Source organism: Tenacibaculum adriaticum (assembly GCF_008124875.1).
Classification (GTDB): Bacteria; Bacteroidota; Bacteroidia; order Flavobacteriales; family Flavobacteriaceae; genus Polaribacter; species Polaribacter adriaticus.
Map to the genome: position 1 here is coordinate 1 of NZ_VNIA01000002.1, position 461,373 is coordinate 461,373.

The 461,373-nt window shown below is 30.8% G+C and carries 429 protein-coding genes, 2 tRNA genes, 1 other RNA gene and 3 pseudogenes (1 of these 435 only partly in view); 165 read left to right on the forward strand and 270 right to left on the reverse strand.

Annotation, left to right across the window (positions count from 1 at the left end):
* From C7447_RS05420 to C7447_RS05455, 8 genes are all read left to right on the forward strand, one after another.
* The coding region (locus tag C7447_RS05420) for a T9SS type B sorting domain-containing protein (protein WP_148869506.1) at window positions 1-2,908 on the forward strand (2,908 nt) is incomplete at its 5' end.
* An 11-nt stretch (window positions 2,909-2,919) separates the two neighbouring features.
* Complete coding sequence (locus C7447_RS05425) at window positions 2,920-3,861, forward strand: PorP/SprF family type IX secretion system membrane protein (RefSeq protein ID WP_148869507.1); 942 nt, start codon at window positions 2,920-2,922, stop codon at window positions 3,859-3,861.
* Window positions 3,862-3,930: 69 nt separating this feature from the next.
* On the forward strand, window positions 3,931-4,821 hold the full coding sequence (gene rluF, locus C7447_RS05430) for a 23S rRNA pseudouridine(2604) synthase RluF (RefSeq protein ID WP_148869508.1): 891 nt from the start codon (window positions 3,931-3,933) through the stop codon (window positions 4,819-4,821).
* Between the two features lie 55 nt (window positions 4,822-4,876).
* Window positions 4,877-6,007, forward strand: a complete 1,131-nt coding sequence (gene tgt, locus C7447_RS05435) for a tRNA guanosine(34) transglycosylase Tgt (RefSeq protein ID WP_148869509.1) — start codon at window positions 4,877-4,879, stop codon at window positions 6,005-6,007.
* Window position 6,008: 1 nt separating this feature from the next.
* Window positions 6,009-7,094: an LptF/LptG family permease gene (locus C7447_RS05440; RefSeq protein WP_148869510.1), complete on the forward strand. Its 1,086-nt coding sequence runs from the start codon at window positions 6,009-6,011 to the stop codon at window positions 7,092-7,094.
* Window positions 7,081-7,977, forward strand: coding sequence for a DMT family transporter (locus C7447_RS05445; protein ID WP_148869511.1), 897 nt, complete (start codon window positions 7,081-7,083; stop codon window positions 7,975-7,977). Before C7447_RS05440 ends, C7447_RS05445 begins: the two co-directional genes overlap by 14 nt.
* Before the next feature lie 57 nt (window positions 7,978-8,034).
* Window positions 8,035-8,988: an acetyl-CoA carboxylase carboxyltransferase subunit alpha gene (locus C7447_RS05450; protein ID WP_148869512.1), complete on the forward strand. Its 954-nt coding sequence runs from the start codon at window positions 8,035-8,037 to the stop codon at window positions 8,986-8,988.
* A 123-nt stretch (window positions 8,989-9,111) separates the two neighbouring features.
* Window positions 9,112-10,536 (forward strand): hypothetical protein, encoded by a 1,425-nt coding sequence (locus C7447_RS05455; protein ID WP_148869513.1) that lies wholly within the window; start codon window positions 9,112-9,114, stop codon window positions 10,534-10,536.
* Between the two features lie 38 nt (window positions 10,537-10,574).
* Here the strand turns inward: C7447_RS05455 and C7447_RS05460 are convergent, their stop codons facing one another.
* Entirely contained in the window at window positions 10,575-11,207 is a 633-nt protein-coding gene (locus C7447_RS05460) for a 7-carboxy-7-deazaguanine synthase QueE (protein ID WP_148869514.1), read from the reverse strand.
* Between the two features lie 86 nt (window positions 11,208-11,293).
* Here C7447_RS05460 and C7447_RS05465 point away from each other — a divergent pair, with 86 nt between their 5' ends.
* The 3 genes from C7447_RS05465 (at window position 11,294) to C7447_RS05475 (ending at window position 13,945) form a co-directional block, all read left to right on the forward strand.
* On the forward strand, window positions 11,294-12,811 hold the full coding sequence (locus C7447_RS05465; RefSeq protein WP_148869515.1) for a helicase HerA-like domain-containing protein: 1,518 nt from the start codon (window positions 11,294-11,296) through the stop codon (window positions 12,809-12,811).
* 42 nt (window positions 12,812-12,853) lie between these two features.
* Window positions 12,854-13,414, forward strand: coding sequence for a hypothetical protein (locus C7447_RS05470; protein WP_148869516.1), 561 nt, complete (start codon window positions 12,854-12,856; stop codon window positions 13,412-13,414).
* 159 nt (window positions 13,415-13,573) lie between these two features.
* Complete coding sequence (locus C7447_RS05475) at window positions 13,574-13,945, forward strand: cupin domain-containing protein (protein WP_148869517.1); 372 nt, start codon at window positions 13,574-13,576, stop codon at window positions 13,943-13,945.
* Between the two features lie 609 nt (window positions 13,946-14,554).
* On the opposite strand, the gene C7447_RS05480 is transcribed toward C7447_RS05475, so the two are convergent.
* The 6 genes from C7447_RS05480 to C7447_RS05505 form a co-directional block, all read right to left on the reverse strand.
* The gene (locus tag C7447_RS05480) at window positions 14,555-15,067 is read right to left on the reverse strand and encodes a hypothetical protein (protein ID WP_148869518.1); all 513 of its coding nucleotides are present in this window, start codon (window positions 15,065-15,067) and stop codon (window positions 14,555-14,557) included.
* 82 nt (window positions 15,068-15,149) lie between these two features.
* A complete protein-coding gene (locus C7447_RS05485; RefSeq protein ID WP_170245925.1) occupies window positions 15,150-15,791 on the reverse strand; it encodes a response regulator in 642 nt (213 codons plus the stop codon).
* 69 nt (window positions 15,792-15,860) lie between these two features.
* Window positions 15,861-17,774: a tetratricopeptide repeat-containing sensor histidine kinase gene (locus C7447_RS05490; RefSeq protein WP_148869519.1), complete on the reverse strand. Its 1,914-nt coding sequence runs from the start codon at window positions 17,772-17,774 to the stop codon at window positions 15,861-15,863.
* Between the two features lie 20 nt (window positions 17,775-17,794).
* Window positions 17,795-18,322: a hypothetical protein gene (locus C7447_RS05495; protein ID WP_148869520.1), complete on the reverse strand. Its 528-nt coding sequence runs from the start codon at window positions 18,320-18,322 to the stop codon at window positions 17,795-17,797.
* A 102-nt stretch (window positions 18,323-18,424) separates the two neighbouring features.
* Window positions 18,425-19,105, reverse strand: a complete 681-nt coding sequence (locus C7447_RS05500; RefSeq protein WP_148869521.1) for a ZIP family metal transporter — start codon at window positions 19,103-19,105, stop codon at window positions 18,425-18,427.
* A complete protein-coding gene (locus C7447_RS05505) occupies window positions 19,105-19,830 on the reverse strand; it encodes an SAM-dependent methyltransferase (protein WP_148869522.1) in 726 nt (241 codons plus the stop codon). The genes C7447_RS05500 and C7447_RS05505 overlap by 1 nt, the downstream gene beginning before the upstream one ends.
* A 111-nt stretch (window positions 19,831-19,941) precedes the next feature.
* Between C7447_RS05505 and C7447_RS05510 the strand changes: the two genes are divergently transcribed.
* Window positions 19,942-21,120: a THUMP domain-containing class I SAM-dependent RNA methyltransferase gene (locus C7447_RS05510; protein ID WP_148869523.1), complete on the forward strand. Its 1,179-nt coding sequence runs from the start codon at window positions 19,942-19,944 to the stop codon at window positions 21,118-21,120.
* A gap of 142 nt (window positions 21,121-21,262) precedes the next feature.
* On the opposite strand, the gene C7447_RS05515 is transcribed toward C7447_RS05510, so the two are convergent.
* From C7447_RS05515 to C7447_RS05535, 6 genes are all read right to left on the reverse strand, one after another.
* Window positions 21,263-21,826: a hypothetical protein gene (locus tag C7447_RS05515; RefSeq protein WP_148869524.1), complete on the reverse strand. Its 564-nt coding sequence runs from the start codon at window positions 21,824-21,826 to the stop codon at window positions 21,263-21,265.
* Window positions 21,827-22,059: 233 nt separating this feature from the next.
* Window positions 22,060-22,833 carry a pentapeptide repeat-containing protein gene (locus C7447_RS05520; RefSeq protein WP_148869525.1) on the reverse strand — a complete coding sequence of 258 codons (774 nt, stop codon included), beginning with the start codon at window positions 22,831-22,833 and terminating at the stop codon, window positions 22,060-22,062.
* 112 nt (window positions 22,834-22,945) lie between these two features.
* Window positions 22,946-23,218 carry an HU family DNA-binding protein gene (locus C7447_RS05525; RefSeq protein ID WP_148869526.1) on the reverse strand — a complete coding sequence of 91 codons (273 nt, stop codon included), beginning with the start codon at window positions 23,216-23,218 and terminating at the stop codon, window positions 22,946-22,948.
* Between the two features lie 185 nt (window positions 23,219-23,403).
* Complete coding sequence (gene fmt / locus C7447_RS14895) at window positions 23,404-24,348, reverse strand: methionyl-tRNA formyltransferase (protein ID WP_211354898.1); 945 nt, start codon at window positions 24,346-24,348, stop codon at window positions 23,404-23,406.
* Window positions 24,349-26,235, reverse strand: coding sequence for a RecQ family ATP-dependent DNA helicase (locus C7447_RS05530; protein WP_211354899.1), 1,887 nt, complete (start codon window positions 26,233-26,235; stop codon window positions 24,349-24,351). It lies immediately after the preceding gene.
* A 4-nt stretch (window positions 26,236-26,239) separates the two neighbouring features.
* The gene (locus C7447_RS05535; protein WP_148869527.1) at window positions 26,240-26,770 is read right to left on the reverse strand and encodes an AAA family ATPase; all 531 of its coding nucleotides are present in this window, start codon (window positions 26,768-26,770) and stop codon (window positions 26,240-26,242) included.
* Between the two features lie 121 nt (window positions 26,771-26,891).
* Here C7447_RS05535 and C7447_RS05540 point away from each other — a divergent pair, with 121 nt between their 5' ends.
* The 5 genes from C7447_RS05540 to C7447_RS05560 all read left to right on the forward strand — a co-directional run bounded on the left by C7447_RS05540 (window position 26,892) and on the right by C7447_RS05560 (window position 32,059).
* Window positions 26,892-27,173, forward strand: a complete 282-nt coding sequence (locus tag C7447_RS05540; protein ID WP_148869528.1) for a DUF493 family protein — start codon at window positions 26,892-26,894, stop codon at window positions 27,171-27,173.
* Between the two features lie 5 nt (window positions 27,174-27,178).
* Window positions 27,179-28,771 carry a peptidylprolyl isomerase gene (locus C7447_RS05545; protein ID WP_148869529.1) on the forward strand — a complete coding sequence of 531 codons (1,593 nt, stop codon included), beginning with the start codon at window positions 27,179-27,181 and terminating at the stop codon, window positions 28,769-28,771.
* A gap of 2 nt (window positions 28,772-28,773) precedes the next feature.
* Window positions 28,774-29,634 (forward strand): peptidylprolyl isomerase, encoded by an 861-nt coding sequence (locus C7447_RS05550; RefSeq protein WP_148869530.1) that lies wholly within the window; start codon window positions 28,774-28,776, stop codon window positions 29,632-29,634.
* On the forward strand, window positions 29,600-30,976 hold the full coding sequence (locus C7447_RS05555; protein ID WP_148869531.1) for a peptidylprolyl isomerase: 1,377 nt from the start codon (window positions 29,600-29,602) through the stop codon (window positions 30,974-30,976). The genes C7447_RS05550 and C7447_RS05555 overlap by 35 nt, the downstream gene beginning before the upstream one ends.
* 129 nt (window positions 30,977-31,105) lie before the next feature.
* Window positions 31,106-32,059 carry an AAA family ATPase gene (locus C7447_RS05560; protein ID WP_148869532.1) on the forward strand — a complete coding sequence of 318 codons (954 nt, stop codon included), beginning with the start codon at window positions 31,106-31,108 and terminating at the stop codon, window positions 32,057-32,059.
* Between the two features lie 24 nt (window positions 32,060-32,083).
* Here C7447_RS05560 and C7447_RS05565 read toward each other — a convergent pair whose 3' ends face one another.
* From C7447_RS05565 to C7447_RS05580, 4 genes are all read right to left on the reverse strand, one after another.
* Window positions 32,084-32,824, reverse strand: a complete 741-nt coding sequence (locus C7447_RS05565; protein ID WP_148869533.1) for a sulfite exporter TauE/SafE family protein — start codon at window positions 32,822-32,824, stop codon at window positions 32,084-32,086.
* A 102-nt stretch (window positions 32,825-32,926) separates the two neighbouring features.
* Entirely contained in the window at window positions 32,927-33,466 is a 540-nt protein-coding gene (locus tag C7447_RS05570; RefSeq protein WP_148869534.1) for an RsmD family RNA methyltransferase, read from the reverse strand.
* Window positions 33,466-34,287, reverse strand: coding sequence for a DUF3822 family protein (locus C7447_RS05575; protein WP_148869535.1), 822 nt, complete (start codon window positions 34,285-34,287; stop codon window positions 33,466-33,468). Before C7447_RS05575 ends, C7447_RS05570 begins: the two co-directional genes overlap by 1 nt.
* The gene (locus tag C7447_RS05580) at window positions 34,271-35,005 is read right to left on the reverse strand and encodes a hypothetical protein (RefSeq protein ID WP_148869536.1); all 735 of its coding nucleotides are present in this window, start codon (window positions 35,003-35,005) and stop codon (window positions 34,271-34,273) included. The genes C7447_RS05575 and C7447_RS05580 overlap by 17 nt, the downstream gene beginning before the upstream one ends.
* Before the next feature lie 103 nt (window positions 35,006-35,108).
* On the opposite strand from C7447_RS05580, the gene C7447_RS05585 reads away from it, so the two are divergent.
* Together C7447_RS05585 and C7447_RS05590 are read left to right on the forward strand one after the other, a co-directional pair.
* Entirely contained in the window at window positions 35,109-36,536 is a 1,428-nt protein-coding gene (locus tag C7447_RS05585) for an ATP-dependent DNA helicase (protein ID WP_148869537.1), read from the forward strand.
* A 102-nt stretch (window positions 36,537-36,638) separates the two neighbouring features.
* A complete protein-coding gene (locus tag C7447_RS05590) occupies window positions 36,639-39,131 on the forward strand; it encodes a PIG-L family deacetylase (RefSeq protein ID WP_148869538.1) in 2,493 nt (830 codons plus the stop codon).
* On the opposite strand, the gene C7447_RS05595 is transcribed toward C7447_RS05590, so the two are convergent.
* From C7447_RS05595 to C7447_RS05620, 6 genes are all read right to left on the reverse strand, one after another.
* Complete coding sequence (locus C7447_RS05595; RefSeq protein WP_148869539.1) at window positions 39,128-39,670, reverse strand: NUDIX hydrolase; 543 nt, start codon at window positions 39,668-39,670, stop codon at window positions 39,128-39,130. The genes C7447_RS05590 and C7447_RS05595 overlap by 4 nt on opposite strands.
* Entirely contained in the window at window positions 39,663-40,112 is a 450-nt protein-coding gene (locus C7447_RS05600; RefSeq protein ID WP_170245929.1) for a GNAT family N-acetyltransferase, read from the reverse strand. The genes C7447_RS05595 and C7447_RS05600 overlap by 8 nt, the downstream gene beginning before the upstream one ends.
* Window positions 40,097-41,416: a phosphoribosylamine--glycine ligase gene (locus C7447_RS05605; protein ID WP_148869541.1), complete on the reverse strand. Its 1,320-nt coding sequence runs from the start codon at window positions 41,414-41,416 to the stop codon at window positions 40,097-40,099. Before C7447_RS05605 ends, C7447_RS05600 begins: the two co-directional genes overlap by 16 nt.
* Before the next feature lie 126 nt (window positions 41,417-41,542).
* Window positions 41,543-42,634, reverse strand: a complete 1,092-nt coding sequence (locus tag C7447_RS05610; RefSeq protein WP_148869542.1) for a M42 family metallopeptidase — start codon at window positions 42,632-42,634, stop codon at window positions 41,543-41,545.
* A gap of 2 nt (window positions 42,635-42,636) precedes the next feature.
* Window positions 42,637-43,503 (reverse strand): lysophospholipid acyltransferase family protein, encoded by an 867-nt coding sequence (locus tag C7447_RS05615; RefSeq protein ID WP_148869543.1) that lies wholly within the window; start codon window positions 43,501-43,503, stop codon window positions 42,637-42,639.
* A gap of 40 nt (window positions 43,504-43,543) precedes the next feature.
* Window positions 43,544-44,179 carry an NUDIX hydrolase gene (locus C7447_RS05620; RefSeq protein ID WP_148869544.1) on the reverse strand — a complete coding sequence of 212 codons (636 nt, stop codon included), beginning with the start codon at window positions 44,177-44,179 and terminating at the stop codon, window positions 43,544-43,546.
* A 100-nt stretch (window positions 44,180-44,279) separates the two neighbouring features.
* On the opposite strand from C7447_RS05620, the gene C7447_RS05625 reads away from it, so the two are divergent.
* A complete protein-coding gene (locus tag C7447_RS05625) occupies window positions 44,280-44,573 on the forward strand; it encodes a hypothetical protein (RefSeq protein ID WP_148869545.1) in 294 nt (97 codons plus the stop codon).
* Between the two features lie 42 nt (window positions 44,574-44,615).
* Here the strand turns inward: C7447_RS05625 and C7447_RS05630 are convergent, their stop codons facing one another.
* Both C7447_RS05630 and C7447_RS05635 read right to left on the reverse strand, forming a co-directional pair.
* Window positions 44,616-44,921, reverse strand: coding sequence for a DUF6787 family protein (locus C7447_RS05630; protein WP_148869546.1), 306 nt, complete (start codon window positions 44,919-44,921; stop codon window positions 44,616-44,618).
* A gap of 73 nt (window positions 44,922-44,994) precedes the next feature.
* Window positions 44,995-45,633, reverse strand: a complete 639-nt coding sequence (locus C7447_RS05635; protein WP_148869547.1) for a DUF937 domain-containing protein — start codon at window positions 45,631-45,633, stop codon at window positions 44,995-44,997.
* A gap of 147 nt (window positions 45,634-45,780) precedes the next feature.
* On the opposite strand from C7447_RS05635, the gene C7447_RS05640 reads away from it, so the two are divergent.
* Window positions 45,781-47,106, forward strand: a complete 1,326-nt coding sequence (locus C7447_RS05640) for a dicarboxylate/amino acid:cation symporter (protein ID WP_148869548.1) — start codon at window positions 45,781-45,783, stop codon at window positions 47,104-47,106.
* 15 nt (window positions 47,107-47,121) lie between these two features.
* The gene (locus C7447_RS05645; protein ID WP_148869549.1) at window positions 47,122-47,964 is read left to right on the forward strand and encodes a sulfurtransferase; all 843 of its coding nucleotides are present in this window, start codon (window positions 47,122-47,124) and stop codon (window positions 47,962-47,964) included.
* 32 nt (window positions 47,965-47,996) lie between these two features.
* Here the strand turns inward: C7447_RS05645 and C7447_RS05650 are convergent, their stop codons facing one another.
* Together C7447_RS05650 and C7447_RS05655 are read right to left on the reverse strand one after the other, a co-directional pair.
* Complete coding sequence (locus C7447_RS05650; RefSeq protein ID WP_148869550.1) at window positions 47,997-48,647, reverse strand: HAD family hydrolase; 651 nt, start codon at window positions 48,645-48,647, stop codon at window positions 47,997-47,999.
* On the reverse strand, window positions 48,647-49,063 hold the full coding sequence (locus tag C7447_RS05655) for a thiol-disulfide oxidoreductase DCC family protein (RefSeq protein ID WP_148869551.1): 417 nt from the start codon (window positions 49,061-49,063) through the stop codon (window positions 48,647-48,649). The genes C7447_RS05650 and C7447_RS05655 overlap by 1 nt, the downstream gene beginning before the upstream one ends.
* A 162-nt stretch (window positions 49,064-49,225) precedes the next feature.
* Here C7447_RS05655 and C7447_RS05660 point away from each other — a divergent pair, with 162 nt between their 5' ends.
* Genes C7447_RS05660 through C7447_RS05675 form a run of 4 tightly spaced genes read left to right on the forward strand, consistent with a single transcriptional unit; the run spans window position 49,226 to window position 53,546 of the window.
* Window positions 49,226-49,939 (forward strand): ABC transporter ATP-binding protein, encoded by a 714-nt coding sequence (locus tag C7447_RS05660; RefSeq protein WP_148869552.1) that lies wholly within the window; start codon window positions 49,226-49,228, stop codon window positions 49,937-49,939.
* Window positions 49,932-51,161, forward strand: a complete 1,230-nt coding sequence (locus tag C7447_RS05665) for an ABC transporter permease (RefSeq protein ID WP_148869553.1) — start codon at window positions 49,932-49,934, stop codon at window positions 51,159-51,161. Before C7447_RS05660 ends, C7447_RS05665 begins: the two co-directional genes overlap by 8 nt.
* Before the next feature lie 2 nt (window positions 51,162-51,163).
* Window positions 51,164-52,405: an ABC transporter permease gene (locus C7447_RS05670; protein WP_148869554.1), complete on the forward strand. Its 1,242-nt coding sequence runs from the start codon at window positions 51,164-51,166 to the stop codon at window positions 52,403-52,405.
* 31 nt (window positions 52,406-52,436) lie between these two features.
* Entirely contained in the window at window positions 52,437-53,546 is a 1,110-nt protein-coding gene (locus C7447_RS05675) for an efflux RND transporter periplasmic adaptor subunit (protein ID WP_148869555.1), read from the forward strand.
* A 93-nt stretch (window positions 53,547-53,639) separates the two neighbouring features.
* Here the strand turns inward: C7447_RS05675 and C7447_RS05680 are convergent, their stop codons facing one another.
* Window positions 53,640-54,527: a 3-hydroxyacyl-CoA dehydrogenase family protein gene (locus C7447_RS05680; RefSeq protein WP_148869556.1), complete on the reverse strand. Its 888-nt coding sequence runs from the start codon at window positions 54,525-54,527 to the stop codon at window positions 53,640-53,642.
* Between the two features lie 20 nt (window positions 54,528-54,547).
* The gene (locus C7447_RS05685; protein WP_148869557.1) at window positions 54,548-55,507 is read right to left on the reverse strand and encodes a Gfo/Idh/MocA family protein; all 960 of its coding nucleotides are present in this window, start codon (window positions 55,505-55,507) and stop codon (window positions 54,548-54,550) included.
* 106 nt (window positions 55,508-55,613) lie between these two features.
* Between C7447_RS05685 and C7447_RS05690 the strand changes: the two genes are divergently transcribed.
* Window positions 55,614-56,255: a protein-L-isoaspartate(D-aspartate) O-methyltransferase gene (locus C7447_RS05690; protein WP_148869558.1), complete on the forward strand. Its 642-nt coding sequence runs from the start codon at window positions 55,614-55,616 to the stop codon at window positions 56,253-56,255.
* A 75-nt stretch (window positions 56,256-56,330) separates the two neighbouring features.
* Here the strand turns inward: C7447_RS05690 and C7447_RS14765 are convergent, their stop codons facing one another.
* The 12 genes from C7447_RS14765 to C7447_RS05745 all read right to left on the reverse strand — a co-directional run bounded on the left by C7447_RS14765 (window position 56,331) and on the right by C7447_RS05745 (window position 65,386).
* Window positions 56,331-56,486, reverse strand: coding sequence for a hypothetical protein (locus C7447_RS14765; protein ID WP_170245931.1), 156 nt, complete (start codon window positions 56,484-56,486; stop codon window positions 56,331-56,333).
* Window positions 56,487-56,503: 17 nt separating this feature from the next.
* Window positions 56,504-57,364 carry a substrate-binding domain-containing protein gene (locus C7447_RS05695; RefSeq protein WP_148869559.1) on the reverse strand — a complete coding sequence of 287 codons (861 nt, stop codon included), beginning with the start codon at window positions 57,362-57,364 and terminating at the stop codon, window positions 56,504-56,506.
* Entirely contained in the window at window positions 57,365-58,234 is an 870-nt protein-coding gene (locus C7447_RS05700) for a nucleoside phosphorylase (protein ID WP_148869560.1), read from the reverse strand.
* Window positions 58,235-59,179, reverse strand: a complete 945-nt coding sequence (locus tag C7447_RS05705) for a DUF1835 domain-containing protein (protein ID WP_148869561.1) — start codon at window positions 59,177-59,179, stop codon at window positions 58,235-58,237.
* Between the two features lie 175 nt (window positions 59,180-59,354).
* A complete protein-coding gene (locus tag C7447_RS05710) occupies window positions 59,355-59,678 on the reverse strand; it encodes a translation initiation factor (protein ID WP_148869562.1) in 324 nt (107 codons plus the stop codon).
* A gap of 5 nt (window positions 59,679-59,683) precedes the next feature.
* Window positions 59,684-60,631 carry an isopenicillin N synthase family dioxygenase gene (locus C7447_RS05715; RefSeq protein ID WP_148869563.1) on the reverse strand — a complete coding sequence of 316 codons (948 nt, stop codon included), beginning with the start codon at window positions 60,629-60,631 and terminating at the stop codon, window positions 59,684-59,686.
* A gap of 60 nt (window positions 60,632-60,691) precedes the next feature.
* Window positions 60,692-61,402 carry a DUF6048 family protein gene (locus tag C7447_RS05720; RefSeq protein ID WP_148869564.1) on the reverse strand — a complete coding sequence of 237 codons (711 nt, stop codon included), beginning with the start codon at window positions 61,400-61,402 and terminating at the stop codon, window positions 60,692-60,694.
* Entirely contained in the window at window positions 61,383-61,868 is a 486-nt protein-coding gene (locus C7447_RS05725) for a DUF6452 family protein (protein WP_148869565.1), read from the reverse strand. The genes C7447_RS05720 and C7447_RS05725 overlap by 20 nt, the downstream gene beginning before the upstream one ends.
* Before the next feature lie 4 nt (window positions 61,869-61,872).
* Window positions 61,873-63,324 carry a 23S rRNA (uracil(1939)-C(5))-methyltransferase RlmD gene (gene rlmD / locus C7447_RS05730; protein ID WP_148869566.1) on the reverse strand — a complete coding sequence of 484 codons (1,452 nt, stop codon included), beginning with the start codon at window positions 63,322-63,324 and terminating at the stop codon, window positions 61,873-61,875.
* Between the two features lie 112 nt (window positions 63,325-63,436).
* Window positions 63,437-64,132 carry an OmpA family protein gene (locus C7447_RS05735; protein WP_148869567.1) on the reverse strand — a complete coding sequence of 232 codons (696 nt, stop codon included), beginning with the start codon at window positions 64,130-64,132 and terminating at the stop codon, window positions 63,437-63,439.
* Window positions 64,133-64,150: 18 nt separating this feature from the next.
* Window positions 64,151-64,627 carry a lipocalin family protein gene (locus C7447_RS05740; RefSeq protein WP_148869568.1) on the reverse strand — a complete coding sequence of 159 codons (477 nt, stop codon included), beginning with the start codon at window positions 64,625-64,627 and terminating at the stop codon, window positions 64,151-64,153.
* A 333-nt stretch (window positions 64,628-64,960) separates the two neighbouring features.
* On the reverse strand, window positions 64,961-65,386 hold the full coding sequence (locus tag C7447_RS05745; RefSeq protein WP_148869569.1) for a c-type cytochrome: 426 nt from the start codon (window positions 65,384-65,386) through the stop codon (window positions 64,961-64,963).
* 219 nt (window positions 65,387-65,605) lie between these two features.
* Here C7447_RS05745 and rocD point away from each other — a divergent pair, with 219 nt between their 5' ends.
* The gene (gene rocD, locus C7447_RS05750; protein ID WP_148869570.1) at window positions 65,606-66,850 is read left to right on the forward strand and encodes an ornithine--oxo-acid transaminase; all 1,245 of its coding nucleotides are present in this window, start codon (window positions 65,606-65,608) and stop codon (window positions 66,848-66,850) included.
* Window positions 66,851-66,905: 55 nt separating this feature from the next.
* Here rocD and C7447_RS05755 read toward each other — a convergent pair whose 3' ends face one another.
* Genes C7447_RS05755 through C7447_RS05765 form a run of 3 tightly spaced genes read right to left on the reverse strand, consistent with a single transcriptional unit; the run spans window position 66,906 to window position 67,849 of the window.
* Window positions 66,906-67,223, reverse strand: coding sequence for a CCC motif membrane protein (locus C7447_RS05755; protein ID WP_148869571.1), 318 nt, complete (start codon window positions 67,221-67,223; stop codon window positions 66,906-66,908).
* 9 nt (window positions 67,224-67,232) lie between these two features.
* Entirely contained in the window at window positions 67,233-67,520 is a 288-nt protein-coding gene (locus C7447_RS05760; RefSeq protein ID WP_246143023.1) for a DUF2752 domain-containing protein, read from the reverse strand.
* Between the two features lie 5 nt (window positions 67,521-67,525).
* Entirely contained in the window at window positions 67,526-67,849 is a 324-nt protein-coding gene (locus tag C7447_RS05765; RefSeq protein WP_148869572.1) for a YbaB/EbfC family nucleoid-associated protein, read from the reverse strand.
* Window positions 67,850-67,917: 68 nt separating this feature from the next.
* On the opposite strand from C7447_RS05765, the gene C7447_RS05770 reads away from it, so the two are divergent.
* Both C7447_RS05770 and C7447_RS05775 read left to right on the forward strand, forming a co-directional pair.
* Entirely contained in the window at window positions 67,918-70,080 is a 2,163-nt protein-coding gene (locus C7447_RS05770) for a S9 family peptidase (protein WP_148869573.1), read from the forward strand.
* Window positions 70,081-70,199: 119 nt separating this feature from the next.
* Entirely contained in the window at window positions 70,200-71,195 is a 996-nt protein-coding gene (locus C7447_RS05775; protein WP_148869574.1) for a PLP-dependent cysteine synthase family protein, read from the forward strand.
* Window positions 71,196-71,228: 33 nt separating this feature from the next.
* On the opposite strand, the gene C7447_RS05780 is transcribed toward C7447_RS05775, so the two are convergent.
* The 3 genes from C7447_RS05780 to C7447_RS05790 form a co-directional block, all read right to left on the reverse strand.
* On the reverse strand, window positions 71,229-71,795 hold the full coding sequence (locus C7447_RS05780; RefSeq protein WP_148869575.1) for a cysteine hydrolase family protein: 567 nt from the start codon (window positions 71,793-71,795) through the stop codon (window positions 71,229-71,231).
* Between the two features lie 38 nt (window positions 71,796-71,833).
* Window positions 71,834-72,247 (reverse strand): hypothetical protein, encoded by a 414-nt coding sequence (locus tag C7447_RS05785; protein ID WP_148869576.1) that lies wholly within the window; start codon window positions 72,245-72,247, stop codon window positions 71,834-71,836.
* A gap of 146 nt (window positions 72,248-72,393) precedes the next feature.
* A complete protein-coding gene (locus C7447_RS05790) occupies window positions 72,394-72,750 on the reverse strand; it encodes a winged helix-turn-helix transcriptional regulator (protein ID WP_148869577.1) in 357 nt (118 codons plus the stop codon).
* Between the two features lie 130 nt (window positions 72,751-72,880).
* Between C7447_RS05790 and C7447_RS05795 the strand changes: the two genes are divergently transcribed.
* Entirely contained in the window at window positions 72,881-73,633 is a 753-nt protein-coding gene (locus C7447_RS05795) for an SDR family NAD(P)-dependent oxidoreductase (protein ID WP_148869578.1), read from the forward strand.
* A 159-nt stretch (window positions 73,634-73,792) separates the two neighbouring features.
* Here the strand turns inward: C7447_RS05795 and C7447_RS05800 are convergent, their stop codons facing one another.
* Window positions 73,793-75,058, reverse strand: a complete 1,266-nt coding sequence (locus tag C7447_RS05800; protein WP_148869579.1) for an exo-beta-N-acetylmuramidase NamZ family protein — start codon at window positions 75,056-75,058, stop codon at window positions 73,793-73,795.
* Window positions 75,059-75,063: 5 nt separating this feature from the next.
* Here C7447_RS05800 and C7447_RS05805 point away from each other — a divergent pair, with 5 nt between their 5' ends.
* Entirely contained in the window at window positions 75,064-76,299 is a 1,236-nt protein-coding gene (locus tag C7447_RS05805) for an ABC transporter permease (RefSeq protein WP_148869580.1), read from the forward strand.
* Between the two features lie 26 nt (window positions 76,300-76,325).
* The gene (locus C7447_RS05810) at window positions 76,326-77,306 is read left to right on the forward strand and encodes a PLP-dependent cysteine synthase family protein (protein WP_148869581.1); all 981 of its coding nucleotides are present in this window, start codon (window positions 76,326-76,328) and stop codon (window positions 77,304-77,306) included.
* A 226-nt stretch (window positions 77,307-77,532) separates the two neighbouring features.
* On the opposite strand, the gene lipA is transcribed toward C7447_RS05810, so the two are convergent.
* The 6 genes from lipA to C7447_RS05840 all read right to left on the reverse strand — a co-directional run bounded on the left by lipA (window position 77,533) and on the right by C7447_RS05840 (window position 82,213).
* Window positions 77,533-78,408: a lipoyl synthase gene (lipA, locus tag C7447_RS05815; RefSeq protein ID WP_148869582.1), complete on the reverse strand. Its 876-nt coding sequence runs from the start codon at window positions 78,406-78,408 to the stop codon at window positions 77,533-77,535.
* 38 nt (window positions 78,409-78,446) lie between these two features.
* A complete protein-coding gene (locus tag C7447_RS05820) occupies window positions 78,447-78,911 on the reverse strand; it encodes a hypothetical protein (RefSeq protein WP_148869583.1) in 465 nt (154 codons plus the stop codon).
* A 74-nt stretch (window positions 78,912-78,985) separates the two neighbouring features.
* Window positions 78,986-79,546, reverse strand: a complete 561-nt coding sequence (locus C7447_RS05825; protein ID WP_148869584.1) for an RNA polymerase sigma factor — start codon at window positions 79,544-79,546, stop codon at window positions 78,986-78,988.
* A 129-nt stretch (window positions 79,547-79,675) separates the two neighbouring features.
* The gene (locus tag C7447_RS05830) at window positions 79,676-79,879 is read right to left on the reverse strand and encodes a membrane or secreted protein (RefSeq protein ID WP_148869585.1); all 204 of its coding nucleotides are present in this window, start codon (window positions 79,877-79,879) and stop codon (window positions 79,676-79,678) included.
* Window positions 79,880-80,010: 131 nt separating this feature from the next.
* Entirely contained in the window at window positions 80,011-81,018 is a 1,008-nt protein-coding gene (murB, locus tag C7447_RS05835) for a UDP-N-acetylmuramate dehydrogenase (RefSeq protein WP_148869586.1), read from the reverse strand.
* A gap of 4 nt (window positions 81,019-81,022) precedes the next feature.
* Window positions 81,023-82,213, reverse strand: a complete 1,191-nt coding sequence (locus C7447_RS05840; protein ID WP_148869587.1) for a pyridoxal phosphate-dependent aminotransferase — start codon at window positions 82,211-82,213, stop codon at window positions 81,023-81,025.
* Between the two features lie 173 nt (window positions 82,214-82,386).
* Here C7447_RS05840 and C7447_RS05845 point away from each other — a divergent pair, with 173 nt between their 5' ends.
* Window positions 82,387-83,727 carry an aspartyl protease family protein gene (locus C7447_RS05845; RefSeq protein ID WP_246143025.1) on the forward strand — a complete coding sequence of 447 codons (1,341 nt, stop codon included), beginning with the start codon at window positions 82,387-82,389 and terminating at the stop codon, window positions 83,725-83,727.
* A 53-nt stretch (window positions 83,728-83,780) separates the two neighbouring features.
* Here the strand turns inward: C7447_RS05845 and C7447_RS05850 are convergent, their stop codons facing one another.
* Window positions 83,781-84,188: a DUF1573 domain-containing protein gene (locus C7447_RS05850; RefSeq protein ID WP_148869588.1), complete on the reverse strand. Its 408-nt coding sequence runs from the start codon at window positions 84,186-84,188 to the stop codon at window positions 83,781-83,783.
* Between the two features lie 139 nt (window positions 84,189-84,327).
* On the opposite strand from C7447_RS05850, the gene C7447_RS05855 reads away from it, so the two are divergent.
* Window positions 84,328-86,967, forward strand: a complete 2,640-nt coding sequence (locus C7447_RS05855) for a valine--tRNA ligase (protein ID WP_148869589.1) — start codon at window positions 84,328-84,330, stop codon at window positions 86,965-86,967.
* A gap of 71 nt (window positions 86,968-87,038) precedes the next feature.
* Here the strand turns inward: C7447_RS05855 and C7447_RS05860 are convergent, their stop codons facing one another.
* The gene (locus tag C7447_RS05860) at window positions 87,039-87,767 is read right to left on the reverse strand and encodes a head GIN domain-containing protein (protein WP_148869590.1); all 729 of its coding nucleotides are present in this window, start codon (window positions 87,765-87,767) and stop codon (window positions 87,039-87,041) included.
* 64 nt (window positions 87,768-87,831) lie between these two features.
* On the opposite strand from C7447_RS05860, the gene C7447_RS05865 reads away from it, so the two are divergent.
* Entirely contained in the window at window positions 87,832-88,485 is a 654-nt protein-coding gene (locus C7447_RS05865; RefSeq protein ID WP_148869591.1) for a lysoplasmalogenase family protein, read from the forward strand.
* Here the strand turns inward: C7447_RS05865 and C7447_RS05870 are convergent.
* The 4 genes from C7447_RS05870 to C7447_RS05885 form a co-directional block, all read right to left on the reverse strand.
* The gene (locus tag C7447_RS05870) at window positions 88,482-89,561 is read right to left on the reverse strand and encodes a hypothetical protein (protein ID WP_148869592.1); all 1,080 of its coding nucleotides are present in this window, start codon (window positions 89,559-89,561) and stop codon (window positions 88,482-88,484) included. The two genes, C7447_RS05865 and C7447_RS05870, sit on opposite strands and share 4 nt — an antisense overlap.
* Window positions 89,545-90,075, reverse strand: a complete 531-nt coding sequence (locus C7447_RS05875) for a hypothetical protein (RefSeq protein ID WP_148869593.1) — start codon at window positions 90,073-90,075, stop codon at window positions 89,545-89,547. The genes C7447_RS05870 and C7447_RS05875 overlap by 17 nt, the downstream gene beginning before the upstream one ends.
* The gene (locus C7447_RS05880; protein WP_148869594.1) at window positions 90,065-90,631 is read right to left on the reverse strand and encodes an RNA polymerase sigma factor; all 567 of its coding nucleotides are present in this window, start codon (window positions 90,629-90,631) and stop codon (window positions 90,065-90,067) included. Before C7447_RS05880 ends, C7447_RS05875 begins: the two co-directional genes overlap by 11 nt.
* Before the next feature lie 111 nt (window positions 90,632-90,742).
* On the reverse strand, window positions 90,743-91,627 hold the full coding sequence (locus C7447_RS05885) for a cation diffusion facilitator family transporter (RefSeq protein ID WP_148869595.1): 885 nt from the start codon (window positions 91,625-91,627) through the stop codon (window positions 90,743-90,745).
* Window positions 91,628-91,744: 117 nt separating this feature from the next.
* Between C7447_RS05885 and C7447_RS05890 the strand changes: the two genes are divergently transcribed.
* The 8 genes from C7447_RS05890 to C7447_RS05925 all read left to right on the forward strand — a co-directional run bounded on the left by C7447_RS05890 (window position 91,745) and on the right by C7447_RS05925 (window position 102,300).
* Entirely contained in the window at window positions 91,745-92,602 is an 858-nt protein-coding gene (locus C7447_RS05890; RefSeq protein WP_148869596.1) for a hydroxymethylglutaryl-CoA lyase, read from the forward strand.
* Window positions 92,603-92,607: 5 nt separating this feature from the next.
* Window positions 92,608-93,429, forward strand: a complete 822-nt coding sequence (locus C7447_RS05895) for a hypothetical protein (RefSeq protein ID WP_148869597.1) — start codon at window positions 92,608-92,610, stop codon at window positions 93,427-93,429.
* Between the two features lie 30 nt (window positions 93,430-93,459).
* Window positions 93,460-95,040: a bifunctional metallophosphatase/5'-nucleotidase gene (locus tag C7447_RS05900; RefSeq protein WP_148869598.1), complete on the forward strand. Its 1,581-nt coding sequence runs from the start codon at window positions 93,460-93,462 to the stop codon at window positions 95,038-95,040.
* 105 nt (window positions 95,041-95,145) lie between these two features.
* On the forward strand, window positions 95,146-96,339 hold the full coding sequence (locus C7447_RS05905) for a DUF4856 domain-containing protein (protein ID WP_148869599.1): 1,194 nt from the start codon (window positions 95,146-95,148) through the stop codon (window positions 96,337-96,339).
* 98 nt (window positions 96,340-96,437) lie between these two features.
* A complete protein-coding gene (locus tag C7447_RS05910) occupies window positions 96,438-97,541 on the forward strand; it encodes an imelysin family protein (protein ID WP_148869600.1) in 1,104 nt (367 codons plus the stop codon).
* A gap of 59 nt (window positions 97,542-97,600) precedes the next feature.
* Complete coding sequence (locus tag C7447_RS05915; RefSeq protein WP_148869601.1) at window positions 97,601-98,956, forward strand: HTTM domain-containing protein; 1,356 nt, start codon at window positions 97,601-97,603, stop codon at window positions 98,954-98,956.
* Window positions 98,931-101,357, forward strand: coding sequence for a TonB-dependent receptor domain-containing protein (locus tag C7447_RS05920; RefSeq protein WP_148869602.1), 2,427 nt, complete (start codon window positions 98,931-98,933; stop codon window positions 101,355-101,357). Before C7447_RS05915 ends, C7447_RS05920 begins: the two co-directional genes overlap by 26 nt.
* Before the next feature lie 223 nt (window positions 101,358-101,580).
* Window positions 101,581-102,300, forward strand: coding sequence for a hypothetical protein (locus C7447_RS05925; RefSeq protein WP_148869603.1), 720 nt, complete (start codon window positions 101,581-101,583; stop codon window positions 102,298-102,300).
* Between the two features lie 61 nt (window positions 102,301-102,361).
* Here the strand turns inward: C7447_RS05925 and C7447_RS05930 are convergent, their stop codons facing one another.
* The 3 genes from C7447_RS05930 to C7447_RS05940 all read right to left on the reverse strand — a co-directional run bounded on the left by C7447_RS05930 (window position 102,362) and on the right by C7447_RS05940 (window position 106,262).
* Window positions 102,362-103,756, reverse strand: a complete 1,395-nt coding sequence (locus C7447_RS05930) for a di-heme oxidoreductase family protein (protein WP_148869604.1) — start codon at window positions 103,754-103,756, stop codon at window positions 102,362-102,364.
* Window positions 103,757-103,849: 93 nt separating this feature from the next.
* Complete coding sequence (locus tag C7447_RS05935; RefSeq protein ID WP_148869605.1) at window positions 103,850-104,944, reverse strand: imelysin family protein; 1,095 nt, start codon at window positions 104,942-104,944, stop codon at window positions 103,850-103,852.
* Window positions 104,945-104,963: 19 nt separating this feature from the next.
* Window positions 104,964-106,262 carry an autotransporter outer membrane beta-barrel domain-containing protein gene (locus C7447_RS05940; RefSeq protein ID WP_148869606.1) on the reverse strand — a complete coding sequence of 433 codons (1,299 nt, stop codon included), beginning with the start codon at window positions 106,260-106,262 and terminating at the stop codon, window positions 104,964-104,966.
* Window positions 106,263-106,451: 189 nt separating this feature from the next.
* On the opposite strand from C7447_RS05940, the gene guaB reads away from it, so the two are divergent.
* From guaB to C7447_RS05960, 4 genes are all read left to right on the forward strand, one after another.
* Window positions 106,452-107,927, forward strand: coding sequence for an IMP dehydrogenase (gene guaB, locus C7447_RS05945; RefSeq protein ID WP_148869607.1), 1,476 nt, complete (start codon window positions 106,452-106,454; stop codon window positions 107,925-107,927).
* 135 nt (window positions 107,928-108,062) lie between these two features.
* On the forward strand, window positions 108,063-109,922 hold the full coding sequence (locus tag C7447_RS05950; protein ID WP_148869608.1) for a DNA topoisomerase IV subunit B: 1,860 nt from the start codon (window positions 108,063-108,065) through the stop codon (window positions 109,920-109,922).
* A 200-nt stretch (window positions 109,923-110,122) separates the two neighbouring features.
* A complete protein-coding gene (locus tag C7447_RS05955; RefSeq protein WP_148869609.1) occupies window positions 110,123-112,828 on the forward strand; it encodes a DNA gyrase/topoisomerase IV subunit A in 2,706 nt (901 codons plus the stop codon).
* Window positions 112,829-113,686 carry a mechanosensitive ion channel family protein gene (locus C7447_RS05960; protein ID WP_148869610.1) on the forward strand — a complete coding sequence of 286 codons (858 nt, stop codon included), beginning with the start codon at window positions 112,829-112,831 and terminating at the stop codon, window positions 113,684-113,686. It begins immediately after the preceding gene.
* 125 nt (window positions 113,687-113,811) lie between these two features.
* Here C7447_RS05960 and C7447_RS05965 read toward each other — a convergent pair whose 3' ends face one another.
* Window positions 113,812-114,843, reverse strand: coding sequence for a Ca2+-dependent phosphoinositide-specific phospholipase C (locus C7447_RS05965; protein WP_148869611.1), 1,032 nt, complete (start codon window positions 114,841-114,843; stop codon window positions 113,812-113,814).
* A gap of 200 nt (window positions 114,844-115,043) precedes the next feature.
* Window positions 115,044-117,632, reverse strand: a complete 2,589-nt coding sequence (locus C7447_RS14950) for an endonuclease (protein ID WP_246143026.1) — start codon at window positions 117,630-117,632, stop codon at window positions 115,044-115,046.
* Window positions 117,633-117,805: 173 nt separating this feature from the next.
* On the opposite strand from C7447_RS14950, the gene pheT reads away from it, so the two are divergent.
* From pheT to C7447_RS06000, 5 genes are read left to right on the forward strand one after another with little or no spacing between them, the layout of a single operon-like run.
* The gene (gene pheT, locus C7447_RS05980; RefSeq protein WP_148869612.1) at window positions 117,806-120,232 is read left to right on the forward strand and encodes a phenylalanine--tRNA ligase subunit beta; all 2,427 of its coding nucleotides are present in this window, start codon (window positions 117,806-117,808) and stop codon (window positions 120,230-120,232) included.
* A 44-nt stretch (window positions 120,233-120,276) separates the two neighbouring features.
* Window positions 120,277-120,849 carry a hypothetical protein gene (locus C7447_RS05985; protein ID WP_148869613.1) on the forward strand — a complete coding sequence of 191 codons (573 nt, stop codon included), beginning with the start codon at window positions 120,277-120,279 and terminating at the stop codon, window positions 120,847-120,849.
* A gap of 11 nt (window positions 120,850-120,860) precedes the next feature.
* Window positions 120,861-121,898 (forward strand): quinone-dependent dihydroorotate dehydrogenase, encoded by a 1,038-nt coding sequence (locus C7447_RS05990; protein WP_148869614.1) that lies wholly within the window; start codon window positions 120,861-120,863, stop codon window positions 121,896-121,898.
* A complete protein-coding gene (locus C7447_RS05995; RefSeq protein WP_148869615.1) occupies window positions 121,891-122,211 on the forward strand; it encodes a DUF6984 family protein in 321 nt (106 codons plus the stop codon). Before C7447_RS05990 ends, C7447_RS05995 begins: the two co-directional genes overlap by 8 nt.
* A 7-nt stretch (window positions 122,212-122,218) precedes the next feature.
* Entirely contained in the window at window positions 122,219-122,833 is a 615-nt protein-coding gene (locus tag C7447_RS06000) for a LysE family translocator (protein WP_148869616.1), read from the forward strand.
* Here the strand turns inward: C7447_RS06000 and C7447_RS14900 are convergent, their stop codons facing one another.
* Window positions 122,834-123,364 (reverse strand): YfiT family bacillithiol transferase, encoded by a 531-nt coding sequence (locus C7447_RS14900; RefSeq protein ID WP_211354900.1) that lies wholly within the window; start codon window positions 123,362-123,364, stop codon window positions 122,834-122,836.
* Window positions 123,365-124,042 (reverse strand): tetratricopeptide repeat protein, encoded by a 678-nt coding sequence (locus C7447_RS14905; RefSeq protein WP_211354901.1) that lies wholly within the window; start codon window positions 124,040-124,042, stop codon window positions 123,365-123,367.
* Window positions 124,043-124,282: 240 nt separating this feature from the next.
* Here C7447_RS14905 and lon point away from each other — a divergent pair, with 240 nt between their 5' ends.
* Window positions 124,283-126,739 (forward strand): endopeptidase La, encoded by a 2,457-nt coding sequence (gene lon / locus C7447_RS06010; RefSeq protein WP_246143027.1) that lies wholly within the window; start codon window positions 124,283-124,285, stop codon window positions 126,737-126,739.
* Window positions 126,740-126,968: 229 nt separating this feature from the next.
* Here the strand turns inward: lon and C7447_RS06015 are convergent, their stop codons facing one another.
* From C7447_RS06015 to ruvX, 9 genes are all read right to left on the reverse strand, one after another.
* A complete protein-coding gene (locus C7447_RS06015) occupies window positions 126,969-127,418 on the reverse strand; it encodes a hypothetical protein (protein ID WP_148869618.1) in 450 nt (149 codons plus the stop codon).
* 13 nt (window positions 127,419-127,431) lie between these two features.
* Window positions 127,432-128,658, reverse strand: coding sequence for a hypothetical protein (locus C7447_RS06020; protein WP_148869619.1), 1,227 nt, complete (start codon window positions 128,656-128,658; stop codon window positions 127,432-127,434).
* A 146-nt stretch (window positions 128,659-128,804) separates the two neighbouring features.
* Window positions 128,805-130,052, reverse strand: a complete 1,248-nt coding sequence (locus tag C7447_RS06025) for a sterol desaturase family protein (RefSeq protein ID WP_148869620.1) — start codon at window positions 130,050-130,052, stop codon at window positions 128,805-128,807.
* Window positions 130,053-130,163: 111 nt separating this feature from the next.
* The gene (locus C7447_RS06030; protein WP_148869621.1) at window positions 130,164-130,955 is read right to left on the reverse strand and encodes a LytR/AlgR family response regulator transcription factor; all 792 of its coding nucleotides are present in this window, start codon (window positions 130,953-130,955) and stop codon (window positions 130,164-130,166) included.
* A gap of 70 nt (window positions 130,956-131,025) precedes the next feature.
* Entirely contained in the window at window positions 131,026-131,754 is a 729-nt protein-coding gene (locus tag C7447_RS06035; RefSeq protein ID WP_148869622.1) for an SDR family NAD(P)-dependent oxidoreductase, read from the reverse strand.
* A gap of 72 nt (window positions 131,755-131,826) precedes the next feature.
* Window positions 131,827-132,606 carry a nucleoside triphosphate pyrophosphohydrolase gene (gene mazG / locus C7447_RS06040; protein ID WP_148869623.1) on the reverse strand — a complete coding sequence of 260 codons (780 nt, stop codon included), beginning with the start codon at window positions 132,604-132,606 and terminating at the stop codon, window positions 131,827-131,829.
* Between the two features lie 3 nt (window positions 132,607-132,609).
* Window positions 132,610-133,029: a DUF5606 family protein gene (locus tag C7447_RS06045; protein ID WP_148869624.1), complete on the reverse strand. Its 420-nt coding sequence runs from the start codon at window positions 133,027-133,029 to the stop codon at window positions 132,610-132,612.
* A 73-nt stretch (window positions 133,030-133,102) separates the two neighbouring features.
* The gene (gene def, locus C7447_RS06050; protein ID WP_148869625.1) at window positions 133,103-133,687 is read right to left on the reverse strand and encodes a peptide deformylase; all 585 of its coding nucleotides are present in this window, start codon (window positions 133,685-133,687) and stop codon (window positions 133,103-133,105) included.
* 51 nt (window positions 133,688-133,738) lie between these two features.
* Window positions 133,739-134,149: a Holliday junction resolvase RuvX gene (gene ruvX, locus C7447_RS06055; protein ID WP_148869626.1), complete on the reverse strand. Its 411-nt coding sequence runs from the start codon at window positions 134,147-134,149 to the stop codon at window positions 133,739-133,741.
* A 105-nt stretch (window positions 134,150-134,254) separates the two neighbouring features.
* Between ruvX and C7447_RS06060 the strand changes: the two genes are divergently transcribed.
* Together C7447_RS06060 and C7447_RS06065 are read left to right on the forward strand one after the other, a co-directional pair.
* Entirely contained in the window at window positions 134,255-135,070 is an 816-nt protein-coding gene (locus C7447_RS06060) for a 2,3,4,5-tetrahydropyridine-2,6-dicarboxylate N-succinyltransferase (RefSeq protein WP_148869627.1), read from the forward strand.
* An 86-nt stretch (window positions 135,071-135,156) separates the two neighbouring features.
* A complete protein-coding gene (locus C7447_RS06065; protein ID WP_246143028.1) occupies window positions 135,157-135,927 on the forward strand; it encodes a glycosyltransferase family 2 protein in 771 nt (256 codons plus the stop codon).
* 34 nt (window positions 135,928-135,961) lie between these two features.
* Here the strand turns inward: C7447_RS06065 and C7447_RS06070 are convergent, their stop codons facing one another.
* Both C7447_RS06070 and C7447_RS06075 read right to left on the reverse strand, forming a co-directional pair.
* Complete coding sequence (locus C7447_RS06070; RefSeq protein ID WP_148869628.1) at window positions 135,962-137,047, reverse strand: glycosyltransferase; 1,086 nt, start codon at window positions 137,045-137,047, stop codon at window positions 135,962-135,964.
* Entirely contained in the window at window positions 137,047-137,874 is an 828-nt protein-coding gene (locus C7447_RS06075; RefSeq protein WP_148869629.1) for a glycosyltransferase family 2 protein, read from the reverse strand. The genes C7447_RS06070 and C7447_RS06075 overlap by 1 nt, the downstream gene beginning before the upstream one ends.
* A gap of 86 nt (window positions 137,875-137,960) precedes the next feature.
* On the opposite strand from C7447_RS06075, the gene C7447_RS06080 reads away from it, so the two are divergent.
* The 4 genes from C7447_RS06080 to C7447_RS06095 are packed head-to-tail and all read left to right on the forward strand — an operon-like array spanning window position 137,961 to window position 141,664.
* Window positions 137,961-138,848: an ATP-grasp fold amidoligase family protein gene (locus C7447_RS06080; RefSeq protein ID WP_148869630.1), complete on the forward strand. Its 888-nt coding sequence runs from the start codon at window positions 137,961-137,963 to the stop codon at window positions 138,846-138,848.
* A 6-nt stretch (window positions 138,849-138,854) separates the two neighbouring features.
* Complete coding sequence (locus C7447_RS06085; RefSeq protein ID WP_148869631.1) at window positions 138,855-139,688, forward strand: zinc-binding alcohol dehydrogenase; 834 nt, start codon at window positions 138,855-138,857, stop codon at window positions 139,686-139,688.
* Entirely contained in the window at window positions 139,681-140,235 is a 555-nt protein-coding gene (locus C7447_RS06090; protein ID WP_148869632.1) for an L-threonylcarbamoyladenylate synthase, read from the forward strand. The genes C7447_RS06085 and C7447_RS06090 overlap by 8 nt, the downstream gene beginning before the upstream one ends.
* A 4-nt stretch (window positions 140,236-140,239) precedes the next feature.
* Entirely contained in the window at window positions 140,240-141,664 is a 1,425-nt protein-coding gene (locus C7447_RS06095) for a CCA tRNA nucleotidyltransferase (protein ID WP_148869633.1), read from the forward strand.
* 40 nt (window positions 141,665-141,704) lie between these two features.
* Here C7447_RS06095 and C7447_RS06100 read toward each other — a convergent pair whose 3' ends face one another.
* The 5 genes from C7447_RS06100 to C7447_RS06115 all read right to left on the reverse strand — a co-directional run bounded on the left by C7447_RS06100 (window position 141,705) and on the right by C7447_RS06115 (window position 147,163).
* The gene (locus C7447_RS06100; protein ID WP_148869634.1) at window positions 141,705-143,531 is read right to left on the reverse strand and encodes an ABC transporter ATP-binding protein; all 1,827 of its coding nucleotides are present in this window, start codon (window positions 143,529-143,531) and stop codon (window positions 141,705-141,707) included.
* Window positions 143,531-145,240, reverse strand: coding sequence for a phospho-sugar mutase (locus C7447_RS06105; protein ID WP_148869635.1), 1,710 nt, complete (start codon window positions 145,238-145,240; stop codon window positions 143,531-143,533). The genes C7447_RS06100 and C7447_RS06105 overlap by 1 nt, the downstream gene beginning before the upstream one ends.
* A 33-nt stretch (window positions 145,241-145,273) precedes the next feature.
* Window positions 145,274-146,230, reverse strand: a complete 957-nt coding sequence (locus C7447_RS06110) for a glycosyltransferase family 2 protein (protein WP_148869636.1) — start codon at window positions 146,228-146,230, stop codon at window positions 145,274-145,276.
* Window positions 146,231-146,411: 181 nt separating this feature from the next.
* The gene (locus C7447_RS14770) at window positions 146,412-146,576 is read right to left on the reverse strand and encodes a hypothetical protein (RefSeq protein WP_170245932.1); all 165 of its coding nucleotides are present in this window, start codon (window positions 146,574-146,576) and stop codon (window positions 146,412-146,414) included.
* Window positions 146,577-146,641: 65 nt separating this feature from the next.
* Window positions 146,642-147,163, reverse strand: a complete 522-nt coding sequence (locus C7447_RS06115; protein ID WP_148869637.1) for a DUF4199 domain-containing protein — start codon at window positions 147,161-147,163, stop codon at window positions 146,642-146,644.
* Between the two features lie 171 nt (window positions 147,164-147,334).
* On the opposite strand from C7447_RS06115, the gene ffs reads away from it, so the two are divergent.
* An RNA gene (gene ffs, locus C7447_RS06120) (signal recognition particle sRNA small type) lies at window positions 147,335-147,433 on the forward strand.
* A 14-nt stretch (window positions 147,434-147,447) separates the two neighbouring features.
* Here the strand turns inward: ffs and xerD are convergent.
* Window positions 147,448-148,344: a site-specific tyrosine recombinase XerD gene (gene xerD / locus C7447_RS06125; RefSeq protein ID WP_148869638.1), complete on the reverse strand. Its 897-nt coding sequence runs from the start codon at window positions 148,342-148,344 to the stop codon at window positions 147,448-147,450.
* Window positions 148,345-148,530: 186 nt separating this feature from the next.
* Here xerD and C7447_RS06130 point away from each other — a divergent pair, with 186 nt between their 5' ends.
* The 3 genes from C7447_RS06130 (at window position 148,531) to aroQ (ending at window position 150,236) form a co-directional block, all read left to right on the forward strand.
* Window positions 148,531-149,145 (forward strand): porin family protein, encoded by a 615-nt coding sequence (locus tag C7447_RS06130; RefSeq protein ID WP_148869639.1) that lies wholly within the window; start codon window positions 148,531-148,533, stop codon window positions 149,143-149,145.
* A 108-nt stretch (window positions 149,146-149,253) separates the two neighbouring features.
* Window positions 149,254-149,769 carry a hypothetical protein gene (locus C7447_RS06135; protein ID WP_148869640.1) on the forward strand — a complete coding sequence of 172 codons (516 nt, stop codon included), beginning with the start codon at window positions 149,254-149,256 and terminating at the stop codon, window positions 149,767-149,769.
* 53 nt (window positions 149,770-149,822) lie between these two features.
* Window positions 149,823-150,236 (forward strand): type II 3-dehydroquinate dehydratase, encoded by a 414-nt coding sequence (aroQ, locus tag C7447_RS06140; protein WP_148869641.1) that lies wholly within the window; start codon window positions 149,823-149,825, stop codon window positions 150,234-150,236.
* Here the strand turns inward: aroQ and C7447_RS06145 are convergent.
* The 3 genes from C7447_RS06145 to C7447_RS06155 all read right to left on the reverse strand — a co-directional run bounded on the left by C7447_RS06145 (window position 150,213) and on the right by C7447_RS06155 (window position 153,500).
* Window positions 150,213-151,322 carry an Lnb N-terminal periplasmic domain-containing protein gene (locus tag C7447_RS06145; RefSeq protein ID WP_246143029.1) on the reverse strand — a complete coding sequence of 370 codons (1,110 nt, stop codon included), beginning with the start codon at window positions 151,320-151,322 and terminating at the stop codon, window positions 150,213-150,215. The two genes, aroQ and C7447_RS06145, sit on opposite strands and share 24 nt — an antisense overlap.
* Before the next feature lie 65 nt (window positions 151,323-151,387).
* Window positions 151,388-152,452 carry a putative type IX sorting system protein PorV2 gene (locus C7447_RS06150; protein WP_246143030.1) on the reverse strand — a complete coding sequence of 355 codons (1,065 nt, stop codon included), beginning with the start codon at window positions 152,450-152,452 and terminating at the stop codon, window positions 151,388-151,390.
* Window positions 152,453-152,525: 73 nt separating this feature from the next.
* Window positions 152,526-153,500: a YheT family hydrolase gene (locus C7447_RS06155; protein ID WP_148869643.1), complete on the reverse strand. Its 975-nt coding sequence runs from the start codon at window positions 153,498-153,500 to the stop codon at window positions 152,526-152,528.
* A gap of 73 nt (window positions 153,501-153,573) precedes the next feature.
* Between C7447_RS06155 and C7447_RS06160 the strand changes: the two genes are divergently transcribed.
* The gene (locus C7447_RS06160) at window positions 153,574-154,314 is read left to right on the forward strand and encodes a CDP-alcohol phosphatidyltransferase family protein (RefSeq protein WP_211354902.1); all 741 of its coding nucleotides are present in this window, start codon (window positions 153,574-153,576) and stop codon (window positions 154,312-154,314) included.
* A gap of 23 nt (window positions 154,315-154,337) precedes the next feature.
* Here C7447_RS06160 and lptB read toward each other — a convergent pair whose 3' ends face one another.
* The 4 genes from lptB to C7447_RS06180 form a co-directional block, all read right to left on the reverse strand.
* On the reverse strand, window positions 154,338-155,072 hold the full coding sequence (lptB, locus tag C7447_RS06165) for an LPS export ABC transporter ATP-binding protein (RefSeq protein WP_148869644.1): 735 nt from the start codon (window positions 155,070-155,072) through the stop codon (window positions 154,338-154,340).
* 83 nt (window positions 155,073-155,155) lie between these two features.
* The gene (locus C7447_RS06170) at window positions 155,156-155,503 is read right to left on the reverse strand and encodes a carboxymuconolactone decarboxylase family protein (protein ID WP_148869645.1); all 348 of its coding nucleotides are present in this window, start codon (window positions 155,501-155,503) and stop codon (window positions 155,156-155,158) included.
* A complete protein-coding gene (gene tatC / locus C7447_RS06175) occupies window positions 155,478-156,299 on the reverse strand; it encodes a twin-arginine translocase subunit TatC (protein WP_148869646.1) in 822 nt (273 codons plus the stop codon). The genes C7447_RS06170 and tatC overlap by 26 nt, the downstream gene beginning before the upstream one ends.
* A gap of 1 nt (window position 156,300) precedes the next feature.
* Window positions 156,301-157,272, reverse strand: a complete 972-nt coding sequence (locus tag C7447_RS06180) for a KpsF/GutQ family sugar-phosphate isomerase (protein WP_148869647.1) — start codon at window positions 157,270-157,272, stop codon at window positions 156,301-156,303.
* Window positions 157,273-157,410: 138 nt separating this feature from the next.
* Between C7447_RS06180 and recQ the strand changes: the two genes are divergently transcribed.
* Genes recQ through C7447_RS06195 form a run of 3 tightly spaced genes read left to right on the forward strand, consistent with a single transcriptional unit; the run spans window position 157,411 to window position 160,641 of the window.
* Window positions 157,411-159,609 (forward strand): DNA helicase RecQ, encoded by a 2,199-nt coding sequence (gene recQ, locus C7447_RS06185; protein WP_148869648.1) that lies wholly within the window; start codon window positions 157,411-157,413, stop codon window positions 159,607-159,609.
* Between the two features lie 10 nt (window positions 159,610-159,619).
* A complete protein-coding gene (locus C7447_RS06190; RefSeq protein WP_148869649.1) occupies window positions 159,620-160,048 on the forward strand; it encodes a VOC family protein in 429 nt (142 codons plus the stop codon).
* Window positions 160,048-160,641 carry a YdeI/OmpD-associated family protein gene (locus tag C7447_RS06195; protein WP_148869650.1) on the forward strand — a complete coding sequence of 198 codons (594 nt, stop codon included), beginning with the start codon at window positions 160,048-160,050 and terminating at the stop codon, window positions 160,639-160,641. Before C7447_RS06190 ends, C7447_RS06195 begins: the two co-directional genes overlap by 1 nt.
* Here C7447_RS06195 and C7447_RS06200 read toward each other — a convergent pair whose 3' ends face one another.
* The 4 genes from C7447_RS06200 to porX all read right to left on the reverse strand — a co-directional run bounded on the left by C7447_RS06200 (window position 160,642) and on the right by porX (window position 164,269).
* Window positions 160,642-161,001: a DUF4258 domain-containing protein gene (locus tag C7447_RS06200; protein WP_148869651.1), complete on the reverse strand. Its 360-nt coding sequence runs from the start codon at window positions 160,999-161,001 to the stop codon at window positions 160,642-160,644. It abuts the gene before it with no gap.
* Between the two features lie 39 nt (window positions 161,002-161,040).
* A complete protein-coding gene (locus C7447_RS06205; RefSeq protein ID WP_148869652.1) occupies window positions 161,041-162,234 on the reverse strand; it encodes an alanine dehydrogenase in 1,194 nt (397 codons plus the stop codon).
* The gene (gene tsaE, locus C7447_RS06210) at window positions 162,235-162,648 is read right to left on the reverse strand and encodes a tRNA (adenosine(37)-N6)-threonylcarbamoyltransferase complex ATPase subunit type 1 TsaE (RefSeq protein WP_148869653.1); all 414 of its coding nucleotides are present in this window, start codon (window positions 162,646-162,648) and stop codon (window positions 162,235-162,237) included.
* 73 nt (window positions 162,649-162,721) lie between these two features.
* Window positions 162,722-164,269, reverse strand: a complete 1,548-nt coding sequence (gene porX, locus C7447_RS06215) for a T9SS response regulator signal transducer PorX (RefSeq protein ID WP_148869654.1) — start codon at window positions 164,267-164,269, stop codon at window positions 162,722-162,724.
* A 120-nt stretch (window positions 164,270-164,389) separates the two neighbouring features.
* Here porX and C7447_RS06220 point away from each other — a divergent pair, with 120 nt between their 5' ends.
* The 10 genes from C7447_RS06220 (at window position 164,390) to fabG (ending at window position 175,283) form a co-directional block, all read left to right on the forward strand.
* Complete coding sequence (locus C7447_RS06220) at window positions 164,390-165,655, forward strand: HD domain-containing protein (protein ID WP_394343755.1); 1,266 nt, start codon at window positions 164,390-164,392, stop codon at window positions 165,653-165,655.
* Window positions 165,656-165,700: 45 nt separating this feature from the next.
* Window positions 165,701-166,741 (forward strand): UDP-3-O-(3-hydroxymyristoyl)glucosamine N-acyltransferase, encoded by a 1,041-nt coding sequence (lpxD, locus tag C7447_RS06225; protein ID WP_148869656.1) that lies wholly within the window; start codon window positions 165,701-165,703, stop codon window positions 166,739-166,741.
* Complete coding sequence (locus C7447_RS06230; protein WP_148869657.1) at window positions 166,734-168,125, forward strand: bifunctional UDP-3-O-[3-hydroxymyristoyl] N-acetylglucosamine deacetylase/3-hydroxyacyl-ACP dehydratase; 1,392 nt, start codon at window positions 166,734-166,736, stop codon at window positions 168,123-168,125. The genes lpxD and C7447_RS06230 overlap by 8 nt, the downstream gene beginning before the upstream one ends.
* 2 nt (window positions 168,126-168,127) lie before the next feature.
* A complete protein-coding gene (lpxA, locus tag C7447_RS06235) occupies window positions 168,128-168,913 on the forward strand; it encodes an acyl-ACP--UDP-N-acetylglucosamine O-acyltransferase (RefSeq protein WP_148869658.1) in 786 nt (261 codons plus the stop codon).
* A 6-nt stretch (window positions 168,914-168,919) separates the two neighbouring features.
* Entirely contained in the window at window positions 168,920-169,486 is a 567-nt protein-coding gene (efp, locus tag C7447_RS06240) for an elongation factor P (RefSeq protein ID WP_148869659.1), read from the forward strand.
* Window positions 169,487-169,518: 32 nt separating this feature from the next.
* Complete coding sequence (locus C7447_RS06245) at window positions 169,519-170,439, forward strand: UDP-3-O-(3-hydroxymyristoyl)glucosamine N-acyltransferase (protein ID WP_148869660.1); 921 nt, start codon at window positions 169,519-169,521, stop codon at window positions 170,437-170,439.
* Between the two features lie 73 nt (window positions 170,440-170,512).
* Window positions 170,513-171,388 carry a succinate--CoA ligase subunit alpha gene (sucD, locus tag C7447_RS06250; protein WP_148869661.1) on the forward strand — a complete coding sequence of 292 codons (876 nt, stop codon included), beginning with the start codon at window positions 170,513-170,515 and terminating at the stop codon, window positions 171,386-171,388.
* Between the two features lie 87 nt (window positions 171,389-171,475).
* On the forward strand, window positions 171,476-171,850 hold the full coding sequence (locus C7447_RS15120) for an insulinase family protein (RefSeq protein ID WP_449456179.1): 375 nt from the start codon (window positions 171,476-171,478) through the stop codon (window positions 171,848-171,850).
* 118 nt (window positions 171,851-171,968) lie between these two features.
* The gene (locus tag C7447_RS06255; protein ID WP_449456182.1) at window positions 171,969-174,443 is read left to right on the forward strand and encodes a M16 family metallopeptidase; all 2,475 of its coding nucleotides are present in this window, start codon (window positions 171,969-171,971) and stop codon (window positions 174,441-174,443) included.
* Window positions 174,444-174,536: 93 nt separating this feature from the next.
* Window positions 174,537-175,283: a 3-oxoacyl-[acyl-carrier-protein] reductase gene (gene fabG / locus C7447_RS06260; protein ID WP_148869662.1), complete on the forward strand. Its 747-nt coding sequence runs from the start codon at window positions 174,537-174,539 to the stop codon at window positions 175,281-175,283.
* 285 nt (window positions 175,284-175,568) lie between these two features.
* Here the strand turns inward: fabG and C7447_RS06265 are convergent, their stop codons facing one another.
* The 5 genes from C7447_RS06265 to C7447_RS06285 form a co-directional block, all read right to left on the reverse strand.
* Window positions 175,569-176,090 (reverse strand): helix-turn-helix transcriptional regulator, encoded by a 522-nt coding sequence (locus tag C7447_RS06265; protein ID WP_246143031.1) that lies wholly within the window; start codon window positions 176,088-176,090, stop codon window positions 175,569-175,571.
* Between the two features lie 406 nt (window positions 176,091-176,496).
* A complete protein-coding gene (gene purL, locus C7447_RS06270; RefSeq protein ID WP_148869663.1) occupies window positions 176,497-180,168 on the reverse strand; it encodes a phosphoribosylformylglycinamidine synthase in 3,672 nt (1,223 codons plus the stop codon).
* Between the two features lie 109 nt (window positions 180,169-180,277).
* Window positions 180,278-181,072, reverse strand: a complete 795-nt coding sequence (locus tag C7447_RS06275; protein WP_148869664.1) for a carboxypeptidase-like regulatory domain-containing protein — start codon at window positions 181,070-181,072, stop codon at window positions 180,278-180,280.
* Between the two features lie 103 nt (window positions 181,073-181,175).
* Window positions 181,176-181,259 (reverse strand) — tRNA-Leu (locus tag C7447_RS06280).
* Window positions 181,260-181,303: 44 nt separating this feature from the next.
* Window positions 181,304-181,376, reverse strand: a tRNA-Lys gene (locus tag C7447_RS06285).
* Window positions 181,377-181,481: 105 nt separating this feature from the next.
* Here C7447_RS06285 and C7447_RS06290 point away from each other — a divergent pair.
* Window positions 181,482-182,000 carry a shikimate kinase gene (locus tag C7447_RS06290; RefSeq protein ID WP_148869665.1) on the forward strand — a complete coding sequence of 173 codons (519 nt, stop codon included), beginning with the start codon at window positions 181,482-181,484 and terminating at the stop codon, window positions 181,998-182,000.
* On the opposite strand, the gene C7447_RS06295 is transcribed toward C7447_RS06290, so the two are convergent.
* Together C7447_RS06295 and C7447_RS06300 are read right to left on the reverse strand one after the other, a co-directional pair.
* On the reverse strand, window positions 181,992-182,495 hold the full coding sequence (locus C7447_RS06295) for a phosphoribosyltransferase domain-containing protein (RefSeq protein ID WP_148869666.1): 504 nt from the start codon (window positions 182,493-182,495) through the stop codon (window positions 181,992-181,994). The two genes, C7447_RS06290 and C7447_RS06295, sit on opposite strands and share 9 nt — an antisense overlap.
* A gap of 9 nt (window positions 182,496-182,504) precedes the next feature.
* The gene (locus C7447_RS06300; protein ID WP_148869667.1) at window positions 182,505-182,885 is read right to left on the reverse strand and encodes an RNA-binding S4 domain-containing protein; all 381 of its coding nucleotides are present in this window, start codon (window positions 182,883-182,885) and stop codon (window positions 182,505-182,507) included.
* A 78-nt stretch (window positions 182,886-182,963) separates the two neighbouring features.
* Between C7447_RS06300 and C7447_RS06305 the strand changes: the two genes are divergently transcribed.
* Window positions 182,964-183,863 carry an FKBP-type peptidyl-prolyl cis-trans isomerase gene (locus C7447_RS06305; protein ID WP_148869668.1) on the forward strand — a complete coding sequence of 300 codons (900 nt, stop codon included), beginning with the start codon at window positions 182,964-182,966 and terminating at the stop codon, window positions 183,861-183,863.
* A 300-nt stretch (window positions 183,864-184,163) separates the two neighbouring features.
* On the opposite strand, the gene C7447_RS06310 is transcribed toward C7447_RS06305, so the two are convergent.
* The 7 genes from C7447_RS06310 to clpB form a co-directional block, all read right to left on the reverse strand.
* Window positions 184,164-184,772, reverse strand: a complete 609-nt coding sequence (locus C7447_RS06310) for a porin family protein (protein WP_148869669.1) — start codon at window positions 184,770-184,772, stop codon at window positions 184,164-184,166.
* 49 nt (window positions 184,773-184,821) lie between these two features.
* A complete protein-coding gene (locus C7447_RS06315) occupies window positions 184,822-185,772 on the reverse strand; it encodes a transketolase family protein (RefSeq protein ID WP_148869670.1) in 951 nt (316 codons plus the stop codon).
* Window positions 185,773-185,823: 51 nt separating this feature from the next.
* Entirely contained in the window at window positions 185,824-186,405 is a 582-nt protein-coding gene (locus tag C7447_RS06320; protein WP_148869671.1) for a Maf-like protein, read from the reverse strand.
* The gene (locus C7447_RS06325; RefSeq protein WP_148869672.1) at window positions 186,392-187,288 is read right to left on the reverse strand and encodes a UbiA prenyltransferase family protein; all 897 of its coding nucleotides are present in this window, start codon (window positions 187,286-187,288) and stop codon (window positions 186,392-186,394) included. Before C7447_RS06325 ends, C7447_RS06320 begins: the two co-directional genes overlap by 14 nt.
* A 1-nt stretch (window position 187,289) precedes the next feature.
* On the reverse strand, window positions 187,290-187,748 hold the full coding sequence (gene smpB / locus C7447_RS06330; protein ID WP_148869673.1) for an SsrA-binding protein SmpB: 459 nt from the start codon (window positions 187,746-187,748) through the stop codon (window positions 187,290-187,292).
* A 177-nt stretch (window positions 187,749-187,925) separates the two neighbouring features.
* Window positions 187,926-188,432: a SixA phosphatase family protein gene (locus C7447_RS06335; protein ID WP_148869674.1), complete on the reverse strand. Its 507-nt coding sequence runs from the start codon at window positions 188,430-188,432 to the stop codon at window positions 187,926-187,928.
* Window positions 188,433-188,529: 97 nt separating this feature from the next.
* Window positions 188,530-191,127 carry an ATP-dependent chaperone ClpB gene (gene clpB, locus C7447_RS06340; protein WP_148869675.1) on the reverse strand — a complete coding sequence of 866 codons (2,598 nt, stop codon included), beginning with the start codon at window positions 191,125-191,127 and terminating at the stop codon, window positions 188,530-188,532.
* A gap of 160 nt (window positions 191,128-191,287) precedes the next feature.
* Here clpB and ytxJ point away from each other — a divergent pair, with 160 nt between their 5' ends.
* Window positions 191,288-191,692 carry a bacillithiol system redox-active protein YtxJ gene (gene ytxJ, locus C7447_RS06345; protein ID WP_148869676.1) on the forward strand — a complete coding sequence of 135 codons (405 nt, stop codon included), beginning with the start codon at window positions 191,288-191,290 and terminating at the stop codon, window positions 191,690-191,692.
* Between the two features lie 65 nt (window positions 191,693-191,757).
* The gene (locus tag C7447_RS06350) at window positions 191,758-193,314 is read left to right on the forward strand and encodes a DEAD/DEAH box helicase (RefSeq protein WP_148869677.1); all 1,557 of its coding nucleotides are present in this window, start codon (window positions 191,758-191,760) and stop codon (window positions 193,312-193,314) included.
* Window positions 193,315-193,348: 34 nt separating this feature from the next.
* Here C7447_RS06350 and corA read toward each other — a convergent pair whose 3' ends face one another.
* Both corA and C7447_RS06360 read right to left on the reverse strand, forming a co-directional pair.
* Window positions 193,349-194,446, reverse strand: coding sequence for a magnesium/cobalt transporter CorA (gene corA / locus C7447_RS06355; RefSeq protein WP_148869678.1), 1,098 nt, complete (start codon window positions 194,444-194,446; stop codon window positions 193,349-193,351).
* On the reverse strand, window positions 194,436-194,822 hold the full coding sequence (locus C7447_RS06360; RefSeq protein WP_148869679.1) for a hypothetical protein: 387 nt from the start codon (window positions 194,820-194,822) through the stop codon (window positions 194,436-194,438). The genes corA and C7447_RS06360 overlap by 11 nt, the downstream gene beginning before the upstream one ends.
* Before the next feature lie 59 nt (window positions 194,823-194,881).
* Between C7447_RS06360 and C7447_RS06365 the strand changes: the two genes are divergently transcribed.
* Complete coding sequence (locus C7447_RS06365) at window positions 194,882-195,718, forward strand: universal stress protein (RefSeq protein ID WP_148869680.1); 837 nt, start codon at window positions 194,882-194,884, stop codon at window positions 195,716-195,718.
* 37 nt (window positions 195,719-195,755) lie between these two features.
* Here the strand turns inward: C7447_RS06365 and C7447_RS06370 are convergent, their stop codons facing one another.
* Both C7447_RS06370 and C7447_RS06375 read right to left on the reverse strand, forming a co-directional pair.
* Window positions 195,756-196,181 (reverse strand): TerB family tellurite resistance protein, encoded by a 426-nt coding sequence (locus C7447_RS06370; protein WP_148869681.1) that lies wholly within the window; start codon window positions 196,179-196,181, stop codon window positions 195,756-195,758.
* Between the two features lie 7 nt (window positions 196,182-196,188).
* Entirely contained in the window at window positions 196,189-196,512 is a 324-nt protein-coding gene (locus C7447_RS06375) for a hypothetical protein (protein ID WP_148869682.1), read from the reverse strand.
* Between the two features lie 233 nt (window positions 196,513-196,745).
* Between C7447_RS06375 and C7447_RS06380 the strand changes: the two genes are divergently transcribed.
* From C7447_RS06380 to C7447_RS06415, 8 genes are all read left to right on the forward strand, one after another.
* Window positions 196,746-197,252, forward strand: a complete 507-nt coding sequence (locus C7447_RS06380) for a mechanosensitive ion channel domain-containing protein (protein WP_148869683.1) — start codon at window positions 196,746-196,748, stop codon at window positions 197,250-197,252.
* A gap of 421 nt (window positions 197,253-197,673) precedes the next feature.
* Window positions 197,674-199,065 carry a type III PLP-dependent enzyme domain-containing protein gene (locus C7447_RS06385; RefSeq protein WP_148869684.1) on the forward strand — a complete coding sequence of 464 codons (1,392 nt, stop codon included), beginning with the start codon at window positions 197,674-197,676 and terminating at the stop codon, window positions 199,063-199,065.
* An 18-nt stretch (window positions 199,066-199,083) separates the two neighbouring features.
* Window positions 199,084-200,025: an agmatinase gene (gene speB / locus C7447_RS06390; protein ID WP_148869685.1), complete on the forward strand. Its 942-nt coding sequence runs from the start codon at window positions 199,084-199,086 to the stop codon at window positions 200,023-200,025.
* 2 nt (window positions 200,026-200,027) lie between these two features.
* Window positions 200,028-200,801 (forward strand): RMD1 family protein, encoded by a 774-nt coding sequence (locus tag C7447_RS06395; RefSeq protein WP_148869686.1) that lies wholly within the window; start codon window positions 200,028-200,030, stop codon window positions 200,799-200,801.
* A gap of 2 nt (window positions 200,802-200,803) precedes the next feature.
* Entirely contained in the window at window positions 200,804-201,772 is a 969-nt protein-coding gene (locus tag C7447_RS06400) for a deoxyhypusine synthase family protein (RefSeq protein WP_148869687.1), read from the forward strand.
* Window positions 201,773-201,775: 3 nt separating this feature from the next.
* Window positions 201,776-202,066 carry a hypothetical protein gene (locus tag C7447_RS06405; RefSeq protein WP_148869688.1) on the forward strand — a complete coding sequence of 97 codons (291 nt, stop codon included), beginning with the start codon at window positions 201,776-201,778 and terminating at the stop codon, window positions 202,064-202,066.
* Between the two features lie 11 nt (window positions 202,067-202,077).
* Window positions 202,078-202,338 (forward strand): hypothetical protein, encoded by a 261-nt coding sequence (locus tag C7447_RS06410; protein WP_148869689.1) that lies wholly within the window; start codon window positions 202,078-202,080, stop codon window positions 202,336-202,338.
* 77 nt (window positions 202,339-202,415) lie between these two features.
* On the forward strand, window positions 202,416-202,829 hold the full coding sequence (locus C7447_RS06415; protein WP_148869690.1) for a VOC family protein: 414 nt from the start codon (window positions 202,416-202,418) through the stop codon (window positions 202,827-202,829).
* 88 nt (window positions 202,830-202,917) lie between these two features.
* Here C7447_RS06415 and fahA read toward each other — a convergent pair whose 3' ends face one another.
* Window positions 202,918-204,201, reverse strand: a complete 1,284-nt coding sequence (gene fahA, locus C7447_RS06420; RefSeq protein ID WP_148869691.1) for a fumarylacetoacetase — start codon at window positions 204,199-204,201, stop codon at window positions 202,918-202,920.
* 223 nt (window positions 204,202-204,424) lie between these two features.
* On the opposite strand from fahA, the gene typA reads away from it, so the two are divergent.
* From typA to C7447_RS06485, 13 genes are all read left to right on the forward strand, one after another.
* Window positions 204,425-206,194, forward strand: coding sequence for a translational GTPase TypA (gene typA / locus C7447_RS06425; protein ID WP_148869692.1), 1,770 nt, complete (start codon window positions 204,425-204,427; stop codon window positions 206,192-206,194).
* A 67-nt stretch (window positions 206,195-206,261) separates the two neighbouring features.
* Window positions 206,262-207,416 carry a class I SAM-dependent methyltransferase gene (locus C7447_RS06430; RefSeq protein ID WP_148869693.1) on the forward strand — a complete coding sequence of 385 codons (1,155 nt, stop codon included), beginning with the start codon at window positions 206,262-206,264 and terminating at the stop codon, window positions 207,414-207,416.
* Window positions 207,416-207,991, forward strand: coding sequence for a Crp/Fnr family transcriptional regulator (locus C7447_RS06435; protein WP_148869694.1), 576 nt, complete (start codon window positions 207,416-207,418; stop codon window positions 207,989-207,991). The genes C7447_RS06430 and C7447_RS06435 overlap by 1 nt, the downstream gene beginning before the upstream one ends.
* A 70-nt stretch (window positions 207,992-208,061) precedes the next feature.
* On the forward strand, window positions 208,062-208,847 hold the full coding sequence (locus tag C7447_RS06440) for a type 1 glutamine amidotransferase domain-containing protein (RefSeq protein ID WP_148869695.1): 786 nt from the start codon (window positions 208,062-208,064) through the stop codon (window positions 208,845-208,847).
* 245 nt (window positions 208,848-209,092) lie between these two features.
* On the forward strand, window positions 209,093-209,950 hold the full coding sequence (gene hisG / locus C7447_RS06445) for an ATP phosphoribosyltransferase (RefSeq protein ID WP_148869696.1): 858 nt from the start codon (window positions 209,093-209,095) through the stop codon (window positions 209,948-209,950).
* Complete coding sequence (hisD, locus tag C7447_RS06450) at window positions 209,950-211,239, forward strand: histidinol dehydrogenase (RefSeq protein WP_148869697.1); 1,290 nt, start codon at window positions 209,950-209,952, stop codon at window positions 211,237-211,239. The genes hisG and hisD overlap by 1 nt, the downstream gene beginning before the upstream one ends.
* Window positions 211,232-212,260 carry a histidinol-phosphate transaminase gene (hisC, locus tag C7447_RS06455; protein WP_148869698.1) on the forward strand — a complete coding sequence of 343 codons (1,029 nt, stop codon included), beginning with the start codon at window positions 211,232-211,234 and terminating at the stop codon, window positions 212,258-212,260. The genes hisD and hisC overlap by 8 nt, the downstream gene beginning before the upstream one ends.
* Entirely contained in the window at window positions 212,257-213,396 is a 1,140-nt protein-coding gene (gene hisB / locus C7447_RS06460) for a bifunctional histidinol-phosphatase/imidazoleglycerol-phosphate dehydratase HisB (RefSeq protein ID WP_148869699.1), read from the forward strand. The genes hisC and hisB overlap by 4 nt, the downstream gene beginning before the upstream one ends.
* Window positions 213,396-213,977, forward strand: coding sequence for an imidazole glycerol phosphate synthase subunit HisH (gene hisH, locus C7447_RS06465; RefSeq protein WP_148869700.1), 582 nt, complete (start codon window positions 213,396-213,398; stop codon window positions 213,975-213,977). The genes hisB and hisH overlap by 1 nt, the downstream gene beginning before the upstream one ends.
* Window positions 213,974-214,687, forward strand: a complete 714-nt coding sequence (hisA, locus tag C7447_RS06470) for a 1-(5-phosphoribosyl)-5-[(5-phosphoribosylamino)methylideneamino]imidazole-4-carboxamide isomerase (RefSeq protein WP_148869701.1) — start codon at window positions 213,974-213,976, stop codon at window positions 214,685-214,687. The genes hisH and hisA overlap by 4 nt, the downstream gene beginning before the upstream one ends.
* Window positions 214,681-215,433 (forward strand): imidazole glycerol phosphate synthase subunit HisF, encoded by a 753-nt coding sequence (gene hisF, locus C7447_RS06475; protein ID WP_148869702.1) that lies wholly within the window; start codon window positions 214,681-214,683, stop codon window positions 215,431-215,433. The genes hisA and hisF overlap by 7 nt, the downstream gene beginning before the upstream one ends.
* Window positions 215,430-216,014: a bifunctional phosphoribosyl-AMP cyclohydrolase/phosphoribosyl-ATP diphosphatase HisIE gene (hisIE, locus tag C7447_RS06480; protein WP_148869703.1), complete on the forward strand. Its 585-nt coding sequence runs from the start codon at window positions 215,430-215,432 to the stop codon at window positions 216,012-216,014. Before hisF ends, hisIE begins: the two co-directional genes overlap by 4 nt.
* 95 nt (window positions 216,015-216,109) lie before the next feature.
* Window positions 216,110-217,033 carry an EamA family transporter gene (locus tag C7447_RS06485; protein ID WP_211354903.1) on the forward strand — a complete coding sequence of 308 codons (924 nt, stop codon included), beginning with the start codon at window positions 216,110-216,112 and terminating at the stop codon, window positions 217,031-217,033.
* Here the strand turns inward: C7447_RS06485 and C7447_RS06490 are convergent.
* Window positions 217,008-217,796, reverse strand: coding sequence for a DUF1853 family protein (locus C7447_RS06490; protein ID WP_246143032.1), 789 nt, complete (start codon window positions 217,794-217,796; stop codon window positions 217,008-217,010). The two genes, C7447_RS06485 and C7447_RS06490, sit on opposite strands and share 26 nt — an antisense overlap.
* Before the next feature lie 123 nt (window positions 217,797-217,919).
* Between C7447_RS06490 and C7447_RS06495 the strand changes: the two genes are divergently transcribed.
* Window positions 217,920-219,047: a vWA domain-containing protein gene (locus C7447_RS06495; protein ID WP_148869706.1), complete on the forward strand. Its 1,128-nt coding sequence runs from the start codon at window positions 217,920-217,922 to the stop codon at window positions 219,045-219,047.
* A 1-nt stretch (window position 219,048) separates the two neighbouring features.
* Window positions 219,049-220,512 (forward strand): AAA family ATPase, encoded by a 1,464-nt coding sequence (locus C7447_RS06500; RefSeq protein ID WP_148870165.1) that lies wholly within the window; start codon window positions 219,049-219,051, stop codon window positions 220,510-220,512.
* Here the strand turns inward: C7447_RS06500 and miaA are convergent.
* The 8 genes from miaA to C7447_RS06540 form a co-directional block, all read right to left on the reverse strand.
* Window positions 220,509-221,408, reverse strand: a complete 900-nt coding sequence (gene miaA, locus C7447_RS06505) for a tRNA (adenosine(37)-N6)-dimethylallyltransferase MiaA (RefSeq protein WP_148869707.1) — start codon at window positions 221,406-221,408, stop codon at window positions 220,509-220,511. The genes C7447_RS06500 and miaA overlap by 4 nt on opposite strands.
* On the reverse strand, window positions 221,408-222,232 hold the full coding sequence (locus C7447_RS06510; protein WP_394343756.1) for an ion transporter: 825 nt from the start codon (window positions 222,230-222,232) through the stop codon (window positions 221,408-221,410). Before C7447_RS06510 ends, miaA begins: the two co-directional genes overlap by 1 nt.
* Before the next feature lie 23 nt (window positions 222,233-222,255).
* Window positions 222,256-223,353 (reverse strand): 3'-5' exonuclease, encoded by a 1,098-nt coding sequence (locus C7447_RS06515; RefSeq protein ID WP_148869709.1) that lies wholly within the window; start codon window positions 223,351-223,353, stop codon window positions 222,256-222,258.
* Window positions 223,354-223,457: 104 nt separating this feature from the next.
* Complete coding sequence (locus C7447_RS06520; protein WP_148869710.1) at window positions 223,458-224,117, reverse strand: YggS family pyridoxal phosphate-dependent enzyme; 660 nt, start codon at window positions 224,115-224,117, stop codon at window positions 223,458-223,460.
* A gap of 26 nt (window positions 224,118-224,143) precedes the next feature.
* Complete coding sequence (locus C7447_RS06525; protein WP_148869711.1) at window positions 224,144-225,382, reverse strand: DUF1015 domain-containing protein; 1,239 nt, start codon at window positions 225,380-225,382, stop codon at window positions 224,144-224,146.
* Window positions 225,383-225,389: 7 nt separating this feature from the next.
* Window positions 225,390-226,340 (reverse strand): D-2-hydroxyacid dehydrogenase, encoded by a 951-nt coding sequence (locus C7447_RS06530; protein ID WP_148869712.1) that lies wholly within the window; start codon window positions 226,338-226,340, stop codon window positions 225,390-225,392.
* A gap of 92 nt (window positions 226,341-226,432) precedes the next feature.
* On the reverse strand, window positions 226,433-227,497 hold the full coding sequence (gene serC / locus C7447_RS06535; protein ID WP_148869713.1) for a 3-phosphoserine/phosphohydroxythreonine transaminase: 1,065 nt from the start codon (window positions 227,495-227,497) through the stop codon (window positions 226,433-226,435).
* A 39-nt stretch (window positions 227,498-227,536) separates the two neighbouring features.
* Complete coding sequence (locus tag C7447_RS06540; protein WP_148869714.1) at window positions 227,537-228,598, reverse strand: acyl-CoA reductase; 1,062 nt, start codon at window positions 228,596-228,598, stop codon at window positions 227,537-227,539.
* Between the two features lie 71 nt (window positions 228,599-228,669).
* Between C7447_RS06540 and C7447_RS06545 the strand changes: the two genes are divergently transcribed.
* The gene (locus C7447_RS06545) at window positions 228,670-229,020 is read left to right on the forward strand and encodes a 4Fe-4S dicluster domain-containing protein (protein ID WP_148869715.1); all 351 of its coding nucleotides are present in this window, start codon (window positions 228,670-228,672) and stop codon (window positions 229,018-229,020) included.
* Between the two features lie 45 nt (window positions 229,021-229,065).
* Here C7447_RS06545 and C7447_RS06550 read toward each other — a convergent pair whose 3' ends face one another.
* The 5 genes from C7447_RS06550 to C7447_RS06570 all read right to left on the reverse strand — a co-directional run bounded on the left by C7447_RS06550 (window position 229,066) and on the right by C7447_RS06570 (window position 237,660).
* Window positions 229,066-229,809: a class I SAM-dependent DNA methyltransferase gene (locus tag C7447_RS06550; RefSeq protein ID WP_148869716.1), complete on the reverse strand. Its 744-nt coding sequence runs from the start codon at window positions 229,807-229,809 to the stop codon at window positions 229,066-229,068.
* Window positions 229,810-229,913: 104 nt separating this feature from the next.
* The gene (locus C7447_RS06555; protein WP_148869717.1) at window positions 229,914-232,910 is read right to left on the reverse strand and encodes a TonB-dependent receptor; all 2,997 of its coding nucleotides are present in this window, start codon (window positions 232,908-232,910) and stop codon (window positions 229,914-229,916) included.
* Window positions 232,911-233,038: 128 nt separating this feature from the next.
* Complete coding sequence (locus C7447_RS06560; RefSeq protein ID WP_148869718.1) at window positions 233,039-235,972, reverse strand: TonB-dependent receptor; 2,934 nt, start codon at window positions 235,970-235,972, stop codon at window positions 233,039-233,041.
* An 18-nt stretch (window positions 235,973-235,990) separates the two neighbouring features.
* Window positions 235,991-236,986 carry a FecR family protein gene (locus C7447_RS06565; RefSeq protein WP_148869719.1) on the reverse strand — a complete coding sequence of 332 codons (996 nt, stop codon included), beginning with the start codon at window positions 236,984-236,986 and terminating at the stop codon, window positions 235,991-235,993.
* A 104-nt stretch (window positions 236,987-237,090) separates the two neighbouring features.
* The gene (locus tag C7447_RS06570; protein ID WP_148869720.1) at window positions 237,091-237,660 is read right to left on the reverse strand and encodes an RNA polymerase sigma factor; all 570 of its coding nucleotides are present in this window, start codon (window positions 237,658-237,660) and stop codon (window positions 237,091-237,093) included.
* Window positions 237,661-237,815: 155 nt separating this feature from the next.
* On the opposite strand from C7447_RS06570, the gene ychF reads away from it, so the two are divergent.
* The 6 genes from ychF (at window position 237,816) to C7447_RS06600 (ending at window position 242,314) form a co-directional block, all read left to right on the forward strand.
* Window positions 237,816-238,907, forward strand: coding sequence for a redox-regulated ATPase YchF (gene ychF, locus C7447_RS06575; RefSeq protein ID WP_148869721.1), 1,092 nt, complete (start codon window positions 237,816-237,818; stop codon window positions 238,905-238,907).
* 87 nt (window positions 238,908-238,994) lie between these two features.
* Complete coding sequence (locus C7447_RS06580) at window positions 238,995-239,669, forward strand: DUF2461 domain-containing protein (RefSeq protein WP_148869722.1); 675 nt, start codon at window positions 238,995-238,997, stop codon at window positions 239,667-239,669.
* A complete protein-coding gene (locus C7447_RS06585; RefSeq protein ID WP_148869723.1) occupies window positions 239,669-240,064 on the forward strand; it encodes an acyl-CoA thioesterase in 396 nt (131 codons plus the stop codon). The genes C7447_RS06580 and C7447_RS06585 overlap by 1 nt, the downstream gene beginning before the upstream one ends.
* A 31-nt stretch (window positions 240,065-240,095) precedes the next feature.
* Window positions 240,096-241,217 (forward strand): DEAD/DEAH box helicase, encoded by a 1,122-nt coding sequence (locus C7447_RS06590; protein WP_148869724.1) that lies wholly within the window; start codon window positions 240,096-240,098, stop codon window positions 241,215-241,217.
* A 3-nt stretch (window positions 241,218-241,220) separates the two neighbouring features.
* On the forward strand, window positions 241,221-241,853 hold the full coding sequence (locus tag C7447_RS06595) for a trimeric intracellular cation channel family protein (RefSeq protein WP_148869725.1): 633 nt from the start codon (window positions 241,221-241,223) through the stop codon (window positions 241,851-241,853).
* Window positions 241,850-242,314: a MaoC family dehydratase gene (locus tag C7447_RS06600; RefSeq protein WP_148869726.1), complete on the forward strand. Its 465-nt coding sequence runs from the start codon at window positions 241,850-241,852 to the stop codon at window positions 242,312-242,314. Before C7447_RS06595 ends, C7447_RS06600 begins: the two co-directional genes overlap by 4 nt.
* 47 nt (window positions 242,315-242,361) lie before the next feature.
* Here C7447_RS06600 and C7447_RS06605 read toward each other — a convergent pair whose 3' ends face one another.
* Window positions 242,362-242,796, reverse strand: a complete 435-nt coding sequence (locus tag C7447_RS06605) for a hypothetical protein (RefSeq protein ID WP_148869727.1) — start codon at window positions 242,794-242,796, stop codon at window positions 242,362-242,364.
* A gap of 103 nt (window positions 242,797-242,899) precedes the next feature.
* Here C7447_RS06605 and C7447_RS06610 point away from each other — a divergent pair, with 103 nt between their 5' ends.
* Entirely contained in the window at window positions 242,900-243,454 is a 555-nt protein-coding gene (locus tag C7447_RS06610; protein WP_148869728.1) for a LysM peptidoglycan-binding domain-containing protein, read from the forward strand.
* 6 nt (window positions 243,455-243,460) lie between these two features.
* Window positions 243,461-244,732, forward strand: coding sequence for a cation:proton antiporter domain-containing protein (locus C7447_RS06615; protein WP_148869729.1), 1,272 nt, complete (start codon window positions 243,461-243,463; stop codon window positions 244,730-244,732).
* A 401-nt stretch (window positions 244,733-245,133) separates the two neighbouring features.
* On the opposite strand, the gene C7447_RS06620 is transcribed toward C7447_RS06615, so the two are convergent.
* The 17 genes from C7447_RS06620 to C7447_RS06695 all read right to left on the reverse strand — a co-directional run bounded on the left by C7447_RS06620 (window position 245,134) and on the right by C7447_RS06695 (window position 257,661).
* On the reverse strand, window positions 245,134-245,562 hold the full coding sequence (locus tag C7447_RS06620; protein ID WP_148869730.1) for a hypothetical protein: 429 nt from the start codon (window positions 245,560-245,562) through the stop codon (window positions 245,134-245,136).
* A 455-nt stretch (window positions 245,563-246,017) separates the two neighbouring features.
* Entirely contained in the window at window positions 246,018-246,455 is a 438-nt protein-coding gene (locus tag C7447_RS06625; protein WP_148869731.1) for a hypothetical protein, read from the reverse strand.
* Between the two features lie 65 nt (window positions 246,456-246,520).
* Window positions 246,521-247,087 (reverse strand): hypothetical protein, encoded by a 567-nt coding sequence (locus C7447_RS06630; protein ID WP_170245934.1) that lies wholly within the window; start codon window positions 247,085-247,087, stop codon window positions 246,521-246,523.
* Complete coding sequence (locus C7447_RS06635; protein WP_148869733.1) at window positions 247,077-247,298, reverse strand: hypothetical protein; 222 nt, start codon at window positions 247,296-247,298, stop codon at window positions 247,077-247,079. The genes C7447_RS06630 and C7447_RS06635 overlap by 11 nt, the downstream gene beginning before the upstream one ends.
* Window positions 247,298-247,711 (reverse strand): hypothetical protein, encoded by a 414-nt coding sequence (locus C7447_RS06640; RefSeq protein ID WP_148869734.1) that lies wholly within the window; start codon window positions 247,709-247,711, stop codon window positions 247,298-247,300. The genes C7447_RS06635 and C7447_RS06640 overlap by 1 nt, the downstream gene beginning before the upstream one ends.
* Before the next feature lies 1 nt (window position 247,712).
* Entirely contained in the window at window positions 247,713-247,886 is a 174-nt protein-coding gene (locus C7447_RS14775) for a hypothetical protein (RefSeq protein WP_170245936.1), read from the reverse strand.
* Between the two features lie 8 nt (window positions 247,887-247,894).
* Window positions 247,895-248,572 carry a hypothetical protein gene (locus C7447_RS06645; RefSeq protein ID WP_148869735.1) on the reverse strand — a complete coding sequence of 226 codons (678 nt, stop codon included), beginning with the start codon at window positions 248,570-248,572 and terminating at the stop codon, window positions 247,895-247,897.
* 47 nt (window positions 248,573-248,619) lie between these two features.
* A complete protein-coding gene (locus C7447_RS06650) occupies window positions 248,620-249,357 on the reverse strand; it encodes a hypothetical protein (protein WP_148869736.1) in 738 nt (245 codons plus the stop codon).
* 107 nt (window positions 249,358-249,464) lie between these two features.
* Window positions 249,465-250,769: a rolling circle replication-associated protein gene (locus C7447_RS06655; RefSeq protein WP_148869737.1), complete on the reverse strand. Its 1,305-nt coding sequence runs from the start codon at window positions 250,767-250,769 to the stop codon at window positions 249,465-249,467.
* 75 nt (window positions 250,770-250,844) lie between these two features.
* Window positions 250,845-251,087, reverse strand: coding sequence for a hypothetical protein (locus C7447_RS06660; RefSeq protein WP_148869738.1), 243 nt, complete (start codon window positions 251,085-251,087; stop codon window positions 250,845-250,847).
* Between the two features lie 357 nt (window positions 251,088-251,444).
* Entirely contained in the window at window positions 251,445-251,639 is a 195-nt protein-coding gene (locus tag C7447_RS06665) for a hypothetical protein (protein ID WP_148869739.1), read from the reverse strand.
* 14 nt (window positions 251,640-251,653) lie between these two features.
* Window positions 251,654-252,217 carry a hypothetical protein gene (locus tag C7447_RS06670; RefSeq protein WP_148869740.1) on the reverse strand — a complete coding sequence of 188 codons (564 nt, stop codon included), beginning with the start codon at window positions 252,215-252,217 and terminating at the stop codon, window positions 251,654-251,656.
* An 861-nt stretch (window positions 252,218-253,078) separates the two neighbouring features.
* Entirely contained in the window at window positions 253,079-254,218 is a 1,140-nt protein-coding gene (locus C7447_RS06675; protein WP_148869741.1) for a DGQHR domain-containing protein, read from the reverse strand.
* The gene (locus C7447_RS06680) at window positions 254,218-254,718 is read right to left on the reverse strand and encodes a hypothetical protein (RefSeq protein WP_170245938.1); all 501 of its coding nucleotides are present in this window, start codon (window positions 254,716-254,718) and stop codon (window positions 254,218-254,220) included. Before C7447_RS06680 ends, C7447_RS06675 begins: the two co-directional genes overlap by 1 nt.
* 1 nt (window position 254,719) lies before the next feature.
* Entirely contained in the window at window positions 254,720-255,562 is an 843-nt protein-coding gene (locus C7447_RS06685; protein ID WP_148869743.1) for a DNA adenine methylase, read from the reverse strand.
* A 427-nt stretch (window positions 255,563-255,989) separates the two neighbouring features.
* Complete coding sequence (locus tag C7447_RS06690; RefSeq protein WP_148869744.1) at window positions 255,990-256,589, reverse strand: DUF6642 family protein; 600 nt, start codon at window positions 256,587-256,589, stop codon at window positions 255,990-255,992.
* Between the two features lie 415 nt (window positions 256,590-257,004).
* Window positions 257,005-257,661, reverse strand: a complete 657-nt coding sequence (locus C7447_RS06695) for a hypothetical protein (protein ID WP_148869745.1) — start codon at window positions 257,659-257,661, stop codon at window positions 257,005-257,007.
* Between the two features lie 530 nt (window positions 257,662-258,191).
* Between C7447_RS06695 and C7447_RS06700 the strand changes: the two genes are divergently transcribed.
* The 4 genes and pseudogenes from C7447_RS06700 to C7447_RS14955 form a co-directional block, all read left to right on the forward strand.
* Complete coding sequence (locus C7447_RS06700; protein WP_148869746.1) at window positions 258,192-258,638, forward strand: DUF2267 domain-containing protein; 447 nt, start codon at window positions 258,192-258,194, stop codon at window positions 258,636-258,638.
* Window positions 258,639-258,648: 10 nt separating this feature from the next.
* Window positions 258,649-259,410 (forward strand): SDR family NAD(P)-dependent oxidoreductase, encoded by a 762-nt coding sequence (locus C7447_RS06705; RefSeq protein WP_148869747.1) that lies wholly within the window; start codon window positions 258,649-258,651, stop codon window positions 259,408-259,410.
* A 240-nt stretch (window positions 259,411-259,650) separates the two neighbouring features.
* On the forward strand, window positions 259,651-260,295 hold the full coding sequence (locus C7447_RS06710) for a DEAD/DEAH box helicase (protein ID WP_246143033.1): 645 nt from the start codon (window positions 259,651-259,653) through the stop codon (window positions 260,293-260,295).
* A gap of 20 nt (window positions 260,296-260,315) precedes the next feature.
* Window positions 260,316-260,458: pseudogene (locus C7447_RS14955) on the forward strand (thiamine phosphate synthase); the annotation flags it as partial.
* Here C7447_RS14955 and C7447_RS06720 read toward each other — a convergent pair.
* The 6 genes from C7447_RS06720 to C7447_RS06745 form a co-directional block, all read right to left on the reverse strand.
* Window positions 260,453-261,469 (reverse strand): LLM class flavin-dependent oxidoreductase, encoded by a 1,017-nt coding sequence (locus C7447_RS06720; protein ID WP_148869748.1) that lies wholly within the window; start codon window positions 261,467-261,469, stop codon window positions 260,453-260,455. The pseudogene C7447_RS14955 and the gene C7447_RS06720 sit on opposite strands and share 6 nt — an antisense overlap.
* Window positions 261,470-261,613: 144 nt before the next feature.
* Window positions 261,614-262,510, reverse strand: a complete 897-nt coding sequence (locus C7447_RS06725) for a lysophospholipid acyltransferase family protein (RefSeq protein WP_148869749.1) — start codon at window positions 262,508-262,510, stop codon at window positions 261,614-261,616.
* A 168-nt stretch (window positions 262,511-262,678) separates the two neighbouring features.
* Window positions 262,679-264,082: a TolC family protein gene (locus tag C7447_RS06730; RefSeq protein ID WP_148869750.1), complete on the reverse strand. Its 1,404-nt coding sequence runs from the start codon at window positions 264,080-264,082 to the stop codon at window positions 262,679-262,681.
* A gap of 33 nt (window positions 264,083-264,115) precedes the next feature.
* Window positions 264,116-267,286 carry an efflux RND transporter permease subunit gene (locus C7447_RS06735; RefSeq protein ID WP_148869751.1) on the reverse strand — a complete coding sequence of 1,057 codons (3,171 nt, stop codon included), beginning with the start codon at window positions 267,284-267,286 and terminating at the stop codon, window positions 264,116-264,118.
* Window positions 267,287-267,311: 25 nt separating this feature from the next.
* Window positions 267,312-268,442, reverse strand: coding sequence for an efflux RND transporter periplasmic adaptor subunit (locus C7447_RS06740; RefSeq protein ID WP_148869752.1), 1,131 nt, complete (start codon window positions 268,440-268,442; stop codon window positions 267,312-267,314).
* 209 nt (window positions 268,443-268,651) lie between these two features.
* Window positions 268,652-269,230, reverse strand: coding sequence for a TetR/AcrR family transcriptional regulator (locus C7447_RS06745; protein WP_148869753.1), 579 nt, complete (start codon window positions 269,228-269,230; stop codon window positions 268,652-268,654).
* 334 nt (window positions 269,231-269,564) lie between these two features.
* Here C7447_RS06745 and C7447_RS06750 point away from each other — a divergent pair, with 334 nt between their 5' ends.
* Window positions 269,565-270,464, forward strand: a complete 900-nt coding sequence (locus C7447_RS06750; protein ID WP_148869754.1) for an EamA family transporter — start codon at window positions 269,565-269,567, stop codon at window positions 270,462-270,464.
* A 570-nt stretch (window positions 270,465-271,034) separates the two neighbouring features.
* Here C7447_RS06750 and C7447_RS06755 read toward each other — a convergent pair.
* From C7447_RS06755 to C7447_RS06770, 4 genes and pseudogenes are all read right to left on the reverse strand, one after another.
* Entirely contained in the window at window positions 271,035-271,982 is a 948-nt protein-coding gene (locus C7447_RS06755) for a bifunctional helix-turn-helix transcriptional regulator/GNAT family N-acetyltransferase (protein WP_148869755.1), read from the reverse strand.
* Between the two features lie 159 nt (window positions 271,983-272,141).
* A pseudogene (feoB, locus tag C7447_RS06760) lies at window positions 272,142-274,335 on the reverse strand (ferrous iron transport protein B).
* 3 nt (window positions 274,336-274,338) lie between these two features.
* Window positions 274,339-275,361: a metal-dependent transcriptional regulator gene (locus tag C7447_RS06765; protein ID WP_148869756.1), complete on the reverse strand. Its 1,023-nt coding sequence runs from the start codon at window positions 275,359-275,361 to the stop codon at window positions 274,339-274,341.
* Window positions 275,361-276,014 (reverse strand): metal-dependent transcriptional regulator, encoded by a 654-nt coding sequence (locus C7447_RS06770; RefSeq protein WP_148870167.1) that lies wholly within the window; start codon window positions 276,012-276,014, stop codon window positions 275,361-275,363. Before C7447_RS06770 ends, C7447_RS06765 begins: the two co-directional genes overlap by 1 nt.
* Before the next feature lie 130 nt (window positions 276,015-276,144).
* Here C7447_RS06770 and C7447_RS06775 point away from each other — a divergent pair, with 130 nt between their 5' ends.
* Entirely contained in the window at window positions 276,145-276,594 is a 450-nt protein-coding gene (locus tag C7447_RS06775; protein ID WP_211354904.1) for a DUF2721 domain-containing protein, read from the forward strand.
* Between the two features lie 4 nt (window positions 276,595-276,598).
* Here the strand turns inward: C7447_RS06775 and pstB are convergent, their stop codons facing one another.
* The 11 genes from pstB to C7447_RS06830 all read right to left on the reverse strand — a co-directional run bounded on the left by pstB (window position 276,599) and on the right by C7447_RS06830 (window position 285,745).
* Window positions 276,599-277,351 carry a phosphate ABC transporter ATP-binding protein PstB gene (gene pstB, locus C7447_RS06780; protein WP_148869757.1) on the reverse strand — a complete coding sequence of 251 codons (753 nt, stop codon included), beginning with the start codon at window positions 277,349-277,351 and terminating at the stop codon, window positions 276,599-276,601.
* A 9-nt stretch (window positions 277,352-277,360) separates the two neighbouring features.
* The gene (pstA, locus tag C7447_RS06785) at window positions 277,361-278,212 is read right to left on the reverse strand and encodes a phosphate ABC transporter permease PstA (RefSeq protein WP_148869758.1); all 852 of its coding nucleotides are present in this window, start codon (window positions 278,210-278,212) and stop codon (window positions 277,361-277,363) included.
* A complete protein-coding gene (pstC, locus tag C7447_RS06790) occupies window positions 278,209-279,084 on the reverse strand; it encodes a phosphate ABC transporter permease subunit PstC (protein WP_148869759.1) in 876 nt (291 codons plus the stop codon). The genes pstA and pstC overlap by 4 nt, the downstream gene beginning before the upstream one ends.
* A gap of 1 nt (window position 279,085) precedes the next feature.
* Complete coding sequence (locus tag C7447_RS06795; protein WP_148869760.1) at window positions 279,086-279,961, reverse strand: phosphate ABC transporter substrate-binding protein; 876 nt, start codon at window positions 279,959-279,961, stop codon at window positions 279,086-279,088.
* Between the two features lie 154 nt (window positions 279,962-280,115).
* The gene (locus C7447_RS06800; RefSeq protein ID WP_148869761.1) at window positions 280,116-281,174 is read right to left on the reverse strand and encodes an NAD(P)-dependent alcohol dehydrogenase; all 1,059 of its coding nucleotides are present in this window, start codon (window positions 281,172-281,174) and stop codon (window positions 280,116-280,118) included.
* 7 nt (window positions 281,175-281,181) lie between these two features.
* A complete protein-coding gene (locus C7447_RS06805) occupies window positions 281,182-281,604 on the reverse strand; it encodes an OsmC family protein (protein ID WP_148869762.1) in 423 nt (140 codons plus the stop codon).
* An 11-nt stretch (window positions 281,605-281,615) separates the two neighbouring features.
* Entirely contained in the window at window positions 281,616-282,458 is an 843-nt protein-coding gene (locus C7447_RS06810) for a dienelactone hydrolase family protein (RefSeq protein WP_148869763.1), read from the reverse strand.
* 3 nt (window positions 282,459-282,461) lie between these two features.
* Window positions 282,462-283,580, reverse strand: coding sequence for an alkene reductase (locus tag C7447_RS06815; protein WP_148869764.1), 1,119 nt, complete (start codon window positions 283,578-283,580; stop codon window positions 282,462-282,464).
* A gap of 85 nt (window positions 283,581-283,665) precedes the next feature.
* Window positions 283,666-284,238, reverse strand: coding sequence for a Crp/Fnr family transcriptional regulator (locus C7447_RS06820; protein WP_148869765.1), 573 nt, complete (start codon window positions 284,236-284,238; stop codon window positions 283,666-283,668).
* Window positions 284,239-284,280: 42 nt separating this feature from the next.
* The gene (locus C7447_RS06825; RefSeq protein WP_148869766.1) at window positions 284,281-285,054 is read right to left on the reverse strand and encodes a patatin-like phospholipase family protein; all 774 of its coding nucleotides are present in this window, start codon (window positions 285,052-285,054) and stop codon (window positions 284,281-284,283) included.
* Window positions 285,038-285,745, reverse strand: a complete 708-nt coding sequence (locus C7447_RS06830) for a DUF1003 domain-containing protein (RefSeq protein WP_148869767.1) — start codon at window positions 285,743-285,745, stop codon at window positions 285,038-285,040. The genes C7447_RS06825 and C7447_RS06830 overlap by 17 nt, the downstream gene beginning before the upstream one ends.
* Before the next feature lie 106 nt (window positions 285,746-285,851).
* Between C7447_RS06830 and C7447_RS06835 the strand changes: the two genes are divergently transcribed.
* Window positions 285,852-287,582, forward strand: coding sequence for an APC family permease (locus C7447_RS06835; RefSeq protein WP_148869768.1), 1,731 nt, complete (start codon window positions 285,852-285,854; stop codon window positions 287,580-287,582).
* 65 nt (window positions 287,583-287,647) lie between these two features.
* Here C7447_RS06835 and C7447_RS06840 read toward each other — a convergent pair whose 3' ends face one another.
* Together C7447_RS06840 and C7447_RS06845 are read right to left on the reverse strand one after the other, a co-directional pair.
* Window positions 287,648-288,553 carry a DMT family transporter gene (locus C7447_RS06840; RefSeq protein WP_148869769.1) on the reverse strand — a complete coding sequence of 302 codons (906 nt, stop codon included), beginning with the start codon at window positions 288,551-288,553 and terminating at the stop codon, window positions 287,648-287,650.
* Window positions 288,554-288,800: 247 nt separating this feature from the next.
* On the reverse strand, window positions 288,801-289,814 hold the full coding sequence (locus C7447_RS06845) for a zinc-binding alcohol dehydrogenase family protein (RefSeq protein WP_148869770.1): 1,014 nt from the start codon (window positions 289,812-289,814) through the stop codon (window positions 288,801-288,803).
* A 173-nt stretch (window positions 289,815-289,987) separates the two neighbouring features.
* On the opposite strand from C7447_RS06845, the gene C7447_RS06850 reads away from it, so the two are divergent.
* The gene (locus C7447_RS06850; protein ID WP_148869771.1) at window positions 289,988-290,872 is read left to right on the forward strand and encodes an AraC family transcriptional regulator; all 885 of its coding nucleotides are present in this window, start codon (window positions 289,988-289,990) and stop codon (window positions 290,870-290,872) included.
* 107 nt (window positions 290,873-290,979) lie between these two features.
* Here the strand turns inward: C7447_RS06850 and C7447_RS06855 are convergent, their stop codons facing one another.
* The 6 genes from C7447_RS06855 to C7447_RS14780 all read right to left on the reverse strand — a co-directional run bounded on the left by C7447_RS06855 (window position 290,980) and on the right by C7447_RS14780 (window position 295,520).
* On the reverse strand, window positions 290,980-291,225 hold the full coding sequence (locus C7447_RS06855; protein ID WP_148869772.1) for a biotin/lipoyl-containing protein: 246 nt from the start codon (window positions 291,223-291,225) through the stop codon (window positions 290,980-290,982).
* Between the two features lie 2 nt (window positions 291,226-291,227).
* A complete protein-coding gene (locus tag C7447_RS06860; RefSeq protein WP_148869773.1) occupies window positions 291,228-292,253 on the reverse strand; it encodes an alpha-ketoacid dehydrogenase subunit beta in 1,026 nt (341 codons plus the stop codon).
* 31 nt (window positions 292,254-292,284) lie between these two features.
* Entirely contained in the window at window positions 292,285-293,274 is a 990-nt protein-coding gene (locus C7447_RS06865; protein WP_148869774.1) for a thiamine pyrophosphate-dependent dehydrogenase E1 component subunit alpha, read from the reverse strand.
* Between the two features lie 118 nt (window positions 293,275-293,392).
* Entirely contained in the window at window positions 293,393-293,953 is a 561-nt protein-coding gene (locus C7447_RS06870; RefSeq protein WP_170245940.1) for a DUF4251 domain-containing protein, read from the reverse strand.
* Window positions 293,954-294,086: 133 nt separating this feature from the next.
* Window positions 294,087-294,866, reverse strand: a complete 780-nt coding sequence (locus tag C7447_RS06875) for a cupin domain-containing protein (protein WP_148869776.1) — start codon at window positions 294,864-294,866, stop codon at window positions 294,087-294,089.
* Window positions 294,867-295,019: 153 nt separating this feature from the next.
* Window positions 295,020-295,520, reverse strand: a complete 501-nt coding sequence (locus C7447_RS14780) for a helix-turn-helix domain-containing protein (RefSeq protein ID WP_170245942.1) — start codon at window positions 295,518-295,520, stop codon at window positions 295,020-295,022.
* Window positions 295,521-296,180: 660 nt separating this feature from the next.
* Here C7447_RS14780 and C7447_RS06885 point away from each other — a divergent pair.
* Both C7447_RS06885 and C7447_RS06890 read left to right on the forward strand, forming a co-directional pair.
* Window positions 296,181-297,452 carry a CAP domain-containing protein gene (locus tag C7447_RS06885; protein WP_148869778.1) on the forward strand — a complete coding sequence of 424 codons (1,272 nt, stop codon included), beginning with the start codon at window positions 296,181-296,183 and terminating at the stop codon, window positions 297,450-297,452.
* A 67-nt stretch (window positions 297,453-297,519) separates the two neighbouring features.
* A complete protein-coding gene (locus C7447_RS06890) occupies window positions 297,520-298,485 on the forward strand; it encodes a hypothetical protein (RefSeq protein WP_148869779.1) in 966 nt (321 codons plus the stop codon).
* A 113-nt stretch (window positions 298,486-298,598) separates the two neighbouring features.
* Here C7447_RS06890 and C7447_RS06895 read toward each other — a convergent pair whose 3' ends face one another.
* The 9 genes from C7447_RS06895 to C7447_RS06935 form a co-directional block, all read right to left on the reverse strand.
* Complete coding sequence (locus tag C7447_RS06895) at window positions 298,599-299,621, reverse strand: S1C family serine protease (RefSeq protein ID WP_148869780.1); 1,023 nt, start codon at window positions 299,619-299,621, stop codon at window positions 298,599-298,601.
* A gap of 103 nt (window positions 299,622-299,724) precedes the next feature.
* On the reverse strand, window positions 299,725-301,659 hold the full coding sequence (gene ftsH, locus C7447_RS06900; RefSeq protein WP_148869781.1) for an ATP-dependent zinc metalloprotease FtsH: 1,935 nt from the start codon (window positions 301,657-301,659) through the stop codon (window positions 299,725-299,727).
* Window positions 301,656-302,318 (reverse strand): class I SAM-dependent methyltransferase, encoded by a 663-nt coding sequence (locus C7447_RS06905; protein WP_246143034.1) that lies wholly within the window; start codon window positions 302,316-302,318, stop codon window positions 301,656-301,658. The genes ftsH and C7447_RS06905 overlap by 4 nt, the downstream gene beginning before the upstream one ends.
* Window positions 302,319-302,423: 105 nt before the next feature.
* Window positions 302,424-302,633, reverse strand: a complete 210-nt coding sequence (locus C7447_RS06910) for a dodecin family protein (RefSeq protein ID WP_148869782.1) — start codon at window positions 302,631-302,633, stop codon at window positions 302,424-302,426.
* 124 nt (window positions 302,634-302,757) lie between these two features.
* Window positions 302,758-303,120, reverse strand: a complete 363-nt coding sequence (locus C7447_RS06915) for a GerW family sporulation protein (protein WP_148869783.1) — start codon at window positions 303,118-303,120, stop codon at window positions 302,758-302,760.
* Between the two features lie 11 nt (window positions 303,121-303,131).
* The gene (locus tag C7447_RS06920) at window positions 303,132-303,635 is read right to left on the reverse strand and encodes a hypothetical protein (protein WP_148869784.1); all 504 of its coding nucleotides are present in this window, start codon (window positions 303,633-303,635) and stop codon (window positions 303,132-303,134) included.
* A gap of 114 nt (window positions 303,636-303,749) precedes the next feature.
* Entirely contained in the window at window positions 303,750-305,162 is a 1,413-nt protein-coding gene (locus C7447_RS06925) for an MBL fold metallo-hydrolase (protein ID WP_148869785.1), read from the reverse strand.
* Window positions 305,163-305,365: 203 nt separating this feature from the next.
* The gene (locus C7447_RS06930; protein WP_148869786.1) at window positions 305,366-305,596 is read right to left on the reverse strand and encodes a ferredoxin; all 231 of its coding nucleotides are present in this window, start codon (window positions 305,594-305,596) and stop codon (window positions 305,366-305,368) included.
* Window positions 305,590-306,834 (reverse strand): peptidase U32 family protein, encoded by a 1,245-nt coding sequence (locus tag C7447_RS06935; protein WP_148869787.1) that lies wholly within the window; start codon window positions 306,832-306,834, stop codon window positions 305,590-305,592. The genes C7447_RS06930 and C7447_RS06935 overlap by 7 nt, the downstream gene beginning before the upstream one ends.
* Before the next feature lie 124 nt (window positions 306,835-306,958).
* Between C7447_RS06935 and C7447_RS06940 the strand changes: the two genes are divergently transcribed.
* Window positions 306,959-307,612, forward strand: a complete 654-nt coding sequence (locus C7447_RS06940; RefSeq protein WP_148869788.1) for an OmpW/AlkL family protein — start codon at window positions 306,959-306,961, stop codon at window positions 307,610-307,612.
* Window positions 307,613-307,792: 180 nt separating this feature from the next.
* Window positions 307,793-308,470, forward strand: a complete 678-nt coding sequence (locus C7447_RS06945) for a Crp/Fnr family transcriptional regulator (RefSeq protein WP_148869789.1) — start codon at window positions 307,793-307,795, stop codon at window positions 308,468-308,470.
* A gap of 49 nt (window positions 308,471-308,519) precedes the next feature.
* Here C7447_RS06945 and C7447_RS06950 read toward each other — a convergent pair whose 3' ends face one another.
* The 24 genes and pseudogenes from C7447_RS06950 to C7447_RS07065 form a co-directional block, all read right to left on the reverse strand.
* Window positions 308,520-308,861, reverse strand: a complete 342-nt coding sequence (locus C7447_RS06950; RefSeq protein WP_246143035.1) for a carboxymuconolactone decarboxylase family protein — start codon at window positions 308,859-308,861, stop codon at window positions 308,520-308,522.
* 18 nt (window positions 308,862-308,879) lie between these two features.
* Window positions 308,880-309,335: a hypothetical protein gene (locus C7447_RS06955; protein ID WP_148869790.1), complete on the reverse strand. Its 456-nt coding sequence runs from the start codon at window positions 309,333-309,335 to the stop codon at window positions 308,880-308,882.
* 149 nt (window positions 309,336-309,484) lie between these two features.
* Window positions 309,485-311,209, reverse strand: coding sequence for an adenosylcobalamin-dependent ribonucleoside-diphosphate reductase (locus C7447_RS06960; RefSeq protein WP_148869791.1), 1,725 nt, complete (start codon window positions 311,207-311,209; stop codon window positions 309,485-309,487).
* Window positions 311,210-311,311: 102 nt separating this feature from the next.
* Window positions 311,312-312,238, reverse strand: a complete 927-nt coding sequence (locus tag C7447_RS06965) for a 1-phosphofructokinase family hexose kinase (RefSeq protein ID WP_148869792.1) — start codon at window positions 312,236-312,238, stop codon at window positions 311,312-311,314.
* An 11-nt stretch (window positions 312,239-312,249) separates the two neighbouring features.
* On the reverse strand, window positions 312,250-313,398 hold the full coding sequence (locus C7447_RS06970; protein ID WP_148869793.1) for a hypothetical protein: 1,149 nt from the start codon (window positions 313,396-313,398) through the stop codon (window positions 312,250-312,252).
* Window positions 313,399-313,400: 2 nt separating this feature from the next.
* Complete coding sequence (locus C7447_RS06975) at window positions 313,401-314,099, reverse strand: ABC transporter ATP-binding protein (protein WP_148869794.1); 699 nt, start codon at window positions 314,097-314,099, stop codon at window positions 313,401-313,403.
* A gap of 4 nt (window positions 314,100-314,103) precedes the next feature.
* On the reverse strand, window positions 314,104-315,321 hold the full coding sequence (locus tag C7447_RS06980) for an ABC transporter permease (RefSeq protein WP_148869795.1): 1,218 nt from the start codon (window positions 315,319-315,321) through the stop codon (window positions 314,104-314,106).
* A 2-nt stretch (window positions 315,322-315,323) separates the two neighbouring features.
* Window positions 315,324-316,544 carry an ABC transporter permease gene (locus C7447_RS06985; RefSeq protein WP_148869796.1) on the reverse strand — a complete coding sequence of 407 codons (1,221 nt, stop codon included), beginning with the start codon at window positions 316,542-316,544 and terminating at the stop codon, window positions 315,324-315,326.
* A complete protein-coding gene (locus C7447_RS06990; protein ID WP_148869797.1) occupies window positions 316,544-317,311 on the reverse strand; it encodes an outer membrane lipoprotein-sorting protein in 768 nt (255 codons plus the stop codon). Before C7447_RS06990 ends, C7447_RS06985 begins: the two co-directional genes overlap by 1 nt.
* Window positions 317,312-317,471: 160 nt before the next feature.
* On the reverse strand, window positions 317,472-317,651 hold the full coding sequence (locus C7447_RS06995; protein ID WP_148869798.1) for a hypothetical protein: 180 nt from the start codon (window positions 317,649-317,651) through the stop codon (window positions 317,472-317,474).
* A 22-nt stretch (window positions 317,652-317,673) separates the two neighbouring features.
* Window positions 317,674-324,087 carry an FG-GAP-like repeat-containing protein gene (locus C7447_RS07000; RefSeq protein WP_148869799.1) on the reverse strand — a complete coding sequence of 2,138 codons (6,414 nt, stop codon included), beginning with the start codon at window positions 324,085-324,087 and terminating at the stop codon, window positions 317,674-317,676.
* Between the two features lie 214 nt (window positions 324,088-324,301).
* Window positions 324,302-325,474, reverse strand: a complete 1,173-nt coding sequence (locus C7447_RS07005) for a CapA family protein (RefSeq protein WP_246143036.1) — start codon at window positions 325,472-325,474, stop codon at window positions 324,302-324,304.
* A gap of 107 nt (window positions 325,475-325,581) precedes the next feature.
* On the reverse strand, window positions 325,582-326,028 hold the full coding sequence (locus C7447_RS07010) for a cold-shock protein (RefSeq protein WP_148869800.1): 447 nt from the start codon (window positions 326,026-326,028) through the stop codon (window positions 325,582-325,584).
* 218 nt (window positions 326,029-326,246) lie between these two features.
* Window positions 326,247-326,630 (reverse strand): hypothetical protein, encoded by a 384-nt coding sequence (locus C7447_RS14910; RefSeq protein ID WP_211354905.1) that lies wholly within the window; start codon window positions 326,628-326,630, stop codon window positions 326,247-326,249.
* Between the two features lie 4 nt (window positions 326,631-326,634).
* On the reverse strand, window positions 326,635-327,168 hold the full coding sequence (locus tag C7447_RS07020) for a thermonuclease family protein (protein WP_148869801.1): 534 nt from the start codon (window positions 327,166-327,168) through the stop codon (window positions 326,635-326,637).
* 54 nt (window positions 327,169-327,222) lie between these two features.
* Window positions 327,223-327,600, reverse strand: a complete 378-nt coding sequence (locus C7447_RS07025) for a PH domain-containing protein (RefSeq protein ID WP_148869802.1) — start codon at window positions 327,598-327,600, stop codon at window positions 327,223-327,225.
* Between the two features lie 29 nt (window positions 327,601-327,629).
* Window positions 327,630-327,893, reverse strand: coding sequence for a DUF1883 domain-containing protein (locus C7447_RS07030; RefSeq protein ID WP_148869803.1), 264 nt, complete (start codon window positions 327,891-327,893; stop codon window positions 327,630-327,632).
* Window positions 327,894-327,905: 12 nt separating this feature from the next.
* Complete coding sequence (locus C7447_RS07035; RefSeq protein WP_148869804.1) at window positions 327,906-328,970, reverse strand: type I restriction endonuclease; 1,065 nt, start codon at window positions 328,968-328,970, stop codon at window positions 327,906-327,908.
* A gap of 5 nt (window positions 328,971-328,975) precedes the next feature.
* The gene (locus tag C7447_RS07040; protein WP_148869805.1) at window positions 328,976-329,338 is read right to left on the reverse strand and encodes a hypothetical protein; all 363 of its coding nucleotides are present in this window, start codon (window positions 329,336-329,338) and stop codon (window positions 328,976-328,978) included.
* Entirely contained in the window at window positions 329,338-329,877 is a 540-nt protein-coding gene (locus tag C7447_RS07045) for a hypothetical protein (RefSeq protein ID WP_148869806.1), read from the reverse strand. Before C7447_RS07045 ends, C7447_RS07040 begins: the two co-directional genes overlap by 1 nt.
* Before the next feature lie 105 nt (window positions 329,878-329,982).
* A pseudogene (locus C7447_RS07050) lies at window positions 329,983-330,333 on the reverse strand (DUF4468 domain-containing protein); the annotation flags it as partial.
* 236 nt (window positions 330,334-330,569) lie between these two features.
* On the reverse strand, window positions 330,570-331,235 hold the full coding sequence (locus C7447_RS07055) for a response regulator transcription factor (RefSeq protein WP_148869808.1): 666 nt from the start codon (window positions 331,233-331,235) through the stop codon (window positions 330,570-330,572).
* A gap of 3 nt (window positions 331,236-331,238) precedes the next feature.
* Window positions 331,239-332,915: a tetratricopeptide repeat-containing sensor histidine kinase gene (locus C7447_RS07060; RefSeq protein WP_148869809.1), complete on the reverse strand. Its 1,677-nt coding sequence runs from the start codon at window positions 332,913-332,915 to the stop codon at window positions 331,239-331,241.
* Between the two features lie 53 nt (window positions 332,916-332,968).
* Entirely contained in the window at window positions 332,969-333,166 is a 198-nt protein-coding gene (locus C7447_RS07065) for a hypothetical protein (protein WP_148869810.1), read from the reverse strand.
* Between the two features lie 366 nt (window positions 333,167-333,532).
* On the opposite strand from C7447_RS07065, the gene C7447_RS07070 reads away from it, so the two are divergent.
* Window positions 333,533-334,273: a hypothetical protein gene (locus C7447_RS07070; protein WP_148869811.1), complete on the forward strand. Its 741-nt coding sequence runs from the start codon at window positions 333,533-333,535 to the stop codon at window positions 334,271-334,273.
* A 52-nt stretch (window positions 334,274-334,325) separates the two neighbouring features.
* Here C7447_RS07070 and C7447_RS07075 read toward each other — a convergent pair whose 3' ends face one another.
* The 7 genes from C7447_RS07075 to C7447_RS07105 form a co-directional block, all read right to left on the reverse strand.
* Window positions 334,326-335,543 (reverse strand): ABC transporter permease, encoded by a 1,218-nt coding sequence (locus tag C7447_RS07075; protein ID WP_148869812.1) that lies wholly within the window; start codon window positions 335,541-335,543, stop codon window positions 334,326-334,328.
* 9 nt (window positions 335,544-335,552) lie between these two features.
* Window positions 335,553-336,296: an ABC transporter ATP-binding protein gene (locus tag C7447_RS07080; protein WP_148869813.1), complete on the reverse strand. Its 744-nt coding sequence runs from the start codon at window positions 336,294-336,296 to the stop codon at window positions 335,553-335,555.
* A gap of 8 nt (window positions 336,297-336,304) precedes the next feature.
* The gene (locus C7447_RS07085) at window positions 336,305-337,525 is read right to left on the reverse strand and encodes an efflux RND transporter periplasmic adaptor subunit (RefSeq protein WP_148869814.1); all 1,221 of its coding nucleotides are present in this window, start codon (window positions 337,523-337,525) and stop codon (window positions 336,305-336,307) included.
* Window positions 337,526-338,330: 805 nt separating this feature from the next.
* A complete protein-coding gene (locus tag C7447_RS07090; RefSeq protein WP_148869815.1) occupies window positions 338,331-339,398 on the reverse strand; it encodes a CaiB/BaiF CoA transferase family protein in 1,068 nt (355 codons plus the stop codon).
* A gap of 50 nt (window positions 339,399-339,448) precedes the next feature.
* A complete protein-coding gene (locus C7447_RS07095; protein WP_148869816.1) occupies window positions 339,449-340,654 on the reverse strand; it encodes an acyl-CoA dehydrogenase family protein in 1,206 nt (401 codons plus the stop codon).
* 23 nt (window positions 340,655-340,677) lie between these two features.
* A complete protein-coding gene (locus C7447_RS07100; RefSeq protein ID WP_246143037.1) occupies window positions 340,678-342,819 on the reverse strand; it encodes a 3-hydroxyacyl-CoA dehydrogenase NAD-binding domain-containing protein in 2,142 nt (713 codons plus the stop codon).
* 24 nt (window positions 342,820-342,843) lie between these two features.
* Window positions 342,844-344,043, reverse strand: a complete 1,200-nt coding sequence (locus tag C7447_RS07105; RefSeq protein WP_148869818.1) for an acetyl-CoA C-acetyltransferase — start codon at window positions 344,041-344,043, stop codon at window positions 342,844-342,846.
* 145 nt (window positions 344,044-344,188) lie between these two features.
* On the opposite strand from C7447_RS07105, the gene C7447_RS07110 reads away from it, so the two are divergent.
* Both C7447_RS07110 and C7447_RS07115 read left to right on the forward strand, forming a co-directional pair.
* The gene (locus tag C7447_RS07110) at window positions 344,189-344,845 is read left to right on the forward strand and encodes a transglutaminase-like domain-containing protein (protein ID WP_148869819.1); all 657 of its coding nucleotides are present in this window, start codon (window positions 344,189-344,191) and stop codon (window positions 344,843-344,845) included.
* On the forward strand, window positions 344,845-345,417 hold the full coding sequence (locus tag C7447_RS07115) for a TetR/AcrR family transcriptional regulator (RefSeq protein ID WP_148869820.1): 573 nt from the start codon (window positions 344,845-344,847) through the stop codon (window positions 345,415-345,417). Before C7447_RS07110 ends, C7447_RS07115 begins: the two co-directional genes overlap by 1 nt.
* Window positions 345,418-345,540: 123 nt before the next feature.
* Here the strand turns inward: C7447_RS07115 and C7447_RS07120 are convergent, their stop codons facing one another.
* From C7447_RS07120 to C7447_RS07165, 10 genes are all read right to left on the reverse strand, one after another.
* Window positions 345,541-346,635 carry an energy transducer TonB gene (locus C7447_RS07120; RefSeq protein WP_148869821.1) on the reverse strand — a complete coding sequence of 365 codons (1,095 nt, stop codon included), beginning with the start codon at window positions 346,633-346,635 and terminating at the stop codon, window positions 345,541-345,543.
* Window positions 346,636-346,967: 332 nt separating this feature from the next.
* Complete coding sequence (locus C7447_RS07125; protein WP_148869822.1) at window positions 346,968-348,389, reverse strand: alpha-amylase family glycosyl hydrolase; 1,422 nt, start codon at window positions 348,387-348,389, stop codon at window positions 346,968-346,970.
* Between the two features lie 9 nt (window positions 348,390-348,398).
* Window positions 348,399-350,519, reverse strand: coding sequence for a glycoside hydrolase family 97 protein (locus tag C7447_RS07130; protein WP_148869823.1), 2,121 nt, complete (start codon window positions 350,517-350,519; stop codon window positions 348,399-348,401).
* 3 nt (window positions 350,520-350,522) lie between these two features.
* Window positions 350,523-352,178, reverse strand: coding sequence for an alpha-amylase family glycosyl hydrolase (locus C7447_RS07135; protein ID WP_148869824.1), 1,656 nt, complete (start codon window positions 352,176-352,178; stop codon window positions 350,523-350,525).
* Window positions 352,179-352,181: 3 nt separating this feature from the next.
* The gene (locus C7447_RS07140) at window positions 352,182-355,664 is read right to left on the reverse strand and encodes a TIM-barrel domain-containing protein (protein ID WP_317128801.1); all 3,483 of its coding nucleotides are present in this window, start codon (window positions 355,662-355,664) and stop codon (window positions 352,182-352,184) included.
* A 1-nt stretch (window position 355,665) separates the two neighbouring features.
* Complete coding sequence (locus C7447_RS07145; RefSeq protein WP_148869825.1) at window positions 355,666-357,600, reverse strand: glycoside hydrolase family 13 protein; 1,935 nt, start codon at window positions 357,598-357,600, stop codon at window positions 355,666-355,668.
* Between the two features lie 4 nt (window positions 357,601-357,604).
* Window positions 357,605-359,911, reverse strand: a complete 2,307-nt coding sequence (locus C7447_RS07150; RefSeq protein WP_148869826.1) for a glycoside hydrolase family 65 protein — start codon at window positions 359,909-359,911, stop codon at window positions 357,605-357,607.
* 65 nt (window positions 359,912-359,976) lie between these two features.
* Entirely contained in the window at window positions 359,977-360,633 is a 657-nt protein-coding gene (gene pgmB / locus C7447_RS07155) for a beta-phosphoglucomutase (RefSeq protein WP_148869827.1), read from the reverse strand.
* Window positions 360,634-360,635: 2 nt separating this feature from the next.
* A complete protein-coding gene (locus C7447_RS07160) occupies window positions 360,636-362,012 on the reverse strand; it encodes an MFS transporter (protein ID WP_148869828.1) in 1,377 nt (458 codons plus the stop codon).
* Window positions 362,013-362,143: 131 nt separating this feature from the next.
* Window positions 362,144-363,166, reverse strand: a complete 1,023-nt coding sequence (locus C7447_RS07165) for a LacI family DNA-binding transcriptional regulator (protein WP_148869829.1) — start codon at window positions 363,164-363,166, stop codon at window positions 362,144-362,146.
* Window positions 363,167-363,364: 198 nt separating this feature from the next.
* Between C7447_RS07165 and C7447_RS07170 the strand changes: the two genes are divergently transcribed.
* From C7447_RS07170 to C7447_RS07205, 8 genes are all read left to right on the forward strand, one after another.
* Complete coding sequence (locus C7447_RS07170; protein WP_148869830.1) at window positions 363,365-366,424, forward strand: SusC/RagA family TonB-linked outer membrane protein; 3,060 nt, start codon at window positions 363,365-363,367, stop codon at window positions 366,422-366,424.
* A 2-nt stretch (window positions 366,425-366,426) separates the two neighbouring features.
* The gene (locus C7447_RS07175; RefSeq protein ID WP_148869831.1) at window positions 366,427-367,887 is read left to right on the forward strand and encodes a RagB/SusD family nutrient uptake outer membrane protein; all 1,461 of its coding nucleotides are present in this window, start codon (window positions 366,427-366,429) and stop codon (window positions 367,885-367,887) included.
* 17 nt (window positions 367,888-367,904) lie between these two features.
* Window positions 367,905-368,450 (forward strand): DUF5004 domain-containing protein, encoded by a 546-nt coding sequence (locus tag C7447_RS07180; RefSeq protein WP_170245944.1) that lies wholly within the window; start codon window positions 367,905-367,907, stop codon window positions 368,448-368,450.
* 10 nt (window positions 368,451-368,460) lie between these two features.
* Entirely contained in the window at window positions 368,461-369,252 is a 792-nt protein-coding gene (locus C7447_RS07185; RefSeq protein WP_148869833.1) for a hypothetical protein, read from the forward strand.
* 11 nt (window positions 369,253-369,263) lie between these two features.
* Window positions 369,264-371,231: a SusF/SusE family outer membrane protein gene (locus C7447_RS07190; protein WP_148869834.1), complete on the forward strand. Its 1,968-nt coding sequence runs from the start codon at window positions 369,264-369,266 to the stop codon at window positions 371,229-371,231.
* 58 nt (window positions 371,232-371,289) lie between these two features.
* Complete coding sequence (locus tag C7447_RS07195) at window positions 371,290-373,833, forward strand: alpha-amylase family glycosyl hydrolase (RefSeq protein WP_148869835.1); 2,544 nt, start codon at window positions 371,290-371,292, stop codon at window positions 373,831-373,833.
* A gap of 49 nt (window positions 373,834-373,882) precedes the next feature.
* A complete protein-coding gene (locus tag C7447_RS07200; RefSeq protein ID WP_148869836.1) occupies window positions 373,883-375,097 on the forward strand; it encodes a multidrug effflux MFS transporter in 1,215 nt (404 codons plus the stop codon).
* Between the two features lie 363 nt (window positions 375,098-375,460).
* Window positions 375,461-376,159 carry a pseudouridine synthase gene (locus C7447_RS07205; RefSeq protein WP_148869837.1) on the forward strand — a complete coding sequence of 233 codons (699 nt, stop codon included), beginning with the start codon at window positions 375,461-375,463 and terminating at the stop codon, window positions 376,157-376,159.
* 52 nt (window positions 376,160-376,211) lie between these two features.
* Here the strand turns inward: C7447_RS07205 and C7447_RS07210 are convergent, their stop codons facing one another.
* From C7447_RS07210 to C7447_RS15035, 7 genes are all read right to left on the reverse strand, one after another.
* Entirely contained in the window at window positions 376,212-376,691 is a 480-nt protein-coding gene (locus C7447_RS07210; RefSeq protein WP_148869838.1) for an Lrp/AsnC family transcriptional regulator, read from the reverse strand.
* Window positions 376,692-376,784: 93 nt separating this feature from the next.
* On the reverse strand, window positions 376,785-377,834 hold the full coding sequence (locus C7447_RS07215) for a M14 family zinc carboxypeptidase (protein ID WP_148869839.1): 1,050 nt from the start codon (window positions 377,832-377,834) through the stop codon (window positions 376,785-376,787).
* A 20-nt stretch (window positions 377,835-377,854) separates the two neighbouring features.
* Window positions 377,855-379,321 (reverse strand): aminotransferase class V-fold PLP-dependent enzyme, encoded by a 1,467-nt coding sequence (locus C7447_RS07220; protein WP_148869840.1) that lies wholly within the window; start codon window positions 379,319-379,321, stop codon window positions 377,855-377,857.
* Window positions 379,322-379,453: 132 nt separating this feature from the next.
* Window positions 379,454-380,845, reverse strand: a complete 1,392-nt coding sequence (gene glmM / locus C7447_RS07225; protein ID WP_148869841.1) for a phosphoglucosamine mutase — start codon at window positions 380,843-380,845, stop codon at window positions 379,454-379,456.
* Window positions 380,846-380,947: 102 nt separating this feature from the next.
* The gene (locus C7447_RS07230; protein WP_148869842.1) at window positions 380,948-381,388 is read right to left on the reverse strand and encodes a hypothetical protein; all 441 of its coding nucleotides are present in this window, start codon (window positions 381,386-381,388) and stop codon (window positions 380,948-380,950) included.
* 115 nt (window positions 381,389-381,503) lie between these two features.
* On the reverse strand, window positions 381,504-383,276 hold the full coding sequence (gene rpsA / locus C7447_RS07235) for a 30S ribosomal protein S1 (protein WP_148869843.1): 1,773 nt from the start codon (window positions 383,274-383,276) through the stop codon (window positions 381,504-381,506).
* A gap of 224 nt (window positions 383,277-383,500) precedes the next feature.
* The gene (locus C7447_RS15035; RefSeq protein ID WP_262712200.1) at window positions 383,501-383,626 is read right to left on the reverse strand and encodes a hypothetical protein; all 126 of its coding nucleotides are present in this window, start codon (window positions 383,624-383,626) and stop codon (window positions 383,501-383,503) included.
* Window positions 383,627-383,698: 72 nt separating this feature from the next.
* On the opposite strand from C7447_RS15035, the gene C7447_RS07240 reads away from it, so the two are divergent.
* Window positions 383,699-384,199 carry a nicotinate-nucleotide adenylyltransferase gene (locus tag C7447_RS07240; RefSeq protein ID WP_148869844.1) on the forward strand — a complete coding sequence of 167 codons (501 nt, stop codon included), beginning with the start codon at window positions 383,699-383,701 and terminating at the stop codon, window positions 384,197-384,199.
* 76 nt (window positions 384,200-384,275) lie between these two features.
* On the opposite strand, the gene C7447_RS07245 is transcribed toward C7447_RS07240, so the two are convergent.
* Genes C7447_RS07245 through C7447_RS07260 form a run of 4 tightly spaced genes read right to left on the reverse strand, consistent with a single transcriptional unit; the run spans window position 384,276 to window position 387,275 of the window.
* Window positions 384,276-384,893 (reverse strand): IMPACT family protein, encoded by a 618-nt coding sequence (locus C7447_RS07245; RefSeq protein ID WP_148869845.1) that lies wholly within the window; start codon window positions 384,891-384,893, stop codon window positions 384,276-384,278.
* Window positions 384,893-385,756 carry an EamA family transporter gene (locus tag C7447_RS07250; protein ID WP_148869846.1) on the reverse strand — a complete coding sequence of 288 codons (864 nt, stop codon included), beginning with the start codon at window positions 385,754-385,756 and terminating at the stop codon, window positions 384,893-384,895. The genes C7447_RS07245 and C7447_RS07250 overlap by 1 nt, the downstream gene beginning before the upstream one ends.
* Window positions 385,757-386,806 carry a bifunctional diaminohydroxyphosphoribosylaminopyrimidine deaminase/5-amino-6-(5-phosphoribosylamino)uracil reductase RibD gene (gene ribD / locus C7447_RS07255; RefSeq protein WP_148869847.1) on the reverse strand — a complete coding sequence of 350 codons (1,050 nt, stop codon included), beginning with the start codon at window positions 386,804-386,806 and terminating at the stop codon, window positions 385,757-385,759.
* Between the two features lie 4 nt (window positions 386,807-386,810).
* Window positions 386,811-387,275: an LEA type 2 family protein gene (locus tag C7447_RS07260; protein WP_148869848.1), complete on the reverse strand. Its 465-nt coding sequence runs from the start codon at window positions 387,273-387,275 to the stop codon at window positions 386,811-386,813.
* A gap of 53 nt (window positions 387,276-387,328) precedes the next feature.
* On the opposite strand from C7447_RS07260, the gene prmC reads away from it, so the two are divergent.
* Window positions 387,329-388,177, forward strand: coding sequence for a peptide chain release factor N(5)-glutamine methyltransferase (prmC, locus tag C7447_RS07265; protein WP_148869849.1), 849 nt, complete (start codon window positions 387,329-387,331; stop codon window positions 388,175-388,177).
* A gap of 32 nt (window positions 388,178-388,209) precedes the next feature.
* Window positions 388,210-389,175 carry a pentapeptide repeat-containing protein gene (locus C7447_RS07270; RefSeq protein WP_148869850.1) on the forward strand — a complete coding sequence of 322 codons (966 nt, stop codon included), beginning with the start codon at window positions 388,210-388,212 and terminating at the stop codon, window positions 389,173-389,175.
* A gap of 58 nt (window positions 389,176-389,233) precedes the next feature.
* Here C7447_RS07270 and C7447_RS07275 read toward each other — a convergent pair whose 3' ends face one another.
* Window positions 389,234-390,073, reverse strand: a complete 840-nt coding sequence (locus tag C7447_RS07275) for an outer membrane beta-barrel protein (RefSeq protein ID WP_148869851.1) — start codon at window positions 390,071-390,073, stop codon at window positions 389,234-389,236.
* 92 nt (window positions 390,074-390,165) lie between these two features.
* Between C7447_RS07275 and C7447_RS07280 the strand changes: the two genes are divergently transcribed.
* From C7447_RS07280 to C7447_RS07300, 5 genes are all read left to right on the forward strand, one after another.
* Window positions 390,166-391,347, forward strand: coding sequence for a THUMP-like domain-containing protein (locus C7447_RS07280; RefSeq protein WP_148869852.1), 1,182 nt, complete (start codon window positions 390,166-390,168; stop codon window positions 391,345-391,347).
* Between the two features lie 154 nt (window positions 391,348-391,501).
* The gene (gene fdhD, locus C7447_RS07285; protein ID WP_148869853.1) at window positions 391,502-392,299 is read left to right on the forward strand and encodes a formate dehydrogenase accessory sulfurtransferase FdhD; all 798 of its coding nucleotides are present in this window, start codon (window positions 391,502-391,504) and stop codon (window positions 392,297-392,299) included.
* The gene (locus C7447_RS07290) at window positions 392,289-394,589 is read left to right on the forward strand and encodes an FdhF/YdeP family oxidoreductase (RefSeq protein WP_148869854.1); all 2,301 of its coding nucleotides are present in this window, start codon (window positions 392,289-392,291) and stop codon (window positions 394,587-394,589) included. Before fdhD ends, C7447_RS07290 begins: the two co-directional genes overlap by 11 nt.
* Before the next feature lie 46 nt (window positions 394,590-394,635).
* Window positions 394,636-395,250, forward strand: coding sequence for an SPOR domain-containing protein (locus tag C7447_RS07295; protein WP_148869855.1), 615 nt, complete (start codon window positions 394,636-394,638; stop codon window positions 395,248-395,250).
* Window positions 395,251-395,305: 55 nt separating this feature from the next.
* Window positions 395,306-396,799, forward strand: coding sequence for a hypothetical protein (locus tag C7447_RS07300; RefSeq protein WP_246143038.1), 1,494 nt, complete (start codon window positions 395,306-395,308; stop codon window positions 396,797-396,799).
* Between the two features lie 80 nt (window positions 396,800-396,879).
* Here the strand turns inward: C7447_RS07300 and C7447_RS07305 are convergent, their stop codons facing one another.
* Complete coding sequence (locus C7447_RS07305) at window positions 396,880-397,101, reverse strand: VF530 family protein (protein ID WP_148869857.1); 222 nt, start codon at window positions 397,099-397,101, stop codon at window positions 396,880-396,882.
* 2 nt (window positions 397,102-397,103) lie between these two features.
* Window positions 397,104-398,729, reverse strand: a complete 1,626-nt coding sequence (locus C7447_RS07310; protein WP_148869858.1) for an aminopeptidase P N-terminal domain-containing protein — start codon at window positions 398,727-398,729, stop codon at window positions 397,104-397,106.
* Window positions 398,730-398,891: 162 nt separating this feature from the next.
* Here C7447_RS07310 and gcvT point away from each other — a divergent pair, with 162 nt between their 5' ends.
* On the forward strand, window positions 398,892-399,974 hold the full coding sequence (gcvT, locus tag C7447_RS07315) for a glycine cleavage system aminomethyltransferase GcvT (RefSeq protein WP_148869859.1): 1,083 nt from the start codon (window positions 398,892-398,894) through the stop codon (window positions 399,972-399,974).
* Window positions 399,975-400,006: 32 nt separating this feature from the next.
* Here the strand turns inward: gcvT and C7447_RS07320 are convergent, their stop codons facing one another.
* Window positions 400,007-400,558, reverse strand: a complete 552-nt coding sequence (locus tag C7447_RS07320; protein ID WP_148869860.1) for a 1-acyl-sn-glycerol-3-phosphate acyltransferase — start codon at window positions 400,556-400,558, stop codon at window positions 400,007-400,009.
* A 104-nt stretch (window positions 400,559-400,662) separates the two neighbouring features.
* Here C7447_RS07320 and C7447_RS07325 point away from each other — a divergent pair, with 104 nt between their 5' ends.
* Window positions 400,663-401,193, forward strand: a complete 531-nt coding sequence (locus C7447_RS07325) for a DsrE family protein (protein ID WP_148869861.1) — start codon at window positions 400,663-400,665, stop codon at window positions 401,191-401,193.
* Window positions 401,194-401,251: 58 nt separating this feature from the next.
* On the forward strand, window positions 401,252-402,586 hold the full coding sequence (rmuC, locus tag C7447_RS07330) for a DNA recombination protein RmuC (RefSeq protein ID WP_148870173.1): 1,335 nt from the start codon (window positions 401,252-401,254) through the stop codon (window positions 402,584-402,586).
* A 4-nt stretch (window positions 402,587-402,590) separates the two neighbouring features.
* Here the strand turns inward: rmuC and C7447_RS07335 are convergent, their stop codons facing one another.
* The 4 genes from C7447_RS07335 to C7447_RS07350 form a co-directional block, all read right to left on the reverse strand.
* Window positions 402,591-403,832 (reverse strand): cation:proton antiporter, encoded by a 1,242-nt coding sequence (locus C7447_RS07335; protein WP_148869862.1) that lies wholly within the window; start codon window positions 403,830-403,832, stop codon window positions 402,591-402,593.
* A gap of 91 nt (window positions 403,833-403,923) precedes the next feature.
* Window positions 403,924-405,198 (reverse strand): serine hydroxymethyltransferase, encoded by a 1,275-nt coding sequence (locus tag C7447_RS07340; RefSeq protein WP_148869863.1) that lies wholly within the window; start codon window positions 405,196-405,198, stop codon window positions 403,924-403,926.
* Window positions 405,199-405,293: 95 nt separating this feature from the next.
* Window positions 405,294-405,572 (reverse strand): LETM1 domain-containing protein, encoded by a 279-nt coding sequence (locus tag C7447_RS07345; protein ID WP_148869864.1) that lies wholly within the window; start codon window positions 405,570-405,572, stop codon window positions 405,294-405,296.
* Window positions 405,572-406,735: a proline dehydrogenase family protein gene (locus tag C7447_RS07350; RefSeq protein ID WP_148869865.1), complete on the reverse strand. Its 1,164-nt coding sequence runs from the start codon at window positions 406,733-406,735 to the stop codon at window positions 405,572-405,574. Before C7447_RS07350 ends, C7447_RS07345 begins: the two co-directional genes overlap by 1 nt.
* A 99-nt stretch (window positions 406,736-406,834) precedes the next feature.
* Between C7447_RS07350 and aroB the strand changes: the two genes are divergently transcribed.
* Window positions 406,835-407,893 carry a 3-dehydroquinate synthase gene (aroB, locus tag C7447_RS07355; protein ID WP_148869866.1) on the forward strand — a complete coding sequence of 353 codons (1,059 nt, stop codon included), beginning with the start codon at window positions 406,835-406,837 and terminating at the stop codon, window positions 407,891-407,893.
* 123 nt (window positions 407,894-408,016) lie between these two features.
* Here aroB and C7447_RS07360 read toward each other — a convergent pair whose 3' ends face one another.
* The 9 genes from C7447_RS07360 to C7447_RS07400 all read right to left on the reverse strand — a co-directional run bounded on the left by C7447_RS07360 (window position 408,017) and on the right by C7447_RS07400 (window position 421,998).
* On the reverse strand, window positions 408,017-408,196 hold the full coding sequence (locus C7447_RS07360; RefSeq protein ID WP_148869867.1) for a hypothetical protein: 180 nt from the start codon (window positions 408,194-408,196) through the stop codon (window positions 408,017-408,019).
* Window positions 408,197-408,227: 31 nt separating this feature from the next.
* On the reverse strand, window positions 408,228-413,627 hold the full coding sequence (locus C7447_RS07365) for a T9SS type A sorting domain-containing protein (RefSeq protein ID WP_148869868.1): 5,400 nt from the start codon (window positions 413,625-413,627) through the stop codon (window positions 408,228-408,230).
* Between the two features lie 112 nt (window positions 413,628-413,739).
* Window positions 413,740-414,213 carry a hypothetical protein gene (locus C7447_RS07370; protein ID WP_148869869.1) on the reverse strand — a complete coding sequence of 158 codons (474 nt, stop codon included), beginning with the start codon at window positions 414,211-414,213 and terminating at the stop codon, window positions 413,740-413,742.
* A 31-nt stretch (window positions 414,214-414,244) separates the two neighbouring features.
* On the reverse strand, window positions 414,245-415,831 hold the full coding sequence (locus tag C7447_RS07375) for a tail fiber protein (RefSeq protein ID WP_148869870.1): 1,587 nt from the start codon (window positions 415,829-415,831) through the stop codon (window positions 414,245-414,247).
* Between the two features lie 71 nt (window positions 415,832-415,902).
* Complete coding sequence (locus tag C7447_RS15095; RefSeq protein WP_148869871.1) at window positions 415,903-416,148, reverse strand: helix-turn-helix transcriptional regulator; 246 nt, start codon at window positions 416,146-416,148, stop codon at window positions 415,903-415,905.
* Window positions 416,149-416,169: 21 nt separating this feature from the next.
* The gene (locus C7447_RS07385) at window positions 416,170-416,796 is read right to left on the reverse strand and encodes a response regulator (RefSeq protein ID WP_148869872.1); all 627 of its coding nucleotides are present in this window, start codon (window positions 416,794-416,796) and stop codon (window positions 416,170-416,172) included.
* Window positions 416,796-419,819 carry a sensor histidine kinase gene (locus C7447_RS07390; protein ID WP_148869873.1) on the reverse strand — a complete coding sequence of 1,008 codons (3,024 nt, stop codon included), beginning with the start codon at window positions 419,817-419,819 and terminating at the stop codon, window positions 416,796-416,798. The genes C7447_RS07385 and C7447_RS07390 overlap by 1 nt, the downstream gene beginning before the upstream one ends.
* A 77-nt stretch (window positions 419,820-419,896) precedes the next feature.
* Window positions 419,897-421,027: an N-acetyl-alpha-D-glucosaminyl L-malate synthase BshA gene (gene bshA / locus C7447_RS07395; protein WP_148869874.1), complete on the reverse strand. Its 1,131-nt coding sequence runs from the start codon at window positions 421,025-421,027 to the stop codon at window positions 419,897-419,899.
* A 125-nt stretch (window positions 421,028-421,152) separates the two neighbouring features.
* Window positions 421,153-421,998, reverse strand: coding sequence for a transketolase (locus tag C7447_RS07400; RefSeq protein WP_148869875.1), 846 nt, complete (start codon window positions 421,996-421,998; stop codon window positions 421,153-421,155).
* 510 nt (window positions 421,999-422,508) lie between these two features.
* On the opposite strand from C7447_RS07400, the gene C7447_RS07405 reads away from it, so the two are divergent.
* Entirely contained in the window at window positions 422,509-424,185 is a 1,677-nt protein-coding gene (locus C7447_RS07405; protein ID WP_148869876.1) for a helix-turn-helix domain-containing protein, read from the forward strand.
* Between the two features lie 139 nt (window positions 424,186-424,324).
* Here C7447_RS07405 and C7447_RS07410 read toward each other — a convergent pair whose 3' ends face one another.
* The 4 genes from C7447_RS07410 to C7447_RS07425 all read right to left on the reverse strand — a co-directional run bounded on the left by C7447_RS07410 (window position 424,325) and on the right by C7447_RS07425 (window position 431,064).
* Window positions 424,325-425,449: a glycerate kinase gene (locus tag C7447_RS07410; protein ID WP_148869877.1), complete on the reverse strand. Its 1,125-nt coding sequence runs from the start codon at window positions 425,447-425,449 to the stop codon at window positions 424,325-424,327.
* An 18-nt stretch (window positions 425,450-425,467) separates the two neighbouring features.
* Complete coding sequence (locus C7447_RS07415; protein ID WP_148869878.1) at window positions 425,468-427,075, reverse strand: sodium:solute symporter; 1,608 nt, start codon at window positions 427,073-427,075, stop codon at window positions 425,468-425,470.
* Window positions 427,076-427,079: 4 nt separating this feature from the next.
* Window positions 427,080-428,396 (reverse strand): MGH1-like glycoside hydrolase domain-containing protein, encoded by a 1,317-nt coding sequence (locus C7447_RS07420; protein WP_148869879.1) that lies wholly within the window; start codon window positions 428,394-428,396, stop codon window positions 427,080-427,082.
* Window positions 428,397-428,469: 73 nt separating this feature from the next.
* Window positions 428,470-431,064, reverse strand: coding sequence for a TonB-dependent receptor (locus C7447_RS07425; RefSeq protein ID WP_148869880.1), 2,595 nt, complete (start codon window positions 431,062-431,064; stop codon window positions 428,470-428,472).
* A 170-nt stretch (window positions 431,065-431,234) separates the two neighbouring features.
* Between C7447_RS07425 and C7447_RS07430 the strand changes: the two genes are divergently transcribed.
* A complete protein-coding gene (locus tag C7447_RS07430; protein ID WP_148869881.1) occupies window positions 431,235-432,260 on the forward strand; it encodes a LacI family DNA-binding transcriptional regulator in 1,026 nt (341 codons plus the stop codon).
* A gap of 22 nt (window positions 432,261-432,282) precedes the next feature.
* On the opposite strand, the gene C7447_RS07435 is transcribed toward C7447_RS07430, so the two are convergent.
* Entirely contained in the window at window positions 432,283-433,467 is a 1,185-nt protein-coding gene (locus tag C7447_RS07435; RefSeq protein WP_148870174.1) for an asparagine synthetase B, read from the reverse strand.
* Window positions 433,468-433,614: 147 nt separating this feature from the next.
* The gene (gene dnaB / locus C7447_RS07440; RefSeq protein ID WP_148869882.1) at window positions 433,615-435,126 is read right to left on the reverse strand and encodes a replicative DNA helicase; all 1,512 of its coding nucleotides are present in this window, start codon (window positions 435,124-435,126) and stop codon (window positions 433,615-433,617) included.
* A gap of 126 nt (window positions 435,127-435,252) precedes the next feature.
* On the opposite strand from dnaB, the gene C7447_RS07445 reads away from it, so the two are divergent.
* The 3 genes from C7447_RS07445 to lysA all read left to right on the forward strand — a co-directional run bounded on the left by C7447_RS07445 (window position 435,253) and on the right by lysA (window position 439,164).
* Window positions 435,253-436,329, forward strand: coding sequence for a DUF3810 domain-containing protein (locus C7447_RS07445; protein WP_148869883.1), 1,077 nt, complete (start codon window positions 435,253-435,255; stop codon window positions 436,327-436,329).
* Window positions 436,330-436,429: 100 nt separating this feature from the next.
* Window positions 436,430-437,668, forward strand: a complete 1,239-nt coding sequence (gene pepT / locus C7447_RS07450) for a peptidase T (protein ID WP_148869884.1) — start codon at window positions 436,430-436,432, stop codon at window positions 437,666-437,668.
* 293 nt (window positions 437,669-437,961) lie between these two features.
* Entirely contained in the window at window positions 437,962-439,164 is a 1,203-nt protein-coding gene (gene lysA / locus C7447_RS07455) for a diaminopimelate decarboxylase (RefSeq protein WP_148869885.1), read from the forward strand.
* A gap of 268 nt (window positions 439,165-439,432) precedes the next feature.
* Here the strand turns inward: lysA and C7447_RS07460 are convergent, their stop codons facing one another.
* The 4 genes from C7447_RS07460 to rpsF all read right to left on the reverse strand — a co-directional run bounded on the left by C7447_RS07460 (window position 439,433) and on the right by rpsF (window position 443,882).
* Entirely contained in the window at window positions 439,433-442,642 is a 3,210-nt protein-coding gene (locus tag C7447_RS07460) for a TonB-dependent receptor (RefSeq protein WP_148869886.1), read from the reverse strand.
* 135 nt (window positions 442,643-442,777) lie between these two features.
* Window positions 442,778-443,224, reverse strand: a complete 447-nt coding sequence (rplI, locus tag C7447_RS07465; RefSeq protein ID WP_148869887.1) for a 50S ribosomal protein L9 — start codon at window positions 443,222-443,224, stop codon at window positions 442,778-442,780.
* Window positions 443,225-443,240: 16 nt separating this feature from the next.
* Window positions 443,241-443,537, reverse strand: a complete 297-nt coding sequence (gene rpsR / locus C7447_RS07470; protein ID WP_148869888.1) for a 30S ribosomal protein S18 — start codon at window positions 443,535-443,537, stop codon at window positions 443,241-443,243.
* A gap of 3 nt (window positions 443,538-443,540) precedes the next feature.
* Window positions 443,541-443,882, reverse strand: coding sequence for a 30S ribosomal protein S6 (rpsF, locus tag C7447_RS07475; RefSeq protein WP_148869889.1), 342 nt, complete (start codon window positions 443,880-443,882; stop codon window positions 443,541-443,543).
* Window positions 443,883-444,044: 162 nt separating this feature from the next.
* Here rpsF and C7447_RS07480 point away from each other — a divergent pair, with 162 nt between their 5' ends.
* Window positions 444,045-446,264, forward strand: a complete 2,220-nt coding sequence (locus tag C7447_RS07480) for a TonB-dependent receptor (protein ID WP_148869890.1) — start codon at window positions 444,045-444,047, stop codon at window positions 446,262-446,264.
* Between the two features lie 85 nt (window positions 446,265-446,349).
* A complete protein-coding gene (locus tag C7447_RS07485) occupies window positions 446,350-447,243 on the forward strand; it encodes a sterol desaturase family protein (protein WP_148869891.1) in 894 nt (297 codons plus the stop codon).
* Between the two features lie 26 nt (window positions 447,244-447,269).
* On the opposite strand, the gene C7447_RS07490 is transcribed toward C7447_RS07485, so the two are convergent.
* The 4 genes from C7447_RS07490 to mqo form a co-directional block, all read right to left on the reverse strand.
* Window positions 447,270-448,337 (reverse strand): hypothetical protein, encoded by a 1,068-nt coding sequence (locus tag C7447_RS07490; RefSeq protein WP_211354906.1) that lies wholly within the window; start codon window positions 448,335-448,337, stop codon window positions 447,270-447,272.
* A 71-nt stretch (window positions 448,338-448,408) separates the two neighbouring features.
* Window positions 448,409-449,197 (reverse strand): hypothetical protein, encoded by a 789-nt coding sequence (locus C7447_RS07495; RefSeq protein ID WP_148869893.1) that lies wholly within the window; start codon window positions 449,195-449,197, stop codon window positions 448,409-448,411.
* Window positions 449,184-449,744, reverse strand: coding sequence for an RNA polymerase sigma factor (locus tag C7447_RS07500; RefSeq protein WP_148869894.1), 561 nt, complete (start codon window positions 449,742-449,744; stop codon window positions 449,184-449,186). The genes C7447_RS07495 and C7447_RS07500 overlap by 14 nt, the downstream gene beginning before the upstream one ends.
* Before the next feature lie 238 nt (window positions 449,745-449,982).
* Window positions 449,983-451,461, reverse strand: coding sequence for a malate dehydrogenase (quinone) (gene mqo, locus C7447_RS07505; RefSeq protein ID WP_148869895.1), 1,479 nt, complete (start codon window positions 451,459-451,461; stop codon window positions 449,983-449,985).
* Window positions 451,462-451,643: 182 nt separating this feature from the next.
* Between mqo and C7447_RS07510 the strand changes: the two genes are divergently transcribed.
* Entirely contained in the window at window positions 451,644-453,734 is a 2,091-nt protein-coding gene (locus C7447_RS07510; RefSeq protein ID WP_148869896.1) for a S46 family peptidase, read from the forward strand.
* 153 nt (window positions 453,735-453,887) lie between these two features.
* Here the strand turns inward: C7447_RS07510 and C7447_RS07515 are convergent, their stop codons facing one another.
* Both C7447_RS07515 and C7447_RS07520 read right to left on the reverse strand, forming a co-directional pair.
* Window positions 453,888-454,181 (reverse strand): STAS-like domain-containing protein, encoded by a 294-nt coding sequence (locus C7447_RS07515; RefSeq protein ID WP_148869897.1) that lies wholly within the window; start codon window positions 454,179-454,181, stop codon window positions 453,888-453,890.
* 76 nt (window positions 454,182-454,257) lie between these two features.
* The gene (locus C7447_RS07520) at window positions 454,258-455,136 is read right to left on the reverse strand and encodes an ATP-binding protein (protein ID WP_148869898.1); all 879 of its coding nucleotides are present in this window, start codon (window positions 455,134-455,136) and stop codon (window positions 454,258-454,260) included.
* Window positions 455,137-455,301: 165 nt separating this feature from the next.
* Here C7447_RS07520 and rsgA point away from each other — a divergent pair, with 165 nt between their 5' ends.
* From rsgA to C7447_RS07535, 3 genes are all read left to right on the forward strand, one after another.
* On the forward strand, window positions 455,302-456,369 hold the full coding sequence (gene rsgA, locus C7447_RS07525; RefSeq protein WP_148869899.1) for a ribosome small subunit-dependent GTPase A: 1,068 nt from the start codon (window positions 455,302-455,304) through the stop codon (window positions 456,367-456,369).
* Window positions 456,370-456,559: 190 nt separating this feature from the next.
* The gene (locus C7447_RS07530; protein WP_148869900.1) at window positions 456,560-457,276 is read left to right on the forward strand and encodes a helix-turn-helix transcriptional regulator; all 717 of its coding nucleotides are present in this window, start codon (window positions 456,560-456,562) and stop codon (window positions 457,274-457,276) included.
* 65 nt (window positions 457,277-457,341) lie between these two features.
* The gene (locus tag C7447_RS07535) at window positions 457,342-457,911 is read left to right on the forward strand and encodes a VOC family protein (RefSeq protein ID WP_148869901.1); all 570 of its coding nucleotides are present in this window, start codon (window positions 457,342-457,344) and stop codon (window positions 457,909-457,911) included.
* 10 nt (window positions 457,912-457,921) lie between these two features.
* Here the strand turns inward: C7447_RS07535 and C7447_RS07540 are convergent, their stop codons facing one another.
* Window positions 457,922-458,299, reverse strand: coding sequence for a Fur family transcriptional regulator (locus tag C7447_RS07540; protein ID WP_148869902.1), 378 nt, complete (start codon window positions 458,297-458,299; stop codon window positions 457,922-457,924).
* 174 nt (window positions 458,300-458,473) lie between these two features.
* Here C7447_RS07540 and C7447_RS07545 point away from each other — a divergent pair, with 174 nt between their 5' ends.
* The 4 genes from C7447_RS07545 to C7447_RS07565 form a co-directional block, all read left to right on the forward strand.
* Window positions 458,474-459,382 carry an NAD(P)/FAD-dependent oxidoreductase gene (locus C7447_RS07545; RefSeq protein ID WP_148869903.1) on the forward strand — a complete coding sequence of 303 codons (909 nt, stop codon included), beginning with the start codon at window positions 458,474-458,476 and terminating at the stop codon, window positions 459,380-459,382.
* A 275-nt stretch (window positions 459,383-459,657) separates the two neighbouring features.
* Window positions 459,658-460,290, forward strand: a complete 633-nt coding sequence (locus C7447_RS07555; RefSeq protein WP_148869904.1) for a class I SAM-dependent methyltransferase — start codon at window positions 459,658-459,660, stop codon at window positions 460,288-460,290.
* Between the two features lie 96 nt (window positions 460,291-460,386).
* A complete protein-coding gene (locus C7447_RS07560; protein WP_148869905.1) occupies window positions 460,387-460,923 on the forward strand; it encodes a sigma-70 family RNA polymerase sigma factor in 537 nt (178 codons plus the stop codon).
* 60 nt (window positions 460,924-460,983) lie between these two features.
* Window positions 460,984-461,373, forward strand: the beginning of a protein-coding gene (locus C7447_RS07565) for a PhzF family phenazine biosynthesis protein (RefSeq protein WP_148869906.1). The gene runs 498 nt beyond the window's last position; the window shows 390 of its 888 coding nt (coding positions 1-390); it begins with the start codon at window positions 460,984-460,986; its stop codon lies beyond the right edge, outside the window.

Consider the following 461,373-nt stretch of genomic DNA (forward strand, 5'->3'; position numbering starts at 1 on the left):
AGTAACCAATGAAGCAGGCGGAAGTGTAGCTATAACTGTTTTTGACGATAACGGATGTAGTCAAACAGCAACTCAAGTTGTAGCACCATTTAATGCCATAACAGATGCTAGTGTAACAATAGATAAAGCAATTGACTGTGCAACAGGAGAAGATATTACTATTAATTTCACATCAGTATCAGCAATACCAAATGTTGAATACAGCGTAACAGGAATTAATGGTACAGTGTATCCAACAGTTACACAAACGGCACCAATGCCAAATCCTGAAGTATTTACAGGATTAGGTACAGGAGTTTACGAAATAGCAATCTTTAATCCAGATACAGGATGTACATTTACAATAGTACATCAAGTAGATACGCCACCAACATTTAATTTAGATGTAGATAAGACGAGTGATGTAGCATGTTTTGGAACTGCAACTGGTGAAATTTCTTTTGAATTTAGTTCAACAACCCCTTATGGTGGCTTATATAATTATGAGGTATTCCAATCAAGTGGAGTAACAACAGGGATTACAAATACAGGAGTAAGTGGATTAAGTACTGTAGGGAATTTACTAGAAGGAGAGTATTATGTAGTAGTAACGATGACAGGTAGTCCATTTTGTCCAGTACAATCTACGAATGTTACAATTAATGGACCTACGACAGGATTGGCAATGTCTTATGAAACTACATTAATTAGTTGTATTACTAGTAATAGTGGAGAAGTAAACATTAATGCAACCGGAGGATGGGGATCATATACTTATCAGTTGATAAATACAACAACGGGTGTAACAATTCAATCTTTTGATACGAATAAGATTATTAAAGATTTGGAGGCAGGAGATTATGAAATAACAGTACAAGATACAAATGGTTGCCAAGTAACAGATACGTTTACTTTAGAAGATCCAACACCAATTGTAGCAACTTTATTTGAAGCAGCTTCTAATCAATGTGAAGGAGATGAATCAGCAACTATTCAAGTGAATTCAATTTCAGGAGGACAGGGAAATCCAGCTAATTATACGTTTACATTAACGTATCCTAGTGGAAATACTTCTGCACGTCAATTATCAAATGAATTTACAGGGTTAGGTTCAGGAAATTATGTAGTTACAGTATATGATGAATATAGCTGTAGTCAACAGTTTCCAGTAACTATTAGTGATCCTACAGAAGTAATTGCTTCGGCTGTTGCAAATGGTATTATTACTTGTAATAATACAACTGTAGACGTGGTAGTTTCTGGTACAGGAGGAACAGGAGCATACACATATAGTAATAATGGAACAGTATTCGGAGTATCTGATACATTTCCAATGGCTGCTGGTCAGCATAATTTTTATGTAAGAGATGCTAATGGCTGTACCTCTGAACCATATATTATTACTATAGCAGAATTAGTACCATTAACAGTTACTCTAAATACTTCAGGAGGATTTATAACTTGTAATGATGAAGCAAATGCAGTTCTTTCTGCTACAGTAACAGGCGGTTTAGGTAATAATATTTATGAATTACTAGATGGAACAGGGTCTGTAGTAGCTGGTCCACAAGCTTCTAATAATACATTTACAAATATAGGCCCAGGTATATATAGTATTAGAGTAACAAGTCAAGATTGTATTGCTGTTACAGGAACTTATGAAATTACTAATCCAGAAGAGCTAGTAGCTACAGGAACTCCAACAGCTGTAAGTTGTAATGGAGGAAGTAATGGTAGTATTGCTGTAAATGCTGAAGGAGGAACAGGAACTTATGTATATGAAATTAGTTCTGAACCTGGTAGATTTCAGTCACAAAATGTATTTAACAACCTACCTGCAGGAATTTATGATGTGACAGTTCAAGATGATAGAGGTTGTTACGATATTATTCAGGTTGAAGTTATAGAACCGGAATTATTAACAGTTGATTTGGTTGGAACCGTTAATCAACAACTTTGTATTGGAGATACAGCTCCTTCATTTGAAGTTGTAATTTCTGGGGGTACAGGACCTTATAGAGTAAGTTTAAATGGTGAGCCTTTTGTAGATTTACCAATAGGTGCTAATACACATACTTTTAATAATTTAATAGGAGGTGTAACATATGTAGTATTGGTTAGAGACAGTAATGATTGTGCTCCTATAGAACCAATTGTTGTAACACCAAATGCCCCTATAGATTTCCAATTTGCAGTTGAAAGAATATATGATTGTTCTGGAAGTGCTACTATAACTGCAACTGTTGCTGAACAATACATAAATGAGGTAATATATACTTTGTCAGGACCAGAAAATACATCTAATGATACAGGAATATTTAATGTTAATTTACCTGGATTATATACTGTAGAAGTTGAACATGTTAGAACTGATGGGGCTCAAAGCTGTATAGAGATTAGTGAAGAAATTGAAGTAGCTATAATTAACCCGCTAGTATTTACTATTGATGCTTCTGAAAAGAATAAATTTATAGTTAACGCATCTGGAGGTTTACCTCCATATGAGTATAGTTTTGATGGGGGTGAGACATTCTCATACAGCAATGAATCGTTAATTACTCAAACACGTGATTATGAAATTGTAGTTAGAGATGCTAGATCTACAGATGACAATGAAGGTTGTCCTGTTTCACAAATTGTAGAGGGAGTTTATATTACAATCGAAATTCCAAACTTCTTTACACCAGATGGTGACGGTACTAACGATTATTGGTATCCAATAAACGTAGAAGATTATCATGATGTAACTATTTATATTTTTGATAGATATGGAAGACAATTAGAAATATTTACAGGAAGTCACCAAGGTTGGGATGGAATTTACCAGGGAAGACCATTACCATCTGGAGACTACTGGTATACAATTAACTTTAAAGAGTTATCAGGAGAAGCTAGGAAGTTTATGGGACACTTTACATTATATAGATAAAAGAAAGAATGATGAAAAGATTTTTAATGCTACTATTTTTATTCATTAGTATAAAAGTGTCAGCTCAAGAGGTAGATCTACCATTATATGTAAATCATATGGCCGATAATCCATTTATGATATCACCTTCATACGCAGGTATTGGTTCTGGTTTACAAATTAGATTAAATGGTGTAAGCCAATGGTTAGGAATTAAAAATGCACCTAATACACAATCGTTAACTGTAGAAGCTCGTTTAGCAGATCGTTTTGGTGGTGGTTTAACTATTTTTAATGATAAAAATGGTCAAACTTCTCAACAAGGAGCAAAACTATCTTTGGCAAGTCACTTAACATTAAGTGATTTACATGATAGCTTCTTATCCTTCGGACTAAGTTATAGTTTTATTCAATTTGGTATTGATACAGAAAATAATAATACTTCGGAAGTGTTACCTGATAGAAATATTAGTTCTTCTAATTTTGATATTAGTATGTTATATCGTTTCGAACGTTTTGCAATTAGTGCAAATGTGATAAATATTTTAGGTAAAGACATTGAGGATTTTGAGCTAGGAGAACCAGAAGTATTAAGAAAATATACTGTTTATTCTTTATATACTTTTAAATTGAATAGAATTACAGAATTAGAACCATCAATATTTGTTGAATATTTTGAGGCAAGTGCGCGTTCAAGAACCGATTTAAATGTTAAATTACGCAAAGGAATTGATGAAGGCTATATATGGGGAGGTTTAAGTTATACGTTCTTAAATGATCAATTTGGTACACCGAATGCTGTGGCTCCAATGGTAGGATTAAAGAAAAATAATTTTTATGTATCTTATGGATTTAGTGTCACGCCCAACCGAACAATAGATTACCAATCGGGTACACACATGATTACTTTAGGGTTAGATTATGATAGACGACCAAGTTTAGCACGTTGTACACAAAAAATGATGATTTTTTAAATGATAAAAGAATAATATTAAAATCCTCAAGAAATCAATCTTGAGGATTTTTCTTTTACTTTTGTGCTGATGGAAAGTAATAATACAAACTCTATAAATCTTAATAAGTTTATCAGTAGCACAGGAATGTGTTCTCGTAGAGAAGCTGAAAAACTAATTCTACAAGGGAGAGTAACGCTTAACAATCGTCCAACAGAGCTTGGGAATCGAGTTTTTGATGGAGATATCGTAAAAGTAGATGGTAGATTATTAAAACCAAAGCCAAAAACATTATATATAGCTTTGAATAAACCAATCGGAATTGTTTGTACTACAGATAGTAAAGAACGAAAAAATATTGTAAAATTTGTTGGTTACCCAGAGCGGTTATTTCCTATTGGTCGATTAGATAAACCTTCGGAGGGACTTATTTTTTTAACAAATGATGGAGATATTGTCAATAAAATTTTACGTGCCGGAAATAATCACGAAAAGGAATATATCGTTACAGTAGATAAATCGATTACAGATACTTTTATAAACAAAATGAGTAACGGAATTCCGATTTTAGGAACAGTAACTCAGAAATGTAAAGTAGAGAAAGTAGCAGATAAAGTTTTTAAAATTGTTTTAACACAAGGGTTAAATAGGCAAATTCGTAGAATGTGTGAATATTTAGATTATGAAGTAACTAAATTAGTACGCACCAGAATTATGAATATTGAACTAGGACAGATGCAACCTGGAGATTGGCGAGAATTAACATCAGAAGAAATGGAGAAAATCAATAAAATGATTGCTACATCATCTAAAACAGAAGAAGCTTCTACTGTTATTCAGAAACCAAAAAAACAAGTATCAAAGAAAAAAGAAGGTCCAGTAAAAAACGACTTTAATAAAAAAAGCGCTTCATTTAGAAAAAAATCATCTTCATCAAAAAAGAATATTAGTTCATTTGGTAGAAAGAAAAAGAGATTTTAAATCTTAAGAACCTTTTAAGTTTACGCATTCGAGCAAATGTGTATCTTTGCCAACTATGCAATTTGACTTAAAACTTACCGATCCGAAAAGTAAAGCCAGAGCTGGTGAAATTACCACTGATCATGGTACAATAGAAACTCCAATTTTTATGCCTGTAGGTACAGTTGCATCCGTAAAAGGAGTTCATCAATCAGAATTAAAAGAAGAGATAAATCCTGATATTATTTTAGGAAACACTTATCATTTATACTTACGTCCGCAAACTTCTATTTTAGAACAAGCAGGAGGTTTACATAAGTTTATGAATTGGGATAGGAATATTTTAACTGACAGTGGTGGTTATCAAGTATATTCTCTTTCTGCAAATCGAAAAATTAAAGAAGAAGGGGTAAAGTTTAAGAGTCATATAGATGGTTCTACACATTTTTTTACACCCGAAAACGTAATGGAAATTCAACGTTCTATAGGGGCAGATATTATTATGGCTTTTGATGAATGTACACCATATCCTTGCGATTATAACTATGCTAAAAACTCGATGCATATGACACATCGTTGGTTAAAACGTTGTGTAGCACATTTAGAAAAAACACCATTTAAATACGATTATAGCCAAACATTATTTCCTATTGTACAAGGAAGTACGTACAAAGATCTTCGTAAACAATCTGCCGAATTTATAGCATCTGTAGGAGCAGAAGGGAATGCTATTGGTGGACTTTCTGTAGGGGAACCTGCGGAAGAAATGTACGCAATGACCGATGTAGTTTGCAGTATTTTACCAGAAGACAAACCTCGTTACTTAATGGGAGTAGGTACACCCATAAATATTTTAGAAAATATTGCATTAGGAGTAGATATGTTCGATTGTGTAATGCCTACACGTAATGCTCGAAACGGAATGTTATTTACAGCTCATGGTACCATCAATATCAAAAATAAAAAGTGGGAAAATGATTTTTCGCCAATTGATGAAATGGGAATTACCTATGTAGATACTATGTATTCTAAAGCATATCTACGTCATTTATTTGCGGCAAAAGAGATGCTAGGAAAACAAATAGCATCTATACACAACTTAGGGTTTTATCTTTGGTTAACTCGTGAAGCTAGAAAACATATTTTAGCAGGAGATTTTTCCGAATGGAAAGATAAAATAGTCAAACAAATGGACAAACGTTTGTAATTTGAAAATACTAGATTGGTACATATTAAAAAGATATCTAACAACCTTTTTGTTTACGTTGTTAATTTTAATACCAATAGCGGTAGCTATTGATATTGCAGAAAAAATTGATAAATTTTTAAGAAATGATACGCTTACATTTTTTGAAATAGTTAACGATTATTATAAGAATTTTATCATTTATTACGCGAATACTTTTATGCCATTGGCATTGTTTCTTGCAGTAATCATTTTTACCTCCCGCTTGGCAAATAATACAGAAGTTGTTGCTATAAACAGTTCTCAAATATCATTTACACGTTTTTTATATCCGTATTTTTTAGGAGCAACTTTAGTGACTATTATCGCATTATTAATGAATCATTATGTAGTACCAAATAGTAGTAAAACACGTAAAAAATTTGAAAAAACCTATTTAACTAAACAACGTTATGAAGATACTTCAGTACGTAATTTTAGTTTGCAGTTAAATGATAGTACGTATATTTTTATCCAAAGCTTTGACTTAAAAAGAAATCAAGGTTATAACTTTTCTATAGAAACTTATAGAGGTTTAGAATTAAAAAATAAACTTACTGCCGATAATATACACTGGAAAGAAAAAGACAGCACGTTTAGGTTATTAAATTGGAAAGAACGCAAGATCTTTAAAGACAGAGATAGTTTGTTTATGGGAAATAACATAGACACTACTTTTGCTTTTACACCCAAAGATTTTAATTATAAATCGGCATTAGCTCAAGAAATGCCTTCTGGAGAATTATCTGAATTTATTGATGTTTCTAAAAAAAGAGGGGTTAAAAATTTAAATGCTTATACAGTAGAGTTATATAAAAGAACAAGTTTGCCATTAGCATCCTATATATTAACTTTAATAGCTGTTGCTTTGGCACATAGAAAACGTAGAGGAGGAATGGGCGTAAATTTAGCTTTAGGTATTGCTGTAATGTTTATATATGTGTTCTTTTTAAAAGTGGGAGAAGTAATGGGGGCTGTTGCAGGTGCAAATTCTTTATTAAACGTTTGGATGCCAAATATAGTTTTTGGTTGTTATGCTATTTATCTCTACATCAATGCAAGAAAGTAAACTCAAAAATTACCTATTATTACACCTTATTGTTTTTATCTGGGGGTTTACAGCAATTTTAGGTGCATTGATCTCTATTGATGCAATACCGTTAGTATGGTATCGAATGTTATTAGCTGTTATCTTCATCGGAATCTATTTTTTACTGACTAAAAAATCTTTCAAAATAGAAAGAAAAGCAATTTTAAAATTTGCAGTAACAGGTGTCGTTATAGCAGTACATTGGATCACTTTTTTTAAAGCGATAAAAGTATCTAATGTATCTGTAGCTTTAGTAACGATGAGTACGGGCGCTTTTTTTGCGTCTTTAATAGAACCTCTTTTTTTTAAGCGAAGAATAAAAAGTATTGAGATTTTATTAGGCTTATTAGTTATTGTAGGCTTGTATATTATTTTCAATTTTGAAAGTCAATACTTCATGGGGATTGTATATGCACTCATTTCAGCATTTTTATCTGCACTCTTTGCAGTTTTGAATGGATTGTATGTTAAAAAATATGATGCTAACGTTATATCTTTATATCAACTCTTTTTTGGGGTTGTGGCTGTCACCTTATTTTTAGGGTTTACAGGAAGTTTTACAACAACTTTTTTTCAATTAAAATTCACAGACTGGTTATACTTAATTATACTGAGTAGTATTTGTACAGCTTATGCTTTTATTGTTTCTGTTAAGGTGATGAAATTCTTAACACCTTACACTGTGATGCTTACAATAAATTTAGAACCCATTTACGCTATTGTTTTAGCGCTCATTATTTTTGGAGAAAAAGAACAGATGAAACCCGAGTTTTACTATGGTGCTTTTATCGTGTTATTTGTGGTTTTATTGAACGGTCTTCTCAAAAATTCTTCAACAATTAAAAAGAAATTACAACGATAAATTTAGTATGTTTGTTCTTACAAACAACTATAGATTTTATAAATCAAAGGATACAAAATGGAATATTTAGATTTTGAAATGCCAATTAAAGACTTACAGGAGCAATTGGCAAAATGCTATGATATTGGAAAAGAAAGCGATATTGATGTTGCAGAAACCTGCGGTAAAATTGAAAAAAAATTAGAGAAAGCCAGAACAGATATTTATAAAAACCTAACACCTTGGCAACGCGTTCAGTTGTCACGTCATCCTAATCGCCCGTACACGTTAGATTATATTCGTGCAATTTGTGGCGATACGTTTATGGAATTACACGGAGATAGAAGTGTAAAAGACGACAAAGCAATGATTGGTGGTTTAGGTAAAATAGGAGATCAATCTTTTATGTTTATAGGTCAGCAAAAAGGCTATAATACTAAAACGCGTCAGTATCGTAATTTTGGTATGGCGAATCCAGAAGGATACCGTAAAGCCTTGCGTTTAATGAAAATGGCAGAGAAGTTTGGGATTCCGGTAGTAACGTTGCTAGATACTCCAGGAGCTTATCCAGGTTTAGAAGCAGAAGAGCGTGGACAAGGAGAAGCTATAGCACGGAACATTTTTGAAATGACACGTTTGAAAACGCCAATTATTACGATAGTTATTGGTGAAGGAGCTTCAGGAGGAGCCGTTGGTATTGGAGTAGGAGATAGAGTATATATGATGGAAAATACATGGTATACCGTTATATCACCAGAATCATGTTCATCTATTTTATGGCGTAGTTGGGAGTATAAAGAACAAGCTGCTGAGGCCTTAAAATTAACGGGAGCCGATATGAAAAAACTCAAGTTAATTGATGGTATTATCAAAGAACCAGCAGGAGGAGCACACACCGATAGAGAAGGCGCTTTTAAGGCAGTACAAAATCAAATTGTAAAAGCTTTCGGTGAATTAAAAGACCTTACTCATGTTGATTTAATTGCTCAACGTATGGATAAATACGCTAATATGGGTGTTTATAAAGAATAAAAATTTATATTATATAAATATGAAAACTCGCCAACTGGCGAGTTTTTGTTTTAATTATTCAACTAATTTACTGATTTTTGATATTTTAGTCGCTTAGTTTTAACTATATCCCAAATATAAACCATGAATGTTTTAAATAATTATAGACTATACACAACAAAATTACTATTCATTTTTATCTGTTTTTTTGCAGTTAAGTTATATGCTACTGATTCTTTAATAAAGAGCAATCCAACAAAAGGATTGTTTACTATCCAATTTTCCTGGAATAGTGATTCTTATGCACGTAACGTTTCTGTACAAGTAGAGTATAAAAAGAAAGGATTTTTAAAAAAGAAAAAAACTAGTGGAGAAACTGCTTTTCACGCTATTAAAAACCAATTTATAACATTAGAACTTTCGGAAGGAGAATATGAATTGTTATCGGTACGACTAACAGGTGGAAAAATAGGGTACGGTAAATTTTTAAGAATTCCTTTAGAAGGAACATTTAATATCAAGAAAGAACAAGTAACCAATGGTGGAATGATTTATTTAATTAGAGAAAATGAAAGTTCTAACAAGGTTATGGCATTACCTATCAATAATACTGAAGATGTTAAACGTTATGTAAGACAATATAAATCAGAATATGCGAATCAAATAGCTTCAATGCAATCAGCTTGGAAATTTTTATCTAATGACAAGGTTGATAAATTAGTAACGTCTTTTGCTGAATTATTAGTATCACGGCATAATGCTAAGCCTAACACCAAGGTCACTCATTTATATGCAACTTTGGGAATGGTTATAAAAATGAAAAAGGATAAAAATGGAAAAGTAATTAATTATAAACTAATTAATACACCTACTTATCAGCAAATAAAAAAAATGACCTTGAAAAAAGACAATACCATAATTTGTACTTTAGAGAATGGTAGTTTTCTTTATGGAACAGAAGAAGGGTTAGAATATATGCCATTACCTAGTGGGTTAGAAAGTGCACCTGAATTGCAATCTTTAAAAGGGAATAAATTTCTGTTAGCTGATAACAGCTTCAATATTTTTTGGGCAGACAGCTCTTTTAAGTGGAAAAGTCAATTAGAGTTTAGAAAAGAACAAAAAGCTCCTGGATTCTTTTCATTATCCGCAATTCCTTATTATCCAAAAATATATAACGGGAAGAAGCATTTATATATTTATTCATCTAATAGTGAAAAATATAAAATCCTACTCCAATCGGAATATGATAACATACATTTTACTTCGGTGCCATTGGCTAAAAAGGTTAAAAAAATCACTAAAGTAACAGAAACTCCAACCCACCTTATTATTGGCCCACATTTAAAATTAAATGCTACAGCAAAACGACCAGGTTATCTTTATGTGAAAAAACATGATAGTGAGGAATGGAATGTTAGAGATTTACCTAGAGGAGATTGTAAACGTTTTTTTCCAGGAAAGGATGAAAATATATGGTATACAGAATGTTCAAAAAATAATTGGTTAGAGAGTAAAGATTATGGTGTTAGTTGGTCAAAATGGAAAGCACCTAAAAAAGAAAAATAATAAATAAACAAAAGCAACCATTTTGGTTGCTTTTTTTGTTAAGGTATATTCAAAAATTTATGCGTTTGTAGTGAAATTTTCCACTTAGGGTTTTTCATCACATAGTCGATAATAAGTGGAGTCATTTTTTCTTTTTTACTCCACTCAGGTTGTAAATAAAGTTTACAATCCTTTCCAACTTTAGCTGCTTGTTCTTCTGCAAACTGAAAATCATTGTTGTTGTAAATAATCATTTTCAATTCGTCTGCTTCTTCATAACAACGTTCTGTAGGTAATTTGGTTTTCTTAGGCGATAAACAAAACCAATTCCAAACACCAGAAAAATTATACGCTCCTGAGGTTTCGATATGGGTTTTAATCCCTTTTTCTTGCAGTTGCTGAGTAATATAATCTAAACTCCACATTAAAGGTTCACCACCTGTAATAACTACGGTTTCAGCATATTTTTTTGCGTTTTCTACAATTAAATCAGTAGTTGTTGGTGGATGCAAATCTGCATTCCAACTTTCTTTTACATCACACCAATGGCACCCCACATCGCAACCACCAATACGTATAAAATACGCAGCGGTTCCTGTATGTGCACCTTCACCTTGTATGGTATAAAATTCTTCCATTAACGGAAGCATTTTTCCTTGATCTATTAACGCTTGTACTTCTTTTTTCAACATAAGTGTGCAAAGATAGTCAACATTCGATTTTAATTAATGTTTTTTGCTATTTTTACGTGATTTTATCAATAAAGTTCAAAAACAATATGAGTAAAAAGGAAGAATTTTTTAGTTACATAAACGAAGGCTACCAATGTAAAGGTGATTTTATAACCTTAGGGGCAGGTATGTTAGGTGAAGAAACCGTGACGAATGCTTTGGTAAACATACCTTTAAAAACGTTAAATCGTCACGGGTTAATAGCAGGGGCTACGGGTACAGGTAAGACGAAAACGTTACAAGTATTGGCAGAGAACATGTCTGAAAAAGGAATTCCAGTATTGTTAATGGATGTAAAAGGCGATTTGAGTGGATTAGCACAACCAAGTCCTGGACATGCTAAAATTAATGAGCGTCACGAAAAAATAGGGATTCCGTTTAATGCCACAAAGTTTCCAATAGAAATTTTATCAATATCTGAACAAGATGGTGTGCGTTTGCGTGCAACCGTTTCTGAATTTGGACCAGTTTTATTATCAAGAATTTTAGATTTAACCGAAACACAAACAGGAATTGTAGCGATTATTTTTAAGTATTGCGATGATAACCAATTCCCGTTGTTAGATTTAAAAGATTTCAAAAAAATGTTGCAGTTTATTACTGCGGAAGGAAAGGAAGAGTTGGCTACAGAATACGGTCGTATTTCTACGGCAAGTACTGGAGCAATTTTACGTAAGGTTATTGAGATAGAACAACAAGGTGGAGATTTATTTTTTGGAGAAAAATCGTTTGAAGTAGATGATTTAACACGTGTTGATGAAAATGGACGAGGCGTAATTTCGGTATTACGTTTAACAGATATTCAAGATAAGCCGAAGTTGTTTTCAACTTTTATGCTACAATTATTAGCAGAAGTGTATGAAACGTTCCCAGAACAAGGAGATAGTGGACGACCAGAATTAATTATTTTTATAGATGAAGCCCATTTGGTGTTTGAAGAAGCGTCAAAAGCTTTGTTAAATCAAATAGAGAGTATTGTAAAGTTAATTCGTTCTAAAGGAATCGGATTGTATTTTGTAACACAAAATCCAGATGATGTACCTCAAGATGTATTGGCGCAATTAGGGATGAAGGTACAACATGCTTTACGAGCATTTACTGCAAAAGATAGAAAAGCAATTAAATTAGCTTCAGAAAATTACCCTGATTCAGAATATTACGATACCAAAGAAGTATTAACACAATTAGGAATTGGAGAAGCTCTAGTTACGGTGTTAAACGAAAAAGGAATTCCGACACCTTTAGCAAGAACGATGCTACGTGCACCAATGAGTAGAATGGATGTTCTTACGGATAAAGAAATTCAGGAGGTTTTAAGCAATTCAAAACTTATTCCGAAGTATAATAAAGAAGTTGATCGTGAGAGCGCATATGAAATGCTAACTGAAAAGATAGAAAAGATCAATAAAGAAAAAACAGAGGAAGACGAAAGAGAAGAGAGAGAAAAAATGAGAAGAAGAACTACAACAAGAAGTAGAAGTACACGTCAAAATCCGATAGTTAAAGTATTAACCAGTGCAACTTTTATTAGAAGTGTATTTGGTATTTTAAAGAAAGTAATGTAAACTAAACTTAAAAAAAGAACGTTAAATAAGAAATTAAAATAAATGAAAAACTTAATTAAACCCCTACTATTTGTATTTGTTGCTGTTTTATTTGTTCAATGTGGTAACGGAAGATATAACATAGCAAAAGGAAAAGTAGGAAAACTAACTACCAAGACAACAGTTAAAGAATTAGAGCAAATTTTTGCAAAAGATTCGATCGTTAAAATTTTAAGTGAAGGAGCTAAAGGCGATAATTACTTTCAAGATGATGATGAGTATTTAATCTATGAAAAAGGAGGGAAGCACTTGTTAACTGTTGTTCCAAAAGAGCAATTAGACGAAACTTCTACCTTAAAAAGTATTCAAATTTTTGATGAGCGTTATAAAACCGAAAGCGGATTAAATATTAATTCAACATTTGGTCAAATTAATGCTAATAATAAAATAAGCAAAGTAGAAAGTTCATTTTCATCTGCAACGTTGTTTATTGATGATTTAAACACTACAATTACCATAGATAAAGAAGAACTCGGTTTAAAAGAGTTTAATATGCAAAAAGTAAGTTTAGAGCAAATACCTGATTTAGCAAAGGTAAAGTCGTTTATCGTTTGGTTTAACTAATAAAAATCCCGCTTAATTGCGGGATTTTATCATTTTATGAATAGTTAGGTTAATTTGGGCGTTTCCTTATCGGGTAGTTTTTTTCACTATATCTTTTTGGAATTTTAAAGAAATTCTAAAAAGGATGACGTTACAATCGCTAACGTAAAAACAAATAATATGAGTAAAAAATATGTAATCCAATCAGCTCCTTTTATTGTGCCAACTACTGATGGTAAATTAATTGAAGAGCATTTTGGAAATGCTACGGATAAAAATTCACAAATAAGTATTGCACATATGGTAGCTCCTGCGGGGTGGAGTGAACCATTTCAAACACCAGAGTTTGAGGAGTACACTTACATCATAAAAGGTAAAAAACAGTTTATTATTGATGGAGATACTGTTGTTTTAGAAGCAGGACAATCCATTAAAATAGAAAAAAATACACGAGTTCAATATTCAAATCCTTTTGATGTTGAATGCGAATATTTAGCTATTTGTTTGCCTGCTTTTTCTATGGATTTGGTGAATAGGGAAAAATTAAAATAAGACTAGTAATTTCAATAGTCTTATTTTAATTATAGTTTGAAACTTATTCCAAACCATAAATCTCCAATAAATTTTTTCTTAGTTTTTATAGCAGATGGAGGTGATTTATATATTAGATCTTCATCTAAAGAGTCGGAGAGAGTATTTCTATATGCCCATCCATACCCTACGTTTGCATACAAACCATTAATTAGTTTTTCTAGAGAATAAGATCCCCCTAATACAAGATGTGGTGTAGATTCTATCGATATTCCTGCTCCAAAATTTAAATATAATTTATCTTCTAATTGAATGTTGGCTAATACCAGGTAAATATTTTTCCTTTTTCTCTCTTAAAATTTGATACTGAACACTATCAATAGATTTTATATAAAAATCAGGAGTAATATTTTTAGAAAGCATTATACCAGAAGTAAATCTGATTTTACGAGCGTTTTTGATTTTTATTGTTTTTGAATTAGAAATTTCATTAATATTATTAAAAAAACTTATAGATTTTTCTTTTGGAGTTAAATTTATTTCTATAAATGTCTCTTCTCCTTTTGCTTTAAAGGATTTTATTTTTAAGTTACAATTTTTATCAGTTTTTTCTAAGTATTTCTGTACGTTTTACTTTAAATGGTCTAAATAATTTAATAATTTAATAAAATTTGGATCAAGATTCTCATTAGAACTAAAGTAAAGATTTGTTAGCTTTTCATCTCCAATTAAATTAATTTTTTCTTGAACTTCATTACATGAGAATGATTGACTTCTTAGATAATTATATAATAATAAATGTTTTTTTAGAGTATTATTAAATAATATACTATCTTGATTTTTATCAAATGAAGGAGCATTTTTTTTTAAGTTTGATATATCTCCATAACTAACTCCAAAAATCCTAGAGGGAATACTTTGTAAAAAAGGAATAAGTTTTTTACTATTATCAGAGCTGGATATTTTTAAGCTTATACTATAAAGAAAAGGATTGAAATTTTTAATTAAAATATTTCCTTCTTCATCAAGTTTCATTTCTTCAATTTTATCAATAAATTCTCCACTTTTAGCATCAAAAATTATGTCTTGAGCAGATAGAGTTATTGAAATTAATAAAGTAATAGTAAAATTTAATATTCTCATAACTTTAGAGTTTTGAATTAATTATTACTCCAAAATTATGGTTTAAATAGGTTTGTTTTTATCCTTATATATAGGTAATTTTTCAGAAATTATATTTTTTATCAATAGCATATTTCATAAGTTCGTTAACACCATTGAGATTAAGTTTTCTGATCATATTTTTTCTGTGGGTGTCAACTGTAGTTTTTGCGATGAATAATTCTTCAGAAATTTGCTTTGATGTTTTTCCTTTAGCAATTAGTTGAAGAATTTCTTTTTCTCGATTAGATAAGACCACTTTTTCTGATTTCCCCACAGTTACATTTTCATCCACATAGCTATTCATAAAATTGAAAGCTACGTTAGGATCAAAAAAAGTTTCTCCATTAGCAACACTAATTATGGCTTTTGAGAGCATTTTTACTCCAGAATTTTTAAGAATATAACCCGTTGCACCTGCATCTAACATTTGCTTGATTGCATTTGGCTGGTCAAACATTGTCATGGCTAAAACTTTTATTTCAGGGTGTTTTTGTTTAATAATTTTGGTAGCTTCAATACCATCCATTTTAGGCATTCTAATATCAGTAATTACCAATTTTGGTTGTTTTAAAGAAACTAGTTTCACTAATTCTTCACCATTATTTACTGTTCCAATAATGTTAATCTCATCATCATATTCAAAGAAAGATTTAATTCCATCAATTAACATTTGATGATCTTCTGCCATAGCAATTGTTATCATAAATTTCAAAATTAAATTAGTTTAAAACTATTAAAAATAAAGGAAGAACTTTTACCTACTTGTAGTGATTTATGTGAGTGGTATATTGAAAATTATAGATGTGCCTTTTCCTAATGTTGAGTCTATGTCAAAATCGCCTTTGAGGTGTTTAACTCTTGTTTTAATTGAACCTAAGCCCATTCCATTATTATAATTAATTTTATTAATATCGAAACCTTTACCATTATCTTCAATAATAACATTAAGATTATTATCATATTGCGATAGATTAATAGAGACATTTGAAGCTTCGGCATGTTTTATAATATTGGTTATGAGTTCTTGAACAATTCTAAAAACAATAATTTCTATATTGTTTTCAAGTCGTTTGTTTAAGCCAAAATCTAAAACTTCAATACTAATTTTATTTGCTGATGAAATTTTATCACTCATCATTTTTATAGCAGATAACAAACCTTGGTTAGCAATAACACCCGCATTTTTGACATGTGCGATACTACGAACCTTTAAATAGGTTTCGTCGATTAATTTTTCAGTTTTCTCATACAATTCATCTTGATTGAAATGTTTCTTTTCTCTGTTAAGTTTTAAATTTTCAAAATGAAGTTTTAAAGTTGCTAAAACGCTACCTAAATTATCGTGTAAGTCTTCTGCTATACGTTTACGTTCTTTTTCTTGACCATTAACCATCGCATTAATGGTATTAATTTCTTGCTCTTTAATTAGAGATAGGTTTTTTTGAGTTTCTAATTCTGTTTCTTGTTCTGCAAGTTTTTGTTTTCGTTTTGAATTTTTTAAAGCTAATATTGCAATTATTCCCCCTAAAAGAATAAATAAAAAAGAACCAATTAATAAATTTCTATTTTGTTTTCTTTTGGTTTCGCTAACTAAATTTTCTTGTTTTAATTTTAAATTCTCTTTTTCTTTTTTTTCTGTTTGGTATTTGGTTTCAATTTCTTCAACTTTTTCAATTAACGATTGTTTCTTTAAAGAATCGTTTAGTTGATTGAACTTATTTAGATAATTATAAGCTTGCCTATAATTTCCTTGGTTTTTATAATTTTGAGACAAATCATTTAATAATTTTATTTCTAATTCAGCGAAATTATCTTGTCTAATATTTTTTAAAGCTGAAAGTAATTCTTTGTTTTCTTCCAAGTAATTGCTTTTTCTTTTAGCAATAATTGATAAGTCTCTATGTATATAGGCTAGAGTTCTTTTAGAAGTGTTTTGATTTATAGCTTTTTTGTTGTAATAGGAAGCAGAATCTATATTATTAAAATGATTTAAATATATAGAACCAATGTTTTGCAGTACTGAGTTACGATTTTTTTTTCTAAGTTTATATTTTAAGGATTTTTTAAAATAAATTAATGATGTTTCAGGCTTTTCTTCATTGTCATAGTAAACACCTAAATTATTTAGTGCAGCCCCAATTTTATATGAATCCCCACTTTTTTTAGAACTTTCTAAATACTTTTCTAAATAAAATAACTGTTTTTCTTTATTAGAAGTTAATCTATGAATTGCGGCAAGTCCTGAATAGATATTTATTCTATTTTTTAAGTGTTTTGGATTATCTTCTTGGTAATACTCTAGAGATTTTGTGAAGTAAATCGCTGAAGAGTCTAATTTATTTATGGCTTTAAAATAATATCCTTTATTTAGGTAAAAATCACTTAAGTTATCTGTATTTAATTCATTAGAATATCGTTTTATTTTATTTAAAGTGAGTTTACAACTATCAAAACTTTTTTTGAGATAATAACAATAATATAGGTTTTTATCTATCACCAAGTATTTATTGTTAGAATCAAATTCATTTTCAGAAAGTTTATTTAATAAAGATAAAGCTGAAGATACTTCTCTGTTCTTGATTAATTTTCCTATAGAATCTTTAATTTTTATTTCCTGTATTTCTTCTTGAGAAAAAAGAAATACAGGAAATAAAAGAAGAAATAAGTTAATTTTTTTTCTTAACATTTAAATTATAAGAGTTATAGCTATTTTGGAAAATCATCTATTGGATCTGTTGAACCTCCAGTTCCATTGCTTTTAGAGACAAGAGAAGTATCCCTTTGTTTAAAACCTTCTTTTGACAATGGGTTTTCTATATGTACAGCATAATAACATTTAACGACATTAGTTAAAAATAAATGAAATTTCTCAACATTTTCTGTATCAAATATAACCTCCGTAACACAGTAAGTCGAATAATCTATATCAGAGTAATTCAAATAAAGTAAAAAATGAAAACTACCATTGAGAATTACACCTTGTAGACTATCAACTTTAACCCCATTAAAAGAGGTGAAAGTTATGACTAAGTAAAACTTATTAGAAACTTCGGTATATTTTACTAGTTTTATACTAGGTGAAAAAAGTAGACCATGTGCTAATAGTGAACCTCTATTAACATTTCCATAGGAAAAATCATGATTTCCTTCTTCTATTCTACCTCTAAAGTTACTAGAATCAGGGACTGTTAAGTTTAAGTTGTAGTTTCTTTGATTGAAATTTTTAATTTCCATTTTATATATATATTAAGGTTAGAGTTCCAAAGGTCTTAGAAAAGAGCTTAAAACAAAATACTTACAACTAGGTATTTTAAACTACCTAAATATATGTAAAAATTAATGTAAAGTAAAAACAGTCAATAAAATACCCAATAAAATAGCAGTAAACTTTTTAAAATTAAATTTGTGATTCTCTGAACTTTCAAAAAGTATAATGGTTGAAATGTGTAAGAAAACACCAATAATTAATGCATTTATTATAGATTGGTGATTGGATATCCAACCGATAGTATCTGCTAAAAAATAGCCTAATGGACTCATTAAACTAAACACAAATAAAAAACTAAACACAATAGTTTTTGAGTATTTTGCATGTAGTAAAAAAGAGGTTAAAACAATAGCAATAGGTATTTTATGTACCACTACTGCCCATAATAAATTATCGTTAGCCGAATGTATTGGTAAGCCTTCAGAAAAGGCATGTATACATAAACTTACAAACAATAACCAAGGGAATTTAGAACTTTCTGAATGTAAATGAATATGTCCGTGTTCTGCTCCCTTAGAAAAAGATTCTAAAACCGATTGTACTAAGATTCCAACTAAAATTAAAATACCTATTTGTTTAGGGCTTTGAGAGTGTGAATAAACCTCTGGTAACAAGTGTAAAATAGTAACCGATAATAAGTAAGCGCCACTAAAAGCTAATAATAATCTAACAAATGTTTTACCTGGTTTTAACCATAAAACCAGTAAAGAACCTATAAGTACAGATAGTATTAAAAATAAATAACTCATTATTTAGCAATTAAAATTAATCGGTTAGATTCTTCTTCCTTAAAAGGTTTTAAATGATAATCCCCAAAAACAGAAACAATTGTTAAACCTACTTTTTCAAAGTAAAATTTCATTTTTTCAATATCTATAAATTTCACTTTCTCTGTAAATGAATGCTGCTTTTCATCAGCAAAAAAAGAAATATGTTTTAGTATAAACCCATTTTTAATCTCTCGCTTAATATTGAACGTTATTCCGTCTATATTTTTTTCTTCTTCAGTAACTAAGGTGTTTTTAGTTTTGATAACATTCAAAAAGTCAAGCACTAAATAACCATTTTCTTTAAGTCCATTTTTCATGCCTTCTAGTACGGAAATATCGTCTTGATCATTATCAAAATAACCAAAGCTTGTAAACAAATTAAACACTGCGTTGTATTTGTTTTCTAAAGATTTTCTCATATCCCAAACTTCAAAGTCTAAACGATTGTTTTCAAATTGTTTCGCATAATCGATACTGTTTTTACTTAAATCGCCTCCAGTTACTTTGTAACCAAGAGAATTTAAATAAATTGCATGTCTTCCTTTACCACAAGGCAAATCTGCAATATGGGCTGTTTTAGGAAGTTGTAAATAAGAAGTAATGTTTTGCATAAAAAGTTGTGCATCAACATCATTTCTGTGTTTGTATAATATATGATAATACGAAGTGTCAAACCAAGAAGTAAACCAATCTTTTGTTCCCATAGATACTAATTGGACGCAAAAGTAAAGAAAACTTAACAGTTAAATAAACGATTCTTTTATTATTGAAATATCAATCATTTTAAATGTATTTTTGCACCATAAATTTACCCGATGGATAAAAATTTTAAAATGGTTGCGACGACAATCGCAGGTTTAGAAAGTGTTCTTGCTGAAGAATTAAGAAAACTTGGTGCTCAAGATGTAAAAGAAGGGATTCGAAGTGTATATTTTAGTGGAGATACAGGTTTTTTATACAAAGCAAATATTGCTTTACGTACGGCTATTCGTATTTTAAAACCAATTAAAAAGAGTAAAGTTTTTGATGAAGAAGATTTATATGAAGCAATACAACGAGTTAAATGGGAGCGTTTTGTTGATGTAGATGGCACTTTTGCAGTAGATGCGGTTGTACATTCTAATAACTTTACAACGAATTCTCATTACATCACTTTAAAATCTAAAGATGCCATTGCCGATTATTTTGTACATAAATATAAAAAGCGTCCGAATGTAGATTTAAAATATCCAGATGTTAAAGTACATATTCATATTCATAAAGAATGGTTAACCATTTCGTTAGATAGCTCTGGAGAGTCGTTGCATAAACGTGGATACAGAAGTGCTACGAACATTGCGCCTATAAATGAAGTTTTAGCTGCCGGATTGGTATTGTTGTCAGGTTATAGAGGAGAAGAAAACTTTATAGACCCTATGTGTGGTTCTGGTACTATTTTGATTGAAGCAGCAATGATTGCTAATAATATTCCTGCAAATATAAATCGTAAGCATTTTGCTTTTGAAAACTGGAAAGATTATGATGAAGATTTGTATTTTACAATTCAAGATTCTTTATTAAAGAAAATAAGCAGTTCGCATTTTAAAATTATGGGGTTTGATAAAGCTCCGTCGGCTATTGTAAAAGCAAAACAGAATATTATAAATGCGAATTTAGAAGAGTTTATTGGAGTACATCACGTGAACTTTTTCAATTCTAAAAAAGAAGTATTTGGTAAAACGACCATTTTATTCAACCCACCTTATGGTGAACGTTTGAATATTGATACAGAAGAGTTTTATAGAAAAATAGGGGATACTTTAAAAAATAATTATCCAGATTCTACAGCTTGGTTAATTACTTCGGATATACAAGCGTTAAAACATGTAGGTTTAAGAACTTCAAAAAGAATACCAATTAAGAATGCCGATTTAGATTGTCGTTTTGTAAAATATGAATTATACGAAGGAAGTAAAAAAGCAAGTAAGCAACGTGCTTTTAACGAAGAAGAATAAAAAAATCCGTTGTTAACTAACAGCGGATTTTTTGTTTTTAAAATTAAAGTATATATGTTTCACTATTGTTCTAGCTTCTATTAGTACTGGAATTGAAAATCAAAGACTTTCAATTTAGCACTTAGTTAAAGCATTTTATTAGCTATTGCTTATTCCATTCAAAGTCAGAAATAGTATATCCAATAAAGCAATCATCAGCACATCTTTTATCTCTATAACCACAACTTGTTATTATACCAGAATCAGATGTTGAAAAAGTAATTATCTTATTATTAGTAGTAACAATAAGATATTCTGAAGAACAATCATTATAATAATCTTCAATTAATTTTAATTCAGCACCATTTGTGTTTTCTCCTAAATTTGATTCATTTTCATCATAAGTTTCTATTAATATAAGATTAAAATCATCACTGTCTAAATCTGGTTTATATGACTCAAAACTTCTTGCTATAACTTTATCATTTTGTATTACTAGAGTTGTAGTTTGAGTATGGCCAAATACAGAACTACGTCTAATTTTATAAGTATAAGAATTTCCGTTTTCAATTTTTAGTTCATTCCATTTTTCAAGATTTTCATTGAATGATAATCCATTATTACTTTTTAATGTATTAAGAATTGATTCATTATCGTCATTATTATCACAGCTAATAATAAATAAATTTAATAAAATTAAGAATAGTGTTTTTGTTATGTTTTTCATTATATAAATTATTTATTTAGTAGATGCAGAGTGTTCAAAAAGGTTGCGTATTGTGTAGTTAATAATAAATAGCTAACTATACTGGTGAAAGAATATCCATCTGTTTTAATTGTGGATATTCACTCATAGCGAAGTTCATTAAAAATACGTTAAGAAACAAACGGAATTTCTAATAAAAAAACTCGTTACAATATTGTAACGAGTTTTAAATTATGATACTTGTTGAGTAAATACTATCTATTTTTCAATAAATATTTACTAAAACTCTTACCGTTTATATTGGTGTATTTAGAATCGATATCATAGGCTACTTCCATATTAGTAATATCAAATTCACCCGATACCTTTGTATACTTTATATTTAAGTCTTCTTCAAACTTAACGTTGTTAAAAGAAACTCCGTCACTAAATTTTGAGTATTTAAAAATAGCACTTTCTTTAAAAATAGAATTTTTAAAGCTTACAAAACGTTTAAATTCAGCATATTTAAAGGTTGCAGGCTCGTCAAAATGCGTGTTTTCAAAAGTGATATTTTTATCAAATTTAGCATATTTAAAAGTACTATCTTCTAAAAACTTAGTTCCAGAAAAATCGGCATTTCTCTCAAAATCTGAATATTTAAACATCGCTTTATGTTCAAAAGTACAATCTTTAAACACTACTTCATCTTCAAAGTTGGCAATAAATGTATATCCACTATCTTCATCGGGTATATATGCCAAAACATCGTCGTTAAATACACAATTGGTAAAAGAGACTTTATTGGTTATTTGTTTTTCAATAGTATTAGAACCTCCGTTGTTCCACCATTTTTTTCGTTTAGGTAATTTAGGCAATGCTTCGTTCATATACGTTAAATCTAAAACTCCACTAATGGTTGCATTACTAATTTGAATAGATTTCCCTGCCTTAATATCTCTTAAAATCTCTGATGCTTCTACCGTTTTTTGAGCAAAACTAATTGTAAAACTCAGTATAAAAGCAAATAAAGTAATCGTATTTTTCATGATAAGTTATTTAGGTTGTTTATAATAAGGACAAGGTATTTTTTGAAATGTGACACAAAAAAACAGCGTTCGAAATTTTGAACGCTGTTTTATATTATTTAGTAGGTAATTCTTAGTTTACTGAGTCACTTAAACCAGCACCTGCTTTAAACTTAACAACGTTTTTAGCAGCAATTTTAATTTCTTTACCAGTTTGAGGGTTTCTACCAGTTCTTGCAGCTCTGTTTGATACTGACCAAGTTCCCCATCCTACTAAAGCAACTTTATCACCTTTCTTTAAAGATTTAGTTACATTAGAAGTTAATGAATCTAAAGCAGCTTTAGCTGCAGCTTTAGAGATTCCTGCGTCAGCAGCCATTGCGTCGATTAAATCTGACTTGTTCATAATTTTAATAGATTTTAAAAATTAATTAATATTTTTTGCTAAATAGCTTAACAAATATAGATTTAATGGGATATTGCGCAAGTTTTGACCTGAAAAAATAACGATTTTGTTAATAAATAGGTGTTTTTTGTTAATAACCGTCTTTAAAATCTCTTTAAAATAAATAAAAGCACGTAAATAAAGGGCTACAGCGCTTTTGCGTTTTCACTAAATTGAAATCCGTTTAATAAACTTGCAGCATCCATCTTTTTCTTACCAGAAAGTTTAATTTCATTTATAACAAGGTAACCATCTTTAACAGCGACTTTTAACTCTTTTTTACTAGTTATGATTTTTCCAGGTTCTAAATGATGATTTTCAAATTCTTTTGAAACTCCGTAAATTTTAGCAGAAATTTCATCATCATCATTATTAATATTCGTCCATGCTGCTGGATATGGATTTAAACCACGGATATGATTGTAAATGTCATTTAATGACTTAGACCAATCTATTTTACAGTTATGAGGATATAATTTTGGAGCTGACTTTTCTTCTAAATCGGGTTGTTTAGTAGTCTTTACATTTCCTTTTTCGATTAAATCGATAGTTTGAGAAACTAAACCAGCTCCCAAATACATTAATTTGTCATGTAGCTCGCCAACAATTTCATCTTCTTTTACTTCTATTTCTTTTTGAAGAATGATTTCACCTGTATCAATTTTATCATCAATAAAAAATGTGGTTACACCTGTTTTTGTTTCTCCGTTAATTATTGCCCAGTTAATTGGAGCAGCACCACGATATTCTGGCAGGAGGGAAGCGTGTAAATTAAAAGTACCATATTTAGGCATTGCCCAAACTAATTTTGGTAACATTCTAAAAGCCACTATAATTTGTAAATCGGCGTTCCATTTTTTTAAATCAGCAAGAAAATCTTCGTTCTTTAAGTTTTTTGGCTGTAGAATAGGCAAGTTTTGAGATAAAGCATATTCTTTTACAGCTGATTGATGAAGCTTACGTCCGCGACCAGCAGGTTTATCAACTGCAGTAATTACACCAACAACATTATAATCATTCTCAACTAAGTGTTTTAAAATGGTAACTGCGAAATCTGGAGTTCCCATAAAAACGATACGTAAATCTTTCATCTATCTCAAAAAATATTTATTGTAATTACTCAATCCGATTTTTTCTTCGGAAAGTAAGTTGCGCAAATTTATTAAAATGTCTGCTTCTTTAAAGGATAATTGTTCATAGATTTCTTTTGAAGAAAGTGCTGATTTATCTTGTAAAAGTTCTATAATTTCTGAACTAATATTTTTAACGGTTGATTTTTTCTGTAAACATACATCACAAATACCGCATTTTTTTGGTGATTTTTCTCCGAAGTAGTTTAAAAGTTGAACACTTCTACAAACATCATTATTTTCTATAAAACGGATTAATTCTTCTGTTTTTTGATATTTCAGTTTTAAATACACGTCTATATTCTTAGAAATTCTATTGATGGTTTTATCATCTTCTCTAGGATGTAAAAAGTACAATTCTGAATTATTGGTAGCTTTATGGTACTCAATTAAATTATCTTCTTGTAATTTTTCCAAAATTTCAATAACTGTCCAAGAGGTTATTCCAGCTTTTTTAGCAAGGTAAAACTCATCAATTTTTACAGCTTGTTCGAACAAGCCACCATACATTCTTAATAAGGAATTGAGAAATGTTTTTTTGGTAGGATATTTATTTGCATAACGCAAAATTTGCGCGCTATTTACTAGAAATTGAATAGTAGATTTTTGATGGAAATCATTATTAAGTTGAATGATTCCGTTACTGTGTAAAATTTGAAGTCCGTTAAATGTTTTACTAGGAATAAAATTATACTTATTACAAAACGCTAAAAAATTAAAGTCAAAGCCCTCCTCAATGAGTTCTCCTTTGGCAATTTGAAAATGTTGATATAGTTTTTTATGAATTTGCTTAATTTCCTCTATATCGGGAAGCGATTTTTGTTGAATTTCTCTAGTAGTTGCAATATCTCCGTTATTGGTTAAAACGACCGAGAAAGCTTTATTTCCGTCTCTACCACCACGACCAGCTTCTTGTATATAGTTTTCAATAGAACTTGGTAAATTTAAGTGAATAACTACACGCACATTTGGCTTATCTATTCCCATACCAAAAGCATTCGTAGCAACGATAATAGGAGTTTTCTCATTCATCCAATCGTCAAAAGCTATTTTTTTTTCTATGGATGATAAACCACCGTGGTAAAAACCACTTTTAAATCCGTTAGCGTTTAAGTAAGTACTAATTTCTTTGGTTTTATTGCGGGTATTTACATAAACAATTGCAGGAGCTTTTGTTTTGGTAAAAATTTGTTTGAGTTTATATAGTTTATCTTCTGTAAAATAAATTTGGTAGGCTAAGTTCTCTCTACTAAACAATTTTTTAAAGACAGTAACATCATCTAATTTTAAATAGTTAGCGATATCGGTAACCACTTTGGGTGTAGCTGTTGCGGTTAAAGCAATAATATTAACCTTAGGTTGTAATTCTTTTAAAATGCTTATTTGTTGGTAAGACGGACGAAAATCATGCCCCCATTCAGAAATACAATGTGCTTCATCAATAGCAATTAAAGAAACGTTGAGTTGACTAATTTTATCTTGAATAAATTTAGATTGTAACCTTTCTGGCGATAGGTATAAAAATTTATAGTTTCCAAAACGTAAATTATCAAACAAGGTAATCATTTCATCCTGAGAACTTCCAGAAGGAATCGTCATGGCTTTAATATCTTTGTTTGTAAGGTTTGTAACCTGATCTTGCATTAAAGCAATTAAGGGTGATATAACTATACAAACCCCCTCTTTTAGAAGAGCTGGTATTTGAAAGCAAATAGATTTTCCTCCACCGGTTGGTAACAAAGCGATAACATTATTGCCTTGTAAAACAGAAGAAATTATTTCTTCTTGAGGTTCTTTAAATGAATTAAAACCCCAATATGTTTTTAGTATGTTTTGTGGAGTTAACATCGTTTTACAACGAGTTCAAAATAAAATCACATCGTTCATCTATTGCTCCAAAAGGAACTTGAATAATATGGTAACCCAACTCAGTGTATGCATGATTTAAATGATGACTAATTTCAACAGATTGTTCGAAGGTTTCGTATCGTTCATTATCTGAAGTATAAATTTCTTTCCAAGGTAAAAATTGAAAGATCTTGGTATATTTATAAAATCTACTTTTTTCAAGAAAAATAGAAGGAAATTCTGTATTAAAATAACGCATGTAAGCATGAACGCTTGGTATACCACGATCAAAAAAGATAAGGTCTGTGTTCATTTTTTCAGCATCTAGATATTGCTTTTCCCTACCCAATAGCAGTTTTTCGCTAAACAATAAGGGGTGTGTTAAAAATAGTTGATCGATACCATCTTTTTGGGCTTGTAGCGTAACTTCTCTAGAAATTTCAGGCATACACGTATGGCCCAATTTTTGAAATTCGCTAAGTACAGTAGATTTACCTGTTCCAGGTCCACCAATAAAAACAATTTTTTGTTGCATGCTGCAAAAATAAAAGTTTCAATTTATAAATATAATAAATAGTGTAATTTTGTCTTCCATTCATTTTTAGGCACAGTTTCTGATTATTTTAGACATCAGAATTAGAATATTAAAGAAGATTATGTTAGATAGAGAAGCATTTTATATCAAATTAAAAGCACAGTTAGAAGACACTACGAAGTTTCCAGCCGATTATTTATATAAGTTTATTGTTCCTTCAGATGAAAATCAGGCGGAAGAAGTACAGGATTTATTTAATAAAGGTGGTGCAATTATTAATACTAAAAAGTCAAAAACAGGAAAATATGTCAGTGTTTCTGTTCGTTTAAAAGTTAAAAGTGCAGATGAAGTGATTGAATACTACCAACAAGCCGAAAAAATTAAAGGAATAATTTCACTATAAATTACATGAAAAAATTAAAGGTAACAATTTTATTATTGTTTATAAGTGTATCTAATTTTGCACAAGAAAAGGATATTTTATTTTCGTTAAACGGAGAACCAGTTTCAGTTTCTGAATTTAAAAGAGTTTATGAGAAAAATCTCGATTTAGTTGATGATGAGGCTAAAAATATTGATAAAAATTTAGAACTATATATTAATTATAAGTTAAAAGTTCAAGAAGCATATACTTTGCGCTTAGATACTTCTAAAACCTATCAAAGAGAATTAAAAATGTATAAAGAGCAATTAATTGCTCCGTATTTACAAGACAAAAATTTTCAAAAAAAGCAAATACAGGAAGCTTACAAAAGAACAAAAGAAGAAGTAAGAGCAAGTCATATTTTGATTCTTTTCCCTAAAAAGAAAGACAAATTAGATACTATTGAAATGCTTACTAAACTAGAGGATGCTCGTATGCGTATACTAAATGGAGAAGACTTTGGAAAAGTAGCTAAAGAAGTTTCAGAAGATCCGTCTGCAAAAATTAATGGGGGAGATTTAGGTTTTTTCTCTGCATTTAAAATGGTATACCCTTTTGAAGAGGCTGCATACAAAACTGAATTAGGACAAGTTTCAAAACCTTTTAAAACACGTTTCGGATATCATATCTTAAAAGTAACAGCTAAAAGAAAATCGAAAGGAGAATTTGAAGTTGCTCATATTTTAGCGACTGATAAATCTATAATAGGTAAGGTAAAAATTGATTCTGCTTATCAACAATTAGAAAAAGGAAAATCTTTTGAAGAAGTAGTAAAGTTATTTTCGGATGATAAAGGAACTTCAAATAAAGGAGGAAGGTTAGCAAAGTTTGGAACTGGAAGTATGGTAGAACCATTTGAAAATGAAGTTTTACAATTACAAAACGAAGGAGACTATAGCAAACCTTTTAGAACTCGATATGGTTGGCATATTGTAAAATTAATAAAAAATTATCCTGTTCTTCCTTTTGATGATGTTAAAGAAGAATTAATAAGAAAAGTTAAGAGTAGTGGACGAGGTACTTTTTCTACCGATGTTGTAGTAAATCGATTAAAGAAAGAATATTCTATAAAAGAAAATGAAGAAGTTTTAACTAACATTTTGAAAGGAAAGGATTTATTTAACGATCAAGTTGATTTGGTAACCATAAATGAAAAGAAGTTAGCTGTAAAAGATTTTAATGCATTTTCAAAATATAGAAAGAGAACACCAATTAAGCAATTGTACAAAGAATTTTTAGATCAAGAAATCCTTAATTATTTTAAAGAAAATTTAGAAAAGACAAGTACTGATTTTAAATACACACTTCAAGAATATAAAGATGGTTTGTTGTTGTTTGATTTAATGCAACAAAAAATATGGAATAAGTCAGTAACCGACACATTAGGGTTAAAAAAATACTTTGAAACTCATAAAAATAATTATAAAGAAGCTTCTTTAAATACAATAAAAGGAGAAGTAACTAATGATTACCAAAAGGATTTAGATAATAATTGGATAAAAGAATTAAGAAAAAATAATGTTGTGAAAATCAGAAAAAAAGTACTTAAAAAATTTAAAAAAATATATAATCAATAATTTTGAAGAAAATAATTTTAGGTGTTTCTGTGCTACTTTTTGTTTCGTGTGAATATTTAACTGTTCAGACGAAAAAGGATACGCATGAAGAACCTGTTATAGCGTCGGTAGGAGAAGTAAATTTATATAAATCTGATATAAATAATATTATTCCGTATGGAATATCTAAACAAGACAGTACCGTTTTGGTAAAAAGTTATATCAATTCTTGGGCAAAACAACAGTTGTTATTACAAAAAGCAGAAGAAAATATATCAGAAGTAAACAGTAATGAAATTGATGTTTTAGTTAAAAAATACCGTGAGAGCTTATATATAAATGGTTATAAAGAGCGATTGGTAAAACAACAATTAGATACTATTGTAACTGAAGATGAAGTCGTAAATTACTATAATCAAAATAAAGAAAACTTTAAGTTAAATGAAGAGCTTCTGCAAATTAAGTTTATTTATTTCGGAAAAGATTTTCTGGATAAAAAAGAAGCGATTAAAAAATTTAAATCTGTTAAAGAAGAAGATTTAGAAGATTTAGAGAATTTAACCATTAATTTTAAAGATTATCATTTAAGAGATTCCACATGGATTACTTATGATGATGTTTTAAAAAAAATACCTCCATTTAGAGCAGAACCTAAAGAAAAACTGTTAAAAATATCAAAATTCATACAAAAAGAAGATAGTTTAGGAGTATATTTGGTCGCTGTAAAAGAAGTTTTAAAGAGAAATGATATAGCGCCTTTAAGTTATATAGAAAGTAACATAAAACAACTCATTTTACATAAACGGAAGTTAGAATTAATTAGAGAGATAGAAAAAACGTTAATTAACGATGCAATTAAAAACAATAACTTTAAAGAATATTAGTCTTTTATCAACCTTATTATTAGGTGCAATTTTTACAGTAAACGCACAACAAATAAAGATAGATGGTGTAGCAGTAGTAGTAGGTAAAAATATTGTATTAGATTCTGATATCGATAAATTTAAACAAGAAATAGAATTACGTAGCGAAGGAAAAGTTAAGGTTTCTGACTGTGAAATGTTAGAGGAATTAATGCAGCAAAAGTTATTAGCACATCATGCAGTAGTTGATAGTGTAACGGTTACACAAGCAGAAGTTGATTCAAAAGTAAACAGAAGTATTCAGTATTTTACTCAAGAATATGGTAGCACAGATAAAGTTGTAGCTGCTTATGGGTTTAATGATATTGAAGATTTAAAGAAAGAGCTAAGTAGGGTGCAAAAAGAAAATTTACTTAGAGAAAAGGAAGAAGCTAAAATTACAGAGAAAGTAGATATTACTCCAGAAGAAGTACGTTTGTATTATAATGGATTAAAAGATAAAAACGAATTACCAGAGTTTCCTGCTGAGGTAGAATTAGCACAAATTGTTTTACATGCTGAATCTACTCCAGAAGAAAAAGAAAGAATTATAAACAAGCTTTCAGAGATTAAAAAAGAAGTAGAAGAAGGAGCTAGCTTTAAATTAAAAGCGATTATTAACTCAGATGATTCATCAGTGGCTCAAAATGGAGGAAACATGGGGGTTTTAAATAAAAATAGTGGATTTATTAAAGAATTTAAAGAGGTTGCTTTCTCCTTAGATGAAGGACAGATTTCCGAACCTTTTGAAACAGATTTTGGATACCATATTATTTTACTTCATAAAATAAAAGGTAATGGTCGTGAAGTATCACACATCTTGTTACAACCTGAAATTACTGATGAAAAACTGAAGAAAACAAAAGAAGAATTAGAGAAGTTAACCAAAGAAATTTCAGAAAATAAAATTACCTTTGAAGAAGCAGTTAAAAAATATTCTGAAGATAAGGATACAAAGAATAATGGTGGATTGATTATCAATCCATATACAGGAGAATCTACATTAGATTTAACAAGAATGGATCCTGCTTTATACGGTAGAATTAACGAATTACAAACGGGTGATTTATCTGATATTTTTTATGATGAAACTAGAGAAGGAGAGAAGATGTATAAGGTTATATTAATGAAGAATAGAACCAATACTCATACTGCGGACTTAGTTGAAGATTATGTTAAAGTTCAACAATTAGCATTAATTAAAAAGAAAGAAGAGACGATTATAAAATGGTCTAAAGATAAAATACAAGAAACTTATATTAAGTTGGGAGAAGATTATAAGAAGTGTGCTTTTAAAGCAGACTGGAAAAAAGAAGATAAATAATCTTAGTTAAATAAATAAAAAATCCCGCATTGGCGGGATTTTTTATTGTAATAATATTACTATTTTAGCTAAAAAGATTTCGTTCTTAGGAAGAAATTCTAAAGCCCAAAATTTAAATTGTACTAAACTATGTCAGACGTTACTGCGGTTAATAATCTCGTTCAAAAATATTCACAATTACAACAAGAAATAGGAAAAGTAATTATCGGTCAGAAAGAAGCAGTAAATTTTACATTATTATCTATTTTTTGTGGAGGGCATTCTTTGTTAATAGGAGTGCCAGGTTTGGCAAAAACATTATTAGTAAATACGATTTCAAGTGCTTTAGGTCTTAATTTTAAAAGAATCCAGTTTACTCCAGATTTAATGCCATCGGATATTTTAGGAAGTGAGATTTTAGATGAAAATAGACACTTTAAATTTATAAAAGGACCAATTTTCTCTAATATTATTCTTGCAGATGAAATTAATCGTACACCACCAAAAACGCAAGCAGCTTTATTAGAAGCAATGCAAGAACGTTCGGTTACCGTATCGGGGCATCATTATAAACTAGATTTACCTTTTTTTGTATTAGCAACACAAAACCCAATAGAACAAGAAGGAACCTATCCGTTGCCAGAAGCGCAGTTAGATCGTTTTATGTTTTCAATTAATTTAGAATACCCAACGTTTGAAGAAGAAGTAGAAGTAGTAAAAAATACAACATCAATCACCCAACAAACAGTAACTTCTTTATTTTCTGCAGAAGAAATTATTGAAGTTCAAAAATTGATTCGTAAAATCCCTGTAGCTGACAATGTTGTAGAATACGCAGTTAAGTTAGTTGGTAAAACAAGACCTAATTCTGAACAAGCAGCCGATTTAGTAAAAAAATATATTGATTGGGGTGCAGGGCCTCGTGCTTCTCAAAATTTAATTCTTGCTGCGAAAGCATATGCTGCTGTTAAAGGAAAATTTTCACCAGATATAGAGGATGTTCAAGCAGTTACTGTACCAATTTTATCTCATAGAATTGTTAAGAATTACAAGGCAGAGGCAGAAAATATTTCTATAAAAGAAATCATTACTTCCTTGTTTTAATTAGTTTTTACTTATAAGAATGTTTTAAACATTATAGTAATTGATACTAACTTTTATAATTGTTACAATACCAATTAATAAAATTAAAATTAATGAAAGTTGTTTAAACTTTTCTTGAGGAATATAATGTAATATTTTTTTTCCGATGTATGTTCCAATAAAACCTATAACTATTAAAAAAGGAAGGTATGTTAGTTCTGTTTTACCGATGTAGCCATTTTTATAATAAACAAAGGTTCTTGTAAAATCGATTGAAAAATCAATGAAAGCGGAGGTAGCAATAAAGACACTTTTTTCTAAGTTAAAAGCCGCCATAGTTAAACCTCTGATTGCTCCACCTGTTCCTAATAAGCCTGCCGAAAAACCAGATAATACTCCACCTGTTACAGCATTGTTTCTATTGGGTTTTATGATTAAATTTTTCTTGTAAAGGAATAAAATACTTAAAATAACAAGAAATAAACCTAATGTGATTTCTAACAAATTTGATTGAATAATTTTAGAAAGAAAACCACCTATTATTACAAATAAAACCGACGGTAAACCTATTTGTAATAATAGTTTCTTGTCTAATCCTTTTTTAAAGAGAAATATTTTACTCAAATTGCTAGATAAATGAAAAATGGCTGTTAATCCTAATACAGAGTAAAAATTGAAGTAAAAACTACCAAGAGGTACAAAAAACACTGAGGAACCAAACCCGCCTATAGTTCCTATAATTTCAGCGAGTAAGGCTAAGAGTAAAAAGAAATAATTGATTTTCAAAATTAGATTCGTTTTAAGGTATATCTATTGCTTTTGGTATAATAATTTTTTTTAAGTGAATTAAATTAGCCTAAAAATAACGATAAAATAAGGGGAAGGGAGTTATTTAGTTTCAAAAAAACTGAATACATTCCCTCCATAGCGTTTATCATAGCTGTAATTAGGATGTGAAGTTAAATTGGTGTGCTTTGAGTGTTCAATAATTAAAATTCCTTCTTCGTTTAAAAGATTTCTTTCAAAAACTAAATCAGCAATTTTTAAAAACTGACTTTCTTCAAAATCATATGGTGGATCTGCAAAAATAATATCATTTTTTAAAGGTGTTTTTTCTAAAAATTTATAGACATCACTTTTAAATGTATTAATGTTTAAATCAAGATCTTTTGCAGTTTGATTGATAAATTTTATACATCCGAAGTTTGCATCTACCGCATGAATAGTTTCTGTGCCACGAGAAGCAAATTCATAACTTATGTTTCCGGTACCTGCAAATAAATCTAATACTGAAATGGCATCAAAATAAAAAGAGTTATTTAAAATATTAAATAATGATTCTTTTGCTAAGTCTGTTGTTGGACGAACAGGTAAGTTTTTTGGTGCAGTTATTTTTCTGCTTTTATGTTTTCCTGAGATGATACGCATTACGAAACTAGTATATAATTTGAATGTTTAGAAAAATCATCGGAATTATTAAAAAAATCAGATGATGTATTTATAAAGGTAATATTACGAATGTAGTCGTAGGTAATTTTATGAAAATCAGATTCTTCTTCGATAGCTCCTAAAAAAGTAAGTGTAAATTCATCTGGATTCATTTCCAATTGTTCGGCCACAAACAAAATATAATAAATAAAGTCTTCTTTAGAGTTAAAGGGGAAAGAATTATAAAATATTAATTTGTTTCCTTGGGTAATAACAATATCAATATTCTTATGATAGACATGAACAAAAAAATGTTTATTTATTTCATCTCTGGAATATTGAAGTAACTTATCAATTAAAATAGAAGAATGATGTTTAAACTCAAACTCGCCAAAATTTTGAAACAAATAATTATTAATGTTTACAAAAGGAATATAAATATTTTTAGCTTCAATATTTTGTAATTCATCATATACAATATGATCGTTTACTAATGTTTTAATGTTGTAGTTTAAATATGATTTTAATTGAGTTTCGTCAAAAAAATCATCAGGAACAATAGTAGAAAGATTATTTTGATGGATAACACTTATTTCATCAAAGTCTTGCTGAAGATCTTTATCCTGAGCAAATATTACTAATATTTCATTTAGTAATAATTCAGGAGTAGGCATAGAAACATCAAAAGAATATTCTGTAAAAGAAATGGGTTCTTTTGAAGGAATATCTGAAATACAAAAAGAAAATCCATCCAAACTAAATTGGATGGATAGACTTTTATGTTGCGATTGTACGCTTGTATGTTTATTCTTTCTTAGCAACTGCGTCAGCTTTATCGTAAGATGGAGGCCAGTTACCACCCGTAGTTACTTCTTCTAACGAACCAACAGATACAAATGCTCCTTTAATTTGGTCACTTTCTACAGCTTCTAATTCTTGTTTAACCAAAGATTTATTCATTCCTGTTAAAATAGATTCTTTATCAACTTTAGCTTGAAAAACAGGTACCATTAAACCAGCAACTTTTTCTACTTGTCCTGTTTCAATTGTAAATTCTTTATCAGTACCAGGTACTTTAAACATATCTTCAAAGTTTTTACCTTCAAAATATTTCATTGCAGGCTCAAAACCAGTTGTGTCAACCTTTCTTACTGAGATAGTTTTTGTTAAACCACCACCAATTTGAATTACTTTATCAACATTATTAGTTTGAGTAATTGCTAATGAATCGTTTTCAATAAAGCTAATTAAAGCGCTTTTATTTTTTGTATATACTCCTTTTGCTTGGTGATATTTTATTTCAGCATCACGAATCAACTTTAAATTTTCAATAACTTTAGCATAGCGTACTTTTTTGTCTTTGTTAAAATTTATTGGCTCCATAATACCGCCATAAATTAAATATGCTAAATAAGCTGTAGCCGCTAATAATAATATAGAGATTAACCATCTCATTTTTAATGGTATAAACTTAACGATTAAATAAGCTAAAAGAACTGCAACTACAACAGCTGCTAAAATCATTAATAATAAATTCATTTTTATAGTTTTTAATGTATGATACTCGCAAATCTACAATTTTTTTTCAATGATGAAAACAAATATTTATAAATACACTTATCTTTGATGCTTACTTTGAAAAATGTTGAAAACCGCCTCAGAATTTTATAAGGAAATACTTCAAAAATTTCCATACGAACCCACCCAAAAACAAAATGAGTTATTGAATGAGCTTACTCGGTTTATTTTTGATAACAATAATCAGGCCTTATTTTTATTAAAAGGATATGCAGGTACCGGTAAAACGACTATTATTAGTACTGTAGTTCATAATTTATGGAAAGTAGGTAAAAAAGCTGTTTTATTAGCGCCTACTGGTCGTGCAGCAAAAGTTATTTCTGGGTATTCACAAAGACAGGCATTTACCATTCATAAAAAAATATATTTTCCGAAGAAACAAGGAAATGGAGGTGTAAGTTTTGTAATGCAACCTAATAAGCATACCGATACTATTTTTATTGTTGATGAAGCCTCTATGATTTCAGATCAAACTCAAAATGCAAAATTGTTTGAAAATGGTTCTTTATTAGACGATTTAATTTCTTATGTGTATTCAGGTAAAAATTGCAAAATTGTTTTTATAGGAGATACAGCCCAGTTACCACCCGTAAAATTGAATGTGAGTCCTGCTTTAGAAGCCGATACACTTTCTTTTCATTATAATAAGGATATTACTGAAATCGAATTAGATGAAGTTGTTAGACAAGAAGAAGGTTCGGGTATTTTAGCCAATGCAACCGATTTGCGATTACTAATTCAAAATGATATACCAGATTTTAAGTTTGATGTAAAATATCCAGATATTGTTCGTTTGCAAGACGGTTATGATATACAAAATGCAATTACTTCTGCGTATGATGGTGAAATTGGAGTAGAAGATACAGCGATTATTGTGCGTTCAAATAAAAGAGCAAATCAATACAATCAACAGATAAGAGGGAAGATTCGCGGACAAGAAAACGAGATTTCTACGGGTGATTATGTAATGGTGGTAAAGAACAATTATTTCTGGTTAAAAGATTCATCTTCTGCAGGTTTTATTGCCAATGGAGATATTTGTGAGGTAATGCGTATTAATGCTATTAAAGATTTGTACGGATTTAAGTTTGCTGAAGTTGAAGTACGTATGATCGATTATCCAGATATGAAGCCCTTTGAAACGGTTTTGTTACTAGATACTTTAACCAGTGAAACACCTGCGTTAACGTATGAAGATAGTAATCGATTATATGAAGCTGTAAAAGAAGATTTTGCGGATGAAAAATCGAAGTATAAGCAATTTATGAGTATTAAAAAGAATAAATATTTTAATGCACTACAGGTAAAATTCTCCTATGCAATGACTTGTCATAAATCTCAAGGTGGGCAATGGAAAACGGTTTTTATAGAGCAACCTTATTTGCCAGATGGATCGAGTGTAGAATATTTACGTTGGTTGTACACTGCTATTACGCGTGCGCAAGAAAAGTTGTATTTATTAGGATTTAAAGACGAATCTTTTGTTGATTAAATTGTACTTAAAAAATCAATTTAAAGAAACCAAATTTTAAATTTTCTTTAACCATTTAAAAAGTTAAATAAATTACATTTGTTTGACTACAAACTCAAAAAAATGAATCAAAAACTAGTTGCTGTAATCACATTTTTGTTGATTACAGTATCAATATTCGCCCAAAAACCTCAAAAATTAACTTCTAATCAGATCTACGAAAAAGTTCAAAAACTGAATTTTTTAGGAACTGCCTTATACATAGCGGCGCATCCAGATGATGAAAACACACGTTTAATTGCCTATTTAGCGAATAAGGTACATGCAAGAACAGGGTATTTATCGTTAACACGTGGTGATGGAGGTCAGAATTTAATTGGTCCGGAAATGCGAGAATTATTAGGGGTAATTCGTACACAAGAATTATTAGCAGCAAGAGGTGTTGATGGCGGAGAACAATTATTTTCTCGTGCTAATGACTTCGGATATTCAAAACATCCAGATGAAACGTTGGAAATCTGGCAAAAAGATAAGGTATTGTCTGATGTAATTTGGGCAATTCGTACCTTTAAACCCGATGTAGTTATCAATCGATTTAATCATAGAACTCCAGGAACTACGCATGGACATCATACTTCATCGGCAATGTTAAGTGTAGAGGCTTTTGATTTAGCAAATGATAAAACTAAATATCCAGAACAGCTTAATCTTACCAGTACATGGCAACCTAAGAGATTGTTTTTTAATACGTCTTGGTGGTTTTATGGAAGCGAAGAGAAATTTGAAAAAGCTGATAAAAGCAACATGTTAAACTTTGATATTGGTGTGTATTATCCGTTAAAAGGAGTATCGAATAACGAATTAGCATCCATAGCAAGTAGCCAACATTTATGTCAAGGATTCGGACGTCTATCTACTCGAGGTAGCCAAACCGAATACGTTGAGTTTTTAAAAGGGGATTTTCCGAAAGACAAAAAAGATATTTTTTCAGGAATTAATACGACATGGAATAGAGTAGAAGGTGGTGGAGAAATTGGTGATATTTTATATGAAGTTGAAAAGAAGTTTGATTTTGTAAATCCGTCGAAACACTTACCCGAGTTAATGAAAGCTTACGAATTGGTTCAGGATTTAAAAGATGAGCACTGGAAAGGGATAAAAACAAAAGAATTAAAAGAAATTATTGAAGCCTGTGCAGGTTTATATTTAGAAGCTTCAGCAGAAAGTTCGACTGCAACTTCAAATTCATTTGTTCAAATAGATTTCGAGGTATTGAATAGAAGTTCGGTTTCAATGGAACTGAACACGGTTAAATTTCTTCCAGAGAACAAAATATTAGAAAAGAACATCGATTTAGTTCCTAATCAAAAACAAAGTTTTAAAGAAACATATACCATTCAAAATACCGATTATTCTTCTCCGTATTGGTTAAATAAACCATGGGATTTAGGAATGTATAAAGTGGAAGATCAAAAATTAATTGGTAAACCAGAAACACCAAGACCATTACAGGTTCTGTTTGATTTGATGATTGAAGATCAGCCAATTTCAATAACTAAAAACGTGGTTCGTCGTTATGCTGAGCGTGATAAAGGTGAGATTTACGAACCGTTTGAAGTGTTGCCAAAAGTTACCACAAAACTTAAAAATAAAGTTGTAATTTTTTCTTCGGAAGCTTCGCGAAAGGTTTCGGTAGAAGTTCGCTCGGGAGCTAAAAATGTAAACGGAACTGTAGCATTACAAGTTCCTGAAGGTTGGAAAGTTTCACCAGAAAATATTCAGTTTAGTATTGAGCAAAAAGGAGACAAAAAAACAATTGACTTTACTGTAACGCCGTCAAAAAATAAATCTGAAGGAATTATTAAAGCTATTGCTAGTTCAGAAGGAAAAAACTACGATAAAGAATTGGTTGAGATTAATTACAATCACATTCCAAAACAATCGGTTTTACTAGCTTCTGAAGCAAAAGTGGTGCGTTTAGATATTAAAAAGAATGGAAGTTCTATTGGGTATATTCAAGGATCGGGAGATGCTATTCCAGAAAGTTTACGTCAAATAGGATATAAAGTAACCGAAATTCTTCCGCAGGAAATAAATGAAAAGAGTTTAAAGCAGTTTGATGCGGTTGTGTTGGGGATTAGAGCTTACAATACTAAAAAAGAATTGCAATTCAAACAAAAACACTTATTAGAGTACGTAAAAAATGGCGGAAACCTGATCGTACAATACAATACTAACAGAGGAGTAGATGTAAAAGCTCCGTTTGAGTTGCACATGTCTCGCGACAGAGTAACCGATGAAAATGCTAAAGTAACCTTGTTAGCTAAAGAACATTCTGTTTTAAATTACCCAAATACAATTACCGAAGCAGATTTTAATGGTTGGGTACAAGAACGTGGATTGTATTTTCCTGATAAGTGGGGGCAAGAATTCATTCCAATTTTATCCATGAACGATAAGAACGAAACACCCAAACAAGGTAGTTTGTTAGTTGCTAAATACGGAAAAGGAAACTATGTGTATACCGGTTTAAGCTTTTTTAGAGAGTTACCCGCAGGTGTACCCGGAGCGTATAAGCTATTTGCTAATTTGTTATCAGTGAAAAGTGATGATTAAGTTAAGTTATTTCTAATCTCATCATACACAAAACAATAATAATCATGAAATCTTGGGAGTAGTATATTCTCGAGATTTTTTGTGTTTAAAAGTGTGTTTAAGTCAAATAATTGTAATGCTGCAACCTCTTCTTCTTGTATGATAAGTTTATTGATAGGAGTGGTTAATTCAGCAACAAAAACATGGTGGAATTCATTATCAATAATTCCGTTTGGGTGGTTAACCATGTGTTTACGTGTGCCAATTTTAATCAACTCATTAGTTGAAATTTGAAATCCGATTTCTTCTTTAATTTCTCTAGTGGCAGAGACTAAAATATCTTCACCAGCAGTTACATGACCTGCAACCGAAATATCCCACAAACCGGGAAATACTTTTTTAGTCAAAGCACGTTGTTGCAATAAAACTTTTTCTTCTTTGGTATACAACCAAACATGAACGGTGGGATGAAAATATCCGTATTTATGAGCAACCGATTTTAAAGCAGTTTTACCGGTGTAATTACCAAATTCATCAACAATGTCTATTAATTCATCCATTATACGTTAAAATCCATTCTTTTGGGTATTCGTTTTCGCTTTCTGCATACACTGTAAACCCGTTTTGCTCATAAAAATAGCGTAAGTTTTCTTCTTCAATGGTTAACCAATATTTTTGGTTTGGATGTTCATTTTTAAGAAGTGTAAGAAAATTACTTGCGTATCCTTTATTTCTGTGATTTTCTCTTACCCAAACATAACCTAAATATAAGTAACCTTTTTCAAATAAGGTGGCATTGTCTTTTTCAAATTGGGTAGCAAAGGGTGGCATTTTACTAAATAAAATACCACCACCTATAAGTTCATTGTTTAAAAACAAACCGTATATGTTTGAAGACGAAGCGTGTTGTTGCCAAACAGGAGTTATTAATTCTTTCCATTCCTCAGAAAGAATATTAAAATATTTTTTAGAGTCTGTGAGTTCTTTTATAGTAGTCCCCATGCCCATAATTTATCGGAATCTTCCTGCCAACGATCGCCAATATCTGTTCGGTAATAACTGTTGTTAATAATGATATTATTTATTCTGTTTTGCATCATTCGCTGTGCATCTTTCATGGTTACACCAGTACCTGTTACTAATAAAGCAATACCAATATTTCCTGTAATTAACCATTCAGAATTTACTTTTTTAAGATGGATGGGATGAACACCTTCTTTCATTTCTTTTTTAAACAAAACAACAGAGTCTTTTGAAAAGAGCTCAAAACTTTTTTTGTCATTAAAAGGAAAAGGAGGTACTACCATATAAGCACCAATTTGGAATCCTTTTTTAGTATTGATCGTGAAATTTTGACCTGTTACAATCTTATAAAATAAATGACCAAGAGGTTCCGTAATTCCATCTCTTTGTATATAAATTTGAGGATACCCAAAACGAGAAGTAAACTCTAAAGGATAAATTCCGTTACCATTTACAATACAGTTAATATCTATATGACCTATAAAATTTTCTTTTGCTAAAGTAGGTTCAAACTTTTTTAAAGTAGCATCGTAAATTGGTGAATTTTTAGCCCAAAACATACTCGTTCCCATTTCACCTGTAGAGACCCCTAATTCTTTAGGAAAGAATTTTTTGTGCTCAAAAGTAATGTTATAAGGTTGAATAAAGTTTTTACCATTAAAAAAAGCAGAGACAGCAATTTCAACCCCTTTTACTTTACGTTGTAATTGAAAAGTACCAAAATTATCTCCCCAAGATTTTTCGTAGGCTTTTAGCATTCGTATTACATCTAGCCCTTCATCATCATTCCCAACAAACAACAATTGTTTTAAATCTTGAGTTTCGCCACAAGGTTTTACTACATACGCATCAGGATTTTTTTGAACATAATCAATCGCATCCTTAAAATTAGTAAATTCTTTAGACGGTAAAATTTTAATTTTATGTTTTTTTAATTCTTGCTGACCGAAATGCCTGTCTAGTTCTAATAAGTCGGTGTATTCTGAGTTACCAAAAACCAGTTTTCCTTCTTTTCTTAGATCATCACATATTTTTCCGTAGCCTGTGTAATCGAAAATAATGATGGTTGCCCAGTCGATATGCTTCTTCCAATCACTTACCTTAGGAACAAAACCATATCCGATTTCTCGAGAAGATTTGTCTTCGACATGCATTTTAACAGCATGTCCTTCTTCTTTAATTGCTTGGGCAACATCTAATGATTCTCCCCATTTAGAAACAAACAAAAAATTATATTTTTCATTTGTAGTTTGGTCTTTTCTTGTTTTAGAAAGAGTTGTCATAGACCAAATAGAAGTGTAATTTCATTTTTAAATTAATATAAAATTTTTATCAAAATTACTAAATAAACGAATGCAAAAACATTTTATAAATAAAAAAAATCCTGTTTTTAAACAGGATTTTTAAGTTTAATTAAAATACGAAAAAGTTTCTCCGTCTTTTATATTTAACAAGGTTTCGTAAATCATTTTAATTACGTTTTCTACATCATCTCGGTGTACCATTTCTACTGTGGTATGCATATAACGAAGTGGTAGAGAGATTAATGCTGAAGCTACACCACCATTACTATAGGCAAAAGCATCGGTATCCGTTCCTGTCGCTCTAGATAAAGCAGAACGTTGGAAAGGTATTTTTTTAGCTTCGGCTGTTTCTGTGATTAAATCACGTAGTTTTTGTTGTACAGCTGGGGCATATGCAATTACTGGCCCTTTACCCAATTCTAGAAGACCTTGCTTCTTTTTATCGATCATTGGGGTAGTGGTATCGTGAGTAACATCGGTAACAATAGCCACATTTGGTTTAATGGTTTGTGTTATCATTTCTGCACCACGTAAACCAATTTCTTCTTGAACAGAGTTGGTAATATACAATCCGAAAGGAAGTGTTTTTTTATTTTCATGTAATAAACGTGCTACTTCTGCAATCATAAATCCCCCCATGCGATTATCTAATGCACGACACACAAATTTATCTCCATTTAAAATATGAAATTCATCTGGATACGTAATTACACAACCTACATGGATGTCTAATTTTTCAACTTCCTCTTTAGTAGCACAACCAACATCAATAAAAATATTGTCAGGTTTTGGCGCTTCTTCTTTAGCTTTATTACGTGTATGAATTGCTGGCCAACCAAAAACACCTTTTACAATTCCGTTTTTAGTATGAATGTTTACAATTTTACTTGGTGCAATTTGATGATCACTTCCTCCGTTACGGATAACATAGATTAATCCGTCATCAGAAATATAATTTACATACCATGAAATTTCATCAGCATGCCCTTCTATAACAACTTTGTATTTTGCTTTCGGATTAATAACTCCAACAGCAGAACCGTATGTATCTGTGATAAACTCATCTACATAAGGTTTCAGGTAATCCATCCAAATTTTTTGACCTTCCCACTCATAACCTGTAGGAGCCGCATTATTTAAATATTTTTCTAAAAAAGTAATTGACTTTTTATTTAAGATTGATTTATTTTTAGCCATAATTATTTATGCGTTGTTACGCTTTTCTTTTTTTTAACTTCCTTTTCATCTTTTTTCTTAGTATCACTTCCCCAGAAACTTCTACTTTCAATAAATTCTTCTTGCTCTTTAAGTTGTTCTGGAGTTAATACCTTTAAAAACGAAGGATGTTGTTCGATTGCAAATTCAATTTTTTCAACAATACTACTCACATCTTCATTTTCATAATCAATATCTAAAGGTTCTTTAATTACCATCGACTGTAAAACGTTACGTTTTTTGATCATTAATCCTTTTTTATCAAAAGAGCGTCTAAAACCATCAATAACAATAGGTACTACCATAGGTTTGTATGTTTTAATGATATGTGCAGTTCCTCTTCGAATAGGCTTAAAAGGAGTGGTAGTTCCTTGTGGGAATGTAATTACCCATCCATCATCTAAAGCTTTACCAATATTTGAGATATCAGACATTTTTACCTGTCTGTTTACATCCTTTCCTTCACTTCTCCAAGTTCTTTCTACAGATACTGAGCCAGCATAGGCAAAAATACGAGGTAATAAACCAGAACGCATGGTTTCGCCCGCAGCGACGAAATAAATATTTAGTTTTGGTTTCCATAGATAACCAACGTTTCTAATATTATCATCACGTCCTTTTAAAGAAGCGTTAAAAACATGAAACATAGCAGCGACATCTGCAAAGTACGTTTGATGATTAGAAATAAATAAAATATTTTTTGATGGTAATTGACGTAAAATCTCTGAACCTTCAATTTGTAAATCATTAAATTTACGATATCTTCCATGAGATATTATACCCAAAAATTGAATGAGTAATCGTTTTAAAAATAATATATGTCCGAAAGGATTCCTTTTAAATAAAGGCATAAAAAATGTGATTAGGTAAAAACAAAAATACAAAAGATTTTTAATGAATATCTTTAAGTAAATCTTTAATTTCAGAAAGCATCATTGCAGTTGCTCCCCAAACAATATAATTATTAAATGTAAAACACGGAACCTCAATTTTTTTCATGTAAGAAGTTTCCATTTCTACTAATGATAAATTAGTGTCATCTATTAAATCTGTTGCCAACACTTCAATTAATTTAGCAACCTCATTATTAGGCTTAAAAATAGGTCTTTGTTCTGTAATACCTAAAAAAGGAGTAACTATAAAATTACTAGGAGGTATGTACGTTTCGGATAACTGCCTTATAATTTTTACAGAAGAACGAGCAATACCAATTTCTTCATGAGTTTCACGCAAAGCAGTTTCCTTTAAATTTGTGTCAGATTTTTCAATTTTACCACCCGGAAAACTAATTTGAGATGAATGTGCACCGTTATAACTAGCTCTTTCGGTAAGTATGAATCTCGTTTCATTATATTCATCAGGATAAAATAAGGCTAATACGGCAGCTTTTCTAGGGTTACTATTTTTAATTTTTTCTTCAGAAATTTTTATACGTAATTCAGGAACAAGTTTAAATTGAGATATTCTTCCACCCAATTGATTGACTTTTAAATGGTCTATTTTGTTTGTAAAATCTTTAAAATTCATTTAATAAAAAATGTTTTAACAAATTTATTAATTTAAAAAGTAACAATTTATTTTTTGGCGTGAATTTTGATTTTTACTAAATTGTAATAAAAAATACAGAATGAATACAGAAAATAAATACAAAAAATTAGCGTTGAGTTTGGTTTTTGATGCTATAGGTTACATTTCCTTTATTGTACCAGGAGTAGGAGAGTTTTTAGATTTAGTTTGGGCACCAGCTTCTGCTTATTTAATGACAAAGATGTACAAAGGAAAAAAGGGAAAAATAGCTGCGGCAGTTTCTTTTATTGAAGAAATTGCACCAGGCCTAGATGTAATTCCTACTTTTACTATTATGTGGTTATATACCTATGTTTTTAGTACTAGAACTGTTGAAAAAACAATAGATGTGTAAAAGAAATTAAAACAAAAAGAAGAGCTCGTTTTGCGAGCTTTTTTATTTTTTAAATATAAATCCAAGTCCTAATCTACTTAAAAATTTCTTTTCAAATTCCCAAAAGAATTTAAATTGACCAAATAGCCAACCAACAATAGGTAATGTTGTTTGATAAATAGGAAAAATTAATAATATTCTTAAAGGGTAATAAATCCACGGGTTTAATGTTTCTGAAGACAGTCCTAAGAAAGCAGTAACAGGTTTAGCAACCCAAGCAGAAAAAGAACCATTTATAGCAAAAACTAATAGAATAGCAACAACATCCCAGTTGTTTTTTATTCCCCAACGTTGTTTTAATTTTTCCATTTGTCAAAAGTATTGAAAAGAAAAAGGTCAAACAACAATGTTTGACCTTTTTATATAGTTAAATAAAGAAGAATTATTTTTTTCCAAAAAGACCACCTAGTAAGCCACCAAGTATACCTCCTTTTTTAGAACCACTATTTAAAACCATTCCTGCTACATCATCAATAATGCTACCATCTCCGTCAGCATCTAAAATTTTTTCTAAAAAGCTTTGGTTTTGAGGAGCTGAATTTCCACCTAGTAAACCACCTAGCAAACCACCTAAGTCGCCTGCGTTACTAACACCGTTTTGACGAGATTGTTTACCCAATACTCCCATTAAAATCGGAGCTGCAACTTTTAATATATTTCCAACAGATCCAGCATCGATACCAGATTTTTGACTTAAAACTTGTTCTACACCTTGTTGTTTGTTTCCTAAAACGTGTCCTAAAATTTTACCACCATCAGCAATAACATCAGAATTTACACCGCCACCAAATAAATCACCAAGATTATCTAAAATACCTCCATCGTGTTTACTTAATGCACCCATTAAACCTTCAGCTCCTTGTGGTGTAGCAGCATTACGTTCCATTGCTTTCATTAAAACAGGTAACGCCATAGTTAAAAGACCACTCGTTTTATTAGTGTCTTGACCTGTAGAACCAGCCACACCATTAATAATTGTTTTACCGATAGGGCTGTTTAATAAGTCTAAAATTCCTTCCATTTTTCTATTTTTAAGATTAATTTAATTTTTACACATTATGTGTGACACAAGATACAAAATTAAGTCACATTTTAGACTCGATTTTTATTTCTTGAAACAATAAATCTATTTTCTATCTTTACCGTCCTACACAAATTAAATTATACAATGAAGAAACTAGAACTACACTGGCAGATTTTAATAGGAATGCTGGCGGGATTATTATTTGGGTTTATAGCTTTACAATTAGAATGGCAACAATTTGTTGCAGACTGGATAAAACCATTAGGAACCATTTTTGTTAAACTTTTAAAACTAATAGCAGTACCGTTAATTGTGGCTTCATTAATTAAAGGTATTTCTGATTTAAAAGATATTTCTAAATTTAAAAATATAGGAGTACGTACTATTTTAATTTATATAGGAACTACTATTTTTGCAATTACACTTGGATTGCTTTTAGTAAATATATTACAACCTGGAGACGGAATATCTCAAGAAACAGTAGATAAATTAACAAATACGTATGCAAATAGTTCTGGTGTTACAGCTAAAATTTCTGAAGCATCTAAACAAAAAAGTAGCGGACCATTACAGTTTATTGTAGATATGGTACCAGATAATGCGGTAAGTGCGATGAGCGATAATAAAGCAATGTTACAGGTAATCTTTTTTACTATCTTTTTAGGAATTTCAATGCTGCTTATAGGTGAGAAAAAAGCAAAACCTTTAAAAGATTTTTTTGATGGTTTAAATGATGCTATTTTAAAAATGGTTGATTTAATTATGCTCGTTTCTCCTTACGCAGTATTTGCTTTATTAGCGAATGTTGTAGTTACTTCAGGAGATCCAGATATATTATTAGCATTGTTAAAATATGCAGGGACAGTAGTTATAGGTTTATTATTGATGATTGTTTTTTACAGTATTTTGGTAAGTGTTTTTACAAAGAAAAATCCGTTATGGTTTTTAAAAGAATTAAGTCCAGCACAACTATTAGCATTTTCAACAAGTTCTAGTGCAGCAACTTTACCTGTAACAATGGAACGTGTTGAAGAGCACTTAGGTGTAGATAAAGAAGTATCGAGTTTTGTATTACCAGTTGGAGCTACCATTAATATGGATGGAACAAGTTTATACCAAGCTGTAGCAGCGGTTTTTGCCATGCAAGTTTTGTGGCCAGAAGGGTTAAGCTTTGGAAATCAAATATCTATTGTATTAACTGCGTTATTAGCATCCATAGGTAGTGCAGCAGTGCCAGGAGCAGGTATGGTTATGTTGGTAATTGTACTCGAATCTATTGGTTTTCCGAAGGAATTATATCCTGTTGCTTTAGCATTAATTTTTGCAGTCGATAGACCTTTAGACATGTTACGTACCACGATTAATGTAACAGGAGATGCAACAGTATCTATGATTGTAGCAAAATCTGTAGGGAAACTAGGAAAACCAAAGCCTAAAGAGTGGGATGATCACTATGATGAAGTAAAATAAAACCATTCATTATAGATGAAATTAAAAATAACCACACCTATTGTATCGGTAACTTGGTTGCATGAAAATATCAACGCTGAAAATCTTATTATTTTTGATGCAACCATACCTAAGGTAGGAATTTCTATATCGGAATCATTAGAAAAAAAACAAATAATTGGAGCTCGTTTTTTTGATATAAAAAAAGGGTTTTCTCTGCAAAATTCACAATATCCCAATACAATTTTATCTTCGAATGATTTTGAACAACGTGCGCAAAATTTGGGAGTTAATAAAGATACTTGTATTGTGGTATATGACGATCATGGTATTTATTCAGCACCTAGAGTTTGGTGGTTATTTAAAACCTTTGGTTTTACAAATATCGCAGTTTTAGATGGTGGTTTTCCAGAGTGGAATAGAAATGGTTTACCTGTAGAAAATCCTGCAAAAGAAGAATATGAAAAAGGAGATTTTATTGTAAAATACCAATCGGATAAAATTAGTTTTACCGATGATGTTTTGTTAGGAATTCAACAAGAAGTATGTATTACAGATGCTCGCTCTAGAGCTCGTTTTTTTGCAGAAGAGTTAGAGCCAAGAGAAGAAATTAGAAGTGGGCATATTCCGAATTCTTTTAATCTACCTTATACAGAATTACAAGTTGATGGAAAAATGAAAGATTCTGTAGCCTTATCTCTTATATTTTCTAGAGTTAATTTAAAACAAAATAGATTTATTTTTACTTGCGGTTCTGGGATAACAGCTTGTATTTTAGCTTTAGGATTAGAAATCTCTGGGAATTCAAATTATTCAGTTTACGATGGCTCGTGGTCAGAATGGGGGAGTAGAAAAGATTTACCAGTTAAAACAAAATAAAGTTTATCAATAAAACTAAAATTTTCTCTAGATTAGAAAAATGCTTTTAACTCATTAAATTTTTCAATAATAGCATTAGCATTTTGTAAAGTTTGATTATGAACTTCAGGATTTTTATATCCAAACACAAAAATACCTGCATCATTTGCAGCTTTAATTCCGTTGTCTGAATCTTCTATGACAATACAGTTTTCTTTTGGGAAATCTCCCAAAACAGCTGCTTTTTCAAAGATTTCTGGGTGTGGTTTAGAAGCTTTTAAATCAGCTCCACTTATTTTTGCTTTAAAGTATTTGTGTAAATCAAAACGATCAAAAACACGATTAATATTAACCATTGCCGAAGAAGAAGCCAATATAAGTGTTATTCCTTTTTGATGAAAATAATGGATGATGTCTTCTACACCTTCTACTAAATGTAAGTTAGGATCGTTCTCAAAAAAGTTAACATATCTTTTTCTTTTTTCAAGAACTAAATCTTCTGGATTTTCAGATAAATTAAATGTGTTTACTAATTTTTGAAAGGCATTTATGGTAGAAGAACCAGTTATAGTATCATAAATTTCTTCGGTTACTGTTAAACCTAAAGAGTCAAACGTTTCATAATAGGCTTTTTTGTGTATTAATTCAGAATCGATAATAACCCCATCCATATCGAAAATTACACATTTCAAATCTTTTATCATTAGTCTAAAAACTTAGCTGTTAGTTCTGGTGTTGGTATCATACATTGTTCTTTTTTACCAAACCATTTATATCTATTCTTCGCAATATAATCATAAATAGCATCACGAAAGCGAGTAGGGAATATCCAAAAAAATTGAGAGAGTCTCCAAAAACCACCTAATTCATTCATTATTTTTAACACCGCGGATGATTTTGTATAATAAGAAACATCAGATTCATATAAAATTATAGAATCTGTTAATGAGGTATTTATATTTAATTTTTGAATTATTTTTAAACCAGTTTCAGATTGTAAAGAAGCAAAAACAAAATTATTCTTTTTGTCAAATTTAATTACTTTTAAAACGGAAGAGTTACAAAGATTACAAACTCCATCAAATAAAATAATTTTTTTAGTTGTTTTTAAATCAGTCACTTATGTTTAGTATGAGAATTTTCATCAAAATTACAACAACTTTTTGTAACATAATTAATAATTAGGCGTCTAGTTAAAAGAAGGTAGTAATAGGTTTTAACAAAAAATTAAAATTTTACGCTAAAACAATAATTACTTTAGTACAAAAATTAACCAAACTGTATGATTCGTATAGAAAACTTACATAAATCTTATCCAATAGGAAAAGATTCACTTCATGTTTTAAAAGGACTTGATTTACATATTAAAGAAGGAGAGTTTGTTTCCATTATGGGATCTTCTGGTTCTGGAAAATCAACATTATTAAATATTGTTGGCTTGTTAGACGAACACGATGAGGGAAACTATTATTTAAATGGACAATTAATCTCTAATTTAAATGAGAAAAAAGCAGCAATTTTACGTAATAAATTTCTTGGTTTTGTATTTCAATCTTTTAACTTAATATCTTATAAAACAGCACTAGAAAACGTTGCTCTTCCTTTATATTACAAGGGGATGGGGCGTAAAGAACGTTTGGCAATTGCGATGGATTATTTAGAAAAAGTTGGATTAAAAGAATGGGCAAATCATTTACCCAACGAACTTTCTGGAGGTCAAAAACAACGTGTTGCTATTGCTAGGGCATTGGTATCTAAACCTAAAGTTATTTTAGCAGATGAGCCAACAGGGGCTTTAGATTCTACAACTACCGATTCGGTAATGGATTTACTTAAGGGGATTAATGAGGAAGGAATGACAGTTTTTGTAATTACGCACGAAGAAGATGTTGCAGAACAAACCGATAGAATTGTACGTTTAAAAGATGGTATTATTATAAGTGATGAGTTGACACCATCGGGAATAGCAAAAGCTAAATATTTAAAACATGTTTGATTTAGATTCTTGGAGAGAGATATTTCAAAGTATTAATAAAAACAAACTACGATCTATATTGTCTGGGTTTACGGTTGCGTTTGCTATTTTGTTATTTACTCTACTTTTTGGTATTGTAAGCGGACTAAAAAACACCTTTGCCGAAGCTTTTGTAGATGATGCTGCTAATGCTATGTTTGTTCGTGTATGGAAAACTTCTAAACCTTACAAAGGATTACAAACAGGTAGAGTAATTCAGCTTAAAAATAAAGATTACAATTATGTTGCTGATAAATATGAAGATAAAATTCAGTATTTAACAGCAAGAATTTATAAAAATGTAAACATAGCGTATAAAAAGAACCAAGATAATTATAGTTTAAGAGCCGTACATCCAGATCATCAATTTTTAGAAAAAACAATTATGGATGAAGGGAGGTATATTAACGGATTAGATCTTAAACAAGCAGCAAAAGTTATTGTAATTGGGCGTTTGGTAAAAGAAGACTTATTTGGAGAAAGACCAGCATTAGGAAAACAAGTAAATGTGAATGGTCTTTCGTATAAAATTATAGGTATTTTTTCTGATGATGGAGGAGATAATGAAGAGCGATTGTGCTATATGCCAATCACAACTGCTCAAAAAATATATGGAAATAATGATTATATAAGTCAAATAAACATTGGGTACAATCCAAAGTTGAATTTAGATCAGGCTATAACTTTTGGTAATCGTTTGGAACGAGATTTACGTCAGCAATTAGATATTCATCCTGATGATCAAAGTGCACTTTCTGTTAGAAATATGGCAGAAGCAAATAAAGGAATAGATCAATTTATGCTTGCGCTGTATTTTATTGTAGTTTTTGTCGGTTCTGGGACTTTAATTGCAGGTATTATTGGAATTAGTAACATCATGATTTTTTCAATTAAAGAAAGAACAAAAGAATTTGGAATTAGAAAAGCTTTGGGAGCAAAACCATCCTCTATTATAGGTATGGTGGTTAAAGAATCTTTATTGATTACTGCAATAGCAGGGTATTTAGGGTTGCTCATAGGAACCTATATTTTAAATCAAATTGGAGATAGCTTAGAAAAATATTTTATTAAAGATCCGAGTGTAAATATAGGAATTGTAATAGGAGCAACTATTGTGTTGATTATTGCAGGGCTTATTGCTGGATACTTACCTGCTAAAAAAGCGGCAGAAATAAAACCTATAGTGGCGTTAAGAGCTGATTAATTATGTTTAAATTTTTATTTGATTCTGATACTTGGCAAGAAATTTACGGAGGAATTCGTAAAAATATAACACGTACTATCATTACAATTATAGGAGTACTTTGGGGTATTTTTTTGTTAGTTGTTTTACTAGGTGCAGCACGTGGTATGGAAAATAATTTTAAAAATATTTTTGGAGATTTTGCAACCAATAGTGTTTTTATATGGGGGCAACGTACAGAAAAACCCTTTAAAGGATTTCAAAAAGGACGTTCTATTCAATTAACAACAAGTGATATTGATGTCTTAAAAAAAGAGTTTAAAGAAATTAAATATCTAGCACCACGTAGTCAAACAAACAATACTATTATTAAGGGGTTTAAATCGGGAGATTTTAATATTAGTGGAGATTATCCTGTACTAGATAAAGTACAGAAGAAAGATTTACTTTATGGTCGGTTTTTAAATGATAACGATATTTTAAGTAAATCAAAAGTAATAGTAATAGAAGAGAACATCTATAAGCAATTGTTTGATAAAGATGAATATCCAATAGGAGAATATGTTATTGTAAATAATATTAATTATAAAGTAATTGGTGTTTACAAAAACGGGAATATAAATTTTGACGGTGATGCAGCTTACATTCCATTTACTACTTTTCAACAGGTGTATAATCGTGGAAATAGAATTAGTTGGATGATGATTACTGGACAAGAGGGTGTAGATATAGAACAATTAGAATTGGATATGAAGCTCGTTTTAAAGAATTTACACAAAGTAGATCCAGAAGATAATAGAGCATTAGGTAGTGCTAATTTAGCTGTAGAAATAGGTAAGTTTACTGGTTTTTTAACAGGAATGCAATTTTTAACTTGGTTTGTGGGTATTGCTACCTTGATTGCAGGAGTATTTGCAATAGGTAATATTTTATTAATTACAGTTAAAGAACGTACCAAAGAAATAGGAATTCGACGTGCTATAGGTGCAACACCAATAGAAATAAGACAACAAGTTGTATTAGAAGCTGTTTTTTTAACAACAATAGCAGGTATGTTAGGAATTGTTTTTGGAGGAGCAGTATTATTTCTAATAGATAAATTTTTAGGAAGTGGACCAGATCCAACCTTATTAAACCCAACAGTAAATATTCCAATAATACTAATAGCCTTTTTTATTTTAATGGTTTTAGGAACATTAATTGGATTAATACCAGCTTTTATGGCAACTATGATTAAGCCAATAGAAGCATTAAGAGATGAATAACAATAATAATCAGACTATATAAATAAATACAATGAGTAAGAGAGCAAAAATTATATTAGGGGTTGTAGTAGCTTTGTTTGCTGCAGTTTTAATTTGGTTCGGACAAAAGAACAAGAAAAATGTTGAAAAATTTGAAACAGAAAAAGCATTTCGTACCAATATTGTTAAAAAAACAGTGGCTACTGGTAAAGTAATTCCGTTAGAAGAAGTTGAAATTAAACCTCAAATAGCTGGAATTGTAGATAAAGTAGTTGCTATAGAAGGTCAAATTGTTAAAGCAGGAGATTTAATAGCCACAATAAGAGTGGTACCTAATGTAGAATCTTTAAACGCAGCAAATGGTGACATTAAAAATGCACAATTAACATATAATAATGCTAAAATACAATTTGAGAGAAACAAAGCCTTGTTCGAAAAAGGAGTGATTTCTCGTTTAGATTTTGAAAATTCGGAATTAAATTTTAATAATTCCCAACAAAGGTTATCTAACTCACGCTCAAACCTTGACATTATTAAAAGAGGTACTACTGCTGGTTTAGGAAATGTCGCTAACACAAATATTAGAGCAACATCTTCAGGGATGATTGTTGAAATTCCTATTAAAAAAGGATATCAAGTTATTCAAAGTAATAGTTTTAATGCAGGGACTACGATTGCAACAATTGCTGATATGAGTAAAATGATTTTTGAAGGTAAAGTTGATGAGTCAGAAGTAGGAAAATTAGTTAAAGGTACCAATTTAGAAATTTCTTTAGGAGCCATAGAAGACAAGAAGTTTCCTGCTAAGTTAAATTTCATAGCTCCAAAAGGTACAGAAGAAGGGGGAGCTGTTCAATTTAAAATAAAAGCAGATGTTACTTTAGACGATAAATATTTTATTAGAGCGGGGTATTCTGCAAATGCAGATATTGTTTTAGAGAAAAAAGACAGTGTTTTAGCTATTAAAGAAGCATTATTGCGTTTTGATAAGAAAACTGAAAAACCTTATGTTGAGGTTAAAAAAGGAGAAGATGAATTTGAAAAACGTGAGTTAGAATTGGGAACTTCAGACGGAGTAAATATTGAAATTGTTTCAGGAATAACTGCAGATGATGAACTAAAAATTTGGAACAAAGCATCTAAAGAAAACGATAAAAAGTAAAACTAATACTAAGTATTAGTATTATTGTCTGATAATAAAAAAGGAACTAATATTATTAGTTCCTTTTCTATTTTAAAATAATAATAGCAGCTGTTAACTAAACATTTTTGCAACTTTTTCTGCTTTTCTATTTTCTGAGTAATCGTAAAAGCCCTCTCCAGATTTAACACCTAATTTACCAGCCATTACCATATTTACTAACAAAGGGCATGGAGCATATTTAGGGTTTTTAAATCCATCATACATTACATTTAAGATAGATAAACAAACATCCAAACCAATAAAATCAGCTAGTTGTAAAGGTCCCATTGGGTGTGCCATTCCCAATTTCATCACCGTATCAATTTCAGCAACACCAGCAACACCATTATAAAGAGTTTCAATACTTTCGTTAATCATTGGCATTAAAATTCTGTTTGCAACAAACCCAGGATAATCGTTTACTTCTACAGGAATTTTATTAATTTTTTTGGTTAAATCAACCGTAAAATCCATCACTTCATCAGTAGTATTATACCCACGAATAATTTCGACCAATTTCATAATAGGCACTGGATTCATAAAATGCATTCCAATAACTTTTTCTGGACGAGAAGTAGCAGCTGCAATTTGGGTAATAGAAATTGATGAGGTGTTTGAAGCTAAAATGGTATCTTCAGGACAAACTTCATCTAACTCTTTGAATATTTTTAATTTTAAATCAGTGTTTTCTGTAGCAGCTTCAACCACCAAGCTAGCATATTGTACTCCTTCTTTAATAGAAGTGTATGTAGTGATATTTGATAAAGTTTGATTTTTTTCAGCTTCAGAAATTTTTTCTTTAGCAACCATTCTATCTAAGTTTTTAGAAATAGTTGCTATACCTTTATCTAAGGATGCTTGAGAAATATCAATTAATTGTACATTATATCCAAATTGCGCAAACGTATGTGCAATTCCATTTCCCATTGTTCCTGCTCCAATTACGGCAATATTTTTCATTTTAAAATTAGGTTCTTAGTTTAAAAATTTTTAATAATTAAATGTGCTACACGTAATGCTTCTGTACCTTGACGTAAAGAAACAATAGGTGTTGTGTTATTTACAATTGCATCTGCAAACGATTCTAACTCGTCTAAAATAGCGTTGTTAGGCGTAATTTTAGGGTTGTCAAAATATATCTGTTTTTTTATACCTTCAGCATTTTGTAAAATCATCGCAAATTCATCATGATGTCTGGGAGCATCTTTCATTCTTACAACTTCTGATTTCTTTTCTAAAAAGTCTACAGAAATATATGCATCCTTTTGAAAAAATCGACTTTTACGCATGTTTTTCATAGATATTCTACTTGCAGTTAAATTGGCAACACATCCGTTTTCAAATTCTATACGAGCATTGGCAATATCTGGAGTATCAGAAATAACAGAAACACCACTTGCATATACATTTTTCACCTTAGATTTTACAACAGAAAGAATAATATCAATATCATGTATCATTAAATCTAAAACCACAGGAACATCAGTTCCTCTAGGATTAAATTCAGCCAAACGATGTGTCTCTATAAACATGGGTGTACCAATCATATCTTTGACAGCCATAAAAGCAGGGTTAAAACGCTCTACATGACCAACTTGACCACTAACATGATATTGGCTTGCTAAGGTTCTAATAGCTTCAGCTTCTTGAACTGTGTTGGTGATTGGTTTCTCAATAAAAATATGTTTACCTTTTTCTATAGCTTGTTTCGCGCAATCAAAATGAGATAGCGTAGGAGTTACAATATCTACTACATCAACCGCGTCTATTAGCTCATCTAACGAATTAAATAATGTATAACCGAACTCATCGGCAACTTTCTGTGCATTTTCGGTAAAAGGATCATAAAATCCTACCAACTCATATTTTTTTGATTGTTGTAACAAACGCAAATGAATTTTTCCTAAATGACCCGCGCCTAAAACCCCAGCTTTTAACATATTTTGATAAGTTATTAGTTATATGTTGATTAGAATTTTATTGAAAATCAACGCTAACAAAGATACACTTTTATCCATATTTATTACTACTTTTAGCCTCGTAAAAATGAGAGACACTACCAAACATCAAGGACTTCGAAATCAATTAGCAAACGTATTAGAGGCTAAAGGGATTACAGATGAGCAAGTTTTAAAAGCTATTCGAAAAATTCCACGACACTTGTTTATTGATAGTAGTTTTGAAGCACATGCTTATCAAGACAAAGCATTTCCTATTGCTGCTCAACAAACAATTTCTCAGCCTTATACGGTAGCTTTCCAATCGCAAGTATTAGAAATACTACCCAATGAAAAGGTGTTGGAAATTGGTACTGGTTCAGGGTACCAAACGGCTGTTTTATTAGAACTAGAAGCCGAAGTATACACGATTGAAAGACAACACGAACTGTTTAAAAAAACATCATTATTTCTACCTAAAATAGGGTACAAACCAAAGCGTTTTATATTTGGGGATGGGTATATTGGATTAAAAGAACAAGCTCCGTTTGATAAAATTATTGTTACTGCTGGGGCACCTTTTGTGCCTAAAGCTTTGTTAGCACAACTAAAAGTAGGAGGTAGGTTGTTAATTCCTGTAGGTGATGAAACTCAAATGATGACTTTATTTATTAGAAAATCAGTAAAAGAATTTGAGAAGCACGAACTAGGTGATTTTAAATTTGTGCCGATGTTGGAGAAGAAGAATTAACTTCTATATTTATAGAAATCAAAAAAAATCCGCCTAGAAAAGCGGATTTATTGAATTTGAAAAAAGAACACCAACTTATTCAATAATTGCTTCAGCAACTATGATTTCAGATTGATGATTTTGTTGAGTTTGTTTAGCTTTTTGCGATAAACCACAAGGGCTTGTGCTACCACATGAAGTAAATCCTAATAATCCAACAATACAAATTGCAATAAATACTACTCTTTTCATTTTAAATAATTTAAGGGTCAAATGTACAAATTTCTAATTAAATCACCAGAATTTATCTTCTTATCAATAACGTTAAAGCCAATCATTTTATTTTGAATACGTGTGGCTAAATTTTTGGTAACTGGTTTTCCATCATTCCATTCTGTAATAGACAACCATTCTTTAACATCTTCTGGTTTCTGTTCGTATCTAGAAGCGAGGATTTTATCTAAATCTTCAGTTTTTTTAAAATCTTTTGTACAGTTATTAATAATATCTAAAACTGTTCTCACTTCTTCTAAATTGTTTTCTAAAACTTCATTACGAACAGCCACTACAAAACAAGGCCATGGTGTAGGACAATCTCCAACTCTCCTAAAAGTTCCGTCGTCAACTAATGGCTTAGTGGTAAAATGTTCCCACATAAAATAATCTGCATCACCATTGGTAAGAGAGTTAATTCCTCCTTGGATGTCTCCAACAACCTTAAATTTTAGTTTCTCTATATCCCAACCATTATTATATGCGTTTACAATCGCCATTAGATGAGAGCCTGAACCAAAACGACTAATTGCAACAGTAGCATGTTCTAAATCCTTAATGGTTTTAAATTTTGATTTAGCACTAACATGAATTCCCCAAACTAACGGACTTTTAACAAAGGTCTGTGTTATTTTTGATGGATTTCCATTAATAATGTCTTTGATAATTCCTTCTGTTAAAACAATAGCAATATCAATATCTCCTGAACGTAATGCTTTACACATATCGCCTGTTCCTCCTGGAAAATCTTGCCAGCGAAGATTAATTCCTTTTTTGGTGTATTCTTTATTTTTTAAGGTTATGTACCACGGATAATTAAAATGCTCCGGTACACCACCAACTTTTAAATTCAGCATTTATTCAACTAATTTTTTCAAAGTGTATTGTATTAGATCATCAACAACTTTTGAGGGGTTTTTACTAAACGTTCCGTTTGCTCTATTGGCAATAATAGCATTCATAGAGCAAGCGTTATGGTCCAATAGTTTTGATAGCCCGTAAATTGCAGATGTTTCCATTTCTAGGTTTGTTACACGAATTCCGTTGTGATTAAAACTATCAATTTTGTGGTTTAAATCGGCATCTTGTAAAGGTAAACGCAAAACACGACCTTGTGGGCCGTAAAACCCACCTGCCGTGGCAGTCATTCCTTTAAAAACTTTATTAGAAGATAGTTTTTCTTCTAAGCTTTTTCCGTTAGAAATCACGATTGGATATGATTTTTTCTCAGACCAATTGGTGTGGTTAACAAAAGCTTCTTCAATATTTGGATGTGAAATTGCTTCTACTTGATAGAAATGTAACATTCCGTTTAAATCAATAGCGTGAGTACTTAGTAAAAAACTATCAATAGGAATATCAGTTTGTAAGGATCCAGAGGTACCGATACGTGTAATATTTAACGATGTATGTTTTTCTTTTACTTGACGGGTTTCTAAATCTATATTTACCAAAGCGTCTAATTCGTTTAGTACAATGTCAATATTATCAGGACCAATTCCTGTAGAAATAACTGTAATTCGTTTTCCTTTTAAAGTACCTGTAGTTGTTTTAAACTCACGTTTTTGTGTGGTAAATTCAATAGAATCAAAATATTGAGAAACTTTTTCCACTCGGTATTGATCACCAACAAAAATAATTTCTGTTGATATATGTTCAGGTCTTAAGTTAAGATGATAGACGCTTCCATCTTCATTTAAAATAAGTTCAGAATGTTGAATGTTCATTTATGATGATATTTTCAACAGCTTATCATCAGAATTGATGTATAAATAGCTGTATTTTTTTGTACCGCCAAGATACGAAAAATCAGAGCGAATTTGCCCGTAGTAATTTATTTGATTATGAAGAACTTGCCTGCCAACTTTACTTAATTTAACAGGATTAAAAGATGTAAATAGTTTTTTAAGCTCATCTAATTTATTGTAGTATTGAGTATCGCCAAAACCATATACTCCTTGATTGGTTAATAAGGAACTAACTAATTCTTCTTTATTTTTAAATTGATTTTCTTTTGAGATAGAAAGAATCTTGTTTTCAATAACATTTAATCCATTTTCAACAGAAGGGAAGCGTAATAAATGAGCTTTAATTGCTTTTTCTAAATATGTAAAATGAGACATCGGGTTGAACTTATGCACAGTTTCTAGTCTTAGAGGACTATCAGAACAATACAACTGCCAAATATAATCGGCATACTCAATATCATCTTGAGTTAATTCAACTCTATTTTTATATATTTTTGACAATTGGTCTGGTGTTAGTTCAGACAGTCCTTTTAGTTTACTATTTTTAGTTGTTTTTCCACTTTGAATTAGTGAAATTTTTCTACCAGCTCTGTAATGTTTTAACCAACTTATTACAGCTAACATATTTATTTGACAGAATAAATCATAATCAAACCATAAAATGATTTCATCTTGTTGTTTTTGCTGACATAAATTTCGATATTCTTTTAAAGTAAGATTAATAAACTTTTGTTTACTTACTTTATAGGATGTTTTTAAAAATTCAAAACGTGTTTTCCAAAAAGTTTCACTACCAACATCTGTTATTGTTTTTCCTTCGCATAACATCTCACGCCAAGTTATAATTTCACCTTCAACTTGTAGTTTTTGGAGAATTTGTGTGGTACTATCTCCGTTTGTAATGTGTAAAAATGAGGTACTCATAATTTATTTTAATTGGGGATTAAAAACAGCCCAATATTACTAAAAAAAAACGTTCGATTTTTAATCTTATTGTTAAACAATTGAATTTTAGTAAAATATTCAGTTATAGTGTTAAAAAAAAGTAATTATTAAAAATAAAAGTTGTAGAAAATGCGATTTCTACAACTTTTATTTTTTATCCTCCAACACGTTTAACATTGAAGCCTTTTTCTTTAAGTATATTCATAATTGTATCGCGATAATCTCCTTGAATTATGATTTTTTCATCTTTAAAACTACCACCTACAGAAAGTTTTGTTTTAATCTCTTTGGCTAATTTTTTAAAGTCTTCAGTTGCTCCTGTATAGCCTTCTATAATAGTTATAGGTTTTCCTTTTCGCTTTTCGTATTTACAAATTATAGGTTCGTCTTGCAGCCAAATATCTGGTTTTTCTTCAGCAATTGACTCTTGAAAAGTATGCTCTGGAAATAAGTTTTTTAATTGATCTTGTAAATCCATTAAATTTATTTTTTCAATCCTAGTTCACGTAAACGCTCATCTAAAAACTCACCAGCAGTAATATCTTCAAATTGTTTTGGGTGATCTTTATCAATACAGTTTTCTAAAACATCTAATTTCATATCTGAAACCGGGTGCATAAAGAAAGGAATTGAATAACGGGATGTTCCCCATAATTCTTTAGGAGGATTCGTAACTCTATGTATAGTAGATTTTAATTTATTGTTACTGTGACGAGATAACATGTCACCTACGTTAATCATTAATTCGTCTGGCTCTGCAACAGCGTCTATCCATTCACCTTTATGGTTTTGTACTTGTAACCCTTTACCTTGAGCTCCCATTAATAATGTGATCAAATTAATGTCTCCGTGTGCGGCAGCTCTTTCGGCTCCTTTTGGTTCTGTTTGGATAGGAGGGTAGTGGATTGGGCGTAAAATACTATTCCCATTTTTGATATAATTATCAAAATATGTTTCTTCTAAACCTAAATGTAAAGCTAACGAGCGTAATACATATTTCGCTGTTTTCTCTAACATTTGATAAGTCTGTTTTCCTACTTTGTTAAATTCAGGAAGTTCCTTAACTTCAACATTCTCAGGATATTCTTTTGCATACTTAGAATCTGCATCTACATACTGTCCGAAATGCCAAAACTCTTTTAAATCTCCTTCTTTCTTCCCTTTAGCACTTTCTTTACCAAAAGAAACATATCCTCTTTGACCTCCAATTCCTGGAATTTCATATTTCTCCTTTATAGCAACTGGTAAGTCAAAAAAGTTTTTGATTTCTTTATATAAATTATCTACTAGTTTGTCGTCTAAAAAGTGACCTTTTAAGGCAACGAAACCAATATTTTCGTAAGCGTTACCGATTTCATCGATGAATTTTTGTTTACGAATTGGATCATCAGATAAAAAATCTCTTAAATCTACGCTTGGTATTTTATTCATTGTTAATAAGTTTAATTTTTCGGACTATAAAGGTAGTAAAATCAATGAAACCTTTAATGATTATTTATTAACAAAAGGAATTAAGTATGAAATAGTGTAATTAAAACCAAATCCTGTATCACTACTGTATACACGATTGAACCCGGGGGCGTATAAGGTTTTAAAACCACTTTGATCATCGATACTAACAGCAACTTTGTAAGAACCACTAAAACCAATAAATAAATTTTTAAAAGTTTCGACCTTAATACCTAACTGAAATTCTAGCCAATGAGCCGTTAAACCAGTTTCTGTAGTAGGAGTTGTGATTGGAGTAGCAGGAAAATATGAAGGAAAATCCGGGTTGCTTACATTTGGTGTATAGCTATTTAATGTATGATCAAAAATAGCAAACCCATACCGACCTCCAACATAAATTTCATTATTCATATCTAACCAATTATTGTATGCATTATAATTAGCACCTAAACGAATATAATTTCCTTTCGATGTTGATTTAGTGTAGTCTTCAAAGGTAATTTCTTCTTCGTGACCAATTTCTGCAGCAGCATACCAGCTTTTTGAAACTCGGTAATCTCCCACAATTTCTAATCCGCTGTAACTCTTATCTACGATAATTAATCCAAGTTTACTGATATCCATACCCAGACGCAATCCATAGCCTGTTTTATAAATAATGGTATCTTTTTTTACTTCAGGGGTAGTTTCGTTTTGTGAAAAGCTGTCAACGAAAATTAAACAAAAATAAAAACTAATGATATATTTTAACATGTGTACTATCTTGATTGTTAATGGTTTTTAGTTCAGATATAGATAAACTATCAATCCATCCTGTTTTTTCAAAAGAAAGATCATTAAAAATAAAGCGATAACCACAAGAACGTGAAACATATTTCTCTTCTGTTGTATATTTTATAGTTAAAGTAGCTTCTTCATTTGTATCCTTTGTTCCATCTTCCTCATTTTTTTTAAAAGCATAAATCGTTTCTTCCGTTTGTGAATTTAAAGGAAGAGCAATGTTACTGGTCGTTAGGTTAACAAATAAACTGTCTTCACCTTTACTTGCTGCCACGGCAGAAAATCTTTCAACGGCTTTAGTTTTATTTATAGAATCTTTATTGTAAAATTCTATTACTAAACTAGGAGTAACAGGATTTTGAACACAAAAATCATCTTTTTCACAAGATGTTGACACAATAAAAATTACTAAAAAAACAATAAATAAACTTTTTTTCATAAAATTATTTTTCAAACAATACCACGGTTTCAATATGTGCAGTATGCGGAAATTGGTCTACTAAACTAATCTTTTTTAGTTGATAACCAGCTTCCATTAACTGTTCTGTATCACGTGCTTGAGTTGCTGGGTTACAAGATACATAAACCATGCGTTCTGCATTTAAGTTTATGATTTTTTTAAGTGTTTTTGGTGCAATTCCAGCACGAGCAGGATCTAAAATAATGGTTCTTATTTTATTTTTATACTGAGGATGTTCAGTCAAGAATTTACCAACATCTGCAGCAAAGAACTCCAAGCCTTCGATGTTATTCCGTTTTGCATTTTTCTTAGCATCTTCGATAGCAGATTTTACAATATCTACCCCAACGATTTTAGCATTTTCACTTTTAGAAGCTACAATTTGACCAATAGTACCTGTGCCACAGAATAAATCCATTACCACAGTGTTGTCTACAGCTTCTTTGTTTTCTAAAACATACTCAACAACTTTAGAATATAGTTTTTCAGCACATTTCGGGTTGGTTTGAAAAAAGCTTTTCATACTAATTTCAAAATTTAAATCTAAAAGTTCTTCAACAATTTTATCTTTCCCGTAGATAAGATTTATACTTCCTGATGTAGCAATGGTTCTATCGCCAGTTTCATCATTTATAGTATGTAAAAAGCCAGCAACTCTATCTCCGAATAATTCTACTAAAAAATTAGCGAATTTATTCAAATCAAATTTTGGTAAATCAGGAGATGTTGTTACTAAATTAAATAATAATTCGTTAGTTTTAAAAGATTTACGAACCACAAAATACCTAAAAAAACCTTCTCTTTTAGGTCCATGCCAAGGTGCTAAGCCTGTAGCTTCACAATACTCTCTAATTTTAATTAAATTATCTTCGAATTGTTTATCAAATAAACCAGAGTCTTTATCTAAATTTTCTCCACACCACCAAGTTCCACGTTTTTTAAATCCAAGTGTAAATTCATCGACATCGGTTTTTTGTTCTCGGTTATAACCAATAGCAGAAAAACCATACTCCATTTTATTTCGATAATGAAAATCGTTAGGTGAACTTACAAATTCATCAAACAAATCTTCAATATTTTCTACTTTCCCAATACGTTTAAATAACTGGAGTGTACTTTCATATTTATAAGTGTGTTGTTTTTTAACAGGTAGTTTTATGTATGGAGCACCAGGAATTTCTTGAAATGGAACGTCTTTTTCATCTTCAGAAGGTTCTAAAACTTCAAATAGTTTACATTCAGCGTATTTTTTGCTTGTCTTCTTCACTTGTGCTTTTACCAATTGCCCAGGTAAAGTATTAGGCACAAAAACAACAAATTCACCGTGTTCATTACGAATACGAGCAATTCCTTTTCCGCCAAAGGCGTAATCTTCTATTTTGAGTTCTAAAATTTGTCCTCTTTTCACAAAATTGTTACGTTCTCTTCGTGGCATTTATCAATATTTAATGGTTTGCAAAATTAGGAAAAGATATTGTTTGATAATAAAAAAAGACCACTCATTTGAGTGGTCTTTTTTTAGTTATTAAATTAAATAAAGATTTAGGTTATTGACCTGCTTCTTTTTTAGCGTTTTCAATCATTTGTTCATTTGCAACAATAGCAAATTCAACACGTCTGTTTTTACTTCTTCCTTCTGCAGTATCATTAGAAGCTATTGGGTTGTTTACACCAAAACCTTCGGTTTTAAACCTATCTGCATTTAAACCTTTGCTTACTAAATAATTTTTTACTGAATTAGCTCTTTTTTCAGAAAGAACTTGATTGTATTCTACTTTTCCTGTGCTATCTGTATATCCATAAATAACAATATCTGTATTTTCATAATTTTTAAACACAGAAACTAATTTATCTAAATTAGCTTGGGCAGTAGATGTTAAAGTTGATTTGTTAGTGTCAAATCTAACAGCATTTTCACCTAATGTTAACGCAATTCCTTCTCCAACTCTTTCAACTTCTGCTCCTGGAACAGCTTCTTTTATTTCACGGGCTTGTTTGTCCATTTTATTACCAATAACACCACCCGTTACACCACCAATAACACCACCTAGCACAGCACCTAATTTAGAATTTTTTCCGTTTCCTACGTTATTTCCAATAACAGCTCCTAAAACAGCTCCGGCAGCAGTTCCAATAGCCGCTCCTTTTTGGGTGTTGTTTGCATTTTGAATTGATTTACACGATGTAAGTATGCTTCCTGATAAAAGAAAGATTGATAAACTATAAATTATTATTTTTTTCATTGTATTTTTTTTAAATAATTATTTTCTTTGAAATGTATATGTGATATTTTTTATTTGACCGGCAACGTTAATTTTATCAATTAAATCAAAACTAGTTTCGGTAACGTTGTCTAATTTTAAAATGTAACCACTATTTACATTTTTTGCCTTATGATTGTTAATTATCTTTAAAACAAAATTTCCGTCTTTGTTAACATACCAAGTAATTGGAGAGCTAAAGCTTTTACAATTCGTGTTGGGATTATTTAAGCTCATTTCCCCTTTGTTGTTGTTAGAAATAAAACTCCAATTACTACCAATAAAACAATTTGAATCTTCTAAATTAAAAGAGTTTACCTTTAAGTAATCAGAACCAGGAAAGTTTATTGACGTAATAGTCCAATTTCCTTTAAGCATTACCTCCTTTTTATTGTCTAATTTAGTATTAACAACTGAGGTTGATTTACAACTGAATAGAACAATAGCAAATAAAATAAGTATTAAATTTTTTCTCATAATTTTGATTTTTTTAGGTACAAATATAGTTTAATTTAAAGAGATTATACAACCTCAAGTAATTTACATTACTATGATTTTCTTGTTTTTTTATTCTATTTTACAAAGCTATGATGATATTTTATGAGAGCTTTGCTCATATCATTTTAGTCTTTCCTCATTTGCAAATTACTTGTCTTTTTAGGTTTTTATTTTGAGCTCTAAGTTTAGCTTTCTTTAATTCTTATGTTCTCTTATGGTGTTTATTAAAATTTATAAAATATAAAGTTATAAAGACTCTAAACACAAAAAGCACCTATATTAAGGTGCTTTTTGTGTTGTAGAAATAAAAATTTATTTTATACTTAACATGTATAATTCTATAGATTTTAATTCTTCTTCTTTCATTTCTTTTACAAAACCATCTAAATTAGCCTTCATAACAGCTATTTGTCCAGGGTCGATATCAACTATAGGGTTAGATTTACTTTGTAAAAATAAAAGAATACTTGCATTTTCTTTGTTGTAAGTTTCTGTAATCTCTTTAATTGAGGGGCCAATTACTTTTTTATCAGTTTGATGACACGTTGTACATGTTTTTTCGGTGAAAAGAGCTTTGCCTTTTGCAATGGTACTTACATTTTTCAAAGGTTTTTCCTGAGTTTTTGATTCCGTTTTTATTTCTTTTGGTTTACCATAACTAACTTCTTTTTTATTGTTTCCACAACTAAAAAGACTAATAACTGTAACAAATGCTGTTGAATAAAAAAAGTATTTCATAATTAAATTGTTTGTTAACAAAGCTAAAATGATACTTTTTTAAGAAGAATAACATTTATCATGTATTGCTGATATATTTTTTGTTATAAATAACTGTTGTTTTTACTAAAAAGTCTAATTTTTTAGATAATTAAAATTCTTACCTTTGTAGGAACTTCGGATGATTTCTCTCCGGTTCTAAAAGAAGGAATTCCAATTTTTAATTTAAAAACTAATAAAATGGCTGTTTTAGAACAATTAACTTCACAGCAAGCAATCGACTTAGAAAACAAATACGGTGCACACAATTATCATCCATTACCAGTGGTATTGAGTAGAGGAGAAGGTGTGTATGTATGGGATGTAGAAGGAAAGAAATATTATGATTTTTTATCGGCGTATTCTGCAGTAAATCAAGGACATTGTCATCCTAAAATTGTAGGTGCTATGGTAAACCAAGCAAAAACATTAACCTTAACATCTCGTGCTTTTTACAATGATATTTTAGGGCAGTATGAAAAATTTGCTACCGAATATTTTGGGTTTGAGAAATTATTACCAATGAATACAGGCGCAGAAGCTGTAGAAACTGCTTTGAAAATCTGTAGAAAATGGGCTTATGAAGTGAAAGGAATAGAAGAAAATAAAGCACAAATAATTGTTTGCGAAAATAACTTTCATGGAAGAACTACTACAATTATTTCATTTTCTAACGATCCTGTAGCTCGTGAACACTTTGGTCCTTTTACAAAAGGTTTTATCAAAATTGAATATGACAATTTACAAGCATTACAAGAAGCCTTAGAAAGTAATAATAATATCGCAGGATTTTTAGTAGAGCCTATTCAAGGTGAAGCAGGAGTTTATGTTCCTTCGGAAGGATATTTAGCTGCCGCTAAAAAAATGTGTGAAGAAAATAATGTTTTGTTTATTGCTGATGAAGTGCAAACAGGAATTGCACGTACAGGTGAATTATTAGCAGTAGATCACGAAAATGTAAAACCAGATATTTTAATTCTAGGAAAAGCTTTAAGTGGTGGAGCATATCCTGTTTCAGCTGTCTTGGCAGATGATTCGGTTATGAATGTGATTCACCCAGGAAATCATGGTTCTACTTTTGGAGGGAATCCTGTAGCTGCTGCTGTGGCAATCGCTGCGTTAGAAGTGGTAAAAGAAGAAGAATTAGCTAAGAATGCAGATAGATTAGGAAAAATCTTCCGAAAAGAATTAAGTGTGTTTGCCGAAACTAATAATTTGGTAAATTTAGTTCGTGGTAAAGGATTGTTGAATGCTATTGTAATTAACGATACAGAAGATAGTGAAACGGCTTGGAACATTTGTATGAAGCTACGTGATAACGGATTGTTAGCAAAACCAACTCATGGTAATATTATTCGTTTTGCACCACCTTTAGTAATGAATGAGGAGCAACTATATGATTGTATTTCTATTATTAAAAAGACAATTACAGAGTATAAGAAATAAAATTTTCAGAAATTTATATAAATAAAAAGGGGCGATTAAAATCGCCCCTTTTTTATTATTCGTATTGTTCCATTATTTGTCTTGATTGTTCCATTAAATTGTCCCAACCAATTGTATAAATTTGATAAGCAGTATAAGTAATGTATAGAATGTTGATAATTAATATTACTAAGGCAATAATTTTACCAGTATAAATACTGTCTTGATTTGTATAAGCATCTGGGTTTGCATAATACTTTTTTAATTCTGTGTTGGCAATAAAAAAGGCAATTCCTGCAGGTATAGCTCCAAAGCCAACACAACAGCAAAGAGGAAGACCTAAAATTGCTAAAACATAAATTAAAGTAGAATATTGTAATTTTTGTGACTCCATAAATAAAGGTTAAATTAATTTTAAAATAAAATGACCAACAATTAAAATTACATTTATAATTGCAAGTATTCGAATGTTTTTGTGAGCGTTGTTAAATTTGTATTTTAAGTTTAAAAGAATATAGACGATAAAAATAATTAACGTATAAATAGCTGGATACATTTTAAAAGCGTCAATAAATTCACCATGAAGTAACAAAGATATAGCTCTTTGAAAACCACATCCCATACAATCAATTCCGAATAATTTCTTATTCAAACAAGGTAGCATGTAATCTTCTAGCTTTAAAAATAACATTTATTTTATTTAAACATATCCATTCCAGGAATATTTGGCATTCCACTTTTCGCGGCTACAGCCATTTCTTGTTCGTTAATTTCGCCAGCTCTTTTTAATACTTTGTTTAAAGTTAGAACTAAATAGTCTTCTAATTCTTCGGCATCATTTAATAAACTATCGTCTATAGTAATTGATTTGAGTTCTCTATTAGCGGTTATTGTAATTTTTAATTTTCCATCAGCACCACTTTCATCAATCAAAACTGTATTTAAACGTTGTTTTGTCTCTTCAACTTTTTGCTGCGCTTGCTTTAGTTTATCCATCATTCCTGATATATCTCCAAACATAACTATTCAATTTAATATTATTTTAAAAGCAAATTTAGTATTTTCACAAGATTAAACTCAAACAAAAAATGAAAAAAATACTACTACTTAGTTTCACTATTAGTCTTATTTTTGCATCCTGCAAAAACAAGAAGATGAAAAAAGATATAAAAGCACCTGTTGCTGAAAAAAAGGCTACTCGATTAGAAAAGCACGGTGATGTTAGAGAAGATAATTATTTTTGGATGCGTTTGAGTGATGAGCAAAAAAAGGCTAAAGTTAAAGATGAGCAAACTCAAAAAGTATACGATTACTTAAATGCTGAAAATACATATTATGATGAAATGACTTCAGAAACAAAAGAGTTTCAAGAGAAGTTGTTTGAGGAAATGAAAGGCCGTATTAAAGAAGATGATGAAAGTGTACCTTATAAGCAAGACGGATATTTTTATATTACTCGATATGAAATAGGTGGGCAATACCCAATTCATACACGTAAAAAAAGTACGTTAGAAGCTAATGAAGAAATCATTTTTAATGTAAATAATGAGGCAAAGGGCTATGATTATTTTCAATTAGGTGGATTAAATATATCTCCTGATAATAATATGGTTGCTTTTGCTACCGATACGGTAAGTCGCCGTCAATATTTCATCCGAATTAAAAATTTAGAAACCGGTAAAATTTATAAAGATATTATTGAAAACACTACTGGTAGTAGTGTTTGGGCTAATGATAATAAAACTATTTACTATACTAAAAAAGATCCTGTAACACTTCGTAGTTCTAAAATTTACAAACATGCCTTAGGTTCTGATGCTAAATTAGATGAATTAGTTTTTGAAGAAACTGATGAAACATTTAGTGCTTTTGTAACAAAGTCGAAATCTAAAAAATATATTATTATTGGTTCGTACAGCACTGTTTCTTCGGAATATCAAGTATTAGAAGCCGATAATCCTGATGGAGAATTTAGAATTATTCAACCTCGTGAACGTGATTTAGAATACGACATAGCACATTACGGAGATCATTTTTACATTAAAACAAATAAAGATGGTGCTACCAACTTTAAGCTGATGAAAACTCCTGTAACTAAAACAGGAAAAGAAAATTGGGTAGATGTAATTCCGCATAGAGAAGATACATTATTAGAAGATATTTCAATTTTTAAAGACTATTTAGTTTTAGAAGAAAGAAATGAAGGATTGAATAAAATTCGTATTAAGCGCTGGGATGAATCTGTAGATTATTATTTGCCATTTGAAGAAGAAACATATTCAGCAGGAGTTTATGCGAATCCAGATTTTGATACCGATATTATTCGCTATTCTTACAATTCAATGACCACTCCTAGCTCTGTGATTGATTTCAATATGAAAGATAAATCCAAAGAAATTAAAAAAGAGCAAGCAGTTTTAGGAGGGAAGTTTGATAAGAATAATTACCTAAGTGAACGTATTTGGGTTCCTGCTCGTGATGGTAAAAAAGTGGCATTATCTATTGTATATCGTAAAGATACTAAGCTTGATAAAAACACACCTATATTACAATATGCCTATGGATCTTATGGTTATACTGTTAACGATGGATTCTCAACAACTCGCTTGAGTTTATTAGATCGTGGGTTTGTGTTTGCGTTGGCACATATTAGAGGAAGTCAATACTTAGGAAGAGAATGGTATGAAGATGGTAAAATGTTGAATAAGAAAAATACATTTAACGACTTTATCGATTGTTCTAAATATTTAATAGATAACAATTACACATCAGCAAAACACTTATACGCTATGGGAGGTTCTGCAGGAGGACTGTTAATGGGAGCAATTATAAATATGAACCCTGAATTGTATAACGGAATTATAGCTGCTGTACCATTTGTAGATGTTATTTCTACAATGTTAGACGACAGTATCCCGTTAACTACAGGAGAATATGATGAATGGGGAAACCCGAATAATAAAGAATATTACGATTATATTAAATCTTACTCGCCTTATGATCAAGTAAAAGCTAGAGATTATCCTAATATACTAATTACTACTGGTTTACATGATAGTCAAGTGCAATATTGGGAGCCAGCTAAGTGGGTAGCAAAATTACGTGAGTTAAAAACTGATAATAATACGTTGTTCTTACATACTAATATGGAAGCCGGTCATGGTGGGGCATCCGGTAGATTTGACGCTTTAAAAGAAACAGCAGAAGAATACACCTTCTTTTTAGCTTTAGAAAACAAGTTAGAAAAATAATACTATTTTTGCGCTCAGAATTGAGTGGAAACGTCATTACGAGAGTAAAGAAGTAATCTCAATAAAACAGATCTTCGTCATTCTTTCTCGTAATGACGTTTTTTATGAAATAATCTTTAATGGACAGAAATAAGAAAATAGTAGATAATATATTAAATTTAGTCGGAGAAACGCCCATGGTTAGGCTTCATAAAATTACTAAAGATTTTCCAGGAAACTATTATGCAAAAATAGAAGCATTTAATCCAGGGCATTCATCGAAAGACAGAATAGCTTTACATATAGTTGAGAACGCTGAAAAAAAAGGATTATTAAAACCAGGAGATACCATTGTAGAAACTACTTCAGGAAACACAGGTTTTAGTTTAGCCATGATTAGTTTGGTAAAAGGATACAAGTGTATTTTAGCAGTTAGTGATAAATCATCTCAAGATAAAATAGATATCTTAAAAACAATGGGAGCAGAGGTTCATGTATGCCCCGCAGATGTTGCAGCAGACGATGCTAGATCTTATTATGAAACGGCAAAAAGAATTCATAAACAAACCCCTAATTCCATTTATATTAATCAATATTTTAATGAGTTAAATATTGAAGCTCACTATCAAACAACGGGTCCTGAAATATGGGAACAGACAAATGGGAAGGTAACACATGTTGTCGTGGCGAGTGGTACAGGAGGAACAATTTCTGGAACAGGTAGATTTTTAAAAGAACAAAACCCGAATATTCGAGTTCTAGGCGTTGATGCTATCGGTTCTGTAATTAAAAAATATCACGAAACTCGTGAACTTGATGAAACTGAAATTACTCCATATAAAATAGAAGGTTTAGGTAAAAATCTAATTCCTACATCTACAGATTTTGATGTGGTAGATGTGTACGAAAAAGTATCGGATAAAGACGCGGCTTTTAAAGCTAGAGATTTGGTAAAAGCAGAAGGTATTTTTGCAGGATATACAAGTGGAGCAGTAGTGCAAGCAACTGAACAATATGCAGCCAAAAACTTCTTTACAGAAGAGAATAATGTGGTCTTAATTTTTCCAGATCATGGTTCTCGCTATATGAATAAAATTTACTCTGATATCTGGATGAAAGAACAGGGTTTTTTATAAAGACTACATTTTAATACTTAATAAAGTATTATTTTAAACAATCTCTAATAGTTTATCTGTATTAATCACTTTGGCAAATTCATCGTTTAAGTTTGCTAAGGTTGTTTGGTGAATTATCTCTGATGAAAATTTTTCTCCATTTACACCAATTCTATCAAACGTAGCTGTAGCATCAGCTATAAGATAGGTGTCAAATCCGAAATTCCCTGCCATTCTTGTGGTGGTAGAAACACAATGATTTGTTGTGAGTCCAACAATTACTAGTTTGTTAATTTTTAAATTATCAAGCCTTTCTTTTAAATCCGTTCCAATAAAAGCGCTGTTTACTTCTTTTTTAATTATGGGTTCACCTTTAATAGGTTTTACTTCTTCTTTGATCTCAAATCCGGGATTCAATTCATGTAACTTTGAACTTGGGTTTTGTGAACAATGAACAATGTGAAAAACAGGTAAATTTAATTCTCTCCATTTATGTAAGATTTTTGATGATTTTTCTTCAGCATCTTTATTATTTCTATTTCCTCCCCAATATTCTTCATCATTAAATCCTTTTTGGATATCAATTAAAATTAAAGCTGTTTTATGATTTCTTAATTTCATTTAGTTGTTGTTTGTGTGTTTATTTATATTTCATATAATTAGTTAAAAGGCAATAAATCAGGTTCAAAAAACTCTTTTTTAGCTTCTTCTGAATTAAAGATGTCAAAACCATAATGATGTTGCATCAATTCTTTAAAGTTTAATTTTAATCGCGGGAACTCATTAACAAACGCTTCAAAAGTTGTGGTAGTTGATTTTTGAATAAAATGATACACCGCTTTGGTAGCTGCTATGGTTAAAGTTTTATTGTATTTTCCTTCAGCTCCAAGTGATTTTACATACGTTAAAAGCTGATTGTGAATGTTTTCTTCGGCTTGTTTAACACCGTATTTAGTAATATGAATCCATGCCAAACGCAAATGTGCTTCGTGACTGAAAATTGACGGATCTAACTCACAGTTTTTAAACTGGGTTTCGAACGCAGTTTCTGTAAGTTCATAATGGTTTTTCATGTTACTTTTAACTTTTATATAAGTAATAATTACTGTTTTGATTCAAGGATCTTTATTAAAAAAATCAGAGTAATAAACGAGTATTTAACTTTAATAAATCCAAAAATAAGTATTTTTTAACTTAGTTTATAGTTGTACGGTTATACTTATTTTATAGATTTTTTTAGACTTTCTTTTTCAATTTGTTTATCTCCCCATTCTTTAAGGTAACTGATAAATGGAATAAGTTCCTTTCCAACTTCTGTTAATGAATATTCCACTTTAGGCGGTACTTCGTGATATACTTTCCGGTTAATTAAATTGTCTGTTTCCAGTTCTCTTAAGGTTTGTGTCAGCATTTTAGTTGTAATGTCAGGTAAGGTCCTACCTAATTCTCCATAGCGAAGAATAGTATGTTCGTGTAGATACCATAATATTCTACCTTTATATTTTCCTCCGATACGTTTAAACGCATAATCGACTGAGCAAGTAGTAACTGCTGGACATTCTACTTTTTTTTTCATTTTTATTTTAAAATAAGTTATTGATTATCAGTATTACATACTTTTTAGTATGTAGAGTACAAAAAAGTACATACTTGACACAAATATATATATAATTTAGTTTTGTTCTTCATTAAAAAAATAAATAAACATGGATTTAAAATTAAAAAACAAAGTAGCAATAGTTACTGGCTCATCAAAAGGACTTGGTGCAGGAATAGCAAAAGCATTTGCAAATGCAGGAGCAAAAGTGGTAGTGAACTATGCTACAAATAAAGAAAGTGCAGACATAGTTGTTAATGAGATTACAAAAAAAGGTGGGCTTGCAATAGCTGTTCAAGGGGATGTTTCCAAGTCTGCAGATGTAAAACGACTTTTTGAAAAAGCAAAAAGTACGTTTGGTACATTAGATATTTTAGTGAATAATGCAGGAATTTTTCAATTTTCTCCATTAGAAGATGTAACGGAAGATAGTTTTCATTGGCATTTTAATACGAATGTTTTGGGTACTGTTTTGACTACCCAAAAAGCAGTTGAAATGTTTGGGAACACTGGCGGAAGTATTATTAATATAAGTTCAATTGTTAGTACAAATGCGGTTCCTGGTTTAATTGAATATAATGCAACAAAAGCAGCTATTGATAGTATTACAAAAACATTAGCGAAAGAATTAGGCGAAAGAAAGATACGAGTAAATACAATTGCTCCGGGTGTTACAGAAACTGAAGGTACACATAGGGCTGGTATAATAGGCAGTGATTTTGAAAAACAAATGGTAGCTGATACACCTTTGGGGCGTTTTGGGCAACCTGAGGATATTGCAAAAGTTGCTGTTTTCCTGGCCTCAAATGATGCAGGTTGGATAACAGGTGAAAGAATAGCTGTTGCTGGTGGTTTATTATAAACGTTTAAGAATTTATCAAAAAATGCTGCCTGTAAAAGATCAGCATTTTTTGTTTCTTAAAAGATAAAAATAATACGCTTGTGTATGATCATTGCTTGAAAAAGCGTAAGTATTTATCGATAAGAAGTTCAAAAGCAATGAACTATAAACGACTTAAGTTTATAGATATAAGGAATAAATCAAAAATTTCTCACGCACCTTTTTAAAAGCTTCCAAATCTTCTTTCCAAGAAGCTTTTATTTCTTTTTCTGAGAAACCTTGTTCAATTTGTTCTTGTAGTTTCTTTGTTCCTGCTAATTTGGTGAAAAAGGTATTAAAAAATTCTTTTTTGTTATTCGTTTGATCATAAGCTTTGAGTAACCAAGATAAGTTTAGTCTCGATAGATGCTCTGTGTCGGTTAAATCTTTACCATAACATAGTTTGTTTTCATGCTTTGGGTATTTAGCACCTTCATTGGGTTGAGGTGTAAAGCTAAAATTAGATTTATTTAAAAAGGGTGAACCGTAAATTTGAAATTGTTTATCAGTTCCTCGACCAGCAGAGACATTTGTTCCTTCAAAAAAACATAAACTAGGGTAGAGGTTAATAGCTTTGTTGTTAGGTAAATTTGGTGATGGTTTAATCGGTAAACTATATTGATAATCATGTGTGTAACCTTCTAATGGAATTACCGTTAAGTCACATTGAATTCCGTTTGTTAACCATTTTTCTCCGTTAATCATTTGTCCGTATTCCCCAATGGTCATTCCATATACTACAGGAACAGGATGCATACCTACAAAACTTTTATGTTCAGTTTCTAAAACGGGCCCGTCTATATAATGTCCGTTCGGATTTGGGCGGTCTAATACTATTACAGGAACATTAGCTTCAGCACAAGCTTCCATAACATAGTGTAATGTTGAAATATAGGTGTAAAAACGAGCTCCCACATCTTGAATATCAAAAACAACCACATCTATTCCTTTAAGTTGTTCTTGAGAAGGTTTTTTGTTTTTTCCGTAAAGTGATACAATTGGTAAATTAGTTTTTTTGTCTAATCCGTCTTTTACTTGCTCACCTGCATCAGCTTTTCCTCTGAAACCATGCTCTGGAGCAAAAACTTTCTTAACAACTATTTTATCGTAATTGTGTAAGTAATCTACTAGATGATGTGAAACCAATTCAGAGCCCATTATATTTGGTGCAACTTCGGCACGTTGTAAAACGTGTAAAACAGAAGTTTGATTGGCTACAATAGCAATATTCTTCCCTTGTAATTTAGATAGGTACAAATTAGTTCTGTCTGCACCTGTTTTTAAAGCGGTTTGTTCTTTTTTTACTTTTTTTACAGCTGATTTTGCTTGTTGGGCACAAGAAATCAGCTGAAAATTCATCCATAAAAACAAGAATAAATATGTACTTTTGGTATTGTATAAAAGCATAACTTTTGAATTACGAGTTGTTTATCGCCAAACGCATCATTGCGGGCAAAGAGTATAAAAATAGCATATCATCTCCAATAATAAAAATTGCCATTACAGCAATTGCATTAGGGATTGCCATAATGTTAATAGCAGTGTCTATTGGTGCTGGTTTTCAGTATAAAATCCGAGATAAAATGGCGGGTTTTAAAGGGCACATTCAGATAACAAATTACGATAATAATAATTCTGAAGTCTCTACAGTTCCTATTGATAAAAATCAAGATTTTTATCCTGAATTCTCCAGTGTAAAAGGAATTAAGAAAGTTCAAGTTTTTGCCAATAAAGGAGGGATTATTAGAACTGAAAACGATTTTGAAGGTATTGTTTTTAAAGGTGTTTCTTCAGATTATGATTTTACTTTTTTTAATGAGTATTTAAAAGAAGGGCGTATTCCAGATTTTAGTTTAAAGAGAAATAGAGAGATACTTATTTCTGAATCCATAGCGAATAAATTGCATTTAAAACTAAATGACACTATTTATACATGGTTTGGTGCAGAAAGTAGTACTATAAAATTTAAAAGTAGAAAACCTGTAGTTGTGGGAATTTACAATACCGGTTTTGAGCAGTTTGATAATACGATGTTAATCGGAGACATTAGAGAAGTGCAAAGGATAAATGGTTGGAAAGAAAATGAGATTGGCGGATTTGAAATTTTAATTGATGATTTTAATCAACTTCAAGAAAAAGGAAACGAAGTTTATTCAAATATTGGGGCTACACTAAACAGCACAACTATTGTTGATAATTATCCTGCTATTTTTGAATGGATAAAACTTTTTGACAATAATGTTTGGTTTATCATCGCGATAATGATATTAATTGCGGGTATTAATATGATAACTGCTTTGTTAGTTTTAATATTAGAACGAGTACAAATGGTAGGGATTTTAAAAGCTTTGGGAAGTAGTAACTGGGGAGTAAGAAAAATATTTTTATACAATGCAGCTTATTTAATTTTACAAGGATTATTTTGGGGAAATCTTATAGGTTTGTTATTGTTATTCATTCAAAAGCATTTTAGTGTAATTGCTTTAAATCCAGAAACCTATTATGTTTCTACTGTTCCAGTAGATATTAGTTTTTGGGCAATTTTATTATTGAATTTAGGAACCTTATTATTATGTTTTCTAATGCTAATAATCCCATCAATAATAATTACAAAAATTCACCCATCTAGGTCGATTAGATTTGCTTAAATTTGCCGCTCAATAGTCTTATTATAATGAAATACGCAAAAAATATATTAGAAACCATTGGTAATACACCTCTTGTAAAAATCAATGAGTTAGCAAAAGAAATTCCGGCTTTAGTTTTAGCGAAATACGAAACATTTAATCCAGGTAACTCGGTTAAAGATCGTATGGCATTAAAAATGATTGAAGATGCAGAGGCAGATGGAAGATTAAAACCAGGAGGAACTATTATTGAAGGAACTTCGGGTAATACAGGAATGGGGTTGGCGTTGGCTGCAATTATTAAAGGATACAAATGTATTTTTGTAATGGCAGACAAGCAAAGTAAAGAGAAAATAGATATTTTAAAAGCAGTAGGAGCTGAGGTTGTTGTATGTCCTACAGATGTTGAGCCAGAAGATCCTAGAAGTTATTATTCTGTTTCTAAAAGATTGGGAGAAGAAACACCAAATTCTTGGTATGTAAATCAATATGATAATCCGAGTAATGCAAAAGCTCATTACGAAAGTACAGGGCCAGAAATTTGGAAGCAAACAGAAGGGAAGATTACTCATTTTGTGGTTGGAGTAGGAACAGGAGGAACCATTTCTGGAGTTGGAAAATATTTAAAAGAACAAAATCCGAATGTTAAAGTTTGGGGAATTGACACTTATGGTTCTGTATTTAAAAAATATCATGAAACTGGTGAATTTGATGAGAAAGAAATTTATCCATATGTAACTGAGGGTATAGGGGAAGATATTTTACCCAAAAATGTTGATTTTTCAATCATTGATGGTTTTACAAAAGTTACCGATAAAGATGCAGCTGTGTATACGCAGTTATTAGCCAAAAAAGAGGGAATGTTTTTAGGGAATTCTGCTGGAGCAGCCATGAAAGGTTTGTTACAGTTAAAAGATCATTTTACTAAAGACGACGTCGTTGTTGTATTATTCCACGATCACGGAAGTCGATACGTTGGTAAAATGTTTAACGATGAATGGATGAAAAAAATGGGATATATAGAATAAAATATTCTACATAATATATTTAAAAATCCAAAAGCCACTCCTAGGAGAGGCTTTTGTTAATCAACTAATTCAAATAATTTACACAATGAAAACAATTATTAATCGTTCTCAATTCTATGCAAAATTAATACTATTTGAATTATAAATCTATAATTTTTAAAGATTTTACATTTTATTAACTTTTGAATCCTTTTTTGTTAACGAATTCGTAATAAAATTGTAATTTTTAGCTTGCGTGTTTGTGTGCTTTGTAAGAAGAACGAACTAAAGCGCCACTTTCTACATACATAAAGCCCATTTCCTTACCAAGCTTTTCATATTTTTCGAATTGAGCAGGTGTAATGAACTCTTTTACCGGTAAATGTTTTTTGGTAGGTTGTAAGTATTGACCAATAGTAATAACGTCTAAACCAACGTTACGTAAATCTTTCATGGTTTGAATTACTTCTTCTTCAGATTCACCTAAACCAAGCATTATACCAGATTTTGTTCGCATCCCGTTTTCTTTTAAGTATTTTAAAACACCTAAACTACGGTCATATTTTGCTTGGATACGTACTTCTCGAGTTAATCTGCGAACAGTTTCCATATTATGGGAAACTACTTCAGGATGCACCTCTATAATTCGATCTATTTGCTTAGTGTTTCCTTGAAAATCAGGAATTAATGTTTCTAAAGTCGTGTTCGGATTTGCTCTACGAATTGCCTGAACAGTTTCTGACCAAATAATAGAACCTCCATCTTTTAAATCATCACGATCTACAGAAGTAATTACCGCATGTTTAATACTCATTATTTTAATAGAGCGAGCCACTTTTTCTGGTTCGTCCCATTCAACGGTTTCTGGTCTTCCTGTTTTTACACCACAAAATCCACATGAGCGCGTACAGATATTACCTAAAATCATAAAAGTAGCAGTACCTTCTCCCCAACATTCTCCCATGTTAGGACAACTACCACTTGTACAAATTGTATTAAGCTTGTATTTATCTACCAAACCGCGTAGTTCTGTGTATTTTTTACCTACTGGTAATTTTACACGTAGCCATTTAGGTTTTTTTACTCTTTCTTCAGAAGGAATTGTTATAGCTGTATTTGACATTCGAATAGTATTTGAAATGCAAATTTACAAAGAAAGTTTTAGAGCATCATATCATACTCCTTTGCATATTCAATTGCTTCTAATAAAATTGTTTCATCAGACTTAAGAACGGAAACAACTCTACCAATCTTGTCTAATTCTTCTTTTTTAGCACTCCAAAAAGTAATTCCGGTTACTTCAACCTTCATTTCAATGTTGTCAATTAAATCACTATCGCACATTTTAAATGCACCATAAATAATTCCTAACCAACTTGGTCCACCACCGTGGTATCCTTTTTCCTGTAAAAATTTAGCTTGAGAATCTTTTTGATAAAGATCATGGTAATCGAAACGGAATTTTTCATTTTCCATTTGTAATTTACCTCGTATTTCAATTGTAGTATCACTTAAAGCGCTTACTACTTTATCTTCAATGTTTTGAGAGATAATATTTTGAAAAGTTAAAAATAAAGCAAAAATTAAAAGGTATTTTAATTTAATTGTAAATTGATTTGTTCGCATTTTTGGTTTCTTTTTTAGGGATTGTAATGACTTTAAATCATTATAAAAAACGTGCGAATGTACAAATAAATCTATTATTTTTTAATAATTTCTGCTAACAACTTTTTAGCACGTAATAATTTAACTTTTACGTTATTCATAGGTTCATTTAGTTGTTCAGAAATTTCTTTATAACTTAATTCCTGGAAGTATCTTAAGTTTATGATTTCTTGATATTTAGGTTTTAACTGCTTAATATCTTTAAGCAATTTAGCTAAATTTTGTTCAGTAATAATTTCATCTTCTGGTGAGGGGGTATCATCTATAACTTTATAAACTTCTTCTTCTTGCTGTTTAGTAGTTGCTATTGAATTAGATGATTTTCTTTTTCGTAATAAATCTATATGAACATTTTTAGAAATAGCGATTAGCCAAGTTTTAAATTGATATTGTTCATCAAAAGTATGTATTTTATCAAAAGCTTTAGAAAAAGTTTGAATAGCTATATCTTCTGCATCATTTTCATTTTGAGTTCTTTTTAATTGAAAACTATAAACACTGCTCCAATAAGTATCAAGTAAATAATTAAAAGATATTTGATTACCTTTTTTTGCTTTTTGAATGTGGTCTAAAAGTTTTTCTTGATTGATTTCCAATGCGTAAGTTTAGAAAATGGATATGCTAATATACTAAATAAGAATTATGATTAGGTAGTTTAAATAAAAGTAAATCCTAGATAGAAAAACTACTTTGTTACTTCACTAGTAGATTGAAAAGAAATAAGTTTAACTATGTTGTGGGTCATTACAAGAATCGAATTGATCTGGAGTTTTACCGCAAAAACCACAAGCTTCTCCACTTTCATTTAACATTGGGTTTTGACTTGCACAAGTCCCCGCAAATTTACCGTCTTTTTTTGCCCAAATTTTAATAGCAATTCCTGCAAAAGCTAAACCTAATAAACCGATTGTTAATAAAACTAATTTCATTTATATTATTTTATTGTGCAAAGATACATAAACTAAATTTTTATAAAATTCTTAATTAGTTAATTTTCACTTTTACAATTCCTTTAAAGAATGAAGATTTAAAGTTTGGACTAATTAGAGAGAAAGAGAAATTAAATAATATTTACTTCAATTTCTAAATTAATATCAAACTTCTTTTTAATTGTTTGCTGTATGTTTTGTGCTAGTTGATGAATTTCTTTCCCAGAAGCATTTCCATAATTTACTAAAACTAAGGCTTGCTTTTCGTGTACGCCATAATCGCCATAACGTTTTCCTTTAAATCCACTTTGTTCAATTAGCCATCCTGCAGGTACTTTAATTTCATTTTCTGAAATAATATAACTAGGAATATTTGGATATTCCTTTTGAAGTGCTTTAAATTGATTTTTTGAAATGACAGGGTTTTTAAAAAAACTACCACTATTTCCAATTTCTTTTGGGTCTGGTAATTTTGATTGACGAATGGTGATTACCGCATCAGAAATATCTTTTATAGTTGGATTTTTAATATTTCTATTTTCTAATTCAGTTTCAATCGCTCCGTAAGATGTGTTTAATTTATGATTAACTTTAGTAAGCAGAAAACTTACTGAAGTTATTACATATTTACCTTTTGCATAGTTTTTAAAAATCGAGTTTCGATAGCCAAATTCACACTCAGAATTTGAGAAAGAAATGAGTTTGCCAGTTTCAATTTCAATAGCTTCCACTTTGGTAATTCGATCTTTTACTTCAACTCCATAAGCACCAATGTTCTGGATAGGGCAGGTGCCAACATTTCCTGGAATTAAAGATAGGTTTTCAAGACCTCCATAATTTTGAGAAATAGTCCAAAGTAGAAATTCATGCCAATTTTCACCAGCATTTACGGTTAGGTATACATTATTTTGATCTTCCCTATCTATTGAAATCCCCTTGATGTTTAAGTGTACTACTAGTTTATCTATGTCTTTTGTAAGCAACATATTACTTCCGCCAGAAAGCAAGAAGATATCTTTCTCTTCTTTTAAAAGTTGTTGAAGTTGATAAACTGAAGTTATAGAGACAAAACGTTTGGCATTAACATGAATACCAAACGTATTGTAGCTTTTTAAAGAGATGTTTTGTTGAATAATCACTAAATTAATCTTTGTAAACTTTTAGAGCTTGTTTAATAATATTCACAGCTTTAATTAAGCTGTTTTTATTTAATACGTAAGCTATTCGAATTTGATTTAACCCAACTCCAGGAGAAGAGTAAAACCCAGCAGCAGGAGCTACCATTACAGTCTCTCCATTAACATTAAAATCTTCTAAAAGCCATTGCGCAAAGGCATCACTGTTTTTTACAGGTAATTCTACAATGCAATAAAATGCCCCTTTTGGGGTAGCAACTTTAACTCCGTCAATTTTTTTCAATTCAGAAATTAAGGTATTTCTACGCTCAACATATTCTTCGATTACATCATCAAAATAACTTTGAGGTGTATCTAGTGCTGCTTCACTGGCAATTTGTGCTAGTGTTGGTGGACTTAGTCTGGCTTGTGCAAATTTTAATGCTGTAGCAATTACCTCTTTGTTTTTACTTACTAAACACCCAATTCTAGCCCCACACATACTATATCTTTTAGAAACTGAATCTATAATAATAGTATGTTGCTCTAATCCAGGCTCTTCCATAATAGAGTAATGTTTTATACCGTCATAAGTAAATTCTCTATAAACTTCATCAGCAATTAAAAATAAATCATGTTTTTTTACTAAAGCTGCCAATTTTCTAATTTCTTCTTTTGAATATAAATAACCCGTTGGATTTCCTGGGTTACAAATAAGAATAGCCTTAGTTTTGGGAGTAATTAATTTTTCAAATTCTTCAATAGGAGGTAAAGCAAAATTATTTTCAATTTTTGAAATAACAGGAACTACTTTAACACCAGATGCAGTTGAAAAACCATTGTAGTTTGCGTAAAATGGTTCTGGTATAATAATTTCATCATCCACATCCATAATACTTCCAAAGGCAAATAGTAAAGCTTCACTTCCACCAGTTGTCACAATAATATCATCATGTTTAACATGAATGTTATTTTTGGCGTAGTATGCTGCTATTTTTTCTCTATAAGCTTCAGATCCTTCAGATCTTGTGTATGCTAAAATATCCAATGAGTGAACTTTTACAGCATCTAAGGCTATTTGAGGTGATTTTATATCGGGTTGACCAATATTTAAGTGGTAAACTGTTTTTCCTTGTTTATAAGCTTTTTCAGCATAAGGCACCAATTTTCGTATTGGCGATTGTGGCATTAATTGACCTTTTTTAGAAATAGAAGGCATTCTTTAGTGTTTTTGTTGTTTGAAAAGCAAATTTGCAAAATATAATTGAAAAAGATAAAGGCTTTCATATCAAATTTCGGTTATTAATATTAAACAAGAAGCTAAATATTAAAAAAAACATTTATAAATAAAATGAAGATTGTATATTATGCATTATTCTTAAAGCAATCCCATTGAAAATACAAATATTTACGCTAATTTTTATGTTATTCTCATTGAAGTCTTTGTCGCAAAGAGGTTTTCAATTCTATGGTAATAATGATGAGAGACAAAAAATAAATTTCAAATTAATAAACAATCTTATTGTAATTCCTTTAAAAATAAATGGAAAAGAACTATCATTTATATTAGATACAGGTGTTAATGAAACAATCCTTTTTAATCTTAATCAAAATGATAGTATTGGTTTGAATGATGTTAAAAAAATAACATTACAAGGTTTAGGATCTGGAGAACCTGTTGAAGCTTTACTTTCATCAAATAATACATTTCAAATTAAAAACTTAATAAGTCTACAGGAAGATTTATATGTTATCCTAAGAGATGCTTTTAATGTTTCGGCAAGGATGGGTATTACAATTCATGGTATTATTGGCTATGATTTACTACAAAATGTAATAGCAAAAATTAACTATACATCGAAAACGATTATTTTTTATAACCCAAAAAAATATTCATACTCTAAATGTAGGAAATGCGAGGAGTTTACATTGGAATTTTATAGAAATAAACCCTATATAAATGCAGAAATACAATTAGAAGCACTCGGGAATAAAAAAACAAATGTAAAATTATTAATCGATTCTGGCGGTAGCGATGCCTTATGGTTATTTGAAGACACAAAAGAGGAGATAAAAACGCCAAAAAAATATTTTAAAGACATTTTAGGAGAAGGTTTAAGCGGTACTATTTATGGAAACCGAAGTAAAATTTCTGAAATTTCTTTGGGAAGGTTTGCAATAAAAAAACCTACAGTTTCTTTCTTAGATTCAGTATCATCTTTTAATGCAAGAAAATTCAAAGAAAGAAATGGTAGTATCGGAGGTGGTATATTGAAACGTTTTAAAGTATGGATTGATTACCCAAACAAAAAAATAACATTAAAAAAGAATAGTTCTTTCAAAAAAGGGTTTTACTATAATATGAGTGGATTAAATGTTATTTATAGCGGACAAGAATTAATTAAAGAAGAATCAACTAGTAAAATTAATGATTCTTTTAATTCTAATAATAAAACTGCAAACAATAAAACAATATCTTTTATAACGAGCTATCACTACAAGTTTAAACCATCCTATAAAGTTGAAAATGTTGTTGAAGGTTCACCAGCTTTTGAAGTAGGAGTTATGAAAGAAGATATTATAAAAAGAATAAATAATAAACCAGCACATTCATATAAATTATATGATATAACTACTCTTTTTCATTCTAAACCCGGAAAAAAAATTAGAATAGAAGTTGAACGGTTTGGTGTGATATTTAAATATGAATTTAGATTAAAAGAAAGAATATAAAAAAAAGCCTCGAATATATCATCGAGGCTTTAAATATTATTAAGCTTGTTGGTTTAGCTACCGCTTCCCACCAATGCTTTCTTTTTTTCTGGAGCAGCATCTTTAGAGATGTATCCTTTAATTTTTAACATTTTTCTTTCTTCTTTAGCATTAGAATAAATCGTAATTGCTTTAGAAAAACCACCTATTCTTTTTGTATCATAAGAAACTTCAATTTGTCCTTTTTCTCCTGGCATAATTGGCTTTTCAGGTTTTGTAGGTACCGTACAACCACAAGTAGACTTAATATCTTTAATAATTAATGGAGCATCACCAACGTTTGTAAATACAAAAGCGCGTTTTCCTTCTGAACCTTGAGCGATTTTTCCATAATCGATTAACTCGCTGTCAAACTTAAATTCTTGAGCAGATACTGTTAATGTAATAAAGCATACTGCGATAAATGATAAAATTGTTTTCATAATGTTTTAATAATTGTTTAGGGATTACCTGTTTACAAAAATACTATATTTTTTTAGTTATAAAAAATCAACTTCTAATTTTCTGTACGTCATAGATAGTTGTATTTTTGTCAATCATATTTCAAAAACAATGCCAAAAATGAATATTCCATCAAAATATAATGCAAACGAAGTAGAAGGTAAGTGGTATGACTACTGGATGAAGCATAATTATTTTCATAGTGAAGTTGATAAACGAGAGCCATACACTATAGTAATTCCTCCTCCTAATGTTACAGGAGTATTACATATGGGACATATGTTAAATAATACCATACAAGATGTATTAATTCGTCGTGCACGTTTACAAGGCAAAAATGCATGTTGGGTTCCAGGTACAGATCATGCATCTATTGCAACCGAAGCTAAAGTTGTTGCTAAGTTAAAAGAAGCAGGAATTAATAAAGATGATTTAACTCGTGAAGAATTTTTGAAACATGCTTTTGAATGGAAAAATGAGTATGGTGGAATTATTCTTGAGCAATTAAAAAAATTAGGAGCTTCGTGTGATTGGGAACGTACAAAGTTTACCATGGATGATGACATGAGTGAATCTGTAATTAAAGTTTTTGTTGATTTATATAATAAAGGAATGATTTACCGTGGTTATCGAATGGTAAATTGGGATCCTGAAGCAAAAACAACACTTTCTGATGAGGAAGTTATTTATGAAGAGCGTCAAGGGAATTTATATTACTTACAATATGATATCGTTGGTTCTGATGAAAAAGTAACCATTGCAACGACACGTCCTGAAACTATTTTGGGAGACTCGGCAATTTGTATCAATCCAAATGATGAAAGATTTTCACATTTAAAAGGAAAGAAAGCTATTGTTCCATTATGTAATCGTGAAATTCCGATTATTGAAGACGAATATGTAGATGTTGAATTTGGTACAGGATGTTTAAAAGTAACACCCGCTCATGATGAAAATGACAAGGTTTTAGGAGAGAAACATAAGTTAGAAGTAATAGATATTTTTAATGAAGATGCAACTCTAAATTCTTTCGGTTTACATTATAAAGGAAAAGATCGTTTTGTTGTTCGTAAAGAAATATCTAAAGAATTAGAAGAAAAAGGTTACTTAGTAAAAGTAGAACAACATACAAATAAAGTTGGAACTTCTGAAAGAACCAAAGCTGTAATCGAACCAAGATTATCAGATCAATGGTTTTTAAAAATGGAAAAACTAGCAAAACCCGCTATTGACGCTGTTTTAGGAGAAGATAGTGATGTAAAATTATATCCTAAGAAATTTGAGAATACCTATCGTCATTGGATGGAAAACATTCGTGATTGGAATATTTCTCGTCAGTTATGGTGGGGTCAACAAATTCCTGCATTTTATTTCGGGGACGGAAAAGAAGACTTTGTTGTTGCAGAAAAAATAGAAGATGCCGTAAAATTGGCACAAGAAAAAACAGGAAACAGCTCTTTATCAGCTTCAGATTTAAGACAAGATCCTGATGTATTAGATACTTGGTTCTCTTCTTGGTTATGGCCAATGTCGGTTTTCGACGGAATTCGTAATCCAGAGAATGAAGAAATTAATTATTATTACCCAACCAATGATTTAGTAACAGGACCAGATATTTTATTTTTCTGGGTTGCTCGTATGATTATTGCTGGATATGAATACAAAGGAGAGCGCCCGTTTGAAAATGTATATTTAACAGGGTTGGTACGTGACAAGCAACGTCGCAAAATGAGTAAATCTTTAGGAAACTCACCAGATGCCTTAAAGTTAATTGAAGATTTTGGTGCAGACGGGGTTCGTGTTGGTTTGTTATTAAGTGCAGCTGCTGGAAATGATTTAATGTTTGATGAAGATTTATGTCAGCAAGGAAAAGGTTTTGCTAACAAAATATGGAATACCTTCCGTTTAATAAAAGGTTGGGAAATTGATGAAACTTTAGAGCAACCAGAAACTGCTAAAATAGGTTTAGCTTGGTATGAGGCTAAGTTTCAAAAAGCTTTGATAGAAATAGAAGATCATTTTAGTAAATACCGTTTATCTGACGCCTTAATGGTAATTTATAAGTTGATTACAGATGATTTTTCTTCATGGTTATTAGAAATCGTTAAACCAGGATATCAACAACCTATAGATGCTAAGACATATAAAGAAGTAATAAAAGTTTTAGAAAATAATCTAAAAGTTTTACACCCATTTATGCCTTTCTTAACGGAAGAAATTTGGCAATATATTGCTGATAGAACTCCAGAGGAAGCTTTAATCGTAGCAGAATATCCGAAGGTAAAAGAGAGTAATGAGCAATTAATTTCAGAATTTGAATTTGCTTCAGAAGTAGTTTCAGGGATTAGAACAATTAGAAAAAATAAGAATATTTCGTTTAAAGAAACGATAGATCTATCTGTAATCAATAATGAAAAAGCATCAGAACAATTTGATACTGTTATTAAAAAGTTAGGAAATGTTGCAGAGTTGAGCTATGTATCTGAAAAAGTAGACGGAGCATCATCATATAGAGTTAAATCTAATGAATATTTCGTACCAATTTCTTTAGATAATATTGATGTTGAAGCAGAAATAACAAAGTTAAATGCAGAATTAAAAAGAGCAGAAGGTTTCTTATTTGGAATACAAAAGAAATTATCTAATGAGCGTTTTGTAAATAATGCACCAGAGCAGGTTTTAGCTTTAGAACGTAAAAAAGAAGCAGATACATTAGCTAAAATTGAAACAATTAAAGCGAGTTTGGTTTCTTTACAATAAGATAAGTAGAATATAAAAAAAACTCCGATGTAAATTTACATTGGAGTTTTTTTATGTTTTTAATTCTAGGTTTAATTTTTATCAATAACATCACCAGAACCTACAGAATTTGAGTCTATATACTTAGGTTTACCTTTGTAGTACACACTTCCAGACCCAACTACATTAGCGTCAATTTTTGTTTTTACAGAGGTTTGAACACTACCAGAACCTGCGATATTTGCTTTTAAGTTATCAGCATATAAATCATAAGCTTTTACGCTACCAGAACCCGCAATAGAGCATTTAAAATCTCCTGTATTTCCTTTTAATTTAATGTTTCCCGAGCCACCAATAGAGCTTTTTACAGAGGAAGCATCAACTTCGGCAGTAATGTTACCAGAACCACCTATACTAAAAGAAACATCATTAGCTTTTATGCGTTTTTCAACGTTAATATTACCAGAACCACCTAAAGAAACACCTTCAATTTCTTCAAAAGGAACTGTTACTGTTAGTCTTTTTGTAGTTCTAATGTTTGTATTGTCTTTAAATTTAATTTTTAAAGTTCCTCCACGAACTTCTGTAATTATATAAGGAATAATATTTTCTTCCCCTTCAATAGTTATTTTACCTTCTTTCCCATCAATTAAATTAACATCGAAAGAACCTCCAACACTTACTTCATCAAAATTATCTACAGAGCGTGTTTTTGTAATAACTTTCCCGTTTCCTTTAACTTTTTTTGAATTCCACCAGCTTTGTGCTTCTGAAGAAAAACTGATAAAGATAATTAGACTTGTAATAATTAATTTTTTCATTTTTTAGGTTTTTAATGTTAGTATTATAAATAATATTTATATTTAGTATTCATCCCCCGATGTTATGTTTACTAAAAAATTGGATTTTTATACTTTATTATTCATTTTAACTTCTTTTCTATCACTTTTTTTTATTGATAGTGGTGATGTTATGATTGAAATGGTTATTAAATTGTTGTCGTTAATTTCATTATCCTTTTTGTATCTTAGTAGATCAAAAAAAATAAATTACTGGTATCTTCTAGTATTGCTTTGTTCTATTGTTTCTGATGCTTTTCTAGTTTTTGATGATGCTTTTTTAATTATTGGAACTTTATTTTTACTAATCAACAGAGTTCTTTATATTATTATTGCAAGAAGAGCTTTTTTTGAAACTGAACATAAAACCTTGTTGTTATATTTTCTTCCATTTTTTGCTGTTTTTGCTATTGTTTTCCCTCAATTAAAATCATATTTAGGTGAATTATCGTATACTATTTTAATAATGGGATTGTTGTCAACAATAATGGCCTTGTTTGCATTTATTAATTATTTGAATAAAATGACCATTAAAAATAAATTCTTTTTTTTGGGAATGCTGATAATTACAATTGCTGATATTTTAATTGCATTTAATAAGTTTATAGATTACAAATTATTATATGTTATTTTCTATACCATTCTATATTATATAGCACGTTATTTAATATGCAAAGCTATGATTGTTGAAAAAAATTAATCATTTAACTTAAGAGATACACCGCCATAATTCGATTTTATGTGTAAAATGGAGTTTGAATTTCCTTTACCAAAAAGACCTTCATAATATTTTTTACTCGTTTTTTTAACACTTTTAAACATTTCAACCTTTTCTTCGGGATATCCAAAGCCTGCATAGCCTAAATCAATATTAAATTTAAAATTATTGTTACTTGCTGTTCCTATTTTAATACCTGCATAGCTACCATCAATAGTTACATTTTCAAAACCTTTTGCTAAATTATTAATACGTAACCCTCCATAATCAGTATCAATTTTAAGATTTTTATAGACAGTACCAAATCGCATACCTGCGTAATCTGAGCTTCCACTAACATGTGTTACCTCGTCAACCGTTAAGCTACCATAATCACTACTAAAAGATAAATTATTTACTTTTCCTACTTTTAAAGTGGTGTAATCTATATTTGCTTTTAAATTTTCTGTTTCATCAATAGTAATTTTTGAATAATCAGCATTTAAAGTACCAGATTTCATGTATTTAACATCAGAGCCTCCACAATAATCTAATTCAATAGAGTTGGTTTCATTTAGTAATTTTTCAACTTCTATATTTCCATAATCACATTCTATATTAGCTTTTCCTTCTAATTCATCAAGCTCTATATTACCGTATTTATTATGTAAATCAGCATTATTGGTTTTGGGCATTTTTACCGAGTAATTAATTTCATAATTAAGGTTACTATCATTTCCCCACCAAGACCAGCTAGATTTGGTATTTTCTACCATAGTACGTGCTTCTACTAAATCTTTGGTAGCTTCAAACTTAACGGTAATTGATTGTAATTTGTCTTCAACTTTATCTAAGTTATTGCCTTTGACAGTAATTTTCACATCAATTTCCACTCGGTTTTCATTCCATGTTGTTACTGATACGTTACCATATTTATTATTAATATAAACGGTTGCATTTTTGTTAACAGTATAGGTCTTGTTTATAGTTTTACTTTTTTCATGCTTTTTTGTGTCTGTAGTAAAACTTAACAAAGGGATACATAATATGAATATAAAAAGGTTATATGATTTCATCATTTTGGATATTTAATCTTTCGGGATTGTTTAATAATTCTAATTGGATAAGAAGTTTTTCTAAGACTTCCAATCGTTGTTGGTAGTTAGTAATCATGCCTTGTATTGCATGACGTTCATTACCGTTTGCTTTTAGTTCTTGTCTTAAATTTTTATAATTATCTTCTAATTCTTCAATTTCGTTAAGACTATCTTCAATAATACTTTCTGTTTCTAAGTTTCTATATTTTTCAATTTCTTTTAATTCTTGATTAATAGTTGACACAAAAAAACTTTGAGCTTCTGCCATTTTAGGTGAAACACTGGCCAAATCGTATTGATATTTTTGATGTGAGCTACCCAAATAAAAACCGATAAATAAAACAACTGAAGCTGCAATACTCATCCATTTCCAAGAAAGATTTTTTCCTTTCTTCGGATGCTCAAGTTTGCGCAAAAAACGGGCTTCGTGACCAGAGTGTGGCTCTAGTGTATCGAAACTACTTTCAGCAAAAAAGGTGTGCAATTTATCGTCCATAAACTTGTGTTTTTTGTTGATTAGCAAGTAACACTTGCTTTAATTTCCTTTTTGCTCTCGATATTGTGGTACGTACATTTTCGTTACTATACTTTAATATTTGAGCGATTTCTTCGTAATCATAGCCTTCTATTAAATTTAAAGTGAGGGCTATGCGATAATTCTCTTTTAAATTATTTAAACAGGATAGAACAGATTTAACATCTAAACTGCTATAATTAATATCAGTTTCTTCTATTTCATAATTCGGAATTACTTCCATCTTTACTTCTTCGTAGCGACTATTTTTTTTAAGTTGCGTTAAACTTTTATTAATCACAATTCTTTTTAACCACGCGCCAAATGTAACTTCGCCTTTAAATGAATTTAATTTGGTGAATGCTGTTAAAAAAGCCTCCTGCATTACATCTTCTGCTTCGAATTCATTTTTTAAAATTCGATAAGCAGCATTGTACATGGCCTTATAATAACTCTTATACACTTGCATTTGTGCAGTGCTATCGTTCTTTTTACAGCGTTCAAGTAGTTGGTTGATATGTGTTTGTTGTGCGTTCAATGAAACGTTTCTATATCAAAGACCATACACAATTTAATTTGTGACAGTTTTATTTTTAAATGTAGAAATTTATTTTCTAAAGAAGTATTATAAAATAGATAAAAAGGTTACTTAATACTTAATAGTACAATCATTCGGCTCTATATGAATTAATACATGTCCTAAATTTGGAATTTCTTCTCTTAAATAATCTTTTAGTTTATGGGCTAAATTATGACCTTCTTTTACCGAAATATTACTATCAACAACAGCATGTAAATCAACATGATATTTCATTCCAGCTTTTCGAACAAAGCATTTTTCTATTCCTAAAATTCCAATTACAGTTATTGATTTTTCTCTTATTTCATCAATAAGGTCATCGTAAAGGTGTTCATCCATTATTTCACCAAGAGCAGGTCTAAATATTAAATAACTATTGTATAAAATAAAAGCAGAAGCAAATAATGCAGCCCAATCATCAGCAGCTTCAAAACCTTCTCCAAAAATTAAAGCAATAGTAATTCCTATAAAAGCCATAATGGAAGTGATAGCATCACTTCTATGATGCCAAGCGTCTGCTTTTAAAGAAGAACTATTTGTTTCTTTACTTTTTTTAATAACAATTCTGAAAGAAATTTCTTTCCAAAAAATTATGGCTCCTAAAACAATTAACGTCCAATATTTGGGTGGTTTTTGAGGTGTTTGAATGTTTTGAATACTTTCATAAGCAATTATAGTGGCAGAAATAACAAGAAAAGTGACTACTACAAATGTAATTAAAGGTTCAATTTTTCCATGTCCGTAAGGATGATTTTCATCTGCTGGTCTTTTAGCATATTTAAGTCCAAATAGAACTAAAAGAGAAGAAAAAATATCAGTAATCGATTCAATTGCATCAGCAATCAAAGCGTATGAATTTCCGAAAAATCCAGCAAGCCCTTTTAAGATGGCTAAGCAAGTGTTTCCAATTATACTAAAATAAGCTGTTTTTATAGCGGTTTTTTCGTTGTTCATTTTATTAAACCAATAAGGTAAAAGGTAAAATACTATAGACTAATTAGCAGCCAAGTTATACGAAATAAATTTTACAAGCAAACCAAACTTTTTAAAATATCTATTATATTTGGCATAATGATTGACAAAGTAAAAATCATAGAATGTCCGCGAGATGCAATGCAGGGAATAAAAAGTCATTTTATACCTACAGAAGCTAAAGCCAAGTATATTAATGCACTATTAAAAGTAGGTTTTGATACAATAGACTTTGGTAGTTTTGTTTCACCAAAAGCAATACCTCAAATGAGAGATACTGCAGCTGTTTTGGCAAAGTTAGATTTATCGACAACAACAAGTAAATTGTTAGCTATTGTAGCAAATGTTAGAGGGGCTAACGACGCGTGTCAGTTTGAAGAAATAGATTATTTAGGGTACCCTTTTTCGATATCTGAAAATTTTCAAATGCGTAATACACATAAAACGATACATGAATCAATAGATATTTTGCAAGAAATTTTAGCGATTGCAAGCCGACATAACAAAGAGGTTGTAGCGTACCTTTCTATGGGTTTTGGGAATCCTTACGGAGACCCTTGGAATGTTGATATTGTGAGTAATTGGACTGAAAAACTTGCGAAAATGGGAGTGAAAATTGTATCTTTGTCTGATACAGTAGGTAGTTCAACTCCGAAGGTAATAGATTATTTATTTTCAAATTTAATACCGCAATATTCAGAGATAGAATTTGGAGCTCATTTACACACGACGCCTACAACATGGCATGAAAAAGTAGATAGTGCTTTTAAAGCAGGTTGTAAAAGGTTTGATGGAGCAATAAAAGGTTATGGAGGTTGCCCTATGGCAAAAGATGAATTAACTGGAAACATGCCGACAGAAAAATTATTATCATATTTTACTGCTCTTAGAGTGGAAACTAATATTAAACCAATGAGTTTTGAAAGTGCTTATAACAAAGCATTGGAAGTATTTTAAATGAGATGAAGATTAAATTTTTTATAATATTTTTATTTACAACTATTTTTTCCCAAAACAACTTTAATGAGGTTGGAGATGGTGAAAATTTAGGCTCATGGAAAATTCAAAATGGAATACTCATAGAAAATGAAGCTGAAAAAACAGATTTAGCTTTATATAATTGGAATATATTTTATAGTATTTTTCCAAAAAGACTTACTCAGAAATATATAAAAAGACTCGTATTAATATCTGATGGAGTTGATGAAAAAACAGGAGCTTTAGGTGCTTTAAATAAGACTAATACAGAATGGCAATTAGTTTTGGATCCTGCAGATGTTGATTTCACTTCGAAAAACAGAGAGCGTGTACATCAATCTATTTATACTCTAGTACATGAATTTGGTCACCTTTTAACCTTAAATAATACTCAAATTATACCTACTACAAAAAAAGAGGTAGATATGAATGAGCCTTACTTAACTATTGAAGGGCAAGCGCTAAAAGATAGTTATATTAATATGTTTGTTATTCGTTTTTGGAATGGTAGTTTGTTAAAAGAGTGGGATCATATTCAAAAAAAGTATTGTTTTACAGAACAAAAAAGTTGTATTGAGAAACTATATGGTTTGTATCAAGAAAACTACACAGATTTTTTAACAGATTACGCTGCTGAAAGTCCAGAAGAAGATATTGTTGAAAGCTGGACGGCTTTTGTTTTTCGTGATAAAGTAGATGATCCTCAAACTGTGGCGGAGCAAAAAATGAACTTCTTTTATCAATTCCCAGAATTAGTTAATTACAGGAAAATTATTCGTAAAAATATACTTAAATATCTAAACTAGATTGTCTAAATTAAGTTAAAACATTTATACATGAAATTATTTAGATCATTATTGTATATTCTGTTATTGGTTGTTATCGTTGCGTGTGTAATCTCATCAAAAACAATCACAAAAAATTCTTCAAAAACAAATCAATCTAAGAAATTAAAAGAACGGTATTTATTCAAAAAAGAACCTGGTAAATTTTATTTTACAGTTTTACAATTAAATGACGTTTATGAAATAGCTCCAATACAAGGTGGAAAATATGGCGGTATGGCTAGAGTAGAAACCGTTCATCAAGAGTTATTAAATGAAAATCCTAATACAATGTTGGTATTGGCAGGAGATTTTTTAAATCCATCTTTGCTTGGTACCATAAAAGTGGATGGAGAACGTGTGAGAGGAAAACAAATGGTAGAAGTGATGAATACAATGAATTTTGACTTAGTTACTTTTGGAAATCATGAATTTGATTTAAGTTATAATCAATTACAAAATCGACTAAATGAAAGTGATTTTGAATGGGTTTCTGCTAATGTATTACACAATAAAGAAGGAAAAAGCCATTATTTTCATAAAATTAAGGATGGAAAGAAAGAGGCTTTAAATGATAGTTATATTCAAGAATTTTATAATGGTAAAAACTCTTTAAAAGTTGGTTTTATTAGTGTTTGTTTACCATCTAATCCGAGAAGTTATGTAACCTATAACGATATTTATATAGAAGCGGAACGGTCGTATAATGAAATTAAGAATCAAGTAGATGTTGTTCTTGGTTTAACACATGTAAAAATAGAAGAAGATAGAGAAATAGCAAAGATGTTACCCAATTTGCCTTTAATTATGGGAGGACATGAACATACCAATAATTATGAAACGATTGGTAATGTGAAAATTGCAAAAGCCGATGCAAATGCTAAAACAGTTTATATTCATAGATTTGAGTATGATCCCTTAACCAAGAATACTAAATTGAAATCAGAATTAAAAACTATAGATGATTCAATTTTAGATGATGAAAGAGTAGGAGGAGTAGTTAATAAATGGCAAAAAATATTAAAAACTAAAATAAAAGAAGTAGTTTCTAATCCAGAAGAAGTTATCTATGTAGCCAAAGAGCCTTTAGATGCTAGAGATACACCAGTAAGATCTCAGCAAACCAATATAGGTGAATTAATAGCAAGGGCGATGAGTTTTGCATATAAAGATAAAGTGGACTGTGCGTTGATTAATGGAGGATCAATTCGTATTGATGATGTTTTAACAGGAGAGATTGATGCAGTAGATATTTTTAGAGTTTTACCGTATGGAGGATCAATACTAAAGATTGATATAAAAGGTAGCTTACTAAATCAGGTTTTAGATTATGGAGCTAAAGCAGTAGGAACAGGAGCATACTTACAACATTATGATGTTTCTAAAGTAGGAGAGAAGTGGCGAGTAAAAAATAAACCTATAGAAGACAATAAAACATATTCAGTAGCTATTTCTGATTACTTAATAAAAGGTTTTGATATTCCTTTTTTAAAAGAAAGCAACACAGAAGTTATTAAAGTTTATATTCCAAAACCAGAAGAATTAGCTTACGATATTAGACGTGCTATTATTCAGTATTTAAAAAACCAATAAAGAAAACCCTTTATTTTTATTTAAAATAAATCCAAATAAACTTTGGGCAAAAAGTATTTGTTCAATACATTTGCTGAAAATTATTAAAATTAAATCTAAATAAAAATGAAAAGAATATTTCTTTCAATGTTAGCTGTTTCAGTATTAGTTTTTTCTTCTTGTTCAAAAGACGATACTCCAACTACAGGAGTAACTGCACCAGCAACATATAAGTTTGAAAGAGCTGGAAGTTCTACTGTAAGTTTTTCAGGTCAAACTACTCGTATTTTAATGGCAGAAGAATTAGTTTCTGCATTAAAAGATCCTTTAAAAACTACAGAAGCACTCAATGGAATGTTTGCTCATGCAGAAGGTGTTAATGACTTCCCTGATGCAGATTTAAATGCTTCTTCAAAAAATATACATAGTAAAACAGCAGCGTCTAAAGATTACTTTTCATCAAATACAACAGAAGCAAATGCTATTAAAGCTAAGTTTGAAGCTTGGATTACAGCTCAAGTTGATGAAGTTTTTCCAAATTGGGACGTAGACGCAGAAGTTGGAGTTGCTGGTAAAATTCAAGAAGCAGGTGGTGGTTCTACTCGTTATGTAAATGGAAAAGGGTTAGAATTAAATCAAGCGTTTGCTAAATCATTAATTGGAGGATTAATGACTGATCAAATTTTGAACAATTATTTAAGTGTAAGTGTTTTAGATGAAGCTTCTAACGTTTCTGATAATGATAATGATGTTTTGATTACAGATAAAAACTATACAACAATGGAGCATAAGTGGGATGAAGCTTATGGATATTTGTATGGTGCAGAAGTTGATGCTACAATTCCTGTTTTAGGAGCAGATAGTTTTTTAAATAAATATGTTAATAGTGTAGATAGCGATGATGATTTTGCAGGAATTGCTAATGATATATATGAAGCATTTAAATTAGGTCGTGCTGCAATTGTAGCTAAAGACTATGAAGTAAGAGACGCACAAGCAAATATTATTAGAGAGGCAGTTTCTAAAGTAATAGCGATAAGAGCTGTTTATTATTTACAAACAGGTAAAGAAAGTTTAAGTACAGATAAAGCTGCTGCCTTCCACGATTTATCTGAAGGTTTTGGTTTTATTCAATCTTTACGTTTTACTCGTAGTGCTAGTACAAATCAACCTCATTTACCAGTTGCTGAGATTGAAGCTTTCTTAGGTGTTTTAATGGATGGAAATGGATTTTGGTCGGTTTCAGCAGATGCATTAGATCAAATTTCAACTAGAATTGCTTCTGTCTACGGATTTACTGTTGCTGAAGCAGCTAATTAAAATCTGTTCTAAATAAAAATAAATCATTAAAAAGTAGCTGTTTTTACAGCTACTTTTTATATTTGCATCAACTTTATTTAGAATAAATAGAAATAAAAATGTTTAAAAAAATAGCCACATTACTAATAGTATCTATTGTTATAATTTCTTGTTCTGGTTCTTCTGATGGTCCTTCTGGTACTACTGATAACTTTGATAGAGAAGCAATGTTGTCAAACCTAGCTAATAATATTATTGTTCCGGCTTTTGCTGATTTCAAAACAAAAATAGAAGGCTTAAAATCTTCGGCTGAAACATTTTCACAAACTCCAGATCAAACAAATTTAGATGCGTTAAGACAAGCTTGGTTCAACGCTTATAAAACATGGCAACATGTAGCAATGTTTGAAATTGGTAAAGCAGAAGAATTACAATTTGTATACTTTTTTAATATCTATCCATTAACAGTTGCTGATGTAGAAACAAATATAGCTAATGGTACTTATGATTTGAATCATGTTAATAATCACGATGCTCAAGGTTTTCCTGCACTAGATTATTTATTATACGGAATAGGGGCTAACGATACAGAAATTTTGGTTAAATATACTACAGATGCAAATGCAGCTAACTATAAAAAGTATATTACGGATATTGTTGCTAAAATGGATGAGATTATTGAGGCTATTGTAAACGATTGGAACGGAGCCTATAAAAATTCATTTATAACATCTTCAGGAAATACAGCAACTAGCTCTTTAAACAAATTTGTAAACGATTATATTTTTTATTATGAAAAAAGATTAAGAGCCAACAAGTTTGGGATACCAGCGGGAAATTTTTCTACCAATTCATTACCAGAAAAAGTAGAGGCTTTTTATAAACAAAATATATCTAAAGAGTTAGCGCTAGAGGCTCTAACCGCTGTTCAAAATGTTTTTACAGGTAAAGCCTATAATGGATCTACAACAGGGGAGAGTTTTAAAACGTATTTAGAGAATTTAGGTAGAAATGATTTAGTTACCTTAATTACTAATCAGTTTAATACAGCAAAAGCACAAATTAACACGTTAGATAATAATTTTTATCAGCAAATAAATACAGATAATAATCAAATGACAATGGCTTATGATGAATTACAAAAAGCAGTTGTTTTATTAAAAGTAGATATGTTACAAGCTTTTAATGTAAGTGTTGATTATGTAGATGCAGATGGAGATTAATCTTAATAAAATATAACGACAAAGCTGCTTGGTTTCAGGCAGCTTTTTTATGATTAAAAATGTTAATTAAAAACTATTTATCACAACAAGTAAACTCCGCTTCATTAGCGGTTTTTCGAGTTTTATTTGGTATAATGATGTTTTTAAGTATTGTGCGTTTTTGGTATAATGGTTGGGTAGAAAAATTATACATTCAACCCAAATTTTTCTTTTCTTATTACGGATTTGAATGGGTAAAACCATTGGGGATTTATACTTATTTATTATTTATTTTCTGTGGATTATCAGCTTTGTTTGTTGCTTTTGGATTTAAATATCGATTCGCAATTATCGCTTTCTTTTTAAGTTTTACTTACATAGAATTGATGGATAAAACCACGTATTTAAATCATTACTATTTTATAAGTATTCTAAGCTTTGTACTCATTTTTTTGCCAGCAAATGCTCGAATTTCGGTAGATGCTTTTATTAGAAAAAAAGAATATGTATCTATTCCCAAATGGACGGTTGATAGTATTAAAGTTCTATTAGGAATTGTTTATTTTTACGCAGGCTTAGCCAAATTAAATTCCGATTGGTTATTTAGAGCAATGCCTCTTAAAATTTGGCTTCCTTCAAAATATGATTTACCATTGATTGGTAATAGTTTCATGCATCAAGAATGGTTTCATTTCGTTATGAGTTGGGGAGGTGCTATTTATGATTTAACCATTCCGTTTTTATTGTTATATAAAAGAACTCGACTTTTGGCGTTTGTTCTAGTTATGTTTTTTCATGTTTTTACAAGAGTATTGTTTCCGATAGGAATGTTCCCTTTCATAATGATAGTTTCTACCTTAATTTTCTTTGAAACTAGTTTTCATGAAAGAATTATTAATTGGGTTAAAAAGGTGTTTTCTGTTTCAACAGATAAATTACAACAAGTTCAGAATTATCAGTATAAAAACAGACTTTCAGTTGGGGTAATTACTGTATTTTTGTTCATTCAAATTCTATTTCCATGGAGGTATTTATTGTATCCTGGAGAATTATTTTGGACAGAAGAAGGTTATCGTTTTTCCTGGCGAGTTATGTTAATGGAAAAAGCAGGGTATTCAAATTTTAAAATTGTTGATGATGTAACAAAAGAAAGTTTTTACGTCAATAATGCTGATTATTTAAGCTCTTTTCAGGAAAAGCAAATGAGTTCTCAGCCTGATTTTATTTTAGAATATGCTCATTTTTTAGGAGATCATTATACAAATAAAGGATACAAAAATATTGAAGTTTATACAGATAGCTATGTAGCTTTAAACGGACGTTTAAGCAGTCGCTTTATAGACTCAAATGTTGATTTATACCAACAAAGAGAAAGTTTTAAACATAAAGATTGGATTTTACCTTTTACAGATGAAATTAAAATTAAAGGATTATAGTTTTTTTATTTTTTTATTGATGATTTCATCATCAATTTTTGCACAAACAAAAATATCAGGATATGTAACGTCACAAGACAAAAAAGCGTTGCAAAAAGTTAAGGTTTTTGATGCTTCAGGTAATGTGTTAGCATCAACAAATTTAAAAGGGCACTTTGAGTTTAAAACAAATAAAAAGCAGTTTTCAGTAGTTTTTTTTATAGATGGATATGAATTAAATGAACAAAAAATTACTGTTGAAAATAAGACAGAATATAATATCGTTTTAAATTCTTTTTCTGAAGAATTATCAGAAGTAGAAATTAAGGCGCAAAAACGTAAAGTTTTTGAATTAAAACGTTTAAGAGATGTAGAGCAAACTGCTATTTATGCGGGTAAAAAAACAGAAGTAGTTTTGGTAAGTCAATCTACAGCAGCATTAGCATCGAACAATGCTCGTCAAATTTACAGTCAGGTAGCAGGATTAAACATTTTTCAAAATGATGATGCCGGATTACAATTAAATATAGGAGGTCGTGGTTTAGATCCTAACAGAACTTCTAATTTTAACACTCGTCAAAATGGATATGATATTAGTGCTGATGTATTGGGGTATCCAGAAAGCTATTATACACCTCCAGCAGAAGCATTAGATGAAATTCAAGTTATAAGAGGAGCGGCATCGCTACAGTACGGAACTCAATTTGGTGGTTTAATAAATTTTGTGATGAAAAAGCCGAATCCTAATAAATCATTAGAAATTATAACTCGTTCTACATTAGGTAGTAACAATTTGTATACTAATTTTACTAGTGTTGGAGGAACATCAAATAAACTAAGTTATTACAGTTATTATAATTATAAACAAGGAGACGGATTTAGACCAAATTCTGAATTTAGTTCTAAAAATGCTTTTGTACATATAGGTTATGAATTTAATGATAAAACAAAAATAGAAGCTGAAGTAACTTACTTAAATTATTTAGCACAACAAGCTGGAGGATTAACGGACGCTATGTTTGAAGAGAATATTTTTCAGAGTAATAGGCCAAGAAACTGGTTTAAAGTAGATTGGTTGTTGTTTAACTTAAAATTTTCTCATAATTTTTCTGATGATGCAAAGTTTACTTTTAATTTCTTCGGGTTAGATGCAACAAGAAAAGCTTTAGGCTTTAGAACAAATAGGGTTAATCAAGCCGATAATAATGGAGTAAGAGATTTAATTAAAGGAGATTATAAAAATTTTGGTTTTGAAACACGGTTTTTAAATACGTATACTTTACTTAATAAAAAATCAACTTTTTTAATTGGAACTAAATTTTATAAAGCTAATAATACTTCTGCGCAAGGCCCAGGTTCAGATGAATCAGACGCAAATTTTAATTTTTCTTTTGATGAATTTCCTAATTATACATCACAGTCAAACTATAAAAATCCAAACACAAACATTGCAGTTTTTGGAGAAAATATTATTTATTTAAACAATAAACTATCAATAACACCAGGTGCTCGTTTTGAATATATAAAAACACAAAGTGATGGTTATTTTAAGAAAATAAACTTAGATGGGGCTGGTAATGTAATTTTAAACGAAACGATAGCTACTGATGAAAATAATGAACGTTCTTTTGTGTTATTAGGAATAGGGGCTAGCTATAAACCTTCAACAGCTATAGAATTTTATGCTAATATTTCACAAAATTATAGATCGGTTACTTTTTCAGATTTAAACATTGTAAATCCGTCTTTTGAAATAGGAGTTTTAGGAGATGAAAAAGGATTTACTTCTGATTTAGGAGCAAGAGGTAATTTCAAAGGTTTTATTTCTTATGACATTGGCGTTTTTGGATTGTTTTATAATAATAGAATCGGTTTAGTTGCAAAAGGATTATCTGACGGTAGTGTAGTGCAAGAAAGAACAAATGTAGGAGATGCTAGAATCTTAGGTGTTGAAAGTTTAGTAGATTTTAATTTGAAAAAAATACTAAACTTTAGTAATGAATTTAGTTTCAATTATTTTATAAATGCTTCATTTATTCAATCAGAATACACACGTTCTATTAGAAATACAGTTAAAGGAAATCAAGTTGAATTTGTGCCAGACATGAACTTAAAAACTGGATTAAAATTTGGCTATAAAAACTTTTTATCGAGTATTCAGTATACTTATTTAGGAGAACAATTTACAGATGCATCAAATTCGGTTAATCCTAGTTTAAGTGGCGTGAATGGATTAATTTATGCTTATGATGTATTAGATTTTTCGGCTTCTTACAAATACAAATATTTTAAACTCGAAACAGGGGTAAATAATATGTTAGATAATCATTATTTTACTAGAAGAGCAACAGGTTATCCTGGTCCGGGAATTATTCCTTCAGCGCCAAGAAATTGGTATGTAACTTTAGAAATAAAGTTGTAGATCAGTTTTACCAATTCTAAACTAAATTACAATGTTTAGGTTTTACTTGAATGAAATATGTAATAATGATTTCGAGTGTGTTAATGACATTTGCTTATTCAACATCTGTTTTAACAATTCTATAGCAATTATATTTTAGTAAACAGAATTCTAAATAATTATTTTTTAATTACAAGTTTTTTGCAATTTGATTTTTATTACTTTTACATAAATGGAAATCAATATGTTACAGTCGATCAATTTACAAGAAAAGTTATTAAGAGTTCGAAATAAAAAACTTAAAAAAGTAGACGTTTTAGCCTGGGTTCAAAAAATTTTTATTGAAGTAGACGAGAGATATAATTCTACTGAAGAGCGGTTAAAAAGAGTGGATAACATTACATTAAACCAATTCAATATTAATAAAACAGACACTGATGCAATTTTTCATATTGATCAAATAAAAAAGATTTGTATTGATTATCGACTTCGTTTTTTAGATGCAAAATATTTTAAAAGCGATTATCCTTCTGAAGTAATTATCAAAATTCATCAATTAGAAAAAGAGCATAATACAAAACTTCATGGGTTTAAAATTGTTGCTCCTTCAGTTTTATTCAAATTAAAAAAAGCGGATGACCCAATGCTTTTTGTTCCAATGAGTAATGATTATTATTATCTGGTTCACAAATGGGGTAATGATATGCATCCTTTACGCAAGTTTAAATATTGGGTAATAAGAAATGTAGGAAACTTTGGTATTTCACTTTTTGTTACAAGCTTACTTTTAACATTAGCAACGCATTCGTTCTTTTTTAGAGAACATACTAGTATCGCTTATTTCTTTTTGTTGTTTGTTTTTTATTTGAAAGGAGCTCTAGGTTTAAGTTTATTTTATGGAATCTCATCTGGTAAAAACTTTAGTGAATATGCTTGGAGAAGTAAGTATGATAAAATTTGTTGATGAGGAAAATTTTAATTAAATACAAGCTACTTAAAGAAGCAGCTTGTATTTATTATAAAGATTAAAGAGCATTGATAAAAGCTAACAAAGCATCTCTATCGCTTTTTGAAAAATTTGTATACATATTTTTAGAGTTTTCAGCTTCTCCACCATGCCATAAAATAGCTTCTTCTATATTTTTTGCTCTACCATCATGTAAAAAGTTTGTATGTCCATTTACGATACGAGTAAGTCCAATTCCCCATAAAGGACGAGTTTTCCATTCTTTTCCAGTAGCTAAAAAGTCTGGACGACCATCAGCTAAACCTTCTCCCATATCATGTAAAAGCATGTCTGTATATGGGTAAATAGTTTGGTTAGATATAGCAGGAATCCCTGTGAAATTACCAGTTACATGTTTAGGAGTATGACATGAAGAACATTTTGCTTTGTCGAATAATTCATATCCTCTTACAACTTCAGGTTCTTCTAAATTCCGAGCAGCTGGTACTGCTAATGTTCTACAATACAACGTAACTTGGTCTAAAATATCATTAGCAATTTCAGGATCATCATTATTGTTTTGTTCTCCATTTGTTTGTCCAAAACTACTTTCTTGGGAGAAAATATAATTAGTTATTCCTATATCATTGTTATATGCACCAGCAGATTGGATTAAAATTGTAGGAGTATTGGCTTTCCATCCAAAACGACCTAGTTTTATACTTTGGGAAGATGCATCCCAAACATAATTTGCTTTTCCTGAAATACCATCTGCATCTGCATCGTTAATATCTTGTTTTTCAATAATATCTTCTTCTGTAATAGCCTCTAATAACCCTAAACCAAAAACAGGAGGTCCAATTCTTGGAGATAACATTGCATTTGAAGGAAAATCAATATATGATTCAGCTATGCTATAAATAGGTTTTTTTAAGGTAACGGTTGTTCCGTCTTTAAAAGTTACAGGCATGTCTTGATAGTCTACCTGAAATTTTACTTCAGGCGTAACACCGTAAACGGCTTGATTTTGTAATTGCTCACCAAAACCAGGAGTAGGATTAGGTCCTCCGTGTGGGTTTGTGCCAGGTATGCTAGTGCGTAAAAAGAAACCACTTAAACTATTAATATCGCTAGGAAAAGAAGCTCTACCATCTTTTGGGTGACAAGAAACACAGGAAGTATTATTAAACTGAGCACCAAGTCCTGGATTTGTTATTGCAGGAGCAGTAACAAAAGCTTGTTCGAACTGAGCATCTCCTGCTAAGTGAGTTTCTAAATTTTGAGTATTTAAATTTGATGCAGGATTATCGAAAGAAAAAAAACCGTTTTCAAAAACGGTAGTTTCACCTCCTGTTTTATAGCGTTCTGATAAATTTGGAATACTTTTTACAGTTGTTTCATCATAATCTGAAGAACAAGATATGTTAAGTAGAATTGAAAAAAAAGATATTGTTATATAAAATAACTTTTTCATTGTTAGTTATTGTTTTGTTGTTTTTGTAATTTATACATAAAGCTTGAATGATTCCTCACTCAAGCTTTATATATTATTTAGTTTGTATTAAAACTAAAGATTATTATTAATAAGTGGCTTAATTTCACTTTCTAATGTAACCTGTACTGTTTGTACTTTTTCTTGAGCTGTCTCTATAGCAGCTCTATTATTAGTAATAGCAGTGGTAAATGTTCCTGGAATTGCTTCGATAGCAGTAATAGCATCTGTAATTTCTTGTTGAAATTTAGCATCTAAAGCATCATCAAATTCAACAACGATATCTGAGATTCCTTTTCCATCAGTATTATATTTTCCATGATAGGTATTAGATATACTTCTAATATTATTGGCAAAGTCTATTTTAGAGTTATGGCTAAAACGAGATTCTTCTTGTGTTTCATCTCCCGCACCACTGTTACCATTAAAAGGATTTTCAATTTTACCATTACCTACTTCATCAGCGATAGCAATCATACCAGTAACAATATCTAAAATGGCATTTTTTTGAGAACTATAAACTTGGTTAGTTGATTGGCCTGCCGTTAAAAAGTTATCTACATAGTTACCACTTGTAGCATCCCAAGCATTGCTTAATTCAGCAGTTTTAATCTTTAAGTTTTCACAAGCAGCTACTAAATAATCTATTTGTCTATCAGAAAAATCAGCTAATTCTTTATTGCCGTCTATACCCCATAATAAATATTCAATTAAATGAAAACCTTTAGCTTCATTAGCTTGCTGAGATACTGTTGTTTCTGTAATTGTAGGAACATTTGTAGTGTCATTCAATAAATTAGTCATGTCTGTAACATTTACAGGCCAGCTATCAATTGCAGGATCTATACCTAAATCATCAACAGGGCCAAATAAAAAACCTTCAGATTGTTCCCATGGTTGTCTTGCACTACGCCATGCTTGTTTAGTAGCATCTAAATTTGCAGTTGTTCTATCACTTTTAAACTCAGTGGCAGCATCAAATAATAAACTTCCTTTGGTAGCTAAATCATTATATGTTACAACAATAACATTACTCGCTATATTGTTAATGTTTTCACTATAACTTTCAGCTTCTGGTGTTGTTACTGGATCATCATCACTACAAGATGTAGTTGTTAATGCAAATACTGTAATAAATGCAATTTTAAAAATATTTTTTACTGTTTTCATTTTTTATTATTTAAAATTATTAGTTAATATTGAATCCTATTCCTGTTAAAAATGTACGTTCTTTTTGATTAGTTCCTAAACTGTTAATGGCATAATGACCTTTAAAAACTATTTTTGGAGTAATAAAATAATTGACTCCGAAAGTAATCTCACTGCGTTCCCAACGAGGATTATCAAAATATCCTACTTTAGTTGTATGCATAGTATCATAGAAATCATATCTAGTAAAAAGATATAATTGTTGTTTTGTTGTTTTTTGACTTATAAGAGGAAGAATATTGTACATGGCTGAAGCATAATATCCTAAAGCTGTTTTTGCTACTGGTGTTCGTTTAGCTTCTAAAGCGTTTGGTAAATTGTTATTTGCATCAGAAATTTTATCAGAATTCTGTAAATGTCCATATAAAAACATTCCTCTAAATTTGAAATCACCCATGTCTACATTAGTATGAGCATCGATAATAGAAACATTTCCAGAAACATTATCTAATTTGGGTTTTGTTCTGTTTTTATTTGAGTCACCAAAGTAACCACTAATCCCAACAAATCCTTTGTTTGATAAATTATAATCTAAACGAAAAGAAACGGCCATACTTTCTGCATTAATAGTCTCAAACTTTTTTTGTTGACCTCGCAGTATCCAATTGGCAGAACTAAATTCCTCACTATTTAAACCGTTTACAAAAAATAGTTTGTAACTCCATTGATTTCTATTACCAAAATCACCAAGTATCTCAAAACCATTCTCATACCATCCCATAGGTAAAATAGTATTTTCCATTTGAGAACGATATCCAGTTACATATTGAGTAGGGCGATCAAGTTTAGAGCCGTTCCCCATGTATAGTTTTAAACGCCCAACTCTAAAATTTAACCATTTTTTGTATTTAAACAATACATTTAATTGTTCTAAAGCAACTTCACCACCTTTTTCTATTTCATTTTCATATTCCCCAAATTCTTCATAAATATCTAGCTCTTTGGTCGCTCCTGTTCCTCCATGTTCAAATTCAAATTCAGCTTTTAATTGTATTTTATCATTGAAATTATACATTAAATACAAGTTTAAACGCTCTGTGTCAAATGCATTTCTTTTTGTTTTATCTGTATCCCAGTCATAATTATAATAGTTAACAACGCCATATCCTTTTAGCTGAAAGTTGTTGAATATGTTATTATTTTTTTTGTCAATACTATCTTGTTTCAAAAGCTCTGCCTTTAGTTCTGCTTTTATTTCTTGTTTTAATTTTTCTATATCATTTTGAGAAATTAAAAATTGACTTAATAACAAGGAGATTAATAGTAATTTTATTTTCATTACTTTTATTTAGATTTATTCTAATTAAGTTGCAAAAAAAAGACAGTTTTAATTAATTTCAAAATTTATTTAGACTTATTTTAAATAAATTTTAACATAAAAAAGATTAATAAAAACTTAATGTAATAAGTTTGATATTTGTAGTATATTTGCTTGCAATTAATTAACAACACAACAATTGATTGCAATATGAATGCGCACCAATCTAAATTAGTAGGCGAAGGTTTAACTTACGACGATGTTTTACTCGTTCCAGCCTATTCCGAAATACTTCCACGTGAAGTTAATATTCAAACAAAATTTACTCGAAACATAACGATTAATGTGCCTATTATTTCTGCGGCCATGGATACCGTTACCGAAAGTGCTATGGCAATTGCCATGGCAAGAGAAGGAGGGATAGGTGTTTTACATAAAAACATGACGATAGATCAACAAGCACAAGAAGTACGAAAGGTAAAACGTGCAGAAAGTGGTATGATTATAGATCCTGTAACATTAACACTCGAAGCATCTGTAGCAGATGCTAAAACGTTAATGAAAGAGCATAGTATTGGAGGGATACCAATTGTAGATGACAATGGTACTCTTAAAGGAATTGTTACGAATAGAGATTTGCGTTTTGAACATAAAAATGACCGACCAATTATAGAAGTAATGACCAGTGAGAACTTGGTAACTGCTCATGTAGGAACTTCATTAAAAGATGCAGAAAAAATTCTTCAACAAAATAAAATTGAAAAGTTATTAATTGTTGATGAAAATTATAAGCTTTCTGGTTTAATTACATTTCGAGATATTACTAAGGTTACTCAAAAGCCTATAGCGAATAAAGATACTTACGGAAGGTTGCGTGTTGCAGCAGCTTTAGGGGTAACTCCAGATGCAGTTGATAGAGCAGCAGCCTTAGTAAAAGCAGGTGTAGATGCAGTTATTATAGATACAGCACATGGTCATACAAAAGGGGTTGTTTCTGTTTTAAAAGAAATAAAAGAAAAGTTTCCTCAATTAGATGTTGTAGTAGGAAATATTGCAACTCCAGAAGCTGCAAAATATTTAGTAGAAGCAGGAGCAGATGCTGTAAAAGTTGGAATTGGCCCAGGATCTATTTGTACAACGCGTGTGGTAGCAGGAGTTGGTTTTCCTCAATTCTCGGCAGTATTAGAAGTTGCAGCGGCTATTAAAGGAAGTGGAGTGCCTGTAATTGCAGACGGAGGAATTCGTTATACAGGAGATATTCCTAAAGCAATCGCTGCAGGAGCCGATTGTGTAATGTTAGGGTCATTATTAGCAGGTACAAAAGAAAGTCCAGGAGAAACGATTATTTTTGAAGGAAGAAAGTTTAAATCGTATCGTGGAATGGGTTCTATAGAAGCGATGAAAGAAGGTTCTAAAGATCGTTATTTTCAAGATGTAGAAGATGATATTAAAAAATTAGTTCCCGAAGGTATTGTAGGTCGTGTACCTTATAAAGGAGATTTATATGAAAGTATTCATCAATTTATAGGAGGTTTAAGAGCAGGAATGGGATATTGTGGAGCAAAGGATGTTGAAACGCTTAAAACAACAGGAAAGTTTGTTAGACTTACGGCAAGTGGAATAGGTGAAAGCCATCCACATAACGTAACAATTACCAAAGAAGCTCCAAATTATAGTCGTAGATAAGTTAATTCATTCATTTATAATTTATTTCAAAAGACTGTTTAAAATAAAGAAAACTCTGTTGATAACTAATTCAACAGAGTTTTGAGTTTTTAGCTGTAAATAGTATTTTAGCACGTACCTCAATTTACCTTTTTTATGACGCAAGAGACACAATACACAGAAGATAATATACGCTCGTTAGACTGGAAAGAACATATTAGAATGCGTCCTGGAATGTATATTGGTAAATTGGGTGATGGTTCTTCACCTGATGATGGAATTTATATTTTAGTAAAAGAAGTACTCGATAACTCTATCGATGAATTTGTAATGGGAACGGGTAAAACTATCGAAGTTTCTGTACAAGGAAATAAAGTTATTGTACGAGATTATGGTCGTGGTATTCCGTTAGGAAAAGTGGTGGATGTAGTTTCAAAAATGAATACGGGAGGAAAGTATGATTCACGTGCGTTTAAGAAATCAGTAGGACTTAACGGAGTTGGTACCAAAGCAGTAAACGCTTTATCTACTTTTTTTAGAGTAGAAAGTACACGTGATGGTAAATCGGCTTCTGCAGAATTTGAAAAAGGAAATCTTACTAACGAAGAAACTGTAGAGGAAACAACTCGTAGAAGAGGAACAAAGGTTTCTTTTATTGCGGATGATACAATCTTCAAAAATTATAAATACCGTCCAGAATATATTGTTAAACTCTTAAAAAATTATGTTTATCTAAATCCTGGATTAACAATTGTTTTTAACGGAGAAAAATATTTTTCAGAAAATGGGTTAAAGGATTTATTGGAAGACAACAACAATCAAGAAGATATGTTGTATCCGATTATTCATTTAAGGGGAGATGATATTGAAGTAGCTATAACACATAGTAAAACACAATATTCTGAAGAATACCATTCGTTTGTTAACGGGCAAAACACCACACAAGGAGGAACACACTTAGCCGCTTTTAGAGAAGCGTTCGTAAAAACAATTCGTGAATTCTACGGAAAGAATTTTGAAGCATCTGATGTTCGAAAATCAGTAATTTCTGCCATATCTATTAAAGTAATGGAACCTGTTTTTGAAAGTCAGACCAAAACAAAATTAGGTTCTACTGATATGGGAGGCGATTTACCAACAGTTCGTACTTATATAAACGATTTTGTAAAAACACAACTCGATAACTATTTACATAAGAATACAGAAACGGCAGAAAAACTTCAAAAGAAGATTTTACAGGCAGAGAAAGAGCGTAAAGAATTATCTGGAATTCGAAAATTAGCAAGAGATAGAGCTAAAAAAGCAAGTTTACACAATAAAAAGTTACGAGATTGTCGTATTCATTTTGGAGATACTAAAAAGGAAAATTATTTAGATACCACGTTATTTATTACAGAGGGAGACTCCGCAAGTGGATCGATAACCAAATCGAGAAATGTAAATACACAAGCGGTTTTTAGCTTAAAAGGAAAGCCTTTAAATTCATACGGATTAACGAAGAAAATCGTGTATGAAAATGAAGAATTTAATTTACTACAATCTGCTTTAAATATAGAAGACGGACTAGAAGATTTACGTTATAACAATATTGTAATTGCTACCGATGCCGATGTAGATGGTATGCATATTCGATTGTTATTAATTACGTTCTTTTTACAATTCTTTCCAGAGGTAATTAAAGAAGGTCACTTATACATTTTAGAGACTCCTTTATTTAGGGTTCGTAATAAGAAAGAAACAATTTATTGCTATTCGGAAGAAGAAAAGAAAAATGCTATCGAAAAACTACGTGGTAAACCAGAAATAACACGATTTAAAGGGTTAGGGGAGATTTCTCCTAACGAATTTGTACATTTTATTGGAGATGATATTCGATTAGAACCTGTAATGTTAGATAAAGAAATGTCTATCGAACAGATGTTAGAATTTTATATGGGTAAAAACACCCCAAATCGTCAAAAGTTCATCATTAATAATCTTAAAGTTGAACTAGATTTGGTCTCAACGGAAGAATAAAAAATGAAGGATAAACTCAGAAAAATATTATTGATATTATCAATAAAAATGATAGTTGTGAATTTTCTGAAGATTGATTTTGAAAGCCCTTTTAATATGAAACTAAATCGTTCATCTTATTTAGGAATCTTATCAATGTTTTTTATTACGCTATCAATGATTTTATCAATTTAAGATAACAAAAATTAAGAAGAATCTTAATGGAAGAAAATAACAATTACGAACACAACGAAGAATTAACTAACGAAAACCAATCTGAAAATACAGAAACTATAACGAAGGTTACAGGTATGTACAAAGAATGGTTTTTAGACTATGCTTCGTATGTAATTTTAGAACGTGCGGTACCATCAATAGAAGATGGCTTTAAACCAGTGCAACGTCGCATTATGCATTCTATGAAAGATTTAGACGATGGTCGTTACAATAAGGTAGCAAACATTGTTGGTCATACAATGCAATATCACCCGCATGGAGATGCTTCTATTGGAGATGCGATGGTGCAAATGGGGCAAAAAGAATTGCTGATAGATATGCAAGGTAACTGGGGTAATATCTTAACAGGAGATAGAGCTGCAGCTTCTCGTTATATTGAGGCACGTTTATCAAAATTTGCATTAGATGTTGTTTTTAACCCTAAAACGACAGAATGGAAAATGTCGTATGATGGTAGAAGAAAAGAACCTGTAGATTTACCTGTAAAGTTTCCAATGTTATTGGCACAAGGAGCAGAAGGTATTGCGGTTGGATTATCAACCAAAATATTACCTCATAATTTTAATGAATTAATAGATGCTTCTATAAAATATTTAAAAGGAAGAAATTTTACCATTTTACCTGATTTTTTAACAGGAGGAATAGCTGATTTTACCGATTATAAAGATGGTAAAAGAGGAGGAAAAGTAAGAGTTCGCGCAAAAATTTCTGCACTCGATAAAAAAACATTGGTAATTACTGAAGTCCCTTTTGGTACAACAACTTCATCATTAATTGATAGCATTATCAAGGCGAATGAAAAGGGTAAAATAAAAATTAAAAAGATTGAAGATAATACAGCGGCCAATGTAGAGATTTTAGTGCATTTACCACCTAATGTATCTCCAGATACTACTATTGATGCTTTATATGCATTTACCAATTGTGAAAGTTCGATTTCGCCATTATGCTGTGTGATTGAAGACAACAAACCTATTTTTATTGGAGTTACTGAGATTTTAAAAAAATCAACAGATTTTACGGTAGATTTGCTCAAGAGAGAACTTGAAATTCAGTTAAATGAATTAGAAGAGCAATGGCATTTTTCCTCTTTAGAACGTATTTTTATTGAAAATAGAATCTATCGAGATATAGAAGAAGAAGAGTCTTGGGAAGGGGTAATTGCAGCGATCGATAAAGGTTTACAACCACATATTAAACATTTAAAGAGAGCAGTTACAGAAGAGGATATTGTACGCTTAACAGAAATCAGAATTAAAAAGATTTCTAAGTTTGACATAGATAAGGCTAAACAACATATAGAAAGTTTAGAAGAGAAAATAGCAGAAGTAAAAAATTATTTAGCAAACTTAATTGAGTTTGCTATAGATTATTTTAAACGATTAAAAGACACCTACGGTAAAGGAAAAGAACGTAAAACAGAAATCCGTATTTTTGATGACATTGTTGCAACTAAAGTTGTAATGCGTAATGCTAAACTGTATGTAAACAGAGAAGAAGGTTTTATAGGAACTTCATTGAAAAAAGACGAATATGTCACTGACTGCGCCGATATAGACGATATTATCATTTTTAGAGAAGATGGAACGATGATGGTTACAAAAGTGGATGCTAAAACTTTTGTAGGTAAAGGAATTATGCATGTTGCTGTATTTAAGAAGGGAGACAAGCGTACAGTTTATAATATGATTTATAAAGATGGCGTTAAAGGACCAAGTTATATGAAACGTTTTAATGTAACAGGGGTAACTCGTGATAAAGAATACGATTTATCTAATGGAAGTAAAGGATCTAAAGTACTTTATTTTACAGCAAATCAAAATGGAGAAGCAGAAGTAGTAACTATTAATTTACGAGCTGTAGGAAGTGTTAAAAAGCTAAAATGGGATTTAGATTTTGCAGATTTAGCAATTAAAGGACGTTCTGTTAGAGGTAATTTGGTAAGTAAACACTCAATAAAGAAAATTGAATTTAAAGAAGCTGGGGTTTCAACCTTAAAGCCACGTAAAATTTGGTTTGACGATACTGTTCAGCGTTTAAATGTTGATAATAGAGGAGAATTATTAGGGGAATTTAAAGCTGAAGATAAAATACTCATTGCAACACAATCGGGTAAGATTAAGGCGGTAACACCAGATTTGGCAATGCATTTTGAAGATGATATGATTGTACTGGAAAAATGGAAACCTAATAAACCTTTATCAGCTATTTATTTTGATGGAGAAAAAGAACGTTATTATGTTAAGCGTTTTGTTGTTGAAACTTCTGGAAAAGAGGAAGTTTTTATTTCAGATCACGATAAGAGTAAGTTAGAAATTATCGCTACAGATTATCGCCCTATAGCAGAAGTTATTTTCTCTAAGCGAAGTTTAGAAAAAATTGAAGTAAATTTTGAGGAGTTTATTGCGGTAAAAGGAATTAAAGCTTTAGGTAATCAATTAACAACTGATAAGATTAAACAGGTTAATTTATTAGAATCACTTCCATATGAAGAGCCAGAGAAAGAGAAAGCGGAAGAAATGGAAGTAAATGATGAAGAAGTGATAGAAGATGTTTTACCTTTAGATGTTCCAGAAATAACAAAATCTAAAAAAGTCTTTGAAACCAAAGAAGAAAAAGCTAAAAAAGCTTTAGAGCGATCTATTCAAAAGAAAAAAGATACGAGTGATGATCAACCAACATTATTTTAGATGCAAGATATCATACAATACTTTTCTAAGTTAGATTCCCCAGAAAGTGTACTTCTTTATGTGCTAGTAATTACTTTTGTTGCTTGGGTTGTTTCTAGGGTTTTAAGGTATATTATCGTTCTTATTATTAAATCGAGAAAATCAGATCGATTTGGTAGAACAAGTATTCAGTTTTTGCGAAACTCAGTAAAGTTTTTTGTAGGTGTTTTTGCTGTGTTCTATATTATTTCAACAGTTCCAGCTTTTAGAAGTAAAGCTTCATTTATCTTTTCTGGAGCAGGAATTTTAGCAGCTATTATTGGTTTTGCTGCACAGGCAGCTTTATCTAATTTAATAGCAGGAGCATTTATCGTAATTTTTAGACCATTTAGAGTAGGTGATTATATAAAATTAGATGAAGAACGTATAGGTATTGTACAAGATATTAATCTGCGTCATACAGTTATTAATAATTTTGAAAACAAACGATTAATTATACCAAATTCGGTAATTAGTACTGCGTCTATTTTAAATCATACTATTATAGATTCTCATGTGTTGAGTTTTAATAACTTTAAAGTTGGTTTAAAAGCTGATATAGATCTAGCAAGAAAAATAATCCGAGAAGAAGCTGTAAAGCTGCCTAATGTTATAGATAATCGTACACCAGAAGATGTATTAGCTACTAAAGATCAAATAGATGTTAGAGTAATAGATATTCATACAAGTTACATTCATTTACGTGCTTATGTTTGGATAAATGAGCCTTTTAAAGAGTTTAAAAACAAATGTGCTTTAAAAGAAGCTGTTCATAAACGTTTTGTTAAAGAAGGTGTTGATTTACCTATACCAATTAGTAAAATAATAAAAATAGAATAAAAAAAAGCCTCATTAATCGATGAGGCTTTTTTATTGGTTTCGAAAATAAGTTGCCCCATGAGAGGTTACTTTACATTTTGTTACCTACTAGAAAACGTTAAGTATAAATCTATATTCATTAGAGTTTACTTTTTGTCAAACTTATGATTATCAGTTACTATTGCCCATCCATGGTTATTCACTTTATCTGTTGAAATACAACTTACTTTGGCTCCAATACTATTATCAAAATTGTCTTGAGAATTAGCAATATAAACCCTAGAGATATAATTTTTGGAAGCAAAACGAGGAATGCTTTTAGTCCATTTATCCTTATTACTGTTATAAATATGAAAATTAAAAAAAACTTTATTGCCTCCGTTTGGAGGGTATACATCTTCTCTGTCGGCAGGCATCTCTTTCATTGTAAAGCATAAGCGACTGTCTCTTAAGTTAATACCTGCATAGGTTTCACCCCAACTTTCATTTCCTGTTAATACAAAAATATACTTTCCTCTCATTTCATTAATACTTGGCCAACCATATTGACTTACATTAGTAGCCAAATCTACATTTGGGTTAGTAAATAAAGTATTAGGTTTAAAAATTAAATTTTCTCCTAAATATCTTTTCAAGTAAGTGTCAATTTGATCATGGAAATTTTGGAATCCGCCCCCCGTGCTTTTAATATCTAACTTTACCATAATGGGATAATGATCTGGAGAACCATCATGCCATTGTTTAAGTTCATTTAAATATTTAGAAAGTTTATCTCCAAATAAACCACTAGTATGATTTACGGTCCAGAAATTGTCACTAATATCACCATTTGGTGTGAATGAACTTGTATGTCTCCAAATATCCAGTTCTACCCCCATACAATTTCCATTTTCACTGGTTTTTCCATCACTTTTAACATACCTGGTAAGTTGTTCTCCAATGGATTCGTTACGTTCATATGAATTATGAGATCCTTTAAAAACTATTTGATGATATTTTAAATTATTAAGGTCAGATACAGAAATACCTGTGCCTTTATTAGCGGTTATATTGTCTAAATTGTCAAGAGATTCTAATTCAATATTGTCTGTATTAAGATCATTTTCATCACTATTTTTTTCGCATTGAATGAATAAAGATATTAACAATAAAAAGAAGAAGGGTTTTAAAAATTTCATGAGATATGTTTTATAGGTTATTAAACAATTCTACGGATTTTTAAAAGCAACCCCAAAACTATTGGATTATGGTTTATTTATTTAATTGTTAAAAAAAAACTTGAAATCAGAGATGAATATCAATTGATAAAGTAATTAGTACAGAATAAAAAAAGCCTCATCAATGGATGAGGCCTTTCTTTTTGAATCTTTAGTAAGATTTATTTCTTTATAAACTTTTTGGTGAAAGCACGTTGGCCATCATTCACTTCTAAAATGTACATTCCATTTTGTAAATCACGTATATCAACATTTCTATTAGCTTGTCCATCTTTAACAGTTTGGCCAATTAAATTAATTACTCTGAAAGAGGCATCTCTACCGTCTTTTAAATTAATATTAATATAATTTGAAGAAGGATTAGGGTAAACAATGGCATCGAATACACGAGCTTCGTTTCCTAAAGTACCATCCACTTGTACTGAAGTTTTATTAGAAATTCCACGAGCAGCACTTCCTATATTAACAGTGTAGTCTTCAACTTCACCATAAGAAAAACTTTCACAAGCTGTTTGTGTAGCATCCCATTTCATAGAAACACGCATTCTTGTTGCTCCTGCATTTGCTGAGGTAGGTACAGAGAAAGTATAAGATAAATTTCCTGAGCTTGAAGATGACCCTGAAACTACTTCTTCACTTGCTTCAAAAGTTCCGTTTTGATTAAAATCAATCCAAACTTTCCAAAATTCAGTATAAGAAGAACTGCTAAAACCAGCACTTACTATTATGTTATTATTTCCGTATGTTAAGTTTCCTGTTAGGTTTGTAAAATCACCATAACCATTGTTCGCTCCAGAAGTATTAGAGATTCCCCCAATAGCAACATTATCAATCCATTCGTAACTAGCATTACTACCTTTAGAAGGACAATAAGAAACAGAACTACCTAGAGTTGTTACATTAATTGTATTACTTGTAGATGAAGTATTACCTGCTGCGTCAAAAGCTCTTACAGAAAATGAGTAAGTTGTGCTAGCTGTTAAGCCAGATACAGAATAACTTGTAGAAGTTACTGTAGCAACTTTTGTTGCTCCACGATACACATCGTAACCTGTTACTGTTAAATTATCAGAAGAAGCAGTCCAAGATAAATTAGCTGATGTTTGAGTGATATTTGTTGCAGCCATGTTTGTAGGAGCTGTAGGAGCTGTTGTATCAGAAGGAGGAGTAGCACCACCATTAACTGTGTGACTTCCTAATCCACTAAACGTATCTTGACTATATGAATCCCATTCTGATGTGGTATAAGAAGTGTTTGGAGAAGTTACCGATGATTTTCTTCTTATAGTTGTATTTTGTGCAAAGTTTGCGCTACTAGAAGGATTTCCAATTAAATCAATTAATGCATCACTTTTAAATAACCCTACAGCATCATTACCATTAAAAGTCATTACACTGTTAGTAGTATTTAAATCAGCAACATTTTTAATAGCAGTAGTTGCGCTACTATTTGCGATAACATAAACTTCACCGTTAGCTAATTGTCCGCTTAAGTTTAAAGTATTAGACCAAGAACCACCGCCATTAGAAGCTTTTTTAAGAGAATAATTAGATAAGTTTATAGTTGCTCCTGTAAAGTTTGCAATTTCTAAAGCTTTATTATTAGATGAACCTTCAATATATTCAGAGATAAATAAATCAGAAGTTGTTCCGCTTCCGCCACCTCCTCCAGAAGAAGTTGTTGTAGCTGCAGCAGTATTACTATTAGTAGATATGTTACTAGCAGCGTCATAAGCTCTTACAGTAAAAGTATATGAAGTACCAGCAGTTAAGTTTGAAACAGTAAAGTTTGTAGTAACTGTAGTACCAACTTGAATACCACCTTCGTAGATTCTGTATCCAATAACAGCTGTATTATCTGTAGATGCACCCCAAGATAAATCAACAGTAGTTTGTGTAATGTTAGCAGCAGTTAAATTTGTTGGAGCAGTAGGTGCTTGAGTATCTCCACCACCTGATCCACCACCAAATAAATCTTCGGCTTGAGGTCCACCCCAAATCTCTGTTGCAAAGGCAGGGTTATCAATAAATGGATTTCTATTTCCTTGAATACTCTCTAAAATAGGGTTACGTTGCTTTTCGAAGTCAGAAACAGGATCTTCAACATTCCACTGAATGAATAAAGAAAGCATGTTAGCATCTGATGCCATAGTAGATCCAGTACCAACACCAGTTGGTAAACATTGATTACCATAACGTAAGTACATGTACATCATCATACGAGCAACATCACCTTTCCATTCATCTCCAGGATACCATCCCCCTGTAACATTACCAGCGTTACCCGTACCAGCAGCAAATTTTTTACTACTTCTTTGTGAGTTAAAAGAAATATCTGCAGGTCTTAAGTGGTGAGCATCGGCTCCAGGACCAGAAGTTCCTAAATTAGGATTCCCTAATGATTTTGCATACGTATGTTCTCTGTTCCATTGTGTACCTGCAGAACCACCATTGGCATCTTTACTTCTAGTTCTATCTGTAACATAGTTACCATCTGTGTCACTATATCCATAAATTAATATAACTTTAGAAGAATCGTTTGGATCTAAATCCGTTTGTTTCAAAGCATCCCATACACCAGGTGTATATGATAAGTTTGTATGATGTGAACTAGTAATTTTTACAGCTAAAGCGTCCTTTAAAGCTGTGCCTGTTTGATTTAAATTCACATCATTATAATACGACGGAATTTGAGCGGATACTGATAGGGACATCATCATCAGTAATAAGAAGGGGAATAATTTTTTCATTTAATTGAAGTTAATTGTGTTAATTTGTTTTAAGTCGCGCTAAATTAACAGTTTTTTAACAGTTTTTAATATTACTAAATTGTTAACAACAAACAAATTACCAACAAGCTGTAAACAATTAAGGTTTTTGTTGGAAATTGTGTAAATTTGCAGGCTAAAATCAGAGGTTAAAGATGAAGATATCATATAATTGGTTACAACAATTTTTACAATTAGATTGGGCTCCTGTAAAAACAGGAGAATTATTGACAGATCTAGGATTAGAAGTAGAAGGAATTGAAACCAAAGAAAGTATTAAAGGGAGCTTACAAGGAGTTGTGGTAGGAGAGGTTTTAACTTGTGTTAAACATCCTAATGCAGACAAACTTAAAATAACTACAGTTAATTTGGGTAATGGAGAACCTGTACAAATTGTATGTGGAGCTCCTAATGTAGATGCTGGTCAAAAAGTACCAGTTGCTACGGTTGGCACGATGTTATATGATGAAAAAGGAGAAGGTTTTAAAATTAAAAAAGGAAAAATTAGAGGTGAAGAAAGCCACGGAATGATCTGTGCCGAAGACGAACTAGGTCTAGGTAAAGGTCATGATGGAATTATGATTTTAGAAGCTTCTTTAGAACCAGGAATACCAGCTGCTGAGGTTTTCAATATAGAGACAGATTATGTATTTGAAATTGGTTTAACACCAAACCGAGCAGATGCTATGAGTCATTTTGGTGTTGCTCGTGATTTACGTGCGGGTTTAATACAGCAAGGAACTAATTTAGAGTTGATTTCTCCTTCTGTATCTGATTTTAGGGTTGATGAAAGAAGATTAAAGATAGATGTTGAAGTCGAAGATAAAAATTTAATTCCAAGATATTCTGGTGTTAGTATAACTGATGTTGAGGTAAAAGATTCTCCAGAGTGGATTCAAAATAGGTTAAAAACTATAGGTATTGTTCCAAAAAATAATATAGTAGATATTACAAATTATGTTTTACATGAGTTAGGTCAGCCTTTACATGCTTTTGATGCAGCAAAAATCAAAGGAGGAAAAATTGTAGTTAAAACGTTAGAAGAAGGTACAAAGTTTACAACTTTAGATGAGATTGAACGTACATTATCATCAGAAGATATTATGATTTGCGATGCTGAAGATAATCCTCTATGTATTGGAGGTGTTTTCGGTGGACTACATTCTGGTGTTACAAAAAATACAACGACAATTTTCTTAGAAAGTGCTTACTTTAACCCGGTATCTATTCGTAAAACAGCAAAAAGGCATGCATTAAATACAGATGCTTCTTTCCGTTTTGAAAGAGGAATTGATATTAATCAAACAAAATATGCTTTAAAAAGAGCAGCTTTATTAATTCAACAGTATGCAGGCGGTAAGTTATCATCAGATATCATGGATTATTATCCTGAAAAGATTGAAGATTTCGAAGTGTTTTTATCGTACGAAAATGTATACCGTTTAATAGGTCAAGAAATTCCGAAGGAAACCATTAAAAATATTTTAGCTTCTTTAGAAATTAAAATTAATAGTGCTACCGAAGGCGGTTTAGGGTTAGTTATTCCTTCATACAGAGTTGATGTGCAACGTGAAGCTGATATTATTGAAGAAATTCTTAGAGTTTACGGATATAATAATATTGAGTTTTCTCATAAATTGAACACTTCAATTTCTTTTGATAATGATATTCAGGTAAAAGTAGAAAATACTATTGCCAATCAATTAGTAGCGTTAGGATTTAACGAAACAATGGCAAACTCATTAACAAAGGCAGATTATGTAGGCTTGACTGAAAACTTAAATGAGGCTAATAATGTAGAAATGTTAAATCCGTTGAGTAACGATTTAAAAGTGATGCGTCAATCACTTTTATTTAGCGGATTAGAAAGTATTGCTTATAATATTAACAGAAAGAATAATTCACTTAAGTTTTATGAGTTTGGTAAAACGTATCATAAATACGAAAGCGGATATCAAGAAGATAAACATTTAACGTTATTTGTTACAGGTAACCGTACTAAAGATAGTTGGAAAGTAGCTACACAAGTATCTGATTTCTTTTATGTAAAAGGTGTGGTAACTTCGTTATTAACTCGATTAGGAATTACTAAATTAAAAACAACACCTGTAAAAAGTGATGTTTTCGCAGAAGGAATTACCTTAAGTTTAGGGAAAATAAAACTGGTTGATTTAGGAGTTGTAAAACGTACTGTTTTAAAAGAATTCGGAATAAAACAAGAAGTTATTTTTGCTGATTTTAATTGGGATAATATTTTAAAGTTAAGTGGTAACAAGAAGCTTAAAGTTACTGACTTACCAAAATTCCCTGCTGTTAAGCGTGATTTAGCGTTGTTGATAGACAACAAAGTTGAATTTAAAGAAATCTATAATTTAGCTTTCCAATCGGAAAAGAACTTGTTAAAAGAAGTTGATTTGTTTGATGTGTATGAAGGTGATAAATTACCAGAAGGTAAAAAGTCATACGCGGTAAGTTTTGTAATTCAAGATGAAAACAAAACGTTAAACGACAAGCAAATTGATAAAATAATGCAAAAATTACAGCAAACATTCGAAAAGAATGTTGGCGCTGAATTAAGATAAGATAAAAGCTTCCGTTTGGAAGCTTTTTTTATATTTGATAATTTATGATTCTACTTATTTTTTTTAACGAACCACAAATAGATTCTAATTCTTTTTTGTTATCTCTGTTCGGTGGAGCACTTGGAGGAGGAATATTCTCATTAATAGCAATAATTTTGAATAATTATTTTGAGAAGAATAAATATGAAAAAGAAATAAAAACTTTTTTATGGAAAGAGAAAATTCAAGCATCTAAAAAGGCATCTGAATTTTATTTAGAAATTATTAATTATTTCAATTTGGCAATAGCAAATTTAGAATTAATATTAGATGAAGAAATAGGTTATAGTTCACTTTCAGAAAAAATTGCTTTTCATGAAAATAGAATAAATAGTATTAATTCTTTTGAACATCATCATGTTAATATTTTTTATGATTTAGTTAGTGAAGAAGCTAAGAATCAGTCAATAAAATTAAATAAAGCTATTCATAAAATTAAATTATTAAATATTGATGATGATAGAGATAAAATAATCTTTTTAATTACAGATATTCGAGATTGTTATTCAAGTTTAGAAAACATATATATAGATCAATTATCTAATGTTAGGAGTAACATTAAAAGTTATATTGAATAAAAAAAGCACTAATGTACAAACTACTTATTCGTCCCATTTTTTTCCTTTTCGATCCGGAAAAGATTCATCATTTTACTTTTTCATTAGTAAAGTTTTTATCTAAAATTCCTGGAATTCCGGCAATTTTTAGAGGCTTGTATCAGGTAAATGATAAACGTTTAGAAAGAAAATTATTTGGTTTAACCTTTAAAAATCCAGTAGGTTTAGCAGCAGGATTTGATAAAAATGCGGTTTTATACAATGAGTTGGCTAACTTCGGATTTGGTTTTGTAGAAATTGGTACCGTAACCCCAAATGGTCAGGTTGGAAATCCGAAGCAACGTTTATTCCGTTTGAAACAAGACCAAGGAATTATTAACCGAATGGGTTTTAATAACGAAGGTTTAGAAGCTGCCATCAAACAGTTAAAAAAGAACAAAGGCAACGTATTAATTGGTGGAAATATTGGTAAAAATACCGCTACGTTACCCGAAAATTACACAGCTGATTATGTAGAGTGTTTTAAAGGCTTGCACCCGTATGTAGATTATTTTGTGTTGAATGTTAGCTGTCCGAATGTGAGCAGTCACGCAAAATTAGAAGATGCTGATTATTTAAAAGAGCTGATTACTGAAGTTCAAAAACTGAATAATCAGGAAACAAAACAAAAGCCAATATTACTAAAAATTGCACCCGATTTGAATGATCATCAGTTAGATGAAATCATTGAGCTAGTTGCAGAAACTAAAATTGATGGAGTAATTGCTTCTAACACATCGGTAAACAGAGAAGGTTTACAAACATCTAAAGAACGTTTACAAGAAATTGGCAATGGTGGTTTAAGCGGACAACCAATTAAAGATAGAAGTACACGTGTTATTAAATATTTGGCAGATAACTCTAACAAAGCATTTCCAATTGTTGGAGTAGGAGGTATTCACTCTGCTGAAGATGCGTTAGAAAAGCTGCATGCTGGTGCCGATTTAGTGCAGATCTATACTGGTTTTATTTACGAAGGACCAAGTTTGATTAAAAAAATTAATAAGGCTATATTAAAGAATAATGATTAGAGAAATTAGAGAAGAAGAAAAAAAACTAATAGCTCATATTGTTAAAGATGAGATTGAAATTCCAAAGTTTATAAGAGAACTAAAGGATGGAGGAATGGGGTCAATTTCATTTGACTTAAATAAAAAATCAATAAGATATGAGAGTCTATTTAATGCAGAATTTATTGATAGTGATGGTTTACTTGTAGATATTGAATTAACAATTGATGAGCAAGGTAATTTATTTGAATTTGATTTTTTCAAAGTGGATTTTAATAAATTAATAAACTATCCTAAATATGAAAACTTAACAATAACTAAGTGCAATATTTAAATTTTCTATGCTAGAAACACTACTTTCATTTGCGCTTGCCACTGCAACGTTGGCTATTTCCCCAGGACCAGATAATATTTTTGTGCTCACACAAAGTATTGTTAACGGTAAAAAGTTTGGTTTAGCAACTGTTGCGGGTTTAATGACAGGGTGTATTGTGCATACAACTTTGGTTGCCTTTGGAGTTTCAGAGGTTATTAAAAGAAATGAAAATCTGTTTTTTGTTATTAAGTTATTTGGTGCTGGGTATTTATTGTATTTAGCATATAAAGTGTTTAAAAGTGATGCAACAATCACTTTTTCAACAGATAATGTTGAGCAAAAATCGACTACAGAATTGTTTAAAACCGGTTTTTGGATGAACGTATTAAATCCGAAGGTGACTATTTTCTTTTTAGCATTTTTTCCACAGTTCTTATTTTCAAAAGATATTTCTACGGTCTATCAATTTTATGTATTAGGCTTTGTTTTTATTCTGGTTTCCTTTGTTATTTTCTCGTTAATAGCAGTTTTGGCAGGTTCTATTTCTGATTATATTAAACAAAACGAAAAAGTAGGAGTGTACCTAAAATGGATGCAAATAGTTGTTTTTATAGCTATTGCAGGATTGATCTTACTATAATTATTTCCAACCTTTTCTAATCAATAAATTTTCTATGTGTGCGTAATGGTGGTTACAATGCCACGCATAAATACCAATATTTTCTTTTAGAACTACTTCTTTATTACTTTCCGGGAGAATAAATGATTTACTTAGTTCCTCATCGGTTAAACCTTTTATAAGATATACCAGTTTAGCATGAATAGCTTTTAAATGCAATAAAGAAAGCTGAATTGGCGCAGATTTTGAATCAAATAATTCAGCCCAACGATCTTCAAAATAAGCTTTGATAATGGGTTTATCTTCGGTTAATGCCCATTTAAAACGAGTGTACGAATTATGATGACTATCCGCACAATGGTGTACAACTTGTCTAACAGTCCACCCACCATCTCTATACGGAGTATCTAATTGTTCATCCGTAAGGTTACTAACTAATTTTTCCAGTTTTTCTGAGAAATCTTCCAGAGTTTTGGTCCAATCTTTAACATTTTCTGGAGTAATATTTTCAGGAATGTTGGGTTTACCTATGGGGTATTTTAAATGTTCCATCTACTCTTTTTTGGTCAATTTTTCCAAATTCTTTTTTGAACTTTTGTTTTCAGGATTAATTTCTAATGCTTTTTGATAATTAATAATGGCTTCAGCTGTATCTTTCTTACGTAAAAAAGCATCGCCTAAACTATCAAACGTATTTGAACTTTTTGGGTATAAAACAGTGTTAATTCTAAAAAGGTTAATTGCCTTATTAAACTCATCGTTTCTTAAATGACGGTAACCAGTGGAGTTTATTGTATTTTCATCAATAACAGGACTCAAACTATCCTTTTCTTGAATAGCTAAATAACCTTTAAGTGCCATTTCGTAATCGTTATCAGCTAAATATTCACTTGGTGTCTTTTCATTTTCTTTTAGTTTGCTAAAAACGTATTTGTTGTCTTTATGCTCGCGTTTTTGAGCTAATTCAATTTTGTTTTTAGTAGTATTAAAAACTAGCTTTTCATTCATTTCACTTACATAAAAAGTACTATCATTAACCTTCATAGGTTCTAAATCTTTACCTCGCCATTTTAAAAATAACTTTTCTTGATCAAAATACACTTCAATAACTTCATCTGCATTAAAAAAATAACGACCAGTAGCATTATTAATAAATTCAGGTGAGTTTTTGCTTGATGTACAGCTTATAAAAATTGAGGCAAGTAAAAGAAATAGCAATCGAGTTTTCATTAGTTGGTTGATTTTAGTTGTAAAACTACAAATAAGACGGGATATTTAACAATTTGTTACACGTATAGCTTTATTAAAAGCATAAAAAGCTTCACTTGGCATAAGAATTGACTTATAGAGGTGTTGAGCATTATGATTGGTTTATTATATGCTTGAAAAACAATAAATTAGATTATTATTAGTGTGCGTGTCAAATTGTGTTTAAACATACAGAATGCCACTATGACAGATATACAAATTATGAGCAAATCAAAAATTATACATTTAGACAATTTGTCGCTACAAGATATGTTGAATGAAGATTCTGAGTTAATTCCTTTATTAACACCAGAGGATGAAGAGATTATTAATAACGAAGATGTTCCTGAAGTATTACCAATTCTTCCGTTGCGAAATACCGTGTTGTTTCCTGGAGTGGTAATTCCTATTACAGCAGGAAGAGATAAGTCTATTCAATTAATAAAAGACGCTAACAAAGGAAATAAAATTCTTGGTGTTGTATCTCAAAAAAATGGAGATGTAGAAGACCCCACTATTGATGATATTCATACAACAGGGGTAGTGGCACAAATCTTACGAGTTTTAAAAATGCCTGATGGTAACACAACTGTTATTATTCAAGGAAAAAAGCGTTTTGAAATTGAAGAAGTAATTCAAGAAGAACCGTATTTAAAAGCGAAAGTTAGAGAAGCAATAGAAGATAGAGAAATTGAGGATAAAAAAGAGTTCGATGCCATTATCGATTCAATAAAAGAATTAGCTTTAGAGATCATTAAAGAAAATCCGATGTTGCCTTCGGAAGCTTCTTTTGCGATTAAAAACATAAAATCAAATCCATTTTTGGTGAATTTTATTTCATCTAATATGGATTTAAGTGTAGCACAAAAGCAAGTAATTTTAGAAAAAGATAGTTTAAAAGAACGAGCTTTATTAACACTTAAAAACTTAAATAAAGAGCTTCAGAAGTTACAATTGCGTAATGCCATTCAATCTAAAACACGTTCTGATCTAGATCAGCAACAAAAAGAATATTATTTACATCAGCAGTTAAAAACAATTCAAGAAGAATTAGGAGGTGTTTCTCACGACCAAGAGTTAGAGGAAATGCGTGCGAAAGCCAAGGATAAAAAATGGACGCAAGAAGTTGCAGATACTTTTGAAAAGGAAATCAACCGTTTGAAGAGAATGAATCCGCAAATGGCAGAATATGGTGTACAACGTAACTATTTAGAGTTGATGTTAGAGTTGCCTTGGGGAGAATATTCTGAAGATAAATTCGATTTAAAAAAGGCACAAAAAATATTAGACCGCGATCACTTCGGATTAGAAAAGGTAAAGGAGCGTATTGTTGAACATTTAGCGGTGTTAAAGTTACGAGGAGATATGAAATCGCCAATTATCTGTTTGTACGGACCTCCAGGAGTTGGTAAAACTTCTTTAGGAAAGTCGGTTGCAGAAGCATTAGGACGTAAGTATGTACGTATGTCTTTAGGTGGTTTACGAGACGAAGCAGAAATTCGCGGACATAGAAAAACCTATATCGGTGCGATGCCAGGGCGTGTGATTCAGAATATTAAAAAAGCAGGAACCTCAAACCCTGTGTTTGTATTAGACGAAATTGATAAGTTAAGTCAAAGCAATCAAGGAGATCCTTCTTCTGCGATGTTAGAAGTATTAGATCCTGAGCAAAATACAGAGTTTTACGATAACTATTTAGAAGTTGGGTTCGACCTTTCTAAAGTGCTGTTTATTGCTACGGCTAATAATTTAGGACAAATTCCTTGGGCATTACGCGATCGTATGGAAATCATTAATGTAACAGGATATACGATTGAAGAAAAAACAGAAATTGCTAAAAAATACTTATTTCCGAAGCAATTAAAAGAACATGGTTTAACGACCGATCATTTAAAGATAGGGAAGAAAGAAATAGAAAAAATTGTTGAAGGATATACACGTGAATCTGGAGTTCGTGGCTTAGAGAAGCAAGTAGCTAAAGTAGTGCGACATGCGGCAAAATCTATCGCGATGGAGGAGGAGTACAATGTTAATATTACTAAAGAAGATATTGAAACTATTTTAGGCCCTGCTCGTTTAGAACGCGACAAATACGAAAGTAACGATGTTGCTGGTGTAGTTACTGGTTTAGCGTGGACAAGCGTTGGTGGTGACATTCTGTTTATTGAATCTATTTTATCGAAAGGAAAAGGTAGTTTAAATATTACCGGTAATTTAGGTAAGGTGATGAAAGAATCAGCAACCATTGCGATGGAATATATTAAAGCAAATGCTGAAGAGTTTGGAATTAATCCAGAAGTATTTGATAAGTATAACGTACATATTCACGTTCCGGAAGGCGCAACTCCTAAAGACGGACCAAGTGCTGGTATTACCATGTTAACTTCGTTAGTTTCGTTGTTTTCGCAACGTAAAGTGAAGAATAAATTAGCCATGACCGGTGAAATTACGCTTCGTGGAAAAGTATTGCCAGTTGGTGGAATTAAAGAGAAGATTTTAGCAGCAAAACGTGCCGATATTAAAGAGATCATTTTATGTGCAGATAATAAAAGAGATATAGATGAAATTAAAGAAAACTACTTAAAAGGTCTTAAATTTCATTATGTAACCGAAATGAGTGAGGTAATTGATATAGCTCTTACCAAACAAAAAGTAAAGAACGCTAAAAAGTTAGTGTAAATAAAAAAAGCTCCCAATGTGGGAGCTTTTTTATAAGTGTTGTTTTTATTTTCGCTATCGGTTTTGCATAAGCATAGTAAGGGATTTATAAGCTATTAGTTTGATTTATAAAATGTATTAACAAATACAAGACTACCTTATAATTTTAGCTTATAAATCCCTTATTATGCTTATAGGTTGTTGCGGTTAGTTTTTATTGTGCAGAAACTAAATTCAAAATAGTTCTCTTTTACAAAATTAAAGGTGTTTTAACTTGGTCTATGTTTTTAATAATATTGTAAGAGAATGATATTATTTTTCTATCTCTTATAATAAAAGATGTGATAATAGAGTCTCTAGAAATTAAATGGTAAGTGTTTAATTTTTTGTACTCATTAGAGAATTTTAACACTTTAAAATTATTTGTTTTTAAAAGTTTCTCATGATTAATTATTTCATAATCATTATTATTTTTTGATAATTGTGTTCTCAAATTTTTTAAGATACTCATAACAATTTCATGTTTATTTTTACTATCTAAAAATTCAGAAGAATATCTAACATACTTAGTAGTATCATAAAAAGTAATATTGTCATTTAAGATTATCTTTTCACAAAATGATTCAACTAATCTTTTATTGAAATTCAAATCATTTTTACAAAATGAAAATGTCAGTAATAATAATATAGTATATTTCATAATTATCTATTTTTTAACATCCTTTATTGGTTGCAGGTGCATTACCTCCAGTTGTATTTGTCGAAATATTATTAGCTGTATTTAGGTTTCTAATATGTTGACCTAATGTTCCAGGGTTACTACCACCACCTCCAGGCCAATTTCCATTAGATTCAGGTAAGTTCATACCTGCTAAATTTCCTAGCTCAATTGCAAAATCAGTACAATTATAAGTGTCTAAATGGTATGTTGCATTAAAATTAATTGATGCGTCTAATATTTGTTGTAATTGATTACCTGTAACAGTTGTTGAAATATTAGCTGAAAAAGTTTCATTACCACTTCCGTCATCACCAAGAACAGCTGAGCTAGAGTTGTTTATAGAGGGATATATATAATTTGAAACAGGATAATAACCGAAAGTACTAACATTATTTCCTTGTTGTATTGAAACAAAAGTATGTCCTACAAAAGTTCCATTGTGTGTATCGCCACTACCTGGGTTTGGTTCATTTACATATACAGTTAATGTGGCACCTTGAGCTGAGTCAAAGCAATCTAAAAAATCGTTAACATCATTAATAGGGGTATCAGGACCTGCTACTATTTCATCTCCTGAAGACCACGTACCAACTGTTACCGTACCACCAAGAGTTGGTTGCCCCCAAGGGTCATTAATCGGATTGTCGGGGTCATTAGCCCAGTCATCTCCACTACTTCCATCTATTATTACTTCGTCTAATTCATTACCTTCAAAGCTTAACATTCCAGAATGACATGCGGCACAGGCATTTCCCATATTTGGAAAATCAGATGATTTGTTATAAACATTAGGTGATTTTTGATTTTTTTCCTTATTAAGATAGTTTAATAAATCATGAGTATCAAAATTCAAACCGTTATTTATGTTTTTAACTATTGATGAATTTAAAGAATATATAAGGTATTTTTTAGAAATGGCTGTTTCAATAATTTCAAACATTACTTTACCTTTATTATTTCCATCTTCTGATATTGCAGGAATTGAAATAAAATAACCTGTTTCAGTGCTATAAATTCTTAGTTTACTCCATTTTATCTCATTAGGTTTAAAAATAGAATCTTTATTTGTACTTTTTATAAGAGTGTTCAAAAGCTTATTCTCTGAAGAATTTGAAATATTAATATATTCATTGTCTTTTTCACAGCTTGATAATAGAATTGTGATCAAGATTGGAATAATAGCAAATTTAAAGAGGTTGAAAATTTCTTGTTTTTTCATTAGATTTTTTAATTTAAAGTTAATTATCTTTTTTTGTTGGTCTAAATTAACCACAACAGGTGAAAGGAATATCCATCTGTTTTAATTGTGAATATTCGTCATTCGCTAAGTTCAATAAAAATAAGTTACAAAACAAACCAAAATTACTATACTAATTGCTCAAATACTTCTTGTTTCGATTTTGCGACCACTAAAGAAAAATATAAAATACTAATACCAGAAATGAAACAAATAGCAATGGTTGTCCAGTTTTGGTAACTAGAAATACCTGTTGCATGTAATACATATACCATACTAATAGCCATAAATAAGATTCTCAAGACTTCTATACTAACAGCCCATCGCTTAGATTCTAAAATGGCTCCCCAACTAATAATCATACCAAAAACACCTATAGATAACAATATTCTATGCCAATAAATTAAAGGTAATTGAAGGTTTATAGTAAAGAATAAAAATAGAATCCCAATCCCAACTTGAGCAACTAAGTAGTTTTTAGAGTTTTTCATTGGGTTGCTCACAAATTTTGTTTGTTCTGCTTTGGTGTAACCAATTCTACCATTACTAAAATATGGCTCTAAATCTCTCGGTCTCCAGCCTAAAGGCATAAACCAAACCCTTATTTTATCCCAAACATAATTGGTTTCTTTGGCGTCATCCCAAAGTTGTTTCCAAAACTGAAAATTAATATGTACAGGATTCCATGTTCTTGGTGGATGCGTTACACCATAGCAAACTTCTTCAACTTCTTCTTCAAAAGAACCAAACCATTTATCCCAAATAATTAAAAATTCAGAGAAATTTTTATCAATATATTGAGGGTTTACTCCATGATGTACGCGATGATGAGAAGGTGTAACAAAGAATTTTTCCCACCATCCCATTTTGTTAATTACAGCTGTATGATGCCAATAGGCTAATAATAAATGTACAGCAGCCATAGAATAGACTGCTTCCGGACTAAAACCAATAAGGACTAAGATCCAATCAAAAAATAAAAACTGAAATAAACGTTGTGTGAAACTAGCTCTTATTCCCACAGAAAGATTCATTTCTTCTGATGAATGATGCGCCATATGTGCTGCCCAAAAGATATTTATAGTGTGCCCAATTCTATGAAACCAGTAAAAAACGAAATCTTGTAATAATAAAAGTAAGATTAATGTATACCAAACAATCGGAATTTCGAATGGAGTTATTTCGTACAACCAACCATACCATTTATAAACAAAAAAGGCAACACCTAAATTGATACATTGATTTCCGATTCCTGTTCCTAAATTTGTGATAGTATCTTGAAACGGATACTTTCCATTTTTCACTCTAACGCTATAAATTATTTCTAAAACTAAGAGAATAACGACAATTGGAGTGATAAAAGCATATACATTCATAAAAGTAAAATTGAATTATTAATGCTTAAAATTATTCAATTCTTAAATCAAGAATGTAGTTATAATAGGTTTTGTGGTAAAATTCCCTTGATTTGTGGTAAATGAATCCCGCTATTTTATCTTCGATTTGATGGAGTTGTAATACGATTTAGAAACCGGAATCTCTTCTTGTAAGTTTTTAAGTTGTAAAGTTGCTTTTTTTTGAGTTCCTTCAACAGATTTAATTTTATTTGGATTCACCAAATAGCTTCTATGGCTTTTTAAAAAGAAGGGAAGTTGTTTATAAGCTTCAGCCAATGTACAACGAATCAATTTCATTTGAGGTTCTCTTTCACTGTTCAAATATTTTACTTCAATATAATTATTGGAAGATTTTATATAGAAAATATCACGTTGATCTATTTCTAAAAAATCTGATTTGTTACTCCCTTTTAATGTAACTATATATTGATTTAGGAGTTCATATATTTTTCCGAAGTGATATCTTAAAAAAGCAATTAAAGGAATTAATAAAACTCCAAAGGGAATAGTAATTTTTAGAGTGAATGCTAAAAGATGATTCCAATAAAAAGATTGCTTTTTAATAATGGTTACATCATACCAGTAAACACTAATAGCACTTAAAATGAATAGTGATAAAAAGACAGTTATTTCATTTTTAACAAGCCATAGTTGTTGTTTTTTGAATAAATAATCTTCGAAAAAAAGGACAAGTAAATAAGAAATTAGTGTACAAATACTATATCCTAAAACAATGAATTTACTACTATCATCGGTTTTAAAAGGTTCTAAAAACAAGATAATGAATGAGGTAATAGAAAACACAATAAACATTACCTTAATTTTGGATTTCCAATCTTTTAAGTAACGATAATTATTGTTGAGAATTCCTTTTGTAACCATTGATTACATAACTTGTTTTGTTATGCGAAAAGTATAATTTTTAAAGCCAAAAAACAAGCGGAAATAATTTTTAAAAATCTCTGATATCTATAATGTTACCACTATTAATTCTATTTTCGGTATCTAATTTAAAAATAGTTTCAGCAACATACTCCGTAGAAAAAAGTTGTTTATTTTCTTTTAAATCGATGAACTTTTGCAAGTTTTTAAAGTCTGATGGATCTGTACTTCGAATCGTAGTTTGCATATTAGTATCAACTACACCAGGTCTAATTCCGAAGCATTTCACACCGTTTTCAATCTCTTTTTGTTCTTCAGTAATATTACGAGTTAGCATGTCGATTGCAGCTTTGGAAGTGCAATACACACTCCATCCGGCATACGGATTTACAGCAGCTCCAGATGAAATGTTGATGATTTGCTTCTTACAAGTTAGTTCTTGAGTAAGATTTATAAATAAACTTGATAGAATGAGAGGAGTAGTGATGTTTAACAGAATTGTTTTAGTAATATCTTCTGAATCTAAGTTTTCAAGATTTGCAATTTTACCTAATCTACCTGCATTATTAATGAGTGTAATTGAAGAAACATTTTGTAGATCGATATTAGCAAACAATCTTTTAAAAGCTAACGTAGTTTCTTTGGTATCTGATAAGTCAACAGATATTTGAGTAACGTTTTGTATATCAACAATACTTCTCGAAAGTGAATATACAGTATAATTTTCTGAAACATACTTTTCAGCTAATGCTTTTCCAATTCCTTTGCTACCACCAGTAATGATTGCTATTTTTTTCATAATGTCTATTTTTAGTCACCTCGAGCGGAGTCGAGAGATTATTTTTAGGTCTCGACTCCGCTCGACCTGACATTATTTAAAGAATTTCTTAGATTCTTCCCAAAAAACATCCATTTCAGCTAAACTCATATCTGAGAGTTGTTTACCGTTTTCTCTTGCTTTTTCTTCCAAGTATTGAAAACGATTAATGAATTTTTTATTGGTTTTTTCTAGAGCATTTTCAGGATTTACTTTTATAAAACGAGCGTAGTTGATTATAGAGAACAAAACATCTCCGAACTCTTTTTCAATATTTTCCTGATTTCCTTTCTTAATTTCTTCGTTAAGCTCGGTAAGTTCTTCTTGAACCTTTTCCCAAACCTGATGTGGTTCTTCCCAATCAAAACCAACTCCTGCAACTTTGTCTTGAATTCTATTTGCCTTCACTAGTGCAGGTAAACTTCTAGGAACCCCTTCTAAAACAGACTTTTTACCTTCTTTTAGTTTTAGTTTTTCCCAGTTTTGTTTTACTTCTTCTTCATTTTCAACCACAACGTCACCATAAATATGAGGATGTCTGTCTATTAATTTATCAGAAATAGCATTAGCAACATCTGCAATATCAAAGGCCTTTTTTTCGCTACCTATTTTAGCATAAAAGGCGATGTGCAAAAGCACATCGCCTAATTCTTTTTTGAGTTCTTCTAAATCGTTGTCTAAAATAGCATCGCCTACCTCATAAACTTCTTCAATAGTTAGATGACGAAGACTTTCTAAGGTTTGTTTTTTATCCCACGGACATTGCTCGCGCAATTCATCCATAATGGTTAACAAACGATCCAAGGCTTCTAATTGCTGTTTACGAGAGTTCAAAATCTATTCTTCTTCGTTAGTAGCTACTTCTTCTGTTAATGAAGCAAAATTAAAATCAGCATTTGCTAAAATATTATACCATTGTATTACTTTTTTAATGTTAGAAGTATATACACGTTCATCATCATATCCAGGTAACACTTCAGAAAAATAAGAAGTTAAAGCTTTGGCACTTTCTTTATGAGAAATTGCTTCTTTACCATTTTCTTTATCAGCTATATTTTTTAAAACTTTGGCTAAAGGCACTTCTTCCTCGTATGTGTAAATAGCGATGTTTTCTAACAAACTAACATTATTAGTAGCAGTAATAGGCATACGTTTACCATCTATTATCGACTGTACAATTACTCCTGTTTTGGTTTGAGATAAAATTTGAAATAAACCTGGTTTGCCAGCAACGGCCATAATTTTACTAAAATCCATATATAATATTTTTGAAGATGAATTTAAAAGCTTTGACTTTACTTTTTAAATTAATCTTGTTATTGTTTTTAAGTTATCTTTTTAAATTAGGAAAACGCATTCTGTATTCTGCATTAATTTTCCCTTTTGAAATATTTTCTAATTTCTTTTTGATCAATCTTTTCTTTAAAGATGAAAGTTTATCAGTAAATAAAACACCTTCAATATGATCGTACTCATGTTGAAAAACACGAGCGGCAAGACCTGTTAAAACTTCTTTATGTTTATTAAACTCTTCATCTTGATATTCAATAGTAATCGTTTCTTGACGCCAAACATCTTCACGTACATCAGGAATACTTAAACAACCTTCATTAAAAAGCCATTCATCTCCTTCTTCTTTAAGAATTTGAGGATTAATAAAAACACGATTAAAACCTTCTAAAAAGGCACGTTCTTGTACATCTAAGTCTTCATCATTAGCAAAAGGAGATGCGTCGATAACGAACAAACGAATGTCTTTACCTATCTGTGGAGCAGCTAAACCAACTCCAGAAGCTTTGTACATTGTTTCTTTCATATCTGCAATTAATTTTTCTAATTGTGGATATTCTTTATCTATTTCTTTCCCTACTTTTCTTAACACAGGGTCACCATAGGCAACAATTGGTAAAATCATAATTAAATTTTAATGGATGCAAAAATACAAAGTTTGCCTTTTTGCTGAAAGTTATTTATTATATAAATACGATTGTAAGATAATTGTAGCACTAATTTCGTCTACCAAAGCCTTATTTTGACGTTGTTTTTTCTTTAAACCACTATCAATCATCGTTTGGAAAGCCATTTTAGAAGTAAAACGTTCATCAACTCTATACATTGGTATTGAAGGTATTTCCTTGGCTAGTTTTTTTAAGAAAGGAAGAATTAGTTCTTCGCTTTGGCTATCGGTATTGTCCATTTGTTTGGGTTTACCCACAACAAAGAGCTCTACGTTTTCTTTATTGATATAATCTTTTAAAAAAGGAATAATTTCGTCAGTATTAACAGTTGTTAATCCAGACGCTATAATTTGTAATTCATCGGTTACTGCAATTCCTGTTCTTTTTTTACCAAAATCTATCGCTAAAATGCGTGCCATTTATACTTGTTTAATATTTTACAAAAGTAACTTTTATGTTTTTAGTAAACTAAATTTGTGCCAAAACTATTATAGCCATTATATTTGTTTAAAATTTGAATTAAAATGACAGAATTACGCTCAATTATAGAAAATGCTTGGGAAAACCGAGAATTATTACAACAAGAAGAAACGATTACAGCGATTAGAAAAGTAGTCGATTTATTAGATGTTGGAGAATTACGTGTTGCTGAGCCAACTACAGATGGTTGGCAGGTAAATGAATGGGTGAAGAAAGCAGTTGTATTGTATTTCCCTATTCAAAAAATGGAAACTTTAGAAGCTGGTATTTTTGAGTATCATGATAAGATTCCATTAAAAAGAAATTACAAAGAAAAAGGTATTAGAGTAGTGCCAAATGCTGTTGCTCGCCACGGAGCATATATTTCTGCAGGAACTATTTTAATGCCTAGTTATGTAAATATTGGTGCTTATGTTGATGAAGGAACCATGGTAGATACCTGGGCTACAGTAGGTTCTTGTGCGCAAATAGGTAAGAACGTACATTTATCTGGTGGCGTAGGTATTGGTGGAGTGTTAGAGCCTTTACAAGCAGCTCCAGTGATTATTGAAGATGGTGCTTTTATCGGTTCTCGTTGTATTGTGGTTGAAGGAGTACGAGTAGAAAAAGAAGCGGTTTTAGGGGCCAATGTCGTATTAACAATGAGTACAAAAATTATCGATGTTACAGGAGATGAACCTATTGAAATGAAAGGTAGAGTTCCAGCTCGTTCTGTCGTAATTCCAGGGAGCTATACAAAAAAGTTTGCTGCAGGCGAATATCAGGTTCCTTGTGCGTTAATTATTGGGAAACGTAAAGAAAGTACGAACAAGAAAACTTCTTTGAATGATGCACTTCGTGAATACGATGTTGCAGTTTAAAAGTTAAAAGATATTATTAAGAAACGCATAGAGAAATCTGTGCGTTTTTTTATGGGAGTGTATTATATTTGACAAAATTTTTTGTGTTGATAAAAATAACAGCAATAATTCCGACATTTAATGAAGAAGACAATATTCAACAAGCGTTGAATTCTGTTTCTTTTGCCGATGAAATTATTGTCATAGATTCTTTTAGTACTGATAAAACGGTTGATATTGTTAAACAATCTTCAGCTAAATTGCTTCAAAGAGAATTTGATGATTTTTCTTCTCAAAAAAATTATGCAATTCAACAAGCTACTCATAATTGGATTTTTGTGTTAGATGCTGATGAAAGAGTAAATTTTTTATTAAGAGAAGAGATTTTAAAAACTGTAAAAGAACCTAGAAATAAAGTTGGATTTTACGTTCGAAGAATTTTTTATTTTTCAGGAGAAAAAATAAATTATACAGGTTATCAAAGAGATAAGGTTGTAAGGCTATTTAATAAAAAATTTTGTAGATATAATGGATATCTTGTTCATGAAGTAATTGAAGCAAAAGGAGATTTAGGTTATTTAATCAATAAAGTCGACCATTTTTCTTTTAAAAATTTAGATCATTTTATTCAAAAATTAAATCACTATGCTTTATTACAAGCATATGATTTATACAAAAAAGGATATAAAATTAATATTTATCACTTTACTGTAAAACCTATCGTTAGGTTTTTTATTCATTTCGTTATCCGATTAGGTTTTTTAGATGGATTTAAAGGATTAACATTATCCTATTTACATAGTTATGGTGTTTTTATGCGTTATGCAAACTTATTAGAATTGAAAAAAAAATCGATTAATAAACAAAGCAGGAATTAGATTTTATACGAATCACTTATTTTAATTTTAAAATCTATAATTTTTTTAAATCACTAAAAAACAATTCCTCGGTCTTAGTTTCCATTAGCTTCATAGAAAAAGAATCTTTAATCCATTTTCTTAGATCATTTTTATCGAAAACTACCTCTTTATTAATAATTTGTAGGATTCCTTTAGCCATCGCTTCTGTATCTTCGACTTCAGTTAAAATTCCATATTTTCCATATCCTAAAAGCTCTTCACTACCAGAAACTTTTGTAGATATAGAAGGTAAGCCATGACTTAATGCTTCATTTAAAACATTAGCCATACCTTCTTTTCTTGAACATAATAAAAAAAGATCAATACTTCTAAAAAATAAATGGATGTTAGAAAGGTGCCCCAAAAAATGAATACGTTTAGCTTCTTTACTTTTATTTATTTCATTTTTAATTTGTTCTTCATATTTTCCTTCTCCAGCTACAATTACATGAATATTATCTGGTAAATTTTTAAGTATTTTGGGTAGTAAATCAAACCCTTTCATAGGGCTTAGCCTTCCTGCACATCCCACAAATATAGTATTATCAGGTAAGTTAAATTTTTTGTTTAAATCTAATTTTTCCCCATCTAATAAAGGTAATTCAAATCCGTTATAAATCCTAAACAAGTTAGAAGAATTAAAGAAAGAAGTTGTTTTTAATAAATGATTTTTTAATGAGTTGCTATTGACAATAACTTTTGGTTTTAAAATATTAAAAACGAACTTATACTTAATATTATTTTTAATTTTTCTATAAATACCTAAGTACAGTAATATCCTTGGAACTCTTGCTATTCTTGCAGATAGAGATACTAAAAACCAATCTTTTTTTAAAGCAGAAAAAACAATATCTGGTTTTATTTTCTTTAAGATTTTAACGTAGTTCATCACTACAAACATATTGATATCTCCTCCACGAGAATTTACATTAATAATTTTAATTTTAGGAAATTCTAAGAATTTTTCCTCAAACATATGTTTAAGAATAACTACATATACTGTATATCCTTTTTTTGTTAAAAAATTTGCCCTTAGTAATACATTTTTTTCTACACCACCCCAAGTATCCGTCGGACAAAATAATACACAGGTTTTCATTAACGTTCTATTTTTTTAATACCAAAATTTGTTTTGGTTGTTTTTAGGGTTTTAGTTTCTTTTCTTATATTTCTATTTCTTTCCCAACTTTCTTTATTCGCATAACCGCGAGGGTGATCTAAATGAATAACAACAGCACTGTATCGTATTTGTTTAGATTTAATACCTAAATTAAAAAGGCGTTCTCCTAATTCTCTATCCTGCCCGCCATACTGCATGCGTTCATCAAAACCGTTAATAGCAAGAATATCTTTTTTCCAACCAGAAGCATTATGACCATTCCAAGTCGCTTTAGTTGGAGTAATAAAATTTAAAACTTTTTGTTCCCAGCCTTTAGCAGTAAGCTTATTATTTTTAAAAGATTTTTTTAAACCATTTTTTATGAGCCATTTGATATCGAAACAATTTTGATTTTCAATATCTTTTTTAGAAATCAAATTTGATATGTTCATAGGAAGCATGAAGTATCCACCAGAAAGAAAATACCCTTGTTCTTTATTTGTATTATGAACTTCAACAAAATCTTTTCTTGGAATACAATCTCCATCAGACATTATTATATAAGGAGTTTTACAGGCAATTATTGCTTTGTTCAAAATCTGTGATTTTTGAAATCCATTATCTTCATGCCAAACGTGTGTAATAGGATATTTTACTTCATTTTTTAAAATATCGATAGCAATTCTTGTGTCTTCTTTAGAACCATCATCTGCAATAACTATTTCAAAATCTAAAAAAGTTTGTTGGTTATAACCCCATAGGACTTTTTTTAACCATTCTACTGAGTTGTAAGTGCTTATTATAATAGAAATTGTAGGTGTTTGCATAAAAGAAATAAATAATATGCAAACATAATAATGATTATTTTAATAATCTTATTTTTGGCGTGAAAACTAAATCGTTTGTAAAACAAATGAGTAAAAGAAAATTATGGGTAAAAATGGTTAGAGCGTTTAAGTTTTTACCGCAACCCTATTATGTTAAATATTATTATGAGTATTATTCAGGAAAAAAACTTGATTATGATAACCCTCAAGAGTTTAATCAAAAACTATCTTGGTATAAGGTGTTTTTTAGACCAAAAATTCTTAATATTCTTGTAGATAAATATGCTGTTCGAGAATTCGTTGAAGATAAAATAGGATCGAAATATTTAAATGAATGCTACGGAGTTTATGAAAGCCCTTTAGATGTTAATTTTGATGAATTACCCCAAAAGTTTGTTATAAAAGGAGTTCATGGGTGTAATTTTAACCTAGTTGTAGAAGATAAAAATAAACTGAATAAAACAAAGGCTATTTTTTTAATGAAAAAGTGGTTAACAAAAAATCAGTATTACAGAGGAGGTTTAGAATGGGCCTATAAAGATGTAAAGCCAAGAATTGTCATAGAAAAATTTTTAAAGGATGATGTATCGAAAGATTTAATTGATTATAAATTTTATTGTTTTGATGGAACTCCGAAGTTTTTAGTTGCTCAATCGGACACTCTAGGTCGCTATTTTTATGATTTAAAATGGAAAGAATTACCTTTTAGATGGAAGAAAGAATATAAAAAAGAAATTGAAAAACCATCAAATCTGGATGAGCTGATAAATTTAGCAACAAAATTAGCAGATAAGTTTCCTTTTGTAAGAGTTGACTTTTATTCAGTAAATAATCAAGCATATTTTGGAGAAATGACTTTTTATCCAACTGATGCAAGAGATGACTTTTATCCTGAAGAGTACAATAAAATAATAGGTGATTACTTTGAGTTACCTATTATACCAAAAGGAGAAAAATACATAACAAAATATTAATTCATAATGAAATTTTTTAAAGAATTACCAAAATCAATTTATTATTCATCTATTTTGAGAATTAAATCGATTAAAGGGTTAACAAAAAATAAAAAACAATTACCCGTTATTGTTTCAATGACCTCAATAATTCAGAGATTATCTACATTAGATATTGTTATAAAAGGTTTATTATATCAAGATGTTTTACCAGAAAAAATTGTTTTATGGTTGCATAAAGATTTAAAATCCAAAATACCTAAAAGGTTAAAAAATTTGGAAGGGAAGTTTTTTGAAATTAGATATTCTAGTTTAGATTGTCCGCATTTAAAATTAGTTGAAAGTTTAAAAGCTTTTCCAACTAAAACAATAATAACTTCGGATGATGATTTTATTTATATAGATAATCATCTAAATAATTTATACGAAGAACACCTTAAGTATCCTAATTGTGTAATTGCGAACAAAACAACACAAATAAAGTTTGATGAAAATAATAATTATAAACCTTTTGTAGATTGGAGGTCTAAAGAGAAACATAATCATAATAATATTTTGCTTCCACTAGGAGCATGGGGTGTTTTATATCCACCTAACTCGATGCCGGAAAAAGTTTATGATGAGGATTTGTTTTTTAAACTAGCACCTAAAGCAGATGATTTGTGGTTTAAAGCAATGACTTTAATAAAAAATACAATTTCTATTGAAGTAGAAAATAAACCTAAAGAACCCATACCTGTAATTGGATCGCAAAAAGTTTCATTAAAACAAGAAAATGTTAAGAATAACAAAAATGAAATTCAATGGGAAGCATTGTCAAATCATTTTAAGTTAAAAGAGATTTTATTAAAAAATGAATAAAATTGTTGAGTCCATAAAAAGTTTAGAAAATGGGAAAGCCATTCTCTACCCAACAGATACTGTTTGGGGTTTAGGCTGTGATGCAACTAATGAAGAAGCTGTAGCAAAAATTTATAAAATTAAGAAGAGAGAAGAAAGTAAGAGCTTAATTGTTTTAGTCAGTTCGTTAAACATGCTTAAAAAGTATGTTTATGTCCCTAGAAAAGCTATTGAAATAATAAGAAAATCAAAAAAACCGACAACTATAATTTATCAAAAACCTAAAGGAATTGCTTTTAATGCAATTTCAAAGGAGGATAATACGGTTGCTATAAGAATTGTACAAGATGATTTTTGTCGTAAGCTTATTAAAAGATTTAAAAAACCAATAATTTCAACTTCAGCAAATCTAAGTGGACACCCAACTCCAAAATCATTTTCAGAAATTGAACAAGCTATTTTGAATAGCGTAGATTATGTGGTAAATTTGCACCAAGAAAGAGTAACAACAAAATCTTCTACCATTTTAAAAATAGAAGGCAATAATATTGTTGTTTTACGAGAGTAAGTATATGCAAGAGCAATTTTATAAAGAGGCTTTATCTGCCGAAATTTTCAAATATATAACACAAGCAAATGAAGAATTACAACTAGAAAGTTATGTAATTGGAGGCTTTGTACGTGATTTTATTTTACAGCGTGGAGATGCAAAAGACATAGATGTTGTTTCTGTTGGAAGTGGAATTAAGCTAGCAGAAAAAGTAGCTGAGTTACTTCCTACGAAACCCAAAATTCAAATCTTTAAAACTTACGGAACTGCTATGTTACGCTATAAAGATGTTGAAGTTGAATTTGTAGGTGCTCGAAAAGAATCATATACACAAAATAGTAGGAACCCTGAAGTGGAGTCAGGAAGCTTGCAAGACGATCAAAACAGACGTGATTTTACTATCAATGCATTGGCATTAAGTTTGAATAAAGATTCCTTCGGAAAATTACTTGATCCCTTTAATGGAGTTCAAGATTTATCAAATAAAATTATACGTACACCTTTAGATCCAGATATAACGTATTCTGATGATCCTTTAAGAATGATGCGTGCTATTCGTTTTGCAACACAATTAAATTTTAAGATTGAAGAAAACTCTTTAAATGCAATTACAAAAAATGCAAAGAGAATAGATATCATTACTCGTGAACGAATTGTAGATGAATTGAATAAAATAATAGCTTCACCAATACCTTCAGTTGGTTTTTTACATCTTGAAAAAACAGGGTTATTAAATGATATTATACCAGAATTAATAGCTCTAAAAGGAGTAGAAGAAGTAGAGGGGCAGAAACATAAAGATAATTTTTACCACACTTTAGAGGTGGTAGATAATATTTCTCAAAACACAGAAGATGTTTGGTTACGTTGGGCGGCATTGCTACATGATATTGGTAAAGCACCTACCAAAAAATTTCATAAAACTATAGGGTGGACGTTTCACGCTCATGAATTTGTAGGTTCTAAAATGGTATATAAATTATTTAAAAGATTGAAACTACCATTGAATAACAAAATGAAGTTTGTGCAAAAAATGGTACTCTTAAGCTCTAGACCTATTGTATTAGCTTCTGAAGTAACAGATTCTGCTGTTCGTCGTTTAATTTTTGATGCAGGGGATGATATTGATAGTTTAATGACACTTTGTGAAGCAGATATAACTACTAAAAATCCTAAAAAATTTAAAAGATACCATAAAAATTTTGAGTTAGTTAGGTCTAAAATTAAAGAGGTTGAAGAACGAGATAGGGTTCGGAATTTTCAACCACCTATTACGGGTGAAGAAATTATGAAAACCTTTAATTTAAAGCCATGTAGAGAAATTGGTCAGTTAAAAGAAGCAATTAAAGAAGCGATTTTAGATGGTAAAATACCGAATGAACACGAAGCCTCGTATCAGTTTATGTTAGAAAAAGCGGAAAGTTTAGGTTTGAAAATAAATTCATAAAAAAAAGAGAAGTTTTAACTTCTCTTTTTTTTATTTTATATTAATCTAACGATTGCATATCTACTAATTTCTTATAAGTTCCATTAATAGCAATTAGAGTTTCATGAGTTCCTTGTTCTACGATTTTTCCTTTTTGCATTACTACAATTAAATCTGCTTTTTGGATGGTAGATAATCGATGGGCAATAACGATTGAAGTTCTATTCATCATCATTTTTTCTAAAGCATCTTGCACCAATTTTTCAGATTCGGTATCTAATGCAGATGTAGCTTCATCTAAAATCATAATTGGAGGATTTTTTAAAACAGCTCGCGCAATACTTAAACGTTGTTTTTGTCCGCCTGATAATTTATTACCACTATCACCAATATTGGTGTTATAACCATTTGGTAATTCTGAAATAAATTCATGAGCATTTGCAATTTTTGCAGCAGCAATTATTTCTTCATCTGTTTTATAAGTTGATCCTAGAGTAATATTATTTTTTACACTATCATTAAATAAAATAGAGTCTTGTGTTACCAATCCTTCTAGTTGTCTTAAAGAGTGTTTTTTAATTGATTTAATATCAATTCCATCAATAGTAATAGCTCCTTTATTAACATCATAAAAACGAGTAATTAAATTTGCGATGGTAGATTTGCCACTTCCAGACTGCCCAACTAGTGCGACCATTTTTCCTTTAGGAATAGATAATGAAAAATCATCTAAAACATAATTGTCTTGGTATTTAAACGAAATGTTTTTAAATTCTATTTCGTTTTCAAACGAAGTTTTATCAATAGCATTTGGTAAATCTTCTAAAGGATTTTTAGTCTCTAAAATTTCTAAAACACGTTCTGCAGCAGCATTTCCTTTTTTAAGACTGTATGAAGCTTTTGAAATAGCTTTAGCAGGAGTTAAAATATTATATGCTAATGCGATATAGGTAATAAACTCTTCGCCAGCCAACGAACCATCTACTAAAACTAAACGACCACCATACCAAAGTAATACAGCTATTACTCCAATTCCTAAAAATTCGCTTGTAGGACTTGCTAAATTAGTTCTGTTTAATAATGAATTTGAAAAATGAAAAAATCGGTTTGTAGAGTTTTCAAATTTGCCTTGAAAATCTTTTTCTGCATTAAAACCTTTAATCACTTTTAAGCCTCCTAAAGTTTCTTCTAGTAAAGAAAGAAAATATCCTTGTTCTTTCTGAACACTATCAGATTTCTTTTTTAAACTTTTACCTATTATAGAAATAGCAAAACCAGAAACAGGAATAAAAACAAAAACAAAAAGCGTGAGCTTAATACTTATTAATAGCATTGCTGTAATGGTAAAAATAATAGTTAGAGGTTCTCTGACTAACATTTCTAAAATTGATAAAAAGGAATGTTGAATTTCTAAAACATCGGTACCAATACGCGCCATAATATCTCCTTTTCTTTTTTCAGAAAAGAAAGAAATGGGTAAGTTGATGGTTTTCTTGTATAAATCGTTTCGAATATCTTTTAGTACTCCATTACGCAAAAAAGTAATGAAATACATCGCTAAATAGTTAAATATATTTTTAAAGAAAAAAGTAAAAATTACTAATCCAACAACAATCATTAAAGCTTTAGATTTGTCTTCTCCAGCAATTTCAGAAACATAATAAGAAACAGAGCCTTTAAAATATTCTATAATCTCAGTAATTCCTTTAAAAACTGGCTTATTAGTATTTACAATAGATCCAGGCTTGAAAATAACCTCTAGCATTGGCATTAACACCAAAAAAGATAAAGTAGAGAATACAGCATATAAAATATTAAAGAAAATATTTAAAATTCCATGCTTTTTATATGGTAAAGCGTATGCAATAATCTTTTTAAAATAATTCACTAAACTCCTAATTGTTTTATGATTCGTTGAATTTTATGATCTAATTTTAATTCTTTGGATGCAACTTCATCAACAGAATTAATTTTCGTTTTTACACTGATGTAAAATTTAATTTTTGGTTCGGTACCACTTGGTCTACAAGCTACTTTTGTGCCTTTTTCTGTTTCATATATCAATACATTAGATTTTGGAATTTCTATAGCAAACTCTTCTCCTGTAAGTATATTTTTTCTAACAGATGATTGGTAGTCATTTAAATAAGTAACTTTTTCACCATCAATTTCAGAAAGTGGATTATTACGAAAATCAACCATCATCTGTTTGATTTCTTTGGCGCCATCCATTCCTTTTTTAACCAAAGCAACTAAGTGCTCTTTGTAAAAACTTTGTTTTACATAAATATCTAGAAGTGCTTTATAAAAAGAACTTCCGTTTGCTTTAGCATCAGCTGCAATTTCACAAGCTAATAAGGTAGAAGAAACAGCATCTTTATCACGAACAAAATCCCCTACCATATAACCAAAACTTTCTTCACCACCACCTATAAACTCTTGTTCTGGATAGTCTTTAATCATCTTAGCTATCCATTTAAATCCTGTTAAACCAACTTTAGTTTCAACATGATAGGCATCTGCAATTTCATTAACCAAATTGGTTGAAACGATAGTAGAACCTATAAATTGTTTTCCGTTTAATTTGCCGTTATCTTTCCATTGTTTAATTAGGAAATCGGTCATTACCGACATGGTTTGATTTCCATTTAACAATTTTATATTTCCTTCTAGGTCACGAACTGCTATTCCTAAACGATCACTGTCTGGGTCAGTACCAATAACAATATCAGCATTCAACTTATTTGCTAAATCAACAGCCATTTTAAGTGCTGCAGGCTCTTCTGGGTTGGGAGATTTTACTGTTGGAAAATCGCCGTTGGGTTCTGCTTGTTCTTCAACAATATGAACTTGAGTATAACCTGCTCGTTTTAAAACTTCTGGAATTAATTTGATAGATGTACCGTGTAACGAAGTAAAAACGATTTTTAAATCTTCTCTTCCTTTAATATCGAATGTTCCGTTTTTAATTGAAGCATCCCAAAAAGCCTCGTCAATTTCACTTCCTATTTCAGAAATTAATTCTTCTTTTTTATTGAAGTTGATGTCGGCAAAATCTAACGAGTTTACTTTATCAATAATACCTTTGTCTTGCGGAGGTACAATTTGCCCCCCATCTGTCCAATATACTTTATATCCGTTATATTCTGGAGGGTTATGAGATGCCGTTAAAACAATACCAGCGTGACAATTTAAATGATTTACAGCGAAGGATAATTCAGGAGTTGGACGTAAATCTTCAAATACATATACTTTGATATTGTTTGCAGAGAACACATCTGCAACTAATTTTGAGAATTCTTTACTATTATGACGACAATCGTAGGCAATAGCAACTTTAATTTCTTGATTAGGATACGATTCATGTAAATAATTACTTAAACCTTGTGTTGCTTTACCTAAGGTATACTTATTAATTCGATTGGTTCCAGCACCCATAATTCCGCGCATTCCGCCTGTACCAAATTCGGTATCTTTATAAAATCTGTCAGCTAAATCTTCTGAATTTGTATCTAATAAATGTTGAACTTCATTACGTGTTTCATTATCAAAAGTAGTAGATAACCATAATTTTGCTTTTCCTAAAATATCTTCCATTTGTACAATTTAAAAGTATGCAAAGATACTAGTTTAAAAATTTAATTTTTCTTTAACGGTATAGTGTTTTTCATGAGAATTACTCTTGATGATAAGCTCTCCCAGAAAGCCAGCTAAAAACAAGAGAGTACCTAAAATCATGGAGGTTAATGCAATGTAAAACCAAGGATTACTTGTAATTAAAATTGTTTTTATACCGCTAACTAAACGGTATATTTTCATGGTTCCTATGTAAAAAGCAGATAAAAACCCGAAGAGAAACATCAAAGAACCCCACAAACCAAAAATATGCATTGGGCGTTTTCCAAATTTTGATAAAAAAGAGATGGTTATTAAATCTAAAAAACCATTAATAAAACGATCCATACCAAATTTGGTAACTCCATACTTTCTTGCTTGATGCTGAACCACTTTTTCACCAATATGATGAAACCCTTCGTTTTTGGCTAAAACAGGAATGTACCTATGCATTTCTCCACTAACTTTTACAGTCTTTACTACTTCATTTTTGTAAGCTTTTAATCCACAATTAAAATCGTGTAACTTTAATCCAGATGTTTTCCTTGCTGCCCAGTTAAAAAGTTTAGAGGGTATGTTTTTGGTTACAACATTATCATATCGTTTCTTTTTCCAGCCAGAAATTAAATCGAAACTATCTTCAGTAATTAACCTATATAATTCAGGAATTTCATTTGGGCTATCTTGTAAATCAGCATCCATGGTTATAACTACGCTACCTTGAGCTAAACCAAAACCAGCATCCAAGGCTTGTGATTTTCCGTAGTTTTTTTGAAAACGAATTCCTTTAACCGATTTGTTTTTTGCAGACAATTCTTCTATAACTTTCCAGGAATTATCGGTACTTCCATCATCAATAAATATGATTTCGTATAAAAATTGATTGGATTGCATAACATTTGCAATCCAATCGTGTAATTCTTGTAAAGATTCATCTTCGTTAAGAAGTGGTATTACTACCGATATATTCATATTCGTTAGTCCAAAAATTAAAAAGGTAAAGTTACAAAGTCTTTCGTAAACTTTATAACTTTACCTTTTTAACTATTATTAATAATAAAACCTTGTATATTGTGTTAAATATCGTTTTGTTTTTAAAACTAATAACAAAAAAGACGTCTAATTTTTTAGACATTTTTTTATTATGTTGAGATTAACAATGAATCCATCTACCTATACCTGCCCACCAAACACCTCCAGCAAATAAACCTGTGGCTCTAGCACAAGCATCTACGTTCGGAATTGGAGCATCACTACCATTAATTTCTTTTTGTTGTTTTTTGTTAAGTTCGAAATTTTTGAATTTATCTATCATCATAATTTAATTTTTATATAAACCAAATGTAATTATTTTATAATTAATTATAATTTTATTAAGAATTTTTAATATTGATTTTCTTCTGTTTTTTTCAAAACGGCGCCTGTTATTAATGAAATTATACCACCAAGAAATAAATTCATTATTAAAATGCCACCAAATAAAGATAAATAAAAGTATTTTCTAGTAGTCTCTTCGCTTTGTTCTATTTGTTCATCTGTCATACCATAACTATCAGCCCAAACAGTTTTTTGAGTTTCTATAGTTTGTTCCATAAAAGCGGGCTCTATTACCAAAGAGAATAAAGCATAATAAACCATTATAATTAGAGTAGCAATAAGTGTAATACCCAAACCAATTTTTATACCACTACCAAAAGAAATAAAACCATTATTATCAGTTTTAAATTTTTTTATTCCAAGAACGATTAATGCAATCATAAGTAATAATCCTAATAAACCAGAATACCATTCTTGTGTATACTGCATTCCTGTTGCATATTTAATTAAAGCTATAAATATTGAAGCTATACCTAGATATAAACCATAGTTTAAAATAATACTTTTACTGTTTGCTTGATTTTCCATTGTAATAAATTTTGATTAGTTGATTAACAAATATATAATTTTTGTTTTATAGATTTTATTTTGAAAAAAATATTAAAAACAATCTATTAGTAGTCAGTATTTTAAAAATGTTACAAAAAAATCATGTAAATTTATTGTTAATGATTAAAAAAATGATTGTAAATTTGCACCGGGCAAGTCCTACACAACCAGCTCCCTTTGAATCCCCCAGGGCGGGAACGCAGCAAGGGTATTAGGTCGTAGCGGTGTGATGTAGGTAGCTTGCCTTTTTTTATGCTCAAAAATTACTTTCTCGGGTGATATTTTTCTACTACTTCTTGTAAATAACTTTTATCTAAATGCACATAAATTTCTGTGGTAGTGATACTTTCATGGCCTAATAATTGTTGGATAATACGTAAATCGGCTCCGTTTTGTAATAAGTGCGTAGCGAAGGAATGACGAAGTGTATGAGGTCCTATTTTCTTTTTTAAATTGATTTTTGTTGCTAATTCTTTTAAAACGATGAAAATCATTTGTCGCGTTAAGCGTTTTCCTCTTCGGTTTAAAAAAATGATATCTTCATCCTCTTTATAAGGTTTTACAAGATTTCTAATTGAATTAATATAATAATTCAAAAAATTGATTGTAGTATAATGAATAGGTACGAATCGAAATTTATCACCTTTTCCAAGTACTCGAATGTAACCTTCGTCTAAAAATAAATCTGAGAGTTGTAAATTAATGAGTTCGCTAACACGTAACCCACATGCATACAACATTTCTATAATAATCTTATTACGTTCACCTTGCGGATGACTTAAATCAATCGCGTTAATAAGTTGATCAATTTCAAATTTAGAAAGCGTATCGGGTAATTTTCGTCCAATTTTTGGAGTTTCAATTAAGTCTAAAGGATTTTGAACTCGATAATCTTCAAAAATTAAGTAATCAAAAAAGCTTCGTAGACCAGAAATAATGCGGGCTTGACTTCTCGGACTTATTTCTTTAGCAATCTCATAAATAAATTGTTGAATAATATATTTTTGAATAGCAACAGGTGTTACTGAAATATTATTTTCCTCTAAAAAAAACAATAGTTTATCTATATCTCTACTATAGCTATCAATAGAGTTTTTAGATAAACCACGTTCAATTTGCAGGTATAGTTTATAATCGTTTGTAGCTTGCTCCCAGTTCAAATCTTTTTCTGTAAAATTAAAGAATGTATAATAGTTTATTTTTAAAAAAGTAGCTTTTTTAAAAGTAACTATTTTAATGTGTTGATATATAATGTGTTGTTTGTTTTATGTTAAAATAAATATAAAAATTCTTTTTTTTTCGAACAATAAATATATTTTTGATGACTTAAAATTAAATAATTTATTATGAAAAAACTATTATTAAGTATTGCTATGGTTGCATTTGGTTTAACAGCAAATGCACAAGAAGTTAAATTTGGGGCAAAAGCGGGTTTAAACATTGCAAATGTATCAGGAGATGTAGAAAACAACGATGCTAGAACTTCATTTCATGTTGGAGGTGTAGCAGAGATTAAAATTTCTGATAAATTTTCTCTTCAACCAGAATTAGTGTATTCAGCTCAAGGATTAACTTCAGAATTAGAGGAAACCTTTGATGATGGGACGAATGTAGTGACCATTAAAGCTGATGGTACTTTAAAGTTAGACTATTTAAATGTACCTGTAATTGCTAAATATTATGTAGCTGAAGGTTTAAGTTTAGAAGCGGGACCTCAAATAGGATTTTTATTATCTGCTAAACAAAAAGTTGAATTTGAAGGTGAATCAGACGAACAAGATGTTAAAGATAATTTTTCAAGTATAGACTTCGGTTTAAATTTTGGAGCTGGATATAAGTTAGAAAATGGTTTAAATTTTGGAGCTAGATATAATTTAGGCCTTACTAATGTGCTTGATACAGAAGGAGATGAAAGTGTTAAAAACGGAGTGTTTCAAATCTCTGTAGGATACTTCTTTTAAGTATATAAAAGGAAATAAAAATAGAAAAGGGCGCAATACTGCGCCCTTTTTTATACTTATAATTTGAATAATTATTTTATATCTTAGCCGTAAATTTGTCATATAAAAATGAAAAAAATATTATTATTGACTTTCTTGAATATTTCAATACAAGTTACTTCACAACAACAATTTAATATTGGAATTAACGGAGGAATTACCATTGGAAATATAGAGCCAGTATCTAAAATGGCTTTTGGAGGAGATATTAATTATTTATTTGATATTTCTGATGAATTTGTTGTTGGACCTTCGTTAGGTTTAGTATTTTTTAGTTCAAAAGAAGCAAATGGAGAAAAATCAGATGCTAAAATGTATTTACCAATTAGCACAGCTATTCGTTTTAACTCTAACGAAGATGTTTTTTATGTAGGAGCAGATCTTGGTTTTGCTGTAGGTCTTTCACCAGAAGGAGATAATGGGGGTGTTTTTTTTAAACCTTTAGTTGGTTATAAAATTAATCAAGCTTTTAAAGTCAATTTATTCTATGCAGGAATAAAGAAAAGAAAACCTACTTATGCTTTTATAGGTTTAGGTTTGGTATATGATTTTAATGCTGGTAAAGACGATTTTTATTTTTACTAGTTTATTAATAATATAGCTTAAGAGGCTTATTTGCACTTTTTTTAATTTAGAAGATGAAACTTATAATAATTAACGGCCCCAATTTAAACTTATTAGGTAAAAGAGAACCTGAGATTTACGGAGCAAGTTCTTTTGAAACTTATTTTGAAACTTTAAAAAACACGTTTCAAAATGTTACTTTATCTTATTATCAATCTAATATAGAAGGAGAAATTATAGATAAATTACACGAAGTAGGCTTTGATTATGATGGTGTTATCTTAAATGCAGCAGCATATACTCATACTTCTGTTGGAATAGGAGATGCAGTAAAAGCAATAGAATCTCCAGTGATTGAAGTTCATATTTCTAATGTTCATTCTCGTGAAGAATTTAGACATACAAGTTTCATAGCTCCGAATGCAAAAGGTGTTATTAGCGGTTTTGGATTACAAAGTTACGATTTAGCTATCCAAAGTTTTTTGTAAATAAATATACCGAATAACCAATAAAACAAAGACTTCTACTAAATATACTGAAAATAGCTGCATTTTACTTAACCAAATAATCGGTATTATAGCTAAAAGCATTAGTAAAAACAAAATGTATTTTTTTATCCATTTTGGAGGATTCTTTTTCAGCAAGAAAAAAGAAACAATCAGATTGGGAGCAAAAGCCCACAGGAAGTTAAAATTATTAGGAGCTGTAGAATGATTGGTAAAAAACCAAAGAAACATAATAAGTAATCCTATAACACCTGTTATAAAGAATAACATGAAATCAAACCATTTAGTCCGTTGAAGTTTTTTATAATCATTATAGGTTGTAAAAATTCCAATTATCAATAAGATAGAAAATGCTAAAAGAGGACTAAAAGCATCACTTTTAGCTTGTTTTTCTTCAAAATCTAACAACGTTTGTGTTCTTTTTACCAAAGGAACTTCTTCAGTTTCTCTTTTTATTTTAGATACTTCTAAAGCTTTAAATACATAATCAGGTAAATACATATATTCTTCGGCGGTAGCGACTTTATCTAATTTACTTCCTAATGCAACATTTATACCAAAACTTCCCCATGTATTTGGATTAATTTCTATGTTCATTAATTGACGTAGAGATGTATCAGAAGTTATAAAATCACTAGAAATAGTTAGTTTATCTCCTAATACTTTTTTAATAATATCTCGAGGTCTTGTGGCGCAATTATCGTAAAAAGGATCGTATAAATAGCTAGCATTTTCTGGTTCTGCATTGTGTTGTAAAAAAGTAAAGAAGTTATTTTTTTCTTCTGAAGTTAAGTTTAACACTTGCTGTTTCATCCATCGTTTATCTTCATTGGCACTTCGTAAGGCATAATAAAAATCATAACGTGCTAATTTGTATTTCATGAATCCTTTGGTAAAATTCAGATAAAAATTAGGTGCGTCAAAATCGAAAATTCCGTAGTTGTAAATTAAATCTAAGCTTAAAACAGGATCTTTAACTCTAATTGCTGTATGTCCAAATTTCTCATATAAATTATCTCCAGGACCAGAGGTGACTACACTAATTTCTGAATATATAGAAAGTTGCATGTTTTGTGAAAATCCGAAAGAAGAAATAAATAAATAAAAGGAGATTAGTATTTTTTTTAGCATAATTATCTGTAAAAACTATAATCAAATTTAATAGAAAAAATGTTAGAATATAAAGCGTTACCAACGCTTCCAATATTAGTTAAAGCGTAATCAATTTGTATTCCTTTATATTTAAAGCCTACACCAAAATTAGGTTGGACGGATAAAGATTTACTGCCATCAAACTCGGTTGTATTTTGAAAATTACCAATACCAGCTCTTAAAAAGGCAATGTTATCATAATCTAATTGAAAACCAATAGCAGGGTCTATACTGACAAAACTGGTAGAAATAACATCATTTGTTTCTGCAAAACGCATGTTTAAGTCAAATTCTGATAAAAGATTAAAATAACGACCAATTACAAAACTTCTAGCAATACCAAATTGAACTTTTGGTTTTGTTATTTCTGTAGTTTCTGGTAATTCTTGATTTTGATCAGGAATTGCATTTTTTATTTTTTCAAATTCAGCTTCATCTATAACCCAAGTATTAAAGGTTGTGGTAATGTCTCGAACCATTAAGCCTAATTTCCAATCGTTCTTGTTGAATTGTATTCCGGCATCAAAACCAAATCCCCAAGAAGAAGCAAAACCCCCTATAATTCTACGAACAATTTTTGCGTTGGCACCAAAATGGAATCCATCTAAAACCATTTTACGTGCATAAGCGATGTTAAAGGCATAATCTGCATTAGAGAAGAGGCTAATACGACTGTAATCTATATTTCCCTCACTATCAATTAATTCGGTTGTGTTTAAAATATCATCAACACCAAATCGAATAAGTGATAATCCAACAGCACTTTCTTTGTCAATAGGCATTGCAAAAGCAGTAAAATTATAGGTTGCAATACCTGCAAAATAGGAGGCATGCATTAACGAACCTTGATAATCTTTAATATTTACCAAACCTGCTGGATTCCAATAAGCAGAATTCACATCGTTACTTGATGCAACTACTGCTTTACTCATTCCTAAAGCTGCAGCATCTACTCCAATATTTAAAAACTCGTTCGAATAGTTTCTAAATTGTGCAATTGCAGTTAAAGGAAGTAAAAAGGCTATATAAAAAAAGTGTTTTTTCAAATTGATGATTTCAAGGGTTACAAATATCTTAAATCCAATTAAAATAACTAGGTATTTAACAGCTTATTGTTAGCTAAGGTATTATGTTAAGCTTTTTATTGATAAAATTAACAATTTGATGTTCAACCCAACGATTTTCACCTGTAAATGAGGAAATAAAACCAACATGCCCTCCATAATTTGGCATCATAAAGTGAAAAGTATCAGAATTTTCAGCTTCTTTAATAGGGAAACATTGTTTAGATAAAAAACTGTCATCCTTAGCATTAATTAATAATGATTTGTGTTTTATTTTAGGAATATAAGGTTTACAACTTGCTCGTTCCCAATAATCTTCCGAACTTTTAAATCCAAATACAGGTACAGTAAATTGTTTTTCGATATGTCGAAATTTAGTTGCTTTGAGTAAAAGTTCTTTGTTTAATTTAAAATCAGGATGTTTTTTTGCTTTTTCGAGAAGTTTTAATTTCATGGTTCGCAGAAACTCATTCATGTAAACTTTATTTTTAATTTTTCCCAGTTCTGCTTGAGACGATGTTAAATCTACAGGAACAGAAACTGCAATCCCGCCTTTAACTTTCAAGGGAATATTGTCGTACTCTCCTAAATATTTTAATGTCATATTTCCTCCAAGGCTAAAACCGCAAACAATTATATTTTCATAATTGTAATTTTCGGTTAAATAATTAACAATAAAGTCTACATCGTCCGTTTTTCCACTATGATAGGTTTTAAGTAGTAAATTATCTTCACCACTACAACCTCTTAAATTCATACAAGCAGCGTCGAATCCATTCAAATTTAATTCATTTGAAGTGGTTACCATATAGTTAGATAAGGAACTTCCTTCTAAGCCATGAATAAGTAAAACAATTGTATTAGATCCTACAATAGAGAAATCTAAATCGATAAAATCGGTATCCCAAGTTAAAATACGTTTCCGTTTATAGTTCGCTTTGTCCTTCATAAATAAAGGTCTATAGACGGTATTAAAATGAGCGTTTTTAAAAGGTAGCGTAGGAGTAAAGTTTGAATTTAATATTGGCATTTTTTATAACTAATTAAGTGAAAGTAGTAAAAAAAACAATCAATTTTATATTTTCGTAAAAAATCTAAAAACGATGAACATTAAAAGGCATATTCCGAATTTATTAACTTTAGGAAATTTGTTTTGTGGAACTTTAGCTATCATTTTTGCTATTAAAGGAGATTATACATTTACTGCCCTATTGGTTGCTACAGGTATAGTTTTTGATTTTTTTGATGGATTTGTTGCAAGGATATTAAATGTGCAAGGAGAATTAGGAAAGCAATTAGATAGTTTGGCAGATATGGTTACTAGTGGAGTTGTTCCTGGTATTGTTATGCTGCAGCTTTTAGTAAATGCTTTTGATACGGATGCAGTTGGTTATTTTGGTATTGATAAATACGGAGCTACAGGAAGTAATTATCCGTATATAGGATTATTATTAACACTTTTTGCATGTTACCGATTAGCAAAGTTTAATATTGATGAGCGTCAATCAGACAGTTTTATAGGTTTGCCAACACCAGCGATGAGTTTATTTGTAGTGTCCCTACCTTTAATTGCTGAATTTGCGTCACAATCACTTTTTGTAGATTTGGTTCAGAATAAGTTTTTCTTAATTACTGTAACCATTTTATTAAGTATTTTAATGGTGTCAGAATTACCTCTGTTTTCGTTAAAATTTAAAACTTTTTCTTTTAAAAAGAATGCTATAAAGTACTTGTTTCTATTAGTTTCTTTTATTTTATTATTGCTATTAAAATTTGTAGCAATACCCCTAATAATTTTATTGTATGTATTGCTTTCAGTATTCAGCAATATGGTAAAAAAATAATGATTTTAAAAAAAAGAAGAAGTTTAAAACTTCTTCTTTTTTAACTCAAAATCTTTTCCTAAATATACACGACGTACAGTTTCATCTGCAGCGAGTTCTTCTGGAGTTCCTTCCTTTAGAATTCCGCCATTATACATTAAGTAGGTACGATCTGTAATAGCAAGTGTAGCTTGTACATCGTGATCGGTAATTAAAATTCCGATGTTTTTATTCTTTAGTTGAGCAACAATTCCTTGAATATCTTCCACGGCAATTGGATCAACTCCAGCAAAAGGTTCATCTAATAAAATAAATTTAGGATCTGAAGCTAAACAACGTGCAATTTCGGTACGGCGACGCTCTCCACCAGAAAGTAAATCGCCACGATTTTTACGTACATGCCCAAGACTAAACTCTTCAATTAATTCTTCTAAACGTTTTTTTCTTTCAGTTTTGGTTCTATCTGTAAATTCTAAAACCGACATGATATTATCTTCCACAGAAAGTTTTCTAAAAACAGATGCTTCTTGTGCTAAGTATCCAATTCCTTTTTGAGCACGTTTGTACATAGCATCTTCGGTAATCTCTTCATCTTCTAAAAAAATATTTCCTCCATTGGGTTTAATCATTCCTACAATCATATAAAAAGAAGTTGTCTTACCAGCACCATTCGGACCTAATAAACCTATGATTTCACCTTGTTCTACCTGTAAAGAAATACCTTTCACAACTTTTCTATTTCCGTAAACTTTTTGAATGTTATCTGCTCTTAATATCATTATTATAAATATGGAATTGTATATTTTTATTGTGTAAAAGTAACGAATGCTTTAAAGCAATAATCTTAAAACAGTCTTAAGGTTTAAACTCCGTTTTCTAAAGCTTCCCAAAACTCAACAGCTCTTCTTAAATGAGGTATTACAATCGTACCTCCAACTAAGGTTGCAATCGACATGGTTTCCATCATTTCTTCTTTAGTGATTCCGTTTTTATAGGCTGTTTCTAAATGATAAGCAATACAATCATCACAACGCAATACAGCAGAGGCAACTAAACCTAATAATTCTTTGGTTTTAACAGGTAAATGTCCTTCGGAATACGCATTGGTATCTAAATTGAAAATTCGTTTGATTACTTTGTTATCTGATGATAAAATTTTCTCGTTCATTTTAGAACGGTACTCATTAAACTCTTGGACTTTTTTCGACATTTTTATTTTGTTTGTTTATAACATATTTTGAAACGTGAATTCCTATTTCGTATAAAAACATAATAGGAACCGCTACAATTACTTGACTAGCAACATCTGGAGGCGTAATAATTGCTGATAAAATTAAGACTAACACTAAAGCGTGTTTACGGTATTTTCGTAAAAATTCAGGAGAGATTAAACCTATTTTTGATAAAAAATAAATAACAACTGGTAATTCAAAAAAAACAGCAACTCCTAATAAAGTGTTAGTAATTAAGCTAATATATGCATCTAGTTTGAAGTTATTTTGAACAGCGTCTGAAATTTTAAAATTGTAAAAGAAATAGACAGACATCGGTATTATGACAAAATAGCTAAATAGAATACCTAAAAAGAATAAGAAAGATGCTGTAAATATAAACCCCCTAGATTTTTTTCGTTCATTAACGTGTAAACCAGGAGCTATAAATCGCCACATTTCCCAAAGTACATAAGGAAATGCGATTATGAAACCTAGAATCAATGAAGACCAAATAGCTGTCATTAATTGCTGTGTAGGATTTAAACTCTGTAAGGTTTGACTAAATTGGATGTTACAAAAACTACTATCTATTCCTATAGAAGAAAACACTTTACAAAAGAACTGATAGGTAGAAAAGTCAGGTTTTAAATGCGCTAATAAAATAGTATCAAAAATGTAGTTAATATTAAAAAAAACCAAAATAGCTACTACAAAAATCGCGATAAAACTTCTGACCAAATGCCATCTTAATTCTTCAAGGTGGTCGAGAAACGACATTTCTTTTTCTGCCATCTTAAAATATTCCTTCTTTAATTAAATCATGTAAATGTACTACACCTACATAGCTTTTAGTTTTATTTGTAACCAATATTTGTGTAATACTGTTGTTTTCTAAAGTATCTAAGGCATCAACTGCCATAGCATCAACATCAATCGTTTTTGGGTTCTTGCTCATTATCTCTGCAGCAGTTAACTCATCAATTTTAGTTGTTTTACTTAACATTCGGCGAATATCACCATCGGTTATAATACCAACTATTTTATTGTCTTTATCAACCACCGCAGTAACACCCAAACGTTTTTCAGATATTTCAATAATTACTTTGGTTACTTTATCTGTTGCGATAACCTTAGGTTGTTCGTTATTTTTTATTAAGTCTGAAACGCGTAAATACAAACGCTTTCCAAGTGCACCGCCTGGATGATATTTTGCAAAATCTTTACTTGTAAAACCTTTCAATTCTAATAAGCAAACAGCTAAAGCATCTCCCATTACTAGTTGTGCAGTTGTACTTGTTGTTGGTGCTAAATTATTTGGGCAAGCTTCTTTTTCAACATAGGTGTTTAAGACAAAATCGGCATTTTTTCCAAGAAAAGAATCTGGATTTCCAGTAATTGCAATAATCTTATTTTTGTAATTTTTAATTAAAGGAGCTAAAACTTTAATTTCAGGGGTGTTTCCGCTTTTAGAAATACAAATTACGACATCATTTTCTTGTACGTTACCTAAATCTCCATGAATAGCATCTCCAGCGTGCATAAAAACAGCTGGTGTACCAGTAGAATTAAAAGTAGCTACTATTTTAGTTGCAATGTTAGCGCTTTTACCAATTCCTGTAACAATTACTCTTCCGTTGGCACTTAATATAAACTTAACAGCTTCTACAAATGAATTGTCTAATAAATTGGCTAAATTAGCTATAGATTTACTTTCTAATAGGATGGTTTCTTTGGCTAAAGCCAATATAGAACTTGTTTCTTTCAAGTTTAATTGATTTTCTAATTAAAGTGTAAAAATAGTAATATTTTATGTATCGGTACTTTTTGCAAAAAGAAAGTTTAATTCATTTTTTTATTTATAATTTTTTGTAAATTAGTTCACTTTTAAAAACCTTGACAATAGATGATGAGTAAAGAAAAGGACTTATATGGTGCTTTAAAAAAGTTTTTTGGTTTTAACCAATTTAAAGGGCTTCAGGAAGACGTAGTTAGAAGTATTTTAAATAACGAAAATACCTTTGTTATAATGCCCACAGGAGGAGGAAAATCATTATGTTATCAGCTTCCTGCTTTAATGAAAGAAGGAACAGCAATAGTAGTTTCTCCGTTAATTGCCTTAATGAAAAATCAAGTAGATGCAATTCGAGGTATTTCTGAAAATCACGGAATTGCACACGTATTGAATTCTTCCTTAAACAAATCAGAAGTAAATCAGGTAATGGAAGATATTAGGTCTGGAGTTACTAAATTACTTTATGTGGCGCCTGAATCACTTATTAAAGAAGAGTATGCCTCTTTTTTAAAAGAGCAAAATATTTCTTTTGTTGCTATTGATGAAGCTCATTGTATTTCAGAATGGGGTCATGATTTTAGACCAGAATATCGTAATCTTCGAAATATAATTAAACAAATAGATAATGTTCCTGTAATTGGTTTGACAGCAACAGCGACCGAGAAAGTACAGGAAGATATTCTAAAAACATTAGGAATGAGTGATGCTAATGTGTATAAAGCATCGTTTAATAGACCTAATTTATTCTATGAAGTACGACCAAAAACAAAGGAAGTAGAAAAAGACATTATTCGATTTGTTAAACAACACATAGGTAAATCGGGTATTATATATTGTTTAAGTAGAAAAAAGGTAGAAGAAATTGCTCAAATTTTACAAGTTAATGGTATAAATGCTGTCCCTTATCATGCTGGTTTAGATGCAAAAACAAGAGTAAAACATCAAGATATGTTTTTGATGGAAGATTGTGAAGTCGTAGTAGCAACGATTGCTTTTGGAATGGGAATTGATAAGCCAGATGTTCGTTATGTAATACATCATGATATACCAAAAAGCTTAGAAAGTTATTATCAAGAAACAGGACGAGCAGGAAGAGATGGAGGAGAAGGTCACTGTTTAACATTCTATTCATATAAAGATATAGAAAAGTTAGAAAAATTCATGGCTAATAAACCTGTTGCAGAGCAAGAGGTTGGGCATGCATTATTACAAGAAGTTGTTGGTTATGCAGAAACATCTATGAATCGCCGTAAATATTTACTTCATTATTTTGGAGAAGAATTTGACGAAGTAAATGGTGAAGGAGCAGACATGGATGATAATATGCGTAATCCTAAAAAGAAACACGAAGCTAAAGAAGATGTTTTAATTTTATTATCTGTTATCCGAGATACTAATGAAATGTATAAAGCAAAGGAGATTGTAAATACAATTATAGGTAAGGAAAACGCATTATTAAATTCACATAAAACAAATGAACAAAAGTTTTTTGGAATTGGTAAAGAAAAAGGGAGTCATTACTGGATGGCCTTAATACGTCAAATTTTAGTGGTTAATCTTATTCGAAAAGAAATAGAACAATATGGGGTTATAAAATTAACTTCAGACGGAAGAAAATTCATGGAAAAACCTACATCTTTTATGATGACTGAAGACCATGTATATACTACAGCTGATGATGGTACTATAATAACTAACCAAAAATCTAATGGAGGAGGCGTAGATGAAAAATTGGTAGTAATGCTAAAAGATTTACGTAAACAAGTAGGTAAAAAACAAGGTGTTCCGCCGTTTGCAGTTTTTCAAGATCCATCGATAGATGATATGGCTTTAAAATACCCAATTACTCTAGAAGAATTGTCTAAGGTTCATGGAGTAGGAGAAGGTAAAGCAAATAAATATGGTAAAGATTTTGTTAAATTAATCACGACATATGTTGAAGAAAACGACATTATGCGTCCAGATGATTTAATCGTAAAAAGTACAGGCGTAAATTCTGGGTTAAAACTTTATATTATTCAAAACACGGATAGAAAACTTCCGTTGGATGATATTGCTAAATCAAAAGGTTTAGAAATGGCTGAATTAATTAAAGAAATGGAGGCGATTGTGTACTCAGGAACAAAATTGAATATTGATTATGCAGTAGATGACATGTTAGATGAAGATCAGCAAGAAGAAATTCATGATTATTTTATGGAAGCTGAAAGTGATGGTATTCAGGAAGCTTTAGATGAATTTGAAGGAGATTACGATGATGATGAACTACGTTTAATGCGCATAAAATTTACAAGTGAAATAGCTAATTAAAGAAAAAAAGATGAAAGTACATACATATTTACATTTTAAAGGAAATTGCGAAGAAGCAATGGATTTTTATGCAGATGTTTTAGGAGGCGAAATTAATCAGAAAATGAAATTTAAAGACGCTCCTGAAAGCGAGACGATGTTTCCAGAAGAGGTTATGAATTTAGTAATGCATTCAACTTTACAAGCGGGAGATTTAACTATTATGGCGTCTGATTTTTTTAATGAGAAAGAGGAGTTCAATTTGGGAAATAATTTTGCTGTAAGTATTGGCACTGATGATGAAGATGAAGCTACAGCCATTTTTAATGGATTATCTGAAGGAGCTTTTATAATGATGCCCTTAGAAGAGGCTTTTTGGGGAGGGAAATTCGGAATGTTAAAAGATAAGTTTGGAGTGCAGTGGATGATTTCTTTAGAAGATGAAAATACTACCGCTTAATGAATCGACAAGTAACAGAATACATACAAAAAAATAAAAAATGGTCGCAAGAGTTAACACTTTTGCGTTCTGTTTTATTAGAACTTCCTTTAGAGGAGACAATAAAATGGAATTCTCCTGTTTATACATATAAAGGTAAGAATATTCTAGGATTGTCCGCTTTTAAAAATTATAGTGGATTGTGGTTCTTTCAAGGATGTTTTTTAAAAGATGAACACAAAGTTTTAATAAATGCCCAAGAAGAAAAAACACAAGCAATGCGCCAATGGCGATTTAATACGTTAGCAGAGATAAATATAGATCTGGTAAAAATGTATGTGTTAGAAGCTATAGAAAATCACATTGCAGGTAAAGAATTAAAACCTAAAAGAAATACTAAACCACTTATTATTCCTATAGAATTACAGCAAGAATTAGATGAAAATGATCAACTGAAGTCTAAATTTGATGAATTTTCATTGAGTAAAAAAAGAGAGTTTACAGATTATATTTCAGAAGCAAAAAGAGTAGTTACAAAACAAAGTCGTTTAGAAAAAATTATTCCGATGATTTTAAAAGGAATCGGTTTAAACGATAAATACAAAAACTGCTAATTATTTAACAATTACCTTTTTAATAGTAGACGTACTATCACAACGAACAACATATAAATCTACTTTTTTACTGGTTATTAAATATTCAGCACAAGGCTTTTGTCTTGGTTTACTTTTATCAAAATCTACATCACCTGATTTTAAAATAGTAGATATTTGGGCAGTATCTATTTTATGAAGCAACATGTTTTGTTTAGCTTCTTCAGAAAAGATGCGTTTACGAATTCTAATCGTTTTTAGTGTACGAGCGTCCATTCCGTAATCAAAAGAAACATCTTTTTGTTTCCAAAAGAATAAAACTGCTACAGAACCTAAAGCTAATCCTATAAAATAATACCCGAAACGTTTTAATAATTGCATAATCTAAATTTCTGATAGCAAAAGTAACTAAAATGTTACTTATAAAATCAATAAATTAATATCTCTATAAGGTAAATCAAACCAGTCAGCTACGGTTTTATTGGTGAGAATTCCGTGATAGAAATACATTCCGTTTCTTAAACTTTTGTCAAAACGAGCCGCGTTTTCAAAACCACCTTCCTCAGCAATATCTAATAGATATGGAGTAAAAATATTACTTATTGATACTGAGGCTGTTCGTGCATATCTCGACGGAATATTTGGTACACAATAGTGAATAACACCTTCTTCTAAAAAGGTAGGTTTACTATGTGTAGTAATTTTAGAGGTTTCAAAGCATCCTCCACGGTCAATACTTACATCCACAATTACTGCACCGTCTTTCATTTGTTCTATCATTTCTTTGGTAACCACAATAGGAGACCTATCTTTTCCTCTGATAGCTCCAATAGCAACATCACAACGCATTAAAGCTTTTAATAATGGTTTAGGTTGTACTGTAGATGTATAAATTGGAGCGTGAACAAAATCTTGTAAACGACGTAGTTTGGTTATAGAGTTGTCAAAAACCTTAACACGTGCACCTAAACCAATTGCTGCTTTTGCGGCAAATTCAGCAACAGTTCCAGCTCCTAAAATAACAACATCAGTCGGTGGTACACCACCAATATTGCCCAATAATAAACCATTTCCACCATTGGCAGTTGTCATTAATTCCGCAGCAATATGCATGGAGGCAATACCTGCTATTTCACTTAACGATTTTACAATAGGATATACACCATGTTCATCTTTTATAAAGTCAAAAGCAATAGCGGTAATTCTTTTTTTAGCTAAAGCTTCAAAGTATTTTTTAGTTTGAGTTTTGAGCTGTAATGCAGAAATGATTACTGTTTGCGGATTAATCATTTCAACTTCTTCTAGCGAGGGTGGTTCTACTTTTAAAACAATGTTACAAGCATAAGCTTCTTTAATATCGTAAGATATTTTTGCACCAGCTTCCGAATATTCTTTGTCTGAATAATTAGCCCCATCTCCCGCACCAGTTTCAACAACAACTCTATGGCCATTAGCAACCAAAGCTGAAACTGCATCAGGTGTTAAACTAATTCGTTTTTCTTCAAAATGGGTTTCTTTAGGTAATCCTATAAATAATTCGCCTTTTTGCCTCTTTACTTCAAGCGTTTCAGGCTGAGGCATTAGTTGTTCTTTGGTAAATGGAGAGAAACTCATTTAGTTAGTTTTTAATTGGATATTACGTTGACCGTTATCTAATAGGGTGATTTTAACATCAACAGTTTCTAAAGGTAACAAATTTTTAACATTTTCGGGCCATTCTATTAGGCACCAATTATTACTATATAAATAATCTTCAATTCCTATATCATACGCTTCTTCTTCATCTTTAATTCGATAAAAATCAAAATGATATACAGTTTCTCCTGTCTTGGTTTCATACTCATTTACTAATGAAAAAGTAGGTGAGTGGGCAACATCCCCAACACCTAAAACCTTGCAAATTTCTTTTATTAAGGTAGTTTTACCGACACCCATATCACCATAAAATAACAAGATTTTATGTTTTGAAGACTGAATGATTTCTTCAGCAATAGATGTTAATTGATCTAATGAATAATTTTTGTTCATAACAGCAAATATAAAAAGACCTGTCTGGTTTTAAAACTAAACAGGTCTAACTTTATTTTTTAAGCTTAAAAGTTTATTTCGGAGTATAAACTGCACACGGAATAATCATTTCTTCTAATGAAATACCCCCATGCTGATAAGTGTTTTTATAATATTTAACAAAGTGATTAAAATTGTTGGGGTATGCAAAAAATAGATCTTCTTTAGTAAAAATAAAAGGACTATTAATAGCTACACTTGGTAAAAAAATATCCTTCGGATTTTTAACTGCATATACATCCTTGTCTTCGTAAGATAAACTTCTTCCTGTTTTATAACGTAAATTTGAACTGATGTTTTTATCACCAATAACTTTGGTAGGATTTTTACAATTTATGGTTCCATGATCAGTGGTAATAATTAATTTTTGACCTAACTGTCGCGCTTTTTGAATAATTTCAAATAAAGGGGAATTTTTAAACCAACTAACTGTTAACGAACGATAAGCCTTATCATCTCCAGCTAATTCTTTAATTACTTCCATTTCGGTTTTAGCATGTGAAATCATATCAACAAAATTATAAACAACCACGGTTAAATCATTTTGCTTAGTTCCGTTGAAATTATCAGCTAATTCTTTTCCGCTCTTTAAGGAAAGGATTTTATAATATTCATGTTGAATATTTAAATTCAGTCTTTTTATTTGAGATGATAAAAATTCAGACTCATATAAATTTTTACCACCCTCTTCTGTATCATTTTTCCAATAATTAGGAAACATTTTTTCCATATCTAAAGGCATTAGACCAGAAAAAATAGCATTTCTAGCATATTGTGTTGCTGTTGGTAAAATACTGTAGTATGAAAATTCTTCTTCTTTTTTATAATGAGTATTAATAAAAGGCTCTAAAACTCGGTATTGATCGTAACGTAAATTATCGATCACTAACCATAAAACACCCTGTTCTTTACTTAAATTTGGAACTACATAATCTTTGAATAGAGTGTGAGAAAGTGTAGGTTTATCATTATTGGTTAGCCAGTCTTGATAATTCTTTTTTATAAATTTAAAAAATTGAGAATTAGCTTCTGATTTCTGACTTTCTAAAATACCTAACATTCCTGTATCATTAATATCTTCAAGTTCTAATTCCCAGTGAACGAGTTTTTTGTATAAATCTGCCCATTCCTCATAAGAATTGACCATGGCCAAATCCATCGAAATTTTACGAAATTCTTGTTGATAATTAGAAGTTGTTTTTTCTGAAATTAATCGAGAATGATCTAAATTTTTCTTTAAACTTAATAATATTTGATTCGGATTTACAGGTTTTATTAAATAGTCTGCAATTTTAGAACCAATTGCATCTTCCATTATATATTCTTCTTCACTTTTAGTAATCATTACCACAGGAAGATTCGTTTTTTTTTGTTTTATTTCTGCCAACGTTTCTAAGCCAGAAATACCAGGCATGTTTTCATCTAAAAAAACAATATCAAAATTATTATTGTCAACGAGTTCAATTGCATCTGCGCCGTTGGTACATGTAGTTACTTTGTAGTTTTTTTGTTCTAAAAAAATAATATGCGGTTTGAGTAAATCTATTTCGTCATCTACCCAAAGAATGTCTATTTGTTTCATGAAAATTTAATCTATACACAAAGTAACGTTTAAAAGTAGTTTTCGTTGTGATTATAAAAGCTAAAAATACGTTAATAAAATCTTGTTTTGTTTGGTTTTGTAGATTAAATGCATTTACTTTTGTTAAAAATAGAAGATTTCAATATTTTGAATAAACAAAAAACGAATAAGTTAAAAATACTTAACGATCCTATTTACGGGTTTATAACAATTCCAAACTCACTTATTTTTGATATTATAGAACATCGTTATTTTCAACGGTTGCGCAGGGTAACACAGATGGGGTTATCAAATTTGGTGTACCCTGGTGCTAATCATACTCGTTTTCATCATGCAATTGGTTGTATGCATTTAATGCAGAAGGCTGTATCGGTTTTACGTACAAAGAATATTGAGATATCTAATGATGAAGCAAATGCCTTATGTATTGCTATTTTATTACATGATATTGGTCATGGAGCTTTTTCTCATGCATTAGAACATAGTATTGTAAACGGAATTTCTCATGAAGAAATTTCGCTATTATTTATGAAAAAGCTAAACAAAGAATTTAAAGGACAATTAAGTTTAGCAATCGAAATTTTTGAAGGTAAATATCATAGAGGTTTTTTTAATCAATTAATATCAAGTCAATTAGATGTAGATCGCTTAGATTATTTAAAGAGAGATAGTTTTTATACAGGTGTTACAGAAGGTAATATTTCATCAGATCGATTAATTACGATGATGAATGTTAAAGATGATGAGTTGGTAATAGAACAAAAAGGAATCTATTCTGTAGAAAAATTTTTAATTGCTCGTCGTTTAATGTATTGGCAAGTGTATTTACACAAAACCTGTATAGTGGCAGAAAACATGTTGGTAAAAGTATTACAACGTGCTAAAGTACTAGCAAAACAAAATATAGAATTACCAGCGAGTAGTACTTTAAAATATTTTTTATACAATTCGATTACAGAAGAAAATTTTACAGAAAAAACATTAGAAATATTCTCAAGATTAGATGATTATGATGTTTTGTCAGCTATAAAAGAATGGATGTTTCATGAGGATATTGTTTTGTCTAACTTATCAAAAATGATTATAAATAGACATTTATTAAGGATTGAAATTCAGGACAAACCATTTTCAGAAAAGTATAAAGAAAAGATTAAAGGAAATTTGCAAAACGAACTAAAAATAGCTGAAGAAAATTTACATTATTTCATGTTTTTAAACAGCGTTGTAAATCAAGCATATAATACAACTAAACCGATAAAAATTCTCACAAAAAAAGGAAAGCTAAAAGATATTGCTAAAGCGTCTGACCTACTAAATATAAAGGCATTATCAAAACCAGTAGTTAAATATTATTTCTGTTATCCGAAGAAATTTTTATTGAATTAACCAGTTTTCTCACCGTTAAACAAAAAATAATTACTTTTGCATCTGATGAAATTTACAGCAAAACAAATAGCAGGTATATTAGAAGGAGAAGTAGTGGGTAATCCTGATGCGGAAGTAACTAAGCTATCGAAAATAGAAGAAGGAGAAAAAGGTTCGCTAACATTTTTAGCCAATCCTAAATACGATCCTTTTATTTATACAACAAATGCCTCTGTAGCAATTGTAAATAAAAGTTTTTTTCCTGAAAAAGAAATAGGATTAACACTTATAAAAGTAGATGATGCCTACAAATCATTTTCAAAATTATTAGAGTTTTACAATCAAGTAAAGAATAATAAAAATGGAAGAGAGAATCCACATTTTATAGCAGAAAGCGCAACTGTAGGGAATAATGAATACATAGGTGCTTTTTCCTATATAGGAGAAAATGTAGTAATTGGCGAGAACGTAAAAATTTACCCAAATTCATATATTGGTGATAACGTAGTTATTGGTGATAATTGTTTCATATTTGCAGGAGTTAAAATTTACTCTGAAACTCAAATAGGAAATAATTGTAAAATTCATTCTGGAAGTATTATAGGTTCTGATGGATTTGGTTTTGTACCTAATGAAAATGGTGAATTTAAAGCAGTTCCGCAAACTGGAAACGTAATTATTGAAGATAATGTAGATATTGGAGCAAATTCGACAATCGACAGAGCAACTTTAGGGTCTACAATTATTAGAAAAGGAGTAAAGCTTGATAATCAAATTCAAATTGCTCATAACGTCGAAATTGGTAAAAATACAGTAATAGCATCTCAAACAGGAATAGCTGGTTCTACAAGTGTTGGAGAAAATTGTATGATTGGGGGGCAGGTTGGAATTGCAGGTCACTTAAATTTAGGAAACAATTTACAAATACAAGCACAATCTGGTATTAGTAAAAGTTTAAAAGATGGTTCTGTGGTTCAAGGTACACCCGCTTTTGCATATTCAGAATACAATAAATCATATGTATATTTTAGAAATTTACCTAAAATTGCATCATCAATTCATAAACTAGAAAAAGAGTTGAATACTCAAAAAAAGAACGATGAGTAAGAAACAAAAAACAATACAAAAGGAGATTACATTATCTGGAGTAGGATTACATACAGGTAATAAAGTAACAATGACATTTAAACCTGCACAAGCAAATCATGGTTTTGCGTTTAAACGTGTAGATTTAGAAGGACAACCAATTATTGAAGCGAAGGCTGAATATGTTACTAATACTCAACGTGGTACCAACATGGAAAAAAATGGAGTTCAAATTCAAACTTCAGAACATGTTTTAGCAGCAGCTGTTGGATTAGATATTGATAACCTATTAATTGAGATTGATGCTTCTGAACCTCCAATTATGGATGGTTCTTCTAAATATTTTATTGAAGCTTTAGAAAAAGCGGGAATTGTAGAATTAGATGCAGATATTAATGAATATATTGTAAAAGAAATTATTTCATACAAAGATGAAAATACAGGTAGTGAAATAATTTTAATGCCTGCAGATGAATATCAGGTAACTGCAATGGTAGATTTCGGAACTAAAATTTTAGGGACCCAAAATGCTACATTAAATAAAATTTCTGACTTCAAAGAAGAAATATCATCAGCAAGAACATTTAGTTTCTTACACGAAATCGAAATGTTGTTAGAAAATGATTTAATTAAAGGAGGTGATTTAAATAATGCCATTGTGTATGTAGATAAAGAATTATCTGAAGGTACAATGGAAAAATTAAAGAAAGCTTTCAATAAAGAAGATATTAAAATAAAACCTAATGGTATTTTAGATAACCTAGAATTACATTGGGCAAATGAAGCAGCACGTCATAAATTGTTAGATGTTATTGGTGATTTAGCTTTAGCAGGAACTAGAATTAGAGGAAAGGTAATTGCAAATAAACCTGGGCACTTAGTAAATACCATGTTTGCTAAAAAATTGGCCAAAATTATTAAGCAAGAGAAACGTAATAATGTTCCTCAGTATGATTTAAATCAACCGCCTTTAATGGATATTCATCAAATTATGGATATTCTTCCTCATCGTCCACCATTTTTATTAATTGATCGAATTATAGAATTGTCAGACACACATGTCGTGGGGATGAAGAATGTAACGATGAATGAAGATTTTTTTGTGGGTCATTTTCCTGGAGCTCCTGTAATGCCTGGGGTTTTACAAGTAGAAGCAATGGCGCAATGTGGAGGAGTTTTAGTGTTAAGTACAGTTCCAGACCCAGAAAATTACTTAACTTATTTCATGAAAATGAATAATGTTAAGTTTAAACAAAAGGTATTACCAGGTGATACACTTATATTTAAATCGGAATTAATTACACCTATTCGTAGAGGAATTTGTCATATGCAAGCATATGCATATGCAAATGGTAAATTAGTAGCTGAAGCAGAATTAATGGCGCAAATTTCAAGAATTAATTAGTTATGAATCAACCCTTAGCATACGTACATCCTCAAGCAAAAATCGCTAGAAATGTTGTTATAGAACCCTTTACGACCATTCATAGAAATGTTGAAATTGGTTCAGGAACATGGATAGGGTCTAATGTAACTATTATGGAAGGTGCGCGCATTGGTAAAAACTGTCGTATATTTCCGGGAGCTGTAATTTCTGCAATTCCTCAAGATTTAAAGTTTAATGATGAAGAAACTACTGTAGAAATAGGAGATAATGTTACTATTCGTGAATGTGTAACTATTAATAGAGGAACTTCAGACAGGTTGAAAACAGTTATCGGAGACAATTGTTTAATAATGGCATATTGCCATATTGCACATGATAGTTTTGTTGGAAATAATTGTATTTTTTCTAATAATTCAACTCTTGCAGGTCATGTTACTATAGGAGATAATGTAGTCTTAGCAGGTATGGTAGCAGTACATCAGTTTGCTTCTATTGGAAGCCATGCTTTTGTTACAGGAGGTTCGTTAGTAAGAAAAGATGTCCCTCCGTTTGTAAAAGCAGCACGTGAACCAATGTCGTATGTTGGTATTAACTCTGTAGGGTTACGAAGAAGAGGATTTTCAACAGAAAAAATTAGAGAAATTCAAAATATATATAGAATACTTTTTCAAAGAAATTATAACAATTCCCAAGCGATTGATATTATTGAAGCAGAAATGGAAGCAACTCCAGAGCGTGATGAAATTATTCAATTTATAAAGGATTCGCACCGAGGAATAATGAAAGGATATTACAAAACAAATTAACATATAATGGCAAGTACATCAGATATTAAAAAAGGATTGTGTATAAGATATAATCATGATATTTATAAAATCATTGAGTTTTTACATGTAAAACCTGGAAAAGGACCAGCTTTTGTAAGAACTAAGTTAAAAAGTGTAACTTCGGGAAAAGTAATAGATAATACGTTTTCTGCAGGACATAAAATTGAAGATGTTCGAGTAGAAACTCGTTCATACCAATATCTATATCCAGAAGGTGAAACTTTTCACTTTATGAATACAGACGATTACAACCAAATAACACTTCAAAAAGATAGTTTAGATTCTCCAGATTTATTAAAAGAAGGTGAAATAGTTACTATTATTTTTAATGCAGAAGATAACATGCCTTTATCTGTAGAAATGCCAGCAAGTGTAATTTTAGAAATAACACATACAGAACCAGGAGTAAAAGGGAATACAGCAACAAATGCTACAAAACCTGCTACAGTTGAAACTGGGGCAAGAATCAATGTGCCGTTGTTTATTAACGAAGGAGATAAAATAAAAATAGATACAGAAAAAGGCGCTTACATGGAGCGTATTAAAGAATAATTAATTCCCGCTTTTGCGGGATTTTATTTTATATGAAATTTAAACAACCTCAAACCTTACAGCAAATAGCGTCTTTGTTAGATGTTAATTTTGTTGGTGATAAAAATTTTTCAATCACAGGAATTAATGAGATTCATGTGGTGGAAAAGGGAGATATCGTTTTTGTAGATCATCCAAAATATTACGATAAAGCATTAAACTCTAAGGCAACTACCATTTTAATTAATAAAAAAGTTGAGTGTCCCGAAGGAAAAGCATTATTAATATCTGATGATCCTTTTCGTGATTTTAATAAAATAACAAAATATTTCAATCCTTTTATTGCATCAAAAAGTGTAATTGCTGAAAGTGCAACGATTGGAGAAGGAACCATTATTCAGCCCAATGCATTTATTGGGGAAAATGTAAAAATAGGTAAGAATTGTATTATTCATGCTAATGTTTCAATCAATAATAATTGTGTTATTGGAGATAATGTAATTATTCAATCGAATACAGTTTTAGGAAGCGAAGCTTTTTATTACAAAAACCGTCCAGAAGGTTTTGATCGCTTAATTTCTGGTGGACGAGTAATTTTAGAAGATAATGTAGATTTAGGTGCTTCTTGTACTATAGATAGAGGTGTTACAGGAGACACAACGATAGGAGCAGGAACCAAAATTGATAATCAAGTTCATGTAGGGCACGATACAGTTATCGGAAAAAAATGTTTAATAGCAGCACAAACGGGTATTGCAGGTTGTACAGTTATTGAAGATGAAGTAACAATTTGGGGGCAAGTAGGTGTAATTAGTGGTTTACATATTAAAAAAGGTACTGTATTAATGGCGCAAACAGGTGTTACAAAATCTTTAGAAAAAGGAATTTATTTTGGTACACCACAAAGAGAATACCGCCAAACAATGCGAGAAGTCATTTATTTAAAAAATGCGACAAGTAGAGAAAAAAAGTAATATAAAATTAATTGTAAAAACACAATTAAAAAACTATTTTTGCTTGTCTTAAAAAATTAAAATATACAAACCAATGAGTGTTTTAGTAAATAAAAATTCAAAGATTATTGTTCAAGGTTTTACTGGTAGCGAAGGAACTTTCCACGCGGGTCAAATGATTGATTATGGTACCAATGTTGTTGGTGGTGTAACTCCAGGTAAAGGAGGGCAAGAGCATTTAGGTAAACCAGTTTTTAATACTGTCGATGAAGCTGTTCAAAAAGCAGGAGCAGATACTTCTATTATTTTTGTACCACCAGCATTTGCTGCGGATGCAATTATGGAATCTGCTGAAGCAGGAATTAAAGTAATTATCTGTATTACAGAAGGAATTCCAACAGCTGATATGGTAAAAGTAAAAGCTTATATCGATGCAAAAGACGATTGTACGTTGGTAGGTCCTAACTGTCCGGGAGTGATTACTCCAGATGAAGCTAAAGTTGGTATTATGCCAGGTTTTATCTTTAAAAAAGGAAAAGTAGGTATTGTATCTAAATCAGGGACATTAACGTATGAAGCTGCTGATCAAGTTGTAAAACAAGGATTTGGTATTACTACTGCTATTGGTATTGGTGGAGACCCGATTATTGGTACTACCACTAAAGAAGCTGTTGAATTATTAATGAATGATCCTGAAACAGAAGCAATTGTTATGATTGGTGAAATTGGAGGAAATTTAGAAGCTGAAGCTGCTCGTTGGATTAAAGCTGACGGTAATCGTAAGCCAGTTGTTGGTTTTATCGCAGGTCAGACTGCACCAGCTGGTAGAACAATGGGACATGCAGGGGCAATTGTAGGTGGAGCAGATGATACTGCACAAGCAAAAATGAAAATTTTAGCAGAAAATGGAATTCATGTAGTGGAGTCGCCAGCTAAGATTGGGGAGATGGTAGCGAAAGTGTTAGCATAAAATCAAGAGGAAATATTTTATATTAATCCGTTGAATTTGTATATTCAACGGATTTTTTTATTAATCAAAACTATATTAATTAAAACTATGAAAAAATTCAATCAATTGCTGATGATATTTTTTTTTATAACTGCTTTAGCTAGTTGTAAAACAAATTCTTCATCAGAAGTAAAAACAGTACAAAATACGGATTCAACCGGTTTTAAGTATGAAACAGTAAACAACGATCCTACAGGTTTACGTTTGTACACATTAGACAATGGACTAAAAGTATATTTAAGTAAAAATACTGAAGAACCAAAAATTCAAACATATATAGCTGTTCGTGCAGGTTCTAATTATGACCCAAAAGAATCTACTGGTTTAGCACACTATTTAGAGCATATGCTTTTTAAAGGAACTCATAAAATTTGGTACTGTAGATTGGGAGAAAGAAAAGGAATATTTAAAAAAGATCTCTAATTTATATGAGAAGCACAGAACAGAAGAAGATGAAGAAAAGAAAAAAGAAATTTATAAGGAGATTGATAAGGTTTCTTTAGAAGCTTCAAACTATTCTGTTGCAAATGAATATGATAAAATGACAGCTTCTTTAGGTGCAACAGGAACGAATGCACATACTTGGTTTGAAGAAACAGTATATAAAAATAAAATACCTGCTAACGAATTAAATAAATGGGTTGATTTAGAAGCTGAACGTTTTAGTACACTGGTATTAAGGTTGTTTCATACGGAATTAGAAGCTGTTTTTGAGGAGTTTAACCGTGGTCAAGATAATGATTATAGAAAACGTTATGCATCTATGCTTAATGGTTTATTTCCTAATCACCCTTATGGTCAACAGACTACTATTGGTACGGGTAAACATTTGAAAAACCCTTCAATGGTAGATATTCATAATTATTTTGATAAATATTATGTACCAAATAATATGGCGATTGTATTAGTTGGAGATTTAGAATTTGATACAACAATTAAAAAGATAAATGAAACTTTTGGTAAATTTGAGAAGAAAGAATTAACACACCCAACTTTACCGAAAGAAGAATCAATTTCAAGTCCTATTATTACTGAAGTTTTTGGCCCAACATCAGAAAACATTTCTATAGCGTATAGATCTAAAGGTGTAAGTACAGAAGAAGAAAAATTAGTTACACTTTGCGATATGATTATGGCAAATGGTAATGCAGGATTAATTGATTTAAATTTGAATCAAAAGCAAGCTGTACAAAGAGCAGGTTGTTCTCCAACATTTTTAAATGATTATGGTTACCATACTTTTACAGGAAGTCCAAAAGAAGGACAATCTTTAGATGAAGTAAAAGAATTGTTGTTAGAGCAAATTGAAAAATTAAAGAAGGGTGAATTTGATGAATGGATGATTGAAGCTGTTGTGAATGATTTAAAATTAAGTCAAACAAGACAATATGAAAATAATACAGATTTAGCAAGTGCATATTTTAGTGCATTTATTCATCATGAAAATTGGGCGGATAAGGTAAATTTTTTAGATGATTTAAAAAAAATATCAAAACAAGAATTAGTTGATTTCGCTAATAAATTTTATCAAAATAATTATGTTGTAACATACAAACGTAAAGGAGAAGATAAAAATATTGTTAAGGTATCCAATCCAGGGATAACACCAGTAAATCTAAATAGAGATAAGAGTTCTGATTTTTTAACAGCGTTTAATAAAGTTGAATCAGCTCCGTTAAAGCCAAAATTTATTGATTATAAATCAGCAATTAAAGAGACTAAAACAGCTAATGATATTAAAGTTTCTTATGTAGAAAATAAATTAAATGACTTATTCGATTTAAATATCATTTTTGATATGGGTAAAGACAATGATAAAAAGTTAAGTCTTGCCGCAGGTTATTTAGAATATATTGGAACAGATAAATATTCTGCTGAAGAAATTAAAAAAGAGTTTTATAAATTAGGAGTAGATTATTATGTAAACACTCAAAACGACAAAACATATGTTGGTTTAAGAGGGTTAAAAGAAAACTTACCTAAAGGATTAGAGTTATTAGAACATTTATGGGATAATGCAAAAGCGGATCAAGAAGCTTACGATAAATATGTAGAGAAAATTTATAAAGGGCGTCAAGATGGAAAAACGCAAAAAGGGAATATTCTTTGGGGAGGTTTAATGAACTATGGACAATATGGTGAAAATTCTCGTTTGCGTGATATTATGCAGTTTGATGAATTAAAGGCAATCAACCCAGAAGAATTAGTTTCCTTAATCAAGGATATGAAAAACTACAAGCAACGAGTTTTCTATTATGGAAAAGATGTTGATAACGCTGTAGCTGCTTTAAATAAGAGTCATAAAGTTTATGGAGAATTAAAAGAATATCCAGAAGCTAAAGAATATGTAAAAAAAGAAACAGATGGAAATGTATTTTTTACAAATTATGACATGGTTCAAACTGAAATGTTATTTTTAGCAAAAGGAGAGCCATTTAAGCCAGAGAATATGGCGGCATCTACATTGTTCAACACATATTTTGGTAGTGGATTGTCATCAATTGTTTTTCAAGAAATTAGAGAAAGTAAATCGTTAGCTTATTCAGCATTTGCTGGTTATGGTAATGCTAATAAAAAAGAAGACACAGACATAGTTTATGCTTATGTTGGTACTCAAGCAAATAAGTTAGAGCAAGCAGTAGATGCAATGATGGAGTTGATGAACGACATGCCAGAAGCAGAGAAGCAATTCAATGCAGCCAAAGAAGCTACATTAAAAAAGATTGCTGCAGAGCGTATTACTAAATCTAATATTTTCTGGACTTATGAAGGATTAAAGAAAAGAGGAATAGAAAACGACAATAGAGAAGTAATGTACAATACCATTAAGAATATGGAAATTAAAGATTTAAAAGCTTTTTTTGATAAAAACGTAAAAGGAGAATCTTACAATGTAATGGTTATTGGTAACAAAAAAGATTTAGATGCAAAAGCATTACAAAGACTTGGAAAAGTAAAAGAATTAGATGTTGATTACTTATTTAATTATGTAGATAAGAAGAAAATTAAATCTTAATTCTTTTAAAAAATGATAAAAACTCGTAATGCTTTATGTATTGCGAGTTTTTTTGTTTTAGTATATTTGATGCATCAAAAAAACAACTAATAAATGAAACTTTTAGAAAATAAAACAGCAATTATTACAGGAGCGACTAGAGGAATTGGTCGCGGAATTGCGTTAGAGTTTGCCAATCAAGGATGTAACATTGCGTTTACATATAGCTCTTCGGTTGAAGCAGCGAATGCTTTAGAAAAAGAATTAACAGATTTAGGTGTAAAAGCAAAAGGATACCAATCGAATGCAGCCGAGTTTGATGCTGCACAAGAATTAGCAAAAAATGTTTTAGAAGAATTTGGTACAATCGATGTGTTGGTAAACAACGCAGGAATTACCAAGGATAATTTATTAATGAGAATTTCTGAAGAAGATTTTGATAAAGTAATTGAAGTAAACTTAAAATCTGTTTTCAATTTAACAAAAGCAGTTATTCGTCCGATGATGAAACAACGTGCTGGCTCAATTATTAATATGAGTTCTGTAGTTGGATTAAAAGGAAATGCTGGTCAAGCAAACTATGCTGCTTCAAAAGCAGGTATTATAGGTTTCTCAAAATCAGTAGCATTAGAGTTAGGTTCTCGTAATATTCGTAGCAATGTTATTGCTCCTGGATTTATAGAAACTGAAATGACAGCTAAATTAGATGAAAAAGTAGTTGAAGGATGGAGAAATGAAATTCCGTTAAAACGTGGAGGAACTCCAAAAGATATTGCGGATGCTTGTGTGTTCTTAGCATCGGATATGAGTTCATATATCACTGGTCAAACTTTATCGGTTGACGGAGGAATGTTGACTTAGATTTTTTATAAATTAAATTATAATATAAAAAGCTAACCTTATTTTAGGTTGGCTTTTTTACTTTTATACTGTTTGCTGAGAATCGCGTATTTGAAAATAGTTTGAGTAATTGTATTATTTATGAGATTCTCAAACAGTTTATTTTTCAACATAATTTAAGTTTTCTGAAGATAATTAAAACTAATATTTTAGTTATAAAAGTATATTAAATAAGAAGTTCGTATTTTGAAATACAGACTTCTTATTTTTGAGGAATTATTTAATAGAGTAATTTATATTTGAGAATTACTTGTTATATTCTTCAAAACTTCCATCATCGTATAATAATACAACTTTAAGTAGTTTTTTATCGTTCGCTGAGAATCGCGTATTTGAAATTTTTCTTACCTCTGGTTCAGTTATTGTATTTTCAGAAAATAGAGTTGGAGTCTCAATTTTAGTTTCTTTTGATATTTCTTCAGTTATAGTTTCTTCAACTTTTTTTCTTTCTTCTTTTTTCTTCGGAAAAGAACCTTCATCATACAGTAACCAATATAAATCTACATCAGGAAATTTATTTACTACTTTCATAACAAAGTCTAAACTAGGTTTATTTCTACCTGATAGAAGATGTGATATACTTGAACGTTGTACATCTATCGTATCTGCAAATGTTGACGATGTTAAATTATAATGTTCTAAAACTTCCTTTAACCTTAAAATAATACCTCCTGAATTCACAATTGTAATTATTAGTAATGTATTACAAATGTAAACATTTAATTTGAGATAAACAAACATTAAAAAATAAGGGATAGTTAACTTCATCTATTAAACAAAAACTCTAATTAAACATAGTTAATAGATTAAAAACAAGATAATTAGGTTTTAATTATAGATGTAATCTATTCAATATTAACAGATAGCAGTAAGACTTAAAGTTATCGACTTTTACAATTGTAAATAACCAGAGTGGTGACTGAATAAATTTACAAAAGTTACTACTAAATACATTTGTAAATATTATTTTTAATCTATAAATAACAGATTCAATAGCTAATTTAATTGACTTAAAAGCTATATAGACATAATAAAGTGTTGACTATCATCAGTTATATGACTTTATTGATAGCTAATTGTAAATCAATTATATAGTTTACAATTGTAAACTAAAAATTAGCTTATAAAAAAAACACCCGAAAAACGAGTGCTTAATAACAGAAAGGTGTATTTCTTATTTGTTTTTATTGTCTATCCATTTACGAGCGTTAACAAATGCTTCTAACCAAGGAGAAACTTCATCTTTTCGTCCGTCAATATAATTCGCCCAATTCCATTGAAAAGTTGAACGTTCAATATGTGGCATAGTAACTAAATGACGACCAGATGTATCACACATCATTGCAGTGTTAAAATCAGATCCGTTCGGGTTTGAAGGATATTCTGGATATCCATACTTAGCCACAATATCATAATTATCTTCTGAAAGTGGTAAATTGAATTTACCTTCACCGTGAGAAATCCATACACCCAATGTACTTCCAGCTAAACTTGATAACATTACTGAGTTATTTTCTTGAATTTTTACAGAAGTAAACGAACTTTCGTGTTTTTTAGAATCGTTGTGAATTAATTTACCGTGCACATCATGATCTGGGTTGATTAAATCTAATTCCATCCATAATTGTGCACCATTACAAATTCCAACAGATAGTGTGTCTTCACGTTCAAAAAATTTCTTTAATGCTGTATTTGCTTTTTCGTTATATAAAAATGCTCCAGCCCAACCTTTAGCAGACCCTAAAACATCAGAATTAGAGAATCCGCCAACGGCTCCAATAAATTGAATATCTTCTAAAGTTTCACGACCAGAAATCAAATCGGTCATGTGAACATCTTTTACATCAAAACCAGCTAAATACATAGCATTGGCCATTTCACGTTCCGAGTTAGAACCCTTTTCACGAATAATAGCTGCCTTTGGTCTGTTTGTAACTTTACCAACAGTATCAGACAATTTTCCAGTAAAATGAGTAGGGAAGGTGTATTGTAAAGGTTGATTTTTATAGTTGTTATAACGATCTTCAGCTAAATTATTGGCGGTTTGTTTTTGATCTAATAAATACGATGTTTTGTACCAAGTATCTCTCAATTCAAAAACTGATAAAGCAAAAACATCGCTACTATTTTTAATATTTAATCGATCAGATTCTGTTACAGAACCAATATTGAAGAATTCAATATTATTTTCAGAAAGTATTTTTTCTACAGAATCATCAAAAGATTGGAATACAATACCTGCGTTTTCAGCAAATAATAATTTAATACTGTCAGATTCATTTAAAACTGATAGATCAAGGTTTGCTCCGATATTTACATGAGCAAAACACAACTCTAACAATGTGGTTATTAAACCACCGGAAGCCACATCATGCCCTGCAACAATTTTATCTTCTTTAATTAACTGTTGCAACGTGTTAAAAATAGTTTTGAATTGTTTTGCATCAATTACAGAAGGAGCATTGCTTCCAATTTTATTTAAAATTTGTGAGAATGAACTTCCTCCTAAATTAAATTCATCTTGAGAAGCGTTGATATAGTATATATTTCCTTTGTTAGCTTTAAAAACAGGCTCAACAACTTTAGTAATATCGTTACAATTTGCAGCAGCAGAAATAACTACGGTTCCCGGAGAAATAACTTCTTCATTAGGATATTTTTGTTTCATAGATAAAGAGTCTTTACCTGTCGGAACGTTAATACCTAAATCAATAGCAAATTCTGAAACAGCTTTTACCGCTTTGTATAAACGAGCATCTTCACCTTCGTTTTTACAAGGCCACATCCAGTTCGCTGATAATGAAACGGATTGTAATCCATCTTTTAAAGGAGCCCAAACAATATTGGTTAATGCTTCAGCAATTGAATTTTTACTTCCTGCTACCGGATTAATTAATCCAGAAATAGGAGAGTGGCCAATAGAAGTTGCAATACCTTCTTTTCCTTTATAATCTAAAGCCATAACTCCAACGTTGTTCAATGGAATTTGTAGCGGACCAACACATTGTTGTTTAGCAACTTTACCCCCAACACAACGGTCAACTTTATTAGTCAACCAATCCTTACAAGCAACAGCTTCTAATTGCAGAACTTGTTCTAAATACGTTGTAAAGTTTTCTTTAGAATAGCTTAACTCGTCGTAATTTCTATCAACAGTTTTATCTGTCATAATAGTTTTAGGAGAGCTACCAAACATATCTTCTAAAGCTAAATCCATTGGTTTATTCCCTTTGGTTTTAGATTCGAAAGTAAAACGATGGTCTCCAGTAACATCACCAACAGTATACATTGGTGAACGCTCACGCTCAGCTATTCTAGTAAGCGTATCTATATGTTTTTCGGCAATTACTAATCCCATGCGTTCTTGAGATTCATTACCAATGATTTCTTTGTCAGACAAAGTGGGATCACCAACTGGAAGCTTATCTAAATCAATTTTTCCTCCGGTATCCTCAACTAATTCAGATAAACAATTTAAGTGTCCACCAGCACCATGATCGTGAATTGAAACAATGTAGTTTTCATCACTTTCTACCATTCCACGAACAGCATTCGCAGCACGTTTTTGCATTTCCGGATTAGAACGTTGCACAGCATTTAGCTCGATTCCTGTTGAAAATTCACCTGTGTCAGCAGAAGAAACGGCAGCTCCCCCCATACCAATTCGATAATTTTCCCCACCAAGAATTACAATTTTATCTCCTTCTTTAGGCGTATCTTTTATAGCTTGATCAGCTTTTCCATACCCAATTCCACCTGCTTGCATAATCACTTTATCGAAGCCAAGTTTACGAGCGTTTTCTTCATGTTCGAAGGTTAATACAGAACCACAAATTAAAGGTTGTCCAAATTTATTTCCAAAGTCAGAAGCTCCGTTAGATGCTTTAATTAAAATATCCATTGGAGTTTGATACAACCATTTACGCTCATCCATAGTTTGTTCCCAAGGACGTTTTTCTTCTAAACGAGAATATGAAGTCATATACACAGCAGTACCCGCTAAAGGTAAAGAACCTTTTCCTCCGGCTAAACGATCACGAATTTCACCTCCAGATCCTGTAGCAGCACCGTTAAAAGGTTCAACTGTAGTAGGAAAGTTGTGAGTTTCTGCTTTTAATGAAATTACAGACTCAAACTCTTTGGTTTCGTAAAAATCGGGTTTGTCAGCAGATTTTGGAGCAAATTGCTCCACTTTAGGGCCTTTGATAAACGCAACATTGTCTTTATAGGCAGAAACAATATCATTTGGATGTTGTTTTGATGTTTCCTTGATCATTTTGAATAGGGAAGTAGGTTGCTCTTCACCATCAATAACAAAAGTTCCATTAAATATTTTATGACGACAGTGTTCTGAATTTACTTGCGAAAATCCGAAAACTTCTGAATCGGTTAGCTTTCTACCGATTTTTTTAGAGACATTCTCTAAATATTCAACTTCTTCACTGCTTAAAGCTAAACCTTCTTGTTCATTATAAATGGCAATATTTTCAATTTCTAAAATTGGTTCTGGAGTAATGTTAATGGTGAATAACTCTTGATTAAGTCCATTAAATTTCTCAGAAACCATAGGGTCGAAATTAGAAAAATCAGCTTTCACAGCTTCAAATTCTTCAATCCTAATGATATCTTCGATTCCCATATTTTGGGTGATTTCCATTGCATTCGTACTCCAAGGAGTAATCATTGCTTTTCGCGGACCAACAAAAAAAGCGTCGATAGACGCTGCATTTATTATTGGTTGATTACCGAATAACCAAGTTAGTTTAGAAATTGTTTCTGTAGATAATTCTTTTGTTGTTTGAACAGCAAAAACTTTGCTATTTACGTTTCCAAAGAAATGAATCATTGTGTTTTAATTTGTGTGTTGTTGTTAAGTAGCAAATTTACCCTTTTACTTGAATTAGTTGTATAAAAAAACTCGCAAAATTTTGCGAGTTTTTTATATTTAAAAACAGTTATTCTTGTTTTATTTTTTCAGGCAGTCTATCTCGTTCTATTTTTCCTTTTTTTAAGGCTTTATAGTTTTCGTAGCAGTTTAATACGGCTTCAATCATTTGTAAATCACTCGCTTTTTTTATAAAATATTCCGAATAATTACAATCTGAAAGTAATTCAGTAAGTTGTTGTTTATCCATTTCAAGATATTCCATCATAACTTCACGATCAAATTTGCCAGCTAACATTTTACGTAAATCATCTTCTTTTTTAAGTTTTTGTAACTTTTTAAGCTGCTTTGGTTTTTTTCCGAAGAGATTATAAACCAAATCAACAGGGTTCATTAGTTTAGCTACAGGAGAAGATATTTTTTGAGGGCGACCAACCTCATAAGTCTGAGGAAGTCCATTTATATGGATACGGGTGAATTTATCTTTAGGAACTTGTTTAACATCTACTTCTAAGACACCAATTAATTGAGTGGATTTAATAACAACCTCTTTAACCTCTTCTGGCTTTTCATTTAGTTCTATAACCAATTCGTTTCCTTTTAGTAAATCGTTGGTAACTTTTAATTTAATTGATTCAAAACCAACAAACGAAACTAAAACAGTATCATTAGCTTGTGCAGTTAGTTCAAAAAAACCTTTATCGTTTGTAATAGTACCTACGACAGAGTTAAGGTTTAAAATATGCGCTGCACTTAGAGCTGTTTTTTCTTCAGAATGTATAACTTGCCCTTTAAGCTTTCCATCTTGTGAAAAACTAAGGCTGCTGATAAGAAAAAGTAAAATTAAATAATAATGTTTTTGCATAATGCAATAATAAGAATAAATGATTGTGTAACAGTTAAGAATTTGCAAAAAAGAAAGAAAATCTATTTCATAAAAAACACTTCTGATTTTAGAAGTGTTTAAGTGCACGTAACAAGAATCGAACTTGCACGTCCTTACGGACACAAGCCCCTCAAGCCTGCGCGTCTACCAGTTCCGCCATACGTGCGCGTGCGTAAATAAAAAAAGTTAAGCCATTGCTTAACTTTTTAGTGACCGGGCTGGGGCTCGAACCCAGGACCCTCTCCTTAAAAGGGAGATGCTCTACCAACTGAGCTACCAGGTCATTGCTTCTTTGTAAAAGCGAGTGCAAATATACATCTGTTCTTTAGAATAAGAAAATTTTTTTTACATTTTTTTATAGATATTTGCATTCATTCAATTTTTATAAATGAAAGTTATTTTACTAGGGTATATGGCAAGTGGTAAATCGACTATAGGAAAACGTTTAGCTTCAAGAAATTATGTTCCTTTTATCGATTTGGATTCTTATATAGAAGAACAAGAAAATAAAACAATATCAGAAATATTTAAAGATGAAGGAGAAATCTATTTTAGATTACAAGAACATAAATATTTAAAAGAATTGCTTGAAAATGAAGAAGATTTTGTTTTGTCGCTAGGAGGAGGAACGCCTTGTTATGCAGGAAATATGGATCTAATTAAGACATCAAAGGATGCTAAATCAATTTATTTGAAGGCTGATATTATAACATTAATAGATAGATTAGTCAATCAAAAAGAAAAACGCCCGTTGGTAGCAAATTTGTCAGAAGAAGAAATGAAAGAGTTTATTGCAAAGCATTTATTTGAGCGTAGTTATTTTTATGAACAAGCTGATTATACAGTTAGAATTGACGATAAAGATATAAAGGAAACAGTTACTGAAATACGTATTCTGCTACATTAAGTACGCAATTGTTTCGTTTTTGTTAAATTCAACAACGACATGTTCTTTAATAGATGTTGAAAGGGAAATTCCTTTAAAATCGGCTTTAACAGGATATTTTTTATGATTTCTATTGACAAGAACAGCTGTTTTAAATCTTTTTAATGGAACCTCTAAGAAATGTTTAATACCATAAATTAATGTGGTTCCAGAATTAAGTACATCATCAACTAGAATTAATGATTTATTTTTGTATTCTTGAGAAGAAAGCGAAGTGTGTACTTCTTTTAAAGGATTTTTCTTATCAATTGTAACTTTACACAATTTTACTTGCACATCAGAAATTTTGGATACAGCCACAGCTAATTTTTCTGCGAAAATATATCCGTTTTCAGCAATACCTGCTATTATAACTTCCTTTTCTTTATGATTACTCTCATAGATTTGATAAGCAATTCTTCGAATTTTTTGTTCAATTTCGGTATTATTTAATATAATATTGTTGCTAGCTGTCATAAAACAAATTTAATTATCTTCTTTCGGATTTTCACTATAATCATCAATATCTCGACGATCTTTTTTTGTGGGTCTTCCTGTACCTTTTTTTCTGTAATAATCTTTAGCAAATTTTAGTAATTCTGTTTTTTCAAATTCTTCTTTAGGAGTTAAGTCCTTACGATATAGATCTACTAATTTTGCACCAACACGATTAAGAGGGATGTCTAATACTTTAATTTTATAGTTTATTTGATTTTTTCGAATAGTAATTTCTTCGTTACCAAATATTTCTTTTGAAGGTTTTAAATTGCTGCCGTCTATTTTAATATGTCCTTTTTTACAGGCTTCGGTAGCGATGCTTCTAGTTTTAAATAGACGTACGCACCATAAATATTTGTCAATTCTCATACAAAAAGTTAAATTTCATCGTTTCTCTTTTTACAAAGGTATAAAAATGGTAACTTGCGCGCTAAAATTTCAAACTTAATGATAAAATTTAGACACTTTTTATTAGTTAGTATTCTATCTATATTAGTATATGCATGTGGAGGAGATGATAATGGATCGAGCATTGACAATTTTGATCATGCTGCGCAAGCTTTAAAAGATAATGATTCTTTAGTTAGTTTCTTGAAAAAACATTATTATGATGTAGATTTAGATTCAGTAAAGCCTTTAATAGTAGGAAAAACTCCACTTTTCGATGATGCAAAACTAATGACAGAAGAAATCACTGAAACAATTAATGATATTGACATTGATTATAAATTATATTATTATGTGGTGAGATATGGAGATCCTGTTCCTACACCAGAACCAGGTAAAGAAAACCCTTCAGTAGTTGATTCAGTTTATGTTAGTTATTATGGACAGCGTATTGTAAATACTGATAGTTTGAGTGTGTCTTTTGATAATAATGAATACGTTTGGTGGACTTTAAGTGGAGTTATTAAAGGTTGGTCATATGGTTTTTCTCATTTTAAAGGAGGGGAAAATGTAACAGATAATGGGCCAATTACTTACGATAATGGAGGGAAAGGTGTGTTATTTATTCCTTCTGGGTTGGCTTATGGTAATACGGGAAGTTATCCAATCTTATCAAATGAACCATTACTTTTTTACATAGATTTATTTGATTTTGTTCCAGAAACAGATATAGATCAAGATGGTGTAGCTTCAATATTTGAGGATATTGATGGAGATGGAAAGCCATGGAATGATGATACAGATGGAGACGGGCTTGCTAATTTATTCGATACAGATGATGATGGTGATGGAGTATTGACTAAAAATGAAGACGCTAATGGTAACGGGAATCCTAGAGATGATTTTAACGACCCAAACAATCCAACAATACCAGATTATTTAAATATTAATATTAGATAATTTCAAAAAGATTAACTAAAACAAAAAAGTCTAGCAATTTGCTAGACTTTTTTGTTTTATAAATACTTTGTTAAAAGGTTAAAAACCTTATAATATAGAATATTATCGTTGATATTACTTGATGGAGATTTCGATGTTACAATTAATAATAGTATTGTTTATACTGATAAATACATTGATTTTTGATTGCTTATCAGTATTTTAAGGGGTGTATATACAATGGAGATAGTCTTAATTAATAATGTACCAACAAAAAGACCAGCAATCTGCTGGTCTTTTTGTTTATGTAAATATTGAATTTTAGAATTTATAAGATAGCCCCACAATAATCTGATTTACACGAGTATCAAACTTTAATTTATCAGACGCATTACTAACAATTTCAGATTCGGTATCAGAAAAACCTCTTTCCCAACGGATATCTAAACCTATTTTTCCTAATTCAACACCAGCTCCTAATTGAATACCAACCGTGAAGCCATCTGCATTTGTTTTAGCAACTTCTTCAAAATCTAAATCTCCATCAATAATATATTGAAAAGAAGGTCCAGCATGAACATAGGCAACTCCTAAAAACTTTTTTCCTAAAAGAACAGGAATATCAATTTTTTGAAAGTCATACGATGCTTTAGTATTTACTCCATCATTCAAAGTAATTTCACTTTTTAAAGCAGTATATACTAATTCAGGACGTACATACCAACCAATAATAGGTAATTTAGCACGCAACCAGATACCAGCATGATATCCTGTTTTACTTTCTGCTTTTCCATTAATGATATCATCACTAACATCTTTAAAAGAATCTGAGTTGTAGTTTAAACCAGCTTTAATACCAAAATCAATTTGTGCTTGAGATAATTGACTTGCACCAATTACTAAGCATAATGCTAAAATTAGTTTTTTCATAATTTTAAATTTTAATTATATTTAATAACAAAACGATTTTTAATACCGTTTATTTTCTTTTTAAAACTTTCTTTACAGCTTCTATAACTGCCTCGTCGTTAATTTTATATTTTTTCATTAATTCCGCAGGTGTTGCAGATTCGCCAAAAGTATCATTAACCGCTACAAATTCTTGTGGAGTAGGAGAGTTCTCTGCTAAACAACGCGCTATACTTTCACCTAATCCTCCAAATTTATTGTGCTCTTCGGCAGTAACAATACAACCTGTTTTAGCAACCGATTTTAAAATTGCTTCTTCATCTAAAGGTTTAATGGTGTGTATATTAATTACTTCTGCAGAAATACCTTGTGCTTCTAATTGCTCTGCTGCTTGTAAAGATTCCCAAACTAAATGACCTGTAGCAACAATAGTTACATCTGTACCTTCAGTTAATTGGATAGCTTTTCCTACTTTGAATTCACCTTTCGGCATAAATACAGGAATAGAAGGGCGTCCGAAACGTAAATAAACAGGACCTTCATGCTCAGCAATAGCAATTGTAGCTTCTTTAGTTTGATTATAATCACAAGTATTAATTACAGTCATGCCAGGTAACATTTTCATCAAACCAATATCTTCTAAAATTTGATGAGTTGCACCATCTTCACCTAAAGTTAAACCTGCGTGAGAGGCACATATTTTTACGTTTTTATCTGAATAGGCAATTGATTGACGAATTTGATCATAAACTCTTCCTGTAGAAAAGTTAGCAAAAGTACCAGTAAAAGGAATTTTACCTCCAATAGTTAAACCTGCAGCAATTCCCATCATGTTAGCTTCGGCAATTCCTACTTGAAAGAAACGTTCTGGATGATTTTTTTCAAACTCATTCATTTTTAATGAACCTGTTAAATCAGCACAAAGCGCTACTACGTTAGGATTTGTTTTTCCTAATTCTGTTAATCCGTCTCCAAAACCAGAGCGGGTGTCTTTTTTTTCTGTGTATGTGTATTTTTTCATTGTTGTGTTGTAAAATCTGACCAAAAATAAACTTTTCAATAAGATGTAGGGTTATAAATTCATCAATTCTTTATATAATTTATGAACAGGTAAGCCCATAACATTAAAGTAGCTTCCTTCTATTTTTTTGATACCAATTCTTCCAATCCATTCTTGAATTCCATAAGCGCCAGCTTTATCATATGGTTTGTATTTTTCGATATAATATTTAATTTCATCGTCCGATAATTCTTTAAAAGCTACTGTAGTTGTATCGTTTATAATTTTTTGAAAACTCTTACTTTTAATACTTACCGAAGTAATAACTTCGTGCACTTTACCTGATAATCTTCGTAGCGTTTCAAATGCTTCTTGATAATTTTTAGGTTTACCCAATGCTTCATTTTCGAACCAAACTATGGTATCGGAGGTGATTAATATATCCTTATCTGTCAATTCGTTGTTAAAAGGTTTCGATTTTAAATCCGCGAGGAAATCTGTTATTTCTGAAGCTTTTAATTGTTTTGGATATACTTCATCAACTTCTTTTAGTCGAATTTCAAAATCGATATCTAATTCTTTGAAGAATTGTTGTCTTCTAGGTGAACCTGAAGCTAAAATAAGATGGTAATTAGTAAGTTTAGAGGATAACATGTTTTATGTAATAAGAGATTAAAGGCATTGATAATATTCCTAGAAATAAAATAAAATCTATTCCTTTAATTAAATATTTATAATCTTTTTTAGTTTTTGCTTTTTTTAGTTTTAAAAAGCAATAAATTTGAGGAATACATATGAGAAGTAAAATAATTATAGAGATGTATATATTGTTAATGAAGTAAAACATCATCATAGTGGTAGTTAATATAATAACTAAAGAAATTCTTAAAATTATTGTTTTAGCTTTTTCTTCCCCAAAGACAATAGGTAAAGTTTCCTGATTATTATAATTATCTACTTTAATATTCTTTAAATCTACAACAATACTTTTAATAAAATTTCCTGCAAAAGAAACTGCTATATAGTAGATTATAATTAACTCAAGATTTAAAAAAATTTCCCATTCTGCAGAGCTTAAGGAAACAGGTGAGTCAATCCACCAAACTAAAACAATAGAACTAGATTTTAAAAAAGAAGGAATAATATTATTCATAAGTGTTTTTCTTGTTGAATCCATCGCATAAAATAATGTGGATAGACTAAGAAAAACAAAAATAAATGAATAACTAGGTTTCTCAATTTCAAAAGAAATATAAGTTCCTGCTGTTATTCCTAATAAAGAGAGAATAGAGTACCAAAAAAAAAGTTGTTTTTTAGTAATTACTTTTAAACTATTTTTTTTTATGAAGTAAAAAGTTATAAAAAAACTTCCTAAAACAATTAGAAGAGTAGAAAGAACTAACAGAAAAAAGTTACCACAAGTTAATGAGGTTTCGAAACCAAAACCTCTTAAAAAAAAGCATTTTACAAAGAATTGAATTAACGCGATAGAAATTAAATCTTTCCAATTAATAATTTTGTTAATATCAATAAGCATGTTATTTAAAATCCTTTTTTATACGAGCTAAGTCACGTTTGGTGTCACGATCTTTTATTGTTTCTCTTTTATCATGAATTTTTTTACCAGTAGCTAATGCTATTTCTAATTTTGCAAATCCATTTTCGTTAATAAACAAACGTAAAGGAATTATTGTATTTCCTTTAGCTTCAACTTCACGTTCTAATTTTTTTAGTTCACGTTTGTTAAGAAGTAAACGGCGCTCACTTTTTGGTTTGTGATTGTAATGATTGCCAAAAGCATATTCTTCAATATACATATTCACAACAAAGAGTTCTCCTCGGTCGTTAAACTCACAAAAACTCTCTGTAATACGTGCTTTACTTTGACGAATTGATTTGATTTCGGTGCCTGTAAGCTGAATACCTGCTGTGTATTTTTCTATAATCTCGTATTCAAAACGAGCTTTTTTATTTTGGATATTAATGTTTTTCTGCATAAATCTTCACTAAAAAATCAGACTGCAAAGATACATTTTTTGGATTTGAAGTATCAGTTTAAAGTTTAATAACTCTTGTAGTGTATTATTTTTATTTAATAAAACGAATTTTTCTAAAAAAAAAAAGAACATCAAGTATTTGATGTTCTTTTTATGATGAATGTAAGATTTATAACCTTAATCTATTTTTAACAACACGCATGTTGTTTTATTTTTAGTTACTGTTACTATATATAAATTTCCACTATTATTCTCTTCTATTGTAGGGTATTTTTCTTCCCCCAACATTATATTAGCTAATTGAGGGGTTGTATCGCTGTGACCAACAATTAAAACCGATTTTCCAGAAGTGTTATATTTAAAACCAGAATCGTACATTCTAGTCGTATCAAACGCGTAGGTAGGTAATTTTTTACTGTCGGCTGTTGGTTTTGCAGTTTGCTTTGTTCTTCTAAAATCTGTTGAATAGACAGCATCTAAGTTTACTGGAGCAAAAACTTTTGCCCAGTTTTTAGCACGATCAAGACCTGTTTGGTTTAAATCTGGATTTGTATTGGTTGCATCAGAATCATCTTTTTCTGCATGACGGATTAAATAATAGGTAGTAACCTCTTCTCCTTCTTCTTGAGAAAAACCTGAAAATGAACTAAATAGTAAAACGAAAATGATTAGATAATTCTTCATAAAAAAAATATTTTGAGGGCAAATATAATAAAAATAAAAAACGATGCATATATGCATCGTTTTTTATTTAATTTTATCTACTAAACTAATTATTACTTTATGTTAAATTAGAAGGATTTCTAAATACTAAATTACCATCAAATTCATCCAGTAAAACTATACTATTTGATGTTATTTTACCTCCTAAAATTTCTTTTGATAGTAAATTCATTACTTCTTTTTGAATTACCCTTTTTACAGGTCGTGCTCCAAATTCAGGTTGATAACCTTTCTTAGCTAAGTAATCTATCGCTTCATCTGTAGCGTCTAAAGTAATGTTTTGTTCTATCAACATTTTTTTAACTCCGTTTAATTGTAATTGAACAATTTGTTTGATATTATCTTCAGATAGTGGTGTAAACATTATAATATCATCAATACGGTTTAAAAATTCAGGTCTAACAGTTTGTTTTAATAAACCGAGAACCTCTGTTTTAGCTAACTCCATTGTGGTATCAATATCACCTTTCATATTTTCAAATTTCTCTTGAATAATATGGCTTCCCATATTAGAGGTCATAATAATGATTGTATTCTTAAAATCAGCAATACGACCTTTATTGTCGGTTAATCGACCTTCGTCTAATACTTGTAATAAAATATTAAAAGTATCTGGATGTGCTTTTTCAATTTCGTCTAACAATACAACAGAATAGGGTTTTCTACGAACGGCTTCCGTTAATTGTCCGCCTTCATCGTAACCTACATATCCTGGAGGAGCACCTACTAATCTACTAACAGCATGACGTTCTTGGTATTCACTCATGTCAATACGAGTCATGGCGTTTTCATCGTCAAAAAGATATTGTGCAAGTGCTTTTGCTAATTCGGTTTTACCAACACCTGTTGTTCCTAAGAATAAGAAAGAACCAATCGGTTTATTAGGGTTTTGTAATCCTGAGCGAGAACGACGAACCGCATCAGAAACTGCTTCAATAGCTTCTTCTTGTCCAACCACACGCTTGTGTAATTCATCTTCTAGTTTTAATAATTTCTCGCGTTCCGATTGTAGCATTTTAGTTACAGGAATCCCCGTCCATTTAGCAACAACTTCCGCTATATTATCATAGGTAACTTCCTCTTTTATTAAAGAGTTTTCATTCTGATTTGCTAAAACTTCTTGTTGTTTTTCTAATTCTTCTTGAGCATCTTTAATTTTACCGTAACGTAACTCAGCAACTTTACCATAGTCTCCATTTCTTTCTGCTTTTTCAGCTTCTAGTTTGTAACTTTCTATATCTGTTTTTAGATTCTGGATACTATCTACAATATTTTTTTCTGATTGCCATTTTGCATTGATTTCATTGCGTTCTTCTTTTAAGTTCGCTAAATCTGCGTTTAAAGACTTTAGTTTTACTTCGTCGTTTTCTCGTTTAATTGCTTCAATTTCAATTTCTAATTGCATTACTTTACGATCTAGAACATCTAATTCTTCTGGTTTTGAATTGATTTCCATTCGTAGTTTAGCAGCAGCTTCATCCATTAAATCAATAGCTTTATCAGGTAAAAAACGATTTGTAATGTAGCGTTGAGATAATTCTACAGCTCCAATAATAGCTTCATCTTTAATACGAACTTTATGATGTGCTTCGTATTTTTCTTTAATACCACGAAGAATTGAAATAGCACTTTCTGTATCTGGCTCATCTACATTAACCTTTTGAAAACGTCGTTCTAAAGCTTTATCCTTTTCAAAATATTTTTGGTACTCGTCTAAAGTAGTTGCACCAATTGCGCGCAATTCTCCACGTGCTAACGCTGGTTTTAAAATATTTGCAGCATCCATAGCACCTTGTCCGCCTCCAGCTCCGACTAACGTATGAATTTCATCAATAAATAAAACAATATTTCCATCAGAAGAAGTAACTTCTTTAATTACCGCTTTTAAGCGTTCTTCAAATTCTCCCTTGTATTTAGCGCCAGCAATTAGTGCGCCCATATCTAACGAATAAATAACTTTATCTTTTAGGTTTTCTGGAACATCTCCTCGGATGATTCTGTGTGCTAATCCTTCAGCAATCGCCGTTTTACCTGTACCTGGTTCTCCTACTAAAAGGGGGTTGTTTTTAGTTCTACGCGATAAGATTTGTAATAATCTACGTATTTCTTCATCACGACCAATTACCGGGTCTAATTTACCGTCTTGTGCTAATTGATTAAGGTTTTTGGCGTATTTATTTAGTGAATTATACGTTTCTTCAGCACTTTGTGAAGTAACTCGTTCTCCTTTACGTAATTCGTTTATAGCACTTTCTACTAACTTTTCTGAAGCGCCTTGATCTTTTAAAGCTTGTCCTATAGAACTTTTAGATTTAATAATCGCTAAAATTAAATGTTCTATAGAGACATATTCATCATTCATTTTTTTCGCGATGATTGATGCTTCATTAATTGTTTTGCTTGCTTCTCGAGAGAGCATTAATTCAGCGCCAGAAACTTTAGCAAAACTTTCTAATTGCTTGTCTAATACTTGCTGAACTATATCAATATTAATATTGAGTTTCTTCAAAATAAAAGGAAGAATATTTTCATCTACTTGAAATAAAGCTTTAAAAATATGCTCGTTTTCTATTTGATTATGGCCATAGCTTTGCGCTAATTGTTGCGCCAACTGAATGGTCTCTTGTGATTTTATAGTGAAATTGTTTAAATTCATAATAATTTTATTTCTTTTGTTAGCAGAAAGACAAAATCGATACCATTTTGTTTTGTTGTTTTAAAACCGTCATTTTGTCTTTAAAAGCTTTGTTTTGCTGACTTTTTGACTTGTTTTAAAGATTAATGATGTAAAAAAGACATATTTATAAAAACATTCTATGGGAATATTTGAAAACATCTTCGGAAAAACTTCTAACTCTTCAGAAAATAAAGAACATGAAGAGTCAAAAATTAAATGGATTCCATTAACAAGCATTCAACAAATTAAAGAGATTAAAAATCTTTCTAAAACAAATTTAGTAGGAATTTTTAAACATTCAACACGTTGTGTTATTAGTAGGACGGTGTTAGACAGATTTCAACAAGTTTTTCCAGAAAACAATAGTATTAAAATGTATTATTTAGATTTGTTAAATTATAGAGACGTTTCTAATGAAATAGAAGTTGCTTTTCAGGTATTACATCAATCTCCTCAATTTCTATTAATTAAAGAAGAAAATCCTATTTTACATGCTTCACATTACGACATAACACAAATTAATTTTCAAAAAATAATTAAATAAACTGTTAATTTTACTGGGTTTTGTTTAAATAGGTCGTATTTTTGTAATCTTCAAAATTATTAGACTTGAGTACAGTAAACACGAAACAAAACAAAGTAGGTAAGGATTTATACGATTATCAAAAAGAAGCATTACATAAAATTTTTAAAAGTTTTGAAAATGCACCAGAAGATTATCACTTACTATATCAACTGCCTACGGGAGGTGGTAAAACTGTTATATTTTCGGAAATTACACGCCAATATATAAAACATTATCAAAAGAAGGTTTTGATAATGACTCATCGTATAGAATTATGCAAGCAAACTCATAAAATGTTAAACGAGTTTGAAGTTCATAATAAGATTATTAATAGTAAAGCAAGTTTAGATGATCAAGGTGATTATGATTGTTTCGTCGCAATGGTAGAAACACTTAATAATCGTTTAAATGATGATAAGCTTGATATTTCTGATATTGGTTTAGTGATTATTGATGAGGCTCACTATAATTCGTTTACTAAATTATTTAAGTTTTTTAATAAGTCTTTTATTTTAGGAGTTACGGCGACACCGTTAAGTTCTAATATGAAATTACCAATGAAAGACAATTATAATGAGTTAATTACAGGAGAAAGTATTAACACATTAATAGAGAATGAGTATTTAGCGAAAGCAAATATTTATTCTTACAACGTTGGCTTAACTTCGTTAGAAGTAGGAGCAAACGGAGATTATACTGTAAAGTCATCTGAAGATTTATATACAAATTCAGATATGCTTTCTAAATTATTACAATCTTATGAAGAGCGTGCAAAAGGAACTAAAACTTTAATATTTAATAATGGAATTAATACTTCCTTACATGTTTTTGATACTTTTAAAAGAGCAGGATACCCCATTGCGCATTTAGATAATACCAATACAAGAAAGGAACGTGATTTTATTTTAAAGTGGTTTAAGAAAACACCCAATGCAATTATTACTTCGGTAAGTATTTTAACGACCGGTTTTGATGAACCAACAGTTGAATCTATTATTCTGAATAGAGCAACAAAGTCGTTAACCTTATACTACCAAATGATTGGTCGTGGATCTCGAATTTTGTCAGGAAAATCAGAATTTAATGTAATTGATTTAGGAAACAACTTTCATCGTTTTGGACCTTGGGGAGCTGATCTAGATTGGCAGCGCATGTTTAGAGCGCCTAATTTCTATTTGGATAATCTATTAACAGATGAAGAAATAGAAAATGATTTTAGATATGAATTACCTCCAGAAGTAAAAAGTGAATTTGCCAATACAAAAGAAGACGATCTTTATTTTGATGTAAAGAAAGTTTATATTAGTGCTATTCAAGCAGGGGAGAGTTCAAAAAAAGTTTTAGAACGTTCTATTGAGCATCATACTAGAATGTGTGTAGAAAATAGTGAAGATATGTTTGATGCTTTAATTTTAGCTAAAAAACTGGGTGGGGATATAGATGATAGAATTCATCGTTATTCTAAATGTATTTGTAAATCTACTCATAACTTTATTGATTGGCTACAAGATGATTATCGCAAAAAATTAAATTCTAACATACGTAATAACTTTGATGAAGTATTTGAGGATATTTTTGGACATCCACCAATAGAAGAATAATAAAGAATTTAAATTAATAATACAAAAAGTGGTTTTAAAACCACTTTTTGTATTTAAAATATCCAAGCATTGAAAATGCTGTGAGAAGTATCACTCCCCACATTATATAATATCCATTTTGGTATTCTAACTCTGGTATGTGTTTAAAGTTGGTACCGTAAATACCAGCTATAAAAGTTATTGGAATAAAAACAGCAGAAAAAATAGTAAGAATTTTCATAATGTCATTTAAACGATTATTAACGTTGGTAGAATATACTGTTAGTTGCTCACTTAACATGCTTTTATAATGATCTACAGAGTCACTAGCTCTTTGTATTAAATCAATTAAATCATTAAAAAATAATTGATCTTCTTTGTCTATCAGATTGGTTTTAAACTCTTTAAAAGAGAAAAGAACTTCTCTTGCTGGTTTAATTGCCTTTCTAAAATAATTTAACTCAATTTTTGTTAAATTAATCTCTTGTAAGGTGTCTTTACTTGGTTGCAATAAAATTTTATCTTCTAACTCTTCAACTTTAGCGCCAAAAATTTCCATTAAAAAGTTATAATTATCAACTATAGCATCTAAGAGACTGTATTTTAAATAAGTTAGACTTAGTTTACGAACTCTGGTATTGCTTTTACTAATCCTTTCTCTAACAGGCTCAAAAATATCTCCATCTTTTTCTTGAAAAGTCAATAAAATATTTTTAGTCAAATACATGGAAACTTGTTCAGCATCTAGCATGTGTGTACTAACATCTAAACTCATCATTTTAATAATGGTAAAAATATGATTTTCGTCGACATCTACTCTAGGACGTTGTCCTGTATGCACAATATCTTCTAAAATTAAAGTATGAATATTAAAATACAGACCTATAGAGTTAATCAGTTTTACATCATGTAATCCATCTATATTAATCCAAATATTTTTATATTCATTTTTATAATTTTCTATCTCCTTTATAGATGATAGATTTGTTTTAATAAATTTATTCTCATCATAAGCAATAAGTTCAATAGTAGCTTCTTGTTGTTTTTGTTCACCAATAAAAATAAGTTTCCCAGGAGCCTGTCCAGCAGTTTGCTGCTGTTGTTTGGTTATAAATCTGACTTTTTTTAATATCTGCGGTTTTTTACGCTTCATTTGTTTGTAATAATTTATGAATTCTGGCAAGTAATATTAATTCAGATTTATTTTTACTTGCAAAAGCTTCACAAATACTATGCGAAGCTTTAATTATTTTTTTTGCGGTGTCGTTAGTAAAATATTCTTTGTTAGCAATAACAAAAGCTTTAAATTTTTGAAATGCTTCTTCAGATGTAATTTTTTCTTTTATTAAACTTCTAAGAGTTTCATATATAACCTCTTTGTTTTCTATGGTTTCTAGCCAACTTCTTTCAACAATAGCAACGATTTTGCGTTTCTCGTCAATTTCTATTTTTTTGTCTACCATTGCTAGTGAATAAAATAAATATGCTATGTGGATGTAAAAATGTTTAGAAAATTTTTTCTCAGTCATTTTTTTTAAATTAAGAATTTAAATTTACTAAATTTGATAGAAACAAAACTGTTTAGATTATGAAAAACATTTTAATTCCATATGATTTTTCTGAAACAGCAATAAACGCTTTAAATTACACAAAAAAACTGTTCGAAAACCATAGGGCTAATATATATGTATTAGGAGTATATATAAGTACACCTTCAGAAATTTTAAATACAGAATATAATGATAGATGGTTTAATGAAATAGATGATTCTATTGAAGATGAATTAAATTATCTTATAGAAGTTTTAAATAATAATAAAGAAAGTAACCTTAATTTTTCAGCGATTGTTAAATCTGAATCTATAATAAATGCAATAAAATCAGCAATAAAAGAAAAACAAATAGATTTAGTTGTAACAGGAACCAAAGGAGCTCATAGTTTGGTAGAAACATTTATAGGAACTAATACTATAAATATGATTAACCATATTAATGAATGCTCAATACTTGTGGTACCAACTAATTACAAATACAAATCTTTACATCAAATTGTATTTTCAACGAATTATAAAAGACCCTTTAATTTAAAAGAGTTAAAAACGTTAATTGAGTTAAGTATTATTAAAGGTTGTTCTATAGAAGTAGTTAATTTGTCTGTAGAAGATTTTTTTACGGATAATCAAAGAAAGAATAAAGTTAAATTAAGAGAATTATTTCAAGATCTGAATGTTGATTATAAAAAAATAGATTGGCAAGATTCTGAAACAAAAACTTTAGAAAATCATATTGAAGAAATAGAAAGTGAATTGTTGGTATTAATTAATCATAAGCACAATTTTTTTAATAGGCTTATAGAAGAAAATGTTATTAAAAAATCAGCTTTCCACAGTAAAATACCTTTGTTAATTTTACCAGAACAAGAATAAGAATAAAAAAAGGCTGTGATTTCACAGCCTTTTTGCGTTATAAAACGTTTAAAACAGACTTATACTCATCAAAATCTATATTAGCACTAAATAATTTAACAGATTTTGCTATTAGGGTTTTTGCCGTTTCTTCAGGATATCCTAATTGAATGGCATATCTTAAAATCAATTTTGTTTCAGTTTCATCAATTTTATGATCAGAATAAATTGTTTTAAACAAATCTAGAAGACGTTCTAATCTATTATCTGATATGTTCTGAGGTACAATTGGATATTTTTTAGGATTTTTAATGATATCATCATACTCAGCAGGAGTAATGTCAAGTTTTTTTACAAACCTATCAATTAACTTTTGCTCATTCTCATTTATTTGCCCGTCTATAGTTGCAATACTAACAATAGCCGAAAAGTGGGCTACATTATTTCTGTGTTTACTAGATTCGTATAAGTCTACAATACTCATTTTAAAATTATATTTTTTTAATAGCCATTAACACAAAGGTAGGGTCGCTATCTTCATCATTAGGCGCTTGTGTTTTATAAGTTAATTCAAATTCTTCTCCTATCAATTCATCTGACTTTAGATCATATTTTTTTAACAAATCACTAGAAATTGTTTCAAAAATAATAGTTTCATTTTCATCGTCATCATTAGTAAAAGAGAAAGAGAACCCATCTTCATCAAAACCATCAAAAGTTGCTTCAATAGTTATAGGGTCATTTTGTATCGTTTCTTTTTTTGTTGTAAAACTAACAAATGTAAGTAGTAAAAATAATTGCAAAATTGTTTTCATTTTTTTAATAGTATAAAAATTAATAATAAATTTTTATTGGATTTTAACCACAACAAGTCCAATTTTCTTTTAGTAAATCTATGCCTAATAGATTTACCCGTGGAATTAAAAAAATGTTTTACATAAGCACTAATTTGACTAGGATAAAAGTACATATTTTTTTAATATGTAATAAAAAAAATAATAATAATTAAAAGTTTTTAATATTAAATTTGCTGTAAAAATAAATTAAAATGGTAGGTATTTTTACAAACAAATACACTTTTATTATTTACTTATTGATAAGTTTAATAATAGCAATTAATATAACTAAAAAACTAACAAAGTCGTATATTATTAAAAATGCTATAGAGCCACATAGAAGAAAATTAATATTAAAGATTAGTTACTTTATTTATTATACTATTTTTCTGTTTTCTTTGCCAATAACATTGGGTATTAATTTAGAAGAAGTGGCTGTTTTTGCTTCTTCTGTTTTAGCTGTTTTAGGTGTTGGTTTTTTTGCACAATGGTCTATACTGTCTAACTTAACGGCTAGTATCATTTTATTTTTTTATCATCCTATGCGTATAGGTGACACTATTAGAATTATTGATAAAGATTATGACTTAACAGGAAAAATAAAAAATATTACAGGTTTTTATGTGCTTTTACATGTTTCTGAAGGAAATAGAGACATTACAATCCCTAATACAGTTATATTATATAAAGGGATTGAATTAATTAAAGAAGAAAAATAAAATAAACATCTGTTTATCAAATATTTGTATCTTTATTTTTTTTATTAAAAAAAAACATAAAAAATAATTTATTTTAAAAAATAGTTTACATTTACCACATCTTATTATGTAAGTTAAATGTTTCGTTTTACTTATTTCGTAAATAATTTTTGCAGGAAGATGGGAAATTATTTAGTGTTTAAGAAACACAACGAAAAAATTAAGGTTTCTTCCCTTTCTAATCTTTTTTATTCTTTACCACTGAATTTTTATAAACAGTGTGGTGATTGTTTGGCTTTAAGAGTCTGATATTATATTCATTTTATTTTCAACAAATAAACTATAGAGTAGTTTTGATTTTCTTACAGATATATAAAAACAGCAGTAATTTGCATGAAGTTTTGAAATATTTGTGGTATATATAAATGCGATTAAATAAAAAATGAATACTAAATACAAAGACTTAATAGAACAAACATTTGATTTTCCTCAAGAGGAATTTCGTACAGAAAACAATAATTTATTTTTTCATGATATAAATATGATGGAATTGGTAAAAGAATATGGAGCTCCATTGAAGTTTACCTATTTACCTAAAATATCTGAAAATATCACCAAAGCAAAAAAATGGTTTGCAAATGCAATAGAAAAACATAACTATAAAGGAACCTATAATTATAGTTATTGTACTAAAAGTTCACATTTTAAATATGTGTTAGACGAAGCATTAAAGAATGATATTCATATAGAAACATCATCAGCTTTTGACATTGATATTGTAAAATCATTAAAAAAAGAAGGAAAGTTAAAAGACAATGCATTTGTTTTGTGTAATGGTTTTAAACGTGATCAATACATTGCAAATATTGTAAGTTTAATAGATGGAGGACATACAAACTGCATTCCTATAATAGATAATTATGAAGAACTTAATCTTCTTTTAGAGGAAACTAAAAGTAAGTTTAAAGTAGGAATTCGTATTGCTTCAGAAGAAGAGCCAAAATTTGAATTTTATACAAGTAGATTAGGTATTGGTTATAAAAATATAGTTTCTTTTTATGAGCGTGAAATAGCTGAAAATCCTCAGGTTGAGCTTAAAATGTTGCACTTTTTTATTAATACAGGTATTAAAGATAATGCGTATTATTGGAACGAATTATCTAAATGTTTAAGTGTATATATAAAACTTAAAAAAGTATGCCCAACTTTAGATAGTTTAAACATTGGAGGCGGTTTTCCAATTAAAAATTCATTAGCTTTTGAATATGATTATGAGTATATGATTGATGAAATCATAAGTCAAATCAAAGCGATTTGTGATAAAGAAGGAGTAGATGTTCCTAATATTTTTACTGAATTTGGAAGTTTCACAGTAGGAGAGGCTGGAGGAGCAGTATACGAAGTTTTGTATCAAAAAAAGCAAAATGATCGTGAAAAGTGGAATATGATAAACTCATCTTTTATTACAACGTTACCAGATTCTTGGGCAATAAATAAACGTTTTATAATGTTACCTATTAATAAATGGAATCATAGATATGAGCGTGTTTTATTAGGCGGATTAACATGTGATAGTGATGATTATTATAATTCAGAACAACACATAAACGCAATTTATTTACCAGTTTACGAAAAAGATAATCCTTTATATGTAGGGTTTTTTAATACAGGAGCCTATCAAGAAACTATAGGTGGTTTTGGAGGATTACAACACTGTTTAATTCCAACCCCAAAACACATTTTAATAGATAGAGACTCAGAAGGTAAGATCATTACAAAACTATTTAAAGAACAACAAAAAAGCGAAGAATTTTTATCAATTCTTGGATATTAAAAAGAATAAAAACAAAAAATGAAAAATAGAAATTACGCAGGTATACCTGATAGTAACGCGAAATTAGAAAACGCAAACATTGTATTAATTCCAGTTCCTTATGACGGAACTAGTACATGGCAAAAAGGAGCAGATAAAGGTCCTGAAGCATTTTTAAACGCTTCAGAAAACATGGAGCTTTATGATATTGAAACAGATAGTGAAGTTTATAAAGAAGGTGTTTATTTAGCAGAAGCAATTACAGAAAACTCATCTCCAGAAGCAATGGTAGATGCAGTACATGCTGCTACAAAAAAATATATTAATAAAAAGAAATTTGTAACTATTGTTGGAGGAGAACATTCTGTATCTATAGGTACTATTCGTGCTTTTGATGAATGTTTTAATAATGTTACTGTATTACATATTGATGCGCATGCAGATTTACGTAAAGAATACGAAGGTTCTAGTTGTAATCATGCTTGTGCTGTTTATGAAGCTAGTCAAAACATGAATTTAGTTCAAGTGGGGATTCGTAGTATGGATATTTCTGAGAAAAGTGTAATGAACTTAGATAAAGTATTCTTTGCACACGATATGGCTGTTAACGAATACTGGATGGATGATGTTTTAGATCAATTAACAGGGAATGTTTTTATTACATTCGATTTAGATGCTTTAGATCCGTCTATTATGCCAAGTACAGGTACACCAGAACCAGGAGGATTATTTTATTACGAGACTTTAGAGTTTTTAAAGAAAGTATTTTCTGAAAGAAATGTAGTTGGTTTTGATATTGTTGAATTATGTCCGAATGAACAAGAAAAATCATCAGACTTTTTAGCAGCAAAATTATATTATAAAATGTTAAGTTATAAGTTTTCTTCTGATATGGAAGATGAAGAAGATTATGATGAAAAAGGAAGTTCAAATCATAATTCTGTTTCTAAATTTAAAGAAGAAATAGACGAAGAATACTAGAGATGAGTATTAAGGCGAAAGCGTATCATCTCGAAAGGAGGATTTCGCTAAGTGTATTTCGTAATAATTTTAGTAGCTATAAGTTAGTAAAAAGAGAGCATTCATATTTATTATATAAAATTGATGTTAATTCTTACCTATACTTAAAAGATTACGGAAGTTTAGTTTTTATTAATTGTGAACAAGATTTTATTAATACTGTATTAGGTAATTTAATTAACGAAAAAAAAATAATTAAAAATTTACCTTCAGAAGAATATGAAATCGTTTTTGATGATAAAATTGAAGTAGATTTTGAACGTATTCAAATTACAGAATTAAATGATAATGTAGCACATATTATTATGCTAAATTTATCACAGTCAGTTGCCTTAATGAATTATGTTAATAAGACGTCTGATTTGCATGATAAAACGTTAGTGTATTCAAAACAACTAGAAAGAACGGGTAGTTTTAAGCTCTCTAAAGTACAAATGAGAAAGTTTATTGGTAAAACAATGAACCTGAAAAATAACATCGCCGAAAATTTATTTGTCTTTGATTCGCCTGATTTAGCATGGAACAATAAAGATTTATCAACGTTAGACTATAAATTAAAAGACGAATTGGATGTGGTAAAACGACACCAAGGAATTGAAAATAGTTTAAACGTAATAAAAGAAAATTTAGATTTATTTAACGACATATTACAACACAGGTACAGTAGCATGTTAGAATGGATTATTATCATTTTAATCCTCTTTGAAATTGTACAAGTTATTATAGAAAAAATATAAAAATGAACAAACCAATTACCAATTTTATAGAAAAATATTTTTTGCATTTTAATGCTGCAGCATTAGTAGATGCCGCAAAAGGATACGAAGCACAATTAGAGCAAGGATCTAAAATGCTAGTGTCTTTAGCAGGGGCAATGAGTACTGCTGAATTAGGAAAGATTTTTGCAGAAATGATTCGTCAAGATAAAGTACATATTATATCATGTACGGGAGCTAACTTAGAAGAAGATGTAATGAATTTAGTAGCGCATTCTCATTACAAACGTGTACCTAATTATAGAGATTTAACACCTGCAGATGAATGGGAGTTATTATTAAAAGGTTTAAATAGAGTTACGGATACTTGTATTCCTGAAGAAGAAGCTTTTAGACGTTTACAAAAACACGTGGTTAAGATTTGGAAAGATGCAGAAGATGAAGGAGAACGCTTTTTCCCTCATGAATTTATGTATAAATTATTATTGTCGGGTGTGTTAGAAGAATATTATGAAATTGATATTAAAGATTCTTGGATGTATGCTGCTGCTCAAAAAAACTTACCAATGGTCGTTCCAGGGTGGGAAGATTCTACAATGGGTAATATTTTTGCTTCCTATGTGTTAAAAGGAGAATTAAAAGCTTCTACAATGAAATCAGGTATTGAATACATGACATTCCTTGCAGATTGGTATACAGATAATTCTGAAAACGGAATTGGATTCTTTCAAATAGGAGGTGGAATTGCAGGTGATTTCCCTATTTGTGTAGTACCGATGTTGTATCAAGATATGGAAAGACAAGAAACTCCATTTTGGAACTATTTCTGCCAAATTTCAGATTCAACGACCAGTTACGGATCTTATTCAGGAGCTGTGCCTAACGAAAAGATTACTTGGGGTAAATTAGATATTGATACCCCTAAATTTATTATAGAAAGTGACGCAACTATTGTTGCGCCATTAATTTTTGCTTATTTATTAGAAATGTAAGTTATGAATCGAGTTATTGTAGAGTATTCTAAATTAACAACTGATATTTTAGATTTATTAGTTGAAAAATACCCAGATGGGTATGATTATGAAGATGTAATTTCCTTTAAAAATGGAAAAGGGGAAACAATAAAAGCGGTAGAAGTAAGAACAGAAGATACTATTTATTTAGTGAAAATTAGTTCGAAACTAGAGCAAACAATGGAAGATTATTCTGAAGATGAAAGTTCTTTTGAAGATGATGATTTTAGTTTCTCAGATAATATTGAAGAAGACGAAGAAGACGATTTTTAATCTTTTTTATCATGCCTTATTATAACGATCAACAATTGGTTACAACTGTAGGTACATTTAAGGAATATGCCAATGGTTATTTTACATTTAAGTTAGAAAATGGAGATTTAATAGATTTCGAACAAATCAATAAAAATGTATTAGCAGAGTTTGATTTGAAGTCGAATTCTTTAAAATCAAAAGCCTTTGAAATTACTTATAAAGAAATTCTCGATGATACAGATGATGAAGACTTTATAGTATTTAAAATTGATAAACTTATTTTACTTTAACATAAAAACCATTTCGAAAGAAATGGTTTTTTGTTGCCATATTACTGTATATTAATAAAACTTTAATTTAAATTAAGATGAATTCAGCTTTTCACTTATCACTTCCTTGTAAAAATATTGTTACGACAGAGAAATTTTACTCGGATGAATTAGGGTTTGAATTAGGACGAAAAACGACTGAATGGATAGATGTAAACTTATGTAACCATCAAATTACGTTTGTTTTAGTAGATAAATTTAAATTTGATTATCCTAATTATGATTTTGATGAAGGAAATTTACCTTCATTTCATTTTGGAGTTATTTTAGATATTGATTCTTGGGAGGAGATGTATAATAGAATTAACTATTGGTCTTCCGATATAATAACTAAAAAAACATTTTTAAAAGGTAAGAGTGGAGAACATAGTTCTTTTTTTATCAAAGATCCTAATGGATATTTTATAGAATTTAAAAGTTTTATAAAAGAGGATAATATGTTTCTTATGTAAAAAGAATATTTAAATAAAAACTAATTACTTATAAACAAAAAAACATTTCTTTCGAAATGTTTTTTTGTTTATAAGTTGAATATAATCTTTAAAGTTCTTTTGCAGGTAACACTTTACCTGTACATTCACCAAAACCAATACGTATTTTTTCATTTTCACAATAGCCACGCATAATTACAGTATCGTTATCGTTTATGAATTTACGTTCTGTTCCATCATTCAATTTTATTGGATTTTGTCCTCTCCAAGTTAATTCTAACATAGAGCCAAAACTATCTTTGGTTGGTCCAGAAATAGTTCCACTTCCCATCATATCACCAGCTTCTACAGGACAGCCATTTACCGTATGATGTGCTAATTGCTGTGCCATCGTCCAATACATATATTTAAAGTTCGAATTACAAACAACGGTTTCTTTTTCATTCTCTGGTTGAATCGCCATTTGTAAATTTATATCAAAACTATGTTTTCCTTTTTGTTGTAAATAAGGCAATGGCTCAGGTTTTTGCTTCGGATTATCGACTCTAAAAGGCTCAAGAGCATCTAAAGTAACAATCCAAGGAGAAATAGTAGAAGCAAAATTTTTACCTAAAAAAGGCCCTAAAGGGACATATTCCCAAGCTTGTATATCGCGAGCGGACCAATCGTTAAATAAAACCAATCCAAAAATATGTTCTTCAGTTTCCTCAATAGGAATTCTATCTCCTAAATCATTAGCATCCGTAGTTATAAAGGCCATTTCTAATTCAAAATCTAATAATTTTGAAGGACCAAAACCAGGTGTGTTACTTCCTTCTGCAGGTTTAGTTTGACCAATTGGTCTACGTATTGGTGTTCCAGAAGGTACTATAGAAGAACTTCTTCCATGGTAACCAATAGGAATATGCAACCAGTTTGGTAATAATGCATTTTTAGGATCTCTAAATAAGGAACCAACATTAGTTGCATGCTCTTTACTTGCGTAAAAATCGGTATAATCACCAACACTTACAGGTAAAAGCATTTCCACTTCATCCATTCTAAAAATAACTTTGTCTTTATGTTCTGGGTTGTCACGTAATTTACCATTGGTAACATCAAAAATATCTGCAATTCTATTGCGAACTAAACGCCATGTTTTACGTCCGTCAGCTATAAAGTCATTTAAAGTGTCTTGTAAGAAAATATCATCTGTCAACGGAATTCCTTCAAAATATCCTAATTGATGTAAAGCTCCTAAATCAATGGCAAAATCACCTATACGAGTACCGATAGTAATGATGTCATCGCGAGTTAAAAACACACCAAATGGAATATTTTGGATGGGAAAATCAGAATTATTTTCAACTTTCAACCAAGATTTTCTATTCGGATTATTAGCAGTTATTTTCATTTAGCTTTTTTGTTTAATTTTTATCAAACCTACATATTTTTTCTATTCACTACAAACTTGAAGCTTAAAAAAAGGAGATAAATTTAAAAATGATTGTTAATTTAAAAATAAACACTATTTAAGAGGTTGAATGTGTGGATAAAAAAACAATAAAATAAATAGATCTTCATTAGTGCAATTGGCAGTTAAACATTACTTTTGCGCCAAAATTAATAAGGCAAGAATGCAATCAATTAGAAACATCGCAATTATAGCGCACGTTGACCACGGTAAAACAACGTTGGTAGACAAAATTATTGACCAGGCTAAAATACTAGACGATCGTAAAGAACGTACTGATTTATTATTAGATAACAACGATTTAGAACGTGAAAGAGGAATTACCATTCTTTCTAAAAACGTATCTGTAAACTATAAAGGTGTCAAAATTAATGTTATTGACACTCCTGGTCACGCCGATTTTGGTGGAGAAGTAGAACGTGTACTTAAAATGGCAGACGGTGTTTTGTTATTAGTTGATGCCTTTGAAGGTCCCATGCCACAAACACGTTTCGTTTTAGGAAAAGCAATCGAATTAGGATTAACTCCTATTGTAGTTGTTAATAAAGTAGATAAAGAAAACTGTACACCAGATTTAGTACACGAAAAAGTTTTCGATTTAATGTTTGCTTTAGAAGCTACAGAAGAGCAACTAGATTTTGTTACTATTTACGGTTCAGCTAAAAATGGTTGGATGAGTACCGATTGGCAAGAGCCTAAAGAAAATATTTTAGATTTATTAGATGCTGTTGTAGAGTCTATTCCTGAAGCACCTTATAGAGAAGGATCTCCACAAATGCAAATTACATCGTTAGATTTTTCTGCATTTACAGGTCGTATAGCTATCGGACGTGTGTTTAGAGGAGATTTAGAAGAAAATAAAGATTACATGTTATGTAAAGCAGATGGAACGACTAAAAAAGTTCGTATCAAAGAATTACATGTTTTCGAAGGAATGGGTAAAGTTAAAGTTGAAAAAGTAAGAAGTGGAGATATTTGTGCAATTACAGGTATTGAAGGTTTTGATATTGGAGATACTATAGCAGATTTAGAAAATCCAGAAGCTTTACCAAGAATTGAAGTAGATCAACCTACGATGAGTATGTTATTTACGATTAACAATTCACCTTTCTTTGGTAAAGAAGGAAAATTTGTAACATCTCGTCACTTACGTGATCGCTTGTTCAAAGAAATGGAGAAAAATTTAGCTTTACGTGTTGATGAAACGGATACTGAAGATAAATTTAATGTTTTTGGACGTGGAGTCTTACACTTATCGGTTTTAATTGAAACAATGCGTCGTGAAGGTTATGAATTACAAGTAGGGCGACCTCAAGTAATTTTTAAAGAAATTGATGGTAAGAAGCACGAACCAATGGAAACATTATCTATTGATGTTCCTGAAGATGTTGCATCTAAAGCCATTAACTTAGTGTCTTTACGTAAAGGAGATCTATTGGTAATGGAACCTAAAGGAGATTTACAACACTTAGAGTTTTCAATTCCATCTAGAGGACTAATTGGATTACGTAATAAAATTTTAACAGCTACTGCGGGTCAAGCAATTATAAACCACAGATTTAGTGAATACGGACCGTTTAAAGGTGAGTTTTCTGAAGAATTAAAAGGAGCTATTATTGCTTCTGAAGCAGGTAAAGCTACTGCTTATGCTATTGACAGATTACAAGATAGAGGTAAATTTTTTATCGACCCTAACCAGGAAATTTACAAAGGTCAAGTAGTTGGAGAAAACAGTAAATCTGATGATATGGCTGTAAACTTAATTAAAGGAAAAAAATTAACCAACGTTCGTTCTTCAGGAACTGATGATAGTGTTAAAATTGCTCCTAAAATTGATTTTTCTTTAGAGGAATGTATGGAATACATTAGAGCTGATGAGTATTTAGAAGTTACTCCAGAAAGTTTACGTATGCGTAAAATTAATTTTAGATAGACTTCAAAAACATAAATATATAAAACCACCATTTTATGGTGGTTTTTCTTTTTAATATCTTTGCAAAATGAACACATTTAAAGAATTAATAGACACTTTAAAAGAAAGTGTTGCACAAAGTGAGTTTGTTAAACTTACATTAAGTAAACCTGTTCGTAAAAGTGATGAATTACCTAATGTGTATGTTCGTCAAATTCAGTTAAAAGAGGAGGAGTGTTTTCAATTCACCTATAGATATACTACGAATGATCAAGTAAAAAATTACACTTTAGAAGAAGCTATTATTGAGTTGGAAAGTTTGTTGTTAGAAAAATTTAGAGCAGCAAGTTTGTTTACATTAACTCATGATTTGTTGGTATTCGTATCAAAGAAAAAGAAAGTAAGCTATAAAAAATCGACTCCAAGTTTTAAAAATAAATTGCCAGAAACTCACGACAAGTTAAAAGAGAAAAGAGTTGAATTAAGCGAATATTTAAAACACCTTGGAATTACTGATTCAAATAATCAAATAATTCCTAAAATGGCGGATAAATACCGCCAAATAAACAAATACCTCGAAATTATCGAAGGTTTGTTAAGTTCGGTGAATACTTCTAAGCAACTTCATATTGTAGATATGGGCTCAGGAAAAGGATATTTAACTTTTGCTCTGTATGATTATTTAGTTAATCGAAAAAAATACAATGTAACAGTTACCGGAATAGAGTTACGTCAAAGTTTAGTAGATTATTGTAATGGTGTAGCTGATAAATGTGGATTTCAAAAGCTGAGTTTTATAGCAAAACCAATTCAAGAATATGATAACGAAAGAATAGATATTTTAATTGCCCTTCATGCCTGCGATACGGCAACAGATGATGCTATTTATAAAGGATTAGTTGCAAAATCAGAATTAATTATTTGTGCACCATGTTGTCATAAACAAGTGCGTCAGCAAGTAAAAGGAGTAGAGCAGGAGAGTCCGTTATTAAAATATGGTATTTTTAAAGAGCGTCAATTTGAAATGGTTACAGATACCATCAGAGCATTAATTCTTGAAAAAAACAACTACAATACGAAGGTTTTCGAATTCATTAGCAACGAGCATACTCGTAAAAACGTGATGTTAGTAGGTTCTAAATCAAAGAAAATAAAGGATGTTGATTCAATAAATGAAAAAATAACGGACTTAAAAAAAGAATTTCATATTGAAGAACATTATTTAGAAACTTTAATTAAATAATGAAACCTCTTTTCTTACCAATTTTTAAAACCATTAATCTTAGTTTAGAAGAAATTGAAATTTTAAAAGACAATTTTACAGAGGTTCATTTTAAAAAAGGAGATATTATACTGCATAGTAATGAAAGCGTATTGTATCAATATTATGTTATAAAAGGTTGTTTACGTACTTTTTATATTGATAAAAATGGAAAAGAGCATACAATTCAATTTGCTATTAATGATTGGTGGATTAGTGATTATATTGGGTATTTCTCTGAAACAAAATCAGTATTAAATATAGAATGTATTGAAGATGCTGTTTTATTAAAGGTAGCCAAAACAACTATCGAAAACACTTACGATAAAATCCCTAAGCTAGAACGTTTTTTTAGAAAGAAAATGGAACGATCGTTTGTTAGTTTTCAAAAAAGAATATTGGCAAACTTATCACAAACAGCAAAGGAAAGGTATCAAAACTTTATTAAAACATACCCTAATATAGAACAACATGTAAAAAACTACCATATAGCTTCATATTTAGGAATTACTACTGAAAGTTTAAGCAGAATACGAAAAGGAATAGCTCAAAAATAATTTATTACCATACATCAATTTCTTTCTAAATGTATTCGTCTAATTTTGTTAAAAATTAAAAACATTTAAGATGAAAAAATTAGCAGCTTCAATTTTAGTGCTCACATTATTTGCTTCTTGTGGCAATAAAAAAGAAACAAAAAAAGAGGTTAAAATAACAGAAGTTAAATCAGAAGTAAAAAAAGTATTATTTGTATTAACAAGTCATGAAGATTTAGGTAATACAGGAAAAAAAACTGGTTTTTGGATAGAAGAATTTGCAACACCTTATTATTTTTTAAAAGATAAGGGAGTAGAAATAACATTAGCATCCCCCAAAGGAGGGCAACCACCAATAGATCCTAAAAGTTCTGCCAAAGATTTTCAAACACCATCAACTCTGCGATTTAAAGAAGATAAAGAAACACAGGCTACTTTAGCAAATACAATAAAATTAGCTAATGTTAAGGAAGTAGATTATGATGCGGTATTTTACCCAGGAGGTCATGGACCGTTATGGGATTTAGCAGAGGATAAAAGCTCAATAGCTCTTATTGAATCTTTCTATAGAAACAACAAACCTGTAGCTGCGGTTTGTCATGCTCCAGGTGTTTTAAAGCATGTTAAAGATTCAAATGGTAAATTTTTGGTTAATGGAAAAAAAGTAACGGGTTTTACAAATACTGAAGAAGCTGCTGTACAACTAACAGATGTTGTACCTTTTCTGGTAGAAGATATGTTAAAAACGAATGGAGGTATTTATTCTAAAGCGGAAGATTGGAATCCTTATGCTGTAGTAGACGGATTATTAATTACGGGGCAAAACCCAGCATCTTCAGAGCTAGTAGCAGAAAAATTGTTTTCAAAATTAAAATAATGGTATTTTTATTTGGATATTAAAAAAAATATCACATAAATTTGTAGTGTTAAAAAAAACAACAAAATGACATTCATTCAATTACATCATCATCATTCTCATATTTGCACTCAGGCGAAGTAAGAATGTTATGTAATTAATTCATCATAAAATTTAAAATCCGTTTGAGTAAATCAAACGGATTTTTTTTGTTCTTCATTGTAATAAAATTATTTCTCAAGGTTTACTCAACAATACAAACAAAAATGAGTAAACTAAAACTAGCAGTACAAAAATCAGGCAGACTTAATGAAGATTCTTTAAGTCTTTTAAAAGCCATCGGAATTTCTATCGATAATGGTAAAGATCAGCTAAAAGCTTCTGCTCGAAACTTTCCGTTAGAAGTATTCTTTCTTCGAAACGGAGATATTCCACAGTATTTAAGAGATGGAGTCGTTGATGTCGCTATTATTGGCGAGAACGTGTTGGTTGAAAAAGGAAACAGTATTTCTGTTGTAGAAAAATTAGGGTTTTCTAAATGTAGAGTTTCGATAGCGGTTCCGAAGGGTTCATCAGCAAAATGCTTACAAGATTTAGAAGGAAAAAGAATTGCAACTTCCTACCCAAATACTGTTGAGAAATTCTTAAAACAGGTAAATATTTCTGCAAATCTTCACATGATTAATGGTTCGGTTGAAATTGCACCAAACATAGGTTTAGCAGATGCTATTTGTGATATCGTTTCAAGTGGTAGTACCTTATTTAAAAATAATCTAAAAGAAATTGAAGTGCTCTTAAAATCGGAAGCGGTTTTAGTAAAATCTCCTAAAATTTCAAAAGAAAATCAAGCTATTTTAAATAAAGTTCAATTCCGATTACAATCCGTTTTATCAGGAAGAGAAAACAAATACGTGTTGTTAAATGCTCCAAACACTAAAATTGATAATATTATTAAAATACTCCCAGGAATTAAAAGTCCTACGATTTTACCCTTAGCAGAATCAGGGTGGAGCTCTTTACATTCTGTAATTAATAAAAATGATTTTTGGGAAATTATAGATGAACTCAAATTAGCAGGAGCTGAAGGTATTTTAGTATGTCCAATCGAAAATATGATCCAATAATGAAAACTTATAATTATCCACCGAAAGCGGAATGGGAATCACTTTGTAAACGTGCACAAATTGATACTAATCGTTTAAATGAATCTGTAGCGATTATTCTTGACGATGTAAAAAGGAATAAAGACGAGGCTTTATATAAATATACTCAATTGCTTGATAATGTTATTTTATCAAATATTCAGGTTTCTGAAGAAGAAATTAATGATGGAATAGCGTTAGTTTCAGAAGAACTAAAAAATTCGATTCAATTAGCCCAAAAAAACATTAATATTTTCCACGCTTCACAAAAGATAGAAGAAAAGGAGATTGAGACGACACAAGGAGTTAAATGTTGGCGAAAAAGTATTGCTATTGAAAAAGTGGGTTTATATATTCCTGGAGGTTCTGCGCCTTTATTTTCAACAATTTTAATGTTGGGAGAACCTGCAAATATTGCAGGATGTAAAGAAATTATCTTGTGTACACCTCCAAGCAAAGACGGAACTATAAATCCAGCTATTTTATATACTGCTAATTTGGTAGGTGTTACTAAAATTTATAAAGTAGGAGGAGCACAAGCTATTGCTGCTATGGGATACGGAACAGAAACAATTCCGCAAGTTTATAAAATATTTGGTCCTGGTAATCAATTTGTAACGAAGGCGAAAGAGTTAATTCAACAACAAGGAATAGCTATAGATATGCCTGCCGGCCCAAGTGAAGTGTTAGTAATTGCTGATAAAACGTGTAATCCAAGTTTTGTGGCTGCGGATTTATTATCGCAAGCAGAACATGGAGCAGATAGCCAGGTAATTTTACTTTCTGATGATAAAAATATTGTTACAGAAGTTTTAGAAGAAGTAGATAAACAACTTCAAGAATTACCAAGAAAGGAAATTGCTTCGAAAGCCTTAGAGAACAGTAGCGCAATTGTTTTAGATTCTATAGAAAAATGCATTGAATTTAGTAATAAATATGCTCCAGAACACTTAATCATAGCTTCAGAAACTGCTGAAAATTATGTTTCTAGAATTATGAATGCAGGATCTGTTTTTCTTGGGAATTATAGTTGCGAAAGTGCAGGAGATTATGCTTCTGGAACCAATCACACGTTACCAACGTATGGATATGCAAAGAATTATAGTGGTGTTTCTTTAGATAGTTTTGTAAAGAAAGTAACTTTTCAAAAATTATCTAAAACGGGAATTATAAATATAGGGAATGCGATTGAAGTTATGGCGGAAGCAGAAGGTTTACAAGCTCACAAAAATGCTGTAACTATCCGATTAAAAACCTTACAAAATGATTAATTTAAAAAATATTGTACGTAAAAATATTTGGCATTTAAAACCATATGCATCGGCAAGAGATGAATTTAAAGGAAGTGCTGATGTTTTTTTAGATGCAAATGAAAATCCTTTTGGTAAGTTGAATCGATATCCAGATCCACAACAAAAACTCATTAAAGAAAAGCTTTCTGAATTGAAGAAGGTAAAAACCAATCAAATTTTTATTGGAAACGGAAGTGATGAAGTTATTGATTTGGCTTTTAGAATATTTTGTGAACCAGGAAAAGACAAAGCTTTAACCTTTTCACCAACTTATGGGATGTATGATGTTTCAGCAAATATTAATAACATAGAATTGATTAAACAACCTTTAATTAGAGATTTCCAGATTGATATTGAGCGTTTAAAGCCATTTTTAAAAGATGAAAAACTGAAAATAATTTTTATTTGTTCTCCTAATAACCCGACAGGAAATAGTATAAATACGACAGAAATAGAGTTTATCCTTCAAAATTTTAAGGGAATTGTAATTATAGATGAAGCTTATATTGATTTTAGCTCAAAAGAATCTTTCATCAAAAAGATAAATAAATATAATAACTTAATTGTAAGTCAAACTTTTAGTAAAGCTTGGGGATTAGCGGGAGTTAGAATAGGAATAGCTTACACAAATGTAGAAATTATCAATCTATACAATCGAGTGAAACCTCCGTATAATGTGAGTATTTTAAATCAGCAAGCGGTATCAAAATTATTAGAAAATAAAAAAGAAGTTAAAAAGAACATAGAAATAATTCTTAGAGAAAGAGATCGATTAAGAGAGCGACTTGCCACTGTAAAAGTTGTTAATAAAATTTACCCGTCTGATGCTAATTTTTTATTAGTTGAAGTTGATAATGCCAATGATGTATATAATTATCTGATTGATGAAAAAATCATTGTTAGAAATCGAAATATACAGGTTAAAAACTGCATTCGTATTACGGTAGGTACTCTTCAAGAAAACGAAAAATTAATTAACGCGCTACAAAACACATTATGAAACAAAAAGTATTATTTATAGATAGAGACGGAACGTTGGTTTTAGAGCCACCAATTGATTTTCAATTAGATAGTTTTGAAAAGCTAGCGTTTTATCCAAAAGTATTTCAATATCTCAGTAAAATAGTAAATGAATTAGATTACGAATTGGTTATGGTAACGAATCAAGACGGATTAGGGACCAAGAGTTTTCCAGAAAATACTTTTTGGCCAGTTCAAAACTTCATTTTACAAGCATTCAAAAATGAAGGAATTGAGTTCAAAGAGCAATGTATAGATAGAACCTTTGCAAAAGACAACGCGCTAACAAGAAAACCAAATACAGGTTTGTTAACGCAATATTTTTCAGAAGAATACGACTTAAAAAACTCATTTGTAATTGGAGACAGGTTAACGGATATAGAATTGGCTAAAAACTTAGATAGTAAAGGTATTTACATAGTTAATGAAAGTGACGCGGGAGATGATGAAATTACTGTAAAGAAAGAGGAATTAAATTTCTTTATTTCTTTAGAAACTTGTGATTGGAAAGATATTTACGAGTTTTTAAAATTAAAAGACAGAACAGCTTCCATAGAAAGAAAAACCAATGAAACGAACATCAAAATTGATTTGAATTTAGACGGAACTGGTAAAAACAGAATAGATACAGGCATTGCTTTCTTCGATCATATGTTAGAGCAAATTGCACGCCACGGTCAGTTAGACTTAGATATTATAGTAAAAGGAGATCTAGAAGTAGACGAACATCATACCATTGAAGACACAGCAATAGCTTTAGGCGAAGTTTTTAATCAAGCATTGGGAAACAAATTAGGTATTGAGCGTTATGGATTTTGTTTACCTATGGATGATTGTTTAGCACAAGTAGCTATTGATTTTGGTGGACGAAATTGGCTGGTTTGGGAAGCTGATTTTAAACGAGAAATGATTGGTAAAATGCCAACGGAAATGTTTATGCATTTCTTTAAATCATTTACAGATGGAGCACGATGTAATTTAAATATTAAAGCAGAAGGGATCAATGAACACCACAAAATTGAAGCGATTTTTAAAGCCTTTGCTAAAGCTATAAAAGCAGCCAATAAAAGGGACACAGAAAAAATGATTTTACCTTCAACAAAAGGAATGTTATAATGAAAATAGCAATTATTAAATACAATGCAGGTAATATTCGCTCAGTACAAAATGCAATAAAACGCTTAGGTTTTGAGAGTATAATAACAGATAATACTGAAGAAATTAAAAAAGCAGATAAAGTTATTTTCCCAGGTGTAGGTGAAGCGAGTTCGGCAATGAAATATATTAAAGAAAAAGGTCTAGATGTAGTTATTTGTTCACTCAAACAACCTGTTTTAGGCATTTGTTTAGGATTACAATTAATGTGTAGGTCATCTGAAGAAAATAAAACGGAATGCTTAGGTATTTTTGATTCGAAAGTTAAATTATTTCCACCTGAAGAAAAGGTTCCACACATGGGGTGGAATAATTTTGATAGTGTAAGCGGAAGTTTATTTAAAAACATAAATGATGAAGATGACGTGTATTATGTACACAGTTATTATGCAGAAATTTGTGAGCAAACATTAGCTATTTGTAATTACATTTTACCATTTAGTGCAGCGATGCAAAAAGATAATTTTTATGCAACGCAGTTTCATCCAGAAAAATCAGCAAGTATAGGTGAGAAAATCCTGAAAAACTTTTTAGAATTATGAGAATAATACCAGCAATAGATATTATAGAAGGTAAATGTGTTCGTTTAACCAAAGGTGAGTACAGCACCAAAAAAATATATAATGAAAATCCGTTAGAAGTTGCCAAACAATTTGAAGACAATGGAATTCAATTTTTACATTTAGTTGATCTAGATGGAGCAAAGTCTAAAAACATCGTAAATCATAAAATTTTAGAGCAAATCGCAACTAAAACCAGTCTAAAAATAGATTTTGGAGGTGGTTTAAAGTCAGATCAAGATTTAGAAATAGCTTTTAGCAGTGGAGCTTCACAAATAACAGGAGGAAGTATTGCTGTTAAAAATCCAGAAACTTTCATTAATTGGATAGAAAAATACGGAGCTGAAAAAATTATTTTAGGTGCAGATTGTAAAGATCGTAAAATAGCAACCAACGGATGGTTGCAAACATCTCTAGCAGATGTGGTTGATTTTATTATTGATTACGAAGAAAAAGGTGTTAAAAATGTAATTTGTACAGATGTAGCTAAAGATGGGATGCTACAAGGTACTTCGAATGTATTGTATAAAGAGATTATTAAAATTACAGCTATTAATTTAATAGCTAGTGGAGGAGTTTCTTCCATTAGAGATCTACAACTTTTAAAAGAAATAGGTTGTGAAGGTGCAATTCTTGGAAAAGCTATTTATGAAGGTAAAATCCCCTTAAAAGAATTACAAAAATTATGCTAAAAAAGAGAATAATACCCTGTTTAGATATTAAAGAAGGAAGAACGGTTAAAGGTGTTAATTTCATTGATATTATTGATGCTGGTGATCCTGTTGAATTAGCTAAACTATATGCAGAACAAGGTGCGGACGAATTGGTGTTTCTTGATATTACAGCTACGATAGAAAACCGAAAAACATTAATTAATTTAGTTGAAAAAGTAGCTAGAGAAATCAATATTCCATTTACTGTTGGTGGTGGCATTAATTCAGTAAAAGATGTTTCAGCTTTAATAAAGGCGGGTGCAGATAAAGTAAGTGTTAATTCATCCGTGGTAAAAAGACCAGCGTTAATTTCTGAATTAGCAAATGAATTCGGAAGTCAATGTGTGGTAGTAGCTATTGATAGCAAGTTTGTTAACAATGAATGGAAAGTATTTGTAAAAGGAGGAAGAGAAGAAACCTCTCTACTAACAACAGATTGGGCAAAAAAAATTGAAGAATTAGGAGCAGGAGAAATTTTGTTAACTTCTATGAATAACGATGGCACTAAAGCAGGTTTTGCTTTAGATATTACAAATGAAGTAAGTAAATTGGTGAATATCCCTGTAATTGCTTCGGGTGGTGCTGGAAAAAAAGAACATTTTTCAGATGTTTTTACAAAAACAGCAGCAAGCGGAGGTTTAGCAGCAAGTATTTTTCATTTTGGAGAAATTCCAGTTCCAATATTAAAAGATTATTTAAAAACAGAAAACATAGCTATACGATGAATATAGATTTTAATAAATCAGACGGCTTAATACCCGTAATTATTCAAAACGAAGCGACTTTACAAGTATTGATGCTTGGTTATATGAATGAAGATGCTTTAGCTAAAACACAGTTAGAAGAAAAAGTTACTTTTTTTAGCAGAAGTAAAAACAGACTATGGACGAAAGGAGAGGAGAGTGGTAATTTTTTATGGGTAAAAGAAATTCTGGTAGATTGTGATAATGACACTATTTTAATTAAAGTGAAACCAGAAGGAAATACTTGCCATAAAGGGACTACTTCTTGTTTTGCAGAAGAAACTCCGAAAGGCTTTGTGTACGAATTAGAAAAAACCATTTCTAATCGAATTGATGATAATGTAGAAGGATCCTATACAAATCAACTGTATAAAAGAGGAATAAATAAAGTAGCGCAAAAAGTAGGAGAAGAGGCTGTAGAGTTAGTGATTGAAGCTAAAGATGATAATGATAATCTATTTAAAGATGAAGCTGCAGACCTATTATATCACTATTTAATTTTATTAAAAGCCAAAGGGTTTTCATTCTCAGAAATAGAAGAAGTTTTAAAAGAAAGAAAGTAACTTTAGTTATATTTGTTTAAAAATCGATAGGTAACATAAATTGTTTCTTATCGGTTATTTTTTTACTAAACAAAGAACCCTAAAAATAAATTATTATGAGAAAATCTAAACTACTAATTGTTATTGCATTTTTTTCAATTTATGTAATTTGGGGATCTACTTATTTGTTGAATAAAGTTGCGGTAACAGAAATATCTCCTTTATTACTAGCTTCTATACGTTTTTTCATTGCCGGAATTTTAATTATGGTAATAGCAAAAGTTATGGGTAAATCTCTAACGATAACTAAAAATCAGTTTGTAAACTCTATCATAGCAGGTTTTCTTTTTCTAGTGTATGGAAACGGAATTTTTGTGTGGGCTTTAAAATATGTTGATAGCGGTTTTGGAGCTCTTTTAGCAGCTACACAACCCTTATTTGTACTGTTTTTAATGCGCTTGATAGATGGAAAAAGAATGCAAAAAAAATCGATTATTGGAGTATGTTTAGGTGTTTTTGGAATGTATTTGCTAGTAAGTCAAAAAGAAATTTCAACTTCAGAAGGAAGTATTTTAGGGATTTTTATGATTTTTAGTAGTGTACTAAGTTGGAGTTATGGTAGTGTATTTGTCTCAAAAGCCAATTTACCTAAAAATCATCTAGTTAGTACTGGCTATCAAATGTTAATAGCAGGTGTACTTTTAACTGTTTTTAGCTTACTTTTAAAAGAAACATGGTCGTCTCCTTTAAATTGGTCAGTAAAAACTCAAACTTCTATGTTATTACTTATTCTTTTTGGAAGTATTGTAGCTTTTACTGCATTCAACTATTTATTAAAAGCTGTTTCAACAGAAAAAGTGGCTACTTCTGCGTATGTAAACCCGGTAATAGCATTGTTTTTAGGTTGGTATGTATTGGATGAGAAATTAACGTTACAATCTATTATTGCATCTGTAATTTTATTAACAGGCGTTTATTTTATCACTTCAAGGAAAAAAATCTCAAAACTGAAAGTTACCACCAAACCACAAAAAATTTAATAAGTTCTCCATTTGGCTTTTTTAACCAACATAAAGGTGAGCTTTCATTTTCTATAAAAGGGGTAAGTTTTGAAGTAAAGTTTTCAAGACTCAACCAATCTATCGAAACATGAGGTTCTACAAGCCAATTGTGTTTTGTAGGAATGTAAAATTTACAATCAGAAAACTGATTTAATTCCTTTACTGTAATGTAAAAACCTTTGATGCAATCGTTATTTATAAGATCAAATTCTTTTCCGAAGTCTTTTAAAGGAACAAATAATTGCGCTTTAAAATACACTTGCTGTTTTATGTCTTTAACAGACAATTTTAACTGGTTTAGAATTGGTTTAGTTAGAGAATGATAGAGCAGTGGTAGTTGCTTTTCTTTCAGTTTGTTTATTTTTTGTACAAAACTATCACGTCGGTTTGGACCAATCCAATGTTCAATTTCAGAATTTCCAGCTTTAGGATCGTATAAGTAGAATTTGTAAATGATTTCTAAATGAATTGGAATTCCATTTTTTAATAATAAACAATCAAGTTCTCCAAGGGTAATTTTATGATCTTGAACTTGAATATTTTCCGCTAAAATTTTAATAGCTTTATCTTGCTCTAATTGATTGGAAACAAACCGTTCTACCAGTTTTTCTAAACGAGGATTACCTTCAATTTTTAAGTTAAATGAAGTGCTGTAAGTTATTTGTAAATCAAACTGTTGCAAATTATTGATTCTATTCGAACGCCATAAAAAAGGGGTTTTTAAAAACCCTTGATATTGCAATTGTAGTGATTTTGAATTTACCCATAGTATAGCAAAGAAAACATAATAAATCTGAATAAGAAAAATTAACTCCGCTTTGTGTTAAAATTAGTTTTTAGACAATAATTATTGTATTTTTAGAAGATGAATTACGAGTTTAAAAAAGGATTACGATTTAAAAACTATGAGGCACCAAATCAGTTGCCTTTTGATAAATTGTTTGATATTTTTAAAGAATTAATTACCTATACTTCGGGCGATTTTGACGAAGCTTTCGAGTGGTTACAACAATTAGATAGAGAGTATAATTTAACTACCGATGAATACACTTTAGATGATTTTTTAGAAGATTTAAAAAAGAAAGGGTATTTACGAGAGGAAATTGATAATCCTAATGGAGGAGGGAAATTAAAAATTACTCCTAAAACAGAACAAGCCATTCGTCAGAAAGCGTTAAATCAAATTTTTGGAAATTTAAAAAAGAGTAGAGCAGGTAGTCATAGAACAAAGCAAATAGGTAGAGGAGATGAACATACAGGTGAGTTTAGAAACTATCATTTTGGAGATGCCCTTGATAAGATTTCAATGACAGAAAGCATTAAAAATGCGCAAATTCAACATGGAATAGGTGATTTTATATTGAATGAAAGTGATTTGGTCGTTGAAGAAACTAATTTTAAAGCACAAATGAGTACGGTTTTAATGATCGATATTAGTCATAGTATGATTTTATATGGAGAAGATCGAATTACACCTGCCAAAAAAGTAGCGATGGCGTTGGCAGAATTAATCACAACACGTTATCCGAAGGATACAATAGATATTCTTGTTTTTGGGAATGATGCATGGCCAATATCTATTCAAGAATTACCGTATTTAAAAGTAGGTCCTTACCATACAAATACCGTTGCAGGATTACAATTAGCATTAGATTTATTGAGACGAAAGCGAAATACAAATAAACAAATTTTTATGATTACAGACGGTAAACCAAGCTGTCTTCGACTCCCTGACGGAACGTATTATAAAAATAGTAATGGATTAGATAGTTATATTGTTGAAAAATGTTACAATATGGCGAGTCAAGCCAGAAAACTACACATACCAATTACAACATTTATGATTGCTCAAGACCCGTATTTAATGCGATTCGTAGAACATTTTACCAAAGCAAACCAAGGAAAAGCATTTTATACAGGTTTAAAAGGGCTAGGAGAAATGATTTTTGAAGATTACGAACAAAATAGAAAGAAAAGAATTAGAGGAATATAATATGAATTATTCAGCAATAACAACATTAGGCGAGTTAAAAGCAGCAGGATATCAATCAATTTCTATTAAAGATGAATTGAGAAATAATTTAATTGAAAAATTAAAAAATAATAAAACTGTTTTCGAAGGTGTTTGGGGATATGAAAACACGGTAATTCCAGAATTAGAAACCGCTATTTTATCACGTCATAATATTAATTTATTAGGTTTACGAGGACAAGCAAAAACACGTTTAGCACGCTTAATGGTTAACTTGTTAGATGAATATATTCCAATAGTTAAAGGCTCAGAAATTAACGACGATCCTTTTCAACCTTTGTCTCGTTATGCAAAAGAATTAATTAAGGAGAAAGGAGATAAAACCCCTATAACTTGGTTGCATAGAAATGATCGTTTCTTTGAAAAATTAGCAACCCCAGACGTTACAGTAGCTGATTTAATTGGTGATGTGGATCCTATAAAAGCAGCAAATTTAAAATTAAGTTATGCTGATGATCGGGTTATTCATTTTGGAATGATTCCTAGAGCTAACAGTTGCATATTCGTGATTAATGAAATTCCAGACTTACAGGCACGTATTCAAGTTTCGTTATTTAATATTTTACAAGAAGGTGATATTCAAATTAGAGGATTTAAGTTACGACTACCTTTAGATATTCAGTTTGTATTCACCGCAAATCCTGAAGATTACACTAATAGAGGAAGTATTGTAACACCGTTAAAAGATAGAATTGGTTCACAAATATTAACACATTATCCTGAAAATGTAGCTATTGCACAAAAAATAACGAATCAAGAAGCTAATTTATTAGAAAGTCAGAAAGCAACTATTTATGTTCCTGAACTTGCAAAACGTTTGGTAGAACAAATTAGTTTTGAGGCGCGTAAAAGTGAATTTATAGATACTAAAAGTGGTGTGAGTGCACGAATGAGCATTTCAGTTTTCGAAAACTTGTTAAGTACCGCAGAACGTAGAAGTATGCTAACTGGCGATGAATCAACGAGTGTACGTTTGTTAGATTTTTTAGGAACGATTCCGGCCATTACAGGAAAAGTTGAATTGGTCTATGAAGGTGAGCAGGAGGGAGCTTCTGCTGTAGCACAGATATTGATTGGAAATGCTATTAAATCTATTTTCTTAGAAAATTTCCCTGAAGTTAAAAAGCTAAAGAAAGCGGAAGATATATCTCCATACGATGAAATTGCTCAGTGGTTTTACAAACAAGATGCTGTAGAGTTGCTAGATGACATGGATGATGGTTATTTTCAAAACCAATTAGATGAAATTAAACCTTTAAACAACTTAATAAAAAAATACTACTCAGAATACACAGAAAAAGACATATACTTCTTAAAAGAGCTTATTTTATGGTCTTTAGTAGAATTAAAAGTATTAAACAAAGAACGTTTTACAAAAGGATTTCAATTTAACGATCCGTTAGCTAATTATATAAGAGGTATTTAAGATAATTCAGCTATCTTTTTTATAATTTCTGAAACATCATCCTTGTAATCAAACCATACAATTTCTGGGTCTTTACGAAACCAAGTTAGTTGTCGTTTTGCAAATCTCCTACTATTTTTTTTGATTTCTGAAATAGCAAAATCTAGCGTACAGTTTCCATCAAAATACTCGAATAACTCACGGTAACCAACCGTTTGAAGTGCATTTAATTCTTTATGTGGATATAATGCTTTTGCTTCTTCTAACAAGCCATTTTTCATCATAATATCTACTCTTCGGTTTATTCGATCGTAAATTATCTCGCGATCTGCATTTAAACCAATTTTAATGGATTTAAAATTGCGAGGAACTTTTTCTTTGTTTTTGAAAGAAGAATAGGTTTTACCAGTACCGATACAAATTTCTAGAGCACGAATTAATCGATGTGGATTCTCAATAGCTATGGTTTCATAAGCATCTAAATCGAGTTCTTTAAGTTGTTCTTGAAGATATTCAATTCCTTTTATTTCTAATTCTTGGGTTAGTTTTTCTCTTATTTCTGAAGGAACATCTGGAAAATAATCGAGTCCTTTTAAAACAGCATCGACATACAATCCGCTACCACCGACCATAATTTGAATAGAATTTTCAAGAAAAAGTTTCTCTAAGATTTTAAGTGCATCTTTTTCAAAACTTCCTACATTATAATCTTCAAAAACACTTCTATTTTGTATAAAATGGTGTGTTGCTGCAGCTAGTTCATTTTTATCAGGAACTGCTGTCCCAATTGTCATTTCTTTATAGAACTGACGTGAATCACACGATAAAATATCACTTTTAAAATGCTGTGCTAATTTAATACTCAAGGCTGTTTTGCCGATGGCAGTTGGACCAACAATAGTAATAAGTGTATTCATTAAGTGTGTAGTTTATTTCCGCAATGAAAACAAAATTCAGCATCATCTTTATGTCCTTCATAACCACAATTAGTGCAAGATTGTGTATTGGTATGAATTTCCCCAGTTTTTGTAATTTCTGAAGTTACAATACCTGTCGGAATTGCAATAATTGCATAACCTAAAATCATAATTGCACTTGCTATAAATTGGCCCAAAGGAGTATGAGGAGCAATATCTCCATAGCCCACAGTAGTTAAAGTTACAATCGCCCAATAAACACTTCTAGGAATACTTGTAAATCCATTGTCTGCACCCTCTACCAAGTACATAATTGTGCCCAAAATAACACATAGAATCAAAACAAAAAATAAGAAAACAGCAACTTTAGCTCTACTTGCTTTTAAGGCTTTTAATAGTTGATTGGATTCTCCAATATACCGTGCTAATTTTAAAATTCTAAACACTCTTAATAATCGAAGAGCTCTAAAGGCTACTAAAGTATGTGTGCCAACAAAAAATGTAGACAGATACATAGGAATAGTAGATAAAAAATCAATAATTCCGTAAAAACTGAAAATGTACTTGGTTGGTTTGTTAATAGAAATAATTCTTAAAACATATTCTATTGAAAATAAAATCGTAACAATCCATTCTGCTATGTAAAGCTGATCATGGTATTTTTCATCAATAGTACCAACACTTTCAAGCATTACTAAGACTATACTTATTAATATGAGTATTAATAAAGCGACATCAAACAGCTTTCCAGCAAAAGTGTCAGCCTCATAAATAATCTCATGAAGTTTTTCCTTCCAGTTTTTTTGTAATTGGATTTTGTTCAAAATAGAGTTTTATAAAAACAATATTACAAATTATTTTCTACTTGAAACCTTACTATTCTTTGAACAGTGTTACTGAGTAGGTAGTTTTTAATAATGGTTTTAGCTAACAATTTATTTTCTATAGGAGTAATGATGTTTTTTAAAACGTGTAATTCATTTTCTTGATAAGATAAATTGGTATAAGCATACCCTACGACTTCATTATTTTCTATTAAAATAACTGCATGCTCTTCGGGAATACGCCCTTTATCAATTAGTATTAAATGATCGTGACTGAAATCTCTATCAGTCATTTTACGTTTTCTAATAGTATTATATTTAGGACGTAAACTTTCTAACTCAATATAGTACTTAAGTTTTGTTAGTAGTTGATTACCTGTTTCTTCAAAGCTAACTGAGTTAACTTTTGAATTGATAATTTGTGCTTTTCTGCTATCTTTTAAAAAGAGTTTATTTACTTCTTTTTTAATGTTCTTACCTCTTCCTAAAAAAATTACATTTCCAACTTCATTATGGATATAAAAGAGACCTTCTTTTTCAGGTAAAGAATCTAATATTTTAACTATTTTTCTCTTGTGATGTCTATTATCAGAATATTTGATCGTATTTTTAATAATATCTTTTTGAATATCTTTTTCTAATAAAAGTTTGAATAGTTGAACAGTAGCGATGGCATCTCCATTCGCTCTATGCCTGTCAGTAGTTGGAATACCCAAACCTCTGCATAATTTACCTAAACTATATGAGGGTTGATCTAAAATTAGTTTTTTACTTAAAGTAACAGTACATAGAGTATTACGCTCATATTTATACCCTAAACGATTGTATTCTGTTCTTAAAATACGGTAGTCAAAAGCAGCATTATGAGCAACAACAATACAATCTGTTGTAATTTCTATAATGCGTTTAGCAATTTCATGAAACTTTGGGGCATTCTTAAGCATATTGCTGTTTATACCTGTTAGTTTAACAACAAATTCTTGAATTTCCCTTTCTGGATTTACTAAAGTAATAAATTGATCGATAACAGTGTGCCCATCAAATTTGTAGATAGCAATTTCTGTAATTCCTTCTTCATTAAATTTTCCACCAGTAGTTTCGATGTCTAAAATCGCGTACATGCAGTAATTAGCCTGTTTGTTTTTAAGTAAATATGAAAAACAGGGGGTATTTTTCTTCTTCGCTACAAAGATATGAAAATTATATCTAGAAGCTTTTACATTTGTTAAGCAATATAATTTCTACTGCCAAAAATAGAACTGCCAATTCGCACCATGTTACTACCACAAGCAATAGCTAATTGGTAATCACCACTCATTCCCATTGACAAAATAATGAGTTCTTCATTTGTTTTTTGTAATTCTGAAAAAAGACTGTTTAATGATAAAAATTCCTTTTTTAATTGCTTTTCATTATCAGTAAAAGTGGCCATCCCCATTAAGCCAACAATTTTTATATTTTTTAATTCTGATAACACTTCCGACGAAAGAATTTCTCTGATTTTCTCAAAAGACAATCCAAATTTAGTTTGTTCTTCTGCAATATGGGCTTGTAAGAGGCAATTAATAATTCTATTATGTTTTTTAGCCTGTTTATTTATTTCTTGTAAGGTTTTAAAACTATCAACTCCATGAATTAAATCTACAAAATGGGCCATATACTTCACTTTATTGCGTTGCAAATGGCCAATCATATGCCACTCTATATCTTTTGGCAAAGCATCATACTTCATAACCATTTCCTGAATTTTATTTTCTCCAAAAATACGTTGACCGGCATCATACGCTTCTTGGATATCAATAATAGGTTTAGTTTTAGAAACAGCAACTAAAGTTACATTTTCTGGAAGTTGAGATTTAATATCGTTAAGATTATTAGTAATCATAGTTTTAAATAGTTGTTTGTACAACACTAGAATTCATAAATGGTTAATCCACTGCGTAATTTTGGTTCTATATATGTTGTTTTTGGAGGCATCAATAAGCCTGAATCTACAATTTTTTTTAGTTCGTTAATACTTGTTGGAAGCATTCCGAAAGAAACTTTATAAGCACCACTATCTACTTTTGTTTTTAATTCTAAACCATCAGACTTATTTTGAGAATATACAATTTTTGAATCATTTCTAATATCCTCAATTCCTAAAATAGGTTTTAAAACAGTTTGTCGTAAGATTTCTGAATCTAATTCACTTAGAGCATCGGTAAATTGATATGCTGATTTTCGTAAACTCAACGCATAAAAATCTCCATTTAAATACATGCTAAACTGATGTTTTTCTTTGGGTTTGTATAATCCCTGTCCTTTGTTTTCTATTTTAAAGAATGCATCTAATTCAATTAAGAATTCATCTACAGATAATCCGTTTAAATCTTTTATGAAGCGATTAAATTCATAAATATCTAATTGACTTTCAGGAAGTAAATAACTCATAAAGAAGTTGTAATTTTCTTTTCCAGTATGCTCAGGGTTTTGTTTAGCTATATTTTCAGCCAATAAACACGAAGAAGTTGAACGATGATGACCATCAGCAATGTACAGCGTGTTTATTTTTTTAAATACAGCTATAATTTTTTCAATGTCTTCTATATCATTAACTATCCAAAGAGAATGTGAGTCTTTATCTGTAGTAGAAAACTCATATTCTGCTCTCTTTTGCTTATATTCTTGAATGATGGTTTTTATTTCATCATTATCAGGGTAGGTAAGAAGCACAGGTTCTGCATTAAAACCAGTGTTTTTTAAGTAGTTTTCAAATAATAATTCTCTTTTATGTAAAGTGCCTTCGTGTTTTTTAATAACATTATTATAATAATCTTCAACCGAAGTTGCCGCTATAATACCGCAGAAAGAACTTATTGTAGTTATTTTTTGATAGATGTAAAAACTAGGATTGTTATCTTGTGTGAAAACAGCATCTTCCTTAAACTCTAAATACCTATTATGGACCAATTTAAAACGCTGTTCATCTGAAATTTCCTGTTTATGATATTTATATCCAGGATTAATGATATGTAAAAACGAATACGGATTAAATTTCAATTTCGATTCTAACTCTTCGGTAGCGTAGATATCGTATGATTTTGAGGATACCAACGCTACTTTATCACGTGTTGGACGTACCGCTTTAAAAGGTTTTACAATTGCCATATACTATTTATGAAAGTAATGCGATTATTTGAGATGCTAATTCAAGTCCAATTCTATCTTGTGCCTCTAAAGTAGTAGCACCAATATGCGGAGTGAATGAAATTTCTGGATTCATTAATAATTGAATTTCAGGATTAGGTTCGTTTTCAAATACATCTAAAGCTGCATATTTCACTTTTTCTTCCTCTATGGCACTCACCAAGGCAACTTCATCTATGATTCCTCCGCGTGCAGTGTTTATAATACCAACTCCTTTTTTCATGCTATCGAATTGTTTTTTACCAATAACATATTCATCTTGATAAGGTATATGAACTGTAATAAAATCCGCTTGTTTTAATACTTCGGAAGTTGCTTCAGTTTCAATTTCAATAGCAACCGATTGTCCGTTAAAAAAAGGAATATTAATCATTGCGCTTTTCACTTCAGCATCACTAGCAATAACTTTCATTCCAATACCTAAAGCTAGTTTAGCAACCTCACGTCCAATATTTCCAAAACCAATAATCCCTAATGTTTTTCCTCTTAATTCAGTTCCTTTAGAATAATTTTTCTTTAAATCTTTAAAATAAAGATCGCCTTCTAAAGGCATTTCTCTATTTGATTGATGTAAAAAACGTACCATACCAAATAAGTGGGCAAAAACTAATTCTGCTACAGCATTCGAAGATGCATCTGGTGTATTAATTACATGTAATCCCTGGTCTTGTGCATATTGAACATCAATATTATCCATTCCAACACCGCCACGTCCAATTAATTTTATGCTTGGACAAGCATCTATTAATTCTTGACGAACTTGCGTTGTACTTCTTACTAACAGTACATCAATAGTATGTTCGTTTATAAAATTTTCTAATTGCTCTTGAGCAACTTTTGTTGCAATTACTTCAAATCCTCCTTTTTCCAAAGCATCAATTCCGCTTTGAGAAATTCCATCGTTTACTAATATTTTCATTTATTTATAATCTTGTCATTAAGAGGAGTGAAATGACATACTAATCTTTTTTTATTAAGATTTCTTCACTTCGTTCTTAATGACGTTAAAATTTACCCTTTTCTTTCTAATTCTTGCATTACATCTACCAACGCTTGAACACTATACAATGGTAATGCGTTATACATACTTGCACGATAACCACCCACAGAACGATGTCCGTTTAAACCGTTTATATGTGCTTCTTTCCACATGGTATCGAATGTTGCTTGAAGTTTATTGTCTACCAAGTTAAAAGTGGCATTCATAATACTTCGATCTTCTTTATTTGCATACCCTTTAAAAAGAGGATTTCTATCAATCTCTGTATACAACAAGGATGCTTTTTGATTGTTTACTTTCTCTATAAATTCAATACCACCTAATTTTTTTAACCATTCTAATGTTAACATAGAAACATATACAGGAAATACAGGAGGTGTATTAAACATACTTTCTTTTTCTAGATGAACTTGGTAATTTAACATTGAAGGAATTTGCCTCTCGACTTTACCTAAAATATCTTCTTTTATTACAACTAAAGTCGTGCCAGCGGGTCCCATATTTTTTTGAGCTCCTGCATAAATCAAATCAAATTTTGAAAAATCTAATTGACGAGAGAAAATATCAGAGCTCATATCGCAAATCATAGAAACTGAAGTTTTAGGAAAACTTTTCATTTGCGTCCCATAAATGGTGTTGTTACTTGTACAGTGAAAATAATCTACACCTTTTGGCATTTCATAACCTTTAGGAATGTACGAGAAGCCTTTATCTTTAGAAGAAGCCACCTCAATCGAGTCCCCGAATAATTTAGCTTCTTTTATTGCTTTACTACTCCAAGTTCCTGTATTTAAGTAAGCTGCTTTTTTATTCAATAAATTATAAGCGACCATTAAAAACTGAGTGCTAGCCCCACCATGTAAAAACAGTGCTTTATATCCTTTGTTTTCTAAGCCAAGAAGTTCTAGGGCTAAACATCTGGCATTTTCCATAACATCAACAAAAGGCTTACTACGGTGAGAAATTTCTAGTAATGATAAGTCATCATCATTAAAATTAAGTATCGCTTCAGAAGCTTTTTGTAAAACTTCTTCAGGTAAAATGCATGGACCTGCGCTAAAATTATGTTTCTTCATGTTTTGAATAGTATGGTAAATTACAAAAGTAGGGTATTATTATATTTCCGAAAGGAATTTTAAGGTATTTACACCATCTGCATAGTCCCATAATTGTGGATGTTGTGTTTGCCCGAATTTTATCTCGTTATCGATGAAGTTGTTAGCGACTATACACTGAATTCGTTCTCTATCTTCGTATAACTTGATTTTTAAATCATCAGCATTGTCATAATATTCATAAAATACAGAAGCAATAGGAGAGGCATAACTTGCATCTTCTTTGATCATTAAAAATCCGTTTTCAAGAATATCAAATTCACTCATTAAATACACGGCTTTGTTGTAATCGTAATTATTAGCATATTTAGCATTATTTATAATTTCCTGCTTGTTATATAGTCCGCGAAAAAAGTTATCGAAATCATAATTTCTTGGAACAAATAATTTTGAAACTGAACGACAACCTAATCCAAAATATCGAAATACATCTTCACTCAAGCTTTCAAAGTCTTGTTCTGTTTCATTCCCCGTAAGAACCGCTACAGAATTTCTATTTTTTCTTATAATATTCGGTTTACCTTTAAAATAATACTCAAAATAACGAGCAGTATTGTTACTTCCTGTGGCAATTACAGCATCAAAACCTTCTAATTTTTCTTCAGTAAATGATATTTTTCCTTTAAAATTTGGATTTACATATTCTAAATACTTTGCTAAATAGGGAAGGAGGTGTTTATCGTTAGATGATTGTTTTACTAAGACTGAATGTCCTGAAATTAAAACAGATAAAAAATCATGAAAACCAACCAACGGAATGTTTCCAGCCATAATTATAGCAACTATTTTAGGTTCATTTTCATTTAAATATTTTGTAGAAATCCATTTTTTAATATTTTCTTCAGATAAAGCTTCAGCCCAATTTTCGCAAGCAAACATTAAATTCTCTTTGGTAAACCAAGAATTATACTCTTCTGCTACTTTTAACTGATGTTTGAATCCGTCGAAAAATAAATCGTTAAACTCAATATTTTCTTTTTTCTCTATTGATTCTCTGGAAAACTGACTTAAAAATTGACCTAGTTTTACAAAAGCGTCTATGCGATGTTGGATTTTACCCATTTAAATTGGTTATAAATTAATTTGGCTTTATTTTTGCATCCGCAAAGTTACAAAACTGAAAGAGATTAATTATGGCAATTATTATAACAGATGAATGTATAAATTGTGGTGCATGTGAACCAGAATGCCCAAATACTGCAATTTATGAAGGTGCTGATGATTGGAAATACTCGGATGGAACCGATTTAAGCGGAAATATTGTTTTACCAAACGGTAAAAAAGCGAATGCAGATGAAGATCAAGAGCCAATTTCTGATGAAATCTATTACATCGTAGCAGACAAATGTACAGAATGTAAAGGTTTTCACGAAGAACCACAATGTGCAGCTGTTTGTCCTGTAGATTGTTGTGTTCCTGATGATGATAATGTTGAAACAGAGGAGGAGTTGTTAGCAAAACAACGTTTTATGCATAACGACTAATTTATATTAAAAGATAAAATCCCGAGTTTTTAACTCGGGATTTTTTTATTTCTTCTGTGCTACAACAACATAGGTGTCGAAAGCATAACTTTTTCTATCGATAAATTCAATTAATTTAAAATTACAAAGTTCTAAAAAAATTTCCCACTCATTTTTTGTGAAGGCTCTAACTGTAGAGTTGTCTTCTGTTACCTTAACTAGTGTTCCATTTTCATTTTTAAAATAGGTAGCATTCCAGTTAAACATAAAATTATCAGCTTGTTTGTCTGGTTTCATATAACTTTCTCTGTTATAAAACATATCGTTTATGGTAGCTTTATGTTGAAAAAATTTTCCTTCTTTAATTTCTAAAAAAAATCTAGAGGCATCAATAAAATCAAAGCTTAAAACCCCATCCGAAGTTAAATTTTTATAAATTGAATTCAAAGCTTTGTAAACACTGTTGTTAGATAAAAGATAGCTTGTCGTTCTTCCTGTAATAATAACTGAATCTACTTTGTTTTCAAGTTTAAAATTGGTAATATCTCCTTGTATAAAATTACCTTTAGGATTTTTTCTTTTTGATAAAGCAATCATATCATAACTTAAATCTAGACCTGTATAATTGAAATGAGAATTAATGAACTTCTTTGCTAGATTACCAGTGCCTGAACCAATTTCTAAAACGTTTGTTTTACCATGTTCGTCAATAATTTTTGAATAAAACTCATATTCATCCTCATAATTAATAAAGGTTTTATACATAGCATCGTATATGTGTTCAAATCCATTGGAGTAGAGACTTTGCATTATCTTGAAATTTAAAGGAGTAATTTACTACAAAAAATAAAAACACTCAAATCTATGGATTTGAGTGTTTTCGTTTCAAATAATTATCTTAAAGTTATTTAAGCTTAAAATTGATAATTTACTGATAAACTAAACATAGTACCTAATTGACTAAAATGATAACCATCGTATGTCATTTGAGAATAACGCTGGTTGAAAGTAATTAAGTTTGATTGTTCTTGAATAGGAGTAATACCGTACCAATTCGGTGTTGTATCATTTATTAGAGCTTGACCAGCTGCATTTTCTGCTTTGAATTCCCATTCTGGTAATACATTTAATAAATTATTTACGTTCAATGCAATTGTTAATTTATCAGTTGCATTATAATTGATTCCTAAATCAGTCACAACTTTAGGTATAAATTCTGTTCTTAAATCACTACTCATACCTTGTTGTTTAAAGGTAGTTTTACCGAAATACGTGTTATTTAAAGATAAGCCGAACTTACCAATATCATAAGTAGTTCCTAAAATCCACTTTGTTTTTGGTCTAGAAGTGAAAAATAAAGCCTCTTGTGTTTCGTTAACAACAGATTGATCTGCATCAGCAACTATTTTAGGGTTTTTAACCTCTCCATCTCTTTCGTTTTGAATAGTATAGTTACCAGATAGATTAAAACCTAATTGACCAGACCCTATAGCAATATCTTTATAACCTAAAACGACATCTAATCCAGAAGTTTTAGTATCTAAGGCATTAACAAAAAAGCTTAAATCACTTAAATTATTTGCATTTAGTACTTGATCTAAAGCAGTGTTACCAATACTATTTCCAACAGCATCAGTAGCCGTTTTACCAATTTCTGTACTTAAAACGATTCTATCTTTTACAGCAATATTATAGTAGTCTACTGTAAAACTTACATGTTTATTTACTTTCCCTCCAAAACCTACAGTAAAGTTAGTAGATTCTTCTGCATCTAATTTAGGGATTCCTAAAAGTTGTGCTTGAGATGATACATTATTTATCAATCCACCAACTTGTATTCCTTGTCCTGGCACAAAACTGTATTGGGCTTTTTGTGTATAAATTTGGTGTAATGTTGGTGCTCTAAATCCTGTTGACAGAGATCCTCTTAAAGTGTATTTATCTGATAACTTATATCTAGAACTTAACTTCCAAACAAAAGTGCTACCAAAATCAGAATAATTTTCAGCCCTTGCTGTTCCGCTAACTAAGAAAGCTTTACTAATATCCCAATCTAGACTAAAATATCCACCTAAATTATAACGGCTAAATTTTCCTGAATTTTCTGGGCTATTTCCAGCAAAAGAATCGGCACCTCCACCATCGTAAGAACTCAATTCACCTTCAATAATTTCAAAAAGTTCTGATCTAAATTCAGCACCAAATCCAATACTTACTTTTTCTGAAAGTATTCTAGAAATATCTAGGTTCCCTACGTTATGTGAAAAAGCAGTTCCTCCTGGATCAAAAGAGCGTTTACTGTTTTCTCTATATAATTCAGATCCTTCTGTTAATTCTCCTGGGTCAACAGTACCATTATTATTTGCATCAATCCATGTTGAAGGGGAATAAACGACATTTCTATTGTGAGAATTATTTACTTTATACGTTTGTGAATTACCACCTGTTGTAAAACTTACATCAACATTCCAGTCATTTATTTTTGATCTTATACCTAGAGTAGCATTATAATCACTCAAGTCTCCTTCAAAAGTTGGTACATAACCATCGTAACCACCATCTGTGTTAGGATTACCACCAGGAAAGAAATCAGCTAAATATGGCATACTCTCTACAGTTCTCCAATAAGGCGTTCTATAATTAGCATAACTATTTACCTTTTTATATACATAAGCAGCATTAAAATATACTTGTGATTCATCACTTACATCATAACCTCCGTTTATAGAAAACTTGGCAGCTGCTGTTTTTGGAGAACCATTTATATTATTTGCATCTGGATTACGACTTAAAAATTCATCTACAAAAGGTTTCCCTGCTGCATTTCCCGCATTAATAGCTGCTAAATTAGTAGCATATTCTGGAGTGTTCATATAATTATTTTCAAATTCTGCTACAGCTTGAGGTACAGTAAATCCGGTTAAATCTACTCCTCCCAATGTTCTTCCATCAGCATCTAAATAACTTGAATATGACGTTGGGTTAGTATATACAAAATCAGCTGCTTCACCATCTGCATTAACAGTACCTGGTCTATTAGATAATGCTACTTTAGAAAAATCAGCAGTATAGTTTATAAACCCCTTATCTTCACCAATTGTAGTTCCATTATTAATACTAACACCAAGCATTTCACCATCACCTTCACTGGTAATTCCAGATCTAAAAGTAGCAGATCCGTTTTTAGTGTCTTCTTTTAAAATAATGTTAATTACACCCGCAATGGCATCTGAACCATATTGAGCAGAAGCTCCATCTCTTAAAACTTGTACTGTTTTAATTGCGTCTGTTGGTATTCCAGAAATATCAGCACCTGTTTCCCCTCGACCTGGAGAAGTTTGTGTATATAATAAAGCACTTAAATTTTTACGTTTACCATTAACTAATATCAACGTTCTACTTGGTCCCATATTTCTAATTTCATACGGATCCAATAAAGAAGTAGCATCATTTACTGGTGTTTGTACTGTGTTAAAAGATGGTATTTTGTATTGTAATGCTTTGTCAAATGTAGCCTGACCAGTTGATTGCAAATCTTTTGAAGATACAATATCTACAGGTAACGGACTACTGGTATTACTCCTTGCAGGTGTTCTAGACCCAGTAATAACAACTTCTTCTAATTCTAATCCTTCTTTTAAAACAATATTAAAACTAGTTTTTCCGTTTACAGCAATTTCTTGTGTTTCAAAACCAGAGAAGCTAACAATTAATGTAGCTCCATCTTCAACAGTTAAGCTAAAATTACCATTAAAATCAGATGTTGTACCATTTGTTGTTCCTTTTTCGAGGACATTGGCACCTGGTAAAGGCTCGTTACTCGTGTCTTTAATTGTACCTGTTATTTTTGTTTGTGCCCACATAAAACTACTGCACATAGTCAAAAATAATAGAAGTGTAAGTTTTTTCATAAATAAGTATTTAATTAATAATAAATTACCTTTCTTAATTGTTTATTTATAACAAAAAAGATTTAAGCTTATATTATTAATAAGATTAGTTATGAAATTTTATACTCCTTTTATTAACGTTTTTTTAACTAAAACTTAAATTGTAGCTTAGAATAGTAGAATGAGCCACTACTGCCCATTTGAACAGCATCCCATAATCCACCACTATCTGTATCATTTCCTTGAATAGTAGGGTAGGTGTTAAATAGGTTGTTAACTCCAATTTGGAAAGTTATATTTTTTGAAATTTTATGACCAAAATGTAGATCTAAAGTATATTTAGCTTTATAAAAGTCAGTCGCGGCATTTATTCTTTCTAAAGGAGAATTATTAAAATTAATTAGATCTTCACTAATTTGCCAGTCGATTAATTCTACACTACTAAACCTTGTTAAATTAAGATTGATGTTAAACATCTCTTTTTGAAAGTTAGTGTTTAACGTGAATTTATGTTTTGGAGCTGAGGCTATTAAAAAATAACGTTCTCTAGTACCAAAAAAAACTTCTTGATTTAAATTTTGATTGTTAATTTTATCAATAGTCATTTCATTTATATTACCATAAAAACCAATAGATAATTTAGATTTATTGAATTGTTTTTCCCAGTTAGTCTTAAAATCTATTCCGTAGGTTGAAGTATTAACTCCATTTGCAAAAAATTGTACGTTTTGTATATCTAAATTCAAAGTGGTAGCATCAAAATTACCGCTAAGAATAATTCTGTCTTTTATAGCAATATGATAAGAATCTATAGTAATGTTTAAGTTTTTATTCAGATTAAGAGCTAACCCCAAACTATAATTAAAAGCTTTTTCTTCTTTTAATTGATGAATACCAAATTGTTCTGTAATAGGATCATTATTGGCAATTAAAAAAGATTCTACAGGTTCATTACCTATATAATTAGTAAATTTTAAATTATAATAAATTTGAGCCAGGGAAGGAGCTCTAAAACCCGTACTAAAAGAGCTTCTAATATTTGCGTAAGGTAATATTTTAAAACGAGTTGCTAGTTTACTGTTTAAAGTGCTACCAAAATCGCTATAGTGTTCGTATCGTAGAGCGGTAGCTAGCATCCATTTTTCAGAAAAATCAAATTCACTGTCTAAATAAAAACTAAAATTGGTTCTACTTTCATTCACTTCGTTTGAAGGAGAATATCCTGGAAAACCTTGTGAGCCTCTTGGTCTTACAACAGAATTTAAGGTTATAAGATCTGATACAGGTGTTAGAGGAGTGACGACATCTCCATTTATATCGTAAGATGAATAAGAAGCTTCTTCACCCGAAAAAATTTGATAATTTTCTTTTCGATGCTCTAATCCGAAGGCAATATTCATCCCTTTGAGAATATAAGAGAAGTTTTTTTGGAAATCAAGATTTACAGTATTCTGACTTAGTTGATGTCCACCAGCATCAAATTCGGTAGGAGAGTTTTCGAGTAACGTTGCATTGAGTGTGTTTTTAATAAAATAATGGAAGTTATTAACACCATAGGTATTACTAAAATCAACATTCCAATTTTTATAATTTCCTTTAATTCCTGCGGAAATAGATTTGTCAGAAATATCAGAGGTTATTAAAGGATTAAAACCATTAGGATAAATATCAATCACATTACGCTCACTCTCTTTTTTTCTAGTAAAAGCAAAAGCTTCTGTATTTCTGTCACTGTATCCTCCATTAGCATAAAATTTAATTTTAGGAGAGATAGGGATTTCTGAATTAAGAAATATGCTATTACTTTTTAAAGCAGCATCCCCGTAATTTTGCCTTGTGTTAGTTCCTTGCCTAAAAGTATGATCTTTAGATATGATTTCTGTAGAAATGTTGACAAATCCATTTTTTAAAATTTTAAGACCATAATTAAGATCTGTTTTATAAGTTAATCCATCTACCCCTTTTTTAGAAGAATCTTTGTTATTACTTGCATTGTAAAAACCGAAGGTTGTATTTATATCAACAAGATCTGTTGTATCTTTTAATACAAGATTAATCACTCCTGCTATAGCATCAGACCCATATTGAGCAGAAGCCCCGTCTTTTAATACTTCAATGCGTTTAATAGCTGAAGTAGGTATGGTATTTAAATCAGTTCCTGAATTTCCTCTTCCCCTTGTTCCATACAAATTAACTAAAGAAGCCTGGTGCCTACGTTTACCATTAATTAATACTAATGTTTGATCTGGACCTAAGCCTCTGTAACTAGCAGGAACAATATGGTCAGCACCATCTGAACCAGATTGTTTGGTAGCATTAAACGAAGGAATACTGTATTGTAATAATTGATTTACATCTATTAAATCACTTTTATTGGTCACTTTATTTATATTAACAATATCTGTTGCAACTGGAGAGTCTGCTTTTTTTCTATGATTATTTCTAGATCCTATTATTTGGACTTCATCCAACTGAACCCCAGATTTTAAAATAATTTTTAAAAACTCTTTTTGAGATTTTATTATTTGAGCATCATAACCAATATAAGTAACGGTTATCGGATTGTTTTTGATTAACTTAAGAGTAAAAGAACCATCGTTTGAAGTAGTAGTACCGTTTTTAGTATCATTTTCTAGAATAGTAGCTCTTTTTAATGGAAAATTCTCTGAAGCTAAAACAATACCTTTTAAAGTAATATAGTTTTCCGTATCTATTTTCTGCTTTATTCTTGTAGTTGTGGTGTCAATTATAAATTTCTCTTTGTTTTTTGATGCTATATTGGTTTGAGGTTTGTATAATACATAGTAACTATTTCCTAAATAATCTATCTCATAAGAAGTGAGCGTTTTGATTTTTTGTATTGAAGCCTGTAAAGAAGTAGTGCTAAAAATAACACTATTGATTTTTTTTCCTTTTACGATTGTAGGATTGTAAGTAAAAAAAACATCATATTTTTTACTTATAGAATCAAGCGCTTTTGAAAGCAAAACTGTTTTATTTTTCTCTTGACTGTAAGAAGATGTAAAGAAATACAGAGAAAAAAATAATAATATTTTATGTACAACCGTATTCTTTAAAAACATTAAATGTGGATGTATAAGTTATTTGTTATAAACCACTAATTTAGTATTTTCTTTTATTATTCTAACATTTGTAGATTTTTCTATTGCTTTTAGACAAATATCAATATTCGTAGTAGGTACGGCTCCTGTGATTAAAATATTTTTACTTTCAGAGTTCTCATATACGACTTCACAGCCATAAGTTTCCGTTACCTTACTTAATGCCTTATCTAAGGAGTAGTTGTTAAAAATAAGTTTTCCATCTTTCCATGAGGTTTGTTCTGTTCCTAAAATAGATTTTTTTTCCTCTAAAATTTTATCTTGTTCTGCAGAATACACAATAAAATTACCTGGTTTCATTTTCTTAGAAGTACCATTTTTTAATGACAACCAAATATTCCCTTCTTCTAAATATACTTGTGTTTTTTGTTTTTTGGCATTTACATTGAATAATGTACCATAAACTTCAACTTCTAAATCGTTCGTTATAACCCAAAATTTAGCATTACTAACTTCTTTTTTATCGACTGTAAAAAAAGCTTCTCCTTTTAACCAGACCTTTCTGGTTTCCTTTTCATTATATGAGATACTAGAATTAGAATTTAACGTAACTAAACTCCCGTCTTTTAATTTTAAGTCTAATACCTCACCATAAGCAGTTTTATAGGTAATCATATTAGGCTTAGTAAAAAAATAAATGCTTATAGACAATAACAACAAAATACTAGCAGCAAGACCAATCCAAGTTTTATAATTATTTTTTTTGTTATCTATTTGCTGGTTTTTAGAAGCTTTTATTTTTGCTTCTAATTTATTCCACTCAAAATTAATTTTATCTTCAGAAACAGGTGTGGGTTTAAATTTGATTCCTAATAAAATATCTTTAGCTTCATTGGCAATTTGTTTTTTATCAGGATTGTTTTCTAACCAATAATTCCAAAAAGTAACATCTGATAGTTGTTTGTTTAAAGCCCAATTAGAAAATGAAGTGTCATTTAAAAAATCGTGAATAGAATTATAGGTGTTTTTTTTCATTTCTTAATTGAGAAGGGGAGTTTATAAGAATAAGAGCCATATTTATTTATTATACTCTTTTTAAATGCACAAATTTAAGAATTTTACAATTTAACGCAACAAATTTAAGAATTTAATAATTGTATAATAGCAACATCTTCCCTTAAGTTTTTAATAGCTTTGTGTATGGTGTTATTTACACTTTGGTAGTTTATATCCATTACTTCAGCTATTTCTGTCGCTTTAAGGTTGCAGTTGTATTTTAAATAGATAACTTCTCGTTGCCTTTTGGGTAGTTTATTAAGTAATTTTGGTAAATTTTGATTTTGAAATGTTTTAGATTCTTGATGAGTAATTAATTCTTCAGGAGTAAAATGAATATCAATTATATTTTCATTAATATCTCTAACAAAAGTATTTTTTTTAGATTTTTTTATAATATGAATAATAAATCGTCTAAAAGAAGAAAATAGGTATGGAGCAATCGTGTTTAAATCACTTAAATTTTCTCGGTGTTCATATATGTATATAAAGAAATCTTGTAAAGAGTCCTCTGTAATAGTTTCATTTTTTGAGATTTTCAGACCATAATTATACAAAGAAGCATAATACGTCTTGAAAAGGATAGAAAAAGCTTCTACATTTCCTTTTTTTAAAGAGTCCCATAAAATTTCATCCGATAAGTTTTTCTTCATTAAAAATAGCTAAAAATATTTCTAAAAGTAATGAAAAATAATAAACTCAATAAGAGTAAGGTTAAAAATATCGTTTAAAGGGACAAATCATATAGTAATAATTAAGGTATATTAGAAAGCAAAGCACTATATTTGCACCGCTAAAAATTTAATTAATGAAAGCTGGAATTGTAGGATTACCAAACGTAGGAAAATCGACGTTATTTAATTGCTTATCGAATGCGAAAGCACAAAGTGCAAACTTTCCGTTTTGTACTATAGAACCAAACTTAGGTGTTGTAAACGTGCCAGATTCGCGTTTAGAAAAGTTAGAAGAATTGGTAAACCCAGAAAGAGTAATGCCTGCAACTGTAGAGATTGTAGATATTGCTGGTTTAGTTCGTGGAGCTAGTAAAGGAGAAGGATTAGGAAATCAGTTTTTAGCAAATATTCGTGAAACGGACGCTATTTTACATGTATTACGTTGTTTTGACAATGACAATATTATTCATGTAGATACTACAATAGATCCGATTCGAGATAAGGAAACAATCGATATTGAATTACAATTAAAAGATTTAGAAACAGTTCAAAAACGTTTAGAACGTGTAAAAAGAACGGCTAAAACAGGAAATAAAGAAGCGCAAGTAGAATTAGAAATTCTTTTAAAAGTAGAAAGTACTTTATTAGAAGGAAAATCTGTACGTGCTATTAGTTTTTCAGAAAAAGAACAAGAGTTTATTAAACCTTTACAGTTTATTACAGCAAAACCTGTTTTATATGTATGTAATGTTGACGAAGGATCTGCGGTTTCTGGAAATGCGTATGTAGAAAAGGTAAAAGAAGCAGTAAAAGACGAAAATGCTGAAGTTATTGTTTTGGCTGTAGGTACTGAAGCAGATATTACAGAGTTAGAAGATTATGAAGAGCGTCAAATGTTTTTAGCAGATATCGGTTTAGAAGAAGCTGGTGTTGCACGTTTAATTCGTTCTGCATACAAATTATTAAATTTACAAACTTATTTTACGGCGGGTGTTAAAGAAGTTCGAGCTTGGACCATTCCTATAGGAGCTACAGCACCACAGGCAGCTGGAGTTATTCATACAGATTTTGAAAAAGGTTTTATTCGTGCTGAAGTAATCTCTTATAATGATTATGTACAATTTGGTACAGAAGCAAAAGTAAAAGAAGCTGGTAAAATGCGAGTAGAAGGGAAGGAATATGTAGTCGTAGATGGCGATGTAATGCACTTTAGATTTAATGTATAAAAGCATTTAATTAACATAAAATAGTTAGCCCAAATTCATCATGAGTTTGGGCTTTTTTGTACTTTTAAAATTCAAAAGAAGAAAGAAATGCAAATAGAAAAAGCAACACTTCAATATTTAAAAGATTTAAAAGAAAACAATAATCGTGATTGGTTTGCAGAAACTAAACCCAATTTTTTAAAGGCACAAACGAATGCTAAAGAATTTTATGCCGCGATTAGAAAAACGCTAGAAAAACACGATACTATAGATAAATTTAAATTATTTAGAATCTATAGAGATGTTCGTTTTTCTAAAGATAAAACTCCTTACCAACCACATTTTGCAGGGTCTTTTTCTCGATTAGGAAAAGAATTAAGAGGTGGTTATTATTTACGTATTCGTCCGGGAGAAAGTTTCTTAGCAGGCGGATTTTGGGAACCCAACAAAGAAGATTTATTACGTATTCGAAAAGAAATAGAAATGGATGATGCTAAAATACGTGAAATTTTAAAAAATAAAAACTATGTACACTATTTTGGAGGTAAATTTGAAGGAGCCGAATTAAAATCAGCTCCAAGAGGGTTTGACAAAACACACCCGGCTGTAGATTTATTGAGAAAAAAAGGATTTATAGCGGTACGTAATTTTACAGATAAAGAAGTGTTAGCTCCTGATTTTTTATCTGAAATAGACAAATCATACAAAGCATTACGTCCTTTTTTTGACCTAATGAGTGATATTTTAACCACCAACTTAAACGGAGAAAGTTTACTAGATTAATGGAAACTACATTTGAATCAACAAGAATTGTACAACCCAATGAAATTGATGAGTACAACCACGTAAACAATGTTGTTTATGTACAATGGATACAAGAAATAGCAGATGAACACTGGAAATTTTTAACTAAAGACATCGAGAAAATAGCATATGTTTGGTTTGTAGTTCGACACGAAATCGATTATAAGAATCAAGCTAAACTAGGTGATTTAATAACGGTTAAAACTTGGGTTGGTAAAACAGAGGGCGTTAAATCTGTTCGTCATGTAGAAATAAAACGTGGAGAAACTCTCTTAGTAAAATCTGAAACCACTTTTTGCATGCTTCATGCAAAAACATTAAGGCCAACTCGTATTACAGAAAGTATTTTAAACACATTACTTCCCAAGAAATAAAAGTATCTTTGCAACTTATTTAAAGAGAAATATGTCAACATTTTTAGACTTAGGAGTTCATAAAGATTTTATAAAAGGATTAAAAGAATTAGGTATTCAAAATCCTACAGAAATTCAAGAAAAAACGATTCCGTTTTTATTAGAAAATAGATCCGACTTTATTGGTTTGGCACAAACAGGAACTGGTAAAACAGCAGCTTTTGGTTTGCCAATTCTTCAGCAAATAGACCCTAAAAAAGACGAAGTACAAGCATTAATTTTATCACCAACGCGCGAATTAGTTCAGCAGATAAAAAAACAACTGTTTAAGTTTACGAAGTATGTAGATGGTAAAATTTTTATAGAAGGAGTTTATGGAGGAGAGAAAATTGAACGTCAAATAAAAAATTTAAAAAGAACCACGCATATAATCGTTGCTACTCCTGGTAGGTTAATCGACCTAATTGAAAGGGGAGAAGTAGACCTAAAAAACATTAAAACATTGGTGTTAGATGAAGCTGATGAAATGTTGAGTATGGGCTTTAAATTGGATATTAATCGAATTTTAAAATACACTTCTGGTGAGCGTAATACATGGTTATTTTCGGCAACAATGCCAGAAGAAATTAAACGTATTGTAAAAACCTACATGAATATTAATGCAAAACGAGTTGAAATAAATCCAGAATCTTTAGTAAACTCGAATATTTCACATTTGTATGTAAAAACAACCTTGAAAGAGAAAATGGATGCCATTATTTCTTTCTTAGAAAAAAGAAGTACAGAAAGAGGTATTATTTTTTGTAGAACTAAAGCCGGAGCACGTAAATTAACGGCAGAATTACAAGAAGAGGGGTTTTCTGTAGATGTTTTAGAAGGCGATATGAAACAAATTGAGCGCGATAAAGTAATGCGTGCTTTTAAAAACCAAAACTTACAATATTTGGTTTCTACAGATGTTGCGGCTCGTGGTATCGATGTAAGAGACTTAAACTTTGTGGTACACCATCAATTACCAGAGCAATTAGAGTATTTTACACACCGAAGCGGGCGTACAGCCAGAGCAGGAAAAAAAGGCGTATCTATAGCGTTTATTCTACCTAATGAATTGGAAAAAATTCATCAATTGCAAAAACAATTACATATTAAGTTCGTAGAAACTACATTAAAATAAGCAGTGAGTATTATTTATGTTTTAGATTTAGTAGGAACTTTTGCTTTTGCGGTTAGTGGTGCCTTGGTGGCTTCTAAAAAACAATTCGATTTGTTTGGTGTTATTATTATTGCCTTTGTAACCGCCGTAGGAGGAGGAATGCTACGCGATATTTTAATAGACGCACATCCAATAAATTGGATTGGTGATTTAAATTATATCTGGACCATCTTAATTGCTGTTGTTTTTACTTTTTTGTTTAAAAGCAAAATAGAACCTTTGCGCAAAACTTTCTTTTTGTTTGATACCATTGGTATTGGAGTGTTTACTTTATTAGGCCTTCAAAAAGGATTAAATTTTAATTTGCATCCATTTGTCGCTTTAATTATGGGAATGATTTCTGCTGTTTTTGGAGGGGTAATTAGAGATGTATTAACAAGAAAAGTTCCATTGATATTTAAAAAAGAAATTTATGCTTCTGCTTGTTTAGCGGGCGGAGTTGTATATTTACTATTAAACTACCTTGCCATTCAAGAAGATATTCAATTTATAATTTCTGCTGCGGTAATTGTACTCATTAGAACAGTTTCTGTAAAATTTAAATTAGAGCTTCCGAAGGTAGAAGATGATTTATTCAGTAAAAAAGAACTACAATGAACCCACTTATTTTTAATTCTATTGAAGAGTTTCGTACGATGGAAGGAAAAGCCTTACCAGACGGACAATGGTATACCGTAACTCAGCAAATGATTAATGATTTTGCAAATGCTACTTTAGACAAACAATGGATTCATGTTGATGAAAAAAGAGCAGAGAAAGAGTCGCCATTTAAAAGTACGGTAGCCCACGGATTTATGTCTGTTTCGATGCTTTCTAAGTTATTAGAAGATGTTTTTAGCATAAAAAGCTTACAAATGGGCTTAAATTATGGTTTAAACAAAGTTCGTTTTCCGAACCCAGTTCCTGTTAATAGCGAGTTAAGATTGCTTAGTTTGGTAAAAGAAATTGAAAATTTAGGCGAAAACGGAATTAAAGTAACATTTTTATGTACCGTAACCATAAAAGGCCAAGAAAAACCAGCATGCGTTGCTGAATTTATAGCAGCCTTATTTGAATAAAAAAACACTGCAAAAGCAGTGTTTTTTTTATGTAGTTTAAAAAGAGATTAAGATAACCATCCTTTAGCATCTGCTTTTTGAGTATACCAAATTAAGAATACACCAAAAAGCAATACTACAATAGGCATTACAACAGCGCTAGTACCTACTATTTCTATAGAATTACTAATAAAAACATTGTAGAATACTTGTACTACGATACCTACAATTGAGACTATAAAAACAGGTTTAGCTAATTTTTTACGAAGTAATAATAATATACTTCCAAATAATCCTGCAAAAACAGCAATAGCAAAAGCAGCCATTACCCAAGAAGGAGTGTTTAAAACCATTTCTAAAACTTTTTCGTCTGTATACATAGCTTTAAAAGAATCTGTTCCATATGCTTGTTGTAGGTACATATTTACCCCAGAAGCGTTCCATAAAAGCGCTACAACAGCAATAATCCAGAATACAGCGGTAGGTTTGTTTGTGTTTGACATAGTTTATGAATTAGTTGATGAAATATTAAATTTAATAAAAATAATTTTAACTGTTTTTTGTGGTTGTATTTTTATCCTTTAAATTGCTATCAAAAATGAATAAATGAAAAGAATTATTGCTTTTTGTGTTTTATTATTTTGTTTTACGGCATTTTCTCAAGAAAGAGAATTGCCAGAAGGTTGGGATAAAATTCTCTTAGAAGGTAAAATTGCGTATATGAATCTAGTAACAGGAGATGTTTCTACTATGTTTCCTGAACATGCAGCTAAGAAACCTGAAACAATAGTAGAGTATGACCCGACCGTTTTTCATAAGGTAGAAAAAGGGGAGACCTTAAGTACCATTGCTAGGAAATACAATATGAATCTTGCCGAACTATACAAACTGAATAATCTAGAAAACTTTGATACGATTGAAGTTGGACAAGAAATTGTTTTGGGATACGAAGATGAAAAAGACTCTCAAAATAAAGTGCATAAAACGGAAGGAAATACATTTACAGATACTTCAAGTCGTAAACTACATTCTGTAAAAAGCGGAGAAACGCTGTTTAAAATTTCTAAAAAATACAATATACCCGTTTCTAAACTGAAGCAAATCAATAATTTACAAACAAATAACATCTTCGTTGGACAGCAATTAAAAGTTCAATTTTAATTACATATGGAAATATTTACTTCTTACAACCTCATTATTTTAATTTCTACCATTATTATTATTTCTTTCTTATTCGATAAAATAGCAAAGAAAACCAATATACCTTCTGTATTAATGCTTATTGGTTTAGGTGTGGTGCTTCAATATGCTTTGAAGTTTTTAAATGTAGACAGTGTAGATTTATTTCCTGTTTTAAAAATGCTAGGAATTGTAGGTTTAATAATGATCGTGCTAGAAGGCGCACTCGAATTAGAATTAAAAAAGGAAAAGATAATTCCTATTTTAAAAGCATTTGGCGTCGCATTTATCGGTTTGCTTTCTGTTACTTGGGCAATAGCCAATATTCTCGATTTGTCGATTACAGGTATGAGCTCACAAGCAGCTTGGTTGTATGCAACACCTTTAGCCATTTTATCGAGTGCCATTGTAATACCAAGTGTTGCAGGTTTGTCGGAAGAAAAAAAAGAATTTCATATTTACGAAAGCACCTTTTCTGATATTTTAGGAATTATTCAGTTTTATTTTTTATTAGAACAATTTAATCCGGAAAAGGAGGTAACCCTAATAGGGTATAGTGGTAGCATTATTTTTACGGTTATTATTTCTTTGATTTTAAGCTATATAATCATACTCGTATTTCAGAATATAGAACGAAAAGCAAAACTATTTTTATTGGTTGCGGTATTACTATTACTGTATGCAATTGGAAAAAAAATGCATTTATCGTCTTTAATTATTATCTTAATATTTGGATTGGTTATTGCGAATACGAAACTGTTTTTTAGAGGTTTTTTAAAAGAATATATTAAAAAAGATCAGATAAAAGAGTTATACCACGAGCTTCATTTTATTACTGCAGAAGCGGCTTTTGTAGTAAGAACTTTGTTTTTTGTAGTGTTTGGAATAACCATTGTTTTATCGTCTTTGGTAAAGTTAAAAGTGGTCTTGGTTAGTGTATTGATCTTGGCGATTATTTTCTTATTTAGATATGCACGATTGCGTTTATTCTTCGGTAAAAACATTACTCCGCAATTATGGATTGCACCAAGAGGTTTAATTACCGTTTTGTTATTTTATGGTATTCCTGAAACGTTTTTGGTGCCAGATTTTGAACCTGGTATTTTATTATTCGTTATTTTGAGCACTGGAATTATTATGAGCTTTGGTTTAATTAATAATAAACCCGCAATTGAAGATACAGAAGAAGTTTATGATATCACTGAAGACTATGACGATTATTCTGAAGATTTCCTAGAAGAAGAGAATACACCAGAATAATTTGTTTGAGAGGATGTTTAATATTATTTAAATTCTATTTAACATAATATTAATTATAGTACAAACACCACATTAAAAAAAAAGGCGATTAAACCCCAATTAAAACACTAAAAACAACTTATTTCAAAGACCTTGTAGATTAATAATAGGTCAAATAAAAGAAAAATAAACCAAATAAACAAATATGAGGTCTAGTGAGTAAATTATTTTAACTTGAAAAGAGACACCGCACGAAAATAAAAGAGAGTCAAAATTCGCCCAAATTTTTTGGGGTTTCCCTCTTACAGGGGAATCCCTCCCAAAAAAATTTGTTCAAATTCCAACTCCCTTTTGAGCGTTGTTTGTTGTTTCTTTTTAAGCCAAAAAAATTTTGATGTTTTTTAGAGAACAACGAAAACAAATTAACTCAAACCACTATCTCCATTCTCAAAATTCCCATCATGGAAAAGAAAATCTTCTTTAGCAGTTAACTTTAAACCATCAAAAATAACAGACATATAAGGGAAACCCTCATCCATTGGCATATAAGACGACCAACTCTCAAACATTAAAGATTCATCTACATGAGCCTGATTAAATAAAGCATTTTCTATTTTACGATTTCTATCTGTAATGATATAATCAAAACCAAAAACATGTAATTTCTTTCTCTGATTTCCTAACATAAACGGTTGAACATGCTCTCCAGTTACTGAAATATTACCATAAAGTAACTGATTTTCTTTGATAGGCAAGGTCAATCCATTAGGTCCTAAGAAATCCATAAAATTAAAATTGACAGGAACAGCCGAATAAGAATAACCATTGATTTGTATTGTATTAGTATTCATAAATAAAATATTTAATCTTTTTTAAAACAGACCAATCCTCAAAATCATCATAATCAACAAAAGGATTGAACCTATCTAAATTTATTTTTCTTTTATAGAAATTGCTTCTCTTTTTTTTTTCAAATAAGCAATTAACAACTTTATTAACTCAACAACCAAAGCAACCAATAAAGGAACTAAGGCCACTTTAAACTCATGGGACACACTCGCAAAAGTGATTGATGTACCCCAATTCAGGAGATTTAAAAACATTTTCATATTATTTATGGAATTTTGATTGAGGATGTTTATAGCTTACTAAAGATCTAAAATCAGAAAATAATAAACCAAGAACTACACAGTATTTAAAAATTATCATATTATTGTAAAAAATTTAAAAATTATGATTAAAAAGAAAGACTTTATTTTAGGATTTGTGGCAGGAATAATATCAACTCTAACAATGGCATTAATTATCATTTCAGCATAGGAAAAGACAAACCCTTATTTGTATAGATCAAATCCAATTCTTTTAACTGACCAGTTTCGAATTCCCTTAAAAGAATGGAATTTAAATCCAAACTTTGAGTAAAGCCACCCCATGACCCTGTATCTAAAATTTTGTAGGTTCCAGTAATTCTATTATGAAATCTACGTCCAAAATCATGATGCAATTGAATTATCTCTACAGAACTTAAAGAAGAAATAGCTTTAAAAATAGGAAAATGATCATTATTAAAATAACCGATAGAACCTATTGACTCGTCAATAATTGAAATAACAGAATCTATCTTATTATTTTCAGAATAAGACTTAACATTATTAGAAAAACTAGAAAGATTAAAGACCTTATGTATATAATAAATAACAAAAACTAAAAACCCAACTATTAAAATCCAATATTTTTTTAACATAATTTATTTATTTAATAAAGCCTTAACAATATTCGTTAAGGCTTTATTGTTATTAATCTATATAATTATGAGTAAGCTAAAATAAAGCCCTCATCTATATGCTTATTAGCTATATGACGCCCATTTTCATGCTTTATAATTGCCCTTACCAACTGCTTCTTTGAAACACCATCAGAAAACCACTGAGAAACCTCCCCATCAATATCTTGACCGATAGAACTAGCAACAGCCTGCATATAAGCTTCAGAATTATTTTCTTTCTCAGGCGCATATTTCAAAATCAATTGTCTAAGTGTCATATTAGGAGATTTACGCAAGTACGTTTCTAATAATCTAAACAAAGCACGAACACCAAATTCCATTGTTTTAAATTGCTCGAAAGCACCATCAGTATTCTTACTTCTATCAATAACACCCTGCCAATTATTTACAGGATTTATACGAATATTTCCCGGGTTAAAATTTCTAATACCTCTAGGTAAATCTTTATTTGTTCCAACTGGATACATGCTGTAATCATCCACAGCTGTAGCACTATCAATATTATCGTTTTTTTTCATCTTTTTTGAAAATAATAAGCCTATCAAACCCAAAGGTATCAAAGCTAAGATTTGTAAAAATTTATTGTTCATCTGTTTGAGATTTAACATTCTTTTTGTCTTTTGGTAAAACTGAATCCTCTACGATATCAATATCCCAAATATTTTCTACATCCTTAACAAATAAACCAAGACATTCAATAGCCGAACCCAAAGTATCAGATACTTTTTTAACTACTCCCGTATATTTAGTAACCTTACTCCCAAGGTTAAAAATAATTGAACCTATTTTTAAAAGTTTCATTAGTTATAATTTTTAGAAATATGTTTACCAATATATCCCCCATTACTCGCCTTTGGATTTACTATCCAGTTCAAGTCTTTAAAATAGACTTTATGATTTGACAAATCCATTAAACCATTAGCAAATAAAGTCTCTTTAAAAGGTGCTTCCATAGTCATAGTTACTTGTACCCATTTCTTACCAGAACCAGACTTAACAATATCACTAGATATCTGTGCCTTTACCGTCTTTCCTTGATAATTTTTACGGTCATTCTTAGTCTGAAAAATTTTTACATTTCTCATTACACCATCAAAAAGCTTGAAACCCACAATAAAAACGCCCTCACCTTTTTTATAAGGCTCTACAATCTTACAACCACTTTTAGGTTTATAATTACCATTGTTATAAGTGTTATTATTTCTATTTCCCATATTAAGAACGTTTTTTCGCTTTTACAACTCTTGGTTTACTACTAGTAAATAAAAGAGATAAAACACCAATTATTAACCCCAACAAAGCTCCAAACCAATACCACAACTGAACACCTTGCCATTCCTTTGACATGAACGCAATAAATTGCGCCCAATATTTTTTTATAGTTTCCATACTATATACTATTTTTTATATTTATTATAAATGAATACACCTAAACCAGCCACAATCGTAACTAAAAGACCTATTAAAACCCATTTGTTACCTTTTTCCGTAACATTTTCTTCAACCACAACAACTTCTCCCGATGGTAAAACGACAGTCTTTTTAACAGCAGTTTTAGGAGGACTAACAGTTTTTACAACTTGTTTAGCCTTATATTTACGATACGCTACATTGCCTTTAACATATGACGTCATACTTTTTCCATTAAAATCACGAAATCCCTTACCATTTACCGTATCAGATAAAGTATCAAAATCGAATTTTTCAGCCATCAAAGTTCTAAAACGGTTTAAATGATTGGTAACCGCATCTAATTGAATTTTACGCCTTTCTATATATGATGGTCTTTTTCCATCAGATAACAAACGCTCTGACAATGCCTTATATACACTAAGAGCAAAATCCATACGTGATGCTTTCTCCAAATCACTAACCCCCTTATTAGCATAATCTTCTGAATAACCAACTATAAGCTGGTAAGTTGTATTTGCCTTTTGTGCAATTTCTTCTGGTGAATCATCGAACAAACCTGACACCGCATCAAAAGCCTGACCAATAATTGCACCACCAATGTTGCCACCACTAAGAACGCTTCCAAAAATTGAACCTATATTACCTGATGAAGATTGCTTCACAAGCGGTTGAACATCTTTAATATCAAATGATAACATATTATTAGATTTTAGTTAAATTTAACCCCGAAGAATTCATAATCTTCTCCCCTTGTATCTTCTATGATTATCTCCTTTGCCTTTCTTACATCTAAAACATGGCAATAACGAGAACCATACACAGGAACTCCTAAAAGGTGACCTACAACACCATGTGTGGTTGTTTCAAACGCTTCTAAAATTTCAGCATCAATAGTTTCTTTTTCTGCATCATAGAAAATAGTTAATTCCTCAGGAATTGAAGCAGCTTCTTTTTTAAAGACTAAATAATTAAACTCAGAAACATCTAATCTTTGTTCATAGTCTTTTCCTGAATATGGAAAACGTTTTAATTGATACAACGATGTCGCTTTTTGTTTACCACCTAAAGCAAATACTGAAGCTTGAGCATTATCTCCAAATTCAGAAATATCTACGTTTAACGTGTCGTCATCTCCAAGTAGAATTTCTCCACCTAAAGCAACCTGAACTATTCCCCTTGTTAACATAGGAGAACCAGAACCATTGTCTACAAGCTCATAAGTTGGAGCTGTACCCGATAAAAGTCTTTGAATTTTTTGTTGAGCTTCAACTAGCATTCCTAAAGAAACAGGAGTGGTAATTTTCTGATTATCAACAGTCGCTCTTTCTACTAATGTCTCAACTGTAGCAGTTGGTAAAACATTTTTGAATAACAAATGTTGTGCGCTGTCTAAATGCTCAAATTTAATTGGCATTTCTGCACCAATAAACAATACTTTTTTTGACATACTAAAATTTAATTTTAATTATTATTAATTTCAGTACAATAGTATGCCGATAAGAAAAAGAACTCTTCGCACTATGCCAAGAGTATTAAATTTATTTTACAGGTAAGTTATTTTATATTATGAACCCAAAATGCAGAGCTACCAAAATCAATACACACCTGATTACTTTCATTAAAAATAAGTGGATCTATTTTTTTTGTTTCTTTGATCAAAGAAACACTTTTTAAAACATCAATGTTTTCAAGGGCTGTAGAAAATTCATTTATAAGTTTTTTATAATGTTGCTTTATAGATTGCCAAATATCTTTAAATTTTGTTTTTGCAATATCGTGAATTCTCCCAGCATGTACACTAAAAAAATCATCATAAGCGACTAATTTTAAACCCGATTTACTTATCATAGAAATAACCGCATCAAAAATCGGCTCACTATCTGTTATTTTAGGATAATCTAATTTTTTGGTATCATTGCTCAAACCCCAAATTTTGCCTAATATAGGACGTTTTCCAACTTCTTGTTTATCCATGTATTTCATAATGTATCGTGAAGTTTCTTGCACATTTTCCAAACTTTTGATATCTGTGGTATTAGGATTTTTAAAACCCTGTAATTTTTCAATATTATAAACCTGTTTTTGCTCGTGATAAGTCTTTTTTGCCTTTATTTTTTTTCCTTTTTTATAATAGAATTCTTTATAAATAAAACCTTCATTTTTTCTATTTTCTACATATGCTTCAATATATCCCAATTTACCTATTTGCCTATTCCAAAGCAATCTAATTTGCTGATAATCAATAAACTTATCTATTAATAAATGAAAGTGTATATTGCCATTTTGCTGTGCTTCCGCTTTCCATATATAATACCTAACCCCATAAGTTTTGCGCAAATTATCAATAAAAGCTATCAATGATTTTCTTAATACTGCATCTGTATGAACTTGTTTACTTGGTAACGTAAGCGTTACAAATGACAAGTAATTATCATTCTCCCAAGGCTTTAAACGATAATTATAGTTAAACAAAATAGTGCTTGTCATATTTTCTACAGCTTTACGGATTTTTCGCAACTGTAATTGAGACAATAAGCCCAAAGGCTTTATATCGATACCTTTTTCCTTATTTAATTGTATATGTGAATCATGTAACAATTTATGAGAATTGACATAATCAGTAATATCTTCATATTTTACACGTATATCTTCAATTTTATTTAAAAGCTTTTTTGTCTTTGTGTAAACATCAGTATTAAATTGTTTCAATGCATTTAAATTCGGCTTGCGCTCATGATTTGAATAAGACATATCCGAATTAATGACTATACAACCTTGTTTCAAGGTTGCCACTAGAGGAAAATTTGACATATTTAAAATAAAAGGGGTAATTGAAATCGAAAATGCTAAAAAGAGCATTTTCGATTTTTCCGTTATGTTCTGCCAAGCCAATAAGAAACCGTTAAAACGGCCTCTAAGGCTCATTTTAACGGTTTAAATGTTAAACTTTAATTGATTTTCTGTAGGTGTAAACAACACCTTTTGAGAGGGGTTATAAGGCTTTTGCGCTCTGTACACATTAGATACACTACAAAATAATTTAGTTGTAGCTATCTCCTTAATAGCATCATACACCGAATAGATAGTATTTTCACTATCGTTTAATAACTCATCAATCCAAATAGATATTTGTTCCCTCCTCGCTTCGTGGTCTATTTCATTTTTACAAGGCATCATTAAAACTATTTAAAAGGTTACAAAGACTTTTTGAAGATAGATCAGTTTGTTTTGCACAATAAAGAAAAGAATCTATTGAATGGAGTTCTTCAGTTATAGCAGAAATATAGCCACCAATCAAAATATAAATATCTGAAGTAAAAACTGAATCAGAAGAAAGCAAATCTCTCAAATAAGAAAGATTTGAAGTTAAGGAATCACGTCTTTCACAAAAGAGTAAAGTTAAATTATCAGAAAGCATATTTTAAGACGTAATGAGTTATGAAGTACAAAAAATCTACAATCACAACAGTTAAACAAAGAGACATTAAAACAATAAAAACCTCTAACAAGAGATACAAAAACTTAAGTATTTTTCTATAACTCATAACACAATTGATTTTCGTTAAACACTCTAATTCTACCGTCATAAGTTTCCGCATGAACAGACCCTTCACAGTTATCAATTTTTGTAAATGGTTCCAATTGTGGCAAACCCATCCTAATTTTAACAAAAACACCACCGTCAGGAATTTTTCGCAATGGTATTGCAATAATTTTTTTTGAATACATGTAATAAATTTTTATTACAAGGATTGATAAAAAGTTGTTTTTGTAGTTAAAACTTTAAATTTGGTTTTCTTGTAATCATCATTAATTACATGAGAAGTAATACTTTGATTAATTTTATCATAACTAAAAGAAACCATTTGTTTATGAGAACGCAATTTATTCACAATTGTATAATTATTCTTTTCCTTAAACAATGTTAAAGACAAATCTAGAGTTTCCTCAACATGATTTAAAATGCGCCAATAACCACCCATTTTAAAACTATTGTTTCCCTCCCCATATTCTTTATGAAAATACTCTAAATCAGAAAGAAAACCATCTAACTTCTTTTGTAAACGTAAAGAGGAAATACTTTCTAATTCAAAATAATAATCTAAATAAATAGCATACAACTCCCTTTGCACTAACATTAAAGTCCTTACACTATCAGATAGGTAAACATTTAAACTGCGTGCAAAATCCTCGGCTTTTCTCTTACTTGTAAATTCCAAGCGTTTACCGATATCAAAAAGTATGTAATATGGGAGACTAGAATGCTTTTCACTTTTCCTATAAACAGGAAGCAATATTTTTTTCATATAGCAATGATTACTTTTTTTTCCTTTTCAAAAAGGGTAAAAATAACCACTCTTAATCTTTATGCAATTTCGATTTTTTTTGACTTATAAAACACGAAAAACGCGAAAAGACTAGGTAAAAAACCAGTATAATATTAATTATAGTACAAATGTTATTATTTAGTTTATAAGAGGTTTATCTATTTGTAAGCTATAATTCTATATTATGTAAAATATCCCAGAAACATTCTATTTCTATAAGATATTCAGTACTTGGGTCATTAAAATATTATATATGCGATTCTCGTAGATTCATAATCCTGCAATCATTTGTAACTATAATTTGTCATTATGTAAAATTGCCGCTACCAAACGCTCGATTGTTTTGTATAAATAAAATGCTCAGGCATTTTTTTCTACACACAATTATCCATCGCTTGCCAACGCCAAAAAAAAGCTAACCTTTTAGATTCATTTAAAATTCGCGTATTTGAGAAAATGTACGTTAAAAAAAATTTCAGACGATTCTCGTGAGTTTGCCACAAGAGTATAAAATTTAAGAAAAATAAATTTCTATACACTTGTTATATGTAGTGTTTCAATTCAACTTTCTTTGTGTTTGCATTATCTTTTGTCTTGAAACAAAAGAAACAAAAATTCAAGGCTGCATATAACTTTGGAAACAATTAACGGCTCATTCGCTATATTTTAGGAAACATTAGAACTATTAAAACCATTATCAAAAAGCTTTAATATAGAGGTTTTAATAGAATTTAGTAATAATAACCTAAAATATTAACGCTCATTTCACCTATTGTTTTACCAAAATTCTATGAGGCCGTTTTAAAGATTCTATTTAACATAATAACAAATCAATTAATGTTAACCTAAACCACTTTGATTTAAGAAATCTCTATATAATTCACCAATACCAGAAGATCCTGGAACATATCTTTCTTTATTAAAATCTTCTTCTTTTAATTCAATCCTGTCAAAAATTGTCTTAAACTCTTCTTTTGTTATTACATCACCAATTTTATCGAAACTTAAATATGCATCTTTGAAAAATCTCATTAAAGCGACAAAACCTGTTGATCTGTTTAAAATTATATTAGGTTGTAATAATCTCCAAGCATTTGGCCACTTTTGATCGACAACATAAAAATAATTATATAATATTTGAGCAATTTTGATATCTTTTTCATCATTAATAAATATATTTCTTAAGAATAATTTTTGCAATTCTTTTCCATCAATTAAATCAGGTTTTTTAGAAGAATTTTCTTTATTTCTTTTATAAAAATCTCTATCAGATTGTGGGTTTGATGATATATATTTTATTAAGTTTTTGGCAAAAGTATCTTGAGTTATTGTTTCCGATTCTTTACGATTAGCAGAACCGAGAACTTTAATTTTTCTATAGAAAGGACTTCCCTCCTTTTGGCTTAAAGCTCTAGCAATATTATGTGCTGTTTTTTGCGGGCTTCTGCTTTTTGCAAAAGCAAATAAGTCTTGAACTAATGAATTACTTACATTTTTTTGTTCTTTGTTTATTGTAGCAAAAACAATAGCCTGATCTTCAATATCCATATCAATATATATAGAAACAATAACTTGAAATTGATCTCCAGGTTTTTCAAAATGCCTTAATCCTGCAATTCTATGTTGTCCATCAAGTACTTTAGCAACATCGTCTTTGTATTTAATAGACATCGTTTTTGAATCGTTGTCATATTCAACATCTTCAGATGATATCGAAAGAATAATGCTATTTGGAAAGGATGCATCAACAAGATTCACATAAGCACCAATATCTTTCTCTCTCTTGGTGTTTAATTGTCTTTGGATTCCTATATAATCCTCTACTTCTCTATTATCTATACCTAATTCTAACCTTCTAACATCAGCATATGAAATATATTCTAAATCATCGTGATTCATAACTCCAATGTAAACTGTTCCTATAGGTTGTTCAGCTTCAAGGCATTTAAATTCTATTGGTGGTCTATTTATTACTTCCATTATTTTAGTCCTTGCATTATAGTTTCTTGTTCTCCGATTCTTGTTTCTCCTACATTAGGTGTATTTCTATTCGAAATTATTTGTGAATGAAAGAAAATAGGAATAGCAGAAAAAATAGCTATTATTGAAGCCCATTTAATAAACACATTTATTTGAGGTTCTGGATTCGCTGTTAATGAAGCATATAAAATTGAGATAATAACAATTAAAAAAAGTGATATAATGCTAAATACAGAACTTAAATCCGTTGTTTTTAACTTATTATTATGGTATATTAAATATGACGATGATATAAGTGAAACACTATATAAGTAAAATTCACCATTAGAATAAAATCTACTCCAATCAGTCCATTTACCAATAGAAATAGTTAATAATAAACCACCCCAAAAAGGTAGTAAATTAAAAAACATACTAAACGCCGAATTTAACAAAGATACTTTATGAAAATCTTTTAAATGATACCACTTCCTTTTTTTTATGTTATTTTCTTCTTCCATTTTACCTAATACAATTTGTAAATATATATTCTGAGTATTTACCTCTCTTGGCATTAATTCCACCAATAAGGCTAGCTCTTTTTAATTCTAAAATTTTATCACCCTTATTAAAAATCTCTTTTACTTTTATATGAGCTGCATTTGTTAGCACATAATAAGCCTCTTTATTTTTAATTTCATCTATCATTTCTGATAAGAGATATTGATCTTTTTCCGAAAATAATTTCTGATTATATTTAAAAAAACCATTATTATTATGTGTAATAGTATAAGGTGGATCTAAAAAAACTAAATCACCTTTATTAATATTATTAATACTATTAGTAAAATCTCCAGAATTAAAAACAGTACTACTTAATGAATTACTAACTAAACGTAAGTTGTCTGGTTCAAAAAAATCTTTTTTTCTGTACCCAAAAGGTACATTATATTCTCCTTTTAAATTTACTCTATAAATACCATTAAAAGACGTTTGGTTTAAATATATGAACCGAGCGGCCTTTCTTGTGTCTTTCCTGTATTTTTTAGAACGGACATCATAATAATAGTCCTTATTGTTTTTAAACTGTTTTAATTCTTCAATAACACCCTCCACATCATCTTTAACACACTCATAAGTATCTATCAGTTCATTATTCAAATCATTCAAGAAAGCCGTATTACTAGGTTTTAAATAAAAAAAAATGGCACCACCTCCTAAAAATGGTTCGTGATAATTATTAAAACCATTTTTTGGTAAAAGGTTATCAATTTCTTTAATTAACCATTTCTTACCTCCAGCCCATCTAAGAAATGGTTTGGAATTTATATTTTTGTCTTGAAGTAAGATTTTGGATTCTGCCATATATTTAAATAATCTCAAATATAAAAAAAACTCTTACAAATAACAGCCATTTCACACACATTATGCTTCCCTCCTAACGTCGTCGCATAAAAAGTGTTTCATTAACATTGTAAAAAGAGCTTTCTAGAAGAAATTTTTTGAAGAAACTTTGTAAATATTACTTCGCTTTTACCGAAGCAAAGTAACATAATGCGGTACATTATAATTCAAAAAAAGAATTATAATCAGACATTATATAAAATGTCTTTGTAACATTAAAAATGTTAGTTTTATTGTAATCATGCAAAGAAAAATCTATCGTTATAAATTCTTTTCACAATTCATACTTTTTCTTAATTTCATGTTAGTCAATGCTTAAGAGTCTGTATCTAAATAATAAATAGCGTATTTCAACGCTATTTTACATGTTTAAATTATACGATTTTAGTTAATAATACAATCTAAAATCAAGTAGTTTACAGACTTGGTAATGTCTTTTATGTAGCTCTTCTACAACATCTAACATATTCTCATTTTTTTTAAATAAGTTAAAGAATGCTTTATCAAGATTTGAGCTAGTTATTCCATTAAATTCATTACCGTACCCAGAAACACCTTTTGCGCCAGTAACATCCAAAAAATATTGTGCTTCTTCTTCGTTTAAATCTAGAACTTTTGCATTTGAAAAATGTAAAATCTTTCCTTTTAATCTTCCTTCAAAAATTTCTGCAATTTCTTGTAGACTATAGTAATAGTCATTTAAACAAATACTATTTGCTTCACCTTTTATAACCAAGTAGATTATTTCATAGTCTTTAAAATTATGATCATCTAAAACCAATGCATTTAAGCTAGCTTCTAAACCTTCAATGGTGTCGCACGTTTTATAGATACTAGCTACGCCATACTGCATGGTTAATTGTTCTATTTTTTTTTGTGCTTCGGTAATCTTGTCCGTTTCTATATCATGAACCGCTTCTAAACAGTAAATAAAATAATCTGTATCTATAAATTGTTCTTGGGGTAATTGCTGTTTTTTCTTTAACAAATTTCCGGCTTTATGAAAGTATTTAAAACACAAAAATAATATAACTCTTTTATTCTTTCAGCGAATTCATATTAAATACATGGAAATTATAAATAATTTTTAAAGTTTAAATAGCTACATAGTATTTGATTTAATAAAAAAACTTTATTTAACTAGAATATAATTATCCATTCTATACACATTACCACTTCACTCCTATCTTCATTTCAGGTAAAGCGTATTTCACTAGATTTTTTAAGAAGCTTCTGAGAAGAAAAAATAAAAGAAATTATGTTTTAAGGGGTCTTTAAAGAGTTATTTTTTTAAAAGAATACTATAAATTGCAGCATTAATTTACAAAAATAAAAGGCTATCCTATAAATAAGATAACCTTTCCGTACTTTTAAACTTGTTTTTTTGCTAATAAGCTTTTTAATTAAAATTTTCTAACAATTAATACTCCGTTAGAATCAAAACAAGATCCTAAAAAGGTTTCTCCGCCGAAATTTGAATTAAAACTCATTACATAAGGTTGATAGCCTTCTTTTGTAGATGTCCAATAAAAAATGGTTTCATCAAAATTACCTAAACCTTGTGAGTGAACATTATCAAAAATAGCTTTCATAGCACCACTGCTTGGAACAAACCAATCATTATAATTTTTATATTCTAAATCTAAGACGATCTTAAAAACATAATCATTACTTCCAAATTCAAATCCATTGGTTACCGAGCTATTGTCATTAAGGTTTCCATCAACTATCTGTTGTGTGTTTTCTAGCCCAGCTCCAATTAAAGCACTATTAGTTAAATCAAAATGATCTCCCCAAGAAGTAGCACCTATAGCAGTATAATCTGTAGCAACCAATAAAGTTCCATCAGTTTCGTCTACATAAAATATAAAACCGCCACCATATTCAATACCAAATAATGCTTGGGCTCCAAGTAGTTCTTTAATTTCTAAAACAGCAACACCATTTTCTAAGTTTTGTAATACTGAAAGTTCAGGATTAAATACTGTAAGCTCTGTCTCATCTTCTTTAGTGCAATTAAACATTAGCAATGCTACTAAAATAAATAGTACTTTTTTCATAATAAATTGGTTTTTAGAGTTGTATACATATATATAACAAGTTATAATCAAAAACTCCTACCTTTTTATTTTTTTTGATAAGTGCTATAGTTTGAAGAAAATAAAAGCGGGACAAGCCCGCTTTTATTTAATTATCGTTATAGGAGATGCATCGACATCGTATCAAATCAAGACGCCATGTACATTGAAGTGTACAAGTAGCTGCCCCTCCATTAATTGATTGCTGTTCCGATTTATTCAAAACTTTACCTAAATTTGAAATGTTGTTTATCATAATAATTTGATTTAGTGAGTATTAAAAGTATGAAAAATATTTTTAATAAAAGAATCTTAGATTTAGAATTCTTCTATTTAATTAACATCGTTAAAAGAAGTTTTGAAGAAGATTTATTTTGAATAAACTCTGTAGATATTACATTTCTTTTGCAATATTGAGTTTACAATACTCATTATTAGATAGTTATACCTGATTTATATCATTTTATAGTTTCATTCTGTTTAATAATTTTAGAGCCAATCAAAAAAAAGATATGGCACTAAATTTCAATCGATTTGCAGCTGAAGCTAATTCGTTTATGAAAGAATATACGAAAGAGTTAAACTTAGGAGACGATACAGAAAAAGCAGGACGAATATTATCCTCTATTTTACACGGATTGCGCGAAATTATCTCTACAGAAGAGTCATTACAGTTAATTGCTCAATTTCCGATGTTTTTAAAAGCTGTATATGTAAATGGATGGTCGTCTCGTAAAAAACCTAAAGTTAAAAATATGACTGAATTTATTGATCTGGTAAGGGAATTTAATGGAAATACATCTATTCATGATTTTGAATCTGATGAGATTGCTGAAAAATATATTGATATTACGTTCATTTTATTACGCAAATATATTTCATTAGGAGAATTAGAAGATATTAGATCGGAATTACCCAAAGATTTAAAGGGAATAATATATAATAACATTATGTTTTAAAACTAAAAATATGCATCGTTTAAAAAATAAAGTTGTAATCATTACTGGTGGATCTAGTGGTATTGGTAGTGCCACAGCTAAATTGTTTTTAGCCGAAGGAGCAAAAGTAATGCTTGTAGGTAGAACAGAAGCTACGTTAAAAGATACTGTAAAGCATTTAAATAGTAAAGATGTTGCATATACTGTTGCCGATGTTTCGAAAGCAAATGATACTATAAAATATAGAGATGCAACACTAGCTGTTTTTAAAAAAATAGATGTGTTTTTTAACAATGCGGGTATTGAGGGCCTCGTAAAACCCATAACCGAATATCCTGAAGAAGATTTTGATAAAGTAATTTCTATAAACTTAAAAGGAGTTTGGCTAGGTTGTAAATATATAATTCCTAAAATGTCTAATGGTGGTAGCGTAATGATTACTTCTTCGGTTGCTGGTTTAAAAGGGTTTAAAGGCATGGGAGCTTATGTAGCTAGCAAACATGCTGTTATTGGTATTATGCGAACAGCTGCCTTAGAATTTGCTGATCGAAAAATACGAGTCAATTCAATTCATCCTGGACCAGTAAACACTTCAATGATGCGCTCTTTAGAGCAACAAATAGACCCTAATAATCCTGTTGAAGCAAAGAAAGGTTTTGAGTCTAATATTCCTTTTAAAAGGTATGCCGAAGCTGACGAAGTAGCGTTACTAGCTTTATTTTTAGCTTCAGATTCTAGCAACTATATTACAGGTACTAAACAAATAATAGATGGAGGAATGATTATTAATTAATCCTATGATTATCAATAAAAAAAATAATTTATTTATCACTTTGAATTTATTTTATTCTTGTGTAAATAATATTTGAATATACAATTAAGCAGGCCTTCTTATCTTATTAAACGTTTGTATTTATTAAAATATTATGCATAATTACCGCTATAAAACGTGTAATTTCTTTACATATTATAGAAAAAGGAACTTCTCTCATTTATTTCGTTAGCAGGTAGTATATTTGCCTTAATTATTATAATGAGAAACAAAACAATTACCTTTTATTTTTCTATGCCCTTTAAAAAATTAGATTCTAATATAAAAGAGATGCTCGAGCATCTAGAAATAACAATACCCACTCCTTTTCAATGTAAGAGTATTCCGGCAATAAAAAGTGGTGCCAATATCTTTTGTACGGCTCCAAAAAATAGCGGAAAAACAACCACTTTAATACTTACAACGTTACATAAATTAAAATGTGAAGCAGTTGGAAGTACACCAAGAGCTATTATTTTAGTAGAAAATGATGAAAAAGCCTTAGAATTATATAATGCCTTTTTAACATATACAAAACCTACATCTTTACGCCTTTATACTGCAGGTGAAAAATTTCATATAGATTTGTTAAAGTCAGAAATTTTTGAAGGTATAGACATTCTTATTTCTACCCCTAAAACAATGAATAAATTACTTTTATTAGAAGGTATAAATACCATGCAAGTAAAGCTATTTTGTATAGATGATGCAGATTTTTTAGTTAAAAGTAATGCTTCTGCTGATGTAATTTCTATTACCCAAAGTATTCATAAATGTCAGTTTGTTTTATACTCAGAAAAAATGCATCCAGTTTTAAAACGTTTGGAGTCCTATTTTATGGAATATGCTAAAATAGTTGCTATTTAAGCATCTTATACGAAGACATAATGATACCTAAACTACATTATATATCTGAAGGAAATTCTCCGAAAGAGGTTTTAGAAAACATTTAAAAAGCATGTACATCTGGTGCAGAATTAGTGCAATTACGTTTAAAAATATTTCAGAAAAAGAACTTTTGAAGTTAGCTGCTTTTATTATTCAATTCTTTCATAATCTCCGCAAATAATTCATAAGATCGTATCCTATCTTTGATATCATAAATATTAGTAACAGCAATAAGTTCATCAGCCTTAGTTTGTTCTATAAACTCTTTTACCTGAGCCTTAACAGTGGCCTTGCTACCTATAAAAGAATACTTTAGCATTTGGTGCACATGAGGGTGATTTAGAATTTCTTTAAACTCGTCGTCCATGGTTGTTGGCGGTTGTACATAATCTCGTTTACCAGTAAATATACCGACAATCATACGAATTAGAGAAGTAAACAAACGTTCGGCTTCTTGGTCTGTATCGGCAACAATAATATTTACTCCAGCCATTACATACGGTTTTTTTAAGTTTGTTGATGGTTGAAACTCTTTACGGTATATTTCCAACGCCTCCCCTAAATGAGTTGTCGCAAAATGGCTAGCAAATGCATAAGGCAACCCTTTTTTTGCAGCCAAGTGGGCACTATCTGTACTAGAACCCAAAATATAGATGGGTACTTCTACTCCTTCTGCTACTGTAGCACGTATTTTAGCATTTGCATTGTCTGTAGAAAAGTATTTTTCTATCTTTTCTAATTCATTAGGAAAAGAATGTGCGGCTTGCATAAAATCAGAACGAATGGCTTGTGCGGTTTCTCTGTCTGTTCCAGGAGCTCTACCCAAGCCTAAATCAATTCGGTTAGGATATAAAGAGGCTAAAGTACCAAATTGTTCCGCAATAATTAATGGCGAGTGATTGGGTAGCATAATACCACCAGAACCGATGCGAAGCGTGTTTGTACCTTCGGCAACATAGCCAATTAATACCGAGGTGGCACTACTCCCAATATTAGGCGCATTATGGTGTTCTGCTAACCAATATCGGGTGTAACCAAATGCTTCTGCTTGTTGTGCCAATTCTAAAGCATTATTAAAAGTTTGTTTCAGTGTATGACCTTCAGAAACTAAAGCAAGGTCTAAGATAGAATAAGATGTATGTTGAGTTTTCATAAATGAATATAGTCAAAGGTAAAATTTGTGTCTAAAAAAAGAAGAGAATTAGTAAGCTTATAAGCTCTTTTTCTCTTGGTTTTTGATAAAGATACTATTTAATAGTAGTGGTTAATGGTCTTTTTTATTGAAGCAGATTGGTTTTTATAATTGTAACTCAACAGGTTTATGAATCCATCGTTTATTGTACTCACTTTTATATGTATGTTTCCAACGTTTATGACTCCAGAGGTAATTTTCTGGATGAGCTTTAATTGTTTTTTCAAGTTTTTTAGTGAATTTAGTTGTTATTATTCCAGTAGTATACTGTTCTGAAAAATCAAAAATAGGTGTTAAAACAAATTTATAATGACCTCTTTTTTCTCGGATTATTTCTGCGAAAAGAGTTGGTGTTTTATGAGAAGCTGTATATAATTCTGTACCACTAATAAAAGCCGTTGGTTGTGATAAAAAGGATGTCCAGAAACTTCTTTTAGGCACATTTGGACTTTGATCAGCGACCAATATTAAAACATGTTGCTTTTCTGAAAATACTTCCATTTCCCTTTTCATAATCTTGGAAGAAATCATTTTTGAACCAAAACGACTTCTTATTTTTAACATTAAATTATTAAATCTAGTACTACTTAAAGGTTTGTATGTTACTACAATATTTGTTTTTTTAAATGCCGATGCAATATGTGCATTTGCCCATTCCCAATTAAATTGATGTCCTAAGTATATATGACAATTTTGATTGTTTGCAAGTATTTTCTCTAGTTCAGAATAATCTGCTGTTATATGAGAGTGTAATTTTTTTTCTGATATAGATAATAATTTTAAGGTTTCAATGAAATTATCACAAAAATTCTTGTAGAATTTTTTTTCAATAATGGCTCTTTCTTTCTCGGCAAGAGAATGAAACGATTTGGTAATGTTTTGGTGCACAACTTTACGACGGTATTTAAAAATGTAATACAATAAGTAGGCACATCCATCAGAAAAGAGATATAAAACTCTTAACGGAATTAGTGAAATTGGGTATAATAGAAAGGTAATCATTCTTTTGTTTTTTTGAAGTCGTCCATTTTAAACGGACTAAAAAAAAATATTTCTCATTTTTAGTTTTTTAAATTTATATGATGTTACAAAATTATGCAACATCATATAAATAGTATTTATAGGATCTAATATAGATGTAGTATTCATTTTAATACTACATCAGTTTTATTACTCCCATCCACCTCCTAAAGCGCGGTACAATTCAACATTAGAAGATAATCGCTCTTTTTTTATAGAAGCTAATTCTAACTCAGCTTGTAAAAGATTTCCTTGAGCTATAATAACTTCCAGATATGTTGCCATACCATTTTTAAAAAGCATATTCACATTTATAATTGCTTTTTGAAGTGTTGTTACTCGATGCTTTGCAATCTCAAATTGTGCTTCTTGTTTTTCTATTTTAGTCAATGCGTTTGAAACTTCTCCTACAGCAACTAAAACAGTTTGTTTAAATTGCAATATGGCTTGCTCTCTTTCTACTTTAGTAATTTTATATTGTGTTTTTAATTTTTTACTGTTTAATAACGGTGCTGTAAGTCCTCCTGCGATGGAACCAAATAAAGAAGCTGGAATATTAAACCAGTTGTTTATTTCAAATGAATTTATACCTGTTCTAGCAGTAATATTTAAAGAAGGATACAAACTTGCTTTGGTTACCCCTACTCTTGCATTAGCCATTCTTACAGCCATTTCTGCACTTTTTACATCTGGTCGTTTACTCAATAGCTGTGATGGAATTCCAGCAGAGAGATTCTCTTTTACAATTATAGTTTCCAGTTTGCTTTCTCTTTCTTTAGCCTCTGGAAAAGTACCAGTTAAAACACTTAATGCATTTTCTTGAACTTGTATATTCTGCTCTAATTGAGGAATAAGTTGGGCTGCAACTAATTGTTGTGCTTCTGTTTGTTGTTTTGCAAATAAATTTACTTGTCCTGCTTCGTATTGAAGATTTACAATAAAGAGAGTACTATCATTCAAAATAAGAGTCTTTTTTGCAATTTCTAATTGTGCATCTAGCATTAATAAATCGTAAAAACCTTTCGAAACATTAGCAACTACTGCTGTTTGTAATGCTTTTTTTGCTTCTGTAGTTTGCATATAACCAGCTAATGCACTTTTTTTCTTGTTTTTTATCTTTCCCCAAATATCTGCTTCCCACGACAAACTTATACCTGCAGAATAATCTTCTAAATGTTTTCTGCCAAGAAATTGACTTGTACTTATTCCATTTAAACTATTATCTGATAATCTATTAGAGGAAGCTGTTGCAAAAGCATTGAGTTCCGGAACATTCCCCCATTTAGTTTGTTTAAATTGTAAATTGGCAATAGCCATATTTTTATCAGCAATTTGTAAATCATTGTTTTTTACTAATGCACCCTCAATTAATTTTACTAAATCCGATTCTGCAAAAAAATCTTTCCATTTAATATCAGCGGTATTAGTCGTACCTATTGAAGTGGAATTTCTAAAATTTTCAGGAACTCCAATTTTTGGAGTTTCCTGAGAAAATGATGTGAAGGCTGTAAAAATAGATACTAATACAACACTCCTTTTTATATTTTTTATCATGAGATAATTTTTAAATATTTCTATGAATACAGATTATTGTTTTGAATGCTTTTCGTTGTTTATAACCGCCAAAGGTTTCCCTGTAACTTTTTCTTGTAAATATTGAAATACAATAAATAATACTGGAATAATAAATATTCCTAAAAGAACGCCAGATACCATTCCGCCAGCTGCACCAATACTTATCGAATGATTTCCTAATGCTGATGGACCTGTAGCACGCATCATTGGAATAAGTCCTACAACGAAAGCAAACGAGGTCATAATAATTGGTCGTAAACGCAGTTTAGCAGCTTCTAATGAGGATGCTAAAAGTGATTTACCTGCTCGCCTTCTTTGAATCGCATATTCAACAATAAGAATGGCATTTTTGGCTAATAATCCGATAAGCATGATTAAGGCTACTTGAACATAAATATTGTTTTCTATTCCTGTTAAGCCAATGGCAAGGAATACTCCAAAAATTCCCGTTGGAATTGATAATATTACCGCTGCAGGAAGAATATAACTTTCGTACTGTGCTGCTAGTAAAAAGAATACAAACAACAGGCTTAATCCAAAGATGATAGCAGATTGCCCTGACGACGTGATTTCTTCTTTAGTAAGTCCAGAAAATTCAATACTATATCCTTTAGGTAGTTTAGTGTCAGCTACTTCTTGTACTGCTTTTATGGCAGCACCTGTGCTAAATCCTGGAGCTGCAATGGCGTTTACTCCTATAGAATTAAATAGGTTATATCTAGAAGCTGTTTCAGGCCCATTAACGGATTTTAGTTTTACCAAAGTAGAAACCGGAACCATCTCCCCTTGTCTATTCTTAACATAAATACTTCTTAAAGACTCAGGATTATTTCTCGCTTCTACATCTGCTTGAACCACCACTCTGTAATACTTACCAAATCGGTTAAAATCAGAGGCTTGCGCACTACCAAAGTAAGCTTGTATGGTTTGTAATATATCTCTAACATTTACACCTAGTTGCTCTGCTTTTACATCATCTACTTCCATTTCAAGTTGGGGGTAATCTGCTTTAAAACTTGTAAAAGCAAACGCAATTTCTGGACGTGTCATTAATTCGCCAATAAATGTATTGCTGACACCACTAAACTTGCTAATACTTTGTCCTGTTTTATCTTTTAAAACAATATCCAGAGCATCTACATTACTGAAACCAGGAACTGTTGGAAAAGTAAACACAAAGAAATTAGCACCTTTTATACCACTTAATTTTTGTCTAACATCCCCCATAATATCATTAATATCGGTAATATCTCCACGTTCTTTTGCAGGTTTTAGTAAAATGAAAATTACGCCTGCAGAAGGGCTACTAGATTGCGTAAGTAAGTTAAATCCAGAAAGAATGTTTAATGTTTTTTTAGATTGCATCTCACCCAACGTGTTTTCTACATCTAGCATTACCGTTTTGGTTCTTTCTAAAGATGTTCCCGCTGGCATAGACATAGAAATGGCGATAAAACCTTGATCTTCTGATGGGATAAAACCAGTCGATGTAGTTTTAACCATTTGAAAAGTAGCGAGAATTACAATTGCTAATCCACCAAGACTGAGCCATTTAAACTTAATTAAAAAACGAAGACTATTTACATATTTATTAGTCAGTTTATCAAACCCACGGTTAAAACCAATAAAGAATTTTTCTCTAAAATTCTTAGGAGTTCCCTCATTTCCATGGGTATCATGATCAATATCTTTTAAAAATAAAGCGGCTAAAGCAGGACTAAGTGTTAAAGCATTTACAGCAGAAATTACAATGGCAATGGCTAAGGTAAAAGCAAATTGTCTGTAAAATACACCTGTTGAACCTTCCATAAAACCTACAGGAAGAAATACAGCCGACATAACTAAGGTAATCGAAATAATAGCACCTGTAATTTCACTCATCGCAGACGTTGTAGCAGCCTTTGCAGGTAGTTTTTTGCTATGCATTTTCTCATGAACTGCTTCAACGACAACGATAGCATCATCTACAACAATACCGATAGCAAGCACCAAAGCAAATAACGTTAATAGATTGACAGAGAAACCAAATATCTGCATAAAAAAGAAAGTACCCAAAATAGAAACAGGAACAGCAATTGCAGGAATTAACGTAGCTCTAAAATCTTGAAGAAATAAAAATACCACTATAAAAACCAAAATAAAGGCTTCTATTAAAGTTGATTTTACTTGCGCTATTGATAGATCTAATGAGTCTTTGGTATTGTAAAGAATTAAGTGTTTTACATCTTTAGGGAAATCTTTAGATGCTTTTTCCATCATTGCTTTAATTGCAATTTGAACATCACTTGAGTTTGATCCGGGCAATTGATAGATAGCAATATTTAATCCAGATTTTCCATCAATACGCGTATTACTTCCGTAAGTATATGATCCTAATTCAACTCGTGCTACTTCTTTTAATCGCAATACAGATCCATCTGCATTCGATCGAATTATAATATTTTCATATTCCGTTGGTTTGTTTAATTTCCCTTTATATTTAATTACATACTCAAAAGCTTCATTACTGCTTTCTCCAAATCTTCCTGGTGCAGCTTCAAGATTTTTGTCTTGAATAGCAGCCATAACTTCTTGTGGAGTTAGATTATAACTAGCCATTTTTGATGGATTTAACCATACACGCATTGAGTAATCTTTACTCCCTCCAAAAATTACTGCTTGCCCTACTCCAGGAATCCTTTTTAAGTCTGGAATAATGTTTATTTGCGAATAATTTGCTAAAAAGGTTTGGTCGTATTGTGCTTCATTTTCCGTGTATAAATCAACCACCATTAAAAGGCTATTTTGCTTTTTAGTAGTTGATATACCTGCTTGAACCACTTCTGGAGGCAATTGACTGGTAGCTTGAGAAACTCTGTTTTGTACATTCACTGCCGCTTGATCTGGATTTGTACCCAATTCAAAATTCACAGTAATTACTAATGAACCATCGTTACTGGCAGTAGAACTCATATAACTCATGTTTTCTACACCGTTAATGGCTTCTTCTAAAGAAGGTGCAACTGAACGCAAAACTGTTTCTGCATTGGCTCCTGGATAAAGGGCCACAACTTGTACTGCTGGCGGTGCAATATCTGGAAATTGTTGTAAGGGGAGTGTTTTTAATCCTATCACTCCAAGGATAACTATAAGAATAGCTATAACTGTTGACAGTACTGGCCTGTCAATAAATTTTTGTAACATTTTTTGTATTGGTTAAATAGTTGAATTAGATTTTAGCGACTTCTTTTTTTGAATTTTCTGGGGTAATTGTAGCCCCATCAGGCAAACTTTCAAAGCCTTTTAAGACAATTCGATCACCTTTTTTTATTCCTTCTTTTATTAAGTAATTGGTACCACTTTTTCCTGATATAAGTATTGGTTGCCTAGCAACACTATTCTTTTCGTTTACAGTATACACGTAAAGTTTATCTTGAATTTCTACTGTAGCAGCTTGAGGAATTACAATTGCATTTTCATGTTGAATGCTGATTTTTACTTTACCAGTATTCCCAGAACGCAACAAGCCATTTGGATTAGGAAATTTTGCTCTTAAAATAATTGAGCCAGTAGTTTTATCAAATTGTCCATCAACCATATCAATTTCTCCTGTTTGTGGATAGATTGAATTATCAGAAAGAACTAAAGCTACCGGTGGTATATTTTTTAGCTTATCATTGATGGTTTTTCCTTTATATAGGCTTTTAAAATTAATAAAATCATTTTCTCCTAATGAGAAATAGGCATACACCTCCTTGGTATTAGATAATTTTGTTAATGCCTCTGGGTCAGTTGCACTTATAAGACTTCCTTGTTTTCTTGGTATTCTTGCAATATAACCGCTAACGGGTGCTTTTATTAAAGTGTACCCTAAATTAATTTGAGCGTTGCCGACAACGGCTTGTGTTTGAGCTACGGTTGCTTTAGCAATTTCTAAATTTGCTTTCGCTGTTTTTAATTGAAAATCAGAAACAACTTTGTTCAACACAAGTGGAGTCAATTTTTCAACCTCAATTTGAGCATTGATGACAGTAGCTTTTGCAGCGTTTAAATTTGCCTTTGCACTATTAAGTTGTTGGCGATAAGAATTATCATTAATTTTAAATAGTGTTTGACCTTGAGAAACATAAGCTCCTTCATCGACATATATTTTATCTAAAGTTCCATTAACTTGAGACCTTATTTCAACATCTGTCTTGCCCTGTATAGCTACAGGAAATTCTGTTTCAGTTGCTGCCGATTCATAGGCAATGTTTAAAACGGGTAATGTTACGGGTGAATTTGTGGGCGTGCCCTCATTTTTATTGCTACATCCACTTAAAAATAGAGCTATTATGCTTAGAGAAATAATTGTTTTCATTTTGAATTTTATTTATTATAATTGATTTTTGTTGTTTATTCTGAAATGATTGTTCCAGAATTATACGTGTTTTTAGTAATTTTAAGTTAATAATTAATTATTTAATTCTGGAACAATCATTCCAGATATTGTTCTGATTTTTAATGAAATAGTATGTGTTTCAAATTTTATTTACTGAAACAAACGTTCCAGAATTTTGGCAAAAAAAACTAGCGTGTAATGTGTTTAATTAAATATTCCGACATCTTTTTAATCTTTATTGGGTCACGATGTAGAATGTATGCTTGTTTCCACCCTGTAAAAGTGGTTAAAATATATTCTGCCATTAATGAAGCATCTTCAGTAGTGTCTAATTCACCATCATCTATTGCTTTTTGAATGACTTCAGTTAAAAACTCAATATAAATTTCATTATTTTTACTTAGAACTTTTCTCACTTCTGCATCTTCTGGAGCAATTTCAAAAATAGTTTTTACGCCTAAGCATCCTTTTTCACAATCTACGACCCAAGCTGCCTTATCATAAATAATTTTTTTAAGAGCTTGTAAAGAAGATTTTTCTTTGGCTACTTTCTCTCTCGATTCTTGAATTGCATTTTCAGCATAACTGGTAACACATTTTATAAATAAACAGTGCTTACCTCCAATGGTGTTATACAAACTACTTCTGTTAATTTGCATGGCATCAACCAAATCCTGCATTGAAGTAGCATGATAACCTTTCTCCCAAAAGACATTCATAGCTTTCTCAATGCTTTCCATTTCGTTAAATTCAATATTACGTGCCATAAGAAATTAAAAACGCAATGCAAATATATAAACATTCTGGAACACTTGTTTCAAAATATTTATATTTTTTTTAATTTTTATTTACATAATGATTTATATAATAACAATAGATAATATGCTTCCCTTCTAACATCATCAAAAAATAGTATTTTAATAACAAAAAAGAGTTTTGATAAAGAAATTTATGAGAAAATATCATCTTATATGATGAGCTAAATTATTCATTAAAAAAGAATCACAGATTTTTATATTAGCTTCTATATTATATAAAGTTACATATGATTAAAATTTTTAAAGAGCCTTCAGAGTTTAAAAAACTATCTTCGCGCGCATTATGTGGATGTATTTAGGACTTTTAGCGGCTTTATTTTTAGGATTACACAATTTATGTAAAAAACACGCTGTACAAGGAAATGAAGTGTTTCCAGTACTTTTGGGTACTATATCAGCAGGTTTTTTATTGCTTCTCCCCTTTTATATTGGTTCTGTATTTTATCCGGAATACATGACTTCTATTCAGTTTTATATTGATGATATTCCATGGAAAACACATGGTTTTATTGTGGTAAAATCTGCTATTATGGCTTCTTCTTGGGTATTGGCATATCAAGCATTAAAACATTTGCCTATTACAATTGTTACCCCAATAAGGTCTGCAGGTCCATTTTTTACCTTCATTGGAGCAATCACCATTTACCAAGAAAAACCAAATTTATGGCAATGGCTTGGTTTTTTTTTAATTATTTTTTCAGTTTTACTGTATTCTCGAATAGGAAAAAAAGAAGGTATTCATTTTACTCGAAACAAATGGATATTTGCGATTATTGGGGCTACTTTTTTAGGTGCTTCTAGTGGCTTATACGATAAATTTTTAATTCAGAAACTCTCGTTAAACCCACAAACCTTACAATTTTGGTTTTGTTTTTATACCATTCTTATTTTACTGATAATTTTAAGTATTAATTGGTTTCCCTATGCTAAAAAAAGGAAGGCATTTACTTGGAGATGGTCAATTCCTTTAGTGGGAATTTTATTGCAAATTGCCGATTATTTCTATTTTAAAGCATTACAGGATCCTGAGGCTTTAATTATGCTTCTTTCTGCTATAAAACGTAGTCAAATAATTATAGCCGTAGTTATTGGTGGCATCATTTTTAAAGAACAGAACAAACGTAAAAAATTGGTTCCTTTAGCAGGAATTATGTGTGGTGTGTTCTTAATTTTATATTCGTAAAAAAAACTAAACATCCTTCTCAAAATTATAAATAAAATTCTTTTAGCACCGCAACAACTTACATAGTAAATTATGTTGGCTGTTACCTAAAATAGGTGGTGTTTTTTGCTATTTAGCATAATTACAGATATAAATTTATATCCGTAATTATGCTAAAACCAAAAAGGTGATTGCTCACACACAAAAATTTTATTGGGGATTTACGTATACGCTGTATGCTTGTTAAATAGAAACCGGACAGTAATTGTTGATGTTTCTTTTTAGGGATCTTATGCAAAAATTTACTTTATGTTTCATTTACAATTTGTCCTTAACGATTTCTTAAATAACTTTAGTACTTATAGTTGTTTAAAATTTTTTGTGCTTTGGCATTTCTATTTTTAATAGAAATTTAGCTAATTATAGTAAATGTTTCTTTTTAGGGATTTTAATCAAAATTTACTTTATGTTTCATTTACTGATGTAAAATTATAAATTTAAGGGGTTCTTTTTAATAACTTTCGATGAAAAGCGAATTACTAACGATTAATTGTAGGTTTTTGTTCCACAAAACTTCATAAATTTATATTCTTAGAGCTTTAAAATCATTTGTATATTACACCTTTCATAAGGTGTTGAGAATCCAGAAACTTTTTGAAACCCTAATTTTTGATATAATTTTATAGCAGGTACTAAAACTGTATTACTTTCTAAATAAATTTCTTTCGCTCCTTCTAATCTTGCTTTATCAATAGCAGCATTAGCTAGTAACAATCCTATACCTAATCCTTGAGCTGAAGGAGAGACTGCCATTTTAGCCAATTCAAAATCACTTATAATGGTATTATTTTTAAGTAAAGCACAAGCTCCTACAGGCTCATTGTTATATAGTGCTATAAAAATATGACCTCCATTGTCTAAAATATATTCTTTAGGATTATCTAAAGCCATACTATCTGCTACTTCTATTTTAAAATATGTACGAATCCATTCTTCATTTAATTCTTTAAAAGCTTTATGATATTTAGCGTCATAAGCAACAATTGTAACTTTTTCTCTTTCTCGTTTACTTTTTTCTTCTTTTACTCTTCTAAATAATGATTTTTGCTCTAAAAGGAACTCAAATTCTTCTATGGCTTTCCAAAGATTATGTTGTGTTTGATCTAATGCTAATTCTATAGCGTGATTAACATCTTTATATTGATCTTCGATTTTATGAGCTATTAACATTCCTTTTTTTGTTAACTCTATAAGATTCCTTCTTCCATCTTTTTTATCTTTCTTTTCCTTCGTTATTCCTGCTTTACACATTTCACTAACAATTTTACTTACAGATGGATGGGAGTGTCCTATTTCTTCTGCTATAGCGGTGATTGATTTTTCTTGATTTTGAGACAATGAATAAAATACAGGAAACCATTTGGGTTTTAGTTCAACATCATATAAATCATAGATGTTTTTTGCATCCTCTGTAACTCGTTCACTTAACATTCTTAACCTGCTTCCTAAAGCGAGCTTACCTATTTTAGTGTAAAACATAAATACAATATTAATTACGTAACTGATTACACAAATATATAAAAAGAATATATTTGAACAAATAAAATCTTAGTAAGAAATAATTTATACAAAAAACACCCTTTATAATTTAAGAAGGGTGTTTTAAAATATTATTTAAGGTTTAAAAGATATAATAAATTAAATTAATAATCTCCAAATTTGTGCCACTAAAAAAGTTACCACAAATCCCATAATAACAGGTAATATTGAGGCTACAGTTGTCCATTTAAGACTTTTAGTTTCCTTATAAATGGTATATATTGTAGTACTACAAGGATTATGTAACAGGCTAAATAACATTAAATTAACTGCCGTTAACAAAGTCCAACCTCCTGCTTTTAAAACGTCTCCTGTTGCACTTACTGAATCTAATTCAAACATTACTCCTGCTCCTGCTCCCCCATCAATTCCAGTAACTAATACAGTTAACATTAAAATGGTTGGTATAACAATTTCATTGGCAGGTATAGCAACTATATACGCCACTAAAATTACACCATTAAGCCCTAAAAGAAAACCAAAACCATCTAATGAATGAATTAACCAAGCAGCTATGCTTTGATCTCCTAAATATACGTTAGAGATTAACCATATAACTGCACCTGCAGGTGCTGCAAATACAATCGCTCTCCATAAAACAATAATGGTTCTATCTATTAACGAGGTATAAATTGTTTTCCAAAATCTTGGTGGTCGATATGGAGGCAATTCCAAATTAAAAGTAGATACTTCTCCTTTTAATACAGTTTTTGACAATGCCCAAGAAACTAAAAACATAAAAAAGATACCTAAAATAGCAATTCCGATAACTGCACCTAAAGATGCTATACCTGAAAAAGCCGTAGGTACAACTGCCCCTATAAAAATGGTCGCAATTAATATTTGTGTTGGCCAACGTCCGTTACAAAGAGAAAAATTATTAGTAATAATAGCTATAAGACGTTCTCTTGGACTATCGATTATACGAGTTGCTACAACACCTGCGGCATTACAACCAAACCCCATACTCATGGTTAAAGCTTGTTTACCATGTGCCCCAGATAATTTAAATAAATGATCTAAATTAAAAGCGACCCTTGGTAGGTAACCAAAATCTTCCAACAACGTAAACAAAGGAAAGAAAATGGCCATGGGAGGTAACATTACCGCTATTACCCAAGCCACAGCTAAATAGACTCCATCAATTAAAAAACCATCTAGCCACCAAGGCATTCCTATTGTGGAAGCTAATCCTTTTAAAGCGGGATGAAGGGTGTCTAACAACAATCCTGCTAACATAGAAGAAGGATAATTAGCTCCAATAATGGTTAACCATAAAACCAATGCTAAAATCAAAAACATTAATGGAAATCCCCAAGTCTTACTAGTAATAATTTTATCTATTCTGGCATCTATTCTTAGCTTGTTTATTTGATCCTTTTTATGAACAGCATCCTTTACTATTTCAGCTGCATCGGCATAAATTCCCTCTGCTAAATTATCATGAAATTCATCTCCAATTTGCCAACGAAGATCATTAGAAAGTGAAATAATATGCTCTATATTTTTATTTTTCATCTTTTTATAGTTAAACAAATTCTCCCGTTCTTAACAATTCAATAATATGTGCATCTCCTTCTAGCAATCTAAAAGCGATCCATCTGCTATTTGGAATCTCTGGATATTCTTTTTTAATTTCTTCGCTTAATTTTTGAACTGCGTTCTCAATATTTTTTGGAATATTTTTAATGCGATGTGGTTTACAAACAATCGTTCCTTTAGCTACTTCACTAATGGTTTGTATTAGTTCAGGAATTCCTCTGTTATACCTAGCACTTGTAGGCACAACAGGAATTCCTAAATCACGTGCTAAACTACGTGTATCGATTTCTATATGATTACGCTCAGCTTCGTCCATCAAATTTAAACATAAAACCGCTCTATCGGTAATTTCTAAAATTTGCAATACTAAATTTAGATTTCTTTCCAATCTACTTGCATCTACAACAATAACTGTTACTGTAGGTTTTCCGAAAAGAATAAAATTTCTTGCGACTTCTTCGTCTTCTGAGGTAGAAAGTAAAGAATAGGTTCCTGGAAGATCGACTAATTTATATTTCTCCTTATTATATTCAAAAGCACCTTCGGCTCTAGTTACCGTTTTACCTGGCCAATTCCCAGTATGTTGACGTAAACCTGTTAACGCATTAAAAACGGTACTCTTTCCTGTATTTGGATTACCAGCTAATGCTATAACATGGTCAAATTCGGAAGTATTAACTCCTAACTTCTTTAATCCTTCAGCATTAAACTGCGGACATGTTTCACACGCACTTTTAGGTTTAACTTCCATGAGTTATACTTTTTTTATTAAAATTTTTGATGCTTGATTGGTTCGCAAAGCAATGCTTGTTCCTTTTATTAAAAAGGCTTTAGGGTCGCCTAGCGGATTTAACAAATCTATACTCACATCCGCTCCTTTTACAAAGCCTAAATCTAACAACCTTCTTCGACTGTCTCCTCTAATTTCTTTAGAAATACCTATAATTTTTGCTGTTTCTCCTGCTTTTAAAATAGATAATCGAGCTAAGTTTTCTTCTACTACAACATCTTTTTCTAATATAGAAACTGTAATATTACCTGCTATTATAGGTGCTAAGACAAAAGATTCTCCTTCTGAATGAAATACAATTCTAGAGGCATTTTTTTCAACCACACGAATTAAAGATCCAATATGAATGTTTTCAGCAAGTATTTGTTTATAAACAATGTCTGGTTTGTCTTTTATATGTATAATTCTACCAATGGTATCAACATTTAATTCTGAAAGTACATTTCCTTTAATTTTTGCAATTTTACCCGTATTTGTTGGTATAGGGTCTCCATGAGGGTCAAATTGTGGATTTCCAAGTTTAGATGCTAAAAGATCTGTCTCATCCTTAGTCAATTCATGTTCTTTTCTTTCTGCTCTTTCATGCCATTCTACTTCATCAAAACCTGTTTTTTCTGCTAAAAATTTTTCCCACAATCTATGTGCTCTAACAATACGTAATGCATAATCACTTCCAGATTGAGTTAATTTTACCATATCACTTTCTATAGTAACAAGTTCGTGAGTAGCCATTTTATTTATAGACTCAAGAATTAGATCATCACTATTTTTTAAAGTTCTTACGATATCATTAATGTTTAGATGCTTGTCTGCGTTTTCGTTATGATATAACAGTTTTAAAATATCTTCAACAACTATCTTCCCATTTGACTTAGAATTTGCTTTAATGAGCCAAAACCAGCCTTTATTAGGTCTAAACAAAAGATATAGAAATACTGATATAGTAAAAAATATGAGTAATGCAGTTATAGGGTTATATGTATTCATCAGTTTTTTATATATAAATTCTTGGCTACACTTTCTGAAATAATTAACTCTGTTGAATTATTATCAATTTTAAATGAGTTATCAAAAGGCTCTATTTCAAGCACTTTTATTTTATCTCCAATAGCGATGTTCTTTTTATTTAAATATCTTAGAAAATCATCAGAAGAATCCTTTACTCCTACAAAAACACCTTCTTCTTTAATTTTTAAATCAGCAAGTATAACACTGTTTACTTTAATGATTTTACCATTCACATTCGGAATTGGGTCCCCATGTGGATCTAATGTCGGATATTCTAAAAAAGCGTCTAATCTATTGGTTAACTTTTCTGACTTTATATGTTCTAATTGTTCTGCTATATCATGTACTTCATCCCAAGGAAAATTAAGCTTTTCAACTAAAAAAGTTTCCCAAAGACGATGTTTTCTTATGATTAATATTGCTTTCGTTTTCCCTTTTTCTGAAAGTCGAGTTCCTTTATACTTCTTATAAATAACTAGCTTTTTATTAGATAGTTTTTGAAGCATATCTGTAACAGAAGATGCTTTAGTTTGCATTTTTTCTGCTATAGAATTGGTACTAACTTCTTTCTGAACCAGTTCTTCTAATGAATAAATTTCTTTTAGATAGTTTTCTTCTGTTTGAGATAGCATCATTATTATTTTTTACAAATTTACAAAATATTTTTAGACTTATCTAAAAACATTAATATAACAATCTTTAAATCAGATTAGATTTGTTTATACTTTTTATATATTTTAGTAATAGCTTAGAAATATATTGATGAACGAAACAATAATTGAAATAATTAAAGGAATGCTGGCTCCCGGTATTATGATTTCTGCATGTGGTCTTTTATTATTGGGAATGAATAACAAATATTCATTAGTTGCTAATCGTATAAGGACATTAAACAATGAGATCAGGGAATTAGATAAAAATAATAATGAGAGAAAGGATAGTATTTTAGTACAATTACGTTTACTTATTGAAAGAATTAGAATTATTAGAAACGCAGTATGGTTTTATACCGTTGGTATTGCTATGTTTATTTTTTCAACTTTTTTTTTAGGAATTTATTTTATTAACGGAAAAGCATTTTTACCTTCTGTAATGGCCTTAATCATATTTATTATTGGACTTTTTTCGGTATTCTGCGGTGTTTTTTATGCTGCAAAAGAAGTACGATTGGGCTATAAAATCCTTCAGATTGAGACAAAGAATATTAATTAATTTTTTAACCGAACTCACCACTCACATACTGTTTAGCTAGCTCATGTTTAGGGTGTTTAAAAAAGTGTTTAGTATCGCTAAACTCTATTAAATCTCCTAAATACAACATCGCAATTTTATCTGAAATGCGTTGTGCCTGCTGCATATTATGTGTAACGATAATAATAGTGTACTCTTTTTTGAGTTTAACGATCAGTTTTTCAATGTTTTGAGTTGCAATAGGATCTAATGCAGATGTTGGTTCATCCATTAAAATGACTTCCGGTGAAATAGCAATACAACGAGCAATGCATAATCGTTGTTGTTGCCCACCAGAAAGGGATAAGGCAGATTCTGATAATTTATCTTTTACTTCATCCCATAAAAAAGCATCTTCTAAACTTTTTTTTATTTTCTTTCTTATCTTTTTTTTGTCCTTAAGCCCATTGATTTTAAGTCCGAATTCAATATTGTGGGCAATGGACTTTGGAAAAGGGTTTGGTTTTTGAAACACCATCCCAATGCGCTGTCTTATATTATTAACATCTTGTTTTTTATCATATATATTTTCTCCATCTAAAATAATAGAGCCTTTAATTGTTGCATTATCATTATGATCGTGCATACGATTGATGCATCTCAATAATGTGGATTTACCACAACCAGAAGGACCAATTAACGCGACTATAGAATTCGGTTTTACTTCAAAACTAATGTCATTTAACACTTGCTTTGACCCAAATTTGAGCGAAATATTCTGGATTTTTAATTTAGACATATACCCTATTTAAAATTGTTTTCTGTATTTAGCACGAATTATGAAAGCTACCAAGTTTAATACAAACACTAAAATTAATAATACCAATGCAGTACCATAAGCCAATGGACGAACTCCTTCTATATTGTGATGTTGCGTTGAAAGAATAAACAAATGATATGGTAAAGCCATAAATTCATCAAATAGTGATGTTGGTAAAAACCGCTGGTAAAAGAACACACCTGTAAATAAAATGGGAGCTGTTTCTCCTGTTGCTCTGGATAGTGCTAAGATGATTCCTGTAATAATTCCAGACATTGAAGCAGGTACTATAATTTTAAAAATAGTTTCCCATTTTGTAGCTCCTAAAGCCAAAGCACCTTCTTTAATGTTTTCCGGAACCGTTTTTAGTGCTTCTTCTGTTGCCGTTATAATATAAGGTAATGATAAAAGTCCTAGCGTTAACCCAGATGCCAACAATGATGTACCCATTCTAAAGGCTTGAACAAATAAGGCTACCCCAAACAACCCATAGACTATTGATGGTACACCTGCTAAATTACGAATAGATGAACGTATGATACGTGTAAACCAAGTGTTTTTGGCATATTCGTTTAAATAAATTGCTGTTGAAATACCTAATGGAATCGAAAAGATCGCCGTGATTAATGTAACAAACGTTGTGCCTACTATAGCCGGAAAAATACCACCTTCAGTCATTCCTTTTCTGGGATAATCGAAGATGAAATCAAAACTCAAAACCGAAATCCCTTTAGAGAAAATATCTATTAGAATAACACCTAAAGTACTTACACTTAAAATTGTACAAAACAACACAAATAGAAAACCTAAGCTATAATATACTTTTTTAGTTGTTTTCATTTTACTTTAAATCGTTGCGTGATGATATCGGCTAATACATTAATTACCAATGTGATTAAAAAGAGGATAACTCCTAAAGCAAATAAACTGTAATAATGTATTGTATTATATGGTACTTCACCCATTTCAATGGCTATAGTAGCTGTTAAGGGTTGCACCGAACTGAATATACCTTTAGGCATCGCTAAAGCATTTCCTGTAGCCATTAAAACAGCCATTGTCTCACCTATAACTCGCCCCATTCCTAACATAATAGCCGCTATGATTCCAGAGGATCCTGAAGGAATAATTACTTTTACCAACGTTTCCCATCTATTTGCTCCTAAAGCTAAAGAAGCTTCTTTATAGGTCTTAGGTACTGCATACATTGCATCTTCAGAAATGGAAATAATTGTTGGCAAAGCCATTACAGCCAGAAGTATGGCTCCATTTAAAGCATTCAATCCGTTTGAGGAGCCAAACAATTTTGCCAGAAAAGGTCCAACGAGAACAATACCTAAAAAACCGATAGTAACTGATGGAATAGCAGCAAGCATTTCAATAGCTGGTTTTAAAATAGAAGCCACTTTAGTTGAAGCAAACTCTACAAGATATGCAGCTGCTCCTACTCCAATTGGTACAGCAATAAGCATTGCTAAAAAGGTAACTAAAATGGAACTTGCGACCATTGATAAAATACCATATTCAGGTTTATCATAGGCACTTGGTGACCAACTTGAAGAGGTGAAGAACTCTGTTAAGCTAACTTCTTTAAATGCCCAAATACCATTGAACACCAACATAAAAAAAATTCCAAACAAGATAATAACGGCTAAAAATCCTGAAATACGAAATAGAATTATAAAAATACTATCAACACGATTTCTGTTCATTTTATAAACATTTATTATTTATAGTTTTATTTGCTTCAGTAATTGGAAAATATCCATTTTTACTAATAATTTTTTGTCCTTCAGCACTTAATTCATACACTATAAAGTTTTTGAGTTCATCGGTTGGTTTGCCATCTAAATATTGATATAAAGGTCTTACAATTGGATAAGTCCCGTTATGAATATTATCAGAATTCACAGGTGTAATGGCTTTATGTTGATTGTCTGTATAAATTTTTAGAACTTTAATTCCATCAATAACTTGACCTCCTTCATTGATGATATATCCAATCCCAACATATCCTATCCCCGCTACATCATTTTTAATATTTTCGATAATTTGAGACGTTCCGTTCATTTGTTTCATATGTAAAGAATAATCACCTTTAAGTATGTGTTCTTGAATGAATGAATATGTTCCGGAATTACTTTGTCTACCATACAAAGAAATTTCTTGATCTTTTCCTCCTATTATAGACCAATTAGTAATTTTTCCTGTATAGATCTCTTGAGCTTGAGTTAAGGACAAACTATCAATTACTGAAGATTCATTAACTATAAATGATAAAGCATCTACAGCAAAAATAATAGGTGTGACATCTACATTTCGTTCTTTAGCAAGCTTAATTTCAATAGGTTTAAACGCCCGTGAAGAGTTGGCAATATCTGTTTTTTTATTAATGAGCGCAGCAATACCAGTTCCTGAACCTCCTCCTGTAACCGCTATAGAAACATCAGGATGTGTACTCATATATGATTCTGCCAACATTAGTACCAAATTAACCTCGGTATCTGATCCTCTAACCACAATGGTTTTAATATTACGCTTTTGGCATCCTAAACAACATAATACTATAAAAATCCAAAATTGTTTCATTTATACGTATATAAATACTAAATATACCGCTTGGATTATAAGCTAAAGTTAAATGTATTTAAAGTAAATGTTAAATACCCGCTTTTATTACCCATAAAAAAACTAGCATACTTGTTTTGTATGCTAGTTTTTTTTAGTGTATGTATCAAAAATTCTAATTCTTAAGAGATGCCATATCAATTACAAAACGATATTTTACATCCGAACTGGTAACTCGATCATAAGCCTTGTTAATATCTTCCATATTAATAAGCTCTATATCTGAAACAATATTATGTTTTCCGCAAAAATCTAACATTTCTTGGGTTTCTTTAATACCTCCAATTAAAGAACCAGCAATACGCTTACGGCCCATAATAATACCTCCTCCATGAAAAGGCTTTAAAGGTTCTACTGCTCCAACCAATACCATAGTAGCGTCTATTTTTAACAACCCAATATAAGGATCCATTTCATGACCTACAGGAATTGTATTGAGTATAAAATCAAAACTCCCTCGGTGTTTCGCCATATCCTCTTGGTTTTTAGAGACTAACACTTCATGTGCACCTAACGTTTTAGCATCTCTACCTTTATCTGGAGAAGTAGTTATCATCACTACATGAGCACCCAAAGCATTAGCAAACTTAACCCCCATGTGTCCTAATCCGCCAAGACCAACAATCCCTACTTTATCTCCTTTTTTAACGTTCCAATGACGTAAAGGAGACCACGTAGTAATACCTGCACATAATAAAGGTGCTGCTGCAGCTGCATCTATGTTTTCAGGTACTTTTAAAACAAATTGTTGATCTACTACTATATCTGTAGAATATCCACCGTAAGTTTGTTGTTTTGGCATGTGTTTATCTGCACTATTATAGGTAAATGTGGCTCCATTTTCACAAAACTGTTCTAAATTGTTTTTACAAGATGAACACGTATGACAAGAATCTACCAAACATCCTACACCTACAATATCTCCTACTTTGTAATTTTTTACATGAGCACCAACTTTGGTGACTCTTCCAATGATTTCATGGCCAGGAACCACAGGGTATACAGAACCTTTCCAATCGTTTCTAACGGTATGGATATCACTATGACAAACGCCACAATAGTCAATTTCTATTTTTACATCTTCTTGCCCAACACTTCTTCGTTCAATATCTAAAGGTTTTAAATCTTTATTTGACGCTAAAGATCCATAGGCTTTTATAATTGTTTTTTGCATGTTTTTATTAATTAGTTAAAGTTACTTTTAATTCAATTTCCGTATTTAATAACTTAGAAATTGGACAAATTTCTTTTGCTTTATGTGCTATTTGTTGAAATTTTTCAGCATCTATTTCTGGTATATTTCCTTCTAAATTTAAAGTGATATTTGTAATACTTCCATCTTGAAAAGTCACTGTGGCGCTTACATCTAAAGATTTTGGGGTAAAGTTTTCTTCACCTAATAAAAAACTTAATTGCATTGCAAAGCAACCCGCATGTGCTGCTCCCACTAACTCTTCTGGATTGGTGCCTTTTTTACCATCTTCAAATCGTGTATGAAACGAATAAGCCGTATTATTAAGTACTTTGCTTGCTGTTGTTAATATTCCTTTACCCTCTTTCCCGCTACCTTTCCACTGAGCATTAGCGTGTCTTGTAAATTTCATAATTGCTAGTTTTATTTGTTAAATGTTTCGCTTAATAAGTCTTGTAGTTCCTGCCATGATTTGGCATCAGCTTCAGCGTTATATTCTAAAGGTAAATTAAATTTTTTACCCAACGCAGTTGCATCTTTACTGGTATAAGCATGTTTTGCTCCTTCATAAGTTACATATTTATAATCTGCATGAATGCTATCCATCATATGTTTAAAATTAACGACAGATTCTGGTGAAACAAAAGGATCTGCTGCTCCATTAGCTACTAATACCTTTGCTTTTAATTTATCGTTTGGCATAATAGGTAATTGTACACCACTGTGAAAAGCTGCAACAGCCGCTAAATCTTCACCAGCGTTTGCCATTGTTAGAACCACACTCCCTCCAAAACAATAGCCGATAGCTGCTATTTTATCTTTGTTTACCGAGGGATGATTTTTTAAGACTTTTATAGCTGCATCAAAACGAGCTTTTGCTTCGCTGATATTTTTCATTACCATACCTGAAAATTTACCTGCATCTGCTGGATGTGCCGCTTGTTTTCCATCACCATACATATCAACAGCAATTGCGGTATAACCAAGTTCTGCAAGCATATTGGCCCTTTTACGTGTGTAATCATTATGTCCCCACCACTCGTGTACTACAAGAATACCAGGACGTTTTTTATCTAGGTTTTTATTATAGACGATATACCCTTTCATTTGTGTACTATCCGTACTATAATGAACTTCTTTTCCTTCCAATTCAATAGCTGTGATTTTAGAAACTTCAGTTGTATCAGATTTTTTAGATTGTTCTTTACAAGCTATAAATAATATAGTAAAGACTAATACTGCTAGTGTTAATGTTAGTTTTTTCATAAGTTATTTATTTTGATTAGACATTTTGTTTTTACCTAATTTCGGGTAATCTGTATATCCTTTTGTACCTGTGGTGTAAAAAGTATTATTATCCCAAGCTGCTAATTCAAGATTATTTTCAAAGCGTTCTACCAAATCAGGATTAGAAATATAAGGTTTCCCAAAAGCTACTAAGTCTGCTTCTCCGGAGGCAATTACCTTATTTCCTTTTTCTTGATCAAAAGCTGAATTAATTATTAAAGTTCCTTTGTATAAAGGTCTGAAATGTTTTGCGATATCGGTAACCGCATAAGGAATATTTGAAACATCTGTAAACGGTTCTGATAAATGGATATACGCTAAATCGTAATCGTTTATTTTTTTTATGATGTATTCAAATGTCGGTATAGTCTCTTCATCCATCGTTATTCCGAAAACACCATTCAGAGAAGGATTAAATCTAGCTCCTATTTTTTGCTCTGGTATAACTTGTTTTATGGCGTCTAGTACTTCAAAGAAAAAACGCGCTCTGTTTTCTATACTACCACCATATTTGTCTTTTCTAGTATTAGAAGTTTTGTTGAAAAATTGATGAAATAAATAGCCGTTGGAAGAATGTATTTCTACACCATCAAAACCTGCTTTTACTGCATTTGCTGCAGCATTTTTAAAATCTTTAATTGTAGTTTTAATATCTTCTGAAGTCATTGCTTCTGGCGCAACGGTATCCTTAAAACCTTGAGGTGTGTAAGACTGTGCATTAGGGTTAATTGCAGATGGTGCCAATGGCAATTTACCATTATGAAAATCTGGATGAGACATTCTTCCTACATGCCATAATTGGATGAAAATTTTCCCACCCTTATCATGTACTCGTTTTGTTACTTTTTTCCAACCTTCTACTTGTGCTTCAGAATAAATGCCTGGAGTATTAATATATCCAACAGCTCTTTCAGATACTTGTGATCCTTCTGTAATAATTAATCCAGCAGATGCTCGTTGTTCATAATACAAACCTTGAAGGTCATCGGTTGGTATATTACCTTCATTGTTCGCTCTACTTCTAGTCATAGGCGCCATAACAACTCTATTTTTTAGGTTTAAGTTTTTATGGTATGGCTCTAATAATGGTTGCTTGCTCATAGGGTGTTTTTTTTTGATTAATAATTACTACAAATTTACACCATAGTTGTATCAAAAATATTGACCTATATCAAGATGAATTTTATTATTTCATCTTCCTTCTAATCCGGCTGATACTTTCAGCAGAAATACCTAAGTAATTTGCAATGTGATAATTAGGGACTCTATTTTCTATATTAGGATAAGTCGTACAAAACTCTAAATAGCGCTCTTTTGCATCTTTTTCTAGCGTAGATAATATACGTTTACGTTGTGCTATAAAAGCATTCGTTACCAAAATTCTAAAATAACGTTCAAAAATGGGGGCTTCTTTAAAAAGCTGTTGAAGATCTTTATAATTAATTGCTAACAACATAGAGTCTTCAATAGCTTCTATATATAGTTTAGAAGGGACATCACCATAAAAGGCATCAAAATCTCCAATCCACCAATTTTCAATAGCAAATTGCAGTATATGTCTGCTACCTTTATCGTCAATATAATAAGCTTTTAAACAGCCTTTAATTACAAAATACTCGTGCTTTACATGGGTGTCTGGTTGTAATAAAAATTTACGTTTAGCTATATTTACTTCAGTTAATTTAGATGTAAATAAGAGTAAATCTTTTTCAGATAAAGTTATATATTTATGAATATGGTCTTTTATAGCCTCTAACATTTTAGAATTGGGTAAATGAGTAATACTTGATTTTATATGTTATTAATTTAATGATTTTAAAATGAAATCCATTTTACTTATAGTGATATCGTATCCTGCTTTAAATAGTTCATCTGTTTTACTTAAAGAAAATACACTATAATTAAAAGGTTTATCTAACTCTATAGCTATATCACATTTCTTTAGGCGTTCTTGTATCGTATTCCAAACAGCTAGATGTAAACAACGTTCTGTAATTTGCAATACTCCCTTTATCTCTTCTTTGTATTGATGCGAGTTTACACTTACCCCTATAATTTTATCGCAAGTATTTATAAGAGGTTCTACAGGTAAATTATTAAGTAATCCACCATCAACATATAAATGATCTTCAATTTTAATAGGTCTAAATAGTAGTGGAACTGCACAGGTTGCTGAGATATACTCAATTAAATTACCAGACGATTTTATTTCAAAATTACCTAGATTTAAATTTGTTACAGAAATGTATAATGGTATTTTTAATTCATTAAAATCATTTGTTATATGTTTATTTAAAAAATCTTTTAAACGTGTCATTTCTGTAAGCCCCCTATTATTAAAACCAATTCTAAATATCTTTAAAAAAGATTTGCTTTTAGCTAATTCTAAAATTTCTAAAGGAGTATAGCCAGCACAATACAAAGCACCTATTAAAGCGCCAGCACTTGTGCCAGAAATGCGGGATGGATAAACATTATTTTCATTTAAAGCTTGTAAAACACCTATATGAGCAGCTGCTCTGGCACCACCGCCAGAAAGTACTATACCTATATTTTTATCATTTTTTTGTGCCATTTATTTGTTTCATTATATCTTCCATCATTTCTACCTGAACTTGTTGAATGTTTAACAATTCTTGTTGTTGGTGTATTATTAAATGGTCTATTTTTTCGTGTAACATTCGTATTTCTAATTCAGACTTTAAATTAATCATATAATCTTGCTTACCTCTTTCCCTGTCTTTTTCTTCTTGTCTGTTCTGACTCATCATAATTACTGGTGCTTGTAAAGCCGCTAAACAGGATAAAATTAAATTAAGAAGTATAAACGGATAAGGATCAAAGTCTTTATTCACTAAAAATAGGATGTTGCTTGTTATCCAAACGAAAATAAAAAGGGTAAAAATGATAATGAATTTCCAACTACCCCCAAAAGAAGCTATTTTGTCTGCCAACAGTTGACCGTAGGTGAAATTTTTAACTTCAGAATCATCTTCAATTTTAGCAGAGATAGTTTCATGATTTTGAATAGTCTTTAAAACATCTTCTTCTAACTCATTCAACTCTCCCACTTCACTAATTAAATAATTAGCAAGGTATTTTTGACGGTATTGGTTTAATTCAGTTAAAGATATAAAGCTATGTCTATTAAAACTAGCGTCATCTTTTTGGATTATTTCAAAAATGGACTTCCTAATAGTCTTTGCATGAATTTTTTCGCTCTCGGGAAACTCTTTTTTAGATAAATTACTAATGAATGTTTTCATTTAGGTTAATTTTAAAAGACTAAATTTAATTAATAATTAGTTATAAAAACTTCATAAAAAAAAATAACTATTATACCTTTGTTTTCTATTTTCAATTTTCTTACTAATGAAAAAAAAACTTAATCAACTCGCTGCGACAGCTATTTGTGGTAATGATATAAGTTCTTCATGTTTGTATGTTTCTGCTTTAGCAATCGTTTATGCAGGTCAATATGCTTGGATTTCGTTACTTATTGTTTCAATAATCCTATACTTATTTAGAAAAATTTACGGCGAAGTAGTTGGCGCTTTACCTTTAAATGGGGGTGCATATAACGCTTTGCTTAATACTACTAAAAAATCTACAGCTTCCTTTGCAGCTTCTTTAACTATTCTTTCGTATATGGCCACGGCTGTAATTTCTGCTAGTGAAGCTGTAAAATATGCTCATAGTTTATGGAGTTCTGTACCTGTTTTAATAACAACAATTCTATTACTTTTTATTTTTATGGGACTCGTAATTAAAGGTATTGGAGAGTCTTCTAAAGTAGCTGTTGTTATCTTTTTATTTCATTTAAGCTCTTTGGTAATACTTTGTTTTTTTAGTATTTACTTCTTATTTTATAATGGTTTTGAAATTCTTACTGAAAATTTTAAAGCTCCTGTAGAAGGCGGAATTATGAAGGCTTTGTTTTTCGGGTTTGCTGCAGCAATGTTGGGCATTAGTGGCTTTGAAAGTTCAGCTAATTATGTTGAAGAGCAACAAAAAGGTGTTTTCCCGAAAACCTTAAAAAATATGTGGATTATTGTTACCGTTTTTAATCCCTTACTGGCTTTTTTGGCCTTATCAATCATACCATTAGCAACTATAGAAACTAATGAAGAAACGTTATTATCTTTTATGGGGAATTTAACTGGTGGAAATTGGCTTTTTTATTTAGTTTCAATCGATGCTGTCTTAGTTTTAAGCGGAGCTGTTTTAACATCTTATATTGGTGTTGGTGGATTGGTAGAGCGTATGGCTTTAGATCGCATTTTACCTAACATATTATTAAAAAAGAACAAAAAGGGTAGCTCTTACCTTATTTTTATTGCTTTTTTTTTACTTTCTGTATCTATACTAGTAATTACAGAAGGAGATTTAGAAGCTCTTGCTGGCGTATATACTATTGCCTTTTTAGGAGTGATGATTTTGTTTGGTATCGGTAATATGTTGTTAAAAATTAATAGAAGTAAATTGCCTCGACCAGAAAGTACAGGCTGGATTGCTCTTATTGTCGCTATTTTAGGAATTATTATAGCACTAATAGGAAACGTAATACTAAACCCAGAATATTTAACTATTTTTTTAAGATATTTATTTCCGACTATTTTAGTAGTAGGTTTTATGTTGTATCGTACACCAATTTTAAAAGGAGTTTTATTATTTCTTGATTATTTAACACCTTCCAATAAGTCGATTTTCAAAACAACAAAGAGAAAAATTAATGTTGCTATCCGAAAAATTAATGCTCAAGAATTTGTTTTCTTTACAAAACGAGATGATGTAGCTACTTTAAATAAAGTTTTGCAATATATTACTGACAATGAAGAAACTAGAAAATTAAAAATTGTTACTCTCTTAAAAGAAAATCAAAAAACTCCTTCTAATCTTAAAAAAGATATTGAAGTGTTAGATAGAGCCTACCCAGATATTGTAATTGAATTTATTGAAGAAGAAGGTAAATTTGGGCCTGAAAAAATAAAAGAGCTCTCTAAACGATGGAATATCCCTGTAAACTTTATGTTTATAGGGTCTCCTGGAGACAAATTCCCTTATAAACTACAAGAACTTGGTGAAGTTAGATTGATTATATAATCGCAATACAACACATATTAAAAGTTAATACTGACATATTATTTGGGGTTTAACGTGGCATTATATTACAACGGCCTTGTTTTTTTAGCAAAAGAAAATAAAACCAGACCTATAACAATAATAATTCCTCCTAAAAGTTGAATACCATAAATTTTTTCTCCAAAAGGAATGGCTAATAACAAAGTAAAGAAAGGTATTAAATTCATGCTTAGGGATGAAACAGTAGCACCTAATTTAACCACACAATAATAAAAAGCTGTATAGGCAATACCCGTACTTAGAACTCCCATAAATAAAATACTTGCCCAAAAAGGGATGCTAGACGGAAGTTGTGTAACCGTTAACTCAGATAGTGAAAACAAAGCAAATAACACAAAGGAAATTAATGAAGTGATTGTCGTTGTTGTTATCGCATCTATATGTGATAAGTATTTACTCACCAAAATTTGTGATAACGAAAATACAATAGCCATTAATAAAATATAAATATCTCCAATTTCGAATTGTAATTGTAATAATTTACTAAAATTACCTTTCATTAAAATTATAGCCACTCCTAAAAAGCTTATAGCAATTGCCAACCATTGTTTTAGATTAATTTTTGTTCTTAAGAAAAGAAAAGAAAGTACACCCGTAATAGCAGGACTTGTTGCAATAATTAAAGAACCGTTTATAGCACTCGTAGTTTTTAATCCTATGTTAAAAAAATAAATGGTTAAAAATATTCCGAAAAATGAAGTAAGAAATAAATACCACCACTCTTTAATAGAAAAACGAATTTTAAAAATTTTCTCTTTATACTGCATGTAAAATAAAATAAGCAGCGATACCACACCGAAGAAAAAACGAAGTGTTGCCACAGACATCGGAGTATAATATTCTAACGCTATTTTTACAACATGAAAATTAGCAGCCCATAAAAGCATGGTAAGGACAAGTAAAAAATAGGAGATTATTAGTTTTGGGTTCATGCTTTATAGAGTGATTTTTAGATGTAGCTCTTTTTCTATCTCTTGATAATTACATCGGTTTAAATTTGTTAAATTTATGAGATTTAATGTTATCTCTTATATATTCTTTAAATATTTTAAGGATCATAATAAACCCTTATAAAAGTAACTATTATCCTAATTTTAGGGTTCATTCATCAAGAAAAACTGATAATATAAATGTATTTTACTTATTTTAAATGATAAAATAAATGTAGTTAATAAGCCATTAAAACCCTTCTAAAACAATTTTCCCTTTTGCTTTTCCTGATTCTAACAAAGCATGAGCTTTTCGTAAATTAGTAACATTAATTTTTCCTAAATGAATACCAACAGTTGTTTTAATCGTTTTATCATCAATCATTTGAGAAATATTATTTAGAATATGATGTTGATTTATAATATCTTCTGTTTGGTATAATGATCTTGTAAACATCAATTCAATATGTATTGAAACTGCTTTTCGTTTAAACGGCATTACATTTAGTTGTTTTGGATCATCTATAAAACCAAATTTACCTTGTGGTTTTATCAACTTCACAATTTCGTCTATATGTTGATCTGTTCCATTTAAACTCACAACATAATCTGGTTCTGGTAATTTATATTTTTGAATTTCTTCACTTAATTTGTTTTGATGATTAATTACATGATTTGCTCCTAATTCCTTCAACCAAGCTGTTGTTTCTTCTCTAGAAGCACTAGCAATAATATTCAACTTTGTCAATTTCTTTAATAATTGAATCATAATAGATCCAACGCCTCCTGCAGCTCCAATTACCAAGATGCTTTTGTTTGCATCCTCTTTTTCAATGTTCATTCTATCAAATAATAATTCCCAAGCCGTTAAAGAAGTTAATGGAAGTGCGGCTGCATCTCCAAAAGACAAGCTCTTTGGTTTTTTACCTACAATACGCTCATCTACCAATTGAAATTCAGAATTACTCCCTTGTTTTGTTAAATCTCCTGCATACCATACTTCATCCCCAACTTTAAATAAACTTACTTTATCTCCTACTGCTTCTACAGTTCCCACAGCATCCCATCCTATGATTTTTGGAATTTCTAAAACAGTATCTTTTGCTGCATTTTGTCTTATTTTATAATCTACTGGGTTTACAGAGATCGCTGCTATTTTAACTAATAAATCATATCCAGCAGGGGTTGGCTTTTCCGTTTCAAACTCAATAAAACTCTCTTTTTCTGTTATTGGTAATGATTTTTTAAATCCGATTGCTTTCATAATGTATTCTCCTGTTTTCTTATTTATTGATAATAGATGATACAAAGATATAAGTACATGAATCTATTTTTAATGTATAAAAAATGGAGATTCATGTACTTTTAAAGGTTTAAAAAGAAAAATTCATTAAATTATATAAAATTATCCTAATTTTGGACGTAAAACATACATAAATGGAAGTGTTAGAAGCTTACGAACCTTTTAAAATACAAGAAGTTGAACTATCTGAATGGAAACAGCGTCCTGTTAAAAATAACTTTTTTGAATTAGTTTTAGTGAAGGAAGGTAAAGGTACACAGTGTATTAATTATAATGAGTATCCTTATGAGAAAGAAAGTGTTTTCTTACTTCCCCCATTAAAATGTCATTCATTTAATATTGAAAAGCCTACAAAGTTTATCTTTTTACAATTTACAGATTCTTTTTTTAAAAATAGTAACCACATCTCTATAAACCAGAATGAGTGGTTTAAAGAAGCTTCTTACATACTTTCTAACTACAATCAGTTACCTGGCGATATTATAAAAGAAAATATTGATAGACAGCATTTAAAAAGCCTTATAGCTATGATTTTACAAGAATCTAGAAATCACGGTAAAGAATCTATTATACTTATTAAAAGTTTAATGATGAGTATTATGGAAATACTATTACGTAATATTAAAAGAGGTAATTTTTTTGAAAATCAAAAAAATAATAGAGATGAAAGAATTACGAAAATGCTAATGTATATTAATGAGAATATTCATCAACCTCATTTATTAAAAGTAGAACATTTAGCGGATGTATTTATGATTTCTCCTACCTATGTTAGTGAGTTTTTTAAAAAACAAGTTAACATATCTTTACGAGAATATACTATTAAAGCGAAACTTAAATTGGTAGAAATCCGCTTATTAAACTCCGACTACACACTTACAGAAATAGCACATGAATTAGGTTTTACAGACGTAAGTCATTTATCAAAAACCTTTAAACGTTACGTTGGTTCTTCTATTCGTGAGTTTAAAAATAATGGTGAGTATGTATTATTAAAGCGAAGTTCATGTACTGTTTAATTAAAATTGTTTAAATCAATTCTATTTTCTTTCAATTGAGATTTAAATAAAAAAATCCCAAAACAGCAATGCTTTGGGATTCAATTATATTTAGAAATAAATTTATTTTATATTTTAGCCGTAGCAATAACCTGTCCGACTGTTGCCACTTCACCTCGTTTCACTTTAATTTCTTCCAAAACACCCGTAAACGGAGCGGGTACTTCAAAAGCTACTTTTTCGGTTTGTACTTCAACCAAAGTCTCTCCTTCTTCAAAAGCATCGCCTGATTCTTTGTACCATAGTACAACTAAGTTTTCGGTTCCTTCTCCTAATTCTTTAGGAAGTATAATTTCTTTTAATTGTTGCGACATACTTAACTAGATAATAGGCTTTCTACAGCATCCATTATGTTTTGAGAACTAGGAATGACGTGTTTTTCTAGCACTCTACTATATGGTATAGGCACATCTGGTACTGCTAAACGAACTACAGGTGCTTTTAAATGATGAAATCCTTCCGAAGCTACAATAGCACTAATTTCAGCAGTTATTCCGTAAGAAAAATAATCCTCATCAACCACCACTAATCGATTTGTTTTAGCTATTGAATTTAATATGGTTTCTTTATCAATAGGTTTAATAGATCGTAAATCAATAACCTCTGCCTCTACGCCTTGTTTTGATAATTGTTCGGCAGCTTTTAAAGCTTCAACCGTCATCATTTGTACACCAACAATAGTCACATCGGTACCTTCTCTAACTACTTTGGCTTTGTTTAACGGAATGGTATATGCTTCTTCAGGAACAGGCCCTAGAGAAGCTTCTAACTGATCCATCCAACCTAAACCTTGTAATGTTTTATGGAACATAAAAATTACTGGATTTTCATCTCTTATAGCCGATATCAACATTCCCTTAATATCACTTGGAAATGTGGGTGCAACTACTTTTAACCCGGGTAAATGTCCGAAACTTGCATATAAGGTTTGTGAATGTTGCGCAGCATCACTATATCCACCTCCAACAGCGGTTAAAAGTACAATAGGAAGCTTTACAGACCCACCACTCATATAATGAATTTTAGCCATGTGGTTATAGATTTGATCCATTACCACTCCGTGAAAATCTACAAACATCAGTTCTACTACAGGACGTAATCCTTCTGCTGCGGCACCAATAGCTGCCCCAATAAACCCTGTTTCAGAAATTGGAGTATCCATAACTCTCTCCGGACCAAATTTATCGTACAAACCGGTTGTAGAACCAAAAATACCACCATATTTACCCACATCTTCTCCCATAATAAAGATATTAGAATCTCTATTCATTTCTTGTTCCAAAGCCTGAATCATGGCTTTACTTCCTGTTAGTTTTTTTATTTTCTGTTTTGTTGTTTCCATTTTTGAATGTTTTAAGGTTTTTATTACCTAACTAGCAGAATACATCTTCCAAAGCTTCAGTTGGCTCTGGATACTCGCTATGTATAGCAAATTCGTACGCAGTATCTACTTTTTTATACACTTCCTCATCTATCGATTTAATTTCCGATTCAGTTGCTAATTTCTCTTTTAACAGATATTGTTTTAAACGTTTAATAGGATCTTTTTCCCGCAAAGAAGGAGCTTCTCCTTTATTTCTATACAACTCTGGGTCTCCTTGAAAATGTCCTAAAAAACGATAAGTTTCAATTTCAATAATTGAAGGCCCCTCTCCTCTTCTAGCTCTTTCGACAGCTTCTTTACTTACCTTGTACATTTCAATTGGGTCGTTGTCTTTAACTAAATAGCCTTTAATTCCATATGCTTTTGCCCTAACATCGTTGTAAGGCACACTGGTAGAATCTTTTTTAGCAACAGAAATTCCCCAAGAATTATCTTCAACAACTACTATAAAAGGTAGTTTCCATAAAGCAGCAAGGTTTAATGATTCGTGAAAAGCTCCAGTATTGGCAGCCCCATCACCAATAAAAGCAACAGCAACCCAATCGTTTTCTCTTTTTTTATTAGCAAGAGCAGCTCCTACAGCATGTGGCATTCCTGCAGCTACAATACCACCACATGAGAATTTTACATTAGGATCAAATAAGTGCATATGCCCACCTTTACCTTTACTGAGTCCAGTTTTTTTTCCGTAGATCTCCGCAGCCATTTTTTTAAGGTCTACTCCTTTTGCAATAGCTTGATGGTGCGGACGATGTGTAGCAGTTACCGTATCATTTTTAGTAAGATGCACAATCATAGAGGCAGCTGCAGGTTCTTGTCCATTAGATAAGTGCATTTCACCCAGTACTGGTCCTGCTCCAATATTAAATACGGGTTGCTTACCTTCTAGGTAAGCTTTTTCCATTTTCTCTTCAAAATATCTAGAGGTTTTCATTGCTCTATATATCCAAAGAAAATCCTTTTTAATTGTTTGATTCATGACGATAGCTTATTATTTTCTATAAAAATAACGAGCCAACTAGCTAAAAAAAATGACTTATATCATATTGATAAACAATTGTTTATATATTTTAGGAATTATTAAGAGTTTTTCAATTTTAATCCTCGTTATCGTCATCTATTTTTTTAGCACGTCCTCGATATTCAATAGAAGTACGATGAGAACTAATAACATAAATACTACTTGTTAAATTAGGAAAAAGTCGAATAGTTACCCTATAATTTTCTGACCTTGAATTGGAATCATTTATTGAAAAATTGATGGTAAAATTTCCTTTGTCGGTCTTCTCCACTTTATACTCTTTTGGTACTCCTTTAAACTCAATACCAATTTTACTACTATTTGGATAACCACCCATTTGTCGCTCACCAAAATAAGGTAAATACCCAGATACTGTATCATTCTTAATAGTAAAATAATTGGCATTACCAGAGATATCAACCATACTCGCATTACTTCCAGGAGGAAATAACCCTGTATTTTGTAAACGCATCAGTGCGCCAGTAGCTCTTGGCTGTGCCCAGTTTGATTCAATTTTAAAGGATTTACTGTTTACAAGGTTTTCGAAATTTTGAAGTTCTTGAGGTGTAAATTTCTTTTTAGTTGCGCACCCTATTAACAATCCTATTATTAAAAAAAGGAATAAAATATTTTTCATGACTAAATCAGTTAAATAATTACGTTTAAATTTACGGAAATTTCCATTAAAAAAACTGATTTTTAACATGTTATAAAAAAAAATCATATTCACTTATAAGAAAAAAACTATTTGTAATTAACTGTTCTTAATTTTATTTTGTTTTTGCAACATGTAAACTTCTAAAAAGATTATGACCTTCGCTTTTCCATATCCCTGAGAAATTTTTTGGTAAAACAAAAAAATCATTAGTATAAAAAGTTTGTACTTCTTTATCTTCTGATATAATTGTGACTTTGCCTGCTAAAACATAAATAAGCTCTTCTTTTAAGGTTCTTTTTAATTCTTTTAAGGTAGAACTTTCCGACTTTGTTTTAATAGTTAAATCAATTCCTTCAAATAAAATATCAGAATACGTTTTGTTTTCTAAAGGAGTAATATTAATTCCGGCTAATTTTATATTATCTAAAGTTACAGGTAGTTTTCCTGAAATATTATCTGTTGTCTTTCTATTTAAAGCAACAACGGCTAGTTCATGATAATAAGACTTCCCTCCTTGTGTTTCCCAAACCCCTTCAAAACCTCTAGGGGCTATAAAAAAGTCATTTTTATTATAAAAAAATTCTTCTTTATTTTTTAGTTGTAAACGAGCTCGACCATTTAAAACAAAAATAAATTCATCAGTAACATAACTATCCCATTTGGCAACTGCTGTTTCACTAGCAACTATGAAAACACCTATTTCAGAACCTATAAACAAGTTTTTTTGAAATAACTTCCGCTCGGGTTGATGCTTATTGTTTTTAGGTTTCAAATTTAAACCAGATAAAGCAATTTTATCTATAGAGATTGATTTTAAACTTTCATTTTGTGCAGTAGACAATTGACTAATAGAAATTATGGAAATTAAAATGAACTTGAACAATGTTTTCATTACTTATTTTTTTTAAGATGAGACAAATTAAGTAAATTGAAAACCCATTGTTTTGTTTTTTAGAACTGAATAAGTCTAAAAATACATTTTTGGACTTATTTTTATTGTGAAATACTTTTCTTGAAAACAGATGGAGTTGTATTAGAAAGTTTTTTAAAGGTGGCAAAAAAAAGATGATTTTGAACTAAAACCAGCTTCGTAACCTATTGCTTCTATAGTAAATTTATTATAATTGATTAATAATTGTTTCGCTTCTTTAATTCGATATTCATTTAAAAATAAAGTAAAACTTTTACCAATATTCTCATTGAGTAACTGTGATAATCTGTTTGATGTTATATTCAATTCTTTAGCTACATCATTTAATTTTAAATTAGACTTTTTATAGAGCTTTTCCTTTTCCATCAATTTTTTTAATTTATTTAACAAAATAAGAGCTTCAGCATCTTTAATCTTCTTTAAAGCAGGTTCCTTTTGAAATACAACTATTTTTTTCTTATTAAAAAGTAAATAACCAATTGTAATATAAAACACTAAAGAAAACCATATAGGTCCAAAAACATAGGTCGTTTTCAGAGATATAACAAAACCAAGAGTTATTAATACATTAGCTGCAAATAGAATAACTAACCATCTGTTTTCTGATGTAAGCATCTTACGATTGTTAATTATTTTAATAACGATTGGTTTTATGAATTTAGCAGATAAAATTAGGTATATTGTTAAAGTACCGTGAATGTAGTATCGGATAAAAAAATTCCAAATTTTTGGATGCTTTGAAAAAGGAAAAACAACACTAAAAATTGTAATTAACAAAATGAGAACCCCTATATGTATTTTATCTGTTTTAAATATTTGTTTTTCAAATTTTATATGAGATTTCAAGTAGACAAATAAGAAAGGACCTATTAAAAAATTTGCAATAAATCCTGATTGAATAATTATTTTGGGAATATCCTTTTTGAAGAAATAAAAACAAGATGCTCCAACACGAATACAAATCATTAAAAGCAAAAAACCAAGACAATAGTTTACTAATCTTTTTGGTCTTACTCCCAAAAGAAAATAAACACTAAGCAACAGTCCATTAAAAACACCTAAGGCACTAAAGAAAAATAATATTTGATGAGACAAGTACACAAATCTTAAATAAAAACAATATAATAATTTTAATTAAGTGAAGCTAAATTTCCACTCTCGCGTTTCTATCGTTAGAGGAAAAAGCATTTAGCTTCCTATTTATTTTCATTTATTTTTTATTTTTACCGAAAATAAAAATATTTAAAGCAATATTTTTTTGAATTATCAATCCCTATGAAAAAATTATTTTTACTTATTACATTTTTAAGCTTACAACAATTGTTTTCTCAAATGTCAGCTACTGAAGAGACTTATTTGGGAGAAATTATGTTTAAAAAAGTAAATTTACTAAGAAAGAAAAAAGGAATTCATCCTTTAAAAAGAAGTAAGGACTTAGCAGAAGCTGCGAAATTTCAGACAGATTTTATGTCTTCTAACAATACGGTAAACCATTTTCAAGAAGAGGAGAAACTGTATAAAACACCCTTAAAAAGAGTTCGTTATTTTACTACAGATTTTGATAATGTAGGAGAAAATATTTTGAAGACAAGAAGAATTAATCCACCATTTGTAAAAAGAAAGCTTAATCTTATAGCAAATCTTATTTTTAATTCGTGGAGAAAATCTCCAGATTATTATAAAAATATGATTTCTGGCTCATTCACTTATGCTGATTTTGGTTTTACATATAACCCTACTCTAAAGCAAATTTTTGCTGCTCATGTTTTTGCAAACAAAGAATATAAAGTTTCAAATCAATTATCTGAATATGCTTTCGGAATAAAAACAGACACAACCAATTGTAATAGCCTTTCAAAAGAATACGACCATATCTATACGAACTTAGGTAATAGCATTAGCATAGAAAATGATGAAGTTCTTCTAAAATATGATAACATCGATGATTTATCAAAATTATTAACTGGTGAAAATGATGGTTTTGCTATTGATTTAGTTACTCGAGAACAATTACAATGTAATATTCCTAATAAATTAGATGCCTCTCCTATTTATGATGGAATTTTATTAAAGCCAATTTATAAAAATGAATTATTTACTAATAACAAAGCTGAAAATGGACATAATTTTGTTGTTTCATTAGGAGAAATACCTGCATTTTTAAAAGGCAAAGAAATTAGTCCAAACCTTATTATTATAAAAGAAAACACAAAGTGTGATTATAGAGTTCCTACTCCTATAAAAGACAATCGTTTTCAATTAATGACTATTGAACCAAAATTTGAAGAACCATATATAGATTTACAAAATCAAGGAATTTATATTGCTAAAGAACTATTTTTCGAATTTGAAACTTCAAAATCAACTACAGATAAATACACCCAAGCTAATTTCGATTTAGATAACGTACATTCTTTTGATATAAAAAGTTATACTTCTATCGACGGAAGTGAAAAAGCTAATGAAATAATACAAAACAAACGTGCCGCCTTTATAAAAAAACATATTGGTGATGTATTAGGTTTTAGCTTAGACTTTAAAAATTAATATTGATGCTAGAGCAAATTGGCCTTTATTTGATTATCAATTAGAGTTGTATGGTTATAAAGATAAATTGAACTTATCGAAAACTGCCAAAAGAGCATTCGCTAATAAAACCCTAAAAAATAGTTGGGAAGCTCAATTTGCACAACAAAGAAAATCTAAATTGATTGCTTTTCAACATGGTTATTGGAACAGAAATAATAAACAACATGGTTTTTATAATTTATTGAATGGTTTAATTACCGATAATGTTCATCTGGTGAACAAATCTTTAATTTATCTTTACAATCAAGAAGAAGTAAATTATGATTTGGATAAAGATTTCATTTTAGATAAATTATTAAAAAATAAAGATTTGGTACAAAACGTATCCGCTTTATTTACAAAAAACATAGATGTATATAATCTTGATTATGTTGTATATTTTATTAATTATTGGTTAACAAGAGCTGAATCTTTAACAGCTGAAGCTCAAAAAAACCTCTTAAACTTATATACACATACTACTTTTAGAGTCTTACAAAATTGGAATGAAGACAGTAAAGATGTAGCTAGAATATTACATCCAGACAATGTAGAGCCTTTATTTAAAGTGTACAAAGCTAAAAGTACTATTGATGCGCTGCACTTAAATTACCATATGGCTAAAATTGAATATTTTAACAAGTTAAATCAAAAAGATAGAATTCAAGAATCTTTTGATTTTGTTACTACCAATTTTAAAAACAGTACAAAAACGATAGACGATAAAATAGCTTTAGCTTCTTTCTTTAACGTTTGGAATTCTTATGATACAGCAAAACAATTATTATTAGAAGAATTTTCTAAAGATAATTTAAATGAAGAAGCTGCGTTTATGTTAGCAAAAATCTTAATTGCTGATGCAAATAAAAACGATGAAGTATCAGCTAAACTTCAAAAAAAGGCAATAGAATTTAATAAAGAAAGATGGTGTAATTGGATTACTAAAGATTTTCAAAACCTACAATTAAAACATGTAAAAGGGATGTATTGCTCAACTTGCAGTCAGCAATAATTGGTTTCAAATAAAAAAATATTCTTATTTAAATAAAACAAAAGCCCAATGTCTCATCATATTTCCGAGACATTGGGCTTTATACATTTTAATTAAGATTGTGATATAAAAACTCAAGGAAATATCTTTTCAAGACTCATAACTTTTCCTTTTCTTAAAATAGTGTAACTAAAAGAGTCTCCAGATTTTAATTTATTTAAAGCATACCATGATTTAATCAAATTTCCATCGCTAGTTAATGGTATACCCTCTATAGAAAGAATAACATCTCCTCCTAAAACCAATTTTTCATCTTCTATAGTTAATAAATGAGTTCCTCCTTTTATATCCATTAAGTCACCTAAAGAACCCGAAACAACTTTTTGTACTAATACTCCTCCTTCTTGAGGAAGATTTAAGATTTCAGCAAGTTTACCAATAATTAATTGTCCATCAATACCAGTCCATACAGCTTTTTCTTTAAGTAGAAAATTATTAGCAATATTAGAAGTTATAGCAAAACCTAAACCTTGAAAACCTTCTGTTCTACTTAAAATAAAACTTGCTATTCCTACAACTTCCCCTTTCATGTTAAATACGGGTGCTCCAGAACTACCTTTATTTATGGCCGCATCTGTTTGAAAAAATTCTGTAATAACAAACCCACTAGATAAATGCTTTCTAGTGTATTTACCGCTTACATACCCCACAGAAAGAGAATTTCCTAAGCCATAAGGAGCGCCAATAATAAAAATTTGTTCTCCCGTTTTAAGTTTATCAGAATTACCAAAATTCACTTTTTGTAAAGGTGTACTTTTAGAATAGTCGAGTCGGATTAAAGCAACATCAGACATAGGATAAGAATAAACCACTTTTGCAGGTATTTCTTCTCCATCAGAAAACATCACAAAAATTTGTTCTGCTGTTTGGACTAAATGAGAAGCTGTAATAATATCTCCTTTTTCTGAAATTACAAAACCAGAACCAACACCTTTTAAATTCATTAGAGCTTGTATATCTCCTTCTCCTAAAATCTCTTGTTGGTTTGTTTTTATAAGCACTACTGCTCCGTTCAGTTTATCATAAAGATTACTGATTTTTTGAGAGAAAAGAGGTACTGTTATTAACAACCAAAATATGATAAATATTCGTTTCAAATTATTTTACAAAATAGTTAGACATCGAATTTAGTTTCTTAAGTATTAGCTACAAATGATATTGATCATTATACCCAAATAAGGAATTTACAAAAGTTAAAAATTATGATTGATTTTTATCTGAAAAAATATCCAGACTTCTTTTTCCTAAAATTTTTTCTAAATCACCTTCATAAACCACCTCTTTTTTTAGAAGTAACTGTGCTAATTCTTCTAATTGGGATTTATATTTTATAAGTAATTTTTTAGTTCTTTCGTAAGAAGTCATAATTAAATCTTGCACTTCTCTATCAATAAGTTGTGCCATAGTTTCACTATAAGGTTTTCCAAATAAAGTTTCACTTTGCCCTGTAGAATCATAATAACTCATCGGACCAATTTCTTCATCTAGTCCATAGAAAGTAACCATATTATAGGCTTGTTTGGTTATTTTTTCTAAATCATCTAAAGCTCCTGATGAAATTTCACTGAAAATAATTTCTTCCGCTGCACGACCTCCTAAAGAAGCACAAATTCGATCTATAAATTGAGATTTTGTAATAATTTGATGCTCTTCTGGCAAATACCATGCTGCTCCTAATGATTTTCCTCTTGGAATAATAGATACTTTCATTAGTGAGTCTACATGTTTCAAATACCAACTAGCAACAGCATGCCCAGCTTCATGATATGCAATAATCTCTTTTTCTTTAGAAGATAAGATTTTACTTTTTCTTTCTAATCCACCCACTACTCTATCTCTAGCTTGCATAAAGTCTTCTTGTGCTACTTTTTCCTTTTTCTTGCGAGCTGCTATTAAAGCCGCTTCATTACAGATATTGGCTATATCTGCACCCGAAAATCCGGGACTCAAAGCAGCTAAGACTTTAACATCCACATCATCGGCTTTTACAATCGGTTTTAAATGAACATTAAAAATTTCCTCTCTTTCTTGTTTATTTGGAAGCTCCAAATAAATATGACGATCAAATCTTCCTGGTCTTAACAAGGCTTTATCTAAAATATCGGCTCTATTAGTTGCTGCAAGAACAATAACTCCTGTATTGGTTCCAAAACCATCCAATTCTGTCAATAATTGGTTTAAAGTACTTTCTCTTTCATCATTGGTTTGCAATGCATTAACTCTTCCTCGAGAACGACCTATGGCATCTATTTCATCAATAAAAATTATACTAGGTGCCTTTTCTTTTGCTTGTTTAAACAAATCTCTAACTCTAGAAGCACCTACTCCTACAAACATTTCTACAAATTCTGAACCTGATAAAGAGAAAAAAGGTACTTGTGCTTCTCCTGCAACCGCTTTAGCCATTAATGTTTTCCCTGTTCCAGGAGGTCCTACTAACATAACTCCTTTAGGTATTTTTGCTCCTAATTTTGTATATACTTGCGGATTTTTAAGAAAGTCTACTATTTCCATTATCTCAATTTTGGCTTCTTTTAAACCAGCAACATTTTTAAAAGTCACTTTACTCTTAGTGTCTTTATCCATCAATTTTGCAGTTGATTTACCAAAATTAAAAGCTGATCCTACTCCCCCAACATTTGTAGAGCGTCCCATTCTTCTGAGTAAAATATACCAAAAAAAAATGAGCAGAAAAAGAGGAAGAACCCAAGAAATTATATTCACCCAACTTGTTCGACTTGAATAAGTAACTCCAATTTTTTCTTCTTCTTTAAAATTTTGTTGCGCCTTTTCTAACTTATTTTCAAAACTTTCCACAGAACCTATTTGAATAGAATAATGTGGCCCGAATTTGTTTGCAAAAACACCTTCAGTTAACGCTTTGTATTTAGCAGTATTAAGCTTCTCCTCTTTAATATATATTTCGGCAGTTTCTTTATTAACAATAATAATCCTAGAAACATCATGCTCAATTAGCATGTTTTTTTCAAAATTCATCCAACTAATTTCCTCTGTTTTTGGGCCGTACATAAATACAGCTATGAAAACAATTAAAGAAACTAAAAAAAGAAAATACCTACTAAAACCTATTTTGGGTTTATCACCCTTCTTATTGTCCTCTTGTTTTTGATTCATTTCTTAATTGCCTTTACAACCACAAAAGAACCTTCTCCATAACCTTCTTTTGGTGCTTGAACTTTTTTAATATTTCCCAACTCTCCAAATAATGTTTGATTGAATTCTAAATCTTTGAAACCTGCTTCTTTAAGTAAATCTTTTACTTTATTCACAGAATAATAAGTAGCATTTTTAAAAAATGTACTTCTATGACGTTTCTCTTCGTATTGTTGTGCTATCGTTTGATTTTTATCTAAAAAAGCAATGATAATAGATCCTCCTGGTTTTAAAACTCTGTGGGCTTCGTTTAACGCCCCCTTTAAATTATTAAGATGACAAATCGTTACAAAAAGTAAAAAGTCGAAATAATAGTCACTATAAGGGAGTTTTTCTGCAACTCCTTTCATAATTTCAATTCCTCGTTTCACTGCTCTTTTTGCCATTTCTTCAGACGGCTCAATTCCTTCTTTAATACCTAAAGCCTCAGAAAATCTTCCTGTACCCAAACCCACTTCAATTCCACTTATTTTTTCAGGTAATTTTAAAAGTTGCTCTTTAATAGCGGCAACTTCCGATTGAAAAACTTCTGGATAATCATTATACCAAGCTTCATAAGCTTCTACATTTTTATTAAATATTTCTGTTTGTAACATATTTTTGGTATTTAAATCTGCCATTAATAACTTAAATCAAGTACTTATTTATTACATAAAAGAATAAGGTATTGTCAAAATACTTTTCGCCAACGAATTATATCTTCAAATACCTTATACTTACTACAATTAATTATGATCAACAATTCCGAAGGTGACCTTGGTGTTTACACGATATTCTGCAATTTTGTTGTTGTTTACTGTTACCTGCATATCTTTAACATATACCGATTTGATATTTTTAACAGATTTAGACGCTTCCTTGATTACATTTTGAACTGCATCTTCAAAGCTAACAGTTGAATTCCCTAAAATTTCTATTACTTTTAATACTGACATAACATTGGTTTTTATTTGGTTACTAATTCGTCCAAGTTACTCGCTATTTTTCAAAAAAAATATGATATCCGTCATCAATCTACTTATTTTGAACTGTAAAACAGCCCTTTATAAATTAAGTTGTTCATTCTTTTTTCGTTTTATTTTGTGCAATCTTCTCTATTAAATCTGGTATTTTTTCAAAAGCAGCTGCTAATCCATGAGTTTTACCAGCTTCTAAAAACGAAATTTGATCACCTCTCGTTACTAAAAAACCTATAGGTTGGATTCCCATACCTGCACCAGCTCCCATACCTTGTCCCTGTCCTTTTGTTTTTACATCTGTTTCTTCTCCTCCACCCGAACCAAAACCCATACCTACTTTAATAACGGGTACGCATCTAAATTCACCTAAGTCAAATTGCTCTCCAACAACAGTTTCTGTCTTTGCTTCAGATTTCATAAAATCAGTAATCTTCCCTAATAATTCTTCGAAATGTAGTTCCATAATATTTTATTTTAAATGTTAATAAATGATTTAATAATGCGAATAGGCCTGTTTTCAACCTCTAAAACCAATTCATTTTTATCTTGAAAGTTGATATTTAGACATCCTTCTTTATAATAATTCAGAAACGCTACTAGGGGATACAGTTGAGCATTTAAAACATAGTTTCCAGTATCTATATTTAACCAGAATTGTTTTACTTTAAACGACCTTAACAACTTAAAGAAATTACTGATATTAGCGCTTTTTCGTTTCTTTTTAGGTTTTATTTTAATTGTTACTTTCTCCTTTTTAAAATGCTTACTTTTCAATGGATTAAAATAAAATGTAAAAAAAAAAACCTTAAGCTTAATTCTTAAGATTTCTTCTTTATGACTTTCTAAGCTAACTTTAACTAGTCCTTGTATTTCAACAAAATATTGATTTGTAGTTGTGTCTATAAACAGAGCGATAGGCACAAATAACAGGTAAAGTACAAGTGACAAAAAAAGAATTAAAAAAACAGCTAAAAACATCATTTTATTTTTAAGCAAAAGAAGATGAAAACAACAGCTAAAACAATGATATTTATCATATTACAAAGTAAGAGTTGTTCTAATATCTCCATACCCTAAATATGTTTTTTAAAACTAATGACTACATGCACATGCACCACAGTTTTTTTTACATTTAGTTAAAGGAATATTATTCTTAATTATTTGCGTAAAGCCACCATTTATATTTACCAAATTAGTAAATCCTAAGCGAGTTAAAATTGATATGGCAATTACTGATCGATACCCACCAGCACAATACACATAGTATTTTTGTTCTCTATCTAACTTTGTCGTTTCTTGATGAAGTATGTCTAAAGGAATATGTTTTGCATTTTTCACGTTATTGTCATTATATTCAGCATGTTTCCTTACATCTAAAAACGAAATACTGTTTGATAATTCTTTTGAAAAAGCATCAACACAAGTTACAGTATTTGTTATAATTCCTCTTGTTTCCCATTCATCAATACCTCCACTTACATAACCCAATACATTGTCGTAACCTATTCTTGATAATCTTGTTATAGCCTCTAGCTCTTTATCTTTTGGAGCTATTAAAATTATTGGTTGATTAATGTTTTTAATCAATGTACCAACCCAAGGAGCAAAATCTCCTTCTAAACCAATAAAAATTGAGTTGAGAATATGTTTTTTAGTGTATTCTTCAGCAGATCTAACATCTAAAATTAATGCACTATCATTAATTAAATAATCTATGCATTCAGTTACAGATATTGGGCATAATCCATCTGTAATTACTTGATTAATATCTTTATTTATTAGTTTATTCATTTGTGCATTTTTAGGAAAATATTGTGGTGGAGATGTTAAACCTTCTAAAACTCGTTTCACAAATCCATCTTTAGTTAAATTAGCGTCTAAAGCGTAGTTAACCTTTTTTTGATTTCCTAAAGTATCGTAAGTTTCTTTACTCATGTTTTTACCACAAGCAGATCCTTTACCATGATTAGGGTAAATAATAATATCATCTGGCAATGTCATTATTTTATTTTGCAGAGAGGAATATAATTTTTCAGCTAAATCTTCTTTTGTTATCGTTGTTGATACAGCTAGATCTGGACGTCCTACATCTCCAATAAACAAGGTGTCTCCAGAAAATAAACAATGGGCTTTTCCTAAACTATCAAACAATAAATAAGAGGAAGACTCTAAAGTATGTCCTGGTGTATGAAGGAGTTTTATGCTTACATCCCCTAATTTGAAGATTTCATTATCTTTTCCTTCATAAAATTTAAATGCTGCTTTTGCTGTTGGGCCATATACAATAGTCGCTCCCGTTTCTCTAGCTAAATCTACATGACCAGAAACAAAATCTGCATGAAAATGTGTAAGAAAAATGTATTTAAGCTTAGCATTATCCTTAGCTATCATTTCTAAATAAGGATTTATTTCTCTTAAAGGATCTATAATAGCCGTTTCTCCTTTAGATACTATGTAATAAGTGGCTTCTGCTAAGCATTTGGTATATAATTGTTGTACTTTCATAATGGTGTGAAATTTTAACAAAGCAACAATTTAAAGGTCCTTTTTTACATGACAAAAGTCATAAATATACTATAAACATTACGTTATTTTACGTTTTACAAATTGAATTTCACAGTAAAATAAATATGAATTTAATTAAGAGATTGGTTAAAATAATAACTAAAAAACTATGTATAATAGTACAGGATTTTTCTAAAAATATTTCATAGTATTTTAGTGGTAATAATCTTGACAGGGCAGGCTTTTTCAGCAAGAACACAAACATCAAAAATTGCATTATCTGAAGATTTTAAGGTATAAAATCCTTTTTTTTCTGTTGCATGTAATAATACTGTTTTTCCGTCTTTTTTAGACATTTGAAATTGTGCAGGAGCCATTTCTACACAATAATTACAGCCTATGCATTTTTTTCTTTGCAGCGTAATAACTACCATTTTTCCTGAACTATTTTATACAATTTATCTGATGAGCGTACTCTAAATTTTGTAGGAATGGTACATAAATCTCCTTTTTTTGCAATTTCTTGTTGCTTATCATTTACCAACATTTCAGAAAGTTCAAATTCTCTCACTCCAGTTGTTGGTCCTGTTATTAAAATCGTATCACCCAATTTAATATCGTAAGCTTCTATTTTAAATTCTGCAATACTTGGTTTTGGAAAAAAATGAACGCCTTTACCAATATATATTTTTTTTTGTGTGGCTTTTGATCCCGAACCATCACTCCATTCTCCTAATTTTTGTCCTAAATAATAACCACTCCAAAAACCTCGATTGTACACTTTTTCTAACTCACTCATCCAATAATTTACTTTTTCTTGGGTATAAGTTCCATATTCAATAGCGTCTATAGCTTCACGATATGTTTTAATGACTTTTGCTACATATTCGGGAGCTCTCCCTCTACCTTCAATTTTTAATACTTTAGCTCCAGTTTCAACAACTTGGTCTAAAAAATTTAATGTGCATAAATCTTTAGGAGACATAATATATTCATTATCAAGCTCCATTTCAAAACCTGTTTCCTGATCGACAACGGTGTATTTTTTCCTGCAGTTTTGTTTACATGCACCTCTATTTGCTGATGAATTATTTGAGTGTAGGCTCATATAACACTTACCAGAAACAGCCATACACAACGCACCGTGACCAAAAATTTCTATTTCAATTAAGTTTCCTGAAGGCCCTTTAATCTGCTCTCGTTCAATTTGCTCACAAATTTTTGTCACTTGTCGCAAACTTAATTCTCTACTCATAACCATTGTATCAGCAAAAAGCGAATAGAATTTCACCGTTTCAATATTGGTAATATTAATCTGTGTAGAAATATGAACTTCCATACATATTTGTCGAGCATAAGCAATTACCGCTTGATCCATAGCTATTACAGCAGTTATATTTGCTGTTTTTGCAGCATCTAGTAATGTTTTTATAATTGACAAATCATGATCATAAATAATCGTATTCAAGGTAAGATAAGTGCGAATATTTTTCTCTTTACAACGGTATGCTATTTCTTGTAAATCATCAATTGTAAAATTAATACTCGCTCTAGCACGCATATTTAACTGGTCTACCCCAAAATATATAGAATCAGCTCCATTATCTATTGCTGCTTGTAAAGATTCAAAATTCCCTGCAGGAGCCATTAATTCCATTTTCCCTGTATTCATTTATAACTTAATTAATTTCAGGGCCAAAAATTAAATTTAAAAACCTCTTTTACTATGACAAAAGTCATCTTTCGTTGTGTTTTTCACCAGTAATTTTATTGAATAATTTAAAATAATTAAACTAATGAAAAATGTAATAATTAGTGCATTCGTATTATTATCAAGTATTTTTAATTTTACTTTTGCACAAGAAAACACGAGCTCAAATACTAATTTTAGTAAATGGCAATTTCGGTTAAGAGGAATTTTGGTATCACCAGATGAAAGTGCTACGATTGATGCCATAGGAGGAGATGTAGATATTTCATCTGCTTTTGTACCAGAATTAGATATTTCTTATTTCTTCACAGAAAATTGGTCGGCAGAATTAATTTTAGCCACCACAAAGCATGATGTAAAGGCAGTTAATACTGCTGCTGGTGACATTGATTTGGGAGATGTTTGGTTATTACCACCTACTTTATTAGGTCAATATCATTTTACTGGAAGTGATTTTGTTCCTTATTTGGGAGCTGGTATTAATTTGACTCTTTTTTATGGAGAAGATGAAGGTCCTGTTGCTGATGATATAGATTATGATACTGCAGTTGGTTTTGCTGTTCAAGGAGGTTTTGATTATATGCTTAATGATAAGTGGTTTTTGAATTTAGATGTAAAAAAGATGTTTTTAAACACAGATGCTACAATTAATGCAACTACAGCCCTTGGAGCAACTGTTGGAGCAGATGTAGACATAAACCCTTGGATATTTGGATTTGGAGTAGGTGTTAAATTATAATTAAACTATCTAATATGCTTAAAAAAGCGCTTAACGAAAAGGTTAAGCGCTTTTTAATTTACATCCTGTCTTTTTTATATAACTATTGTTTCTAAACGTAACAATAGTTACAAAGATATTCTATATAAAGCATGACATTTGTTTCTTTTTAATTAATTTTACATTAATACAAAATAGAAGATGAACAAGTGTGAAAAATGTATAATTAGACAACTTAATCCACTTAAGGCACTAACTAGAGATGAATTGATTAGAATTTCTAATTGTAAAACATCTAAAACCGTTAAAAAAGGAGAGTTAATCTTTGAAGAAGGTGAATCTCTAAATGGTATTTTTTGTGTTCGAAAAGGGATTTCTAAATTATCCAAATTAAGTGAAAACGGAAAAGATCAAATTATAAAATTAGTTGTAAAAGGAGATTTAATAGGACAACGCTCAATTATTAGTGGTGAACGCGCTAATTTAAGTGCTACCGCCTTAAATGATATGGAATTATGCTTTATTCCAAAAAATGAAATTATAAAAGAACTACAACAAAATGTTTCTTTTTCTATGAACATGCTACAACAACTGGCTGGCGACTTAAAAGAAGCTGATAACATTATTGTAGATATGGCTCAAAAAACGGTTACACAACGTATAGCTGAAACCTTACTCTATTTGTATGATAATTTTGGTTTTGATGCTGATGGTTACTTAAACATAATTTTATCTCGTGAAGATTACGCTAGTATTGTTGGTACGGCAACAGAATCTGCCATTAGAGTTTTATCGCAACTAAAAAAAGAAAAATTAATTTCTAGCTTTGGAAAGCAAATTAAAATTGAAAATTTAGAAAAACTGAAGAGAATAAGATAAATATCATAACGCTTCATTTTGTTTGATGATTTCTTAAAATTATTTTTTCCTAACTCTTATTAAACTGTTTTAAGGCTTCCATGGCTTCACAACCATACACAACAGAAGGTCCTCCCCCCATTAAAATAGCCACTCCAATTGTTTCCATAATTTCTTGGTTGGTAGCCCCCGATTGAATAGCATCATGTACGTGAAAAGCTATACATCCGTCACAACGAACCGTTATTGCAATACCTAACGCGATTAGTTCTTTTACTTTTGATGATAATGCTCCTTCAGATATTGTTTTTTCATGTAACTCGCCAAAAGGCACCATAATATTGGGTATTTTCCCTCCCATTTCTTCCATAGCAGATACTATTGACTCGTAATGTTTTGGATAGTTTTTCATAATAATTTTCTATTGATTTTATATTTGGTGATTTAACAGATATCCTAGTTTTTCAGATTCGATGACATGTTCTGTGATATGAAAAGTTTCTTTTCTGTTTTTTCTAAAAGCTTTAACAAATTCAGTGATGTTATCTTCTAATTTTCCATGTTCTTTTCTAAATTCATGAGAATCATACTTAAAAGGATCCTCTATAAGTGCTCCTAAATGGCTTAAATGAGTATTTACATGTTTTAATAATTCACTACATTGTAAATCCAGTTCGTGTAAATTTTTAATAATCTTCCTTACATCTGTTACATTATCTTTTCTAATCATCCATATAAAATATCTATTAATTAAATGATGCAAAAATCTTAAATCATCTTTATAAAACTGTAAATCAGATTTCCAATGCTCAGTTAAAACGTATAACTGACTCCATGCTGCTTCCCAAGTATATTCTCCTTTTGGTCTTTGTCTAAAATTTTCCATGATTATAATATCTTTAAATTTTACATGTTAAAAGTAGCTAAATTGCAACCTGATAAATATGATATTTATCAGCCTTAAAAACGGATTTTTAAGAATTTATCTTTATCTATACTGCATATCATTTAATTGCTATTATTTATTTTAATCCTCTAAATATCACAATTTTCTATTGTGTTAAAATTACATTTTTGTAATACTTGATCTTCTCTACAGCCATCTCTATAAACTGTAATTCCTTTTAGTTTATAATTCCACGCTGTCCAATAAATTTCTGAGATATCTTTAGCTGAAGTTCCTTCTGGTAAATTCACTGTTTTTGAAACTGCATTATCTGTATATTTTTGAAAAGCTTTCTGATGCAGTAAATGGTATTTCCAAGGTATTTCTAAACTTGTTTCAAAACAATTCCGAATAGTTTCAGGAATGCTTTTCATCTCTTTAATACTTCCTGTTTTTAAGACATTTCGTTTAAAAGTTTCATTCCAAAACCCGAGTTCCTTCATTTTAGCTTTAAACAATTTATTGACTTCAATTTGATTTTTTCCTCCTAAGATTCCAGTACGTTTATAAGCCAATGCGAATAGAGGTTCTATAGAATAAGAGGTATTTGCAATTACAGAAATACTTCCTGTCGGGGCAATGCTATTACATGTAGCATTACGAAGTAATATCTTGTTTTGAATACTATTTTCCCATGAAGGAAAAACGCCTTTTTCTTTTGCTAAATTACGAGATGCTTCGTAACTTTTTTCTTTAATAAACTGCATAACATTTTCTCCTAAATGAACTGCTTTTTGAGAAGCATAAGGAATCTTAAGTTGAATGAGCATTTCTGCCCAACCCATTACTCCTAAACCTATTTTTCTATTTGCTTGTGCTATTGATTTTATTTTTGGTAATAAATAATGATTTACAGTAATAATATTATCTAAAAAACGAATCGCTAGTTCTATAGTGGCTGCCAATTTATTCCAGTCTATTTCGAGATCATCTCCATTTTTTGATAGCATAAAAGATAAATTTATGGAACCGAGATTACAGCTTTCATAGGGTAGCAAAGGCACTTCTCCACATGGGTTTGTACTTTCTATTTTTCCTAATTTTGGGGTAGGATTCGATTTATTTATAGTATCTAAAAAAATGAGTCCTGGATCGCCAGTTTTCCAAGCTTCTTTAACAATACTATCCCATAATAATTTTGCTTTAACTATTTTTTCAATCTTAAGTGTTCTTGGGTTGATGAGTTCCCAATTTAAATTATGTTTAACAGCCTCCATAAAATCATCCGTTATTCCTACAGATAAATTGAAGTTTTGAAGTTCTTTTTTGTCTGATTTCGAGTTAATGAAAGCTTCAATGTCTGGATGATTTATATTTAAGATACCCATATTAGCTCCTCTTCGTTTCCCCCCTTGCTTTACGTTTTCAGTAGCTGCATCATAAATTTTCATAAAAGCAATAGGCCCCGAAGAAGTTCCTCCAGAAGAAGAAATAATATCATCTTTGGGTCTTAGTTTAGAAAAATTAAATCCTGTACCACCACCACTTTGATGAATAAGTGCTGCATCCTTTAAAGTACTAAAAATAGCTTCTAAACGATCTTCTACAGGAAGGACAAAACATGCACTTAACTGCCCATTTGTTACTCCGGCATTCATAAGTGTAGGAGAGTTTGGTAGAAAAACAAGCGTGCTCATCAATTTATAAAAACGTGCTTCCCATATCTTTTGATCTTTCTTTTCTGCGGAAGCAACAAACGTAGCCACACGTTTAAACAGTTCCTCAGCCGTTTCTACTAAGCTCCCTTCATTATCCTTTAAAAGATATCTATCCTCTAAAATTTGTATAGCATTCTCTGTTAACTTGACACTCATGTAATATAGGTTTTAAGCAACTAAATTTCTACTAGTATAGCGCATCTAACATTTGATTGCTATGATAATTATCAGCCTTAAAATGATGGTTTTTAAGAAGCGTTAAATAATCATAAGTTCTAATGCTTTGTTAATATTTTTACTAGTTGCTAATTGAGTACCTTCACTCATTGTTGTGGCAACACCACAAGCTACTCCCATTCTAAGAATTTCTTTTGGCGTGTATTCCTTTTGAATTCCGTAAATAAGACCTGCGACCATACTGTCGCCAGCTCCAATAGTACTTTTTACTGGTACAGAAGGTGTGGTTTGGTAAAACACTCCTTCTGTACAAGCTAAAAAGGCTCCTTTAGCTCCTAAAGAAACCACAACGTATTTGGCTTTTCCTTTTTCTACGAGTTCTTTAGCAAATTCTTCTTGCTCAATGTTAGATAAAAACTCTTTTCCGGCTAGTTGCGCCAATTCTCTTTGGTTAGGTTTTATTAGATAAACAGGCTGTTCTAAGGCTTTTTTTAAATACATTCCTGAGGTATCTATAACAACTTTAGGTTCTCTAGTTGAGAATTCTTCAATTAATTGTTGATAGTAATTTGGAGGTAAATTCTTTGCTAAACTTCCACTTAACACCAAAAAATCTCCTTTTTCTAAGTTTTGAGAGAGTTCTTTTTTTATAGATACTAATTCTTCTTCATTAAGAACATTCCCCGGCATTCCAAAACGATATTGCAGATTCGTTTTGGTATCTACCACTGCCAAATTTTCGCGGGTCCAATCTTTTATTAAAATTGAATTGGATGTAACACCTTCGTCTTCAAGCAAAATTGTTAAGTGGGCTCCTGTATCTCCTCCCGAAGGAAATACACAATGGCTATCTAAACCAAGTCGTTGTAACATTCTTGAAACGTTAATTCCACCACCACCTGGTTGGTATTGAATGGAGTGACATCTCAATTTACTTCCGGGAACTAAACCGTCTACTTTTGCATTTTTATCTAATGCCGGATTCAAGGTTACTGTAATTATTTTCATGGCTACTTAATTTAAAAACTCCAACGTAGTCTTAGAAAAAGACTATTCCCCAAGGTTTTATAGTTTTCAAATTCAAAAAAAGACTGACTGGTAAAATTCAATTCCCAGTTAGTAGCGATTGAATAATCTAAACTAGGCATTAGAATTACAGCATCATTGGTTGGTGAATAAATAGTACTTAACGTTCCTTTAAAAATAGGTGTAAATTCTTTTGCCAATTGTAAAAAGCTTGAAAACTCATAGGGCATTAAGTTTTTAGCACTCAAATTGTTGTAAACCAAAGCTCCTAATCCATTTGAAGCTTGATTTGCGGCACTATTGTATAAAATGGAACCATTGATATACAATCCTTTTTTAAATCCATAATCAACAGAAATAGCAGCACTCAATACATTTTTTGAATTAAAGTAATCTTCATACGGAACGAAATAGCTTATTTCACCTTTAAAACCAGCGTTTTTTAAGTTTCCTGCCCAACCTGTTCCTATCATCCAATCTTTTTGATAAACACCTGTAATCAACTGAATATCGTACGACCATTTGTTAAACTTATACATGGCTGCCACAATATAATCATCAGCTGCTTTTCCTTTTTTGGCAGCAAGCTCTATTTTACTAAAATCACCCAAGTAATATTGCACTCTTACAGCATCGCTACCCGGACGCTCTTCATAGTCAAAATCTAAAAAATTATAGGTATTAAAAATATCATTCGGATTCCAAACTAAATTCATGCCCCAGTTAACACGCTGTCTTCCTAAAGTAACATCCCAATTCCCTTTGGTATAATTCACCAAAGCTCTGTCAATAGTCGTGTTAAAGAGTGTGTTTCCGTCGTCAATTATGTTCCAAGACAAATCAATTATACCGTTATCTTGAGAAATAAATTCAGAAAAGCCAAAGATGTTTTTTACGTTGTCGCCGTAAAACCAACGGTTTCTAAATTCTAATCGAATAGTGATTTCATCCGAAGAAATGTATTTAAAATTGAGCCTGTTGTGTACAAAAGTGGTCCATTGTAAATCATCCAATCTATCAACAAAACTAAACTCGTGTAAGTTTTTTACGTATCCTGACAAAAACACTTTTTCATCCTTTTCCTGAGCATTGATAAGTGTTATGGTGAATAATAGCAGATATGTAAACCAACGTTTTTTCATGCTTACGAAGGAGTTTGTTCTACATCTGAAGCTATTTTACCGTCAACCAAAGTAATTACACGACGTGCTTTTCTAATTACACGCTGATCATGAGTAGAAAACAAAAACGTAATCTTCTCTTCTTTGTTGAGCTTTGCCATAATATTTAATAAGTTTTCAGCCGATTTTGAGTCGAGATTTGCTGTTGGTTCATCTGCTAATACAATTTTAGGCTTTGAAGCCAAGGCTCTGGCAACCGCTACCCGTTGTTGTTGTCCACCCGACAATTGCCCTGGTTTACTGTTGATTTTATCTTCAAGTCCAACTTCTTTCAATAAAGTGAGTACGCGTTCTTCTCGTTCTTTTTTAGGCATTTTTTGTAGTTGTAATACAAATCCAACATTTTCTTTGGCGGTAAGTACCGGAATTAAGTTAAACGACTGAAATACAAACCCGATATTATGCAATCTAAAATCTATTAACTTATTTTCCGGTAATTCTGTAATTTCTACACCATCTATAATTACGCTTCCTGCTGTTGGTTCATCCAATCCACCCATCATATTCAATAAGGTAGATTTACCCGAACCAGAAGGTCCAACCAACGCCACAAACTCCCCTTCTTCAATATGCACATGCACATTTTGAACCGCATGTACCGGAATTGTTTTCGGGTTGAATGTTTTACTCACATTATGTGCATCTATAATCGTTTTTGCCATAATTTTAAATTTTACGTATTGCTTCAGATGGGTTTAATTGCAATGCTTTATAGGACGGATAAATAGCCGAAACTATGGCTGTTATTAAACACATAATTACAATGATTACATATTTTTCCTGATCTAAAGCCGGATAGATGATGGAACTAAATCCGTAGGACGCTAATCCTTCAGAAAACATAGATAAATTAATACCTGTGTTAGCCAATGTGGTTACTGTTAACCAACCAGCCAATAAACCAAGTGGCGCACCAATTAGCGTTAAATAGAAGGTTTCCAGCATGATCATAAAGAATATTTTACGCTTGTTTAAACCAATGGCCATTAGCATACCCAACTCTCTAATTCGCTCTAAAACCGACATTAGCATGGTGTTTATAATTCCGAATGTTAGGGCTAATAGTATAATACCGCTAATGATATAGGTATATAAATTGAAGGATTCTATAATCATACTCAACTCTGGTGAAAGCTCTTTCCAATCTTCAACTTTTCCTTGTGGTACAATATCAGCACTCAATTGTTTAATAGTATCTATTTGTGTTTCGTCTTTCACTAATATGGCAATTTCACTGCTTTCCGAAGGTTTTAACTCTAACAATTCCTGTAAGTGTTGCTGTTGCACATATACATTTACTTCATCTAATGAAATGTTTTTAGACTTGTAAATTCCGCCAACTCTAAAAGCTGCTGAAACAATATCAGACTCCACATTAGTAAAGGTCAACACTACCTTACTTTTGTATTTTACCTTTAGTTTTTTAGCTAATTTTTCACCTATGAGGATTTCATTGTCTTTTCCAAACTCAAAATAGGCTCCTTCTGTTACATATTCATCCAGTCTGATTTGAGTGATTTCTGATGAAGGATTGATTCCATAGATTTTCACTCCACTTGCGGTTGTTGGTGAGGTGATCATACCTGTGGTAATCACTCGAGAACTTATGGATGCAATTCGATCATCTGATTGAAGTTGATTCAGTTTTTCATCGGTTTGGGTAATCATGAATTTAGAATCGTTTTCTTCTCCAAACGTTGGATGATGAATTTGAATGTGCGATAATTGTCTGTACACCGACTCGTTGATATTGTTTTTGTACATTCCCCAAGAGAACGACAGAATAAAAATTCCTGCCCAAATACCAATAATAATAGAGCTTATTACTACTAAGCTTCGGGCTTTGTTTCGCCAAATATTTCTCCAAGCAATTTGCAACAACATAACTAACTATTTATAGCTTCTACAGGTTTTAATCTCATCACTTTATAACCCGGATAAAAGGCTAATAGCGTAGATAATATTAAAACGACTAGGGTTTGTGTAATAAAAATTTTTTCGTGGCTAGAAAAGTATATAATGGGCTCAATACCATATTCTTCATATACTTTTTTTAAATCTCCTGTCAGGTTAATAGGATGCACCATAAACCACTTTATAGTAAGCATCCCTCCTATAACACCTGCAAAACAGCCTATTAATGAAATCATAATAGACTCTAGTAACAGCACAAATGCTAGCAATCGTTTTTTCATACCTACGGCAATTAAGATTCCCAGTTCGTGTTTTCTTTCAAAGATCATCATCAATAAGGTGCCAAATAACCCAAAGGAAATAACGAAATACAAGATTCCGATAATGATATTATGCCCTGTGCTGTCTGCTTCTATATATTGATCCATTTCGGGCATCATTTCTTTCCAACTCAACACTTCATAGGCATCGGAATTGATAGCTCCTTGTAAAGATTGTTTCAATTTTTTCAAATTGGTAGCCTTGTCTAACATCACCGAAACCGATGTTAAACGATGGTCTGCTCCGTGCATGTATTGCGATTGCTGTAAAGGCATATACACTACATTATTATTCAATTCAATAGCGCCCAATTTTATGAGTCCTTTTACCCTGAATTTTCCCGCAGCACTACTCGCATGATACCCTTGTCCTAACAAAACCAACGTATCGTTTACGTTTAGTTTTAATTGAGAGGCTAATCCTTCACCTAAAACCACTCCATTATCATTTATAGTTTCAATATATTCACCTTCTATTATCTTGTCATGTAGGTTATTAACCTCTTTTTCTTTAACAGGATCTATTCCCAACACCAAAACACCTTTCGTTTTTTCAGCATACGAAGCCAAAGCAAATGTTTGTAAACGAGGCATAATATGGGTTACCTTCTGGTTTTTAAGTAATTCTTGATATAACTGCTCATCTTCTTCAAAGGTATTATCTATCGATTGCTCATCCCAATAGCCTTTTTTGTGAATTTGCAGATACCCCGAAGAATAACTCACCACATTATGGATCATATTGTCATACACCCCATCGGTTAACGAGCGGAACACAATAGCCAGTAACACAGCAAAAAACACTGAGGTTGCCGTTATAAGGGTTCTTCGCTTATTACGCCATATGTTTAACCAAGCTAATTTTAGTAACATTACTTTAGTTGTTTCATATTTCTTGTGGTGAAGAAATTATTGTTAATAGGTTCGTCAAAAACAATGTTGTTGTACATAATTACCGTACTCTGCTCTTCTTTATCAATAGGAAACATTTCAATTTTTGATGTGATCTTTTTACCTCCTAATACTTTAATGTCACTAGATTTCATCACATTTACCAACTCACCATCTTCATCGTAAAACTCCGCTTTTAATTGTAAAAAATCGACAGTATCTATCCATACTAGTACCTTTTCCCACACAATAGCAGCGGAAGGTTTGGGTATCATTTCTATTTTATAACACTCTTTATCAGCAATGGTTTCTTTGCCTAAGTGTTTGTGTTCGTAATCAGAAACTGAAGAGGCTTCTTTCACTAAGTCATCATTGGTAAAATCGGTCCCCATCCAACTTTGCGACATCATAGAAGGCGGTAATTTAATAGTACGTTCTATAGAAGGAATCCAGTTCCACACTTCTTTAATACGCTTTAAAAACACCGTTCCTCTTTCTCGAGCAGGACTCGTAACCAAGATCATTGAATAATTATCACCCTTGGTCCAGGCTTTCATATTCATTTCTCTGCTCCATGTAGGTCGATTGATTTTAATGGTAATATCTGCGAGCGACGTTTTACCGCGCATATTATCATCCGCTCTTTTTACTACCTCTTTTGCTGATAGTTTTTGCTGACTCCACATTGTCGTTGAAACAGTACAAATAAGTATAAATATGATAATTTTTAAGATGGATGCTTTTTTCATAGCATCAAAAATAACTGACCCTATCCTGAAAAAATATGATAGTTGTCACTTAGATAAAAATTAAAGTTGATTAATCAACTGAGTAAAGAAAAGCCCAATCTTAAAGAAGAAAAGAGTGGGCTTTAAAGTAAAAATAAATAATTTGAGAATTATATAACTTCTAAAATCCACCACCAGGTGGTTCCGGGCTTGCCGCTTGTGCTTTTTTTGGATTTAAAATAATATAAGTGCCCAAAGCTGTTATAGTAGCATATTTACCATAATTGCTTATTTTTTTAATTGCCTCTTTACGAGAAATTTCTTGACTTTTATTTTCTGTTTTTCCTATATTTTTATTCATGATTGTTTATTTAATTTTCTTATTATTCTAAAATGATTTTTTTTGTTACTTCAATCACATCTGAGTTTAATTTCACTATATAAATACCAGTAGAAAATGTTGGTAAATTTATTGCCGTTTTACCATTGGACTTAATAGAAGTTTTTACCAATTCTTTACCTGATAAAGAGAAAACAGTAAGTTGAGCACTTCCCTGTAAACCTGCAATGGTAATTTCTTTTTTTGCAGATTTATAGACAGTAATGTTTTTAAGATTTTCAATTATATCTTTATTACTTAAGACTTGTGATTTGGTGTGTAAATAAAAGCGTCCTATTCCATTTATCTGTGTATTTAAAGTAATTGTATAATTATTTGTAGGTTCATCCAAAAGAATAAATAACCCCGCTTCTTTATCTTCTAAAAACACATGTATTCCTTCAGGTAGATTAATTGATTCTGTTGAAAACTTAATATCTGTACCTTCGGTAGCATTAATTCCAATAGGAATAATCATATTTTCATAATCACTATCAGGCAAACATTGTAGAGCAAAATTTACACCTTCACTATCATTTACTAAATGAGTATATATATCGAAACTAGTAGTAACCCCATTAAATGTTGCCGCATCATAACCCGGATCTAGACCTTTTGTGGTACTTGTAATGTATTTAATATCTGTTGATTTGGTTGTTGTACTATTTGTAATATTTAATTTAATTTCTGGTCTATCATTTGTAGATCTAAAAAACAGATCTCCTTCTTGAGTACTTTGCATTGTTTCCTTAAAATTGAGTATGGTACCTCCATTTATAGAGTTTACAAAAAATCCTTGACCTGGTGCAATATAGGTAGCGTTGGACGCATGATTAATAATATCATACGTACTTGTAGCAGGGTTCCAGTAATAAAGTGCAACATTTGCAGGGTCTAAGTGTTCTGCATTGATAGTTAAAAAATTATTCGTTGCATCTGCCCCACTATTAGCATTGATAAAGGAAGGATATGGATTTCCTATCAAATTCCATTTACTACTTGTACCTTCTGTAATTGATAAAGGAACATCAGATGTTATCATGTTTCCCGTAAAACCTAAGCTAGAACTTCCTGTTGTTTTTATAGAATATCCAACTCCTGAATTAAACGTATGCGAATCTCCCGCTTGAAAATATTCCCAAACTAGCCCATCATTATTATATGTACTAATCCCTCTATTATTTCCAGTACCAAAAGCTATACTATGGGTACTTACCCAAGAATCATTATATATCTGACCCACTACTGGGGCTGATATTAAGCGCCAGTTATCATCCTTTATATATCTGTTATAAGTAATGTTTCCTGTAGCAGTACCTAAAACACGTAAAGAACCACTAGACGTAGCGTTTGATTGTATTGTAAGCATACCGTTTTGAGTAAGATCTCCCGTAACAGTTAAGCTTTTACCACTATTAATATTTAATGATCCATCTACTCTTAAATTATCTATGGTAATATTAGTATCTATAGTGGCTATCTTGTCTGTTGGAATCTCAGTATCATCTGTTGGCAAAGGCACGCTTAATAGACTCCAATTTGTAGGAACTGACCAATTACCATTGGCTGCAGTAAATATATTTAAAGATGTCGTTGTTTCATACCATGCTATAGTATTATTATCAGCAGAAGCTGATAAAATATCTAAATCACCATCACCATCTATATCTCCAACACAAACGGTATACACTCCGTCTGCAGTATTAGTTATTACAGTTTCATTAAAAGTGGGGTTTGATTCGCCATTATTTTCATACCATGTTACGGTATCACTAGTACGTATATTTGATAAGATATCTAAATGTTCATCTCCGTTTATATCCGCTAAAATTATACTACTAGCAGTGGGTGATGTGTTGTTGATCATTATTTTAGAAAAGCTGGGATCAGCAGCACCATCATTTTTATACCAAATAATTTCACCATCAGAATAAGAGGTAGATAGGATATCTAAATTACCATCTTTATCAACATCCCCTACACTAACTCTGTATGGGCCATTATCTGTATTAGATATTACTATTTTAGTAAAAACAGGGTTTACAGCTCCATTATTTTCATACCAAGCAACAGTGTCACCATAAAAAGAAGTTGATATAATATCTATATCACCATCGCCATCTAAATCACCGGCAGAAACCCCGTAAGTTTCATCTTCAGTATCGCTTACAATTCTTTTAGTAAAAGTAGGGTTAGTGTCTCCATCATTCTGGTACCAAGCAACAGTGTCATCATCACGAGAAGCTGCTAAGATATCTAAATCACCATCACCATCCATATCATAAAGGTTTGCTTCAAATACTCCATCTGCCGTATTCGTTACAATCATTTTAGTAAATGTAGGATTAGTGGCTCCATCATTTGCATACCAAGCAATAGTATCATCAAGATATGATCCTGCCAATATATCTAAATCACCATCATTATCTACATCTCCCACACTTACGCTAGAGGCTCCGTCTGCAGTATCTGTCACGATCATTTTAGTAAAAGTAGGATTAGTGGTTCCATCATTTGCATACCAAGCAATAGTATCATCGTTAAGAGAAGCTGATAAAATATCTAAATCACCATCGCCATCTACATCTCCCACACTTATATTATATGCTCCGTCTGCAGTATCAGTAATTACTTTTTTTATAAAACTCACTGGAGCGGGAACTCTAGCTGTGACAATGGTAAAGCTAAATGTTATAGGACTTGTAAAAGGAATTCCTATACTTTCCAGCTTAGTAGTAATAGTTACGGTAATAATTTCTCCTGGTTTAAAATTATTGTCGGGATTAAATGTAATTGTATTGGTATCTCCTCCTGTAAAAACACCTTCAATGATTCCTGTTTGAGATCCTATTACTACAATGTTAGCTGAAGTTACTGAACCTGCATCAATAACAGAATCAAAAATAAGCTCAATATCGGTATCTGCTTCAATATTATTGGATGTAGCAGCTGGACTTGAGCTTATCAATTCAGGTTGAGCAACTGTAAATTGAAATACTGTAGGATTAGCTAAAGTAAATCCACTACTCTCTAAGCCTGCTGTAGTTGTAACTGTTATTGTTTCTCCAGGTATAAAATTTGTTGTAGGATTAAAAGTAATGACATTATGTCCTCCACCCGTAAAAATTCCAGTAATGTTACCAGATTGAGATCCTGTAACTTCTATGTTTGCACTAGTAACTGTAGCTGCATCTATAGGAGCACTAAAAGTAAGTACAAGGTTAGCATCTTTTAAAACATTTATTGATTCTGCAATGGGAAGTGTATGGGTTAGAAATACACTGTTTTGGGTTTCATACCATGCTATAGTATCATCAGTACCAGAAGCTGATAAAATATCTAAATCACCATCACCATCTATATCTCCAACACATACGGCATATACTGTGTTTGCAGTATTAGTTATTACAGTTTCATTAAAAGTGGGGTTTGATTCGCCATTATTTTCATACCATGTTACGGTATTACTAGTGCGTATATTTGATAAAATATCTAAGTTTTCATCTCCGTTTATATCCGCTAAAATTATAGTACTAGCAGTGGGTGATGTGTTGTTGATGATTATTTTAGAAAAGCTGGGATCAGCAGCACCATCATTTTTATACCAAATAATTTCACCATCATAATAAGAGGTAGATAGGATATCTAAATTACCATCATTATCTACATCTCCTACACTAACTTTGAATGGGCCATCATCTGTATTAGATATTACTATTTTAGTAAAAACAGGGTTTACAGCTCCATTATTTTCATACCAAGCAACGGTGTCACCGTAAAAAGAAGTTGATATGATATCTATATCACCATCGCCATCTAAATCACCGGCACAAGCCCCGTAAGTTCCGTCTGCGGTTTCTGTTATGATTCTTTTAGTGAAAGTAGGATTAGTGGCTCCGTCATTCTCATACCAAGCAACAGTATCATCATCACGAGAAGCTGCTAAGATATCTAAATCACCATCACCATCTATATCATAAAGGTTTGCTTCAAATACCCCATCTGCCGTATTCGTTACAATCATTTTTGTAAACGTAGGATTAGTGGTTCCATCATTTGCATACCAAGCAACAGTGTCATCATCACGAGAAGCTGCTAAGATATCTAAATCACCATCATTATCTACATCTCCCACACTTACGCTAGAGGCTCCGTCTGCAGTATCTGTCACGATTATTTTTGTAAAAGTAGGATCGGCACCTCCATCATTTGCATACCAAGCAATAGTATCATCGTTAAGAGAAGCTGATAAAACATCTAAATCACCATCGCCATCTACATCTCCCACACTTACATCATATGCTCTGTCTGCAGTATCAGTAATTATTTTTTTTGTAAAACTCACAGGAGCGGGAACTCTAGCTGTGGCAATGGTAAAGCTAAATGTTATAGGACTTGTCAAAGGAATTCCTATACTTTCCGCCTTAGTAGTAATTGTTACGGTAATAATTTCACCTGGTTTAAAATTAGTTGTAGGATTAAATGTTATTGTATTCGTATCTCCTCCCGTAAAAACACCTTCAATGATTCCTGTTTGTGAACCTGTTATCATAATAGTATTGGGTGTTACTGTAGCATTATCTATAACAGAATCAAAAATAAGCTCAATATCCGTGTCTGCTGCAATATTATTTGATGTTGCAGCGGGACTTGAACTTATTAATTTAGATTTAGCAACCGTAAATTGAAATACTGTAGGATTAGCTAAAGTAAATCCACTACTCTCTAAGCCTGCTGTAGTTGTAACCGTTATTATTTCTCCAGGTATAAAATTTGTTGTAGGATTAAAAGTAATGACATTATGTCCTCCACCCGTAAAAATTCCAGTAATGTTGCCAGATTGCGATCCTGTAACTTCTATGTTTGTACTAGTAACTGTAGTTGCATCTATAGGAGCACTAAAAGTAAGTATAATATTAGCATCTTCTAAAACATTTCTTGATTCTGCAATGGGAAGTGTATTAGTTAGAAATATATTATTTTGTGTCTCGTGCCAAGTTATATTAACATTATTATTTATAGAAGATGCTACTATATCTATATCACCATCTGCATCCATATCCCCTACATTTATTGCAGTAGCTTGAAGAGTAGTAGTACTTACCTCAATTGTAGTAAAAACAGGGTTTTCTGCCCCGTCATTTATATACCAAGTAATAACGTTATTTTTATGGTTACCCACTACAATATCTAAATTTCCATCACCATTCATATCTGCTGAAACTATATTAGTAGGTTTATCAATAATTCCACTGATGATTATTTGAGTAAATGTAGGATTGGTTTCACCGTCATTTTCATACCAATGTACTTTATTATCAAGAGAAGATGATACAATATCTAAATCACCATCACCGTCTAGATCACCTACAGCTAAGCCACCGGGCCAATCAACTGCGTTAGTAATGGGGTTTTTAGTAAAAGAAGGGTTTACTTCACCGTCATTTTCATACCAATCTATTTTATCATTCACATCTGCAGTTATAATATCTAAGTCACCATCACTATCTAGATCACCAACAGTAATAGCGGTAGCTCCATTAAGAGTACTAGTTAATAATCGTTTAGCAAAACTAGGAGTAGCTGCTCCATCATTTTCATACCAATATATACGACGAGAAAGAAGAGAACCCGATAAGATGTCTAAATCACCATCACTATCAATATCTCCAACCGTTAAAATTCTTGGTGAACTAGCAGTACTGGTTACTATTCTTTGTGTAAAAGTAGGGTCTGCAGCTCCGTCATTATCAAACCAGAGTATAGTACTATCAGATTCAGATACTGCTAAAATGTCTAAATCACCATCGCCATCTACATCTCCTATTTTTGCGCTTCTAATAGCAATGATACTATCGCTTATTAGATTGGTTGTAAAAGTAGGATCCGAGGCCCCATCATTTTCATACCATATTAGAGTACTATCATTGGATGCAGAGGATACCATATCTAAGTCACCATCACCATCTATATCTCCTGTAACTACACTATCAACTCTATTTATATTGCTACTAACTATATGTTCTGTTGGAACTATAGGTACAGGTACCGAAGTTGTAACAACGGTAAAATGAAAGATATTGGAGGTAATTAAAGGAATTCCGCCACTTTCTAAGCCTCTGGTAGCTGCTACGGTAATCAGCTCCCCTGATTTAAAATTATTATCAGGATTAAATGTAATTGTATTGGTATCTCCTCCCGTAAAAACACCTTCAATAGTTCCTGTTTGAGATCCTGTTACTACAATGTTTGCTGAAGTTATAGAGCCAGCATCTATAGTAGTATTAAAAAAGAGCACAATATTAGTGTCAGCGGCAACATTAATCTCTTGTGCTATTGGGTTTGTTGTAATTAAATCTTGCCCTCTTACAAAGCTGACCGTTAGCAATAATAAAAGAAAAAGGTAGTTCGTTTTCATTTTTGTTTGGATTAAATAATTTCGAGCGAAATTTACTACCTCTTAGTAGAGTATGAAATACGTATACCTACGTAAATAGTAGTTGTTTTATTAATCCTTGGTAAAAAAAGTAGGTTTTTCTGTAAAAAAAGAGTCAATTTAAAGTCTTTTAAAACTTCAGCAAACTTCTTTTTTCAACTTCCTCCTCCTTTACGTGGTGTCATACTAGAGTATTTTACTCAAGCTGAAGCACGAAGGTATGTTGATCAGATTCTTTTACTGATAGTCCGAATTTAGCACATTCTCTATTCAGCATGTTCAATAGCCATTTACGGTCTTTTTTGGATGCTTTTACTACTTGAAACTTTTTAATTTGCATAGGAACCATTTCTAACGATTGTAGGTTTCCCGTTTTTGCATCCAGCTTTAAAAAATACATTAAACTCAAATCGTCTCTGTAGGCTTCGTAACCCGATATCCCTTCATAATCGTTGATAAAATCACCACAACCGTACAGTATGAGTTTGTTGTTATATACTTCCAATCCTTTTGCGTGGTGTGAGGAATGTCCGTGAATAACATCTACACCATTCTTATCTATCAATTGATGAGCAAACTCTTTTTGGCTATCAGAAATTTCATAACCCCAATTTCCTTCCCAATGGATTGATAGTACAACAATGTCTCCCTCTCTTTTAAATTGATTGATTTGGTTTGCAATTGTATTGATGGTATTGTCTGAATAATCACGAAATACATTTAAACCCGATTTATCTTTCGTCGCTTTCCAAGAAGACGGAATGCCACTATTGGTCATACCCACCCCAAAAATGAGCACTCTCCTATTTTCAATCGTAAAAATGGCAGGAGCAGTCGCTTCCTCTATATCTTTTCCTGCTCCTATGTATTTTATTCCTGATTTTTGAAGCGTTTCCAAGGTTTCTGTAAGTCCGTCATATTCCCAATCTAGGGTATGATTATTCGCCAGAGAACAGCAATTTATATTAGCTGCTGTAATTACTTTTATGTTCTGTGGATGCATTTTGTAATGAATACCTTTATGCTTCCAATTAGCTTCATTTTTAGTGATGCTTGTTTCTAAGTTTATGAGTTTTATAGCGGGATTTCGTTTCTCTATCTCTTGTAAAGCATCTCTCCAAATGTAGGTGTAGGAAATCGGTTTGGATATCTTTCCGTTTTTGTGTTCTGCAATGCGCACATAATCTTTGGCATCTTTTACAAACGATTCGTATAACACAGGATTACTGGGATGTGGCAAAACTTGATCAATACCTCTTCCAGTCATTACATCACCGCATAAAAACAGTGTGATCTCTGTGGGGTTTGCAGGGTAATTTGCACTCGTAAACATCAATACAGCTAAGATTATTTTTAGGTACTTTACCATAAAACCAAAGTTACTTAACCTCGTATTGAAAAAATATGATGATTATCACATAAAAAAAGCTCGTACACGTGTACAAGCTTTTTAGGTAAGATACATTTATATTGTTACTATATTTTTTGAACTTTAACAGCGTTCATTCCTTTTAAACCTTTTTCTAGCTCAAAAGATACTTTATCATTCTCTGTAATTTCGTCTATAATACCACTAACGTGTGTAAAATATTTTTCTTGGTTTTCTGCATCTATAATAAACCCAAATCCTTTAGAAGAATCGAAAAACGACACTTTTCCTTTACGTACAGGATCTTCTTCCTCCATGTCTTCCTTTTTAGGAATACCAATAACAATGCTCTCTGCGTCTACCTTCACTTTCATTGTTGGATCTGGCGGAGTATCAGTTAAATTACCATTATGGTCTACATAAGCAAACTGAATACCTTGTCCAGGAATTTTCTCTGCTTTTAGAGCTTCTTTTTTCTTTCTTTTCTCTTCACGTTTTTTTAAACGCTTCTTTTCTTTTTCACTTTTATTAAATGTTTGTTGCGATTTTGCCATTCGTTTGTTTTAAATAAAATTATACTTGGTCGTCTAAAAAGAAAGTTGGAAGTACTAAACGAGTGGTTACGAAAAGATAATCGAAGATTTATCTGAAAATTTTGTCAGAGTCTTTATTTTTATAAGTAAATGCCCTTCTCCTTAAACTATTTGCAAAGTTACTATTATTTTTTTAATTTTAAAAGAGAATTTATACCGTCATATCTAGAAAAAAGGAATTAATGTTGATAACACCTTCCATTTGCATTCTTTGTTTTTCGCTTACAACGAATTCTAGATTTTGTTTTACCTGTACATCGTGTAGCTATTGTTTTTTTTATTGATGATGTTGTACTTCTCTTATTCGAATTTGTTAAAGAATTTGAAGTAGTATTTGATGTTTTATAGGAAGTTATTAAGGAAATAGGTTTACAAACCTTACAAGCTATACATCCTCTCTTTTTTGCTTCTTTTAATTTTATCTCTTTTTTTGAATATTTTAAATAACGACAAGATTTTTTATGATACTTCTCTCCTGTTTTAGTTGTAAAAACTGTTTGAGCAATACTATTACTAGTAAAAACTATTGAAATAACAATTAAGAATACCTTTAACGTATGCATATGGTTATTTTTTTCTTTTCTTATAGTCTCTCCATATCCAAGGTGCTATTGGTTTTTTATCTTGCCATAAACCAACTTTTTTTATTCTAGCAGTATCTTCTAATGATTGTAGTTGTTTATCTTTAGAATATTTTACATAATGCCATGCAAAACCATTTTTGACTAATTCGTAATTTAAATTTAAAGAGTCGTTATACTTTACATTAGCTATAAAACGTCGATACCTGTCTTTTTTTAAAACCTGTATCTCAACTATTTTACTAAAAATAGCTTCTGATATAAATTGTTTAGCTTTTGTAGAAAAAGGTTGCTTTTTTTCTGGACAATCTATGTTCGCTAAACGCACTTTAATTAAAGTAGAATCTTGGGTTAACAACTTAAAAGTATCACCATCCATAATACCAACGACTTTGCCTGTAATAATTGTGTCTTTAATTTTAAACAATAACTCTTCTGGAGTATTCTCTAAACTTCTATTATGACTAAATGAGAACAGAATTAATACTATCCATATTGAGTAAAACCAAATTTTGGACATAAATTATATTTTTACATTCTATTAGAATAAATGTAGTTTAAATAAAAAGAGACCTTACATAACTTTAGAAGCCAAGTATTTTTGAACATCATAAACATTAATGCTTTTATTAAATTTTTTACTCACAGATGGAATGTTTTCACTAGAAATCCAAATTTTTAATTCTGCATCCAAGTCGAAAGTACCTGAAGTTTCTAAAGAAAACCTTGATATACTTTTATAAGGCATAGATTTATATTCTACTTTACTACCTGTTAACCCTTGTACATCAATTAAAACAAGCCTCTTATTAGTAAACATAAACACATCTCTAAAAAGTATAAAACCAAGCTCAATTTGCTCATCACCTAATAATAGGCGTCCATATTTTTCGTTTAATTTATCGGAAGAAACTTCACTAGCGTTTCCAAGTATTTTATTTAATAGTCCCATATTATATTTTTATTTAAAGTCAAATTACTTTATAAAACTCTAACGCTAGATTTAACATTACCAGAATATCCTCCTAAATCAATTGTTATATACCATCTCCCATAATTAGGAATGCTTATATTATACGGAGATCTAGTAACGTGGCCTCCATAATATTGATGCTTTGTTCCTCTTTTATAACGTTGAAAATTTAGACTATTCATCAGTTTAACATTTGCAGAATTTCCATGAAGAGTAATTTCTACTACTTCCCCTCCATTTAATTCACCTAAATCATAATGTTGAAATTTCATTTTTTTTGAATTTTAATTATTGCTTATTACATTATAAAAATCAACCGTTTGCAACAATTGCTCTTCAAATTGATAAATATCATCGACAGATTCTATCAACTCTCTAGTTTCATTCTTGTTTTCATCAAATAACCCTAAATATTTATTTCCTCCATTTAAATGAAGTCTACATAAAGGTTTTCGATTATTATCATCTAACAATATCCCGAAATAAGATTGTGTATCACGATGAGAAATTCTATTAATTAATAGTTTTCTCCTAAGAATAGCTACTACAATTCTAAAACCTTCTAATTCTTCTTCTGTTGTGATTATTTTACTTTCCTCTTCTTCAATTTCTATAGCTTCTTCTTGTTGCTTTTCAGATTCTTTGTTAAGTGCAGCATTTAAACGATCATTTACTTTCTCGCTAACAACCTGGTTAAAAGCTTTTTGAACTAACTCTGTGAACTCATTCATTACTTTTTCTGTTAGCCGACCTGAATAAACTCTATTGGCAAATAATCTTACAAATTCAGAAGATGAACTAGTTAATTCATTTGAAATACATTTCCTTATCTCTTTTGTATACTTTAAAGAGCTTGCATTATTAACTATTTTATCTACATCAAAATTTGACTTATGAAACTTACCTATTTCATGAACATCGTTATCTTTTATTTTGGTAATGTCAAACTCTAAAAATGGTTTTTCATCCATTTTATTTGTTTGTTCTAAATCTGTATAAAACCGATATTGAATTCCATTCGTTAATAGAGCAAAACGGGTTTTTGTAACATGAAAATACCTAAATAGTTGTGAATTATGATTATCTAAACCCTCCTTCCAATTCTTACATTCTATAATTAAAATTGGTATCTCATTTTGAAAAATAGCATAATCTACTTTTTCTCCTTTTTTAAGGCCTATATCTGCTATAAACTCAGGAACAACCTCTAATGGATTAAACGTATCATAACCTAATGCATTTATAAACGGTAATACAAATGCATGTTTGGTAGATTCTTCAGTTTCTATTTTGTCTTTTAGCTGATTTATTTTATCAGCTATTGCTTTAAGTTTGCTTTGGAGTTCCATAGTTATTAATTACAATTACATTCATAGTCTTTTATATATTCATGAAAACGTTCACCGTAGGAATCTGAATCGTTATAATCACCATATTGAAAGTTATTCCAATTTTGAGAAGGAATTCCGCAATAAACATATGCCTTTGGAGAATAGTCATATTCATTTCTTTTAATTTTTGCAATTACATATATTTTATAATCATACTCATAAGCAGTTACCTCATATAACCATGAAGAACCCAAAGTATAATTAGCTAATGATGTTTTATAGTATCCTTTAGTTTTAATAAACTCTTGCAAGTCTTCACAATTTACTTCTTGAGAGAAGGAAAAATTGACACTCAACATTAAAAATATAATACCAAACTTTTTCATTATTTTAATTCCTCTATTTTTTCCTTACCTGATTTAAACATGTTTTCAAATACTTTATAATCTTTTGTAAATACAGTATTATCACTACCATACTTCTCAAGGTTTATATACCAAGTTATTTTTCCTTTACTTACATAATAACCAATCTCAAAACCGTCTTCAGTTATGAACTTATTTTCTAAATAATCAGACAGAGTATTCATATCTGTTTCTGTTTGAGTTTTTAAGTTTAATAATGCTTTTTGTACTTCTAATAAATCCTCATAAGCAATTGAGGCCGTTTTATCACCATACTTCCCTTTTTTTGAAATTTGAAAAAACATCTTTTCCTCACTACCACTAATGATTTTTCTTATTTTTGATTCTGTTACAGCATACGATAACTTAACATTTGGTAGTTTATAATCTTCGAATTTTAGAATTGTTCCTGTTTTGGATACAAATTCTTGCATTTTAGATTTCTGCTCTTTTTGCTCTTGGCAAAAAACACCAGAAGTCATTAATAAAATTATTAGTGTAATAATTGAATGTTTATTCATAATTAGTAGTATTGTTGAGTTTAACACTTCAAACTTAAACTACTTAAAAAACAAAACCTTACGGAATACCATAAGGTTTTGTTTTATTACATGAAAAATAAGTCATTACCAATTATCATTTTCTGAATCAAGTTGCATTTTTGAAGCAAAACTTAATACTAATTTTTCAGCAGAAGCTTTAAATAATTCGGGGGTAAAACCTATTTTAGTCCCCATGTAGTTTGTTACTGTAAATTTGTTAATAGGTTCAATTTCTATTTTGGCTGCTTTGTCCTTTACTCTCAATGTAATCATTGCAAAATAAGATAGAGTTTCGGGAGAATATTGTGTAGCTGTTTTCCCTGGATACATCATATATTTTCCCTTTATGATACCTGCTTCTTTATCTACAAATTGAATGACACTTTCTGCATTACCAAAAGCTTCTACCATCCACTCATTGGCCTTTATATAGTTGGAGCTTTTTTTTTGACTCTAATTGAATTGTTTTGATAATAGGATTTCCTTCATATGTCAAAGTTTTTACAGAAACACATGAAAAATTTAAAACAATTAAAATTGCAAGAACTACTTTTTTAAATTTCATAATAAATTTATTTTAATATTATTGTTAGTTGTTTAACAAAAATAAATTCATTAATAAAGTTATCCTTACGGTTTACCACAAAGACAATAAATAATAAAAAAGCAAATTATATTAAGCCTAAATCTTTAACAATTGCTACTAAGTGTATAGCGTTATTGGCTTTAAATTGAATACGAAGTTTGTTAAGCCGTTTTTCTACAGAACTTAAACTACTTGGTGAGATGTTATTATCTTTAAGATGTATACTTATATCTTCTTGCGATAAACCATTAGATAATAGTTTTACCAATTCGATATCGTAATCGTTTATTTCTAAATCTGTCTTATGGCTTATAGCTTGCGCTACTTGCGGAGATAAATAGTTTTTGTTATCATAAACCAATTGAATTGCCTTTTCTAATTCTACCAAACCGTGCCTACCTTTGCATACATACGCATCTGTATGATAGGTATTCATCAACAATCGTACTTTTTGAAGACGATCTTCTACGGAATACGCTATAATTTTAAGCTCAGGGTGTTCTTGCTTTAAAGCTCTGATTAAATCTTCACCAGAAGGGTATTTTTGTTCTCGATGATCTGCTTTAAAAGATAAGTCCGTTATTAATAAATCATAGGGAGCTTCATCTAATATTGCTCTTTTAATTTTAAGATAGGCATCATCACAATATTGTACTTGTTGTACATTATTGATACCTAAGTTATCTAATACTGACAATACTCCTTGATTGATGCTTCCTAAATCATCTGAAATTAAAACCTTTGTAAACATAGTTTAAACTGTGATTTTTACTTTAAAACCATTATTAATCTGAGAATCAAAAGTAATTTTTCCATTTACAGATTGTATACGGTTTTCCACATTCTGTAAACCATTATGTTTTTTTATATCGCACCCAATACCATTATCGCTGTACTCTATGGCGATGTTGTTATTGGTTTGATTGAAAGCTAATAGAACAATGGAAGCTTCACTATATTTCTTCATATTGGTCATTAGTTCCTGAAGTACTCTATAAATAGTAGTCTTTTTTTCTTTCGAAACCTTTTTCCAATTCACTTTAGAAATGTTTCTAGTCATCACATTTACATCATCACTTTTATAACTTAAGAGTAAATCTTTCAGTAACTCATCAAAATCATCATCAACATTAATTGTGCTATTTTCTTTAGAAATATCTCTCGTTTTGGTATATATCCCTTCCAAATCATCTAAAACTTCTTCCTTAACATTTACATTACCTTGTAATTTTGTCATTACATGGTAAACATCATTAGCAACTTCATCATGAACTTTTTTAGAAATACGTGTTTCAGTGTTATATACTTGTTGTAACTTTTCTTTTTTATGTTTAGATTTTAAGATAAAATATGAAAAAACTGAAGTTAAAAGTGTAAATAATCCAATAGCTAAATAGACAAATTTTAATTGTTTTTGCTTTTCTTTTCCTAATTGGCTTTCAACAAGCATGCGTTTAGCTTCTTCTGCTTTTCTTCTTTCTTCTGAAAAATCATATTTCATTGAAGCAAACTTATTTTCATTTAATTGTTTTGCTAATGAAATACTATCAGTTAATCTTTTATACTCCAAAATTTTCGGATTATTATTTAGATTAACTATTGCGGACAATGCTGTAACCTGAAGAGATTTGCTATTTATTAATTTACTTATCATAAGAGCTTTATTTGCATGTAATAAAGCCTTCTTTTGTTGTTGTTGATCTTTATAATGCTCAGATAAATGTATATGACTTACAAAATTTTCATAAGAATTATTTTTTTTTACCCTCATTTTTAAAGCAGACAACATGTCTTTCTCCGCAGAAGGGATATTTAATTTAGATTTAGTTAACCCCATATTATCTAATGCTCTAGCTATTTGAACTGTGTCTTTAAGTTTTAAACTGTTACTATAAACTTGAGTGAAGTCAATTAAAGCATCTTCAAAGTTATTTTGAACCCTATTTAAATTAGCTTTATTATTAAGTGCAATGTTGATATTAACTGGAGATTTTTCTATTTCTAAAACCTTATTGTAAAACTCTAAAGCTCTATCATAATTTTTCAATTCCTTGTTAATAATGCCTAGGTGATTATATATTCCTATTTTAGCCTTGATTGTTTTTTTATTTGATTTTATATTATTTATTAATTCAAGAGCTGAGACAGATGTTGCTTCACTTTCGTGAACAAATCCCAACTTATTTTGAATACTTGCTATAAATCTTAAATTTTGAATAGCATCAAAAGTATCTTTCTTTTTTAAATTGAAATTTTTATTCCTATTGTAAAAGTTTAAAGCCAAAATTAAATCTGTACTTTTTTTGGAATTTACTTGAAGGTTATAATAATAACTTAAACTATCTTTAGTTTGCTGAGCATTTATCTTTTTTGAATAAATGCTAACTATTAATAAATAAAAAAAGAGGAATGAAAGTTTTATCTTTTTCATTCCTCTAAAATACTAACTAATTTTAAGTTAGATAATATTCATTCTTTACTTTTTTAAGGATTAGTTGGCGGCGGCGGTGGAGGTGGCGGTAAAATTTCTCCATCTCCATCACAACAATCTTCTGCATTACTTTGAATCTGATTCTTAATAACTGCTTTTGTATCATCTTTTACAATTTCATCATCATCAGTACATGAAATGAATACTGAATTAAGGAAAACCGTAAGCATAATTAATATTATTTTTTTCATTTTGTTATATTTTAAAATTGGACAATAGTGTTGCTGTCCGAGTATTTCACTCAGCTCTTTTTTGTTGTTTAACAACACGTTAATAAATCAGAGATGTTTCTCTTTTTTAGGGAAGTATGGAGAGTAGAAGTAAAGAAGTGTAGTTACTTCCCAATTAGCTAAACAACTTTACCTTGCAGCTCCAGTTTTAAAATTAATGTCACTCGTAAGCCTTATTACGAGTAAGGCAACAATTAATTCTGATACAAATGAAAAGAGATTTGTCCAGAAGTATGTGAAAGACTTTGGAAAGGTTTTGGAAAAGATTTTCCAAAATTTTTCCAATCAATTTTTTTTAACTTTAACAAACATGAAAAAGGAATACAAATGCATAAAAAACTAATACTACTAGCCTTTCAAAAAGCAAAAAATGATGAAGAAAATGAAACAGGAATTATCGCTTCAACCACTAAATTATCTGAAAGAATTTCTGCTATTTTATGGAACCAATTTAAATGTACTTTTGGAGAAAAAAGCTTACGAAACTTATATAAAGATGCTATAAATTCAGAAGAAATAATTATAGAAATTAAACAACCTAAAGTAACTCAAGCTTTATGTAAATATGTAGGTTTTGATAATTATGCTGATTTTATTTCAAAAACTCAAAATTCATTAGAAGCAAAAAAATCAGATGATTTAGATAATGTCAAAAACGAGAGAAATAATAAAAAATTCATAGCTTTCATAAAAGCTAACAAAGTGGTATTTCTGATAAGTTTTCTGATGATCATTATAGTATTTACAATTTCATCAATAAATAAACAACGTTGGATGGTTTGGAAAGAAGATCATTATGTAGAGGTTAAATTTGATACAGAGAAATATAATTTGAATCAATTAAAATTATTTAAAAAGGATAGAATAGAAAACTTTAGAAAGATAATTCCTAACTGTGAAACTTTATTTTTTAAAAAAGATGGAAGTATTAATGTTTGGTATGGAAAGAATAGAAAAGGTGAATTAGAATTATTTACTTCAGTTGGATTACATCCAGAAACAGGAAAAACATTGAAGCCAATAACAACATATATGATTAAAAAATACATTTGCGAAACTTACAACTAAATAAAAACGCCTAAAAATTATTATTTAGGCGTTACAATTATTAAAAAACCATCTACTCATACCTCAAAGCATCAATAGGATTTAAACGTGCCGCTTTACGGGCAGGAAAATACCCAAAAACCACGCCTACCAATACCGAGAAACCAAAACCAATTAAAATAGAGTTTACCGCTGTAGGTATGTAAAAATCAGTCGCTTCATAAATAATTTGGTTACCTATAACACCGAGAATAATTCCTAAAATGCCACCGGCTAAACTCAACACAATCGCTTCTATTAAGAACTGAGTTAAAATATCGCTCTCTCTGGCACCAATGGCTAATCGGGTACCAATCTCTCGGGTACGCTCGGTAACCGAAACCAACATAATATTCATAATACCAATACCGCCCACAATTAATGAAATACTGGCTATGGCACCTAAAATTAAGGTTAAAATACCCGTTACATTTCCGGTGATTTCTTGAAGTTCAATTTGTGTGGTTACTTCAAAATCGTCTTCCTCACCTTCTAAAATACGGTGTGATTCTCTTAAAAGTTCCGTGGCTTCAATTTCGGCATCTTCAATATGGTCTTCACTAATAGCACTGGCCATAATCATGTTATAGCCTCTTCTGCGTCCGTACAACCGGTTTAAAATTGTGGTATACGGTGCAATAAGCATATCATCTTGATCTTGCCCCATGGTGCCTTTCCCCTCTTCTTTTAAAAGCCCTACAATGGTAAACGGTACTTTGTTAATTCGTATTTGACGCCCCACAGGATCAGACCCTGCAAACAGTTCTCTTTTAATGGTTTCACCAATTACACAGACTTTACGTGCGGCTTTAACATCTTCTTCTGTAAAAATATCTCCGGAAATGATCTCCCGACTCAAAATATCAAAATAATCAGATGACACCCCGTAAATGGTGGTTGATTTATTTCCTTGCGGACCAATAGCACGCACTCCGTTAGCTACTAAAGGAGATAGTTTTGACATCCAAACCGAGTTTTTTTGCAATATATCAAAGTCTTTTTCATCTACAGGTCTTCCCATCCTTACATCTATTCCTGCTCTGTGTTCTGTTTTGGTACTGATCATTAATAAATTAGTTCCTAACCCCGATATTTGACTTTGTACTTCTTGTGTAGCACCTTCACCCGCAGAAATGGTCATAATAACCGCTGCTACCCCAATAATAATACCAAGTGCAGTAAGTAAACTACGAGTTCTATTTTTATAGATAGATTGAAATGCTACTTTAAATGTTTTTAGTAATTGTTTCATAATATCTAATTATGTAGTTGACTCTAAATCTTTTAACGCACTTTCTTTAGTGCTTCTGTTTTTTATCAGCTCATCGGTTAATACCTTACCATCTCTTAAATAGATCATGCGTTTGGCAAACTGAGCAATTTCGGGCTCGTGGGTAATCATTAAAATGGTTTTTCCTTCATTGTTTAATCGCACAAACAAATCGGCAATATCAATACTGGCTTTACTGTCTAAATTTCCTGTTGCTTCGTCGGATAAGATCAATGATGGATCGTTTACCAATGCTCTGGCAATGGCAACACGCTGTTGTTGTCCACCAGACAATTCATTGGTTTTATGATGTGTTCTATCTCCCAATCCTACTTGTTCTAATGCTTTTCTAGCAAGTTCTTTTGAATTAGAAAAACGCCCTGTTCTGTCGTACACCAAGGGTAATTCTACATTTTCGAGTGCTGTGGTACGCGATAACAAATTATAACTCTGAAAAATGAAGCCTATTTTTTGATTTCTAATGTCTGCTAACTGGTTTTTATTCAGTTTGTTTACATGCACGCCGTCTAAATAATACTCGCCCGATGTTGGCTGATCTAAACATCCTAAAATATGTAACAAAGTTGATTTTCCTGATCCTGAGGATCCCATCAACGCGACAAATTCTCCTTCTTCAATAGTAATATCAATACCGGTAAGTGCGTGTACTTGTATCTCTCCGTTTTTAAATACACGACCTAATTTTCTGGTTTCTATGACTTTCTTTTTGGGCATATCCTCTCCTATTTCTTGGTTTTAATACCGTTAATTACCTTTATGCCTTCTGATACTTCTGAACCATCAAAAAATCGTTTTACTTCCGATTGCAAACCTGTTTTTATACCAATTTCAATGAATTTAAAATCGAGAGTTCCTGCTTCATTTTTATAGAAAAAACCATCAGTATTTCTAGGCAAACTCTTTTTAAATTTACCTGGAATATAAGTTTCTTCATTATTAATTGCTTTTACAAACTCTTGATGAATAGAATCTGGAAGCACCGTTTTAGCTTTCTCTTCCAAAACCAATTTCATGTTTTCTAACATCAATTCGTTAGGTCTAAAGCGCAACGCTGAATTGTTAATAAGAAACACATCACTTGCTTTTTGGGTAATAAATTCAAGATTTGCAGTCATTCCCGGTAATAACAAACCATCTGTATTGTCAACATCCACAACCACCTGATAATTAACTACGTTACTTACTTGAATAGGTTGTAAACGAATTTGACTTACAACTCCTAAAAACTCTTTGTCTGGATAGGTTTGCACAGTGAACCTTACATTCATTTTGTTTTGAACATAGCCGATATCACTTTCATCAACATCTGCTAAAATTTGCATTTTAGAAAGATCTTCAGCAATAACAAACATTTTTGGCGTTGCAAACGATGCCGCCACTGTTTGCCCTTCTTCTACACTTCGCTCAATTACAGTACCGCTTATAGGTGATGTTATTCGAGCAAATTGAATGTTAACCTGAATGTTTTTAACTGCTGCCGATGCCGCTTTTGTGGCACTTTTAGCTTGATCGTACGTGTATTTTGTATTGGTAAATTCCTTATCAGAAATGACTCCTTTTTCAAAAAGAATTTTATTTCTGTTGAATTCTACGGTTGCTTGACTTAACTGCGCTTGACTCACTGCTAAATTAGCCTGAGCGCTTACTAAATTGGTTTGTAATAATTTCAAATCCATTTCAGCAAGAAGCTGTCCTGCTTTTACTTTGTCATTATAATCAACGTAGATTCTTTTGATGGTACCAGAGATTTGTGTACCAATTTCAACGGTATTGATCGCTTCTAAGGTTCCTGTACTTGAAACGATTGATTCAATAGCTCCTTTCTCTATTGATGTATAGGTGAATTCAATATTTTTTGCATCAATTTTAGGTTTGACAACAAAAAAATACACTGCTCCTCCTATTGCTAAAACTAGTGGAATAATCCATTTCAATTTTTTCATAATTACGTATTTGACAAAACTTATAGGGTCAAAAGTAGATTGAAGAACTTATTATAACCATGATATTCATCAGGTATGGTTTTTAAAAGCTCAATTGATGTACTTTTAATTCGTTGTGCGTTTTTGAATGACATTTTCTTTTAGGATTGTCAGTTCGAGTGATTTTACGGAGTAAAATTGTATCGAGAACTGGTTATTGTAACGCATATTAAACAGATTGCTTCGTCACTATGTTTCCTCGCAATGACAGCTCTATTCTTTTGTCTTGATACAAAAGAAACAAAAAATCAAGACTACGATTCTCAGCGGTCAAAGTTGGTTTTGAGAAGGAAAAGAAATAAACTCGCTATGCTCAAACAGCATTTCTTTTTTACCTTCTCTACAACAGTTTGACGCTCGCTTGCGAATCGAATGTCGACTTATTACTGTCTTTTCGAGCTTTATTGAAATTAAAATATATTTTGATTGAAGATACCAAACGAAGTTTATCGAGAAATCACACCAAACAGATATGATGAGACCCTTCTTATCACACTTTTGCTTTTTCATGTCATTCCGCATTTAGTGCGGAAACGTAAGTTCAGCACAAGCTAATCTTATAATTAGGTTCTTTTACTTTTAGATTCCTGCCTTCGCAGGAATGACAAGCATTGAAAAATATTGATGAGACCCTTCGACTGCGCTCAGGGTGACATGTTATTGTCAGTTCGAGTGAATTTTCTCAAAAAGTAGAGCGGAGATTTTCAACAAAAAAAAGCAACTAATACTAGCTGCTCTATATAAAAAATGATTTTGTAACGTTAATTTAGTCCTCATTGGTATAAACCTTAAAAGGGCTTGCGTAGGTTTTAATGGTTTTTTCTTTTACTGAAGTATCCTTAAAAACGCCTCTGTCTTTTGTGTGTGCTTGTTGAAGAACCTCTTTTTGAGATAAGATTGGCGACAAACAGATATCATACTCTTTTGCCATTGACACCCATTCATCTCTTGTTTTTTCCTTGAATAACGCTTCTAACTTCTCTTTATCAAAAAAACCATCAATGAGTTGCGCTTCGTTGGATGTTTTCCAATCGGGTTTTGCAACCATTTCGCAGAAACTATTCCAAAATTTCAGTTCTAAAGCACCTAAAGCAATCCATGTTGCATCTTTACACGCATACACATTGTAATTAACCAAACCACCGCTTAAAATAGGCATATCTTTATAAGAAACACCTCCTTGATCCATTCCATGAGCAATAGCCCCTAAAGGAATGACAGCATCTAAAAGAGATAGATCGATGTATTGTGCCTGTTGTTCGCGTTGTTGCGCTAACAATCCGCTAGTACAAGCAGACAACAACATATAAGATCCACCAGCAATATCAGCAATTTGAAATCCTGGTATTACTGGCTTCCCTCTTTCGTCTTTATTCAAATCTAACAACCCAGAAAGCGCTAAATAATTTAAATCATGTCCTGCTTTGTCTTTTAGCGCTCCGGTTTGTCCATATCCTGTTATGGAAATGTATACGATCTTCGGATTGAGTTTCTTGACATCCTCAAAAGAGAGACCAAAACTTGCCATTGCACCGGGTCTGAATTGTTCTATTAAAATATCTGTCTCTTTAATTTTTTGATGTATCAATTTTTTCCCTTCGGAAGATTCGTAGTCGATCTGTAAAGACTCTTTGTTGTTATTCATTAAATGAAACAAAACCGAAGTGTCACCCATTTTTGGTTGATAAAAACGTGTATAATCCAATCGTTTCGGACTTTCAACCTTGATTACTTCTGCGCCCATTTCACTCAAAAAATGAGTTCCTAACGGACCAGGAAGCAACCGTGTAAAATCTAAAACACGAATTTCTTTTAAAGGTTTTATTTGTTTCATTATTAGTTAATTAAACTATTTTATTTAAAACTTAACTTTAATATATTAAATTATTTCTTTTTTGCTTTTTGCATTGCTCTCATTTGTTGAAACAACTCTTTATACAAACCACGGGCAATTAATAATTTCATGATTTCATTGGTACCCGCATAAATTCTTGCTACTCTATTATCCGCATACATACGAGCAATCGGATATTCCCACATGTAACCGTATCCTCCGAATAACTGTAAACATTCATCAACTACTTTTCCACACATATCTGTCGCTGAATATTTTGCCATAGAAGCACTTTCTGGTGTTAATTTATGTTCTCCCATCAACACAATACAACGATCTAAAAATGCTTGATGAATTTGTAATTGTGTAGCACATTCAGCAAGTTTAAACTGCGTGTTTTGAAAACCAGCGATTGGTTGTTTAAAAGCAGTTCTTGTAGATGTATACTCAATCGTATCAGTAATAGCACCTTCTGCTACAGCAACTCCTACTATTGCTACTGTTAATCGCTCTCTGGCCAATTCAGTCATCATAATTTTAAATCCTTGCCCTTCTTCTCCTAATAAATTTTCTTTCGGAACTTTCACATTATCAAAGAATAACTCACATGTATCTTGAGCTTTCATTCCAATTTTCTTAAAAGGAATCCCTTTTTCAAAACCTTCTAAAGCACTTTCCATAATTAATAAAGAAACTCCTTCATTTTCTGTTCCTGGATTTGTTTTTACAGCAACTACGGCCATATCCGACATATAACCATTGGTTATAAACGTTTTTTGTCCGTTTACTAAATAATGATCTCCTTTATCAACCGCAGTGGTTCTTAACGCTTTTAAATCACTTCCACAGTTAGGTTCTGTCATACCAATAGCGGTAATCATTTTTCCGGTAGCCATTTGTGGTAAGTACTTTTTCTTTTGTGCCTCTGTACCATATTTTAAAAGATAGGGAGCTACGATATCTGAGTGCAACGAAAAACCAGGACCACTAATTCCTTTTTTAGAAAGTTCTTCAATGAATAAGGCACTATAGCTAAAATCTAATCCGCTACCTCCATATTCTTCAGGCATATCAATACATAATAACCCTAATTCACCAGCACGCTCCCAAATTTCACGGCTTACCATACCGTCTTTTTCCCATTGTTCATTTTGAGGTAAAATTTCATTTTTAATGAAATCCTGAATCATTTCTTGCATCATTTTATGCTCTTCTGATGCATAAATTTCTCTTTCTAATAAAACGTTTTGTAACATGTTTCTTTATTTTTTTTGTTTGTTTAATTTTTGTAGAATACTCTATTATTCTCTGCTTTTTCTATCAATTCTTTAAGACTCTTTGGTAATTCGAAACGCTCACCGTATTGAGTCGCTAGTTTTTCGCTGTAAGAAGCAAATTCTGACGCTCCTATATAATCGATATAAGACATTACACCTCCTGTATGAATTGGAAAACCTAAACCTAAAATAGATCCCACATCGGCATCTTTAGGCTCTTTTAAAACCCCCGAATCAATACACTTATAGGCATCTATAACCATGGCAAAAAGTAATCTTCTTCCTACTTCTTCCTCATCATAGTCTTCTTTTACAGGGAATATTTTTTTCCATTCTGACCAAAGGTATTTTTTTGCCCCGTTTGGATATTCGTAAAAACCTGCTCCTTCTTTCTTTCCCGTTCTACCGTGTTCTTTTATAATATCCCCGATTAATTTTTCTAACTGTTTTTCATGTTTGGTAAGTGTAGGATCTTCCCCCATAACATCTAACATTAGCTTTAAATTCACTTCGTCTGAAATGGCTAACGGACCTACAGGCATACCTATTTTCTTAGCCACATTTTCAATCACTGCCGGCGGAATTCCTTCAGAAAGCATTGAAATTCCTTCGTTTACGAATTTTCCAAAAACTCGAGAAGTGAAGAATCCACGTCCATCGTTTACAACGATTGGTACTTTACGTATTTTAATCACATAATCTATAGCAGCAGCTAAAGTTTCATCGGAAGTTTCATTTCCTACAATCACTTCAACCAAAGGCATTTTATCTACCGGAGAGAAAAAGTGTAAACCGATATATTTATCTGGCTTAGAGGATGCTTTCGCCAATGTGGTAATTGGAATACTTGATGTATTAGAAGCATAAATAACTTCGTCTTTAATTACTGACTCCGTTTCTTTAGTTACGGTATTTTTAAGTTTTTCATTCTCAAAAACAGCTTCAATAATGAGATCGCAATCTTTTAGATCGTTAACATCAGCCGACGGATAAATATTCTCTAAAAGAGCATCTATCTTTTCTTGGGTTGTATATCCTTTTTCTAACTTCTTGTTTTCAACGATTTGAGAATAACTCTTGCCTTTTTCTGCTCCTTCTTTACTTATATCCTTTAAAACAACCTCTAATCCGGCTTTTGCGCTTACATAGGCAATTCCCGCTCCCATCATACCAGCACCTAAAACTCCAATTTTGTTATAGGTAGTTTTTTCAAATCCTTTAGGTTTTGCTTTTCCTTTAGCAGCATCTCCAATAAAAATAAATGAAGAACGGATAATATTTTTACTCTCTTTAGTAAACAAGGTATCTGTAAAATATCTAGCCTCTATTTCTAACGCATTATCAATTCCACAAGAAGCTCCATAGTAAATAGCGCTTAATACATTTTTAATGTGCGGCATGTTTCCATGCGTATTTTTAAAAGCCATGGCGTTAGACACGCTGAAAAACTCTGTTATCCCCGATAATTGCCCGACACCCACAGGAGTTCCCGGAACTTGGAATCGTTTATTATCCCAAGGTTGTTGCGTCTTTTCATTGACTAAGATCCATTCTTTGGCTTTTGTATTAATATCTTCTTCTGGAGCACAAATTTCGCTTACAATGCCTTCTTTTAAAGCCTGTGCTGCACTAAACTTTTTAGATTGTGTGATATACTGAATTGTTTTTTGCGGCCCTAACATTCTTAAGTAACGTTGTGTACCTCCTGCTCCTGGAAATAATCCCACAGAACATTCTATCAACCCGGTTTTATTTTTTGGATGCGCAGTCATGATCCTGTGATTACACGCCAATGCAAGCTCTAATCCGCCACCTAAAGCTAAACCGTTCATAGCAGCAACAATAGGTTTTTCACTAACTTCCATTCTACGCATTGCTTTATGCGTTTCTAAAAGCATGTTATAGCAATCTTCTTTAGATTTATCGTAGTTTAAAAACCATTTTAGATCTCCTCCTGCGATAAAATCGTTTTTAGCAGAATTAATTACTATTCCCTTCACCGTATCATCTTCTAAGGCTTTATCCATGGTACTGAAAAAAGCAGGCATGGTTACTGCATTCATGATATTAACCGGAGAATTTACTACATCCCAAGTAATAAAAGCAATACCGTTTGCGTCTATCGTATAGTTTATATGTTCCATTTTAATACTTTCTTTTATTGTTGATTAAACGCGTTCTATTATTGTAGCAATACCCATTCCTCCTCCTACACAAAGTGTAGCTAAAGCAGTACTTTTATCTTGTCGCTCTAACTCGTCTAAAGCAGTTCCTAAAATCATACAACCCGTTGCTCCAAGAGGGTGCCCCATCGCAATGGCTCCTCCGTTTACATTTACTTTAGAATGATCTACGTTCATGTTTTCCATTAATCGTAAAGGAACCACTGCAAAAGCTTCGTTAACTTCCCATAAATCAATATCAGAAGCATTCATCCCCGCCATGTGAAGTGCTTTTTGAGTGGCAGGAGTCGGACCTTCCAACATAATTAAAGGCTCTGAACCTATAACAGTCCCCATTTTAATTACAGCTCTTGGTTTTAAACCTAACTTTTCTCCTACCTCTTTATTTCCAATCAACATCAAAGCAGCCCCATCTACTAAGCCAGAGGAATTTCCTGCATGGTGTATGTGATTGATGCGTTCTACTTCAACATATTTATCTATTGCTGTTTGATCAAACAATTGCTCTCCCATTTTAGCAAAAGAGGGTCTTAAGCCTGCTAACGCTTCTAGAGTTGTATTTGATCTTATATATTCATCATGTGCCAAATGAGTAAATCCGTTGATATCTTTTACAGGAATAATCGATTTATTAAAATATCCTGCGTCTCTAGCTTTGGTAGCACGCTGTTGAGAAGCTACGGCAAAAGCGTCAACATCATTTCTGCTATAACCGTATTTAGATGCAATTAAATCTGCAGAAATACCTTGTGGCACAAATTTTCCGAAAGCCGCTTCAGGTTCCATGATCCATGAAGAACCATCTATTCCCATCGGCACTCTAGACATCGACTCTACTCCACCAGCTATAATTAAATTTGACCAACCCGATCGTACTCTCGCTGCAGCTTGGTTTACTGCTTCTAAACCTGATGCACAATACCTGTTTAAAGATACTGCTGCTAAATGATCGCCATATTCAGCACACTGTGCTGCCACTTTAGCAACGTTTCCTCCTTGTTCTCCTGCTTGTGTCACACATCCCATTACAAGATCTTCTACTAAAGAAGTATCTAAATTATTACGCTGTTTTAATGCTTTTAGAAGTGTTGTAGTAAGTTGTACAGGACTCACCTGTGCTAAACTTCCTGTTTTTTTACCTATTCCCCTAGGTGTTCTAACGGCATCATAAATGTATGCTTCCATAAAGTTGTTTGTTTAAAGTTACTAAGTGGTAACATATATTGTAAAAAAATATTGTGACCAGATGGTTACAAATTTAATTAAATATTTATCTTTACCAAAAGATAAGTAAATATAAAAAATAAGCATCTAAAAATCAATAAAATAAATGACAGAATCTTATTTAAAAGAACACTATAATTTCGATTATAATTCAGATATAATAAAAGAACATCTTAAAAAAACAGATCTAGATGATCTTACAGAAAAAGAGATCGCTATAAAATTATATGAGCATGTACGAGATTATTGGCCTTACTCTCCTTATAGATTTAGTTTAGAAAAAAGAGACTGGAAAGCTTCAGAAATCATTAAACACAAAAAAGGGCACTGCTTAGACAAAGCAGTTTTATTAATTACTTTTTTAAGAGCTAATAACATACCTGCCAAATTAGGGTTGGCAAAAGTGAAAAATCATATTGCTGTTGATGATATTGTTGAAAAATTTGGGTCGGATGTATTGGTTCCACATGGCTATGTGGCGATATTTTTAAATAATAAGTGGGTAAAAGCTACTCCAGCTTTTAATAAGGAATTATGTGATATGTTGGGGGTTTCTGTGTTAGAATTTAATGGAGAAAATGACTCTTTATTTCAGGAGTTTGATAAGACAGGTAATCATTCTTTTATGGAATATCTTGAAGATTATGGAACTTTTGATGCTGTACCTCTCGAATACATGTTAGAATTAATGCTGCAACATTACCCGAATATTCAAAAAAAGAACGTAAAATTGGGCGATGTTTTAGATTTAGCCCATTTATAATGAAGAAAAACCGCGCAGCTACTGAGAAGAAAATATACAACGCCTTTTTATCTATCTTAAAAGAGAAAGGGCCACAAGGTGTTGGTATAAATGCTATTGCCAAGGAAGCAGGGGTTTCTAAAGAGCTTATTTATCGTTATTTTGGAGGATTAAAGGGGTTGCTATTACAATATGCTCAAAAAGGTGATTTCTTTAAATCTTTACTAGTTTTAGACAACAAGCAGCAAAGTAGTGTTGAAGACTTAAAACAGTTTACCAAGGAAGGTACTAAGGAATTACGTGAAAACAAACTCACTCAAGAAATTTTACGTTGGCAATTACTCGAAAACAATAGTGAAACCAAAGAGTTATTTAAGTATACCAATTCTCAAATTAGTAAAATTTTTGCAGTAAATGATAAAGACACCTCTCTTAATCATGCTTTTCAATTGATGATTGGTGGTTATGTATATTTCATTTTACTTTCTAAATTCCATAAAAAATTCATTAATACCGATTTGAGTAAAGAGGAAACTTGGGATAATTTTGATACTGCTTTAGAAAAAACAATAGAGATTTTTAATAAACAATAAATTGTAATTTTACTTTCTAGTATTCATTTTCACTTATAACTTTCTAACAATTTTAAGGTTAAAAAAATAGCCATCATTTATTACATGATGGCTATAAATCTTTATAGTTCAATAGCATAGAAATTAATCCAATTCAAAGTTTACAGGGAAAGAATATTTAACGTTTACTGAGTTTCCATTTTTTGTGCCAGACTTAAACTTTGGTAACTTTTCAATCAAATTCCTAGCTGCTATTTCTAAAATCTTTCCATTAGCAGGTCCTTTTGTTTGAATATTAACTACTTCCCCATCTTTGTTAATAACAAATCTTACATTAACTACTCCATGAATATTATTATCGACAGCATCTGAAGGATACGCAAAATTTTCTTGTATGTGCTGTACCAATTGTTTGTTAAAACAATCAAGAGAGGTATCATTAGATTTTTTACAAAACTCAAATTGAGGTAATGTTTCTAATTCATTAAAAGCATAAATTTCTTTTAATTCAATATTTTTAGTTGCCTTTTTTATATTTGATGGTTTTACTCCTGGTATTCTAAATGTTATTGGTAATCCATATTTTACTGTAACTTCACTACCATTATGTTTTCCGGGTTTAAATTTTGGTAGTTTCTTTATTATTCTCTCAGCTTCTTCTCCTAATAATTTTCCTTTATAAGGAGATCGGATATTCATTTTACCTATACTTCCATCCTTATTAATAATAAAATATACCAACACCTTACCTTGAATACTTCTTTCATATGCTTCTTCAGGATATCTTAAATACTTTTTAATATGGCTTGATAATTCTTTTTTAAAGCATTTACTCTGCTGATAAATAGATACTTTTTCACAAGATTTAAATAAAGGAATTTCATCTACAAAATCAAAAGGGATGATTTTTAGACCTTCTGCATTATTTAGGCTCAGATTATCAATAATATTATTTTTTTTACTTAAACCATTTAGTTTATGAGTATAATTAGTTGTAAATAAACCTGTTGCAGCATCTCTTTTTCTTATAACTCTTCTTCTTGAAGAAACAACTACAGAAACATTTTTTGTTTTTGAGGTCTTAGAATCACTTTTTGACTCTTCTATAGAACATTTAGTAATACTATTTAAATCTTCTAAAAGATCTTCCCCAGAACTTTCGCAAGTTTTATTTGATTGAGAAAAGATTTGGAGGGGGCTAATTATGATAAAACATAATATTAAAAATTTATTACGCATAATATAGAGGTTAGTGGATTTCTTTTAAAAGTATAAAATATTTTTTTCTTAAAAAATTAATTTGCTAATTTTTTGATATTAAAATTAATAAATTACCTTTTTTTTTACGTAAAAAATAAATATAATTTACATTTTTAACATCTTTTTTTTACATTCAAAAAAAGAGCTGTAAAATTAAGTTTTTCAGTTAACAAACCTTAAAAAACACCCAAAACACTCTATATAAACCTTTTACAACATTTACGCGATTAAGAGATTTCTAGCCTAGAATAAATGAAAAAGACAGACTATATAGTCTGTCTTTTTCATTTAATTTATTAAAATAAATATGTTTATTCTACAATTATCAAATACTCCCAAGGTTGTAATGATATTTCTTCCTTGTTGAAATCCACTTCTGAATTTTTCATATAATCTGTACAAGTCCCTTTTAGAATGTTTTGAATAGTCTGAGGTTCTTTAGATAAATTTGCAATATACGTTACTCTTTTATCTTCTTTAGCTCTTTCAAAAGCTAAAACATGATCATTCTTAGTATCAATTTTTGTGTATGAAGCAGCATTTTTACCTCCATGTAATGCTACATTTTCATTCTTTAATTTTCCTAATTTTTTAAGTAAGTCCCACTCCTTCCCTTTCGCTTTCGGAATTGAATCTTTTTCAAAGAATTTTAAACGATGTTTTAATCCATATTCTTGACCCGAATAAATTAATGGCATACCAGGAGCTACATAACTTAAAGCGGTTAATGCTTCAGCAGCTTCACCCATACGCTCTTCAATCGTTCCACTCCATGAATTTTCATCATGGTTGGTAACAAACGTCATTAAAATATCATCGTTTTCGTAACGAGCAGTATCTTTACTATACGTCTCATCCCAATGTGCTACTTTGTGTTCTCCTTTGGCAATATGGTTCATGGCATGATGACGATCCCAACCATACCCCATATCAAACAAATTATCTTTTAATAATTCTGGTTCCCAAGCTTCAGCTAACATAAAAATATCTTTTTGAGCGCGTAACTGTGGAATTGCTTCCTGCCAAAAATCCGTAGGAACAGAACCCGCAACATCACAACGGAAACCATCTACACCTTCTTTAGTAATCCAATAGCTCATGTCTTTTACCATTTGAGTTCTTAAACCTTTGCTATTGTAATTTAAATCAGCTACATCTGCCCAACCTACTGGAGTTCCGTCTTCGTTTAAAGGATCTGTGATTTCTCCTTTGTCATTTTTTGTATAGAACTCAGGATTGGTTTTTAACCATGTGTGATCCCAACCTGTGTGGTTTGGAACCCAATCTAAAATCACATAGATATCATTATCGTGTGCAGTTTTTACCAATTCACGGAACTCTTCAATAGTTCCAAATTCTGGATTGATCTTCGTAAAATCAGATACTGCATAATAGCTTCCTAACATGCGATTGCTGACTTCAGGATCTTCAATTTTACTTGCAAAATCACCTCCTGTTGCTTTACGCTTGGTTTCAGAAATAGGAAAAACGGGCATCAACCAAATAATCTTTACCCCTAAATCTTTTAATTGCGGAATGTCTTTCGTGAACGCATCAAAAGTTCCTTCTTTTGAATACTGACGAATATTTGCCTCATAAATCACTGCATTTTCCATCATTGCAGCAGAAACAGGAGCAATTACTTTAACTTCTTCTGTTTTTGTTTCTTTTTGTTCAGTTTTACAAGCAAAAACTAATGTAGATAATGCTATCAGGGATAAAATTCTTCTCATAATAGTTGTTTATTGTTTTTGTAGACTTATTGCTACTCCACCACCTTCAGCAAGTCGTAAAGTAAGTTTAGAGTCTTTGGTTATCGTTTGTGTTTCTATATCTAACGCTGTCGGATTGTCATTCCAATGGGCGTCTTTTGCATCTTTATAAATAGTAGCTGAGTAGGTACCGTTATCATCAAGGAAATCAAAATCAATGGTAATTTCTCTTGCATTTTCATCGGTAATACTTCCCACAAACCAATTTTCAGTATTTCTTTCTTTACGAGCTATGGTTACATAATCACCAACTTCACCATTCAATACTTTGGTTTTCTCCCAATCTACCCCCACATCTTTGATAAATTGAAGCGGTTTTGGGTTGGCTTCATAATGCTCTACCAAGTCAGCTGCCATTTGCACAGGACTATAAATAACCACATACAACGCCAATTGTTGGGCTAACGTGGTATTTACCTGATTGTTCTTTTTGTATTTGTCGAACTTGATATCAAAAATACCCGGAGTAAAATCGATCGGACCCGCTAACATACGCGTAAAAGCTACAATTGGTAAATGTTCTGGTGGATTCCCACCATCTGGAGACCACGCATTGAATTCTTGTCCGCGTAACCCTTCTCTTGAAATGATATTCGGGTACGTACGTCTTAATCCTGTAGCTTTAATAGGCTCATGTGCATTTACCGCAACTTGATATTTTGCAGCTTTAATAGCGGCATTATTGTACTGATTGACCATGTATTGCCCATGATGATATTCTCCCTTCGGAATAATTTTACCTACATAACCCGATTTTACAGCATGCATTCCGTATTTCTGCATCAAAGCATACGCGGTGTCTTGTTGTTTTTCATAGGTTTGTGTAGCTGCAGATGTTTCATGATGCATGATGATTTCTACACCTTTTTCTTTAGCATAACGTGTAACTTCGTTTAGATCGTAATCAGGATACGGAGTTACAAAATCAAAAACTCCTTCTCTATCTTCAAAACCAATCCAACGTTCCCAACCGGTATTCCAACCTTCTACTAAAACACCTTTAATGTTATTTTTTGCTGAAAAATCAATAAAACGCTTTACATTTTCAGTAGTTGCACCATGGCGTCCGTGAGCTTTTCCTGTATCTTTCCATTGTCCATCTACCTGCTCCATTCCGTAATCCCAAGACGATTTTCCTAAGTGCATTTCCCACCAAACACCTGTATATTTCATTGGTGTAAACCAAGAAACATCACCTAATTTGTTAGGTTCATTCAAATTAACAATTAGGTTAGATTCGATCAAATCGGGTGCATTATCAGTAATTTGGATCGTTCTCCAAGGCGTATTGAACGGTACTGCTTGTTTTACTTTGTAATCTTGATTGTCAGAACCTACTAAAATACTTTTTAAAGACAATTTTTCAGTATCAACTCCCAAGGTCATTCCTGAATAATCTACCAAAGCAGCCTCATGAAAGCTTAAATGTAACCCATCTTTACCCACCATAGTAACAGGTGTATTCACTGCTTTGTTTGGAATAGATGTTTGTGCCAACGCACTATTTACCTTGTAGTTTTCAGTATCTATTTCTGAAAGTTTTGTGGTGCTATACAAATGCTCGTAAATATCCCAATCTCCTGGAATCCAAAACGTTTTATAGTCTTCTGTTAGATTGAATTCTGTGTTTTCTTCGGTAATAAAAACCTCTTTTAAATTCGATTGTTCTGGAAACTCATATCGAAAACCGATTCCATCATCATACACTTTAAAAACTACATTTAGTTTTCTTTTCTCCTCTGATGTTTCTTCTAACTCAACTTTTAATTCGTTGTAATTGTTTACCACATCTAACTGTTCTCCCCAAGGCATTTGCCAAGTTTCATTGAATGTGTTTGTAGTGGTTTTTACAATCTTAAAATTATCGTTTAACGCTTCAACATTTTTAAAATCAAACCCTAAAAAAGAGGGAGTAACTACGGTTTTACCATTGAATGCTACTTGATAAAACGGTTTACCTTTATCATTCACATCAACATCAACTTTTATGGTCGAATTTGGTGAAGCTACAGATGTTGTTAAAGGTTCGGTATTACACGATACCAAACCAATCAAAAGAAAAACGGTTGCTATTTTTACTATAAATTTCATCACTTATTTCTTTTCTAGTAATACAATATCAAATGCTGAATTCACAGAAACCTTTCCTTCTTTTACTTCAACATCTTGATTAGAATACGCATCATGAAGCGTAACACCATCTTCAAATACTTTTGAAACATCTACCGTCTTCTCTCCTTTTGCTAAATCCAACCCAATGACTACTTCATCTGTAAAATCTCCTTTAGTATACACTCTTGAGAATACATACGGCTTTTCAGAAAGCATTTGGTGTACTCCTGCTCCAACAGCAGGATGATTTTTTCTGAATTGTCCTAATTTTTGCCAATACGCTAACACTTTTTGAGTTTCAACATTGTTGGCTACATCATTCCAGTTCATGTTTGAACGTAAGGTCGCATCACCTACCGTTCCTTCAATCACTAAACTTCTTGCGGTTTCATCTCCGTAATACACTTGTGAAGTTCCCGGTGACAATAATAATTTCGTAGCTGTTTCAAAAGTCTTCTCACGTTTTGGGTCGAATGGTTGTCCGTCATCATGAGATGATAAATAGTTTAAAATTCCGTAGCCTTTCAAGTTCGTATGTAAGCTATCAGAATAACGCTTAAACATGGTTTCTTTGTCTTGCTGAGCAGAATTCCACTTAATTTCAAAGTTGATCAAACTATTGAAGCTTTTATCAAAATAGTTCACCTTTTTATCACCAAAATCAAAAGCTTTTCCAACGCTTATTCCGTAGTTATAAACTTCTCCTACTAAATAGAAACCGTTGTTATCTAATACCTTATCAGTATTGTTTTCTTTCCATTTAGCAAAGGCGTAATCACATTCTTTTCTAAATTCTTGCCACACGCTCTCTTCAGTATGCTTTACCGTATCAACACGATATCCATCAATTCCGAATTCGGTGATATAATCGGTCAACCACTTCATAATGTAAAAACGTGGCGCTCTTGGGTAGCCAGTTCTTGTGAAAAATTCGTCTAACTCAGCTACTTCTTGCTCATATCTACCTTCAGCCTTCCATTTTTCAACCAATTGAGGTGGTAAATCAACAGCTTCGTTGCTTTCTGTTAAAATATCCGGCAAGTTTTTAACCAAGGTACAAGTTACCGTGGTTTCATAGTTTTGATATGTGCATTGAGGCTCTGTACGTACCCAATCACTTGGCCAAACAGGATCTTTCTCTGTAACCGGACCTGTATGATTAATTACCGCATCTAATAAAATACGGATTCCTTTTTTGTGAGCAGCAGCCACCAATTCGTGTAAATCTTCTTTGGTTCCGTAATTTGGGTCGATAGCAGTCCAGTCTTTCGTCCAATATCCGTGAAAACCGTAGGTTAATCCGGTACTTTCGTCGGTTCCATCGTGGATTTGCTCAACAATTGGCGTCATCCAAATGGCGTTGATACCTAAATCGGTAAAATACCCTTCGTTGATCTTTTGAGTGATTCCTTTGATGTCTCCACCTTCAAATCCACGAAGTTTACCAGTTTCTTTGGTTCTGTCAAAGTTTACATCGTTGGAAGTATCTCCGTTATTGAATCTATCAGTTAATAAGAAGTATAAATTCGCTCCTTCCCAAACAAAAGGAACTTCTTTTTTTACTACTGCTGGTTTTTGTTTTGTATCACAACTTACAATAAGTATTGCAACTATGATGAGTGTTAGTAATCGTTTCACGATCTAAAATTTTATGGTTAGTTGTTTCTTTTTATGGGTATTCCACTGAATTGGAATGAATAGTTTGTTATCCCTCTCACTCCAAGTAAAATCGAGTGTTTCTTTACCAAACTTTACTTTTTTAGGCTGTTTCTGAACATTATGAACAATAACATTGATGTTCTTCGTTTCAGTTGTATAATTCGCCCCTGTTTGTGCTGTAAAATCTATTTCAATACACTTTTTACTGGTTTCAGCTTCAAATTTTAATAATTCAAAATGTTCCTTTTCAAAAGCGTCGGCTGTTAGTCCGTCATCATTGTAGAGTTTTCCTGTACCTTTTGAAACGGAAGTATCATAGTAATAGTGTACGTCAAATGTTGAAGCTGAATACTCATCTGTAGTTTGCACTAATGTAGCCATCGGAATAAACGCTCCTGCTCTTACAAATGTTGGAATTGAGTTTTCTTTTACAGTTACTGACTTCGTTTGTCCGCCTGCAAATTTTTCATCAGAATAAAAATCAAACCAAGTACTGTTTTCAGGAAATATTACCTCTTTTTCTGTGACATTAGCCTCCAAAATCGGAGCCACTAAAAAATCATTTCCCCATAAATAGCTGGATGATTTCTCAACTAATTTTTCATCTTCAAAGAATAACGGTCGCATCAATGGCGCTCCAGTTATATGATTTTCAAACGCTAAGGTGTAGTTATAAGGCAATAATTGATAACGTATTTCAATAGCTTCTTTCGCTAATTGTTTAGCTTTTTCAGCTCTAAACACAGGTTCACTAGGAACTTCTTCTTGGGCATGCGGACGGTAAATAGGTTGAAAAACACCGTATTGTAACCACCGTACATACAACTCATCATCTAAATTAGCTCCTGCAAATCCACCTAAATCACTATGCATATAGGCTAAACCTTGCATTCCCATTTGTAAGGCAATTTCTGGTTGACTTTGCAATCCGCCCCATGTTCTATTTACATCACCCGACCACGGAATGAAACCAAAACGTTGAGAGCCTGAATAACCCGCACGCATTAAAATGAATGGTCTGGTTTCTGGGAAATCTCTTTGGTAACCTTCATACACCAATTTAGCCCATTCATGTCCGTAGGTATTATGAACTTCATTAGCAGACCCTGTATGATGTTGCACCCAAGATGGATGCACTTCGGGCTCTCCTAAATCACCCCAAATACCTGCAACACCTTTGTTGGCTAAATCTTTATAAATATCCCAAAACCATTCTTTAGCTTCAGGTTTGTAAATATCAATAATACCTGTATTCCCGAAGAAGAAATCGTAGCGGGCAGGATTCCCAATGGAATCTTTTGCTAAAACATCCTTATCAACCGCTTCTTGCCATCTTTTGGAAGAACTTAACACAAAAGGTTCTGTAATGGTTATGGTTTTAACTCCTTTATCCTTTAATCGTTGAACCATTCCGTCAAAATCAGGAAAAGAATCTTTAAAAACTTCTAAATTCCCCATGGTTTTCTTAATGCCTTTTCCAAACCAATACAAGTCCAGAATAATAGCATCTACAGGAATGCTCTCTTCTTTAAATTTTTGAATCGTATGTTCGGTTTCCTCTTGAGAATGGTACCCAAATCGACTGGAAAAATTACCCAAAGCCCAACGCGGTGGCATAGGTTGTTTCCCAGTTAAATCGGTATAATTATCAATAAGATCTAACCAAGAGTCACCCACAATAACTTGGTAGGTTTTACGACCAGAAATGGTTTCGTAGGTCAATGTATTATCTTTTCTACTGTCTAAATCTAAATACCCAATTGGTGCATTGTCAAAATGGATCATGTATTTCTTTGAAGAAGCTACAATTGGCAGGGTAAAGTTCATTAATTCAGAATGCGTTTCATAGCCATAATGCGCTCGATTGTAGAGTTGTAATCTGTTACCACGTCTATTCATTCCTAAAACTCTGGCTCCTCCTCCATACAATACTTCATCCTCAGTTACATTAAATTGAATGGTTTCAAAATCGTTATTTTTTTGATATCCATTTCTTTCTGAAGTAATTGGTTTTCCTTTGTAAGAATATGAAATTTGAAACGGTTCTTTTTGAATAGTAACATTAACTCCGCAGGTTCTATAATTCAATATATTCTTTTCTTCTTTAAAACTAACAGATTCACATTCTTCGAAGTTTTCATAACCTATCAGAGCATGTGAATTACTATTATAATTCTGACCATTAGGTATAAAAGTAGTTTCAACGATTTTTGGAGAATAAAATTTTATTCTATAAACTCCATCATTTGTTATTACTCTTAGAAATTCACCATCTTGAAATTCAGCGCTGATAAACTCACGTTTTTTAACTTCTTCAGGAAACAACCAAAGTATGGCTTCTTCAAAATTGGTTCGCCACAATTCTTCATTGTGTTGTCCTTCAGGAACTACTTTTGATTGTATGTTTTCAGCAGGAAATTGTTGCGTTTTTAGCATAGCTACCATGCTATTCATATCTTTTACAGTCTGACTAATTTCTTGTCGTGAAGTATTTGCACCTTCTTTTCCGCCAGCTAAAAAATACATTTTTGTATCTTGAATATTTCCTTTTTCTTTTGAAAAAACATTCACTTCCGGCGCAAACCAAAATGCTGGTGAAAACACACCAATTTTCCCAAAAACATTTGGATATTTCAAGGCTGCATAATGTGAAATTAAACCGCCCATTGAGCTTCCTATAATCGCAGTACCTTTTTTTTCTCTTGAAGTTTTATAGTTTGCATCTATATAAGGTTTTAAGGTTTTAACGATAAAGTCCATATACGCTTCACCTTCTCCACCTCCATATTTTGAATGCTTCCAAGGTGAATACTCATCTAATCGTTTATCGCCTCCGTTGTCTATTCCAACAACAATGAAGCTCATGTTTTTATCTCTAAAAAGCTTATTTAAGGTCTCATCAACTTCCCATTCTCCTGAAAACGATGTGCTTTTGTCAAAAATATTTTGACCATCATGCATGTAAATTACCGGAAAGGGTTTATCTGAAGTCTCATAATTTGGCGGTAAATACACCCAAACACGACGTTCTCTATTTAATTGCGGAATTTTAAAAGTTTCTGAAATAACAGATACGTTTTTAGCCGCTGATGATTTATTGGCAACATCTTCTCCTTGCCAACTTGCAATTTTTACAAAAACAGTGTCTTTCTCTTTTGTTTTCTTATAAACACGATTATCGATTTGAGCACCATTTTTATCTCGCTCAACCGTTTGCCAATTTCCTAAAGTGAACTTGAATAAAGTAGTTTCTTCTTTAAACGGAACTGTAATTGTGTAGGTTTTATCAACTTTTTTAAGCTTGTAAGCATCATTACCACCTGTCCAGCCTTCAAAACCTCCAGAGATATAAATTGACTCCTCAAAATTATGATTATCTGGTAATTCATTAACAACAAACGTTACTTGACTGTTTAGTGTAGTTGCTAGGAAAAAGCTAAAAAGTATAAAAAGTAAGTTTCTCATTTTAAAGTTTTGTTGTGAGTAATAAACAACCTTTTTTGTCTAACTTAATATCATCTCCCCAAGTCATTGACTCACCTGTAACTATATTTTTAAGTTGTTTTCCTGATACCTCAATTTCAGCATAACGTTTTAAATCAATGGTAATAGGTTTATCATTTTTGTTTAAAATTAGCACCACTGTTTCGTCATTGGTAACTCTGAATAAGAAATACGTATTCATAAATGGAGCAAAATGAATTGTTTTTCCTTCATGAATAGCTTTGCTATTTTTTCGGTGATTCAATACTTTTTTAAGGAAAGATTGCATTTCTTTTTGATCAGTATTCAATCCTTCACCAGTAAACGCATTGGTTTTATCTCCTTCCCAACCTCCAGGGAAATCGGTACGAATTAAACCATGATCGTGAGGTTTTGCAGTATTTTGAATCAACACTTCTGTTCCGTAATAAATTTGCGGAACTCTTGGAATTGTTAACATGTAACTCAATGCCATTTTGGTAAGTGTAAGATCTTCATTTAACTGCGTAAAAATGCGATCCATATCGTGATTATCAGGGAAAATCATCAGTTTTTCAGGATCAGCATACGCAAAATCATTAGCTAAACCTTCGTAAATTTTTACCAAACCTTTATCCCAAGACTCTTCTTCTTTTAAAGCCTGAACAATATTACTTTGCATAGGAAAATCCATTACAGAAGTTAAGTGAGATTCATATCCGTCTTTATTATCAGCTCCTTTTTGCCAATAACGAATTAATAAGGGATTTAAACTCCACTCCTCACCTACAATGCTAAAGTTTGGATATTCTTCCATAATAGCACCAGACCAATCACTCATAAAGTTTTTATCTGGATACGGATACGTATCTTGACGAATTCCTCCTAACTGTAAGGTTTCTATCCACCAAATACTATTTTGGATAATGTATTTAGCCATAAACGGATTACGCTGATTCAAATCGGGCATTGCTGCGACAAACCATCCTTCTGAAAAGCCTTTTTTATCACTTTCAGAAGCATATAAATCTTGATTTGTGGTTCTTCTATGGTTAGAATTTATATTCTTCTCCCACGTCCAGTTATCAATATTATCTTCGTAATTCTTTTGGTTATTCACCCAATCATTAAAAGGTAAATCTTTCATCCACCAATGTTCCAAACCACAGTGGTTTGCAACCTGATCCATGATGAGCTTCATACCTTTTTTCTTCATTTCAGAAGATAAATTCTTGTACTCTTCTAAAGTTCCAAAACGAGGATCTACTTGATAAAAATCGGTAATTGCATAACCATGGTAAGATGATTCCGGCATATCATTAATTAACAAAGGAGTTGGCCAAATGGCTGTAAAGCCCATATCATTTATATAATCTAAATGATGGGTAATACCGGTAATATCACCTCCATGTCTGCCATAATCGTGTTTTCTGTCAAGCTTTTTCTCTTTTAAAGATGCAAACTCGTCATTTGAGGTATCTCCATTCGCAAAACGATCTGGAGTAATCAAATATACAGCATCCGAACTATTGAAACCTACATACTCATCCGCAGATTTTTCACGAGCTTTTAACTCGTAAGTATGCTTTTTTTTAGTTCCGTTTTCAAAGGTAAAAACAATGTCAAACTTTCCCGCTTTGGTATGTTCAGCAATGTTTACATCAATAAAAAGGTAATTTGGACTGGTTCCTTTTGATACTTTTTCAATAGAAACTCCGCTGTAAGAAATTTCAGGTTTTGCCTCACTAATACCATCTTCTTTAACCAACAACTGCAATTTGGTGTTTTTAAAACCTATCCACCAATGTGGTGGTTCAACACGTTCTAACGTAGAGTTTGATACTTCTACAATAACATTATCAGCATGTTTTTCCTCTTTTTTACAAGAGGTAAAGACGATTAAAAAAAGACATAGTAGTAGTGAGACGGAACCTTTCATTTGATTAAATTGTAACTAAACTGTGAGGTTTTACAGTTACTTTATTGTTGTTTACTAAAATTTCTAAATCATTGTTACCTTCTAGCTCAAATTGTGTTTCTGAATGAGAAACATTTACTTTTACAATTTGACCTCTGAAGTTTACTTTGAATGAATAGCCATCCCATTGCTCCGGAATTCTTGGTTCAAAACTTAATGTATCGTTTTTAACACGCATTCCTCCAAAACCTTCAACAATACTCATCCATGTTCCTGCCATTGAAGTGATATGTAAACCTTCTTCAACTTCTTTGTTATAATCGTCTAGATCTAAACGAGAGGTACGTAAATAGAATGTATATGCTTGTTCCATTCTACCTAACTTCGCCGCTTGAATACTGTGTACACAAGGTGATAATGAACTTTCATGTACTGTAAATGGCTCGTAGAAGTCAAAATGACGCTCTAATTCTTCTTGCGTAAAGTGATCTTCAAAGAAATAGAACCCTTGTAAGGTATCTGCTTGTTTAATGTATGGTGAACGCAAAATACGATCCCAAGACCATTTTTGGTTGATCGGACGCTGAGATGGATCTAAATCAGCAACTGAAATCAATTCCTTATCTAAGAAACCATCTTGTTGTAAAAACACGTTGTGCTCTTCTGAATATGGAAAATACATATTATCAGCTACTTTCTTCATCGACTGCATTTCATCTTCAGAAAGAGATACTTTACTCATAATACGCTCATAATCTGAAGTGTATTCAGTTTTTACCTTTTCAATATTTTCTAAAGCATAATCAATACACCATTTTGCAATATAGTTGGTGTACCAGTTGTTATTTATGTTGTTTTCGTACTCGTTAGGACCTGTAACTCCTAACATTACGTATTTATTCTTTGCTGTTGAAAAATTCACACGTTGATACCAAAAACGTGCAATTCCGATTAAAACTTCCAGTCCTTTTTCTGGAATGTAACTGTAATCGTTTGTATAACGGTGATAATTATAAATGGCAAACGCGATAGCTCCGTTACGGTGGATCTCTTCAAAAGTGATTTCCCACTCGTTGTGGCATTCTTCACCGTTCATGGTTACCATTGGATATAAAGCTGCTCCGTTCGTAAAACCTAATTTCTCAGCATTTTCAATAGCTCTATCTAAGTGATTATAACGATATTCTAACAAGTTTCTAGCAACTTGTTGATCTTTGGTAGCCATGTAAAAAGGAATACAATATGCTTCGGTATCCCAATAGGTACTTCCTCCATACTTTTCACCTGTAAATCCTTTCGGACCAATATTTAAACGAGCATCTTTACCTAAATACGTGTGATTTAATTGTAAGATATTAAAACGGATTCCTTGTTGTGCTTTTACATCACCATCAATAGTAATATCTGCCATTTCCCAAATTTTAGCCCAAGCTTGCTTTTGTTGTTCAAGTAAAGCGTCAAATCCTCGAGAAATTCCTTCTTTCAATACATTCTTTGCTACAGCAACTAATTCATCAATTTCATGATTTCTATCAACAGTATACCCACCAAACTTGTGAATGGTAAACGTTTCATTTTCTTTTACATCTACTGAATACGAAAACGAAATTTTGTTTTCTGATTGCTCAACTTCTGGTTGAATAGCTTGTTTTGCTGAGTTGATAAAAACTTCAGATTGCATGAATGTACACGTATGGAAATACGTTTTCATAGTATGTGCTTCAATAAACGCATGCTCACCATCTTGAGTAACTTTTAAAGTATTCCAGAATTGATCATCCCAGTTACTATCTTCGTTATGAATTCCGCTATCTAAATACGGTTGAAACGTAATTTTTGCATCAGAAGAAATTGGGGTAACACTGTATTGGATTACTCCTAATTCGTCTAAATCTAAGCTTAAAAAACGTTTAGCTTCAACTTTAATTTCTACATTATTTGGTAAGGTAGCTTTAAAGCTTCTTGATAACCATCCTTCTTGCATATTCAACTCACGACGGAAATTTTCTACTTTCTTACAAGTATTTAAGTCTAATGCTTCATCATTAACAAAAACGTTAATTCCTATCCAATTCGGTGCATTTAATACTTTCGCAAAATACTCAGGATAACCATTTTTCCACCATCCAACTCTTGTTTTATCTGGATAATATACTCCTGCAATGTAACTTCCTTGAAAAGTGCTTCCTGTATAGGTTTCTTCAAAATTCGCACGTTGCCCCATAGCACCGTTACCAATACTAAATAAACTTTCGGATGATTTTACGCGTTCAGCATTAAATCCTTCTTCAATAATCGACCATTCGTTAGGTATAATATAATCTTGGTTCATTTTTTACTTTTAATGAATGAGAAAAACCAAAAGATGTAAGACTATTCTCATATTTTATTAGTTGTTTATTTTTTTATCAATTCTTCAATGAAATCTATAGAAATCTCGGTGAAATCTTTAAACACGTAATCTGCTTCGTGTAACACTTCTTTTTCACCAATTCCAATTGAAATCATATTGGCATTATTTGCTGCTTGCACTCCTGCAACACTATCTTCGAAAACAATACAGTTTTCAGAATCCATGTTTAATTCTTTAGCAGCATTCAAAAACACTTCAGGATCTGGTTTTGCTTTAGAAACATTAGTTCCATCCACAATAGCGTCAAATGTTTCAAATAAGTTTACTTTCTGTAAAATTACTCTTGCATTTTTACTTGCTGATCCTAAAGAAATAGGTTGTTTTTTTGATCTTAAAAAATCTAAAATTTTAGGTACATCTGGCAATATTTCATCATCATTCATATTTTCGATGTATTCCAAATAATCATTATTTTTTCTTGCCATTAGTTCCATAAACTTGTCTTCTGAGACAGTTTTATTTCCCAATTCTAAGATCTTTTCTAATGATTTCACTCTACTTACACCTTTAAGTTGTTCGTTTTGAACCTCTGTAAAATCGATACCTAGACTATTTGCAAGTTTTCTCCATGCTAAAAAGTGATATTTGGCAGTATCAACAATCACTCCGTCTAAATCAAATATAAATCCTTTCTTACTCATTATTATTCTTCTACTGTTTGATATGTAATCGCTTTAGGATTAACAATTAAAAAGTTTGCTAATCCTGCAAGGATTAAACTTATTCCTGCAACTGTCATTGCATTAATCGCCTGATCGCCTAATAAACTAGACACAAAATTTACTCCTCCAAGAGCTGCTACAATTTGAGGTATTACAATAAACATATTAAAAATACCCATAATTACTCCCATCTTTTTAGGATTTACAGAGCTTGATAACATTGCATAAGGCATAGATAAAATACTACCCCATGCCAATCCTATCAAAACAAATGAAATAGTTAAATATTCATGTGAAGGAATATACTTCATCAATAAGAATCCTATTCCTCCAAGAATTAATGCCCCCATATGAACATACTTTCTGTTAATTCTACGTTTTGAAGTATATAAAACAAGTAACAAAGCAAAAGCCATTGATGACAATCCATAAGTTCCCATATAAGAACCTACTAAATTTGAAGACTTCTGAAATGCTGTATTTGCAATATTATAGGCTTCTGATTGTTCTATAATTTCCATTTTATAATTTGCTTCAACTGGTGCAGGTGTTTTAAAAACATGTTCAGTTAAAGCAGGATTTGCCATACTCCACATGGTAAAGAATGCAAACCAACTAAAAAATTGGACAACCCCTAATTTTTTCATGGTAGTAGGCATACTACCTATATTATTTATTATGTCTGGTATAAATTGATTTTTCTTTGCTTTTTCTCTTTCAAACTCTTCCATATCTTCTGGCGGATATTCGGTTGTCGTAAAGACCGTATAAAGTATACTTGCTAAAAACACCAAAGCACCAATAGCAAAAGCTACTTTTACAGACATAGGTACAACTCCTGAAGCTGCAGAATCGCTAACTCCTAATTGAGAAACCAACCAAGGTAAGCTACTTGCTACCCATGTTCCAATCCCTATAATAAGTGTTTGCATAACAAAACCATAAGATCTTTGAGAATCTGGTAGTTTATCTGCTACTAATGCTCTAAAAGGTTCCATAGAAATATTTATAGACGCATCTAAAATCCATAAAAAACCAGCAGCAATCCACAAAGTAGGCGAGTGAGGTACTAAAAATAATGCGATTGAACTAAGTATAGCTCCAAAAAGAAAGTAAGGTCTCCTTCTTCCCCATTTTGCACTCCATGTTCTATCACTCATATAACCAATTATTGGTTGTACCAATAATCCTGTTAAAGGTGCGGCAATCCATAACATAGGGATATCATCTTTTGCTGCTCCTAAAGTTTGAAAAATTCGTGACATAAATCCACCTTGTAAGGCGAATCCGAATTGTATTCCTAGAAAACCGAAACTCATGTTCCAGATTTGCCAGAAACTTAATTTACGCTTGTTCATTATCGTAAGTATTGGTTTATGTACGATAAGCGCTATGACTTATCTTAATTCTTTTGTGGAATGAAATTATTAATAAGTCTTGATTTGGTAAAAATATAATTTTGTTTTGATTTTTTTAAAAAAAATTACGATCACGATTTCGTGGATTCTCTCACTTTAATATAACTAGAAATTACTTTCGTTTGAGGTTTCCAGTTTTCGCTTTCATTTTCTATACGATCTATCAATAATTCCGCTGCCTGTTCTCCCATAGTAAATCCATGTTGTACTATAGTTGAGATTGATGGTGATGAGTATTCTGAAATTAATCCATCCGTAAAACCTACTACAGATAATTCTTCGGGTATTTTTAATCCCTTTTCCTTTGCAACTCGTATGGCTAAAGCTGCATAAATTTCATTTACAGCAAACACACCATCAATATTCTGCTTAAAAAGCTCTCTTATTTGCTTATAAATATCGGAGTCATTATCACTTTCAACATTAACAACTAAATTTTTATCTATTTTTCTTCCAGTTTCTTTCAATGCTTTTTCATACCCTTGATAGCGATCTAAACCAACTGTTACGTGTTCTGGGGTGGTAATTATCGCTATGTTTTTACATCCAATATCTATCAAGTGTTTGGTCGCTTTATGTCCTGCACCAACATCATCTACAATAACTTTATCACAGTGTAAAGAACTATGAACTCGATCAAATAATACTAAAGGGACTTCATTATCAATTAAATTATAAAAATGTTGGAGTTCTTTATTTCTCAAACTTTCTTTTGCTATTGACACAATTAAACCGTCTACACTTCCATTTGTTAATACATTAATAGTCTCTATTTCTTTTTGCTGATCTTCATTAGAAAAACAAACCATGATATTATAACCTCTTTCACTAGCTATTTTTTCTATTCCACTAATAACAGTTGAAAAAAAATGATGTACTATCTTAGGCAATACAATGCCTATTACTTTCGTTTTCTGGTTACGTAGTTGTAATGCTAGATTATTTGGACGATAATTATAATGATCGGCATATGCTTTAATCCTCTCTTTTGTTTCTTGACTAATTTCATGACTATCTCGCAATGCTTTTGATACTGTTGATGTAGAAACGCCTAATTCTTTGGCAATTATCTTAATGGTAATTTTTGGCTTCATATTTTACAAAACTGATAAAATTTTCGCTCAATATTATCAATATGTTAAGTTAAAGTTAAAAAGTTATCAACACGAAAACGTTTTCGTAGACGTACTAATACTTTGTGGGTACTTTAAATAACTATATTCACGGCGTGGAATTAAAATTATTGATAAATAAGCAATCAAATTTACAGTTATTATTTTAACAAATTATACATGAAGAATTTAAAATTATTGTTTAGTAGTTTTTTGCTGCTTTCTTCTCTTTCAATGTTTGCACAACAAACCATTAGAGGTAAAGTAACAGAAAAAGCTACAGGTGAACCATTACCTGGTGTTAGTATCCTTATTAAAGGGACTATAAAAGGAGCCGAAACTGATTTCGATGGAAATTATGTTTTGAATGATGTTAAACCATCAGATGTTCTAGTTTTCTCTTTTATCGGGCAAAAAACCCAAGAGGTTTCAGTTGGCTCTAAGGTGAATATTTCTATTCAACTAGAAGAAGGAGGGCAAATATTAGAAGAAGTTGTTATTGTGGGGTATGGTGTTCAGAAAAAAAGTAGGGTCCTAGGTAATGCTGTAAGAGTTAATGCTGAAGATATAAAAGATGTCCCTGTACCTTCTGTAGATGCTGCTTTACAAGGAAAAGCAGCTGGAGTTCAAGTTATTCAAGGTTCTGGGTTGGCTGGTTCTGCTAACGTTGTAAGAATTAGAGGAATATCTTCTATTTCTGCGGGCGGTGATCCTTTATATGTAATAGACGGAATTCCAATTACACAAGATTATTTTTTAGCAGGAGATTCTAATGGACAAAATAATAATCCTTTAGCAGCTCTAAATCAAAATGACATTGAAAGCATTGAAGTTTTAAAAGATGCTGCTGCTGCAGGTATTTATGGTTCTCGTGGTGCTAACGGTGTGATCTTGATCAAAACCAAAAGAGGTAAAAAAGGATTAAAATTCTCTTTTAATAGTAGTTCTTCTTTTTCTAAACCAACGTATACTCCTAATATCATGAACAATCGTCAGTTATTAGAAATTTATCAAGAAGCTTGGGAAAATGATGGTCATACAGGTTTAGCAGATTTACCTAGAGATATTTCTTGGACAGATGCTTTAAACACAAATACAAATTGGGTAGATTTAGTTACTAAAACTGGTGTTTCTTCAAGAAATGCTTTTTCTGTAAACTACGGTAACAAAAAATTAAAAGCATATGCTAACCTATCATATGATGACACAGAATCATTTATTGTAAACGATGAATATCAAAGAATTAGTGGTCGTTTTAATATTGATTATAATATTTTAGATAATTTAAAAGTTGGATTAAACACTTCTTTGTCTAAAGGTATATACAAACAAGTAAACATTAATGATACTTGGAGAAACGCACAAAGTTTTACACTTCCTTTCTATTCTCCTTATCAAGCAAATGGAGATTTAGATAATACTTTTCCAAATCCGTTAGTAGAGTTACAATATCGAGATAGAAGAAATGAAGAAGTTAGAACAATTAATGCTATTTCTTTAGATTACGAACCTATTAAGAACCTATACTTAAGAGGTACAGTTTCTATGGATTATATGGATTTTAGAACTTTCTATTGGGAATCTAGAGAAGTTGGTAGGATCAATGGTGTCGTCGAAAATGAAAGAAATACATACGCTTCTGTTACCCCTACATTTATTAATAATTACAATACTAATTTAACCGCTTCCTATTTATGGGATGTTAATGACCAAAATTCATTTAACTTTTTATTAGGTACAGAATACCAAAGAAGCACAAGTCAATATTATAAATTTTACGATGTTGATAGTAACTTAGGTTATATTAATAGTGATGCTCCTTTATATAAGAATTCAGAGGATCTTGTAAAATACAGAGAATATACAGGTCAATCAACCTATTCTTTTGCATCATATTTTGGGCGTGTTAAATATACTTTTGACAATAAGTTAGATCTTATGGCACTTGCCAGAGTAGACGGTTCTTCACGTTTTGGAGAAAATAATCGTTACGGATTCTTCCCTACCGTATCTGCTGCTTACGATTTTTCTAAAGAAAAATTTATTACCAACAATGAAACTATTAGTCGTTTAAAATTAAAAACCTCATATGGTATAACAGGTAATTCTGCTATTGGTAATGACTCTCGTTTCGGAGCTTATAGCATTCCAAACTCTGGTACGTTTTATTTAGGTGAACAATATCAATCTATTATTCGTTTAGAAAATCCTGATTTAAAATGGGAAACAGCGCAAACGTTTGATGTTGGTTTAGAACTAAATTTCTTTGATGATAGAATAGAAACAGAACTATCAGCATATTATAAAAAATCAAAAGATGTTTTACTAGATTTATTCCAAGTTCCATCTGCTGGTTACGGAGAACGCCTTTGGGTAAATGCTGCTGAAGTTGAAAATAAAGGTGTAGAATTTAATTTAAATTCTAAAAACATAGTAACAGATAATTTTACATGGACTACCAATTTTAATATTGCGCATAACACCAATAAATTAGTTTCTTTAGGAGGTGTAAGTCCAGATTTATTAGAAGGAGGTTTTAATGACACCCGTGTAATTGAAGGTCAACCAATTGGAACTAATTACTTAGTACGCTTTTCACGTGTTGACCCTACTGATGGTTTACCAATCTTTTTAGATAAAGAAGGTAATGAAACAAAAACGTTTGATTTGGCTAATCGCGTTTCTACAGGATCAGTTATTCCAGACGCTACAGGTGGTTTTGGCACTAAGTTTAAATATAAAAATTGGGGATTAGATGCAGATTTTGTATTTACTATTGGAGGAAATATCTACGATGGATTTGCAAAAAGATCATTGGGTACATTTATTGATGGAGATAACTCGTCTAACGTAAGAACGGATATTTATGATCGTTGGAGAAACCCCGGAGATACTAGCAATCCAAGAGTGTTTTGGGATCATACCCAAGTTGATGGCTTATCTAGTGTTTGGCAATACAACCATACGGGATTTTTATACGATGCATCATACCTGAGAATGAGAAACATATCATTAAAATATTCATTACCTAATAAGTTCTTGGAAGGTAGTTTCTTAAACTCATTAATGTTTACATTTAGTGGTACAAACTTAGTTACCTGGACAAAATACCCAGGTGGAGATCCAGAAATTGCTAGGGATTTCCAATATCAAAGAGATAGAAACTTATCACCTAACGTATCTTATTTAAGTGTTCCTCAAGCAAAAACATTTACGATTAATATCAACGCAACTTTTTAATTATGAAATTATTACAAATTAAAACAAACAATTTTTTGGCTGTAGCTTTGATGTTTTTAACATTACTATTTACCTCATGTGATTTAGAAGAGTTGCCAGAAAATGTAAATATTAATGATCCTAAATCATTAACAGAATTAGAACAATTATTAAATTCAGCATATATTAATTTAGATTGGCCATTAGGAGGAAATGCTCAATTATATGCTGATATTAATGGAGATAATATTGAAGGATCATCGGGCATAAATGTTGATGAAACAGAAATTTATAACCGTAGCACATCTTTCTTTAACAATACTGTGAGAGATAATATGTACAGAGGTTTTTATAAAATTATTTTAGACGCAAATGTAGTTTTATACTTCTTACAGCCAGAATATTTACAAAGTATTAATATAGACCCAAGCAATCCTAGAGTTCAAGAGATGAGAGGTGAAGCCTTGTTTTTAAGAGGTTATATGCATTTTGAAGTATCTAGGTTTATGTCTCATGCACCAGGATATACTGTTGATAACTCTCATTTAGGTATTCCATACAGAAAAGATCATACGAACCCTGCAGGAGAATTAAGAGGAACAGTTGCTGAAAATTATGCAGATATGTTAACCGATTTAAAAGAAGCAGAATCTTTACTAGGCACTGTAAATTCAAAAAATCAATATTATGCTAACAAAGCAGCGGTGCAATCTGTTTTAGCAAAAGTATTTTTTCAAGCAGGAAATAGCTCTGATTTAGAAACAGGAAAATCTAATTATGATTATGCTTATGATTATGCTGATGCAGCTTTAACAACATCATCTGCCATTTTTGACACAAATTTATATGAATCTACAAATCGTTTTGCTGGTGCATTAGATACAAATGATAATATCACAAATACAGAAATGCCTAATGTAGAAACCATATTCGGAATTATTTCTCAATTTACTGGAAATACCCATGGAGGAACTTTTAGAAGATACAGAAGTGATCAAACTATCGGGAACAATACAGTTCGTTTAATGACTGACTTATATAACTCTATTCCTTCAACAGATAAAAGAAGAAGTTTAATTGATGAAATAGACGGTGAATACTTTTTAAACAAATTTAATAGAAGTATTTTTCATGTGCCTTTACTACATTACACTCAAATCTTATTAATTAGAGCTGAAGCTGCTGCTGAAACTGATAACATAGGTCAAGCAGAAATAGATTTAAATTTAATTTTAGACAGGGCAGGTTTATCTACCGTAAGTGGTATGTCTAAAGATCAATTAATTGATTTAGCAAGATCTCAGCGTAGAATAGAATTGCTAGGTGAAGGAAATCGTGTAAATGATTTAAAAAGAATTGGAGTTAACGAAACTTCTTTAACTATAAGAAATTCACCTTGGAACTGTAACGGAATTATTTTTCAATTTCCTGCTACTGAAGTATTTACTGGTTTTACTCAAAACCCAACAGGTGGTTGTAATTAACATTTAAAAGTACAATGATGAAAATTTTAAAATATAGTTTACTAATTTGTTTAGTAGTGATGTTTACAAAATGTTCCCCAGACCACAATGGTTCTTTTGGCGGAACAGTTGATAGAACAATACAATTAATTGGTACATGGAAAATAGAATCAGTTTTTCAAATTGATTTAGATGCAGAAAAGAAAAGCTTTCCTGAGTTTGCTACAAAAGTAGATATTACGAATACTGTTACTAATATGCCTTTTTCAGATTTTGAAATGACGCTACATAACAATACTATTTCAACTACTTTAGGAATGTCTCCTATGGCTTATGTAATTGAAGAAGGTCAAGGAACTTGGAATTGGATAAGTAATGATGAACTTAGTTTGGTAAACCAAGAATTAGGTATTAATGCTTCAAGTGGTATTACTACATCTATTAATGGTAAAGAAGTTCAATTATTCATTTCTACCTTTTCAGGTATTACTGCTCCCACTCCTACTCTTTCTTTAAACTACAAAAGAATTGATGAGGTAGGTAATGATGTTATGAGATACGAATATATTTTAGTAAAACAATAAATATAGAAAGATGAAAAAACTAATAACAAGTATATTTTTCCTGTGTTCATTAATGCTCTTAGCACAGGATCCTATCGTAACAGGAGAGCCTGCAAATTATACGGTAATAGATGAAAATGTTGAAATATTTTTCGATGTAACTAACGCCACTGATAATGGAGGAAATTCTTTAGTTGGTAAAGATTTATTTATATGGGCATTTACTGATGTTGGAGATGCTAAAACTAATAATGCTTGGACTAATATTAAGCTTTCTGCTAGATTAAACAAAATATCTGATACGTTATATAGCTTAAAATTTCCAATAATAGATGACACAGAAACCTACAACACATTGGCTGAATTATTTGGTGCCGAAGCTGCTCCTGGATCAATTACCTCAATAGGTTATTTATTAAGAGATCAAGCACCTACATTCCAAACAGGAGATTTATCAATTCCATTTTCTCCTTTTAAGTTTAATGCAGCAGAAGTAAGAACTTTTCCTTCTTCAGTAACAACGATAGATGTAGTAACGTTTCGTTTTAACCAGAATTTTAGCTCTTTAAGTAACCCAGCATTAACAGGTGCTCAAAACATTAGTGTTCATATAGAACCTTCAAATAGTTCTGTAAGTGCTGTAGATTTAGAAACTACTTATAACGGTCGCTATTTTCAGACTGGAATTATACCAGCCAGAACATTCGAAACATTAGAAAATGCAGGTACATTACGCGAAGTAAAATATTACTTTTTTGATACAGATAATCCATCAATTAAATCTGCAGAAGGAACAATTGTTCTTAAAAAAGCAGGTAACTAAAAGTATTAATCATGAAAAAAATTATACATAGTCTTTTAGCGCTAACCCTTATATTTTCGGTAAGTTGTTCCGATGAAGTAGAGTTTAGTTCTAATACAGAAGCCTTAGGTGAATTTCAAATAATTTCACCAAAAAACTCTGTTTCTTATTCTTTAAATTCTGGTACTCCAGAGAACACAATTGTTTTTAATTGGACGGAAGCACAACCTGGTGTTTCTAAAGAAGCAACATATAGAGTTGACTTCTTTAAAGTTGATGAAGAAACAGCATTTATTTCTTTTTCTTCAGATAGTGAAGGAAAATTAAATGCTTTAACGGTTACTTTTACTGATTTAGATACTGCTTTAGAAAGCACCGGTTTTGCTGCAGGAGAAAACGCAACTGTTCAATGGCAAGTTATTGCTACTAATGGTGATGTGGAAGTGAAATCTGGAAAAACCAATATTACTATAACTCGTTTTGCTGAAGATGGTCTTGCTGCTTTTAATTTATTATCACCTAGTAATAACAACGTTGTTACTGCTGATATTTATGTTACACCTACTGAAGAAATAGAATTTACATGGGAGCCAGCTACCACTACAAGTGGTTCTGGTTCAATTAAATATGAAGTTTTATTTGATACATTAAACGGAGACTTCTCTTCTCCTTTAAACTCTTTCGAAATCACGTCTGGAGAATCATTTACAATCACACATCAAGAAATTGGAGTGAATTTTGGAGACAATCCAAATGTAAAATGGACTGTAAAAGCAACTATAGATGGTACTGAAATAAGTTTGAATGCTGAACCCAGATTTGTTAATTGGGATGTGTTTGTTATTAACGAATTTTATTTAGTAGGTGATCATAATAGTTGGGATAATGCTACAGCAACTCCTTTTGTTAACAAAGGGAACGGAGCTTTCGAATTACAAATTGATTTACCTGCTAATGCTGGATTTAAATTCTTACCACAACTAGGTTCTTGGGATGGTGATTGGGGTGAGGATCCTGCTATTCCAGGAAAAATAATTCAAGATGGAGAGCAAAATATTTCAATTGTAAATGCTGGTAGATACATCATTAAAGTAGATTTCCCTACATTAAGTTTTACTGTTACTGAATTTATTGCCCCTGATAATTTATTTTTAACAGGAAGCCCTGTAGGATGGGATGCTACTAATGGAGTTGCTTTTCATAATCATGGTGATGGTATATTCTCTTTAACTTATAATTTTGAAGCTACTGCAGAATTTAAGTTTTTACCTACAAATATAGATTTTAGTGATGATTGGGGTGAAGATCCAGCAAACATTGGAACTATAATTCAAGATGGTGAACAAAATATTAAAATTACTGAAGGAGCAGGTACTTATGTAGTGATTGTTGATTATAATACATTAACATACAAGTTAGCCAAAATTGACACATTATTTATGGTAGGTGATCACAATGGTTGGAATAATGCTGATGCATCTCAAGAATTCAACACCTCAGGTAATGGCGTATTTACTAGAATACAAACTTTTGATGCTGGACAATCATTCAAATTACTACCTATTTCTGGTTCTTGGGATAGTGATTGGGGTGAAGATCCTGTAAATGCTGGTAGAATCGTTCAAGAAGGAGAAGATAATATTCAAGTAGTAAATGCTGGTGCATATATAATAACAATAGATTTTAATACATTATCTTATACATTATTAGAGGTTCCTGAAAATTTATTTTTAGTAGGTTCTCCTAATGGGTGGGATAATACAACAGCTCCAGAATTCACAAAATTATCTGAAGGAGTATTTGAACTTTCGCTAACATTAAGTAGCACAGATGAATTCAAATTTTTACCTGTACAAGGTTCTTGGGATAATGATTGGGCTGAAAGTCCTGATTACCCAGGAATGATTGTTAGTGATAACGAACAAAATGCTAAATCTCCTGGAGATGGAACATATACAATAACAGTAGACTTTAATAAAGGAACATTCACCGTTGAGTAAATTTATTATACTTTGCAAAGGCTGTTCTATTGAACAGCCTTTTTACATTTTTACTATTATGAAAAAAAACATCCTTTTATTCTTTTGTTTTTGTCTTTCACTAAGCATTAATGCTCAAGAAACATTAACTTTTTCTATAAATCCATCTACTTTCAATGAAGATGAAGAGATTACTATCACTTTTTCTGATTTCACCGCTAGTGTTTGGGGAACAGAAACACTGTATTTATGGTCTTGGTCATTCGATACCAATGATTTAAATTCAATGGATGCTGCTAATAACGGGCAATGGACAAATTCTTCATCAGCAACAAATCCACAAATCTTAACATATAATTCTGATGGAACTTATTCAATAACTCTTACTCCAACAACATTTTACAATAGAACAGGAATTGGAAGAATTGGTTTCTTAATAAAAAATAATACAGGAACTATACAATCTACGGATATGACAACTGAGGTTGGTACTTCTGCCCCACCTCCTACCGTTACAGAAGCACCAGTACCTACAGGAATGAAAGACGGATTAAACTTAGATGCTTCAGACAATACAAAAGCAACTTTAGTTTTATATGCTCCAAACAAAGAGTTTGTTAATATTATCGGAGATTTTAATAATTGGACTAGAGATGATATTAATTTTTTATTAAAAAAAGATAGTACTAAAGATCGTTTTTGGATTGAATTAACCAGCCTAACTCCCCAAACCAATCATTTATATCAGTATTTAGTTGATGGAGAACTTCGTATAGCCGACCCTTATTCTACTTTAATTCTAGATGAAAGTAATGATCAGTTTATTACTGACACAACATATCCAGATATGCCTGCATATCCAACAGGAAGTACATTACATGCTGTAACAGTTTTGAGAACGGGAGATCCTGAATTTAATTGGCAAACAACCAATTTTCAAAGACCCCAAAAAACTGATTTAGTAATATATGAATTATTAATTCGAGATTTTGATGAATTACATAGTTTTGATGCTGTAAAATCTCGCTTAGATTATCTTCAAGAATTAGGTATTAATGCAATTGAATTAATGCCTGTTAGTGAATTTGATGGTAATGAATCTTGGGGTTATAATCCTTCTTTTCATATGGCCTTAGATAAATACTATGGAAATAAAGAGTCTTTTAAACAATTTATTGATGAATGTCACAATCGTGGTATTGCTGTTTTGTTAGATGTTGTTTATAACCATGCATCAGGACAAAACCCATACTATAGAATGTGGAATACTGACAATGGTGGTTATGGTGGGCAAGCATCTATAGATAGTCCTTTCTTTAATCCAACAGCTAAACATTCTTACAATGTTTTTAATGATTTAAACCATAGTTTACAAGCTACTAAAGATTATGTAAAGAGAACTACTCAATACTGGATAAATGAATATAAAATTGATGGTTTTCGTTGGGACTTAACCAAAGGATTTACTCAAAATTGCACAGCTTCTGATGAAAGTTGTACAGGCTCTTACCAAACTGATAGAGTAGCTATTTTAAAAGAATATGCCGATTATCAATGGGAAATTGACCCTAATTTTTATATAATTTTCGAGCATTTAGGTGGTAACACGGAAGAAACTGAATGGGTAAATTACCGACTCCCAGAAGGAAAAGGAATTATGATGTGGAGTAATTTAAATCCTAATTATAATGAAGCTACCATGGGATATCATGATGGTGGGAATTCAGATTTTTCATGGATCGATTATAACAATAGAGATTGGTCTGTACCAGCAAATATATCCTATATGGAAAGTCATGATGAAGAACGTTTAATGTATAAAAATTTAGAATTTGGTAATTCTAGTGGATCATACAACGTTACCAACTTAGCAACAGCTTTAGAAAGAATGAAAACTGCAGGGGCTTTTTATTTTACAATTCCTGGTCCTAAAATGATTTGGCAATTTGGTGAATTAGGTTATGATATTAGTATTAATTTTAACGGACGAATTGGTAATAAACCTATTCTTTGGAGTTATTATGAAGAAGCTGATAGAAAATCTCTTTATGATACATGGGCAAAACTAATCACTTTAAAAAAGCAAGAAGCTATTTTTAGAACAACAAATTTTACTTTAGATGTAGCTAATACAAACGGATTAAAGAAAATTCAGTTAACAAACGATAATACTTCAGACGATTTAAAATTTGTAACCATTATTGGTAATTTCGGAGTTACTGAACAAAGTATTAGCCCTACATTCCAACAAACAGGAACATGGTTTAATTTGATGGATAATAATTCAGCATTAGAAGTTACCAATATAAATGCAGCAATAAGCTTACAACCAGGAGAATATCGAATTTATGGAAATTCTCAAGTTGTACTTTCTAATGAAGATATTGTTTTTGAGGATGAAATATTAACGTTATACCCTAATCCAACCTCAAATTATTTTATGCTAAATGAAGAGGTTAAAAATGTTTCTGTTTTTAATATTTCAGGAAAAGAAATCATCAATTTTAAAGGGAAATTCTTTAAAAATCAACCTTTTACTATTAATAAATTATCTCAAGGATTATACTTTGTTAAAGGTAAAAAAAACGGTAGTGTTTTTTCTAAAAAACTTATTATAAAATAATAAAATACAATAAACTCTAATTGTAAACTTATAGTACTACTTTTGCTTAATGCAAAAAAAACAGCAATCACAATTAGAGTTTATTGCTCTCATGGCATCCTTAATGTCATTAGTAGCTTTATCTATAGACGCTTTACTTCCCGCTTTAAAACAAATAGGAATTTCTGTCGGAATTCATAATCCTGCAAATAACCAATTGCTAATCACAATGATTTTTTTAGGGTTAGGTTTTGGACAGCTTATTTTTGGCCCAATTTCAGACAGTTTTGGAAGAAAACCAATGATTTACTTAGGCTTCACTATCTTCGTAATTGCCAGTTTTATTTGTGTTACAGCTACATCTTTAGAAGTAATGATTTTTGGGAGAATTCTGCAAGGAATTGGATTATCTGCCCCTCGAACCATTAGTATTGCTATGGTTAGAGATAGTTTTAGTGGAGATTATATGGCCAAAATTATGTCGTTTATTGTTGTTATTTTTATTTTAGTTCCTGTTGTAGCACCTGCTATAGGTAAATTATTATTAGATGCTTACGGATGGAAATTCATTTTTAACAGTCAATTAATTTACGGACTTATCGTTGTTTTATGGTTATGGAAACGCCAACCTGAAACTTTAATTGAAGAAAATAGAACCCCATTTTCATTAAATTTATTCTTTAACGGAGCGAAAGAATTTATGAAAGAAAAACAAGCTGTTGTTTTTACTCTTATCTCTGGTTTTATTACAGGTTCATTTATGGTATATTTAAGTGCATCAGAACATATTTTTCGTGAACAGTATAACTTATCTGAAGAATTTCCATACATATTTGCAGGATTAGCAATAAGTGTTGGTTTTGCGACTTTTTTAAACGGAACTTTTGTAATGAGGTTTGGTATGCTTAATATGGTAAAAATATTTACAGCTTCGTTTACGGTTATTCCATTATTATATATTCTTTTTTTCTACGGAAAAGTAAACCCTAGTATTTATATTTTAATAATTTTCTTCGGATTACAATTCTTTTCAATAGGATTTTTATTTGGTAATTTAAGAGCTTTAGCTATGCAACCTATTGGACATATTGCAGGTGTTGGTGCAGCAATTAACGGTTTTGTTTCTACCATAATGGCAGTACCTATTGCTACTTATATAGGGCGTTTTGTTACGACTACTTCTCTTCCTTTATTTATTGGTTTTTTGGTTTGCGGAACTTTATCGTTAATTTTGTTAGCTATTTTGAATTCTAAATGGGCAAAAACCATACATACATCAAATTAATATTTAGTTTTTAATAATTACTTCAACCTTCCCATATTGTAAAAAACTGAGAAAAAGAATAAAGAATTATTCAAAAAAAATGATAGATATACTATAAAAAGTAAGCTCTTTGAAGGAAATATAAAATACATTCATTTAATTGGTAAAGAAAATAAAAGATAGGTTTTTCTAAAAAAAATGTAGAAATTTGTATTAGATGGAATTCAAAGCTTGAATCATATTTATGATGATTACAATCGAACTTCTTCCATGTATACCGTTGCTTCTTTACCTAGTATGGTTTTAATAGATGAAAATGGAAAAATAATTAGAATAAAATCTCCTTAGGATAGTTTGAAAATCAATTACAAAAAAATTTAACGAGTGATTATCCCTTTAATTTACGAAGACGATTATATTATTTGTGTTGGTAAACCGAATAATGTAGTTGTACACCACGCACATCATTCCCGTAATGTTGCTGATGAAGATTCTCTTTTACAATTACTTCACAATCAATACAATCATAAATTTTACCCTATTCATAGACTAGACAGAAGAACCTCAGGTATTATTTTACTAGCTAAAAAAACTGAACATGTTGCTGAATTCCAACAATTATTTACTAACAATCAGATTCATAAAACCTATTTTGGAATTGTTCGTGGTCATGCTCCCGAAACTAAAATAATAGATTCTCCTGTTAAAGGTAGAGACGGAAAAGTACACAAAGATGCTGAAACTCATTTAAAAACATTACATAAAATTGTATTAGATATTCCCGTAAAACCATATGATTCTTCACGTTATAGTTTGGTTGAATTACAGCCTAAAACAGGGCGTTTACATCAACTACGTATTCATATGAACAAAATTAGTCATCCGCTTATAGGAGATGCTAAATATGGAGATAAGAACCATAATGTGATGTATGCAGAAAACCTTAATTGTGATAATTTATTTCTTCATGCGTATTCATTAAAATTTAAACATCCTTATACAGGAGAATTGTTGCATTTAATAGCTGATTTCCCAGAAGATTGGGTGAAATTACTTGATCTCTTTCATTGGAAATTATCTTAAAAATAAAAATCCTCACTGATAAAGTGAGGATTTTTATATATTTTCAATTATATTATAATTCTTTAAAAATAGCGTGCATCATACGCTTTTTATCATTTATACTTTCTTCTAAAGTAATCATTGTTTCTGTTCGATTCACACCATGTATATCATCGATCTTATAAATAATTTCTTTAGCATCATTTGTATCCTTTGCACGAACTTTACAAAAAATATTATATTTCCCAGCAGTTACATGAGCTACAGTAACATTAGGAATTGTATTAAGACTTTCAAGAACATGTTGTGTCATCGACGTTTTTTCTAAAAAAACACCAACATGGGCAATGAAAGAATACCCCATTTTATCGTAGTTTAAAGTTAACGTAGAACCTTGAATGATTCCTTCATCTTCCATCTTTTTAACACGCACGTGAATGGTTCCTGCAGATACCAATAATTTTTTTGCAATATCTGTAAATGGTGTACGAGCATTTTCTATTAAAATGTCTAAGATTTGATGATCAATTTCATCCAATACAAATTTCTTCATCTTTTAATTTTATTCAGATTTTGCTACAAAAATATAAATTAAATTGATTTGAAAGAGTGTTTTTCTGAAAAAAATTCAAGAAAATTCAAATAATCAGCTTTCGAAAACGATTTCGTTATGTCCATAATAACCATGCAAATCACCTTCTTTTTCTTTTATCAAAGTTGAAGTGAATTGATTTTCAATGATTTTATCTTCATATTGAAAAGCAATATCATTGCTTTTAGAAAAACGATGAATAACATCAAAAAAATCTTTGTTATTATTAGGGATATTAAAATAAGATTGGTGTTTTTTAAAATCAGAAGTAATAGTAATATGATAAACGCCTTGTAAAAGGGCATAAAAATTAAACTTACGTACTTCTTCTCTATTGTAGTCATCAGGATAATGCCCTGCTTCGATTAAAATTGTGTTGTGACCTAATTTTTGAAAATTATCACCAGTTGCAGTTGGGTAAAACTCATCTGTATAACGCCCAACATGATTTGGAATAATTTTTTGAAGCAACTCATTCATTGCAACGATAACATTCATCGTTTGCTTTCTACCATCTGTTATTTTACGTGTTTCTTCTTCCGAAGGTGCTAGAAAAGAAATAGTTGCAGGATTTTTTGTCCCTTCTACTCCAAAAATGGTGCGTTGATCATGTAGATTGAAACAAAACTGTGGACCGAAGGCGTCTAAAACACTTCGAAGTAATTTACTCTCTTTTGCTTTTTTATCAACCGCATCACGGTTTAAATCGATATTATGAGCATTTACACGTGTATATGCTAAAGCTCCATCTGGATTTAACATCGGAATGATTTGAATAGTACATTCTTTTAGTATCGATTGTACAATTTCATCATCTTTATGCTCTTTTATGAAGTTTAAAAAATCAAATACAGCTTTTGTTCCTGTACTTTCATTTCCATGCATTTGACTCCAAATAAGTATCTTCTTATCACCTGTACCTAATTTCAGTTTGTAAATAGGTCTGTTTTCTTCGGAAGTCCCAAGTATTTCATAAGAAATAACCTTAGATAAACTCTTAAATAAAGGTTCAATATCAGAAAAAGTGATCCATTTACCAAAGAGTGATTTCTCTTTAATTTCTGGATAGATTTCTTCTAAAAACTGAAGGTTTAATATACTCATAAACTGTGAAAATTTTACTTTTAGACAGCAAACCAATTAGCTACTAATTTCTTTTCAATTGGTTCAACAGATTTATGAACATAGTCATTTTTAGCCATATCATACTCATAATCTTTACTCCATTCATCAATATTAGCATGTAGCTCTTTTAAGGAGTTACAGATAAAATTAATTTCTTCATTTGTAATTGTTGGATGGATTGATAAACGAACCCAACCTGGTTTTTCGGTATTACAACCCACCAAAATCTGACTTTCAATTGCTTCAGAAGTCTCTTTATCTACATTTAATAGAAAATGTCCGTACGTTCCTGCACAAGAACATCCACCACGTGTTTGTATTCCAAAGCGATCATTTAAAAGTTTAACCACTAAATTAAAGTGATATTTTTCAAAATAAAATGAGAAAATACTTAATCTATCTTTATGATTAGGTGCTAAAATGTGAACTCCGTCTAACTTTTCTAAACAATCAAATAAAACTGTATTAATTTCATCTTCACGTTTTTTCATCTTACCAGTTCCCATTTGTTCCTTCAACTGAATTGCCAATGCAATTTTAATGGTTTGTAAAAAACCTGGTGTTCCTCCATCTTCACGAGTTTCTACATCATCAATATAATCATGCTTTCCCCAAGGGTTTGTATACATTACGGTTCCTCCTCCTGGATTATCTGGAATTGTGTTTTTATAAAGTTTTTTATTAAAAATCAAAACACCAGAGCTTCCAGGTCCACCTAAAAATTTATGCGGAGAAAAGAAAATAGCGTCTAAATATTCTTCTTCTTTCTCTGGATGCATATCAATATCTACATACGGAGCAGAACAAGCAAAATCGACAAAACAAAGTCCATTATATTTATGAATTAATGAAGCTACTTTATGATAATCGGTCTTAATCCCAGTTACATTTGAACCTGCAATGATAGAAGCTATCTTAATTGGTCTGTCTTGATATTCTTTGATAATGTTTTCAAACATATCTAAACAAATCAACCCTTTATTATTGCAAGGAACCACAACAACATCTGCAATGGTTTCGTACCAAGAGGTTTGGTTTGAATGATGCTCCATATGAGAAACAAAAACAATCGGTTTTTTCTCTTCTGGAACATTGGTGTGATCTTTTAGATTTTCAGAAACCTTTAATCCTAAAATACGTTGAAACTTATTTACAACACCTGTCATACCTGAACCTTCCGTAATTAAAACATCATCTTTTGACGCATTAACATGGCGTTTAATGATATTACGGGCTTCGTGATATGCTAAGGTCATAGCAGCACCTGTTGTAGAAGTTTCTGTATGAGTATTGGCTACAAACGGACCAAACTCATTCATTAGTTTTTCTTCTATCGGACGATATAATCTTCCGCTAGCAGTCCAATCAGTATAAATTAACCTTTTCTCACCATAAGGTGTTTCAAAAGTTTGATCTATACCAATAATTTGTTTTCTAAATTGTTGAAAATAGTGTTCCAGATTCATTAAATTCATTAGTTGTTTGGGATACGAATTTCTGTAAAATAATTGAAATAAAATTACTTTGTTAAATATTTAACTATACTAATTGATTTTGTTTGTAAACAAAAAATCCCACCGAATATGGTGGGATAAATATTACTTTATTATTTCTTCTATCTCTTTAATAAAACGTTGTGCTAAATCATCGGCTTTGTCTTGAGACGTAGCTTCTGTATAAATACGAATAATTGGTTCTGTATTCGATTTACGTAAATGTACCCATTCGTCAACAAAATCAATCTTAACACCATCAATCGTGTTTACTTCTTCATCTTTATATTTCTTAGCCATGGTAGCTAAAATCTTATCTACATCAATCTTTGGAGTTAACTGAATTTTATTCTTACTCATAAAATAACTTGGATAGCTATCACGTAATTCTTTACATGATATTTTTTTATGTGCCAAATGTGATAAGAATAACGCTACTCCTACCAAAGAATCACGTCCGTAATGAGAAGCCGGATAAATAATTCCTCCGTTACCTTCACCACCAATTACCGTATCGGTATCTTTCATCATTTGAACTACGTTTACCTCTCCTACTGCACTTGCTGTATATGTACCGCCATGCTTTTCAGTAACATCACGTAACGCTCTTGATGATGATAAGTTAGAAACTGTGTTTCCACCACCTAATTGACCTAAAACATAATCAGCACAAGCCACTAAGGTATATTCTTCACCAAACATAGAACCGTCTTCAGAAATCAATGCTAAACGATCTACATCTGGATCAACTACAATCCCTAAATCGGCTTTCTTTTTAACCACTAATTCAGAAATATCTGTTAAGTGTTCTTTTAATGGTTCAGGATTGTGAGGAAAATGACCATTAGGCTCACAGTATAACTCAATACATTTAACTCCTAATTCTTTTAATAAAGCAGGAATCGCAATTCCTCCTGTAGAATTTACACCATCAACAACCACTTTAAACTTTGCTTTTTTGACAGCTTTCTTATCAACTAAATCAAGCTTTAAAACTTCTTTGATGTGCTTTTTAATGTAGTTTTTCTTCTTCTTATACGTTCCTAAATCATCAACTTCAGCAAAATCAAAATCTTCATTCTCAGCAATCTTTAAAATTTGTTCTCCATCGGCACCATTTAAAAACTCTCCTTTCTCATTCAATAATTTTAAAGCATTCCATTGCTTCGGATTGTGAGAAGCTGTTAAAATAATTCCTCCATCTGCTTTTTCTATAGGAACCGCTACTTCAACAGTTGGTGTTGTTGATAAACCTAAATCGACAACATCAATTCCCAAACCAATCAATGTATCAGACACCAAACCACTTATCATTTTACCAGAAATACGAGCATCTCTACCAATAATTACTTTTATCTTCTTTTTATCTGAATTATTCTTTTTAATAAAAGAACCGTAAGCTGCAGCAAATTTAACAGCATCAATAGGTGTTAAATTATCACCGGTATTACCTCCGATAGTTCCCCTAATTCCTGATATTGATTTTATAAGTGTCATATTTTTTTTTCGATTTTGAACAAAGATAAACATCTCAATGAAATGCATAAAAAAAACCGCTGCAAATGCAACGGTTTTTATAAAATTCATTTTAAGGTTTTATTATAGACCAAACATTGCTCCAAAGTTTAAAATACCATCATCTTCTATACCTGAGTAAGATGCTCTTAATGATATTTTATTTCCAACTTTGTATTCAAACATAGGCCTAAAATAGAAACCGTTTTCTGTATTATTAATTCCAACAGCATATCCCACATCTACACCTAAATCTATTTTATTAGATGCATTAAATCTTCCTGCAAAAGCTACAGGTAATAATGTGGCATTGACATCTGTTACTAAAATTAAACCTGTTGCTGCGCCTACTTCAAATTTTTCATCAACAGTAAATAAATAATCTACATCTCCTCCAATAGCTAATAAAGAATTAGATGCCCCTGTAGTAAAACCTAAATTGGCCCCAATTCTTACTTTTCCTTTTTGTGAGTATGATGTTAAGCTAATAGCAATACATGCAAAAATAAATGCAATTTTTTTCATTTTTATAAATTTAGTAGTTTTATAAAACAAATATAAAATTAAATATTGTTATAATATGATAAAAAAAAACCGCTGCAAATGCAACGGTTTTTGAAAATTATTTAGAGTTTAGGAATTACTTCCCTCCTTCCATTTTTTTCTTTAATTCAGCTAATCCACCGATATCACCTAAAGTAGTTTTCTCTGCTTCATTTGCTTTACTAGCAGCTGCTTTAATATTCTTTTTCTCTTCTTCTTTGAAAAGAGAAGTATGAGAAGCAACTATTCTACGGTATTCTTTACTAAACTCAGTTACGATAAATTGAGCAGTATCACCTTTTTCTAATCTACTTCCGTCTTCTTTTTCTAAGAAACGAGTTGGTACGAATGCTTCGATAGTATCTGTAAAGTTAACTGTAGCTCCTTTATCATTCTTAGCGGTAACTGTTCCTTCGTGAGTAGAACCAATTGCATATGTAGCTTCGTGAGCATCCCAAGGGTTATCTTGAGTTTGCTTATGACCTAAGTTTAACTTACGGTTTTCTACATCTAATTCTAATACTTGAACTTCTAATTTATCACCAACAGTTACGAAATCTGATGGATGCTTGATTTTCTTAGTCCAAGATAAATCAGAGATGTATACTAATCCATCAATACCTTCTTCTAATTCTACGAATACACCAAAGTTAGTATAGTTACGTACAGTACCTGTATGTGTTGAACCAACAGGATATTTAGTAGTAATATCTGTCCAAGGATCTGGGTGTAATTGCTTCATACCTAAAGACATTTTACGCTCTTCGCGATCTAATGTTAAGATTTGAGCTTCTACTTCATCTCCTACTTTTACGAAATCTTGAGCAGAACGTAAGTGTGTAGACCAAGACATTTCAGATACGTGAATTAATCCTTCTACTCCTTCTTCTACTTCTACAAACGCACCGTAATCAGCAATAACAACAACTTTACCTTTTACTTTATCTCCAACTTTTAATTCAGAGTTTAAAGCTTCCCAAGGATGAGCAGATAATTGCTTTAATCCTAATTGGATTCTAGACTTGTTATCATCAAAGTCTAAAATTACAACGTTTAATTTTTGATCTAATTCAACAACCTCATTCGGGTGGTTGATACGAGACCAAGATAAATCTGTAATATGAACTAATCCGTCAACTCCTCCTAAATCAACAAATACACCATAAGAAGTTACGTTTTTAACAACACCTTCTAATACTTGTCCTTTTTCTAATTGACCAATAATTTCACGTTTTTGATCTTCTAAATCAGCTTCAATTAACGCTTTATGAGAAACTACAACGTTTTTAAATTCGTGGTTGATTTTTACAACTTTGAATTCCATAGTTTTTTCTACATATTGATCGTAATCACGGATTGGTTTCACATCAATTTGAGAACCTGGTAAGAATGCTTCGATACCGAATACATCTACAATCATACCTCCTCTTGTACGACACTTAACAAAACCGTTAACGATTTCACCAGTTTCGTGTGCATTATTAACACGATCCCATGCTTTAATAACACGAGCTTTTTTATGAGATAATACTAATTGACCAGAAGAATCTTCTCTTTTATCAACTAATACTTCTACTGTATCACCCACAGCTAAATTTGGGTTATAACGGAACTCGTTTAACGAAATAACTCCTTCTGATTTAGAGTTAATATCAATAATTGCATCACGGTCAGTAATACGAATTACTTCACCTTCGATAACATCACGTTCGTTTACGAAACCTACAGTTCCTTCTAACGCTGTTTCAAATTCTTTTAATTTAGACTCATCAACTTCGTCAATACCTTGTTCGTATTTGTGCCAGTTAAAAGTTGCTAAAAATTCTGCTGGGTTAACTGCTTCTGCAGTTGTTTTTGTTTCTTCAGACATCCTGAAAATTACTTTGTATCTTTTTGTTAGTCAGGTTTTTAACAATACTAACGCTAAGAGAAATTAAACTTATTTATAAATATAATACCACCTTTTATAAACCTGTTCTTGTAAAAAGGCGTGCAAATTTACAAAGAATTCTCGAAGTAACCAAAATATTTGACTTAGAGTGAGTTGTAATTTAGGATCAAGCTAAATTTAAGTCAACTTATTCTATTTCAACGTTAATAAGATTCTTTAAAGCCTAAAACAACTACTGCTGTATTTATACGTACATAATAAGGTATATCTAAACTACTACTATTTTTAATCCCACAATCACTAACAAACACATAAACAACTACATACATGATAATTATCATTTTAATTAGAGTTATTAAAAAATAACTTTGTCTCAGTTAACCATTTAAATTTTTGTTATTATGAAAAAACTAATTTTTGGTTTGTGTTTATTAGGACTAACCACCCAATTATCTGCTCAGGACATTGTATTATCTGAAGTTGATCTTACAGCTGTAAACTACAAATATATTAACGCTGTAGATTCTAAAGATGCTGCTATTCCTGTAAAACTATTAGAAGAAAAAGCTGCTACGTACGACATTAAAAAAACCGAATTATATAGTGATGAATATGATACATACCAAGTATCCTTCTATATTCCAGACGGAATAGTAGTTGCAGCCTATGATAAAAATGGAAAGATTATAAGAACTATCGAAAGATATAAAGACATATCGTTACCCAAAGCTGTTAGGGATGCTGTTTATAAAAGGTTCCCTGGATGGACCATAACCAAGGATGTTTATAAAGTAAGTTTTCATATTGACAAAGATGAGGCAAAGAAAACATACAAATTTAAGCTTGAAAACGGAGATAAAACCCTTAGAGTTAAAACGGATGAAAATGGTAATTTTCTATAACCAAAATATCGTTTAAAAACAAGAAAGCACAGTCAAATAACTGTGCTTTCTTGTTTTTTTATAAATGCATTCTAGTCTACAATTCTATTTCTTCTATTTCTACCTTAAAAAGGTTCTCAAAAACCTCAAAAACAGTTTGTGCTTCTTTTTTTCTAACAGAAATGATATATTCACAACCTAACTCTAGTTTTTGATTAATTATATCTAAATTTCGCTCTTTAATAATTCGCTGTACTTTATTCATCATATCATACTCAAAGCTCAACTTATAATCAATATTAATTGTTTTCTCTACAATTTCTGAAGCTTCCAAGGCTAGTTGCGCAGAAGTACGATAAGCATTAATCAATCCACCAACACCTAATTTAGTTCCTCCAAAATAACGTACGGAGACAATCAATACATTGGTAACCTCAAACGCTTGTATTTGTCCGTAAATAGGCATTCCTGCAGAATTACTTGGTTCTCCATCATCATTGGCACGAAAACGAGTACTTTCAGTTCCTAGTTGCCATGCATAGCAAAAGTGACGTGCAGAATGATGCAATTTACGTAACTCCTCTAATCGTTCTTTAACATCTTCTTCTGTAAAAACTGGATAAGCATAACCAAAAAACTTACTATTTCGGTCTTTAAATAAGGTTTCTTCAGAGGCTTTTGTTATTGTTTTGTATGTATCTTTTTGTTCACTCATTAGGCAATTGCTACTATAATTATGCTCGTTATTGCTATCACAATTCCTATCCAATTCTTAACCTGTAGCTTTTCTTTAAATAGAATTAAACCGAAAACAGTTGTTAACAACACAATACTTACATTGTTAATCGTAAACAATGTAGAACTTTCTAAACCATCTGTTTTTAAAGCTTTTAATAAAAAAACAATCGAAAAATAGTTAGGAATTCCCAAAGCTATTCCTCCTAAAATATTTTTCCATTCAAAAACAAATTTGGTTTTAAAAGAACGATAAGTCACAAAAAACAATCCGATTACAAAAGCAATCCCAAAAATAGATGCCGAAAAAATTGGTACGCCTCCGTCTTGCACATAAGTTGTTTCAATATATTTTATAGAGGTATCGATAACTCCAGATCCTAAAAACAACAAAATAGGGTAAATAAGTAAATGTTTTTCTTTAACAAAGCTATCCGACTTCATCGAAGTTAAATACACAGCTATAAGCGCCAGCAAAATTCCGATTACTTTTATAAAACCAAGACTTTCATTATACACAAATACACCAAAAATTACAGGAATTACAACTGACATTTTTCCTGACACTGAAGCTACAGATAATCCGTTTATTTGTGATGTTAGCGCCATTACATTAAATATGGATATAAATAAAAAACCTAGAAAAATGGCTCCTAAAAACCAAGGTTGTTGTGGAATATCTGTCAATCCAATTTTTACATTCGAAAGTGAATACCCAATTGTAAAGGCTACAAAATAGTTAACTACAATTGCTTGTAACGTATTTATTTTATAAACCTCAAACAACTTAAAAATAGCGAATAAACTACTAGAAATTAAAATGCTTAACGCAAGATATATCATTTAAAACTGGTTTTTATAAATTCTTAACATATCGTTTTGTATTTTTTTTTCTACGAATATTTTCCCGTTAAAAATTGGCGACTTCACTCCTACTTCAAATTCCACATCTCCCGTAAAAACTCTCGCTTCGTCCCATAGATTGGCATCTATAAAAGTTTGTAAAGTTTTGCTCCCTCCTTCAATAATTACCGATTGAATTTTATATTTTTGTAAGACTTCACAAATCTGTTTCGCTACATTTTTAGAGAAATCAATTTCTTCATAAACTACATTTTGTCTTGGTTCTTGAATCTTGGTTTTCGATGCTGTCAAAACTATTGTTTTCTCACTTTTATCAAACACATTCACATTCTCTGGAATTCGCAAACTCTTGTCTAAAACGATTCTAACAGGATTATTCCCTGTCCAACTACGCACATTTAACTTAGAGTTGTCTGCAATAATAGTATTCGTTCCTACTAAAATAGCATGTTCTTCTGCACGCCATTTATGCACCAATTGTTGAGAGTATGTATTAGAGATCCAAACTGGTTTTTGCGTATCTTTTGTTAAAGGTGCAATAAAACCGTCTTTAGTTTCTGCCCATTTTAAAATAACATATGGACGTTTTTTATTTTGAACTGTAAAAAAGCGTTTATGATGCTCGTAACATTCTTCCTCTAAAACGCCAACAACTACATTGCAACCTGAGTTTTGTAATCGTTCAATACCTTTTCCTGCCACTAAACTATTTGTATCTATACAACCAATAACTACATTCGGAATTTGATGTTTTACTATTAAATCAGCACAAGGAGGTGTTTTTCCATGGTGAGAACAAGGTTCTAATGTAACATAAATAGTAGATTCTTTTAATAATGATTTGTCTCTTACAGAATTAATTGTATTTACTTCTGCATGATTACCTCCATATGGACTTGTATACCCTTCTCCTATAATTTTATCATTATATACAACGACTGCTCCTACAGATGGATTTGGACGTGTTGTACCAATCCCATTTTTAGCGAGTTGAATACAACGTTGCATATATTTTTTGTGATTACTCAAAAAACTAGAATTTGATTTTTATTTCCTCGGTTTTATCAATAGGGTAAATACTTGAATAACCCCAAACCTTATACTTAATATCACCTTTAAACTGTACTTTTAAACTGTTATTTAAAACTGAGTTAAGAAGCCCTCCTAAAATACCACCTTCATTGTTTTCAAATACTTTTTTTGCAGGAATCACCACTTTTAAAGGAATTGAAAACTCTTTATTTGCAGGCACTTTAAACTCTTCTGAAGAAACTTGTGCTACTTCTGCACCATCTACAATCACTTTAATTTCATCTGTAGAAATTTTACCTCCAACATCATTTTCATTCTTAAAATACGCATTGGCCTGCAAACGAATTGTGTCTGTCCTATAAGATAATATCTTTACATCATCAATCTTAAGAAATACTGGTTTTTTCCTAACAGAACAAGCCGTTATCAAAAAAAATATAACCAAAAAATAGCCTAAATTCTTCATTTGTTTTGTCTAAATTTGAAAAATCAAAAGTACTATTTTACAACTAAACACCGATGACACTACAGAATTTTCGAGTATTTTTTAACGAAGAATTATCAGAATTATACCCAAAAACAGAAATCGATGCATTTTTCTTTCGTTTAATCGAAAATAAACTCGGTTTGCAGTTGGTAGATATTTTTGTTAAGCAAGATTATAACATACCTTCGGATAAAATTTTGGATTTAAATAAAGTCTTAGAATGTTTAAAAAAAGAAGTGCCAATACAGTACATTCTTGGTGAAACAGAATTTTACGGATTACCTTTCATTGTAAATGAAAACGTTTTAATTCCTAGACCAGAAACAGAAGAATTAGTAAGTTGGGTGTTAGAGGAAGCTAAAAATAAAAAAAAAGATATATCTATTTTAGATATTGGTACTGGGTCAGGTTGTATACCCATCTCTATCAAAAAGAATTTACCAAACTCTGTAGTTTTTGCTATTGATGTATCTGATAAAGCATTAATCGTTGCTAGACAAAATGCTGAAGTTAATAAGATAAAAATCAACTTCTTAAAGCAAGATATTCTACAAGTTAACAATCTTCAACAAACATTTGATATAATAATATCTAACCCACCGTATATTAGAGAATTAGAAAAAAAAGAAATTAATAATAATGTATTAAAAAACGAGCCTCATTTAGCATTGTTTGTGTCAGATGAAAATCCGTTGATTTTTTATAAAAAAATTGCTGAATTAGCTAAAAATCACCTGAATCCAAACGGAATCTTACTCTTTGAAATTAATCAATACCTCGGAAAAGAAACAGAACAGATGTTAAAAGAAAAAGGATTTAAAAACGTTATGCTTAAAAAAGATTTATTTGGTAAAGACCGAATGATTAAAGCAAATTTATAAATTTAGACACTTAAAATATCCCCACAAATAATATGGAAGAAAACATTCAAAATGAGTTAGAACAATTACGTAAAGAAAATGAAGCTTTAAAAAGTAAAGCTAATAAATCTACCGAAAGAGCAAAACGTAAACAAGAAAAAACAAAAAAAACATTAACCTGGACTTGGAAAATGTTTACAGGTAAATCACTTCATAAAAGTTTTAATAATTGGTTTACTGAATACCATACAAAAGAAAAAGTTTCTCCAGATACTTCTGCAAACTTATTAACCGCTTTAGTACGTCGTTTTGTAAGAGTGCGTGCTTTAAGTTTAATCTTATTATTGTTTTCTTTAGTTCCATCCTTAGTGTCTTTATACGTATTAATCAAACAAAATAGTTTAATCCGCACTCAAAATGCCTTAGTAGAAGGTTCTCGTAAAAGTTCTTATGGATTTCAATTATCTGGTGTTTTTGATGCTGTAGATAAAATATATAGTGAAGATAAATCTGGTAAAAAGATTTTAAATGAAGGGGTTACTGCTAGAATTGTAGGCCTTACAAGTAGTTTAAAACCATATAAAATTTTAGAAGAAGATGAATTATCTAAAGGATATTATAGTCCCGAAAGATCACAATTATTACTGTTTTTGTTAAATGCTAACATTAGTAATTCTTCTTTGAAGAAGATATATGATTCTGCTGACTTTTCTCATTGTGACTTACGTAGTACTAATCTTTCTCAGAAATATTTAGTCGGAATTAATCTAGAAAATTCAAACCTAGAAAATTGTGAGTTACATAGTAGTAATTTAAACAGTGCTAATTTAAAAGGAGCTAATTTAAAAGGAATTCAATTTTCTAATGGTAAAGCAAATGCCGCTATTTTTATTGAAGCAGATTTAACCAACGCGAGAATCACTAAAACTAATTTAAATTCGGCTGATTTTACAGATGCCAAAACAAAAAACACTAATTTTAATTTATCCGAATTAAAAGACACTAAAGGTTTAAATTAATCCAAAAGAAAAGAGCGACCTAAATGGTCGCTCTTTTTATTCTATTTTAAATCAAGAATTACTTTCCAAAAGTATAAGTAAATCCGAAGTTAATTCCTAAAGAAGAATAAGGCGCTTTAGATGAAGGTAAATCACCTTCTCCCCATTTTGCCCCTTCTAATAATAAAGGTGCCAAATCTTCCAATAAAGGATTAGCATTCAAAATTTGGTATAAATTCTCCGAAGGAAGATTACCTCCAGCCAAAGTTGCACTATAATCTCCTAAATCAGAAGTATCTCTTGTTACATTAATAGATAAATATTCAGCTTCAGCAAATAACGACCAATTATCAGTTATAGGAAATTTATATCCAATTGCACCAATAAAACCTAATGGGAATTTACCATGAAAATCTGTAGTAAAATCCGCATTTAAATCTACAAACTGTCCAGCAGGTGCAGCAGGATTAACAACTGTAGCAGGAACCAATAAATCTAAACTAGCTACGGCTTCTGTTTTACCTCCAATTTTAGTTAATAAACCAGCTCTTGCATAAAAATTCTCTGTAATATTATAAATACCAGACAAAGATGCTCCAAAAGCTCTTCCTCTAGCTTCAATATTAATACTTGCACCAGGTATACTCACATCTTGAACATCTTGATTTGTTCCATAAAGATATCCTACTCCTAATTCTACTCCAAACTTATCATTAAAAAAGTAGCCACCTCTTAACTGTGTTTGTGCTCCTTCTCCATAACTTCCGTTTAAATCTGAAGAAGTAGTAGCTGTAACTTTTTGCCCTAATGTTTTTTCACCAACTGCAATAGAATATCCACCACTAGCTGATACATAAAACTGAGCATTTGTAGTGATTGCTGTTAATAGCAATGCAACTACTAAAATTGTTTTTTTCATTATTTTAATATGTTTTATTTTTATTTGTGAACGCGAAAATCGTAAAAAATATCAGTATTTTTGGTCAGTTAGAAACAAAATAAAAACACTTTTTGAATAGAAATATTTTAGATACTGACACTCAACAATTTATTTTAGACAATTTGTATACTAAAGTTACGAAACTTGCCTTAAAAGGAAGCCCTTTTTTAAATATTTCTATACAGGAACTCGCGAATCAAATTGTAGCAAAACAAAAAGCTGAATTAAAATTACCAACTTGGTTTAACACAAAAAACATTTATTATCCGCCAAAAATTTCTATTGAACAAACCTCTTCTGAAATAACAGCCGATTATAAGGCTAAACTTATTAAAGGAAATTCGATTATTGATATTACTGGTGGTTTCGGTATAGATGCCTACTATTTCTCTAAATATTTTAACAAAGTTGTTCATTGTGAAATCAACAAGGAATTATCTGAAATTGTAAAATACAATTATGAACAGTTAAATGTATCTAATATCATCACTATTGCTGATGATGGACTCGATTTTTTAAAAAAAACAAATGAAAAATTCGATTGTATTTATATAGATCCATCAAGAAGAAGTGATGTAAAAGGTAAAGTTTTTTTACTAAAAGATTGTTTGCCAAACGTACCCGAAAATTTAGATTTTCTTTTTTCTAAAACGGACACAATCTTAATTAAAAACTCTCCTATTCTTGATATTTCTTCTACAATAAATGAACTAAACTATGTAAAAGAAGTACATATTGTAGGACTTAAAAATGAAGTTAAAGAATTATTATTTTTACTGGAAAAAGGATATACCAGTGCTATTAAAATTAAAACAATCAATTTTTTAAAAAACAAAGATCAAAAATTTGATTTTGAATACCGATCTGAAGCATTTTCAGAATACTCAGATCCTCTTACGTATCTATACGAACCTAATTCAGCAATTTTAAAATCTGGTGGATTTCACCAAATTTCAACAGAATTAAACATTAAAAAATTACACCAACATTCACATTTATACACTTCAGAAACACTAATTGATTTTCCAGGAAGACGTTTTAAAATAGAAAAAGTATTGATCTACGATAAAAAACAACTTAACAAATACCTCCCTGAAAAAAAAGCTAATATAACCGTACGTAATTTTCCTAAATCGGTTGAACAAATTAGAAAAGAAACAAAAATAAAAGACGGTGGAGATCACTATCTATTTTTTACGAAACTTCAAAATGAAAAGAATCACATAATCATCTGCAAACAGATATATAATTAATAAAATTTTAACAAAAAAAAGCAGATTTGTTGTTTTTTTGATTAAATTTAAACTCTAGTTTAAAAACAAAATAAGTGTTTTTACTGGGGGGTACAAAACACTTAAAAGCCCTGATTCGTTTCGGGGCTTTATCTTTTTTTAATAAGTTTGTTTAATGCAAACAATTTACTATAAATCGCTTAAAATAATCGATAACCAAAATTCTAAAATGGATGATATTTTGGTTATCGAAGCTCCTTTACAAATTAATATTAATAACAAGCCTTATACGGTAGTTATGAGAACTCCTGGAGATGATTTTGAACTCATTAGAGGTTTGTTTTTTGCGGAAGATATTTATAGAAAAAATATAAATCTTGACTATTCAATTATAAAAAACGAAAAATTCTCTACAGTTATAAACGTTAGTATTTCTAAAGAAAAATTAGGAAAAGGATACCTAAATAAACGAACCTTGTTATCTGTTTCTTCCTGTGGAATTTGTGGGAAGCAAGAATTAGAAGACATTCAACTCTCTGGTGAAGCTCTATATAATACTTATAAAATTTCTCAACAAGAGATTATAGAAATGTCTCTTAAAATGAAAAAATCGCAGGATACGTTTCATCTTTCAGGAGGAAGTCACGCTTGCGCGATCTTCAACAAAAACAATGACATAATTACGCTAAAAGAGGATATTGGTCGTCACAATGCAGTTGATAAATGTGTCGGTGACATGTTAATAAATAACAAATTAAAAGATGCTCACACCATGCTTGTTAGTGGCCGTGTTTCCTATGAAATTGTATCGAAAGCTTTTTTTGCTAAAATACCAATTATTGTTGCTGTTTCAGCTTGCTCTTCTCTTGCTGTTGATTTTGCTAAAGAATTCGGGATTTGCCTTATTGGTTTTAACCGAGATAATAAAATGACTATTTACGCCAATCCACAATATATTTCTTATGAAAGATAAAAATCCGCACGCACAACCACCTAATAAATTAACTGGAATAAAAATAACAGATATTCCTACTAAAGCAGTTGGAATAAAAGCTATTTCTTCAGCTTTAAATCATGTGTTTTCAGAAGTGGGTGTAGTTAAGGGAATTGGGGTACTTAAAAACTTAAATCAAACGTATGGATTTGATTGTCCTGGTTGTGCATGGCCAGATCCAGATGAAAAACGTGCTTTTTTAGCTGAATATTGTGAAAACGGAGCAAAAGCTGTTGCAGAAGAAGCTACTAAAAATAGGGTTTCTCCTATATTTTTTGCAACGCATTCTGTTCAAGAGTTATCTGAATGGTCAGACTATGAAATTGGTAAAAGTGGACGTATAACACACCCAATGGTTTTAAGAGAAGGAAGCAATCATTACGAGGAAATTTCTTGGAAAGACGCTTTCGAGTTAATAGGAACAGAACTAAACAACCTTCCTTCTCCAAACGAAGCTATTTTTTATACTTCTGGGAGAACCAGTAATGAAGCTGCTTTTTTATATCAACTTTTTGTACGTCAATACGGTACTAATAATTTACCCGATTGTTCTAATATGTGTCATGAAAGTAGCGGAGTTGCCTTATCCCAAACATTAGGTATTGGTAAAGGTTCTGTTACATTAGATGATTTTAATCATGCCGATTTAGTAATAGTAATTGGTCAAAATCCAGGAACCAACCATCCTAGAATGTTAACTGCTTTAGGTAAAACCAAAATAAACGGCGGAAAAATCATAACTATCAATCCCTTACCTGAAGTTGGTTTAGTAAATTATGTTCACCCTCAAAACCCATTAAAATGGTTTGGCAAAGGACAAGAATTAACTGATTTATTTTTACAAGTTAAAATTAATGGTGATGTTGCTTTATTAAAAATCATTTTAAAATTGATGAAACTACACGAAGAGGAAAACCCTAATTCGGTATTCGATCATCAATTTATTAAAGATAAAACACATGGTATTGAAGCATTTCTGGCGGATTTAGATACTTACTCAATCGAAGAGCTATTACCTCAAACAGGACTTTCATTGAATCAAATAAATGAAGCTATAGAACTCATTATCAATAATAAAAAAATTATTATTTGTTGGGCAATGGGATTAACGCAACATAAAAATGCAGTTGATAACATTCGAGAAGTCGTAAACCTTTTGTTGTTAAAAGGAAGCATTGGTAAAAAAGGTGCAGGTACTTGTCCCGTTCGGGGTCATTCTAACGTGCAGGGTGATAGAACTATGGGAATTTGGGAAAAATTAAACCCAGAATTTGGGAAAAAGTTAGCAAAAGAATTCCATTTTACACCACCTACCCAAGAAGGTTACGATGTTGTGTCTGCGATTGAGGCGATGCATAAAAGAAACGCCAAAGTGTTCATAGGAATGGGTGGAAATTTTATTTCTGCAACTCCAGATACAGAATTTACAGCTGAAGCCTTACGTAACTGTAATTTAACTGTACAAATATCAACCAAGTTAAATAGAAGTCATCTTGTGCATGGAAAACAAGCTTTGATTTTACCTTGTTTAGGGCGTACGGAAAAAGACATACAAACTTCTAATGAACAATTTGTTTCTGTAGAAAACTCTATGGGAGTTGTACATCAATCTAAAGGAGATTTAAACCCTTGCTCAGAATATTTATTAAGCGAGCCTGCTATTGTTGCTGGAATTGCTAACGCGACTTTAAAAAATTCTAAAGTTGAATGGTCTAAATTAATATCTAATTATGATTTAATTCGAAATAAAATAGAAGCAACCATCGATGGATTTGAAAATTACAATGATAGAGTTCGTAAAAAAGGTGGTTTTTATCTTCCAAACAATGCACGTGAGAATAATTTTGAACCAACAACAACAGGCAAAGCAAACTTCACGCTTAATAAGCCTTCAGATATTGAGTTAAAAGAAGATGAATTTATGCTAATGACCATCCGAACTCATGATCAATACAACACGACTATTTATGGATTAAACGATCGCTACCGTGGTATTTTAAACGAACGTCGCGTTGTTTTTATTAATCCTGAAGACATGAATAAATTAAGATTAAAAAAATTAGATAAAGTAAACTTAATCAGTCATTTTAATGAAGAAAAGCGTATTGCAAAAGGTTTCTTAGCAATTCCTTATAACATTCCATCAAAATGTACCGCAACCTATTTTCCTGAAGCAAATGTACTGGTTCCTATAAAAAGTAAAGCTACTCTTAGTAATACACCTACTTCAAAAACGATAGTTATTTCCATAGAAAAAGTTGATAATTAAAAAAGATTTGTATTTTTAACGTTAATTAACCAACAAAATTTGAACTATGCCATACCTTGATGAACAAGAATTAGCTGCCTTACGATCAGAAATTCATGATGCCAATATAAAAAAAGACGAGTTAGAGATTGAGTTAAATAAAAAGATTGAGGAATATGATGATGCTAAACACACTGCAAGAAATAGAAATATTATCTTAGGAACATTAGTAGGTATTGCCGCTGCCTTAGCTTTTTATTTTTACAACAATCAAACTGCTAATAATATTGATGTTAACAGCATAAAACAAGCAGAAGCAACTCGTGTATTAGATAGCATTAGTTCTTTACAAGATTTCTCTGATGAAAATGAAAATGACGATGAAAATGATGATACAAATTCTTTAGAAGAAGATACTACAGTATTAAGCAATAGCTTAGATGGAGAAACTATTTATTCAGTTCAAATTGGAGTTTTTACAAAAAACAAACATGCTTTATTATCTAAAACGATTGCAGGAACCGTTTCTAATGGAGAACTATTTAAATATTCAGTTGGTTTATTTAAAACATTAAGAGAAGCGCAAGACTTTAGAAGAGAATTAGTTAAAATTGGTTTTAGTGATGCTTTTGTTGCATCATATATTAATGGTCAGCGTCAGCAAATTCATAAGCCTAATTAAAAATAATAACATGGTTCAATCCATATTTAAAAGAACACTCTTGTTAATCTTAACCATGAGTGTTCATTTTTTTTACAGTCAAAACGAGATTCAAACTCAGAAAACACAGATCGGTTTTGGCCAACTAGATTTTCTGTCTATTAAAATGCCTAATAATGAGCAAAATATGGGTTTCACAGGAATCCATTATAACCTCATGTTAAATGATTGGAGCTATGCAGGAGCAGGATTTTATGGTGCTGTTGGCGGTATTCGTGGTGGCTTTTTTACACTTGGAATTAATGCAGGGATCAAACAAAATTTAACCGCTAATTTATTTTTAGATGCTGGTGTTCATTTTGGAGGTGGCGGTGGTGCTGCTGCTCCAGATGGTGGTGGAGCTTTTATTTTACCTCATGTTAATTTAGGGTATGATTTTAAACATTTCTCAGCAACTACAGGTTGGAGTTATGTTAACTTTTTTGACAGTGGAGAAATTAATAGCAACCAACTATATGCATCGATTCAGGTTCCTTTATCATTTAATTTTTCTGATTTCGATAAACGAGAACTTGCTTTTTCTTCGAATGAATTACTCAACTCAGCCTGGAATACACCTACAAACCGAATTTCTATACTCATTCATGCTAATAATCTAAAAGTGAAAAGTGAAGCTCCTTCTTTTGCCACAGGTCTAAGTTTAAAAAACAACACTATTCGTTTAGCAGGATTTGAACTCAACTCATATATAAATAAAAACTGGTTCTATTTTGTAAAAGCTGATGGTGCTTATCATGGAATTAAAGCGGGTTATATGGATATTTTTGTAGGTGGAGGTTATCATTTAAACATGAACCGTAATCGTACAAATATTTTAGCTAAATTCGGCCTTGGTGCTGGTGGTGGCGGAGGTGTTGACACTAAAGGAGGTTTTTTAATTTATCCGGATATTTCTATTGAACAAAAACTGTTTGATAATGTGTATGCTTCGATTAACAAAGGGTATTTAATGACTCCTGATTCTCATTTCCTCTCCTCTACGCTAGGCTTTGGTTTAAAGTACTATGTTGATAAAGACGGAATAACATCTGAAGAAAATAATTTTACAAAAGGCACATTCAAAGGATTTGAAACTATTATAAAACAAGATTGGTATATCGCTGCTAGTAGAGATGGTGGATTTGACCAAGACATGCATCAAATTTCCTTACAGGTTAACTTTTTCTTAAGCAAATATATTTACGGAGCGGGACAAACCTCTTTTGCTAATTTTGGTGGTGCAGGTGCTTACGCAGAAGGAATTGTTGGTATAGGAGCAAAATCTAATCCATTTTTAAAAGATAAAGCTTCCGTTTTTATACAAATATTAGGAGGTGCAGCTGGTGGTGGTGGTATTAGTACAGGCCAAGGCTTAATTGTAAAGCCAAGTGCAGGAATTACATATCAGCTTAATAATAATTTGAATTTACGTGGTGGTTTGGGCTATGTTAAAGCTCGTGGAGGAAATTTAAGTAGTACTTATGTAAACTTCGGGCTAAATTATTGTTTTTCATTTTTAAGCGCTAAATAAGTTTTTATATTCTATTATTATATAAAAAAAGCATCTATGAAATTGAATATCATAGATGCTCTCTAATTTATTATGCTTTTTTACTTGGCTATCGTTTTTAAATATAACTTCTCTACTTTTTCTCTTGCCCAAGGAGTTCTCCTTAAGAACTTAAGACTCGATTTAATAGTTGGATTATTTCTAAAACAATTAAGATTTACCATTTCTCCTAGCTCCTGCCAGCCGTATTTATTATACAGCTCCTCAACTATGATTGCTAATTTTATTCCGTGTAAAGGATTATTGGGTTGTTCTAGACTCATAACTAGTCTAAACTAGGTAATAAGAAATTATCCAAAACACTCTTCTTAGCCATCATTTTTTCAATAGCTTCAGTAGTTCTTGGAGCTTCTTCTGATAAGTTTTTAGGACCGTTTTTCGTAATTAAAATATCATCTTCAATACGAACACCAATACTCCAATATTTTTTATCACATTTACTTCCCTCAGGAATATAAATCCCTGGCTCCATAGTGACAACCATATTCTCTTCAAACATATTATAATTTCCTGGATCATGAACATCTAAACCAATATGATGTGAAGTTCCGTGTGGGAAATAGTTATGCTTTTCATCCACCGATTTAATAATTCCTAGTTTAAATAAACCTTCATTAATTATTTTTATCGCAACTTGATTTGGCTTCGACATACTATTCCCTATAACATATTCAGCAATACCTGCTTCTTGAGCTTTGTATACCAAATCGTAAATTTCTTTTTGCTCTTTAGAAAACTTTCCATTTGCAGGAACTGTACGGGTAACATCAGCTGTATAACCATGATATTCTGCACCTAAATCCATCAACACTAAATCATTATCTACTTTGGTTTTATTATTTTCCATATAATGTAAAATACAACCGTTATTTCCTGCTCCAACAATAGATGGATAACCCTCATACTCAGCACCATATTTTTTATATACAAACTCATGGATTCCTTGAATTTCTGTTTCAGACATATCAGGTTTCATTGCTTTCATCATCTCTATTTGTCCTACGGCAGAAATTCTGACTGCTTTAGTTAATAATTTTAACTCCGCAGGAGTTTTAGTTTCACGCATTGTTGCTAAATTAGAAGGCAAAAAATCTATATCTAAGTTCGTTTTTGGTTGTAATGCTAACATTGCATTTTCTTGAATATCTTTAGAACTTAAAGCCATATCTGTTTTCAAATAATCTGCAATAAATTTATCATCTTGTAATTCTGGATAATAAGACAAATATGTTTTTATTTTAGCCGATAACTCTACTCTTTTTTCTATAGGTGTTGTTTTTATTAAATTATAAACATATTTTTTTGTTGGTGATAAAAAAATATCTGGATTATAACCAGAAGCCATTTTAAAACTTTTTACCAAATCAAAAACATCTGCTTTATCTTTATTTGAGTTTCTATGATCATCATTAAATTTTTCTATAAAAACATTATCAAACTTTTTGAAATCCATTTTAGAATTTATAAAATCAATTCCATTAAATGCTTGACTAAATCCTAACTCTTTTTTTGCTCCCTCAATCCCCAATCGTTTACCTGTCCACATTTCAGCTCTTTGGTTTTTTTCTTGTACATACAAAACCTCGTTATACGTTTCTCCTTTTTCATTTGTTTGATTATCAGAAAAAATAACCAAAACAGCATTTGGTTCCCTGTAGCCTGTTAAATAATAAAAATTTGGATCCTGATGAAATACGTATTCTACGTCATTTGCGCGGTTTCTAATCGAATTAGCAAATACTAAAGCTACTGAATTCGCTGGCATTTTAGCACGTAAAATTTCTCTTCTATTCTTATGGAAATCTGCGGATAAATAATCCGTTGGTATTTGCGCTAAAACGCTATTAATTGTTAACAATAACAACCCTAACAAAGTAAATTTGAATTTCATTAATTTTTATTTTAAGTAAATCAAATTTAACGCTATTTATGAAAACATGATAATTATTAACAAAAATTTAAGGTATCTATTCTTCAAATATTATAGTTTTTTCAGCCGTTTTTTTGATGATTTTTCAATACTTTTGGGCAACTTAAAACAAACAAACTAAAAATGAAAAATACTGCATTAACTCACATACACGAGGCTTTAGGTGCAAAATTAGTTCCTTTTGCGGGCTATAATATGCCTGTACAATATGAAGGTGTTAATATTGAACATGAGACTGTTAGAAAAGGCGTTGGTGTATTTGATGTAAGCCACATGGGCGAGTTCTTTTTAAAGGGAGAAAATGCATTGGCTTTAATTCAAAAAATAACAACTAACGATGCTTCTAAATTAGTACCTGGAAAAGCACAATACAGTTGCTTGCCAAATGCTGATGGTGGAATTGTAGACGACCTAATCATTTATATGATTGCCGAAAATGAATATATGTTAGTGGTTAATGCTTCTAATATTGAAAAAGACTGGAACTGGATTTCTCAACACAACGATTTAAAAGTTGTAATGGAAAACCGTTCTGAGGATTGGTCTTTATTAGCCATCCAAGGACCAAAAGCTGCAGAAGCCATGCAATCGTTAACTTCAGTAGATTTATCTGCAATTAAATTTTACACGTTTGAAATTACTGATTTCGCTGGAATTCCAAATGTTGTAGTTTCTGCAACGGGTTATACAGGATCTGGTGGATTTGAGATCTACGTAAAAAACGAAGATGTAGAAGCTGTATGGAATAAAGTTTTTGAAGCTGGAAAAGATTGGGAAATTAAACCTATTGGATTAGCAGCTCGTGATACTCTTCGTTTAGAAATGGGGTATTGTTTATATGGAAATGATATAGACGATACTACTTCACCGTTAGAAGCTGGTTTAGGTTGGATTACCAAATTCACAAAGGACTTTGTAAATGCAGAAGAATTAAAAAAACAAAAAGAAGAAGGTGTTACGCGTAAATTAGTTGCTTTTGAATTAACGGAACGCGGTATTCCTCGTCACGATTACGAGATTGTAGATGCAGAAGGAAACGTAATTGGTAAAGTTACTTCAGGAACGATGAGCCCTAGTTTAGGAAAAGGAATTGGTTTAGGTTATGTTACCAAAGAAAACTCTAAAGTAGATTCTGATATCTTTATTCAAATAAGGAAGAAACAAATTCCTGCTAAAGTGGTAAAATTACCGTTTTACAAAGGATAAACTAATTTATATAAAAATACGAAAACCTGCTTTTACAGCAGGTTTTCGTTGTTAAAATATTCTGGTTTTGCCGATATAATATCTTTGTAAAAAGAGAAAAAATGATCGAAATCAGCTTCCATATTATCTGTTAAATAATAAGGCTCCGCTACTTTTATCTCTTTATTTTTAAAATCGAAGGCAAACATAACAATAGGTACGTTGGCTCCTTTCGCTATAAAATAAAAACCTGTCTTCCACTTCTCAACCCGCTCTCTTGTTCCTTCAGGAGACAATGCTAATCTAAACTCTTCTCTCGAATTGAAAACAGCTACAATGGCATCTACCAAATTATTACTTTTACTTCTGTCCACCGGAGCACCACCTAATTTTCTAAAAATAAAACCAAAAGGTGGTTTAAATAATGAATCTTTACCAATAAAATTTATAGGAATTCCAGCAGTATTTCTAGCTAGTATTGCTATTGGAAAATCTTTCCAGCTTGTATGCGGAGCACCTATTACAATATATTTTTTATGGTGTCTTGGAAAATCTCCGACCAGTTTCCATCCTAAAATTTTAGTAAATATAAATTCAGATATCATTTTCTATAAATAAAAGCCAATGATACAGCTTTAGAAACAAATCTTCAAATAAATTCACCTTTCTAAATTGATATTTGTAATATTAACTTTTAAAACACGAAATCATGAAGAAAATATTATTCACACTATTCTTACTTAGTTTTTCAGTTGTTTTCTCACAAAATGCAGGACCAATTATTCAAGATTATGGAAAAACATTCACGATAGAAAATCCTGATTTACTCTTAAAAAAGGATACGCTTTATAAAGTTATTTTTGATGTTTATACAGACGTAGAAAAGAGTTCTGAAATTAATAGATCTATTGAAACTGTAGCTCGTTTTTTAAATATGCACGCTCAACAAGGTGTTCCTCTAGAGAACATGAAGGTTGTACTGGTTTTACACGGAAAAGCGACAAAAAACGCTTTAAATGATGTTGGTTTTGAAAAGAAATTCGGACATAAAAATCCAAATTCTGAACTATTAGCTGCTCTAAAAAAATCAAATGTTAGCACTTTTGTGTGTGGACAATCATTTACCGCAAGAGGCTATAAAAGAGACGATTTATCTTCAAACGTAAAAATTTCTTTATCCGCTTTAACGGCCTTGGTTGAATACCAATCTAAAGGATATCAAATCATCAATTTTAATTAATATTCAGCTATCATTAATTAATTTTAAAGTGATAAATTTAGACTTTGATTTTAAAATGATGAATGAACAATTAATTTATTTACTACTCACTGGTTTCGTGGGAACTATCTTAGGCTACTTGGTGTCTTATATTTTACAAAAAAACAAATCTGTAGCATTAGAAAAGGAAAAAATGAGCTTATCTGAAAAAAACAGCTTATTAAATCAAACTAATGTATCCGCAGAAAAAACAATTGAGACCTTAAAAGATGAAGTTAAAGCCATTCAGTTTGAAAAGGAAGATTTAATTAAAGTAAATACACGTCAAGATGCAGATTTATATAATTTGCAACAAAAACTAAACGAAAACAAAGGTGAAGTTGAAAAACTACAAGAAAAATTCACCAAGGAGTTTGAGAATTTAGCGAATAAAATTTTAGACGAAAAATCGACCAAATTCACCGAGCAAAACAAAGAAAACTTAAAAACGATTTTAAATCCGCTTCAAGAAAAAATAAAAACTTTTGAAGACAAAGTAGATAAAACTCATAAAGAAAGTATTGATTATCATTCTGCTTTACGTCAGCAAATCATTGGTTTAAAAGAGATGAACCTACAGATGAGTAAAGAAACTATCAACTTAACAAAAGCATTGAAAGGTGATAGCAAAACGCAGGGAAACTGGGGCGAATTGGTTTTAGAACGTGTTTTAGAAAAGTCTGGTTTAGAAAAAGATAGAGAATATTTTGTCCAACAATCATTTACCAATGAAAATGGTAAACGTATTTTACCCGATGTTGTTATTCACTTACCCGACAATAAAAAAATGATTGTCGATTCTAAGGTTTCTTTAACTGCTTATGAACAATATGTAAATGCTGATGATGATTTAGAAAGAGAGCGCTTTTTAAAAGAGCATGTTAACTCGTTAAAGCGTCATGTTGAGCAATTATCTGAAAAGAAATACGAAGATATTTATAAAATAGAGTCTCCAGATTTTGTGTTGTTATTTGTACCTATAGAACCTGCCTTTGCGGTGGCTTTAAATCAAGACAACACTTTATATAACAAAGCTTTTGAAAAAAATATTGTTATTGTTACTCCAACTACATTATTGGCCACTTTACGTACTATTGATACGATGTGGAATAACGAAAAACAACAACGAAACGCGTTAGAAATTGCAAGACAAGCAGGAGCTTTATATGATAAGTTTGAAGGTTTATTACAAGACTTAATTGGTATTGGAAAGAAAATAGATGCTACCAAAACCGATTATAACAATGCCATGAATAAATTGGTAGACGGACGCGGAAACCTTATCAATAGCGTTGAAAAGTTGAAAAAAATGGGTGCAAAAGCTAAAAAAGCACTTCCAGAAAATATAATAGAAAGAGCTCAAGACGAGGAATAAAAAATTATTCTTTTAGTCTTTTTACTAATTTATCCACTGTTAATCCTTGTACTATAATTGAAAAAATAACCACTATATAAGTAATTACTAAAAACAAATCTCGGTGCATCGTTGCAGATAATCCTAAAGCTAAAGCAATAGAAATTCCTCCTCGTAAACCTCCCCATGTCATAATTACATCAGTGTTTTTAACAAAATCTAATTTTTTTTCGAAAATTTTAATGGGTAAAAATAAAGAAGCATAACGGCATAATAACGCTATAGGAATTGTTAATAATCCTGCTAGAACATACTTACCATCAATTACTAGTACCAACATTTCCATACCTATTAACACAAATAAAACTGCATTCAAAAGAATATCTATTAACTCCCAAAATTTATCTACATACTTTTCTGTAGTTGCAGACATCGCATGTTCTCTAACCGTATCATTGCCAACAATTAAACCTGCTGTAACCATAGCTAACGGTGCTGATAAATGAAACTTATGGCAAAGTACCGTACCTCCCATTACGGTAGCTAATGTGATAATTACTTCTATATCAAAATCATCTATAGATCTCAACAATCTATACGTTATCCAGCCTAAAATAACTCCTATACCAATACCTCCGATTACTTCTTGACCAAAAAGATGTAAAACATCAGTAGCACTAACATTCGCTATTCCAGATTCTGCTATTTTGAAAATAGTTAAGAATACCACAACTCCTACTCCATCGTTAAATAATGATTCCCCTACAATTTTTGTTTCTAATTTTTTTGGAACTCCTGCTTTTTTTAAAATTCCTAAAACAGCAATAGGATCAGTTGGAGAAATAAGCGCTCCAAATAGCAAGCAATGTATAAAACCAACTTCTAAACTTATTATTTGTAATACAAAAAACATTACAGTACCTACCAAAAATGTGGATGTTAACACACCTAACGTTGAAAATAAAAATATGGGCCAGCGTTGTATTTTAAGTTGATTAAAATTTGTGTGCAAAGCACCAGCAAATAGTAAAAAACTTAGCATTTCATCTAACAATAGTTTTTTAAAATCTATTTTTGAAATAATTGATTTTTCTAAATTTAATAAGGTAGGATCGTAATAACTTAACAAAAGAACAGCCAACGTAAATAGAATTGTTAATATCATTAAACCAATGGTATTTGGTAATTTTAAAAATCGAACATTTACATACCCAAATATTGCTGATAAAAAAATAAGAACTGTTGAAATTAAGTAAGCATCATCCATAGTTAAACAATTTACTGCCAAATATAAAATAAAAAAAGCACCGATTTCGGTGCTTTTTCATCTTATATTATTATATAATGACATTGTTTATCTAAATTACAAATAATCTACGATGGTGCATCAAATCGTGTACTTGTTCTCCTATTTGAGCTAGTTTTTCTTCATTCTCTGCATGTTGAAGAGCTTTATCTATCAAATCAACAATAATAACCATATCTTCTTCAACTAAACCACGAGTTGTAACTGCTGGTGTACCTATACGAATTCCTGATGTTATAAAAGGTGATTGTGTATCAAACGGAACCATATTCTTGTTTACGGTAATTTCTGCCTTTCCTAAAGCGATTTCAGCATCTTTACCTGTAATGTTTTTATTGCGTAAATCGATTAACATCATATGATTATCAGTTCCTCCAGAAATAATATCATATCCTTTAGCTACAAATGCTTTAGCCATTGCTTTTGCATTTTCTTTCACTTGAATTTGATATTCTAAAAACTCATCGGTTAATGCTTCTCCAAAAGCAACCGCTTTAGCAGCTATTACATGCTCTAATGGACCACCTTGATTCCCTGGAAAAACACCACTATTTAATAAAACTGACATTTTTTTAAGGTTTCCATTCTTTAATTTTTGTCCGAACGGATTCTCAAAATCTTTTCCCATCATTATCATTCCTCCACGAGGCCCACGTAATGTTTTATGTGTAGTTGTGGTTACAACATGGCAATGTGGTAATGGGTCATTTAAAATACCTTTTGCTATTAAACCTGCTGGGTGTGAAATGTCTGCCATTAAAATAGCGCCAACATTATCCGCAATTTCTCTGAATTTTTTAAAATCCATATCACGAGAATACGCAGATGCTCCTGCAATAATTAGTTTTGGTTTATGTTCTTTAGCTTGTTTCTCTAAATGATCATAATCTATAAGTCCTGTTTCTTTATTTACTCCGTAAAAAACGGGATTGTATAACTTCCCTGAAAAGTTTACTGGCGAACCGTGTGTTAAATGTCCTCCATGTGATAAATCAAACCCTAAAATAGTATCTCCTGGTTCTAAACAAGCTGCAAATACAGCTGTATTAGCTTGACTTCCTGAATGTGGCTGAACATTAACATATTCAGCTCCAAAAAGTTCTTTAGCTCTATCGATAGCAATTTGTTCTACCACATCTACTACTTCACATCCTCCATAATAACGCTTTCCTGGGTATCCTTCAGCATATTTATTGGTTAAAACCGAACCTTGTGCTTCCATTACTTGGTTACTTACAAAGTTTTCTGAAGCGATTAATTCTAAACCATTTAACTGACGTTCGTGTTCTTCTTGAATTAAATCAAAAATTTGATGATCTTTTTGCATTTCTAATTGTGTTGTTTACTTCAAAAGTAAGGATTTTTACAATGTTTTTTTACTAATAAAATAGCTTAATTTTCAAAATAAAAAAAAGAGTAAAACTACTCTTCTCTAAATGAACTTGGTAATATTGTTGGTATTAGCTTTATAAGTAAGGGTAATAATAAAGCTCCTCCTGGTAACATAAATATTGCAAATGCGGGTATAGATTTGCAAATATCTAGTACTTGTTCTCTAACTTTCTTTTTTTCTTCTTCAGTAAGTTTAGTAGAAAATGATTTTTTAAGTAAAAAAGCGAGTTCTTTACTTTCTTCAACTTCATTTAAAAACCTTTTTTTGTTTTTTTGCAGAAGTATTTTTATTTCATCTACTGAAGTCATTATAATTTACGACGTTTTTTCTCTGTTTTTATAAGATTTAATTCTCTAGATGTTTGTCCTTCTACAGAAGTGTTTTCTTCTGCTCTTCTGATTAAATACGGCATAACATCTCTAACAGGGCCAAAAGGAACATATTTCGCAACATTATAGCCTTCTTCTGCCAAATTAAAACTAATATGATCGCTCATACCATATAACTGACCAAACCACATACGTTTATCGTTTGATTTTATATTGTAATCTTTCGCTAAATCCATTAGTAAATAAGAACTTTCTTCGTTATGAGTTCCTGCGAAAATAGCCATGTTTTTATGCTCCATCATATAACGAACTGCTTCATTATAATTATCGTCAGTAGTTTGTTTGTCTTTACATATTGGCGACAAATAGCCAAGGTCTTCAGCTCGTGCTCTTTCTTTTTCCATATAAGCGCCACGAACTATTTTCATTCCAATATGAAATCCTTTTTGATGTGCACGTTGATACAACTCTCTTAAATAATCCATTCTATCATGACGGTACATCTGTAACGTATTAAAAACAATAGCTTTTTCTTTATTGTAAGTTTCCATTAACTCTTCAATTAAATCATCCGCAGCATCTTGCATCCAGCTTTCTTCTGCATCTATTAATAATGGAACATTTTTATCAAATGCAGATTTACAAACTTTATGAAAACGAGCTTCTACTCTAGCCCATTCGTCTTTTTCATCAGCAGTTAATTCTTTTCCTTCTCCTATTTTTTGATATAAGGCAAAGCGACCAAAACCTGTTGGTTTAAAAACTGCAAATGGAATTGATTTTTTCTCTTCAGAAAATTGAATGATTTTTAAAATCTTTTCTACTGCTTCATCAAAACTAGCTTCAGCTTCTTTTCCTTCTACAGAGTAATCAAGAACACTGTGTACGTTACCTTTTTCATACATTTTTTCAATGCTTGGTAAACAATCTTCTTCAGTAACTCCACCACAAAAATGATCAAAAACTGTTGAACGGATTAAACCTTCTACAGGTAAATGAGCTTTTAAAGCAAAATTGGTAACTGCTGTACCTATGCGAACCATAGGTTGACTTTGTATTAATCTAAATAAGAAAAAAGCTCTTTCTAATTCAGAATCAGACTTTAACTTGAAAGCAACTTCGGTATTTTCGAAAAGTTTCATTTAATGAGAATAATTGATTTAATTGTCGCGACAAATATAGCTGACCGCATCGAAATATTTTAATATTTTCTGCTTAATTTGCACTTTAAATTTTAAAGAATGAAATCTATTCAAGCAGCGACCTATTCTGTTCATTTTGAAGAAAATGGCTATATTAAGTTATCAAACCTAATGGCAAAAAAAAACTACTCTTCTGTTTTTATTTTAGTTGATAATAATACATTGGAATGCTGCTATCCTAGATTTATGCAAAACTTTACCACAAATGCACCAATTGAAATTATTCAGATTGAAGCTGGTGAAATTCATAAAAATATAGAAACCTGTGTTGGTGTTTGGAATGTATTGACCGAGTTAGGTGCTGATAGAAAAAGTTTATTAATTACTTTAGGTGGTGGTGTTATTACCGATTTAGGAGGCTTTGTGGCTTCTACTTTTAAACGTGGAATCGATTTTGTAAACATTCCTACCACACTACTTTCAATAGTTGATGCTTCTGTTGGAGGAAAAACAGGGGTGGATTTAGGAGTGCTTAAAAATCAAATAGGTTTATTTGCAAATCCTGAAATAGTACTAGTTGATCCTGAATATTTACATACGCTTTCTGCACGTGAAATCCGTTCTGGAACTGCTGAAATTATTAAATATGGTTTAACGTACGATATCACTCTTTTTAATGAGATAAAAAATAATACTGAGTTAAATATTGTTGATTTAATTCATCGTTCTATTGAAATTAAAAACGAAGTAGTTTTTGAAGATCCGAAAGAAAGTGGTTTACGAAAAATTTTAAATTTTGGCCATACTATAGGACATGCTGTTGAGAGTTATTTCTTAGAAAGTTTAGATAAAGAAAGTTTAACTCATGGCGAAGCAATTGCAATAGGAATGATTTGTGAAAGTTATATTTCTTCAAAATTATTAGGTTTCCCCACAGATAAGTTATCAGAAATAAAAGAGACTATTATTAATATCTACGGAAAAGTAGAAATACTTCCAGAAGATTTTGAATCGATTATTGATCTATTAAAACACGACAAAAAGAATATTGGGGGCAATGTAAACTTCGTTTTATTAAATACTATTGAAGATTTTAAATTAGATTGTAAGGTACCGATGGATATAATCATCGAAAGTTTAAAGTTTTATAATAAATAATAAAACTATTTTTCAGGCCATATAAAAACCATTAGTATAATTTAGACACAAGAAAAAAGCCCAATCAGTTAATATTGGACTTTTAACACTCTAAGTTTGGAAAGATAATTTTTACTTCATTTACTAAAACCCCTCACCAGGAGCTTCAGGGCTTTGTGCTTGCGCTTTTTTTGGGTTTAAAATCATATAAGTACTTAAAGCTGTTAAAGCTGTATATTTCCCGTAATTACCTATTTTCTCTAATGCCTCTTTACGAGACATTTCTTGTCCCGTTTTATTTGTGTTTTTTTTAGATTCATTCATAATGTCTTAATTATATAAGTTCTACAATTAATTAATCAATAATTATTTTCTTGTTCAACTTTCCTTTTTCTGTTTGTAAATGAACAATATAAACTCCTGCTGAGGTTTGTGGTAATAAAATATCTTTAACACCTCCAGTTTTAAAAGATTGCTGTATTAATTCTTTACCAAGAATATCAAATAATTTTACAGAAGCAAACTCATCTTGTAAGCCCACTATTCTTATAATTTTGTTATTAGTTTTGTATATGTTTATATTTTCTAAAACTACATCTTTAATACCCAAACTTTGAGAAGTTGTATGTAAATAGAATCGCCCAATTCCATCAGTACCTACATTAAGATTTACTTTATATTCAGCTCCTATTTCATCTAGTTTAGTAAACATATTTTTCTCTCTATCTTCTAAATATACCTTCATACCATCTGGTAAGTTTAAAACTTGAGTAGAAAAAACAATTTCTGTATCTGAAGTAGCACTGATTCCAATAGGAATTACCATTCTTTCATAATCTGAATCTGGTAAACATTGTAATGCAAAATCTACACTCTCACTATTGGTAACCAAATGTGAATACACAGAGAAATTTGTACTTGTGCCATTAAATAAACCTGCATCATAACCAGGGTCTAGACCTGTAGTCGTTCCGTCAAAATATTTTATTTGTGTAGTTTTTATTTCTATTCCATCAGAAATAGAAAGTTTAATTTCAGGTGTTGTATTGGGTGTTCTATAAAAATGATTTCCTGTTTGATGACTTTGCATTGTTTCAGTAAAATCAATCACTGCTCCTCCATCTACTGTATTCACAAAAAATCCTTGACCAGGAGCTATATAAGAAGCTCCAGAAGACTGATTAATAATGTCATAAGAACTTGTATTTGAATTCCATAAATACAAAGCAACTTTTGTTGGGTCTAATTGAGTGCTATTTACCGTTAAAAAATTATTAACTGCGTCTGCAGCACTATTAGCATTTACAAAGGAAGGGTACGGATTCCCTATTAAGTTCCATTTATTAGCTGTTCCTTCAGTTGTGTTTACGGAAACATTATCTGTTATTATACTTCCAGTAAAATTTAATATTGAAGGAGAGGTTGTCTTTATTGAATATCCTGTTCCAGAATTAAAAGTACCTGAACTACCTGCTTGAATATATTCCCATGCTAAACCATTGTTATTATAAGTACTTATCCCTCTATTATTGCTGGTTCCAGATGCAATAGAATTATTACTAATCCAGTTATCATCATAAGTTTCTCCTATTACAGGAGCCGAAACTAAATGCCAATTATCAGTAACATATCTTTGGTAGTTTATATTTGAATTTCCTGTAAAACTACCTTCTATAATTAATGAGCCATTACTCGTAGCATCAGAATTTACAACAAGATTTCCTAACAATTCTAGATTTCTATTAATCAGTAATAATTTACCGGAATTTATAGTTAAGGTTGCACCTGATCGTATGGTCATGTCTTTAATCTCAACTTGAGCTAAATCAATTATAGGTTCATGTGAAGCTCCTACATTTAAAATAACGCTGATTGAGTTTGATGGCACTCCGTTACTCCAATTACTAGCTTCATCCCAATTTATATTAGTTGTACCTAACCATTCTGTAACTTCTGTATCATATTCATAAGCTCCTATATCTATATTCATAGTTTTTCTTAGATTTCCAGCTAAATCTTTGGTTTGGATATTTGCTAAACCATTTCCACTATTAATTAACGGGGAAGCGAGTTTTAATTGATAGTTGTTATTGTTAGTATCAATAAATGAAGGGTCTGAATTAATGAAATTGTTACCTGCATCAGTAGAACCAATTGGAAATGAGTTATCAAACGAACTATAAGAAACAGAAGTGTTTGATACACTCACTTCATAGATGTCTGGTTGTGTAGCTGTATTACTATAAAAAACAGTATTTACTATAGTAACATCATCATTAGATGTAGTAATACCACCTCCATCAGCAGCAGTATTATTTGCTATCGTACAATTTACAATATTTACAATACCATTTTCTGTATAAATTGCGCCTCCTTTTCCTGAAGTAGTATTGTTATAAAAAAGGCAATTGTAAAAATCTATAGAACCAGTATTATAAACTGCCCCACCAGAATTAGTACTATCATCAACTACTGTATTGTTTCTAAAAATGGTATTGTTAATAGTTATACTTGTACCACTAGTATAAATTCCTGCTCCTTCTGCTTCAAAAGTTCCTGATGTTCCATTTGCATAACTATATTCTAAAATAAAACCATCTAAAACAACATTATTATTATGTATTTTCACAATCGTATAGCTATCTCCATCATTTGATGAATTAGAGTTATTTAAATCACCGCTTAAAATAGTTGAGTTTAAAGAAAAGTTTCTTTGTGTTAAATCTGTTTCTGTCCCAGAAAATCCACCATATATTTTGGTGTTTGCAGGAATTGAAAATGAAATACTTTGATTTGTTTCATGAGGTTTATACGTACCATCTGCTACCCAAATTTCATTATTAAAACAAGTAGAAGCGTTAGCTAATGCATCTTGTAAAGAATTATAGGCATTTGCCCAACTTGTACCATCTCCTCCAGAGGGAACACTTGAATTCACATATGCAATTGCAAAAGATTGTGTATTAAAATTAGTTGTACTTAGAGTTGCATTAGGTTGTGCATGTATGTAATTTACAACATTTTCTATAAGCGTAGTAGAAACCTCAATATTTCTTTTTGAAGGATCAAATTCAGTTCTGTTTGGAACTATATTAGGAAAACCATCTACAACCACAGCATTACTATATACCGATTTAGGGTTTTCTTCTGGGGTTAAAATTCCTCCTGTGTGATTTGATGGATAGGTACCTCCAGTATGAAATACGGAATGAATTTGTGATATTCCATTTGTATGATCTTCATCTGTATCTTGAAAAGCATAATACCTTGTTCCGATATCTAAAAAGTCGAACACATTTCCACTACCAACAATAGTTGCCGTACCACATTCACTACCTGATGTGCTATTACAGTTTACAGTTAAAGGACCATTGAGACCACCAGTAATAGTTAAAACAGTTCCTTTAGGAATACATGTATTAGGAGTTACCAACTTGTATTTCCCTCCTGTTTGAAAAGACAACGTTTCTTTGTTAAATTGATTTCTTAAAAAATAAAATGTAGAGTTTGCGGTAATATTATTCATTGCTACCAAAGACATGCTACTTGGACTTTCATGATTAATTCCTATGATTGCTAGTTTTACTTCTGAGTCATCAGTATCATCATTGGTAATACTTACCATTGCAGATCCTGGAGAACCTCCATCATACCCAATTCCTGCTGTAATTGTTAACTCTATATTTTCTGTAGTTTCTAAATCGACATCATTGACAGGAGTTAAAGTCAATTGTGCAGATGATGTACCACTAAGGATTGTAATACTTCCTGTTGTTTCTGTAAACGAATTTGCTCCGCTTACAGTATAGTCTGAAGAAAAGATTGCAGAACCTGCTACTGAAAAATTAATTGTAATATTTGTGGTGGCTACAGCATCTAAATTAAATGTATAAGTAGCTGTTTCACTATCTTCAATAATTGAGCTTGCTGAAACAACAACTGTTGCCTTTGGATTTGCAGATCCTTCGCTGATAATAATATTGGTAAAAGGTACTGATGACAAATCTTCTAATGCTTCTGCATACAACCAATTTGAAGGATTTTCAAAATTTGATTGATCTACCGATGTAACAGGTCTTAAGGACGGTTTATATTCTAATCTACCAGGAGATATGTTAGGAAAACCATCTACTAAAATAGCACCAATATAAAGCGTTGATAAATCTTGAGATGAAGGTACAGCTCCTCCAAAATTCCCTAAATTATCGTAGGTATATATCATACTATGTATTTCTGAAATGCCATTGTAAGGATTATCATCAGTATCTGTATGCGCTATAAATAATCCATGATATTCAGATATAAAAAAGTTTTTGGAAGGACTTAACTTTGTAATGGATCCAGCAGAAGTTAAAGAACCATTTCGGGTAATGGTAAATGTACTAGGAGCTGTTTTCTTAACAACTATTACATCACCTCTTAAAATACCTCCAGCAGGAGCTATCCATTTTAATTCTGATGAGTAGGTAGAGACATCAGAAAAAGTTAAGGTGTTTTTATCAAAAGAATTACTAGAAAATACATACTCACTATTTGCAGGAATGTCTTTTAAGGCTACAAATGAGAACTCGCTAACATCATCTTCAGTCCCTGTATAATGTCTTAATCCTGTTATTGCTACTTCTGGAACAACTGTTTTTGTATCATCATTTTTAATAACAGAAGATGCTATACTTGGGCTACCAAAATCATAACCTGTACCTGCAAGAATAGAAAGCTCTATAGTTTCATCAGGTTCTAATAATGTATCTTCGGTAGGGTTTAAAATTATTGTTTTGGAAGTTGTTCCGCTTGCAATTGTAACGGTTCCCGAAGTGGTATCCATTGATGTTGCTCCCGATTGAGTATAATCGCTTCCAAAGAGAGCAATACCATTTGTACTGCTTCCATTTACAGAGAAATTTATAACTAAATCGGTTGTTGGTGCAACACTTGAAGTAAACGTATAACTAAAATTACTACTGCTATTTTCATCTAACTGACTTGCAGAAGTGGTTAATGTAATTACAGGATTAGGTGTAACTAAATTAAAGTTAGTGAATACAGTAGTAGATAAATCTTGATTATTGCCTGCGAAAACATAATTCGCAGGATTTTCGAGTTTTACTTTATTAACATCAGTTCTATCAGCTACAGAAATATTATATTCTACTCTATTAACTCCATTTGAAAAATATGGTTCTACACCATAATCATATTCAGGAAAATTATGAGTTATTACTGCATTAGGAAAATCTGAACTTGGATTCTCGGTTGCCGGTATAGCACCTCCTGTACTTGCATTAGAACCTGAACCTGGGAAGAATGCTGAATGAATTTCAGTAACACCATTGGTTGGATCTGTATCATTATCTGAATACAAATAAAGAATTTCTCCTAAACTACCAATTGAAAAAGCGCCACTACTTGCTACGTGTGTTACTGTAACTGTACCTGAACCAGCGGTAACAGATGTAGAAAAAGTATTTGGTGTACTGGCGCTTTCTTTAAAATAAATAACATTTCCTTTATTAATATTTGATGTAATGGTAATTGACACAACACTTTCGGCAGCATCAACAAATGCATGAGCGATATTATCATATTCATTTTCTGTAAAATAAAACACCTCTCCTACAGTTAGGTTTTCTAGTGCTAGAATGGATACACCATCTTCAGTTGTTTCAAGACTTTTTGAACCAATGATAGCTACTTTTTGAGCTTGAGAAGTATGATAAAATAAACTGATTAATACTAAAAGTAATGCTTTTTTCATTTTATTGAAATTTAAAAACAGAGGTAATGAAGTTTATATAATGTACTTAATTTATTATGCTAAATCTCAAAAAAGGGGATTGAAATTATGAGTCATAGTGGTTTTTAAAAGTCTATTTTTTTTTCCAACCACCTTCTCCACCAGCTGCTATTGCTCCTATACTTCCAACAGGTACACCTCTAAAATCTCCAATAGGAGCTCCATCTTCTCTAAAAAAAACTGCTAAGACAACACCTATTTCTATGTCTGCTGAAGTTACTGCTACTGAAGTTGTATTACTCCAAAGTCCACTCCAATGTGCATAACCCGTAGTAAGTAATCCTTCACACTTTAAGTCTATGATACCTATACCATAAATTCTATGATTATATTCATACGGATACTCACTATCTGTAGGTTCACATTTTATACGACCATCAAAACCAAGCATTTTCAAATCTATTTTTGCATCAATAGAATCTATTATTTTACTCCTTTCTTGTATATAACTATCAATTTCACTTTTAGTCATTTTGTTACTTAACATCTTTTTTAAAGATTCATTGAAAGATGTAGTAAGAGCTGAATTGTTTTTTACTTCATTCATAATTTAATTATTTTTAAGTTATTAATATATTTTAATTACGTGGGGGAAATATTCCGTTGGTACTAATGAAATGGTTAATTGTTAGGTATGGGTTTCTTATATCTACTTTTTCTCCTGTAAAAGAGGTTTCTTTCACACCTCCCAGATAAGCAGATTCACTTTCTTTTGTACTGAATTTACCTGACGTTTCATTTAAAATTCCATTAGGAATTTCTGTTTTCGTTCCATCAGCTTCAACATTGGCAGCTAATTGTACATTATGATTATGAGCTGGTAAATTTTCTTTAGTTAATTGTATGGTATTAGCACCACCATACTTACCCACTTCGGTTAAATTTGTAACACAGAGAGGTAGCCTATCTCTTAGATCAGGTAAATTAAAGTATGTTCTACCATCACCTCCGTATTTTGTTCCTAAAAGAGAAAATAACGCTGGATTCACACGAATATCACACCATTGTCCGTGGCAAAGAGACAAATAACTTTCCTCTAAATATGAGCTTTTATTAGAGGCATACAATATAATTTCTCCGGTATAAAAAATATCTGGTGGTGGATTCATAAATCCCGTTGTACATATAATGTAGTTAAGGCCTATTGATGAATTGGCAATATCTATTTCTTTTAAACCTCCTTTGTTTTCTTCTGTAATTCCTCCTAAACGTGCAGGAGTATTAGCTTCGGCACTAAACATTCCTGCATTTCTATTAATAAAAGTACCATTAGGTAAATTTATATGTGGTGCACTATTTGTATTATTATTTACTGCCAATTGAACGTTGTGTGTATGTGAGGGTAAGCTGCTTTTACTTAGTAATACACTATTTTTACCGCCTTTTATGGCGACATCTTCAATTTTTTTTGCCCCTGTTGCAAATCTGTCTTTAAAATTAGGATATAAAAGTTTTTCATTGGGAGTTCCTTTATTAATTGTACCATACAGATCTCCTATAATAGATCCCATGCCAGTTTTATTTGATACAGTATAGTTGCTTTCTCCGTTGCATAGAACCCATCCTCTAGGTATAATGGTACTTGGCCAAATTTTAATTTCTCCCATAAATCCTAGCCCCTCAATATCAGATTTTGGATCAATAATTTCCTTTCCTTTTATGCAAATAGCAAACACCATTTTTACATGCGCATTTTTAATATTAATTGGCGCTGAATTGCCAACATCCTCTTGTGTAAGGCCTCCTAAAAAAGTATTCTCACTAGGGTTTATACTAAAATTTCTTTTTTCATTGTTGCTTTTATTATTATTTAAAAATGCATTTTTGGGAGCATTAACAAGTTCATCTCCTCCTGTAGTGTTATCAACTACAATATGAGTTTCATGCGTATGTTCGGGCATTTGCTCCATATCCATTATTACTTCATCTGCACCTTTTTGTTCTCCAAAATTAATGGTTTCCCCGGGTTGTTTTGGAAATCTGTCTCTTAAATCTGGTATAGCAAATGTTGTTGGATCACTGTTGTCATACGTGAATTTGTCACCCAAAAAATTATCTAAATAGAAATATTCAGTTTTAGATAATCGTCTACCGTCACAAATAATATAGTTATGAGGCACAAAGTCAAAAGCAAAAATCCGGATTTCTCCAATGTAATCTAGCATAGTAGTAGTTTTTTATGATTTTTATTTATGGTAAAATTATTATTTAAAAGTATTTCTTGAAATACGTAGACCTACGTATTAAATAAATTAGGATGTTTTAATATCCATATTAATAAAGCATTTTGCGAAGAGGGTATTTTAAGTTTTAAAATTATGTTGCTCCTGTGCTTTTCTACAGTTCTTACAGAGCAGTTTCTTAATTTTGCAATTTGTGTAGAGGTTAATCCTTCTTTAATATAAAAAAGGATTTCAATTTCAGATAAAGTTAGCTGTATACCCCCTAGAGACTTCATAATCTCAAAGCTAACAAGGAACATGATTTTAAACTATACGTAGACCTACGTATTAAACAAATTAGTATTTTTTTGAACCCATAGTAACAGGCCATTTTGGGTAGATTTTATTCCTAATTTGTGAATAATATTGCTACGGTGTTTTTCTACTGTACGTTTAGAAATGAAAAGTTTTTCTGCAATGTCAGATGAAGACATATTTTGTGCTAAATAGCGTAATATTTTTGTTTCTGTTACCGTTAAATTGTGTAGTACATTTTTTTTACTTGAAAGGTGAACAGCATTTTGTATATTTTTACTGATATACGTTTTTTCTTTTAAAACTTCTTTTATACAATTTTCTAGTTCTAATAAATCGTCATCTTTTAAAACATAACCATGAATTAAGCTGCCTATTTCCTTAATAATAGCTTCTTGTTTATGCAGAGTTAGAATGATAATTTTTACATCTAATTTATTTTGAACACATGATTTAGCAACTTCTAACCCATTTTGAATAGGCATGTCAAAATCTAAAATTGCCAGTGAAGGTTTATATTTTAAAATTGAATTGTAGGCATTATTACCATTTGTTTCTGTAGCTACTACTTTATATCCTTTAGATTTTAAAAATTGTTCATTTCCAGACAATAATAATGGATGATCATCTGCCAATACAATAGTTACACTCATTATTTTGCTATTTTTATTGTAATTATAGTTCCGGTTTTTGAATTTGATTGAATGTTTAGAATAGCGCTTATAAATTGAGCCCGTTCTTGTAAACTTTTTAACCCTAAACTTTCGTTTGAATTCATAGCATTATTTACCATAAACCCAGAACCATTATCTTTTAATACAAATCTTATAATTTTTGCTTCATTTATAATAGTTAAATTACAGGCGGTTGCATTAGCATGTTTTTCTACGTTGGCAATACATTCTTGCAACATTCTAAAAATAAATAAGCCTTTTTCTTTAGAAATATATACATCAATATCATCATCTATTTCATAAGAGTAGAAGACCTCGGAACTTTTTTGAAAAGCATCCATCATGTTCTCTAAAGATTTAGCCAAACCTAATTTTCTAAATTGAAATGGATGTAAATTATGAGAGATGTTTCTTACTTCGTTTATTACATCATTAATCATTTTTAATTCAGTTTCTTCTTGGTTTTTGTTTTTTGAGAATGTTTTTTGTAAAACTAACAATCGTTGTCCAATACTATCGTGCAATTCTTTAGCTATTCTAGAACGTTCTTCTTCTTGCGTACTAATTATTTTGTTTGAAAAGTTTTCTTTTAGTACATGTTTTTTTCGTTCCTCTAAATAAAACCAAAAAATAATTACGAATATTCCTAAAAAGAATAAGAAATAAAACCAATCTGATTTATAGAAAAACTCACCCGCAAAAATTGAAAGCACAATAGGTTTTCCTATGTTTTTATTTGCTGAATCAATAGCTTCAATTTCTAAGATATGCTTTCCTGCAGATAAATTCGACAATCTTATTTCTGTATCTGTAAAAAGATCAACCCATAATTCTTTATTTAATCTATATCTGTACTTAATTTTATTAGAATCATATATTCCAAATAAGCTAAATTGTAGTTCTAAATTTTTACTTTCAGGAGGTAAAGAAATAGACTTTAAGTCTTTTAATTTTTGTGGAGATTTTTCTTTTATCTCTTTTTTAAGTGTTTTATCAAAATATGTTGTAGCTGTTAACCTAAATTCTGCGTCAATCACTTTCTTTGTCAATTCTTCTGGATTAAAATAGCTAACTCCATTCAAAGTACCCACTAAAAAAAAACCGTTACCTGTTTTTAATGCACTATACCTATTTGCTTCATAAAAACTCAATCCATCATTCATCGTAAATCTAGTAGATGCTTTTGTTTCTGGATTATAAGATACAATACCATTATAAGTATTCATCCAAATACCATCCTTATTATCAAATAGAATAGTTGCAATAGATGCATTTAATTTGTCTTTATACAATAGAGTAAACTCTTTAGTTTGTGGATTAAATTGAAATAATTCACCAGTTCTAGTTCCTAATAAAATGCCATATGTAGGATGTTGAATAATAGAGATAAAAATGGAATGTTCTTGTTTTTCTTTTGGGTTGTATAATGTTGTTTTTTCATTTTCAAAAACCACTAAACCTTCTTCACAAGCTAAATAAATACTGTTACCAACTTTTAAAATACCTTGCACATCATATTTACTTGTAGAAGTGAGAGTAATATTTTTCTTACTTTCTTTATCAAACTTCATTAAATTGTAAAAAGGAATACCATAGTAAATATATTTTTCGTCTTCTACCATAGCAGCTACTTCATAGTAAATAAAGGGAGTAACTTCTTGAGTTTTCTTATCTATTGAAATAATACCTTTGTCATAACTACTCCAATAATTAGTTTCATCCTCAAAAATAGCTCTACTAGCTTTTGGTATAAAAGGTTGACCATTCATGGTCATTTTATATTGTTTTGTAGTTTTTGTTTTTAAATTGATGAGAAACCAACCTGAATCTTGAGTAGAAACTAATACTTCATTTGAATTTAACTGTAACATTCCTCTAATGCTACTATTTTTTAAAAAAGTACTCACATTTGCGTTATCGAAAGTATAATGATAAAAACTTCCTTTGTTTTCTATAAACAATTCTTTTGAAAGATCCCTAGAGGCTATTTTTGAACTATTTATGAAATTTGTATTGATAGGAGCTCTATAAAAATTATTTTTAAAATTAAATTTAAATTGAGAATTTACTCCTGACAACTCTTGTTTTATTAGATTTTCTTTTACATCAGAAAAAACCAGTTGCTTATTAAATTTATCTGTTTTATCTAAATCAAAAAAGATAGTTTTTTCCCACTTTTTATTTTTTGAGCTGTATTTATAACAACCTTCAATGTCTGTAAAATAAACATAGATGTTACCATCCCTTTTAAACCAAGTATCTATATCTATTAAAAAATTAGGATCTTTATTTGTTAATCCAAGATCAGAAAGAGTTAACTTTTTTAATAAGGTACCATTATCATTATAAATATAAACACCTGAACGAGATTCACTCAAAATAAAATGATCTTCAAATCCAATGAAATTAGAAAAAATAGGATAGGTATTTTCTTTTTGAAGAGTTATTGGTGTAGGATATTCGGTAAGCTTTAAATTTTTATTAAGTTGAAATAATTTTATTTCTGTGTTATGACGTACATACACCATAAAAAAATCCTTGTAAGAAAATAAACAAATATCTTTATTCTCTTTTGATGAGGGGAGGATTACCTCTTTAAAAACAAGTGTTTCTGGGTTTAGCAAAAATATTTTTTCTTTATTCTGCCAAATCAATACAGCATAAAACTGTCCATCTAACCTTTTATACAATTTTATAAAATTAGGAGGGCTTCCCGAAAAATTTGGAAGAGGTACAGTATAAAATCTATTTCCATCATATCGTTGAATAATAGCAGATCTTTCATGTATTTTTCCGTCTATTAATTCAAGGTTTGATCCAGATACCCAAAGCCAACCTAAATTATCAAACTCCATGAAACTTACTGAATATACTCCAAAACCTTTATGAATATCAAACTTTTTGTACTCTACAGATGTGTCACTTGATACTAATTGTTGTGTCGTGGAATCAATTGTATAAAAATATACAATAAAGAAAAAAAATAAAAGGTTATTTTTCAAAAACAAGGTACATAAATTAACTCCTTAAATATATAAAGTTTTAATAACTATATTCTAATTTGCTTATTTTAAACAACTTAAACTTTTACTGTACAAGATTTATAAATATCTTCATAAGCAGGAAGAATATTTTCTAAAGAAAATTGTTTTGTATGTTCTTTTGCGTTTTGCTTAAATTGATTTAAAACTACATCACTTTTTAACAAATAAATTGCATTTTTAGCCATGTCGTCAACATCTTCTAAACTACTTAAAAAACCTGTTTTTCCATGAATGTTTACCTCTGGTAAACCCCCTGTATTTGTAGAAATAACAACGGTACTTGCTGCCATAGCTTCTAAAGCTGCTAGTCCAAAGCTTTCCGTTTCAGAAGGCAATAAGAAAACATCAGAGTAACACAATATTTTAGCCACTTCATTACTATTTCCTAAAAACAAGACCTTATCTTCAATTTCTAATTTTCTTGCTAGATTTTCCGCTTTTAAACGATCAGGGCCATCACCTACCATTAATAATTTAGATGGAATTTCTTTTTGAACTTTTTCAAAAATCTTAATTACATCTTCAGTTCGTTTTACCGGTCTAAAATTACTAATGTGTGTTAGTATTCGTTCTTCTGGTTTCGCCAAAGCGGCTCGTTGACAATCTTCATGAACTGCTCTATCGTATTTGGCTGCATCAATAAAATTATACACAACTTTAATGTTTTTTTCAATATTGAAAAGTCGTAATGTATCTTCTCTTAAGCTATTAGAAACTGCAGTTACTTCATCTGATTTATTAATACTGAATTCTACTGCTGTTTTATAAGTAGGGTGGCTTCCCACAAGTGTAATATCTGTACCATGCAAGGTCGTTACCACTTTAATATTTATTCCTTTTTCTTGCAGCATTTTTTTTGCCATATATGCGGCATAAGCGTGTGGAATTGCATAATGCACATGTAAAACTTCTAATTTGTGCTTAAGAACAACTTCCACCATTTTACTAGATAATGCTAACTCGTAAGGTTGGTATTGAAAGAGCGGATATTCTTCCATCACTACTTCATGAAAATGTAATTTATGAGATATAAAGTCTAAACGAACTGGTAAATTATATGTTATAAAATGAACATCATGTCCTTTATCGGCTAATGCCATTCCTAATTCAGTAGCTACTACACCACTTCCTCCAAAAGTTGGATAACATACAATTCCTATGTGCATTCGTTTATTTTTAGTTGTACAAATTCGTCGTAAAAATACATATTAGTTTACCCGATTATGTAAAGAAAAACTTAAAAAAGAAACGCTATTACTTTCGTAACAGCGTTTAATTACTTTTTTTATTTTTAATAATCTCCTAAAGTAGCTGGATTTTGGGCTAAGGCATTTGCTAATTGCTCATCATTTGGTGCTTTACCATGCCATGCGTGTGTGTGCATCATAAAATCAACACCATTCCCCATTTCCGTGTACATTAATACACAAACTGGTTTTCCTTTTCCTGTTCTAGATTTTGCATCTGCCATTCCTTTTAAAATAGCATCAATATTATTACCTTCTTTTATTTCTAATACATCCCAACCGAAAGCTAAAAACTTGTCTTTTATGCTTCCCATAGGCAGAACTTCATCTGTAGACCCGTCAATTTGCTTTTCGTTAACATCAACTGTAGAAATTAAATTATCTACTTTTTTTGCTGATGCATACATCGCAGCTTCCCAAACTTGACCTTCTTGTAACTCTCCATCTCCATGTAATGTATATACAAGTTTATCATCTCCGTTAAGCTTTTTGGCCTGTGCAGCACCAATAGCAACACTCATACCTTGTCCTAACGAACCAGATGCAATTCTAATTCCTGGTAAATGTTCGTGTGTTGTAGGATGCCCTTGTAAGCGTGTGTTTAACTTTCTAAAAGTAGCTAGTTCGCTTACAGGAAAAAAGCCACTACGTGATAAAACACTATAAAATACAGGAGAAATATGACCGTTTGATAAGAAGAATAAGTCTTCATTTTTTCCGTCCATAGAGAAATTAGTAGAATAATCCATAACTTCTTGATACAAACAAGTAATAAATTCAGCACACCCTAAAGAACCTCCTGGGTGACCTGAATTTACTGCATGTACCATACGAAGTATATCTCTACGAACTTGTTGTGTAAAATCTTGTAATTGTTGAGTTGTTGACATTGTAAATTTTGTTTGGACAAATGTAATTCTTTAAACAATAATGAACAACGATTATTTAATTCTAAATACAACATCAATATTATAAAAATAAACTATTAGGCATCTCTAAAAATTAATTAAACATATTTTATGTTTGTTAAAACTGTATTTTTTTTAGTGAAAAACTATTAATTAAAATTTATCTTACAAAAAAATAACTTCCAAAACACTTCCATAAAAAAACAGCCCAATTGGGCTGTTTTTTTCAATAACAATTTCTTTATTAAAAAAGGGTAAATAATTAAATTTTCTTTTTCACTGTAAAATACCCTTCACTTTATTTTACATTTTTACTATTATCCCTTTCCTTGTCCAAAGGAATAAATATTATCTTTTAATGACAAGTTTATGTAGTCTACTTTCATGAAAACAGCGTACTAAAACACCTAACAATCTAATTACCAAAGTTATTTTTTTTGTCTCTTTTTGGGTTGTAAATCGTAACTTTGTTGGTAAATAAGATCATTTATAATGCCCTCTATAAAAAAAATCCTTCTTCTTTCTTTTATTTTTTCTATTCAAATATTATTGAGTCAAAACAGTCCTTTAGATTCGCTTTTAAATAAATCTTATGATGAACTATCGGAATTGTTTTATCAAAATGAAACAGACACTGTCCTTGCACAAACTTATGCTGATGCTTTTTTTTTAAAGGCTAAAAAGAAAAATGATACATTAGGAATGCTTAGAGGTAAATATTACATAAGTGATGTACATAATCTCTTTGATAGTTATATTAACTATTGTGATTCTTTAATAAGCAGATATCAAAACTCCAAAAGTAAAAAGACGCTTATTTCCATTCACCTTAGAAAATCAGAGTTTTTCCTTCTTCAGAATAAAAATGGCAGTGTTTTAAAAGAGTGTATAGCTGCTAATTTTCTATTAAAGAAACAAAGAAATGATAGCTTACAAGCAATTACTAATATTTATCTAGGAATTCTTAAAGGTGAAAACGGTGAAGAAGATGAAGCTTTAAAACTGCTTAAAAATGCTAATGAATATGTTAAAAAATGTAAAAATTTCCATAAAAATAGCACATTCAATTCATTACCTTTAAATATTTCTTTTAGATATAGAAAAAAGGGAGATGTCGATTCTGCTTATTATTATCTTGATGAAGCTGAAAAACTTTACAGTAAAATAAATGATTCTGTTTTTATTAAGGCAACATATTTCAGTAGAGCTCAAGTAGACTATAGTCAGAAAAAATATATTAGTGCAATAACTAATTATAACAAATCACTATCAGGTATTGAAGAAGACAATAACTATAATCTACTAACCCAAATATACACAAAACTGGGCTTTTGTTATGAAAAAACTAATAATAACTCTAAAGCATTCAAATATCATTTAAAAGCTGATTCTTTATACAACGTAGTAAAAATTCCTAGTAATCACTTAGAAGATTCTTTTTTATCCTTATCTAAATATTATAAAAATAAAAATGATTTAAAGAAGCAGTTAATCTATATTAATAAATTATTAGAACTTAAAGAATTTAGACTTAATGATAAAAAATATATTAGCGAAACTCTCTCTGAAAAATACGATATACCAAACTTACTCAAAGAAAGAGAAAAAGTAATTAATGAATTAAAAGGCAAGTCTAAAACTCAAACTATTATTTATGCTTCTAGTATAATTTTAATTCTCTCCGTATTAACCTTTCAGATTAAAAGAAAAAGAAATTACAAGAAAAAATTCTTGACGGTGATAAATCAAAATAAAATCCCTGAAAAGAAAGAAATGCTACCAAAAAATATAATTTCTAATCTCTCACAAGAAGTCATTGATGATATTAATCAGAAACTTTCTGATTTTGAAAAGAATAATGAGTTTCTTGATTCTGCTACTAGTTTACAAAGTTTAGCAACAAAATTAAACACCAATTCAAATTATTTATCTAAAGTCATTAATCAATCCAAAGAACTTTCATTTTCAAACTATATAAATCAGCTTCGTATTGATTATACAATTCAAAAACTAAAAGAAAATACTTTATTTAGAAAATATACTATCAAAGCAATCGCCGAAGAGGTTGGGTTTAAAAATGCGGAGTCTTTTTCTAAGGCTTTTAGTAAATCTACTGGGTTAAGACCCTCTTATTTTATTAAAGAATTAGAGAAAAATAATACTTTTTAAGTTATCTATTTCTACGTTTTAATAGCATAAAACAAAGCATTATTTAAAATTAATCAAGAATTTTTGAAGTGCTTTCAAAATTGTTAAAAATAGTATCACAAAAACACAAGTAAAAAGTTCACAACAACTAATAATTATTTTATTTTAAAAGTTTTGTGAAATTATATACTGAAAACACTAAATTTTGATATCCGTCATGCAAGGCTTCCTCTAAACTAGAAATTTTTTTTAAAACAGAACAAACATAGTCTAATCCTAAAGTTTTCTGAGTATTTATAGTTAAATCCACAGAACCGCAAAAAGCAGCTACAGGTATATTTTGTTTTTTAGCAGATTGAATAACGCCTTGTATTGTTTTACCTGATAATGTTTGAGCATCTATTTGTCCTTCTCCCGTGATAATCCAATCAGTATTTTTTATATTTTGATCGAAATTTGCAATTTCTTTTATTAGCTCAATTCCAGAGGTTAATTGTCCATTAAAAAAAATTAAACTCCCTATACCTAAACCGCCAGCTGCCCCACCTCCTTTAATACTTTGGCTTTCAATATTAAAATGATTATCTATAATTTTAGAAAAACTACGAAGACCTTTGTCTAATACTACTATTTCATCTTTTGAAGCTCCTTTTTGTGAAGCATACACATAAGCTGCTCCATTTTCGCCATATAGGGGATTCGTTACATCACATGCTATTTTAAATGACACCTCTTTTAACTTGGGAATGACATTTGAATCATCTATCCTTTTTATCTTGGAAAGGTTTTCTCCTATTGGTTTTAGTTCTTTTCCTTTTTCATCTAAAAAAGAGTAGCCCAAAGCTGATGCCATACCAATACCACAATCGTTTGTGGCACTACCTCCTATTCCCAAAATAATATGCTTTGCTCCTTTATTTATTGCATCTAATATAAGCTCTCCTGTTCCTAAAGTAGTCGTATAGAGACAATTTCTATCAGTTATATTTAATAATTTAATACCCGAAGCTTCTGCCATCTCTATAAATGCAGTTTCTAATCTTTTAGAATACAAATAAGATGCTTTAATTTTTTTAAATATAGGATTATTGACTTTTGTAAAAACCTTATCCCCTTTTAAATAATAGTTAACGACATCTATTGTTCCATCACCTCCATCTGCTAAGGGTAATTTTATAATATCTGCATCTGGTAATACCATTTGTATTCCCTCTTCTACGGCATTACAAAACTGAAATCCTGTAAGTGAATCTTTAAATTTATCTGGAGCTATTACAAATCTCAAAAGAAATACATATTTGAATTAATTAAAAAAACTAGGTATTGAAATTGAAAACACAACAATTAATATAAAATAACATAATAAAATAATAACTTCTCTCTTTCCTGCTTTATAAAAGGTTACACCAAGTCCTTTTTTAGTTTCTTGTTTTACAATTAAGCTAACTGTATAAGCAACAATTATTGTTAATAAGCAGCCTATCGCATTCCACCAAAACCAAAATACTTGTGGCACGTACAACCAAAGATAAATATTAAAAACAACACCTATTACAATACCAATATTTACACCAAGAGCATGTGTTTTTTTTGTTAATACAGCTAATAAAAATGCAGCTAAAATTGGTCCATAAAAAATTGAACTGATTTTATTAATGACCTCTATAACCGTTCCTTCAATACTTCCTGCGAAAAAAGCAAAAAATAAACAGACTAATCCCCAAAATATAGATAAAAAGCGTGAATACTTTACATAATTTATATCAGACAAATTGGGCATAAATCGTTTAACGAAATCTTCCAAAGTCACCGCCGAAAGGGAGTTTACTGTTGAACTTAAAGAAGACATAGCTGCAGACATTATCGCTACAATTAAAATTCCTATAATACCATTTGGCAAATATTTGATTATAAAAACAGGTACCATTAAATCTGCCTTTTTCCCTTCAAGCGAGCTTATGTTTGTTTGGTAAACGGTTTCCATCAATTCCTGAAAACTAATATCTTGAACTAAGAGAGTTCCTAATACCAATCCCATTAAACAATAAGTTAATGTTATTGGGAAGCGAAAAACTCCATTTGCTAGTAATAATTTTTTTATAGTTGGCATTCCTTCTGCAGACAATAATCTTTGCGACTGTGTTTGATCTGTTCCGTAATAAGAAGCATACAAAAAAAAACCGCCTATTACCATTGGCCAAAAGCCAAATTCATCATTTTTATTGGCATTATTAAATCCCCATTTAGAAAAATCTACTGTAGTTAAACGATCCTTATCAACATTAGTTATGAAATTTTCAAAACCTCCCAATTCACTAATACCATAAATTAAACAAATAACTATTCCGAAAAAAAGAATACACATTTGTATTACATCTCCCCAAATAACTGCTTTCATACCTCCTTGAAAAGAATAAATCATAGTAATGATCCCTATAATTAACACAGATATCCAAAAATCTATACCAATTGTAGCTTGAAGTATTAACGCCATAGTATATACCATTACTCCTGTTGCTACTGAACGACTTATTTGAAATACCAAACTTATTAAAAGTCTTGAGGAAGCATCAAAACGATTTTCTAAATACTCATAAACACTAATAATTCCAGATTTATAGAGAGTTGGTATTATAGTAATCAATAAAAAAGCCATTGCTAATGGTACTCCGAACTCATACGTTAACCATTGTAAACCTCCCCCTTCTTTTAATCCTACAAATGCTGGTGCAGATATAAAACTTATTGCTGAAAGTTGGGTAGCCATTGTTGATAAACTCAATGGAAACCACCTCATTGATCTTCCTCCCAGAAAATAATCTTTAGAATCTTTATTCTCTTTAAATAAATACCCAATACCGAGGAAACTAATTAAGTAAACAGCAATAATAATATAATCTATATAATTCATAATGTTAGTTATCCAATAAATCTATTAATAAAGCAGCTGTCCATGAAAAATTATTACCTCCATATCCACTACACTCCTTTTTATAAATTTCTTTTCTAGGGTCGAAATATTCATAAAAACCACATTTTGTAATTAGCTCAATAGTATCATTTTTTACTCTTAGTGCTAAATCATCATATCCATAATTCATTAATCCATAATATAATAACCAGTTAAGGTTAACCCAAACAGGGCCTCTCCAATACTTTTTAGGATTGAAGTTTTCATTTTCAGGATCGAAAGAGGCACATAAATATTTATCATCCCCTCCAAATTTAGCCTTTAATGTATTAACTAATACACCTGCTCTTTCTTGGCTTGGAATTCCTCCAAACAATGGTGAAAAGGATGATGATGTAATCATTCGAATAGGTCTTTCGTTTCTTAAATCATAATGTACATAAGCACCTAGTTCTTTATCAAATAATTTATCGTTAAATGCTGGTTTAGATTTACTTTGCCAATCTTTTAATGTTTTAATTTTATCATCATTATTTCCTATAATTTTATAAAGATCTATTAATGCTTGATTAGATTTAATCAACATTGCATTAAATAAAGGATCTTGAATTAAAAAAGGTGATAATTCTGCTATTTTTACATCATCATAATTATTTGCTTTGGCTATTTCAATAATATGCAAATAATAATCATATTCCCTGCTAGAAGGTCGTTGAGATGCATCGACATGTGTCGTATCTCTTCTTTCAAATTTATAGTGGGGAGTATCTTTCTCCATTGTTTCCCATACACTATCCCAAATAGGGGAATTATCTGTTCCAGATTCCCAATTATGATAGATATAGACTAATCCTTCGTTATTTGGATCTCTATTTTCATAAAAATACTTATGGTTATTATATACTTTATCTATTTCTGTTTTAATAAAGTTTAAAACATCTATTTTATCATTTGCAATTCTATATAATTCTTGAAGAACAAACCCCAAAACTGGCGGTTGTGTGATACCAGTCGTTTTATATTTTTTTGACGCTAATGGATGAAGTTCTGATTTATGAAAATCTGGCCCTGGAAAATAGCTATCACTTTCATTATGAAACACTATATGTGGTATAAAACCGTTTTCCCATTGAGCATCCAATAAGGTTGTTACTTCTTTTTTAGCTTTAAACATATCAAAATGTGCAAAACCTATAGCTATAAAGCCAGAATCCCACTTCCATTGAAAAGGATATAAACCTTCGCAAGGTATAGTAAATCCTTCTTCATTATAATTTGCGTTTAATACTTTTTTTGCTTTTTCTCTTAATTTTCTTTCCATAAAAAAGGCTTAAAAATACATTGATACCAATGTAATGATACCAATGCATTTAATTATTATTAATAAATTTATCTTAAAACTTAAATGTAGCATTAAAGAAAACCCTAGTTGGTAATACTGGTCTCCCTACAAAATATTCTTCCTCTATTTGGTTGTTACCTAGTCTTGGAGACCCTTCGGTAATTCCCTGAGAATTAAACAGATTAAATACTTGAGTACCTAGTCGTATAGTTTCTCCATTATCCCCTGCAGAAAAAGTATATCCCAAATTTAAACTGGCTAAACCAAAAGCATCAAGTTCGATGCTATTTGCGTCATTCGAAAATTTATCACCTGTGTATGTATAAACAAATCCCGCATCAAATTTTGTGTCATCATAGTCTAACCCTAAATTTGCTAATAAATTAGGTTGTCTTCTTAGTTCATTACCTTCATATTCAGGGTTACTTTCAGATTTTGTTATTTCATGAGCTTGGTAAGTTGCCGATCCTCCAAAACTAAAATTTTTAGCAAATTTCCAATTCCAAGATCCTTCTAATCCTAAAGTTTCAGTATCTTGAGTATCTACTTCTTCTGTTGTACCACCTGTAGAAGTATTTACAAAACTTATAGATCTTCTATCTGCTAAAGTCACATAATAAGCTGCTAATGTTCCTGAAAAATTAGCTTTACCATATTTTAAACCCAATTCTCCATGTATAATTTTTTCTGTATCGTATGATGATGGATTATTAAAATCATCAAACTTTGTAGATCTTAGTTCTGGAAAGAAATATCCTCTAGAAAAATTTCCATAAACACTAATACTTTCATTTACCTTATACAATCCGGCTAATGCTATTGCAAAATCATCTGCAGAGACATGACCTCTAACATAGTTTCCATTACCCCAAATTACATTATCCAAACCTTCTATACCTGTATCATCCACTTCGTAAGATTCTACTCCTTCATTTTCTATATCTCCTGAAGCTCTCTCATAACGAATACCAATATCAAAATTCCAACGATCTAACTTAATCTCATCTGTTAAAAAAACAGCGACCTTATTACTATTTATATTTCTATTCGTATAACTCATTCCTCGGTTAGTGATACCATTCATTGTATAACCAGACACATTAATTAACCTTGGTCTATTATTGTATTCACTTAAATACCCTGTGATTACGTTAAAATCACCAGCCTTAGATCTAGACATAAAGGTTCCTAAAGTGATTGTATGTTCTTCTATCTCTCTGGTTAGTTTTATATCTGCCATTAACTCTGTTAATGGTCTGTTTCTATCTAAAATTCTATTCGCATATAAAAGTGCATTAGATGCTACTGGTTGGCCATTTAAATATGTAAATTCTCCTGTTGTTAACGCGCGAGCATCTAAAAATTCTTGTTGAGTTTCTACTGCTTTTGCTCCTCCAACACCACTCCCATCTAAAAATAAGTTAAATTGATGTTCATATTTAGAATATCTAAGTTTAGCATTCATTCTAAACTCATCAGAAAAATTATGTTTAAAATCTGTTAGAAAATATCCCCCTTTAGTAGCTACTCCATCTTCTATTGGTGAGTTATAAATACCATTTGGTGTAGCATAAGAAAAATTAGCTGCTTCAGAAGTTTGTAAGGTATATATGGTTCCTCCATCATTTCCTTTAGGACGCTCTCGAGAACCGCCTTCTAATGGAAAAGGTAAAAAGAATTGTACCTTATCATCTATAAATTGCCCAGAAAATGTTACAGATCCATGATCAGTAATATGTTTTATATTTCCTCGTAACTGAAATCCCTCAGTAGGCAATCCCGATTTTATTGGACCATCATCATATCTGTAAAACCCTGATAATGCATAAAATGTTTTAGAATCTTTTCCACCTAAAGGCCCACTTGTTAAAAAGTCTGCTTTATATCTTGAATTCGAAGCTATTTCTGTTTTTATAATACTTTTTGGAGTATTACTACCAGTAACACTTGTATAATTAATTATCCCTGCAACAGAACCTACACCATATAAAATTGAAGAACCACCACGTACAAATTCTAAACTACGCATACCAATATCATTCCTAAAATAAACATCATGTGCAGATGAATTTAACCCAAATGTACTTAGTACTGGCATTCCATCAATTTGTAATGGATTAAACTGGTATTGTCCGCCTGAAGGAAGTCCTCTAACAAAAATATTAGAAGCAACTTCACCACCACCACCTTCTGCAGTTATACCTGGCACACTTCTTAAAATATCTGCTTGACTACTTGTGTTTTTCTTTGCAAGTTCTTTAGCGCCTATAGAAGTAATAGAAAGTGGTGTTTCTTTTTGTGACCGTGTAATGGATGTTCCTGTCAATACCACTTCATTTAATTGTTGTGTACCTTCCTTTAAAACAACACTAATAGTAAATGTTGGTTCATTAAGGTTTATTACTTTTTCAAAGTCTTCATACCCTATAAAAGAGACTTGCAAAGTTTGTACTCCTGATAATTCTGCAACAAATGAAAAATTTCCATCAAAATCACTTTCAGATCCAAATGATGTTCCTTTTATAATTGCATTGGCTCCTGGTATAGGGTTTCCATAATTATCTTTTACATTTCCAGTAACTTGGGTTTGCGAAAACGTTACTGAAAAAAATAAAACAAAAACTATTATAGAAATATGTTTTTTCATAATATTCTTAATTTAATAATTAAACACTTATTTAATTGCTAAGTTATAAATACAAACCTATCTTATTTAAGAAATTATCAATATAAATACCGCAAACGTTACCGGAAAATTTGAAATATTCCCGATAATTATTTATTTTTTATTAGTTTAGTCTTCATAAAAAGTGAGTAATGAAAAAGAAAAGAGTTACATTAAAGGAATTATCTGAAGTTTTAAATTTATCTATTTCAACTATATCGAGGGCAATAAATAACCACCCAGATATTAGTATTGAAACCAAAGAAAAAGTGAAAAGAAAAGCAAAAGAATTGAATTATATCCCTAATTTATTTGCAAAAGGTTTTAGAACACATAAAACTCGTATTATAGGAGTAATTGTACCAAAGATATCTCATTACTTTACCTCTACCATTATTGAAGGAATTTTAGATGAAGCTGAAAAGAAAGGATACAGAGTTATTGTTTGCGAATCTAAAAACAACTTTAACAAACAAACAGAAATGTTAGATACTATGTTTCAGTTTGGTATAGATGGACTTTTAATGTGTTTAACAAAAAAAACAAAAAACATAGAAAGTGTTTTAAATGTTTTAGATAAAATACCTCTTGTTTTATTTGACAAAGTCTCTAGTAAAATTCCCTGTACTCAAGTAATTATAAATGAAAAACAAGCTGCTTATAATGCTGTAGAACATTTAATAAATATTGGAAAAAAAAGAATAGCAATATTTAAAGAAAGTGAAAATTCTTTTAACTCTGAAAAAAGGTTTGAAGGTTACTTACAAGCTTTAAAAGATTATAATATAGCCATCGATGAAAAATTAATACTAAGTACAGAAGATATATCGATGGCTCAAGGAAAAAGGCTAACAAATATTATTCTAACACTTAAGAATAGACCAGATGCTATTTTTGCAATAACAGATTCTTGTGCTATAGGTGCTATAAAGAACCTTAATAAACATAAAATAAAGATTCCTGAAGAAATTGCTGTTGTGGGTTTTAGTAACTCTTTTAGCTCCACTATAATAGAACCGAAACTTACTACAATAGATCAACCAGGGAGAAAAATAGGAAAAACAGCAGTAAAGTATCTTATAGAAGACATAATAAATGAAAATACATATAATGTAGGAAATAAAACCATTGAAATAAAAACAAACTTAATTGTTAGAGATTCTACATTGAGAATATAGTTCCATTTATTGTGTAAATCTATTAAGTTTTCTGTTTCTTCTTTTTGGCTGCAGGAAACAATACATTATTCAAAATAAGACGATAACCTGGTGAGGTAGGATGTAAATCTAACTCGGTTTTTGGATCTCCTACTCTATGCTGATAATCTTCAGGGTCGTGGCCTCCATAAAACGTAAACATCCCCTTTCCTTTTGTTCCGTGGATGTAACGTGCCTCTCCGTTGGTTTTATTTTCACCTAAAGTGAGTATGGTCGATTTTATGGTATTTCTATCAAACGACGTAGTTTGCCCCATAAAAGCTTTGACAATTTGTGTGTGATTTTGACACAACATAGTTGGAACTTGATCCCATTTTGCTGAAAAATCTTTCAATACAAAATAATCTGATTCTTTTTTTATTCTACGCTTACGCGTCATATCAATGGTAGAAAACTCGTAAGTAGTCGGATTTCTAATCAGTTCAAAATCTTTAAATGCAAAAGTCTTATTAAAATCGATTTTTGATTGATAATTCGGTTCTGAAGCATCACCATCGAACATAGCTTCACAAATATCAACTCCGTCAGCTGCTAAGGCAATATCAAAACTATCGGTTGCAGAACACATAGCAAACATAAATCCGCCACCAATTACATAATCTCTAATCTTTTTTGCTACTGCTCTTTTCTCTTCAGAAACCTTACTGAACCCTAATTTAGCAGCCAACGCTTCTGCATCTTTTTTCTGTTGAATATACCAAGGAGCTGTTCTAAACGCTCCATAAAAGCGACCATACTGACCAGTAAAATCCTCATGATGTAAGTGTAACCATTCATACATTAATAGTTTCTCATTTAATACTTCTTCGTCATACACCACATCAAACGGAATTTCTGCATAGCTCAATACCATGGTTACAGCATCATCCCATGGTAACTTATCTTTTGGAGAATACACAGCAATTTTCGGTGCTTTTTCTAAAGTTACTGCTTCTTGATTTTTAGAGGGAGATGAAATCTCTTCTAAAATAAATTGAGATTTTACATCAGAAATAATTTGGTATGAAACTCCTCTAATTTTACACTCCTTCGCTACCGATTCGTTATTTTCTATGAGAAATGCACCACCATCATAATTTAATAACCATTTTGCTTTTAATCCATTTTCTAATGCATAGTACACAATACCGTACGCTTTTAAATGATTTTTTTGATTATCATGACTCATAGGCACATAAATAAAGGATGCCCATATTGAGTTGGTTATTAATAAAAAAACAAAAATTAAATTAAACTTCTTCATATGTAAAAACTAAAATACACAATTACAAATTAGCAATTGTGTATTTTTTAATATTTAAGATTAGTTTTTACATTAAAACGGTACATCATCATCACTTGGTCCAAAAGCATCTTCAGGTGAAGGGAAGTTACTTGGCGAAACATCATCTGAAAAGGCATTCATACTCGATTGAAATTCGCTACTAAAACCTTCCTCTAAATCTGAGAATTTTGCTAAATGTCCTGTAAACTTCAAACGAATATTGTCCAATCCACCATTACGATGTTTTGCCACAATAAATTCTCCTTGTCCTTCACAAGGTGTATGATCATCGTCATCCCATTCTGTCATTCCATAATATTCTGGACGAAAAATAAACGATACAATATCAGCATCTTGTTCAATCGCACCAGATTCACGTAAATCAGATAATAACGGTCGTTTACTTCCTCCACGGGTTTCTACCGCACGCGATAACTGAGATAATGCAATTACGGGAATACTCAATTCTTTTGCGAGTGCTTTTAAGTTACGTGAAATCGTAGAGATTTCTTGTTCACGGTTTCCTCCAGATCCTCCTGCTGTCATTAGCTGCAAGTAATCTATAATTAAAATCTTTACACCGTGTTGTGATACCAAACGACGTGCTTTTGCACGTAAATCAAAAATTGAAAGTGCTGGTGTATCATCAATAAAAATAGGTGCATCAGATAATTTTTTAACCTTAACATTAAGTTGTTCCCACTCGTGTGGCTCAAGGTTACCTTTACGCAATTTTTCTGAAGTTAATCCTGTTTCAGAAGAAATCATACGTGTAATTAACTGTACAGACGACATCTCTAATGAGAAAAGAGCTACAGGTTCGTTAAAATCGATGGCCATATTTTTTGCCATCGAGATTACAAACGCCGTTTTTCCCATACCTGGACGTGCTGCAATAATAATTAAATCGGAAGGCTGCCAACCAGAAGTTAATGCATCTAACTTTGTAAAACCTGTGGCTAAACCACTCATACCCTCTTTGTTAGAGATTTCCTGTATTTTACTAATCGCTTGTGAAACAAGACTTTCTGCTACTTCTGCTCCTTTTTTTAGGTTCCCTTGTGTTACTTCAAATAACTTTCCTTCAGCATCGTCTAATAAATCAAAAACATCGGTGGTTTCATCGTATGCATTTTCAATAATTTCAGAAGAAATCGTAATTAACCTTCGTTGAATATATTTTTGAAGGATAATTCTCGAATGAAACTCGATATGTGCAGAAGAGGCTACTTTTTGAGTTAAACCTATTAAGTAAAAATCTCCGCCAGCAATATCTAATTTTGCTTCTTTTTTAAGTTGATTAGAAACCGATAATAAATCAATCGGTTCAGAATTTTGGAAAAGTGCATAAATAGCCGCATAAATTTCTTGATGGCGTCTATCATAAAAAGCTTCAGGGTGTAGAATATCAATTATTTCATCAATCCCTTTTTTATCAATCATCATTGCCCCCAACACTGCTTCTTCTAAGTCTAAAGCTTGCGGAGGTAGTTTTCCTTTTTCTAAGCTAATAATTCGTGCTCTATCTATTTTTGTCCCTTTCAAAGACTGCATTTTTTCCATAGTGGCAAAAGTAATTTATTAGAATGATATTTGTAGGAACGATATTCATTTTTCTTTTTTCACAAATTTTTAATTTAAATGTTACTAACTTGTTGATAACCTATAATCTTTCTTATTTTTGACTTAATGAAGTTACATAAAAAAACGTTATACCTTACTATTTTATTGCCTGTTCAGGTATTATTTGTGTATTTTATAAGTCAACACCCAACTTGGGTTGAGCAGTATTATTCAAACGGATTTTATCCTGTAATATCAAAAATTTTGCGTATCCTTTTGGGTTGGCTTCCATTTTCTTTTGGAGATACTTTAGGAATTATTCTGTTGGTTTTATTAATTCGTTCCATTTATAAATTGATAAAAAATCGTTTTAAGAATTTTATTCCTCAGTTATTAAACTTCACCGCTATTTTATCAATTATTTATTTTTGTTTTTATTGTTTTTGGGGGCTCAATTATTTTCGTGAACCCTTAGCAAACAGTTTGGATTTACAACAATCTAAGTATTCTACAAAACAATTAGTTGAAACTACTAAAAATGTAATTTTTAAGTTAAACGAATACCAATTTAAAATTACACAAAATGATACTTTAAAAGTTGAAGTTCCGTATTCAACTAAAGAAATTTATAACAAAGCGTTAGACGGTTATAAAACCTTGGCTAAAACATATCCGCAATTAAATTATACACAACCATCGGTAAAAAGCTCTTTAGTAAGCTTGATGCAATCCTACAACGGAACAGCAGGTTATTTAAATCCTCTTACTGGTGAAGCTCATGTAAATGATATGATTCCCAAAACTGGCTATCCTGCAACCACTTGTCATGAAATAGCACATCAAATTGGTTGGTCTGCCGAAAATGATGCTAATTTTGTTGGTTTCTTAGCTGCTATTGCAAACAAAGACATTTATTTTAAATATTCTGGCTATAGAATGGCATTTTACTATTTAATTTCTGATGTTAGAAAACGTGATGAAGAATTATCTAAACAACTTTGGCAAACTGTAAATAAAGGGATCTCTAAAGATTTTAGAGCAAGTTACTTACATTGGAAACAGTTCGACAACCCCATAGAGCCTTATTTAAAAAAAGGTTATAACTCTTATTTAAAAGCCAATAAGCAAGAAAAAGGAATCGCATCTTACAGTTATGTGGTAGATTTATTAATTGCTTATAATCAGCAAAAAACTATTCTATAATAGTCTTTTAATTCTTAGATTTTAATCTACAATAAACCCTCTATTAAATAAAAAAATAAGGTCAAAAATACTTATTTTTGAGACTTTAAAATTTACATTCATGAACAAGCAACATATCATAAATAGATTTGTAAAATACGTAACGATAGATACAGAATCTGACCCAAATAATCCTGCATTTCCAAGTACTGAAAAACAATGGGACTTAGCTCGAGTTTTAGAAAAAGAGTTGAAAGAAATTGGAATGGAAGATGTTGAATTAGATGAAAACTGTTATTTAATGGCAACTTTACCTAGTAATTTAGATTACGAAGTACCAACCATTGGTTTTGTTGCACATGTTGATACGAGTCCAGATTTTACAGGAGCTAATGTAAAACCTCAAATTCATGAAAACTACGACGGAAAAGATATTGTTTTAAATAAAGCTGAAAACATAGTTTTATCTCCAGATTATTTTGATGATTTATTACAATACAAAGGACAAACCATTATTACTACAGATGGAACAACATTATTAGGTGCAGATGACAAAGCAGGTGTTACTGAAATTGTTTCAGCAATGGAATATTTAGTTCAGCATCCAGAAATTAAGCACGGAAAAATAAGAATTTGTTTTACTCCTGATGAAGAAGTTGGTAAAGGAGCACACTTGTTTGATGTTGATAAATTTGGAGCTGAATGGGCCTATACTATGGATGGAAGTCAGATTGGAGAATTAGAATATGAAAACTTTAATGCTGCTGGTGCTGTAATTACTGTGAACGGTAAAATTGTACATCCAGGTTATGCTAAAGGAAAAATGATCAATTCTATGACTATTGCCAGTGATTTTATTAATGCTTTGCCTGCCAATGAAGTTCCTGAAAAAACTTCAGGCTACGAAGGTTTCTTTCATTTACATACTATGGAAGGAAAAGTTGAACAAACAGTTTTAAAATACATTATCCGAGATCATGACATGGATTTATTCCAAGGACGCAAAAAGTTAATGGAAGAAACTGCTGAAAAAATCAACAAAAAATTAGGTAAAAATTTAATTCAAGTTGAAATTAAAGATCAATATTTCAACATGAAAGAAAAAGTAACTCCAGTGATGCATATTGTTGATATTGCTGAGGAAGTCATGAAAGACATGGGAATTACTCCTTTAATTAAGCCTATTCGTGGTGGTACAGACGGTTCTCAACTATCTTATAAAGGTTTACCATGTCCTAATATTTTTGCTGGCGGACATAACTTCCACGGTCGTTACGAATATGTACCGGTAGAATCTATATTAAAAGCTACCGAAGTTATTATAGGAATTGCTCAAAAAGTAGCTATTAAATTTGTCTGAGCACTTAATTTAAAACTAAATACTTTATAAAAATCAAAACTCCGGCCTAAGCCGGAGTTTTGTGATATTACTTACCCTTTAAAAGTAATATCAAAATGAAATAAAGCCCCTTATCTTTATTCACATGGCAAATATGGTTAATAATTCAATTCTTTCTTAAGGGAAAAAACCCCTTTTTAAACAGTTAAAAACAGAAAAATTTCACACATGTAATGGATGTGTTATATTCTTTTAAACTTATATTTTTTTTATAATTGATTCTCTACATTTGAATTTATAAATTTAAGAACATAATGAATAGAGAATTATTGCTAGGTCTTGCTAAAAAATATGACAGCCCTTTGTATGTATATGATACTGAAAAAATTAAAAATCAATATAATCGTATTACAAGTGCATTTTCTAAGGTAAAAAATGTAAAGATCAACTATGCTGTTAAAGCGCTATCTAATATCAACATCCTTAAAGTATTTAAGAATTTACACAGTGGATTAGATACCGTTTCTATTCAAGAAGTTAAACTTGGTTTGTTAGCTGGTTTTAACCCGATAGACATTATTTACACTCCAAATGGTGTCTCTCTAAAAGAAATTGAAGATGTTGCTAAATTAGGAGTCCAAATTAATATTGATAATCTTTCTATTTTAGAATTATTTGGACAAAAGCATCCAGAAATACCTGTTTGTATTCGTATCAACCCACATATTATGGCAGGTGGAAATAGTAATATCTCTGTTGGTCATATCGATTCTAAGTTTGGTATTTCGATTCATCAAGTACCACATATACTTCGAGTTGTAGAAAATACAGGAATGCATATTAATGGTATACATATGCATACAGGATCTGATATTTTAGACGTAGATACATTTTTAATGGCCTCAGAAATTTTATTTGATGTAGCTAAACAATTCAAGGAAATTGATTTTATTGACTTTGGTAGTGGCTTTAAAGTTCCATATAAAGAAGGAGATATTTCAACTAATATTGAAGATTTAGGTAAACAACTTACCAAACGCTTTAATAATTTTTGTAAAGACTATGGTAAAGATTTGACTCTTATGTTTGAGCCTGGAAAATTTTTAGTGAGTGAGGCTGGGTGTTTTTTAGCAAAAGTAAATGTAATTAAACAAACAACATCAACAGTATTTGCAGGTATTGACAGTGGATTTAATCACTTAATAAGACCCATGTTATACAACTCTTATCATCATATAGAAAACTTATCTAATCCAAAAGGAAGAGAGCGTTTTTACAGCATTGTTGGGTATATTTGTGAAACTGACACTTTTGGTTCGAACAGAAGAATCCATGAAATTAGAGAAGAAGATATTTTATGTTTCTACAATGCTGGAGCATACTGCTATTCTATGGCTTCCAATTATAATTCTCGTTATCGCCCAGCAGAAGTGATGATGCATGAAGGAAAAGATTATTTAATACGTAAAAGAGAAACTTTTGATGATATTATTAAAAACCAAGAACTGGTTATATAAATGAAGAAACTCTGACTATATAATATAAGTCAGAGTTTTTTTAAATATAATCCAATCCCCAAAAGACTATATTTCAAAAATTTTATTAATAAAGACCCCTTTGCTTTATTAACATTACAAATATCTAACTATTTTACTAGTAATTCACAGGAAAACCCCCTTTTTTACACAGGATTTACCATTTTAAAGCTAAATTTTGATTCTACTAAAAATAAAAAAGCCCACTTGAAAAAAGTAGGCTTATTAATTTATTTAAATTGGTTTTACTTTAAAAGATATAACGTAAACCTATTTGTGCTTGCCAACGAGATAACAAACTAGAATCATTAGTAAATGTTTTCTTGTTATTTGGATCAAAACTATAAATTGGTTCTTGAGTATAATCTGGTATGTAATTAGCCGGATTTGTATTTGTAGGATCTACATCAGGGAAACTTACACCTACAGGTTGAACATTACCAACTTGTTGTACAACTCCCCAATCAGAATTAAGTAAGTTACCAAAATTTAAAATATCTAAACTAACTTGAATTGTATTTTGTTTTTTATCTGATACATTAATGTTGAAATCTTGTAAAATTTTCACATCCCATTTTCCTCTCCAAGGAGCTAAAGCACCATAACGTTCTACATACTCTCCTCTTCTTTCATTTAAATACTCATCTTGTTGGATATATGATTCAAAAGCTTCCGCTTGTTCAGTACTACCAAATTGCATAGATGATAATTCAGATGCTGTTGGTACATATAATAAATCGTTTACTGTTGAACCATCATTATTAATATCTCCTCCATATGTGTAGTTAAACCTTCCTCCTTTAGCATACTCAAAAAAGGTGGCAATAGTAGTAGCATATTTATCTCCACCATAAGTAAATTTCTTAGAAACTACACCAATAAATCTATGTGTATCACCATACTTAGAGTAAGCTAAATTATCATTATTTGCATTTCCAACTACGGGATTAAAACCGAATGCATCTCCTGTAATTTCTGCTTCAATAGAATTTACATCTTTAGAGTTCAAATAACTATAGGCTACATTCGCATAAATTCCGTTTTCAAAAGATTTCTCTAATTTTGTAGAGAAGTTAAATGTTCTTCCTTTATCAGAATTTGTAAATACGAATGCATCATTACCATCACCTTTATCTGCATCTGTATAATAAGCTCTATTATCAGCCCCTGTTAATGTTCCTGTTGGATTTCTTAATCCCCAATTTTGAACGTGAGCTCCATTTAGATCTTTAGTAAAGGCAACATCTGCAGTTAAAACATATCCACCTTCAAATTTATAGTCTGCACCAATATTTGTTCTCCATACTTGTGGAAATTTAAAATCAGGATCAACTAATTGGAAAAAACCGTCATCAGCTCCACTTACTTGGTTTCCTAACCATACAAATGGTAAACGCCCCGTAAATAAACCAGAACCACCACGTACTTGTAATTTACCTTCTCCATTTACATCCCAGTTAAAACCAACCCTTGGTGAAATTAACCATTGATTAGAAGGCATTTTTGTAGAACTTAAAGAAACTTCTTGATTTGTATTTGGGTTATAATAAGAAATAGACTCATCTCTTGTAGCTCCATTATCTGTATCAATAAATTTTTGAATTAATTGCGGAGTATCAAAATATAATGGTTTATCAAAACGAACACCATAGGTTAGTTTAAAATTATCACTCACCTCCCATTCATCTTGCACGTAAAATCCTAATTGACCAACATTTAATTCAGATAATTTCCAACCACCATCTTCTCCTGCTCCTGCAGAATTTCTAGAATTATATACTTGTTGTGCATAAGCTAAATTTGCTTGAAGCGCTCCATTAGGGTCTGCTGCATCAGCTAAAAAAGCAGACACACTTGAATATGGTGCAAAGAAAGTTCCGTAGTAACCTGCTGGATTTCCGAAGTTATCATAAGAACCTAAATTAAAAGAGTTTTTAAACATAAACTTTTCGAAAGAAAAACCAACTGTAAATGTATGATCTCCTTTAAAAAAGTTCATATTATTTGTTATTTGTAATACTTTTTGATCTAACTTGTTATTAATAGAAAAGGGTTCGTGACCTGCAACAATATAGTTACTACTATTCTCTTGAATATTAATTACTGGAGCAGGTACAGATAAAGGTGTTCTAAAATCATCAAAATGCGTATATCCAATTTGTAATTTATTTGTCGTAGACTCATTAAAAGTTGAATTTAATTCAACTAAAAAAGAATTTATATTGTTATTAATCTCATAACCAGAGTTTTCAAATTGCAAAGTAGTTGCATTTGGTCCTCTAAACCCTAAAGCTGTAGGGTGTGCTGGTTTTTCTTTAGATGCTCTTAAGAAATTATAAATAAAAGCCACTCTGTGTTTTTCATTCATATTCCAATCTAGCTTAAAAATACCTTTAGTAGAACCAGAATCATACGTAAAATCTTTATAAGCTCCTGTATTATATCCTAAACCAGCTAAAGCATCACTTACTGCAATTAAATCAGATTCTAATACTCTTGATTCACTAATACTAGTAGTACCATCACCATTATTAGGAGTCCATCCAAATGTTCCTAAATCTGATCTTTCATCTTTTTCAAAATTTGCAAAAAAGAATAATTTATTTTTTACAATCGGACCTCCTAAACTTACACCATATTGATTTTGAGACAATTTAGGCTTCGTTACTTCTTCTCCTTTAATCTTTCCTCCTGTCATGTCTTGATTTCTGTAAAAACCATACACAGTACCTTTAAACTCGTTAGTACCACTCTTAGTAACAGCATCTACAGAAGCTCCAGTAAATCCTGATAATGTAACATCATAAGGTGCAACAGAAACAGAAATTTGTTCAATTGCGTCTAAAGAAATTGGTTGAGAATCTGTTTGTCCTCCTGGTGTTGCAGCATCTAATCCGAATGGATTATTAAAAATAGATCCATCTAAAGAAAAATTATTAAACTGATCATTTCTACCTCCAAAAGAACCACCGCTTGCTGTAGGCTCTAAACGTGTAAAATCTGAAGCAGAACGAGAAATTGTAGGTAATGTTTTTAACTGAGTTGCAGATACACTTGTTTGTGCTCCTGTTCTATCACTATTAAAAACTTTACTTTTTGAAGCTGAAATAACTACTTCTTGTAATTGCTCTCCATCTTCTGCTAAAGAACCATTAATATTTGTTGTTTTTCCTAATGTTAAAAAAACATCTTTTACTTCTTGAGATTTAAAACCTACATAACTAAATGTTATTGTATAAGGCCCTCCAACACGTAAATTCGGTACGGTATAACGACCGTTATCTTGGGCTACAGCTCCAGAAACAGTACCTGTAGGCACGTGTAATACTACGACGTTTGCACCAAATAAAGGCTCCCCAGCTTTATCGGTTACTGTTCCTTTAATTTTTGATGTAGTTACCTGTGCATTTGCAGATAAACTTACCATAAAAACTAAAATTAAAAAGAAAATTTTCTTCATTTTGTTGTTGTTGTTGTTGTTGTTGTTAAATTAATTTTAATTGTATTTTAAATTTTGCGCAAAAATACATAAAAAAAACCCGTTCATTATGAACGGGTTTAACTTTTATTAACATTTCTTTAACAAAGAACTTACTTATTCAGCAACTACTTCAAAAACAATGTCAGCAACAACAGCTCTGTGTAAACGAACAGCTGCGTTATATTTTCCTAATCTTTTAACGCTACCTCCAGTAACTTTGATAAATTTTTTCTCAACCTCTGTACCTGCTTTTGCTATAGCTTCAGCAACATCAGCATTATTTACAGATCCAAATAATTTATCTCCAGATCCAACTTTAGAAGCGATCTTGATTTCGTAACCTTTAATAGTTTCAGCTACTTTAGTAGCATCTTCTACTAATTTAGCTTCTTTAAAAGCACGTTGTTTTAAATTTTCTGCTAAAACTTTCTTTGCAGAAGAAGTAGCTAAAACTGCATATCCTTGAGGAATTAGGTAATTACGTCCATAACCATTCTTAACAGTTACAACGTCGTCTTTGAAACCTAAATTTTCTACGTCTTGTCTTAATATCAATTCCATAATTCTACTTCTTTAATTATTTTAACATATCTCCAACGTAAGGCATTAAAGCTAAATGACGAGCTCTTTTAATAGCCTGAGCCACTTTACGTTGATATTTTAATGATGTTCCTGTTAAACGTCTTGGTAAAATTTTACCTTGCTCGTTTACTAAATACATTAAGAAGTCAGCATCTTTGTAATCGATGTATTTAATACCATTCTTTTTAAAACGACAGTATTTTGACTCTTTTTTAGTTTCAATATCTAACGGAGTTAAATATCTAACTTCTCCTTGTTTTCCTCCTTTTGCTTGTTGTTCAATAGATGCCATTTCTTACTTTTTTGTAGATTTAACACGTCCTCTTCTTTTCTCAGCCCAAGCTGCTGCATGCTTGTCTAACCTTACAGTTAAATAACGCATAACACTATCGTCACGTCTAAACTCTAATTCAAACGGAGTAATAGCTTCTCCTGCAACTTTGTACTCTAATAAGTGGTAAAATCCACTTTTTTTCTTCTCGATTGGATACGCTAATTTTTTTAAGCCCCAATCTTCCTTGTGTATCATTTCGGCACCTTTAGAAACCAAATAGTCCTCGAACTTTTGTACTGTTTCCTTTACCTGAACTTCAGATAAAACGGGATTCAAAATGAAAACAGTTTCGTAATGATTCATAATAAATTGTTTAATTATTAAATTTTTAAGAGTGCAAATATACAACTTTATTGTTATTCAACAATCTTATGTCACTTTTAAAATTTATTATCATATGAAGTATTTCTAATACTAGAAAAAATTTATGTTTGTCTTAATTTTAAAAGAATAAAAATTTAGAAAATGAAACAAAAAAGATTATTTATTTTGTTTACAATACTTTTTCAAACAAGTTATGGTCAAAACCTTAAAGGTTATATTTTAGACTCAAGTCATAAACCTATACAAGAGGTTTATATATTTCATCAAAAAACCGGGAATCACGTACATACAAATTTAGATGGTTTTTTCACTATCACGAATGTTTCAGAAAACGATGTTTTGACAATTAGTCATATCAGTTATGAATCAAAAACCGTAACTATAAAAAACATAGATGATATTATAAAGATTTATCTAACAGAAAGAGAAATTAAAATCCCTGAGATAGTTATTAATCCAAGTATTAATGCTTTAAATTTATTTACGAATATAGATTTACAAGTGAACCCGGTAAATTCTTCACAAGAAATTTTACGCAAAGTTCCTGGTTTAATTATTGGTCAGCATGCTGGTGGCGGAAAAGCTGAACAGTTATTTTTAAGAGGGTTTGACCTTGATCATGGTACTGATATTACTATTGATGTAGACGGAATACCTGTAAACATGGTTTCTCATGCTCATGGACAGGGATATGCAGATTTACATTTTTTAATACCGGAAACCATTCAAAAAATAAATTTTGGAAAAGGTTCTTATTATGCAGATCAAGGAAATTTCTCTACTGCTGGTCATGTATCATTTGCTACCAAAGATTATGTAAAAGATAGTTCTGTTAAATTGGAAATTGGGCAGTTTAACACAAGTCGTTTTTTAGGTCTATTCAATTTATTAAATGATACGGACAACTCAGCGTATGTTGCTTCAGAGCTTTTAATGACTGACGGACCATTTGATAGCCCACAAAACTTTAATCGAATTAATATTTTCGGAAAATATAAAACTCAACTAAATAAAAATGATAAGTTAGCTATCACACTGTCTCATTTTACAAGTAGTTGGGATGCTTCTGGTCAAATACCTCAAAGAGCAGTTGATAATGGGCTAATTGATAGATTTGGCGCTATTGATGATACTGAAGGTGGATTAACCAGTAGAAGTAATTTTTTATTGAATTACGATAAACAGCTAAACTCAAATACCTTAATTAAGAATCGTGTATACTATTCTAAATATAACTTTGAGTTGTACTCTAACTTTACCTTCTTTTTAGAAGATCCTGTAAATGGAGATCAAATAAAACAGCAAGAATCTCGAGATATCTTCGGATTTTTATCTGAAATCAATAAGAAATATAGTTATAAGAATACTCAAATTTCTACACAGACTGCTATTGGATATAGACGTGACAAAAGTAACGCAAACGAGTTATCACATACTTTAAACAGAAAAACTACATTGAACCAAATTCAATTTGGAAATATTGATGAAACGAACTTCTTTGGTTATATAAATACCGAATTTAAAATAAAAAAATGGATCATAAATCCTGCATTACGCTTAGATCATTTTAAATTTATATATAACGATTTATTATCTGAAGACTACACAAACAATCAAGAGCAAAAATCAATTTTAAGTCCAAAACTAAACATACTTTACAATCAATCTAAAAATTTACAGTTATACTTAAAATCGGGTAAAGGTTTTCATTCTAACGACACAAGAGGTGTTATTTCTCAAAGCGGAATTAAAATTTTACCAGCATCTTATGGTGCAGATCTTGGGTTTATTTGGTCTCCAAGTTCTAAATTAATTGTAAACACTGCTGCTTGGTATTTGTATCTAGATCAAGAATTTGTATATGTTGGTGATGCTGGAATCGTAGAACCAAGTGGGAAAACAAGTAGAAAAGGATTAGATTTTGGTCTACGTTATCACATTAATAATTGGTTGTTTTTTAACAACAACATCAATTATACTCATGCTCGTACTATTGATGAAGAAAAAGGTAACGATTATATTCCTTTAGCTCCTGATTTAACCCTAACTGGAGGATTAAATTTATTGAATAGAAATGGGTTTTATGGTGGATTAAATTACAGATACTTAAAATCTAGACCTGCTAATGAAGATAATTCTATCGTTGCCAAAGGGTACTTTATTACAGATTTTAACTTGGGTAAAAAATGGAAAAATTTTGATGTTGGAATCACCATTAACAACCTATTTAATTCTGATTGGAACGAAACTCAATTTGCCACAGAATCTAGATTAGAAAACGAAACAGAAAGTGTAGAGGAAATTCACTTCACACCAGGAACACCTTTTTACTTAAAAAGCTATATATTATATAAATTTTAAAACTATTAATATTTTCCACTAATAATGTAAAAAATTTGACTTAAAATTATATTTTCGTTAATTTTGCAGCAACTAAATTATTTATATGGAAATCCCTAATTTACCCGATATCATTTATTATGCTATCCCATTTTTCATTTTTACCGTTATTATTGAAGCTATTTTAACTGTTAATGTTAAACTAGAGGATTATGAAATTAAAGATACGGCTACTTCTTTATCTATGGGAATAGGAAGTGTAATAGTGGGTTTACTTACAAAAGTAATCATTTTAGGCGCGTTTTTATTTCTATATAAATACCGTCTGTTCACTATTGAATTCACTTGGTGGGCTTGGGTTTTAGTATTATTTGCTGAAGATTTTGCCTACTACTGGAATCATAGAATAGCACATGAAAGCAGGTTATTTTGGGCAAGTCATGTTGTACACCACTCATCACAAAAATATAATTTAGCTACGGCACTACGCCAAACTTGGACAGGTGGTTTTTATACTTTTATCTTTTGGCTTCCTTTAGTACTAATTGGATTTCACCCTGTAATGGTAATTATGCAAATGTCGGTTAGTTTGCTATATCAATATTGGATTCATACCGAATTGATAGACAAAATGCCTAAATGGTTCGAATATATCTTTAACACTCCATCTCATCACAGAGTACACCATGCAACGAATCCTCAGTATTTGGATAGAAATCATGCAGGTATCTTTATCATTTGGGATAGAATGTTTGGTACATTTGAACCAGAAGTTGAAAAACCTGTATACGGTTTAGTAACCAACATAGAAACTTACAACCCAGTAAAAGTGGCTTTTATTGAATGGGGTAATATGTTTAAAGATGTTTTCACATCCAAAACTTCATTTTTTAATCGTTTAAAATATTTTATTAAACCTCCGGGATGGAAACATGACGGAACCGGGAAACTTTCTGAAGATCTCAGAAAAGAATGGGAAGAGCAAAAAGCAACGAATTAATCGTTGCTTTTTTTTGTAGTTAGTTTTTAATTGATATCAAATCGTAATCCAAGAGATATGTTTCGAGTATCTGTATTTTTGAATAATGGATTCAAATCATATTTTGCATAGAGTCCACAACCTTTGTAGGCAAAAAATGCACTTAACCCGTAGTTTAATGTATTGGTATTAAAACTATTCTTTTGTACCTCCTCTACTTTTACTCCATTAGGATTTATATATTCTAAATATTGACGTGTCCCTAACTTAAATCCGAAGAAACCACCGATTCCCAAACGTATAGATTGATGTGTTCTATCTCGCACAAAGCCATTATCATATTTTCTGTTTTCTGAAAAATCAAACTCTAAATGTGCAGGAAAAATCATTTGTACATGGCGTAATCTACTTTCTGAAAGTGATTGATCGAATACTATTAAATCTGTTTCTTCTCCGTTAACTTCATGATATTGATTGTCCTCCGCTCGTAAATTATTCCACAGAAAAGAAAATCCGTATTTAAAATATGTTTTTGAAGGTTCTTTTGACAATCGAGTTTTCCATGTAAATCCTAACTCATAAAAATGTGACTGCCAAAATTTATAATCAGAATTGTTTAAAGAATTCAAATTATGATCAACTAAAACATTATTAACCCCTAAAGCAAATACAAACTGTGTTGTAGTACGCTTATCTCTAAAACGTCTTTTCCTTCTTTTCTCATCTCTTTCAACACTTAACAAAGTAATATCATGATCAAAAACTCGAAAATTAACTGTTTCTTCATAATCACCGGCACTTGCTATTTTACCATTAGTTTTGTCTTGAACTAATTGCTGTAATTTTTGCTCTTCGGCTCCTACTCTATTTTCAATATTTGTTGCATGAATCTGAGCCGCATCTTTTTTAAGTTTTTCCGCTTCTTGTTCTGTGATTTCACCCTCTTCTAATTGAAGATTGATTTTCTTCACTTTTTGTTTTAAGCTATCTTTTTCTTGCTGTATGATACGCTCAATTTTATCAGAGATCTTTTTCACTTCTTTTTCAAAAATCTTTTCTTGTGATTGGGCAATAGTTGTACATAACAACACTAAAATTAGTAGTATTCTTTTCATTATTAAATTTTTAAAATTAAACGAATTACGGTTTGGTAAGTTTACTTATCGATAATTTAAATTGAGCGCTCTTATTTATTTCTATCAGCAATTGCTACAATAACATCTGATAGTTTTAATTTGAATTTTTGCATAAAGTTCTGCTGAAAATCGGCTTCTTCAATATCATTTTCAACTTCAGCTAAAATAGTTTCCGGATCTATTTTTAAATTCGATTTTATAAGTTGTTTTTGAATGGTATCTATAACATCTTTACGGTTGATATTATATTTTGCATAATATGTTTTCACTTCTTCAGGACTATGCGTAACGGCATATAACAAATCATCTGCATTTATATGAATTCCTTCTTTTGAATTCATTTTTGTTTTTTGCATATCAACCTTTGAAAAAGTATCTTTTTCAATTATTTCTTCTTGATGTTCAACTTGAGCAATAATTGTTTTTTCTTTGGCTTCCTTCGAAAACTCTTTCAAAATAACTTGATGCTTCTTAACTGATTTTTTACTATTCCTTTTTTCTTTTATTTTCTCCAGATCTTCAGTAACATCTGCAATCGCTTCTTCAATTTTAGGGGCTGTATTATCTTCAATATTCTTCAACTGAATAGTATCTAGAGGAACACTTACTATAATATTTTTCGTAGGCTTAATTTCTTCTTTTTGATTGATGAATATAAAAGTTGATATCAACACAATTATACTCGCAGCATACCCAACATACACTAACCATTTTTTATTTTGTTTGGTCTCTTGCTCATCCAATTGATTACTCAATCGTTCCCAAGCAGATACAGATGGTTGTAACTCACGTTTATTGAGCTTCTCTGCTATGGCTTTATCTATCTTATTTATCTGCATTTTTAATCTCGTTCATTTTAATATAACTTGTTTGCAACCATTTACGTGCTTTAAATAATTGCGATTTAGATGTACTTTCAGAAATATTGAGTTGTTGAGCTATTTCTGAATGCTTATAACCTTCAATAGCATATAAATTAAACACCATTTTATAGCCATCGGGTAATTGATCTATTAGTTTTTGAATGTCTTCTACCGAGGTGCTTTCTAAACTATGATTAGCCTGTTCGTTAAAAGAATAATCTTCATCGGTTAACTGAATCGGATTTTTCTTTCGTAAATAAGAAATACATGTATTAACCATAATTCTACGTATCCAACCTTCAAAACTCCCTTCGTTTTTAAATTTGTGCAAGTTGATAAAAATCTTTAAAAACCCTTGTAACATTAAATCTTCCGCATGATGTAGATCTTTTACATATTGCCTACATACACTCAACATTTTTGGCGAAAATTGCTCAAACAATTGTTGCTGTGCCTCTCTGTTTTGATCAATCGCTTTTTTAATTAACGATTTTTCTCGATTATGTAACGGAATAATTTTCAATCCAAATATTTGTTTTTACCTGCTTACAAATATATAGACTACAAGTTTTAAAAAAAGGTTGCTTTAAATTGAAAAAAAAATAAAAAGTTTATAAAACTGAAGAACCTCCGACCTATGAATATCGGAGGTTCATTAAATCACTTAGAGTGATATTTCAGGGGTAAAATCAATAACTTACCCGTTATTATATGTCAAATTTAATCTTTAATTTAAACTTGATAAAAGGAAAAACACTTAATTAATTTAATTTTAATAATTTTCTTGTCCTCGCTAATTCTTTATCAAATATTTTCTCTGTAATTTCAGTTTTATAAAAAGGAATCATTTGTTTTAATTTTTCCTTTCCTTTAGTTGAATCTAAAAATTCAGGAAAAGCTTTTTCCAACACTTTTAACATAATTGCTGTCGCTGTAGATGCTCCTGGTGATGCTCCTAACAAACAGGTAATACTTCCGTCTTTACTACTAATTACTTCGGTACCAAATTGTAGTTTCCCTCCTTCGTACTCGTCTTTTTTAATAATTTGAACACGCTGACCCGCTTTTACCACGTCCCAGTCTTCACTTTTAGCATTTTTCATAAACTTACGTAACGACTCCATTCTATCTTCTTTGTTCATCATTACTTGCTCTATCAAGTACTTTGTTAGCGGTAAATTTTGCCAAAAAGCACCTAGCATTGGTGAAATATTATCGAATTGTATCGATTTAAACAAATCTAAATTTGAGCCTTCTTTTAAGAACTTCGGACTAAAACCTGCAAAAGGACCAAATAACAACGATTTTTTGCCATCAATATAACGTGTATCTAAATGTGGAGTAGACATCGGCGGATCTCCAATTCCTGCCTTACTATATACTTTCGCGTTGTGCTGTTTAGTGATTTCTTCATTATTGCATACTAACCACTCTCCGCTTACAGGGAAACCACCGTACCCTTCTTTTTCATCAATCTCTACTTTTTGCAACAACAATAAGCTTGCACCTCCTGCCCCAATAAATACATGTTCTGCATCTATATTTTCAATTGCTCCTGTCTTGCTATTCTTAACTTCAACTGTCCAATCAATTTCTGGGTCCGGATCAATATCTAATACTTCGGAATTACAGTGTACAGGTGTGTTAAATTTTTCTTCCAATACTTTAAAAAGTATTTTCGTTAACTCTCCATAATTCACCTCTGTCCCTCTGTCTATTCTTGAAGCTGCCATTACTTCCTTTTCATTACGATTCTCTACAATTAATGGAAACCACTCACGCATTTTCTCTATATCTCTTGTAAACTCAATCGAATTAAACATAAAATGCTCCTTAAATGCCTTAAAACGACGCTCTAAATAATCGCTATTTTCTGCCCCTAATACCCAACTATGATGATACACAGGCATTACAAAATCTTGTGGATTTTCAATTAAACCTTCTTCTACCAAATACGCCCAAAGTTGTTTTGAAATTTCGAACTGCTCACAAATTTTTATCGCTTTAGAAATATCGATACTTCCGTCTTCATTTTCCGGACAATAATTTAATTCACATAAAGCAGAATGCCCAGTACCTGCATTATTCCACGCTGCAGAACTTTCTTGTGCTACCTTGTCTAAGCGTTCTAAAATTAAGATTTTCATCTCAGGATTTAGGATTTTAGCTAACAATGCTAAATTGGCACTCATAATTCCACCACCCACACAAATTAGGTCGTATTCCTTTTCGAACTTCATTGATTTTGTTTTTTATTCAAGGGTAAAGATAGTATTTTAGCCATAGTTTTAAACAACACTATAACATCTCGATACAACCTCTTTTCAGTCGGTTACTCGATGTGACAACAATAATGTTAGTTCGAGTGATTTTCAGAAGTATGAGGAAAATTGTATCGAGAACATTTTAACACAAACAACCAATGAGAAAATTAAACCTATTATTTACATTTCTTATCACATTCACACTTACTGCACAACAAGGCGGAATGTGGATTCCTTCTTTATTAAAAGGAATGAACGAACAAGAAATGACTTCTTTAGGAAGCAAATTAACTGCCCACGACATTTACAACGTTAACAAATCGAGTTTAAAAGATGCTATTGGGCACTTTAACGGTGGATGTACCAGCGAAGTGATTTCTAAAAAAGGATTGATCTTAACCAATCATCACTGTGGTTTCGGACAAATTCAATCGCATTCAACCTTAGAAAACGATTATTTAAAAGACGGATTTTGGGCTGAAGACCTTAAAGACGAGTTACCAAACGAAGACTTGTATGTAGAATTTATCGTGCGTATTGACGATGTAACTAACCAAGCATTACAAGGTGTAACCGACGATATGGATGCTCGTACAAGACAATCTACGATCGATAAAAACATCAACAAAATTCAAAAAAATGTAGAAAAGGAAGATTGGCAATTAAGTAAGGTACGTCCGTTTTACAAAGGGAATCAGTATTTCTTATTTGTAACCGAAAAGTTTGAAGACATCCGTTTAGTTGGAGCGCCACCAAGTAGCATTGGTAAATTTGGTAGCGATACCGATAACTGGGTGTTCCCGCGTCATACGGGAGATTTCTCTTTATTCCGTATTTATGCGGATAAGAACAATCGTCCTGCAAAATATAGTAAAGACAACAAACCTTACAAACCAAAGCACTACTTACCTATTTCGTTAGACGGAGTTGAAGAAAACGATTTTACGATGGTTTTCGGTTTTCCTGGTAGAACCAACGAGTATTTACCTGCGGTTACTATTGAACACATTACACAAGAGTTCAACCCAACCAACATAGCTATTCGTGAAGCGTCATTAAAAGTAATTGATGCAAAAATGAAATCGGATGATGCCGTTCGTATCAAATACGCTTCTAAACAAGCGCGTATTGCCAATGCTTGGAAAAAATGGATTGGTGAAAACTTAGGAATTAAAAAGAGCAACGCTATTGCCAAAAGAAAAGCATTTGAAACGCAATTTACATCTGCAGTTGATGAAAAAAGATTACCTGCCGACTATAAAAACATACTTCCTGAGTTTGAAAAATTGTATAAAGACTTCGCTCCTATCAATATTAAAAGAAGAAATTTTATTGAAGTATTTATCGTTACCAACGAGTTGATGCAAATGGCGTTTAGAACCTATCAGTTTGAACAAGCTGTGGCTAAAGATGCTACTAAGTTTGAAACAGCGAAAGCTTCTTTGGTAGGCAGATTAAAAGGAATTCATAAAAACTACGATGTTACGGTAGATAAAGGTGTGTACGAAGCAGTAATGCCATTATACAGCAAAAATGTAGATGCTTCTATTTACAATAACACTGCATTTACCAATTTAGACAGCGCCTTAGCCTTGTTAGAAGGTTCTGCGGATGAAGTGATTACCAAACTAAACAACGACAAAGCGTATGCCTATGCAAAACCGTTTATTGAAGAGTTTTACACGAGCATAAACAAAGAATACCAAGAAAAGAACGAACCAATTTTAGCGTTGCAAAAAAAGTATATGAAAGCACAAATGGAAGCGATTCCAGATGCACGTTACTTCCCGGATGCTAACAGTACCTTACGTGTTACCTACGGTAAAGTAAAAGGATACTCGCCACGCGATGCGGTATATTACAACCACGTAAGTTATTTAGACGGTGTTGTTGAAAAGTACGTACCGGGAGATTATGAGTTTGATGTACCTAAAAAGTTATTAGATTTATATTATGCCAAAGATTTTGGTAATTATGCCGATAAAAACGGAAAAATGCCGGTGTGTTTCTTAGGAACCAACCATACTACGGGTGGAAACTCTGGAAGTCCTGCTATTGATGCTCACGGAAACTTAATTGGATTAAATTTTGACCGTGTTTGGGAAGGAACCATGAGTGATATTAACTACGACCCTGATATTTGTAGAAACATTATGGTAGACATCCGCTATGTATTATTTATTACCGATAAATATGCAGGTGCCAAACGTTTAATTAAAGAAATGAAATTGGTACACCCTAAAAAGTAAAAAACATTCCTGAAAAATAAAAAAGGCTTCAAATTATTGAAGCCTTTTTTGTATCTAAATTTTACTTTCTCAATTTAAAATACAAGATTCGCCTATCTACCGATACCCTTCATTAAAACAACGGATATCTTAAAGTTAGGTGCAAGCGAATAATTATTCAACTAAATATAAATTTCTATATTTAGTGATATAATTATTCAACCTTTGAAACTGATTTTTAGAACCTTTAAACTTAACTGTTTCTTTGAAATTTGAGAAGCCATAATTATCCAAAAAGACTCCAAAAGAAGTATTCAAAAAAGATGAAGACATTGACAAATCTGAATCAACAAATAAAACTAATTGTTCTTCTTTTAAATATGCATCTTTTAAAGCATTGAATAGAATCACACCTTCATCGTTTGAACTGGAATTTTTTACGATATTTTTTAATATCAAAGTTTTCATTAGAAAAATGTTTTAATTATATTATTATAATGAACAAATTCTGTACAAAAGTATGAATAAATATACAAAATATTTATTAAAAGTCAAATATCTCATCAGAATCATCTTTTTCTACAAAGGTATTTAAGTCTACTTCTACTTTAATTAATGTTCCAGAAAAGTCATATCCAACATTACCTGCTCTATAAATCTTACCTGCTTCTTTTTCAACAATACCATTATTAGAAATAATAAGTAATTTACCATTAGAACTTTCAGTTAATTCAAGGATATTATTCAATCCAAACCCTCTATTCCTTGGAGTTGAATTTATAGAAAAACCTCTTTCTAATGATTTAAGAATTGCTTTCCAATCTTCCATTTTTTCAATATCTTGAGTTTCTGCATTATTAATTGAAGTGGGAATTCCAATTCCAAAATCACAAACTGAAAAAGATATTTTATTATTCTTAGGGTAATATTGTGTTATAATGTAACCTGTAACAGGCGATTTAGAATGATCAAAGATATTATTAAAAACTTCATCCATATTAGATGATAAAGGAACTAAATCTTTATTATCAGTAAATCTTTCAAAATATTTCTTCGCATACAATGAATAAGAATATATCATATTTTCTGATATTTTCCACAGACAAAGAGTTGTACTATTATAAGACAAAGTAAATTTACTTCTATCAAATCCAACTTTCCAATATTCCTTAAATTTTATATTAAATAAATGATTATTAAATCCTTCTGTACCTCCAATAAAGGAGATTTTACAATTTTGAATATAAAAACTTTCAATCAAACAAGCCAATATTACAAAATCATCTGTTTCCATAAAACGAACTTCATTAAAATCGACAATCAATGAATCAATATCATCTGTATTCCTCATACTTTCACTTACAAAACGAAACCAATCATCTGATTGTTGACTTGATGGAACTTTTAAAACATACTCTTTCATTTAATAATAGAAGTTTTTATACAAATATAGTAAATGCAAGTGGCTAACTTAAGACCTATAAAAATAATGCTTAATTTAGTGGTTAACCCAAGAGTCGCACAATTAATAGTTCTAAAATTTACTCCTTCATTTTTTGTATCTTGACTTCTATAAAGCACAAACCCAATGACACTTGAAGATTTAGGATATACGCCATTTTTCGAAAACTACCGAAAAGACCAAAACCTTGATACTTTCAACGTTGGGCGTGTTATTTCTGAACACAAGGAAAGATATGTGGTAAAAACTACCGAAAGTGAATACGATGCAGAGATCATTGGTAATTTAAGGTATTCCGCTCAAAAAAGGTCCGATTTTCCTGCTGTGGGAGATTGGGTTGCCATTTCTGAATATGATGACGATAAAGTATTTATTCATGCTGTTTTTCCGAGAACTACCATTATTGAAAGGCAAGCCGTTGGAAAACACGGAGAAAAACAAATCATCGCCACCAATATCGATGTTGCTTTTATTGTACAGGCAGTTGACAGAGATTTTAACATCAACCGAATAGAACGATATCTTACCATTTGCAATGCATCTAACGTACAACCAATCATTGTTCTCAATAAAATTGACTTAATTTCTGATACCGAGTTAAAAACATTGATTCATGAAGTTGAAGAAAGAATACAACAAGTGCCTATCATTGCTATTAGCAATGAAACCCAAAAAGGCATTGAATTGATTGAAAAATGTATCCACAAAGGAAAAACGTATTGTTTGTTGGGGTCATCAGGTGTTGGAAAATCTACGCTTTTAAACAATCTTTCGGGCAAGCAACTCATGAAAACAAATACCATTAGCACAAGTACCAGCAAAGGTAGACACGTTACTACGCACCGAGAATTAATCGTACTTAAAAATGGTGGTATTCTCATTGATAATCCGGGAATGAGAGAAGTAGGAATTGCCGATGCTTCCAGCGGATTAGAAAAGACCTTTGAAACCATCATCGAATTAGCCAAAGAATGTAAATTCAAAGATTGCACGCATACCATTGAAGCTGGTTGTGCAGTTTTAGAAGCGGTTAACAACGGTGAAATCGACACCGATTCTTATGAGAACTACCTAAAAATGGAAAAGGAAAAAGAACATTTTGAATCTACAGTGGCCGAAAAACGGAAAAAAGACAAAGACTTTGGAAAAATGGTAAAACATTATAAAAAATCACGAAAATCGGATAAGTATTAAGTGTACTATTGTGGAGGGATATTATTAAAAATTATTTACCATTAACAAAAAGAAGTTTTTTTGTACCTAACTTGATTTTCTCAATTTAAAATACGAGTTTCGCTTGTCCACCAATATTCATTATTAAAACAACGGATATCTTAAAGTTAGCAGTAATTAGACATACAGTGAGCAAACCAATCAAAACATCGTGCAGGACAAAGAATATTCAAGACTTTCAAGACTTACAGCAATATTAACAGAGTTACAAACTAAAAGGCTTTTAACATCAACAAATCTTGCGCTAAAATTTGGTGTAAGTGTTCGTACAATTTATAGAGATATTAGAACATTAGAACAAGCTGGAGTTCCTATTTTGACTGAAGATGGAAAAGGTTATACTTTGATGGAAGGTTACAGGATTCCACCCGTAATGTTTACCGAAGATGAATCAAATGCTTTAATAACCGCTGAGAGGCTTGTATTATTAAACAAAGATGCTTCGCTTATTCGTAATTATTCTGCAGCCATTAACAAAATTAAAGCTGTATTGCAAAATAATAATATTAAAGATAAGATTGAACTTCTTTCAGAACGAGTTGCATTTTGGCAAAATCCAAATCATGACGATGCTACAAGTAATTTTTTACCGTTAATTCAAACAGCACTTACAGATTTTAAAGTAATAAAAATTATCTATTACTCACCCAATAGCGACAGTATAACACAACGAGAAATTGAACCTTTTGCTTTAATAAATAAATTAGGAGAAAGTTGGTATTTAATTGCTTGGTGCAGATTAAGGGAAGATTACAGACTATTTCGATTTGACAGAATCAGAAATATGGAAATTACCAATGCAACATTTAGCCCACATAAAATGGAACTTGAAGAATATTTGGCACAGTATCGAAAAAATAATTTTTAGTACCCCTGACATACCTTTGGCATACGCCCACCATATTTTTGCATAGTAATCCTAAAAAAGATAAAATGCAAAACAACGAAACAAAAAAAGTAAAAACAATTCCTGACAATTATACTTCGGTAACACCCTGGATAATATCAAAATCTTCTGAAGAGGTAATTGAGTTTATAACAGAAGCATTCGATGCAAAAGAAATTCCCAATAGCAGGATACTCAATGAAGAAGGAAAAATTATCCACGTAGTAGTAAAGATCGGAAATGCAATGGTAATGCTCTTCGATTCGAAGAAAGAATGGAACCCTACCCCCACTTTCTTAAATTTATATGTTGAAGATATTGAAAAAGTTTACAGAAAATCATTACAATTGGGAGCTCTATCTGTGACTGAAATTACGAATCTTTGGTTTGGAGAAAAAGTATGCAGAATAATTGACCCATTTGGCAACCTTTGGTGGATAAACCAACGTATTGAAGAAATTGACTTTACCAATCCCGATGAAGTTAAGGAAAAAGCTTCTATGCCAGATGCTGTGCTAGGTATCGCTTATATTCAAAAAACATTAAATGAAGCTTTATTAAGTCAAAAGATTTTTTTTGAAAATAAATACAATCCATCACAACGAGTTCTTAAATAATTAATTATTTCTACAATGAACAATCTTTACAAGTTCCCGTTAAAACACAATTAACACTTTCAACTTTATAACCCGTTTCAATAGAAAAATGAACGGGTATAGGCAAACATTCTATCGTATCACAATTTGTACAGCGAAAGTGAAAATGATGCAAAGGTTTTTTGTTTTCGTCGCATTTTATACACAAAGCAAAATACTGTTTTCCATCTTCTGCCACAATTCTATGAAGAATACCGTCTTCACAAAATCTATTTAAAACTCGATAAATTGTTGCACGATTAATATCTATGTTAATCTTTTCTCCTATTGCATCTTGACTCATCGCTTTTCCTGATTGTGAAAGTAAATCTAACACAGCTTCTTTTGTGGGTGTATTTCTTCGTTTCATTTCTTAATGCAAATTATTCGCAATAATTTATTGCGATTTAGTTGCAATAATAAGAAATAATCATAACTTTGTCAAGAAATGAGTTCTAATAAAATAGCTAAAAGACAATTTATTGAGTAAAATTTTGGCTATGATAGTACCAATTATTTTTTACAAATCTGAAACTATAATACCATGACAGATAAAACTATTTTTGATGCAATCATCATTGGAGGAAGCTACGCAGGACTTTCATCTGCATTAGTATTGGGAAGATCTTTAAGAAATGTACTTGTTATCGATAGCGGTAGACCTTGCAATCGCCAAACACCACATTCTCATAATTTTTTAACACAAGATGGTAAAACTCCCAAAGAAATTTCAACTATCGCCAAACAACAAGTTGAAAAATATAAAACTGTACAATTTTACGATGGTCTTGCTGTAAGTGGAAAAAAAAATGATGTTGGCTTTGAAATAGCAACGCATTCGGGTGATATCTTCAATAGTAAAAAATTAATTTTTGCCAGTGGTATAAAAGACATGATGCCAAATATTAAAGGTTTTTCATCATGTTGGGGTATCTCGGTAATCCATTGCCCCTATTGTCACGGATATGAATTTCATGGTAAAAAAACAGGGATTATAGCAAATGGAGACAAAGCTATCCATTTGGCTTCGTTAGTTAATAATTTAACAAAAAATATTACCCTATTTACGGTAGGAAAAGCTGATTTTAATACCGAACAAATTGAGAAATTAAACAAACATAAAATAAACATTATAGAAACTGAAATTGATGAAATAGTACATGAAAAAGGATACCTAAACAATGTCGTGTTAAACAACGGAGAAAAATTAACTTTTGATGCTCTTTATGCAAGCCTTCCGTTTAGTCAAAATTCAGACATTCCATCAACCTTAGGATGCAAACTTACCGAACATGGGCATATTGAAACAGATGGTTTTCAAAAAACCACTATAGAAGGTGTTTATGCTTGTGGAGATAACACAACATTTATGCGTTCGGTTGCCAATGCTGTTTTTAGTGGAAATTTAACAGGTGCTGTAGTAAACGGAGAGCTAGTAAATGAACAATTTTAAAACAACCATAAAAGAAATAACATGGTGGAAGTTTTTACAACAAATATCAACGATGAATTTCAAGTAAAAAAGATTATAAAAATTCTTGAAAAAAATTTCCCTGAATTAGACATCAATTTTTGATTTAAATGAAACAAAATATCCGTATCCCTGTGGACATACAATCCTAAGAATTGAAGGAAATTTTATGAATCATCAAAAAATAATTTCAACGATAAACGAATCTGATTATCTATGCGATGTTTTAGAAGATAGAGTTTGTAACAAAAAGTAGTATGACAGAATTTTGGGAAGAAAATTTTATTGCTAAAAAAGAAATGTGGGGGTTTACCCCTTCTCATTCAGCAGTAATAACAAAGGATTTTTTTGTAGAAAAAGGATTAAAAAACATCCTCATTCCTGGTATTGGTTATGGGAGAAATGCTCAAATTTTTAGAGATAGTGGAATCAATGTTACAGGAATAGAAATATCGAAAACAGCTATTGAAATGGCAAGAAAACATTATGGAACCGATATGACTATCTATCATGGTTCTGTAACCGACATGCCTTTTGATAATACTCAATACGACGGAATATTTTGTTACGCATTAATTCATCTATTAAATAGCAATGAAAGAGAAAAACTAATAAGAGACTGTTATAACCAACTGTCGGATAATGGCTATATGATCTTTACTGCCATAACAAAAGAAGCTCCTACTTATGGTAAAGGTAAATTTATTAGTAAAGACCGTTATGAAATACACGAAAGCGTTAAAATGTATTTCTATGACAAAAAAACTATCAAAGCTGAATTTGAAAACGTAGGTTTGTTTGAAATCATAGAAGTAACCGAAAATTTTCCATTCTATTTAATTAAATGTAAGAAAGAAAAACAACCAACTTCAACATTTAAAACACATTAACTTAATTCTTTCATTGCATCCTTTTTGTATATTTATACCATTGTCTATAAAACAAATGCTATTTTAAAGACATCTTCAAACTACAAAAGACATCCTATGCAAAATGAAATAAAAAATATTTGGCTAGATTTAAATGAAGAGCTTTATAAATTTATTACTAGTAAAGTAAAAGATGAAGAAACAGCAAAAGACATTCTTCAAGAAACATTTATTAAAGTTCAAACAAAGATTCATCAATTAGAAAATACAGCTAAACTTACCTCTTGGGTGTATCAAATTACCAGAAATACCATCATCGATTACTACCGGAAATCGAACCTTAAAAAAATTTCAATAGATGATTTAGATATACCAGAAAATGAAAATAATAGTTTCGACTATGCAAATCTTACTCGTTGTATCAACCAAAAAATTGAAAACCTTACCGCAAAATATAAAGAAGCCATTGTGTTAACGTCTTTTAAAAACTACTCTCAAAAAGAACTCGCTACACATTTAAAAATATCGTATTCAGGAACAAAGTCACGAGTACAAAAAGCCAAAGAGATTTTAAAAGAAAATATTTTAGAGTGTCCAAACATTACCTCAGACAAAACGGGTAAACTGTTAGATTTTGATACAAATTTAAACTGATTTTACGTCTTTTTATAAATATCTACGTCCATTAACTATAAGAACCTAAAAAAAATAAAAATGGACACTACAAAAACTATCAACGTACAAATTCTTAATGCCTTTGTTGATAACGACAAAGGAGGAAATCCTGCTGGCGTTGTTTTAGATGCAGACAATTTGTCTGATAAAAATAAATTAGAGATTGCTGCAAAAGTGAGTTTGTCTGAAACTGCTTTTGTTTCTAAATCTACCTCAGCAGATTTTAAATTAGATTTCTTTACCCCCAATAAACAAATAGCACATTGCGGACACGCAACAATAGCCACATTCTCTTATTTAAAACAGTTAGCTATCTTAAAAAATAATAACGCTATTAAAGAAACCATAGACGGAAACAGAAAAATAAAATTGATAGATGATCTCGCTTTTATGGAACAACTTTCACCAAAATATGCTAACGTTAGCCAT

What these genes read in the sequence shown, in the direction of transcription:
- C7447_RS05425 (WP_148869507.1), top strand. Translation starts at nt 2,920, where the DNA reads ATGAAAAGATTTTTAATGCTACTATTTTTATTCATTAGTATAAAAGTG.
- rluF (WP_148869508.1), top strand. Translation starts at nt 3,931, where the DNA reads ATGGAAAGTAATAATACAAACTCTATAAATCTTAATAAGTTTATCAGT.
- tgt (WP_148869509.1), top strand. Translation starts at nt 4,877, where the DNA reads ATGCAATTTGACTTAAAACTTACCGATCCGAAAAGTAAAGCCAGAGCT.
- C7447_RS05445 (WP_148869511.1), top strand. Translation starts at nt 7,081, where the DNA reads ATGCAAGAAAGTAAACTCAAAAATTACCTATTATTACACCTTATTGTT.
- C7447_RS05450 (WP_148869512.1), top strand. Translation starts at nt 8,035, where the DNA reads ATGGAATATTTAGATTTTGAAATGCCAATTAAAGACTTACAGGAGCAA.
- C7447_RS05455 (WP_148869513.1), top strand. Translation starts at nt 9,112, where the DNA reads ATGAATGTTTTAAATAATTATAGACTATACACAACAAAATTACTATTC.
- C7447_RS05460 (WP_148869514.1), bottom strand. Translation starts at nt 11,207, where the DNA reads ATGTTGAAAAAAGAAGTACAAGCGTTAATAGATCAAGGAAAAATGCTT.
- C7447_RS05465 (WP_148869515.1), top strand. Translation starts at nt 11,294, where the DNA reads ATGAGTAAAAAGGAAGAATTTTTTAGTTACATAAACGAAGGCTACCAA.
- C7447_RS05470 (WP_148869516.1), top strand. Translation starts at nt 12,854, where the DNA reads ATGAAAAACTTAATTAAACCCCTACTATTTGTATTTGTTGCTGTTTTA.
- C7447_RS05475 (WP_148869517.1), top strand. Translation starts at nt 13,574, where the DNA reads ATGAGTAAAAAATATGTAATCCAATCAGCTCCTTTTATTGTGCCAACT.
- C7447_RS05480 (WP_148869518.1), bottom strand. Translation starts at nt 15,067, where the DNA reads ATGAGAATATTAAATTTTACTATTACTTTATTAATTTCAATAACTCTA.
- C7447_RS05485 (WP_170245925.1), bottom strand. Translation starts at nt 15,791, where the DNA reads ATGATAACAATTGCTATGGCAGAAGATCATCAAATGTTAATTGATGGA.
- C7447_RS05490 (WP_148869519.1), bottom strand. Translation starts at nt 17,774, where the DNA reads ATGTTAAGAAAAAAAATTAACTTATTTCTTCTTTTATTTCCTGTATTT.
- C7447_RS05495 (WP_148869520.1), bottom strand. Translation starts at nt 18,322, where the DNA reads ATGGAAATTAAAAATTTCAATCAAAGAAACTACAACTTAAACTTAACA.
- C7447_RS05500 (WP_148869521.1), bottom strand. Translation starts at nt 19,105, where the DNA reads ATGAGTTATTTATTTTTAATACTATCTGTACTTATAGGTTCTTTACTG.
- C7447_RS05505 (WP_148869522.1), bottom strand. Translation starts at nt 19,830, where the DNA reads ATGGGAACAAAAGATTGGTTTACTTCTTGGTTTGACACTTCGTATTAT.
- C7447_RS05510 (WP_148869523.1), top strand. Translation starts at nt 19,942, where the DNA reads ATGGATAAAAATTTTAAAATGGTTGCGACGACAATCGCAGGTTTAGAA.
- C7447_RS05515 (WP_148869524.1), bottom strand. Translation starts at nt 21,826, where the DNA reads ATGAAAAACATAACAAAAACACTATTCTTAATTTTATTAAATTTATTT.
- C7447_RS05520 (WP_148869525.1), bottom strand. Translation starts at nt 22,833, where the DNA reads ATGAAAAATACGATTACTTTATTTGCTTTTATACTGAGTTTTACAATT.
- C7447_RS05525 (WP_148869526.1), bottom strand. Translation starts at nt 23,218, where the DNA reads ATGAACAAGTCAGATTTAATCGACGCAATGGCTGCTGACGCAGGAATC.
- fmt (WP_211354898.1), bottom strand. Translation starts at nt 24,348, where the DNA reads ATGAAAGATTTACGTATCGTTTTTATGGGAACTCCAGATTTCGCAGTT.
- C7447_RS05530 (WP_211354899.1), bottom strand. Translation starts at nt 26,235, where the DNA reads ATGTTAACTCCACAAAACATACTAAAAACATATTGGGGTTTTAATTCA.
- C7447_RS05535 (WP_148869527.1), bottom strand. Translation starts at nt 26,770, where the DNA reads ATGCAACAAAAAATTGTTTTTATTGGTGGACCTGGAACAGGTAAATCT.
- C7447_RS05540 (WP_148869528.1), top strand. Translation starts at nt 26,892, where the DNA reads ATGTTAGATAGAGAAGCATTTTATATCAAATTAAAAGCACAGTTAGAA.
- C7447_RS05545 (WP_148869529.1), top strand. Translation starts at nt 27,179, where the DNA reads ATGAAAAAATTAAAGGTAACAATTTTATTATTGTTTATAAGTGTATCT.
- C7447_RS05555 (WP_148869531.1), top strand. Translation starts at nt 29,600, where the DNA reads ATGCAATTAAAAACAATAACTTTAAAGAATATTAGTCTTTTATCAACC.
- C7447_RS05560 (WP_148869532.1), top strand. Translation starts at nt 31,106, where the DNA reads ATGTCAGACGTTACTGCGGTTAATAATCTCGTTCAAAAATATTCACAA.
- C7447_RS05570 (WP_148869534.1), bottom strand. Translation starts at nt 33,466, where the DNA reads ATGCGTATCATCTCAGGAAAACATAAAAGCAGAAAAATAACTGCACCA.
- C7447_RS05580 (WP_148869536.1), bottom strand. Translation starts at nt 35,005, where the DNA reads ATGAATTTATTATTAATGATTTTAGCAGCTGTTGTAGTTGCAGTTCTT.
- C7447_RS05585 (WP_148869537.1), top strand. Translation starts at nt 35,109, where the DNA reads ATGTTGAAAACCGCCTCAGAATTTTATAAGGAAATACTTCAAAAATTT.
- C7447_RS05590 (WP_148869538.1), top strand. Translation starts at nt 36,639, where the DNA reads ATGAATCAAAAACTAGTTGCTGTAATCACATTTTTGTTGATTACAGTA.
- C7447_RS05595 (WP_148869539.1), bottom strand. Translation starts at nt 39,670, where the DNA reads ATGGATGAATTAATAGACATTGTTGATGAATTTGGTAATTACACCGGT.
- C7447_RS05600 (WP_170245929.1), bottom strand. Translation starts at nt 40,112, where the DNA reads ATGGGGACTACTATAAAAGAACTCACAGACTCTAAAAAATATTTTAAT.
- C7447_RS05605 (WP_148869541.1), bottom strand. Translation starts at nt 41,416, where the DNA reads ATGACAACTCTTTCTAAAACAAGAAAAGACCAAACTACAAATGAAAAA.
- C7447_RS05610 (WP_148869542.1), bottom strand. Translation starts at nt 42,634, where the DNA reads ATGGCTAAAAATAAATCAATCTTAAATAAAAAGTCAATTACTTTTTTA.
- C7447_RS05615 (WP_148869543.1), bottom strand. Translation starts at nt 43,503, where the DNA reads ATGCCTTTATTTAAAAGGAATCCTTTCGGACATATATTATTTTTAAAA.
- C7447_RS05620 (WP_148869544.1), bottom strand. Translation starts at nt 44,179, where the DNA reads ATGAATTTTAAAGATTTTACAAACAAAATAGACCATTTAAAAGTCAAT.
- C7447_RS05625 (WP_148869545.1), top strand. Translation starts at nt 44,280, where the DNA reads ATGAATACAGAAAATAAATACAAAAAATTAGCGTTGAGTTTGGTTTTT.
- C7447_RS05630 (WP_148869546.1), bottom strand. Translation starts at nt 44,921, where the DNA reads ATGGAAAAATTAAAACAACGTTGGGGAATAAAAAACAACTGGGATGTT.
- C7447_RS05635 (WP_148869547.1), bottom strand. Translation starts at nt 45,633, where the DNA reads ATGGAAGGAATTTTAGACTTATTAAACAGCCCTATCGGTAAAACAATT.
- C7447_RS05640 (WP_148869548.1), top strand. Translation starts at nt 45,781, where the DNA reads ATGAAGAAACTAGAACTACACTGGCAGATTTTAATAGGAATGCTGGCG.
- C7447_RS05645 (WP_148869549.1), top strand. Translation starts at nt 47,122, where the DNA reads ATGAAATTAAAAATAACCACACCTATTGTATCGGTAACTTGGTTGCAT.
- C7447_RS05650 (WP_148869550.1), bottom strand. Translation starts at nt 48,647, where the DNA reads ATGATAAAAGATTTGAAATGTGTAATTTTCGATATGGATGGGGTTATT.
- C7447_RS05660 (WP_148869552.1), top strand. Translation starts at nt 49,226, where the DNA reads ATGATTCGTATAGAAAACTTACATAAATCTTATCCAATAGGAAAAGAT.
- C7447_RS05665 (WP_148869553.1), top strand. Translation starts at nt 49,932, where the DNA reads ATGTTTGATTTAGATTCTTGGAGAGAGATATTTCAAAGTATTAATAAA.
- C7447_RS05670 (WP_148869554.1), top strand. Translation starts at nt 51,164, where the DNA reads ATGTTTAAATTTTTATTTGATTCTGATACTTGGCAAGAAATTTACGGA.
- C7447_RS05675 (WP_148869555.1), top strand. Translation starts at nt 52,437, where the DNA reads ATGAGTAAGAGAGCAAAAATTATATTAGGGGTTGTAGTAGCTTTGTTT.
- C7447_RS05680 (WP_148869556.1), bottom strand. Translation starts at nt 54,527, where the DNA reads ATGAAAAATATTGCCGTAATTGGAGCAGGAACAATGGGAAATGGAATT.
- C7447_RS05685 (WP_148869557.1), bottom strand. Translation starts at nt 55,507, where the DNA reads ATGTTAAAAGCTGGGGTTTTAGGCGCGGGTCATTTAGGAAAAATTCAT.
- C7447_RS05690 (WP_148869558.1), top strand. Translation starts at nt 55,614, where the DNA reads ATGAGAGACACTACCAAACATCAAGGACTTCGAAATCAATTAGCAAAC.
- C7447_RS14765 (WP_170245931.1), bottom strand. Translation starts at nt 56,486, where the DNA reads ATGAAAAGAGTAGTATTTATTGCAATTTGTATTGTTGGATTATTAGGA.
- C7447_RS05695 (WP_148869559.1), bottom strand. Translation starts at nt 57,364, where the DNA reads ATGCTGAATTTAAAAGTTGGTGGTGTACCGGAGCATTTTAATTATCCG.
- C7447_RS05700 (WP_148869560.1), bottom strand. Translation starts at nt 58,234, where the DNA reads ATGAACATTCAACATTCTGAACTTATTTTAAATGAAGATGGAAGCGTC.
- C7447_RS05705 (WP_148869561.1), bottom strand. Translation starts at nt 59,179, where the DNA reads ATGAGTACCTCATTTTTACACATTACAAACGGAGATAGTACCACACAA.
- C7447_RS05710 (WP_148869562.1), bottom strand. Translation starts at nt 59,678, where the DNA reads ATGGATTTACAAGATCAATTAAAAAACTTATTTCCAGAGCATACTTTT.
- C7447_RS05715 (WP_148869563.1), bottom strand. Translation starts at nt 60,631, where the DNA reads ATGAATAAAATACCAAGCGTAGATTTAAGAGATTTTTTATCTGATGAT.
- C7447_RS05720 (WP_148869564.1), bottom strand. Translation starts at nt 61,402, where the DNA reads ATGTTAAAATATATCATTAGTTTTTATTTTTGTTTAATTTTCGTTGAC.
- C7447_RS05725 (WP_148869565.1), bottom strand. Translation starts at nt 61,868, where the DNA reads ATGAAAAAAAGTTTATTTATTGTTTTTTTAGTAATTTTTATTGTGTCA.
- rlmD (WP_148869566.1), bottom strand. Translation starts at nt 63,324, where the DNA reads ATGCCACGAAGAGAACGTAACAATTTTGTGAAAAGAGGACAAATTTTA.
- C7447_RS05735 (WP_148869567.1), bottom strand. Translation starts at nt 64,132, where the DNA reads ATGAAAAAAATAATAATTTATAGTTTATCAATCTTTCTTTTATCAGGA.
- C7447_RS05740 (WP_148869568.1), bottom strand. Translation starts at nt 64,627, where the DNA reads ATGAGAAAAAATTTAATACTTATTTTATTTGCTATTGTTCTATTCAGT.
- C7447_RS05745 (WP_148869569.1), bottom strand. Translation starts at nt 65,386, where the DNA reads ATGAAATACTTTTTTTATTCAACAGCATTTGTTACAGTTATTAGTCTT.
- rocD (WP_148869570.1), top strand. Translation starts at nt 65,606, where the DNA reads ATGGCTGTTTTAGAACAATTAACTTCACAGCAAGCAATCGACTTAGAA.
- C7447_RS05755 (WP_148869571.1), bottom strand. Translation starts at nt 67,223, where the DNA reads ATGGAGTCACAAAAATTACAATATTCTACTTTAATTTATGTTTTAGCA.
- C7447_RS05760 (WP_246143023.1), bottom strand. Translation starts at nt 67,520, where the DNA reads ATGTTATTTTTAAAGCTAGAAGATTACATGCTACCTTGTTTGAATAAG.
- C7447_RS05765 (WP_148869572.1), bottom strand. Translation starts at nt 67,849, where the DNA reads ATGTTTGGAGATATATCAGGAATGATGGATAAACTAAAGCAAGCGCAG.
- C7447_RS05770 (WP_148869573.1), top strand. Translation starts at nt 67,918, where the DNA reads ATGAAAAAAATACTACTACTTAGTTTCACTATTAGTCTTATTTTTGCA.
- C7447_RS05775 (WP_148869574.1), top strand. Translation starts at nt 70,200, where the DNA reads ATGGACAGAAATAAGAAAATAGTAGATAATATATTAAATTTAGTCGGA.
- C7447_RS05780 (WP_148869575.1), bottom strand. Translation starts at nt 71,795, where the DNA reads ATGAAATTAAGAAATCATAAAACAGCTTTAATTTTAATTGATATCCAA.
- C7447_RS05785 (WP_148869576.1), bottom strand. Translation starts at nt 72,247, where the DNA reads ATGAAAAACCATTATGAACTTACAGAAACTGCGTTCGAAACCCAGTTT.
- C7447_RS05790 (WP_148869577.1), bottom strand. Translation starts at nt 72,750, where the DNA reads ATGAAAAAAAAAGTAGAATGTCCAGCAGTTACTACTTGCTCAGTCGAT.
- C7447_RS05795 (WP_148869578.1), top strand. Translation starts at nt 72,881, where the DNA reads ATGGATTTAAAATTAAAAAACAAAGTAGCAATAGTTACTGGCTCATCA.
- C7447_RS05800 (WP_148869579.1), bottom strand. Translation starts at nt 75,058, where the DNA reads ATGCTTTTATACAATACCAAAAGTACATATTTATTCTTGTTTTTATGG.
- C7447_RS05810 (WP_148869581.1), top strand. Translation starts at nt 76,326, where the DNA reads ATGAAATACGCAAAAAATATATTAGAAACCATTGGTAATACACCTCTT.
- lipA (WP_148869582.1), bottom strand. Translation starts at nt 78,408, where the DNA reads ATGTCAAATACAGCTATAACAATTCCTTCTGAAGAAAGAGTAAAAAAA.
- C7447_RS05820 (WP_148869583.1), bottom strand. Translation starts at nt 78,911, where the DNA reads ATGCGAACAAATCAATTTACAATTAAATTAAAATACCTTTTAATTTTT.
- C7447_RS05830 (WP_148869585.1), bottom strand. Translation starts at nt 79,879, where the DNA reads ATGAAATTAGTTTTATTAACAATCGGTTTATTAGGTTTAGCTTTTGCA.
- C7447_RS05840 (WP_148869587.1), bottom strand. Translation starts at nt 82,213, where the DNA reads ATGCCTTCTATTTCTAAAAAAGGTCAATTAATGCCACAATCGCCAATA.
- C7447_RS05850 (WP_148869588.1), bottom strand. Translation starts at nt 84,188, where the DNA reads ATGAAAACAATTTTATCATTTATCGCAGTATGCTTTATTACATTAACA.
- C7447_RS05855 (WP_148869589.1), top strand. Translation starts at nt 84,328, where the DNA reads ATGAATATTCCATCAAAATATAATGCAAACGAAGTAGAAGGTAAGTGG.
- C7447_RS05860 (WP_148869590.1), bottom strand. Translation starts at nt 87,767, where the DNA reads ATGAAAAAATTAATTATTACAAGTCTAATTATCTTTATCAGTTTTTCT.
- C7447_RS05865 (WP_148869591.1), top strand. Translation starts at nt 87,832, where the DNA reads ATGTTTACTAAAAAATTGGATTTTTATACTTTATTATTCATTTTAACT.
- C7447_RS05870 (WP_148869592.1), bottom strand. Translation starts at nt 89,561, where the DNA reads ATGATGAAATCATATAACCTTTTTATATTCATATTATGTATCCCTTTG.
- C7447_RS05875 (WP_148869593.1), bottom strand. Translation starts at nt 90,075, where the DNA reads ATGGACGATAAATTGCACACCTTTTTTGCTGAAAGTAGTTTCGATACA.
- C7447_RS05885 (WP_148869595.1), bottom strand. Translation starts at nt 91,627, where the DNA reads ATGAACAACGAAAAAACCGCTATAAAAACAGCTTATTTTAGTATAATT.
- C7447_RS05890 (WP_148869596.1), top strand. Translation starts at nt 91,745, where the DNA reads ATGATTGACAAAGTAAAAATCATAGAATGTCCGCGAGATGCAATGCAG.
- C7447_RS05895 (WP_148869597.1), top strand. Translation starts at nt 92,608, where the DNA reads ATGAAGATTAAATTTTTTATAATATTTTTATTTACAACTATTTTTTCC.
- C7447_RS05900 (WP_148869598.1), top strand. Translation starts at nt 93,460, where the DNA reads ATGAAATTATTTAGATCATTATTGTATATTCTGTTATTGGTTGTTATC.
- C7447_RS05905 (WP_148869599.1), top strand. Translation starts at nt 95,146, where the DNA reads ATGAAAAGAATATTTCTTTCAATGTTAGCTGTTTCAGTATTAGTTTTT.
- C7447_RS05910 (WP_148869600.1), top strand. Translation starts at nt 96,438, where the DNA reads ATGTTTAAAAAAATAGCCACATTACTAATAGTATCTATTGTTATAATT.
- C7447_RS05915 (WP_148869601.1), top strand. Translation starts at nt 97,601, where the DNA reads ATGTTAATTAAAAACTATTTATCACAACAAGTAAACTCCGCTTCATTA.
- C7447_RS05920 (WP_148869602.1), top strand. Translation starts at nt 98,931, where the DNA reads ATGAAATTAAAATTAAAGGATTATAGTTTTTTTATTTTTTTATTGATG.
- C7447_RS05925 (WP_148869603.1), top strand. Translation starts at nt 101,581, where the DNA reads ATGTTACAGTCGATCAATTTACAAGAAAAGTTATTAAGAGTTCGAAAT.
- C7447_RS05930 (WP_148869604.1), bottom strand. Translation starts at nt 103,756, where the DNA reads ATGAAAAAGTTATTTTATATAACAATATCTTTTTTTTCAATTCTACTT.
- C7447_RS05935 (WP_148869605.1), bottom strand. Translation starts at nt 104,944, where the DNA reads ATGAAAACAGTAAAAAATATTTTTAAAATTGCATTTATTACAGTATTT.
- C7447_RS05940 (WP_148869606.1), bottom strand. Translation starts at nt 106,262, where the DNA reads ATGAAAATAAAATTACTATTAATCTCCTTGTTATTAAGTCAATTTTTA.
- guaB (WP_148869607.1), top strand. Translation starts at nt 106,452, where the DNA reads ATGAATGCGCACCAATCTAAATTAGTAGGCGAAGGTTTAACTTACGAC.
- C7447_RS05950 (WP_148869608.1), top strand. Translation starts at nt 108,063, where the DNA reads ATGACGCAAGAGACACAATACACAGAAGATAATATACGCTCGTTAGAC.
- C7447_RS05955 (WP_148869609.1), top strand. Translation starts at nt 110,123, where the DNA reads ATGGAAGAAAATAACAATTACGAACACAACGAAGAATTAACTAACGAA.
- C7447_RS05960 (WP_148869610.1), top strand. Translation starts at nt 112,829, where the DNA reads ATGCAAGATATCATACAATACTTTTCTAAGTTAGATTCCCCAGAAAGT.
- C7447_RS05965 (WP_148869611.1), bottom strand. Translation starts at nt 114,843, where the DNA reads ATGAAATTTTTAAAACCCTTCTTCTTTTTATTGTTAATATCTTTATTC.
- C7447_RS14950 (WP_246143026.1), bottom strand. Translation starts at nt 117,632, where the DNA reads ATGAAAAAATTATTCCCCTTCTTATTACTGATGATGATGTCCCTATCA.
- pheT (WP_148869612.1), top strand. Translation starts at nt 117,806, where the DNA reads ATGAAGATATCATATAATTGGTTACAACAATTTTTACAATTAGATTGG.
- C7447_RS05985 (WP_148869613.1), top strand. Translation starts at nt 120,277, where the DNA reads ATGATTCTACTTATTTTTTTTAACGAACCACAAATAGATTCTAATTCT.
- C7447_RS05990 (WP_148869614.1), top strand. Translation starts at nt 120,861, where the DNA reads ATGTACAAACTACTTATTCGTCCCATTTTTTTCCTTTTCGATCCGGAA.
- C7447_RS05995 (WP_148869615.1), top strand. Translation starts at nt 121,891, where the DNA reads ATGATTAGAGAAATTAGAGAAGAAGAAAAAAAACTAATAGCTCATATT.
- C7447_RS06000 (WP_148869616.1), top strand. Translation starts at nt 122,219, where the DNA reads ATGCTAGAAACACTACTTTCATTTGCGCTTGCCACTGCAACGTTGGCT.
- C7447_RS14900 (WP_211354900.1), bottom strand. Translation starts at nt 123,364, where the DNA reads ATGGAACATTTAAAATACCCCATAGGTAAACCCAACATTCCTGAAAAT.
- C7447_RS14905 (WP_211354901.1), bottom strand. Translation starts at nt 124,042, where the DNA reads ATGAAAACTCGATTGCTATTTCTTTTACTTGCCTCAATTTTTATAAGC.
- lon (WP_246143027.1), top strand. Translation starts at nt 124,283, where the DNA reads ATGAGCAAATCAAAAATTATACATTTAGACAATTTGTCGCTACAAGAT.
- C7447_RS06015 (WP_148869618.1), bottom strand. Translation starts at nt 127,418, where the DNA reads ATGAAATATACTATATTATTATTACTGACATTTTCATTTTGTAAAAAT.
- C7447_RS06020 (WP_148869619.1), bottom strand. Translation starts at nt 128,658, where the DNA reads ATGAAAAAACAAGAAATTTTCAACCTCTTTAAATTTGCTATTATTCCA.
- C7447_RS06025 (WP_148869620.1), bottom strand. Translation starts at nt 130,052, where the DNA reads ATGAATGTATATGCTTTTATCACTCCAATTGTCGTTATTCTCTTAGTT.
- C7447_RS06030 (WP_148869621.1), bottom strand. Translation starts at nt 130,955, where the DNA reads ATGGTTACAAAAGGAATTCTCAACAATAATTATCGTTACTTAAAAGAT.
- C7447_RS06035 (WP_148869622.1), bottom strand. Translation starts at nt 131,754, where the DNA reads ATGAAAAAAATAGCAATCATTACTGGTGGTAGCAAAGGAATTGGAAAA.
- C7447_RS06045 (WP_148869624.1), bottom strand. Translation starts at nt 133,029, where the DNA reads ATGGATTTTAGTAAAATTATGGCCGTTGCTGGCAAACCAGGTTTATTT.
- def (WP_148869625.1), bottom strand. Translation starts at nt 133,687, where the DNA reads ATGATTTTACCAATTGTTGCCTATGGTGACCCTGTGTTAAGAAAAGTA.
- ruvX (WP_148869626.1), bottom strand. Translation starts at nt 134,149, where the DNA reads ATGGCACGCATTTTAGCGATAGATTTTGGTAAAAAAAGAACAGGAATT.
- C7447_RS06060 (WP_148869627.1), top strand. Translation starts at nt 134,255, where the DNA reads ATGACAGAATTACGCTCAATTATAGAAAATGCTTGGGAAAACCGAGAA.
- C7447_RS06070 (WP_148869628.1), bottom strand. Translation starts at nt 137,047, where the DNA reads ATGAAAACCTGTGTATTATTTTGTCCGACGGATACTTGGGGTGGTGTA.
- C7447_RS06075 (WP_148869629.1), bottom strand. Translation starts at nt 137,874, where the DNA reads ATGCAAACACCTACAATTTCTATTATAATAAGCACTTACAACTCAGTA.
- C7447_RS06080 (WP_148869630.1), top strand. Translation starts at nt 137,961, where the DNA reads ATGAGTAAAAGAAAATTATGGGTAAAAATGGTTAGAGCGTTTAAGTTT.
- C7447_RS06085 (WP_148869631.1), top strand. Translation starts at nt 138,855, where the DNA reads ATGAAATTTTTTAAAGAATTACCAAAATCAATTTATTATTCATCTATT.
- C7447_RS06090 (WP_148869632.1), top strand. Translation starts at nt 139,681, where the DNA reads ATGAATAAAATTGTTGAGTCCATAAAAAGTTTAGAAAATGGGAAAGCC.
- C7447_RS06095 (WP_148869633.1), top strand. Translation starts at nt 140,240, where the DNA reads ATGCAAGAGCAATTTTATAAAGAGGCTTTATCTGCCGAAATTTTCAAA.
- C7447_RS06105 (WP_148869635.1), bottom strand. Translation starts at nt 145,240, where the DNA reads ATGGAAGATATTTTAGGAAAAGCAAAATTATGGTTATCTACTACTTTT.
- C7447_RS06110 (WP_148869636.1), bottom strand. Translation starts at nt 146,230, where the DNA reads ATGAATATATCGGTAGTAATACCACTTCTTAACGAAGATGAATCTTTA.
- C7447_RS14770 (WP_170245932.1), bottom strand. Translation starts at nt 146,576, where the DNA reads ATGATGATAGATAAATTCAAAAATTTCGAACTTAACAAAAAACAACAA.
- C7447_RS06115 (WP_148869637.1), bottom strand. Translation starts at nt 147,163, where the DNA reads ATGGAAAATCAAGCAAACAGTAAAAGTATTATTTTAAACTATGGTTTA.
- C7447_RS06130 (WP_148869639.1), top strand. Translation starts at nt 148,531, where the DNA reads ATGAAAAAACTATTATTAAGTATTGCTATGGTTGCATTTGGTTTAACA.
- C7447_RS06135 (WP_148869640.1), top strand. Translation starts at nt 149,254, where the DNA reads ATGAAAAAAATATTATTATTGACTTTCTTGAATATTTCAATACAAGTT.
- aroQ (WP_148869641.1), top strand. Translation starts at nt 149,823, where the DNA reads ATGAAACTTATAATAATTAACGGCCCCAATTTAAACTTATTAGGTAAA.
- C7447_RS06145 (WP_246143029.1), bottom strand. Translation starts at nt 151,322, where the DNA reads ATGCAACTTTCTATATATTCAGAAATTAGTGTAGTCACCTCTGGTCCT.
- C7447_RS06155 (WP_148869643.1), bottom strand. Translation starts at nt 153,500, where the DNA reads ATGCCAATATTAAATTCAAACTTTACTCCTACGCTACCTTTTAAAAAC.
- C7447_RS06160 (WP_211354902.1), top strand. Translation starts at nt 153,574, where the DNA reads ATGAACATTAAAAGGCATATTCCGAATTTATTAACTTTAGGAAATTTG.
- lptB (WP_148869644.1), bottom strand. Translation starts at nt 155,072, where the DNA reads ATGATATTAAGAGCAGATAACATTCAAAAAGTTTACGGAAATAGAAAA.
- C7447_RS06170 (WP_148869645.1), bottom strand. Translation starts at nt 155,503, where the DNA reads ATGTCGAAAAAAGTCCAAGAGTTTAATGAGTACCGTTCTAAAATGAAC.
- tatC (WP_148869646.1), bottom strand. Translation starts at nt 156,299, where the DNA reads ATGGCAGAAAAAGAAATGTCGTTTCTCGACCACCTTGAAGAATTAAGA.
- recQ (WP_148869648.1), top strand. Translation starts at nt 157,411, where the DNA reads ATGATGAGTAAAGAAAAGGACTTATATGGTGCTTTAAAAAAGTTTTTT.
- C7447_RS06190 (WP_148869649.1), top strand. Translation starts at nt 159,620, where the DNA reads ATGAAAGTACATACATATTTACATTTTAAAGGAAATTGCGAAGAAGCA.
- C7447_RS06195 (WP_148869650.1), top strand. Translation starts at nt 160,048, where the DNA reads ATGAATCGACAAGTAACAGAATACATACAAAAAAATAAAAAATGGTCG.
- C7447_RS06200 (WP_148869651.1), bottom strand. Translation starts at nt 161,001, where the DNA reads ATGCAATTATTAAAACGTTTCGGGTATTATTTTATAGGATTAGCTTTA.
- C7447_RS06205 (WP_148869652.1), bottom strand. Translation starts at nt 162,234, where the DNA reads ATGAGTTTCTCTCCATTTACCAAAGAACAACTAATGCCTCAGCCTGAA.
- tsaE (WP_148869653.1), bottom strand. Translation starts at nt 162,648, where the DNA reads ATGAACAAAAATTATTCATTAGATCAATTAACATCTATTGCTGAAGAA.
- porX (WP_148869654.1), bottom strand. Translation starts at nt 164,269, where the DNA reads ATGAAACAAATAGACATTCTTTGGGTAGATGACGAAATAGATTTACTC.
- lpxD (WP_148869656.1), top strand. Translation starts at nt 165,701, where the DNA reads ATGAAATTTACAGCAAAACAAATAGCAGGTATATTAGAAGGAGAAGTA.
- C7447_RS06230 (WP_148869657.1), top strand. Translation starts at nt 166,734, where the DNA reads ATGAGTAAGAAACAAAAAACAATACAAAAGGAGATTACATTATCTGGA.
- lpxA (WP_148869658.1), top strand. Translation starts at nt 168,128, where the DNA reads ATGAATCAACCCTTAGCATACGTACATCCTCAAGCAAAAATCGCTAGA.
- efp (WP_148869659.1), top strand. Translation starts at nt 168,920, where the DNA reads ATGGCAAGTACATCAGATATTAAAAAAGGATTGTGTATAAGATATAAT.
- C7447_RS06245 (WP_148869660.1), top strand. Translation starts at nt 169,519, where the DNA reads ATGAAATTTAAACAACCTCAAACCTTACAGCAAATAGCGTCTTTGTTA.
- sucD (WP_148869661.1), top strand. Translation starts at nt 170,513, where the DNA reads ATGAGTGTTTTAGTAAATAAAAATTCAAAGATTATTGTTCAAGGTTTT.
- C7447_RS15120 (WP_449456179.1), top strand. Translation starts at nt 171,476, where the DNA reads ATGAAAAAATTCAATCAATTGCTGATGATATTTTTTTTTATAACTGCT.
- C7447_RS06255 (WP_449456182.1), top strand. Translation starts at nt 171,969, where the DNA reads ATGACAGCTTCTTTAGGTGCAACAGGAACGAATGCACATACTTGGTTT.
- fabG (WP_148869662.1), top strand. Translation starts at nt 174,537, where the DNA reads ATGAAACTTTTAGAAAATAAAACAGCAATTATTACAGGAGCGACTAGA.
- C7447_RS06265 (WP_246143031.1), bottom strand. Translation starts at nt 176,090, where the DNA reads ATGAAGTTAACTATCCCTTATTTTTTAATGTTTGTTTATCTCAAATTA.
- purL (WP_148869663.1), bottom strand. Translation starts at nt 180,168, where the DNA reads ATGATTCATTTCTTTGGAAACGTAAATAGCAAAGTTTTTGCTGTTCAA.
- C7447_RS06275 (WP_148869664.1), bottom strand. Translation starts at nt 181,072, where the DNA reads ATGCAAAAACATTATTATTTAATTTTACTTTTTCTTATCAGCAGCCTT.
- C7447_RS06290 (WP_148869665.1), top strand. Translation starts at nt 181,482, where the DNA reads ATGAAAGTTATTTTACTAGGGTATATGGCAAGTGGTAAATCGACTATA.
- C7447_RS06295 (WP_148869666.1), bottom strand. Translation starts at nt 182,495, where the DNA reads ATGACAGCTAGCAACAATATTATATTAAATAATACCGAAATTGAACAA.
- C7447_RS06300 (WP_148869667.1), bottom strand. Translation starts at nt 182,885, where the DNA reads ATGAGAATTGACAAATATTTATGGTGCGTACGTCTATTTAAAACTAGA.
- C7447_RS06305 (WP_148869668.1), top strand. Translation starts at nt 182,964, where the DNA reads ATGATAAAATTTAGACACTTTTTATTAGTTAGTATTCTATCTATATTA.
- C7447_RS06310 (WP_148869669.1), bottom strand. Translation starts at nt 184,772, where the DNA reads ATGAAAAAACTAATTTTAGCATTATGCTTAGTAATTGGTGCAAGTCAA.
- C7447_RS06315 (WP_148869670.1), bottom strand. Translation starts at nt 185,772, where the DNA reads ATGAAAAAATACACATACACAGAAAAAAAAGACACCCGCTCTGGTTTT.
- C7447_RS06320 (WP_148869671.1), bottom strand. Translation starts at nt 186,405, where the DNA reads ATGTTATCCTCTAAACTTACTAATTACCATCTTATTTTAGCTTCAGGT.
- C7447_RS06325 (WP_148869672.1), bottom strand. Translation starts at nt 187,288, where the DNA reads ATGCTTATTGATATTAACAAAATTATTAATTGGAAAGATTTAATTTCT.
- smpB (WP_148869673.1), bottom strand. Translation starts at nt 187,748, where the DNA reads ATGCAGAAAAACATTAATATCCAAAATAAAAAAGCTCGTTTTGAATAC.
- C7447_RS06335 (WP_148869674.1), bottom strand. Translation starts at nt 188,432, where the DNA reads ATGAAGAATTATCTAATCATTTTCGTTTTACTATTTAGTTCATTTTCA.
- clpB (WP_148869675.1), bottom strand. Translation starts at nt 191,127, where the DNA reads ATGAATTTAAACAATTTCACTATAAAATCACAAGAGACCATTCAGTTG.
- ytxJ (WP_148869676.1), top strand. Translation starts at nt 191,288, where the DNA reads ATGGGAATATTTGAAAACATCTTCGGAAAAACTTCTAACTCTTCAGAA.
- corA (WP_148869678.1), bottom strand. Translation starts at nt 194,446, where the DNA reads ATGAAGCGTAAAAAACCGCAGATATTAAAAAAAGTCAGATTTATAACC.
- C7447_RS06360 (WP_148869679.1), bottom strand. Translation starts at nt 194,822, where the DNA reads ATGACTGAGAAAAAATTTTCTAAACATTTTTACATCCACATAGCATAT.
- C7447_RS06365 (WP_148869680.1), top strand. Translation starts at nt 194,882, where the DNA reads ATGAAAAACATTTTAATTCCATATGATTTTTCTGAAACAGCAATAAAC.
- C7447_RS06370 (WP_148869681.1), bottom strand. Translation starts at nt 196,181, where the DNA reads ATGAGTATTGTAGACTTATACGAATCTAGTAAACACAGAAATAATGTA.
- C7447_RS06375 (WP_148869682.1), bottom strand. Translation starts at nt 196,512, where the DNA reads ATGAAAACAATTTTGCAATTATTTTTACTACTTACATTTGTTAGTTTT.
- C7447_RS06380 (WP_148869683.1), top strand. Translation starts at nt 196,746, where the DNA reads ATGGTAGGTATTTTTACAAACAAATACACTTTTATTATTTACTTATTG.
- C7447_RS06385 (WP_148869684.1), top strand. Translation starts at nt 197,674, where the DNA reads ATGAATACTAAATACAAAGACTTAATAGAACAAACATTTGATTTTCCT.
- speB (WP_148869685.1), top strand. Translation starts at nt 199,084, where the DNA reads ATGAAAAATAGAAATTACGCAGGTATACCTGATAGTAACGCGAAATTA.
- C7447_RS06395 (WP_148869686.1), top strand. Translation starts at nt 200,028, where the DNA reads ATGAGTATTAAGGCGAAAGCGTATCATCTCGAAAGGAGGATTTCGCTA.
- C7447_RS06400 (WP_148869687.1), top strand. Translation starts at nt 200,804, where the DNA reads ATGAACAAACCAATTACCAATTTTATAGAAAAATATTTTTTGCATTTT.
- C7447_RS06405 (WP_148869688.1), top strand. Translation starts at nt 201,776, where the DNA reads ATGAATCGAGTTATTGTAGAGTATTCTAAATTAACAACTGATATTTTA.
- C7447_RS06410 (WP_148869689.1), top strand. Translation starts at nt 202,078, where the DNA reads ATGCCTTATTATAACGATCAACAATTGGTTACAACTGTAGGTACATTT.
- C7447_RS06415 (WP_148869690.1), top strand. Translation starts at nt 202,416, where the DNA reads ATGAATTCAGCTTTTCACTTATCACTTCCTTGTAAAAATATTGTTACG.
- fahA (WP_148869691.1), bottom strand. Translation starts at nt 204,201, where the DNA reads ATGAAAATAACTGCTAATAATCCGAATAGAAAATCTTGGTTGAAAGTT.
- typA (WP_148869692.1), top strand. Translation starts at nt 204,425, where the DNA reads ATGCAATCAATTAGAAACATCGCAATTATAGCGCACGTTGACCACGGT.
- C7447_RS06430 (WP_148869693.1), top strand. Translation starts at nt 206,262, where the DNA reads ATGAACACATTTAAAGAATTAATAGACACTTTAAAAGAAAGTGTTGCA.
- C7447_RS06435 (WP_148869694.1), top strand. Translation starts at nt 207,416, where the DNA reads ATGAAACCTCTTTTCTTACCAATTTTTAAAACCATTAATCTTAGTTTA.
- C7447_RS06440 (WP_148869695.1), top strand. Translation starts at nt 208,062, where the DNA reads ATGAAAAAATTAGCAGCTTCAATTTTAGTGCTCACATTATTTGCTTCT.
- hisG (WP_148869696.1), top strand. Translation starts at nt 209,093, where the DNA reads ATGAGTAAACTAAAACTAGCAGTACAAAAATCAGGCAGACTTAATGAA.
- hisD (WP_148869697.1), top strand. Translation starts at nt 209,950, where the DNA reads ATGAAAACTTATAATTATCCACCGAAAGCGGAATGGGAATCACTTTGT.
- hisC (WP_148869698.1), top strand. Translation starts at nt 211,232, where the DNA reads ATGATTAATTTAAAAAATATTGTACGTAAAAATATTTGGCATTTAAAA.
- hisB (WP_148869699.1), top strand. Translation starts at nt 212,257, where the DNA reads ATGAAACAAAAAGTATTATTTATAGATAGAGACGGAACGTTGGTTTTA.
- hisH (WP_148869700.1), top strand. Translation starts at nt 213,396, where the DNA reads ATGAAAATAGCAATTATTAAATACAATGCAGGTAATATTCGCTCAGTA.
- hisA (WP_148869701.1), top strand. Translation starts at nt 213,974, where the DNA reads ATGAGAATAATACCAGCAATAGATATTATAGAAGGTAAATGTGTTCGT.
- hisF (WP_148869702.1), top strand. Translation starts at nt 214,681, where the DNA reads ATGCTAAAAAAGAGAATAATACCCTGTTTAGATATTAAAGAAGGAAGA.
- hisIE (WP_148869703.1), top strand. Translation starts at nt 215,430, where the DNA reads ATGAATATAGATTTTAATAAATCAGACGGCTTAATACCCGTAATTATT.
- C7447_RS06485 (WP_211354903.1), top strand. Translation starts at nt 216,110, where the DNA reads ATGAGAAAATCTAAACTACTAATTGTTATTGCATTTTTTTCAATTTAT.
- C7447_RS06495 (WP_148869706.1), top strand. Translation starts at nt 217,920, where the DNA reads ATGAATTACGAGTTTAAAAAAGGATTACGATTTAAAAACTATGAGGCA.
- C7447_RS06500 (WP_148870165.1), top strand. Translation starts at nt 219,049, where the DNA reads ATGAATTATTCAGCAATAACAACATTAGGCGAGTTAAAAGCAGCAGGA.
- miaA (WP_148869707.1), bottom strand. Translation starts at nt 221,408, where the DNA reads ATGAATACACTTATTACTATTGTTGGTCCAACTGCCATCGGCAAAACA.
- C7447_RS06515 (WP_148869709.1), bottom strand. Translation starts at nt 223,353, where the DNA reads ATGTACGCGATTTTAGACATCGAAACTACTGGTGGAAAATTTAATGAA.
- C7447_RS06520 (WP_148869710.1), bottom strand. Translation starts at nt 224,117, where the DNA reads ATGATTACTAATAATCTTAACGATATTAAATCTCAACTTCCAGAAAAT.
- C7447_RS06525 (WP_148869711.1), bottom strand. Translation starts at nt 225,382, where the DNA reads ATGGCAATTGTAAAACCTTTTAAAGCGGTACGTCCAACACGTGATAAA.
- C7447_RS06530 (WP_148869712.1), bottom strand. Translation starts at nt 226,340, where the DNA reads ATGAAAATATTAGTAAACGATGGAATTTCTCAAAGCGGAATTGATGCT.
- serC (WP_148869713.1), bottom strand. Translation starts at nt 227,497, where the DNA reads ATGAAGAAACATAATTTTAGCGCAGGTCCATGCATTTTACCTGAAGAA.
- C7447_RS06540 (WP_148869714.1), bottom strand. Translation starts at nt 228,598, where the DNA reads ATGGGTAAAATCCAACATCGCATAGACGCTTTTGTAAAACTAGGTCAA.
- C7447_RS06545 (WP_148869715.1), top strand. Translation starts at nt 228,670, where the DNA reads ATGGCAATTATTATAACAGATGAATGTATAAATTGTGGTGCATGTGAA.
- C7447_RS06550 (WP_148869716.1), bottom strand. Translation starts at nt 229,809, where the DNA reads ATGCAAAGTCTCTACTCCAATGGATTTGAACACATATACGATGCTATG.
- C7447_RS06555 (WP_148869717.1), bottom strand. Translation starts at nt 232,910, where the DNA reads ATGAAAAAACTTACACTTCTATTATTTTTGACTATGTGCAGTAGTTTT.
- C7447_RS06560 (WP_148869718.1), bottom strand. Translation starts at nt 235,972, where the DNA reads ATGTTTTTAAAGAATACGGTTGTACATAAAATATTATTATTTTTTTCT.
- C7447_RS06565 (WP_148869719.1), bottom strand. Translation starts at nt 236,986, where the DNA reads ATGAAAAAAAACACCTATAATTCTATTCACGATTTTTTAAATGACACT.
- C7447_RS06570 (WP_148869720.1), bottom strand. Translation starts at nt 237,660, where the DNA reads ATGAAGAAAAACTTATCGGATGAAATTTTATGGGACTCTTTAAAAAAA.
- ychF (WP_148869721.1), top strand. Translation starts at nt 237,816, where the DNA reads ATGAAAGCTGGAATTGTAGGATTACCAAACGTAGGAAAATCGACGTTA.
- C7447_RS06580 (WP_148869722.1), top strand. Translation starts at nt 238,995, where the DNA reads ATGCAAATAGAAAAAGCAACACTTCAATATTTAAAAGATTTAAAAGAA.
- C7447_RS06585 (WP_148869723.1), top strand. Translation starts at nt 239,669, where the DNA reads ATGGAAACTACATTTGAATCAACAAGAATTGTACAACCCAATGAAATT.
- C7447_RS06590 (WP_148869724.1), top strand. Translation starts at nt 240,096, where the DNA reads ATGTCAACATTTTTAGACTTAGGAGTTCATAAAGATTTTATAAAAGGA.
- C7447_RS06600 (WP_148869726.1), top strand. Translation starts at nt 241,850, where the DNA reads ATGAACCCACTTATTTTTAATTCTATTGAAGAGTTTCGTACGATGGAA.
- C7447_RS06605 (WP_148869727.1), bottom strand. Translation starts at nt 242,796, where the DNA reads ATGTCAAACACAAACAAACCTACCGCTGTATTCTGGATTATTGCTGTT.
- C7447_RS06610 (WP_148869728.1), top strand. Translation starts at nt 242,900, where the DNA reads ATGAAAAGAATTATTGCTTTTTGTGTTTTATTATTTTGTTTTACGGCA.
- C7447_RS06615 (WP_148869729.1), top strand. Translation starts at nt 243,461, where the DNA reads ATGGAAATATTTACTTCTTACAACCTCATTATTTTAATTTCTACCATT.
- C7447_RS06620 (WP_148869730.1), bottom strand. Translation starts at nt 245,562, where the DNA reads ATGAATACTAATACAATACAAATCAATGGTTATTCTTATTCGGCTGTT.
- C7447_RS06625 (WP_148869731.1), bottom strand. Translation starts at nt 246,455, where the DNA reads ATGTTAAAAAAATATTGGATTTTAATAGTTGGGTTTTTAGTTTTTGTT.
- C7447_RS06630 (WP_170245934.1), bottom strand. Translation starts at nt 247,087, where the DNA reads ATGAACAATAAATTTTTACAAATCTTAGCTTTGATACCTTTGGGTTTG.
- C7447_RS06635 (WP_148869733.1), bottom strand. Translation starts at nt 247,298, where the DNA reads ATGAAACTTTTAAAAATAGGTTCAATTATTTTTAACCTTGGGAGTAAG.
- C7447_RS06640 (WP_148869734.1), bottom strand. Translation starts at nt 247,711, where the DNA reads ATGGGAAATAGAAATAATAACACTTATAACAATGGTAATTATAAACCT.
- C7447_RS14775 (WP_170245936.1), bottom strand. Translation starts at nt 247,886, where the DNA reads ATGGAAACTATAAAAAAATATTGGGCGCAATTTATTGCGTTCATGTCA.
- C7447_RS06650 (WP_148869736.1), bottom strand. Translation starts at nt 249,357, where the DNA reads ATGTCAAAAAAAGTATTGTTTATTGGTGCAGAAATGCCAATTAAATTT.
- C7447_RS06655 (WP_148869737.1), bottom strand. Translation starts at nt 250,769, where the DNA reads ATGCTCTTTTTAGCATTTTCGATTTCAATTACCCCTTTTATTTTAAAT.
- C7447_RS06660 (WP_148869738.1), bottom strand. Translation starts at nt 251,087, where the DNA reads ATGATGCCTTGTAAAAATGAAATAGACCACGAAGCGAGGAGGGAACAA.
- C7447_RS06665 (WP_148869739.1), bottom strand. Translation starts at nt 251,639, where the DNA reads ATGTATTCAAAAAAAATTATTGCAATACCATTGCGAAAAATTCCTGAC.
- C7447_RS06670 (WP_148869740.1), bottom strand. Translation starts at nt 252,217, where the DNA reads ATGAAAAAAATATTGCTTCCTGTTTATAGGAAAAGTGAAAAGCATTCT.
- C7447_RS06675 (WP_148869741.1), bottom strand. Translation starts at nt 254,218, where the DNA reads ATGGAAGTAATAAATAGACCACCAATAGAATTTAAATGCCTTGAAGCT.
- C7447_RS06680 (WP_170245938.1), bottom strand. Translation starts at nt 254,718, where the DNA reads ATGGAAGAAGAAAATAACATAAAAAAAAGGAAGTGGTATCATTTAAAA.
- C7447_RS06685 (WP_148869743.1), bottom strand. Translation starts at nt 255,562, where the DNA reads ATGGCAGAATCCAAAATCTTACTTCAAGACAAAAATATAAATTCCAAA.
- C7447_RS06695 (WP_148869745.1), bottom strand. Translation starts at nt 257,661, where the DNA reads ATGAAAAAAGTACTATTTATTTTAGTAGCATTGCTAATGTTTAATTGC.
- C7447_RS06700 (WP_148869746.1), top strand. Translation starts at nt 258,192, where the DNA reads ATGGCACTAAATTTCAATCGATTTGCAGCTGAAGCTAATTCGTTTATG.
- C7447_RS06705 (WP_148869747.1), top strand. Translation starts at nt 258,649, where the DNA reads ATGCATCGTTTAAAAAATAAAGTTGTAATCATTACTGGTGGATCTAGT.
- C7447_RS06710 (WP_246143033.1), top strand. Translation starts at nt 259,651, where the DNA reads ATGAGAAACAAAACAATTACCTTTTATTTTTCTATGCCCTTTAAAAAA.
- C7447_RS06720 (WP_148869748.1), bottom strand. Translation starts at nt 261,469, where the DNA reads ATGAAAACTCAACATACATCTTATTCTATCTTAGACCTTGCTTTAGTT.
- C7447_RS06725 (WP_148869749.1), bottom strand. Translation starts at nt 262,510, where the DNA reads ATGATTACCTTTCTATTATACCCAATTTCACTAATTCCGTTAAGAGTT.
- C7447_RS06730 (WP_148869750.1), bottom strand. Translation starts at nt 264,082, where the DNA reads ATGATAAAAAATATAAAAAGGAGTGTTGTATTAGTATCTATTTTTACA.
- C7447_RS06735 (WP_148869751.1), bottom strand. Translation starts at nt 267,286, where the DNA reads ATGTTACAAAAATTTATTGACAGGCCAGTACTGTCAACAGTTATAGCT.
- C7447_RS06740 (WP_148869752.1), bottom strand. Translation starts at nt 268,442, where the DNA reads ATGAAAACAATTATTTCTCTAAGCATAATAGCTCTATTTTTAAGTGGA.
- C7447_RS06745 (WP_148869753.1), bottom strand. Translation starts at nt 269,230, where the DNA reads ATGGCACGTAATATTGAATTTAACGAAATGGAAAGCATTGAGAAAGCT.
- C7447_RS06750 (WP_148869754.1), top strand. Translation starts at nt 269,565, where the DNA reads ATGTGGATGTATTTAGGACTTTTAGCGGCTTTATTTTTAGGATTACAC.
- C7447_RS06755 (WP_148869755.1), bottom strand. Translation starts at nt 271,982, where the DNA reads ATGTTTTACACTAAAATAGGTAAGCTCGCTTTAGGAAGCAGGTTAAGA.
- C7447_RS06765 (WP_148869756.1), bottom strand. Translation starts at nt 275,361, where the DNA reads ATGAATACATATAACCCTATAACTGCATTACTCATATTTTTTACTATA.
- C7447_RS06770 (WP_148870167.1), bottom strand. Translation starts at nt 276,014, where the DNA reads ATGCTATCTCAAACAGAAGAAAACTATCTAAAAGAAATTTATTCATTA.
- C7447_RS06775 (WP_211354904.1), top strand. Translation starts at nt 276,145, where the DNA reads ATGAACGAAACAATAATTGAAATAATTAAAGGAATGCTGGCTCCCGGT.
- pstB (WP_148869757.1), bottom strand. Translation starts at nt 277,351, where the DNA reads ATGTCTAAATTAAAAATCCAGAATATTTCGCTCAAATTTGGGTCAAAG.
- pstA (WP_148869758.1), bottom strand. Translation starts at nt 278,212, where the DNA reads ATGAAAACAACTAAAAAAGTATATTATAGCTTAGGTTTTCTATTTGTG.
- pstC (WP_148869759.1), bottom strand. Translation starts at nt 279,084, where the DNA reads ATGAACAGAAATCGTGTTGATAGTATTTTTATAATTCTATTTCGTATT.
- C7447_RS06795 (WP_148869760.1), bottom strand. Translation starts at nt 279,961, where the DNA reads ATGAAACAATTTTGGATTTTTATAGTATTATGTTGTTTAGGATGCCAA.
- C7447_RS06800 (WP_148869761.1), bottom strand. Translation starts at nt 281,174, where the DNA reads ATGCAAAAAACAATTATAAAAGCCTATGGATCTTTAGCGTCAAATAAA.
- C7447_RS06805 (WP_148869762.1), bottom strand. Translation starts at nt 281,604, where the DNA reads ATGAAATTTACAAGACACGCTAATGCTCAGTGGAAAGGTAGCGGGAAA.
- C7447_RS06810 (WP_148869763.1), bottom strand. Translation starts at nt 282,458, where the DNA reads ATGAAAAAACTAACATTAACACTAGCAGTATTAGTCTTTACTATATTA.
- C7447_RS06815 (WP_148869764.1), bottom strand. Translation starts at nt 283,580, where the DNA reads ATGAGCAAGCAACCATTATTAGAGCCATACCATAAAAACTTAAACCTA.
- C7447_RS06820 (WP_148869765.1), bottom strand. Translation starts at nt 284,238, where the DNA reads ATGTTAGAGGCTATAAAAGACCATATTCATAAATATATAACTTTATCT.
- C7447_RS06825 (WP_148869766.1), bottom strand. Translation starts at nt 285,054, where the DNA reads ATGGCACAAAAAAATGATAAAAATATAGGTATAGTACTTTCTGGCGGT.
- C7447_RS06830 (WP_148869767.1), bottom strand. Translation starts at nt 285,745, where the DNA reads ATGAAAACATTCATTAGTAATTTATCTAAAAAAGAGTTTCCCGAGAGC.
- C7447_RS06835 (WP_148869768.1), top strand. Translation starts at nt 285,852, where the DNA reads ATGAAAAAAAAACTTAATCAACTCGCTGCGACAGCTATTTGTGGTAAT.
- C7447_RS06840 (WP_148869769.1), bottom strand. Translation starts at nt 288,553, where the DNA reads ATGAACCCAAAACTAATAATCTCCTATTTTTTACTTGTCCTTACCATG.
- C7447_RS06845 (WP_148869770.1), bottom strand. Translation starts at nt 289,814, where the DNA reads ATGAAAGCAATCGGATTTAAAAAATCATTACCAATAACAGAAAAAGAG.
- C7447_RS06850 (WP_148869771.1), top strand. Translation starts at nt 289,988, where the DNA reads ATGGAAGTGTTAGAAGCTTACGAACCTTTTAAAATACAAGAAGTTGAA.
- C7447_RS06855 (WP_148869772.1), bottom strand. Translation starts at nt 291,225, where the DNA reads ATGTCGCAACAATTAAAAGAAATTATACTTCCTAAAGAATTAGGAGAA.
- C7447_RS06860 (WP_148869773.1), bottom strand. Translation starts at nt 292,253, where the DNA reads ATGGAAACAACAAAACAGAAAATAAAAAAACTAACAGGAAGTAAAGCC.
- C7447_RS06865 (WP_148869774.1), bottom strand. Translation starts at nt 293,274, where the DNA reads ATGAATCAAACAATTAAAAAGGATTTTCTTTGGATATATAGAGCAATG.
- C7447_RS06870 (WP_170245940.1), bottom strand. Translation starts at nt 293,953, where the DNA reads ATGAAAAATATTTTATTCCTTTTTTTAATAATAGGATTGTTAATAGGG.
- C7447_RS06875 (WP_148869776.1), bottom strand. Translation starts at nt 294,866, where the DNA reads ATGAAAACATTGTTCAAGTTCATTTTAATTTCCATAATTTCTATTAGT.
- C7447_RS14780 (WP_170245942.1), bottom strand. Translation starts at nt 295,520, where the DNA reads ATGCTTACATCAGAAAACAGATGGTTAGTTATTCTATTTGCAGCTAAT.
- C7447_RS06885 (WP_148869778.1), top strand. Translation starts at nt 296,181, where the DNA reads ATGAAAAAATTATTTTTACTTATTACATTTTTAAGCTTACAACAATTG.
- ftsH (WP_148869781.1), bottom strand. Translation starts at nt 301,659, where the DNA reads ATGAATCAAAAACAAGAGGACAATAAGAAGGGTGATAAACCCAAAATA.
- C7447_RS06905 (WP_246143034.1), bottom strand. Translation starts at nt 302,318, where the DNA reads ATGGCAGATTTAAATACCAAAAATATGTTACAAACAGAAATATTTAAT.
- C7447_RS06910 (WP_148869782.1), bottom strand. Translation starts at nt 302,633, where the DNA reads ATGTCAGTATTAAAAGTAATAGAAATTTTAGGGAATTCAACTGTTAGC.
- C7447_RS06915 (WP_148869783.1), bottom strand. Translation starts at nt 303,120, where the DNA reads ATGGAACTACATTTCGAAGAATTATTAGGGAAGATTACTGATTTTATG.
- C7447_RS06920 (WP_148869784.1), bottom strand. Translation starts at nt 303,635, where the DNA reads ATGTTTTTAGCTGTTTTTTTAATTCTTTTTTTGTCACTTGTACTTTAC.
- C7447_RS06925 (WP_148869785.1), bottom strand. Translation starts at nt 305,162, where the DNA reads ATGAAAGTACAACAATTATATACCAAATGCTTAGCAGAAGCCACTTAT.
- C7447_RS06930 (WP_148869786.1), bottom strand. Translation starts at nt 305,596, where the DNA reads ATGGTAGTTATTACGCTGCAAAGAAAAAAATGCATAGGCTGTAATTAT.
- C7447_RS06935 (WP_148869787.1), bottom strand. Translation starts at nt 306,834, where the DNA reads ATGAATACAGGGAAAATGGAATTAATGGCTCCTGCAGGGAATTTTGAA.
- C7447_RS06940 (WP_148869788.1), top strand. Translation starts at nt 306,959, where the DNA reads ATGAAAAATGTAATAATTAGTGCATTCGTATTATTATCAAGTATTTTT.
- C7447_RS06945 (WP_148869789.1), top strand. Translation starts at nt 307,793, where the DNA reads ATGAACAAGTGTGAAAAATGTATAATTAGACAACTTAATCCACTTAAG.
- C7447_RS06950 (WP_246143035.1), bottom strand. Translation starts at nt 308,861, where the DNA reads ATGAAAAACTATCCAAAACATTACGAGTCAATAGTATCTGCTATGGAA.
- C7447_RS06955 (WP_148869790.1), bottom strand. Translation starts at nt 309,335, where the DNA reads ATGGAAAATTTTAGACAAAGACCAAAAGGAGAATATACTTGGGAAGCA.
- C7447_RS06960 (WP_148869791.1), bottom strand. Translation starts at nt 311,209, where the DNA reads ATGAGTGTCAAGTTAACAGAGAATGCTATACAAATTTTAGAGGATAGA.
- C7447_RS06965 (WP_148869792.1), bottom strand. Translation starts at nt 312,238, where the DNA reads ATGAAAATAATTACAGTAACCTTGAATCCGGCATTAGATAAAAATGCA.
- C7447_RS06970 (WP_148869793.1), bottom strand. Translation starts at nt 313,398, where the DNA reads ATGAAAAAACGTTGGTTTACATATCTGCTATTATTCACCATAACACTT.
- C7447_RS06975 (WP_148869794.1), bottom strand. Translation starts at nt 314,099, where the DNA reads ATGGCAAAAACGATTATAGATGCACATAATGTGAGTAAAACATTCAAC.
- C7447_RS06980 (WP_148869795.1), bottom strand. Translation starts at nt 315,321, where the DNA reads ATGTTGTTGCAAATTGCTTGGAGAAATATTTGGCGAAACAAAGCCCGA.
- C7447_RS06985 (WP_148869796.1), bottom strand. Translation starts at nt 316,544, where the DNA reads ATGTTACTAAAATTAGCTTGGTTAAACATATGGCGTAATAAGCGAAGA.
- C7447_RS06990 (WP_148869797.1), bottom strand. Translation starts at nt 317,311, where the DNA reads ATGAAAAAAGCATCCATCTTAAAAATTATCATATTTATACTTATTTGT.
- C7447_RS06995 (WP_148869798.1), bottom strand. Translation starts at nt 317,651, where the DNA reads ATGAATAAAAATATAGGAAAAACAGAAAATAAAAGTCAAGAAATTTCT.
- C7447_RS07000 (WP_148869799.1), bottom strand. Translation starts at nt 324,087, where the DNA reads ATGAAAACGAACTACCTTTTTCTTTTATTATTGCTAACGGTCAGCTTT.
- C7447_RS07005 (WP_246143036.1), bottom strand. Translation starts at nt 325,474, where the DNA reads ATGGTAAAGTACCTAAAAATAATCTTAGCTGTATTGATGTTTACGAGT.
- C7447_RS07010 (WP_148869800.1), bottom strand. Translation starts at nt 326,028, where the DNA reads ATGGCAAAATCGCAACAAACATTTAATAAAAGTGAAAAAGAAAAGAAG.
- C7447_RS14910 (WP_211354905.1), bottom strand. Translation starts at nt 326,630, where the DNA reads ATGCATACGTTAAAGGTATTCTTAATTGTTATTTCAATAGTTTTTACT.
- C7447_RS07020 (WP_148869801.1), bottom strand. Translation starts at nt 327,168, where the DNA reads ATGTCCAAAATTTGGTTTTACTCAATATGGATAGTATTAATTCTGTTC.
- C7447_RS07025 (WP_148869802.1), bottom strand. Translation starts at nt 327,600, where the DNA reads ATGGGACTATTAAATAAAATACTTGGAAACGCTAGTGAAGTTTCTTCC.
- C7447_RS07030 (WP_148869803.1), bottom strand. Translation starts at nt 327,893, where the DNA reads ATGAAATTTCAACATTATGATTTAGGTGAATTAAATGGAGGGGAAGTA.
- C7447_RS07035 (WP_148869804.1), bottom strand. Translation starts at nt 328,970, where the DNA reads ATGGAACTCCAAAGCAAACTTAAAGCAATAGCTGATAAAATAAATCAG.
- C7447_RS07040 (WP_148869805.1), bottom strand. Translation starts at nt 329,338, where the DNA reads ATGAAAAAGTTTGGTATTATATTTTTAATGTTGAGTGTCAATTTTTCC.
- C7447_RS07045 (WP_148869806.1), bottom strand. Translation starts at nt 329,877, where the DNA reads ATGAATAAACATTCAATTATTACACTAATAATTTTATTAATGACTTCT.
- C7447_RS07055 (WP_148869808.1), bottom strand. Translation starts at nt 331,235, where the DNA reads ATGTTTACAAAGGTTTTAATTTCAGATGATTTAGGAAGCATCAATCAA.
- C7447_RS07060 (WP_148869809.1), bottom strand. Translation starts at nt 332,915, where the DNA reads ATGAAAAAGATAAAACTTTCATTCCTCTTTTTTTATTTATTAATAGTT.
- C7447_RS07065 (WP_148869810.1), bottom strand. Translation starts at nt 333,166, where the DNA reads ATGAAAAAAATAATATTAATTATGCTTACGGTTTTCCTTAATTCAGTA.
- C7447_RS07070 (WP_148869811.1), top strand. Translation starts at nt 333,533, where the DNA reads ATGCATAAAAAACTAATACTACTAGCCTTTCAAAAAGCAAAAAATGAT.
- C7447_RS07075 (WP_148869812.1), bottom strand. Translation starts at nt 335,543, where the DNA reads ATGAAACAATTACTAAAAACATTTAAAGTAGCATTTCAATCTATCTAT.
- C7447_RS07080 (WP_148869813.1), bottom strand. Translation starts at nt 336,296, where the DNA reads ATGCCCAAAAAGAAAGTCATAGAAACCAGAAAATTAGGTCGTGTATTT.
- C7447_RS07085 (WP_148869814.1), bottom strand. Translation starts at nt 337,525, where the DNA reads ATGAAAAAATTGAAATGGATTATTCCACTAGTTTTAGCAATAGGAGGA.
- C7447_RS07090 (WP_148869815.1), bottom strand. Translation starts at nt 339,398, where the DNA reads ATGAAACAAATAAAACCTTTAAAAGAAATTCGTGTTTTAGATTTTACA.
- C7447_RS07095 (WP_148869816.1), bottom strand. Translation starts at nt 340,654, where the DNA reads ATGTTACAAAACGTTTTATTAGAAAGAGAAATTTATGCATCAGAAGAG.
- C7447_RS07100 (WP_246143037.1), bottom strand. Translation starts at nt 342,819, where the DNA reads ATGGAACATATAAACTATACGATAGACGCAAACGGTATTGCTTTTATT.
- C7447_RS07105 (WP_148869818.1), bottom strand. Translation starts at nt 344,043, where the DNA reads ATGGAAGCATACATTTATGATGCCGTTAGAACACCTAGGGGAATAGGT.
- C7447_RS07110 (WP_148869819.1), top strand. Translation starts at nt 344,189, where the DNA reads ATGACAGAATCTTATTTAAAAGAACACTATAATTTCGATTATAATTCA.
- C7447_RS07115 (WP_148869820.1), top strand. Translation starts at nt 344,845, where the DNA reads ATGAAGAAAAACCGCGCAGCTACTGAGAAGAAAATATACAACGCCTTT.
- C7447_RS07120 (WP_148869821.1), bottom strand. Translation starts at nt 346,635, where the DNA reads ATGCGTAATAAATTTTTAATATTATGTTTTATCATAATTAGCCCCCTC.
- C7447_RS07125 (WP_148869822.1), bottom strand. Translation starts at nt 348,389, where the DNA reads ATGAGAAGAATTTTATCCCTGATAGCATTATCTACATTAGTTTTTGCT.
- C7447_RS07130 (WP_148869823.1), bottom strand. Translation starts at nt 350,519, where the DNA reads ATGAAATTTATAGTAAAAATAGCAACCGTTTTTCTTTTGATTGGTTTG.
- C7447_RS07140 (WP_317128801.1), bottom strand. Translation starts at nt 355,664, where the DNA reads ATGAGAAACTTACTTTTTATACTTTTTAGCTTTTTCCTAGCAACTACA.
- C7447_RS07145 (WP_148869825.1), bottom strand. Translation starts at nt 357,600, where the DNA reads ATGAAAGGTTCCGTCTCACTACTACTATGTCTTTTTTTAATCGTCTTT.
- C7447_RS07150 (WP_148869826.1), bottom strand. Translation starts at nt 359,911, where the DNA reads ATGAACCAAGATTATATTATACCTAACGAATGGTCGATTATTGAAGAA.
- pgmB (WP_148869827.1), bottom strand. Translation starts at nt 360,633, where the DNA reads ATGAGTAAGAAAGGATTTATATTTGATTTAGACGGAGTGATTGTTGAT.
- C7447_RS07160 (WP_148869828.1), bottom strand. Translation starts at nt 362,012, where the DNA reads ATGAACAAGCGTAAATTAAGTTTCTGGCAAATCTGGAACATGAGTTTC.
- C7447_RS07165 (WP_148869829.1), bottom strand. Translation starts at nt 363,166, where the DNA reads ATGAAGCCAAAAATTACCATTAAGATAATTGCCAAAGAATTAGGCGTT.
- C7447_RS07170 (WP_148869830.1), top strand. Translation starts at nt 363,365, where the DNA reads ATGAAGAATTTAAAATTATTGTTTAGTAGTTTTTTGCTGCTTTCTTCT.
- C7447_RS07175 (WP_148869831.1), top strand. Translation starts at nt 366,427, where the DNA reads ATGAAATTATTACAAATTAAAACAAACAATTTTTTGGCTGTAGCTTTG.
- C7447_RS07180 (WP_170245944.1), top strand. Translation starts at nt 367,905, where the DNA reads ATGAAAATTTTAAAATATAGTTTACTAATTTGTTTAGTAGTGATGTTT.
- C7447_RS07185 (WP_148869833.1), top strand. Translation starts at nt 368,461, where the DNA reads ATGAAAAAACTAATAACAAGTATATTTTTCCTGTGTTCATTAATGCTC.
- C7447_RS07190 (WP_148869834.1), top strand. Translation starts at nt 369,264, where the DNA reads ATGAAAAAAATTATACATAGTCTTTTAGCGCTAACCCTTATATTTTCG.
- C7447_RS07195 (WP_148869835.1), top strand. Translation starts at nt 371,290, where the DNA reads ATGAAAAAAAACATCCTTTTATTCTTTTGTTTTTGTCTTTCACTAAGC.
- C7447_RS07200 (WP_148869836.1), top strand. Translation starts at nt 373,883, where the DNA reads ATGCAAAAAAAACAGCAATCACAATTAGAGTTTATTGCTCTCATGGCA.
- C7447_RS07210 (WP_148869838.1), bottom strand. Translation starts at nt 376,691, where the DNA reads ATGAAGAAATTTGTATTGGATGAAATTGATCATCAAATCTTAGACATT.
- C7447_RS07215 (WP_148869839.1), bottom strand. Translation starts at nt 377,834, where the DNA reads ATGAGTATATTAAACCTTCAGTTTTTAGAAGAAATCTATCCAGAAATT.
- C7447_RS07220 (WP_148869840.1), bottom strand. Translation starts at nt 379,321, where the DNA reads ATGAATCTGGAACACTATTTTCAACAATTTAGAAAACAAATTATTGGT.
- glmM (WP_148869841.1), bottom strand. Translation starts at nt 380,845, where the DNA reads ATGACACTTATAAAATCAATATCAGGAATTAGGGGAACTATCGGAGGT.
- C7447_RS07230 (WP_148869842.1), bottom strand. Translation starts at nt 381,388, where the DNA reads ATGAAAAAAATTGCATTTATTTTTGCATGTATTGCTATTAGCTTAACA.
- rpsA (WP_148869843.1), bottom strand. Translation starts at nt 383,276, where the DNA reads ATGTCTGAAGAAACAAAAACAACTGCAGAAGCAGTTAACCCAGCAGAA.
- C7447_RS15035 (WP_262712200.1), bottom strand. Translation starts at nt 383,626, where the DNA reads ATGTATGTAGTTGTTTATGTGTTTGTTAGTGATTGTGGGATTAAAAAT.
- C7447_RS07240 (WP_148869844.1), top strand. Translation starts at nt 383,699, where the DNA reads ATGAAAAAACTAATTTTTGGTTTGTGTTTATTAGGACTAACCACCCAA.
- C7447_RS07245 (WP_148869845.1), bottom strand. Translation starts at nt 384,893, where the DNA reads ATGAGTGAACAAAAAGATACATACAAAACAATAACAAAAGCCTCTGAA.
- C7447_RS07250 (WP_148869846.1), bottom strand. Translation starts at nt 385,756, where the DNA reads ATGATATATCTTGCGTTAAGCATTTTAATTTCTAGTAGTTTATTCGCT.
- C7447_RS07260 (WP_148869848.1), bottom strand. Translation starts at nt 387,275, where the DNA reads ATGAAGAATTTAGGCTATTTTTTGGTTATATTTTTTTTGATAACGGCT.
- prmC (WP_148869849.1), top strand. Translation starts at nt 387,329, where the DNA reads ATGACACTACAGAATTTTCGAGTATTTTTTAACGAAGAATTATCAGAA.
- C7447_RS07270 (WP_148869850.1), top strand. Translation starts at nt 388,210, where the DNA reads ATGGAAGAAAACATTCAAAATGAGTTAGAACAATTACGTAAAGAAAAT.
- C7447_RS07275 (WP_148869851.1), bottom strand. Translation starts at nt 390,073, where the DNA reads ATGAAAAAAACAATTTTAGTAGTTGCATTGCTATTAACAGCAATCACT.
- fdhD (WP_148869853.1), top strand. Translation starts at nt 391,502, where the DNA reads ATGCAAACAATTTACTATAAATCGCTTAAAATAATCGATAACCAAAAT.
- C7447_RS07290 (WP_148869854.1), top strand. Translation starts at nt 392,289, where the DNA reads ATGAAAGATAAAAATCCGCACGCACAACCACCTAATAAATTAACTGGA.
- C7447_RS07295 (WP_148869855.1), top strand. Translation starts at nt 394,636, where the DNA reads ATGCCATACCTTGATGAACAAGAATTAGCTGCCTTACGATCAGAAATT.
- C7447_RS07300 (WP_246143038.1), top strand. Translation starts at nt 395,306, where the DNA reads ATGAGTGTTCATTTTTTTTACAGTCAAAACGAGATTCAAACTCAGAAA.
- C7447_RS07305 (WP_148869857.1), bottom strand. Translation starts at nt 397,101, where the DNA reads ATGAGTCTAGAACAACCCAATAATCCTTTACACGGAATAAAATTAGCA.
- C7447_RS07310 (WP_148869858.1), bottom strand. Translation starts at nt 398,729, where the DNA reads ATGAAATTCAAATTTACTTTGTTAGGGTTGTTATTGTTAACAATTAAT.
- gcvT (WP_148869859.1), top strand. Translation starts at nt 398,892, where the DNA reads ATGAAAAATACTGCATTAACTCACATACACGAGGCTTTAGGTGCAAAA.
- C7447_RS07320 (WP_148869860.1), bottom strand. Translation starts at nt 400,558, where the DNA reads ATGATATCTGAATTTATATTTACTAAAATTTTAGGATGGAAACTGGTC.
- C7447_RS07325 (WP_148869861.1), top strand. Translation starts at nt 400,663, where the DNA reads ATGAAGAAAATATTATTCACACTATTCTTACTTAGTTTTTCAGTTGTT.
- rmuC (WP_148870173.1), top strand. Translation starts at nt 401,252, where the DNA reads ATGAATGAACAATTAATTTATTTACTACTCACTGGTTTCGTGGGAACT.
- C7447_RS07335 (WP_148869862.1), bottom strand. Translation starts at nt 403,832, where the DNA reads ATGGATGATGCTTACTTAATTTCAACAGTTCTTATTTTTTTATCAGCA.
- C7447_RS07340 (WP_148869863.1), bottom strand. Translation starts at nt 405,198, where the DNA reads ATGCAAAAAGATCATCAAATTTTTGATTTAATTCAAGAAGAACACGAA.
- C7447_RS07345 (WP_148869864.1), bottom strand. Translation starts at nt 405,572, where the DNA reads ATGACTTCAGTAGATGAAATAAAAATACTTCTGCAAAAAAACAAAAAA.
- C7447_RS07350 (WP_148869865.1), bottom strand. Translation starts at nt 406,735, where the DNA reads ATGAAACTTTTCGAAAATACCGAAGTTGCTTTCAAGTTAAAGTCTGAT.
- aroB (WP_148869866.1), top strand. Translation starts at nt 406,835, where the DNA reads ATGAAATCTATTCAAGCAGCGACCTATTCTGTTCATTTTGAAGAAAAT.
- C7447_RS07360 (WP_148869867.1), bottom strand. Translation starts at nt 408,196, where the DNA reads ATGAATGAATCTAAAAAAAACACAAATAAAACGGGACAAGAAATGTCT.
- C7447_RS07365 (WP_148869868.1), bottom strand. Translation starts at nt 413,627, where the DNA reads ATGAAAAAAGCATTACTTTTAGTATTAATCAGTTTATTTTATCATACT.
- C7447_RS07370 (WP_148869869.1), bottom strand. Translation starts at nt 414,213, where the DNA reads ATGAATGAAGTAAAAAACAATTCAGCTCTTACTACATCTTTCAATGAA.
- C7447_RS07375 (WP_148869870.1), bottom strand. Translation starts at nt 415,831, where the DNA reads ATGCTAGATTACATTGGAGAAATCCGGATTTTTGCTTTTGACTTTGTG.
- C7447_RS15095 (WP_148869871.1), bottom strand. Translation starts at nt 416,148, where the DNA reads ATGTTCCTTGTTAGCTTTGAGATTATGAAGTCTCTAGGGGGTATACAG.
- C7447_RS07385 (WP_148869872.1), bottom strand. Translation starts at nt 416,796, where the DNA reads ATGAGTGTAACTATTGTATTGGCAGATGATCATCCATTATTATTGTCT.
- bshA (WP_148869874.1), bottom strand. Translation starts at nt 421,027, where the DNA reads ATGCACATAGGAATTGTATGTTATCCAACTTTTGGAGGAAGTGGTGTA.
- C7447_RS07400 (WP_148869875.1), bottom strand. Translation starts at nt 421,998, where the DNA reads ATGTCAACAACTCAACAATTACAAGATTTTACACAACAAGTTCGTAGA.
- C7447_RS07405 (WP_148869876.1), top strand. Translation starts at nt 422,509, where the DNA reads ATGCCCTCTATAAAAAAAATCCTTCTTCTTTCTTTTATTTTTTCTATT.
- C7447_RS07415 (WP_148869878.1), bottom strand. Translation starts at nt 427,075, where the DNA reads ATGAATTATATAGATTATATTATTATTGCTGTTTACTTAATTAGTTTC.
- C7447_RS07420 (WP_148869879.1), bottom strand. Translation starts at nt 428,396, where the DNA reads ATGGAAAGAAAATTAAGAGAAAAAGCAAAAAAAGTATTAAACGCAAAT.
- C7447_RS07425 (WP_148869880.1), bottom strand. Translation starts at nt 431,064, where the DNA reads ATGAAAAAACATATTTCTATAATAGTTTTTGTTTTATTTTTTTCAGTA.
- C7447_RS07430 (WP_148869881.1), top strand. Translation starts at nt 431,235, where the DNA reads ATGAAAAAGAAAAGAGTTACATTAAAGGAATTATCTGAAGTTTTAAAT.
- C7447_RS07435 (WP_148870174.1), bottom strand. Translation starts at nt 433,467, where the DNA reads ATGAGTCATGATAATCAAAAAAATCATTTAAAAGCGTACGGTATTGTG.
- dnaB (WP_148869882.1), bottom strand. Translation starts at nt 435,126, where the DNA reads ATGGAAAAAATGCAGTCTTTGAAAGGGACAAAAATAGATAGAGCACGA.
- C7447_RS07445 (WP_148869883.1), top strand. Translation starts at nt 435,253, where the DNA reads ATGAAGTTACATAAAAAAACGTTATACCTTACTATTTTATTGCCTGTT.
- pepT (WP_148869884.1), top strand. Translation starts at nt 436,430, where the DNA reads ATGAACAAGCAACATATCATAAATAGATTTGTAAAATACGTAACGATA.
- lysA (WP_148869885.1), top strand. Translation starts at nt 437,962, where the DNA reads ATGAATAGAGAATTATTGCTAGGTCTTGCTAAAAAATATGACAGCCCT.
- C7447_RS07460 (WP_148869886.1), bottom strand. Translation starts at nt 442,642, where the DNA reads ATGAAGAAAATTTTCTTTTTAATTTTAGTTTTTATGGTAAGTTTATCT.
- rplI (WP_148869887.1), bottom strand. Translation starts at nt 443,224, where the DNA reads ATGGAATTGATATTAAGACAAGACGTAGAAAATTTAGGTTTCAAAGAC.
- rpsR (WP_148869888.1), bottom strand. Translation starts at nt 443,537, where the DNA reads ATGGCATCTATTGAACAACAAGCAAAAGGAGGAAAACAAGGAGAAGTT.
- rpsF (WP_148869889.1), bottom strand. Translation starts at nt 443,882, where the DNA reads ATGAATCATTACGAAACTGTTTTCATTTTGAATCCCGTTTTATCTGAA.
- C7447_RS07480 (WP_148869890.1), top strand. Translation starts at nt 444,045, where the DNA reads ATGAAACAAAAAAGATTATTTATTTTGTTTACAATACTTTTTCAAACA.
- C7447_RS07485 (WP_148869891.1), top strand. Translation starts at nt 446,350, where the DNA reads ATGGAAATCCCTAATTTACCCGATATCATTTATTATGCTATCCCATTT.
- C7447_RS07490 (WP_211354906.1), bottom strand. Translation starts at nt 448,337, where the DNA reads ATGAAAAGAATACTACTAATTTTAGTGTTGTTATGTACAACTATTGCC.
- C7447_RS07495 (WP_148869893.1), bottom strand. Translation starts at nt 449,197, where the DNA reads ATGCAGATAAATAAGATAGATAAAGCCATAGCAGAGAAGCTCAATAAA.
- mqo (WP_148869895.1), bottom strand. Translation starts at nt 451,461, where the DNA reads ATGAAGTTCGAAAAGGAATACGACCTAATTTGTGTGGGTGGTGGAATT.
- C7447_RS07510 (WP_148869896.1), top strand. Translation starts at nt 451,644, where the DNA reads ATGAGAAAATTAAACCTATTATTTACATTTCTTATCACATTCACACTT.
- C7447_RS07515 (WP_148869897.1), bottom strand. Translation starts at nt 454,181, where the DNA reads ATGAAAACTTTGATATTAAAAAATATCGTAAAAAATTCCAGTTCAAAC.
- C7447_RS07520 (WP_148869898.1), bottom strand. Translation starts at nt 455,136, where the DNA reads ATGAAAGAGTATGTTTTAAAAGTTCCATCAAGTCAACAATCAGATGAT.
- rsgA (WP_148869899.1), top strand. Translation starts at nt 455,302, where the DNA reads ATGACACTTGAAGATTTAGGATATACGCCATTTTTCGAAAACTACCGA.
- C7447_RS07535 (WP_148869901.1), top strand. Translation starts at nt 457,342, where the DNA reads ATGCAAAACAACGAAACAAAAAAAGTAAAAACAATTCCTGACAATTAT.
- C7447_RS07540 (WP_148869902.1), bottom strand. Translation starts at nt 458,299, where the DNA reads ATGAAACGAAGAAATACACCCACAAAAGAAGCTGTGTTAGATTTACTT.
- C7447_RS07545 (WP_148869903.1), top strand. Translation starts at nt 458,474, where the DNA reads ATGACAGATAAAACTATTTTTGATGCAATCATCATTGGAGGAAGCTAC.
- C7447_RS07555 (WP_148869904.1), top strand. Translation starts at nt 459,658, where the DNA reads ATGACAGAATTTTGGGAAGAAAATTTTATTGCTAAAAAAGAAATGTGG.
- C7447_RS07560 (WP_148869905.1), top strand. Translation starts at nt 460,387, where the DNA reads ATGCAAAATGAAATAAAAAATATTTGGCTAGATTTAAATGAAGAGCTT.